At 28.4% G+C, this 423,919-nt stretch carries 367 protein-coding genes, 23 tRNA genes, 2 other RNA genes, 4 pseudogenes and 1 riboswitch (1 of these 397 running past the window's edge); of the genes and pseudogenes, 223 read left to right on the top strand and 173 right to left on the bottom strand.

Translation table 4 applies throughout. The annotated features are described in order from the left end of the window. Positions 1-304 precede the first annotated feature (304 nt). From rpmH to mnmA, 6 genes are all read left to right on the top strand, one after another. Positions 305-451, top strand: a complete 147-nt coding sequence (gene rpmH, locus R9C05_RS02905; protein ID WP_121940554.1) for a 50S ribosomal protein L34 — start codon at positions 305-307, stop codon at positions 449-451. Positions 452-461: 10 nt separating this feature from the next. Then, entirely contained in the window at positions 462-794 is a 333-nt protein-coding gene (gene rnpA / locus R9C05_RS02900) for a ribonuclease P protein component (protein ID WP_121940553.1), read from the top strand. Continuing rightward, on the top strand, positions 778-2,709 hold the full coding sequence (gene yidC, locus R9C05_RS02895) for a membrane protein insertase YidC (protein WP_121940552.1): 1,932 nt from the start codon (positions 778-780) through the stop codon (positions 2,707-2,709). Before rnpA ends, yidC begins: the two co-directional genes overlap by 17 nt. A 105-nt stretch (positions 2,710-2,814) precedes the next feature. Then, positions 2,815-3,810 carry a nicotinate phosphoribosyltransferase gene (locus R9C05_RS02890; protein ID WP_211320120.1) on the top strand — a complete coding sequence of 332 codons (996 nt, stop codon included), beginning with the start codon at positions 2,815-2,817 and terminating at the stop codon, positions 3,808-3,810. 10 nt (positions 3,811-3,820) lie between these two features. Then, a complete protein-coding gene (locus R9C05_RS02885; protein ID WP_121940550.1) occupies positions 3,821-4,489 on the top strand; it encodes a hypothetical protein in 669 nt (222 codons plus the stop codon). A gap of 12 nt (positions 4,490-4,501) precedes the next feature. Further along, positions 4,502-5,614 carry a tRNA 2-thiouridine(34) synthase MnmA gene (gene mnmA, locus R9C05_RS02880; RefSeq protein ID WP_121940549.1) on the top strand — a complete coding sequence of 371 codons (1,113 nt, stop codon included), beginning with the start codon at positions 4,502-4,504 and terminating at the stop codon, positions 5,612-5,614. Positions 5,615-5,685: 71 nt separating this feature from the next. Here mnmA and R9C05_RS02875 read toward each other — a convergent pair whose 3' ends face one another. Continuing rightward, positions 5,686-6,234, bottom strand: coding sequence for a DJ-1/PfpI family protein (locus R9C05_RS02875; RefSeq protein ID WP_121940548.1), 549 nt, complete (start codon positions 6,232-6,234; stop codon positions 5,686-5,688). A 225-nt stretch (positions 6,235-6,459) separates the two neighbouring features. On the opposite strand from R9C05_RS02875, the gene R9C05_RS02870 reads away from it, so the two are divergent. After that, entirely contained in the window at positions 6,460-7,089 is a 630-nt protein-coding gene (locus R9C05_RS02870) for a DUF402 domain-containing protein (protein WP_277870165.1), read from the top strand. Positions 7,090-7,144: 55 nt separating this feature from the next. On the opposite strand, the gene R9C05_RS02865 is transcribed toward R9C05_RS02870, so the two are convergent. Next, on the bottom strand, positions 7,145-7,729 hold the full coding sequence (locus R9C05_RS02865; RefSeq protein ID WP_121940547.1) for a diadenylate cyclase: 585 nt from the start codon (positions 7,727-7,729) through the stop codon (positions 7,145-7,147). Between the two features lie 11 nt (positions 7,730-7,740). Continuing rightward, entirely contained in the window at positions 7,741-8,139 is a 399-nt protein-coding gene (locus tag R9C05_RS02860) for a hypothetical protein (protein WP_318613917.1), read from the bottom strand. A gap of 111 nt (positions 8,140-8,250) precedes the next feature. Between R9C05_RS02860 and R9C05_RS02855 the strand changes: the two genes are divergently transcribed. Next, the gene (locus tag R9C05_RS02855; protein ID WP_121940545.1) at positions 8,251-9,444 is read left to right on the top strand and encodes a phosphoglycerate kinase; all 1,194 of its coding nucleotides are present in this window, start codon (positions 8,251-8,253) and stop codon (positions 9,442-9,444) included. Between the two features lie 48 nt (positions 9,445-9,492). Here R9C05_RS02855 and R9C05_RS02850 read toward each other — a convergent pair whose 3' ends face one another. Further along, on the bottom strand, positions 9,493-11,025 hold the full coding sequence (locus tag R9C05_RS02850) for a hypothetical protein (RefSeq protein WP_121940544.1): 1,533 nt from the start codon (positions 11,023-11,025) through the stop codon (positions 9,493-9,495). 297 nt (positions 11,026-11,322) lie between these two features. Between R9C05_RS02850 and R9C05_RS02845 the strand changes: the two genes are divergently transcribed. The 5 genes from R9C05_RS02845 to R9C05_RS02825 all read left to right on the top strand — a co-directional run bounded on the left by R9C05_RS02845 (position 11,323) and on the right by R9C05_RS02825 (position 17,579). Beyond that, on the top strand, positions 11,323-12,294 hold the full coding sequence (locus R9C05_RS02845) for a bifunctional oligoribonuclease/PAP phosphatase NrnA (protein WP_121940543.1): 972 nt from the start codon (positions 11,323-11,325) through the stop codon (positions 12,292-12,294). Then, positions 12,287-13,279, top strand: coding sequence for a bifunctional oligoribonuclease/PAP phosphatase NrnA (locus R9C05_RS02840; protein WP_121940676.1), 993 nt, complete (start codon positions 12,287-12,289; stop codon positions 13,277-13,279). The genes R9C05_RS02845 and R9C05_RS02840 overlap by 8 nt, the downstream gene beginning before the upstream one ends. Before the next feature lie 75 nt (positions 13,280-13,354). Further along, positions 13,355-14,962, top strand: a complete 1,608-nt coding sequence (locus R9C05_RS02835) for a CTP synthase (RefSeq protein WP_121940542.1) — start codon at positions 13,355-13,357, stop codon at positions 14,960-14,962. Between the two features lie 319 nt (positions 14,963-15,281). Next, positions 15,282-17,069 carry a molecular chaperone DnaK gene (gene dnaK, locus R9C05_RS02830; protein ID WP_121940541.1) on the top strand — a complete coding sequence of 596 codons (1,788 nt, stop codon included), beginning with the start codon at positions 15,282-15,284 and terminating at the stop codon, positions 17,067-17,069. Positions 17,070-17,159: 90 nt separating this feature from the next. Next, positions 17,160-17,579: a hypothetical protein gene (locus tag R9C05_RS02825; RefSeq protein WP_121940540.1), complete on the top strand. Its 420-nt coding sequence runs from the start codon at positions 17,160-17,162 to the stop codon at positions 17,577-17,579. 70 nt (positions 17,580-17,649) lie between these two features. Here R9C05_RS02825 and R9C05_RS02820 read toward each other — a convergent pair whose 3' ends face one another. Both R9C05_RS02820 and R9C05_RS02815 read right to left on the bottom strand, forming a co-directional pair. Continuing rightward, a complete protein-coding gene (locus R9C05_RS02820; RefSeq protein WP_121940539.1) occupies positions 17,650-18,213 on the bottom strand; it encodes an NAD(P)H-dependent oxidoreductase in 564 nt (187 codons plus the stop codon). Between the two features lie 140 nt (positions 18,214-18,353). Then, on the bottom strand, positions 18,354-19,730 hold the full coding sequence (locus R9C05_RS02815) for an HAD family acid phosphatase (RefSeq protein WP_121940538.1): 1,377 nt from the start codon (positions 19,728-19,730) through the stop codon (positions 18,354-18,356). A gap of 337 nt (positions 19,731-20,067) precedes the next feature. Here R9C05_RS02815 and rpsB point away from each other — a divergent pair, with 337 nt between their 5' ends. The 3 genes from rpsB to lysS all read left to right on the top strand — a co-directional run bounded on the left by rpsB (position 20,068) and on the right by lysS (position 23,489). Further along, complete coding sequence (gene rpsB / locus R9C05_RS02810) at positions 20,068-21,015, top strand: 30S ribosomal protein S2 (RefSeq protein WP_121940537.1); 948 nt, start codon at positions 20,068-20,070, stop codon at positions 21,013-21,015. An 18-nt stretch (positions 21,016-21,033) separates the two neighbouring features. After that, positions 21,034-21,912 carry a translation elongation factor Ts gene (gene tsf, locus R9C05_RS02805; protein ID WP_121940536.1) on the top strand — a complete coding sequence of 293 codons (879 nt, stop codon included), beginning with the start codon at positions 21,034-21,036 and terminating at the stop codon, positions 21,910-21,912. Between the two features lie 101 nt (positions 21,913-22,013). Further along, a complete protein-coding gene (gene lysS, locus R9C05_RS02800) occupies positions 22,014-23,489 on the top strand; it encodes a lysine--tRNA ligase (protein WP_121940535.1) in 1,476 nt (491 codons plus the stop codon). A gap of 90 nt (positions 23,490-23,579) precedes the next feature. On the opposite strand, the gene R9C05_RS02795 is transcribed toward lysS, so the two are convergent. From R9C05_RS02795 to R9C05_RS02765, 7 genes are all read right to left on the bottom strand, one after another. After that, complete coding sequence (locus R9C05_RS02795) at positions 23,580-24,227, bottom strand: ribulose-phosphate 3-epimerase (RefSeq protein ID WP_121940534.1); 648 nt, start codon at positions 24,225-24,227, stop codon at positions 23,580-23,582. A gap of 8 nt (positions 24,228-24,235) precedes the next feature. Further along, positions 24,236-25,078 carry a ribosome small subunit-dependent GTPase A gene (gene rsgA / locus R9C05_RS02790; RefSeq protein WP_121940533.1) on the bottom strand — a complete coding sequence of 281 codons (843 nt, stop codon included), beginning with the start codon at positions 25,076-25,078 and terminating at the stop codon, positions 24,236-24,238. Continuing rightward, positions 25,078-26,091 carry a serine/threonine-protein kinase gene (locus tag R9C05_RS02785; RefSeq protein ID WP_121940532.1) on the bottom strand — a complete coding sequence of 338 codons (1,014 nt, stop codon included), beginning with the start codon at positions 26,089-26,091 and terminating at the stop codon, positions 25,078-25,080. The genes rsgA and R9C05_RS02785 overlap by 1 nt, the downstream gene beginning before the upstream one ends. Before the next feature lies 1 nt (position 26,092). After that, positions 26,093-26,836 carry a PP2C family protein-serine/threonine phosphatase gene (locus tag R9C05_RS02780; protein ID WP_318613916.1) on the bottom strand — a complete coding sequence of 248 codons (744 nt, stop codon included), beginning with the start codon at positions 26,834-26,836 and terminating at the stop codon, positions 26,093-26,095. Between the two features lie 20 nt (positions 26,837-26,856). After that, positions 26,857-27,489 (bottom strand): guanylate kinase, encoded by a 633-nt coding sequence (gmk, locus tag R9C05_RS02775; protein WP_121940530.1) that lies wholly within the window; start codon positions 27,487-27,489, stop codon positions 26,857-26,859. Between the two features lie 175 nt (positions 27,490-27,664). After that, positions 27,665-28,207, bottom strand: a complete 543-nt coding sequence (gene rsmD, locus R9C05_RS02770) for a 16S rRNA (guanine(966)-N(2))-methyltransferase RsmD (protein ID WP_121940529.1) — start codon at positions 28,205-28,207, stop codon at positions 27,665-27,667. 1 nt (position 28,208) lies between these two features. Next, the gene (locus R9C05_RS02765) at positions 28,209-28,865 is read right to left on the bottom strand and encodes a hypothetical protein (protein ID WP_121940528.1); all 657 of its coding nucleotides are present in this window, start codon (positions 28,863-28,865) and stop codon (positions 28,209-28,211) included. A 226-nt stretch (positions 28,866-29,091) separates the two neighbouring features. On the opposite strand from R9C05_RS02765, the gene R9C05_RS02760 reads away from it, so the two are divergent. Beyond that, entirely contained in the window at positions 29,092-29,856 is a 765-nt protein-coding gene (locus tag R9C05_RS02760; protein WP_121940527.1) for a variable surface lipoprotein, read from the top strand. 68 nt (positions 29,857-29,924) lie between these two features. Here R9C05_RS02760 and R9C05_RS02755 read toward each other — a convergent pair whose 3' ends face one another. After that, positions 29,925-30,515 carry a hypothetical protein gene (locus R9C05_RS02755; RefSeq protein WP_121940526.1) on the bottom strand — a complete coding sequence of 197 codons (591 nt, stop codon included), beginning with the start codon at positions 30,513-30,515 and terminating at the stop codon, positions 29,925-29,927. Positions 30,516-30,638: 123 nt separating this feature from the next. Next, positions 30,639-31,091: a hypothetical protein gene (locus R9C05_RS02750; protein WP_121940525.1), complete on the bottom strand. Its 453-nt coding sequence runs from the start codon at positions 31,089-31,091 to the stop codon at positions 30,639-30,641. 222 nt (positions 31,092-31,313) lie between these two features. On the opposite strand from R9C05_RS02750, the gene R9C05_RS02745 reads away from it, so the two are divergent. Genes R9C05_RS02745 through R9C05_RS02735 form a run of 3 tightly spaced genes read left to right on the top strand, consistent with a single transcriptional unit; the run spans position 31,314 to position 35,483 of the window. Continuing rightward, positions 31,314-33,308 (top strand): MYPU_1760 family metalloprotease, encoded by a 1,995-nt coding sequence (locus R9C05_RS02745; protein ID WP_121940524.1) that lies wholly within the window; start codon positions 31,314-31,316, stop codon positions 33,306-33,308. Positions 33,309-33,325: 17 nt separating this feature from the next. After that, positions 33,326-34,300, top strand: a complete 975-nt coding sequence (locus tag R9C05_RS02740) for an ABC transporter permease subunit (protein ID WP_121940523.1) — start codon at positions 33,326-33,328, stop codon at positions 34,298-34,300. Then, positions 34,293-35,483 carry an ABC transporter permease gene (locus R9C05_RS02735; protein WP_121940522.1) on the top strand — a complete coding sequence of 397 codons (1,191 nt, stop codon included), beginning with the start codon at positions 34,293-34,295 and terminating at the stop codon, positions 35,481-35,483. Before R9C05_RS02740 ends, R9C05_RS02735 begins: the two co-directional genes overlap by 8 nt. A 30-nt stretch (positions 35,484-35,513) precedes the next feature. Here the strand turns inward: R9C05_RS02735 and R9C05_RS02730 are convergent, their stop codons facing one another. Then, positions 35,514-36,563 carry an HxHSH motif-containing lipoprotein gene (locus R9C05_RS02730; protein WP_121940521.1) on the bottom strand — a complete coding sequence of 350 codons (1,050 nt, stop codon included), beginning with the start codon at positions 36,561-36,563 and terminating at the stop codon, positions 35,514-35,516. Position 36,564: 1 nt separating this feature from the next. Continuing rightward, positions 36,565-38,427: an MAG3240 family lipoprotein gene (locus tag R9C05_RS02725; RefSeq protein ID WP_121940520.1), complete on the bottom strand. Its 1,863-nt coding sequence runs from the start codon at positions 38,425-38,427 to the stop codon at positions 36,565-36,567. A gap of 104 nt (positions 38,428-38,531) precedes the next feature. On the opposite strand from R9C05_RS02725, the gene R9C05_RS02720 reads away from it, so the two are divergent. Genes R9C05_RS02720 through R9C05_RS02710 form a run of 3 tightly spaced genes read left to right on the top strand, consistent with a single transcriptional unit; the run spans position 38,532 to position 42,548 of the window. Beyond that, complete coding sequence (locus R9C05_RS02720; RefSeq protein ID WP_277870164.1) at positions 38,532-39,575, top strand: ZIP family metal transporter; 1,044 nt, start codon at positions 38,532-38,534, stop codon at positions 39,573-39,575. Then, on the top strand, positions 39,548-42,088 hold the full coding sequence (locus tag R9C05_RS02715) for an OppA family ABC transporter substrate-binding lipoprotein (RefSeq protein WP_121940519.1): 2,541 nt from the start codon (positions 39,548-39,550) through the stop codon (positions 42,086-42,088). Before R9C05_RS02720 ends, R9C05_RS02715 begins: the two co-directional genes overlap by 28 nt. Before the next feature lies 1 nt (position 42,089). Continuing rightward, a complete protein-coding gene (locus R9C05_RS02710; RefSeq protein ID WP_121940518.1) occupies positions 42,090-42,548 on the top strand; it encodes a hypothetical protein in 459 nt (152 codons plus the stop codon). A 43-nt stretch (positions 42,549-42,591) separates the two neighbouring features. On the opposite strand, the gene R9C05_RS02705 is transcribed toward R9C05_RS02710, so the two are convergent. The 4 genes from R9C05_RS02705 to uvrB form a co-directional block, all read right to left on the bottom strand. Then, a complete protein-coding gene (locus tag R9C05_RS02705) occupies positions 42,592-44,982 on the bottom strand; it encodes a leucine-rich repeat protein (protein WP_121940517.1) in 2,391 nt (796 codons plus the stop codon). Between the two features lie 314 nt (positions 44,983-45,296). Beyond that, positions 45,297-47,966 carry a leucine-rich repeat protein gene (locus tag R9C05_RS02700; RefSeq protein ID WP_121941038.1) on the bottom strand — a complete coding sequence of 890 codons (2,670 nt, stop codon included), beginning with the start codon at positions 47,964-47,966 and terminating at the stop codon, positions 45,297-45,299. 254 nt (positions 47,967-48,220) lie between these two features. Continuing rightward, positions 48,221-49,537: an endonuclease/exonuclease/phosphatase family protein gene (locus R9C05_RS02695; protein ID WP_147437893.1), complete on the bottom strand. Its 1,317-nt coding sequence runs from the start codon at positions 49,535-49,537 to the stop codon at positions 48,221-48,223. A 37-nt stretch (positions 49,538-49,574) separates the two neighbouring features. Further along, positions 49,575-51,581 carry an excinuclease ABC subunit UvrB gene (gene uvrB / locus R9C05_RS02690; RefSeq protein ID WP_121941036.1) on the bottom strand — a complete coding sequence of 669 codons (2,007 nt, stop codon included), beginning with the start codon at positions 51,579-51,581 and terminating at the stop codon, positions 49,575-49,577. Between the two features lie 231 nt (positions 51,582-51,812). Here uvrB and R9C05_RS02685 point away from each other — a divergent pair, with 231 nt between their 5' ends. The 5 genes from R9C05_RS02685 (at position 51,813) to R9C05_RS02665 (ending at position 58,854) form a co-directional block, all read left to right on the top strand. Next, positions 51,813-52,472, top strand: coding sequence for a leucine-rich repeat protein (locus tag R9C05_RS02685; RefSeq protein WP_121941035.1), 660 nt, complete (start codon positions 51,813-51,815; stop codon positions 52,470-52,472). Between the two features lie 305 nt (positions 52,473-52,777). After that, positions 52,778-54,160 carry a BMP family ABC transporter substrate-binding protein gene (locus tag R9C05_RS02680; RefSeq protein WP_318613915.1) on the top strand — a complete coding sequence of 461 codons (1,383 nt, stop codon included), beginning with the start codon at positions 52,778-52,780 and terminating at the stop codon, positions 54,158-54,160. A gap of 117 nt (positions 54,161-54,277) precedes the next feature. Next, complete coding sequence (locus R9C05_RS02675) at positions 54,278-55,927, top strand: ABC transporter ATP-binding protein (protein ID WP_121941033.1); 1,650 nt, start codon at positions 54,278-54,280, stop codon at positions 55,925-55,927. Next, entirely contained in the window at positions 55,908-57,896 is a 1,989-nt protein-coding gene (locus tag R9C05_RS02670) for an ABC transporter permease subunit (protein ID WP_318613914.1), read from the top strand. Before R9C05_RS02675 ends, R9C05_RS02670 begins: the two co-directional genes overlap by 20 nt. Before the next feature lies 1 nt (position 57,897). Then, positions 57,898-58,854 carry an ABC transporter permease gene (locus tag R9C05_RS02665; protein ID WP_121940857.1) on the top strand — a complete coding sequence of 319 codons (957 nt, stop codon included), beginning with the start codon at positions 57,898-57,900 and terminating at the stop codon, positions 58,852-58,854. A gap of 45 nt (positions 58,855-58,899) precedes the next feature. Here the strand turns inward: R9C05_RS02665 and tsaD are convergent, their stop codons facing one another. From tsaD to tsaE, 3 genes are read right to left on the bottom strand one after another with little or no spacing between them, the layout of a single operon-like run. Beyond that, the gene (gene tsaD / locus R9C05_RS02660; protein ID WP_121940856.1) at positions 58,900-59,826 is read right to left on the bottom strand and encodes a tRNA (adenosine(37)-N6)-threonylcarbamoyltransferase complex transferase subunit TsaD; all 927 of its coding nucleotides are present in this window, start codon (positions 59,824-59,826) and stop codon (positions 58,900-58,902) included. Then, entirely contained in the window at positions 59,826-60,383 is a 558-nt protein-coding gene (gene tsaB / locus R9C05_RS02655; RefSeq protein WP_121940855.1) for a tRNA (adenosine(37)-N6)-threonylcarbamoyltransferase complex dimerization subunit type 1 TsaB, read from the bottom strand. Before tsaB ends, tsaD begins: the two co-directional genes overlap by 1 nt. Beyond that, positions 60,383-60,775 (bottom strand): tRNA (adenosine(37)-N6)-threonylcarbamoyltransferase complex ATPase subunit type 1 TsaE, encoded by a 393-nt coding sequence (gene tsaE / locus R9C05_RS02650; protein ID WP_121940854.1) that lies wholly within the window; start codon positions 60,773-60,775, stop codon positions 60,383-60,385. The genes tsaB and tsaE overlap by 1 nt, the downstream gene beginning before the upstream one ends. A gap of 74 nt (positions 60,776-60,849) precedes the next feature. Here tsaE and R9C05_RS02645 point away from each other — a divergent pair, with 74 nt between their 5' ends. The 3 genes from R9C05_RS02645 (at position 60,850) to R9C05_RS02635 (ending at position 65,436) form a co-directional block, all read left to right on the top strand. After that, positions 60,850-61,545, top strand: a complete 696-nt coding sequence (locus tag R9C05_RS02645) for a DNA alkylation repair protein (protein ID WP_121940853.1) — start codon at positions 60,850-60,852, stop codon at positions 61,543-61,545. Positions 61,546-61,701: 156 nt separating this feature from the next. Continuing rightward, the gene (locus R9C05_RS02640; protein WP_121940852.1) at positions 61,702-64,443 is read left to right on the top strand and encodes a hypothetical protein; all 2,742 of its coding nucleotides are present in this window, start codon (positions 61,702-61,704) and stop codon (positions 64,441-64,443) included. Between the two features lie 87 nt (positions 64,444-64,530). Next, the gene (locus R9C05_RS02635; RefSeq protein ID WP_121940851.1) at positions 64,531-65,436 is read left to right on the top strand and encodes a nucleotidyltransferase; all 906 of its coding nucleotides are present in this window, start codon (positions 64,531-64,533) and stop codon (positions 65,434-65,436) included. A 14-nt stretch (positions 65,437-65,450) separates the two neighbouring features. On the opposite strand, the gene R9C05_RS02630 is transcribed toward R9C05_RS02635, so the two are convergent. From R9C05_RS02630 to R9C05_RS02570, 13 genes are all read right to left on the bottom strand, one after another. Continuing rightward, positions 65,451-69,785 carry a PolC-type DNA polymerase III gene (locus R9C05_RS02630; protein WP_121940850.1) on the bottom strand — a complete coding sequence of 1,445 codons (4,335 nt, stop codon included), beginning with the start codon at positions 69,783-69,785 and terminating at the stop codon, positions 65,451-65,453. Between the two features lie 9 nt (positions 69,786-69,794). Next, entirely contained in the window at positions 69,795-70,706 is a 912-nt protein-coding gene (locus R9C05_RS02625) for a phosphatidate cytidylyltransferase (protein WP_318613913.1), read from the bottom strand. A 146-nt stretch (positions 70,707-70,852) separates the two neighbouring features. Further along, entirely contained in the window at positions 70,853-71,404 is a 552-nt protein-coding gene (locus tag R9C05_RS02620) for a ribosome-recycling factor (RefSeq protein ID WP_121940848.1), read from the bottom strand. 7 nt (positions 71,405-71,411) lie between these two features. Continuing rightward, the gene (pyrH, locus tag R9C05_RS02615) at positions 71,412-72,128 is read right to left on the bottom strand and encodes a UMP kinase (RefSeq protein ID WP_121940847.1); all 717 of its coding nucleotides are present in this window, start codon (positions 72,126-72,128) and stop codon (positions 71,412-71,414) included. A gap of 93 nt (positions 72,129-72,221) precedes the next feature. Continuing rightward, positions 72,222-72,452: a sigma factor-like helix-turn-helix DNA-binding protein gene (locus tag R9C05_RS02610; protein ID WP_121940846.1), complete on the bottom strand. Its 231-nt coding sequence runs from the start codon at positions 72,450-72,452 to the stop codon at positions 72,222-72,224. Continuing rightward, the gene (gene ftsY / locus R9C05_RS02605; RefSeq protein ID WP_121940845.1) at positions 72,452-73,507 is read right to left on the bottom strand and encodes a signal recognition particle-docking protein FtsY; all 1,056 of its coding nucleotides are present in this window, start codon (positions 73,505-73,507) and stop codon (positions 72,452-72,454) included. Before ftsY ends, R9C05_RS02610 begins: the two co-directional genes overlap by 1 nt. Before the next feature lie 9 nt (positions 73,508-73,516). After that, the gene (gene rlmD / locus R9C05_RS02600) at positions 73,517-74,881 is read right to left on the bottom strand and encodes a 23S rRNA (uracil(1939)-C(5))-methyltransferase RlmD (protein WP_121940844.1); all 1,365 of its coding nucleotides are present in this window, start codon (positions 74,879-74,881) and stop codon (positions 73,517-73,519) included. 2 nt (positions 74,882-74,883) lie between these two features. After that, complete coding sequence (gene mnmE, locus R9C05_RS02595; protein WP_121940843.1) at positions 74,884-76,221, bottom strand: tRNA uridine-5-carboxymethylaminomethyl(34) synthesis GTPase MnmE; 1,338 nt, start codon at positions 76,219-76,221, stop codon at positions 74,884-74,886. Between the two features lie 236 nt (positions 76,222-76,457). Further along, positions 76,458-77,591 carry a methionine adenosyltransferase gene (gene metK / locus R9C05_RS02590; RefSeq protein WP_121940842.1) on the bottom strand — a complete coding sequence of 378 codons (1,134 nt, stop codon included), beginning with the start codon at positions 77,589-77,591 and terminating at the stop codon, positions 76,458-76,460. 102 nt (positions 77,592-77,693) lie between these two features. Next, on the bottom strand, positions 77,694-79,934 hold the full coding sequence (ftsH, locus tag R9C05_RS02585) for an ATP-dependent zinc metalloprotease FtsH (RefSeq protein ID WP_121940841.1): 2,241 nt from the start codon (positions 79,932-79,934) through the stop codon (positions 77,694-77,696). A 54-nt stretch (positions 79,935-79,988) separates the two neighbouring features. Continuing rightward, on the bottom strand, positions 79,989-80,897 hold the full coding sequence (gene tilS / locus R9C05_RS02580; RefSeq protein WP_121940840.1) for a tRNA lysidine(34) synthetase TilS: 909 nt from the start codon (positions 80,895-80,897) through the stop codon (positions 79,989-79,991). Then, entirely contained in the window at positions 80,897-81,442 is a 546-nt protein-coding gene (gene pth / locus R9C05_RS02575; RefSeq protein WP_121940839.1) for an aminoacyl-tRNA hydrolase, read from the bottom strand. The genes tilS and pth overlap by 1 nt, the downstream gene beginning before the upstream one ends. A gap of 2 nt (positions 81,443-81,444) precedes the next feature. After that, positions 81,445-83,535, bottom strand: coding sequence for an ATP-dependent DNA helicase (locus R9C05_RS02570; RefSeq protein WP_121940838.1), 2,091 nt, complete (start codon positions 83,533-83,535; stop codon positions 81,445-81,447). A gap of 169 nt (positions 83,536-83,704) precedes the next feature. On the opposite strand from R9C05_RS02570, the gene serS reads away from it, so the two are divergent. Next, entirely contained in the window at positions 83,705-84,973 is a 1,269-nt protein-coding gene (serS, locus tag R9C05_RS02565) for a serine--tRNA ligase (RefSeq protein WP_121940837.1), read from the top strand. A 53-nt stretch (positions 84,974-85,026) separates the two neighbouring features. Further along, positions 85,027-85,845, top strand: coding sequence for an LlaMI family restriction endonuclease (locus R9C05_RS02560; protein ID WP_318613912.1), 819 nt, complete (start codon positions 85,027-85,029; stop codon positions 85,843-85,845). Here R9C05_RS02560 and dcm read toward each other — a convergent pair. Beyond that, positions 85,842-86,981 (bottom strand): DNA (cytosine-5-)-methyltransferase, encoded by a 1,140-nt coding sequence (gene dcm / locus R9C05_RS02555; RefSeq protein WP_277870185.1) that lies wholly within the window; start codon positions 86,979-86,981, stop codon positions 85,842-85,844. The genes R9C05_RS02560 and dcm overlap by 4 nt on opposite strands. Before the next feature lie 176 nt (positions 86,982-87,157). On the opposite strand from dcm, the gene asnS reads away from it, so the two are divergent. The 15 genes from asnS to R9C05_RS02480 all read left to right on the top strand — a co-directional run bounded on the left by asnS (position 87,158) and on the right by R9C05_RS02480 (position 105,849). Next, positions 87,158-88,507, top strand: a complete 1,350-nt coding sequence (gene asnS / locus R9C05_RS02550; RefSeq protein ID WP_121940835.1) for an asparagine--tRNA ligase — start codon at positions 87,158-87,160, stop codon at positions 88,505-88,507. A gap of 14 nt (positions 88,508-88,521) precedes the next feature. Continuing rightward, complete coding sequence (locus R9C05_RS02545; RefSeq protein ID WP_121940834.1) at positions 88,522-89,538, top strand: glycosyltransferase; 1,017 nt, start codon at positions 88,522-88,524, stop codon at positions 89,536-89,538. Then, positions 89,532-90,191, top strand: a complete 660-nt coding sequence (locus R9C05_RS02540; protein WP_121940833.1) for an RDD family protein — start codon at positions 89,532-89,534, stop codon at positions 90,189-90,191. The genes R9C05_RS02545 and R9C05_RS02540 overlap by 7 nt, the downstream gene beginning before the upstream one ends. A 276-nt stretch (positions 90,192-90,467) precedes the next feature. After that, a complete protein-coding gene (locus tag R9C05_RS02535; protein ID WP_121940832.1) occupies positions 90,468-92,654 on the top strand; it encodes an ATP-dependent helicase in 2,187 nt (728 codons plus the stop codon). Continuing rightward, complete coding sequence (locus tag R9C05_RS02530) at positions 92,647-94,218, top strand: MHO_4530 family protein (RefSeq protein ID WP_121940831.1); 1,572 nt, start codon at positions 92,647-92,649, stop codon at positions 94,216-94,218. The genes R9C05_RS02535 and R9C05_RS02530 overlap by 8 nt, the downstream gene beginning before the upstream one ends. Before the next feature lie 37 nt (positions 94,219-94,255). Beyond that, entirely contained in the window at positions 94,256-96,163 is a 1,908-nt protein-coding gene (locus R9C05_RS02525) for a M13 family metallopeptidase (protein ID WP_121940830.1), read from the top strand. A 286-nt stretch (positions 96,164-96,449) separates the two neighbouring features. After that, positions 96,450-96,962, top strand: coding sequence for a hypothetical protein (locus tag R9C05_RS02520; protein ID WP_121940829.1), 513 nt, complete (start codon positions 96,450-96,452; stop codon positions 96,960-96,962). Positions 96,963-96,974: 12 nt separating this feature from the next. Then, positions 96,975-98,228, top strand: coding sequence for a serine hydroxymethyltransferase (gene glyA, locus R9C05_RS02515; protein ID WP_121940828.1), 1,254 nt, complete (start codon positions 96,975-96,977; stop codon positions 98,226-98,228). A gap of 12 nt (positions 98,229-98,240) precedes the next feature. Further along, complete coding sequence (locus R9C05_RS02510) at positions 98,241-98,531, top strand: hypothetical protein (RefSeq protein WP_121940827.1); 291 nt, start codon at positions 98,241-98,243, stop codon at positions 98,529-98,531. Next, positions 98,531-100,192: a DAK2 domain-containing protein gene (locus R9C05_RS02505; protein WP_121940826.1), complete on the top strand. Its 1,662-nt coding sequence runs from the start codon at positions 98,531-98,533 to the stop codon at positions 100,190-100,192. Before R9C05_RS02510 ends, R9C05_RS02505 begins: the two co-directional genes overlap by 1 nt. An 8-nt stretch (positions 100,193-100,200) precedes the next feature. Beyond that, entirely contained in the window at positions 100,201-101,202 is a 1,002-nt protein-coding gene (gene plsX, locus R9C05_RS02500; protein WP_121940825.1) for a phosphate acyltransferase PlsX, read from the top strand. After that, positions 101,195-101,917: a ribonuclease III gene (gene rnc / locus R9C05_RS02495; protein ID WP_121940824.1), complete on the top strand. Its 723-nt coding sequence runs from the start codon at positions 101,195-101,197 to the stop codon at positions 101,915-101,917. Before plsX ends, rnc begins: the two co-directional genes overlap by 8 nt. Positions 101,918-102,062: 145 nt before the next feature. Continuing rightward, positions 102,063-104,987: an SMC hinge domain-related protein gene (locus R9C05_RS02490; RefSeq protein ID WP_121940823.1), complete on the top strand. Its 2,925-nt coding sequence runs from the start codon at positions 102,063-102,065 to the stop codon at positions 104,985-104,987. A 15-nt stretch (positions 104,988-105,002) separates the two neighbouring features. Then, positions 105,003-105,329 (top strand): hypothetical protein, encoded by a 327-nt coding sequence (locus R9C05_RS02485; RefSeq protein ID WP_121940822.1) that lies wholly within the window; start codon positions 105,003-105,005, stop codon positions 105,327-105,329. Between the two features lie 151 nt (positions 105,330-105,480). After that, on the top strand, positions 105,481-105,849 hold the full coding sequence (locus tag R9C05_RS02480; RefSeq protein ID WP_121940821.1) for a virulence protein: 369 nt from the start codon (positions 105,481-105,483) through the stop codon (positions 105,847-105,849). A gap of 26 nt (positions 105,850-105,875) precedes the next feature. Here the strand turns inward: R9C05_RS02480 and R9C05_RS02475 are convergent, their stop codons facing one another. Together R9C05_RS02475 and cypl are read right to left on the bottom strand one after the other, a co-directional pair. Then, entirely contained in the window at positions 105,876-107,597 is a 1,722-nt protein-coding gene (locus R9C05_RS02475; protein WP_121940820.1) for a PhnE/PtxC family ABC transporter permease, read from the bottom strand. Further along, complete coding sequence (cypl, locus tag R9C05_RS02470) at positions 107,597-108,727, bottom strand: ABC transporter thiamine pyrophosphate-binding lipoprotein p37/Cypl (RefSeq protein ID WP_318613911.1); 1,131 nt, start codon at positions 108,725-108,727, stop codon at positions 107,597-107,599. The genes R9C05_RS02475 and cypl overlap by 1 nt, the downstream gene beginning before the upstream one ends. 37 nt (positions 108,728-108,764) lie before the next feature. Continuing rightward, positions 108,765-108,854, bottom strand: a riboswitch (TPP riboswitch). A gap of 85 nt (positions 108,855-108,939) precedes the next feature. On the opposite strand from cypl, the gene R9C05_RS02465 reads away from it, so the two are divergent. From R9C05_RS02465 to R9C05_RS02435, 7 genes are all read left to right on the top strand, one after another. Continuing rightward, positions 108,940-110,892, top strand: coding sequence for a hypothetical protein (locus R9C05_RS02465; RefSeq protein WP_121940818.1), 1,953 nt, complete (start codon positions 108,940-108,942; stop codon positions 110,890-110,892). Next, the gene (locus R9C05_RS02460) at positions 110,892-111,227 is read left to right on the top strand and encodes a hypothetical protein (RefSeq protein ID WP_121940817.1); all 336 of its coding nucleotides are present in this window, start codon (positions 110,892-110,894) and stop codon (positions 111,225-111,227) included. The genes R9C05_RS02465 and R9C05_RS02460 overlap by 1 nt, the downstream gene beginning before the upstream one ends. Beyond that, positions 111,217-112,515: a glucose-6-phosphate isomerase gene (locus tag R9C05_RS02455; RefSeq protein WP_121940816.1), complete on the top strand. Its 1,299-nt coding sequence runs from the start codon at positions 111,217-111,219 to the stop codon at positions 112,513-112,515. The genes R9C05_RS02460 and R9C05_RS02455 overlap by 11 nt, the downstream gene beginning before the upstream one ends. A 123-nt stretch (positions 112,516-112,638) precedes the next feature. Further along, positions 112,639-113,610, top strand: coding sequence for a lactate/malate family dehydrogenase (locus tag R9C05_RS02450; protein WP_121940815.1), 972 nt, complete (start codon positions 112,639-112,641; stop codon positions 113,608-113,610). A gap of 72 nt (positions 113,611-113,682) precedes the next feature. Beyond that, positions 113,683-114,297 carry a tRNA (guanosine(46)-N7)-methyltransferase TrmB gene (gene trmB / locus R9C05_RS02445; RefSeq protein ID WP_121940814.1) on the top strand — a complete coding sequence of 205 codons (615 nt, stop codon included), beginning with the start codon at positions 113,683-113,685 and terminating at the stop codon, positions 114,295-114,297. A gap of 130 nt (positions 114,298-114,427) precedes the next feature. Then, on the top strand, positions 114,428-115,405 hold the full coding sequence (locus R9C05_RS02440; RefSeq protein ID WP_121940813.1) for a DNA cytosine methyltransferase: 978 nt from the start codon (positions 114,428-114,430) through the stop codon (positions 115,403-115,405). Next, entirely contained in the window at positions 115,398-115,697 is a 300-nt protein-coding gene (locus tag R9C05_RS02435) for a hypothetical protein (protein WP_211320125.1), read from the top strand. The genes R9C05_RS02440 and R9C05_RS02435 overlap by 8 nt, the downstream gene beginning before the upstream one ends. Here the strand turns inward: R9C05_RS02435 and R9C05_RS02430 are convergent. Continuing rightward, a complete protein-coding gene (locus R9C05_RS02430) occupies positions 115,684-116,481 on the bottom strand; it encodes a PDDEXK family nuclease (protein ID WP_121940812.1) in 798 nt (265 codons plus the stop codon). The genes R9C05_RS02435 and R9C05_RS02430 overlap by 14 nt on opposite strands. A gap of 179 nt (positions 116,482-116,660) precedes the next feature. On the opposite strand from R9C05_RS02430, the gene gyrA reads away from it, so the two are divergent. The 4 genes from gyrA to gpmI all read left to right on the top strand — a co-directional run bounded on the left by gyrA (position 116,661) and on the right by gpmI (position 123,878). Next, entirely contained in the window at positions 116,661-119,402 is a 2,742-nt protein-coding gene (gene gyrA, locus R9C05_RS02425) for a DNA gyrase subunit A (RefSeq protein ID WP_121940811.1), read from the top strand. A 372-nt stretch (positions 119,403-119,774) separates the two neighbouring features. After that, a complete protein-coding gene (locus R9C05_RS02420; RefSeq protein WP_121940810.1) occupies positions 119,775-120,395 on the top strand; it encodes a variable surface lipoprotein in 621 nt (206 codons plus the stop codon). A gap of 333 nt (positions 120,396-120,728) precedes the next feature. After that, positions 120,729-122,264: a hypothetical protein gene (locus R9C05_RS02415; RefSeq protein ID WP_121940809.1), complete on the top strand. Its 1,536-nt coding sequence runs from the start codon at positions 120,729-120,731 to the stop codon at positions 122,262-122,264. Between the two features lie 105 nt (positions 122,265-122,369). After that, positions 122,370-123,878 (top strand): 2,3-bisphosphoglycerate-independent phosphoglycerate mutase, encoded by a 1,509-nt coding sequence (gpmI, locus tag R9C05_RS02410; protein WP_121940808.1) that lies wholly within the window; start codon positions 122,370-122,372, stop codon positions 123,876-123,878. 82 nt (positions 123,879-123,960) lie between these two features. Here gpmI and rplT read toward each other — a convergent pair whose 3' ends face one another. The 16 genes from rplT to R9C05_RS02330 form a co-directional block, all read right to left on the bottom strand. Next, positions 123,961-124,323 (bottom strand): 50S ribosomal protein L20, encoded by a 363-nt coding sequence (gene rplT / locus R9C05_RS02405; protein ID WP_121940807.1) that lies wholly within the window; start codon positions 124,321-124,323, stop codon positions 123,961-123,963. A 17-nt stretch (positions 124,324-124,340) separates the two neighbouring features. Beyond that, entirely contained in the window at positions 124,341-124,529 is a 189-nt protein-coding gene (rpmI, locus tag R9C05_RS02400) for a 50S ribosomal protein L35 (RefSeq protein WP_121940806.1), read from the bottom strand. Between the two features lies 1 nt (position 124,530). Then, positions 124,531-125,145, bottom strand: coding sequence for a translation initiation factor IF-3 (gene infC, locus R9C05_RS02395; RefSeq protein WP_121940858.1), 615 nt, complete (start codon positions 125,143-125,145; stop codon positions 124,531-124,533). A 164-nt stretch (positions 125,146-125,309) separates the two neighbouring features. Next, complete coding sequence (locus R9C05_RS02390) at positions 125,310-126,392, bottom strand: nicotinate-nucleotide adenylyltransferase (RefSeq protein ID WP_121940805.1); 1,083 nt, start codon at positions 126,390-126,392, stop codon at positions 125,310-125,312. Continuing rightward, positions 126,383-127,636: a Y-family DNA polymerase gene (locus tag R9C05_RS02385; protein WP_318613910.1), complete on the bottom strand. Its 1,254-nt coding sequence runs from the start codon at positions 127,634-127,636 to the stop codon at positions 126,383-126,385. The genes R9C05_RS02390 and R9C05_RS02385 overlap by 10 nt, the downstream gene beginning before the upstream one ends. Beyond that, positions 127,636-128,070 (bottom strand): iron-sulfur cluster assembly scaffold protein, encoded by a 435-nt coding sequence (locus R9C05_RS02380; protein ID WP_277870186.1) that lies wholly within the window; start codon positions 128,068-128,070, stop codon positions 127,636-127,638. Before R9C05_RS02380 ends, R9C05_RS02385 begins: the two co-directional genes overlap by 1 nt. After that, entirely contained in the window at positions 128,045-129,214 is a 1,170-nt protein-coding gene (locus tag R9C05_RS02375; RefSeq protein ID WP_121940802.1) for an aminotransferase class V-fold PLP-dependent enzyme, read from the bottom strand. The genes R9C05_RS02380 and R9C05_RS02375 overlap by 26 nt, the downstream gene beginning before the upstream one ends. A 2-nt stretch (positions 129,215-129,216) precedes the next feature. After that, positions 129,217-129,954, bottom strand: a complete 738-nt coding sequence (locus R9C05_RS02370) for a TlyA family RNA methyltransferase (protein ID WP_121940801.1) — start codon at positions 129,952-129,954, stop codon at positions 129,217-129,219. After that, complete coding sequence (locus R9C05_RS02365; protein WP_121940800.1) at positions 129,938-130,432, bottom strand: transcription antitermination factor NusB; 495 nt, start codon at positions 130,430-130,432, stop codon at positions 129,938-129,940. Before R9C05_RS02365 ends, R9C05_RS02370 begins: the two co-directional genes overlap by 17 nt. Then, positions 130,432-131,241, bottom strand: coding sequence for a TIGR00282 family metallophosphoesterase (locus tag R9C05_RS02360; RefSeq protein WP_121940799.1), 810 nt, complete (start codon positions 131,239-131,241; stop codon positions 130,432-130,434). The genes R9C05_RS02365 and R9C05_RS02360 overlap by 1 nt, the downstream gene beginning before the upstream one ends. A gap of 97 nt (positions 131,242-131,338) precedes the next feature. Beyond that, entirely contained in the window at positions 131,339-132,349 is a 1,011-nt protein-coding gene (gene recA, locus R9C05_RS02355) for a recombinase RecA (protein ID WP_404810266.1), read from the bottom strand. A 151-nt stretch (positions 132,350-132,500) separates the two neighbouring features. After that, on the bottom strand, positions 132,501-132,905 hold the full coding sequence (locus R9C05_RS02350) for a CinA family protein (protein WP_121940797.1): 405 nt from the start codon (positions 132,903-132,905) through the stop codon (positions 132,501-132,503). After that, complete coding sequence (locus tag R9C05_RS02345; protein ID WP_121940796.1) at positions 132,898-135,060, bottom strand: phenylalanine--tRNA ligase subunit beta; 2,163 nt, start codon at positions 135,058-135,060, stop codon at positions 132,898-132,900. Before R9C05_RS02345 ends, R9C05_RS02350 begins: the two co-directional genes overlap by 8 nt. A 9-nt stretch (positions 135,061-135,069) precedes the next feature. Beyond that, a complete protein-coding gene (gene pheS / locus R9C05_RS02340; protein ID WP_121940795.1) occupies positions 135,070-136,014 on the bottom strand; it encodes a phenylalanine--tRNA ligase subunit alpha in 945 nt (314 codons plus the stop codon). Beyond that, the gene (locus R9C05_RS02335; protein ID WP_318613908.1) at positions 136,014-137,225 is read right to left on the bottom strand and encodes a replication-associated recombination protein A; all 1,212 of its coding nucleotides are present in this window, start codon (positions 137,223-137,225) and stop codon (positions 136,014-136,016) included. The genes pheS and R9C05_RS02335 overlap by 1 nt, the downstream gene beginning before the upstream one ends. Positions 137,226-137,330: 105 nt before the next feature. After that, the gene (locus tag R9C05_RS02330; RefSeq protein ID WP_147437887.1) at positions 137,331-138,380 is read right to left on the bottom strand and encodes a hypothetical protein; all 1,050 of its coding nucleotides are present in this window, start codon (positions 138,378-138,380) and stop codon (positions 137,331-137,333) included. 330 nt (positions 138,381-138,710) lie between these two features. On the opposite strand from R9C05_RS02330, the gene plsY reads away from it, so the two are divergent. Both plsY and R9C05_RS02320 read left to right on the top strand, forming a co-directional pair. After that, positions 138,711-139,412 carry a glycerol-3-phosphate 1-O-acyltransferase PlsY gene (gene plsY / locus R9C05_RS02325; RefSeq protein WP_121940792.1) on the top strand — a complete coding sequence of 234 codons (702 nt, stop codon included), beginning with the start codon at positions 138,711-138,713 and terminating at the stop codon, positions 139,410-139,412. A gap of 356 nt (positions 139,413-139,768) precedes the next feature. Continuing rightward, positions 139,769-141,454: an APC family permease gene (locus tag R9C05_RS02320; protein ID WP_121940791.1), complete on the top strand. Its 1,686-nt coding sequence runs from the start codon at positions 139,769-139,771 to the stop codon at positions 141,452-141,454. A 68-nt stretch (positions 141,455-141,522) separates the two neighbouring features. Here the strand turns inward: R9C05_RS02320 and R9C05_RS02315 are convergent, their stop codons facing one another. Further along, on the bottom strand, positions 141,523-142,539 hold the full coding sequence (locus R9C05_RS02315) for a hypothetical protein (protein WP_318613906.1): 1,017 nt from the start codon (positions 142,537-142,539) through the stop codon (positions 141,523-141,525). Further along, complete coding sequence (locus R9C05_RS02310) at positions 142,490-143,977, bottom strand: phosphotransferase family protein (RefSeq protein ID WP_277870184.1); 1,488 nt, start codon at positions 143,975-143,977, stop codon at positions 142,490-142,492. The genes R9C05_RS02315 and R9C05_RS02310 overlap by 50 nt, the downstream gene beginning before the upstream one ends. Before the next feature lie 326 nt (positions 143,978-144,303). On the opposite strand from R9C05_RS02310, the gene R9C05_RS02305 reads away from it, so the two are divergent. Continuing rightward, complete coding sequence (locus tag R9C05_RS02305) at positions 144,304-145,098, top strand: dimethylarginine dimethylaminohydrolase family protein (RefSeq protein WP_121940788.1); 795 nt, start codon at positions 144,304-144,306, stop codon at positions 145,096-145,098. Between the two features lie 141 nt (positions 145,099-145,239). Here R9C05_RS02305 and R9C05_RS02300 read toward each other — a convergent pair whose 3' ends face one another. The 4 genes from R9C05_RS02300 to R9C05_RS02285 all read right to left on the bottom strand — a co-directional run bounded on the left by R9C05_RS02300 (position 145,240) and on the right by R9C05_RS02285 (position 155,076). Then, a complete protein-coding gene (locus tag R9C05_RS02300) occupies positions 145,240-146,271 on the bottom strand; it encodes a leucine-rich repeat protein (protein ID WP_318613904.1) in 1,032 nt (343 codons plus the stop codon). 233 nt (positions 146,272-146,504) lie between these two features. After that, the gene (locus R9C05_RS02295; RefSeq protein ID WP_170141525.1) at positions 146,505-147,527 is read right to left on the bottom strand and encodes a leucine-rich repeat domain-containing protein; all 1,023 of its coding nucleotides are present in this window, start codon (positions 147,525-147,527) and stop codon (positions 146,505-146,507) included. Positions 147,528-147,823: 296 nt separating this feature from the next. After that, on the bottom strand, positions 147,824-153,808 hold the full coding sequence (locus R9C05_RS02290) for a hypothetical protein (RefSeq protein ID WP_318613903.1): 5,985 nt from the start codon (positions 153,806-153,808) through the stop codon (positions 147,824-147,826). 350 nt (positions 153,809-154,158) lie between these two features. Continuing rightward, complete coding sequence (locus R9C05_RS02285) at positions 154,159-155,076, bottom strand: hypothetical protein (protein ID WP_121941013.1); 918 nt, start codon at positions 155,074-155,076, stop codon at positions 154,159-154,161. Positions 155,077-155,448: 372 nt separating this feature from the next. Between R9C05_RS02285 and rmuC the strand changes: the two genes are divergently transcribed. Then, complete coding sequence (gene rmuC / locus R9C05_RS02280) at positions 155,449-156,924, top strand: DNA recombination protein RmuC (RefSeq protein WP_121941014.1); 1,476 nt, start codon at positions 155,449-155,451, stop codon at positions 156,922-156,924. Between the two features lie 97 nt (positions 156,925-157,021). Here rmuC and tuf read toward each other — a convergent pair whose 3' ends face one another. The 4 genes from tuf to trpS all read right to left on the bottom strand — a co-directional run bounded on the left by tuf (position 157,022) and on the right by trpS (position 163,464). Continuing rightward, complete coding sequence (gene tuf, locus R9C05_RS02275) at positions 157,022-158,215, bottom strand: elongation factor Tu (RefSeq protein WP_121941015.1); 1,194 nt, start codon at positions 158,213-158,215, stop codon at positions 157,022-157,024. 237 nt (positions 158,216-158,452) lie between these two features. After that, on the bottom strand, positions 158,453-160,552 hold the full coding sequence (locus tag R9C05_RS02270; RefSeq protein ID WP_121941016.1) for a hypothetical protein: 2,100 nt from the start codon (positions 160,550-160,552) through the stop codon (positions 158,453-158,455). Positions 160,553-160,736: 184 nt separating this feature from the next. Further along, a complete protein-coding gene (gene thrS, locus R9C05_RS02265; protein ID WP_121941017.1) occupies positions 160,737-162,476 on the bottom strand; it encodes a threonine--tRNA ligase in 1,740 nt (579 codons plus the stop codon). Then, complete coding sequence (gene trpS, locus R9C05_RS02260) at positions 162,460-163,464, bottom strand: tryptophan--tRNA ligase (protein ID WP_121941018.1); 1,005 nt, start codon at positions 163,462-163,464, stop codon at positions 162,460-162,462. The genes thrS and trpS overlap by 17 nt, the downstream gene beginning before the upstream one ends. A gap of 194 nt (positions 163,465-163,658) precedes the next feature. Here trpS and R9C05_RS02255 point away from each other — a divergent pair, with 194 nt between their 5' ends. The 3 genes from R9C05_RS02255 to R9C05_RS02245 are packed head-to-tail and all read left to right on the top strand — an operon-like array spanning position 163,659 to position 168,223. After that, complete coding sequence (locus tag R9C05_RS02255; RefSeq protein WP_121941019.1) at positions 163,659-164,033, top strand: PTS glucose transporter subunit IIB; 375 nt, start codon at positions 163,659-163,661, stop codon at positions 164,031-164,033. Beyond that, on the top strand, positions 164,020-167,250 hold the full coding sequence (locus R9C05_RS02250) for a DEAD/DEAH box helicase (RefSeq protein WP_277870195.1): 3,231 nt from the start codon (positions 164,020-164,022) through the stop codon (positions 167,248-167,250). Before R9C05_RS02255 ends, R9C05_RS02250 begins: the two co-directional genes overlap by 14 nt. Positions 167,251-167,263: 13 nt before the next feature. Next, positions 167,264-168,223: a hypothetical protein gene (locus R9C05_RS02245; RefSeq protein WP_121941021.1), complete on the top strand. Its 960-nt coding sequence runs from the start codon at positions 167,264-167,266 to the stop codon at positions 168,221-168,223. 28 nt (positions 168,224-168,251) lie between these two features. Here R9C05_RS02245 and def read toward each other — a convergent pair whose 3' ends face one another. From def to upp, 3 genes are read right to left on the bottom strand one after another with little or no spacing between them, the layout of a single operon-like run. After that, on the bottom strand, positions 168,252-168,806 hold the full coding sequence (gene def / locus R9C05_RS02240) for a peptide deformylase (protein WP_121941022.1): 555 nt from the start codon (positions 168,804-168,806) through the stop codon (positions 168,252-168,254). A 53-nt stretch (positions 168,807-168,859) separates the two neighbouring features. Then, the gene (gene hpt, locus R9C05_RS02235; RefSeq protein ID WP_121941023.1) at positions 168,860-169,402 is read right to left on the bottom strand and encodes a hypoxanthine phosphoribosyltransferase; all 543 of its coding nucleotides are present in this window, start codon (positions 169,400-169,402) and stop codon (positions 168,860-168,862) included. Between the two features lie 2 nt (positions 169,403-169,404). Continuing rightward, positions 169,405-170,031 (bottom strand): uracil phosphoribosyltransferase, encoded by a 627-nt coding sequence (gene upp / locus R9C05_RS02230; RefSeq protein WP_121941024.1) that lies wholly within the window; start codon positions 170,029-170,031, stop codon positions 169,405-169,407. 347 nt (positions 170,032-170,378) lie between these two features. On the opposite strand from upp, the gene R9C05_RS02225 reads away from it, so the two are divergent. The 10 genes from R9C05_RS02225 to R9C05_RS02180 all read left to right on the top strand — a co-directional run bounded on the left by R9C05_RS02225 (position 170,379) and on the right by R9C05_RS02180 (position 180,329). Continuing rightward, complete coding sequence (locus R9C05_RS02225) at positions 170,379-171,608, top strand: hemolysin family protein (protein WP_404810265.1); 1,230 nt, start codon at positions 170,379-170,381, stop codon at positions 171,606-171,608. 195 nt (positions 171,609-171,803) lie between these two features. Then, positions 171,804-172,496 carry a 30S ribosomal protein S6 gene (gene rpsF, locus R9C05_RS02220; protein WP_121941026.1) on the top strand — a complete coding sequence of 231 codons (693 nt, stop codon included), beginning with the start codon at positions 171,804-171,806 and terminating at the stop codon, positions 172,494-172,496. 27 nt (positions 172,497-172,523) lie between these two features. Further along, a complete protein-coding gene (locus R9C05_RS02215) occupies positions 172,524-172,973 on the top strand; it encodes a single-stranded DNA-binding protein (RefSeq protein WP_121941027.1) in 450 nt (149 codons plus the stop codon). Positions 172,974-172,987: 14 nt separating this feature from the next. Then, entirely contained in the window at positions 172,988-173,323 is a 336-nt protein-coding gene (gene rpsR / locus R9C05_RS02210) for a 30S ribosomal protein S18 (RefSeq protein ID WP_121941028.1), read from the top strand. Between the two features lie 73 nt (positions 173,324-173,396). Further along, positions 173,397-173,948 (top strand): ribosome biogenesis GTP-binding protein YihA/YsxC, encoded by a 552-nt coding sequence (yihA, locus tag R9C05_RS02205; RefSeq protein ID WP_121941029.1) that lies wholly within the window; start codon positions 173,397-173,399, stop codon positions 173,946-173,948. Positions 173,949-174,051: 103 nt separating this feature from the next. Next, positions 174,052-176,019: a GGDEF domain-containing protein gene (locus tag R9C05_RS02200; protein ID WP_121941030.1), complete on the top strand. Its 1,968-nt coding sequence runs from the start codon at positions 174,052-174,054 to the stop codon at positions 176,017-176,019. Next, on the top strand, positions 176,000-176,437 hold the full coding sequence (rplI, locus tag R9C05_RS02195) for a 50S ribosomal protein L9 (protein ID WP_121941031.1): 438 nt from the start codon (positions 176,000-176,002) through the stop codon (positions 176,435-176,437). The genes R9C05_RS02200 and rplI overlap by 20 nt, the downstream gene beginning before the upstream one ends. 35 nt (positions 176,438-176,472) lie before the next feature. Then, positions 176,473-177,921 carry a replicative DNA helicase gene (gene dnaB / locus R9C05_RS02190; RefSeq protein ID WP_121940912.1) on the top strand — a complete coding sequence of 483 codons (1,449 nt, stop codon included), beginning with the start codon at positions 176,473-176,475 and terminating at the stop codon, positions 177,919-177,921. A gap of 18 nt (positions 177,922-177,939) precedes the next feature. Beyond that, on the top strand, positions 177,940-179,106 hold the full coding sequence (locus R9C05_RS02185) for a YitT family protein (protein WP_121940911.1): 1,167 nt from the start codon (positions 177,940-177,942) through the stop codon (positions 179,104-179,106). Between the two features lie 92 nt (positions 179,107-179,198). Then, positions 179,199-180,329 (top strand): YitT family protein, encoded by a 1,131-nt coding sequence (locus R9C05_RS02180; protein ID WP_121940910.1) that lies wholly within the window; start codon positions 179,199-179,201, stop codon positions 180,327-180,329. A 75-nt stretch (positions 180,330-180,404) separates the two neighbouring features. Here the strand turns inward: R9C05_RS02180 and R9C05_RS02175 are convergent, their stop codons facing one another. Next, positions 180,405-180,863 (bottom strand): RpiB/LacA/LacB family sugar-phosphate isomerase, encoded by a 459-nt coding sequence (locus R9C05_RS02175; protein ID WP_121940909.1) that lies wholly within the window; start codon positions 180,861-180,863, stop codon positions 180,405-180,407. Between the two features lie 12 nt (positions 180,864-180,875). After that, the gene (locus tag R9C05_RS02170; RefSeq protein WP_121940908.1) at positions 180,876-181,343 is read right to left on the bottom strand and encodes a Sua5/YciO/YrdC/YwlC family protein; all 468 of its coding nucleotides are present in this window, start codon (positions 181,341-181,343) and stop codon (positions 180,876-180,878) included. A 79-nt stretch (positions 181,344-181,422) separates the two neighbouring features. Between R9C05_RS02170 and mutM the strand changes: the two genes are divergently transcribed. After that, positions 181,423-182,250: a DNA-formamidopyrimidine glycosylase gene (gene mutM, locus R9C05_RS02165; protein WP_121940907.1), complete on the top strand. Its 828-nt coding sequence runs from the start codon at positions 181,423-181,425 to the stop codon at positions 182,248-182,250. A 42-nt stretch (positions 182,251-182,292) separates the two neighbouring features. On the opposite strand, the gene R9C05_RS02160 is transcribed toward mutM, so the two are convergent. The 9 genes from R9C05_RS02160 to R9C05_RS02120 form a co-directional block, all read right to left on the bottom strand. Continuing rightward, positions 182,293-183,972 carry a hypothetical protein gene (locus tag R9C05_RS02160; RefSeq protein WP_121940906.1) on the bottom strand — a complete coding sequence of 560 codons (1,680 nt, stop codon included), beginning with the start codon at positions 183,970-183,972 and terminating at the stop codon, positions 182,293-182,295. Between the two features lie 18 nt (positions 183,973-183,990). Continuing rightward, positions 183,991-184,845 carry an ABC transporter permease gene (locus R9C05_RS02155; RefSeq protein WP_121940905.1) on the bottom strand — a complete coding sequence of 285 codons (855 nt, stop codon included), beginning with the start codon at positions 184,843-184,845 and terminating at the stop codon, positions 183,991-183,993. After that, positions 184,838-185,689 (bottom strand): ABC transporter permease, encoded by an 852-nt coding sequence (locus R9C05_RS02150; RefSeq protein ID WP_211320128.1) that lies wholly within the window; start codon positions 185,687-185,689, stop codon positions 184,838-184,840. The genes R9C05_RS02155 and R9C05_RS02150 overlap by 8 nt, the downstream gene beginning before the upstream one ends. A gap of 19 nt (positions 185,690-185,708) precedes the next feature. Further along, on the bottom strand, positions 185,709-187,097 hold the full coding sequence (locus R9C05_RS02145) for an ABC transporter ATP-binding protein (protein WP_121940903.1): 1,389 nt from the start codon (positions 187,095-187,097) through the stop codon (positions 185,709-185,711). 43 nt (positions 187,098-187,140) lie between these two features. Continuing rightward, positions 187,141-188,787, bottom strand: coding sequence for a type 2 periplasmic-binding domain-containing protein (locus R9C05_RS02140; protein WP_318613902.1), 1,647 nt, complete (start codon positions 188,785-188,787; stop codon positions 187,141-187,143). 3 nt (positions 188,788-188,790) lie between these two features. Beyond that, positions 188,791-189,675 carry a GTPase Era gene (gene era, locus R9C05_RS02135; protein ID WP_121940901.1) on the bottom strand — a complete coding sequence of 295 codons (885 nt, stop codon included), beginning with the start codon at positions 189,673-189,675 and terminating at the stop codon, positions 188,791-188,793. 3 nt (positions 189,676-189,678) lie between these two features. Then, positions 189,679-190,128, bottom strand: a complete 450-nt coding sequence (ybeY, locus tag R9C05_RS02130; protein WP_121940900.1) for an rRNA maturation RNase YbeY — start codon at positions 190,126-190,128, stop codon at positions 189,679-189,681. 32 nt (positions 190,129-190,160) lie between these two features. Continuing rightward, complete coding sequence (locus R9C05_RS02125; RefSeq protein WP_121940899.1) at positions 190,161-192,194, bottom strand: Mbov_0121 family peptidase domain-containing ABC transporter; 2,034 nt, start codon at positions 192,192-192,194, stop codon at positions 190,161-190,163. A gap of 142 nt (positions 192,195-192,336) precedes the next feature. Continuing rightward, on the bottom strand, positions 192,337-192,687 hold the full coding sequence (locus R9C05_RS02120; RefSeq protein ID WP_121940898.1) for a hypothetical protein: 351 nt from the start codon (positions 192,685-192,687) through the stop codon (positions 192,337-192,339). Between the two features lie 160 nt (positions 192,688-192,847). Between R9C05_RS02120 and R9C05_RS02115 the strand changes: the two genes are divergently transcribed. Genes R9C05_RS02115 through R9C05_RS02105 form a run of 3 tightly spaced genes read left to right on the top strand, consistent with a single transcriptional unit; the run spans position 192,848 to position 195,365 of the window. Further along, positions 192,848-193,594: a hypothetical protein gene (locus tag R9C05_RS02115; RefSeq protein ID WP_121940897.1), complete on the top strand. Its 747-nt coding sequence runs from the start codon at positions 192,848-192,850 to the stop codon at positions 193,592-193,594. A gap of 14 nt (positions 193,595-193,608) precedes the next feature. Beyond that, the gene (gene gltX / locus R9C05_RS02110; protein WP_121940896.1) at positions 193,609-195,000 is read left to right on the top strand and encodes a glutamate--tRNA ligase; all 1,392 of its coding nucleotides are present in this window, start codon (positions 193,609-193,611) and stop codon (positions 194,998-195,000) included. Beyond that, positions 194,991-195,365 (top strand): hypothetical protein, encoded by a 375-nt coding sequence (locus R9C05_RS02105; protein ID WP_121940895.1) that lies wholly within the window; start codon positions 194,991-194,993, stop codon positions 195,363-195,365. The genes gltX and R9C05_RS02105 overlap by 10 nt, the downstream gene beginning before the upstream one ends. A 41-nt stretch (positions 195,366-195,406) precedes the next feature. On the opposite strand, the gene R9C05_RS02100 is transcribed toward R9C05_RS02105, so the two are convergent. The 9 genes from R9C05_RS02100 to R9C05_RS02060 all read right to left on the bottom strand — a co-directional run bounded on the left by R9C05_RS02100 (position 195,407) and on the right by R9C05_RS02060 (position 205,462). Further along, complete coding sequence (locus R9C05_RS02100) at positions 195,407-196,603, bottom strand: site-specific DNA-methyltransferase (protein WP_121940894.1); 1,197 nt, start codon at positions 196,601-196,603, stop codon at positions 195,407-195,409. Continuing rightward, positions 196,593-196,799, bottom strand: a complete 207-nt coding sequence (locus tag R9C05_RS02095; RefSeq protein WP_121940893.1) for a helix-turn-helix transcriptional regulator — start codon at positions 196,797-196,799, stop codon at positions 196,593-196,595. Before R9C05_RS02095 ends, R9C05_RS02100 begins: the two co-directional genes overlap by 11 nt. Before the next feature lie 196 nt (positions 196,800-196,995). Next, complete coding sequence (locus R9C05_RS02090; RefSeq protein WP_121940892.1) at positions 196,996-197,427, bottom strand: 23S rRNA (pseudouridine(1915)-N(3))-methyltransferase RlmH; 432 nt, start codon at positions 197,425-197,427, stop codon at positions 196,996-196,998. Position 197,428: 1 nt separating this feature from the next. Then, a complete protein-coding gene (gene mnmG, locus R9C05_RS02085; protein WP_121940891.1) occupies positions 197,429-199,246 on the bottom strand; it encodes a tRNA uridine-5-carboxymethylaminomethyl(34) synthesis enzyme MnmG in 1,818 nt (605 codons plus the stop codon). A gap of 1 nt (position 199,247) precedes the next feature. Further along, positions 199,248-199,580, bottom strand: coding sequence for a 30S ribosome-binding factor RbfA (gene rbfA / locus R9C05_RS02080; protein ID WP_121940890.1), 333 nt, complete (start codon positions 199,578-199,580; stop codon positions 199,248-199,250). Beyond that, positions 199,570-201,381, bottom strand: a complete 1,812-nt coding sequence (gene infB, locus R9C05_RS02075; RefSeq protein WP_121940889.1) for a translation initiation factor IF-2 — start codon at positions 201,379-201,381, stop codon at positions 199,570-199,572. The genes rbfA and infB overlap by 11 nt, the downstream gene beginning before the upstream one ends. Next, positions 201,348-201,641: a YlxR family protein gene (locus R9C05_RS02070; protein ID WP_121940888.1), complete on the bottom strand. Its 294-nt coding sequence runs from the start codon at positions 201,639-201,641 to the stop codon at positions 201,348-201,350. The genes infB and R9C05_RS02070 overlap by 34 nt, the downstream gene beginning before the upstream one ends. After that, positions 201,628-203,202 (bottom strand): transcription termination factor NusA, encoded by a 1,575-nt coding sequence (gene nusA / locus R9C05_RS02065; RefSeq protein ID WP_121940887.1) that lies wholly within the window; start codon positions 203,200-203,202, stop codon positions 201,628-201,630. The genes R9C05_RS02070 and nusA overlap by 14 nt, the downstream gene beginning before the upstream one ends. A 106-nt stretch (positions 203,203-203,308) precedes the next feature. Then, complete coding sequence (locus tag R9C05_RS02060; protein ID WP_121940886.1) at positions 203,309-205,462, bottom strand: helix-hairpin-helix domain-containing protein; 2,154 nt, start codon at positions 205,460-205,462, stop codon at positions 203,309-203,311. 92 nt (positions 205,463-205,554) lie between these two features. Here R9C05_RS02060 and R9C05_RS02055 point away from each other — a divergent pair, with 92 nt between their 5' ends. Continuing rightward, a complete protein-coding gene (locus R9C05_RS02055; protein WP_121940885.1) occupies positions 205,555-205,779 on the top strand; it encodes a TM2 domain-containing protein in 225 nt (74 codons plus the stop codon). 97 nt (positions 205,780-205,876) lie between these two features. Here the strand turns inward: R9C05_RS02055 and pip are convergent, their stop codons facing one another. The 8 genes from pip to rpmG (R9C05_RS02015) form a co-directional block, all read right to left on the bottom strand. Then, a complete protein-coding gene (pip, locus tag R9C05_RS02050; protein WP_121940884.1) occupies positions 205,877-206,818 on the bottom strand; it encodes a prolyl aminopeptidase in 942 nt (313 codons plus the stop codon). A gap of 6 nt (positions 206,819-206,824) precedes the next feature. After that, positions 206,825-207,928 carry an ABC transporter ATP-binding protein gene (locus R9C05_RS02045; RefSeq protein WP_121940883.1) on the bottom strand — a complete coding sequence of 368 codons (1,104 nt, stop codon included), beginning with the start codon at positions 207,926-207,928 and terminating at the stop codon, positions 206,825-206,827. Positions 207,929-207,931: 3 nt separating this feature from the next. Then, positions 207,932-209,632: an ABC transporter permease gene (locus R9C05_RS02040; RefSeq protein WP_121940882.1), complete on the bottom strand. Its 1,701-nt coding sequence runs from the start codon at positions 209,630-209,632 to the stop codon at positions 207,932-207,934. Between the two features lie 127 nt (positions 209,633-209,759). Continuing rightward, positions 209,760-211,394, bottom strand: coding sequence for an MATE family efflux transporter (locus tag R9C05_RS02035; RefSeq protein WP_211320127.1), 1,635 nt, complete (start codon positions 211,392-211,394; stop codon positions 209,760-209,762). Between the two features lie 15 nt (positions 211,395-211,409). Next, positions 211,410-212,186 carry a DUF2779 domain-containing protein gene (locus tag R9C05_RS02030; RefSeq protein WP_121940881.1) on the bottom strand — a complete coding sequence of 259 codons (777 nt, stop codon included), beginning with the start codon at positions 212,184-212,186 and terminating at the stop codon, positions 211,410-211,412. A gap of 124 nt (positions 212,187-212,310) precedes the next feature. Further along, on the bottom strand, positions 212,311-212,892 hold the full coding sequence (gene nusG, locus R9C05_RS02025; RefSeq protein ID WP_121940880.1) for a transcription termination/antitermination protein NusG: 582 nt from the start codon (positions 212,890-212,892) through the stop codon (positions 212,311-212,313). A gap of 8 nt (positions 212,893-212,900) precedes the next feature. Continuing rightward, positions 212,901-213,134, bottom strand: a complete 234-nt coding sequence (gene secE, locus R9C05_RS02020; RefSeq protein ID WP_121940879.1) for a preprotein translocase subunit SecE — start codon at positions 213,132-213,134, stop codon at positions 212,901-212,903. After that, positions 213,134-213,280: a 50S ribosomal protein L33 gene (rpmG, locus tag R9C05_RS02015; RefSeq protein WP_121940878.1), complete on the bottom strand. Its 147-nt coding sequence runs from the start codon at positions 213,278-213,280 to the stop codon at positions 213,134-213,136. The genes secE and rpmG (R9C05_RS02015) overlap by 1 nt, the downstream gene beginning before the upstream one ends. Before the next feature lie 96 nt (positions 213,281-213,376). On the opposite strand from rpmG (R9C05_RS02015), the gene R9C05_RS02010 reads away from it, so the two are divergent. From R9C05_RS02010 to R9C05_RS01960, 11 genes are all read left to right on the top strand, one after another. Beyond that, entirely contained in the window at positions 213,377-215,065 is a 1,689-nt protein-coding gene (locus tag R9C05_RS02010) for a ligand-binding sensor domain-containing protein (protein ID WP_121940877.1), read from the top strand. A gap of 7 nt (positions 215,066-215,072) precedes the next feature. Continuing rightward, positions 215,073-216,224 (top strand): tRNA uracil 4-sulfurtransferase ThiI, encoded by a 1,152-nt coding sequence (gene thiI, locus R9C05_RS02005; RefSeq protein ID WP_121940876.1) that lies wholly within the window; start codon positions 215,073-215,075, stop codon positions 216,222-216,224. Positions 216,225-216,273: 49 nt separating this feature from the next. Beyond that, on the top strand, positions 216,274-217,491 hold the full coding sequence (locus R9C05_RS02000) for an MAG4530 family protein (RefSeq protein WP_121940875.1): 1,218 nt from the start codon (positions 216,274-216,276) through the stop codon (positions 217,489-217,491). 191 nt (positions 217,492-217,682) lie between these two features. Further along, positions 217,683-218,183, top strand: a complete 501-nt coding sequence (gene rplJ, locus R9C05_RS01995; protein WP_121940874.1) for a 50S ribosomal protein L10 — start codon at positions 217,683-217,685, stop codon at positions 218,181-218,183. Positions 218,184-218,201: 18 nt separating this feature from the next. Beyond that, positions 218,202-218,573, top strand: coding sequence for a 50S ribosomal protein L7/L12 (gene rplL / locus R9C05_RS01990; protein WP_121940873.1), 372 nt, complete (start codon positions 218,202-218,204; stop codon positions 218,571-218,573). Positions 218,574-218,712: 139 nt separating this feature from the next. Continuing rightward, the gene (gene rpoB, locus R9C05_RS01985) at positions 218,713-222,303 is read left to right on the top strand and encodes a DNA-directed RNA polymerase subunit beta (RefSeq protein WP_121940872.1); all 3,591 of its coding nucleotides are present in this window, start codon (positions 218,713-218,715) and stop codon (positions 222,301-222,303) included. Further along, positions 222,303-226,694 (top strand): DNA-directed RNA polymerase subunit beta', encoded by a 4,392-nt coding sequence (rpoC, locus tag R9C05_RS01980; protein ID WP_121940871.1) that lies wholly within the window; start codon positions 222,303-222,305, stop codon positions 226,692-226,694. The genes rpoB and rpoC overlap by 1 nt, the downstream gene beginning before the upstream one ends. Before the next feature lie 91 nt (positions 226,695-226,785). Next, positions 226,786-227,562, top strand: coding sequence for a tRNA1(Val) (adenine(37)-N6)-methyltransferase (locus tag R9C05_RS01975; protein ID WP_121940870.1), 777 nt, complete (start codon positions 226,786-226,788; stop codon positions 227,560-227,562). 2 nt (positions 227,563-227,564) lie between these two features. Then, complete coding sequence (metG, locus tag R9C05_RS01970; protein WP_211320126.1) at positions 227,565-229,112, top strand: methionine--tRNA ligase; 1,548 nt, start codon at positions 227,565-227,567, stop codon at positions 229,110-229,112. Positions 229,113-229,506: 394 nt separating this feature from the next. Next, complete coding sequence (locus R9C05_RS01965; RefSeq protein WP_170141529.1) at positions 229,507-230,841, top strand: lipoprotein 17-related variable surface protein; 1,335 nt, start codon at positions 229,507-229,509, stop codon at positions 230,839-230,841. Positions 230,842-230,883: 42 nt separating this feature from the next. Next, a complete protein-coding gene (locus R9C05_RS01960; RefSeq protein WP_170141528.1) occupies positions 230,884-232,194 on the top strand; it encodes a lipoprotein 17-related variable surface protein in 1,311 nt (436 codons plus the stop codon). Positions 232,195-232,604: 410 nt separating this feature from the next. Here the strand turns inward: R9C05_RS01960 and R9C05_RS01955 are convergent, their stop codons facing one another. Then, entirely contained in the window at positions 232,605-234,272 is a 1,668-nt protein-coding gene (locus R9C05_RS01955) for a S41 family peptidase (RefSeq protein ID WP_121940866.1), read from the bottom strand. Positions 234,273-234,515: 243 nt separating this feature from the next. Here R9C05_RS01955 and obgE point away from each other — a divergent pair, with 243 nt between their 5' ends. The 10 genes from obgE (at position 234,516) to R9C05_RS01905 (ending at position 237,558) form a co-directional block, all read left to right on the top strand. Continuing rightward, the gene (gene obgE / locus R9C05_RS01950; RefSeq protein WP_121940865.1) at positions 234,516-235,784 is read left to right on the top strand and encodes a GTPase ObgE; all 1,269 of its coding nucleotides are present in this window, start codon (positions 234,516-234,518) and stop codon (positions 235,782-235,784) included. A gap of 78 nt (positions 235,785-235,862) precedes the next feature. Beyond that, a tRNA-Pro gene (locus R9C05_RS01945) sits at positions 235,863-235,939 on the top strand. A gap of 5 nt (positions 235,940-235,944) precedes the next feature. After that, positions 235,945-236,021 (top strand) — tRNA-Ala (locus R9C05_RS01940). Position 236,022: 1 nt separating this feature from the next. Then, positions 236,023-236,099: transfer RNA gene (locus tag R9C05_RS01935), tRNA-Met, on the top strand. Between the two features lie 35 nt (positions 236,100-236,134). Continuing rightward, a tRNA-Ile gene (locus R9C05_RS01930) sits at positions 236,135-236,210 on the top strand. 1 nt (position 236,211) lies between these two features. Further along, a tRNA-Ser gene (locus tag R9C05_RS01925) sits at positions 236,212-236,302 on the top strand. 3 nt (positions 236,303-236,305) lie between these two features. Beyond that, positions 236,306-236,381, top strand: a tRNA-Met gene (locus R9C05_RS01920). Between the two features lie 2 nt (positions 236,382-236,383). Beyond that, positions 236,384-236,460, top strand: a tRNA-Asp gene (locus R9C05_RS01915). Between the two features lie 2 nt (positions 236,461-236,462). Continuing rightward, positions 236,463-236,538 (top strand) — tRNA-Phe (locus R9C05_RS01910). 192 nt (positions 236,539-236,730) lie between these two features. Further along, positions 236,731-237,558: a PQ-loop domain-containing transporter gene (locus tag R9C05_RS01905; RefSeq protein ID WP_121940864.1), complete on the top strand. Its 828-nt coding sequence runs from the start codon at positions 236,731-236,733 to the stop codon at positions 237,556-237,558. Positions 237,559-237,629: 71 nt separating this feature from the next. Here the strand turns inward: R9C05_RS01905 and R9C05_RS01900 are convergent, their stop codons facing one another. The 4 genes from R9C05_RS01900 to R9C05_RS01885 all read right to left on the bottom strand — a co-directional run bounded on the left by R9C05_RS01900 (position 237,630) and on the right by R9C05_RS01885 (position 240,084). Beyond that, positions 237,630-238,352, bottom strand: coding sequence for a hypothetical protein (locus tag R9C05_RS01900; RefSeq protein ID WP_121940863.1), 723 nt, complete (start codon positions 238,350-238,352; stop codon positions 237,630-237,632). 11 nt (positions 238,353-238,363) lie between these two features. Beyond that, complete coding sequence (locus R9C05_RS01895; RefSeq protein ID WP_121940862.1) at positions 238,364-239,077, bottom strand: hypothetical protein; 714 nt, start codon at positions 239,075-239,077, stop codon at positions 238,364-238,366. 268 nt (positions 239,078-239,345) lie between these two features. After that, the gene (locus R9C05_RS01890; RefSeq protein WP_170141527.1) at positions 239,346-239,504 is read right to left on the bottom strand and encodes a hypothetical protein; all 159 of its coding nucleotides are present in this window, start codon (positions 239,502-239,504) and stop codon (positions 239,346-239,348) included. A 217-nt stretch (positions 239,505-239,721) separates the two neighbouring features. Continuing rightward, positions 239,722-240,084, bottom strand: a complete 363-nt coding sequence (locus R9C05_RS01885) for a hypothetical protein (RefSeq protein WP_121940861.1) — start codon at positions 240,082-240,084, stop codon at positions 239,722-239,724. Positions 240,085-240,579: 495 nt separating this feature from the next. Here R9C05_RS01885 and R9C05_RS01880 point away from each other — a divergent pair, with 495 nt between their 5' ends. Continuing rightward, positions 240,580-241,113: a hypothetical protein gene (locus tag R9C05_RS01880; RefSeq protein ID WP_121940983.1), complete on the top strand. Its 534-nt coding sequence runs from the start codon at positions 240,580-240,582 to the stop codon at positions 241,111-241,113. A gap of 24 nt (positions 241,114-241,137) precedes the next feature. Here the strand turns inward: R9C05_RS01880 and R9C05_RS01875 are convergent, their stop codons facing one another. Then, positions 241,138-241,494, bottom strand: coding sequence for a YigZ family protein (locus R9C05_RS01875; protein ID WP_121940984.1), 357 nt, complete (start codon positions 241,492-241,494; stop codon positions 241,138-241,140). 39 nt (positions 241,495-241,533) lie between these two features. Between R9C05_RS01875 and R9C05_RS01870 the strand changes: the two genes are divergently transcribed. The 18 genes and pseudogenes from R9C05_RS01870 to recU all read left to right on the top strand — a co-directional run bounded on the left by R9C05_RS01870 (position 241,534) and on the right by recU (position 262,917). Next, positions 241,534-242,433 (top strand): RluA family pseudouridine synthase, encoded by a 900-nt coding sequence (locus R9C05_RS01870; protein WP_121940985.1) that lies wholly within the window; start codon positions 241,534-241,536, stop codon positions 242,431-242,433. A 49-nt stretch (positions 242,434-242,482) separates the two neighbouring features. Further along, positions 242,483-243,436: a hypothetical protein gene (locus R9C05_RS01865; protein ID WP_121940986.1), complete on the top strand. Its 954-nt coding sequence runs from the start codon at positions 242,483-242,485 to the stop codon at positions 243,434-243,436. Between the two features lie 8 nt (positions 243,437-243,444). Continuing rightward, positions 243,445-244,575 carry an ABC transporter permease gene (locus R9C05_RS01860; protein ID WP_121940987.1) on the top strand — a complete coding sequence of 377 codons (1,131 nt, stop codon included), beginning with the start codon at positions 243,445-243,447 and terminating at the stop codon, positions 244,573-244,575. A gap of 166 nt (positions 244,576-244,741) precedes the next feature. Then, positions 244,742-245,158, top strand: coding sequence for a 30S ribosomal protein S12 (rpsL, locus tag R9C05_RS01855; RefSeq protein WP_121940988.1), 417 nt, complete (start codon positions 244,742-244,744; stop codon positions 245,156-245,158). Between the two features lie 22 nt (positions 245,159-245,180). After that, positions 245,181-245,651, top strand: coding sequence for a 30S ribosomal protein S7 (gene rpsG / locus R9C05_RS01850; protein ID WP_121940989.1), 471 nt, complete (start codon positions 245,181-245,183; stop codon positions 245,649-245,651). A 30-nt stretch (positions 245,652-245,681) separates the two neighbouring features. Beyond that, positions 245,682-247,775, top strand: a complete 2,094-nt coding sequence (gene fusA / locus R9C05_RS01845) for an elongation factor G (RefSeq protein WP_121940990.1) — start codon at positions 245,682-245,684, stop codon at positions 247,773-247,775. 259 nt (positions 247,776-248,034) lie between these two features. Beyond that, complete coding sequence (locus R9C05_RS01840) at positions 248,035-249,456, top strand: putative cysteine peptidase (protein WP_121940991.1); 1,422 nt, start codon at positions 248,035-248,037, stop codon at positions 249,454-249,456. Position 249,457: 1 nt separating this feature from the next. After that, positions 249,458-250,153, top strand: coding sequence for a hypothetical protein (locus R9C05_RS01835; protein WP_121940992.1), 696 nt, complete (start codon positions 249,458-249,460; stop codon positions 250,151-250,153). A gap of 550 nt (positions 250,154-250,703) precedes the next feature. Next, positions 250,704-251,372, top strand: coding sequence for a hypothetical protein (locus R9C05_RS01830; RefSeq protein ID WP_147437891.1), 669 nt, complete (start codon positions 250,704-250,706; stop codon positions 251,370-251,372). Between the two features lie 227 nt (positions 251,373-251,599). Further along, a pseudogene (locus tag R9C05_RS02935) lies at positions 251,600-251,743 on the top strand (cysteine peptidase); the annotation flags it as partial. 253 nt (positions 251,744-251,996) lie between these two features. Next, on the top strand, positions 251,997-252,728 hold the full coding sequence (locus tag R9C05_RS01820; protein WP_121940995.1) for a hypothetical protein: 732 nt from the start codon (positions 251,997-251,999) through the stop codon (positions 252,726-252,728). A 253-nt stretch (positions 252,729-252,981) separates the two neighbouring features. Further along, entirely contained in the window at positions 252,982-254,430 is a 1,449-nt protein-coding gene (locus R9C05_RS01815) for a putative cysteine peptidase (protein ID WP_121940996.1), read from the top strand. After that, positions 254,424-255,140, top strand: coding sequence for a hypothetical protein (locus tag R9C05_RS01810; RefSeq protein WP_121940997.1), 717 nt, complete (start codon positions 254,424-254,426; stop codon positions 255,138-255,140). The genes R9C05_RS01815 and R9C05_RS01810 overlap by 7 nt, the downstream gene beginning before the upstream one ends. Positions 255,141-255,432: 292 nt before the next feature. Further along, the gene (locus R9C05_RS01805; RefSeq protein WP_121940998.1) at positions 255,433-258,165 is read left to right on the top strand and encodes a DUF885 family protein; all 2,733 of its coding nucleotides are present in this window, start codon (positions 255,433-255,435) and stop codon (positions 258,163-258,165) included. A gap of 297 nt (positions 258,166-258,462) precedes the next feature. Continuing rightward, positions 258,463-259,563: a helix-turn-helix domain-containing protein gene (locus R9C05_RS01800; protein ID WP_277870190.1), complete on the top strand. Its 1,101-nt coding sequence runs from the start codon at positions 258,463-258,465 to the stop codon at positions 259,561-259,563. Further along, positions 259,564-260,439, top strand: coding sequence for an MAGa7180 family putative nuclease (locus R9C05_RS01795; RefSeq protein WP_277870191.1), 876 nt, complete (start codon positions 259,564-259,566; stop codon positions 260,437-260,439). It abuts the gene before it with no gap. Continuing rightward, a complete protein-coding gene (locus R9C05_RS01790) occupies positions 260,439-262,316 on the top strand; it encodes a UU173 family protein (RefSeq protein ID WP_170141534.1) in 1,878 nt (625 codons plus the stop codon). The genes R9C05_RS01795 and R9C05_RS01790 overlap by 1 nt, the downstream gene beginning before the upstream one ends. A 94-nt stretch (positions 262,317-262,410) precedes the next feature. Then, positions 262,411-262,917: a Holliday junction resolvase RecU gene (recU, locus tag R9C05_RS01785; RefSeq protein ID WP_121941000.1), complete on the top strand. Its 507-nt coding sequence runs from the start codon at positions 262,411-262,413 to the stop codon at positions 262,915-262,917. Here recU and R9C05_RS01780 read toward each other — a convergent pair. The 9 genes from R9C05_RS01780 to prfA form a co-directional block, all read right to left on the bottom strand. Further along, the gene (locus tag R9C05_RS01780; RefSeq protein ID WP_121941001.1) at positions 262,914-263,192 is read right to left on the bottom strand and encodes an HU family DNA-binding protein; all 279 of its coding nucleotides are present in this window, start codon (positions 263,190-263,192) and stop codon (positions 262,914-262,916) included. The genes recU and R9C05_RS01780 overlap by 4 nt on opposite strands. Positions 263,193-263,248: 56 nt before the next feature. Further along, on the bottom strand, positions 263,249-264,238 hold the full coding sequence (locus R9C05_RS01775) for an NAD(P)H-dependent glycerol-3-phosphate dehydrogenase (RefSeq protein WP_121941011.1): 990 nt from the start codon (positions 264,236-264,238) through the stop codon (positions 263,249-263,251). A gap of 1 nt (position 264,239) precedes the next feature. Then, positions 264,240-265,556, bottom strand: a complete 1,317-nt coding sequence (gene der / locus R9C05_RS01770; RefSeq protein ID WP_170141535.1) for a ribosome biogenesis GTPase Der — start codon at positions 265,554-265,556, stop codon at positions 264,240-264,242. Then, on the bottom strand, positions 265,556-266,632 hold the full coding sequence (gene cmk / locus R9C05_RS01765) for a (d)CMP kinase (protein ID WP_277870192.1): 1,077 nt from the start codon (positions 266,630-266,632) through the stop codon (positions 265,556-265,558). The genes der and cmk overlap by 1 nt, the downstream gene beginning before the upstream one ends. A gap of 3 nt (positions 266,633-266,635) precedes the next feature. Further along, a complete protein-coding gene (locus R9C05_RS01760) occupies positions 266,636-267,646 on the bottom strand; it encodes a hypothetical protein (RefSeq protein ID WP_121941003.1) in 1,011 nt (336 codons plus the stop codon). Positions 267,647-267,709: 63 nt separating this feature from the next. Beyond that, positions 267,710-269,560, bottom strand: a complete 1,851-nt coding sequence (gene topA / locus R9C05_RS01755; RefSeq protein ID WP_318613898.1) for a type I DNA topoisomerase — start codon at positions 269,558-269,560, stop codon at positions 267,710-267,712. 176 nt (positions 269,561-269,736) lie between these two features. Next, positions 269,737-270,840: a DnaJ C-terminal domain-containing protein gene (locus R9C05_RS01750; RefSeq protein WP_121941005.1), complete on the bottom strand. Its 1,104-nt coding sequence runs from the start codon at positions 270,838-270,840 to the stop codon at positions 269,737-269,739. Between the two features lie 42 nt (positions 270,841-270,882). Then, positions 270,883-271,584: a peptide chain release factor N(5)-glutamine methyltransferase gene (locus R9C05_RS01745; RefSeq protein ID WP_121941006.1), complete on the bottom strand. Its 702-nt coding sequence runs from the start codon at positions 271,582-271,584 to the stop codon at positions 270,883-270,885. Continuing rightward, positions 271,585-272,664 carry a peptide chain release factor 1 gene (gene prfA / locus R9C05_RS01740; RefSeq protein ID WP_121941007.1) on the bottom strand — a complete coding sequence of 360 codons (1,080 nt, stop codon included), beginning with the start codon at positions 272,662-272,664 and terminating at the stop codon, positions 271,585-271,587. It abuts the gene before it with no gap. A 108-nt stretch (positions 272,665-272,772) separates the two neighbouring features. On the opposite strand from prfA, the gene R9C05_RS01735 reads away from it, so the two are divergent. After that, positions 272,773-272,847 (top strand) — tRNA-Thr (locus tag R9C05_RS01735). 78 nt (positions 272,848-272,925) lie between these two features. Here the strand turns inward: R9C05_RS01735 and fic are convergent. The 14 genes from fic to R9C05_RS01665 all read right to left on the bottom strand — a co-directional run bounded on the left by fic (position 272,926) and on the right by R9C05_RS01665 (position 280,449). Beyond that, entirely contained in the window at positions 272,926-273,753 is an 828-nt protein-coding gene (gene fic / locus R9C05_RS01730) for a protein adenylyltransferase Fic (protein ID WP_318613897.1), read from the bottom strand. 252 nt (positions 273,754-274,005) lie between these two features. Further along, positions 274,006-274,101 (bottom strand): Fic family protein, encoded by a 96-nt coding sequence (locus R9C05_RS02930; RefSeq protein ID WP_404810264.1) that lies wholly within the window; start codon positions 274,099-274,101, stop codon positions 274,006-274,008. Positions 274,102-274,871: 770 nt separating this feature from the next. Beyond that, positions 274,872-274,945, bottom strand: a tRNA-Trp gene (locus tag R9C05_RS01720). 120 nt (positions 274,946-275,065) lie between these two features. Beyond that, positions 275,066-275,140 (bottom strand) — tRNA-Trp (locus R9C05_RS01715). Further along, positions 275,139-275,489 (bottom strand): ASCH domain-containing protein, encoded by a 351-nt coding sequence (locus R9C05_RS01710; RefSeq protein WP_170141516.1) that lies wholly within the window; start codon positions 275,487-275,489, stop codon positions 275,139-275,141. The genes R9C05_RS01715 and R9C05_RS01710 overlap by 2 nt, the downstream gene beginning before the upstream one ends. Positions 275,490-275,503: 14 nt before the next feature. After that, positions 275,504-276,232 (bottom strand): UpaP162 family type II restriction enzyme, encoded by a 729-nt coding sequence (locus R9C05_RS01705; RefSeq protein ID WP_318613896.1) that lies wholly within the window; start codon positions 276,230-276,232, stop codon positions 275,504-275,506. Beyond that, positions 276,213-277,499, bottom strand: a complete 1,287-nt coding sequence (locus tag R9C05_RS01700; RefSeq protein WP_121940515.1) for a DNA cytosine methyltransferase — start codon at positions 277,497-277,499, stop codon at positions 276,213-276,215. The genes R9C05_RS01705 and R9C05_RS01700 overlap by 20 nt, the downstream gene beginning before the upstream one ends. Positions 277,500-277,512: 13 nt before the next feature. Then, on the bottom strand, positions 277,513-277,704 hold the full coding sequence (locus R9C05_RS01695) for a helix-turn-helix transcriptional regulator (protein ID WP_241857062.1): 192 nt from the start codon (positions 277,702-277,704) through the stop codon (positions 277,513-277,515). Between the two features lie 280 nt (positions 277,705-277,984). Then, a tRNA-Trp gene (locus tag R9C05_RS01690) sits at positions 277,985-278,058 on the bottom strand. 120 nt (positions 278,059-278,178) lie between these two features. Further along, positions 278,179-278,253, bottom strand: a tRNA-Trp gene (locus R9C05_RS01685). A gap of 45 nt (positions 278,254-278,298) precedes the next feature. Next, complete coding sequence (locus tag R9C05_RS01680; RefSeq protein ID WP_121940685.1) at positions 278,299-278,520, bottom strand: acyl carrier protein; 222 nt, start codon at positions 278,518-278,520, stop codon at positions 278,299-278,301. A gap of 7 nt (positions 278,521-278,527) precedes the next feature. Then, positions 278,528-279,043, bottom strand: coding sequence for an MHO_1590 family protein (locus R9C05_RS01675; RefSeq protein ID WP_121940686.1), 516 nt, complete (start codon positions 279,041-279,043; stop codon positions 278,528-278,530). Position 279,044: 1 nt separating this feature from the next. Continuing rightward, positions 279,045-280,154, bottom strand: a complete 1,110-nt coding sequence (locus R9C05_RS01670) for an MHO_1580 family protein (RefSeq protein ID WP_121940687.1) — start codon at positions 280,152-280,154, stop codon at positions 279,045-279,047. Next, entirely contained in the window at positions 280,141-280,449 is a 309-nt protein-coding gene (locus R9C05_RS01665; protein ID WP_121940688.1) for a hypothetical protein, read from the bottom strand. The genes R9C05_RS01670 and R9C05_RS01665 overlap by 14 nt, the downstream gene beginning before the upstream one ends. A gap of 145 nt (positions 280,450-280,594) precedes the next feature. Between R9C05_RS01665 and R9C05_RS01660 the strand changes: the two genes are divergently transcribed. Continuing rightward, entirely contained in the window at positions 280,595-281,323 is a 729-nt protein-coding gene (locus R9C05_RS01660; protein WP_121940689.1) for a pseudouridine synthase, read from the top strand. 24 nt (positions 281,324-281,347) lie between these two features. On the opposite strand, the gene R9C05_RS01655 is transcribed toward R9C05_RS01660, so the two are convergent. The 4 genes from R9C05_RS01655 to R9C05_RS01640 all read right to left on the bottom strand — a co-directional run bounded on the left by R9C05_RS01655 (position 281,348) and on the right by R9C05_RS01640 (position 287,363). Then, the gene (locus R9C05_RS01655; RefSeq protein ID WP_121940690.1) at positions 281,348-282,271 is read right to left on the bottom strand and encodes an NAD(P)/FAD-dependent oxidoreductase; all 924 of its coding nucleotides are present in this window, start codon (positions 282,269-282,271) and stop codon (positions 281,348-281,350) included. A gap of 11 nt (positions 282,272-282,282) precedes the next feature. Then, positions 282,283-283,227: a prolipoprotein diacylglyceryl transferase gene (gene lgt / locus R9C05_RS01650; RefSeq protein WP_121940691.1), complete on the bottom strand. Its 945-nt coding sequence runs from the start codon at positions 283,225-283,227 to the stop codon at positions 282,283-282,285. Between the two features lie 74 nt (positions 283,228-283,301). Next, complete coding sequence (gene uvrA / locus R9C05_RS01645) at positions 283,302-286,124, bottom strand: excinuclease ABC subunit UvrA (protein ID WP_121940692.1); 2,823 nt, start codon at positions 286,122-286,124, stop codon at positions 283,302-283,304. Between the two features lie 66 nt (positions 286,125-286,190). Further along, positions 286,191-287,363, bottom strand: a complete 1,173-nt coding sequence (locus tag R9C05_RS01640; RefSeq protein ID WP_121940693.1) for a HipA family kinase — start codon at positions 287,361-287,363, stop codon at positions 286,191-286,193. A 430-nt stretch (positions 287,364-287,793) separates the two neighbouring features. Between R9C05_RS01640 and R9C05_RS01635 the strand changes: the two genes are divergently transcribed. The 5 genes from R9C05_RS01635 to R9C05_RS01615 all read left to right on the top strand — a co-directional run bounded on the left by R9C05_RS01635 (position 287,794) and on the right by R9C05_RS01615 (position 291,932). Continuing rightward, positions 287,794-287,877: transfer RNA gene (locus tag R9C05_RS01635), tRNA-Tyr, on the top strand. A 6-nt stretch (positions 287,878-287,883) separates the two neighbouring features. After that, positions 287,884-287,958 (top strand) — tRNA-Gln (locus R9C05_RS01630). A gap of 283 nt (positions 287,959-288,241) precedes the next feature. Beyond that, a complete protein-coding gene (locus R9C05_RS01625; protein ID WP_121940694.1) occupies positions 288,242-289,021 on the top strand; it encodes a hypothetical protein in 780 nt (259 codons plus the stop codon). A 111-nt stretch (positions 289,022-289,132) separates the two neighbouring features. Further along, the gene (gene leuS, locus R9C05_RS01620; protein ID WP_121940695.1) at positions 289,133-291,547 is read left to right on the top strand and encodes a leucine--tRNA ligase; all 2,415 of its coding nucleotides are present in this window, start codon (positions 289,133-289,135) and stop codon (positions 291,545-291,547) included. 133 nt (positions 291,548-291,680) lie between these two features. After that, positions 291,681-291,932, top strand: coding sequence for a hypothetical protein (locus tag R9C05_RS01615; protein ID WP_121940696.1), 252 nt, complete (start codon positions 291,681-291,683; stop codon positions 291,930-291,932). A gap of 79 nt (positions 291,933-292,011) precedes the next feature. Here the strand turns inward: R9C05_RS01615 and rpmE are convergent, their stop codons facing one another. From rpmE to R9C05_RS01600, 3 genes are all read right to left on the bottom strand, one after another. Beyond that, complete coding sequence (gene rpmE, locus R9C05_RS01610; RefSeq protein WP_121940697.1) at positions 292,012-292,227, bottom strand: 50S ribosomal protein L31; 216 nt, start codon at positions 292,225-292,227, stop codon at positions 292,012-292,014. A gap of 141 nt (positions 292,228-292,368) precedes the next feature. Beyond that, on the bottom strand, positions 292,369-294,756 hold the full coding sequence (locus R9C05_RS01605) for a phosphoketolase family protein (RefSeq protein ID WP_318613894.1): 2,388 nt from the start codon (positions 294,754-294,756) through the stop codon (positions 292,369-292,371). Between the two features lie 256 nt (positions 294,757-295,012). Next, positions 295,013-295,312 carry a hypothetical protein gene (locus R9C05_RS01600; protein WP_121940699.1) on the bottom strand — a complete coding sequence of 100 codons (300 nt, stop codon included), beginning with the start codon at positions 295,310-295,312 and terminating at the stop codon, positions 295,013-295,015. 427 nt (positions 295,313-295,739) lie between these two features. Here R9C05_RS01600 and rpsJ point away from each other — a divergent pair, with 427 nt between their 5' ends. The 30 genes and pseudogenes from rpsJ to rpmF all read left to right on the top strand — a co-directional run bounded on the left by rpsJ (position 295,740) and on the right by rpmF (position 312,162). After that, on the top strand, positions 295,740-296,048 hold the full coding sequence (gene rpsJ, locus R9C05_RS01595; protein WP_121940700.1) for a 30S ribosomal protein S10: 309 nt from the start codon (positions 295,740-295,742) through the stop codon (positions 296,046-296,048). Positions 296,049-296,130: 82 nt separating this feature from the next. Beyond that, positions 296,131-296,979: a 50S ribosomal protein L3 gene (rplC, locus tag R9C05_RS01590; RefSeq protein WP_121940701.1), complete on the top strand. Its 849-nt coding sequence runs from the start codon at positions 296,131-296,133 to the stop codon at positions 296,977-296,979. Continuing rightward, positions 296,979-297,860, top strand: a complete 882-nt coding sequence (gene rplD / locus R9C05_RS01585) for a 50S ribosomal protein L4 (protein WP_121940702.1) — start codon at positions 296,979-296,981, stop codon at positions 297,858-297,860. The genes rplC and rplD overlap by 1 nt, the downstream gene beginning before the upstream one ends. Then, positions 297,860-298,408: a 50S ribosomal protein L23 gene (gene rplW, locus R9C05_RS01580; RefSeq protein WP_121940703.1), complete on the top strand. Its 549-nt coding sequence runs from the start codon at positions 297,860-297,862 to the stop codon at positions 298,406-298,408. Before rplD ends, rplW begins: the two co-directional genes overlap by 1 nt. A gap of 85 nt (positions 298,409-298,493) precedes the next feature. Continuing rightward, on the top strand, positions 298,494-299,339 hold the full coding sequence (rplB, locus tag R9C05_RS01575) for a 50S ribosomal protein L2 (RefSeq protein WP_318613893.1): 846 nt from the start codon (positions 298,494-298,496) through the stop codon (positions 299,337-299,339). Then, positions 299,339-299,614, top strand: a complete 276-nt coding sequence (gene rpsS / locus R9C05_RS01570; RefSeq protein ID WP_121940705.1) for a 30S ribosomal protein S19 — start codon at positions 299,339-299,341, stop codon at positions 299,612-299,614. The genes rplB and rpsS overlap by 1 nt, the downstream gene beginning before the upstream one ends. Before the next feature lie 6 nt (positions 299,615-299,620). Beyond that, positions 299,621-300,013: pseudogene (rplV, locus tag R9C05_RS01565) on the top strand (50S ribosomal protein L22); the annotation flags it as partial. A 317-nt stretch (positions 300,014-300,330) separates the two neighbouring features. Continuing rightward, a complete protein-coding gene (rpsC, locus tag R9C05_RS01560; RefSeq protein WP_121940706.1) occupies positions 300,331-301,131 on the top strand; it encodes a 30S ribosomal protein S3 in 801 nt (266 codons plus the stop codon). Then, on the top strand, positions 301,091-301,516 hold the full coding sequence (rplP, locus tag R9C05_RS01555) for a 50S ribosomal protein L16 (protein ID WP_121940707.1): 426 nt from the start codon (positions 301,091-301,093) through the stop codon (positions 301,514-301,516). The genes rpsC and rplP overlap by 41 nt, the downstream gene beginning before the upstream one ends. Beyond that, positions 301,516-301,704: pseudogene (rpmC, locus tag R9C05_RS02925) on the top strand (50S ribosomal protein L29); the annotation flags it as partial. The gene rplP and the pseudogene rpmC, both read left to right, overlap by 1 nt. 524 nt (positions 301,705-302,228) lie before the next feature. Beyond that, positions 302,229-302,477, top strand: a complete 249-nt coding sequence (rpsQ, locus tag R9C05_RS01545; protein ID WP_121940782.1) for a 30S ribosomal protein S17 — start codon at positions 302,229-302,231, stop codon at positions 302,475-302,477. Further along, positions 302,470-302,838: a 50S ribosomal protein L14 gene (gene rplN / locus R9C05_RS01540; RefSeq protein WP_121940708.1), complete on the top strand. Its 369-nt coding sequence runs from the start codon at positions 302,470-302,472 to the stop codon at positions 302,836-302,838. The genes rpsQ and rplN overlap by 8 nt, the downstream gene beginning before the upstream one ends. Beyond that, positions 302,838-303,179: a 50S ribosomal protein L24 gene (rplX, locus tag R9C05_RS01535; protein WP_121940709.1), complete on the top strand. Its 342-nt coding sequence runs from the start codon at positions 302,838-302,840 to the stop codon at positions 303,177-303,179. The genes rplN and rplX overlap by 1 nt, the downstream gene beginning before the upstream one ends. A gap of 8 nt (positions 303,180-303,187) precedes the next feature. Next, positions 303,188-303,742: a 50S ribosomal protein L5 gene (gene rplE / locus R9C05_RS01530; RefSeq protein WP_121940710.1), complete on the top strand. Its 555-nt coding sequence runs from the start codon at positions 303,188-303,190 to the stop codon at positions 303,740-303,742. A 12-nt stretch (positions 303,743-303,754) separates the two neighbouring features. Next, the gene (locus R9C05_RS01525; protein ID WP_121940711.1) at positions 303,755-303,940 is read left to right on the top strand and encodes a type Z 30S ribosomal protein S14; all 186 of its coding nucleotides are present in this window, start codon (positions 303,755-303,757) and stop codon (positions 303,938-303,940) included. Positions 303,941-303,942: 2 nt separating this feature from the next. Then, positions 303,943-304,359, top strand: coding sequence for a 30S ribosomal protein S8 (rpsH, locus tag R9C05_RS01520; RefSeq protein ID WP_121940712.1), 417 nt, complete (start codon positions 303,943-303,945; stop codon positions 304,357-304,359). Between the two features lie 6 nt (positions 304,360-304,365). Continuing rightward, a complete protein-coding gene (rplF, locus tag R9C05_RS01515; RefSeq protein WP_121940713.1) occupies positions 304,366-304,905 on the top strand; it encodes a 50S ribosomal protein L6 in 540 nt (179 codons plus the stop codon). Between the two features lie 20 nt (positions 304,906-304,925). After that, positions 304,926-305,276 carry a 50S ribosomal protein L18 gene (gene rplR / locus R9C05_RS01510; protein WP_241857320.1) on the top strand — a complete coding sequence of 117 codons (351 nt, stop codon included), beginning with the start codon at positions 304,926-304,928 and terminating at the stop codon, positions 305,274-305,276. Then, positions 305,276-305,968, top strand: a complete 693-nt coding sequence (gene rpsE / locus R9C05_RS01505; RefSeq protein WP_121940714.1) for a 30S ribosomal protein S5 — start codon at positions 305,276-305,278, stop codon at positions 305,966-305,968. Before rplR ends, rpsE begins: the two co-directional genes overlap by 1 nt. Before the next feature lie 58 nt (positions 305,969-306,026). Then, the gene (gene rplO / locus R9C05_RS01500; protein WP_121940715.1) at positions 306,027-306,461 is read left to right on the top strand and encodes a 50S ribosomal protein L15; all 435 of its coding nucleotides are present in this window, start codon (positions 306,027-306,029) and stop codon (positions 306,459-306,461) included. After that, complete coding sequence (secY, locus tag R9C05_RS01495; RefSeq protein ID WP_121940716.1) at positions 306,461-307,930, top strand: preprotein translocase subunit SecY; 1,470 nt, start codon at positions 306,461-306,463, stop codon at positions 307,928-307,930. Before rplO ends, secY begins: the two co-directional genes overlap by 1 nt. Continuing rightward, complete coding sequence (locus tag R9C05_RS01490; protein ID WP_121940717.1) at positions 307,924-308,574, top strand: adenylate kinase; 651 nt, start codon at positions 307,924-307,926, stop codon at positions 308,572-308,574. The genes secY and R9C05_RS01490 overlap by 7 nt, the downstream gene beginning before the upstream one ends. Before the next feature lie 49 nt (positions 308,575-308,623). After that, complete coding sequence (gene map / locus R9C05_RS01485; protein ID WP_121940718.1) at positions 308,624-309,376, top strand: type I methionyl aminopeptidase; 753 nt, start codon at positions 308,624-308,626, stop codon at positions 309,374-309,376. Beyond that, on the top strand, positions 309,376-309,591 hold the full coding sequence (gene infA, locus R9C05_RS01480) for a translation initiation factor IF-1 (RefSeq protein WP_121940719.1): 216 nt from the start codon (positions 309,376-309,378) through the stop codon (positions 309,589-309,591). Before map ends, infA begins: the two co-directional genes overlap by 1 nt. Positions 309,592-309,603: 12 nt before the next feature. Then, positions 309,604-309,717: a 50S ribosomal protein L36 gene (rpmJ, locus tag R9C05_RS01475; protein ID WP_080696082.1), complete on the top strand. Its 114-nt coding sequence runs from the start codon at positions 309,604-309,606 to the stop codon at positions 309,715-309,717. A gap of 3 nt (positions 309,718-309,720) precedes the next feature. Next, positions 309,721-310,089 carry a 30S ribosomal protein S13 gene (rpsM, locus tag R9C05_RS01470; RefSeq protein WP_121940720.1) on the top strand — a complete coding sequence of 123 codons (369 nt, stop codon included), beginning with the start codon at positions 309,721-309,723 and terminating at the stop codon, positions 310,087-310,089. Positions 310,090-310,091: 2 nt separating this feature from the next. Next, on the top strand, positions 310,092-310,466 hold the full coding sequence (gene rpsK / locus R9C05_RS01465) for a 30S ribosomal protein S11 (protein ID WP_121940721.1): 375 nt from the start codon (positions 310,092-310,094) through the stop codon (positions 310,464-310,466). A 15-nt stretch (positions 310,467-310,481) separates the two neighbouring features. Then, positions 310,482-311,528 (top strand): DNA-directed RNA polymerase subunit alpha, encoded by a 1,047-nt coding sequence (locus tag R9C05_RS01460; RefSeq protein ID WP_121940722.1) that lies wholly within the window; start codon positions 310,482-310,484, stop codon positions 311,526-311,528. After that, positions 311,528-311,893: a 50S ribosomal protein L17 gene (rplQ, locus tag R9C05_RS01455; RefSeq protein WP_121940723.1), complete on the top strand. Its 366-nt coding sequence runs from the start codon at positions 311,528-311,530 to the stop codon at positions 311,891-311,893. The genes R9C05_RS01460 and rplQ overlap by 1 nt, the downstream gene beginning before the upstream one ends. 71 nt (positions 311,894-311,964) lie before the next feature. Continuing rightward, a complete protein-coding gene (gene rpmF, locus R9C05_RS01450) occupies positions 311,965-312,162 on the top strand; it encodes a 50S ribosomal protein L32 (protein ID WP_121940724.1) in 198 nt (65 codons plus the stop codon). Positions 312,163-313,078: 916 nt separating this feature from the next. Here the strand turns inward: rpmF and R9C05_RS01445 are convergent. Continuing rightward, positions 313,079-314,431 carry an MAG4530 family protein gene (locus R9C05_RS01445; protein WP_121940726.1) on the bottom strand — a complete coding sequence of 451 codons (1,353 nt, stop codon included), beginning with the start codon at positions 314,429-314,431 and terminating at the stop codon, positions 313,079-313,081. A 262-nt stretch (positions 314,432-314,693) separates the two neighbouring features. Here R9C05_RS01445 and R9C05_RS01440 point away from each other — a divergent pair, with 262 nt between their 5' ends. From R9C05_RS01440 to R9C05_RS01410, 7 genes are all read left to right on the top strand, one after another. Beyond that, positions 314,694-314,861, top strand: a complete 168-nt coding sequence (locus R9C05_RS01440; RefSeq protein ID WP_170141522.1) for a hypothetical protein — start codon at positions 314,694-314,696, stop codon at positions 314,859-314,861. Positions 314,862-315,229: 368 nt separating this feature from the next. Beyond that, a complete protein-coding gene (locus R9C05_RS01435) occupies positions 315,230-317,971 on the top strand; it encodes an OppA family ABC transporter substrate-binding lipoprotein (protein WP_121940727.1) in 2,742 nt (913 codons plus the stop codon). Positions 317,972-318,050: 79 nt separating this feature from the next. After that, positions 318,051-319,226, top strand: a complete 1,176-nt coding sequence (locus R9C05_RS01430) for an ABC transporter permease (protein WP_121940728.1) — start codon at positions 318,051-318,053, stop codon at positions 319,224-319,226. A gap of 1 nt (position 319,227) precedes the next feature. After that, on the top strand, positions 319,228-320,493 hold the full coding sequence (locus R9C05_RS01425; protein WP_277870179.1) for an ABC transporter permease: 1,266 nt from the start codon (positions 319,228-319,230) through the stop codon (positions 320,491-320,493). Then, the gene (locus R9C05_RS01420) at positions 320,493-321,722 is read left to right on the top strand and encodes an ABC transporter ATP-binding protein (RefSeq protein WP_121940730.1); all 1,230 of its coding nucleotides are present in this window, start codon (positions 320,493-320,495) and stop codon (positions 321,720-321,722) included. The genes R9C05_RS01425 and R9C05_RS01420 overlap by 1 nt, the downstream gene beginning before the upstream one ends. Beyond that, positions 321,709-324,162: an ATP-binding cassette domain-containing protein gene (locus R9C05_RS01415; RefSeq protein ID WP_121940731.1), complete on the top strand. Its 2,454-nt coding sequence runs from the start codon at positions 321,709-321,711 to the stop codon at positions 324,160-324,162. The genes R9C05_RS01420 and R9C05_RS01415 overlap by 14 nt, the downstream gene beginning before the upstream one ends. A 117-nt stretch (positions 324,163-324,279) precedes the next feature. Then, entirely contained in the window at positions 324,280-324,795 is a 516-nt protein-coding gene (locus tag R9C05_RS01410; RefSeq protein ID WP_121940732.1) for a DUF3899 domain-containing protein, read from the top strand. A 53-nt stretch (positions 324,796-324,848) separates the two neighbouring features. Here R9C05_RS01410 and R9C05_RS01405 read toward each other — a convergent pair whose 3' ends face one another. Beyond that, positions 324,849-333,620 carry a GA module-containing protein gene (locus R9C05_RS01405; RefSeq protein ID WP_121940733.1) on the bottom strand — a complete coding sequence of 2,924 codons (8,772 nt, stop codon included), beginning with the start codon at positions 333,618-333,620 and terminating at the stop codon, positions 324,849-324,851. Between the two features lie 361 nt (positions 333,621-333,981). On the opposite strand from R9C05_RS01405, the gene R9C05_RS01400 reads away from it, so the two are divergent. The 3 genes from R9C05_RS01400 to R9C05_RS01390 all read left to right on the top strand — a co-directional run bounded on the left by R9C05_RS01400 (position 333,982) and on the right by R9C05_RS01390 (position 339,111). Beyond that, positions 333,982-334,710 (top strand): triose-phosphate isomerase, encoded by a 729-nt coding sequence (locus R9C05_RS01400; protein ID WP_121940734.1) that lies wholly within the window; start codon positions 333,982-333,984, stop codon positions 334,708-334,710. Between the two features lie 89 nt (positions 334,711-334,799). Further along, complete coding sequence (gene secA, locus R9C05_RS01395; RefSeq protein WP_121940735.1) at positions 334,800-337,421, top strand: preprotein translocase subunit SecA; 2,622 nt, start codon at positions 334,800-334,802, stop codon at positions 337,419-337,421. 211 nt (positions 337,422-337,632) lie between these two features. Then, a complete protein-coding gene (locus tag R9C05_RS01390; protein WP_121940736.1) occupies positions 337,633-339,111 on the top strand; it encodes a type I restriction-modification system subunit M in 1,479 nt (492 codons plus the stop codon). Here R9C05_RS01390 and R9C05_RS01385 read toward each other — a convergent pair. After that, positions 339,080-339,511 (bottom strand): restriction endonuclease subunit S, encoded by a 432-nt coding sequence (locus tag R9C05_RS01385; protein ID WP_121940737.1) that lies wholly within the window; start codon positions 339,509-339,511, stop codon positions 339,080-339,082. The two genes, R9C05_RS01390 and R9C05_RS01385, sit on opposite strands and share 32 nt — an antisense overlap. Before the next feature lie 5 nt (positions 339,512-339,516). On the opposite strand from R9C05_RS01385, the gene R9C05_RS01380 reads away from it, so the two are divergent. From R9C05_RS01380 to R9C05_RS01370, 3 genes are read left to right on the top strand one after another with little or no spacing between them, the layout of a single operon-like run. After that, the gene (locus tag R9C05_RS01380) at positions 339,517-340,623 is read left to right on the top strand and encodes a restriction endonuclease subunit S (protein ID WP_121940738.1); all 1,107 of its coding nucleotides are present in this window, start codon (positions 339,517-339,519) and stop codon (positions 340,621-340,623) included. Between the two features lie 30 nt (positions 340,624-340,653). Next, positions 340,654-341,220: a restriction endonuclease subunit S domain-containing protein gene (locus R9C05_RS01375; protein ID WP_121940739.1), complete on the top strand. Its 567-nt coding sequence runs from the start codon at positions 340,654-340,656 to the stop codon at positions 341,218-341,220. A gap of 12 nt (positions 341,221-341,232) precedes the next feature. After that, positions 341,233-341,805 (top strand): restriction endonuclease subunit S, encoded by a 573-nt coding sequence (locus R9C05_RS01370; protein ID WP_121940740.1) that lies wholly within the window; start codon positions 341,233-341,235, stop codon positions 341,803-341,805. On the opposite strand, the gene R9C05_RS01365 is transcribed toward R9C05_RS01370, so the two are convergent. Together R9C05_RS01365 and R9C05_RS01360 are read right to left on the bottom strand one after the other, a co-directional pair. Next, a complete protein-coding gene (locus tag R9C05_RS01365; protein WP_121940741.1) occupies positions 341,789-342,589 on the bottom strand; it encodes a tyrosine-type recombinase/integrase in 801 nt (266 codons plus the stop codon). The two genes, R9C05_RS01370 and R9C05_RS01365, sit on opposite strands and share 17 nt — an antisense overlap. A 31-nt stretch (positions 342,590-342,620) precedes the next feature. Then, positions 342,621-343,232, bottom strand: a complete 612-nt coding sequence (locus R9C05_RS01360) for a restriction endonuclease subunit S (protein WP_170141523.1) — start codon at positions 343,230-343,232, stop codon at positions 342,621-342,623. A gap of 108 nt (positions 343,233-343,340) precedes the next feature. Here R9C05_RS01360 and R9C05_RS01355 point away from each other — a divergent pair, with 108 nt between their 5' ends. Beyond that, positions 343,341-346,469, top strand: coding sequence for a type I restriction endonuclease subunit R (locus R9C05_RS01355; protein WP_121940743.1), 3,129 nt, complete (start codon positions 343,341-343,343; stop codon positions 346,467-346,469). 97 nt (positions 346,470-346,566) lie between these two features. Here R9C05_RS01355 and R9C05_RS01350 read toward each other — a convergent pair whose 3' ends face one another. Beyond that, complete coding sequence (locus R9C05_RS01350; protein ID WP_277870180.1) at positions 346,567-347,538, bottom strand: bis(5'-nucleosyl)-tetraphosphatase; 972 nt, start codon at positions 347,536-347,538, stop codon at positions 346,567-346,569. Positions 347,539-347,634: 96 nt separating this feature from the next. On the opposite strand from R9C05_RS01350, the gene dnaX reads away from it, so the two are divergent. The 7 genes from dnaX to R9C05_RS01315 all read left to right on the top strand — a co-directional run bounded on the left by dnaX (position 347,635) and on the right by R9C05_RS01315 (position 352,970). After that, the gene (gene dnaX / locus R9C05_RS01345; protein WP_121940744.1) at positions 347,635-349,680 is read left to right on the top strand and encodes a DNA polymerase III subunit gamma/tau; all 2,046 of its coding nucleotides are present in this window, start codon (positions 347,635-347,637) and stop codon (positions 349,678-349,680) included. 8 nt (positions 349,681-349,688) lie between these two features. Then, the gene (locus R9C05_RS01340) at positions 349,689-349,976 is read left to right on the top strand and encodes a YbaB/EbfC family nucleoid-associated protein (RefSeq protein WP_277870181.1); all 288 of its coding nucleotides are present in this window, start codon (positions 349,689-349,691) and stop codon (positions 349,974-349,976) included. After that, positions 349,976-350,566: a toprim domain-containing protein gene (locus R9C05_RS01335; RefSeq protein WP_121940746.1), complete on the top strand. Its 591-nt coding sequence runs from the start codon at positions 349,976-349,978 to the stop codon at positions 350,564-350,566. Before R9C05_RS01340 ends, R9C05_RS01335 begins: the two co-directional genes overlap by 1 nt. Positions 350,567-350,577: 11 nt before the next feature. Further along, a complete protein-coding gene (gene tmk / locus R9C05_RS01330; RefSeq protein WP_121940747.1) occupies positions 350,578-351,216 on the top strand; it encodes a dTMP kinase in 639 nt (212 codons plus the stop codon). After that, the gene (locus tag R9C05_RS01325; RefSeq protein ID WP_121940748.1) at positions 351,216-352,109 is read left to right on the top strand and encodes a DNA polymerase III delta subunit-related protein; all 894 of its coding nucleotides are present in this window, start codon (positions 351,216-351,218) and stop codon (positions 352,107-352,109) included. Before tmk ends, R9C05_RS01325 begins: the two co-directional genes overlap by 1 nt. Then, the gene (gene rsmI, locus R9C05_RS01320; protein ID WP_121940749.1) at positions 352,099-352,803 is read left to right on the top strand and encodes a 16S rRNA (cytidine(1402)-2'-O)-methyltransferase; all 705 of its coding nucleotides are present in this window, start codon (positions 352,099-352,101) and stop codon (positions 352,801-352,803) included. The genes R9C05_RS01325 and rsmI overlap by 11 nt, the downstream gene beginning before the upstream one ends. 91 nt (positions 352,804-352,894) lie before the next feature. Next, positions 352,895-352,970, top strand: a tRNA-His gene (locus R9C05_RS01315). 301 nt (positions 352,971-353,271) lie between these two features. Here the strand turns inward: R9C05_RS01315 and R9C05_RS01310 are convergent. The 6 genes from R9C05_RS01310 to R9C05_RS01285 form a co-directional block, all read right to left on the bottom strand. After that, positions 353,272-354,054: a dimethylarginine dimethylaminohydrolase family protein gene (locus R9C05_RS01310; protein WP_121940750.1), complete on the bottom strand. Its 783-nt coding sequence runs from the start codon at positions 354,052-354,054 to the stop codon at positions 353,272-353,274. 160 nt (positions 354,055-354,214) lie between these two features. Beyond that, positions 354,215-356,068, bottom strand: a complete 1,854-nt coding sequence (locus tag R9C05_RS01305; protein WP_121940751.1) for a thiamine pyrophosphate-binding protein — start codon at positions 356,066-356,068, stop codon at positions 354,215-354,217. Further along, positions 356,055-356,366, bottom strand: coding sequence for an MMB_0454 family protein (locus tag R9C05_RS01300; protein WP_121940752.1), 312 nt, complete (start codon positions 356,364-356,366; stop codon positions 356,055-356,057). Before R9C05_RS01300 ends, R9C05_RS01305 begins: the two co-directional genes overlap by 14 nt. Before the next feature lie 2 nt (positions 356,367-356,368). Next, positions 356,369-356,926 (bottom strand): elongation factor P, encoded by a 558-nt coding sequence (gene efp, locus R9C05_RS01295; RefSeq protein WP_121940753.1) that lies wholly within the window; start codon positions 356,924-356,926, stop codon positions 356,369-356,371. Positions 356,927-357,091: 165 nt separating this feature from the next. Continuing rightward, positions 357,092-358,270, bottom strand: coding sequence for a hypothetical protein (locus tag R9C05_RS01290; RefSeq protein WP_121940754.1), 1,179 nt, complete (start codon positions 358,268-358,270; stop codon positions 357,092-357,094). Beyond that, positions 358,251-359,378, bottom strand: a complete 1,128-nt coding sequence (locus R9C05_RS01285) for an MHO_1580 family protein (protein WP_121940755.1) — start codon at positions 359,376-359,378, stop codon at positions 358,251-358,253. The genes R9C05_RS01290 and R9C05_RS01285 overlap by 20 nt, the downstream gene beginning before the upstream one ends. A gap of 279 nt (positions 359,379-359,657) precedes the next feature. On the opposite strand from R9C05_RS01285, the gene nadE reads away from it, so the two are divergent. Genes nadE through R9C05_RS01265 form a run of 4 tightly spaced genes read left to right on the top strand, consistent with a single transcriptional unit; the run spans position 359,658 to position 363,964 of the window. Further along, positions 359,658-360,425, top strand: a complete 768-nt coding sequence (gene nadE / locus R9C05_RS01280) for an NAD(+) synthase (protein WP_121940756.1) — start codon at positions 359,658-359,660, stop codon at positions 360,423-360,425. A 10-nt stretch (positions 360,426-360,435) separates the two neighbouring features. Then, positions 360,436-360,957 (top strand): tRNA (cytidine(34)-2'-O)-methyltransferase, encoded by a 522-nt coding sequence (locus R9C05_RS01275; protein WP_121940757.1) that lies wholly within the window; start codon positions 360,436-360,438, stop codon positions 360,955-360,957. Between the two features lie 31 nt (positions 360,958-360,988). Continuing rightward, complete coding sequence (gene ylqF / locus R9C05_RS01270) at positions 360,989-361,810, top strand: ribosome biogenesis GTPase YlqF (protein WP_121940758.1); 822 nt, start codon at positions 360,989-360,991, stop codon at positions 361,808-361,810. 6 nt (positions 361,811-361,816) lie between these two features. Then, positions 361,817-363,964 carry a hypothetical protein gene (locus tag R9C05_RS01265; RefSeq protein ID WP_121940759.1) on the top strand — a complete coding sequence of 716 codons (2,148 nt, stop codon included), beginning with the start codon at positions 361,817-361,819 and terminating at the stop codon, positions 363,962-363,964. A 20-nt stretch (positions 363,965-363,984) separates the two neighbouring features. Here R9C05_RS01265 and ffh read toward each other — a convergent pair whose 3' ends face one another. Further along, on the bottom strand, positions 363,985-365,313 hold the full coding sequence (gene ffh, locus R9C05_RS01260; protein ID WP_121940760.1) for a signal recognition particle protein: 1,329 nt from the start codon (positions 365,311-365,313) through the stop codon (positions 363,985-363,987). 244 nt (positions 365,314-365,557) lie between these two features. On the opposite strand from ffh, the gene R9C05_RS01255 reads away from it, so the two are divergent. The 3 genes from R9C05_RS01255 to R9C05_RS01245 are packed head-to-tail and all read left to right on the top strand — an operon-like array spanning position 365,558 to position 370,428. Continuing rightward, positions 365,558-366,934: a glycine--tRNA ligase gene (locus tag R9C05_RS01255; protein ID WP_277870183.1), complete on the top strand. Its 1,377-nt coding sequence runs from the start codon at positions 365,558-365,560 to the stop codon at positions 366,932-366,934. 8 nt (positions 366,935-366,942) lie between these two features. Then, a complete protein-coding gene (dnaG, locus tag R9C05_RS01250; RefSeq protein ID WP_121940761.1) occupies positions 366,943-368,844 on the top strand; it encodes a DNA primase in 1,902 nt (633 codons plus the stop codon). Positions 368,845-368,850: 6 nt separating this feature from the next. Beyond that, complete coding sequence (locus R9C05_RS01245) at positions 368,851-370,428, top strand: RNA polymerase sigma factor (protein WP_121940762.1); 1,578 nt, start codon at positions 368,851-368,853, stop codon at positions 370,426-370,428. Between the two features lie 252 nt (positions 370,429-370,680). On the opposite strand, the gene R9C05_RS01240 is transcribed toward R9C05_RS01245, so the two are convergent. Both R9C05_RS01240 and R9C05_RS01235 read right to left on the bottom strand, forming a co-directional pair. Next, complete coding sequence (locus R9C05_RS01240; protein WP_121940763.1) at positions 370,681-371,031, bottom strand: hypothetical protein; 351 nt, start codon at positions 371,029-371,031, stop codon at positions 370,681-370,683. A gap of 187 nt (positions 371,032-371,218) precedes the next feature. Further along, positions 371,219-371,767: an inorganic diphosphatase gene (locus R9C05_RS01235; RefSeq protein WP_121940764.1), complete on the bottom strand. Its 549-nt coding sequence runs from the start codon at positions 371,765-371,767 to the stop codon at positions 371,219-371,221. 211 nt (positions 371,768-371,978) lie between these two features. Here R9C05_RS01235 and ruvA point away from each other — a divergent pair, with 211 nt between their 5' ends. From ruvA to R9C05_RS01175, 12 genes are all read left to right on the top strand, one after another. After that, on the top strand, positions 371,979-372,590 hold the full coding sequence (ruvA, locus tag R9C05_RS01230; protein WP_121940765.1) for a Holliday junction branch migration protein RuvA: 612 nt from the start codon (positions 371,979-371,981) through the stop codon (positions 372,588-372,590). Further along, positions 372,574-373,521, top strand: a complete 948-nt coding sequence (gene ruvB / locus R9C05_RS01225; RefSeq protein ID WP_121940766.1) for a Holliday junction branch migration DNA helicase RuvB — start codon at positions 372,574-372,576, stop codon at positions 373,519-373,521. The genes ruvA and ruvB overlap by 17 nt, the downstream gene beginning before the upstream one ends. Positions 373,522-373,548: 27 nt before the next feature. Then, positions 373,549-376,164 (top strand): protein translocase subunit SecDF, encoded by a 2,616-nt coding sequence (gene secDF, locus R9C05_RS01220; protein ID WP_121940767.1) that lies wholly within the window; start codon positions 373,549-373,551, stop codon positions 376,162-376,164. Positions 376,165-376,180: 16 nt separating this feature from the next. Continuing rightward, a complete protein-coding gene (hisS, locus tag R9C05_RS01215) occupies positions 376,181-377,440 on the top strand; it encodes a histidine--tRNA ligase (protein WP_121940768.1) in 1,260 nt (419 codons plus the stop codon). A gap of 9 nt (positions 377,441-377,449) precedes the next feature. Beyond that, positions 377,450-379,135: an aspartate--tRNA ligase gene (gene aspS / locus R9C05_RS01210; RefSeq protein WP_121940769.1), complete on the top strand. Its 1,686-nt coding sequence runs from the start codon at positions 377,450-377,452 to the stop codon at positions 379,133-379,135. 14 nt (positions 379,136-379,149) lie between these two features. Next, complete coding sequence (gene secG, locus R9C05_RS01205) at positions 379,150-379,404, top strand: preprotein translocase subunit SecG (RefSeq protein WP_121940770.1); 255 nt, start codon at positions 379,150-379,152, stop codon at positions 379,402-379,404. Between the two features lie 16 nt (positions 379,405-379,420). After that, positions 379,421-381,556, top strand: a complete 2,136-nt coding sequence (rnr, locus tag R9C05_RS01200) for a ribonuclease R (RefSeq protein WP_211320123.1) — start codon at positions 379,421-379,423, stop codon at positions 381,554-381,556. A 28-nt stretch (positions 381,557-381,584) separates the two neighbouring features. Further along, positions 381,585-382,016: an SsrA-binding protein SmpB gene (gene smpB / locus R9C05_RS01195; protein ID WP_121940772.1), complete on the top strand. Its 432-nt coding sequence runs from the start codon at positions 381,585-381,587 to the stop codon at positions 382,014-382,016. Between the two features lie 9 nt (positions 382,017-382,025). Beyond that, positions 382,026-382,411: a transfer-messenger RNA gene (gene ssrA, locus R9C05_RS01190) on the top strand. A gap of 83 nt (positions 382,412-382,494) precedes the next feature. Next, entirely contained in the window at positions 382,495-382,671 is a 177-nt protein-coding gene (locus R9C05_RS01185) for a DUF2188 domain-containing protein (RefSeq protein ID WP_121940773.1), read from the top strand. Positions 382,672-382,674: 3 nt separating this feature from the next. Then, a complete protein-coding gene (locus R9C05_RS01180; RefSeq protein WP_121940774.1) occupies positions 382,675-383,562 on the top strand; it encodes a bifunctional 5,10-methylenetetrahydrofolate dehydrogenase/5,10-methenyltetrahydrofolate cyclohydrolase in 888 nt (295 codons plus the stop codon). Between the two features lie 145 nt (positions 383,563-383,707). After that, positions 383,708-384,379, top strand: coding sequence for a deoxynucleoside kinase (locus R9C05_RS01175; protein WP_121940775.1), 672 nt, complete (start codon positions 383,708-383,710; stop codon positions 384,377-384,379). Between the two features lie 87 nt (positions 384,380-384,466). Here the strand turns inward: R9C05_RS01175 and rplS are convergent, their stop codons facing one another. The 3 genes from rplS to rpsP are packed head-to-tail and all read right to left on the bottom strand — an operon-like array spanning position 384,467 to position 385,756. After that, positions 384,467-384,817, bottom strand: a complete 351-nt coding sequence (gene rplS, locus R9C05_RS01170; protein ID WP_121940776.1) for a 50S ribosomal protein L19 — start codon at positions 384,815-384,817, stop codon at positions 384,467-384,469. Next, on the bottom strand, positions 384,807-385,487 hold the full coding sequence (trmD, locus tag R9C05_RS01165) for a tRNA (guanosine(37)-N1)-methyltransferase TrmD (RefSeq protein ID WP_121940777.1): 681 nt from the start codon (positions 385,485-385,487) through the stop codon (positions 384,807-384,809). The genes rplS and trmD overlap by 11 nt, the downstream gene beginning before the upstream one ends. A 5-nt stretch (positions 385,488-385,492) precedes the next feature. Then, entirely contained in the window at positions 385,493-385,756 is a 264-nt protein-coding gene (rpsP, locus tag R9C05_RS01160) for a 30S ribosomal protein S16 (RefSeq protein ID WP_121940778.1), read from the bottom strand. A 235-nt stretch (positions 385,757-385,991) separates the two neighbouring features. On the opposite strand from rpsP, the gene R9C05_RS01155 reads away from it, so the two are divergent. The 5 genes and pseudogenes from R9C05_RS01155 (at position 385,992) to R9C05_RS01135 (ending at position 392,431) form a co-directional block, all read left to right on the top strand. Next, positions 385,992-386,387 carry a cytidine deaminase gene (locus tag R9C05_RS01155; RefSeq protein WP_121940779.1) on the top strand — a complete coding sequence of 132 codons (396 nt, stop codon included), beginning with the start codon at positions 385,992-385,994 and terminating at the stop codon, positions 386,385-386,387. Positions 386,388-386,657: 270 nt separating this feature from the next. Next, the gene (locus R9C05_RS01150; RefSeq protein WP_121940780.1) at positions 386,658-387,527 is read left to right on the top strand and encodes a TMEM164 family acyltransferase; all 870 of its coding nucleotides are present in this window, start codon (positions 386,658-386,660) and stop codon (positions 387,525-387,527) included. Between the two features lie 160 nt (positions 387,528-387,687). Next, on the top strand, positions 387,688-387,987 hold the full coding sequence (gene rplU, locus R9C05_RS01145; RefSeq protein ID WP_121940781.1) for a 50S ribosomal protein L21: 300 nt from the start codon (positions 387,688-387,690) through the stop codon (positions 387,985-387,987). 6 nt (positions 387,988-387,993) lie between these two features. After that, positions 387,994-388,245 (top strand): annotated as a pseudogene (gene rpmA / locus R9C05_RS01140) (50S ribosomal protein L27); the annotation flags it as partial. 628 nt (positions 388,246-388,873) lie between these two features. Beyond that, on the top strand, positions 388,874-392,431 hold the full coding sequence (locus tag R9C05_RS01135; protein ID WP_121940954.1) for a GA module-containing protein: 3,558 nt from the start codon (positions 388,874-388,876) through the stop codon (positions 392,429-392,431). Positions 392,432-392,485: 54 nt separating this feature from the next. Here the strand turns inward: R9C05_RS01135 and R9C05_RS01130 are convergent, their stop codons facing one another. Next, on the bottom strand, positions 392,486-393,367 hold the full coding sequence (locus R9C05_RS01130) for a DegV family protein (RefSeq protein ID WP_121940953.1): 882 nt from the start codon (positions 393,365-393,367) through the stop codon (positions 392,486-392,488). A gap of 91 nt (positions 393,368-393,458) precedes the next feature. Between R9C05_RS01130 and tyrS the strand changes: the two genes are divergently transcribed. After that, on the top strand, positions 393,459-394,694 hold the full coding sequence (gene tyrS, locus R9C05_RS01125) for a tyrosine--tRNA ligase (RefSeq protein WP_121940952.1): 1,236 nt from the start codon (positions 393,459-393,461) through the stop codon (positions 394,692-394,694). A gap of 2 nt (positions 394,695-394,696) precedes the next feature. Next, the gene (locus tag R9C05_RS01120; protein ID WP_121940951.1) at positions 394,697-395,758 is read left to right on the top strand and encodes an alanine/ornithine racemase family PLP-dependent enzyme; all 1,062 of its coding nucleotides are present in this window, start codon (positions 394,697-394,699) and stop codon (positions 395,756-395,758) included. Between the two features lie 110 nt (positions 395,759-395,868). On the opposite strand, the gene R9C05_RS01115 is transcribed toward R9C05_RS01120, so the two are convergent. The 9 genes from R9C05_RS01115 to R9C05_RS01075 form a co-directional block, all read right to left on the bottom strand. Then, positions 395,869-395,945, bottom strand: a tRNA-Ile gene (locus R9C05_RS01115). A 49-nt stretch (positions 395,946-395,994) separates the two neighbouring features. Beyond that, the gene (gene rpsI / locus R9C05_RS01110) at positions 395,995-396,396 is read right to left on the bottom strand and encodes a 30S ribosomal protein S9 (RefSeq protein WP_121940950.1); all 402 of its coding nucleotides are present in this window, start codon (positions 396,394-396,396) and stop codon (positions 395,995-395,997) included. Next, the gene (rplM, locus tag R9C05_RS01105; RefSeq protein ID WP_121940949.1) at positions 396,396-396,830 is read right to left on the bottom strand and encodes a 50S ribosomal protein L13; all 435 of its coding nucleotides are present in this window, start codon (positions 396,828-396,830) and stop codon (positions 396,396-396,398) included. Before rplM ends, rpsI begins: the two co-directional genes overlap by 1 nt. A 70-nt stretch (positions 396,831-396,900) precedes the next feature. After that, the gene (locus R9C05_RS01100; RefSeq protein WP_121940948.1) at positions 396,901-397,563 is read right to left on the bottom strand and encodes a 16S rRNA (uracil(1498)-N(3))-methyltransferase; all 663 of its coding nucleotides are present in this window, start codon (positions 397,561-397,563) and stop codon (positions 396,901-396,903) included. Between the two features lie 104 nt (positions 397,564-397,667). Further along, a complete protein-coding gene (gene ftsZ / locus R9C05_RS01095) occupies positions 397,668-398,807 on the bottom strand; it encodes a cell division protein FtsZ (protein WP_121940947.1) in 1,140 nt (379 codons plus the stop codon). A gap of 48 nt (positions 398,808-398,855) precedes the next feature. Further along, on the bottom strand, positions 398,856-399,965 hold the full coding sequence (locus R9C05_RS01090; protein ID WP_121940946.1) for a hypothetical protein: 1,110 nt from the start codon (positions 399,963-399,965) through the stop codon (positions 398,856-398,858). Between the two features lies 1 nt (position 399,966). Next, the gene (gene rsmH / locus R9C05_RS01085; protein WP_121940945.1) at positions 399,967-400,869 is read right to left on the bottom strand and encodes a 16S rRNA (cytosine(1402)-N(4))-methyltransferase RsmH; all 903 of its coding nucleotides are present in this window, start codon (positions 400,867-400,869) and stop codon (positions 399,967-399,969) included. Beyond that, the gene (mraZ, locus tag R9C05_RS01080) at positions 400,866-401,306 is read right to left on the bottom strand and encodes a division/cell wall cluster transcriptional repressor MraZ (RefSeq protein WP_121940944.1); all 441 of its coding nucleotides are present in this window, start codon (positions 401,304-401,306) and stop codon (positions 400,866-400,868) included. The genes rsmH and mraZ overlap by 4 nt, the downstream gene beginning before the upstream one ends. Before the next feature lie 194 nt (positions 401,307-401,500). Further along, positions 401,501-401,576: transfer RNA gene (locus tag R9C05_RS01075), tRNA-Thr, on the bottom strand. A gap of 176 nt (positions 401,577-401,752) precedes the next feature. On the opposite strand from R9C05_RS01075, the gene R9C05_RS01070 reads away from it, so the two are divergent. Beyond that, on the top strand, positions 401,753-402,580 hold the full coding sequence (locus tag R9C05_RS01070; RefSeq protein ID WP_121940943.1) for a deoxyribonuclease IV: 828 nt from the start codon (positions 401,753-401,755) through the stop codon (positions 402,578-402,580). Between the two features lie 43 nt (positions 402,581-402,623). Here the strand turns inward: R9C05_RS01070 and R9C05_RS01065 are convergent, their stop codons facing one another. From R9C05_RS01065 to holA, 6 genes are all read right to left on the bottom strand, one after another. Next, on the bottom strand, positions 402,624-403,664 hold the full coding sequence (locus tag R9C05_RS01065; protein WP_121940942.1) for an aminopeptidase P family protein: 1,041 nt from the start codon (positions 403,662-403,664) through the stop codon (positions 402,624-402,626). 17 nt (positions 403,665-403,681) lie between these two features. After that, complete coding sequence (rpmG, locus tag R9C05_RS01060; RefSeq protein ID WP_121940941.1) at positions 403,682-403,834, bottom strand: 50S ribosomal protein L33; 153 nt, start codon at positions 403,832-403,834, stop codon at positions 403,682-403,684. A gap of 151 nt (positions 403,835-403,985) precedes the next feature. Next, complete coding sequence (gene pgsA / locus R9C05_RS01055; protein WP_121940940.1) at positions 403,986-404,822, bottom strand: CDP-diacylglycerol--glycerol-3-phosphate 3-phosphatidyltransferase; 837 nt, start codon at positions 404,820-404,822, stop codon at positions 403,986-403,988. Beyond that, complete coding sequence (locus tag R9C05_RS01050) at positions 404,812-405,339, bottom strand: MHJ_0274 family protein (RefSeq protein WP_121940939.1); 528 nt, start codon at positions 405,337-405,339, stop codon at positions 404,812-404,814. The genes pgsA and R9C05_RS01050 overlap by 11 nt, the downstream gene beginning before the upstream one ends. Before the next feature lie 98 nt (positions 405,340-405,437). After that, positions 405,438-406,997: an alpha-amylase family glycosyl hydrolase gene (locus R9C05_RS01045; RefSeq protein ID WP_121940938.1), complete on the bottom strand. Its 1,560-nt coding sequence runs from the start codon at positions 406,995-406,997 to the stop codon at positions 405,438-405,440. A 9-nt stretch (positions 406,998-407,006) separates the two neighbouring features. After that, positions 407,007-407,969, bottom strand: coding sequence for a DNA polymerase III subunit delta (gene holA / locus R9C05_RS01040; RefSeq protein WP_121940937.1), 963 nt, complete (start codon positions 407,967-407,969; stop codon positions 407,007-407,009). Between the two features lie 112 nt (positions 407,970-408,081). Here holA and R9C05_RS01035 point away from each other — a divergent pair, with 112 nt between their 5' ends. After that, a complete protein-coding gene (locus R9C05_RS01035) occupies positions 408,082-408,819 on the top strand; it encodes a YebC/PmpR family DNA-binding transcriptional regulator (protein ID WP_121940936.1) in 738 nt (245 codons plus the stop codon). Positions 408,820-408,906: 87 nt separating this feature from the next. On the opposite strand, the gene R9C05_RS01030 is transcribed toward R9C05_RS01035, so the two are convergent. Continuing rightward, positions 408,907-409,434, bottom strand: coding sequence for a DUF8612 domain-containing protein (locus R9C05_RS01030; protein ID WP_241857583.1), 528 nt, complete (start codon positions 409,432-409,434; stop codon positions 408,907-408,909). 205 nt (positions 409,435-409,639) lie between these two features. On the opposite strand from R9C05_RS01030, the gene R9C05_RS01025 reads away from it, so the two are divergent. Beyond that, positions 409,640-410,149: an MAG0490 family ComEA-like DNA-binding protein gene (locus R9C05_RS01025; protein ID WP_121940934.1), complete on the top strand. Its 510-nt coding sequence runs from the start codon at positions 409,640-409,642 to the stop codon at positions 410,147-410,149. Then, positions 410,062-411,453, top strand: coding sequence for an MAG0480 family ComEC-like protein (locus R9C05_RS01020; protein ID WP_121940933.1), 1,392 nt, complete (start codon positions 410,062-410,064; stop codon positions 411,451-411,453). Before R9C05_RS01025 ends, R9C05_RS01020 begins: the two co-directional genes overlap by 88 nt. Here the strand turns inward: R9C05_RS01020 and ligA are convergent. Genes ligA through R9C05_RS01000 form a run of 4 tightly spaced genes read right to left on the bottom strand, consistent with a single transcriptional unit; the run spans position 411,416 to position 416,360 of the window. Continuing rightward, positions 411,416-413,572, bottom strand: coding sequence for an NAD-dependent DNA ligase LigA (gene ligA, locus R9C05_RS01015; RefSeq protein WP_121940932.1), 2,157 nt, complete (start codon positions 413,570-413,572; stop codon positions 411,416-411,418). The two genes, R9C05_RS01020 and ligA, sit on opposite strands and share 38 nt — an antisense overlap. A gap of 23 nt (positions 413,573-413,595) precedes the next feature. Beyond that, positions 413,596-414,543, bottom strand: coding sequence for an energy-coupling factor transporter transmembrane component T family protein (locus R9C05_RS01010; protein ID WP_121940931.1), 948 nt, complete (start codon positions 414,541-414,543; stop codon positions 413,596-413,598). 3 nt (positions 414,544-414,546) lie between these two features. Continuing rightward, positions 414,547-415,572: an ATP-binding cassette domain-containing protein gene (locus R9C05_RS01005; protein WP_121940930.1), complete on the bottom strand. Its 1,026-nt coding sequence runs from the start codon at positions 415,570-415,572 to the stop codon at positions 414,547-414,549. Continuing rightward, on the bottom strand, positions 415,557-416,360 hold the full coding sequence (locus R9C05_RS01000) for an energy-coupling factor transporter ATPase (RefSeq protein ID WP_121940929.1): 804 nt from the start codon (positions 416,358-416,360) through the stop codon (positions 415,557-415,559). Before R9C05_RS01000 ends, R9C05_RS01005 begins: the two co-directional genes overlap by 16 nt. Positions 416,361-416,580: 220 nt before the next feature. Here R9C05_RS01000 and R9C05_RS00995 point away from each other — a divergent pair. From R9C05_RS00995 to R9C05_RS00930, 14 genes are all read left to right on the top strand, one after another. Beyond that, a tRNA-Asn gene (locus R9C05_RS00995) sits at positions 416,581-416,655 on the top strand. 3 nt (positions 416,656-416,658) lie between these two features. Then, a tRNA-Glu gene (locus R9C05_RS00990) sits at positions 416,659-416,734 on the top strand. 5 nt (positions 416,735-416,739) lie between these two features. Next, a tRNA-Val gene (locus R9C05_RS00985) sits at positions 416,740-416,815 on the top strand. A 130-nt stretch (positions 416,816-416,945) separates the two neighbouring features. Continuing rightward, positions 416,946-417,986 carry an alcohol dehydrogenase AdhP gene (gene adhP, locus R9C05_RS00980; protein ID WP_121940955.1) on the top strand — a complete coding sequence of 347 codons (1,041 nt, stop codon included), beginning with the start codon at positions 416,946-416,948 and terminating at the stop codon, positions 417,984-417,986. 99 nt (positions 417,987-418,085) lie between these two features. Next, positions 418,086-418,161, top strand: a tRNA-Thr gene (locus tag R9C05_RS00975). Positions 418,162-418,166: 5 nt separating this feature from the next. After that, a tRNA-Leu gene (locus R9C05_RS00970) sits at positions 418,167-418,251 on the top strand. 87 nt (positions 418,252-418,338) lie between these two features. Further along, on the top strand, positions 418,339-419,214 hold the full coding sequence (locus R9C05_RS00965; RefSeq protein ID WP_121940928.1) for a tRNA pseudouridine(55) synthase: 876 nt from the start codon (positions 418,339-418,341) through the stop codon (positions 419,212-419,214). Then, positions 419,207-420,007, top strand: a complete 801-nt coding sequence (locus R9C05_RS00960) for a YcsE-related riboflavin metabolism phosphatase (RefSeq protein ID WP_121940927.1) — start codon at positions 419,207-419,209, stop codon at positions 420,005-420,007. The genes R9C05_RS00965 and R9C05_RS00960 overlap by 8 nt, the downstream gene beginning before the upstream one ends. 19 nt (positions 420,008-420,026) lie before the next feature. Then, entirely contained in the window at positions 420,027-420,875 is an 849-nt protein-coding gene (locus R9C05_RS00955; RefSeq protein WP_121940926.1) for an FAD synthase, read from the top strand. A gap of 84 nt (positions 420,876-420,959) precedes the next feature. Further along, positions 420,960-421,226, top strand: a complete 267-nt coding sequence (gene rpsO, locus R9C05_RS00950) for a 30S ribosomal protein S15 (RefSeq protein ID WP_121940925.1) — start codon at positions 420,960-420,962, stop codon at positions 421,224-421,226. Positions 421,227-421,305: 79 nt separating this feature from the next. Next, an RNA gene (rnpB, locus tag R9C05_RS00945) (RNase P RNA component class B) lies at positions 421,306-421,603 on the top strand. Positions 421,604-421,766: 163 nt separating this feature from the next. Beyond that, positions 421,767-422,513 carry a DNA-processing protein DprA gene (locus R9C05_RS00940; protein ID WP_121940924.1) on the top strand — a complete coding sequence of 249 codons (747 nt, stop codon included), beginning with the start codon at positions 421,767-421,769 and terminating at the stop codon, positions 422,511-422,513. A gap of 157 nt (positions 422,514-422,670) precedes the next feature. Beyond that, positions 422,671-423,387: a purine-nucleoside phosphorylase gene (gene deoD / locus R9C05_RS00935; protein WP_121940923.1), complete on the top strand. Its 717-nt coding sequence runs from the start codon at positions 422,671-422,673 to the stop codon at positions 423,385-423,387. Between the two features lie 6 nt (positions 423,388-423,393). After that, positions 423,394-423,919, top strand: the 5' end (the start) of a protein-coding gene (locus tag R9C05_RS00930) for a thymidine phosphorylase (protein WP_211320130.1). It continues 767 nt past the right edge of the window; 526 of the gene's 1,293 nt are visible here — the first part of the coding sequence; the start codon lies at positions 423,394-423,396; the stop codon falls past the right edge of the window.

Raw genomic sequence — 423,919 nt, 5'->3', positions numbered from 1 at the left:
TACAATTTTACTTACTTTGCAATTTTAAAAATTCAACTTTATTTAAGCAAAATTTTCAAAATAAAAAATGTTATTAACAATTTTGCTTGTAAATTATTTTTCTGTTAATAACCACTATTTTTTACAATCAAAAACTTTGATTTTTTAAGGTTTTTGTTGCTTTTTTGTCTTATCTTTCACTTTTTTATCAAGTAAATTAAAAAACTTAAAGTTAAAAGAGGTTAAAATTTTTAAACTTGGATTTATTTAATATATGATAAAATAAATAGAGTTTTATTTAAAAAATATCTAATAAGGAGCGAACATGAAAAGAACTTATCAACCTAAAAAACGTAAACACATCAAAGTTCATGGTTTCATGGCTAGAATGCAAACTAAAGATGGAAGAAGAGTTTTAGCAGCTAGACGTGCAAAAGGCAGAAAAATACTAACTGTTTCAGATGAAAAATAATTAGAAAAGTATGACAGAAAAAAATATCTTAAAAAAGAATCATGACTTTCAAAGAATAATTAATAGTAATAGTCAGATCGTAACTAAAAACTTAATTATTTACTTTTTACCAAGCGATTTTTTTAAGGTTGGAATAAGCATACCGAAGCAATTTGCCAATGCAGTTTTGAGAAATCATTACAAAAATCAGATTAGAACAATTTTAAGACAGATGAATATAGACAATATAAATTTTGAATCAGTCATAATAGCAAGAAAAACATTTTTATCTCTTTCTTTTGAAAATAAAGAAAAAGAAATAAGAAAAATATATGAAAGGATAGTCAATGGGGAAAGCAAATAAACACTATGACATTTTTAGGGTTAATAAATCTGAAGAACCTAATAAAAATGCAAAAAGCAAGTGAGCAAAAGCTTGAAAATGAATAAAAATAATCATTGTTGTTCTCTTCATTGCTATTGGGCTTGTAGGCTGTGTTCAATCATTTACAATTAAAACAAATAATAAAGTAGGACAAGGAAGTGAATACTACGCTACTGCAAAAAGACTTTCACCTAATGTTCAAACTTTAAGATACAATGAAACTTCAAACTCATTTGAATTAAAAGATGTTAAAACTGATAATTTACAAGTTAACGCTTTACTTTCATTGAAATCACCAGAAGCAGTTGAAAAACTAACTGAGCAAGATAAAAAAACTGGCGGAACATATGATGCTTATGGGATTAGAACTTTAGCTATCGCTTTAGAAAAACCCGAAACTAAAGTAGTTAATGGTAAAAAGAAAACTGAATATAAAAATGTTGTTGAAGAGCAAGACGGAAAATACTATGTTTATGGCCAAAATGGTAACTTCGCTTACATCAATTTAGGCAATAAAAATGGTAAATTTGCAACGCAAAATTACACCCCAACAACTAAATTCACAAATATTTATGTCCCTTACATTGAATTTGAAAAAACAGTTGATGCTAATGGCGACGAAGTTGCTGATTACACAAAAATCAAAGAGGTTCGAGGCAAAGTTATTAAAGATACAATTTCAGCTGGTGCAGGAATTGAAGAAATCTTTTTAAGAGACGCTTTACAAATTCTTTACAACGAATCAATCAAACAATATATTGATAAAAACGTCTATGGATTCAAAGAGGCAATAAAAGAAGTTACAAGCAAAGATATAACTAAAGAAAATTATGAAACTGTTATGGGAGATTTCTTCCAACAGCTTCCATTAAAAGTAAATATTAGTTCAAAAGAAGTTGGAATTAAACTTCGTGATACAACTAGTTTACTTAACTCCGCAATTGATAGTTATATTAATATGTCAAGATATGGACCTTCTAATCGTGATGAAGGAAAATTCAAAGTTTATACAATAGACTTTGTGTCAGCAAGTGGTAACTACAAAAAATCTGAAGCTTTTCAAGCAATTGCCGCTGATGGAACACTTGTACCAAGAAATCAATTAATTAAACTTAAAGATTATTGATCTCACGGACCTTTCTTTGGACTATTTGTTTTCCCAGTTCAAAGATTTATGGATGCCATAATTTATGGAACAGGAGTTACTGGTTGAAGTGTTATTTTAGCTTTAATTGTTACTCTAATAATCGTTCGTTTAATTACTTTCGCTGTTTCATTTAAGTCTTTATTTAGTCAATCAAAAATGGAAGAATTCAATCAAAAGAAAGCAAAGATTGAAGCAAAATATGCTGAGTTTAAAAATAATAAACAAATGCAACAAAAGAAACAACTTGAAATAGCTGAACTTTACAAAAAAGAAAAAATTAGTCCTTTTGGACAAATTGCTTCTTCATTTGTAACACTACCTATTTTGATTGTTGTGTTTAGGATTATTTCTGCAGCACCTGAAATTAAGCAAGCAACATGATACGGAATTAGCTTATCTGCAACTTCAGTAAAAAGACTTCTGGCAGGTGAGTGGCTCTACCTTCCAATTCTAATATTCTCAATTGGAATTCAAGCACTTGCTCAATATACACCTAAACTTTTACAGCGGAAAAAGAAGCAGTTTCGTGCTGATGCTTACACGCAAGCCGCGATGAAAAAACAAGGTAAAAAAGGAAATATAGTTTCTTTAATTATTATCTTCATTGGTATTCTTTTCTCAGCCGGTCTTCAAATTTACTGAATAATTGGTGGTGTCTTTACAATCATCCAACATATCGCAGTTCATTACATTCAAAGAACTAAATGATTTAAAACAAAAATTGAGCCTAAATTATTTAAAAACTAAAAGTTACGAAAAAGTTGATCGTAACTTTTTATTTTAAAAACTCAAAAAGAAAAAATCGTTTAAAATAACTTAAAATTTAAATAACTAAAAAGGAAGTGTATTTACATGAATAATTTAAAAGATAAAATCTCAATCTATTTCTACAAAACTCAAGAAATTGCTAAACAAAAAGCAAACAAAAAAATAGTAACCCTACAATTTTTTCAACGTCATAATGATGTAAAACTTTGTGGTATTAATGAAGCATTAGAAATTTTAAAAAACAACACTGACATAAGCAAATATTCAATTCGCTATATACCCGAAGGAAGCATAATTCATAACCGCGAAGTTGTTCTTGAACTTGAAGGCCCATATGCTGAATTTGGAATTTGAGAAGGAATCATTGATGGCATTTTAGCAAGACAAAGTTCTATTGCAACAAATGCTTATAGAATAGTAAAAGCCGCAGGTAAAAAAACCGTTATTAGTATGGCTGATCGTGCAGACCACTACATCAATCAAGAAAGAGACGCTTATGCAATCAATGTTGGTGGTATTAAAAATCACTCAACATTACTTTCTTCAAACTATGATGAAAAAAGAACTTACGGATCAATGCCTCATGCTTTAATTCAAATGTTTGAAGGCGATGTTGTTGAGGCTTGCAAAGCATATCACGAAACTTTTCCTAATGATGAACTTTATGCTTTAGTAGATTTTCACAACGACGTAATTAAAGATTCTTTAGATTGTTTAAAAGAATTTGGCAAAACTTTAAAAGGTGTAAGAATTGACACCTCAAAAGCATTGATTGACAAAATGTTTGTTGAAGGTGAAGCTGAATTTGGAGTTACTCCAACCCAAGTAAAAAGACTTCGTGAAGCATTAGATAATAATGGCGGAAAGCATGTAAAAATTGTTGTTTCAAGTGGTTTTGATGCAAATAGAATTCAAACTTTTGAAGATGAAGAAACACCAGTTGATTCATACGGGGTTGGTGCAAGTTTATTAAAACTTCACGTCAATTTTTCAGCAGATGCAACCAAAGTTAATGGAAAACTTATTGCAAAAGCAGGACGTGGTTATTTAAAAAACCCAAAACTAGTAGAATTTAAATAAGGAGATGAATATGAACAACGAAGCAGAAAAAGAACAAAAGCAAAAAGGAAAAGCAATACTTTATGAAGTATTAGGTTTTGTAGTCCAATTTCTACTTTTAGCAATTGGAATTCTTCTATTTATTACTGGAGCAAGTATTTTCATGCCAGTAAGTAAAGCCGTTATGATCACTTGTTATTTCTTTGGAACATTATTTTTATTAGTATTTATTCTAGTAACAGTTGCATTTATTATGGTACTTTTAAGAGAAAGAAAATATCGCAAAAATGCCATTGATTGCGACTTACTATTTAAAGATAGAATAGTTCCTGATGAATGAAAAGAAGAAAGTGAAAAATACAAGCTAGAAGATGAACAAGATAAACTTTCAAGAAACATTTACTTTGCATTTTTACAAGATTTTGAAAGAAAATCATTCAAGTTACCAAACCTTAAACTTGATGATATAAGAATAAAAATTGCAATTGAAAAAATGATGCACAGAATTAGTGAAACTCATGAATGTTTTGATCCATTTTTAGGAATAGAACTAACTAGAGCTTCAATGAGAAGACTTGTTACAAAGCGTGAACTTTTACGTTATAAAGCTTACTTTATCAATATCAAAGAACTTATCACATTTGTAAATGATGTTGTAAGAGACAAAATTGGTTCAAGTAGTATTAATCAAACCGTTTAGTTAAGGAGAAAGATGAAAAAAAGAGTTGTTTTAGGTATGAGCGGAGGAGTCGATTCTTCCGTTTGTGCTTATCTATTACAAAAAGAAGGTTATGAAGTTATTGGTCTTTTTATGCGTAATTGAGACTCTTTTTTAAACAACGATTTTTTAGGAAATCTTAACATCTCTCAAGACATTTGCCCACAAGAACAAGATTTTGAAGATGCAAAAAAAGTTGCAAAGCAACTTAATATTGAAATTAAAAGAGTCGACTTTATAAAAGAATATTGAGAACATGTTTTCAGCTATTTAATAAATGAATACAAAAAAGGAAGAACTCCTAATCCTGATATTTTTTGTAATAAATTTATTAAATTCAAATCATTTGCTGATTATGCTTTCAACGAATTAAAAGCTGACTTTATCGCGATGGGACATTACGCTCAAACCAAAGATGGTTTTTTATACCGCGGAAAAGACAAAAGCAAGGACCAATCATATTTTCTAGCTCAACTTTCAAACGAACAACTTAAAAAAGTAATATTTCCTTTAGCTGAAATTTCAAAATCAGAAGTAAGAGAAATTGCTCAAAAATTGAATTTAGCTACTGCATTAAAAAAAGATAGTACTGGAATTTGTTTTATCGGAGAAAGACGTTTCGCTGATTTTTTACAAAACTATATTCCCGCAAAGCCTGGAAATATAATTGATATTGCAAGTGGTAAAATTGTAGGAAAACATAAAGGTGCTATGTATTATACAATCGGTCAAAGAAAAGGACTTAACCTAGGCGGTTTTGAAAAACCTTATTTTGTAGTTGGACATAATATAAATAAATGTGAAATCTATGTTGCAAACGAAGATAATAAGAGTTATCTTCTTTCTGACAAAATGATTGCAACTGATTTCAACCAAATTGCATCAAAAATTCCTGAAAACAACTTAACAGCAAAATTTAGATATCGTCAAGAAGATATTCCTTGCAAAATAAAGTTGATTGAAAATAATAAAATCGAAGTTAACTATCCTGATACTGAAGCAGTTACTCCAGGCCAAGAAGTTGTAATCTACCACGATAATGAAGTTATCGGTGCAGCAATTATTGATGAAATTTTTTACCAAGACGTTAAAAAAGAATTTGTGTAATTGTATTAAATAGAATTAAAAAAGCCGCTTGAAAGCGACTTTTATTTCACCATTCTTTTTGTTTACTAATCTTAAAGACCAAAAATTTGTTCTTTAGCAGCCTTAGCAAATTCTTTGCCTTTTAATGTTTCAATAATTGAAAGAGCAAATTCAACTGCTGCTCCTGCTGATCTACCAGTAACAATTCTTCCGTTATAAACTGTAGACAAGTTTTCGTTTCTGTTTTTGCTTGCAGTTTGACGAATATTTTGAATTGGGTAAGATGAATATTTAACATCATCTTTAAAAATTCCTTTTTCGTACAATGCATTAGGTGTGTCGCAAATTGCAAAAACATATCTCTCCATTTTTACAAAGTATTCAATAACATCTAAAGACTTTCTATCTTCTCTTAGTTCTTGTGCACTTTTTCCACCAGGAATGAAGATTGCATCATATTTATCAATATCCGTTTTGTTGTTAACGTAATATTCACAAAGTCCGTATTGTCCTCTCGCTGATGTGTATTTATGGTTGTAGAATTCAATTTCGCTGAAAATAGATGCTTTTTTAAGAGCTCCCAAAGTTACTATTAATTCAATATCATTGAATTTTGGGTGTAGTAGTACTAGTAGTTTCATTTTTATTTTGTATCCTCCTGATTTTATACAAATTAATTATACTTTGTAAGTTTTCATTTTTTATTTCTTAATATAACTTATTTTTTGTTATTAATTTAAGAATTACATTTTATTCATTTTTCTTGCTCATTTTATCTATAATTAGAGCAGCTGTTTTAAATTAATCAGCTTCAATTTAATTAAAAAATCATAATTATCAGAACTTTAGAATATATAGGAAAAAACATGAAAAAACAAGAAATAAATAAAGCGAATGATATACAATGCTTTGACGATTTAATGTCAGCACCTTGCTATGACTTTCAAGTAAAAAATCGGCCACGCCACCTTTTTAATATGGGGCAAATTACAACCATCAAAGCTTATAAATATGACGGAACTTTATACCGTCAATATGAAGGGGCTAAAATAATTGCGAACCTTAATGACTTTGTTGTGGTCTTACTTATGAAATCAAAAGTCCAAGAAAAAGATATTAACTGAGTTGTTTCAGATCCAATCTTATTTTTCTTTGCAAAGAATCATTTTTATAATGCATCAGTAACTTTAAATAAGAACAAACCGAACTACATTTATGTTAATTTGGCAAGTCCGTTTTTCATAGATAAACAAGTCATTAAATATATTGACCTTGACATTGATATTAAAAGTTATATTGATAAAGAGTTTAACGTTATTGATTGAATGGATTTCAAGACTTCAATCGAAGCTTATAACTATCCTTTAGAACTAATTTATCGTTTATATGATGAACTTGATTTTTTATATGATCAGTTCAAAAATAAAAATGGAGTTTTTTCAAAAAATCTAACAGCAGGTATTGAAAAAATGTTGCGTGAAAGTGGCGATATTTAGAAAATAAGAAATTTTAAAAAGCAACTTAATCCAAGTTGCTTTTTGATTTTTGATATTACACAGTTTCTTGAAAAATATCAGATAGAACTTCTTGTAATTGTTCAGGCAAAATTTGTCTCAATGTTCCTTGTTGTGCTAGCGAAATTCCACCAGTTTCCTCAGAAACAATTAAGGTTGTCGCATCACAAATTTCACTAATCCCCATTCCTGCTCTATGTCTTGCACCATACTTATTATCAATTGATTTTTTAGTAATTTTGTAATAGGTTGAAGCATAGTAAATTTTATTGCCACGAATAATTATTGCTCCATCATGTAAAGGACTTTTTTTGTTAAAAATTGCAATAATTAATGAACTTGAAATATTAGCATCAATGATAATTCCGTCTGTTCTTAAAAGATCTAAATTATCATGGTTTTCAATAGTAATAATTGCTCCAGTTCTGTTTCTTGAAAGATATTCTAAAGCTTCTCTAAGTTGGTGAATCAAACGAATTTTTGTTGATTGTCCTAATGCCTCTCTTTTTGTTTTTAGTTTCTTAACATGTGATACAAAAAGAAAAAGATAACGTGCAAATGAAACTAAAAATAAAAAGCAAACCATACCTAAAATTGTATATAAAAGAATTTTCTCAGTCATTCTATCTCCTTCTATAATAATCATTTGGTAAGTGTATAAATAATTAACACCATTGCGATAAAAATTAAGGTACAAATTCCAATTATTGCAAGTCTAACTCCTTTAGAAAGTGGACGAGTTGTTTGCGCTAAAGGCGACTCTGATCAATTTTCAAACTCAGTATAAGCATTATATTTAATCCTAATTTTGTTTTGACGTTTTTTAGTTTCATCAACATATTCTTCAAGTTTTTCATCAATGATTTTCATTCAACGAATTTCTTTGAAATTCTCAAAAATTTCCATCTCAGAATAATCTTTGATGAAAACTGCGTTCTTTTTATAAATTTGAAAGTCTTTAATAAGTTTTGAAGTGGTATCTTCATCAGGGTCATAAATTAAACTTCTTGTGTCTTTTTGCTTCTGTGCCATAAGTTTACCTTTAAAATTTTGTTATTTTTATTTAATAATTATAAACTTTTTTATAATTTATAATGCAATCACAGATTGACATAAGTATAGAAGACGGAGCTAACTTAAAAAATGAAAAAAACTATTAAAGATTTGAAATTGGGCGGAAAAAAAGTTATCCTAAGAGTTGACTTTAACGTTCCAGTTGAAAATGGAAAAGTTGTTGATAACAAAAGAATCGTTTCAACTTTACCAACTATAAAATACATTTTAGGTGAAGGTGCTTCATTAATTCTTTTAAGCCATTTAGGAAGAGTTAAATCAGAAGTTGAAAAAGAACAAAAAACACTTTTACCTGTTGTAAAAGAATTCTGCAATTTAATTAAAAGAGAAGTATTCTTTATTCAAGAAACTCGTGGACAAGAAGTAAGAGATGCTGCTAAAAATTTAAAACCTGGACAAATATTATTTTTAGAAAACACTCGTTTTGAAGATCTAAATGACAAAGCTGAATCTACAAATAATGAAGCACTTGCAAAAGAATGAGCAAGTTTAGGTGATGTATTTATTAATGACGCTTTTGCAACTGCACATCGTGCTCACGCATCAACTGTTGGAGTAGCACAATTTGCAAAAGAAAGTGCACTTGGCTTCTTAATGGAAGAAGAAGTTAAACACTTATCAAAACTATTAGATGGTTTTGAACGTCCTTTTGTAGCAGTAATTGGTGGTGCAAAAGTTTCAGATAAAATTAAAGTTTTAGAAAGGCTTTTCACCGTTGCTGACAAAGTTTTAATTGGTGGTGGAATGGCTTACACCTTCAAGAAAGCACAAGGACACAATATTGGAAATTCACTTTGTGAAGATGACAAAGTTGAACTTGCTAAGAAGTTTTTAGAAGAATACAATGACAAAATTGTTCTACCTGTTGACTTCGGTATTTCTAAAGAATTTGCTAATAATAAAGTAATTTACACTAATCCTAAAAACCCAAATATTCCTGATGGATTTGAAGGGCTTGATGTTGGTCCTAAAACAGTCAAGATTTTTGCTCAAGAAATTGCAAAAGCAAAAACTATTTTCTGAAATGGTCCTTTAGGTGTTACTGAATTTTCAAATTTTGAAATGGGAACACGTAAAATTGCTATTGAAATTAGTAAAAACAAATCTGCTTACTCAGTTGTAGGTGGTGGTGATTCAGCTGCTGCTATTAATAAATTAGGATATCAAGACAAATTCTCATTTATCTCAACTGGTGGTGGAGCTTCAATTGAATTTGTTCAAGGAAAAGAATTACCTGGAATTGAAGCAATTCAAGATAAATAATAGAAACTAAAAATAAAAAGGTGCCCTTTCAAAGCACCTTTTTTTGTTCTATTTAATTATTGTTCCAAACATTTGATTTACAACTTGTGAATAAATTTTTAAAGTTTCTTCATGAATTGGTTTGTAATTTGCTTGCTTAGTTGCTAAATCCATAAATTTATTAATGAATCATTTAGCACGTGAACTTTTTACAATAACTGCTAGATTAAGTTCATTTAGATCATCTGTTTTTAAATTTAAATCTTTATAGTATTGATCATCATTTTTTGCAATTCTTACAAATAATTTTGTTTCGCTTAGATTTACACCTAAAGTTGCAAGCTCAACTTTGATTTTGCCTATTTTAACATCAACAATTTGTAAAACTCTGTCAATAACTTCAATCATTGTTTGATCTAACATTAGATTAACAATTTGTCAGAAAATGTGAGTTGAAATGTCTGTTAAAGTAGCAATTCTTACAATTTCACTCAATAAATTAATTTGATCTGAGATTAATTTATTAATTTTTTGATCTTCTTCAGTTGCAGGATTTGGGTTTTGCTTGTTGGTTTTTTCTAAAAACCAAGGGAAAAATTTTGCAACAATTACTTGTTTAACTTCTTTTTCTGCAAGCAATGTAGTTTTGTTTGCAAGAACTTTATCTTTTATTTTCTCGTTTTTGTCTTCTTTTCCAAGCATTGCTATTATTTCATTAATTAAATCTTCTTTAATTGCCTTGTATTTTTCATCATACAATGCTAGTTTTGCAGTTTCTTTTTCAGTTAAACCTTCGCCCTTTTGAACTTTAGTCAAAATTTCTTTAAATTCAGCTATTTCTTGTTCTTGAATAAATAAGGCATCTGGTGGTATAACTTTACCATTTAAATAAAACTCTCAGTTATTTTCGTTCATAGCCTTATTTTTGAAACCTTGAACTGTTTCTTGTAAATTTTGTTTATTTCTATAAAATTCAGTACCTGCTCCAATTAAGTTACCAATGTTATTTAGTCCTCTTGTTTGACCAAAAGTTAAGATTTTTACACTTTTGTCAACTCAACCATAATAGTTTTGTTTGTAACCTCCACTTAATGCAGCAACGTTTGCAGAAAGAATACCTGCTGGAATTGCGGCTGCCGCTTGAAGAACGCCTCCAATTGCACGATATCCAATTGTTGATCTACCTTCAACTTTTCTTAATTCAAGTGGTTCTCTTAATCAACCTCTAATAAAGATTGCGATAAAACCACCAATTGCAAGAAATCCAATCAACACAATATAAACAATAAGTGAAGCAATGACTTTATCCATTTGCCCAAGGTCAATTGTATTTGTATTAGTGGTTTTTACTATTAATGGTTCAATGATATTTTTCATTGCTAATTTTGATGTTGGAATAGCAATACCAACTCCGGCACCAAGCCCAACTAATGTAAAACAAGTTACATAAATTGCTGATCTTGTGCCTTTAATAAAACCAATTAAAAAACCTAACCCAATTGTTACAATAAAGATAACAATCATAACAGCCAATGCTGCTGGTGAGTTTCCAAAATCAATCAATTTTTGAAACTTATTTAAATAATCCAATTTATTTCCCATGTTTTTTTCCTTTTAATAACATTTTAACTTATTTAAAATAAATAAAAAGTAACATAATTATTTTTTTATCAAAATGTCAAGAATTATATTGAAAAAGATTGAACAATTTTGAACATTCAAAAATTTAAAAAACATTCTTATTAAAGAAGAAATTTGAAATTTTTAGTCTAATATTTTTCAATATATTTTTTCTTTTTAATTTAACTCAAGTTTATAAGCCAAAAGTCCCGCTAATTGTTAAAAATAGTTATAATTATATAATTTAGTTAAATTAGCTAAATTAAGGAGAAAAATTTTATGGCAAAAAATAATTGAAAAACTGCACTTGATGCACTTGAAAAATATGACAACATTTTTATTTTTCACCACATCAGACCTGATGGTGATTGCCTTGGAAGTCAATTCGGACTTCGTGAATTTTTAAGAACAAATTATCCTCATAAAAATGTTTTTGTATTTGGTGATGCAGTTGGCAACTTCCCATTCTTAACTTGAGATTTTGACAAGTTTGAAGAAGTTGATAAAAAATACTTTGAAAACTCACTTGGTGTTGTTGTTGATGCTAACTCTTCAGGAAGAATTCAATTTTCTGAATATATCTTGAAAAAATCATTTACTAAAATGTTAAGAATTGACCATCACCCAGTTGATCCAGATATTAAATATGACTATACTTGAGAAGATGAAACATTTGCTGCTGCGGCTGAACAAATTGCTTATATTGCAATGATGGCAAAATGAAAAGTTTCACTTAATGCCGCTAAATATACTTATTTAGGAATTAACACAGACTCTGGTAGATTTAACTTTGAATACGTTCAAAAAAGAACTTTTGATGTCACTTCATATCTTCATAATGCTGAAGGATTTAAAGTTTGATCAATAAATTTACCGCTTTCTTATCGTGATGAAAGAAAAGTTCGTTTTAACGCTTATATGATGTTAAACTACAAAAAAGAAGGCAAAGTTATTTACTTCCACGTAACTAAAAAGCTTATGGATAAATTTAAATTAAATCATCTTGAAGCTGTTGATGTAAGTGTTTTAGGAAACATTGGCGATTCAAAAGTATGAGTACTTTTTATAGATGAACCTAATGGAAACATTAGAGCAAGAGTTAGATCAAACGGAATTTGAATTAATCATATTTGTGAAAAATATGCTCCTGGCGGAGGACATGAAGTTGCAGCAGGTGCAACTTGCAAGAACAAAAAAGATATGAAAAACTTAATTCAAGACTTAAAAGAAGAGGTTGAAAAACATGCTTAAAATTACTAAAGAAAAACTTGCACTTTTTAAGAAAATTGAAAATCAAATAAAATCTTATAAAAACATTATTATTTATCACCACATCAGACCAGATGGAGATTGCCTTGGAAGTCAAAGAGGACTTAAAAAACTTATTGAAGCAAACTTTCCTGATAAAAAAGTTTACGCAATCGGTGATTCTAAAAATTTATTCCCTTATTTAGATTTAAAAATGGATAAACTTCCTGAAGGAAAAATTAAATCTTCACTTGCAATAATTGTTGATGCTAACTTTAAAGAAAGACTTGAATGTCGTGAATATTTAGATAACTTTGTTTTTGATGATTGTTTAAGAATTGACCATCATCCAAACGAAGATGATCTTTATGCTTCAATTCGTTGAGTTGAACCAGAAGCTCCCGCTGCTGCTCAACAAGTAACAGAACTTGCTTATTTCTTAAATTGAAAAATGAGTCCTGAAGCAGCAACAGCACTTTATTTAGGAATCTATACTGATTCAGTCAGATTAACAACCGGAACAACTAATGCTAAAACTTTAAATTTAGTTGCTTACCTTTGAGAAAATGGCGCCAAAAAAGACTTAATTCACGAAGAAATGGCTAAAAAAACTTCACATGATTTAAAAATTCAATCTTTCATCAATCAAAATATGAAAATAAATAAACAAGTTGTTTCATTCTACTTTTCATTAAAAGATCAAAAGAAACTTGGAATTAATGATCCACTTCAAGCGAACAGACCTTTTGCTTTAGCAAACATTGACGATGCAAAGGCTTGAGTTTTCTTTACTCAAGAAAAAGAAGATGCAATTCGTTGCGAATTTAGATCAAACGGAGCTTGTGTTAGAAATGTTGCCATAAAATGAAACGGTGGCGGCCATCATAGAGCAAGTGGAGCCCAAATTAAAGATGAAAAGCTAATTCCTCAGGTTATTGAAGATTTAGAAAAAGAAGTTTTAAACTTAAAAGATTATGATAACTTGTAATCTAAAGGTGTCTTTATTATAATAGGCACTTTTTATTTTAAAATATTTATATTAATAATTAAGTAAAGGAAAAATATGACTAAATTTATTGTAGTAACAGGCGGTGTACTTTCTGGGCTTGGAAAAGGAGTCTCTGTAGCAAGTATTGGAAATTTGCTTAAAGCACAAGGTTTTAAAATCTTCGCTTTAAAATTAGATCCATATCTTAACATAGATCCAGGGGTAATGAGCCCAAATGAACATGGTGAAGTTTATGTAACAGCTGATGGCGGAGAAACAGATCTTGACCTTGGACATTATGAAAGATTTATGGATGTCAAATTAACCCGTGAAAGCAATTTAACGAGCGGAAGAATTTATACCAACATTTTTGAAAAAGAAAGAAATGGATTTTATAATGGAAAAACTGTTCAAGTTGTACCTCATGTCATTAATGAAATAATTGAAAGAATTGAGAAGATTGAAAAGAAACATAAACCTGATTTTGTGCTTATTGAAATTGGAGGTACTGTTGGTGACATTGAATCAATGCCTTTTATTTATGCATTAAGTAAGTTTGCTAACCTTAATCCAAAAAAGGTAATGTTTGCTCACCTTTCTTATGTTCCTTTTTTAACAAGTTCAAAGGAATATAAATCAAAACCTTCACAAGTTTCAATTTCAACCTTGCGTTCATATGGCATCAACCCACAGATCTTACTTTTAAGATCTCAAGGTGAAATTGATTTAAATATTATTAATAAAATTGCTGAAACTAGTTTCGTTCATCCAAGTCACGTTATAAACGTTCCAGATATTGCTAATATTTATCAAATTCCACTTTATTTTGAAAAACAAAAAATCCTAGAAATTATTTATGAACATTTCAAAATTAAACAGCCAATAGATAAAGAAGCAAATAAGCCTTGAGAAACTTTTGTTAAAAAAGTTTTATCTAAAAAAGACAAAAAAGTTAAAGTCTTACTTGTTGGGAAATATATGGGTCTTGAAGATGCTTATCTTTCAATAATTTCATCACTAAAGATTGCTGCTTCACATCAAAATTTTGAACTTGAATACAAATTAATTAATGCTGATGAAATTAATGAGGAAAACATTGAAGAAACAGTAAAAGATTATGACGGAGTTATGATTTTGCCAGGCTTTGGAGCTCGTGGTTTTGAATCAAAAGTAAATGTTGCAACTTATACAAGAGAAAACAAAATTCCAACCTTAGGTATTTGTTTAGGCTTCCAAGCAATGTCTGTAAGTCAAGCACGAAAACTAGGATTCAAAGATGCAACAAGTCAAGAATTTGCAGAAAAAAATAAGAAACAAACTTTTGTTTTAGTTCCATTTTATGACAATGGAGATAAAGATAAACTTGGTGGTTCTTTAAGACTTGGAAATGATGAAATTGAAGTTGAAAAGAACTCACTTGCTGAAAAAATTTATGGCAATCAAAACTTCTTTGCACGTCATAGACATCGTTTTGAAATCAGCAAACATTATATTGAAACACTGCAAGATGAAGAGTTTATTTTTAGTGGTTATAACCCTAAAAATTGAAACGCAGAAATCTGTGAAGTTAAAAGCCATCCATTCTATATTGGGGTTCAATATCACCCCGAATTCTCAACAAGTGTTTTAAAATCTAATCCACTTTTTGATGAATTTTTAAAGGCTTGTTTTAAGAACAAGTAATTTATAAAAAACATTTAAATTTAAGAAGAAATTTAGAAATAATATGAAAGTAATGTTGTAGATGCTTTACAAAAATTATAGATGACTGTTTAAATATTAATATTTTAAGTCTAAAAGTAAACAAATTATTGATACATTATGTAATATTAGTTATATTTTAAAAAGTGTTGCTTTAACAGGCAATATTTTTTTTACTTTTAAGACGTTAGCACTCTCTCAAAAAAAATCAATTATTTTTGGCACTCAATAAAAAAGAGTGCTAAAATATAAGAGTATGTTATCGTTAAACATAAATAAAAATAACTTTTAGGAGAATAAAATGGCTAAAGAAATTATTTTAGGTATTGACCTTGGAACTACAAACTCAGTAGTATCAATTATGGAAAATGGTAAGGCAAAAGTTTTAGAAAATCCTAACGGAAAAAGAACTACACCTTCTGTTGTTGCATTTAAAAATGGAGAAAGAGTTGTTGGAGAAGTTGCAAAAAGGCAACTAGAAACTAACCCTGATTCTATCGCATCAATCAAGAGACTTATGGGAACAAGTCAAACTGTTCATGCAAATGGTAAAGATTATAAACCTGAAGAAATTTCAGCAATGATACTTTCATATATGAAAGAATATGCTGAAAAGAAAATTGGACAAAGTGTTAAAAAAGCAGTTATTACTGTTCCGGCTTACTTTGACAACGCACAAAGAGAAGCAACTAAAAATGCAGGTTTAATTGCAGGGCTTGATGTTGTTAGAATTATTAACGAACCAACTGCTGCAGCACTTTCATTTGGAATGGACAAAGACAAAAACAAAAACCACAAAATTCTTGTTTTTGACCTTGGTGGTGGAACCTTTGACGTTTCAATTCTTGAAATGGAAAATGGAACTTTTGAAGTTCTTTCAACTTCAGGTGATAACCACTTAGGTGGGGATGACTGAGACCATAAAATTGTTGATTGAATGAAAGATCAAATCAAAGCTAAATATAGTTATGATGTATCAGGCGATAAAATGGCACTTGCTCGTTTGAAAGAAGAAGCTGAAAGAGCAAAAATTACTTTATCAGAAAGCTTAGTTACAAACATTTCTCTTCCATTCTTAGCTATGAGTGCAAATGGTCCAATTAACGTTGAACTAGAATTAAAAAGAAGTGAATTTGAAAAAATGACCGAAGATCTTTTAATGAGAACAAAGAAACCTTTACTTGATGCTTTAAAAGATGCAAATTTGAAATTTACCGACCTTCATGAAGTACTTTTAGTTGGTGGATCTACTCGTATGCCAGCTGTACAAAAACTTGTAGAAGAAGTAACTGGCAAAAAACCAAACAATTCAATCAACCCTGATGAAGTTGTTTCAGTTGGTGCTGCTATCCAAGGTGCAGTTTTAGCTGGAGATATTAAAGATGTTCTATTACTTGATGTTACACCTTTAACTTTAGGAATCGTTGTTGAAGGAGAAATTGTGGCTCCTCTAATCCCAAGAAATACAACTATTCCAGTCACAAAAAGTCAAATCTTCTCAACCGCTGCTGATAACCAATCAGCCGTTACAATAGTAATAACTCAAGGTGAAAGACAACTTGCAAGAGATAATAAAATTTTAGGTCAATTTAACCTTGAAGGTATTGACCCAGCGCCTCGTGGAGTTCCTCAAATTGAAGTAAGTTTCTCAATTGATGTTAACGGAATTACCAAAGTAACTGCTAAAGATAAAAAGACAAACAAAGAACAAACAATCACTATTTCAAATACATCAAAACTATCTGATGAAGAAGTTGAAAAGATGGTAAAAGAAGCTGAAGAAAATCGTGAAGAAGATAAGAAAAAACGTCACGAAATTGAAGTTACAGTTAGAGCCGAGCAAACACTTAATACTTTAGATAAAACTATTAATAGCGATGAAGCCAAAAAAGCTGGTGAAGATAAACTTGGTGAAATCAAGAAAATTCAAGAAAACATCAAGAAGCTTCTTGAAGAAAAGAAATATGAAGAACTTGAAAAAGCTCTTAATGAATTTGACCAACAAATTCAATCAGCAATGGATTTTATGAAAAAAAATAATATCAATCCAGAAGATTTAAACAAAAAAAATGATGAAAATAAGAATTAAAACTTATTTATTTATGAATAAATAACTTGCAAACTAATAATTTTGCAAGTTTTTTTCTAAAATTGTCTATAAGCATTAAGGGGGGAACTAATGCAAAATGAAGATAAATCTTTCAAAACGAAAGCATTAATATTTGGACTTATTCAAATAATTCTAACAATTGTTTTAGATATTTTTGTAGCAGTAATTGCAGCATATTATGTCAAAACTGGGGCAAGTGAAGGACACTTTTTATGAATCCCAACAGCAGTTGTTATTATTGCTCTTATTGTAATCACAAGCATTACACAAAAGATGCTTAAAAATGTCCAAGTTGCAGGCTGGCTTAAAAAGCTTGCAAACTTCCAAATACTAGGTATTTTCTTTGTCCCAATAATCACTGGAATTTACTTAATTATCAAAAGCAGAGTAAGCAAAGAAACAAGCCAAGGATTAAAAGATTATGAAGACATTCCAAGCGATATTATTGATGCAATAACTGACAAAAAAAGTCCATGAGAAAAGTTCTAATTTCATCATAAAATTCGAAACATTAAATTCCGAAAAAGACACATTAAAATAAGCGTTTTTGGAAAATCGCTTATTTTTTTATTGTACTAATTATTTTATTGATTTCCTTTTCTCTTTCTTCATCGTTCATTATATATAGTTCCCCTATTCTATATGTCTCAATAGTTTTAATTCCTGTAAATCAAAATACTGCTTTTTTAAGAAAAATAAAATCACAATCTTTATAGTCAGTTTTTACAAACTCGCTAGATGCATCGCAGGTAGAAAAAATCCTTGCTTTTTTACCTTCTAATAACTTGTCTCACAAAGGGTCATCTTCATGATGTTTATAAGCAAAACCATGAGTAAAAACATTGTCAATGTAACCTTTTAATAAAGCAGGAACATTGCCTCACCAAAGCGGATAAAAGAATATAAGTTCATCAGCTCACATAATGTTCGCTTGTTCTTTTTCAATAGTGCTTTGATGTTCTTGTTTGTCCTTTCTTAAAATAAGATCAAAATCTAAATCAATCAAGTTAACTCTTCTAACTTCAATCTTTAATTCTTTCAATCTTTTTTCATAAGCATCGACTAACTTTCCATTAAATGAATCTTTATTAGGATGACCTAAAATTAAATAAACTTTTCTCACAAAATCTCCTTTACTTTTATTGCTAATAATTAAATTATATCTTTTAAAAAGATAAGAAAATGGTTAGATTAAAAGAAGTTTTTTATTGAAACAAAAAAGAAAAACTTGCCCGTTTTTTAGGCAAGTTTTTGAAAAGCTAATTATCTTTCTGGTCCTTTTTCATATTTTGGATCAGCTAAAATTGCTTTTAGTTCTTCATATAAATTTTTAAAGGTTGTTTTGTAACCATAATAGTCTAATCAACCACCATATTCACTGTTTCCAGGAATTAATATATAAGCGTTTGGACGATCCGCAACTTCGCTTAATTCATATTTATTGCCTACTTTTTTAGCTTCCAAATAGTTAGCATCAAATTTAGTAAATAATGCTCTCAATTTTTCATTTTCAGTGTAAATTTTTGTACGTTCATCATTATTTTTTAAACTTTTATCTTTTGATAAACGGTCAAAGAAGTCATTAAAGTTGTCTCCAATTTTCATTAAAGTTAATAACTTAACTGCATCCCCTGATTTACCATCAACTTGATTAAAGTTTCAACCTTTTGTGTTTGCATCAGCACCTTGCATACGATCAGTTTTGTAAACTAATTTACCTAAACGATATGCAGCACTTGAGTTAGTTCAAGTTCTTCAAGGTTTTGGACTAAAGTCTGTTGTGAATTTAGTGTTCTTAGCAAGTTCTTTTAGTTGATCATCTGTCATATCTTTGGTTTTTTCATCAGTGATATCCATTTCATTTTCAGCTACGTAAGGCATTGAACCACGCATTCAGAATTGGAAGTCAGCGACGAATTTAACACCAACTTTTTTAAGGTTTTCTTTTACTGCTTGAACAACAGCGGTTGATTGGTTCATATCTGATTGATAAATTACTAATCCACCATTTGATTGAACGTGGTTAATGAATTCAACGGCACCAGGAACTGCAAATCTTTTTCCTTTTAAATCGTTCTTTTCTTTCATTTCACCACTGTATCCACCATTTAACATGCCAAATGCTTCAGTGTAGTCATTTTGTAGAACGGTTTCATCGATGTCCATAAAAATTACAGGAATTGTTTTTGTAGGATTATCAACTTTTTGTGCAGTGTTGAAATCTTGATTAAAATCAAACACTGCTTGAGCTTTTACATTTGCTTTTAAAGCATCAAATGCTTTTTTAGCGGTTGCAAATGCTTGTTCTTTTCCAATTAAAGATTCAGCTGATTTGATGTATCAAACGATTGAGCCGAATTGAGCTGCATCTTTATTTAATTCATCAATTAAGGTGTGTACTTCATCTTGGTTAAGTAATTCTTTTAAAGCTTTTGAGTTACTTAAAAATTTCTTTTTATCAGCTTCATCTAATTTATTGAATTTTTCTGTAACAAATGTTAGTTTTTCTGCTGCTGTTAAATCTTCAAAAGATTTCTCAGGTTTCTTTTGTTCACCATTTCCACAACTAATTGTTAAAGGAACCATTGGTAAAACTGCTGCGGATAACCCGCCTAATAATAAAAATTTTCCCTTTTTCATTTATTTTCCTTGTTTAGTTTTTATACTGCTTATTAAAAGAAGGCAGTCTAAATATTATACTCCCTAACTCACTTTTAATAGTGTGGATTGTAAGTTAGTTTTAAATAAAAACAGATTTTTTTTAACTATTTTTTAATTTAAAAATTTTGCTCAATTTTAAGCAAATTAATGTCTAAAACTTTTTGTATTTTATGTTAAAATTTACTCATAATATTATTTAACTAATGTTATAAAACAAAAAAATTAATTAATTAAACACTATTGCGAATCCAGTGGCGTGTGTTACAAAAGTAATGCTTACTGTTAGAAACAATAGGAAGTTAACAAAAGGAAAAACATGGAAAAAACTAAAAAAGAAGTTGAAGTTAAAAAAACTTCAAAGCACAAGGTTGAAGAAAAACCTGAAGTTAAAAAACAAGAAAAAATTCAAGCAGTACCTGAAATTATTTCACGTGAAAAATTACTTGAAGCTGGTACTTACTTTGGACACAAAGTTGCAATGTGAAATCCAAAAATGAAACAATACATTTGAGGAAAAAGAATGGGAATTCACATTCTAGACGTTGCCAAAACTCAAAAAGCATTAGAACTTGCTTACAAACTATTACAAAAAATGGCTTCAAAACCTATTTCATTTATTTGAGTTGGAACTAAAAAACAAGCAAAAAAAGCAATTGAACAAGCTGCAGCAAGAACAAGTTCAGCATATGTTTCAGAAAGATGATTGGGCGGAACATTAACTAACTCACAAACCATTTTTAGAAGTGTTAGAGAGCTTGAAAGACTTGAAAATTTACAAGCAACTAACTATGAAGGTTATACTAAAAAAGAAGGTCTTTTATTTGACAAAAAGATCGCTAAACTTCAAAAGAACTTAGGCGGAATTAGAAAATTAGCAGGTAAACAAACACCTCAAGTTATGATTTCCGCTTCACCTTTAGATGATAAAATTGCTATTCTTGAAGCTAAGAAAAAAGGTTTAAAAATTATTGCTATTCAAGATACAAACACTGACCCAGATTTAGTTGATGTTATCATTCCAGCAAACGATGATTCAGTAAAATCAGTAACATTAATTTTAACTGTTTTAGCTGATGCTATCTGTAGTGCAAAAGGTCAAGAACAACTGTTCGCTTATAGAAAAAATGAAGATATTATTCTTCCTGAAGAACCTAAAAAAGAATATGTTCCAAAGAAAAGATATAATAACAACAGATATGAAGAAAGAACAGTAGATACTCATACTAAAGAAGTTAAAAAAGAAGAAGTAAAAGAAGGAAAATAAAACACTTGGAGGTTAAATATGGCTGTTGATTTAAATAAAGTAAAAGAACTTAGAGAAAGAACAAATTCAGGATTTCTAGATTGTAAAAATGCTCTTGAAGCAACCAAAAACGATGTTGAAGCGGCAATCAAATGATTGCAAGAAAAAGGAATCATTAAAGCTGCTAAGAAAGCAGGAAGAATTGCTGCTGAAGGTGTAACAAAAGCTTATGTTGATGGTAAAGTTGCAGTTATCTTTGAACTTAATTCAGAAACTGACTTTGTTGCTAAAAACAAACTATTTCAAGAATTTGCAAACAAAGTGCAAGTTACTTTAGCAAAAGAAAAATGAAGCACAATTGAAGATGCTAAAAAACTAAAAATTGATGGTAAAACTATTGAAGAAGGTACCAACGAACTAACTGCTAAAATTGGTGAAAAAATTGCTTTAAGAAGAGCAGAAAAATATGTTGCAAAAGCAAATGAAATCTTAGCGGGATACACTCACTTTGGTGACAGAATCGCTGTTATTGTAAAAGCTGAAGGCAAAAACGAAGAACTTGCAAGACAAATTGCAATGCATGTTTCAGCACTAAATCCTTCATATTTATGTGAAGAATGTTTACCTAAAGATGTAGCACAAAAAGTTGACAAAACAGTTTCATCAAATAAAGCTTTAGTAGGAAAACCTGAAAAAATTCAAGCTTCAATGAAAGCTGGATTATTTAGAAAAGAATACAACGAACTTGGAGTTCTTCTATATCAACCATTTGTTATTGATGACAGCAAAATTGTTAAAGTTGTTTTAGAAAATGCTAACATGAAACTTTTAGACTACGTGCGTTTTGAAGTTGGTGAAGGTATTGAGAAAAAGTCTGTAGACTTTGCAACTGAAGTTGCTGAACAAATGAAAAAATAATTTAATCTAAGCACGCTAATGGCGTGTTTTTTAATTGAGAAATTAAAATCAAGTTTTTAGTAAAATTAAGTTAATTAATTAAAACTCAAAAGGAATTAATAATGGAAAGAAAATTTACTGAGCAAGAGCAAATCAGAAGAGATAAAATTAAATCTTTACAAAAAAATAAAATTTCTGCTTTCAGTGCAACAATCAAACCAACAATTTCTGCTAAAGAAATTCATGACAAATACGAAGATAAAACTCGTGAAGAAATTGAAGCATTAAATTTAAATGTTATTTTTAATGGTCGTGTTATGACAAGACGTGGCCCTTTCATTGTTCTTCAAGATCGTGACAGCAACATCCAACTTTATGTAGATAACAAAAAAGAATATGATTCAAAAACAAAAATCATTTTAGATTCACTAGATCTTGGCGATATTATTTCAGCAAAAGGTCAAATCTCTAAAACTCACACAAATGCTTTAATGATTAAAGTTGAAAAAATTAAATTATTAACTAAAGCCTTAAAGCCTTTACCTGAAAAATATCACGGCCTTGTTGATATCGAAGAACGTTATAGACATCGTTATGTTGATTTAATTATTAATGAAAGAGCAAAAGAAACTTTTATTTTAAGAACTAAAATCATCAAAACAATTCGTGAATTCTTTGACAATCTTGGTTATCTTGAAGTTGACACTCCTGTTCTTCACCCAATTTTAGGTGGCGCTGCTGCAAGACCTTTTAAAACTTTTTATAACGCTCTTGGTGCTGATTTTTATTTAAGAATTGCAACTGAACTTCCACTTAAAAAACTTTTAGTTGGTGGTTTTGAAAGAGTATATGAAATTGGTCGGATTTTTAGAAATGAAGGAGTTGACACAACCCACAACCCTGAGTTTACTTCAATAGAATTTTATGAAGCTTATTCAGACAATTTTGGAATGATGGAAAGGGTTGAAGAACTACTTAAATATATAGTAAAAAAACTAAACATCAAAGAAGTCGAATTCAACGGACACAAGATCCAATTCAAATTCCCTTTTGCAAGAATAAATCTAGTTGATGCAGTAAGCGAAAAAGTCGGAGTTGATGTTAGAAAATTAAACGACAAACAAGCAATTGAACTTGCTAAAAAACATGGAATTAAAACTGAAAAATACTTTAAATTAGGTCACGTAATTAATGAACTTTTTGAAAAATATGTTGAAGAAACTTTAATCCAACCAACCTTTGTTTACGGTCATCCAATTGAAATAAGTCCTTTAGCTTATAAAGATGAAAAAGATCCACGTTTCACTCAAAGAGCAGAACTATTTATTTGTAAAAAAGAATTTGCAAATATGTTCACCGAACTTAACGATCCAATAGATCAACTTGAAAGATTTGAATCACAACTTGCAGAGAGAGAAAGTGGAAATGAAGAAGCAAATGAAATTGATTGAGATTTCGTAAATGCTCTTGAATATGGTATGCCTCCTGCTGGTGGATGTGGAATTGGAATTGATAGATTAGTTATGCTTTTAACAAAAAATGATTCTATTCGTGAAGTATTGCTTTTCCCTCAATTAAAAGACATGGGAAACAAATAATAATAACTAAAATTTCAATGCAAAAATGCATTGATTTTTTATTTAAAAAAATGCCCTATTTAAAGGCACTTAAATTTTCAAATTTCTTCTTTATTTTAAAAGTTTTTTGATAATTTCTTCACTGAAATTTTCAACTAAAAAGCTACCAACAACAGCAAGGTCAACTCCAGCATCAAAACAATACTTAATATTGTCTAATTTTACCCCACCATCAATTTGAATTATGATTTCTTTTTTTTCTTCTTGAATCATTCTTTTTAGAGCAAAAACTTTATCATAACTTGCATCAATAAATTTTTGTCCACCAAAGCCTGGTTTAACTGACATTATTAAAACTAAAGATAAATATTTAAGGTAAGGTCTAATAACTTCAACATTAGTCTCGGGGCTAATTGCAAGTCCTAATTTAACATTGTCATGCCTTGCTTTTGCAATCAAATGTTGTAAATCTTCTTGACTCATTGCTTCAAAATGGAATGTTAAAATATCGCCAATATCTTTATACATTTTATAATATCCAAAAACATCTTTTACCATTAAATGTATATCCATTGTATGTTTTAAACATTCTTTTTTTATCATTTCAATTTCTTTATATTGAAGTGCAACATTTGGAACAAAAATGTTGTCCATTACGTCATAGTGAACATTAGTCACATTTCATTCAATTAGTTTGTTAATATAAGGAACTAACTTTTCTTTATCTACATTTAAAACAGAAGGGCTGATCTTTCTCATTTTTCTCCTTATTTTTCAATTAATCTAGCCATAAAACTACGGTAATTATTGTATCTTTCTTCCTTAATTTTTCCGCTTTGAACTGCTTGTTTAATTGCACAATCTTCAAGAGGTTCATTATAGTGATAACAACTTTTGTATTTGCATTCTTTTCCAAGTTCTCTAAAAATGTAAAATGCTGAAGGCATTTCCTTAACTGTCAAGTCAAATTCAATGCTTGAAAATCCTGGTGTATCAATTATTTCGCCACCATTAAATTCAATCAATGAAACTTCACGGGTTGTATGTTTTCCACGATTTAAAGCTTTAGAAATTTCTTGAGTTTCAAAGTTTGTTTTAGCTAAGTAGTTAATTAAAGTGGTTTTACCAACACCGGTTTGGCCAACAAAGAAACTAGTTTTATCTTTAAAGATATTTGAAAGATCGTCAAATCCTTCACCAGTTTCATAATTAATTTCATAAACTTTATAACCTTGATCTTTGTAATAATTAATTTTTGACAGACTAGTTAAGTCTTTTTTAGTTAAAACTATTACGGGTTTTACATCTTTTGATTCAACAATGATTAAAAATTTATCAACTAAAAGTGAACTAAATTCAGGTTCAACAAGGCTCATAACTACAATTGCTTGATCAACATTAGCAATTTTTGGTCGTATAAAAAAGTTTTTACGTCCTAAAATTCTATGAATTAATTCTCCTTTTTGAAATTCAACATGATCGCCGACAATTGGTTTCATGTCTAAAAGTCTTAATTTGCCAGACCCTCTAACACGATAAATTTCTCCATCTTTGAAACTTTTGACATCAAAAAATCCAGCAACAGACTTAACTATTTTTCCTTTTTCCACTATTTAATTACCCCCGTAGCAAGTAAGACTACTAAAACAATAACTATGAAAATTACAACACCAATAAGAGTAAAGAGAACAATATTTATTGTTTTTTTGTTCTTTTGTGATACTTTCTTTTTCTTTTTATCTAATAAAAGTTTAGGCTCATGTGCTCTTTTAGGCAGCATGCATGTATTTAAATCATCTAAAATTGCTTGACAATTTTCATATCTATCCGCAGGGTTTTTAGCAGTACATTTAATAATAATATTTTCTAAAGATTGAGGAATTGTAACGTTTACATTATCAAGTGGTGGAAATGGAGTATTAACATGCTTTAAGGCAACATCGGCTGCGTTTTCAGCATTAAAAGGAACGCGACCTTGAAGCATTTCATAAAGTAAAATGCCAAAAGAATAAATATCTGATTGAGGGCTTGGACTTCTTGAACCATCAACTTGTTCGGGTGCAATATATTGAACTGAACCAATTATTTTATTATCAGCAGTTAATCTTAATGAATCTTCGCCAAGTGAGATTCCAAAGTCAATTAATTTAACATTTAAATTGTGATCAATTAAAATGTTTGAAGGTTTTAAATCACGATGAACTATCTTTTTTTCATGAATTGCTTTTAAACCTTTTAAAATTTGACGACTATAAAAAAGTGCATCATCAACACTTAATTTTTTTCTTTTTGCTAGAACATCTTTAAGGTTTGTCCCTTGGACAAGTTCCATAGCAATGTAACTTTCGGTTTTAGAAATATAAGAGCCAAAAATTGCAACAACATTGCTGTCATTTACATCTTTTAAACATCTAACTTCGTTTTTAAATCTTTCAAAAGTAGTTTCTCTTTTAACAAGGTCTTCGCCGTATGTTCAAATTTTAATGGCATAAATTTGACCATTTTTTTTGAATCTTCCTTTATAAACCTCGCCAAATCCACCTCTTCCAATTAATTTAAAATCAGTAAAGTTTTTTGAAAGATTTGGATATTTAGTCAACTCTTTTAGAACTTTTTCTTCCATGTTATAGCTCCACCATTACTATCGAAATATTGTCATTCGATGCATTTTTCTTTGCATATAGAACTAAGTTTTCAGCTTTTTCTTCAAGGTTCAAATCATTTCTTGAAACCACTTGTTCAAAAATAGGTTTATCTATAAAATCATGAAGTCCGTCACTTGTTAAAATAACAACTTGAGCATTGCTTGTTTCATTAAAAACATTACCATTATAAGAGTTTATTTTATTTGGGCCTAAGCAACTTGTTAACTTTTTCTTATTAGGATCTGCATAAGCTTCATAAGAACTTCATCCTTCTCTAAGTCTTTTGTTAAAAATATTTTGATCTTCTGTCACTTGATATAAAAGTCCATTATAAATATATGTTCTAGAATCGCCAATGTTAAAAACATAAACATGTTTTTTAGCACCAAAAATTAGGGCACAAGTTAAAGTTGTTCCCATGTCACTATATTGTGGATTTTGTTTAGCAAAATTAATTAATTTTCTTTTTGCATCACCAATTGCATTTACAAATCAGGCAGTAATAACTTCTTTATTTTGATAAGAAGTATTAAAAGGAAAGAAATTTAAAAAGCTATCTTGAAAAGAGCTGAGTGATATTTCAGCACATTTAGCTCCACCATAATGTCCACCCATTCCATCACATAAAACAGCAAGCGTTCAGCCTTCTTTATGGCTAACTCCAACTCTGTCTTGGTTCTCAGGTCTAATTAATCCGACATCACTTCGATAGCTATAATTCATGTTTTCCCCTTTAAATAATTTTAAGATGTTCTTCCGATTTCTTGCGTTTTATGTTTATTTTGTTCAAAAAAATCTTTAAATTCTTTTTTAATTATTGCTTTAACTTCGTCAGCCGCAACCTTAATACTATTGTTAGTTACAACATAATCAAACATACTTGCATAGCCAATTTCTTCTTTTGCTTTTTCCATACGTTTACTAATAGTTTCAGGTGATTCAGTGTTTCTAGTAATGATACGTTTTTCAAGCTCTTTCAATGAAGGAGGCATTAGGAAAATAGAAACTATTTCATCAAGTTTATTATGCTTTTTGTAAAAGTCAACTATTTGCATTGCACCATTAGTTTCAATTTCTAAAAATGGTATTTTTCCTTGCTTTGAAATGTGCTCAATTTCTGAGTGAAGAGTACCATAATAATTATCAAAATGAAGTGAGTATTCGATGAATTTTCCATCTGCTAAACAAGCATCAAATGTATCTCTTGAAATGAAGTAATAATGCACTCCATCGACTTCACCTTCTCTTGGTTTTCTTGTTGTTGCTGAAACAGAAAGTTTTAGTTTAAGCCTGCTGTTAGCAAACAAGTATTTTTCGAGTGTTCCTTTTCCAACACCGCTTGGTCCAGTAAAAATGATTAATTTACGTTTTCCCATTTTATTTTCCTTTCGTTAAGTATTTAAGTGAAATAATCAGGTCATATAGTGTATTAAATTTTATCACATTTTAAAAATGTAATTATAGGTTTATAAAATTATATAAAAAATGAAAAAAGCAAAAAATAAAAGTGATTTATGATTTTCTAAAAAACCGCTTTATTTATGCAGAAAATTATTTTTTAGCAATGAAGTGAAAATATATTTTTCCATATCTTCTAATTTTAAAAACTTCATAATTATTTAGTCTACAATCTAACTTTTCTAGATTAGTTTCAACAATAATTTTGCCCTCATTAACCATTTCAAACTTTGTAATTCAGTTTAAACATTCACATAAAACGTCAACGATAGCATAAGGCGGGTCAAGGTAAATAAAATCAAACTTTTTGTCCAAATTATTCTTTAAAAAACTTAAGGCATCTGAGTGAAAAACTTGCAAATTATCTTCTTGAAGCATCTCTTTATTTAACTTAATTATTTCAAAAACTTCTCTATTTTTTTCAACTGAAATTGCACTTTTTGCACCCCTACTTAATGCCTCAAAACAGAACGCTCCAGAACCTGCAAAAAGATCTAAAAAGGTTTTATTTTCTATTTCAAATTGAAGAGAAGAAAAAAGAGCTTCTCTTGCCCTATCAGTTGTTGGCCTTGTAGTGTCTTTTGAAGGTTCAATCAGTTTTCTACTTCGATATTTTCCGGCAATAATTCTTAACATTTTATACTTCCTTAAATCCAGAAATTGTGTAGAAAAATATTGGTCCAATTCCAACACCAGTGTCATGTTTCATTGTTACATCAACTATTTGACTATCAATATGATTTTTATCTGAATAAAAAAATTGAGATGAAATTACAAGCAAGTTTTCTTTATCTTTTGGTTTATAAATTGAATAACGAAATTCAAATTTATTTTCCGGAAATTTGCTTTTATTAAAATTTGGAAAACTACAAATTAAAAGATTAGTAATAATTGGGTTCGTGCCAAAAACTTGCTCAAAAGTTTTCCTATCTCCCATTCCATAATATTTTCCTTGTGGTAAAACATACTCACTAACAGCATCTCTTAAATGTTCATACATTTCCAATGCTGTCATTTTTTTTCCTTCTGCCGTAAGTTCAAATTTAAAATCTTTAAACATCTCAAGAATTTCTTCCTTACTTGCTCCGTAATTATTATTAAATGAGCCTTTTGCCTTCTTGCCTCCAACCTCTAGTTCTTCGCCAGTTCCTTCTTCATCATAAGTTGCATTAGTGAAAATCTCATCAAACTTTAAATTTGTTCAATAAGTACGACTTGGATTTTGACAAGAAATCAATGCAATTGGTGTTGATAATATAAAAGATGATAATATCAAAAGACTATATTTTTTCATATATATAAATTATAAAATTAACTTTAATTACTTTATATATTTATAGTTATTTAAACCGTAAGTTTTTCAAATAAGATCAAAATTCCAATTAATAATTAATTTTTGGTTAATAAAAAATAATGAAATTCTCACTTTTTTTTACACTTTTTATAAACTTTATGTAAAATATAAAATGTTAATTAATGAAAAAGTTATTTTTAAAGACTTTTATAATAAGGAAAAAAATATGAAAAAAATTAATAAATTTATTTTAAGCTTAACCGCTATTTCTTCACTAGTTGCAGTTCCAACAATATCTGCATCTTGTAAAGATGGCAAAAAACCAGAACCTGAAAAACCAGAAGAACACGGAACAGAAAACTGAAAAGGTTTAAAAATTGGCCGTGTTGCTACAAAAGAAAACAAAGTTTTACCATCAGTACCAACTGCAGAATTTAAAGCAACTAAAAACTGAGATGAAGTTAAAAAAGTATTTGAAAAATACGGAATTACTTTTAATGACGACGAAAAACCAGGCAATGCTACTTTTGCAGTAAAGCCTTCAACTCACTCACATGATGATGAAGGAATTATTCACCTAGACATCGACATTATTGTTGATAGTGTAGTTGCTGGAACAAAACGTTTTGAAATTGGTGGATTTGAAAAAGAACATTTTCACCATGAAGTTGTTTTAGGAGATTATGAAATTCATACTCATGTAAAAGAAGAAATGAAGAAAACTCCGCTTACAACTATAAAAGCTGAAATTTTAGAAGCTCAAGCAAAAGGATTCAATGAACTTCTAGCCGCTTTAGGAAAATATGTAAAAATTACACCTAAAATTTCAAAACCAGTTAAGGGATTTAAGTTTGGAACTGAAACTGAAGATATTGAAATTTTAGATGACACTAACCACTTAATTTTTAAAACAACATATATTGTTGACATAGATAAATTTAGTGAACCAGGAACAGTAAAAGGAGAAAAACTAGTACTTCACGTACACTAATAAAGAGTTTTTCAAAGAAAAAAATGAGGCTCTTTAATCAGAGCTTCATTTTCATTAATTAACAAATTTTAGAAATCTTTTCAACCTTTAAATTTATCTTTATTGCGACGATTGCCATATTGATTGTCATTATTAGTTTCATCAAGTTCGTCATCAAAATTATATATAGATTTTTTTATGTTAGGAAGTTGATTCATCTCATGTTCTTCTCTAATTAGTTGTTCTTGTTTGCTGATTTTATTTATCTTAACTATCTCTCTAGCTGAGAAAGCAATGTATCAACCAATAAGAACTACATGAATTCCTAGTATAGTATAAAATCCTACCTTTAAAAATTTTTCTGGTGCTACTTTACTTCCAAGCTTTTTCTCTATAAAGAAAAAAGCAACATATGATAAAAACACCGCTCAGAAAAATATAAATCATTTACTAATTCGAGAAAGTTTTTCAATTTTCTTACCAGTAATTAGCAGTGCAATTTCTAAAATTAATGTCGCAACAAGAAGTACTGATCAAACAATTTCATGTGTTTCGTTTCCTTCTTTTTTAACATTAGTGAAAATCATTGAAGCTATTAATAAGACAGTAAAAACAATTGTCATTACTAAAACTCTAATACATTCACTCTTTTCACTTTCTAAAGTACGAGTTTGACTCATTTTATTCCTTTCTTTGTGTAATATTAATTTTACATTAATATGGGGGTCGTAAAATTAAATTTACTCTTAATAAAAGGAATTTATTAAAAAAATGAACCTCAAAATAGAGATTCATTCAATATATTAATTTGATTGATTAATTTCTTTAGATCTTGAATCAGTTTTAGCAAGTCTGATTGCTGTAATTGAGCCAAAGAAGTATCAAACCACTAGTACTAAGTGGCTAATTCCATAACTAATGTAAATTCATTTCAATGCTTCTTTGCTTCTTAATAAATGTTCATTTCCTTCTTCAAGTGTCTTTGAAAGAACTAATGTTACGGTAAATGAAATTAGAAATGCTGCACCTAATGCTGTAAAGATTTTAGTAATTAATCCAAGTCCTTTTGCATTTCATCCTAAAATTAACATTGCTATTTCAACAACTAAACTAGCTGCTGCAAAACCAATTGAAATATTTTGATACATTTCATTTTCTGGGTCAAGATTTTGGAACACTATTGCACCTGCTACCATTAAAATAAATAAGATAGTAGTTACTAATATTCCGACATATCTACCTTTGCTCTCTGTCATATTTTCTCCTTAATGTAAAAGATTGTATGACAATAAAAGAGAAAAAAATTAAAATTGTTGAAAAATAAAAGTAATTTACAATTTGAGCAAAAACTAAACTTTGCTACTATTTACGAAAAGAATGTTATCTATTTTTTCTAAGTATTAGTTTATATTTTATTGTTGCAAAGTTGTCTTTAAATTTATTCTATAATTTAACTTATTAAACAAAGTGAGATAAAAATGACTAAATCAAAGTTACCAACATGATCAAAAATTTTAATTGCATTTGCAACTTTGCCAATCTTTGCGGTTGCAGGTTTTGGCATTTGAGCAATTACTAAAAAAATTCAAAATAGCCAAGATAACTTCAACGTTATTGTTAGTGAAGATGAAAAAAATGTTGTGAAACTTAATCTTAAAGTTGATGAAGAAGGTAAACCAATTGAATTTAATCACGGCAAACTTTCTTTAAGAGAATATCCATATGGAAAAGATAAAGAAACAGGCGAACTTCTTTACTATTTGGGTGAAGATGGGCTTAAACTTTTGAGCAAAACTTTTAATGAAAGAGCGTTTTTTGGGCCTGAAATTGATGAGTTAAAAGTGGTCAATATCAATAAAAAATACAGCAGCGTTGATAGTGAAAATTTAAACGGATTTTATCGTCCTGAATCACGTGAAATTGCTCTTTTTGTTGAACATTTAATTTCAAATGGAGTTAATAAAGATAATGAAACTTTGATTTTTAGAGTTGAGCGTTTACTTTCTGTTTTAGTTCACGAATACATGCACCATTGAGCAAACATTTACAACCAATCTTACAAAGCTGATGATCCAAATGCTGACTCATCACTTGAATATAAATTAAGTGTTTCAAGTGATGGAATTGTTAAAGACACTTATGTTAATAACAAAAAATTCTTAAAAGAATTCCGCGAAAACTTAAATTTAAATACCAACTATTACAAACACACAGATGGTAAAACCTATGATTTGAATAAAGCACATGAATCATTTTTTAATAATCATGAAGCTACTCCAGTTTTCTCAAAATTTTCAGCAAGCGAACTTTTTGAAATGGCAAATGGAAACATTTCAGCCAATCTTGCTCAAAGATTAAATGACTTAAATCAAAATAACTACACCTTTAATAATAGAAAAGAAAGAGAAAGAATAATTTCATTTGCTGACAATAACATTGATGCAACAAAATTAAATTATCTTTACTCATTTGAAGAATTAATTCCTCGTGAATTTTTAAAAATGGGATTTCAAGTTAATACCAAGATTGTAGACAAATTGGATTATGACTATAGAAATTACTTTGCTTTTGTAAGTTACTATAAAGGAAAGCAATATACTCAAGCAACAGCAGTTGGAGATGATATTGTAAAAATGCTTCAAATTTATTTAGATAAAAGTATAATCTTGCCTGAAATCAAAACCAGAATTTTTGCAAACAATTGAGTTTTTGATGAAGAACTTATTACTTTTAAAAATGAATTTGGCGATTTTCCTTTCAAGGAAATGCTAGAAAAAAATCAAAATAAATTTCTAAAAGGACTTTACAAAGCTTATCTCGATGTTATGGGATATGGACAACCAATTTCTTACCTTTCATTTGCTAATCATAATGAAAATATTTATGTGCCAACAACTAGTAAAGAACCTTCAAAAGGATTTGTTTTAGGTGGATTTTTAAGTAAGGATTTCTTTGCTGAAAGTGAAACTAGTTTTAAAAATAGTTACTTAATATTTTCAACAAATGATCCAAAAAATGAATCATACAAACCTTACAAAATTAATGTTTTTAAACCAAGAGCTCTTGTTAAAAAGAAATGAAATTCAGGTCTAGGGGACTTTAGAGCACCTAACTTTGTTGGGCTAGAAAGCGATATGTTTGCATATACTTCTGAAAGTATTCCTTATGAATTTTTAAGCAACAATGATTTTTTAATAAATGATAATTTTAAAGTAAAACTTTGAGTAGATGCTAACGCCAACAACAAACTTGAAGCTGATGAGATTAAAGAAATTATTAATAAAGAATCTTATGGTAGACAAGACGAAGTAAAAAGAACAATTTCAAATGTTAGAGTTCCTATGATTTGAAATAAAACATCTTCAAAATATTTTGATTATGTGCAAAAAAATAGAGAAGTAAAAATTGTTGAAGTTATTAACAAGGATAAAACAAAGAGTTACTTTTTGAACTTTAAAAAATACTTAGATTAATTATATAAAGGAGAAAAATGAAACGCAATAAAGCATTAGATTTTTTCTATAGATTGCTAATTTATGTCGCAATATTTTTTGTTTCGCTTTGCGTTATTTTTCTTGCAATTAATTTACTTTTAACCAAACAAATTAAAACAAATATTGCTGTTTTTAATCAACTTGAAACTAATATTTTTGCAAGATTTGGAAGATATATGAGGGATCTATTTTCAGGCTCATTTGGCAAGGTTTATTCTAACCTTGGTGGAGGGGAAAATATATCAATCCCAACACTGTATTTTTCACAATTTAAATGAACTATTTTATTCACTTTAATAACCTTTATTTTTGCCTTAATAATTGGTAATATTTTAGGAGTTTGAATTGGATATAAATATGGCAAAACTTCCGATGTTTTAGTTAACTTTTTAATCTCTATTTTTGCAACAATTCCTCTTATTTTAATTGCTATTTTAGCACTATCATTCTCACACATTTTTGCTTATCCTTCTCAGTTTATTAGTGACTATCCTTTTGCCTTACAATCTTTACTTGTTCCTATACTAATTACATCTTTTGGAACTATCTCACTTTTTATGGCAAAAGCAAGAAAAACCACTAAAGAAGTTTTATCTTCTAACTATTATTTATTTGCTAAAACTATAGGGATGTCAAGAGTAGAATTATTTAAAAAAGTTTTACTTAAAAAATTAATAATTAATCAACTTCAAACATTAATTCCTTTTTATATTTTATTAATAACTTCATCAATAGTTATTGAAAGAATTTTCTCAATTCCAGGCCAATCAGTTTTCATCTCTTTTGCCTTTCAAAAAGCAGAAATAAATATGATAATGTACTTCTTTTTTGTTAGTCTGCTTTTACTTTTAATTTATAAATTTATTATTGATTTTATTGTTGAATATTTGAACCCCGAACAAAGAAAACAAAGTGGCATTTTATTCTTCAATAAACCAAAGGTAAATTCATTGAGGAGGAAGTATGCTTAATTTTCAAAATCCTTCTTTATTTAAGTTCAAAACTAAAAAACCTAAGTCAATAGATTTAGCCCTTCCAAAAACATCAACAAAAATGTTTTGAACCCGTTTTTTTATGAAGAAATCCAACATTTTTGCACTTGTATTTTTCATGGCAATTTTACTTACTTTATTAGTTGCACTTTGCTTTATAAAGTACTCACCAACTAAATCACTTCAAAATGGTTCAATCTTTGTAAATAATTTGCCAAGTTATTACTCTCAAATTGTTAAAAGAAACTTTGAAAGAGGCGCTGAACTTGACTTCATAAGGCAAGTAGCAGAACTTGAAAAAAATAGAGCATTTTCTAATGGTGAAACTCCTGTTTTCAAAATACTTTTTGACTCAGCTTTTGATTCAGGCGGAAGTCAAACTATATCAACTGATATCGTTACTTTATATTACAATCCTTATGATTTAATAAAAGCAATAAATTTAAATATTTCATCTATTCCAAACGCTGAAATTAATAGCCAAAATTTCAAGCCAATTCTTGGCACGAATAATGATGGAATCGATATTTATTCAAGACTTTTATCTTCAATTGCTGTCACTCTTGGAATCATTTTACTTGCCATCTTTTTCAATATTTTTGTAGGCTTTTCTTTGGGTGCTTTAGTAGCACTTAAAAAAGAAAAATGATACTCTAGAATTATTGAATCATTTGCTAATATGATTAATGCTATTCCAGAACTTTTATGAATCTTTTTATTATGTGCTTTTATGGGCACAAATTGATATGCAATTTTAATAGCATTTTCATTAATTTCATGGTCTTCTTTTTATGAAATAAGTAAAAACGAAACACTAGCTTTAAGAAGAAAAGAATTTGTTTATTCAGCGATGGCGGTTGGATTAAATCAAGGTCAAATTATTTACTTTCAATTATTTAGAAAAATCTTTCCTTCACTTCTAATCTTAGTAACTGAAAGACTTGCAATTAACATCTTAATTGTTTCATCTTTAGCATTCTTAGATTTCATTACGGAAAGTAATAATTTAAACATAGGAACAATTTTTAAAGAAGCTTTAAGTTCAATCAAAACAAACTTTCTTTACATATTAGTTTTAACAATCTTAGTTGTTTCTTTCTCGGTTTCATTAAAACTATTTTCGAATGCTTTAGCTCATGCTTATAATCCTGTTTTAAAATAAAATGCAACATTTTACCGTTGCATTTTTTTACTATTTAAGTTCTAACTTATCTTGAATGTTGTACTTTTTAGCAATATTTAAGATATGAACTTTTATTGTATCAAGAATTTTTTGTCCATTTTCTCTTAACTTTATATCACCTATTTTTGTTACAGACTCTAAACTCTTTATAGTGGTTAAATTTTTAACTATTCTATTAAAATCAACTTCATAATTTAAAGAATCAATATTGATTACAATATGCTTTTTAACGTTTTTTCAATCATCCAAAAAGTAATCAAATAAAGTTTTATTAGTGCTATCTTTTATTTTCTTCGTTTCAAACAACTTTTCATGTCAAAGGCCTAACTCGTATGTTAAGTTTACACCTGCATGAGAGTGAGTATGTGAATTTTTATCAGCACCAATTTCCATATGCTCAAGGTCTTCTTTTTTAGTAATTTTATTTGGATTATAAAGATGTTGATTTACAAACTTTCAAAGGTTTTGAAGTGATTTTTGTAAACTTGCTAAATTAATGTCTTTCCCTTCTAATCTATCATCAACTATTTTTAGATCTTCTAAAAATCCTTGTGCATCAAATGCTAAATTTACATCATTTAAAACGGCAGCAACATCATCATAAATTAAGGTGTATTTAAGTAAGAATAGTGCAAAATAATTAACATGTTCTTGCCCGTCATAAGTTAGTTTCATGCCTTTACTTTTAGTACTAATTCAAGTATCAAAAAAAGTTTGTAATGCTTTTTGATCATCAAGATTTGATTGTTGTATTATTAATCTATCTATTTTATTTCTAAATAAAACTACATTTCTTTTAAGTTCATTTCAATCTTTTTTATAATCTCTTCAATTATTTTTTACTCGAGTTAGTAAATCTTTCATGACACCAAAATAAATTGATTCAATCTTTTTTGCTTCTTCACTTGTAAAAGTGAAGGTTTTTTTAACCTTAATTTCATCTGAAGGTTTTAACTTATTCAAATCTTCTCAATCTTCAGGTTTTTTGCATGAAATAGTAAGTGCTGGAACGAAACTTAAAGATAACAAAGAGAAAAATAATGACATTTTCTTATTCATTTTAAATTCCTCCTATCTCTATTTTTTCAATTGTGAAAAGTTCATCACCATATTTATTTTTATTAAAGCCTTTAAAACCATTTCAATATAAAGTAACGCTTGCAAGTTCTTTTTCGCCTTTTGAAATAAAATCAAAATCATTTTCGCTTGCTCATCCTTTGAATAAAAGTTTCAATTTAACTCTTCCAATTTCTTGAGCTGCTTCTAAAACTTCTAAATCAATTCTTTTTACTCCGCTCCTTATTTTTCCAGCTTGAGTTGCAAGAGAATAAGATAATAAATAATTATTAATATAGGAGCCTAAAATATAAATTTGTTTTGAATCAGATTTTAAAAAATCTGTTTCAAATTCTGATCTTGAATCATTGTTTCAAAATCTAAAAATGTTTTCAAGTTGTTCACCCGCCATTTTTAAAAGTTTTTGAAACACTGTTGGATTAGCAATGTCAGTTTTTAAAAAATCACTAAGTTTAATTCCATCAGGTAAGGGTTTCATTCCGACATCATAAGAATAAATATCATCACTGGTTAATTTATCCATTTTATTTTCTAAAATCATACCTTTAAGTCTATGTCCGTGGTCGTCAAAATTTGATGAAATTCAAACATAATCTTTAAAAGTTTTATCCTTTTTATAAACTCTAACAGTAACTTTGAATAATTGGTTAGTATCTAAATAATCAACGAATTTTACATCAATTATCTTATAAAATAAATCTTCATGTGCACGGTATGAAGGAACTTCCAAAAACAAAATTTCATCCTTAAAATAATTGAAATAATACATCAATCCTTTGATGTTCCAAAAGTCAAAAGTAACACCACCTTTAGCAAATTCATTGATATTATCAATTACAGAAATGTACTTCGAATTAATAAGAAGCAATGGATTTTCAACATATTCATTGAATAGTGGAAGGCTTTCTTTTAAACCAGAAAATCCAACACCAAACTTTTGGCTAGTTGCATAATTTCTAAATCCATTGATATAAAAAGTTTTGTTTTTATTTGAATCATTCAATAAGCTTTTATTGTCTTTATCAAGAATATCTTTAACTTGAAATTGAACATAAGATGTAGATTCAGCAAGCGAATGTTTAACAGTTGCCTTTGATCAATCAATGTCAATTTTATGAGCATTAACATTGAATTTGTTTAAATATAGAAGCATAAAAGTCTCAAACTTTTTTCTTTGATTTTCATATTCTTTTGAAAGTCAGGTTTCTGCTTGTATATACTTGGTATGAAAAAATCCATCTAATAACTTTGTCTCTTTATTTTTATTAATAAACAATTTAGAGTTCATATAATTGTAATCAATATCATAATCGTAAATTATTCTGAAAATAATTGATTGAAGATCTGCAAAATATGGATCACCAGTTCTTATAAAATCTTGACCAGTTTTTTCAGTTAAAACCTCATACCATTGATCGCCATAACCATTAGCTGAATCAATGGAATCAAAATCATATGTTGTCATAAACTTATTTAAATCAGTTTTATCAAGAGTATCAATTACACTAGTTGTATTAAATGAAGAGCTAGTTTCTTTTCAATAAATTTCATGACTAAAATCAGGAGTATAAACATCCCGTTCACCATTCTCTCTAACTAAAATTAGCTTGTTATTTTCAACAAAACTTGTTTTATAGGTTTTTTGATTTTTGCCTTTATAATAGTAGAAAATCTTTGCTCCGTTCTCTAAATTTGATATTTGATTTAAGTTTAATTTGTTTAAATAAACTCTACTAATTTTAGCTAAATTTAAATATGGGCGATCTTTTGCACAAGATATTGCAGTAAGCGAAAAGGTTGGCAAACCCGCAATTAAAATATAAGATAATGTTTTAATTTTTTTCATAACTTTTTTTAATTTTTTACATTTTTTATTATAATAAAATTATACTTTTATTGTAAAATATTTCGTATAATTTATTGTTATAAATAATCAATGGAGGCATAATCTTGTTTTTTAAAGGTACTGACTTTGGTGGGAACCTATACCTTGTTATCTTTGTAAATTTATTGATTTACATTGCTATTTTACTATCAGTTCCTATGTTATTTCTAACAATCCTTTCTTTTATCAAAGTTAAGATAACTAATAAGAAAACAATTTATATCTATGCTTTCTCAACTGGTATGTTTTTGATGATAGGTTCAATGGGATTTATGAAAGAAGGAACAATTCAGATTGAAACTTGATTTCACACTCCAGGAGAACTTGGCGGTCTTAAATACACTAATGGTAATGTAGGACTAGAAAGAACTTACACAGCATTAATAATTGGGCTTTCAACTTTAATTGGTTTAACTATTGTAATTTTAGGTCGTTACTTATTTATCAAAGCATCCAAAACTGATCCTCATTCAAGCCACGAAGAACATCAACACTCAGATCACCTTATTTCATTTCGAGATGTTGACAACCCCAAAGCAGCTTGAACCGCAATATTAATGATTCTAAGTCATAGAATAATTGATGGTCTTGTTTTAGGTTATGGGGTTGCTCAATTCTCTGGAGTAGGAAGAAATCCTAATGTAGCTTTGATGGTTACATTCAACCTTCACTTATTATTAGAACTAGTTATTGTTTATTATCGTCAACTTCAATATGGCGAAACTAAAAAAAGGGCAATATTATTTAACTTTATAACTCTTTTAGTATTAATTCCAATTATGTTCTTTGGAGCATTTGTTGGTCCATTTATGAATAAGGTTGGATGATTAATACCTTCACTAGAAATTTTAGGTGGTGCTGTTATTGTATTTATGTCAATTGTTGAACTTGTTCCAGAATTTATTCATTATAGAAATGAATCGATAAGAATAATTTATGGAACATTAATTATGTTGGCAATTTCTATAATTTTTACAGCAATTATTTTAAGCTTCCACAGTCACACACAACCAACAGGTATAACAATTACTATTGAAAAAGCAAAAGAAGAAGTTAAATTTATTAATAGGAAACTAAACTTATGAAAAACATGCAATCTAAGAATTTAAAATTACTTTTTAGTCTTATACCAGCAACTGTATCAGTTGCTTGTTTTTCTTTAATTTCTTGTACAAATGACTATAACAAATTACATGACAATTACATAGTTTGAAGTAATTCTTCAAATCAATCTGGCGAGTTTTCTTACGCTTATCCAAATGGAATAGATAAAAACTTGCAAGATATAAATAATTTAACACAACCAAAACTTATAAGAATAGCAAGTCAAAATCAACCTGAAATAGATTTTCGTGATTCAATTGTATTAAAACCAACAGAACTTTGATATCAATTTGAACAAGCAAGTTCAATAAGTTTAAAAGATTCAGGACTTAATGAATCAATTTTTAGTGTTGATAATATTAAAAGAGTTGATTATTCAAACTCAGTACCTGATAGTGAAAAAAAACCATCAGTTTTATATCCAACTTTTGATAAAGGAAATGGATTTTCAAATCCTTATCTTTTTGTTGATTCATCAATTTTTAATTCAATTAATCACAAAAGTTTCTTTGAAAAGCTTAAAAATTCAAATAAATTTATTATTAAAAATGATGGAAAGCAAACTGCTAATTATTGAGTTAATTTTGAAGGCAAGGATAATATTGATGGCAAAAAATTTGAAGTAACTTTGCAGGATTTCAAATTCGGCTTAATCGTTAAAGCCCTTCAAAATAAAAAACTAAGAGATAAATTTTTAAAAGAAAACTTAATGAGTGAAAATCAGAAACTTGAAAAACTTAATTTCAAAGAAAACTCTCCTTATTTTGATGGTCAAAATATTGTGAATGTTTTTGATAGTTTTGGTCTTTCTTCATCTTTTTTAGAAGATAAAAATCAATGAAAAGGCTTCATCGAATCAGATTATCTAGAAATTAGAACAAAAGATGGAAAAGACACTGATCTAACTGAAGCCTTTAAATATTTACTTATTTATTCAAATCTTTTAGACGCAATTCCTTATGAATATATTATTAAAAAATACGGACCTTATCCTTTTTCAGATGAAAGTTTTAGTTGATTTTATGAATATGGCAAAACTTACAAAAATACACTTTATGGTTCTTATTATTTTGTTAATAAAAATACAATGAACGAAACTGTTTTATATAGAAACACTAAATATGCCCGTGATAATTCAAAATGACAAAATCAAAAGCATTTAAATGAAATCAAATTCAAATACAACACACTTCCGATTGGACAAAGTACTTTCAACACTCAAAGTTATAATGCCTTTAAACAAAACATAATTTCTAGCTTAAACATTGATGGATTAACACTTGATTTAAAAGAACAAATCTTAAGCGATTTCTCAAAATACAATTTATCATATGAAAGAAACACGCTTAAATATTTACCTTCAACAGATATTGCTTTAAACCTAACCCCAAAAGGCAAAAACTTATATTTTAATGATTCATTTGCTAATGCTTTTTATGGTTTAAGTTTGAAAGAAATTGAGGAACAAAATTATAGTTATAATTCAATTTTTTCAAAAGAAAGTTTAGCATTTCAAAGTATGTTTTTAAATATAATTAATGCATACACAATTGCTTCAACTTCAGCCCAAGATATGTTTCTATCACAAGCGCCTTATGATATAAATATTTCATCAATAAATACAAGTGGAACAAATTATTTAACATTACGTGATGCTCATGCAAATATCCACAAACAAATCATTTTAGATATTGACAAAGGAAGGCTTGAAAAAATAAATAAAACAGTTCAATTTGACAATAAATTAAATGCTACAAAACTTAAAAATTTAACTGATTTAAATAAACAAATTTCTTCCGTTGATAAAGAAATAATCAAGAAAAATATTACTAAGTATATTGATAAGGTTTTAGCAAAAACTGAAGAACAATACCTTGAATTCACTCTTCCAATTAAAGCTTTTAATTTGAGTAAAAAACAATTAAACTTATTGCCTTTAATTGAGAAAGAATTTTCAACAATTGATGAAAGAATTAAGGCAAAAATAGTTTTAGTTGATGATTTTGATAAGTTTAATCAATACTTCAAATTTGGTAGTTCTATTTATTCATATTCAACTTTTAGATTGAATCAATCAACAACAACTGATTTCCTAAAAACACTTGTTTTAAAGAATAAATTTGAAATTTTGGCTAAAGCATTCAACGTATATAAGCAAGTTAAAAATGATGAAATAACTTACTTTGCGATTTTCGACTTTTTTGAATATTTAAAATCAAATCACAAGAAAACATTTGATCAACTAGAAATGTTATGCAATATGAAAATAAATGAAATTAAGGAAGAAAATTTCACTTTTGAAATTACTCAAATTTTAAATAAATATTTCGCAACATTAGAACTTTCAAAAGTGGTAAACTTGATTAATGAAATAAATAACTTGCATGCTTACACAATTAATTTTGAAAACAAAATTTTGCTTGCAAATTTTTCAAAAGTTTTATATCAAAAATACATCATAAAACCATTCAGTTTTGATGGATTAAACTATCTACAAGATATTCTAATTAAGGAGTAATATGAAAACAAAAAAAATACTATTTTCTTTCTTTGGTTTAGCATCAATTAGTTTGCCTTTAGTGTCAGCCTCTTGTGTTAATGTACCACAAAAAAACAATCAATGATTATCTACCACTCAACTTCAAAAAATTCAAGCTTCTTTTGTATTAGAAAAGACTGATGAAGGCAAGAAAAAAACTGATAAAGAACTTTATGATTTTATCAAGGATTGCTTAAAACAAGCAAAGGCAAAATATGGTTCCAATGAAGTAATGTTAAGGCAATCTTTTAAGAATAATTTGAAACAATATATTATCTTAGATTATATTGATATCAATGCAATTAGTGAAGGGCATAGACTTAATCTGAAGTTTGAATTTGACGATTCAACCAAACAAGTTGTTTTAAAATGAACTGCTGACTCTCCTTACTACCACCCCGGGCAAATTGATGGTGAAGGAAAAGTAATTTTAGAATAGAAAAAACAAGGCATAGCCTTGCTTTTTTTTACAAAATAAATTGTTATTTTATTTTTATTTTAGTTGAAAGATCTGTTATCGCTTTATCAAATTCAGCTTTATTATTGGTGTATGTATCTTTGTTAACTAAGTAAATATTCCCAGTTATTTCAAAGCTCTCAAATGCATTAATTTCAATTGCCCCGCTAGTTGTTGAAATTTGATCTGGAAGATATAAGTTACCTTTTATTTTAGTAGTATGGAAACAACTTTCAGGTAGAGTCTTTCAGCCCTTAGGTAGTTTTAAATCACCATTTATAGTTGAAGATGCAAATAGTTCTTTATTATTAGAAAATAAAGTTGATGATTCAGGGATTTCAATTTTATTTAAAGTTGTGTATTTGAATACTCCAGGACCAAACTTAATCGGAATTCTTGGGAATTTAATAAGTTTAATTGATAAATCTTGATTATCTGTGTGCCCTTGGAATGCATAACCATAAACTTCGACAATATCAGCTAAAATTTTAACTTCTTGAATATAGTTAACATTTAAGAAAAGTTGGTAACCAATCTTTTTAATTTCTTTTCCATCAAGAGTTTTAGGAATTAGTAACTTCGCAATTCTTGGTCTTCCATTTAAGTCTTCTAGAGCACCAGTTTTTACTTCTAGGCTTCCTTTATTATCAACTTTTGTATATTGTTTTAAGAACTTAATACTTTCGCCAATAGTAGTACCATCTCCAGTAACTATCTTGCTTTTAAACATACTAATTTTAGTTTTTAACACATTTAGATTATCAGTTGTTGCATAGTCATTGCTGGTCAAATTATTATTTGTTTCTACTCAATCATTTTTGTATCTATCGTAGTTTAACTTATCAATACCTTTTTGTCCAGATTCAATTTCATCAGCTTCTATCTTTAAATGTGCATATACAATTAAATCAGTCATCTTTGTTGGATCATTTTCTTTTAATAGTTGTTTCATATCCAGATAATTTTGAGTTGCTTGCCCTACTACAACATTATCTGTAAATTTCTTTTTGAATTCTTCTTTAACTTCATTTTGTTTTGCTTTAGCAGCTTTATCTAGAATTTCATTGTTATCAAGTTTTGCTTTTTCAGCATTTCAGTATGCAGCATAGGCTTCATAGATTGTCTTTTTAATTTGTTTTTTGCCTTGTAAAAATTCCATTGGAGCTTGAGGTGTATCGCGAACTTCTACACCTACTATTACTTTTGCTGGTGCAATTGATTCTAAGTAAGCACGGTATGCTTCAAGATTTTTAGTTGAAGTTCCAACTTGGATTTTTGTGGTTTTAATATTTTCAAATTCTTGTTGTAGTTCTGCTAACTTAGCTTTAGCAACACTATCTTTGGTAATTGATTTTGCATCGTTTCATTTTTGGTTATAAGCATCATAAACAGATTTATAAATGAACTTTTCACCGCCAGGAACATCTGAAATCGGTGTAGAATCAGGCACTATAGTGATTTTGTTGTCAAGTACGTATGTTGTAAGTGATAATGATGGTAAAGCATCTTTAAGAGCTTGAACATTTTTGTCTGAAATCCCTTTAACAATAGCAGCTTTAATATCTTTAACTGCTTGTTCAAGAGTTTTCTTTGCTTGTTCAGCCTCATTTTCTTTTTCAACTGCTTCAGCATCAGCAAGTGCTTTTTTAAATGCAGCAGCGGCTGATTTTAATACAACCTTTTTATCATTTGAGATATTTTCAGGTTTATCTACTGTATCTACTTCCTCAACATTTTCTAGAATTTTTTCATCTTTTACTTGTTGAATATAAGTTTTTAGGTGTTCAAGAAACTTTGCTGATGTTCCTTCTATAAATGCATCAGTTAATTTTTTAACTGCTGCTTGAAGGTCTGTTTTAGCTTGTTCAGCTTTATCTTCATCAACTACTGCTTTTGCAGCGTCTAGTGCAAGTTTGTATTCATCAACTTTTGCTTGTGAAACTGCTTTTGTTCCTTTTGGAATATCTGCAGCTACTGGGTCGCCAGTTGTTACTTGAACATCTTTTAAGATTTTGTCAATTTCAACACTAGCAATGTAGTATTTTAGTTCATCAATCTTCTTGGTTGAAGTACCAGTTACGATTGCGTCAGTTAATTTTTTAACTGCTGCTTCAAGGTCTGTTTTAGCTTGTTGGGCCTTGCCTTCTTCAGTTACTAATTTGGCAGTTGTTAATGCTTGCTCATACTCAGTAACGGCAGTTTTAGAGATTGCTTTTTTTCCGTTTGGAATATTTTCGACTTTAACTTCACCTTCAATAATTTCAACGTCAACAAGTAGCTTTTCTAAAGTTACTGTTGGAAGGTACGCTTTAAGTGCATCAAGATTTGGTGTTTTCTTTTTACAGCTTATTGTTGTAGCAAGTGTTGCCGTAGGAATAAGAAGTGCCAAAACTGCGTATAGTTTTTTTAATTTCATTCTTTGATTTTTTTCCTTTCAGAGTAATATAGATTATTAAAAAAATAATTGAGAAACTGAAAATTTCTTCAATCAATTATTAATTAATATACTTTTTAAGGCAATAAGTCCAAAATAAAAAACTTGAACATAAAAATACAAATAAAATTAACCTTTTTGTTTTTTTTTTTTTTTTAGAGAGCATGTTTTTGTTTTTTAAATCAAGAAAATGCATTATTTTTTAATTTACAAAAATTTAAGCACAAACTTTAAAAATATAAAAAAGCAAACTTAATTGTTCGCTCTTTCTAAAATTTATTATTTAGTTCTTTTATTTACATTTGTTTTGGTTGGAAATCTAATTGAGTAGATGCTTTATCAAACTCTGCTTTATTATTAGTATAAACTGAGTTATCTGGCAAGAACACTGATCCGTTAACTGTTGCATCTAAGAATGAATCAGCTTCCAATACTATATCTAAGTTATTAGGGAAAATTATGTCACCTTTAACTAGAATATTTTGAAAACAATAAGTTGGTATTGTTTTTAGATATAAATCAGGTAATACTAAATCACGTTCAATGGTTGCACCATAAAACATAGCAGATGATAAAACTGCAAAATTTGGAAGAATAATATTTTCCAAACGAGCATCTGCAAACACACGATTATCAAAAGTAATATTGCAATTTGGAAAATCAACATATTTAATTGCTTTTTCAGGAGCCTTTGTATGACCTACAAAAGCTTCATATTCAACATCCGTAATTTCAGCTAAAATTTTGACTCTTCTTATAAAATCTGTATCTGAGAATAATTTACCACCAATTTTTTTAATAGTTATTCCATTAAGTTTTTTAGGAACAACAAATGTATCCATTCTTGGGGATCCATTTAATATTTGAGATAACATTTGACTAGTATCTTTCATTTGTAAGGTACCGTCACTTTTAACCTCTGTATATTGTTGTAATATATTTAAACTAGGTTGAAGAGTGGTTCCTGTTCCTTTAACAATGCGGGTTTTAAATTCATTAATTTGGTGTTGAATTTCATTTTTTAACTTATCGGTTGCATCTTCATTAGTTTTAAGTTGATTAAAAAATTGATTTCATTTATGTGTATAAAAATCTATTCATCTTTGAGTAACACCATGAGTTCCGGGAGCAACTTCACCAGCATCAATATTATTAGTTAAGTAGATTTCAAGGTTTGAATAACTTGCTTTTATTTTATCCGTAGTATTATCCATTAAAAGCTTTTTAATTTCAAGATATTTTGCACTTGCTTTACCGTGAACAATCCGGCTATGTACAAGTAATTTGGCTTTATTCAAATCTTTCAATCCTTGAATAGCTTCACTCTCTAAATCAATTTTCATAAGTCTTTGTCATTCGGCACGATACTCATCTGCATGTGCTTGCAAAATTTCTTTTTTTCCTTCTAGAATTTCCATTGGTTCGTGGGTAGAATGGACCATTTCGGTAACACCTTTTAATATCTTATCGGGACTATACTTAATAAGTTCTCCTTTTAACTTATCCACATTAGGTGCATACGTTCCAGTAAGAACATGACTATGTGTTTCAGCAACAACTGGTGAAAATTCATCTTTTGCTGCTTTTGCCAAACTATCTTTTGTCACTTCTGATGCTTTATTTCACGCAGCAACAAATTTATCTCAATATTTTTTACTAATTCCTTTTCTTCCTTGAGGTATGTCTTTTGCTAGCAATGGATCTTTATCAATAATTAATAAATTTAAATCCTTTTTAATTTGTTCAGGTTTGAAGGTTTCAAGAAATGCTTTAAGCTCATCAATATTTTTAGTACTCTTACCTTGAACAATTTCGCCCTTAGCTTTATCAAAAGCATTTTGTAATTTAGTTCTGGCAGCTTCTGCTTCAGTTTCAACAGTAACTTTTTCTGCATCTGCTAGTGCTTGTTCTAATGCTTCCGCTGTTTGTTTACTAATTGCTTTTAAATCTTCTGAAATTTCATCAGGTTTTATTTCACCATCTACTCTTAAAACATCCTTAAGAATATTCTCAGTTTTAACTTGAGAAATCAATGCTTGTAATAATTGAAGCTCTGCGGTCGAAATTCCTACAACTATTGAATTTTTAAATTTATCAAATGCTGCTTCAAGGTCTTTTTTAGCTTGTTCAGCTTTGGTTTCGTCAGTTACTTCTTTAGCAGTTTTAATTGCATTTTCCATTGCTTCTTTTTCAGATTTTGCAATTGCTTTAGTACCTTGTGCAATATCTTCTGCTTTAGGTGTTCCATCAATTATTTGTACGTCTGATAGAAGTGTTATTATGTCGTTTTCAATTTGATTAATAACAAATTTTAAAGCATCAAGATTTTTCTCTGATGTTCCAGTCACTATTTCACTAATTAAGTTTTCGACAGCCTTTTCAAGGTCTTTTTTAGCTTGTGCTGCTTTTGTTTCTTCAGTTACTGCTTTGGCAACATCAAGAGCTTTTTGATACTCTAAAACTTTATCTTTCCAAATCACCTTTTTACCTTTAGGCGTGTTTTCAGGTAAAGGCTTGACATTTGATTGTTCTACATCCTTCAATAATTTCTCAATTTCTACTTGAGCAATGTAGTATTTTAATTTTGCAAGTTCTGCAGTTGAGGTACCAATTACTACAGAATTTTTAAGTATTTCTACTGCTTTTTCTAGTTCTTTTTTAGCAGCATTAATGTCTTTTGATCTAGTTACTTTTTTGGCTTTATTTAAAGCTTCTTCATAATCCTTAATCTTGATTTTAGAAATACCTTTTTTGTCCTTTGGCAAATCATTAGGTTTAATATCACCATCAAATTGTTCAACATCAGTAGGAAGTAATTTATCTACACTTGAAACTGATTCAATATAGGCTCTATAATTACGAAGATCTTTTTTTTGTTTTGCTACAACTGCAATTGTCGCTACCGTGGCAACTCCAGCAGCAACTCCAAGTGCAATTAAAGCAATCTTGAATGGTTTTTTTAACATTTTTTTATTCCTCTTGTTATTAAGTTTTTTTAACTACAGAATATTATTTTTAAACTTTTATATTATTAAAAACTAAAAATCAAATGAAAATCATACATTTTTACAATATTTTTGGCCTTTTTTATTGCTTTTCACATTAAAAATGAGCAAAAACAAAGTTTTTCCACTCCTTGTTTAAGGCTAAATAACAAAAAAAAGCAAATTTTATAAATTTGCTATTTATAACTTTAGTTTTTTAATTATCAAAACTATTGCTAATAAATTATTTTAGAACTTACTGCACAGTGATCACTAACTGTTCTTGGTCAGGTTTCTTCAGTTGGGAAAGAAATTTTTCATTTTTTGAACAATGCTTTTCATGTATTAATTTGTTCATTGTTTATACTTCAAAGTTTATGAATCATTCCTGACTCGGTTTTTAAATTAGTCTTTGCAATTAATTTATCATAAGTGTTAGAATAAACTTCAGGTTTCATTCCAAGTGAAGTTTTATTTTCTTCTATTTCTTCGAATAAAAACTTAAATTCATTTGTCATATTGAAGGCAAAATCTTGCTTTTTGAATTTTATATTTGTATCTCCACCAAAGAATAAATCGGAATTTGTGCCATCAATTTCATCATACTTTTTAAATACGTTTTTAAGTTGTCTTGCTTCAGCAAGTTCTTGAAGTCCAGTTCCATTTTTTGATCCTTCTCCGCCCTTTCCGCCTGGACTATCAAAGTGATCAAATATAAATGTAAAATCTTCAACTTGATTTTTATTATGATCTAATGCTGCAAACTTAACACCAAAAGGTGGGCGAACATATTCCCCTTTTCCACCATTAGATTCATTTAGTGGCTCTTCAGGATCAAAAGTTTCAGTATATGAGAAGCCTGTTTTCCCATTTTCAAAAGGCAATGTTTTTAATTTATCAGAATTATAAATTATTGAAACATATTCTGCTTGGCCAGGACTTGCGTAAGATCCTTTTAAAAGCTCTGAGTGAATTATGTTGAAATTAGAACTATTTATTTCTTTTAAAAGATCTAAAACCCTTTCGGCACCTTCGGTACTTCTTATTTCAGTTAATCCTATTAAATCAAACTTTTCACCATTAATAATTTGGGCAATTGCACGATGTTTATATTCTTCACCTCCATCACTCAAATTTAAAACATTTCAATGGCCTCAAACAATTGAACTTTTTCCAGATGGTGGTGGCGTTGGAACAGGAGGTGGAGTAACAGTACCAGTTGATTTAAAACCAGCAATTTCAAAGATTCTTGTAACTTTAATTTGAGGTATATTGTGATAAATTAATTCAACTTTAACTTGTAAAGTTGTATTATCACTTTTCACGCTCAAATTTAAATTAACAATATGAATTCATGTATTAGTTTTAGTAATTTTAATTTGCTTTTTAGTTACGCTTTTAGCTTCAACTTGACTTTTATCACCATCAAATTCAACTTCCATTTCTTGGATGATTCTCTTTAGTCTTTTTTCCGCTTCATCTCTTCCATTTTTACATGAAATTAAAACTACGGGTAAAAAACTTACCGCACTAAATGTAACTAATTTTGCCAAACAATTAATTTTCTTCATATTAAAATTATAAAAAGTTCTAAGACTTTTTGTTATCACTATTATGTTTATCCGACTTAAATTCTTCTAAATCAATACCAATTTCAAACAAATGGTCGCGAATTTCAATTGCTTTTTCAAAGTTTCTTTCTTTGCTTGCTTGGTTCATTTCTCTAACAAGTCTCTTGATATATTTTCTGTTATAAACTTTGCCTTCAGCATCATCTAGTACGTCTTCAAACTTGATTCCACTAATTGGTTTTGGTATATCTTTGATAATTGTTTTAGGAACAATCCCGTGTTTTTCATTATATTCTTGTTGGATTTTTCTTTTGTTTTCATTATCTTGAATAGTTTCAACCATTGCTTCTGTGAAATTTTGAGCATAAAATATAACTTTTCCATGATCATTTCTGGCGGCACGACCAACGATTTGAATTAAACTTCTAGTGTTTCTCATAAAACCATGACTATCTGCATCTAAAATGCAAACTAAACTTACTTCGGGCAAATCTATTCCTTCACGAAGTAAGTTAATTCCAATTACAACATCAAACTTTCCTGATCTTAACCCTCTTAAAATTTCATTTCTTTCAAAGATTTTGAACTGGTCATGAATATAAGCTGATTTTATTTTTCTTTCTTTGAAATACGTTGAAAGCTCTTCTGCTCTTTTTTTAGTTGTGGTTAAAATTAAAGTACGTTCTTTTTTCTTAATTTGTTGTTGAATTTTTTCAAAAATATCAAACACAACATACTCGGTTTGATTTACTTCGATGATAGGATCTAACAAGCCTGTTGGGCGTATATATTGAGTAACAACTTCTCCTTCTGTCTTATTAAGTTCATACTCTCCTGGAGTTGCTGAAAGATAAATTTTTGGAAAATGAAACTCTTCAAATTCGTGAAATCTCAAGGGTCTATTATCAAGTGCAGAAGGCAATCTAAATCCATATTCTACTAAAGTTTCTTTTCTTGATCTATCGCCATTAAACATACCATTAAGTTGCGGTATCATCATATGACTTTCATCAATAAAAATCATGGCATCATGAGGTAAATAATCAAAGATAGTATAAGGCCTTTCTCCAGGTTTTCTTCCATCTAAATATCTGGCATAATTTTCCATTCCAGAAGTGTAACCAAACTCTTGAATTGAGTCTAAATCATTTAAAACTCTTTCTTTAATTCTTTGAGCTTCTATTAATTTATTTTCGCTCTTAAAGTAAGCAATTCTTTCTTCAAGTTCTTCCTTGATTTCACTAATCATTTCTCTTTTTCTATTCATGTTTACTGTATAAGTTGTTGCTGGAAAAACAGTAATATTATTGACCTTGCCTTTTTCTAAAATATCCCTTGTGGTAGGGTTTATTTTGGAAATTGCTTCAATCTCATCATCAAACATTTCAATACGTATTCAAAAATCAGTTGTATATCCTGGAGCAATGTAAATAGTATCTCCTTTTACGCTAAGTTCTCCTATATTTAATTCCACATCATTTCTTGAATAACCAATCATATTTAGTTTATTTAAAATAAATCTTCTATCAACTTTCATACCAACTTCTATATCAAAAAAATTAGCACGATATTCATAAGGATTAAACTCACCATAAATTGCAGCAACACTTGCTACAACAATAGTGTCTTTTCTAATTGTCAAAGCATTAATTGCACTCATTCTCATTGCTTCAAGTTCTTTATTATTTTTTGCTGTTTTTTCAATATATAAATCAGCAGTCGGAATATACGCTTCTGGTTTATAAAAATCAAAATAAGAAATAAAATATTCAACTCTGTTTTCAGGAAAAAATTCTTTAAGTTCTGAGTAAAGTTGAGAAGCTAAAGTTTTATTATGTGAAATTATCAAAGTTGGGCGATTTAATTTTTCAATAACATTAGCAATTGTGAAAGTTTTACCTGAACCAGTTACTCCTAAAAGTACTTGATGTTGCTTTCCATCATTAATGCCTTCAACTAAAGATTTAATAGCTTCTGGTTGATCTCCTGCTGGCTGAAACTTACTATGCAAAATAAATTTATTCATATCTAAATTTTAGTTAAAAATACTATTTTTTTCTTATGTTATCATTTTGTTTTAAGATGTGAATTTTGAATTTGAATTAATTAACGTTATAATAAATTTGTGCAAAACCAAGGTAAAATTTTTAATGATCTTGGGCTTGCACCTTTTTTTATTCAAAATCTAACCTAATAATTTAATAACTACTAGACTAATTGAAAAAGCAAATCTTACTATTGTGTTAAAATTAAACTTATGAAAATTAAGAAGAATAAATTTTTACTTTTAGCCATTGGATTAGGTATACCTGCTGCCATAACTGGGCTAACAATTTCATGTGGATGCAAAAAGGAAAAAGCTAACTCAACAGCTTACAATTTTATTAATCCTTCTAATCCACATGCTTTTGATGTAAACACAAAAACATTAAATTTAATTGGTCAAACTACAATGACTCATATCCCAAATGCATCATTTTCATTTCAAACTTTAAGCAAAATTGTTGCTGAATCAAAATGAGATGTTGCTCGCTCAAAAATTGAACACATCAAACTTCCTGACACAATCGAATATATCGGAAAAGGTGCATTTCAAAAACTTCCATTAAAATCTATAAATTTGGAAACTTTAAAGAATTTAAAACAAATTGATGAAGGTGCATTTTTAGAAACTGAACTTGAAAATGTAACTTTACCCGAAGGCCTTTTGGTTATTAAACCTAACGCATTTGATTCAACAAAAATCTTAGCTATTACTTTACCTCAATCAGTTTTTGATTGTTCAATATTTTTTATAAGTAATCTTGATAGAAGCAAAAAAGTTGAAGTTACTGTTAAAAATGCAGATTTAAAAAAGAAACTTATTGAAGAACTTTCAAAACTTCCAGAAGAAAAGAAATTTATTACTATTAAATAATAGATAGATGAAAAATTAGGCATTAAAATGCCTGATTTTTTTACTTATTTTTAATTTATAAAAATATCAAAATTAGATTTAAAAATATAGGAATTAAGATAAAAATATAGGATTTATTGTTTTACTAATTAGTATATTTTTATTAATTTAAGAAATTGCTAGTTTTTTTAACTTATAATAAAATTACTTTATTTTATCAGTTTTGGGCAAATAGACAACTCCCATTGTGGTTGAAAATACTACATAAATTTATTTATTTCTTATGCGATGGTGAAATAAAGAAATTACAAAATGAAAGGTTTAATATGAAAAGCAAATTTTTTAAAATTCTTCTAGCCGTTAGTGCTCCTCTTGCTGTGGCAACACCTTTAGTTGCTATGAGCTGTGGCAAAGACAAAAATGACTACAAAGTTATTGAAGTTGATGGAGTTAAAACACTAGAAACATTAGCAGAAATTCACTCAATCAAAGGATTGAAATTACCTGAAGGAATGACAAAAGAAAACGCTCCAAGAGCAATCTTCATTACTGATGAAGGAACAATTAATGACAAATCATTCAACCAATCAGGTTGAGAAGCTGTAAACAAAGTTTCTTTTGAATTAGGAATTAACACAGCTAAAAAAGATGAATTAATTAACAAATACATTGAAGTTGAAAAAGGAAAACTTGAAACTTCATACAAACAAGCTATAGATGAAGGATTTAGATACATCGTTCTTTGTGGATTTACACACGAAGCAAGTTTAACTAAATTACTAACAGACGCAGTTTACAAAAAGAAAATTGTTGATAATAAAATTATTTTCATTTGTGTTTACTTTCCTGGGACAGATCTTCAAAAAGCAATCCCTGGGCAAATTCTACCAGTTATTTTCAACACAAGAACTGCTGAATTTATGGCTGGGCAAGCAACAGCTAACTATCTAGCTGAAAAATACCCTGGCAAAGACAACAAAAACAAAAGAACTGTTGGTGCATTCGGTGGTATCGTTTGACCTGCTGTTTCTGACTTTATCGTTGGTTTTTATAGAGGGATTATTGAAGCAAATAAATCTTTAGGTACAGATGACAAAGTTTATTCTATTTCAGCAAAAACAGAACTTGAAACAGGATTCGTTCAAGGTTCAGCTGAAGCAACTGCTGCAGTTAACGGTATTGCAAAAGCACAAGTTCTATTCCCAGTTGCTGGATCAATCACAATTGATGCTGTTGAAAGATTAAGAAAAGATGGAAGAGAAGGACAAGTAGTTATTGGTGTTGATGCTGACCAATCTAAAGCTTTCGAAGACAAAGTATTCTTCTCATCAGTTCTTAAAAAAGTTGGACAAGCTATTTATACAACAATAGCAGAACTATACACCAAACAAGAAAAGAACTTAACATTCTACCCAGGCTTTGAAGCAGGTAAAACCAATGCTACTGCATTATCATTTGGTTACGACCCAAATGATAGTACCAAAGCTTTCGTTGGAATCGCAAATGCTGCTCTTGCAAATGAAGCAGATAATACAATTGCACAAAAACACATTGACGCTGCAGTTAAATACTACAAAGAAAATTCATCAGCAGTTGACAAAATCTTAAGTAATGAAGAAGACAAAAAACTTACTGGTGCCGCAGCTGGTCCTGACTTCTACAAAACTTTAGTCAACGAACTATCAAAACTACTAAACACTGGTTTATAGTATTAGTCTAAAAATATTAAATAAATTAAGAATTTTTATCACCTATCATTAAATAATTAATAACGCAAAAACAAACTTTTGCGTTTTTACATTTAACCAGGAAGAAAGACAAAAAATATGGATAAAAACGCAGTTGAATTTTTAAATGTAACAAAGGATTTTGGAACGCTTAGAGCTAATGATGATATTAGTTTTGCTGTCAAAAAAGGTTCTATTCATGCCTTAATTGGAGAAAATGGTGCCGGTAAATCTACCTTGACATCTATTTTGTTCGGTTTATATCAACCAACAAAAGGAACAATTAAGATTAATGAACAAGAAATCATTGTTAAAGATCCAAATCAAGCCAATACGTTAGGTATTGGTATGGTCCACCAACACTTTAAATTAGTTAATGTTTATACTAACTTAGAAAATATTGTTCTTGGCGCTGAATTTGAAAAAAACATGATGATTGACTTAAAAACTGCTAGATTAAAAGTTAAAGCTATCCAAGATCTATACAATTTGCACTTTGATTTAAATGAACTTTCTGGAAAAGCTTCTGTTGCTACTCAACAAAAAGTTGAGATCATGAAAATGTTATATCGTGATGCACAGATTCTAATTTTCGATGAACCTACTGCAGTTTTAACTGACCAAGAAATTCAAGGTCTTTTAAAAACTATGAAAATCTTTAAAGAAAATGGTAAAACTATTATTTTTATTTCTCACAAACTACACGAAGTTAAAGATGTTGCTGATGAGGCAACTGTTCTTAGAAAAGGTAAAGTAATTGGAACCTACGATGTTGCCAACACAAGCATTGAATTTCTTGCCGAAGCAATGGTTGGACAAAAAGTTGTTTTGCCTACTAACTTAGTAAGTGATGTTTCTAAAAATGATGTTGTTTTATCATTTGAAAATGTTTCAACAAGCACAAAACTAGCAAAACCTTTACACGATGTAAGCTTTAATTTGCACAAAGGCGAAGTTCTAGCTTTTGCTGGTGTTGAAGGTAACGGTCAAGAAACACTTGAATATGTACTTTGAGGGCTTCTTAAACCTGTTAAAGGTCATATCTGACTTCATAATAATGAAGACGGAAGTAAAACTGATATTACAGGTTGAAGTGTTGCTGATAAAAACAAAAAGGCAAAAATCAATGTCGTTCCAGGAGACCGTCACAAACATGGATTAATTCTTGACTTCAATATTCAAGATAACTCAATAATAAGACTTTTAAATTACAAACAATATGCTCCTTTTGGGATCATAAATAATAAAGAAAAACGTAGACTTTTCCTTGATATTAAAAATAATTTTGATGTTCGTGGAACAAAAGATGGATCATCATTTGCCCGCTCACTATCAGGTGGTAATCAACAAAAAGCCATCGTTGGTCGTGAAATGAGTACTGAACATGACATTCTAGTCATAGTTCAACCTACACGGGGACTTGATGTTGGTGCTATTCAATTAATCCACTCAAAAATTATTGAGGAAAAGAAAGCAGGAAAAGCAATCATTCTAATTTCATACGAACTTGATGAAGTTCTTGCTTTAGCAGATACTATTGCCGTTCTAAATGGTGGTAAAGTATTAAGCATTAAACAAGCAAGCAACTACAATAGACCTGAAATTGGACTTCTAATGGCTGCTTCTGTTGATAAGCAATCAGAAGAAAGCCATAAAAAGAAAAAACTTTTAGTAAGAATAAAAGAATGATTCGCAAACAGAAAGAAAAGAAGAAAGGAGGAAACATCAGATGTCTCAGACAGTAACTAAAAATAATCAAGAAGAAAACAAACCAGAAAAACTTAATTTTATTGGCAAAATTAAGAGAATGTTTTTCCTTGATGCAAACGTCTCTTCAAGAAGAAAAGTTTACAACTCACTTTGAGCAATCGTATTTAGTTTACTAATCGGTGCTCTCTTCCTTTCATTCTCAGGAGAAAATCCTTTTGGAATTATTGTTAATATTTTCAAAAAAGGGATCACTGGAGATAGACAAAGACTTCTATACTTAATAGTAATTTACGGAATTGCTTCAATCGGTGTCGGCTTTGGTTTCAAAACTGGACTCTTCAACATGGGTGTCGCCGGTCAGATGATGCTTAGTGGTATCTTTGGAATATTAATTCTAAACTTTACTCATAAAACATCACCACATGACCCTTCTATAGTAGACGTAACAAACTCTGGACTAGTTTTCGTTGCAATGATTGTCGGAATCTTAACAGGATTTTGTTTAGCATCTATTGCCGGAATTTTAAAAACATATTTAAAAATTCATGAAGTTGTTTCAACTATTTTACTAAACTGAATCGTTGTTTATATTGGTAAATTCTTCTTTAAAAAATATAAAGAATTGCCAACTCCCAACATTTACGATGGTTCAGCTCACCTTGTAATTGATGGGTTCTGAAATAGAACTACATTTATTTGAATGGGGCTTGCATGTCTAATTTTTATCTCTCTAGCCTTATTCTTAGTTTTAAAATTCACAACCTTAGGATACAAAATAAAAGTAAACGGACTTAACCCAGATTCAAGTAACTACGCCGGTGTTAACAAACATGCAACCACTATTCTTTCATTAGGATTTTCAGGTGCTCTTGCAGGTTTGGCTGGATTTATTTACTTTGTTATTTTTGAAGGTAGGTACGAGGTCCAAGAGGCACCACTCACAAAGGGCTTCGACACCGTTGCAATTGCCCTGCTCGGTGTAAACTCGCCTATCGGAATAATCTTCTCATCAACCTTCTATTCAATCTTAGATAACTCAAAAGCTGGACTAAAACTCCTTTACTTCTCAAACGATTTAATTAAAGATGGTGGAATCGACGTTATTATCGGAATCATAATTTATGTCGCAGCACTTTCAAATGCCTTATCAGTCTTTCAGCCCGCTGGATTCTTCTGGAAAATTATTAAACTCTACACGCAAAAAGCCTTTAAACTCAAGAGGAAAGAACTCAACGATCTACCTGAAAAGAGAAAAATTTATCTTGAAAAAATGGCTTTATTAAAGGAAGAATACAAAAAGAACGCTCCTGAATTCAAACTAATTAAAAAACAAATTCGTGATCTTCAAGATGAAGTTCTATTGAAAGTTCGAGCAAAAGGAGATAATGCATTATCATCAAAAGAAGTTGAAGATATTTTCATCAATCTTGCTAATGAAAAATATGCTCTTGAAAATAAACTTAATGAATTAGGTTACTTTGCAATTAAGGATCTTAAAAACTGGTATTTAGCTGAAAAATTCCAATACAAAAACAAAGTTAAAGAACTTGAAAAACAACACATTGAATACTTTAACTTCTGATTAAAAGATTCTTATGAAAATTGAAAGAAATTCAGAAAACAAAGATCAGAAATTATCAAGCAACGTAACCTTGAAATTAAAGCATTGAAAGAATCTCAAAGAAATGTTTTCAAAGAAGAAAAATCTAAATTAATAAATCAAGCAAATGATGAAAATTGAAAGAAATTCAGAAAACAAAGATCAGAAATTATCAAGCAACGTAACCTTGAAATTAAAGCATTGAAAGAATCTCAAAGAAATGTTTTCAAAGAAGAAAAATCTAAATTAATAAATCAAGCAAATGATGAAATTGAAAAAATTAAATCAACTTGAAAAGAAAAAAGAAAAGCTTTAAAAGAAAGTTTAATGAAAGATGAAAATCAAACCGCTTTCTTGGAATATATGAATGCTAAAATAGCCTTAATGCCAAAAAAGGAGGAACTATAATATGGATTTTGCGATAGGACAAATTCAATTCTATGCTATCATCTTATGTTTAGGTGCCCTTTGTGGTGTATTCTGTGAACGTGTCGGAATCATCAACATTGGTATTGAAGGTATGATCTCAATGGGTTCTCTAGGATATGCACTTGGTGGTGCATTAATTTACAAAATTGATAAAACACTTTCAGGTTCTGGCTTCCAATTAATCCTTTTATTATTTGGTATGATTTTTGCCCTTGGTTTCTCATGTCTTCACGGCATGGCAACTATCAAACTTAAATCAGACCACACTATATCAGGTGTTGCCCTTAACCTTCTTGCAGTCGGAATCTGTACTTTAATTCTTAAAAATAAAAGCATCGCTGAACCTCAAGGATTTCTAAGATTTAACGTCAACGAAATGGTTCTTGGTTCTAAATGATGACAAGAATTTATTAGTCTCAAATTCTTCTTATTTATCGCAATCATAATCGCAGCATGAATTGCTTTAAATAAAACCAAATGAGGTCTACGTTTCAGATCTATTGGTGAAAACCCACAAGCTGCTGACGTTGCAGGTATTAATGTTAATTCATATAAATGACAAGGAATTATCATTGCTGGACTTATAGCCGGAGTTGCTGGATCAATTTATTCTCAAGAATTCAGAAACTCATTTAAAGGTTCTATTCAAGGTCTAGGTTTCCTAGCACTTGCTGTTATGATTATGGGTCACTGAAGAGTTGAAATTATCTTTATTTGTTCAATCTTCTTCTCAATCTTCTTCTATCTTGGAGTTCTTGCTGATGGAGTTGGATTCTCAGAATTAACTCAAAAATGATTTAAGAAAGATTTAGGTGACTACGGAACACTAATTAGAACCTTCCCTTACTTAATTACACTGGTCTCACTGATGGCCTTTAGTAAAATGGCTCCCGGCCCTGCTGCTTCCGGTGTGAACTACGATAAATCCAAACGTTAGTTTTACACTCAAAACAAAACAAAAAAAAGTGCCCCACGGCACTTTTTATTTATTCTTTTCGCTCGCAAGTCTTGCAATCATCATCGCATTATCAGTTGTATATTCTAACTTAGGCAAATAAACATTTTCATGCAATCCTAAAAACATTTCTCTTATTGCTTTATTAGCACTAACCCCGCCGACTAAACAAATCGCTTTAGGTTTGTATTTCAAAATCGCGGCTTTCATTTGCTTTTCTAGATATTTCACAATCGTATTTTGAAGCTCACAAGCATACTTTATTTTATTAATCTTTTCTTTCCTATTCACTTGATTATTAATCAAGTTAATAATTTGAGTTTTAATTCCACTAAAAGAAAAATCAAACTCATTTTTTGTTTTGGGTATTGTTAAATGATCTTGATATTTATCTTTATTCTCGCTTCAAAGTTCATCAATTATAGGCCCGCCAGGAAATCCAAGTTCAAGTTTTCTTGCGATTTTATCATACACTTCGCCGACAGCATCATCAAGTGTTTCACCTAAAATTTCAATTTCATCTTTGCTTTTATAAAGCATTAACTGGCTGTGCCCACCTGAAACTAAAAGTCCAAGTGTCGGGAAAACTGTCTCTTTTTCAATAAAAGCTGAGAAAAAATGACCTTCAAGATGACTTAATCCCATAACTGGTTTATTTAAAATTAACCCTAATGTATTTGCAACAATATAACCAACTTGTAATGAACCAATTAAGCCAGGAAACTGTGAATAAGCAATAATATCTATTTTAGAAAGATCAACTTGTTTCTTTAACTCTTCAAGTAATATCCCAATATTTTTAACATGATAACGAGAAGCGATTTCAGGAATTGTTCCACCATATTTTTTATGTATCTCAATTTGACTCATGGTCTTCATTCAAATTGGCTTGTTATTCTCTAAAAGTGCAAATGAAGTATCATCATGAGAAGACTCTATAGCAAAAATTAACATTACTTTACCTTTCCAATCTGTGTATCATGCAAATATAAAAGGTCAATATTTAAAAGGTCTTTTTCTTCTTTAAAGGTTGTTAAAAATTCCTTAAGATTTAACTCAAAATTTTTATAATCAAATTGATTATAATTACCTTCATTTTCAATTAATTTTGAGGTGATTTTCTCACCCTTTCATTCGATTAAATAAACATTATGACTATTAGCTTTTATCAAAACTTTATTATCAAACCTATCTTGCAATTCAAGATCTTTTTTAAATAGCTCATAAGTTGAGTTAGTAAATAACTTAACATTTTTAACTTGAGCAATAGTTCTTGCAAATAATAAGGCAACTCTTGCTCCAGTAAAAGACCCAGGCCCAGTTGTTATATAAAATTCTTTTACATCATTTATTGAGTATTCTAAATTTTCAAACAATGCATTAATAACATCAAAAAGAGCATCTGTTTTTTTAATAAGTTTTTCTTTTCTGATTGATTTAATTAATTTAAAATCACCACTAATTAAGGCAATGTATAAGTCTTCTAAACTAGTTTCTAAAAACATTTTCATTACATAACCTCTTTCTTAATTTCAAAAACATGATTTTGATGTTTATCAAAATAAACTTCAATTTCTATATATCTTTTGAAATTATGTTTAATATTTTTTGCTCATTCGATAACGACAAGCTTGTCTTCAAAATAATCTTCAAAAGCAAAAAGATCACCTTTTAATTTATAAGCATCAATATGAACTAATTTATCATAAACTAAAATAGTATTAAAAGTAGGTGAAATGACTTGCTTTTTTTCACCAAGTTTTTTTGCTATTTCACTAGTTAAAGCTGTCTTGCCTGCACCAAGTTCACCATTAAGTAAAATGGCTTCTAAATTAGGTTTAGAAAGTAAATAATCAACTAATGAATCAAGTTTTTCATTTTCTTTAAACACGTATTTTTTCATATTTTTCTGTTACTTTTGAAGCCAACAAAGGCTTATTAAATTATTATAATTCAATCTATTTTATAATTAAATATATGATTGATTCTTTTATCTTGAGCAAGTTAAAAAATCTAGCAAATGATAAAAATAAGGCTTTTTCATCTTCACTTTGTCCAACAGTAAAAAGCCAATTTTTTCTTGGTGTTCCTATTCCAAAACTAAGAGCTTTGGCAAAGTTATTATGAAAAGAAAACAAGCAAGAAGTTAATAATTTTCTTACTTCATTGCCTCATTATTTTGTAGAAGAAAATCTACTTCATGGATTTTTACTTGAACAAGAAAAGGATATAAATTTACTTAAAGAAAGAGTTAAAAAATATGTTCAAACTCTTTCAAATTGAATGGTATCAGATGGGTTCAAACCTAAACTTTTAATGCAAGATGAACCTTGCTTTTTAAAGTTAATCAAATCATGAATTCAAAGTAAAAACACTTATGTTGTTCGCTTTGCAATTATTATGTTGATGACTTTTTTCTTAAACGAAAATACCTTTAGATTAGAACACTTAATTTGAATTAAGAAAATCGAAAAAGATAACTATTACATTAATATGGCAATTGCTTGATATTGTTGTGAAGGATTAATAAAATTACCTTCAGAATTTTCCTTTATTTTACCTTATAAGTTTTTCAAAAAACCCGTTCATAATATGATAATTTTAAAAATTAGCCAAAGTAAAAAGTACTCAAAAATGCAAAAAAATCACTATGCAAAATACAAAATAAAGTAATTTATTAAAATCCAAAACTTTTTATTTTTAAAAAATACTTTCCTAAAAGCAGTTTTATAAAATTGACAAATTGTAATTTTTTGCCCCACAATTGATTTATTTTCTTAAATATTTATTATAATAAATGAACTTTATAATATTTACGAAAGGAAATCAATGGACACTCAAAAAGTCACACTTGCTGATGATAATCTTGCATTGGACCAAAAGAAAAAGGTTTCTTGAACAGATAAAATCAACAGACGTGTTGCGGGCTATTTAAGAGCTTTTCTTGTACCAATAATTTACATATTAATTGTTGGAATTTTTCAAGGCGTTCTTAATCATTTAAGCAGAATCCCACAAGTTGCAACTTCAGGATACTATCTAACATCATTAAAAGTTATTTCAGCTCTTAGCCTACTTTCACCTGCTGTTGTTGCTTTATCAATTGCAATTACCTACAGCAAAAACAGGCTCATTGCAGCCGCATCAGTTTTATTAGGCTTTCCGATAATCTTCTTATCAAGCTCTATAATGTTTAACTGAGCAGATCAACACACATTACTTTTCATTTTTAACGACAAATGACAAATTCCAACAAAGTTCATGCCATTAACAAGAGAGTTATCTGAATTCTCAGTTATTAAACCATCAATCTTTATGGGATTTATTTTAGGAGTATTAATTGCAAAGATTTCAAATATTTTTGCCTTAAAACAAATTAACAAGGCTAATGAAATTCTTTACACCTTTTTAATAATCGCCATCCTTAGCGTAGGACTTGGAATTGCTAATTCACTTCTAACCCAACTATTAGGTTTTGGGCTATCAAAAATTCCTACCGGCAAGGGTGAAGCTTCAATTTTTGGAGTTTTATTCCAACCATTTGCTTGATTATTTGCTTACAGCGATGTAGCACAAAGCATGTATCAATCTTATGGAATTACTACTGTAAATAGCGAACCATACGCACTTATGCTAAATGTATTCGTTCTACCTGCAGTATTAATCGTATTTATGTTCTCAACACCTAGAAAATCATTTGGATTTATTCTTCCAGTTTACTTCTTTGCTTTCTTAAGCTCTCTAGGTCTTGGACAAAGTCAAGCAGCACTTCTAATTGTTTTCATCTTCTCTCCTGCCCTTTTCTTAGCAATGGGATTTGTAACACCAGTTCTTACAATTCTAATTATTACTTTACAAAATATTGGACTAGCTGATGTTAAATCTAACTTAGTAGATGTTTCTTACCAACTTAAAGATTTAATCCCAACTAAATGAGCAGCGGCTCCAGTTAAAAACGGATGAAGCATTTACGTTGCCGGAGCAGTAGTATTCTTCTTCACATTCCTAGCTTACATTCTAACTGTTAAACTTGGAAAAAGAACACACTGAGGAAAAGGCTTTGCTACTCACAAAGTTTGAAGAATTGAAAATACTGACAAACAAATCAACTACTTCTTAAGCGGTAAGTATAGAGAAGAAAAACTTGTTCACATCAGAAACAAACACTTAAATATTTATCCTGATGAAGATAACAGAGTTGAATACATTGACGAAGTTACAAAAACAATTGAAATTCAAAAATCAAGATATGAAGATAGCGGATTAGATAATACAAGAATATTATCTCAAGGAAGACATTTCCACACTATCGAAACAGCAGGCCCACAACAACTTGCTCCAACTCATACTTTTGAACAACAAATGCCAATGCAAACTACAGGATTTGTTCCTGTTCCTCCAAAATACCAAACTTACCATATGGTAACCGGAGAAGCACCACGTTTAATTCAACCTTCTCAACCTACAATTCAAGAAGTTAGAGCACCTATTGAAAGAGTAACTCTTGCCCCAATGCAAGCGGGTGAACAACCAGTTCAAGGTTCAAAAACAATTTATGTTACAGCACCTACACCTGAACAAACTGTAATTCAGGCTACTCCAACTCAAATTTATTACACCGTTCCTAAGCCAGGAGAAGCAACTACAACTACTCAAGTTCAATTTTCACAACCTCAAGCACAATATGCTGATGATTCTTCAAGAACTTATACATTTGATCCAAGCAAACAACAAATGAATGAGTTTCTAACTGAATCAAAAAACTTACAAGAAGAAACTCAAACAATTAGGCCAAGTTTCTCAACCCCAACCGTTGCTCCTTCGCCTGAAGGCAGAGGAAGCTTTGTAATAAATCAAAACAAACAAGACTTTGATGATTTCATGACTGAAATCAAAAATACAAAAGAACAAGAATTATTTGAAATTGAAAACGAACCTGAAGAATTTGATTTTCAAGAAAAAACTGTTACTTTAAATAGAAAACCTCTTCAATATGAAACAACAACTGAAATTGAAGTTGAACAACCTACACCACTTCAATTTAAAGATGTTACTTTAACTCCAGCGGCAAAACCTAAATCTTATTCATTTAGTAAGAAAATTAAAGACTTCGTAATTCTAAGTCCACTTCTAGGTGAAATTAGAGCAATCAGAGAAAACTCAATCGATATTTACTCAAGCTCTGGAAAACTAATTATGCCTAACGATGCTGTAGTTGAATTTATTACTAAAGAAAAAGACGTATTCATTCTTGATATGTACGGCGTAAAAGTTGAATTCAAGATGAACGCAAACTTCAATCTTCCACATAAACAATCACTTCACAATAGAACTTTCGTAACAGCAGGAAAAACACTTTACAAAGGTGATTTCTTCATTGACGGAAACAAGAAATTCTATAGTGAAATTGGCGAAGAAATGATTATTACAATCACAGTATTGCCTGGAAAACACAGACTTACTCCAGTAAGACAAAGATCACGTAAGATTGATAAATGAACCGGTCTATTTGAAGTTAACTTAAAATCAGCAGTTGACGCAAGACAAAGAACCGCTGAAGAAATTAATTAATAATAAAAAGCCATTTGACTTTATTTAACTCAAAGTTGAGTGGTTTTTTATTTCTCTTTTTCCGCAAATTTAAAGTAAAATAAAAACATGAAAATAGGTTTAATCGCTGAATTCAATCCATTTCATAATGGACATAAATATTTAATTCAAAAAATTAAAGAAAAGTTTCCTAAATCAAAAATTATTTGTGCTCTTTCATCTGACTATGTTCAACGCGGTGAAATAGCAATTTTACCCTTTGAAAAAAGGAAAGAAATTGCCTTAAAATTTGGTATTGATGAAGTTTATGAACTTGACTTTTTTACTTCGACTCAAGCAGCACATATTTTTGCCAAAGGAGCAATTGATTTACTTCTTAAAAAAGGAATTGATATTTTATGTTTTGGAGTAAGCGATACTGAAACTGTTGAACCTTATTACAACGCAGCAAATGCAATAAAAAACAATCTTTCAACATATAATGAAAATCTAAAAAAGACCTTGAAAGAAGGCAAATCTTTCGTTTTAGCCTCTTATCTTTCCCTTGCTAAATTAATCGGTGAAGAAAACGTTCCAAAAGATATTCTAGGCCTTGAATATGTTAAATATATTGTTCAAAACAATCTGTCAATCAAAGCCTTTTCTTTCAAAAGAACCGTTGAACATAATAGCGAAAAAGCAAATGAAATTTATGCTTCAGCAACATTAATTCGCTCTCTTTTAAAAGAAGGAAAAGATGTATCAAATTTCTGTCCAATTTCTTACAAAGGGCCTTTTAAAGATATAAGAGATTTATATCCTAAATTTCAAGAAATTATTTGTACAAAATCAAGCGAAGAAATTGCAAAAATTCACTTAGTTACTGAAGGGATGGAAAATCTTTTTAAGAAGAATATAGATGCTAAATCTTATGATGAATTTGTAGATTTATGCACTTCAAAAAGATATACAAAAAGTAGAATTAAAAGAGTAATTTTATACATTCTTTTAGATATTAAAAAAGTAAGCAACTAAGGCTTACTTTTAATTTAAAATAATGGGATTTGATTTGTTTCATCTAAGTCTTCAAGAATTTCTAATTTTTGAAGTTCAGCTATAATTCCTTTATTTAATTTAGTTCTATCAATTAAATCTTCAATTGATAAAATTTCATGTTCTTCTCTTGCTTTAACAATTGTTTGGGCAACAGTTTCACCAAGTCCTTCAACTGCAACAAAAGGTGGAATTAATGATTTATTTTCATAATCAATTAATCATTTTTTAGCATCAGATTTTTTAAGATTTACATTTTGAATTGAAAATCCTCTAGCATAAAGTTCTTCTGTAATTTCAAGAATTGGAATTAAGTTTTCTTGTTTAGTTGTTAGTTGAGAGCCGTTGTTAGAACTATAAATTTTCTTAAGAGCTCTTAGTTCTTCACCCACAATTTTTCTTCCAGAACTCATTATTTTGATATTAATTGAATCAGATTTAGTTGAAGAATAGAATGCTGAATAGAATTCTAAAGGATAATAAAGTTTAAATCAAGCAATTCTTCAAGCTGAAATTACATAGGCGGTTGCATGAGCTTTAGGAAACATATATTTAATTTTCTTTAGTGAATCAATATATCATTGAGGCACTTTTTTATTTTTAAGCATTATTTCTCACTCGGAAGTTAACCCTTTACCTTTACGTACCTTTTCCATAATATTAAATGCTTCAAGTTTATCAACTTTATAGTTAATCAGCTCACGCATGATATCATCACGGCAACAAACACAATCATTTAGTTTCTTACCTTTTTTAATAAGTTCTTCAGCGTTTCCTGCTCAAACATCAGTTCCATGAGAAAGACCAGAAAGTAAAATTAAATCGTTAAATGTTTTAGGTTTGGCTGTTTTTAACATTCCACGAACAAATCTTGTACCAAATTCAGGAATTCCATAAGCTCCTGTTATTTCACCATTAATATCATCTGGCTTAATTCCTAATGCTGAAACACTTGTAAATAAACTCATTAACTTGCTGTCAAATTTAGGTATATCTTTAATTCTAATGTTAGTCAAATCTTCAAGCATTCTTAAAACCGTAGGATCATCATGACCTAGTAAGTCAAGTTTAAGAACATTGTCATGAATTGCATTGAAATCAAAGTGAGTAGTTTTTCAACTACTTCCAACATCATTTGCTGGGTAGTTAACTGGAGTAAAATCTTCAACATCAAACTCTTTTGGAATGATTATTATTCCTCCTGGGTGTTGCCCAGTAGTTCTTTTAACACCTTCAGTTTTACTTGCTAAAAAATCAAGAAATTGAGATGATCAAACTATATTATTTAATTCAGCATATTTTCTACAAAAACCATATGCGGTTTTATTAGCAACAGTAGAAATTGTCCCCGCTCTTAAAGTGTGAGTATCACCAAAAAGTTTTTTAACATGATTGTGAATTACGGGTTGATATTCACCACTAAAATTTAAGTCAATATCTGGGAATTTATCAGCATTAAAACCAAGGAAAGTTTCAAATGGAATATTATGTCCATCGTTGCTCATTTTTTCATTACATTTTGGACATTTTTTATCAGGTAAATCTCACCCATCAAAATATTCTTTTGAAGCTCATTCAAAGTACTTACATTTCTTACATAAATAGTGAGGTTCAAGCGGGTTAACTTCTGTTATTCCGGCAAGGTTTGCAACAATACTACTTCCTACTGAACCACGGCTTCCAACAACATAACCATCTTCATTAGATTTTTTAACTAATTTATGACTAATTCAATATGTTACTGAGTAACCATATTTAATAATTGGTTCAAGTTCTCTATCTATTCTTTCTTTGATTCTTTGATCAATATTTTCACCATATCTTTCACTAGCTTTTTCATAAACTAATTTTCTTAAATTTTCATCTGAATTATCAAAAATTGGGCAGTGCAATCCTTGTTTTAAAACTTTAATATTATTGTCAATTTGTTGAGCAATATTAATGCTGTTATCAATAACAATTTCTTGAATTAATTTATCATTTTTAAGAAAGGCAAATTCTTGAATCATCTCTTCTGTAGTGAGGAATTTTAGATTTATCTTCGCGTGTTTATGATATTCATTTGCTCAATGTCTTTCACCAGCTAGACCGGGCATTTCAATATAGATATCGTATATTAATTGTTGGAACTCATGAATATATCTACAATCAGAAACAGCAACGCATGGAATCTTAAATTTTTTAGCTTTTTTAATTAAATCTTTATATGCAAATTCAAGTTGTTCTTGATCTAAAAATTCACCTTTTACTAGATAGTTAAAACTTGAAATCGGAGGAAGCTCAATGTAATCAAAAAGTTGAATTGCTTTTTCAATATTTTCATCACTCCCATTAATAACTTCTTCCCACAAATATGACTTGTGAGCAGCAGATGCAAAGAATAAGTCTGGGTCTTTTTCTCACTTGTCTCTATATAATTGAGGATTCCTTTTATATTGAGTAGTTAATGAGGTTGAGATGAGTTGAAATAATTTCTTTAATCCTGCTTGATTTTTAGCTAAAATTCTTACTTCACTTGGTATTTTTTTAGCTTGCATATGTTTGGTATTTACATTGAATAAATCGCTTGCTTTTTTAATGCCATGTTCTTTATCTAGTTTAACAATCATTTTCTTTCAAATATTAGTTAAAACGCGAGCATCATAATCAGCACGGTGAGCACTGGTTACATCATATTCGACACCAACTTTTTTAGCAACAGCACCAAGATTTATTCTACCTTTTTCAGGGAATAAAAAGTTTGCCATTGCTAATGTATCAACACCATAAATTCTGCTTTCATCTAACCCATACTGAACACACTTTTGCTTTACAACATTAATGTCATAATTGGCGTTGTGAGCTACAGCGATTCTATCTTTTAGAATTTCATAAATCTTCTTAATTCCTTCTTCTTGACTTATTGCATCTTTTAACATTTCATCTTTAATGTTGCTTTGTTTAACAACATGAGAAGGGAGAAGTTTAGTCGGTTTAATAAAGAATTGAATTTCTTCAACTTCCACACCATCTTTTAAAACTTTTGCACCAAATTCAATAATTTCACTGAACCTTGCAGAAAGGCCTGTTGCTTCCAAGTCAAAGACAACATACTCAGTACTTTTGATATCAAATTCTTTAAAGTTATAGAAGAAATTTGGTCTGCTATCAACAGATGAGAAAGTTGCACCATAAATTGGCTTAATTCCTTTCATTTGTTTTACAGTATTATAAAAAGTTGGAAAACTTTGCACAGAATCACGGTCACAAATTGCAATTGCTTCGTGCCCATATTGTTTAACAACATTTAAATAATCAGTAACGCTGCTAATTCCATCTTGAGCAGACATATTGGTTCTTGCAGCAAGTTCTACTCTTTTTCTAGATGCTTTATCTGAAGATAACTTGCTAATAGATTCAGCTTTTGAAATTCCCGTTTTATATAATGAAATTGAATTTGCGTTATAAAAATTGTCATGTGTTAGTTTACCTTGAAAGGTGTAGGTTTTACCTACTTCAACCATTTTGAAATCTTCACCATTAGAATCTAGAAATAACTTGCATTGAATTGCTTCTTGATAATCACTAATACTAATAAAAAATATTGATCTATTTCCGTTAATTCTTCTAGATTCAATTTTATAAACTTCACCAGTTACTTGAACTCTTTCGCCATCAGCACTTGTTTGATAATTAACTGCTTCTGAAATTGTAAGTCTCACCGAACTAGTTTTTCTTTTATATTTAGAAAAGTTTTGTTGTTCTTCTTCGATTATTTTTCTTTCTTCTTCATATTGTTTAGCTAATGAATCAAACTGCTTCATCTTTTCTTGTATCTTTTGTTGTTTTTCTCTCTTGATTATGTCTATTCCGAGATTTGAACCAGCAATTAAAACATTAGGAAAACTAAAACCAGCTTCTTTTAAAGCAGTCTTGATTTGTCTAGTTTTTTCACTAAATTGTCTATAGATTTCTTCACTTGAAACATAAATTGTTATTTGTTCTTCATCAATTTTGATAGTTTGAGGGCTTATAAAAGGTAAAAGTGCAGATAAATTAGCATATTTGTGGGCAATTATAAAACTTAAGTAGTCACTGATCACTTTAATATCATTAATTACATAATTAATTTGAAATTTAAGGTCAACTTTTTTAAGGATATTAACACAAGTTAAATAGAATTTTTTAAAGTCATTGATTGGAGGATGTTTTTCAAATCTTAATGAAATTAAAAGTCTATCATTGGATTTTTGGATTCCAAATTCTAAAACCTCGGCATCATATAAAAATTCACTCGGTTCTAGTTTTATATGTTCGCATATCTTTCTTATTCGTTCATCTAGTTTTTTCATTGCTGCTCCTTAAATTATCAAAATAATGTATGTTGAACTCATTACAAATGACATCGCATCAAACCTGTCCATGAGTCCACCATGACCTGGAATTAAATTAGAAAAGTCTTTGACTCGCATAAATCTTTTAAACATAGAAAATGTTAAATCACCAATTATAGAAATGATTGGTAAAATAATTGGCGTTATTATCTTTTTTCACAAATTTGAATAAAAACTGAAATAATTTGGTGCATTTACAATGCTTGGAATAACTATTAAAGCAACAGTAGCAATTGTTCCCAAAACATAAGAAATAATTGCTCCTTCTCAAGTTTTGTTAGGACTTATTTTTGAAAATCTTCTTTTAATTAATTTTCTTCCAAAAGCCTTCCCACCAAAATAACCAGAAACATCAACAACAACTGGAATAAAGAAAGTTACGGCAAAAGCATAGATGTTAAAAGTGTTAAAAAATCAAAGAAGCTTGCTAAAAAGAGGCATAAAAGTAGTCACAAAAAAAGTCACAAATAAGTTAGCAAAAAATTCTTTTTTACTTTTAAAATAATAAATATTAGTCAAGAAAAATAGTGACGAAACAACAGGGCCGATTAAAAAACTAATTCATCAAAGATTTAAATTAATCATTCAGTTTCTATTTAAATTTAAGGCATCGCTTATATTTAAGGTTGGTCTAATTCCTTCAAAAATTGTGCTTGAAGTTTTAGAATCTCAAACCGGCAAAGTTAAAAATAATGGTAAAAGAGCGGTTGCTGATAAGATACAATTAGCATAAAAATGAAGCTTATTATGTTGCAAAATTTCATATGTTGCATATACACAAAATAAACTATAAAAAAGAAGACTAAAGAGTCTAATTTCATTATATTTAACAAAATAATTAAGCAAGACAATTGGAATTACTAAGGTAAAAAAAATCATTGCCGCTTTGGCTCTTTTAACTGTATTATTTAACATACTATTAGTATTATAGACTCTGCTTTTTATTTTGTTTTATTTATTAAAAATTTATTTTTTGAAGACTAAAAAATAAAAATATGCCTTAGTAGGCACATTTTGATCTTTTTTTAGATGGTCATTAAATCTTTTTCTTTAACTTCTTGAATTTTAAGAATTTTTTCTATTGTTTCATCAATATGTTTTTGAATAATGTCTAAATATTGTTTTTGTAAATCTTCTGATAAATTTTCATCACTCTTAATCTTTTTATTAACGTCTTGTCTTGCTTGTCTAATTCCAACTTTAGCTTGTTCAGTGATAACGCTTAATTGTTTAACCATTTCTTTTCTTTTTTCAGTAGTCATCATTGGATAGGTTAATCTTAATTGATGTCCTTCATTGGCAATTGTTACGTTCAATTTGTAATTCATGATCGCTTTTTCGATGTCCTTAATAACTGCAACATCATAAGGTTTAACAATTAGTTGCAACGCTGATGCAATTTGAATGGATGCAATTTCTTCTAAGTTAACAAATGAGTCATAATATTCAATTTTAATTTTATTAACTAAGTTTGGATTTGCTCTTCCAACCACAACTTTAGTTAATTGATTTTCATAGTTTTCTAGGGTTTTGTTAGTAGCTTCATTAAGCTCTAAAATATATAAATCTAAATCCATAAATCTCCTATTTCTTAATTATTGTACATGGAATGTCACCATTTATTGCACGAAATAGAGCATTTTCTTCATTGATATCAAAAACAATAACATCAAGTCCATTGTCGCGAGCCATTGAAACTGCGGTTTGATCCATGATTTTTAAATTCTTTTTTAGAATTTCATCATAAGTAATTGTGTCATATTTTTTAGCATTTCTATTAGTTTTAGGGTCATCATCATAAACACCATTAGTATTGTTTTTACCCATTAAAATTGCTTGACAATCAACTTCACTTGCAAATAAAGTTGCAGCAGTATCAGTTGTAAAATAAGCTCTTCCTGTCCCTCCGGCAAAAATAACAATTTCACCATCTGACATATATTTGCTTGCTTTTTCATTAACATAAACTTCACAAACTTTTGGATCCATTGTTAATGATGAAAGCACACGACATTTTAATTTTTTAGCTTCAAAACCAGATTGTAGAGCTAAGGCATTCATTGTGGTTGCTAGCATTCCGATATAGTCAGCTCTAACTCTTGGAATACCATTTTTAGCGGCAGATGTTCCTCTTCAAAAGTTTCCGCCCCCAACAACGATTGCAACTTCAATCCCAGCCTTAACTATCTTTTGCAGTTGAAGAGCAAATTTTTCAACAAGTTCATAATCTATTGCTAGACTTTTTACTTTGTTGGCTAACCCTTCACCCGAAAGTTTGATTAGTACTCTTTTATATTTCATTTTTCTCCTTTTTCCTAATCTATAGTGCTTTTATTTTATAACTTTTTAGGTTTAAAAGCCTGCTTTTTTAAGAAAAAGTTAGATAAACAAAGTTTATTTTTCATTTTTGTTTATTTTATTTTCAATATCTAAAAGCTTCTTTTTCCCTTTTTTTAAAGCATCAAAAACGCCAGATCTAGTCATTGCTAGTTCTTCACTTATTTCACTGATTGAAAGATCTTCAAAGAGTTGTAAATACAATGCTTGCTTTTGTGATTGTGCAAGCAAGTCTTTATACTTTTCATAAAGCTCAATGTATTTTTTTCTTTCTTCAAAACTTTCCATTATTCGTTAAGCCCTTTCATTAGACCATATATGTATGAATCTAAGTCAAATTCAGCAAGATCATTTAGCTTTTCACCAAGTCCAATAAACTTAACGCTAATTCCAATTTCATCCTTTATAGTAAGGACAATTCCGCCTTTGCTTGTTCCATCCATCTTGGTTAAAACGATTCCAGTAAGTGGTGTAACTTCTTTAAAAGTTTTTGCTTGAATAACTCCATTTTGACCAGTTGTTGCATCTAAAACAAGCAAACTTTCGTGTGGTGCACCTTCAACTTTTGAAGCTAAAATTTTATTAATTTTATTTAACTCATTCATTAAATTTACTTTGTTTTGCAACCTTCCGGCAGTATCAATAATTAGCACATCGTAGTTCTCTTCTTTTGCAATATCTATTGCTTTATAAACAACACTTGCTGGATCAGTTTCTTTCTCATGAGGTTTAACAATATTTGCACCAGCTCTTGCTGCTCAAATTTCAAGTTGTTCAACCGCTGCTGCTCTAAAAGTATCAGCTGCCGCAATAATAACTTTCTTACCTTCATCAATCAATTTTTTAGCAATTTTTGAAATAGAAGTTGTCTTCCCACCACCATTAACTCCAACAACCAAAATAACATTTAATCTTCCATCTTCAATATTAAGAGTGGTATCTACAATTGAGTTTGATGCATAAATTGTGAAAAGTTTATCAGCAATAATTTCTGATATTAACTTAGGATCTTCAATGTTTTCATTCTTGACTTCTTTTTTACATTCATCAACAATTATTTGAACAAGCTTAATGCTAATATCTGACATGATTAAAATTTCTTCAAGTTCTTCGAAGAATTCTTCATCAATTTTGTTGTGTCTATTTCAAAGTGATTTAATTGATTCAGTAAATGAATTATTTGACTTTGAAAGACCAGCTATATAACTGTCAAGTTTATTTTTCTTCTCAAGCTCTGCTTGTCTTTTTTTAGCTTCTTTTTTCTCAAGCTTAGCTTGTTTTCTGGCAAGTCTTTGCTCTGGAGTTCCAAATAATTTTTCTTTTAATTTAGCTCAAAAACCCATAATTCTCCTTTAATTTTCTTTGTCATAAAATTGACGTTCTAAAATGACTAAAGTTTCAATGTGATAAGTTTGAGGAAACATGTCAAATGGTTGAACGAGTTTGATTTGATAATCGCGGTCAGCAAATAGTTTTAAATCACGGACAAGAGTTCTTGGATTACAACTTAAGTAAACGATTTTTGAAATCTTTTTATTTGCCATACTGAAAATAATATTTGGATGAAGACCGCCTCTTGGTGGATCAATAACAGCAACATCAATACTATCTTTAAAACCTACTCTATCAATAAATTTCAAAACATCACTTTTATAAAAGCTTGTGTTTGTTAAATTGTTTAATCTTGAATTTATATCTCCATCAATAGTTGCTTGACGATTTAATTCAACACAAACGACTTTTTTAACTTTGTTTGATAAATACATACCAATAGTTCCAACGCCAGCATAAAGATCAGCAAGACATTCAGTTCCGTTGAGTTCTAGATTGTTACTAATATATTCATAAATTTGTGCAATTTGTTGTTCGTTAATTTGATAAAAAGCATTTGCTGAAACTCTAAATCTTAAATCTTTAATTCTAAATTCAACTTTTTGATTCTTAGTTAATTTATAAGTTTTATAAATTCTTAATTTATCTTTTGATGTAACATTTTGAGTTAAAACAATGTTTGGCATTTCTTTTAAAATTGCATTAACAAATTCATCAGGAATTCTTTTATTTTCCAAACATTTGAAAATTATTTGTCCTTCTTTACTACTTTGTGAATATTTAATCGTCACTTCATGAAGTTTAATATTTTTAACAAAATTGTTTTCTTCTTGAGATGAAAAATCACGAATTACATTGATTAATTTTTTTGCTATTTTATCAATTTCTTCATAACCTAAATCAAAACTAGTTTGAGGAACTAGTTCGTGTGAGTTTTTAACAAATATTCCAAGTTTTGCTGGAACATTTTCATAATTAACATGCAAAGAAATTTTATTTCGATAATGTCACATTAATGGACTTTTAACAATTTTATTAATCTTAACTACAGAAGGCAAATTTCTTTTAAATAAACTTTCAATAATCTTTTGTTTGAATTCAAGTTGTTTATTGTAATTTACTATCATAAGCGGTGCTGCACCTGATTTCAAAAGGTTAATATTATCAACTAGAATTCTATGTTTACTTACTTTGTGAAATTTAATTACTTGGGCAAAAGCAAATTGGGATGTGGATTTAACGATTTTAATATCAGCAATTTCTGTTGCGAGCATATTTTCAACAAAAATCGGATATTTTTCAACCCTTATTACTCCATAACCTTCATAACTATAATCTTGAGCGTGTTGCTCAAGTAGTATTTGTCCTTCTTTAATGCGTCCCATAACTACTTTCCTAAACAGAACTTACTAAATATTTTATCAAGCAATGCTTCATTGTCGTGTTCTTTATTTAAGATTTCTCTTAAATTTTCTCACGCTTTTGTTAAATCTACAATAACAACTTCGGGACCAAAATCTTTTTTAAGTCCTTTACTTGCCTCTTCTAAATTAAGTCTACATTTTTTTAAAAGTGACAATTGACGTTCGTTATAAATAATTTTCTTATCATCAAGATCAACCTTGCTATAAGCATCAACCAATGCTGAACGAAGTTCTCATAAATAACCTTTTTTGGCACTAATTATTATGTCTTTGAATTTAGTTCTATCTTTAACTAAATCAATTTTGCTTATAACGCTTAAATAAACCTTGTTTTTAGCGAGTTTTTTAATTAATCTATATTCTTCATCTTCTTTTTCTTTTGCTGTGCGTAAATGAATAATAATTTTAGCTTCCTTTATTGCTTGTTTAGTTCTTTTTATTCCAATGTTTTCAATTCTTTCTTTTGTTTTTCTAATTCCAGCTGTGTCAACTAATTGAAATAAAAGACCATTTAATGTAAATTCAGCTTCAATTACATCTCTAGTTGTTCCAGCAATATTTGTAACTATTGCTTTTGGTTTATCTAACAATGCATTTAGAAGTGAAGACTTTCCAACATTTGGTTTTCCAACAATAGCAACTTTGATACCTTGATAAATATCCTGTGCGAGTTCACTTTTTTTAATAATTTCATCTAATTTTTCAATGAAAATTTCAACTTCTTTTTGAAGTTTTTTATTATCAATTTGGGGTATGTCATAATACTCTGAATAATCAATGTTAGTTTCAATTGTTGCCATAATTGCAAGCATTTGATTTTCTAAATCTTGAATAACTTCTTGATCATGCGAATCAAATTGTGAAATAGCAATTTCGGCTTGAATATTTGTTTTAGCGTGAATAAGACCATTAATAGCTTCGGCTTTTTCAAGTGTTAATCTTCCGTTTAAAAAAGCTCTTTTAGTAAACTCACCACGTTCAGCAAGTCTTGCTCCGTTTGCAAGAATTAAATCTAGAATTTTGTTAGTTACGACTATGCCACCATGAGCATTAATTTCAATAGTATCTTCTCCAACATAATTCTTTGTGCCTATGAAGAAATTGACTAAAACTTCATCAATTGCTTTTCCTGAAATATTATCAATAATTTGACCATAAGTGATAGTTTTATCTTCACCAATTTTTCCGTTATAAATTTTTTTAATTATTTCAACAGCATCAGGTCCTGATATTCTAATAATAGAAATAGCTTGATTTATGTTACCTGAAGATATAGCAGCAATAGTATCGTTAATTATCATAGAATAATTATAGAATAATTAAAATATTTTAAATATCTTTATTATTAAATAGTTACGAGTTTGGTTGAGTTGCTCATATGTTAGTTTAATTAAATATAATAATAAGGTTTGTAAATTATGTCTATTTTTGAATTTCAATCTTGAATAAAGAAGAAAATTAGATTTTTATGTTGTCAATAAAACAACAAAAAAGAGGTAGATAATAACATAAAAAAAGAGCCTTGAGCCCCTTTAAATTATTTTAGTAATGTTTTAATTTCTTGGACTTTGTCAAGCTTTTCTCAAGGAAGATCCAAGTCATCTCTTCCGAAGTGTCCGAAAGTTGCGAGTGGCAGATATTTTATTTCTTTTAAATTTAAAGTTTTTATAATGCCTTCAACACTTAAATCAAATACTTTTTTAATAATAGAAATGATCTTTTCTTCAGAGTAAGTTTTGTCACCAAATGTATCAATATAAATACTTTGAGGTCTAGGTAAACCAATTGCATAAGCGAGTTGAATTTCAAACTTTTTGCTTACTCCTGCAGCGACTAAATTTTTAGCAATATAACGTGCCATATAAGCGGCTGAGCGATCGATTTTTGTTGCGTCTTTTCCTGAAAAAGCACCACCGCCATGTCTGGCAAAACCGCCATAAGTATCGACAATAATTTTTCTTCCAGTTAATCCTGTATCACCCTCAGGGCCTCCGACTACAAAACGACCAGTTGGGTTAATTAGTATTTCATAAGTTTTAGAAAATCCGTGAGATAAAATAACATGATCAATGATTTCTTTTTCAATAAACTTTTTAAATTGAGTTTCATCAAAGTTGTCATCATGTTGAATTGACATTAAAACTTTTTTAACTTCAACGTGGCCATTTTCGCTGTCAAATTCTACAGTTACTTGACTTTTCATATCGCTTTTAGCTCATTTGAATTTTTTAGATCTTCTAAGTTCTTCAGCTCTTTTAACAAGTTCATGTGAAAGTACTAATGGTCAAGGTAAAAAATACTTGTTTTCATTAGTTGCGAAACCAAAAACTGTGCCTTGATCACCAGCTCCAAGTTCTTTGTTTTGAGTTTCATTTACACCAAGTGCAATATCAGCACTTTGTCCAATTATCCCTGATTGAACTTCAAAATCATTTTCACTGTAACCTAAAGGTTTTAAAATTTTTCAAGCACATTTTACTGTATCACAATATGATTTTGTTGTGATTTGACCGCCGATATAAATGAATTTATTATTAACTAAAACATCACAAGCAACTCTTGCGTTTTTGTCGTGTTTTAGGATTTCATCAAGTACTGCGTCGCTGATTTGGTCACAGATTTTATCAGGGTGACCTGCACCGACTGATTCGCTAGTAAAAAGTTTTATCATAGTTCCTCCTTGCTAATATTAAGATTATAACTAAATTGAAAAATAGCTGTGTTTTTGAGCAAAAAAATGTAAGATAAAACTTACATTTCTTTTTGTTTGGAGTTATTTGTCTTCTTTTTTATTTGATTTTCTTTTTGAAATTTTCTTTTCAGTTTTATTATCTTTTTTAGTTTGTGATTTTGATTCAGATTCTGATTTTTGAGTAAATCTTTTATCTTTTTCAATTTCAGCTTTTGTTTCTTCAATTGCTTTTAATTCATCAATTCAAGTATTAACCGCTGAATCTTCTTTGCTTTTATCAGAAGTTACTTCGCTGAATAGTTTGTCAAAATCCATTGTTGAGTATTCGCCCTTTAATTCTTCTTTAGTTTTGGCAATATCTTCAGGAAGTTTTAAATTTTTTTCAATATATTCAATATCTTCAGCAACAATAGTTTCTTTAATAATTAAAGCTTGTTTAATTAATTCTAAAAGTTGAAGATTTTCTTTAATTATTTTAGTTGCTGTAATTTGTGATGAAATAATAATTTTTCTGATTTCAAGATCTATTTCTTGACCGATTTTGTTACTGAATGAAGAGTTTTTCATGTAATCTCTTCCCAAGAAAGGAGTTGATGCGTCTTCTTCATATTTGATTGGACCAAGTGCCGACATACCCCATTCTGTTACCATTCTTCTTGCAATTCTTGTTGCTTTAGCAATATCATCACTTGCACCGGTTGAGATATTATTCTCGCCATAGATAATAGCTTCAGCACAACGGCCACCCATAAATGAAGTAATCATTGCGATAAGTTCAGATTTAGTGTGATTGTATTTTTCTTCTTCAGGCATCATTAAGTTGTAACCGCCTGCTTGACCTCTAGGGATAATAGTAATTTTTTGAACTTTATTTCCGCCTTTTAATTTAAGACCAACAACGGCGTGTCCTGCTTCGTGATAAGCAACAGCAATGTTTTCTTTTTCGGAAATAGTTCTTGATTTTTTAGCAGGACCGGCAATTACTCTATCAATTGCTTCATCAATTTGATCAAGAGTAATTACATTTGTTCTTTCACGAACAGAAAGTAAAGATGCTTCATTAATTACGTTTTCAAGTTGAGCACCTGAAAAACCAGGAGTTCTTCTGGCAACTAACGCAAAGTTTACATTTGGACTTATTCTTTTACCTTTTGCATGTAGTTTTAGAATTGATTCCCTTTCTTTAACATCAGGAAGACCAACAGTAATAATTCTGTCGAAACGGCCTGGTCTTGTTAAGGCTGGATCTAAAACGTCAGTTCTGTTTGTTGCTGCAATTATTAAAATTCCTGAGTTTTCTTTAATTCCATCCATTTCAACTAGGATTTGGTTTAGTGTTTGTTCACGCTCGTCGTTTCCACCACCAATACCTGCACCTCTTGAACGACCAACAGCATCTAGCTCATCAATAAATATAATAGCGGGTGCATTTTTTCGTGCATCAGCAAACATATCTCTAACTCTTTTTGCACCAAGTCCAACAAACATTTCAACAAAGTTTGAGGCTGATATAAAGAAGAAAGGTACATTTGCTTCTCCGGCAGTTGCTTTTGCTAATAAAGTTTTACCTGTTCCTGGGGGACCGCCAAGTAAAATTCCTTTTGGAATTCTTGCTCCTGCGGCTTGATATTTTTTAGGATTTTTTAGATAATCAACAAGTTCTTTAATTTCTTCTTTGACTTCTTCATTACCTGCAACATCATCAAAAGTAGTATTTGTTTTAATTTTTTGAGCAAGTGATTTGTTGTCAAGTCCAAGACCTGCTGCTCCAAATGGTGAGTGTCTGAAAAATAATAGATATATAAATAGTAAACCAATAATAATTGGTGCCATAAACGAGATAACTCTAATTATTTTTTCGCCAAGTCCTTCTCTAGGAATTGAAACACTACTAATTATTCCTTGTTCCATTCCTGCAGGTGCCTTCAATGAATCTCAAAAATTAGGGATTCCATTAACTAATAAAGTGTATTCAGCTTCTCCTGCAAATGAAGTTAAAGTTAAATTTATATACCCATGTTGTCCAAGAATGAGCATTGGGTTAATTGCATTCCATTCAACATCATTTAATCTTGCCGTAACTTTTAATAAATTATTATAAGGATCTCGGACAATTGATAAAACATAAGAACCATCAGCAGTGCTTTGCTTAGCTTTTTCTATAACTTGTTTAATTTCTCACATGTTTGAATTCGCGGTGATTGTTGTTAAGAAATGATTAACAATTGTATAGATTAAAATAGCAGCAAAGATAACAGCAATGATAATTCAAATGTATTTAAATTTGAATCCTTTCCTTTCTTTAGGTTCGTTATTTTCCATACTTTTCCTTTCTGTTTGTTATGTTTATAAATTATAAATTATTACAATAATTAATTAAAAGATTAGTTTACCTCTCTTTTTTACTAGGGAATAATTATCGTTTAGTTTATATTGTTTTGTTGAATTTTTTGATCATAAAAAATCACATAAACTTTTAATTTTTCCGCTCGTAAGTTTGACTTGCGGAAAGTTTGCATTAATTAATTTAAAAACAAAAAGTTCTTTATTTTCGATATGTTCTATAGTTTTTAAATCAAAATTTGAAGACTTAAAAATTTCATATTGTTGTGAAAGAAGAGTTTCAATTTTTTCATTTTCTAAGTTTTTATTTTTAAAGAAATCTAACTTGTTTTGTTTATTTTTTACTGTTCAATTTTTAAGTTCTAATCTAATTTTGTTGCGAGTGTAGATTGGCAAGTCGTTAGTAAAATCAACAGCAAATTTTACATCATTTTTTTTACAATAATCTTCAGTTTCAACTTTTCAAAATAGATTTATTAGCGGTCTAAAAATTGTAAGATTATTAATTTTATTTATTTGTTTTATTCCAAAAAATAATGGGTTTCTTTTTGAATTTTCTTGCATAATTGCTTGCTCAAGAAAGTCATCTTTTTGATGTGCTAAAAGAATAATATTTGAGTTAAATTTTTGAGCAATTTCAAGGTAATAATCATAGCGAATTTCTCTAGCAACAGTTTGAAAATTTCCTTTGTAATTTTTTCAGTCATTTATTGTTTTTACAAAGCAAGGAATAGAGTATTTTTTACAGTAATTTTCAACAATTTCTTGATCAATATAAGAGTCTTTCCTCTTCATATAATTGACATGTGCGACTACAATATTTTGATCTTTCATCAAATTGAGTAAACACATTGAATCTGGACCACCCGAAATTCCTAAAATAAACCTTTGTTCAAGGTTAATTTCAAATTTTATAAACTCTTTTTTTAACTGTTCAATCATTAAAAACTTCCATTGAATTTATTCATCACATAACGAATGTCATTATAGATAAAAGAGATGATTGCATCACTAACTTTTTCAATTACCTGATCAATAATTTGTTTATCATTAAACGTAAATTTTCCTAACACATAATTTATAGCATTTGTTGCTCTTCCGATACCAAGTTTTACTCTCTTAATATCTTGAGTTTTCATTTGGTCAATAATGTTCTTCATTCCATTATGTCCACCAGCAGATCCCGATTGTTTTATTGTTGCTTTTCCAACTGGTAAATCCATGTCATCATAAATTATAATAATATCGTCAATACCAATCTTATAAAAGTCAGAAATTTCACGTACGAAATTTCCGCTTAGATTCATATAAGTTAATGGTTTTGCAAGAATAAAATCTTTTTCTTTATAGTAAATTCCGTTAAATTTTTTTTCATTTAAAACTGTTTCTAGTTTTTTACTAATTGCATCAATTACCATAAAACCAACATTATGTCTTGTATCTTCATACTCGCTTCCAGGATTTCCTAAACCTACTATTAGTTTCATCTCTACTCCTTATTAAATTCTTCTCAAAGTTCTTTTATACAAGTCTCTCTTTTCGAATCATCATCATTTTCTATTCCCATTTTTAATGCTGCTTTTTCGCCTATTACAATTGAAAGATCTTTTGCCCGCGTCATTGCGGTATAAATTAATTTCTTTGATAATAAAAATTTTGCTTCTTGATATAAAACTGTAATTACTACTTTGCATTCGCTCCCCTGATATTTATGTACACTTGTACAATATGCAGGATAGGTTTTTTCGAAAAAGTCTCAAATTTTATAACTAACCGAACTGGATTCATTTTCAAAATCAACTGTTATATGAGAGAGTTCTTTTGTTTCTTTATCAAATGTGAATTTTGAAATATAACCAATCTCACCGTTAAATATTTTTTTAGCAGGATCATTCACTAAATTAATAACTTTATCATCAATTGCTAGTTTAAATTCTTTACCAAATTTACTTTTTCAAGTTATTGGTTTTTCATTGTCATACTTTCTTCAAAAATCGGCTAAATCTTTGTTTATTTTATCAATTCCGGCTGGTAAGTCATACATTGGAGAAAGAATTGCGATGTCTTTTTTTGTGTAACCTAATTTTAATAATTTTTGAAGTTCGTCAATTATTCGACTTGAAAGTTTAGATTGTTCAACTTCAATAAATCTAGATTTTTTACCAAGGAAATTTGGGATGTTTCCATTATTTACTTCAATTGCGTCTTCAATAATTTCTTTATTTCCTTCTTGACGATAAATTTTAGTTAATTCAATAGTTTTGAAAATATTTTTTTCAATAAAGTCATGAATTAAGTAACCCGGCCCTATTGCAGGGAGTTGATTTTTATCTCCAACTAAAATTATTTTATCGATGAAGTTAGTTTTTAAACCTTGAAGTAAATGGTAAAAAAGATGTGTGTCAACCATTGAAAATTCATCAATAATAATACATTCACGAGCAACAGAATTTTTTTCATTGACATAAAATTCATTTGTGTCTGGATTTCATTCTAAAAAACTATGAATTGTTGAAGCTTTAATTTCGCTCATTTTATTAATATTAATTGTTGCTCTACCAGTTGGAGTTACAACTAAAATTGAGTATGGTGAGTATTTTGTTAAAAGCTCATTAATAATAATGTTTGTTATTTTAGTTTTACCTGTTCCTGGTGACCCAGTTATCATTACTAAATTATCTTGAAGTGCTGTATTTATTGCTTCAATTTGTTTCATGTCCAATCTTGAATCTTTGAAATAGTCAAATTGCTTTGAATATTTTTTGTCTTTTATTCTTTTTAATTTTTCACAAATTGTTGTTTCTTCTTCTCTTAATTGAACAGTGGTGATTGTTTTTTTATTATTGAAAAATAAAATTTTTTCTTGCTTATACAAAGTCATCAAAATTTGTTTAAATTTTTCAGCAGTAACCGTTCTATCCTTTTTAAGATAGTATTTATAAAATTCTTGAACTTCAACTCTAGTATGGCCAGTAGTTTCAAAGAAATTTTCAAGAGTTTTATAAAGTGTACTAATTGGAACATAAGAAATTGCTTTGGTTGAATTAATCAAAAGATTTAGTTGTTCTTGAATATAATCTCAATTTTGAAGCAAAAATTTTCTTATTTTATTAAATGCATCTGGTGAAAGATCAAAATCTTTAGGATTATAAATGGTTGAATGAGCTAAGGCTGTCAAAATTTTGTTACCAAATTTTTCAGTTAATTCTTGTGCTTTGAAATTATTAATTTCGGGAAAATCATCACTTTCTAAAATATTGATAATAGCGGTGATTTCATTGAATTGAACATAATTAAGTTCAATTAAAGAGTAATTATTTTTATATTTTGGAGTATCAGGCAAACATTCACACAAAACGTTGCAATTTTTGCCTAGTTCAACTTCTTCACTTCCAATATTAACTACAACACTTTTTCATTTTGAATTTACAACAACATTTTCAGGGTTTTCAAGTACACTTGAAATTCTAAATGTTGCTAAACGAAAATTATTACGTTCAAAAATAATTCTTTCGAATTTACCGGTTGCACGAAAGGTTTTTTGAAATTGAGTTGGCATAAAATCATCTGAAGCGTTCATTATTTTAAATTTTATCACTTTTTATGTTTTTTAATGTGCTGAAGAAGGCTTATAAAAACTCAATTTTTATTCAACCTACTTGCCAGCAAATTTCTAAAATTAACATAGGTCAATCTTTAAAAAACAATTTTGTATTATAATATTTAAGCATTTATAAGGGGTGACTTTTATGTTAGATTTAAAATTCATTGTTAATAATAAAGAAGAAGTCAAAGAAAGGCTTGCAAGTCGTAATTTTGATTTGCAAATCATTGAAAAAATAATCAAATTTGCTGATGAAAGAAGTCAATTTATTCAGACTTTAGAAAGTTTGCAAGCTCAAAGAAATGAACTTTCTGAAGACATTGGTATTAAAAAAAGAAATGGACGCCCAATTAAATCTTTACTTTACAAAGTTAATAAAATTAAAGAAAGAATTGAAGAAGTTGACAAAGAAGCTGATGAAATTATTACAAAAGTTAATAACTTACTTTTACAAGTTCCCAACTTACCTAATAAAGAAGTTCCGGTTGGAAAAAATGAAAATGATAATGTTGTAATTTATGAAAATAAAAATTTAGGTAGAGGACTTGTTAAAGGTGTTGAAGCACATTATGACATTGCAACTAAATTAGATATTATTGATTTTGTAAGGGCGGTAAAACTTGCTAAAACAAGATTTGTACTTTATAAAAACGATGGTGCAAAATTAGTTAGAGCATTAGCCAACTTTATGATTGACATACATACTAAAAACGGATATAAAGAAATATTGCCTGCACATTTAGTTAATTCTAGAATGTTAATCGGAACTGGCCAACTTCCAAAATTTAAAGAAGATCTTTTCAAAATTGAAGATGAAGATTTATGATTGATTCCAACTGCTGAAGTTCCTGTAACTAACTATCACTATGATGAAATTTTAGATTTGAAAGAGCCTAAAAAATTCGTTGCTTATACAAAATGTTTTAGATCTGAAGCAGGCAGCGGCGGAAAAGACATGCGTGGCGTAATTAGGCAACATGAATTCCATAAAGTTGAACTTGTTAAAATAGTTAATCAAAATGATGGTGAAAAAGAGTGACAAAAAACAGTCACTGATGCTCAAAACATTTTAGAACTTTTAGAAATTCCTTACAGAAAGCTTATGCTTTCAACTGGTGATTTAGGTTTTGGGTCTGCAAAAACAGTTGATTTAGAACTTTGAATTCCATCTGAACAAAAATATAGAGAAACAAGCTCAATTTCTATTTACAATGATTTTCAAGCTAGAAGAGCAAAAATTAGATATCGTGATGAAAACGGAAAAACCAGACTTGCTTATACAATCAATGGTTCAGGATTAGCAATTGATAGAGTTGTTGCAGCCATCTTAGAAAATTATCAAAATCCTGATGGTTCAATCACAATTCCAAATGTATTAATTCCATATATGGGCGGACAAAAAATAATTAAGTAATATGAAGTTTCTCAGGTTTGAGAACTTTTTTACTTTATTCAAATAAAAGAGGAATGATGACGGATAAAGAAAAGATAATTAATTTATTTTATTCAAACGTTAAAGGGAAAAAACCAAACATAAAAACAAGTAATATAAATCATGATGGCAAATACGGGCACTGATTAGAATTACAATTTGGTTTAAAAGCAAATGATGTTAATGAACCTGATTTACTTGGATATGAATTAAAAAGTGATACGAAAGCCGTTACAAGTTTTGGTGATTGAAGTGCCAATATGTACATATTTAATAATGAAAAATATAAAAAAATTTTTCAAGGTCAAACTAACTTAAAACGAAGAGATAAATTTCTTACAATATTTGGAATGAAAAATATTTCTAAATTAAGTAGGTTTTCTTGATCTGGACTTTCTTGCCCTAAGATAAATCATTTTAACAGTTTTGGCCAAAAATTATTAATTTGTGAAAATAAAGATATTATTGTTGTTTATTCTTTTTCCAAAGATATGAGAGTTGAAAAAGAACAAATTGTACCTCGCGAATTGCAACAAGAAGATCTTATTTTAGCAATTTGATATGGTGAAAAATTTCCTGCAAACTATAAATTTAAATATAACGAAAAAACTTTAAAAAATAAAGTAGAAGATAAATTTAATAAACAAGGATGATTTACTTGCAAGAAAAATAGTGAAGGAGAATATACTAAAATATGTTTTGGCCCTCCCATTGACTACAATCTTTGATTAGAAAAAGTAAAATTAGGAATTGTTTATTTTGATAGCGGTATGCATACCGGAAATAGTAGACCATATCAACAATGAAGAGCAAAAAATGAATTTTGAGATAGTATGATTAATGAAGAATACTAACTATTTTGATCTAAAAATTTAACAATCTTATTTGCGATTTTTGAAATAACTGGAACAGCAACTGAATTTCCAAATTGTTTGTAAGCTTGCATATCACTTACAGGAATAATAAAGTTTTCAGGAAACCCCTGCAATCTTGCGGCTTCTCTTGGAGTCAATTTTCTTGGATTTTTATTTTTTTGTTCAATTAATATTTCACTACCGTCCTTATAATATCTTGCAGAAATGGTGTTCGTGTATAAACTGTTTTCATTGAATAGGGAATAGCCGAATCCATTTCCCTTTTGTTTATGCTCTAATTTTCTCCTTTGATGTCCTTCTCACAAGTTATTTGAAATTGTATATTTTTCATTAACAACTTCTTCAAGAATATTTCCAACTTTTGACTTTGTATAAGGTACTTTTGGGAATTCAAATGTCTCAACGTTTTTTACTTTTGTTTTATTTAATCCAACGATATAAATGCGCTCTCTATTTTGTGGCACACCAAAATCTCTAGCTCTAAAAATAACGGAGAAAACTGAATAATTTAATTCTTTTAAAGTGTTTTCTATTGTCTTGAATGTTTTGCCACCATCGTGCATTTTTAAATTCTTAACATTTTCAAGTAAAAACGCTTTTGGTTGTTTATCTTTTAATATTCTTGCGATTTCAAAAAACAATGTTCCTCTAGTGTCATTAAACCCCATTTTTTTCCCTGCTAAACTGAATGCTTGGCAAGGAAAACCGCCAATTAAAATATCATGATTAGGAATATCTTTTGAATCAATTTTGGTTATATCTCCTTGTACATTTTCACCAAAATTTGCATAGTATGTTTTAGAAGCGAATTTATCTATTTCGCTACTAAAAACAAAGTTCACAGATTTAGTTTCATAAAAACCTAGCCTTGTTCCGCCGATACCAGCAAAAAGATCTATTGCTTTATATTTTCCACATTCGTTATTTGGGAACGGAAAAACTTCTGGAAAATTTAAAATTGCATCTAATTCAATTTGATTAGGATTGCTTTCATTATTTTCTCATCTCCTTATTGTTCTTTCTCCGAATTTTGAAAGTTTTATTGCGTCCGCTAGTTCTTTTTGCGTCATATTTAGTCTGACTCTTTTTTCTTTAATTAATTGACCGATTTTCATATTTCCCTCTGTGATTTTATCAGGACGAAATGTCCTATTTTTATTCCATTTTATTATATTAGATTTTATTAATTAATTTTTTATATTTAAAAGATATTTAATTGTCAAAATTTAAAAAAAATAACTAATTTAATAAATAACTTATAATTAAATAATTAATTAGAAAAGGTGGTTTTATGACAGTAAAACAGTTATTTGACAAACAAGATAACTTAAAGAATGACCAAAAATTTGCTTTCGAAGGTTGAGTAATCTCTAACCGTGGCAATAATAAACTACGCTTTTTAGTAGTGAACGATGGTTCAACTGTTAATAACTTACAAGTTGTTGTTAAAGGTGAAGAAGCAAATGAAAAATTCAAAATTGATGATATTAATTTAGGAACTTCAATCAAAATTGAAGGTATTTTAAAATTAACTCCAGAAGCGAAACAACCATTTGAACTTGTTGCCGATCAAGTTCAAATTATTAACTTAGCTGATAATGATTTTCCAATTCAAAAGAAAGAAATTACATTAGATTTTCTAAGAGAAATTCCACATCTTAGAGCAAAAACTGCAATTTTCAAAGCAGTTATGTTAGTTAGAAGTAGGCTAATGCTAGAAATTCATAATTACTTTCAAGAAAGAGGTTTTTTAAATATTTCAGCTCCAATTATTACTTCTAACGATGGCGAAGGGGCTGGTGAAACTTTAATTGTAAATGATGGGAGTAAAGACCTTTTCTTCAAACAAAAAGCATTTTTAGGAGTAACTGGTCAACTGCACGCAGAAGCATACGCTCAAGTATTTAAAAAAGTTTATACTTTTGCGCCAACTTTTAGAGCAGAAAATTCTCATACCTCAAGACATCTTGCAGAATTCTGAATGATGGAACCTGAAGTTGCATTTTGTAATTTAAAAGAAATAATTCATTTAGCAGACGATATGCTGAAAGCAGTTATCAAAAACACAATTAAAAAACAGGCAGCAGAAATTAAATATCTTGATGAACTTCAAGGTGGGAATCTTTTAGATACTCTTGATAAATTTTTATCAAAGGATTTAACTATACTTGAATATAAAAAAGCGATTGAAATTCTTAAAGAAAACAAAAAAGAATTTGAAGAACAAAATATTTACTTCGGTCTTGATTTAGCAAGCGAACATGAAAAATTTCTTGCTGAAAAAATAGTAAAAGGTCCAGTTGCGATTACAAACTTCCCAAAAGAAATTAAAGCTTTTTACATGTATCAAAATAAAGATAAAAAAACTGTTGCTGCCTTTGATTTATTAGCCCCAGGAATTGGTGAAATAATAGGTGGTTCTCAACGTGAAGAAAGTTATGACAAACTTGCAAAAAGACTTGCTGAATTAAAAATTAATCAAGAACCATTGCAATGATATTTAGATTTAAGAAGATTTGGCTATGTCGGTTCAAGCGGGTTCGGCCTTGGATTTGAAAGATTAGTTATGTATGTAACTGGAATTTCAAATATTCGAGATGTAATTCCGTTCCCAAGAGTTGCCGGAAGCATTAAAATGTAAAATAGGAGAGATTTATGGATCCAATTTATACTAACCCAATTTTGACTTTCATAGTTCCAGTTTATAAACCAACAAAAAATCTTGATTTAATTCTTTATAACTTGTTAAAACAAAAACATCAAAATTTTCACGTCATTATTGTTATTGATAAACCAAGTGACGAAGATTATGAAGCAATTGATAAATTTAAAAAGATTTTTGCTAATCGCTTAAAAATTATTATTAATACTGTTCATCAAAATATTGTGACTGCAATTAAACAAGCAACACCTTATATAAAAACAGAATACACACAAGTTTTTTACTCATATCTTCATATAAAAAGTGAATATACAATGCACCTTGAAAATTTCATCAATAATACCTCAACACATCCTGATTTTATTGAAGTTTCAGGATATTGCAGAGGAGTTGTTAAACATAACTTTTTTAGAGATAAGTTTAAAGAAGAAGTTGTTGTTGATTTATCAAAAGAGGTAAAAACTTATTCAATAGTTACTCCTTATCCATTTAATAAAATAATTAAATCTTCAATCTTTATTGATGTTTTTGATGAAATCAAAACAAGATTTAATAACTTACAATATTCAGTTATTTTTAATTATTTACCATTACTTAAATCTAAAACTTTCGCTTGAATCAAAAGAACTTGAATTGAAGATTGAAATGAAAGAATCATTTTATTTAATCCATTAATCATAAGCAAAGAGTGAGAATTTTTAGACCCAATAATTATGCAAGAAAACGTAGAAGTTCAAGAAGCGATGTTATTTGCAAAAACATTACATTTAACTTATTTTGCCGCAGGATATTTAGGTCAAACTAAAACCAAGAAAAATACTAATGAAGATAAATCAGTTAAATTAATGAAAAAGCAACTATTAACTATAGTTAATACATTCAAAGAAGAAAATAAAGAAGAGCTTAACAAGAATAGATATTTTAAACTAAATGAAGTTCAACTTTTAAGCGACAAAGATTTTCAAAACCCTTCAAATTGAGATTGGATTCTTAAAAACTTTACATGATAGTTAAACAAAATAAATTAGCTAATCCTTGAATTAGATTACTTGCTACAATAATTGACAATTTAATATTTTTGTCAATATTTTTAGCTGTAAGTTTTTTAGTATTTGACTATCAGAAAAGTACATATAGATTTTCTAAATATTTCTATTATTTATGACTTTCATCTGGAATCATTTTAATAATAATTAATCAAATAGTTTTACCTGTTTTTTTAAAAGGAAAATCCATCGGAATGCTAATTTGTAAAATACATGTTTTAAATCTTGAACATAGGCGAAGGTTTTCAAAAGCAGTATTTGATAGATCAAGGTTATTTGGCTTTCTATGACTTTGCATAATTTGTTTTTATGTTGTTTTAATTAGTCCAGAAACGTTTATTAAAATTTCACAAGTTGGATTTAAAAAAGAAGATCTAAACTTAGTACAAAAAATTTTCTTTGCTATTCCATTAACCCTAACTTCATTTGGTTTAATTGTTCAAGTGGTATTTGTTATTTCAAATTTTTCAACAAATCGTATTGGCTGAAATGATAAGTTTTCAAATACAAGAACAGTTTGAGACAATAAATTTGATGAGATTGAAGAAGATGATAATGTGCTAGAAAAAATTATCCCAATCAAAAGAGTGTTACCTAAAATCGAGTTTGAAAATTAAATGTTGCTTTAAAAATAAAGTAGCATTTTTTTTATTCAGTAATTCAACAAATTCTACCCAAATTGAGTATATGCTAAAACATTAATAAATTTTAAATTTTGAGACTTTCAATGTTGATAAAATTTCCAAAAAATTCCTTTAATATTGAGCAAAATTGAAAATTTTTGAGTTTTTCAAATTCTCAAAATTTCCTCATTTTCTTCTTTAATATTATAAATATACTATAATTTAAAATAGTGCTAGTAAAGCAATTTTTAATTATGTAAGGGGGAGACAATGGATATTAATTTAGATACATTAAATTTAAAACAAAAAGATGCTGTTGTCGAAACCGAAGGACCCATTAGAATTATTGCTGGTGCTGGTAGTGGTAAGACCAGAGTTTTAACCTATAAAGTTGCATACTTAATTAAAAATAATCACGTGAATCCTTCTGAAATTTTAGCTTTGACTTTTTCTAATAAAGCGGCAAATGAAATGAAACAGAGGGTGCAAAGATTGCTTGATTTTGTTGGAAAAAACACACCAATAATTTCAACCTTTCATTCAATGTGTTCAAAAATTTTAAGACAAGAAATTCATAATTTTAATTATCCAAATGACTTTCAAATTGTTGATGAACTTGACCAAAAAGAAGTGCTTAGAGTTGTTTATAATGAGCTTGGAATTAATCAAACTCAATATACTTTTGCATCAATAATTTCATATATCCAAAATCAAAAAAATGATTTAAAAACTCCACAAGATTTATTAAAAGATGAAGAAACTAAAGATGATATTAGAGCAAAAATTTATCAATATTATCAAGCACATTTAGATAAAGCACATACACTTGATTTTGACGATTTATTATTGTTTGTTTATAAATTATTTTATGAACCTAAATTTGCAAATGTTGCCAAAAAATGAGAAAGTAAATTTAAATATATTTTAGTTGATGAATTTCAAGATACAAGTTGACTTCAATACAAAATAGTTAAAAAACTTGCAAAAAAATGAAACAACATTACTATTGTTGGTGACCCTGACCAAACAATTTATTCTTGAAGAAATGCTGATATTAACATTATCATGAATTTTGATAAAGATTTTGTTGGAACAAAAACTATTAAACTTGAACAAAATTACCGTTCAACCAAAAAAATATTAACAGCAGCAAACAATTTAATTAGCAAAAACAAAATTAGGTTAGATAAAAAACTTTTCACCGAAAATGAAGAAGGCGAAGATATTGAATTTTTCTGTGGTTTCAGTGATGAAGCAGAGGCTAGATGAATTGCTCAAAAAATAAGTGAATTAAAACGCAATAGAGTTCAATTAAAAAATATAGCAATCTTATTTAGAATTAATAGTTATTCTCGTGCTATTGAAGAAGCTCTAATTAAAGAAAACACTATTTATAAACTATTTGGTTCAATTAAATTCTATCAACGGGAAGAAATTAAAGATGCGTTAGCGTATCTTAGAGTAATTCATGATGGCTCAGAAATTTCTCTTTTAAGAATTATTAATAAACCAAGCAGAAAAATTGGTGATAGCACAATTGAAAAGCTATTAAAATATGCTGCAAGTTTAAAAATGGATTTATTTACATGTTTGCAAACTAAATTTAAAGAAATACAAATAAATTTGAAATTGTCAAATACAATTTTGAAAAATTTAGCTGAGTTAATAAATAATATTCGCTGAGCAAAAAGAGCGTTGCAAATTAATCCGATTCACTCAACTTTAAAAGAGTTGATTATTAACCGTATAGGTTATTTTGAAGAAATAAAATCATCAGAAGAAGAATATGAAGTTAGAATGGAAAACTTCTTATCTTTAATATCTGCTATTGAAGAATGAGAAAAGAAAAATCTTCACGGCACTATTGATGAATATTTACAAGAAATCACTTTAATTACTGACCGTGATGTTGAAGATGATGCGGCAAGTTACGTTTCTTTAATGACAGTGCATAATGCGAAAGGGCTTGAATTTGATTATGTTTTTGTAGCAGGACTTGCTGAAAATATTTTTCCATTAAGAAGAGCAATTATTTTAAACCCTATGAAAGATTTTAGTTATATTTCAAAAAATATAAGGGAACCAGAAAATATTGAAGCATTAGAAGAAGAGAGAAGACTTGCTTATGTTGCATTAACAAGAACCAAACAAAAACTTTTTCTTTCTTTTTCAGTAGGGCAAAATCAAAAAATGAAAAATTCTCGTTTCTTAAAAGAAGCTAAAATTAAAGAAACAAGTGTTGTTTCAATTGCAAAAAACTTTACTTTAGGTAAAGAAATAAATAAAAATGATAATTTAATTGTTGGAGATTATATAGCACACCAAACTTTTGGCAAAGGTGTCATTTTAAATCTTAGTGGAAGAATTTTAGAGATAAAATTTCTTGAAGATAAAAAAGTGAGAAAAATTGATAGACTACATCCTGCAATAAAAAAATGAGAGGAAAGTGATGTCTAATAATATAAAATACGCTTTCATTGTTCTTGGATTAATATTAATACTGTTAATCTTTTTTATCATTAACTTTATTACTGAAAGTGTAAATAAAGTGCTTTATCGTGAAAGTAAAATTGGTGCATTAAGTTTTGAACTTGATTATAGTAAAAAAAGAATTCGTTTACTTGGAAATAGAAACTTAAATATTCAATATATTCCTTCCTTTTTAAGAGAAAAGAAAGTCACAAGTGGTAAGTGAGAACCTATTGAATTATTTATAACTTTATTTACTAAAACTACTCAACATAGAATGCAACATTATTTGAATAATGAAAATGAAAAGAAAATTTATGAACTAAATGTTAAGGTAGTTGATGATTTTCAAGCAAATCCAAATATGAAGTTTAGATTGAACATTAACCCCAAGAATGAAGAAAATAAATACATTATTAACTTTTCATGAAGTTACCATTTTTCAGTTCTTTCAAAAATTTTTAAGAAGATTTATTTAAATTGAGAATTTAATATTTTGAAGCAAAATTTAACTGGTCTTTTCATTGCAACAGATGATCGTTATTTAGTTTCCACAGCAAACTTAATAAGTGAAATTGCGGCATTAATTCCTGATAGATTAAAAGGTCATGTTTTCTTAATGAAGAAAGGTACAAATATATTAATTTTTGTATCAAATACTGGAACATGCAATGAAAATAAAAATAAAAAAATATTTAAGTCAATTATTAAAAATTCATTGAATAACGCAAAGTATATAAAAAACGTTTTTGTTCTTGATAAAAGCTGTTTTTTGGAATTAGATGAAAAGCAAATGGATGTATTAACAAACTATTTAAACTTGAATCAAAAACCTTCTGAAAATGAAGTTGAAATTATTGAACCTTCAATTTTTAAAGAAAAGAATTTTGAAATTTTTCTGAGAAGTTATCAACATGATTTCGATCTAATTCACAACGATAATTTCAGCATAGAAATTAATGACATTAAAGAAATTTCTGGCTCAAATAGTGATGAAAAAATAATAAAACTTAAACCCTTAATTGAGTTTAGTTCAAGTGAAGAAATTAAAAGAAACTTCTTTTACCCACAACTAATTAAAAAGTTTTATACAAGCGTTGAAAGATTTAGAACTTCAAATTCTATATTAATAATTCCTGATTATATTTTTAGTTGAATCAGCAACGATTTAATTTTCAAATCAACTCAAATAAGTCCAACACTAACTCCAGGGATTGAAATAACTAATAGTAGAAATTTAGAATATATCAGACATAAAATTTCTCATCTAAACTCTTTAAATATTGATGTAACTATCAAAATAAATTACATTGATAGTAGCATAATAAAATATTTAACTGAGCTTAAAATAAATTACTTAATCATTGATGAAAAGTTTGCTGAAAATTTAAACAATAGCCACAACATAATTTTCTTGAATTTATTAATCGGTGCTCTTAAAAATACTAATATTACTTTGATTTTTGAAAAACTTGATTTGAAAAGATTCAAGCCAATCTTAACAAGCAAATATGACAAGATTTTATATACAATAGATAAACACAATCTCTAAAATGTTAAAATTTTTAAAAGTATATTAAAGGAAAAATATGAATAAAAAATTAATTAAAAAAGACTTCTTTGAAGCAGTCAACGGTGTATGACTAAAAAATGCAAAAATTCCTGAACATCAAATTGGTTGAGGTTCATTTTATCAATTAGGTGAAAGAATAACAAGACTTAAAAAATCTTTATTAAATAAATGATGCGAAGACCAAAGTGATATTAAAAATGAACCAATCTTAAAAGAAATGATCAAGTTTTATAAAATTGTCAAAAATTGACAACAAAGAAGAATTGATGGTGTCAAACCAATTTATAAATTCTTAGATTTAGTTTCAAACATAAATTCATGAAAAGATTTTGAAAACAATTTTGATACCTTAACTACTTATGGCTTTGATAGCATTTTAAACTTTGGCATCAACCAAGACTTCAAAGACAATTCTCTTCAAGTTTTATGACTTGACGATGGGCCAACAATTCTTCCTGAAAAAGGCGACTACCAAAATGAAGAAAAGAAAAAACCATTACTAGCAGTTTGATCTTCAATGGTTAAAAAACTTTTAGTCAAAATTATTAAAGATGAAAATAAAGCAGATGATTTAATTAAAAAAGCACTTGAATATGATGAATTAATTGCAAAATTTGTAAAATCTGCTGTTGAAAAAGCAAATTATATTGAATCATATAATGTTTACGAAGTTGAAAAAATAAATAACCAAAAATTTGTTAACATTAGCAAAATTATTAATGACTTAATTGGCACAAATGTTGAAAAAGTAGTTGTAGTTAATCCTAAGTTTGTAGAAGCTTTACCTACATTAATTAATGAAAATACTTTTGAAATGTTTAAAGCACATTTATTTATAAGATCAATGCTTACAATGACTGGATTCTTAGATAATTCAACAAGGAAAATTGCTGCTGAATATAGAATGGCAATAGCAGGACTTAAAAAACCATATGCGAAAGAAAGAGTAGCAATTGAAACAACACTTTCAACATTTTCAATGCCATTTGGAATTTATTATGGTAAAACATACTTCGGAAAAGAAGCAAAAGCTGATGTTGAAAGAATGGTGCAAAAATTTATAAAAATTTATAAAACAAGATTGCAAAACAATAATTGACTTTCAGAAGCAACAAAAGAAAAGGCAATTTTAAAATTAAGTAAACTTGGTGTTCATGTTGGATATCCAACTGAAATGAGAGATTATTACAATGATCTTAAAGTGAAAGAGTATGAAGACTCAGGCCTTGATTTATTGTCAAATGCAATGGAATTTAGAAAAATTGTAAATAAATATTACATGAAACAATATATGCAACCAGTAAATAAAAATTTATGATCAATGAGTCCTGCTACAGTTAATGCATACTTTGCTGCAGAACACAATCACATAGTCTTTCCAGCAGCAATTTTAAATCCTCCATTTTATAGTACAAAATATTCTTCATCAAAAAATTACGGTGGAATTGGAACAGTTATTGCTCACGAAATTAGTCATGCTTTTGATAATAATGGTGCTAAATTTGATGAAACAGGAAAAATGGCAAATTGATGAACTGATGAAGACAAACAAAATTTTGAATCTAAAACACAAGCAATGATTGACTTATTTGAAGGCAAAGAAACCGAATTTGGAAAATGTAATGGAAAATTAACTGTTTCAGAAAACATTGCTGATGCTGGTGGAGTTTCATGTGCACTCGAAGCAGCCAAATCAGAACCTGACTTTTCAGCAAAAGACTTTTATATTAATTTTGCGACAATTTGAAGAGCAAAATATAGAAAACAATTTGCAGAATATTTATTAAGAGTTGATGTTCATGCTCCTGCAAAATTAAGAGCTAATATCCAAATAATGAACTCAGATGATTTCTACACTACTTTCGATATTACTAAAAAAGATGGCATGTATTTACCTTTAGAAAAACGTGTAAAAATTTGATAATTTAACGTAAACTTTTAAGCACTTTAATAGTGCTTTTTTGTTTGTTTTAAATATAGTTACAAATTTCTAAAAAATACCTTAAATAAAGTAAAAAATTCAAAATCAAATATCAATAAAACTCAATATTCTTTCAATATCTTAAAAAACTAATTTTTAACATCAAATTATCATCCTAAAATTTGGAATTTCTTACATAAAAATTTAATAACCAAGACAAATTAAGCCATTTTTATTATTTATTGTTAAAATTTAATAATATATTTATTTAATAAATAGAGGTTTTAATATGTCAAATAGAAAATGAAAAAACCGCACATATAATGTCGAAACTTTAAAAGACGAGCAACCAAAAAAACGCCGTGAGTTAAGCAAAACTTGGAAAATTTGTTTAATCGCTTTATTCTTAATTGCTATTCCTTCATTTTTAGTTTTTGTACTTTTTGGAAAAGATGGGTGAGTAATCCCTGCTACAAAAAATCTTTCTCTTGGTGCATTATTCGGCATGGCTATTGGACTTTTGGCAGTTCAAATTGCTGTAATTGCTGCTTTAATTTGAGGCTTTAAAGTCATTCCATGAGATTCAACTTTAATGTTAATTCCGATTGCATTTTCAATGGTCTCATTCATTGTTTCATCTGGTGCTTCTGCATGATATATTAGAGTTTTACCAGCAGTTGCGTTAGCATTTTTAGCAGTAATACTATTTGCAATCAAATCAGCAGTTGAGAAAAAAGTAACAAAAAAACAACAAGAAAAACAACAAGCTTATGATCGGATCAATAAATCACTTTTAGATTAAGAGGGTAACAATATGTATAAAAAAATAAATCTTAAAGATCAAGAACTTGCTCAATATATAAACGAAGAAAATAAAAGACAAGAAGAGCACATTGAACTTATCGCATCAGAAAATTATGTTTCTGAAGAAGTCATTAACGCACTTGGAACATGTTTAACTAATAAATATGGTGAAGGATATCCAGGAAATAGATATTATGGCGGATGTTTATGAGTTGATGAAATTGAAAAACTTGCTCAAAAAAGAGCGTGTGAACTTTTTGGGGCAAAATTTGCTAACGTTCAACCATATTCAGGATCAGTTGCAAACGCTGAAGTTTTTATGTCATTATTAAAACCTGGTGAAAAAGTTTTGGGTCTATCTTTAGATAGCGGTGGTCACTTATCACATGGATATAAAATTTCATTTAGTGGAATTTTTTATGAATCACATACTTATACCGTTAATAAAGATGGAATTTTAGACTATGATGAAATTAGAAAAATCGCTCTTCAAGTTAAACCTAAAATGATAATCTGTGGATTTTCAGCTTATTCTCAACTAATTGATTTTAAAAAATTTAGAGAAATCGCTGATGAAGTTGGAGCTTATTTATTTGCAGACATTTCACATATTTCAGGTTTAGTTATTGCTAATTTACATCCACATCCATTTCCACATGCTCATGTTGTAATGACTACAACACATAAAACTTTAAGAGGAACTCGTGGTGCGATTATTTTAACTAATGATGAAGAAATTTATAAAAAAATAAATCGTTCAGTCTTTCCCGGCTATCAAGGTGGCCCTTTGTTTCATCAAATCGCTGGAAAAGCAGCCGCTTTTTATGAAGCTTTACAACCTGAGTTCAAAGAATACCAAAAGAGAGTACTTGAAAATTCAAAAGCTTTTTGTAATGAATTTATGGAAAAAGGTGTTAAAGTTATTTCAGGTTTAACTCAAAATCACTTATTTATTATTAACACTAAAGAAAGTTATGGGTTAACTGGCAAAGAATGTGAACTTTTATTAGCAAAATTAAATATAACAATTAATAAAAATGCTTTACCTTTTGATACAGAAAGTCCAACTGTTACAAGCGGTATTAGACTTGGATCAGCAGCGATGACAAGCCGTGGATTTACAACAGTAGAGTTTAAACTTTTAGCTAACTTAATTCACCAAGCTTTAAAAAATCCTAATTCAGAAGATTTATATAAAATTATTAAAAAAGAAGTTGCAAAACTTACACACGACTTTCCAATTAAAAGACAATATATAAAATAAATACGAGGCAAAATGAAATTAGCAGAAATTAAACAAATAATCGAACAAATTTTGATGACAATTCCAGGAATTGTTGCTTTAAAAACTAGAAATGAGACCGGCGAAGATCTTGATGGTCAAGCTTGCGTAACTTTCTTTGAAAACAATAATAATATTGTTGATATTAAACTAGGTTTAATTTTACTTTCAAATGCCTCTGCTAAATCAATTGTTGAAACAGCACATAAAACTATTACGTTTCAATTAAAAAAATTAAACATTTCATTAGGTAATTTATCTGTAACTATTAGAGGAACAAAATAATGCAAAAACTTAACGGAAGAGAATGAAAAAACCTGATTATTTCTGCCGCAAATAATTTGGAAAACCATAAAAATGCCATTAATGCATTAAATGTTTTCCCAGTACCCGATGGTGATACAGGCTCAAATATGGCGGCAACAATTTCTGCTGCAAAAGAAGCTATTAAAAATCAAGATGTATCTCATATTGGTGAACTTTCAAAAATAATCAGTCAAAATATGCTTTTAAGTGCAAGAGGCAACTCTGGCGTTATTTTGTCTCAAATTTTCAAAGGATTTACATTATCTTTTGCAAGCAAGCAAGAAATTACTTCATTTGATTTAGTTCAAGCTTTTGAAGAAGCAGCTAAATCTGCTTATAAAGCAGTTATGAAACCAATTGAAGGAACAATTCTAACTGTTATTCGTGAAGTAAGTGAAAACCTTAAAGATGCAGTTGTTGTTGATAATACTTTTGCCGAAGTATTAGAACTTGCAGTGAATTTTGCACGCCAAAGTTGTGACAAAACACCACAACTTCTTAAAGTTTTAAGAGAAGTTGGGGTTACAGATTCAGGTGGAGAAGGATTATTTTATATTCTTGAAGGTATGCGAATGTATCTTGAAGGAAGCCCTGCAAAACTTACTGAAAGTGAATCAACAATTTCAACTTTTATTTCTGATAGCGAAGTATTTACTGGCGAATTTGGATATTGCACTGAATTTATCTTAGAAATTGAAAAACCGAAAAAGTTTGACAAAGACTCACTTGTTAAAAAACTTGAAAAAATGGGTTCAAGCATGGTTGTTGTTCATGATGGGTCTTTATTTAAAGTTCATATTCACACTACTAAACCTGGTGATGTTTTAAATGCAGCAAATGGACTTGGTCAATTTATTAGAATTAAAATTGATAACATGACCGTTCAAGCAAATAATAGTAAAGAAAATAATCAAAAACTTCACAGTAAAAACGGAAACGGCAACGGAAACGGCAACGGAAACGGCTCACCTAAATTAGTCAATGGTTCTTCTTTAATTTCATGCAACACTGGAAGCGGGATTATTCAACTTATGAAAGATAATAATGTTGATTATGTTATTGAAGGTGGTCAAACTAATAATCCTTCAACTCAAGATATTGTTCAAGCAATTGAATCTGTTGGAACAAAAACAGTGTTTATTCTGCCTAACAATTCAAACATAACATTATCTGCTCAACAAGCCGCTACTTTATTTAAAGGTAAAAAAGAAATTGTTATTTTGCCCACAAAATCTCAAGCTCAAGCACTTGGTGTTGCATTAATGTTTAATAAAGAAAATTCAGTTCAAGAAAACAAAACTTTGATGAATGATGCTATCAAAAACATGCGTTATGGAGAGATCGCTCCATCAATAAAAGACACCAAAATTAATGGTATAAAAATAAAAGAAGGCGACTTTATGGTTATAGCAGATGGTAAGATTGTTGACACTGCCAAAACCAACATTCAAGCAGCAAAATTATTAATTGACGAAATTATGAATGACGACACTCAAATTATTAATATTTTTTATGGTCAAGAAGTCTTTAAAACAGAGGCTGAAGAACTTCAAGAATATATTCAAAGTACTTTTGATGTTGAGGTTGAAATTTATGACAGTGGTCAAGCGATTTATCCTTATTTAATCAGTGCAGAATAGAGGTTGTAGTGAAGAAAATTGTTGTTGATTTATTAAATAATGATGGCGGTGAAGAAGCTTTAATTGAAGCAAGTTTAAAGTTTGCTTTTGAAAACAAAGACTATTTTTTATACCTTGTTGGACATGAAGAATTAATTAAAAAGATAAACACAAAAAAAGTTGGAAATATTCAAATTTTTAACTCAACAAATTTAATTCACATTGAGTCAAGCCCACGAGAAGTTTTAAGGCAAGAGAGCTCAATGCTAGAAGCATTCAATGTTTTGAAAAATGAAGATGCTGATGCAATAATTTCGAGTGGCGATAGTGGTGCTTTTACTAGTCTTTCATTTTTCAAAATTGAACGTTTACACCCTGAAATTAAACCTGCATTTATGCCGGTCATGGCAACAGTAAACGAAGGTCAAAAGATGCTTCTTTTAGATGCTGGTGCAAACTTAGATGTTACTAGTGAAACATTAATTAATTGAGCAAAAATTGCAACTTTGTATTACAAACTTTTAATTGAAAATAAAGAAAAAATCACAGTTGGGCTTTTAAATATTGGAAGCGAAGATTACAAAGGAAGTTTGTTAAATCAAGAAACAAATAAAAATTTTAAAATTTCAAAAAATAACTTTATTTATGAAGGATTTCTAGAACCGGATGATGCAATAAAAGGCAAAGTTGATATTGTTGTAACAAATGGGATTAGTGGAAATATTTTTCTCAAAACAATGGAATCATCTTTCTTGAATGTTCTTAAATTACTAAAAGGAATTTTTTATAAAAATCTTAAAAATAAATTCGCAGCATTGCTTCTAAAAAAAGATTTGAAAAAATTCAAAGAACGTTATGATTATCGCAATACTGGTGGAGCTTATATAGCCGGCCTAAATAAGGTTGTTGTTAAAGCCCATGGATCAAGTGATTCACTTGCATTTTATTCAGCTCTTCAACAAGTAAAAAATGCAATTGAAAAGAACTTAACCGAAGTTCTGAAAAAAGAAATAGAGGCGTGAAATGACTAGCAAAAATAGTGAATGGCTTTCTAATGTTAGAGATTGAATAAAAAAATATATTAATCTCAATTTTACTGAAGAACAATTTTTATTAATTCAGCAAGCTTTGACTCATAGTTCATATTGCCACGGCAAAAAAAATTGCAAAGATTATCAAATGCTTGAATTTTTAGGCGATGCAATTTTAGACTTTTATGTTTCTGATTTTATTTACTCACAATTTAACTTAAATGAAGGTGAAGCAACTGAAGTTAGAAAGTCTTTAGTAAGTAATAAACACCTTTCACAATGTGGCGAAGAACTTCAAATCTTAGACATAATTGCTACTGGAAAAAATGCATTTATTAACGGATTAAACAGTCACGTTTTATCATCTCATATTGAGGCAATAATTGGTGCAATTTATTTAGCTTTTGATGATAGGCAAATTGGATTTCATACCAAAAGATTTATTAAAAAATTCATCATTCAAGATATTAAAAAAATTAGACCTGATAGCTTAACAAATTACAAGTCAATTTTTCAAGAACACATGCAATCAAATTTCAAAAATTCAACCATCAAATATATTGCTGAAGAACTTGTTGACAAGCCTAGCGAAGAACGGTTTTTTGTCAAAGTTATGGTCAATACTGAAGTGTATGGTGAAGGCTTTGGAAGAACAAAAAAAGAAGCAGAACAAAATGCTGCAAAATCTGCACTTAGCAAAATAGCGAGCGATTAAACAAGGTTAAAATCTTGTTTTTATTTTGCTTCTTTTTTAATATTAAAAAAGATTAAAAACTATAAATAAAATTAAAAAAATCTTTTACTTTTAGAATATCAAACACCTTATAATTTATTAATGACTTTTAATTGAAAGGAAGAAAATGAAATTAATTCAAGTTGAAGCTCATGGATTTAAATCATTTGCCGATAAAGTAACTTTAAAATTTGATGGTGGAGTTGCTGCAATCATTGGACCAAATGGTTCTGGAAAATCCAATATAAACGATGCTATCAAATGAGTTTTAGGTGAAACTTCATCTAAAGCTTTACGTGGTGATAGTATGGAAGATATCATCTTTGCTGGTTCAAAAACTGAACAGCCAATGGATAGAGCGGAAGTAATTTTAACTTTTGATAACAAAGATAGAGAAGTTTCAATTCCTCATGATTATTTCACCATTTCGCGTGTTTTAACTCGTGGAAAAGGTGCAAACGAGTATTACATTAATGGTGAAGAAGCAAGAGCAAAAGATATTAAAGAAATTGCAATGATGTCAGGTATTTCTAAATCATCACTTGCTATTATTAGTCAAGGAACTATCTCAGGAATTGCTGAAGCTACTCCAGAACAAAGACGTGATATTTTTGAAGAAGCTAGTGGTACAAGCATGTATCGCTCAAGAAAAATAGAAGTACAAAGAAAACTTGAAAGAACTGAAGAATCATTGGGTCGTGCGACCGTATTATTAAATGAACTCGAAAGACAACTTGGACCTTTAAGAAGACAAGCAGAAAAAGCAAAAACTTATCTTGAATACAAAGAACAACTTAAAGACATTGAAGTTTCACTTTTAGTTCATGATCAAATTAATTACGCTGAAAGATTAAAAGATTTAACTAGCGAAGTTAATGAATATGAAATCACAAACCAAGATATAACTTCAAGAATTAAAGCACTTACAACATCAGCTGAAATTAAGACTGAAGCAATGAATGAATCAAACAAAATGGTTCAAGAGCTTAATGCTAAAATTGATAAAATTAAAACTGAAATTCAATCTATCGAAATTAGATCAGCTGCTGTTGAAAAACAACGTTCACTTGTTCTTTCAGGCCAAATAAAAGCAACAACCGAAGCAAAGATTGAAAGTTTAAAAGAAATACTTAGCGAACTTAATGAAAAAATTGTTTCATTTAAAAAATACATCAGTGATAAAACTGCACTTATTAATGAATTAAATGAAAAAAGTATTACATTTAGTACCCAAACATCAAAACTTAACAGTATGCTTGGTGAAAAACATGACAAACTTTCAAAAGTTCGTTCAAAAATTGAAGTTATTTTAGAAGCACAAGAAAGTAAAACTAATATTTCAAAAGGAACCAAAAATATTGTTGAAAATGCTCACCTTTTCAAAGGATATAAAGCACTTGTTAGCCAAATAATTAATGTTGAACCACAATATGCAATCGCAATTGAAACCGTTTTAGCTAACGCGGTTCAACATATCGTTGTTGATAATTCAGATACTGCTGTTAAAGCAATTGAATTCTTAAAACAAAACAATGGTGGTAGAGCAACTTTCATTCCTCTAAGTTCAATTAATCCTAAATTTATTAATGAGCAACACATTGTCGTAGCACAAACTCAAAAAGGATTTTTAGGCGTAGCTAGCGAACTTGTTCAAGTTGATAAAGAATTTACTGTTTTAAAAAGATTCTTACTTGGAAATATTTTAGTAAGTGATAATATTGAAAACGCAAATAAGCTTTCACAATTACTTGAAAAGAAATACATGGTTGTAACTCTTGAAGGTGACATAATTAGACCTGGCGGAGTTATGGTTGGTGGACAAGCTCAACATACAACTTCAACATTTGGACTTGAAGAGCAAGTTAAAAAACTTCAAGAAATTGTTCCTCTTTTAGAAGAAGAAATTGAAAAAATCAGAGTTGCTAAAGCAAAAATTGAACATGATCAAAAAGAAGTTATTAATTTAACCTCAAACTATACTTTAGAAAAAAGTAACTTTGAATCTTTATTAAAAGAAGCACAAACAAAATTTGATGATTACATGATTCAATATACTCAACTTTCTGATGAAAAAATTGAACTTGAATCAAACATTGATTTTGCTTCATCAATTAATAAATTAATTACTGATAAATCAAACCTTGAAGCAAATTTAAGAACTCAACAAAACATTTATCAAGAAACTTCAAATTCATACTATGAAATAATTAGACAAAAATCAGACTTGGAAGCACAAGCACGTGAAATCTTAAGTAATTCAAAATTAAAATATGCTGAAAAGGCAACTTGTGAAGCTAAAGTTGAAGAAGCAAAAAGAAGACTTGCTGAAGAATATAACATGATTTTAGAAACAGCAATGCAATATTACAATCCAGATGCTGATGTTTCAGGAGCTAGAGTTCTTGTAAATCAAATTAGACAAGAAATAAGACAACTTGGGCATGTTAATGTTGATGCTATTCAAGAACTTGAAGAAGTTCAAAACAAATATAATGATCATAAAAAACAAACTGATGACATTATTAAGGCTAAGGAAATTTTTGAACAAGCAATTGCTGAAATGGATAAAATTATTGTTCAAAGAATTACTGAAACTGTTAACCTTGTTAATAATGAATTTAGATTTGTATTTCAAAAAATGTTCGGTGGAGGTATGGCAGAAATTAGATATACCGACCCAGAAAATATTCTTGAAACAGGAATTGATGTTATTGCTCAACCTCCTGGCAAATCAGTTAAAAATCTTAAACTATTTTCAGGTGGTGAAAAGGCTCTTATTGCAATTAGTTTACTATTCTCAATTTTAAAAGCAAAACCTCTTCCTCTATGTATTTTGGATGAGGTTGAAGCAGCACTTGACGAAGCCAATGTTATTCGTTTTGCACAGTTTTTACAAAGCCTAAAAAAAGACACTCAATTCATCGTTATTACCCACCGTCAAGGAACAATGGAAAGAGTTGACAAACTATATGGTGCAACCATGCAAAAACGTGGTGTTACAACTTTCTTCTCAGTTAATTTAGCAGATGCTAAGAAACTTATTGAAAACTAAAAAGGAACTTGTATAATGAACAAAATTAAAAAAATTACTCTTGCTTTATTTGCAATTTCAAGTTTAACAATTATACCCGCTCTTGCTATTTCATGTAAGCCAAAAGAAGAAAGAAAACTTGACAAAGCACTGAAAGAAAATAGAAAACAAAGAGAAGAATTTCATAAAAGAAACCCAGACCAACCTGTTGGTTATGTAGAGTTTGAAAAATTAGTTAGAGATAGCATTCAAGCTGAATTGAAAGTTAATCCAAATAATAAACTTGAAATTTATGCAAAGTGAACAAAAAATGTTGAAATTTCAACTAATTCAATCAAACAAACATTACAAGAATATCAATAAAATTAATCAAAATTTAATAATCAAAATAAGTCATAAATGGCTTATTTTTATTTTGTTTAAAAAATACATTTTGAAATTATTCTTTTCTCTGGCTTATAATTAAATTAACACCTAGCAAATTTTTCACAAATTAATAATCGAAAGGAAGTTTATGTACGGACTTGTTTTTTATTTAAACAAAGCTGAGCTTAAAAAAGCATATGGTGAAGAAAAAAACTATCACGACGCTTATGAAGAAATTCGTGATGTTTTGAGACACTATGGATTCCATTGACTTTCAAATAGTTTCTATTTTTCAAGATCAATTAATTCCATGACTCAGATTTTTCTAGCGACAAGGCATCTTAAAAAAATTGATTTTTTCACTTCTTCTTTAGTATCTTTACATGTTTTCAGAATGTCAGATTTATCCAATTTTACTGAATACATTATTGAAGATCACAATCCTAAAAAAATGGATGAAGAAGAATTTGATGTCGATATAGAAAAAGGAAAAACCAAAAAAAGAGGAAAAAAATAAACAGGAGTAATCCTGTTTTTTAATTTCTATACACTTCTTTGTTTGGCTAATTTAGAGAAATTAAATTCATTTTGCTTAAAAACTTTTGCTTTTCTTTTTTCAATTAAGTAAAATCTAGTTAAATATCCTGAAAGAATAATTAATCCAATAAAAATAAATGAAAGCCAAATGTAAGGTGCAATTTCAGCAATATCGTTTACTCTATTAAGTGTTGATTTTTGACCTAAAATTGATGATGCAAAAACTCCGAAAGATAAGAAATTTCTTGTTATTTTTTCAAGTTCGAAACTTAATATAGTAATCATGTCATATTTAATTGAAGGCAAAATATACATATTAAAAATTTTAATTTTACTAAACCCTCTAAGTTTATAAGTTGTTATTATATTTTGATCTAATTTTCTAATTGAATGTTCTAAATTCCTCGTCATTGCGTTAGATGAATGAATTGCAAACGCAATTATGAATGATGCTTCATATCCGTTATAAACAAAACTTATTAGTGAGAAAATAACCGGAATCGGTACACATCTTATAAAAGTATTTAATGATCTAAAAGTCCAACTTACTCCATTTTTTTGAATTTTATTATTTACTAAAAATAGTTTGAAAATTGTTAAGAAATAAGTTAATAAAATAGTGAGTCCCACCAAACTAATAAGTTGTCAAATATCAAAGAAAATATTGCTTCCTTTTTTAATTGCCATAACAGATCAATTTGGATTGAAAAGTTGATGAAGTTCGTTTTTGATTCTTACGAAATATACTTTTTGTCCACTAAGATCTATGATTGCAACAATTGATAACGAAAGAAGAATCAGAACAATTAATGCAATAAATATTTTTTTCCAAAGTAAAGATTTTTTATAACCTTTTATCCCTGTTTTAAATGTTCTTTCTTTCATAATTATTTTTGTATAAAAAATGTGGAACGATTCAATCAAAAGTAAGAAAAATATCAGTACCAACAGCGGAATTAAAAGTTCGTCAAATTTTTGCTGACCTGGTGTAATTACAGCATTAATTACTTGGCCAATTCCGCCAAAGCCTAATTTAGATAGAATTGCACTTCAACGCATGTTTGATTCAAAAGAATAGAAAATATAATTCGTAACTTGTAATCTAATTTGAGGTCAAATTATTTGCCTGAAAGCAGCAAATTTAGACTTAGAAATTTTTAAAAAATGATAGTAAAGATTGTAATCGGCATTTTCAATAATTTGTGAAATATATTCATGCAATCACAATCAAGAAAATCAACCCAAAATTAAGGTTAATGCTAAAACTTTATCAAATGATGATGACATCAAATAAATAAAAATTAATTCAGGGAATAGTCTTAAAAAATTAGTAACTATTTTGAAAGAAATTGCAACCTCTTTTTTGTTCAGTTTTAAGTTACTAAAATAGGAAGTTATTAGAGCTAAAATTACACCAATCATTGAACCAAAAATTGTATATTTAATAGTGTAAAAAAGCTCTTTTAAAGACAACAAAAAAAGACTTTGATTTGGTCATGTTGTTGAAGAATTTAAAGGTGTAAATAATCCTTTAATATTCTTTCAAAGTGGTTTGTATCCAAACCTTGCATACGAGAAGTCAATTGTTATAATAAAACCTGAAATTAAAGCAATAACAAAAATCCAAAAAAGCACTTTAACATAAATGTTTTTCTTTCCACGGATTGTTACTTTTTTATTATTATGATATTGATAAATTATTCCTTTTTTTGTTTCAATATTGTTCACTATTTTCCTTTAAAAATATTTTCAAATGGATCAATAACCTCAGCCTTGTAATCATTGATTATTTTATAACCATTATAGCCCACTCTTGGACCGTAATTATCATCACCATTTTTTCATGCATTTACAAATGCTTGAGCTAGTGCTTTTCTTTCTCTTTCTGACATTTGTTTTGACACTGCAATAATGTTATATTTTATTGGTTCTGTAGCGGTCAAAAATTCAATCTTATCCTCTTTTTTGCAAGTTGAATAATAATCAAGTTTTTGTCCCATTTTAATATTATGTGTATATGCAAATGCACCAAGTTCATCAAACACAATGTGATAATTTTCTAGAGCACCTTTAGATATATTTCTTGCTTTGTTTTGAATATATTTATCTGAATGATTTTGTTTATCTAAAGCAAAGCTTGTAAACTTATTATTTTCTTTATTAAAATGTTTCGCGAACAATGCTTCTTCAAGTAAATATTTTGATGAACTTGTAATCTCGTTTGTTACAATTCCAAAGTTTCTAAATGAATTTCAATCTTTATCATCTCACGCTTTTTTAATAGCATTTCTTGTTGAATCATTTCCTCAAATCATTACAACTCCGCGATAATAATCGGTTAATGGATTCGGACCAGAATCATAAAATTTTTCATAAATTGAACCGTTCCAACCATAACTTTTATCATCCCATTCGGCGAATGGTTTTTCTTCAAAAAGAGTTTGTGCTTCTTTTGCAAGTTTTCTGAGTGGATCATTCAAACTTCCATCTTTATAAGTTGTAAAAGTATTATCAAAATTAAATCTACGAGTTAATGTTTGTAAAATTGGAATAACTTCATTTTTGTTACTTTCGTGATTAAATTGTGATGCAGTTAAAAATGCAACATCACTTGTGCCTTTCAAAATTTTGCTCACAATATCATTTTTTTCACCTTCAAAATAAACTTTTGTTTTGATATTATCTTTCTTTAAAATCAAGTTATATTCTTGAACAACTTTTTCAAAAAAACTTGTATCAAAATTTTGATCTCAAGGGCTAGTTACTGCAAAACTCATTTCATTTTTTTGACATGAAATCGCTGTTAAAGGTAGTGCAAACGTAACTGGCACAAAAAGTAAAAATTTCTTAAATTTCATAAAATAAAAACCTCTCTTAAAACAAGGGAGGAGCATATCAAAAAATACAGAAACTCACTACGCTAGTACTAACTAGATCAGTTAATGAGGGTATTTCTCAGCCTTAAAAGCACCCCTGTTCTATTTGTATTTTATCAAATTTAAAAACATACTATTTTAAATATTAACTTAATATGTAATAAAATTAAGATATAAAAAAAGTAGGAGAATTTATGAAAAAAAGTAAATTTTTATTATTAACTTTATCACCTCTCTTCTCTTTTCCTGCAGTTGTTTTATCTGCATCTTGTGAAAGAGAAGAAGAACCTAAAGTTGAAGAAGAACAAACTAACTTAAATTATGAATTAACTATCGATTTGATGAATGATTTTCAAAAAAGATATATTCAAGAATTTCAACAAAAAGAGAAAAAATTTGGACTAAAAGATGATCAACTTGATGCTCTTTTTCGTGGAAGTTCTTATACTTTTACAACTGTTGAAAATACAAAAATTAATCATAATGAAGAATCGATTTTTGTTAATTTAACGAAAATCAGCAATGGATTATTCATTCGACTTGTAAATCAAAGCAAGTCAATTTTAGACTCAATGTATAAACTAATAAAAGATTTAGAACTAGAAGCTGAAGTAAAAACTAATATTTTTCGTAAATTTTACTTAATTTTAACTGGCACAATTGATTCTTTTGTTAAAAAGATAATTGAACTAGCAGCAAAAAAACATCAAGCTGAAACAACACACAAACCATTTAATTTACAAAAAGAATTTATGGAATCTGTTTCAAAAATGATGTGAGATTTTTCAAATAATTCAACATTAATGCTTGGAACATTTGATGATATGGCTGTTGTAATGAAAAAGTTAACAATGCAACTTAAAAATGATGAAGAATTAAAAAACATTCCAAATATAGAACAAAAACTTGAAGAAATTTCAAAAGTTTTTTCACTTGTAAGTGAAGAGGAACTTTCATCAGCATTAAAAACAAGAGTTACTGAAGAGATTGCTAAAATTAGGAAAAAATTTGGAAGTATTAGCAATACTTCAATTGTCTTTTTAGTTAATAATTTTAATCATTTGTTCCAACAAATGAAAAATGAAGAATTTGAAGTGGTAAGAACACAGTTTTCAGATAAAGCAACACAAGATAAAGTGATTGAAAAGCTTCAAAAAAATAAATTTGATAAACTAGAATCTTTCTTAGCCGATGCTATTAACACAATGAAAATGATTTCTTTTGAATATAAAAATGGATTCAATATTCTTTTTGGAGACGTTCCATATTCTGAACCACAAGCCAAAGCTTCACTTCAAAAAGTAAAAGCAAACCTTTTAGAGAATTTGGAAAAAATATTAGAACATTTGGAAATTAAAGACCCTCTAAAAACTAAAGTAAAAGATGTTATTTTAACAGAAGCGAAAATTGAATCTGCCATCCAAAAAATTTATAAATTTATGGAAGCAACGACCAAAATGCTTGATGATTTAAAAATTTCTAATTTCTTAAAAAATACTATCCAACAATTAAATGCCAAAGTTTTACCATTTGTTTTGGATTATTTACTTTACGGAATTATTGATGCTGCCAAATTTAAAAATGACAATCCAGCGGCTAAAAAAGAAGACTTCTTTAACTTAAAAAAAGCTGAGCTAAAAGGTTTGATGAAGTTTGTAGATTTATTTATAATGCATGTAAATCCAGATATTCAAAAACTACTTAAAGAAATGGTTTTCAAAACTTTATCAGGTTCACTTGAACTTAACAAAGATGAGTATATTGTCAAAATGGATGTTTTATTAAAATCAGAAGCTTATGAAAAAATTCTTCAAACGCTTTTCGGCCTTTTAATTCCCCAACAGCCTAAAATTGAAGCTCTTCCAACCAAAAATAAACTTGAACAATTGAATGATATTTTACAAATATATGATGAGACTAAAATGCTTTGAGGATTAGTAAGAAATGGAACTATTGACAAATTGGAATTACCTGCTTTAGCAAAGGCAAAATTTAAAAGTGAGTATGCTAAAAAAACAACAATTACCGAAAAAGCTTTTGATTTAAAAATTGATATTGTTGGAAAAGAATTTGAAAACAATATTTTAGGATCGCTCTTTAATTTTGTTAATATTTTAAATAGTTTGCAAGAGGAATTATTTTCATAATGAGACAAAACTATAGAATAGGTGACATAATCAAAGTCCAAGTTAAAAAGATCACCAAAAACAATGTTGTTTTACAGTCAAAAGATGGCAAAAAATTTTATTTAACAATCACAGAAGCGAGTGATTATTTTGTTAGTTTATCTAATATGTTTAAAATTGGTGACATCAAAGAAGTAATTGTGACTAAAAAATATAATGATGATGAATTTGAAGTTTCATTTAAATTAATTCACCCCAAAGAACTTCGCAATCCATTTGATTTTAAATTAGAAGATGATGAAGGTTTTGACAAACTTTTAGAATTCACTAAAAAAGGAATAAGTTATGGCAAGTAAAAAAGTAGTTGTTGATACAACTTATGGGGTAAAAGATTCAGCCCTTGATAGATGAAGTCAAACGGTTAGTGAAATTCACAACAAAATGTGAAATGGCAAGACTGTCGGATCTGAATATTTAGGTTTTTTAAATCCTTTAGGTTGTATTAGCCAAGAAGATTATGAAAAGATTTTTAGATGTGTTAAGTGACTAAATGATGAAAGAAACAAAGTTGACTTTTTAGTTGTTTTAGCTACAAAAGCAGTATGTATTCAAATTAAAGCATTGGTTGATTCTTACTTTTTTGATGAAGATGATAAGCGAATTATCTTTCTTGATGAATCAATTAACGGAAGAGATTTAGCAAGTTTTTTTGTTTTTATTAAAAGTAAAAGATTTGCAGTAAATGTAATTAGCAAAAATGGTAGTAATTTAGAAACATTTGTTTTATTTAGAGAACTTAGAAAATTACTTGAAGAAAGAGTCGGAAAAACCAACGCTAAAAAGTATATTTTTATAACAACAAATAATAATGTTGGAAGACTTTATAATATTGTTCAAAACACTGAGTATGAACATTTTATTTTATTTGATAATATGACAGAAAAACATCTTCTTTTTTCAGCCGCAGTTCTATTTCCCTTAGCATTTTTAGGATATAAAATTGATAAATATTTAAGCGGTGCTAAAATTGCGAAAAAGTATTTAACTGAAATGCAAATTCAAGAAAATGATGCCTATAAATTAGCAGTAGCAAGAAAGATTTTAGAAAATGCAAATAGAAAGTTAGAACACTTAAATATTTTCAGCAACACTCATGAATCTTTAGGCCAACTTTACAAGATGTATTTTGGTGAATCAAGCAACAAAATGGGGAAAGGAATTTTAACCTTAATTAATGTACAAAATTCTGACATAAAAGCTTTTGGACAATCAATTTGTTCAAACCCCTTTCCAAGCTTTGCTGTTAATTTAAATATAGTTAACTCAGCAACTGATTTTAGACTTTCTTATGATGATTCAAATGATAGTTATTATGCAAAGATTAATTATGAAGATTTAACCTTTGGAAAAATTGCAAATGAAATAAATCAAACAATTTTTGAAAATATGATCACTAATTATAAAATTGCAACTCTTAAACTTCAAGTTGAAAACCTAAATGAAGAAACCTTTGGATATTTAATGTTTTTCTTAATGTTATCTTCAACAATGTTTGCCTATCTTTCTGAAGTTAATCCGTTTTCTTATGATGTTGAAAAAGAACATATGATCAGCTTGCTTAAAAAGATTGAAATACTTGAATAATAGACTTTCTTTAACCTTGAAGGTCTATTTTTTATTTATATGATAAAATAAGAATACAAAAATACTTTTGTAAAAAAATAAATATTATTTATTGGAATTTTTATTAAAAACCCTCGGAGGAAAATGAAAAAAATCGGACTTATTGGTGTCGGGGCAGTAGGTAGTTCTTTTCTATTTGCTTTATTAAATAGAAATGTTGAAGCTAACTACGTCATTATTGATACTTTTAAAGATTTTGCAATTGCTCAAGCAAAAGATTTAAATGATGCTGCTTGTGCTATGCAAAACAATGATTCAACTTTTATAGTTGGAACTTATGAAGATCTTAAGGATGCAGAAATTGTTGTTATCACAGCTTCTGTTAAGCCTAAAGAAGGAAAACTTCAAGATAGAATGGAACTTTTGCAAGATAATGCAAAACTTCTAAACGAAATCGGACTTAGTCTTAAAAAAGTAGGATTTAAAGGAATAACCATTATTGCTTCAAATCCAGTTGATATTATGGCCTGTGTTTATCAACAAACAACTGGCTTTGATGCTAAAAAAGTAATTTCATCAGGTACAATTCTTGAAACCGCTAGACTTAAAAAGTTTGTTTCTCAAGAATTGGATGTAAAGCCTTCTTCAATTGAAGGATTTGTAATTGGGGAACACGGAAGGTGTTGTGTTGTGCCTTTTTCAACAATAAAAATTGGTAAAAATACAATTGAAGAATTAAGAAAAACTAAAAAACTTTCAGAAAAATTCCTAAGTGAACTTGGAGAAAAAATTAGAAATGAAGCTTTTGAAATTATCAAAGGCAAAGGAATTACTAACTTTGGAATAGGCTCATCTTTAACTGAAATTGCTGAAGCCATTCTAAATAACAAAAAAGTTATTTGTTCACTTGGTGTGCAACTTTCAAAAGAATTCAAAGCAAATGGAATTTATTTTGGACTTCCAGTTGCGGTTTGCAAAGATGGATATGAATATCTTAAAGATTTAAATTTCACCAGCCAAGAAAGAAAAGAATTTGATGAATATTCAATGGATATTAAGAAAATAGTTATTGAAATTCTTGACAAAATTGGCCAAAAACACAATCTTAAAATTTAATGGATTAAAGAACTGGCTTAGCCAGTTTTTTAATTTAAATCTAAAGAAAAACTTTACTATACAATTGATATTATGAGACTTAGATTTAATAAAAATGCAGAAGAGATAATAAAAAATTCACCATTTTCAATAAAAGACCTCCCTTTTAGGCTCGATGAAAATTGTGTTCTTGAAATTGGAATGGGCAAAGGTAAGATGATTTGTGAACTTGCGAAAAATCATCCTGAGCAAATATTCATTGGGCTTGAAAAGTATTCAACTCCTGCCCTATCTGCAATTAAAAAAATCAATGAAAATAACTTAGAAAATCTTTTTATTTTAATAGGTGATGCTAATAAAATTAATGAATATTTTTCAGGAAAATGTTCAACAATTTGGTTAACATTTTCTGATCCTTGGCCAAAGAAAAGGCACTTTAAAAGAAGACTTGTTTATCGTGAATTTTTAAAACTTTATGAGTTAATTTTAGATAATAAAAACGGAATTATTTATTTTAAAAGTGACAATGATGGATTGTATGAATTTGCTCTTGAAGAAATTAAAGAATATGGAGCAAATTTAATTTATCATACTAGTGATTTGCATAATTCAAAATTTGAAATAGAAAATCATTTTACTGATTATGAAAAGAAATTTTTTGAACAAAAAAAGAACATTAATTTTATTGCTTTCAATTTTAAAAAATAACTTTATTTATGAAGAAATTTAAAAAATAGAATTGCAATAGTTCAATATATTTTAGAAACAAGATTCATATATTGAAAAAATAGTGCGCTTTGCGCTATAATTTAATAATAAATAAGGTGGCTTCAGACAAATGATTGATATAAAAAATAAACCTTTGATCAATATGACTTGTATTGATTTATTTGCTGGCTTAGGGGGATTTAGGCTTGCGCTTGAATCTTTAGGTGCTAAATGCATTTATTCAAATGAATGAGATAAATTTGCACAAAAAGTTTATGAAGAAAATTTTGGTGAAACACCAACTGGTGACATAACAAAAATTGATGAAAACTCTATACCGGATCATGATATTTTATGTGCTGGGTTTCCCTGCCAAGCATTTTCAATAAGCGGTAAAAAAGAGGGATTTAAAGACACAAGAGGAACATTGTTTTTTGATGTTGCTAGAATAGTAAAAGCTAAAAAGCCAAAAATTATCTTTATGGAAAATGTTAAAAATTTTGCTACGCATGATAGCGGAAAGACTTTAAAGTTAGTTAAAAAAACTATTGAAGATTTAGGATATACATTTCATCAAAAAGTTTTGAATTCAGTAGATTATGGTGTTCCTCAAAAAAGAGAAAGAATATACATGGTATGTTTTAGAAACGATTTAAATGTTAGAAATTTTAAATTTCCAAAACCAATTAAACTAGAAAAGTATGTTGAAGATCTTTTGATAACGGATGAAAATGAAGTTAAAGATTTATATATTTTTAGAAATGATACCGTTCTGAATAAAATTGAACAAGAATCTTATTTTAAAAAACCTCTAAGAATTGGAATTGTTAATAAAGGCGGACAAGGCGAAAGAATTTATAGCACCAAAGGAATTGCTATTACATTGTCAGCAAATGGTGGGGGCGTTTTCGCAAAAACAGGCGGATATTTAATTAATGGAAAAACTAGAAGGTTGCACCCTAGAGAATGTGCTAGAATAATGGGATTTCCTGATTCTTACAAATTAGCTAAAAATAGAAATCAGGCATATAAACAGTTTGGAAATTCAGTTGTTGTCGATGTTCTTCAATATATTGGCTTAGAAGTTGGAAGTGCTTTAAATGATTAATGAAGTTGAATTTAAGATTTATAGTGAAAAACATAAAGTCAATAAAAAAGTTATTAGCGACATAATTTCAAGATTGAAAAAGATAGAAAAAAGCCTTGAAAACTGTGATTTGAATGATGAATTTCAAAAAAATTGTTGTAAATCATTATTAAATCTTTTTGCAAAAAATGGCAACAATAATGAAATTAAAAAAGTATTAATTGGTTCACTGCCAATTGGAAAATATTCCATGAGCACTTATAGACATGCTATAAAAAAATATGTTAGTTTTATGAAAATTAATAAGAGTTAATTTGTGCTAAAAATTCTTCCTTTGTTATGCCTTTATAAGATGGCTTTTTAACAATAGAAAATATAACATTGGCATTACAAGTTTTTGCCAATTTTCTTATTTCATAGTTCTCTTCTCGTTTTGCGACTATATAATTATTATCTTGGAAAACAAAACGTTTCTTATCTATATTTTTGTCCGTTGTAACAAAAAGCTTATTTTTTGAAATTTTAAATGATTGTAGCTCCTTAAAATTGGTAGTTAAAAAATCTATTAAATTTTTCATATTTTTTAAGCTTACATTTGAAGAACCGCTTCTTTTAACTCTATATTTAGCAGTAATAAAAAAAGCTTTTTCAAACTCTTGAATTGGCACAATAATGAAATCATTGATTATAAAATATTTAACATTCTTTACTGAATATGCTTGTTTGATTCAATTAGCAAAAATGGATTCATGGCCATCAAATAATATAAGTTTTCCTCGTGTAGATGCTGAATAAAATTCGCTAAAAAAACAATTCATATATTCAATAATCATTTTTGAAAAAACATTTATATGATGTATGTTTTTTGAACTATACTCAAATTTTTTTGTTTTCAAATTTGGGTATAAAACAAATTGACCACATTGTGCTGGAGACATCTTAATTTCAATAAAAAATTTTGTTCCTTTTGTGGTTGTAATTTGTATGTCGGATTCTTTAGAATTAGATCCTCCGATTAATTCGATTTTGATATTGCTTGTGATTATTTTACTTAAATAAGATTCACATTCTTTTTCGAATATTTGTCATTTTTTCATTGAATTTCCTTTAGAGAAGTTAAGTTACTAAAATTATAATTCAAACGATTTTTACCGCTAATTTTTATTTATTTTCCCATCATAATTTTCCTCTCAAACCTTGACAAAAAAATAAGCAATTTTGATATAATATTTTATTAATAATGGATTACTCATATTGTTAGATTAAAGGGGAAGAAATGGCTAGTCTAGATGATGAAAAAGACAAGAAAGATTTAGATCTTGATGATGACGATTTTAAGTACTATAATGAAGATGACGATAAGATAAAAATAGTATTTGAAGAGCCAAAAAAACTTGTAGAAGAAGAGGAAGAATTTGATGATGAAAGCCCTCAAGAAAAAGAAGGCTATACAGTAGAAAGTCAAATTCTTGAAACAGAAAAAGATGGTTTAAAACCTGCCAACCTTGCTGTTGTTATGAAAGATTCATTCATTGAATATGCAATGAGTGTTATTGTTTCTCGTGCTTTGCCTGATGCAAGAGATGGGTTAAAACCAGTTCATCGTAGAATTCTTTATGGAATGAGTGAACTTGGAATGTTTCACAATGCACCACATAAAAAATCAGCCAGAATTGTTGGGGATGTATTAGGTAAATATCACCCACATGGTGATTCATCAGTTTATGAAGCAATGGTTCGTATGGCTCAAGACTTCTCACTACGTTACCCTTTAATTGATGGACATGGTAACTTTGGTTCAATTGATGGCGATGAAGCCGCTGCTATGCGTTATACAGAAGCTAGAATGTCAAAAATTGCTCAAGCAATGGTTGACGGACTTAAAAAAAACACCGTTGATTTTATTGATAACTATGATGGAACTGAAAAAGAACCGGTTGTTTTACCAGCTAAGTTTCCAAACTTATTAGTTTCAGGAACAAGTGGTATTGCTGTTGGCATGGCAACAAATATTCCACCACATAATTTAGGTGAAGTTATTGATGCAGTTTGTGCACTTGCAAAAAATCCAGAAATTACTATTGAAGAATTAATGGAACATATCAAAGGTCCTGACTTTCCAACCGGTGCAACAATATTTAATAAAGCTGGACTAATTGAAGCTTATACAACTGGTAGAGGTTCAATTACCATGCGTTCAAAAGCTGATATTGTTGAAATGGCGAACGGAAAATCAAGAATAATTGTGCGTGAAATTCCTTACGAAGTAAGAAAACCAGATGTGCTTTCCAAAATTCATGAACTTATTAAAACTAAAAGAATTGATGGAATTCATGACGCTCGTGATGAATCAAACCGTGACGGAATTAGAATTGTAATTGATGTTAAGAAAAACTTTGTACCCGAAGTTATCCTAAATCAATTATTTAAACAAACTCACTTACAAACTAATTTCTCATTCAATATTATTGCTTTAGTTAATAATGAGCCAAAACTTTTAAACCTTAAACAATGTTTAGAAGTTTACTTAGAACACCAAATTCAAGTTACAACTAGAAGATTAAAATTTGATCTTGAAAAAGATATGGCAAGAGCTCATATCTTAGAAGGACTTAAAATCTGTGTTGATAACATTGACAGAGTTGTTGAAATAATCAAAACTTCAAAGACTGATATTGAGGCACAAGAAAGATTAAAATCTGAATTCAAATTAAGTGACTTGCAAGTTAAAGCTATTGTTGAAATGAGACTTGGAAGATTGACAGGACTTGCAGTTGAAAAAATGAACGAAGAACTTGCTCAAGTTAATGCAAGAATTGAAGAATATAAAGCAATCCTTGCAAGTTATGACAAACTAATTGATTTAATTATTTCAGAACTTCAAGATATCAAAAACACTTATGGCGATGCAAGAAGAAGTGAAGTTAACTGAAATGAACTTGCAAACATTGATGGAGAAGATTTAATTCCTCAAAAAGATGTTGTTATAACAATATCTTCAAATTCTTATGTAAAAAGAATTGACTTAGATGAGTATAGAAGTCAAAAACGTGGTGGCGTTGGATCAAACGTTGCCAAAACTTATCAAGATGATGAAATTAAAGACGTATTAATTGCCAATACTCATACAGACTTATTAATTTTCACAGATCTTGCCAAGGTTTATCGTGTTAGAGGACATGAGATTCCTATTGGAACCAAGCAAGGAAAAGGAATTCCTATTATTAATATAGTTCCTGCAATAGAAAAAACTGAAAAGATTGTTAAAATCATATCAGCCAATGAATATCCTGAAGATAAATATTTAATCACTGTAACTAAAAAAGGTTTAATTAAGAGAACCAAAATGACCGAATTCGAAAGAATTAATAGAAACGGAAAATATGCTCTTAAATTAAATGAAGGCGATGAACTAATCGCCGCATTACAAGCTGACAGAGATGATGAAATATTTATTGCTGCTTCAAATAACAAAGTAAATCGTTTCAATATTTCTGAAGTAAGAGCGATGTCAAGGGTTGCTCGTGGTGTTGGAGGAATGAAGCTTGATAAAGATGATTATGTAGTTTCAGTTTCAACTTCAAATGATGGTGCTTATATTTTCAGTTTAGGTGAAAAAGGATTTGGCAAAATGACCCTTGCTGAAACATTTAGAAAAACTAAACGTAATTCAAAAGGTGTTATTGCTTTAAATGGAAATAAAGCTGGCAAACTTGCTTATGCTGCTACTGTCCACGGAACTGAAGATTTAATAATTATCACCAACGGTGGAGTTGCAATCAGATTTTCATTAAAAGATGTTACTGTTTCAGGCAGAAATGCTCGTGGTGTTAAATTAATTAATTTAAAATCACGCCAAACAAAAATTGTTGGTGTTGCTAAGATTTATGATGAAAGTGAAGAAGCAGTTGATCGTGAGCTAACAGCCGAGGAAATAATTGCAACTAGAGAATTTGATATGCCAGAACCTCTTCCTGAAGAAATAGAAGAGATTGAAGAAGATGAAAACGACATTTAATTAATGTAAATTAAATACATTAAAATGCGTTATTATAATACTTTTGAAAGCACAGAATTTGTGCTTTTTATTATATTTAATTTACATCAATAAATTGACTTTAAATAGTAAAAATATAGGTAAAAATACGAGTGATTTTTTATAACATAGTATCAAGGTTTAATATGACAAAATAATTTTAAGTAAAAGTTAATTGAATAGTATTTTTAATGAAAAAATTACTTTTTTTACTCTATTTTTATTTCATGTTATTAAACTTGTATAAGTTAAAACCAGATAAAAGGCAAAATCCAATTAAATATCGCATAAATTTGAATTTTGTTACTTGATTTTAACATTTAAAACAATAAAAAAATAGAAGGAAAACTGAAAATGAAAGCAAAGAAATTTTTCTTAGCATTAGGTGTAATTGCACCTCTTGCATCTTTACCTGTTATTGCGGCTTCTTGCGGTGATAACAAACCTAACACACCTGCTGATAAACCAGGAGGAAAAACAGGCGGAGAAACCGGCGGAGAAACAGGCGGAAGTAAACCTGGAGGTTCATTTACTGACCCAGATGAATTTAACCAATATGATTTAGAAGGATTTGGAAAATATGTACAAACTCACTTGAAGATTGTGGATGAATTTAAAGAAGACCTTAAAAATCTAGCAAACCCTGGTTGATCAATTTGATATGACTATGCAAGTGACTGAATTGTTTTACTTGATGAAAAAGGAACAGGACGTACCTCACCGGATTGATTAAGCAGACCTCCAGCAGCAATTGAAATAGTTGGATATATGTCAGACTTACAAATGACATCAGCTACTCAAAAAATTTATGGAACTAAACATAGACCAAATGGTAAATTAACCCACAAAGTTAAAGATGGAAAATTACTAATTAGCTTCTACACATGCCGTTACAACGGTGACGGTGGAGATGGTTCACAACACGACTTTAGTAAAGAACCATTTGTTGCAGAAATTGATTTAGGAATTATATAATCTAATACCTTTAAATCTTGTTTTATTTTATATAAAGTAACAAAATTTAAATTATACAATTTAAAATTCTGGCCCTAAAAAGCTAGAATTTTTATTTTGTTTTCTTGATTTTTAAGCAAGAAAAAATACAAAATGAATATCAAAAAAACAATTTTTTTGCTTTATTAAGTAGCAAAAAACTGCTTAGAAATCTACATAGCTTAGTTTTCACTATGTGCTAGACTAGTGTCGCAAATGGTTTAGACTTATAATTTATATGATTGTTAAATTTAAAATTTAGCAATTAGTTTACTTCAATTTAATTTATAAAAACCGAAAGGATAAAAATAAATAATGAAACTAAGGAAATTATTAATTGCTAGTCTTGCAATAATTCCAGCAACTACTCTAATTTCAGTAAGCTGTGTTAAACCAAAACCTGAACCAGGAGAAACTCCTAAACTAGATGCTCTTAAAAAATTAATCCAAGATAACCCATTATCAAAAATCTTGGAAGGAGTTGATCAAGTTGAAACACCTGCTAAACCAGAAGAACTTTCAAAAGGTAAAAAGCAAGTTTCAAACAAAGCAGTTGCTGACTTTAATGCGGTATTAGATGCTGCACAAAAAGTTGAAAAAGAATCAGAAGCACAAGCTCAATATGATGCTTTATCTAAAGCAATCGCTGATCTTAAAGCGGCAATTGTTGAAGGTACAAAAGAAAAAACAAAATTAGAATTGCTAGCAGATTTAATTGCTGAAAATTCTGCAGAAAAAGTTTTAGAAGGCGTTGAAGTTTTAGATGCTTCTATTACAATTAAACCTGCACCATCAGAAGTTGAAAAAGGCAAAAAAGTGATTTTACTAACTGATAAAACCACTTATGAAACAGCACTATCAGAAGCTAAAGCAGTAAAAGATGAAGACAAAGCAGAAGCAGCAAAAACTACTTTAGAAGCAGCAATCGTAGCTGTTAAAAATGCAATTGTTGAAGGAACAAAAGAAGCTACACCTAAACTAGATGAACTTAAGAAATTAATTTCAGACAATGCAGTAGATGTAATTTTAAAAGATGTAGAAGAATTGCCAGTAACTATTACTGTTAAACCAGATCCAAGTACAATTGAACTAGGCAAGAAGAAAATTTTACACAAGGATAAAGAAGCTTACATAAATGCTCTTGCTGATGCAGCCAAAGTAACAGAAGAAAGTAAAGCAGATGCTGCTATTACAAACTTAAACGCTGCTATTGTTGCCGTTAAAGAAGCAATTATTGTTGGAACAAAAGTTCCTACACCAAACGTTGACGCTTTAGACATTTATGTTAAATCAGTTTCAAAATTGAAATTAGAAGAAATTGGTGGTATTCTAGATGCACTAACTGTTAAAGTTCAACCAACGGCACTAGACCCTGCAAACACTTACAAAAAAGGCACATGACAAGTTCTTCAAAAAGACGTTGATGCTTACTATGTTGAATGAAATAAAGCCAAAAAAATTGTTGATGATAAGGATGAAGCAAAAGCTGCACAAGCCAAGATTGATCTAGAAGTAGCATACAACAAACTAAAAAATGCAAGACAAGAAGGAACAGACAAAACTGATCTAGAAAAATTAACAGAATACATTGCAACAGTTACTTTAGATGAACTTAAGAAACCAGGACAAATCTTAGATTCAACAAAAGTTACAATTAAAGACACATTAGATGATCCTTCTACCTACAACAAAGGTACATGACAAGTAAAACAATCAGATGTTGACACTTATTTAGCAGCATTAGCAAAAGCACAAGCTGTTAACAATGAATACCTAGCTGTACAAGCTAAAGCAGACCTTGAAAAAGCATTAAATGCTTTAAAAGATGCAAGAGTTGAAGGAACAAAATAATTAATTAAAAAAACTAAAATTAGTTTTAAGTACAACAATTAAACTTGTTGTGCTTTTTTTATATAAAATTAGATAATATACAATTTGAAATTGTGGAGAACTTTTATGAAAAATAAAAAAATTATATTAACTATTATTGATGGCCTTGGACTTCGCGAGGAAAAACAAGGAAATGCTTACAAGCAAGCAAACCATCCAACTTTTGATAAATTATTCAACTCTTTTCCTAATTCTGTTTTACAAGCTTCAGGAAAATTTGTTGGCTTACCTGAAGGGCAAATTGGAAATTCAGAAGTAGGACATTTAAATATTGGGGCAGGAAGAATTGTTTACACTGGACTTTCATTAATAAACAAAGCAATTGAAGATAAAACTTTTCAACAAAATAAAGTTTTAAACAAAGTTATAGATGAAGTATTAAATTCAAATACAACATTACATTTAATGGGACTTTTAAGCCCAGGCGGTGTTCATTCTTATGATAAACATTTATTTGAAATTTTAGATATGGCATATAAAAAAGGACTTAAAAAAGTGAGTGTTCATATTTTTGGTGATGGAAGAGATGTAAAACCTCAATCAATCTATGATTCTTTAAATACATTGAAAGAAAAAACTAAAAATTACAATTATAAAATTTCATCAATTGCTGGTCGTTTTTATGCAATGGATAGGGATAAAATTTTTTCACGCAATAAACTAGCTTATGATGTGATTATTGGAAAAAGCAAAAATGAAATAACTAATTTAGATTCATATATTGAAAAACAATACAAAGAAGGAATATTTGATGAATTTTTTGTTCCTGCTAAATTAAAAGACGGGCTTTTTGTTAATAATAATGATTCAATTATTTTCTTTAACTTTAGGCCTGACAGAGCAAGACAACTAACCCATATGTTTTTAAATTCTTCATTATATGATTATGAGGAAAAAGATAAAGTCAAAGTAAAAAACTTTGTTTCATTAATGAAATATGAAGGACTTGAAACTCATGTTGCTTTTGAAGAAATGAAAATTGAAAATCCATTAGGGTTAGTTGTTGCTAACCAAAACCTTAAACAACTTAGAATTGCTGAAACTCAAAAGTATGCTCATGTAACCTTTTTTATGGATGGCGGAAAAGATATTGAATATAAAAATGAAAAAAGAATTTTAGTTCCTTCAATTAAGGCAGATTCATTTGCTGATTTTCCTCAAATGTCTGCAAAAGAAATTACCGATGAACTTTTAAAAGAAATTGAACATACTGATTTTGTGATAATGAATTATGCAAATCCTGATATGGTTGGTCATACTGGAAATTTAAAAGCAACAATTAAAGCAATCGAATTTTTAGATAGTCAATTTGCAAGAATTTATGATTATGTTATTGAAAATAAAGAAAAGGTAACTTGATTTATAACAGCAGATCATGGGAATGCTGAAATTTGTGAAGATGAAAACGGAAAACCTGCAACAAAACATACAACAAGTCCTGTAATGTTAATTACAACAGATAAAAATATTCAATTAAGTAACGGTTCTTTATGCGATGTTGCCCCAACTATTTTAAATTACTTAGAAATTGCAAAACCAAAACAAATGACTGGTAAAAGTTTAATTAAAAGATAAGTAAAAAATAGGTGTGCTGAAGAAGTTTAAAGCTTAAAGCATAAAAAATCCATACCCTAGGTATGGAATTTTAATTATATAGTTAGTTTTTCTTTGTAAGTGCTTTCTTAGCTTGTTCAACAATTTTTTCAAATGATGTAACATGATCGATTGCTAATTCTGAAAGCATTTTTCTGTTAATTTGAATATTTGCTGCTTTAAGACCTTCAATTAGTCTTGAGTAAGTAAGACCTAAAGGTCTAACTGCAGCGTTAATACGTGCGATTCATAATTTTCTAAAGTCACGTTTAACTTGTTTTCTGTCACGGAATGCATATGTTCATGATTTTACAACGGCTTGTTTAGCAACTTTATATCCTACTGATTTGTGTCCTCAGTAACCTTTTGCTAATTTTAGTCATTTATTACGTCTTCTTCTTGTAACAATTCCACCTCTTGTGCGCATAGTGTTTCCTTTCTAGATTAAATTAATTCTTTGTATCTTTTGAAATCTGAATGTGATAAAGCTGTTGATTTACGAGATTGACGTTTTTGTTTAGTTGTTTTGTTTTGTGCTAAGTGTGAACGGTATGCATTTCCACGTTTTACTTTGCCTGTAGCGGTAACTTTAATACGTTTTTTAAGACCGCTTTTAGTTTTCATTTTTGGCATTTTATTCTCCTTTTGATTCTGATTCAGAAGGTTCGTTATTTTTTATACTTTCAACTTTACGTTTATCTTTTTCAACGTACATATCTAAAAATCTGTCGTTTTGTAAAGTTGCTTCTTTTGAAATTTTGGCAACGTCGCTTATAAGTTCAAAAAACTTGTTAAGAATTTCTTGTCCAAGTTCTTGACGTGAACGTTCTCTACCTCTAAATTTAACTGAAACTTTAACTCTACTACCATCTAAAATAAATTCACGAGCTTTTCTTGCTTTAGTTGCAAGGTCATGATCACCAATTAGTGGTGTAAGTCTAATTTCTCTATTAATAGTAACGGCTTGTTTTTCCTTTTGAGCTTTTTGTTTTTTCTTTTTGTCATATTTGAACTTACCATAATCTAAAATTCTGGCAATAGGTTTATTGTTTTCAATTGAAATTAAAACTAAATCCATTTTAAGTTCACTTGCCTTATCAAGTGCTTCTTCTTTAGTTAAAACTCCGATTTTTTCTCCTTCGGGTCCAATAACAAAAATCTTTTTGTAAGGAATAGCCTTATTTACGACATGTTCTGCCTTAGGACGACGTGAATTTTGTCCTTCTTGATTTCTTGGTTGGTTTTGAATAACTGTCTCCTTAATAAAATAAAAAAGTGGGTATAATCCACTTCTCAACTACAAAAAATAAAAAATAAATATTTCTTATGTAGCGAAACCCAGCGATATTTTCGACTTAGGTGAGAAATGAATCTTCTTTGTGCTATATAAAGCATATTTATTTTAACATAGTTTTAATAACTTAATCATTTATCATAAATTTTTTGTTGTTCTTCAGAAATTTTTGCACCTTTTTCATTATTAAATTTAATGCAACATTCTAAAATTACATGTTTTAATCCTTCATCTAGATTTTCTAAAGCAATTTCTCTTATTTTTTGAATGCCATTTCACTTTCTTCCTTGACAAAGTTTGTCTGCGACAAAAACAATTTTATCAAGTTCAGAAAGTTCAAAAGCTAATGTGGTGTGAATTTTGATTGCATTCAACACATCTTCTTCGGGATACATGTACTCATTTTTTAAATAATAATAAGCACAAAGTTGATGAAGTTTATAACTCTCAAGATTTTCTTTATCAAATCCATATTTTTCTAAGTAAGAATATTGTTTCTTTTGACTTCATTCTTTTGCAACATCATGCATAAATCCAGCTTGATAAGCTTTTCTAACACTTTGCTTGTTAACTTCAGCAAGTTTAGCAGCTAATTCTGCAGTAAAAACTAAATGTTTGAAACGTTCGGTTGACAGTTGAGATTTAGCAATTTGAGGAAAATAAAGTCAGTTAGCCCCGATATATCTTTGAACTTCTTTTTCAACTTGAGAAAAATCTCCATTTCTATAAGTGGTTGAAGAAAAGTTAAAAATTTTATTTTTAAGTTTGATACAACCGTATTTTTTAAGGTTCACTTTTGAATATTCATTTCCTCTTTCTAAAATAACAAGTTGGACTTTTTCACTTATTGACTGAATATCTTTTCATTTATTAAGTTTATTAACATTATCTGAACCAACTAAGAAAAATAATTCATCATGAGGATATTTGGTTTTGAAATGATTAACAGTATCAATTGTATAAGAAACGTGTTTTCTTTTTACTTCAAAATCACTAACTTCCATTTTGTCTTCAAGCACAATTTTAATCATTTCAAGTTTGTGTTTGCCATCAATATAGTTTTCATCTTTTTTAAATGGATTTTGGTTAGCAGGAATAAAAATCAACTTATCTAAATTAAGTTTTTCAATCGCTTCTTTTGCCAAAAGTATATGACCTTTGTGAATTGGATTAAAACTTCCACCAAACAAACCTATTTTCATTTTTCCTCCATGATTGCGACTTTGTCTTCAACAAAGTCTTCTCTTACAAATCTTATATTATCTTGTTTCTTTTGATTTTCTTTTACAAAATCTTTACCAGTTTTTACAACCTTTTTTCCAATTGCTTGATTAACTTGACTTATTATTCCCTTTACGCTGTTTGTATCAATATCGCTTAAAAGGTCAAATCCTTCACTTCTTTCAAATATTGAACTAACTGATGAAACTCTAATTCCAATACCGCGAATTGGTCTTTCGTCTCAAAGTTCATTAAACAATTTTTTGCAAATTTCAAAAATCATTTCAGCATCATTAATGGGTTCAACTATCTTTTTTTGTTTAGAATTTCAATCTCCAAATTGATTTCTAATTTGAAGGCCTATCACTTTGCCTTCTAAATTTTGGTTTTGCAATCTCAAAGCAACGTTCTGAGCTACTCTAAACATTTCGTTTAAAAGTTGCCTTGCATCCGTTAGATCATCTTCCATAAAAGTGATTGAGTTTCCAATTCCTTTTGCTTGTGAATAAGGTTCAATTTTATCAATTACATTTTTGCCAGTAAGTTGATTAACAAATAACTGATAGTTTTTTGTCAATATTTTTCTTAATACCAAAGTGTTTTTACTTTCAACTAAATCTTTATATGTGATGATCCCAGACTGATTAAGTTTATTGCTTGATTTTTTACCTATTCCTCAAATTTTTCCAATAGGAAGATTGAAAAAATGTTTTTCAATATCCTTTTCTTGTGTCATTAAAATTCCATGAGGTTTGATTAAATTTGTTGACATTTTGGCTAAAAATTTTGTAAATGAAATTCCAATGGAACAAGGAATTTTTGCTTCTTCTCAAATTAAGGTTTGCAATTTTTTTGCAACCGCAACTGGATCTTCATTATTTTTTAAAATATTAGTTACATCTAAAAAGCATTCGTCAATTGAATAAATTTCTAAATTTTGACAAAACTTTTCTTGAATTAGATTAAAAATAAATTTTGAAGTTGAGTTGTAAAGATCATAGTGTGGTTTTACAAAAATTGTGGATGGACAGAGTTCTTTAATTTTAAAGACTGGGTCGCCTGATTTTAGTCCAATTCTTTTAAGTTCATATGAAATAGAGGAGGCAATACTTCTTTTAAAATTATTTGCAATTGCCACTGGTTTATCAATTAAGTCTGGATTCATTTTTCGTTCACAACTTACAAAAAATGTATCCATGTCTAAGTGAAAAAATACTTTTTTCATTAAAGCCCTTTACGTATTGCTCTTATTATTATTGAGGCACATTCCAAACGATTCAAATGTGTCTTAACTTTTTCAAAAACTATTAATTTTTCAAGTCTTTCTCTAGATTTATTATTAATTTCTTTGCCATTTATCATCTCTTCATATATATCAATAATTTCATTAATTTCTTGTTTGTTTTTGCCAACAATTAATTCAATTACAAGTTCAACTGAGGCTGAAAATACTGCACATCCTTCAAGCGAGTATTCTGCATTTTTTAATACTTCTTTTTCTCAAATTAAATTAAGTTTTAAATTATCAACACAAATGTTTGATTTTTCAAAAATAAAGTTTTTAGTGTTCAAAGTTTGGAGCTTATGTTTAGGATTTGCATAAGCTTCAAAAATAATTTTTTGTTTTTCTTGATTAGAGTAAGAAGTCAAGAAAATCACCACCTTTTTTTATAGCATCAACAAGTTTGTCAATATCACTTTTACTATTATAAAAACTTACGGTAGCACGTATATAGCTTGGCTTTCTACCCTTAACTTTTGTAAACATATGAGCACAAAAAACACCTGAACGAACATAAATATTTTTATGCCCTAAATAACTTACAACATCTTGAGAAAAAACATTGTTAACATTAAATAAAACTATTGTGTCGCCTCTCTTTGAATCGATAGTAATATTTTTTAATTTTGAAAGTTCATCATGTAAATAAATTGAAAGTTCTTTTTCTTTTTTTTGAATGTAATCTAAACCAACATTTTGTCAAAATTCTATTGCTGCTTTCAGTTGAAAAATTCCTGCAAAATTTAATGTTCCAGGTTCAAATCTCGCTATTGAATCTTTGCTTAGTCATTCACAACCATTTATTTCATTAACTTGACCTCCACCAAATTTAGCTGGTGATAGTTTTTGCATAAGTTCTTTTTTTATTGCTAAAACACCAACTCCAGTAGGACCATAAATTTTATTTGCAGAGAAAGCGATTGCATCTCAGTATTTTAAATTAACTTCTTCATGAGCAATGGCTTGTGCAGCATCATTTATTAAAATTGCACCAACTTCTTTTGCTTTTTTATACAAACTTTTAAGATCATGATGAAGAATAAAATTATTGTTAAGTTGTGAGATTGAAATGATTCTTGTTTTTTCATTTATCTTCGAAATCAGATCCTCTTCATCGTCTGAATAAACGATTTTAAATTCTTTATCTTTGAATGCTTCAATAAAAGGTATTATATTTGAATTATGGTTATAGTATGAAATTAGAATTTCGCCTTTATTTAAGGGTAATTTTGAAATCATATTGATTATTAAATTAAGGCTTTCTGTTGTTCCGCTTGTGAATAAAATCTCATCTTTGCTTGCATGTAAAAGCTCTCCGCAAACTTCCCTAACTTTTTCAATTTCCTGTATGTTTCTAATTCCTAAAATTGTGTCGCTTGTTCTAGTTGAAACTGAGTATTTTGAATAAAAATCATTCCCCGCTTTTATCACTTCATAAGGTTTAAAAGTAAGTGCGGAGTTGTCTAAATAAACCATATCTGGATTATTTTTAAACATAGGAAATTTTGTTTTTCAATTCATTGTTACTCCTTTTCAAAAAGAGATATGTATTCTTTGTTTTTACTTGTTAATCCTAAAATGGGACTTGGCTCTAAACTAATTAATTTGAATCCATTCTCTTTTGCGTAGTTTATTACTTTATTAATTATATATTCATGGTGCTCTTCTTTAACAAATCCGCCTTCTTCAACATATTTAGAAATAGCTTCAAATTGTGGTTTAATAAGTGCCATTATTTGTTTACCACTTTTTAATAATTCTTTTGCTACTTTGAAAACATGTTTCAACGAAATAAAACTAACATCACATGTTATAAAATCTAGCTCTTCTTTAAAGTGTGAAAGATCTAAATTTTTAAGATTAGTTTTTTCATAAACTATTACATTTTCATTTGTTCTTAATTTAAAGTCTAGTTGATTTGTTCCAACATCATTTGCATAAACTTTTTTTGCCTTATGTTCAAGTAAAACTTGTACAAAACCTCCAGTGGAACTTCCAATATCAAGGCAAATTTTATTTTCAACGTTTATATTAAATTTTTTAATTGCTTCAAGTAATTTGTAGGCACCACGAGATACATATTTTTCTTTTTGTAATAATTCAATTTTTGAATCAAGTCTTACTTGTAAACTTGGTAAAATAAGTTTTTCAGAATTGACAATAACCTTCCCTTCACGAATGAAAGAAGTTGCTGTTTTTTCATCAATCTCAAACCTAGAAACTACTAAATTTAAAAGAGTATCTTTAGTTTTTATTTTCATAAGTTTTTGATTCTAAGATTCTACTAATTAAGTCTAGAATTTTATTTAAAAATTTATAGTAAATTCCGGGTACAAAAATTTTAGTAATATTTATCATTTCATTAATAACTACATTTTTTTTGTTGAATGAGAATTCAAAAATTCCATAAATCATAATTGCTCTTAAAAGCGGTTGGACTCTCTCATAAGTTCAACCTGGGTTTAAAACACTACTAATAAGTTTTTTATAAATTGGATAGTTTTTTTCTATTTTTTTAACAGCAAAATATTCTCTTTGATCTAAGAAGACTTCATCAAATAATTTACTCGCATTCAAGCTTTCTTCTAAAAGTTCACTTTGATAAATTCAAAAGATAAATTTTGTTCTTTTTTCGTATCTTCTAATAATAAAAGCAAGTTTGTTTTCTTCTTCTTCGGTAAGTTTGAAATCTTCATTATCTTCATTAAAAAAATCGTCTTTAATTTGCTTTTTTTCCATTACTCTTCCTCAATAAAATTAATCGGGGTTATTCTTTTTTCATTAAAATCTTTCGTTAACGTAAATACAACACCATTCACTTGACATTTATTAGTTGATACTTTAAAACGTGAATTCAAATGATATCTCATTTGCTGATAAACAGAATTGTAATCTGCACCAATTGCACAATTAGTTGGACCACACATGCCAGCATCTGTTATGAAGTAAGTGCCGTTTGGCAAGACTCTTGCATCGTTAGTCTGAACGTGAGTATGTGTTCCAAAAAGTGCATCCACTTTTCCATCAATATAAAGTCCAAAAACTGCCTTTTCACTTGTTGTTTCACCATGAAAGTCAATAATTCAATAATCAGCATAATTTGAACCATAAAGCTTATCAAATTCATCAAAAAAGTTATTTGCTGAACTTTCATGTCATGGTGCTAGCAAAGGATTGAAATTAATCCCAAGCATAGAAACGATTGCAATTTTTTTGTTTTTAATCTTAAAAAAGCGAATACCACTCCCTGGATAGTTTTCGTTAATATTAGCAGGTCTTATTAAATCTTCATTAGCAATAATTGAACTAATTTCACCCTTAGCTCAAACATGGTTTCCTAAAGTAAAAGCATCGATGCCAATTTCTTTTAATTTTTTGTAATCACTTGGGACAAAACCCTTTCTCCCTGAAACATTTTCAGCTTGAGCAATTACAAAATCAATTTTGTGGTCTTTTTTTAGTTTAGGTAAGTATTTTTTAACCACTTGAATTCCAGGGTCACCAAAAATATCACCTAAAAATAGAACGTTAATGTTGTTGCTTTCCATATTTTGCAATTATAACACATTTAATTCTTTAGAAAGAATTAACGCAAAAGCGATTTTGACGATTTTTTAAAATAAGCCTTGATTTAAGGCATATTTTTTATTCTTTTTCAGTTAGCTTTTCTTTTACTTTTTGTTCAATTTCTTTAAATAAATCAACTTCGTTTTGTAAAAGAATTTGTAAATTGCCTACACCTTGAGCAATATTTTCACCTTTGTAATTAAATCAAGAACCTTTCTTTTCAATGATTTTAAATTCATCTGCAAAGTTAATAATTTCTTTTACATAAGAAATTCCTCTTGAGAAAACTATTTCAACAATAGCTGTTTTATAAGGTGCAGCAAGTTTGTTTTTAACAACCTTACATTTGATAACATTTCCTAGAATATCACCATTATTTGTTAAATTTTGTTGTTTACGAACCTCTAGTCTAATTGTTGAATAGAATTTTAATGCTTTTCCACCAGGAGTTGTTTCTGGATTTCCAAAAATTACACCAATTTTTTCTCTTATTTGATTAATAAATATAATAGTAGTTTTGTTTTTTGAAAGAGAGCCAGTAATTTTTCTTAAAGCTTTTGACATAAGTCTTGCTTGAGCGCCAATTACTTGATCTTTCATTTCACCATTTAGTTCTGCTTCAGGCACTAGTGCTGCCACAGAATCGACTACTATTAAGTCTAATGCACCGGTTTTTGCTAAACAGTCTACAATTTCAAGGGCTTGTTCGCCGCTATCAGGCTGAGATAATATTAAATTATCAATATCCACACCCAAATTTTTAGCATAGTTTGGATCTATTGAGTGTTCCGCGTCAATAAAAGCAGCAACTCCACCCAGTTTTTGAACTTCACTAATTGCATGAAGGGCAATAGTGGTTTTACCACTACTTTCGGGTCCGAAAATTTCAATAACTCTTCCCTTGGGCCATCCATTAATTCCTAAAGCTTTATTGATAGCTAAACTTCCACTAGAAAAAGTTTCCGGAATGATATCCGGTTTTTCTCCCAAAATCATAATTGCTTCTTTTCCAAAGCGTTTTTCTATTTCTTTTAAAGTTTCAGATAATAATTTTTCTGATTCATTTTGTTGTTTCTTATTCAAATTTATTTCCTCCACTTTTTAATTTAACATATGGTTTTTAAGATAACTAAAATTTGAGAAAACTTTGTGAAAGCTTTAGGAAAACTTTGAGAAAAAGATAGGAAAACTAAAAGTTTGAAAGTTGTAAAATTGTTTCCAACTTTCAAAAAAAAGTGCTTTAAAAAATAAAGCCCTTTTCTTTCAATTTATCCATCGCAAAGTCAACTGCTTGTTTACGAATTTCGTTTCTTTCACCAGTGAAATTTATTTCATAAACTTCGTTATTTATTGCGATAAAACAAAGTCCAACTGGTTGATCTTCCATAACATCAGGCCCTGCATTTCCTGTAAAAGAAACGCAAACCTCAACATCAAAAAATTCTCTTCCTTTTTTTGACATTTCGTAAGCACACATACTTGAAATTGTGCCTTTTTCTACATTAATTCCAAGTTTTTCTTTAACTTCAGTAGCATAAGTTACGATTGAACCTTTAAAATATTCGCTAGCACCAGGATGTGAAACAATTCTGTCAGCAAATTTGCCACCTGTGAAAGATTCAATACTTGCAAGTGTTTTATTCATTGAAATCCTTATCAAATTTTTTAGTTGCTCATTCTTCCATTAAGAATGAAAAAGTAACATTTTGTGTTCCATCTTCTTTTTTGTAGATGCCAAGAATTTTAACATCAAAGATTCCTTTGTAAGATTTAAGCTTTTGCATAAATTCTTCTACAGATTCGTTTGTTTTTAAATTGATTGTCAAATCTCTACTTTTTAAAGGGAGGTGAGCATAAGTTTTGTAGTTTAGTTTCTTGCTTTCAATTTTATCTAAGAAAATTTCGGCAAAAATTGAGTTAGTTTTAAGTATTGCTGGATGAATTTTTCCAATATATCCAACAAGAGTATCTTTTAAATAAATGAAAGCACTAACATTTGGATGTAAAAATTCATTTTCTTCTTTTTTGAAGTTTATTTCTTGATTAGTCAAACTAATTATATCTTTTTTAATTTCATTAAAAGTTTTTTCGTTTGATATAAGGCCTAAAACATTAGAAATATTTTGAATCATTCCGATTTCAAAATAACTTCCTTTTGAAATACCTTGTTTTTGATTATTTATCATAACTTCAAAGAGTGAAATTGCCATTGATTTTCTGATAATTGAATGTTGTAAATTCTTTGAAGTTGGAATAAGTAGATCTTCATTGAAATTAAAGACATTTATTTTGTTTTCTTGGGGGTTAATTAAAGTAAATGTACGAACGTTTTGATAACCTTTTGCAACCATTTTTTCTTGCATTTTTTCTCTTACTGAATCAGTAATTATTAACCTTGTTTGATCAGGGGTTTTAGCTTTGAAATTGTTATATCCATAAAATCTAAAAACTTCTTCAACAAAGTCTTGCAATGTCTCTAAATCATAACGATAAGTTGGGAAAGTAACTTCAGTAAATTCTTTATTAAATTTAAATTCAAGGGTGCTTAATTTCTTTAAAACATCAGCGTATTTTGCGGTTTTTGTTATTAATGAACCTGCATATTTATTAATATATGTTGGGTCAATTTTTATCTTTTTAAGTCTAATTTTTTCATCATTTATTGGTAAGGTGAAGTTGTTTAATTTTGAAGTCAAATATTCATGTGCTAACTTAATTTCACCAAAGCAAATTTCTTTTGAAGCTCTATTTGATGAAGGTGTTTCTAACTTAATTTGTTTAGCTGATTTTCTTACTTCTTTTAAATCAAAAGAAGCGAGTTCAAACACAACATTTTCTTCACCTCTTGTTTGGATATTTTCAAGTCCAATTGTTCCAGCAATTGATACAATTTTGTTGTCATTTTTAACAACTAAATTGTTTTCAAGTTTTACTTCTTTATTGCCTAAAATATTGACTGTTTCACTTTCAAGCGAAGTTCAAAAAACATTGTTAATCAAGGCGTTTTTCGGATATACGTGACATGGAACACCTGAATAAAGCAAGGTTAGATTTGATAAGTTTACTGCATGTGAAAATGTCTTAAATCCATGCTTTCATAAAAACAGTTTATCTTCTAAGCTTGTTTCTTCATTTTTAACATTTGCTTCAAGTAAAGTAAAGTGTTTTGTAGCCTCTAATTTACCTACTGAAAGATCTGAATAAAATGTAGGTTTTTTATCTTCTAATTTTTCCGGCTTTGAATCAAAATATGCAGCAAGTTCTTTAGCCATAATCAAGTAAGAATTTGCATCTGCTCTATTAGATAAAATAGTAACATCAATTAGTCAATCACGAAGATCCAAATGTTCAAGTGGATCTAATGTTAAGTCAACTTTTCCAAATGTAAAAATTTGATCATAAAATTCTTCTGGAGTAACTTGTTCATCAAATCCAAGTTCACTTAAACTAATAAGCATTCCGTGTGATTCAATTCCTTGCATAACTCTTGAAGTAAATGTAGTTTTTCCACTTTTTGAGCCAGGAACAAAGCACATTAAATAATCACCCTTTTTAACGTTTGTTGCAGTAGTTTGAATGATAGTTCTTCTGTCTGAAAGTTGAATTTCACAAACAGTTAAACGATCCGCATTTTCGTTTTTATAAGCTTCAACTACATGACCAAATTTAATGCCTTCAATTTCGTTAAATTTTTTAACTTCTTCAACTTCAAAACCGATTGAATTTATTGCCTCTACAACTTTTTCAACTGGTTCGTTTATATTCGCTAATTTAATTAATTTTTTATATGAAAAAATCATGTTTACTCCTTAATTTTTGAATTGTCTTAAAAATCTTTGATCATTTAAATAAAATTCGCGAATATCTTCAATACCATATTTAATCATTACAATTCTTTCAACTCCAACTCCGGCTGCAATTCCATTCATTTTGTTTGTATAGCCTGCTTCTTTTAAAACATTTTCATGAAGCATTCCTGCACCCAAAACCTCAACTCATTTGTTTTTGAAAAATACATCAACTTCAACAGAAGGTTCAGTGAAAGGAAAGTATGAAGGGCGAAGTCTAATTTTAACTTTTTCTTCAAGAACATAAGAAAGCATTGATTGTAAAGTATAAATTAATGTTCCAAATGAATGTTTTCCTACACTTACTAAATCAAGTTGAGTAAATTGATGTGAGTGAGTTGCATCTTCTTCATCGTTTCTATAAACTTTACCAATGCAAAATTGACTAAAAGCTTTATTTTTATATTGTTCAAGTGCTCTTGCACTAACACCAGTATTGTGTGTTCTTAAAAGTAAGTTATTTTCTAAATAAAGTGAATCTTGCATGTCGCGTGCTGGGTGATTTTTTGGAATATTTAATTTTTCAAAGTTATATAAATCTTCTTCAATTTCACCAAGTTCAAGTTCAAAGTAACCATTTTGAGTAAGTCATTTTCTAAAACGTGAGCAAACAATTTCAACTGGGTGAAGTGAACCTTCAAAAGACATTGGCATTGCAACGTCAACAAATTCTTTTGATAAAGAAGAGTTGATTGCTTCTTTTTCAAGTTTTTCCTTAGCTTGGTTGAAAAAGTCTTCAGCTTCTTTTTGTAAAGCTTGAATTTTTCTCCCAATTTCGGCTTTTTCTTCAAAATTAACTTCTTTTAGTTTTGCTTTAAGTTCTAAAAGCTCTTCAGATTGTGAAAATTTATTTTTAGCAATTTTTAAATCTTCCAAACTTTTTATTTCATCTAAATTAAATTTCATTAGTTCTCCTTCTTAATTTTCTTTCAATATTCAATAATTTTAGCTTCATATCCTTGCATTTTTGGTTCAAAATAAGTTTTATCTTCAAGTTGTTTTGGCAAATAAGTTTGTTTAACTCAACTGTTTTCAAAGTTATGCGGATATTTATATCCAATACCTCTTCCTAAAAGGCTAGCAGAAGAATAATGAGAATCTTTGAGTTTGCTTGGAACATCAAAGATTCTTCCAAGTTCCAGATCTTCTTTAACCTTCTGACTTGCTAAATAAACTGAGTTTGATTTTGGACTTAATGCAATGTTTGCAATAGCAAATGCAACCGGTAAATATCCTTCAGCAACACCAAGCCTTTCAAAAGCTAATATGGCAGAAAGTGTTTGTTCACCACATTGAGGATTAGCAAGTCCTACATCTTCATAAGAGGCACATAGCATTCTTCTAAAAAGGCCATCAAAGTCACCTGATTTAAAGATTAAGAAACCATAATATAAGCTCGCATCAACATCACCTCCTCTTAAAGATTTATGAAATGCTGATAAGTAATCATAGTGAACATCTTGGTTTTTGTCGGCTGAGAATTGAATTTGAGGAATGATTTTCTTAATTTCTTCTAAAGTTAAGTTTTTGTTTTTTGAAAGATTTGAAACTAAATCTAAGTTATTTAGTGCAACGCGGAAATCTCCACCTGATTGTAAAGCAAGAAATTGATAAATTTCTTCGGCAAGTTTTAAACCTAATTTTGCTTTTTTATTTGCCTTTTCAAGCAAAGTTTTAATTTCACTTACATTTGGTTTTTCAATTTCAATAATGCTACATCTTGAACGAAGTGCTGGGTTTAGTTTGAAGTAAGGATTTTCAGTAGTTGTAGCATAAATTGTGATCATATCATTTTCTAAATAAGGAAGTAAAATATCTTGTTTATCTTTATTAAGTCTGTGAATTTCATCAACAATTAAGATATTGTTAAGTTTAATTTTTCTAACAAAATCTTCTTTTGATTCAACAGCAGCGTTGAAGTAATCAAAAGGAACTTTTAAAGCAGTTGCTAGAATGTATGAAATAGTAGTTTTTCCAGTTCCAGGCTTTCCATAAAATATAAAAGAACGAAAATCATCATTTTCAATAATTTTTTTAAAAAGAATTTTTTGATTTTCGTTACAAATAAAATCATCTATTTCATTTGGACGAAGCAAGTTTGCTAAATTTTTGTTCATTTTTCCTTACCTTAATACTTTTAATTATATTTTATTTAATTATTTAAATACTCAAATATGAGGGATAAAAAAAAGAGCCTAAGCTCTTTTCTGAAAAATTGAAAATTATAGTTTTCCAGCAACTGTTAATGAAAGAAGAACAATGTTAATAACAAGAATAACTGCAAAGATTGCAATTAGTAGTCAGAATCATCATAGAGGATCTACTGCTTTTTTGGTTACTGTGCCTTCTTCTTTCTTTTCTTCAACTGTTACTTCACTCTTAGTTGCTTCTTGAGATTTGATTTCTTCTTCAGGAAGGGTTGTTGTAACTAGAATTGGTTGAGTAACTTCAATAATTTCTGGTTTTAGAACAACAACTGCATCTTTTTTGAATCCTTTTAGAGTTCTAATTGTTGTAGCTGATCTTGCGTCACCTTTTTGAATGTAGTAGTAAATTTCAAGTTCATCTTTGTTAGGAACAACTTTTTCAACAATAACTTCATAACCACTTAGAGAAGTAATAACTTCAGATGCTTTAATATCTTTGGTGTATTTTGCATCTGCTTGTTCAACTGAAAGTTGTGCTTTTAAAGCTTCTTTGTTTAGGTCAACTTCTTGAGTAACAACAGGTGTTACTTCAACTTTTGGTTCTTCAATAACCTTTTTAACTACTTTTGGTTCTGTTTTATCAACTAGGTTTTCAGTTTCTATATATTCAATTACTTTAGCTTTTTCAATTTTTGTTGTAGTTAGTCTTTCAACAATAATTTTAGCTTTGGTAATGTCAACTGAACCACGGTATGCGCCATCTCTGTGGAATCAAACTCTTGATTTTCCTGTTGATGATTCAGCAACTCTAATAAATTCGTTAACTGCTTCTAAGAAGTCATCGAATTTACGGCTCACTTTAACGTTTGCTTTCTTGAATGAGAAAGTAACTTCGTTTGCTTTTCTGTCAACTTTTTCTGAAATGTAGTATTTTGAAAGTTTTTCAGCAGGTGCTTTTTTGGCTGTTGAACTTTTCTTAACTTTATCTGCCTTTTTGTTTAAGTCTTTTACTGTAATTGTTTTTTTGGTTGCAGCTGGTTTAGCAACTGGTTTAGCAGCTTTAGTAGTTGCTTTCTTTTCGCTAGCTGGTTTTTTTGCTTTCGCTAATTTTTTTTCTTCCATCATTAACTCCGTTAGAAATATTTATTCTAATTTATATTTTAAATAATATGCAAAAATTTTATCAAAAAAAGTGAGTATAAATTTCAATAAATAGAAAACTTTTGCCTTATTTGAGAAGAAAAAACTAAATAATTACTCTTTTGACTAATTTATTGCTAAATGTACTTTTTATTGAATACTCAAAAATTCAAATTTGTTCAATAAATCAAATATATTTTTGACTTCAATTTTTTGAACAAAATACTTGCAACGTTAAACTTTATTTAGTTTGAATATTCAACAAAAAATAAATAAAAAAGAAAAATTAAAATTAATAAACTTATAATTTTTTACATGACAACAACATACATTTGAGTTAACTTTGTTATTTTTATTTGTGGATATTTAATTGGTTCAATTAATATGGAAATAATTGTGTCTAAACGTTTAGGTAAAGACATACGAACAGTTGGGTCAAAAAATGCGGGAGCAACTAACTTTTTAAGAGCATTTGGACTTAAAGTTACAGTTCCAGTTTTTCTTTTTGATGTTTTAAAATGTTTAATTCCAGTATTGATTGTATTTTTCACCAAAATTTATTTACCTGATAAAGATGAAACGAAAGTTATTATTCCTTTAGTTGCAGCATTTGGTGTAATGCTTGGACATGTTTTTCCAGTCTTTTTTAAATTTAAAGGTGGTAAAGGAGTAGCCACATTTTTTGGAGCAGCATTAGCTTTCCACGTTGAAATTTTTACCCTTTTTCTAATGATCTTTATCTTCTTTATTTTAGTAAGTAGATATGTTTCAGTTGCAAGCACATTATCAGTATTTGGTGCATCTTCATTAGCAGCACTTCCAATTTGACATGAGCCTGGTCACATTTTAAATTATATGAATCAAGCAGTGCCTATGATGGCAAATACTATTTGCTTAGCTTTAGGTGCGATGTTGATTATTTTAAAACATATTCCAAATTTCATTAGACTTGCAAGTAAAACAGAACCTAGAATTTGTTTCTACAAAGAAAGAGTATGCACGCCTACAAATGCATAAAAAATAGAAAATAATTGAGTTTAATTTTTAGCCTAGAGCTCTTAAAGTTCTTAGGCTATTTTCTTGCATTTTTTTGAAAAACAATTTAATTTAAACATGATTTTACAAATTTTAAAAAATAGAGTAATTTTTCCAAAATCTTAATTTAAACAAAAAAGTTTAACAATAATTCAAAATAAAACTACAAAAACTTGAATTTTATGCGTTTCAAAGAGATTTTTCGGAAAAATTAAATGTTAAAATTTTATAATTTTACTCGGATACACTTAAGAGGGAAATGTTATATATAGCTATATATAGTCGTGTATCTAATTTCTTAGCTATTAATTTAAATTAATTCTTATGAAAGGAAACATATGAATGATGAACAATTAGTTGTTACATCAGACAATAAGAAGAAAATTGGATTTTTCTCAGCTATCCTTATTGTTATTGGTGGATCAATTGGTGCAGGTATCTTCCTACGTTCAAAATCAGTTCTAGAAAATTCAGCTGGTAACATTATATGAGCACTATTAATGTGACTAATTGCTGGTTTTGCCGTAGTCTGCATGGCACTTGCACTAGTTGAAGTTGCATCAGGACGCAACGACAACTTAGGTATGATCGGTTGATCTAAAGCATTTAATGGTGTTCGGATTTACAAAGCCAATAAATTCTTTATGACTTACCTATATCTACCATTTACTTACTTCTTTATGCCATACTATGCAATAGTACAATTCCAAGATGCATTGACCGGTTTTGGAGTAAAAGACAAAATCGTTAAATTTAGTGATTCAGAAGCTACTCCATGAATCTACTTCGCACTTGGACTAGTGCTATCAGTATGATTTATTTTCTCAGCTGGACTAAGCGGAAAAGCTGCAAACATTCAAAACTGAATTATTACATCAGTTAAGTTTATTCCATTACTAGCAGTAGTAATTATCGGTATGTACTACTTAAGCAAAAATGGTGTTAACCAAGATTTAATCAAGCTAGACAGCAACAAATTATTAACTTCTGGTTCAAGTTTATTTAAACTTACTCCATTCTTTGCAGTGTTCGGATCACTAGGTGGAATCTTCTTCGCATTTGATGGATTCTATGTAGCTGCTGGTATGCAAACTGAAATGAAAAACCCAGAAAAAACTCCAGCTGCACTAGCAATTGGACTAATGACAATTACTGGTATCTACATGTTAATTGCTCTATCAATGACTTTAGGTGTTGGTGGTACTGCAACTCCTGGTGACTTCTATGGTTTAGGTGGCTTCCTAGAAAGCGACAATGTTTACTGAATTTTTGGTGTTATTAACCTATTCATTTCAATTGGTATTCTAGGTATTTTAAACGGATTCTCAGGATGAGCAACAAGATTCGTTGAAGACTTAATTAAAGAAGGTGAAATTGTTATCCCTGTTAAGGCATACAAATACATGAAAAATGCTAAATTGCCTTTAGTAGGTGCACTATTTACACTAATTCTTTCATTACCATACATGATTATTTTCACAGTTATTGGTGCTTACGCATACTTCGGTGGAAACTATGGACCATACTATGGAAAAAGAATTGATGAATTACTAACATTCTCAGACTTGATGGCAGACTGAATGGCAGTATTCGCATTCGTATTCATTGCACTTGCAATTTATGGTGCAATTAAGAACAGAAAACAACACTTCATTGCAGTAAAAGAAAACAAAAACACTCTATGAGCTGGATGAACTTCAGTTATTATAGTTCTACTTGTAGCAGTTATGTTGATTCTAGATAAATTAGTTGCTGTTGGACTAAGTCTAAACGCATTCTCATTAGTAAAAGATGAGGATACAAAACACGCAGTAATGGGCTCATGTATTGCTGTTGCTCTATTCATCGTTTACATGGCAATTTGTTTTGGTTCTCCTGCTCTTGAAAGAAAAGTTGCTGAAGCAAAAGAAATCAAACTTCAAGAAGCAATTAGAAACGCTCAAGGTGAAGAACTAGAAAACTTATTACTTGCAAAAGAAATGAATGACCTTGTTCTAAAATCATATAGAGAAGCACGTGCTTAATTAGTTTCTCAAATTTAAAAAGTTAGGCTAACGCCTAGCTTTTTCTTTTATTCTCTTTTTGTAAATCACTACTCTTTAAAATCAGGATTTGTAACTTCAATCACAACTTTTGCATCAAAGTTTAAATCACTAATGTTTGTAATTTCTTCATTACTTTTAATAAGATAACTAAACTTTGCTTCTTTTATTAAAACATAAGGATCAATCTTTGATTTTTCACTTTCATAACTTATCCATTTATTTTTAAAAAATCTTGATCTTTTAATTTGATTAATCACATCTTGAATAAAATTAATTATTGTAATTCCGGACAAGTTTGGCATCATGTCATTGTAAATAAACTTTTCGTCCTTTTTGCCAACAAAAGTAAAACTAGTTGAAATCGAACTTAATTGTTTAAAAGTTGTATAAGTTAAAAACTTATTCAAACTTTCTTGAAGTTGTACACCTACTAAATTTTTATTAATACTTTTATGATATTTAGTGAAAAAATCAACTAAATCAAAAGTTGCAACATTTTTTAACTTGTTAGTTTCTATCTCTTCATGATTAACTGACAAGCTTGCTTTTTCTTTTCCATAATATGTATCATAAAAAGTATTTAAATCTTGACCTTTAAATCTAGGTGTGATTTTTCTTTTAATAAAAGGAGGAGTAAAAGTAAGATTAACTCCAGTAGTTAGTTCTTTACTTTCTAAAGCAAATATTTTGTTTGCGATATTTGTTTTTTTATCCATAGTAATAATCAAAATACTTTTCTTTGGATTTTCTTCAGTTCCTTCACTAATAGTTTCAATAATTTCAGTGTTTCTTAAATTTAAAGAACTAGTATTATCTTCTTGAGCAATTCTAATTAAACGTTTATCTTTTTTATTCAAAGATAAAGGAATAGCGATGACTGAAATAAATGTAGCAATAATACCACCAATTAAAAAAGTAGTTAAAACTCTCTTTTTCGTTTTAAGCTTCTTAATTTCTTTTTCACTTGGTCTTTCAATGTTTGCTACATCTACAAGTTCAGTTTGTTTTTTATCCTTATTTGCTTCTTGCATCTTCTTTGCCTTCAAAAGTTTCGAAAAGTTCATCTATTCTTTTTAGATTAATTCTAGCTTGAGTAAAATCACCATTTAATATTTTATTGTATAAGTAAGCCGTAAAATGCACAATTACCCGATATTTCCAAAAATCTTTCGGTTCTTTATCTTCATAAGATTTTCAAAATGCATTTTCCATTGCTTTGCTAATTGAAACATGCTCAAAAAGGTAAGCAATATCTAAATACTTATTAGAATAATAAGCCACTGCTCAGTCAATAATATAAATACTCATTGTATCTGCAAAGTAAATATTTTCTAAACTTAAATTATTATGACAATTAGCATTTGGTTTAACTGCATCAGTTCACTCAACAATCTTTTTAACTCTCTCTTCACTAATTTCTTTATACATTACATCTTTTTTAACTTTATCTAAATATCAATGTGTTTTTTCTTTCAAAATATAACTTGGAAATTTCACTTTTGATTCATGAAGAAGTTTTATCGCTCTTGCTAAAACTTTAATTTGTCTCAAAGATAAACTTTGAGCAGGAGCACAGTTAAGCCATCTTCAAATAATTCTATCTTTATCTTCATAAACACACATTGGTACAAAATAGAAATCTTTAATTTTATCTAAAGTTAAACGATTATCTCATTCATTGTGATATTTTTGAACAATAAAACGACTTTGAATTGTGTAATCTTTGTTATGAAACTTAGAAAGTGAATCATTAATTTTATAATCAGGAGTTTTAACATGTGAATAAACTTGTTTATAAACTTCTTCATTAAAAGTTTGGATCAAATAAACATAATCTTCAAACTTATCTTCATCAAGCTTGAAATACTTAATTATTCTTTCCTTACTTATTCCTAAAAATAAGTATAAAGAAACTAAATCAACATAAGGTGAATTAAAAGTTGAATACTCAAAATCAATTAATTTAATAAAACCATATTTGTTAATTAAAATATTATGTCTTTTCAAATTATTATGTGAAAGAACCAAAGGATCATTTTTATATTTTTCGACAATTTCATTGTATCTTTTATCCTTAATATCATATTGTTTTCAATCAAAAGGTTCAAGCTTAATGTTTAATAGTCTAAAATTAGTCAAACATTGAAAAATTGATGTTTCAATATCTTCAGTAATATTAACCTTAAATAAATCTTGTCCGGGAAATCACTTTTTAATTAAAAATCCATTTTTTGCGTAAAGATAATCTTTAAAAATTGAAACTACTTTTGTTTCATTACTATAATCTATTTTTACAACGCCTTTTGGCTTTCTAATTTGAACTCACAAATCTTCATATTTGCCAATAAAAGTAAGGTTTTGAAACCCTTCGTGGAAAAAACGAATATTTTTTAATTTTTGTGCAACCTCAAGTCCAAATAAGCGTCTAATATCATCAATAAGTTCTAATATCATGACATTTCCACGGTTAGACGTGAAATTTTGATTACTGTCATTTTTCATTGTATCTATCTCTTTAAAGTAATAATGTAATAAATAAAAGTTTGGTTCAATAATAATATAAAATAGTGTCACTTAATAGGCACTTAATTTATTTTAACATGAATTAAAATCTACATTCCTAATTTAGGAAATTAATAATAAATATTACAAATTAAATTCAAAATTAAAATCAGGTTTTACATAAAAAATGAAGTTTATTTTCTGTTTTAAAGATCAAAACAAAAGAAAATCATTTATAATGAATCACTCACTTATTTCGTATATAAATTGTTCTATAATTTATATATGTTTTAATGTAAATAAAACATATTTAAGGAGCAAATATTATGGCTAAAAAACCAGTTTATAAACAATTTATTGTTAAATGACCAAGTAAATCATTGATCGATGGTATTACAGGACACCCTGAATTAGGCATTCCTGACTATGACAATGCTATGAAACAATTTCAACACATGATTGACACTTTCAAAAGTCTAGACATTAAAGTTATTGAACTTAAAGCAGCTGAAGAATATCCTGACTCATGCTTCGTAGAAGACCCAGTAGTTATTATTCCGGGAGAACTTGCAATTCTAACTAATCCAGGTGCATCATCACGTAATGGGGAAAAGAATTTAATGTTACCTACAATTAAAAAATACTTCTCAGAAGATAAAATCAAATATATTAAAGCCCCAGGTTTTATGGACGGTGGCGATGTACTTCCAATTGGAGACACATACTATATTGGAAATAGTGCAAGAACCAATATGGAAGCTATTAAACAATTTGAAGCAATCGTAAAACCTTTAGGCAAGAAAGTAGTTCCAATTCCAGTTACTGAATTCTTACACTTAAAAACAGGAACAACTTATATTGAAAATAATAATCTTCTTGTAACAGGTGAATTTGCACACACTAAAGAATTTGATAAATTTAATAAAATCGTTATTCCTAAAGAAGAAGACTACGCAGTTAATGTTTTATACATAAATGGCACAATTGTTATGCCAGCAAACTATCCAAAAACTAAGGCAATGTTGGAAAAATTAAGCGGATACAAGAAAATTGTTGAAGTTGATACATCAGAATACAAAAAAATTGATGGTGGTCTAACTTGCTTATCAGTAAGATTCTAATCTATTAATAAATTAAAAGGGCGAGAATACTCGCCTTTTTTAAATTTACTTTTTACTTATTCCCACCAATTTTAAACACTATAATTTTTTAACTAGACGAAAGAAAAAAACCACGCAAGAATTTTTGCGTGATCTTTCTCCTTATTTAATATATTGAATTTCTTTAATTTGAGTTGCTTTATCAAATTCAACCTTGTTGGTGTCATATAAAGTTTGTTTAATAATTAATTTATTAATTGTTACTTTCTTAAATGCATCTAAATTAATTTTGGTTACTGTTTCAGGAATTTTTAGTTCTTGAATTTCAGCTGCATGAAATGCTTCTTGAGCAATTTCTGTTAAATCAGCAGGGAGTACCAATTTAGTAATTTTTGAATTTATAAAGTGATAGTGTCCACTAAATTTAACACCAGTAGGAATTACTAATTCTCCGCCTACATAATTACTAAATGCAGAATTTTCAATTTTTTCTAATGAGTTAGGTAATATAAACTTTTTAATATTTACTTTTCCCATATTTGATTTTGAAAACGCGAAAGCACGTTGTCCAATTATTTTAATTTTCGCTCTAATTTCTATTTCATCAAGTTCAAATCCAAGTTGGCTGAAAATTTGTTCTCCAAGTTCGGTAATTGCAGTTTCTCCTATTTTTTCAGGAATGATTAATTTTTTAGCTTTATTTGGTAATTCATCAACATTAATTAAAATTGATATGTCTTTTGCATTTAGTACACCACCTTCAACCTTCAAATTATCATTTATAAATTTAATACTATTAGGAAGATTGCCATTGCCGACTTTATGAGTTGCCTCTAAAGTTTTAAATGCTTTTTTAAGATTAGCTTTAGCTTCTTCAGCTTTGCCTTCTTCTACTATTGCTTTTGCTTTTTCCAGTTCAGCTTTGAAAGTTTCATAGTCTTTTTTTGTTACTACTTTTTGGCCAGATTCAAAGTCATCTTGATTAACGGCATCGCCTTCAAAAATTTCAAGTTTGTGTTTGCTCTTAATGTTTTCTTCACTAAAATCATTAATTAAAGTTTTAAGTTCATCAAGTTTTGGTGTTGGGTCTGGAACTGGAATTGGTTTTGGTTTTTCATTTTTACAACTTGCTGAAATAAGTGCTACTGTTGGAACAAAAAGTGCCATTGCAGCGAATAATTTTTTAAATTTCATTTTAATTTCCTTTCTGATTTTATTTAAACACTTATATAAAACAATCTAAATTCTTTTAATTAATTTATATAAAAATTTACAAAAACAAACATTTTCATAAGACTTTTTTGTAAATTTTAAAATTTTTTCTGATTTTTTCAATCTTCAAAAAAACTCTTTGAAACAATGTTTTTTGCTAAAAAATTAAAAGAAAAAAACCATACAATCTCTTGCATAGTTTAATTTTGAATTGTTTATTCAACTTTTACGATTTCTGTTATTTTGTTAGCTTTCTCAAATTCAGATTTATTTGCATCGTATAATGATTTTTTCACAATCAATTTTTCAATTGTTGCGTCTTTAAACGCATCTGGCTCAATTGATGTAACTGTTTCAGGGATTTTTAGTTCTCCAATTTCAGCATTATGAAATGCCTTAAAAGGAATGGCTGTTAAATCATCTGGAAGAACTAAGTGTTTAATTTTAGAACTAAAAAAGTGGAATGAAGAGTCAAATTTAGCTCCTTTTGGAAGAATTAGTTCATCACATCTAAAATTTCCAAAAGCAGAGTAACCAATAATTTTTAATGATGATGGTGCTACAAATTTATTAATTTTGCCTGTTGTATTTGTTAATGTTGTGTAATAAAATGCACTCGCTCCAATTTTAGTAATTTTTGCTCTAAATTCAATTTCTTCAAGTTGAATTTCTAAATTGATAAATGCACCATCTCCGATTTCTGAAATTACTGAGCCGTTAAGATTTTCAGGGATGATTAATTTTTTTTGAGAAAAAGTTGCACCCATTAATGAATTTGCTGCCTTTTCAACTAATTTTTGTGTGTCAACCTTCATATATTTTTCTAAGAATTTAATACTGTCTTCTAAACAACCAGTACCAATTTTAATTGCTGCTTCAAAAGCAACAATTGCTTTTTCAAGATCTTTTTTAGCTTGTTCGGCTTCTTCTTCCTTTATTACTGCATTTGCTTTATTTCAAGCAGTTAGATAAACATGATAATCATCATTACCCATTACTTTTTTGTCTTTGCTAATGTCGTCAACATTTACTGTAGGCACTGCCAAAAAAGTTAAGTTGTGTTTTGCTTTCAATTTTTCGTCTGTGTTTTCTGCTGCAAATGCTTTAAGTGCATCTAGTTTAGGAGTTTGCTCCGGATTTGGTTTTGGCTTAGGTTTTTCGTCCTTGCATCCTGCCGAAATAAGTGCTGCTGCTGGAACAAATAATGCCATTACTGCGAATAATTTTTTAAATTTCATAACAATTTCCTTTCTGAATATAGATAAATGAAAATAATTGTAAAAATTAATTTTCACAATCAAAAACATTAAATCAAAAATACTATCCTTAAATAGTATTTATTTTTTAGTTGCTTAAGAAATTGCAAAAAAAATTTCATATTTTAGATTTAAAGCACATATTTTTTTGTTTTTTTGATTTGCGAAAAAAAGGAACTGAAGGTTATTTCTAAAGAAACAAAGCAAAAGAAAAAAAAGGGGGGAACAAAAAGCGAAAGAGATTTCCTTCGCTTTTTATAATTGTTTTTTATAGTTAATTATCTAAATTTTTTGAACACTGTTAGTAGCATTGAAACAATAGCAGCAAGTCCTAGGAATAGAAGAATATTAAGAGCAAGTCCAGCTTTTGCACTATTTCTTAGTGAGGCTGAGATTTTATCTTGTTTAGAAGGAACAGGCATTGCATCGCTTGCTTTTTTATTAAGGTCTTTTACTCTTGGAATTAAGTCTTTTATGTCGTTAAGGTCATCATCTTGTTGCAAGTCTTTTTCTCCATCAAGAGCAAGCAATTGTTTTGATTTTTGTTTAACTTCACTGTAACCTGGCAAGGTTTTTGCATATTCTTCTTTAGTTAATAAGCTTTCAAATTCACTTTTTAGAATCTTCATTAAGTTGTCAAGTTCATGAGCATTGTTTAATACTGTATTAACGTCAATTGAATGTTTTGCAACTAAATATTGTTTTTTAGTTCAATCTTTTTGAACTTGAGTTAAGTATTGTTTTTCATCAATTCTTTTATTAAATTCACCAGTTCCTAATTCATTTAATTTTGTAATTTCACTTTTCATTGAATTTACAAGATCAATATTAATTTTGTTTGGATCTTTTCCATCTAAAATTAATTGATTTAATTTTTCAACAGATGCTTTAATATCTAAATTGTTGTGCAATGGTTGAGTTTTTTCAATTAATGTTTCAGCTTCAGCTGTTGCTCTTGCAATTTGTTTTTGTAAATCTTCTAAGCTTTCTTGTTCATTGTTTAATTTACCGTTAAGTGCTTCTTTAGCTTCACGAGCTTCTTTGATAATAGCAATAACTTCTTCTCTGTTTTTGTTTTCTGAGAATTTCAAGTTTAAGTAAGCTATATCAAATCTATCTTTTTTAGCTTGAATATCATCTAGATAAATACTTAAAGTTGTAACGTCTTTATAATCATTAATCAAATCATTTACTATTTTCATTTCTTTATCTAAAGCTTCAGATTCAATAAAGATTTGATTCATTGTTTTTACTTCGCCAAAAGTTTTAAGTTGGTCTTTGAAGTGTTGAGTTTGTGAACTATTTAGATTTGTTAAACCTTGAACAAAGGTTTTTAGAATGCTTAATAGTTCGCCAGTAACTTCATCTTTAATAACATTAAAGTTTTGTGAAGTTGCAGCTTCTACTTTTTTAATTAATTCTTGTTTTTTACTATTTTCTGGTCATTTAGTTTGATTAATTAAAGTAATTAGTTTAGCTTTACTTGCATCTAAATCTTCAAGATCAGAAATTTCTTTTCTAATTGCATCAAGGTCAGCAAAACTTGAAGCAGCGTCAACTTTACCTTTAAAGTAACTCTTTTGACTTGGATTTAATTTAGGATTGTTTTCAATTTCAGTCTTTAAATCTTTTTTGGCTTGATCAAGAGTTGAAACACCTTTTAAAGCATTTTTGGCTGCTTTAACGTTTTCAATTAAAGTTTCAACTTCTTGTTTGGTTTTGGCATCAGTGAATGTTAAGGCATCATATGCTCTGTCAAATGCTTCTTTTCTTTCTTGTTCATCTTCAGTGTAAAGTGCTGATGTTTTAACATCTTTGTAAGCGTATTTTATATCAGCAAGATCTTTCATTGCTTTTTCAAGTTCTTTAATTTTAGTTACTAAATCGTTTAAAGTTGAAGCGGCATTTTCAGGTAAAGCTTCACTTTTTAGTAAATCTTTTTGAGCTTGATTTAGGTTTAATTGAGAATCTATTAATAAATCAAAGGCATTTTTGATTTTTCCATTTATATCAAGTTCAACAAAATCAATAGTTGTAATTGTTGCATCGTCAATTGCTGTAATAATTGCAGGTTTTGCACTAGCTTCAATTATTTCTAAGGCATTAACTTTAGCTTTTAGAGCTTCTTTTTTAGCATTAAGTTTTTGTTTATTTTCTAAACTTAATTTGTCTTTTAAGTTTTTAACAGTTCAAACTTCAGCCATAGTATTTGCTTTATTAACTTCATCACCTAGCATTAGTTTTTGATCTGAAGTTAAGTAAAGATCATTGGTAATTTCAGTTCTTAATTTATCTTTTTCAGCTTGAACTCTTGCAAGACCGTCTAAATTATTTTTAGCATCGTTTGCGTTTTGAATTAAAGTAAGAACTTCATCATTAGTTTTACCATCAATAAAGGTTAATGCTTGGTAAGCTTGCATAAATGATTGTTTTTTGGCTTCTTCTGCTTCTTTATAGTTAGGTTCATTGAAGACATCTCTTAGACTTTCGATTAAGTCTTTTAAAGTCTTCATGGTGCCATCGAGTTGGATGGCTTTATCATATTGAGTAAATAGTTCAATAATTTTTGTTAATGAACCTGCTTCAGTTTTAAGTACATCTTTTTGAGCTTGGTTTAAGTTAGCAAGGGTTTGTAGATGAGTTTGAAGCATAACTTTTAAATCATTTGTAACTTCTTCTACTGTTTGTAAAATAGTTGTAGAAGTCATTGCGTCAGCTTTAGAAATTAAAGAAGTTTTTTCACTAGGTGTTGTTCATTTTGAGTCGTTAATTTGTTGTTTTAATGCTTGTTTAATTATATCTAGGTTAGATTTAATGTAATCTTCCATTTCTTGTCTAATAGGATCTAAATCAGCAAGTTTTGTAGCAGCAGCAACTTTTGGAAGTAAGATTGCTTTTTGTGAAGGTTCAAGATATGGATGATCTTGAATTTCTTTAGTTAAAGCATCTTTTGCTGCCTTTAAAATATTTGCATCACCATTTAATGCATTTTTAGTTGATATTAAAGCATTTTTTAAAGCATCAACAGCAACCTTATCTTTAGCGTCAGTAAAGGTTGAATTTGCATAAGCTTGATCATAAGCTTCTTTTTTAGCTTGGTCAGCTTTTATGTAATTATCAGTTGCTATTACAGTTGGATAATTTGCTTTTTCTTCGCTTAAAGCAAGCATTGACGCATCAAGTGCTTTTGCATTAGTATATTCTGTTGCAAAGTTCTTTGAACTTGAATCTAATGTTTGAGGAATTTTTGCAATATAAACTTGTCTTTGAGCATCGTTTAAGTTAACAAGATTTACTAAAGAAGTTTGCATTGAAGCTTTAATGGTGTCTCATAAACTTGTTTTAACTGACTCTAAGTTTCTAATATTAATAATTGTTGTAACTACATTTTTTCATTCATCAGTTACAGTAGTTTCTTCTCAGTTTACTGCATTAATGAAATCATTAAATAATGCTTTTGTATCAATAACAATTTGTTTATTTGCAGTAACTTTGTTTTCAAATTTTTCTCTTACTGCCATTAATTGAGGAATATCAGTAGCGTTGTCAACATCTTGCAATAGTTCTGTTTTTTCATTGTCAAGTAAGTCTTGACTAGCATTAATTTCTGCTCTTAATTTATCTTTTTCAGTACCTAATTCAAGATCATCTCCATTTAAGTTGGCTTTAGCGGTTTTTAAGTCATTAAGTAGTTTAATAACAGCTGCTCTGTCTTTGTAATCAGTGAAACTTGCGGCATTATATGCATCATCATATGCCTTTTTTAAACTAGGATAAGCGTATTTATAATCTGTTGTTGTGATTACTGTTGGGTAAAGATTGCGTTCATTTTTTAAATCAAGCATCGCACTATCAAGTTTTCCTGCTTCATCATATAAATCATTTAAATATGCAATATTATTTAAATTTGCCTCAACGTTATTTGTCACGGATGCTGGAATGGATGCTATTAATTTATCTTTTTGAGCTTCAATTAAATTAACAAAATTACTTTTTTTCTTAATATTTTCTTTAAATGAATTAGTTATGTGAATGTATAATTTATCAATTCTTGAATGGACAGCATAATCTTCTCAATATGTCATCATGCTTGTTCAATCGTTTGGTTCATCATAACCCAAATCGCCAATTATGTCTCTAATAATTGTTTCTTTTCAAGTTTGGTCTTCTCATTTTATTTTATTAGTAGATTCAATAAGCATTTCACGAACTTTATATATTCCTTGTAAAGCATCCTTTTTTTCTTTAATTTTTGGATATAAAGAATCTTGGATATTTTTAAGTTCAGTATAATTAATCGTGCTAATTTCTAATACTTTTTGTCATTCAACATCAAAATTTGATTTATCAATTACATTGGCATATAAATAATTTAGTTTTTTGTTTCTAAATTCATTAATATCATAATACACCTCTTGATACAAAAAATGCATAACTGCAGCAATGTATGAACGGTCTTGGTATTCATATACATGATATTGTAGCCGTGAATCTCAGGTGCTTAGAAACGGATCGATTGGTTGGGTTATAAGAGAATTGGCCTTTTCTTGTATTTTAATTTTTTGAGAATCATTAAGAAACTCATAGTTTTCAAAACGAATAATGTAATCATCAATTGGAGCCATTCCTAAACTTTTTGCAAAGTCTTGTTGAATATCAGCACACACATTAATTCAATTATCTTTATACAAAATAGAAGTACCATCTCATATTAGATTTTTGTATTCAGTTTTTTTATTAGAGTTTATTCATGGTATAGTATCAATTTTTGCAACTAAAGCTCTAGCAACATCAATTTCACCTAATGTGGCAATTTTTGTTCTAATTGCCTTCAATGATTCTGCTGCCTGTAAAATGACTTCAGAATCTAAATTACTGTTGTGATAAATTTTTTGCGAGTTATTAAAAGCAAGATCATATTCTTGTTTTAAGCTTGTATTTGCAATGCCATAATATGAAGTTTCATTAAACTTATAATCGCTGTAATAGTTTAAATTTAACGTTAATTCATCATTGAGTATTTTCATCGAAGAGTTTAAAGTGTGTCATTTTGTTATTGCGTCAATCATATAAGTAACAATTCCGTCTGGAACATAAGAAGGACGAATTGCTTCCATTGAATAATTTGTTTGCTTGCTGCCTCAACCATCCTGTTCATAAGTTAATGGCGATATATTAGAATTAAGGTTTGACATTAAATCATCTAATTTCTTAGACGTTATGTATACAGGTTCAATAGTATTTACTGCTCCAGTATAGATATTTTTTAAGTACTTATAAAAGAATTGAAAGTATTTCTTTTTATAATCTTGTATAGTAGATAATTCAGGTGTATATGACATCAATTCGTTAAATCATGTTTCAAGTTCTGGATCCTCAGACAGCTCAAAAATTTTGTTATCTGTATTTAAAGTAGTTAAATCATTTTTGATTATGTCAACGTCATGCTCCATTGAATGAGGGTATAACTTATTTATTTCGATATCTGTTGCTGTTATAAAAGGAACAACAGCATCTCAATGATCAGATTGTGCTTTTTCTAAATAGTCTTTTGCCGCGTCGTGACGCCAATCTATAGAATGTTGTTTTGTTTTTGTTGACCCAATATATTTATAACTTCATTTTAAGTTAGAATAATCATATTTCCAAAAGTGAAAAATTCTTGATACGGCATCTGACACATATTTGATTATTTTGCAATTATTAACTAACTCCTCAAAATCTTTGAAATATCTATCTATATCACTAGAAGTTTCTAGAGTATTAGATAATATTCAACTATATGTTGGCTTCGCCATAGTGTTTGCATCAAAAATTTCTTGTGCTTTCATCTCATAAACTTTTCTTGATGAAGAAGTTGTACCCAAGAAACCTCTAAAATTTATAAAAGTATATTGGTTATCTGGTGTTGGTATTCCTAAACTTTCTACAAACCTTTTAAAATAAAAGGTAAATGTTTTTTCAGGAGCTGAAGTGTAAGTTGAGTTTCCATCGATTTTAGCTATTTCTTTTATTCAATAGTCGCTGTCCTGCCATTGTCAAAATATTCCAAACTGATCTTTCAGCATGTCACCTAATTTTTTCTTTGCGTCTGTAATCCATTGTGGCTCTGCCCTAGTTGCTCGTGTGCTTGTCACTAGTTCACTTTGAATTTCATTCTTATTTTGCTTATCAGTTCTTAAAGAAATACTTGTAAGAGGTAAAACCGTTACGGGTAAAAGTGATAATAATACAAGTAATTTCTTAAATTTCGGTTTTGACATAAGTTTTTCCTTTAAAAAATTTTATTGAATAAAAAAATGACCTACGAACTTATCAAAAAACAAATTTTAGCATAGTAGCAAAAACTTGTAAGTCATAAGATAAGTTAATAAGTTCATCAATACTATTAATATTTTTTTATTCAATCTTAAATATAGTAATTAAAAAATGCTCCCCTTAAATACCTATGGTATTAAGGGGCTACTTATGGTTTAAAAATAACTTAACTTCTATTTATTTTGCATTTTTTTTTTTTTTTTTAGATTTGCTGATTTTGTGGTATAAGCAAAATTCGTGCTTTTTTAAATAAAAATACAGCAACAAAGTCACTGTATTTATTATCTATTTTTTTTTATTCTTTAATTCCTACAACAATTGAACTTTCAAGAGTTGCAAGAGCATCTTGTAAGTCTTGTTTAGCCTTATCAACTTCTTCTTCTTTTGAAACAAGTTTTGCTTTTTCTACTTCTTGTCCATATTTAGTAACATATTGCTCTTCTATTACTTTTTTGCCTTTTTGAAGATCTTTTGGTTCAACTGGTGCATTTACTATTTCAACATCTTTTAAAATTCCATTTGCTTTTAAAGCATTAACTTCAACAGAAGCAATATATTCTTTGAAAAGATCAAGCTTTGTCTTTGTTTTTATTCCTACAACAATTGAACTTAAAAGCTTTTCAACCGCCTTTTCAAGTTCTTTTTTCATTTCATCTGCTTTGCCTTCATCTTTGAATGCACTAGCTTTTTCTAATACTTTACGATATTCTTCAACTGCTTTGTTTGCAATTTGTTTTACACCTTGCAAAATTTCTTCTTTTGGTTTTACTTTTTCTACTTTAGTTACATCCTTAAGTAAGATTTCAATAGTAACTGTGGCAACATAAGTTTTTAATGAATCAAGTTTTGGGGTTGTTGAGTCTGCACCTTTTGTTCCTACAACAATTGCAGCCTCAAGATTTTGAATAGCATTTTCAAGTTCTTTTATAGCTTGGGCCGCTGCTTTTTCAGTTTTGACACTTTTGGCCTTTTCTAAAACTTCTTCATATTTTTTAACATCTTCTCTTGCAATTTGTTTTTTACCATTTTCAAGTTCTTCTGCGGGTAAGGGATGAATAACAATGTCAACGCCTTCTAAAAGTGTTTGAGTAGAACTTTTTTTAATTAAACGTTTAAGATTATTAAGTTGAGGTAACGCAGAACAACTTGCAACAAGCAATGCGGTAGTTGGAAGGCATATTAGTGATGCCAATAATGTCTTTTTTAATTTCATTTCATTTCCTTTCGTGGAATTAATTTCAAATCATTAAATACAATAAAAAGTATATTTATTTATATTTAATAACCACTATAAATTATAAAAAAAACACACAAAAATCAAACATAAAGAAATTTAATATACTAAAAAAATACACTTTTATTACTATTTTTATGACTAAAACAAATTAAACACAATTACAAATTAGTAAGTCTTATTTCATAAAAATGTTGTTTTTTTATGTCAAAAATTTCTGCAAAAAATTTTATCACACTTATTTTAAATGCCTCAAAATTCGAGAAAACTTCAGGAAAACTTTAGGAAAAATTTGAGAAAACTTTGTGAAAGAAATTGTGTATACTTTAAATAGAAATAAGGAGGGAAGATATGCAAATTGCGTTAATTGTGGTCTCAATCTTATGCCTGATAGCACTAAGCCTGCTTCTAATTTTAACCATTAAATCATTAAAAAATAAAGGTCAAATTGATATAAGTAAAAACACTGATATCAAAGAAATTAAAGAAAAAATAATAGGAATTGAAAAGGTTGAAAATACCTTATTTGATCAAAATTCAAAATTTGTTGAAAATTCAAATAATAATTTTGGCTCATTTAAAAGTGAAATGACAAAAATTTTAAGTAAAGAAATTGAAAAAATTAATGAAAAATTTCAAGACAAGCTTAAAGAAATCAATAGTTTATTATTAAGTAACATTAAGCAACAAAATGATTTTAAAGAATCAATTAACAAAGATATTATTAATTTAAAAGAAATTAATAGCGAAACAATAAAAAAATCATCTGATGAATTCAATAAAAGAATTGTTGAGGGCCTTGCAACAATTAATAAAGAAATTGATGATAAACTTAGAACAAAAATTGAACAAAAAATATCAGACTCATTTACAAATTTAAAAGAAGACATTTCAACTGTAAGTAAAAATTTAAATGAGTTCGGTGTTATGTCTCAAGAATTAACTAAAGTCAGAAAATTATTTGAAGGAGTTAAAACAAGGGGGACAGGCGGTGAGTTTTTACTTGAAGATTTACTTGCTGACGAAATTCCAAATGATTTACTTTTAAGACAAGTTAATATTTTGAAAACCAAAAGTGCTGAAAATGTTAATTTTGATCCTGATGAACTTGTTGAAAATGGTGAAGTTAAAAATCAATTGGTTGATTTTGCAATCAAACATAAAGATCCAAAAAGCGGACAAGTATTACTAATTCCTATTGATTCAAAGTTTCCTATTGAATCTTTTCAAAAATATAATGATGCAAATAGCAAAGAGGAACAAGAAAAAGCATTTAAACAATTTAAAAATGATGTGCTTAAAATGGCTAAATCAATTAGAGAAAAATATATTAAGCCTGGAATTACTACACCTTATGCTATTTTGTATGTACCAAGTAATACAATTTTCCTAAAAGCATCTGAATTTTATGCAAGCTTGCCAAAAGATATTGTTTTAGTAGGTCCTACTCTACTTAAACCTATGCTTGTTAGTTTGAGAATGTTTAATAATGTAAGCTTTATGCAGGAAAATTTGAGAAAAATTTATTCATCTTTAGAATCATTAGAAACTACTGTTGGTTATATTGATAGTAATTTAAGTGATGTTTTGAAAAGTTCAAATACAATTACTAGCAAAGCAACAAAAGCAAGAGTTCATATTGGATCTGCACTTAAAAAAGTGCAATCAATTACTAAGCAAGCTGACAAATTTAATAAAGAACAAGGTGAGGATGTTTCTGAATTAAAAAAAGTTGCTCAAAAAGAAAAGAAACTTCTTCTTCAAAAGATGAATGAAGACGATGAAACAAATGATTTTACCGATAATGAGTCAGAAGAAGAAAATTAAAAAACTAGCAATTAAGTTTGCTAGATTTTTTTATTAAAAATGGCACTTAGGTTGGATTTTTAAATAAAAAAGCGAACGCAAAGTTCACCTTTTTAAACTATTTAATAATTTTGGTTACTGATCCAGCACCAACAGTTCTTCCACCTTCACGGATTGAGAATTTTGTACCTTCTTCAACTGCGATAGGTGCAATTAGAGTAACTTTTAGTTCAACGTTGTCGCCAGGCATAACCATTTCACGTCCAGCTTTGAATTCAATTCCACCGGTAACGTCAGTTGTTCTAAAGTAGAATTGAGGTTTGTAGTTTTTGAAGAAAGGAGTGTGACGTCCACCTTCTTCTTTTTTAAGAACATAAACTGTAGCATCGAAAACGGTGTGAGGAACGATTGTTTTAGGTTTTGCTAAAACTTGTCCACGTTCAATGTCTTGACGGTCAATACCACGTAGTAAAAGACCAGCATTGTCTCCAGCTTGAGCTTGTTTTAAGTTCTTTCTGAACATTTCAATTCCAGTAACAACAGTTTTTTTGGTTTCTTTTAGACCAACAATTTCAACTTCTTCGTTAAGTTGTAGAACACCACGTTCAACTCTACCAGTTGCAACAGTTCCACGACCTGTAATTGTGAAAACGTCTTCAACAGCCATTAAGAATGGTTTGTCAACTTCACGCTTAGGTTCATCTATATATTTGTCAACTGCTTCCATTAATTTCATGATGCTTTCTTCATATTTAGCATCACCTTGTAATGCTTTTAGAGCTGATCCAGCAATAATAGGAGCATTTTCGCCATCAAATCCATATTCTGAAAGTAATGAACGAACATCCATTTCAACAAGTTCGATGATTTCATCTCTTTCATCGTCTTTGAACATATCGATTTTGTTTAGGAAAACAATAATTTTTGGAACACCAACTTGTTTTGCAAGAAGAATGTGTTCACGAGTTTGAGGCATAGGTCCATCGGTTGCAGCAACAACTAAGATAGCACCATCCATTTGAGCGGCACCAGTGATCATGTTTTTAACATAGTCAGCGTGTCCTGGACAGTCAACGTGTGCATAGTGACGTTTTTCTGTTTGATATTCAATGTGTGATGTATTAATAGTAATACCACGAGCTTTTTCTTCAGGTGCATTGTCGATTGAAGCATAGTCACGAGCTTCTGCAAGACCTTTTTTAGCTAGAACTGTAGCAATAGCAGCAGTTAAAGTAGTTTTACCATGGTCAACGTGACCGATTGTACCAATGTTAACGTGTGGTTTTGAACGGTCAAAATCTAATTTAGCCATTTTTATCCTTTCATTTTTTTATAAAGTTATTCAAATAATTATGTAAAACGCGTTTTACCAACCTAAGCATAGCCCTTCCACTATGTCCTGTCCATCGCGTAATTTGGCTCTTATAATTTTAACAAAAAAAGCAATTTGTTATCAAATTATTTTACCTAACTAAGAAAGGGTTAGAACAAAATAAAAAAGTCTAGTAAAACTAGACTTAAATTATTCACTAAATTTGTAAATTAAGATTTAGTAACTAAAACCAGGAAGTTTAAGTTTTAAAGTTTCAACTTTTCCATCTTTTTTATTTTTAATTGTAAATGAAATATGAACATAGGTTGAAAAGTGGGCTTTTTTCCTTTCAGATTTAAGTTCATCAACATTAATTTTGATTTCAAAGTTTTTGGTTTCTTCTTCATTAAATACGATAGCGTTTTTTGCATACTTATTAAATAAGTCAGCGAACTTGTGAATTTCATCTAAAGTTTGATTTTCAATAGCGTTTTCTAAACCATAAAAACTTACATAGAATGAACCATCAAATTCATCGTTTAAAACTTTGATTTTATCTTTTGCAGATTTAAATTTGGTTAAATCTTTTGAAGTTGGGTAATTTTTAATTGCTGCATCAAGAAGTGTTTTGATTTCTTTAAGTTTTGGTAAGAAAGTTGGATATTGTTTGTAAACTTTTTCTTTATATAAACTGTTGGTTTTGTAAGTTTCATCAAAGTCTTTTAAGGCAGTTAAAATTTCCTCGGCTTTATCTTTTTTAGCATTGTCTTTTTTTAATTCTTCACATTTTGTTTTAAGTTCATTTACAAATTCTTCAACCTTTTCTTTGAATAATCCATCTGTTTTGAAAGCATCAAATTTTGCTTTTGAATCTTCAACATTTTCAAAACCAGTTAAGGTTTTTTCTAACTCATTCATCTTAGTTTCAACTTCTTCAAATTTAGAAAGCAGAGGTAGAAGTTTTGATGCCTCATCGACAATATTGTCTAATATTTTTTTCTTAAGTTCACTAATGAATTTGTCAGGTTTTATTGAGTATGCTGCAGTGTGAAAATCTAAGAAAGTTTGAGTTGTTAAAGTTGCGGCACCAATTTTAAATACAGTATTGAAATTATGAAGTTCAATAGGTTTTGGATCTAAAGGATTTGTTGAAGGTTTGTTTGAAATTGTTTCACCAGTTAAAATATCAGTAACATCAAAAACAAGTTGCAATTTGTATTCACTAACTCCTAAATTAACTGGAATTTGTTCAACAACTCCAGGCGAAATTTCTTCTCCTTCAATCATTTTGATTGTGTCAAGTGGGCCTGATTCTTCTTTATTTAATTTAATATCAAATGATTTTACAATGTTATCATCAAACTTAGCATTTAAGTACTTTGTAAGAGCAACTCTCAATTCGATAAAGTCCTTTGCAGAAGATAGTTTTTCGAAAATTTGTTGTGAACTCATTTCTCTTGCAATGCTTGGAATTTTAGTTGGAATTTCAATTCCTGCAAAGTTAGAAACCATGTTAAATCCATAGACAAAAAACATAGTGTCAATTCATGTAGATTCTGTTTTTAATTTGTGAGAAACTTTCAAGTGGACATTAGTATCTCCATGGTCGTGAAGTCATTTTCAATCAATTTTGAAATCATAATTTTCATCAAGATTTCCAGTTATATAAATTCATTCTTTTAAGAATTCAATTTGTTTTTTAACATCATTTTTGTATTCAGCTTTTTCCATTTCAGCTTTTGCTAATTTTCAAAAATCTGAGCTTTTTACCTTGCTTGCTTTTGGTGTAACTGAACCATGAATTTTTAATCCAGCACCTTCAAATTCGACATTTCCTGAAGTTGCGTCAAACTTAAATCCATTGATGCTAAATTCTTTACTTTGATTAAAGTTTTTGTCTTTTGTGCTTGTAATTTTAATTTTAAAAACAAGTTCTCCACCAGCAACTGCTTTAATGCTTTCTTTGTCAAATTTAACTTCATAATTTTCTTTTTTGAAAACTTTGAAGTGAACATATGGTTCTAAAATTTTCTCAATTTCTTCGTTTGAAGTTGTATTTTTAAGTTTTTCTGCAACCTCTTCAGCAGTAATTTCGCCAGCTTTTGATTTAAGTTTTGCTAAAAACATAATTCCTAAATTATTATCAATTTCTTGAATTAGTTCATTAAAACTTTTTTCACTTACATTTTCTGGTTTTTTAAGCCCGTATTGATTGTCTTCTTTTTGATCTTTATCTGGGTTAGGTTTTGGTTTATTATTTTCACATGCTGCTGATAATGCAACAGTTGGAATTAAAGCCAAAGTTGGAACTATATATAAGCATTTAAATTTTTTCATTTTTTCTCCTTGGACAAAAAATATTATAAAATATGTTTAGAAAAATTGTTAAAAAAAACCAAATTTCTTCATTTTTTCTTTACTTTTAATTTAATAAAAATTGGGCAAAGAGAATTTTATGTAGCTATTTTTCAAAGAAAATAAGTAAAAAAAATGCCTTCCGGCAAATTCTTTTTTTTGCATATTACTTCTTTGATTTAATAAGCTTTCTCATGATTTGAACAAGTTCTGCTTTAGTCATTATTTTAGTTTCATCACTGCCATATTCTCTTACTGCAAGTGTGTTGTTTTCAATTTCATTATTACCTAAAATAACAAGAAACTTAGTTTTTGTAATTTGAGCATCACGGATTTTTTTGTTAATTCTTTCATTTCTTAAATCAACATTGACATTGAAATCTTTATCTAAAAGATCTTCATAAAGTTTTTGACATTCTTTATTTTGATCTTCGCTAATTGGCAATATTGTTACTTGACGTGGACTTAATCAAAAAGGTAAAACTCCTTTAGTTTGTTCTAACAAAGTAGCAATAAATCTTTCATAAGTTCCAATTAATCCGCGGTGAATTAATACTGGTGTTTGTTGAGTTTCTTTGTCATCAACGTATTTCATATCAAAACGGGCTGGAAGTAGAAAATCAAGTTGTAAAGTTGACATTGTTATGACTTTTCCGAGTGCAGTTTTAACTTGCATGTCAATTTTTGGACCGTAAAATGCTGCTTCACCAACAAATTCTTTGTACTTAATTTTAAGATCTTTCATAACTTTTCTAAGGTCGCTTTCTGCCTTATCTCACATCTCATCATCATTAAAGAATTTTTCTTTATCATTAGGATCTCTTAAAGAAAGTGAAATGTGATCAATTTCGATTTTAAAATCTTTAAGTGCTTGTTGGATCATTTTGTAAAGGTGTTTAAATTCACTTTCAATTTGATCTTTTCTTACAAAAACATGGCCTTCGGTTAAATCCATTGCTCTAACTCTTTCAAGTCCAGTAAGTGCTCCAGATTTTTCATAACGATAAAGGCGAGATTGTTCTGAATATCTAATTGGAAGATCACGATATGATCTTCTAGTTTGATTGAATAAAATAATGTGGTGAGGGCAAGTCATAGGGCGACCAATTAAAAGTTCGTTGTCCATTTCAATTGGGTTAAACATTGTATCTTGATAGTGAGCTCAGTGACCACTTATTTCATAAAGTTGTTTTTCACCAAAATGAGGTGTTAAAACTTCTTTGAAACCAAATTTTCTGTCAAGTTTTAAAACATAATCACGAATTGCATTGTGAATTTTCATTCCATCTTCAAGCCAAATCGGAAAACCTTGACCTGCTAGTTGGCTAAATGTAAAGATATTTAATTCTTTGCCAATTTTTCTATGATCTCTTTCTTTTCTTTCTTGAAGAATTTGTAAATATTCATTAAGTTCTTCTTCACTTTTTCAACTGGTGCCATAAATTCTTGTTAATTGTTTATTTTTTGAATCACCTTTTCAATAAGCACCTGCTAAATTTAAAAGTTTAAAATGTTTAATTTCTTTAGTTGATTCAATATGATTTCCAGCACAAAGATCGGTGAAAAGTACTTCATTTGTCTTTGGATGGATATATGAATAGAAAGTAATTTTTTTACCTTCTTTTGAAAATTCATCAAAAAGTTCCTTTTTGTAAGGTTGATTTTCAAAAGAATATTTTGAAATATCAACTTGCTTCATTTCATATCCATCGCTAGCAAGCTTTCTCATAAGCTTTTCAATTTTGGGCAAATCTGAGTCTAAAAGAGGTTCTTCAAATTCAAAATCATAATAAAAACCTTCTTCAATTGCAGGGCCTATTGCTAACTTTGTGTTTGGATAAAGTTTTAAAACTGCCGCAGCCAAAAGATGGCTAGTTGAGTGATTTAATTTACTGTCTGCTTTCATTGTTAAGTCCCATTTCTTTCATTAATTTTTTAAGGTTTTCACTTGCTATTTTTTTAGCTTTTTCCGCTCCTGCTTTAGCATGTTTATTAACTTCTTTCAAAGCAGTTTTGTATTTTGCTTGAATTTTTTCTAAAAATTCTTTTACTTCAGTTGCTACTGCAATTTTAAGTTCACTATAATTTTTGTCTTTAAAAAGTTTTTCACTTTCTTGAAGAGTTATGTTTTTCAAACTTGAATAAATGGTTAATAAATTTTTGATTCCAGGTTTTTCATCTGAAAGATAAATCTTTCCTTCGCTATCAGTTTTAGCTTTCAAAATCTTTTTGTAAGCATTTTCTGGATTTTCCAGCAAGTAGATTGATGCTTTTTCATTTTCATCAGATTTTGACATCTTCTTTGTTGGATCAACTAATGACATTATTTTTGCTCCAACTTCAGGTATAAAAGGTTCAGGAATTTTGAAGTCAAGATTAAAACGATTATTAATTCTTTGAATTATGTTTCTAGTTAGTTCAACATGTTGTTTTTGGTCAATTCCAACAGGCACAACATCAGCGTCATAAAGTAAAATATCACCAACCATTAATGTTGGATACATTAAAAGACCTGTTGGAATTGTTTCCATTCCATTTGCACTTTTAACTTTGCTTGCTTTATCTTTAAATTGTGTCATTCTTGAAAGTTCACCAATTGTTGTTAAGGTTAAAATTAGTCAATTCATAAGGCCATGTTCCATAACATCAGATTGATAAAAAATGGTGCTTTTTTCAGGCTTAACGCCACAAGCTAAATAAAGAGCGAAAATGTTTTTACGATTTTCTTCTAATTCTTTGGCATCAATTGGAAGCGTTAAAGCGTGAAGGTCGGCTATGAAAATGAAGTTTTCAAATTCATCTTGTAATTTAACTATATTACTAATAGCACCAATGTAGTTTGCAAGCGTTAGTTTACCGGTGGCAGTTATTCCACTAACTATTCTTTTTTTCATTTAAACCCCCATAAGTTTATTCTAATTTTATTACTTTTTTAGTTTTAAAAGTTAAGGTTGAACATAAAAAAGAACTTATATTTAAAAAATATAAGAATTAAAAACTTGTTTTTGAACGTCAAAAATTCCTAAACAAAGCAATAAGATTTTACTTAAAGACTATAAAATATAATTAGTAAAAGAAGGGGCAGAATATGACTTGCAAACAAAAAGCACTTTATGTATTTTTGATTATTATAACTTTTGGATTAATCTTAATTTGATGAAATAAAAAATATAAAAAAACTAAGGTTAGTACTGAACTTTCAACTAATACAAAATTACCTTTTAAGTTTGAAAAATTAGTTGAACTTTTAGGAAACAAAGATAATCTTGAAAGTGCAACTAGTACTAATAAAGTTGTAAAAATCAACTTTAAAGATAGAAAACTTATTAAAGCTGAAGATATTGCAAAACTTGATGGAGTAAGTGGAATTACTTTTCAATCAAAAGCGATTTCTTTAGTTGTTGGAAATTGTGCAAATCAAGTTGAAAAATTAATCAATAGTGAGGTTAATGATGGAAAATAAAGATAAAAAATATCAAACCTTAATGGCAAATCTTTTGAACATTGATACTTTTGATAGTTCTCTTTATTTTTCAATTGATAACGAAAGATTTTTTGATATATATCAAAGTTTTGGTGAAAAAGTTTTTGATACCATTTACAAAAAATATGATATTAGTTTAGTTTTAACTGAAGCTGGAAATAAAAAGATGATCGAAGAGATCAAAGCAGCTGAAACCAAAAATGATGTTATTACAATTTACAAAGAATTTAGTAAACGTATGCCTGATAGCACTTTCCACATGCTAGGCGATAATTTAGAAGAAGCAAAATCAAAACTTGTAAATGACCTTGAACTTGAATATCAAAAATCAATAATTAAATGAAAAAAAATTGTAAACAAAGCTCAAGGAATTAACATTGAAACAAACATTTGACCATTGCACATCGGCTTTATGTTTATTTCAGTAAAAACTGATAAAAAAACAATTTTTGCCCCTTTGTTTTTTAAGGAAGTTACCTTCGATATTAAAAATTCTTTAGTTAATTTAAATTCAAAATCCGACATTAGAATTAATTCGAAATTAATTACTTTCTTATCTCAAGAAGGATTTTTATTAAACGTTGATAACTTTGATTTTTCAAATATTTCAATTGAATCAGTAACTGAATTTTTTCAAAAAAATTGAAATCAAATGTTTGACATTCCTGAAACAATTAAAGGTCGCATCCCTTCATATACTCAAGACACAATCGAAAATACAACTATTAAATTTCATCCGGGAATGGTTTTAGGATTTTACAATGTTAGTTCAGGCTATCTTTGAAATCAAATGAAGAAAATCATTGATAATGATGAATTTGAAGATATTTTAAATCCTAGTTTTAATAAAAATGCTTATCGTGAAAAAATTGATCATGTAATTTTTGATAAAAAATTTCGTTTGTTCAAAATTCAAAACACAAACTTTTCACAAGACGTTGCAACTATTAGTTCCTTGTATCAAGATACTATAATTTGAGGACCTCCCGGAACAGGAAAAAGCCAAACAATTTCTAATTTGATTACTAACATTATTGCTCGTGGATTTACTGCGCTTGTGGTCAGCCAAAAGAAGGCGGCCCTTGATGTTTTAAAGAAACGTTTAAAGAAAGTTTCAATCTTTTGTTTGTTTGCTTTAAATGATAAAAACTTACGTCAAGAAACTTTTTATAAGCCATTAAAAGAATTTATTTATTTAGTTGAAAACTTTAAATTAACTGAAAAAGAAAATAATTTTCAAGTCTTTTCTGAAGAAGATAAATTCTATGTTGATAACTTATCTGATATATTGAAGATTGAAAATATTGATTATATTTTAGAATTTTATGGTGCTGTTGCAAAAGGAAAAATTGATGAAGAAACCTTTGAAACTCTTAAACAATTAAATCCTAAAATTCGTTACGAATTAAACAAACCTTTTTCAGATGTTAAAAATCTAAAAAAACACTTGTATCAAGTTAATTTTGGGAAAAAGCCACACATCTTTACAATCTATCCAAAAGCAATAAAACAAATGGCTGAAGTTATAATAAATTGTCCTAATTTATTCACTTTAGATGTTGATCAAGCAATTAAATTTGTAAATAAAGTTTCTCTTCAAAATGTAATGCAAGTTGATGCTTACTATAGAAAAACTCTTGAAGAAAAAACTATTGATTTAAATAATGACAAAATTTTAACAAAAATGATTTTACAAAGTACTGTTGAAAAGATGAATGATTTTACTGAAGAACAATCTCGTCTTTACACTTCTTTTGCAATGGCAATTAGAACAGGCCATTTAAAACCTTACAAGTTTTTCCACAAACATAAAGAAATGATCAAGCTTTTATTTCCTGTAATTGTCACTACTCCAGATCTTGATCTTTCAATGTGATCAAAAGAAGAATTTGACTATGCTATTTTAGATGAATCAAGTCAAATCTTTCTTGAAAGAGGAATACCAATTTTATATCTTGCAAAGAGAAAAATTCTTGCAGGCGATAGCCAACAAATGCAACCAACTCGTTGATTCTCAGTTAGTTATAATTTTGATGATGAAAATGATTTTGGAAGCATTGAATCATTACTTGATTATGCAAGTGCACGTGGTGTTTATTCAATTTTACTTGACAAAAATTACCGTTCAAAACAAGCAAGTTTAATGACATTTAGTTCAAGACATTTTTATGAATCAAAACTTGATGTTATTGATGATTTTGAAACCGGAGTAACAAACAAAAAAGCAATTGAAGTAATTCAAGTTGATGGAAAATGAGAAAATTCAACCAATATTGAAGAAGGCGACAAAGTTTTAGAAATTTTAAGGGAGAACTTACCTAAATACAAAAAGATTATTGCCTTAGTATTTAACGCAAAGCAACAAGATTATTTAATTAATAAAATCTTTAATGAATTTCCTGATCTTGAGGAAGCACTGCAAATCGAACAAATAAGTCTAAAAAATATTGAAAATATTCAAGGAGATGAAGCTGATTTGGTTATCATGTCAGTTGTTTATGATAAAAATACTTCACTTCACGGAACTTATGTTGCGCGTTCAGGCGGGAAAAATGCACTTAATGTTGCAATATCAAGAGCAAAAGAAAAAATTATTGTTGTAAAATCAATTTACGCTGAGGATGTTGAAGTAAGTGAAAATTCAACAAGTGATATGATTTTATTTAAAGATTGACTAAAATTTTTAGATCTTCCTTTAGAAAAACAAAAAAATTACTTACATACTCCACAAAAAATTAGCGATACTCAATATATTGATATGCCAATTAATACAGACTTTAAAGATATGGTAATTTCAGAAATTCAAAGTTATGTTGATGATACTAATAAATTTGAGTTCGAAATTGATTATTCAATTGGAACTAAATCAATTGATCTAGTTTTAGTTAACAAAGAAACAAAACAAATAATTAAAGGCTATGTAATTGATAATTTTGATTACAACGGAAATTACAAAGAATATGTAAAATTTAAAGATAGTATTAAATTCTTACAAGCCAAACAATATCCTATTGAAATAATTAACAAGATTAATTATTGAATCAACAAAAAAGCAATAATTCAAGAAATTCAAGAACTTACTAAAAAAGTGGAAATTCCTGCTGAAGAAAAAGAGGCAGAAATTCAAGAACCTGTGGTTTCAGAAAACCAAATTCCAGAAAAATCAATTCAAGAAACTACTATTCAAGAAATTTAAATAAAGGAACTTTATGTGAAAAAAGAGAAAGCAAAATCCAAATGAATATCCTGAAGAAGATCTCGACAATTTAAGTAAAGATGTTAGTGTTGATGATCAAATAAAATATAGCGAAATTGGAAGAAAAATTGAACGAAAAAAGAAGATAAAAAGGTGAGTATTTTTTGGACTTTCAATTGTTGGAATTACTACTGTTGTAGTAGTTGCTTTTTCTATTAAGCCTCCTAAAAATGAACTGAGACAATGAAAAGCAGATGCAAACATAATCAAATATGACAAAATAAAAGACTATGTTACTATTGCAAATAGAGCAGCAAGAACTGATATTAGTGTTGATGATATGCTTAAATCTCTTTCATTAAATCCTAGCTTGGAAAATAAGGATTTAGAGCCTTACGGAATCAAAATACTTGATAGTAATTATGCAGTTTCACTTTATAACATTTCAGTTAATACTTATAAAAAAGACATCATCTCTTTTGACATCTATTTGAGCGAAAAATTTAATCCAAGCAATTTTGCTGTTATTACTAATTTTGAACTCACAAATCTTTTACCAACTAAAGCAAAACCTTATGGTGACAAAGATGCAATAAAATCTTATTTGGACAACTTATCATTTTCTTTAACTTTAACCAGTAGTGAAAAAGTAGAGCAACTAAATGAGACAAATAAAATACTTGCCAAAATAAACTCCGAAACCGATATTCTTCTTAAAAATAGGATTTTTTTAGAAAATTTCAAAGTCAATAATTTGCTTTTTGGTTGAAGACTTTTTGAGTTTGAAGGAAACTTAGAAACCGAAATAAAAGACAATGCAATCTTCTTGAAATTTAAATCAAGGCCTTATAGAATAAGCAGAGCCGAAGCAAAATATGGAACTAAAAAATATGTATATGCAATTTATGAAACAATTGAAGATTCTAGCTTAGTTTATTCAAAAGCACTTGAAATAAAGCAAAAAAAGATTTAAAAAATTCGCTCAAAAAAGAGCGATTTTTTTAAATAACTTCACAATTTTTTGGGAGTTTCCAAGGATCCTTTTTATTAATATGATCAATAAAAAGCTTTCCTTGTAAATGATCATATTCATGTTGAAACACAATCGCAGCATAACCTACCAAGTCATATCTCTTTACCTTTTTTTCGAAATATGAATAAGCTTCTGCTACAACTCTTGCATATCTACAAACATAGCCTTCCTGGTTAGGTTCTTCTTCTTTAACTGAAAGACAACCCTCTCCTTCATTTAAAGCTAATTTACTTTCTGAATGTGCTAATAAAACTGGATTTACAAGAGCATCTTTGAAAATGATTTCTTCTTTGTCTTTTATCATTATATAAAATATATTTTTTTCAATTCCATATTGAATTGCGGCAACGCCGACTGCGGGACGAAATTGGCTTCCTTCTTCTTGTGATGAATCAACATGAAAAATCATTTTTTGAATAAGTTTTTCATCTTCTTTTTCTAAAGGAAGAGGCACATCTTTTGATTTATTTCTCAGTATTTTTGCTGGTAGTTGAACTAGTTTTACATCTTCAAATTTGAACATAATACTATTATTATAAAAGAAAAAGGAAAATGCTTTTTTAAGTTTGCATTTTCCTATTTTTTCAAGAATTTTTTATTAAAAATTCCAATATATGGCAAGTTTCTTAATTTTTCATCATAATCAAGGCCAAAACCAACTAAAAATTCATTAGGTGCTTCAAAACCAAATTTATCAGCATGTAGATTAACTTTTCTATTATGTGGTTTATCTAATAAAGTTAGGATTTTTAAACTCCTTGGTTGTCTTGTTAAAAGTAAACTTTTTGTTTTATCAAGCGTTATTCCGCTTTCGATTACATCTTCAACAATTAACACGTCTTTATTTTTAATATCAAGAGCTAGGTCCATTACTATTTTAACTGAACCTGATGAAACATGATTTCCAGAATAGGTTGAAATAATCATAAAATCAAGTACGTGATCAACATGAATTCTTTTTGAAAGTGCTGCTAGAAAAGGAACGGCTCCCTTCAAAAGACAAATTAAAACTAAATCTTTAGAATCTTTATAAGTTTCATCAACTCATTTTGCTAGTTCAATAATTTTTTTGTTTATTTCTTCTTCAGAATAAACTATTTTTTTAACTCAAGGATGCATATTTATTTTGTTCCAAAAATTCTATCGCCTGCGTCCCCTAATCCAGGCTCAATATATTTTTGGTCGTTTAATCTTTCATCTAAACTAGCTAAATAAATTTTGAAATCTTTTCCGAAACTTTTTTCAACGTTTTGAACTCCCTCATTGCAACCAACAAGGCATACAAGGCTGATATTGTTGAAACCATCTTTTTGTATTTTTTTGATAGCATCAACTGCACTGTTTCCTGTTGCCAGCATTGGATCAATTATAAAGATGTAACTATCCTTTGCTACCTCTGGCATTTTGTAAAAATATGAATGAGGCTTGTGTGTTTTTTCATCTCTATAAAGTCCAATGTGTCCAACTTTGGCTTCACGAATAAGATTTAAAAGTCCATCAACCATTCCAAGTCCTGCTCTTAAAATTGGAACAAAAACAATTTCTTTGTCATAGTCAAATCCATTGTATTCTTGGTTAAGTGGTGTAATCACTTTTTTACTTTTGCTTTTGTAATCTCTTAAAATTTCATAAAGCATAAGTGATGCAATTTCATTAAGGCGGGTTCTAAAAATTGAGTGGCTTGATTCTTTATCACGCATTTTTGTTAATTTGATTTTAATAATCGGATGTTCAATTACTTTTAACATTTTTTCTCCTTTTTAACTTTATTATTAAATAATATCACAAATAGAAAAACTCAAATTCTAAAGGTTAATTTTTAAGATGTAAATTTTCAAATTTCTTCTTAAATTAAGTTATTTTTTGGAAAATAAAAAAATCAAAATTTATTTTAAATTCAATACATTTTTTAAACCTAAAAATAAATTCTTCATTTTTAAATAATTATCAAACCAATTTACCTTATAATAAGTGTAGTTTAAATTTAACTTATAAATGGAGAAATAAAGAAATGAGCGGGTCGCCGTGCCTAACTAATTTAATTAACGAATCTGGAAAAGCTAAAGTTGCTACTGCAACTACTACGCCTATTTACATGTTTATAATTTTTGCTGCCGTTATGCTTGGACTACTATTATTTAGTGGAATTTTTTCTGCTTCAGAAACAGCATATACTTCTGTCGGTTCAGCAAGAATTGAAGGAATGGTTGCAAACAAAGAACGCGGAGCAAAAATTATACAAAAACAGCATGTAAGATTTAACAGAACTTTAGGAACAATTTTAATCTGCAACAATATTGTCAACATTGCCTCTTCAACACTATTCAGTTATATTTTGACATTAGCAAATGTTGATCCTGGGCTTGCAACAATAATTTCAATTTTTGTTATGACACCAGTTATTGTTCTTTTTACAGAAATTTTACCTAAACTAGTTGCAAAAGCAAAACCAATTAGAACTATCAAAACATTTTGATGATTAATAGAAGCATGTTATTTTATATTCTTCCCAATTGCTTGACCAATTTCAAAAATTGGAAAGAAAATTTATATTACTAACACTGAAGAAGAAGTAAAAAGCTTACTAAATATTGCAAACAATGAAGGCGTTTTAGAAACAAATGAATCTTCAATGGCAAAAAATGTACTTGACCTTGACTCAACTAAAGTTTCACAACACTATGTAAAGTTAAAAAACATCGATTACTTAAATTACAGAGCAACATTAACTGAAACCTTAGACATGTTTAAAGAAACAAACTTTTCACGTCTTCCGATTGAAAAAGATGGAAACTTAATTGGAATAATTTTATTAAAAGATGTTTTCTACCTTAAAAAAGGTACCATTATGAATTATTTAAAACCAGTTCCAATGATTTCTCAAAACTCAAATCTATCAGCAGCTCTTGAAAAAATGCGTCAAGCTAGAGTTCAAATGGCTTTTGTTACTGAAAATAATAACACTGATAAAGTTATTGGACTTATTACAATTGAGGACATTTTAGAAGAAGTCGTTGGTGAAATTTATGACGAATTTGACACCGATGAATCAATTTATGAAATTAGCCTTGAAAAAGCTGAAGCACGAGGAACTGTCAAACTAAAACAATTGTGAAAACAACTTGAACTTGATGAATATACTATGATTTTACTTTCCGAAGAAGATGAAAACAAAAAACTTTCTGAATGATTAAGTGAAAAAGTTGGACATAGTTTAAGAAAAAATACCAAATATGTTTTAGATGATAAAATCAGTTTCAAAGTTATTGAGAAAAAAGGAAGCGATGCTCCTCATGATTTGATCGAAATTGATTGAGGAAAATAAAAATATTGATTTTTAAAACTTAAGATTCAAACGAATTTTAAGTTTTTTTATTAAAAAACTCACCTTTTATCGCATTGCCATTTTTAATTACAATTAAATATTTAATATATAATAAATACGTTATGTTTTAAAAAAAATACTAACAAGGGTGAGACTCCTTGACCTTTTTAGGTCCAAATGTCCACAAGGAGAATTATGTCAAATTATGAAATTATGATTCTAACTGACCCTCATTCAACAGAAGATGAACTTCACAAATTAGTTCATCAAGTTTTGGGAAAAACTGCCAAAATTCAAAAACTTGAAAGAGCGGAATTAGCTTATCCTATCAAAAAGCAAACTCGTGCAAATTATTTCTTAGTTAATGTAAAAATCGAAGCAGCTCATGTTGCTGAATTTACTCGTGTTTTTAACATTAACAAATTCGTTTTGAGATATTTAGTTATTAATCTTGACAACGAAAAAGGATTAAAACCACACAAATTTGCTAAATTTCAAAAACGTCAAAATAATCCAAACTTTAAAAAACCAGTTAATAAACCTGAAGAAGGTGCTAAAACTGAACATGTTAAAAAACTAGATGAAGATAAAAAAGCAACATCAAAAGCTTCAAAAACAACAAAAACTTTAAAAACTGAAAAACCAGCTAAAGAAGAAAAAGTTGTTGCAAGCGAAGAAAAACCAAAAAAAGTTACTAAAAAAACTTCTGAAGTAAAACCAAAAGCTGAAAAACTAGCTAAAGAAGAAAAAACAGAAAAAGCAAAAAAGACTACAAAAGCAAAAGATGAAACTAAAACTACAAAAACTAAAGTAGCTAAAAAAGCAAAAGAAGAAAAAGCTACTTCAGTTGAAGAAAAACCTAAAAAAACAAGAGCTAAAAAAGCTTAATCACACTTAATTTAACTTGGAGGGAAAATGAATAAAGTTATTTTAATCGGTCGTTTAACTAACACTCCTTACAAAGGAATGACCACAAAAGAAATAGAATTTTCACGTTTTACAATCGCAGTAAGAAGAGGTTATGCTGATGCAAACAGAGAACCAATTATTGACTTTTTACCATGCGTAGCATGAAGAAAGAATGCAGAATTTATTAATAAATTTTTAGATAAAGGTTCATTAATTTTAGTTGAAGGCACTGCACAAGCATCAAGAACAAAAGATGCTAATGGTCAAAATGTTAACAACTTTTGAATTAGTGCTGAAAGAGTTGAACCTCTTGAAACTAAAACAGTTGCAGATGGCAGAAGAAAAGCAAACACTGGCGAATTAACTTTACCTTCAAATGTTGAAAATGGAAACAGCCAAAATGATGATGAATCACCAAATGAAAATGACGGTGAATTTGGCGGTTTAAACTGATAAATTAGGAGTAATTTATGGCAAGAATAGTTCGTAAAAAACCTTTTGTTCGTAGACGTCCATGTCAATTCTGTTCACCTAAAAATACTTTAGAAAAAATTGATTACAAAGATGAAGCAACTTTATCAAAACTAGTTAATTTACAAGGTAAAATTCTTTCATCAAGAATTACCGGAACATGTGCAAAACACCAAAGAGCCGTTTCTTTAGCAATTAAAAGAGCAAGATTTGTAGCAATATTGCCTTACATTGGTTCAATAAGAAAAGATAAAGACGTTAAAGTTGAAAAAACTACACATGAACATGTGCAAAAAGCTAATAAAGAAGTTAAAGAATCAGTAAAAGCTGAATAAAATTTCTTATTTAAATTTAAGCAAGGCAAAACAATTAAGCCTTGCTTTTTATTTATTCAATATAATTAAGATTATGTGAAAATATCTAAAAAGTGCTCAAGATCAAAATAGTTGATTTCAACATGAAGGCGAAGAAATTGTTTTTTGAGGTCGGTCAAATGTTGGAAAATCTAGCTTAATCAATAGTTTAGCTGAAAGCAAAGTTGCTAAAACTAGTTCTACTCCAGGGCGTACTAGATTAATTAATTATTTTGAAACTACTAACAAAAAAATTGTAGTTGACTTGCCAGGTTATGGCTTTGCTAAAATGTCAAAAAAAGATCAAGATAAAATTTCTTCAATAATTGATCTTTATTTTTCGTCTTCAAGCAATCAAAAAACTGTTTGTTTATTAATTGATGCTAAAATTGGATTTTTGCCTATTGATCTTGAAATGATTGAATATTTAAATCAAAAGAATATTCACTTTGACATAATAATTACTAAAATTGACAAAGCAAATCAAGCGCAAATGCATAAGGTTAAAAAACAAGCCTTAACTTTTTCAATAAACATAAATGTTTTTCTTGTTTCTTCAACAAAGAAAAAAGGAATTTCTGACATTTTAGAGTTTTTTAAGTTATAAATCTTAAAAAGCATTCAAAAAATGAACAAAATTTATCTTTTTTACTCAACAAGCACACAACCTTTTATATATTTAAATTAATAATTAAACTATAATTAATATTATGAAAAAATCAAAATCACTTATCCTTTTAATTGTTATTTCTCTATTTTTACTGCTAATCCCAACAGTTTTATTTGTTTTGGGACTTTTTTATCTTAAACCCAATATGCAAATACTAATTGGTGTGAGTTATGTTATTTGATTAATTATTTTGATAAGTTTAGTTGTGGCAATTTTAAAAGTGTTGCCTAAAAGGCTTAATTTACTCAAAAATTCGCTTAATTACTATACTGAACAAGAAATTGCGAAACATAATTTAGGTTTAATAATTTTTACTAACTCAGGTGAAATTATTTGAACAAGCGATTTTATTAGAAAAAGATTTGGTGATGAAATAATTGGAAAAAATATCAAAAGACTTTTAAATATCAATGAATGAACAAATGATAATCAACACTTAAAAATGATTCATGAAAATTCTCATTATGAAGTATTTGTTAATCTTGAAAAAAATATTGCAACATTACAAGATGAAACAATCATGAACCAAATTTTGAAGGACTATGAAAGTCAAAGAATTGTTTATGGTGAAATAAGCATTGATAATTTAAGTTTATTTCAATCAACTTTATCTGAAGAAGAACTTTTCAAAATTTATACCGCTGTAGTTAACATTCTTAAAAAGATTTCAAAAAAATACGACTTAGTTTATCGTCAATATGAAAATGGTCACTATCTTGTAATTATTACAAAAGAAACTTTAGATCAATTTGAAGCAAATGAATTTAGTTTTTTAAACAAAATTTCTGACTCAGCAGATTTACCTAAAGATATTAAATTAACTCTTTCAGCAGGGTTCGCTTATGGGATTTATCGTTTTGATGTTCTAAGTGCATTAGCAAAAAGTGCCTTACTTCAAAGTGAAACCAGAGGCGGGAATCAAGTAACTGTGTTAACTAAAAATGAAAAACCAAGAAATTATGGTTCATTTTCAGAAATTCAAATTAACGAATCGAGAACAAACGTTGCTTTTATTGCCCAAACTTTAATTGAAAAAATTCAATCTAAATCAATTAATAAAGTAATTATTTATGGTCATAAAAATGCTGACTTAGATGCTCTTGGTTCATCATATGCTCTTTGAAAATTATCAAAAGCTTTTGGAAAAGAAGCATATATTCAAAACAAAACTTTTGATGATACTACTCAAAGAATTATTAATTCAACACTAATTGAAAATAGAGATGAAATTTTTGTTGCTCCAAAAGAAGCAACTAAATTAAATGATGATAATACTTTGGTTATTTTAACTGACAACTCTGAACTACAAAGAATTGAGAATAAATTAGCTTTAAAAAATATTAGAAAAGAAAACATTTTTGTTTTAGATCACCACAGAATTGCAAAGAACCCTGATTATGTTATTCCAAAGAATACACATATTGACTCTTCTGCATCTTCTGCAAGTGAAATTGTTACCGAAATAATTTCTTTAACTAGCAATAGTGACAAAATTGACGCAGTTACTGCTCAACTTTTACTTGACGGAATTTATCTTGACACTAATATTTTTAAAAAGCAAACAAGTTTTAAAACTTTCCAAGCTGCTTCTATTCTTTCAAGTTGAGGAGCAAGCACGAAAGAAGCAGTTTTAGCATTAAAAGTAAATGAAGAAATTTATCAAAAAATCAATCATTTATTAAAAAACTTACAAGAAGTAAAACCTGGATTTTATTTAGCTTATGCAGGTGATATCGTTATTTCAAACGATATTATTGCAGCAGCATCTGATGAAATCTTAAGAGTAGAAGGAAGAAAAGCAGCCTTTGTTGTTGGAAAACTACCCACTGGAAATTACAAAATGTCAGCTCGTGGAATCAATACCAACGTTCAAGTAATTGCTGAAGCAGTTAATGGCGGTGGTCACTTTGGAACCGCAGCAGCAGAAAGCGATGAAACATTAGAAGTTTTCATTGACAATATTAAACAAGCAATAGTGAGTGTGAAAAATGAAAGTAATATTGATTAAACCATATCAAAAATACAAAGTAAATGAAATTATTGAAGTTACCGATGGATTTGCTAAAAATTTCTTAATAAAAAATGGGTATGCTCAGCCAGTTAATAAACAAACTTTAGCTAATTTAGACAGAATCAAAACTAACATAAAAACCAATTTAGCTCAAGAAATTGAAGATGCACACAAAATAAAAGAAGAACTTGAAAAAATCACCATCACTTTTGAACTTAAAACACACAATAATGTAGTTCACGGTTCAATAACGCATAAAGCCATTCACAAAGAAGTTGAAAAATTTGGAATCAAACTTCCAAAAAATTCAATCACAGGCGATTCTTTAAACACAATCGGAATGCACAAAGTTTTAATTGAACTTCATCCTCAAGTTAAAGCATTTCTAAATGTTTTAATTAATGAAGCAAAATAAACAAAAAAAAAAAAAAAAAAAACAAGGAGTGAAACATGAATCAGGAAAATAAAAAAATAGAAAAAGATTTAGTAATTGCTGAAATTGAAGCAGGATTTTTAGGTATCATCATTCGTGATAATAGTGCTTATTCAAGAATTAGTCAATCAATCAAACCTGAAATGTTTCACTTCAAGCAAAATCAAATTTTATTTCAAGCAATCCAAGATTTAGTTGATCAAGGGATTGCATTTGATGTTACAGAACTTAGCTTACACTTGGAAAAACAAAAATTAATGGACCAAATTGCTTTCAAAGGAATGACTGGTTTTGAATATCTTAATTATGTTTACCGAAACTCTGATTTTGTGAAAAATTTAGAGCACAATTCAAAAGTAATAATTGATCAATATAAAATTGATAAACTAATTGCATTAGTTGATAAAACTAAACAAACTATGGAAAATGAACCTTTTGAAATTAGTAAACTAATTGATGAACTTCAACTTGCATTAATTAATATCAATATTTCTGAACTTAATACTGAATATAGAAGTGTTTATGAAGTTGCAAAAGAAATCATTGATTCAATCAAAACAAATCAAGAAGATGAATCAACTGGACTTAAATTTGGTTATGAAGAACTTGACAAACTTGTTTTAGGTTCAAACCCCGGTGATTTAGTAATTTTAGCCGCTCGTCCTTCAATGGGAAAAACTGCATTTGCCACAAATATTGCTATCAAAGTTGCTAAAGCAAAAAAGAATGTTTTATTTTTCAGCCTTGAAATGACAAATGCACAAATTGTTGAAAGAATGCTAGCAATTGAATCATCAGTTCCAATTAGCTTACTTAAAAAAGGTGATAAAAGTCTAACAACTCATGACTGATCATTTTTACATGCTGCAATGAACACAATGAAAGGTTGAAACTTACATTTAAATGACAAACCAACCTTGAATATTTCAGAACTTAAAACTTTAGCAAACAAATTTGGCGGTGAAAAGAAAATTGTTGACTTAGTTATAGTGGACTATTTACAATTAATTGGCGATTTAAAAAGTTCAGGTGACAATAGACAACTTGAAGTTGCTAAAATTTCACGTTCTTTAAAACAATTAGCTCGTGAACTTGAATGTCCAATCATTGCTCTTTCACAACTTTCACGTAACGTTGAAAGACGTGAAGACAAAATGCCTATCATGTCAGACTTACGTGAAAGTGGTGGAATCGAACAAGATGCTGACTTAATAATGTTCTTATATCGTGCTGACTATTATCAAAAACATAAAACTTCTTACATTGATAAAAGTAAATCTGAATCTGATGAATACTTATCTAATGAAGAAGATAATAAAAAAGATGATGATAGTGCAGAAACATCTGTTGTTGAAGTTATCGTTGCAAAAAACCGTCACGGTGCAACTGGTAGAGTTAGTCTTTTCTTTGACAAACCAACTAATAGATTTTATTATAGAGAAACTAAAGATAAATCTAACAAATAAGGAGGATAATAAACAAGAATGATAGAAAATAAAGAACTTGCTCAAAAACAACAAGAGAAACTTGAACGTAGAAAACGTAATCTTGAAATTCAAAGAAATAATAATCCCTTAAATGTCAATATACTTAATATCTGAAAGAAGAATCCGAAAAAAATCATGTGGATGTTTATTTCGGCTCTTCTTTATAACTTAGCTTTAACTGTTTTTCTTAAAAAAGCAGCAACTATTGCAACTGGAACTTCTTCATTTGCACAATTGATTACATTTTTAGGTCCATCTAGTTTTGAAACTTTTTATGGATTCTTTTATGTTTTAGTTAATTTGCCGTTAATGTTCATTTTTTGAAAAGCCAATCCAAGACTCTTTATGGTTTTAACATTTTGGTGAATGTTCTTTCAATGTTCTATTCAATGTATTTTCATTGATTACACTGGAAATGGTAATCCAATAACTGACTTTTTAAACACATATATTTCAGTTTATAGACCAGAAACTCCAAGCGGAAATTATACTTTCAACGGTGAAGTTATTAAAATAAAATATTGATCTGTTTATACAAATAGTAAGGGCGGATATTATGACGGACAAAACTGACCAATATTAATTTACGCTTTTTTAGGTGGAATTTTTGAAGCTTCTTCATCAGTTCTTGCTTGAAGAGCAAGAGGTTCAATTGGTGGAACATCAATAATCTCAAACTATTTCGCCCTTAAGAAAAAGAAAGCAGTTGGAAATGTACTATTTTTTGTTGCATTAGTTTTCTCAGCTTTCTCAATTATTGTTTTAGGTTCATTAGAAGCTGCGGGAAAAGTAAAAGGAAGAAGTTGAGATGCAACAAGCTTTTTAACAAGATTATGTGGAACTTTTATTTTCCTAATCATTAGCACTTTTATTGTCAACAAATTCTTTCCTAAATACAAAAAAGTGAAGATTGAAATTTATACTCAAAAAGCCGAATGAATTGCTGAACATTTCAAAAAAATTGGATATGCTCATGCATTCAACATTTATAAAGGTTATGCTGGTTTTTCACATGCCGAATTTGCTAAAGTTGAAACAATTGCTCTTTACCTTGAAAAAGATATAATCCTTGAAAGAGTGAAAGAAATTGATAAAAATGCTTGAATTGCAACCTCGAATATTCAAGAAATAAATGGTCATTTTGATACCTCTTTTATTGACTAGCCCAAATAAAAATAACAACTTTTTTCAAATAAAATTAAATTCTTAAAAATGTGCTATTATTTTTGAAAATACAAGCAAGAAAGGAGACACTAATGGAAAACGGAGAGAAAAAAATAACTCTTAGACCAACACAATATGATGAAATAAATCCATACAAATTAAACTTTTTTAATATTTGAAAAAAATTTCCAAAAAACTTAATTTTCATTATAATTTCAGCTTTTCTTTACAACATTGGTGTTGCTCTTTTCTTGGGCAAGGCAGCCACTGTTGCTTCAGGAATTTCTGCAATTGTTCAAGGTTTGACTTACTCACTTCCAATTACTCAAAAATACTTTGCTTTCATTTATCTTGGATTAAATATTCCTTTCATAATTGCCTTTTGGAAAAAGAATAATCGTAAATTTATGCTCTGCACACTTTATTGACTTCTTTTCCAAGTAGTTGCTCAAAGTATCTTCTTGATTCCGCAAGTTCAATCTGCCGTTAATAGTTTAACTATTTTCAATATGAAAATTGAAAAAGCGGGTGGTGAGATTGTAAAAGTTCCTTGAGAAGTTTATACAAAAACTTATGAACTAAAATTAGGATTAACTGCTGCAGAAACTCTAAAAATTCAAAACCCAACTTGACCTATTATTGTTTATTCACTTGTTGGTGGTGTGCTCTCAGGAGCGGCCGCAGGAATTGCTTGAAAAAATCATGGTTCAACTGCAGGAAGCGATGTCTTTATTTATTACATTTCAAAAATGAAGAAAAAATCAGTAGGTAGCGTTTCATTTATTATTGCTATAATCTTTGCTCTCTTTTCTATTATTATCATTGGATTTTTAGAAGGATTTGGTGTTAATCCAAACATCAATTGAGCAGAAGACGGATTTATTGTAAGAATAATTTCAACCGCAATTTATATCTTTATCTTTAACTTATTCATCAATCTAATTTATCCTAAATATAAGAAAGTTAAAATTGAAATTTATACCAAGAAACCTAATGAAGTTATTTCTCATTTAAGAAGCATTGGATACTGACACGGCTACAATTATTCACCAGTTACATCAGGGTTTAATGATTCAACTAGCACAAAAGTTGAAACAGTTGCCTTGCTTCTAGAACTTTCATTTATTAAAGCTGAAATTCTAAAAATTGATCCAAGTGCCTTTATTGATGTAACTTATATTTATCATGTCTTTGGTGATTTCAATACCTCAAAAGTTGATTAAGCACTGCGGTGCTTTTTATTTTTATTTATCAAATAAAAATAAAAAAAGTGAGTTCTTAAAACTCACTTTGATTCATTATCTTTCTTCCCCAACTTCATCTAATTTTATGATTCTTGGTATATGGCGGTTACCTTCAAATTTAGCATGTTCTCATTCTTTGAACATTTCAAATGCTTGATCTACCGTAACTAAACGTCCACCGAAACATAGCACATTTGCATCGTTGTGTTGTTTTGCAAGTTTTGCTTCTTCAACATTTGTTACTCTTGCACAACGAATTTGTTTGAAACGATTTAATGCAATGCTAATTCCGATTCCTGATCCACAAATTGCTATATATTTAGTATTTTCTCTATCTTTGTCATTAATAATTTCGCGAGCAAAATCGATTCCAACGTCTGAATATGAACATGATTGATCATCATCAGAAGTTGCACCACGTAAGATTACTTCATAACCTTCTTTTGCAATTTTTTTTGCGAGTTCTTCTTTTATTTTATTGCCAGCGTGATCGCTAACTATTTTTACTTTCATTATTAATCCTTCTTAATTTCTTAAAATTTCACCAGTTTCAACACGAATAACTTGACTTGCTTTTCCGCTCATTTCACCAAAGTTATAAACATTTGTTACTTCAGGAAATACTTCTTTTGCAGCTTCAATAGTTTCACATACAGGTGCACCAGAAATATTGCAACTTGTAAAGTAAACTGGACCATTTTTTTTAAGGTATTCTAAAAATTTCTCTTGTTTAGGCATTCTAAAACCTTGATCATTAACTACAAGTGTATATGCTCCAGGCCATCATTTCTTTGCAAATTCTTCAGCTTGAGTATTTCATTCTTTAAATTTTCTTGCTTGCTCAATTGAACCAACTAAAATGATTAATTTTTTTAATCTATCTCTTCCTTTAATTTCGTAGATTAAGTCTTTAACCTCTTTGCTAACCTTGCCACCAATTCCAAGAATTGTATCTGTTGTAGAAATAAAAAGTTTGTTATATTTATTTGCCATAAATCAATTATAAAAGAATAACTTTAAAATGAAAATAATTTTTTTTGTTTTGATTTTTAAGTAAAAGTATAATTAATTTATGCCAGAATTAGCTGAAGTTAGAGTAGTTTGCGACGCCTTAAATAAAACAATTAAAAACAAGAAAATTGTTGAAATTAAAATTTTTAAATCTAAACTTTTTAAAGAAAAATCAGTTCAAGAATTCAAGGAAATTTTGACCGACAAAACCATTTTAAAAGTTGAAAATAAAGGCAAGCATATTATCATTTATTTAAACGAAAATTTAGTTTTACTTTCTCATTTAAGAATGGAAGGAAAGTATCGTTTTTATAATAAAGGTGAAGAAAATTTTGACACTCACCTTATATGCACTTTCCATTTTAAAGATGGATCATATTTAAATTATTTAGATTCTAGAATGTTCGGAACATTCCATTTAAGAAACTTACAAAACTATGACAAAATTTTACCTTTATCAAAAGTTGCAAATGAACCTAAAAATGTTGACATTAATAATCTCTACGAAAAGATTAAAAAATCAACATCCTCAATTAAAACAAAACTTTTAGATCAAACATTAGTTTCTGGAATTGGAAATATTTATATTGATGAAGCACTATTTTTAGCAAAGGTTCATCCTGAAACAAAAGCAAATAGAATAAGTAGAGATGAATTAAAAGAAATTATTGATTTTTCAGCAGAAGTTATGCAGAAAAGTTATGAGTATGGCGGAACTACATTATTTAGTTATGAATCAATGAATAGTCTTGAAGGAAAATATCAAGAACTATTGAAAGTGCACAATGATAAAATAAAAAATTGTTCTATATGCAAGAGCAAAATTGAAAAAATAAAGGTCAATGGAAGAATGAGCTATTTTTGTCCAAATTGTCAAAAAAGAAAATAAAAAAACCAAGATTCTAAAAGAATTTTTTTGGTTTTTTAATGTTTAAGATCTAGTCGCTTCAAAGTATGCTTGAATAATTTTTGTTCTAAGTTTTGTTTCAATAATTGGATAATTTTTTACATTATAACTTGCAGTTTGTTCGGGTTGTTCATACATTGAAATTGCTATTTCATCATCTGCAAAATATCATTTTTTAATAAATTCATAGAGTCCAATTTCGGTTGGAGTGTAGACTACAAAGTCAAAATTCATCACTTCGCCAATGCTACTTTCAGTAAAAAGTTCACTTAAAAAATCATCAAAGTAATATAACTCATTGTTTCTTATTTTTACTGCATCATCAAATTTTTTAGACTTAATTAAATTAACAAATTCATCAACTTTTTTAATTGCTTCATCAATTTCATCGGTTTGTGTTTTTGATAATTTTATTGTATTTTTATTAACTTTTATTGTTGCTGTTTCATTATATTCATCTACAAAATTTTGAAGAAGTTCATCTTTAATTCTTCCTTTTTCTTGAATAATCATTTTATCATCAAGTTTTTCCAAAAACTCGTTGAAGAATTTGTCTTCAAGTTTGTAAATTCTTTTATCAATGTTATCAATATTTTCATCAATTTCAGTATTGGCGTAAAGTGTTTCTTTTAATACTAACATAATATTTTTCATTTGCTCATCTGTTAGAGTTTTTGAAACAATTCAAACATCCATTAATAGAAAATTATTTTTAGGTCTAATAAATCGAACTAGCCCTTCTTCAACCGCTTGAAAATTATCGCTTGAGTAGTATGCATCAAGTGCATCGCCATTATATAAAATAGCAACATCTGATTTTTTTGGCTTAGGTTCAATTAAATGGTTTAGAAGTGCAAGGCCATCACTGTTAAAGTAATTAAAGTTAGTATTTTTAATACTATTTTTGGTTGTTTCTTGAACAAAATCACTGAAACCTTTAATTGCATCTTTAAAATTAGTTTCATCAAAACGATTGTAATTTTCTCAATCTAAATAATTTGCACCAATCATTAAATTATCAAGGTGAGCATTAGTTCAACCGAAATGTCTATAGTTAAATTCATAAAGCTTGGTTAAAATTTCTTTTCAAGACATTTGCATGTCTTTTAATTCTTTTTCCACATTTTCGTTAATGTGAGGACGTGAGGTTTTATTAATTGAATATGCAATTCCTTTGTCTTGAGTGAAATAAGGAATTACATATTCTCAAATATGATCTTCAATTTTATCGCCATTAACATCATAAGTTTTTTTAGTTTCATCTAATATAGCATGTGGTTTTTTAACTTTCAAGATTTCAAAAATTTCTTGATCATATTTTTCTAAATGTTCAGCAACCAATGGTTTAAATAATTTTTTCCGAGTTTTTCAGTTATTTGCGTCTTTGCCGAAAATAATTTCAAAATCAAGTTTTTTGATTTTATTATCAATAATAAGTTCGGCAGCTTGAAAATCACTTCCTATTCCAGCAATCGCTTTTTCGTTAGAAAGTGCTTGAGTAAATTCACTAATTTCTTTAAATTCACGATAGTCAAAATTGTTTTTAATTTTTTTAACTATTTCGGGTGAAAGGTATGACTCATAATTGTATATAGATGGGCGATAAGCATTATTAATCTTTGTAAAAATAAGCCCAGAAAGAAGACCAAAGATTAATAGAATAGGGAACAAAATCAGTAAAATAGTTCAAAATTTTCTTTTCAATTTATACTGTTTTGCTCGCTAAACACGAAGCCCTTTATTTAAAATTATTTTTTTTGTATTTAGAGCTTTTTTAGCTTTTGAAAATTGTACTGATTTGTATGAAACATAGATTATGTTGGCAAAGAGAACCACTATTAATGCAATGCCACCAATTGCAAGAGATCAAGCTTGGAATTGGCCTTGATAAAGTTGTGTTCCAAGTGTTTGAGTATTTGAAACGATTCTGGTAATTATGAAGTCATCCAAAGATAGAGCCATAGAAATAACGAAGGTAAATCCGATTGAACTTAACATATATACAAAGTAAGTTTTAAATCAAGTTTTAAATTTAGAATAGCCTAAATCTTGACTTGCTTCAAAAATGTTTTTTGAAAACTTATCACTTTTTGGAAGCATTATTAAAATTCCATAAGGTAAAATCATAACTGCATGAGCGATGATGGCCCTGAAAAATCCTTCGCTTGTTGCTTTCAATGTTCCAAAAAATATTAAATTTAAAACAATTGCAAGAGTTAAAGCGGTAATAACGTCAGGATTAATCAATGGAACATTTGATGTTGTTTGGACATAAGCTCGCATTGATTTATTTTTATTTCTTCAAAGAGCAAAAACTGTGATTAAAGAAAGAAAAATTACAATAATGCTTGTTGAAAATCCAATTAAAAGTGAATTAACAAAAGCAAGTCATCTGTTTTTTGAAAAAAGATCAATGTATGCAGATCAACTAGTTTTGTTTCAAGTTGTAATTGAGAATGTTCCTTTTGATGAAGGCTCATTAAATGAGTAAACTAGCCCGAATAGAATTGGAATATAAAGAAGTAAGATAATAATAAAAACATATGAATTTTTCATAAAACTTTTAAATTTACTCATAATTACCTCCTTGTTTATATTTATTTATTAAATAAGGGATTCCATAAATGATTGCATAAAGTGCTAATAGAATTAGCAAAGTTATGATAACTAATGTACTTGCTGTTGCCAAATCATAAGGATTTGCTGGGTTAGCAAATTGATTAATCAAATTTCCAATTAATTGAAGCTGTGAACCATCAGGCAATAGCTTATCACTAATAATAATAGAAGTAGATGAAAGCATGAAAACCATACCGAAGGCTGAAAGAATAGCTTTTAATGAATAAGGTAAAACAACTTTCATCATTGTTTTAAACTTAGAATAACCTAAATCTTGACTAGCTTCTAAGATATTGTTCGGCATATCTTTTAAAACTGAATAAATTGGAAGTATTGAAAATGGCAAAAATAAGTAAACCATTCCAACAACCATAAATCATTTACTATTTAAAGCGTTTTTATCAAACATTGCTTCAAAAAGACCACGTACTGCCAAAGCTTTTGAAATTGTAAAGATTAACATCGGACTTAAGATTAAACTTAATGCTAAAGTTTTGAAAATCTTTGATTTGCTTCTTGAAACTATAAATGCATATGGGAAACCTATTAAAACGGAAACAAATGCTGCAATTAAACCTATGTAAATTGATCTAGCAATAATATTTCAAGTTAAAGGTTTTTTAATAATTTCTCAATTTTCAAGATTTGTTTGACCTTCAAGTGGTTTAAAAGCATAAATGAAGATCAAAGTCATGGGTAATAGAATAAAAACTAAAGAAAAAATTATATAAGGTATAGAAAGTGATGCTTGAAGTTTTGACATTGTTGGCAATTTTTTCTTTTTAGTGAATTTATTCTTCATAAATTCCATTTTACGTTGTCTAATTTCCATTACTTTGCACCGTTTCAGCTTCAAACTTCAAGTCTTTTTTCATTAAATGAATCGCATCAATATCTCAGTTTAGATAAACTTCTCTTCCGACTTCATATTTGCTTGAAGTCTCAATGGTGATTATTTTATCCTTCACTTGAATGGTGTAATTGTAGTAGCTTCCACCATAAATTGATGTAAGAATTTCACCAGTAAGTTTTGCATTAGTTTTAGCTCTAGTAATATAAATATCCTCAGGCCTAATTAGTGCATCAAGGCTTTCGCCAGGTTCAAATTCTTCATGAATTGTTTCAAAAGTTTTTCCTAAGAATTTAACTTTATTTTTTGAAACAAATGTTGCATCAAAGAAATTTGAATCACCAATGAAATTTGCTACTCATTTATTTACAGGATAGTCATAAAGTTCACGAGGTGCACCATATTGTTCAACTTTTCCATCACGGATAATTGCAATCTTGTCACTTAGTTGTAAAGCTTCGTTTCTATCATGTGTTACAAAAATAAATGTGAGTTGTAATTTTTGTTGAATTTGTCTAAGTAAAATTTGCATTTTTTCACGAATTTTTGCATCAAGTGCTGACAAAGGTTCATCAAGAAGTAAAACTGAAGGTTCTATAACTAAAGATCTAGCTAAAGCAACACGTTGCTTCATTCCGCCTGAAAGAGAATTAATGTTCTTTCTTTCATTGCCTTCAAGGCCAACTAACTTAATAATATTTGAAACTTCCTTGTTCATTTCTTCTTCAGTTATTGGTCTAGTTAGGTATCTTTTTTCATATTGTTCTGTTTTTAAATCTACATAGTTTTCTCAATATGAATAATGGAAGTCCATATCATCAATTAAAAGTTGAAACTTATGTTTTTTACGTTCATCACCATTTGGCATTTCAATATATTTTTCATATTGTTCCATTTTTTTATCAAGTTTTGCCATTTGATCTTGAGCTTCTTTTGCTCATTTTGCTTGTTTTTTAGTTAAGGCAAACTTGAATTTTTTAGGAATTTCTGCCTTAGGCATTCTTTTTAATCTAAGCCCATATTTAATATTATTTTCAACATTCAAATGCGGAAAAAGTGCATAATCTTGGAAGATTGTTGAAACATCTCGTTTATGAGGTTCTAAGTCTTTAATGTCTTTATCAAAGAATTTAACTTCACCACGGGTAACTCATTCAAACCCACCAATGATTCTTAGGATGGTAGTTTTTCCAGAACCTGAAGGGCCTAGAAGAGTAACGAACTGACCTTTTTCAATTTTTAAATTAACATTATCAAGTACGTTTTTGCCATCAAATTCTTTAACAATATCAACGAGTTCAATTATTGGCTGTTCGCTAATTGAAATAGCTTTTTTTGTAGTTTGTGTTTTGTTAAACATTATTCTTCCTCCTGCTATAAAAAATAATGAATATTATACAAAATTATGATTTAGTTAGTTCATAGTAATAGTCACTAATTGCTGTTCTTAATTTTAAATCTAAAGGTTGATAAATTTGATGATTTATTCAAGTTGATTTTTCAACATCGAAAATATTCATTGCTTCTTCATCATCATTCTTATTTTCATCTTTAAAATAGTAGTTTTTTAGAAATTTATTAATATCAATGTATGCTGGCGTATAGTTGATTGCATTGAAGTTTGCAATAGCCGGTATGAAGTCAAAAGAATCCATAAAAGAATTATAATTTTCTTTTCAAAAACTAACATCTATTTCATGAACTTTTTTTGGTGTTTTTAATGAAGAATTTTTAAAAAGATTTTTTAATATTTCTTGTTTTGGTATGCCTGAATTTTTTTCAATTTCATTTGCAACATTTTGCAAATATTTTTGTTCAAGTTCTTCTTCGCTGAACTGTTGGCCAAGCATTGATTCTTTATTTAAAAATTCTAGAAGTTCGTCGCTTTCTTCATCATCAGTTCCTTGACTAATTATTCATGCGTCAAGTAAGAAATAATTGTTTTTAGGCCTTACATATTTTATTTGTACATCAGTAAAACTTTCAAAATTATCACTAGCATAATAAGCATCAAGAGCGTCACCATTATACATTACGCTCACATCATTTTTTGTAGGTATAGGTTCAATGATCTCATTTACTAATGTTAGTCCATCACTGATTAATCTATTTCTTGATGTGTCTTTTATTGAATAACCGCTAGCTTCTTTTACAAACTTAATGAAATAGTCATAGATTTCTTGGTAATTATTTAATGTTAGACTTTCAAGTTTTTCATGTTCTGGTGTTCCGACCAAATAATTTTTAATCTTTTCTTCACTTGCATAAAATTGACCAATCATTGCATTATCTAAGTAAGAGTTTGTTCAAGCAATGTTTTTGTATCCATGTTTGCTAGTTAAAGTTTTAATTATCTCAAGTCAGGTTGCATCTTTTTTAAATGAAATTTTATCAACGTCTTTAATATTTGGGTGTGATTTTTTGTTGATATTATAAACAACTAATTTATCTTGTAAAAAATAAGGAATTAAGAATTCATAAAAATGATCAATTCCTTCTTTTGAGTCAACTTCAAAACCCAAAACTTCTTGTTTAGGATCATCATTTTTAAAGTAAAGATAAGGTTTTATAATTTTCCCTTTTCTATTTTTTTCAATCTTATTTTCTGGATTAAGTTCTTTTACTTTATTTATAATGAAACTTTCAAATTTATCAAGATGTTTTCTCACTGCAATTGAATAATGAGAATAAATTGAATTTTTATCTGTTTTGTCATAAATTTTAGAAAAATTTATTTTTTTAATTTTACCTTCCAAAAGAAGCTCGGTTAATTGATAATCGCTTCCAATTCCAGCTACCGCTTTTTGACTATTAATAGCTTTTGTAAATTCGGTAACGCTTGAAAAAGTGTTATAAGTATATTTTTGTTTAAGTTTGTTTATAACTTTTGGCGATAAATACGATTCATAGTTATAGATACTTACTCTAAAAGGATTTTTAATTTTAACTGCGAGAATTGTTCCAAAAAAACCAAGAGTTATTATTACTAAAATTAAAATTAAAATAAATCTTAGTTTAAACGGAGCAATTGAATGTTTTTTATCAGACATTGATTAATACCCCAACTTTTTCATTTCTTCTTCTTTTTCCGTTCAGTTTTCGCTAACTTTAACGCGAATTATTAAATAAACTTTGTGACCAAAAACTTTTTCCATTTTCTTTCTACTATACATAGAAATGTTTTTAATCATTGATGCACCTTTACCAATTAGGATTCCTTTTTGGCTTTCTCTTTTTACATAAATTGTTGCAAAAATGTTGTAAGGTTTGTTTTCTTCTTCTATAAAATCATCAATTTTTACAGCGATTGAGTGAGGCAAGTCTTTTGTTAATCATTGAAGTGCTGCTTCACGAATAAATTCTTGAGCCATAAATCTTAAGTCAACATCGCCATATTGTTCTTCATCTTCATAAAATGGTTCGCCTTCATATGCGAAAGTTTTTAAATGGTTAATTATATCGGCGTAGGTATTAGGCAAGTTAAGACCGGCCCCGAAAATATCTTTGAAGCCAAGATCTTTTAAATCTTCAGCTTTTTGATCTAGTCTATTTTTATCGTCTACTAGATCAATTTTTGTAATTATTGCAAGTTTGTTTTCAATTTCTGAAGAATTTATTTTTTTAATAATAAATCTATCTCCTAAACCAGTTACTTCATTAGCGGGAGTTAAAAATAAAATTGCATCAACTTCATTCAGCATATTGAAGCTTTGTTGATTTAATCTTTGATTGAAAAGAGCGTTGGCTTTGTGAACTCCAGGAGTATCAACAAAAACAATTTGATATTCTTTGTCATTGTAAATTCCTCTGATGTTATTTCTAGTCGTTTGAATAATAGGTGAGACTATTGCAAGTTCTTGACCCAAAATATTATTCATTAAAGTACTTTTACCAACATTAGGTCGACCAATAATGCCGACAACACAAACTTTCTTCATAACTTACCTGCCTATGTTCAATCTTTTCATTATGTTTTCAACATGATTGTTCATAATTTCTGCTTCTTCTTCAGTTTGATGATCAAAACCAAATAAGTGTGCAATTCCATGAGCAAAAATGTAACAAAACTCTCTTTTTAAACTATGACCGAATTCTTTTGCTTGTTTTTTTATTTTTCATGGTGAAATAATAATTTGACCAAGCATAACTGAATCTAAAAAATCTAATTCTTTTGTAGCATCAAGCGGGAACGACAAAATGTCTGTTGTGTAATTTTTTCCCCGATATTCATTGTTTAACTTTTTCATTTCTAAAGCTGTAACAAATAGAATATCAACATTTAAATTTTTAGGCTCTTTGAATTCTTTTTGTGCTTCAATTAAAATGTTTTCAAAGTCACTAAGATAGTCAAATTTGTGATAACTTTTGTTCTTAAAACTAATGAAATTCATAATAAGAAAATTATAGCATTTTAGGGTTTAAATTAACAATTGATCAAATTTATATTAATTTGATGTTTCTTGAAAATATGCTGTTCTGAGTGACTAATTTCAATAAAGAATTTCTCTTTATGAATTTTGCTTATTGCTTTCATTAAATCCTTTCTTGATGACTCTTCAATATTTTCAAATGCTTCATCAAGAATAATGAGCGAATAATCAAAAGCAAATAGTCTTAAAAGATTAATAATTTGCCTTTGACCGCTTGAAAGAAACATTCCTCCGGCTTCAATCCTTTTGTTCAAATTTAGGTTAAATTTTTCAAGCATTTCAATGAGCTTGAATTTCTTAGCATTTTCAATAAAGTTATGCAGGGCTTGTTTGTCTTCGTTTGTTATAACTTCAATTAAAAAGCCTGTTTTGAAATATTCATTGTTGTTATTAATGAAAACTTTGTTTCTTCAATCTTTAATATTAATTTCCTTCAAGTTAATGTCATTTATAAATATATCTCCAGAATAATCTAAATAGTACGAGGCAAAAAGTTTTGCCAATGTAGTTTTTCCGCTTCCGTTATTTCCTTTCAAAACGATTGAATTTTTTGCTGATAAATTAATTGAATTTAGTATTAAATTTGAACCGTAGGAAAATGAAAGATTTTTTGTAGAAATTTTAGTAATTTTATCTACTATTTTTCCTGCAGTATTTAGGTCTTCTTTTTCACAATTCAAAATGTATTCAACACGTGTTAAGTCATTCAAAGAAATTGATAAATTTAGTAACAAATTTGTGATACTTTCACTAGGAGTAATCATTAGTGAAAATAATGTGTTGAATAAAACCAAATTTCCAAGTTCCAGCTCATCTTTTCAAAGATAGAAAGTTGCAATATAAACCAAAATAGTTTGTCCGATTAAAATAATCAATTTTACAAATCCATCTTTTAAATTCAAAGTATTGAAAAAAGTTTTTGAAATTTGTTCATTGGATTTCATTAGAAATTCAAATGATTTTACATTGCTTTCTTTTATTGAACTATTGAGTCTTTCTTGACTATTTAAAAAAGATTCAATTTGCTTAGTCATAATCTCAAGATTATTGTTTAGTATTGGATTGTATTTTTTTCAAATTTTGTCTTTAAATAAAGCAATTATTAAAATTAGCATACTCAAGAAACCAATACTTATTAAATAAAGTTTTCAACTAATTATAGAAAGCAATATTGAAATACTAATCAACATTAAAATATCGTTAAAAATTGTAGAAAAAATAGTTGCTAAAAACGTTCCAACTGAAGGCAAAAGTCCAACTCTTTGCAAATATTCACTTCTTGTTAATTTTTCAAGTTGTTTTAAATTCCCTTCAATTGTTGCTTTATAAAAGGAATTGAATAGCTGCTTCTGGACTTTTAAAATCATTATTTGTTTAAGAAGCGAATTAGCATAAAAAATAATTATTCTAACAACAATTAATCAACTGAAAATGATAGTAATTTTTAGTATTTCATCATGATGGACTTTTTGTAAATATTTATCAATAATATATTTAAAAAATAGACTAGTTCCATAAATTAAAACTTGGCTTAAAATTGTTGAAATAATAGTCAAAATAACAAGCCAAATTTTATTATTAATTATTGTTCTTTTTTCAACTAATTTTATAGGAAGAATCTTCTCCTTTTTCTTAACATAAATAATTACTTCTTGATACAAGTTTTTAAAGTCGTCTAAAGCAAGCTTTCTTTTGCCCTTAAAGGGGTCAAGCAAAATAATTTCCTTGTCATTTTTTTCTAAAATAATCACATAGTGAAATGTGTTATTTTCAAAAATTAAAGTAAAAATTTCTTCCTTTAGTTTAAGTTTTTTAAATGAAACAAAATCACCTTGCATTGCATTTAATTCAAGATTAAAATTTGACGCTATTTTTGCAAGTTCTTCTAAATTAATGCCCTGTTTGGAATAGTTAGCCCTTCACTTAAATTCATTAATATTAATTCATTTATCATAAAATTTGTTGTAAAAAGCTTGAAGCACAACTAATCCGCAATCTTTGATATCATTCTGAATTTTTATTCTCATATTTTCATTGTAGTGAGTGATTTTTAGAATTTATTAAATTTGTGAAAACTTTAGGAAAACTTTAGGAAAAGTCGCTTAATACATTATGTAATAATGTTGTGCATTAGAAAAAGCAATAAAAAAACTGCCAAAGGCAGTTTCACTATTTTACTATAATATTAATTACGATCGGGAATATTGAACCCAAGATACCGAGAACTATTGCCGAAACTACTGCTCTTATAACCTTAGATCTTTTTTGTCTTTTTCTAGCGCCCTCATCAAAGGCTGCGTTCGGTTCTTTTGCAGGCATTATACCCATAATAAGTGAAGCAATTAGAAGAATACCTGCAATTGCTAAAAAGATAAGGGATATAATCGTTAAAGCAGTAGCGAGGTAAAGTGCAATTTTTCCTGCAGTTTCCGCTGGGGCAACTGCCTCTAATTTTTTTGTTAAAAAATCTGTCGTTAGTGGTTTAAAAAGATCAGCAATATTAATTAATTTATCTTCCATCGTTTCCTCCGCTAAGAATATGACATATTTTACTTGATTTCTTAAATTACGTTTTTATTTGTTTAATAAATTTTTAAATTTAACATAATTTTTATAACTTATAATTATATAAAAGTATTTAATATAAGGAAATTCACAATTTAAAAGAGAGGTAATAATCTTGAAAAAAGCTAAATTTTTAATGCTATTAGGGACTTTTTCGTTAACTTCACTTCCGCTTTTATCAATTAATTGTTCAGGGAAAGGCCTTCCTCCAATTAAAACTAATGAAAAAAATAAACCTGAAATGTTTATAAAAAGAAGTGATGGAATTTTTTATTTTAAAGGTTCTCTTTCTGAATTTTATGCTTATAATCGTGATATTCAAAATCCTGTTTCCAGAAAAGACCCGTTTTATTATATAAACGAATATGAAAAAGAATCCGATGGAAGTTTTAAACTAGACAAAAATGGTAAAAAAATTCCTGTTTTGGATGCAAATAATAATCCAAAATCTAATTCAATCAAAAAACCGAAAATTTATAAAACACAATTTGCTGATTTATTTGATTTTACCAATCCATATTTATCAAAAGAAGGCTTTGATTATAGAATTTTTACTTGAAAACCACAAGAAATGGTTCAACTTTGGCCAAGTATTAGAAATTCAAAGTTTAAAAATTATCTAAATAGAAATGATGTATTATTTGTAATGTATTTTTACTTAGATAAAGCTTCTCAACAATGACACAATCATTCTGATGATTGAAAATCAGTTTTAGACAAAAGTGCAAGTATTATTAAAAGTGCAAATGGGTCTGAAAATCCCGAAGAAGCACCTTGACCATATCAGCCAGGAATACTTGATAAAGAAAAATTTTTAAGAACAAGAAGTGAGCCTACAATAATATTTTTTGAAAAACCTTAGAAAAGAGATAAATTATGAAAAAAATTAGAACAAGATATGCACCAAGTCCCACCGGATTTTTACACATTGGAGGAGCAAGAACTGCCCTTTTTTGTTATCTTTTTGCTAAACACTACAACGGTGATTTTGTATTTAGATTAGAAGATACTGATGTTGAAAGAAATGTTGAAGGCGGAGAAGAAAGCCAATTAAATAATTTAGCTTGACTTGGAATTATTCCTGATGAAAGTCCTTTAAAACCTAATAAAAAATATGCACCTTATCGTCAAAGCGAAAAACTTGAAATTTATCAAAATTTAATAAGTGATTTAATAAAAAAAGGCAATGCTTATAAAGCATATGATCTTCCAGAAGAAATTGAAAAGCAAAGAGAAGAACAAGAAAAAAAGGGAATTGCTTCTTTTAGATATGATCCAAATTGATTAAAAATTAATGAAAGCGAAAAACTAAAAAGAGAAAAAGAAAAACAATATTCAATACGTTTAAAACTTCCTAAAAATAAAATTTTTGCTTGAGAAGATTTAGTTCGTGGACATATCGAAGTTAATAGTGATGACATTGGTGACTTTGTTATTTTAAAAAGCGATGGTTACCCTACATATAATTTTGCAGTTGTTGTTGATGATCATCAAATGGAAATTACTCATGTTTTACGTGGTGAAGAACATATAACAAATACACCAAAACAGCTTGCAATTTATGAAGCATTTGGATGAAAAAATCCTGAATTTGGACATCTTACTATTATTACAAATATGGAAGGGAAAAAGCTTTCAAAACGTGATAAAACATTAAAACAATTTATTGAAGATTACAAAAATGAAGGTTATAATTCTGAAGCTATTTTTAACTTTTTGGCACTGCTTGGATGAACCAGTGCTGATAAATCTGAAATAATGTCGCGTGAAGAATTAATTAAAAAATTTGATCCTGCAAGGCTTTCAAAATCACCTTCTAAATTTGACATTATTAAGATGGAATGATTTTCAAAACAATATATGAAAAAGGTTGAAAATTCAAAATTAATTAGCTTAATAAATTCACCTAAAAATAAAGAGTGAAATGAACTTTTTGTCGAAACATATAAACAACATGCAGTAACAATTAATGAATTAAAAGAAAATCTTAAAATTTACCTTAATCCAAAGCAAAATTTAGAAAATTGTATTGCAACAAATTCAGTAGTTAAAACGTTTTTTAATGAACTTAAAAAAGTAAGTTTTACTATTGAAAATATTCAAGCATGTATTGATAAAACCAAAGACATTTTAAATGTAAAAGGTAAAGATCTTTTCATGCCAATTAGAATTGCTGCAACCTATGAAGAACATGGACCGGAACTTGCCAAAGCAATTTATTTATTTGGTAAAGATATTGTATTTGAAAGGCTAAACAAATGCAATTAAAATATACTTCAAAAACTTTCATAGATGATGAATGAAAAGTTTCTTTCGAAACACCATTTATTCCATTTTTTCAAAAAACAAAAGACGAATTTTTAATTTTTGATTTTAGTGATCAAAATTCAAATTTACATCATCTTGAAATAAGTGAAGAAGAAGTAAAAATTAAGTATTTACAAAATGAGCTTTATATGATACTTGATGAGATAACTCATTGAACCTTAAAACACGAAAATCAAGAGTACACATTAGACTTATTTTTATATGAAGTTTCTCTTGGCTTAAGTGAAGTAAATTTTAAATATGAAATGCAAAATCAAGGTCAAGTTTTACAAAGAGTTTGAATAAATTTAACCTTGCAAAAATAAAATAATATCAACAAAAACTCGCATTTGTAATGGCGAGTTTTTTATTCGTAAATTTTGTTTTCAATTTCAAAATTATCATTTAAATTATTTATTTTTAAGAAAGTTTTGATTCTATGAATCATAGCATCACTTACTTTTGGCTTTTCATAGCCTAAGGTTGTCATTACATTATATGCTTCGCTTTTTTCGTTAATAGGTTCATCAAGTTGAATAAGTATAAATTTATGGTTCATTTTATCTTCTTTATTTATTTCGTACACAGCTTGAGCAGTAGTGCCGCTTCCGGCGTAAAAATCTAGAATTAGTGAATCTTCATGTTGTGAAGAACGAATAAGAAATTTAATTAATTCCACTGGTTTTGGTGTATCAAATAAACCATAAAGTCCCATATTTTTCAAACTTTTAGTCCCTTGCCTTGAATAGAAATTTAAAATTGAATTTACATTGTCAGTTGCCTCATTCAAATATTCAATAGCATAAGGTCTACCATCTTTAAAGCAAAGTCTTTTTGCTTTATGAAGTTTGAGGATTTTCTCCTTGCTTGATCAGGCACGAGTTTTTAATGGCTCTAATGTAAGATTTATTTCATTAATAACTAATTTATTTGGTTTTCCAGGAGTTGATAAATCTTTGGCAAAAAATATGTTTCCTTTTTCATCTATGTTTGAATAATTGTTAATTCAAGTTAATCCTGTTTGTTTATTGTAATCATTAATGCATTTTTTAAGCTCCAAACTAGCTTTTTCTTTTGAAATTTTAAAACTTCTTTTAACTTTATTAATAATTGCTTTTATTAATAATGCTTCACTAGGATTTTCCATTCTTTTTATATAGAATTTAGGGAGCATTTTTTTATTTTTAGCAAATGCTAAAACATATTCATGGATAGTGTTAATATGTTTTGCATTGCTTCTTTGTGCTTGCTTGGTAATGAAAAGCCCAACATAGTTTTCTTTTCCAAAAACTTTATAACAAATTTGCAACAACGTTGCAAGTTCATTATCGTCAATACTTATAAAAATAACTCCGTTTACGGTTAAAAATTTATATGAAACCTCAAGTCTTTTTTGTATATCTTCTGCTCAATTGTAATTTTTATCCTTATAAGCAAAAGTTGTATTTAACGTATTATATGGTGGGTCGATATAAATGAATTTAACTTTATTTAAAAAAGGTTCGAATGATTTTGAATTCATTGTTTTAAGATTATCGCCAATAAAAATTTTGTTATTTTCCATAGTTAGTGTCGCTTTCTACTATTCCATATATCTTAAAAAGACGCATAAGTTTTCTTTTAATTTTCATGGTTGGTTCAAATCATCCGTTTTCATAACGGTTAACAGTAGCAAATGTAACTCCAATTTCTTCTGCAAGTTCGCTTTGAGTAATAAGCATTTTATTTCTTAATTGTTTTATTAATTCTAACCAATTCATTTTTCCTCTTTTATTATATTTTAACGTGACCGAAATCCTCTCTATAACGTTCTAACTCTAAATCTTTTAAAAAATTTCTAAATGTTTCCTCATTATAATGCATATTTTTTCCTCCTGCTTATATAACATAATTATATAAAATTAATAACTTTTTTCATGTAAAAATTAATTAAAAAAAGTCAGCCTTCAACTAACTTTACTTATGATATTTAATGTTATTTTTAATAGTAAATCCACGATATATTTGTTCAACCAACATTACTCTAAAAAGTTGATGAGGAAATGTTAGATTTGAAAATGAAATTTTATTATCAAAGTTTTCTTCGCAAACACCGTTTGAACCTCCGATAACAAAAGTTAGGTTATCTTCTTCCAAAAGATTTGAAAATTCTACACTATCAAAAGTTTTACCTTTGATTGATAACAAAAAGATCTTTGAACTCTTTGGAATTTTTTCAACAATAAGTTTTGTTTCTTTTTCTTTTTTAAGTTCAATATTTTGTTCATTAATTTCTTTTATTTCAATTAAGTTGATCTTGCTAAAGAAACTTATTTTTTTAACATAAGAATCATATAAATCTTTGAATTCTTTAGTCAAATTTCCAACTGCTATTATATTTATTTTCATATTATCTCTTATTGTTTAAATAATACATTAACATTTGAATATCAGCAGGATTAATTCCGCTTATTCTTGAAGCTTGCCCGATCGTTGTTGGTTTAATTTTTGTAAGTTTTTGTCTTGCTTCGGTTGCGAGATTATCAACTAAATAATAATCAATATCAACAGGTATTTTTAATTTTTCAAGACGAAGCATTTTTTCAGCAGTACTTTCTTGTTTTTTAAGATAACCAAAAAGTCTAACTTGAATTGTAAGTTCATTTATGTAAGGATAATCATTTCCTAAAATATCAATTGGATCAGTTGCTGGATTAGCTAAAAGTTTTAATTTTGAGATCCCATTGAAATTATTATATTTCTTTGCGAGATCTGAATTTGCCGAAACATAATCTTCCTTCAAATTTTCAATTTTCTTCTGTATTGAAGCGTATTTTTGATTTATGCGGTTATATTCTTTTTCATCAATCATCTTGTTTTCAAAAGCATATTTTGCAAGTCTTATATCAACATTATCGTTTCTTAAAAGCAAGCGATATTCAGCTCTACTAGTAAGCATTCTATAAGGTTCATTTGTTCCTTTTGTAACAATATCATCAATTAAAACGCCAATGTAAGCATCATTTCTTTTTATTTCCATATGAGGCATATTGTCAAGTTTATTTGCTGCGTTTATTCCAGCAACAAGCCCTTGAGCAGCCGCTTCTTCATAACCACTAGTTCCGTTAGGCTGACCAGCGGAAAAGAAATTTTTAACTAATTTAGATTCTAAAGATTTATGTAAATTTAAAGGATTAATTGCATCATATTCAATAGCATAACCATACTTTTGAACCTTAGCATTTTCAAGCCCAGGAATTGATTTTATCATTAAATCTTGAACATCAACTGGCATTGAAGTTGAAAGACCATTTATATACATTATGTCGCCTTTTGATGTTTCTGGTTCAAAGAAAATATGATGTGTATCTTTTTCTTGAAAGCGGACAATTTTATCTTCAATTGAAGGACAATATCTTGGGCCAATTCCAATTATTATTCCTGAATAAAGAGAGCTTTTATCCAAGTTTTTTAAAACAATTTCTTTAGTTTTTAAAGTTGTATGAGTTATATAACAACAAGTTTGCTCATCTAATTTTATATTTGAATGCATTGAAAAATTTAGCTCGTTTTTATCAAGTTTTTCTTTTTCAACTTTAGAAAAATCAATGCTGTCGGTATAAATTCTGCAAGGTGTTCCCGTTTTAAGTCTAATAATTTCAAAGCCATATTTTTTTAAATTATTTGAAAGATCATTGCTTGTTTTTTCGCCATCTGGTCCATCGTATTTTATGTCTTTGCCACGCAAGATTCTTGAGTTCATATAAACACCAGTGGTCATGATTGTTACTTTTGAAAAAATATTGCCGTGAGTTAAAGTTTTAACTCCGATGCAAGAATTATTTTCTACAATTAAATCTAAAGCTTCATCTTCAATTAAAGTAATATTTTTTTGTTTTTTAATTTCTTCTAAAATGATTTGACAATATTTTTCTTTATCAATTTGTGCCCTTAAAGATCAAACACTTGGACCTTTTGAAGAGTTTAACATCTTAATTTGAATCATTGATTTATCAGCAAAAATTCCTTGAACACCGCCTAGAGCGTCAATTTCACGTGTTATTATTCCTTTTGCTGAACCACCAATTGATGGATTACATGGTAGCATTGCTAAACGGTTTGTATTTAAAGTAATTAAGGCAACTTTAAAATTTCGCTTTGCTAACGCAAAGCATGCTTCAATTCCGGCGTGACCGCCTCCAATAACTATTGCATCAAATGTTTGCATTTTATTCTTGAATTTTCTTTAGAATTTTTTCAATTCTATTCGCTGATGGCTCAACATTGTCAATTAGAAATTCCATTTCTGGAAGTTTTTTATATTTTCAATTGTGAGCTACTTGAGAGCGAATAAATGGTGCCATTTTTGTAATCTTTTCAAAGTATCTTGCTTTTTCTTTGAAGAAGGTTACATACACTTTAGCGTGTGAACCGTCTTTACTTAAAATTACGTCATTTATTGCAATGTTTGTAACATCGAAATCTTGTAATTTATAGAAACTTTGCCCTATAAGTTGTAAAAGCAGGCTAGTTTTTCTTTCGTGATTTATGTTATTCGTCATCTTGAATCACATCCTCGTAAAATTTTAATTCATCATCTATTTCTATTTTATCAAAGTCTTTTATGTGGGTTCCGAAGTCAAAGCCTTTTTCTACTACTTTAACATCATTTTTTTCTCTTTTTAGAGATTCAATTACACCTTTATGAATAAGTTTGTTTTTTCTTCAAACTTCAACTTTGCAATTTTCTTTAACTTGACCTTCATTTTGCATGCAACCTGCAATTGTTCCAACTTTTGAATAGTAGAAAAGTTGGATAACATTGGCTTCGCCAATAAGTTTTTCAACATACACAGGCTCTTTTAGACTTTTAATTAATGAGCGAAGTTCGTCAACAATTTTGTAAATAATATTGTGTTGAATTATTTTAATATTTTCTTGTTCGGCAAGTTTTTTAACTTCAGAGTTTATTGAAGGAATATTGAAGGTGTAAATTCTTGCATTTGAGGCAGTTGCTAGCATAACATCAGCTTTGCTAACTTCACCAGCAGTTGCACGGATAACTTGAACTGAAAGTTCATCATTTTTAATTTTACTTACAGTATTTTTAACTGCTTCAGCAGTTCCTTGCACATCGCCTTTGATAATTACGTTAATAGTTTTTGTTTGTTCGCTAATTATATTTACATTTTTAGCATTTAGTTCTTTTTGCTTATCTTGGAAAGCTCTATCTTCGGCAAGTTTTTTAGCAAATTTTTCATCATTCAAAACAATAAATCTTTCACCAGAACGTGGTGCTTTATTAAGCCCAGTTACGATTGCTGGCATTCCTGGTAAAGCTTTTTGAAGTGGAAGTCCATCAGTTGAATTTAAGGTTTTAATTTTTCCATATTGTGCACCTGCAACAATGAAATCTCTCTCGTACATAGTACCATTTTCAACAATAACAGTGGCAACAACTCCTCTTCCTTTATCAACTTTTGATTCAATAATTGTTCCTATTGGATCACGGTTTAAATTTGCTCTTAAGTTTAAAAGATCTGCTTGTAAAGAAATAGTTTCTAAAAGCTTATCAATATTTTGATTTTTTATTGCTGATCCATAAACAAAAGGAACCTCACCGCCTCATTCTTCACAAACTACATCATGTTCTGAAAGTTGAGCTTTAACTCTTTCAATGTCAATGTCAGGTTTGTCCATTTTGTTAACAAAAACAATCAGTGGAACCTTGGCTGCTTTTGCATGATCAATTGCTTCAATAGTTTGAGGTTTTACACCATCATCAGCAGCAACTACTAGAATAACAATATCAGTTACTTTAGCTCCACGAGCACGCATTTCTGTAAAAGCTTCATGCCCTGGCGTGTCAAGCAAAGTTATTCTTTCATCACCATATTTAATTTGATAAGCCCCAGTGTGTTGGGTAATTCCACCAAATTCACTTTGTAAAACATTAGTTTTTCTAATTTGATCTATTAAGGTTGTTTTACCATGGTCAACGTGACCCATGATAGTAATAATTGGTGCTCTTTTTACTAAATCTTCATCTTTTTCTTCGATTTTAAGGTTTTCAAAAACATTGCTTGAATCAACATTTTCTTGTTTGACAAAGTCATAACCTAACTCTAAACAAAGTTCAGCGATTTCATTTTCATTCAAGGAAGTATTAATTGTTTTAACAATTCCTTTTTTGAAAAAGTAAGTTAAAACTATTGCTGGAGTTTTTTTAACTTTACTTGCAAATTCTGAAACGGTCAAAGGCCCGTGAAAGTTAAAAACTCCATCAACAAGTTTGGTTTCACTGCTTGAAAGATGTTTTTTAATTTGTTCTAAATTTGATTGTCTTTCCTTTTTTTCTGCCATATTGCCACCTCGTTTCTTAAATTATCATAAACTTCTTGACTAATATTTTGTTTAAAAGCCTTATTTAAAAGTTTTTTTCTGAACAAAATTTCAATATTTTCTTCATCATTGAGGCAATATGCACCTCTACCACCTAGTTTTTGATCTATATCAAAAAGGATTTTGCCATCTTTTTGTTTTACAAATCTAATTAATTTATCTAAGGTGTATTTTGTGTTATTAGATATTGATTTTCGTTCAATTCTTTTATCACTCTTCATCGCCAATATCACTTAAATCAAAGTCAAGGTCAGCACTTAAATCATCATCTTTTTTGAAATCTTTAAGTTTAGTTTTAGCTATTTTTTCGTAATCTTCTTTAACTTTTTCGTTTGAATAAGGATCTTTGTCTTCTATTTCATCGTTTTTAGTTTCTTCAATTTCATCTTTAACTTTAGCTAAAGTTTCTTCAAGGTGAAGGTCAATGTCACTTTCGGCATAAAATTCTTTCGCAAAATCTTTATCATCAAAGTTAAGTGATTCACGAATTGCTTGTAAATCTTCATCAAAATTACTTAAATCAATATTCGTATTGTAATTTTGAGGAGGTTGTTGTTTGCCTTTTTTAAAGTTTGCACGTAATCTTCTTCCACTTTCAAGAGCTTTAATTTCTTCTTCAGTAATGTTTCCATTGAATGCAAAGACAAAACCTTTTTCCCGTGCCTCTTTATCACTTAAAATATCAAGTCTTGCTTTAGCAACACTTGATGCTAAAGAAACGTTTTGACCTTTTCCACCGATAGCTAAAGTATGTTGAACTTGAGGAACTATAACTATAAAATTAGGATACTTATTAGTTTTTGAAGGTTTTTCAATAATATCAATAACTTTTGCTGGACTTAGTGCGTTCATGATAAGTTCTTTAATATCAGATGAATATTCAATAACATCAATTTTTTCACCATCAAGTTGACGACTTATTGCATCAATTCTTGAACCGTTTTCACCAATAACTGAACCAGCTGCTTCAATACCTGCACCTGCTTTTTCAGTTTTTTTAACTACAATTTTTGCTCTTTCACCAGGAAAGCGTGCTGTTGAAACAACTTCAATTAAACCTTGACTAATTTCTGGCACTTCTTTGTGTAAAAGTTTTTCTAAAATTTTACCTTCAACTGATGAAACAATAACTTGGGCAACTTTATTTTCAGAGTTTACGTTTTCAATATAAACATCAATAGTTTGACCTAGATATAGTTTGTCTAAAAGTTTTTTGTTAATTGCATTTGGAGGCATGAAAGCATCAACTGTGTCAGCAATTTTTAAAAGTAGACCTTGTTTTAATTTTGAAGCAACAGTTGCTTTAACTACTTCGCCAATTTTTTTGCTATATTCATCAAAGATTTTTTGTTTATCAATTGCTTTGAATTCGTTTTCAAATTTTTGCAAAATTCTTGTATAAACTGATTTTGGAAAGTTTCCAAAATTAATTTCTTGAGCAAAAGTATCGCCTATTTTAATATTAGGATTTTCTTTTATTGCTTCAGAATAAACAACATCAATAATTGGTTCAACTGAATCTTTTTCAGTAGCACTTTTAGGATCAGCAACAACTGTTTTGTTTAAGTTAGTTATTGTGAAAGATGCATTTTCTTCATCGAAATTAAATTCGATTTCAGCATCAGCGTCATAATCTTCATAAATTGTTTTTAAAATTTCTTCTTTAAAAAGATTTACGATAAAACTTTTATCAACATTTCTTAATTTTGAAAGGTTGTCAATTTGAGTAAAAATTAGTTTAGCTGATTCTGAAACTACTTTTGCTTGTTTTTTCTCGCTCATTTTTTCTCCTTACACTTTTATTTAAAAAGGGGAGGCGTAACGCCTACCCTTCTTTTTATAATATAAAAACAAGTATCTACATTATATACTAAAATAAATTGAAATTTTAATTTCAAATTAGTTCGCCTTGAATTCTCCCTCTTTCAGGATCAACTTCGATAATTTTAACTTTAATATTTTCGCCTACTTTTAGAAGTTGTGATGGGTGGGTTATTGGCTCAAAACCTTCACGTTGCATTTTAGAAATATGAACTAAACAGTTTTGTTTTACACCGATGAAAACAAAGGCACCAAAATCAGTAATATTTAAGACTTGCCCATTTAAAATTTTGCCTATAGTCAAATCATTTATTGATAAAATCTCATCGCTAACAATAAAGCCTTCTTTATCATCACGAATATCTTTTCCTGGATTTGAAAGTGAGTCTAAAATTAAAGCAACATCATATTCACTTATTGCAAGTTCTTTGGCTAAATCTTTACTATCTATTTTGCCCAAAATTTCTTTGTTATCGTTAACTAAATTTAATTTTAAATGTTTAACAATTTTATCAGCGATTTTATAACTTTCAGGGTGAATATTTGTTTTATCGTAGAAATTATCAGAGTCATGAATTCTTAAAAAACCAATGGCTTGTTCGTATGCTTTTTCACCAAGTCCTTTAACTTCTTTAAGTTCCTCACGGTTCTTGAAATTACCATTTTTCTTACGATAATCAATAATGTTTTGAGCAATTTTTTCGCTCAAACCTGAGATATAAGAAAGGATGGTTTTTGTTGCACTGTTTAAGTCAACACCTACTAAGTTAACGGCTTTATTAACTTTAAAATCAAGTTGTTTTTCAAGTTCTTTTTGGTTAACATCGTGTTGATATTGACCTACACCAATTGATTTTGGATCAATTTTAATAAGCTCATTTAAAGGATCTTGGAAACGTCTACCGATGTTGATTGCACTTCTTTCTTCAACATTTAAATTAGGAAATTCTTCTTGTGCAACTTTTGAAACTGAGTAAACAGAAGCACCAATTTCACTAACTATTGCATAGACTAGTTTTTCGTTTTTATTCTTCAATTTTCTTTCTTTAATAATATCTGAAACAAGTGCTTCTGTTTCTCTGCTTGCAGTTCCGTTGCCGATTGCAATTAAGTCAATATTATATTTATCAACCAAAGAATTAATTGTATCTTTTGCTTCATTTACTTTATTTCTAGGTGGGTGCGGGAAGATAATTGATTTACTTAAAAAGTTACCATTTTCATCTAAAATAGCAATTTTGCATCCATTAATATAAGCGGGGTCTATTGCTAAAATACGTTTATTTTTTGTTGCTGGAGCAAGAAGCATTTGTTCAACGTTGTCAGCAAAAATTTTAATTGCATCTTTTTCAGCACGAGCAAAAAGTTCACTTTTAATTTCACGAATAATTGATGGAATTATTAATCTTTCAAGAGCATCTTTTACACATTCTAAAATGATTTTTCCAGTTCTAATGTTTTTAAAATACATTTGGTTAACGTCATAAATTATTTTTTTATCATTAAATGTAAAATCATAACTAATGATTTTTAAATCTTCACCACGAGCAATAGCTAAAACTCTGTGGTTTGGAATTTTTGAAGCTTTTTCTTTGTGATCATAATATCTTTCAAAAACTTCTTTTTCATCTTCAGCATTTTTCTTCTTTTTAGTTTCAATATATCCTCAGTTTAGAATTTGATCTTTGACATAATCTCTAACTTTAATATCTTGACTAATAATTTGGGCAATAATAAAACTTGCTTGTTCAATTACTTGATCAGCGTCGGTTAATTTATCTGAAAGATATTTTCTAGCTTCTGCATAAGGATTGAATTTTTGATCCTCGTTTCTCATAATTTCTAAAGCTAAAGGTTCAAGACCCATGGCGATTGCTTCGCTTGCTTTGGTCTTTTTTCCTATCTTGAAAGGTTCATAAATATTTTCAACTTCAGCTTTAGTTTGAGCGTTAATTATTTTGTTTTTAAGTTCATCAGTTAGAAGCTTTTTTTCTTCAAGAATTTGTAAAACATACTCTTTACGTTTGTTTAGTTCAACATCATATTCGTAAAGTTCGTTAATTTTTAAAATTTGCTCTTCATTAAGTCCCTCAGTCTGGGCTTTTCTATAACGAGCAATGAAAGGTATTGTTGCCTTTTCTTCTAAAAGTTTAAGTACAACTTCAACTTGATTGACCTTAACTTTTAATATCTTAGCAACGTTTAATATTGAGTCATTCATGGAAATCTCCTAGTAAAGCAAATTATAATTTAATTGACTTTTTAATGTAGTAAAATTAATTTATTAGGTTGATAAAGAAAAAGGGGTTCAAAATGGCAACAAAACCAAAGAAGAGTACATACTGACTTTTAGTGTTATTGCTTTCAATTTTCTTAGGAATTTTTGGAATTGATCGTTTCTATACACAACGTTGAGTCTTAGGAATTTTAAAATTTATAACTTTAGGTGGATTTTTAATTTGGTGAATAGTTGATATTGTTTTAATTGCAACTAGTCATTCAAGTTACACCGATGCAACGGGGAAAAAGATTCAATAAAAAGAGTAAAAAAATGGTTGACTGCAAGGGCAATCATTTTTTTAATTCAATGTTCTACTTATACTTTATTGAAAGTGTAATTTTTTGAATTCTATCTTTATTTTAAATGTTTTTTTAAATCTTCTAGTGCATCAACAAGGCCTTCTGAAATCTCAATTTCATATGATGAGTGACCACTTGTTGGGGCAAAGTGTAAATTACAATTATTTAATTTTTTTGAGATCTTGTAAGCTGAAATTGGTGGGCAAACCATGTCATATCTTCCTTGAATAATGTAAGTTTTGATATCTTTAATTTTGTTGATATTTTTTAGAATAAAGTTATCTTCTAAAAAAATGTCATTGTGGAAATAGTGATTTTCAAGCCTTGCAATTTCAAGATTAAATTTTGAGTTTGAAAGGACTTCTTCAAGGTTAGGTATTTGTTTTAATGCAACTAAACTTAGTTCTCACTTTGCTCAATGGTATGCTGCGTTTTGGGCAATTTTTTTGTTTTTATTGTTTAAAAGTGGATAATAAGCTTTGATTAAATCAGTGTCTTTTTGATCTAAAATTGATACTAAATCTTCATATTTATCAGGGAAAAAAGTTTTTGCTTGATTGTAAAGTCATTCATTTTCCTCTTTGGTTCCAAGATAGACTCCACGAAGTACTAATGCTTTAACTCTTTCAGGGTGAGAAATTGCGTAAATTAGAGATAATGTTGAACCTCAACTTCCACCAAAAACAACCCATTTTTCAATGCCTAAGTATTTTCTAAGTTTCTCAATATCTTCTACCAGATCTAAGGTTGTATTTTCTTTAATTTCAGCACTTGGCGTGCTTTTTCCGCAGCCTCTTTGATCAAATAAAACTGCATGATAAAATTTAGGGTCAAAGTATTGTCTATCTTCTGGTTTGATAGAACCACCTGGACCGCCGTGAATATAAAGTACGGCTTCGCCGTCTTTGTTTCCAACTTCTTCATAGTAAATAGTGTGAATCTTACTTACATTTAGGAATCCTTTTTTAAAGGGCTCCGTGAGTGGATATTTTTCCATTATAGATTACTCCGATTCTGTGGTGTTGAAATAAATTTGGTTAAGTGACATTTTATTTTCAGCAAATGCTGTAATTTCAATGCTGTTTAAAAATGCTATTGTGAAAAGATAACTTTTTTGTTCAGCATTGTTAATTTTTAAAAGTAAAGAATCTTTAACAACTAAACCTGAAAATTTGTGTTGTTTTAAAAGTTCAAAAAGTTTTTTATTATCACTTGATATAACTTTGTAGTTGTAAATTTTGTTCTTCAGTTTGTCAGCAACTTTTCCGCTATCTTTTACTTTTCCACCTTCTAGTACAGTTACTGAGTCAATGTATTTTTCAAGCTCAGCCAAAATGTGAGATGAAATTAAGATAGTTTTACCTTGATGGTGAAGTTCTTTGATTGATTCGTAAAATTCAATTCTAGCTGATGGGTCAAGGTTAGCAGCAGGTTCGTCCATAATTAAAATTTCTGGATCGTTAATTAAAGCTTGCATTAGTAGAACTTTTTTCTTTTGGCCTGATGAAAGTTTTTGAGCTGATTTTTTGAAAATTGATGAAGTGAAGCCGTATTTATCCATCAATAAGTTTACTTTTTCTTTAGCTTGCTTATCGTTTAAATTTGACATTCTAGCAAAACTGTATAGAAATTCATAAATTGTTAAATTTTGAGGGAAAACTGATACCTCGGGGATATATCCAATTTTATCCTTAGCGTGGATATTTTTTGAATCAAGTCCATTTACATAAATCTTGCCAATTCTTTTTTGATAGTAGTTAAGGATTAATCTAATTGTTGTTGTTTTACCGGCACCATTATTTCCAATGAAACCATGAAATTCACCTTTTTTAACTTCAAAAGAAACATCATCTAAAACTAAGTTTGGTTTTCCAAGCTTTCCGCGAAAGATTTTTGAAATATGTTGGATTGAAATAGCAACATCATCTTTTGGCTCGGTTATATCTTTAACACATTCAAGTGCATGTTTGTTAAGCTTGTTATATTCTTTTTGATGTTCTCTTAAAAGGTTACGATTTCAATAAAATTTTCTAGTTAGTTTAGTATTTTCGCTAGTATTTTTTATTTGATCTTCATGTTCATTATTATTTAAATTTTTGTTTTTCATAGTCTAGTAATCCTTTCTACTAAATACAACTGCTCCAGCAGCAATTAAAATTGCTGAGATAATTAGTGGAACGAATAAACCAACGGTTCAGTGCATGTATTTTTTAGATCCAAATTCAACGATAGAACCACTATTTAATCTAACAATTTTAAGACCACTTAAAAGGTTAGCACGGTTCATATATTTACTAAAGTCAGCGTAGTTAAAGTCAACTAATGTTGAGTTGTTTTTGTCATGGATTAATTTAGATAGAAGATAAACTATTGCAGTTTGTTTAACTAGATTAAATTTAAAGGTAAAGGTAATAAAAGCAGGGTCATCAGCTTTTTTCAAAATGTCAGCTTGACTTAATTTTAAAATTTCTTTTTTAGTTAAAGTTGGTTCATTTTTGAATGAAACATAGTCAACAGTAAGCTTTTTAATTATTTCAAAAAGTGCTTCATCTTCTTGAATACTTTTGATTACACCCATTAATGTTGCAGGGGTTAGAACGATTGGTGTTTTATTTAAAACGAAGTTATCATCTAAATAAAGTTCATCAATTTTATTAATTAAATCTCGTTTAATTGTTTTATAACCATTTTCAGTTTTAGCTTCAATTTCTTTAGTGTTAAAGTTTTTAATAATACTTCCCATGTTGATGAAAAGTGGATCTTCAGAAGTTTTAACTGTTGCAATTTCGGCCATCATTGGTGGGTTGTATGAAAGAGCAAAATAGTTTACAATTTCTTTACCTTCGGCGTTGTGGTCAATAGTTTTAAACACAAATTCGTTGTTTTTTAATGAATTTTGAAATTCATTTTCACCATATTTAACTTTATCGGCATATAAACAAGTAGTTGTGAAAGCATCTTGTTTATCAACTTCAAAGTAAAGGGTTGTAAAGTAAGTGCTTGGATTCATTCAGAAAATTTTGTTGTACAAACTATTGTTATTATCTTTAATAAGATCGCTTATTTTTTCATTGTCTAAACGATTTTCAATTCAATATTTAAACTTTGACGCTGGATTTGCCAGATATTTTCCTAACTTTGCATCATCATCACGTGAAACAATTTTGGTAACTTTTGTTGCTGCAACGTTATCAATAACTTGCTTTTTAGTTTCGGATGGTGAAGCGATGAAGTTTAAAATAACAATAATAATTGTTGGAAGACCACCGGTTACGAATTGATAAGGTTTTGATTGAATAAAGTTATGAATTAATGCACCTAAAGCTAGGGTAAAAATTCCAATTAAACAAAAACCTGCGTAGAAAATCATTCAAGATAAAATTTTGCTTTTTCAACTAAAAATTGGATAAATTATTGCCCCAGCAAAATAACCTAAAGAAATAATAAATGATTGTCATGCTATAACAACTAAACCAGCTAAAATTGTTGCTCAATAAATTTGATTTCTAGTAATTGGCTTAGATTGCATAATATAGAACATTCCTTCTTCTTTATACTTATAAAAAAGTGATTGAACGGCTATACTTGTCGCCATAAAGCTTGAGATTACACCAAAAGGTGCAATAAATGATCTGAAAAGTTCAACTGAATGTCTTGAATAAATTAAGTCATCATTATTACCTGCAACCTTAAAACTAATAAAAATTGCAACACTAACACCAATATGCAAAAGAGCCATAATTATTGATGTAAAGTAAGTTGAAGGTTGACGGAAAAACATCTTAAGTTGAACCTTGAAAAATGTGTTCACTTTTTTCTCCTCTCATCATCAAAGTTTAATATTAAATAATAATAATTATAGTTTAAAGTTACTTTATATTTGGCAAATAAGAAATATTTAATGAACAAAAAAAGTTAAAAAAATAACCAATTTTTGGTTAATTTTGGCTATTTTCTAATTTAATTTCTTCTTGGATTTTGTTGTCTAAATTATTTCCGTTTTCATCAAAAGGCCCATCAACTTCAATAGTTAAATTTTTCTTTCAATTATATTTTCATTGAACAAGTTCAAAAATTAAAAGTCTAATCAAATCAAAAAGGTAAAATGCCATATAAGCTAAAGGCAATGTCATTGAATTTGGGAAGCGAGGAACTATTACAAAACTTATAATTGCAAGTCATGCAAAATGAAGGCCTTGAGTTAATAAAGTTATACCTGAAGCAACATTGTTTTTTCCACCCGATCTAATAATTGCAAGTGTAGTATAGAATCAACATCAAAGAGGATTCACAATTACAACCATTGCCATTGTTTTTAAAAAGTTATCAGTATAAACTTTTTTAGCTTCGATCATTCTTTGATGAATAAAGTTTGAATCAATAACTTTTCCAGGAAATTCATTTTGAATTTTTAATAGATTTGCTGGATTTTCAAAATACTCACGCGTGGTTTCTTCAACTCCTTTTGCAGTTGCTGGAAGTGATGCTATTAAAAACATTAAAGCAAGCATTATAAAACTCATGAAGAAACCGAAAAGTGCATGGAAACCTTTGAGTTGTTTTGCATTTCTTTCTGCTTCATCAAAGTTGCTATGCCCAAGTTCTCTTGCAACAAAAAAGCTAACATTTGAACTAATTGCACCGGTTACTGCACTTGCAATTGAAGCCATTGATTCAACTAAACCTAAAACAGTTACACCACTAATTGCCATTCATTTTTTGCCAATGCTTGCTTCGGGAAAAGCACGTGCTCATAAAAACATTCTGCAAGGTAGCATTATCATTGCAATAATAGTTACAAGCATTGCAGGAGTTCTTTTTAAAACTTGAATTGCAATAGGCTTTGAAATCTTGAAAACCTTAAAAATGCTCATATAAATTTGACGTACTTTGAATCAAGTTCAAAGTTGATCGCTTATTAAACAACAAACGCTACTAATTATTGAGCCAACAGCAGCATAATATGCAGGAAGTTTAAATCCGTAAAGACAAACGGCATTTATTATTACGTTTGTTAGTAAAGTAACAACTGCACCTGAAAAAGCATATTTTGAATGTCCGGTTTCATTAAGTTGCATATTGGTATTAAAGTTATAGCAAGTTATTATTCAAGAAAAAGTAATTAAAATTAAGTATTTTTTTCCGTTTAGAAGTGCTTGAGCGTTAATATCTTTTCCACCAATTATTGTTATAAAGTCTTGCGGAATTATGTAAATTGGAATAACGAAACAAAATACAACAATAACATTAAGTCAAAAACGCATATTCATTACTTGATTAACTTTGCTATATTCTTTTTTGCCCCAATATTGCCCAACAAACATAGCAGCAATTCCTTGAATTGCAAAAAAGATTGTATAAATAATTGAAGTTCAAGTGTTTGCATAAGTTAGCGAATCAATTCCAAAAGGCAAGTGAGAAACCATAAAGTTGTCTAGAAAACCATTAAGAGCGAAGATAATTTCGCCAATAACGATTGGGAAAGTTTTTAAAAAATAAAGTTTCCACTCAGCTTTATTTTGCGGCAAGTATGGTATTTTTTTTCTTTGTTTCTTTTCTACTATATTTGTCATGCTTTCTCATTTCTTTTACATTTCTCAAATTTTTTCAATAAGTTCGCTAACTTTTAGATCTTTGTTTATATCTAATATTTTAATTAAATTAATTAGTCTATCCTTAAGTTGGATCTTTTTCATTTCATGTTCAAGATTTTCTATATTTATAACATAGCACATTTTTAAAACATCATCACGTGAGTAATTTCTTATTTCATTTATTAAAATTCTTGTACTAATAGGAATAAAAAGTTTGTATCTTTTATCAGTCTGTTTATTCCCTTTAGCAGAATTTAAAAAGAGCAAGTAACCTGCATAATTTGCAGCCATTCCATCTTTTGCAATTACTTGATTTTTAATAAATGTTAGCCCTTCATTTTTTGAAATTTCTTCCTTCAAGGTTACAAAAAACTTTTTGTTGCTAAACTTTTTGTAAGCCAATTTTGAAAGAGAAATATCTTGTCCTCTAATTTTAGGAAGAAGTGCAATTACTTCATTGTCGGGGAAAATTTTTAAAAGAATTTTTCTTTCCAAAACAGGGTTGTGACCGACAAAAACTACATCTTCCATTGTTACATTTGGATTAATTCTTTTGATATCTTTTTCGATTGATTTTTTAATAATTTCCAAGATAGAATTTTTATTAGAATGTCTTCCAAAATCAACAATAAAAGTGCTACTTTGAAATAAATTTTGTTTATTTAAAAGCCCAATGCTATAAGCAAATGGGGTGTCATTTGGAACTTTTATAATTGAAGCAAAAGGATTTGTAATTGCTTCAAAATCTATGTAAACTTCTACCTTGTTCATAAAAATAATTATACTCTCAAAGTTGCTAAATTTTTAAGGGATATGGAGAGTAAAAAAAATAAGCCAGCATTGTGGCTTAAATCTTAATTTTAATATTATTTGAATTTCCGAAAAACTGCTTTATTTAACCAACAATTTCCAAATCTTCATAGTCAAATTCAGTAGGAGTTTTTGTTCCATAAAGTTCAATATTAACGAATGCTTTTTTAGTGTTGTCATTGTTCTTAATTATTTCACCAATTTCTTCTTTAAAAGGTCCAGCAATAATTTTTACAACAGTTCCTTCTTTGAATGCTGTTTCAATATCACCAGCTTCAAATTTAGCAATAAGTTCAGCTTCTTTATCAACCATTTTTTGAAAAGTTTTCATTGAGATTGGAGTTGGTTTTGCTCCCTTACCACTTGATCCGACAAGACCTGTTACATATTGAGTGTTACGGACTAAATATCAAGCCTCGTCTGTCATTACCATATTTAAAAAAATGTAGCCCTTATAAATATTTACATACTTTACAGTATATTCTTCACCTTTAGTTTTTTTCTCAAGTTCTCTGTTTGATAAGTGAGGCATTTTGAACACTCTAATTTCTCTAAAAAATTCATCCATAAATTTAGCACTAATTTTATTTTTAAGAGATTCAATAACATTGTCTTCTTTACCAGAAACAGTAGAAATCATATATCATTTAAAATCTTTATCTTCCATATTTACTCCTATGATTTAATTCCAATTGCATTTCAAACACTAGAAAATAACAATGTCATTAAAAAACAAAATATTGCCATTACAACCAAAAAAGCGATGGTGATACCAAATCATTTTCAAGCCTTTGCACTTTTTGGTCATTTAATTCTTTTGACTTCTTTTGCAAAGTTTTTTAAAGTTGATTCTTTAATTGGTTTGCTTTCTTTTTTATCTTCTATTTTTTCTTCTTTAATTTCATCCATTACTTTTCCTCTTTGTGTTCTGTTTGTTTATTACAAAATGAGCAAAATTTCTTTATTTCTAATCTTGCACTGTTACTTTTTTTAGTGTAATAATTTTTTCTAAAACATACTTGACAAGCAAGTGAAACCTTTTTGGTGCTTTTCATATTTTACAATTATATATAAAAATTATAAATTTATTAATAAAGAATAGTTTGCCCTTTTTTGTTTAGTTTAAAATTAATTATATGATTAGCAAAAACATGTTAGTTTTAATAATAATTCTTTCAGTCTTAATTTTAGGTCTTTGCCTCGCGATGATCTTTGTTTATTTAATTAAGATTAAACCTAAAAAAATGATTGAAAAAGTTAAAGAAATTCGCAAGGATTTGGCTCAAAAATATTTAATTATTGATGAAAACAATAATCAATTTAATCTAATTAGCCAAAACGATGAAATTTATAAAGAATATGAAATTGAACTTGCTAAAAAAACTAATGTTTTTCGCGATCTACAAAGTGAGATAAATTATCACATTGAAAGAATTTTAAATAAGATTAGCAATCACAAAAAAAATCACAATAAGTTTGAATTCAGTTGCTTGCATAAAGTTCAAAAGCTATTTAACGATGAAGTTAAAAAACCATTTTTGAAAACAAAAAAAGTTTTTGATGGTTTTATAGTTTATGCGAAAGCCAAGATTCAATTTTCAAAAGAAATATGATCTTTGCTAGATCCACTAAAAACAATATATGGAAAGATTAAAACTTATTTAAAAAGTGAAGAAGGGAAAAAAACGCACGAAATTTTTCACACAAGAATTAACGATTTAGAAGAAAGATTTAAAGAATTTATTAAATTTATTCAAAAAGATGAATTCTTAAAATTATCTGCAGAAAAAATTAAAGAAAATTTTTATGAAGCAAACTTAATAATCCAAGAGTTTTTAATAATAATTTCAAGAGGGAAAACTTACTATTTTTTAGCTGAAAATTTATTGCCAAAATATATTGAAAAAATTATAAAATTTGAGTCAAAATTTAAATCAAATTTATCATCAAAATATCAAAGTTTATATAATACAAATTCACTAAATTTGTTTTATGAAAAACTTGTAAGTTTGCGTCAAAATATAGTTGCAAGTAGTTTAATTTCTAATGAAAAAAATGTTAAAAATGATTTAATAAATATAATAAGAATTTTGCAAAAATGATTCAATAATTTAGAACAAGAAGTTGCTGCAAATTTAATCTTAATTGATTCAGAAGAAGAGATTAAGACATTGCAAAATGATGTTAGAAAAATGGATCTTTATTTAAGATCTATGATTATGGAAAATGAAAATTTAAGTGATAAAAAAACTCAAGAATATAAGGAAAAAATCAACTCAATAGAAGGCTTAAAAATAGGAAAGAAAAGTCATGAAGAATTAACTCATTTCGAAAGACTTGATTCTGTCAAAAAAACTATTGAATTTTATGAATCAATTTTCAAAAAACAGACTGAATTAATTAATAATATCAGACAAGAAAAAAATGTTCAAAAACAAGGTAAAATAATAATTGAAACTTTAGAAAAAATCTATTTATCAAAGCTTGCAATGATTCAAGAACTTGAATTGACATTGAGTGAAAAACAAGAACAATCAATTTCTAAAATTCAACATTATAGAAGCGAAATTTTCAAAAACATAAAAGAGAAAAACATTGATACAAGCAATGAAAATTTTAGAATATGTGAATTGCTATATAAAAAAATAATTTTAGAATTTACTATGTTGATTGAAGGAAGAAAAATAGTAGAAGAAACTATTGAAAAAATAAGTCCACTAATTAGCAGCCATAAGCAATTAGAAAATCTTTATGAAGTATTAATTTCATGTCTTGAAAATAACAATATTTTAGGTGCAATAAAACAAATACAAAATTATATAAGTAGTGAATTAAACTAGGAGAAAAATGTATACAAAAATTCTAATAAGATATGGTGAGTTAACTTTAAAAGGTGAAAATAAAAAAGATTTTATTAAAACCCTAAAAGATAACTTACTTTTATATATTAAAAAAGACGAACTCAAAGTTGAATTTGATAGAGCATTTGCAACTTATTCAAACCAAAATTTGGAAAGTCTAAAATTCATTTTTGGAATAAGTTCTTACTCACCAGCTATAGAGGTTGAAACGGATCTTGAAATAATCAAACAAGAATTAGTGAAATTTGCAAAAACGAAGAGTTTTAATTCTTTTGCAATAGCAAGCAGAAGACATGATAAAAAATTTGATTTAACTAGCAATGAACTTAACAAAGTTTTAGGCGAACAAATACTTAAAAATTTTAAAAATAAATCAGTCAATTTAACTAGTCCCGACATCAAATTTTATATTGAAGTAAGAGATGCTAGAACCTTTATTTTTAGTGATTATATTCAAGGCCTTGGTGGCATGCCGGTTAATACCGCAGGCAAAGTTTTACATTTAATTAGCGGCGGGATTGATTCACCTGTAGCAGCAAATTTATTACAAAAAAGAGGGTTGAAAGTATATTTTATTAACTTTATTACCCCACCACAAACTGATAAAAAAACAGTAGAAAAAGTTGATCAAATTATTGAAAATTTAACTCATTATCAAGGTAATTCATTACTATTTCAAATTAATTATTCAAAAGTTATGAACTATCTTTCTCTTGTTTCAAATCAAAAATATAAGATAACTTTAATGAGAAGAAGTTTTTACAGAATTGCTCAAAATATTGCCAAAAAATATGAAATCAAAGCACTTTCAAATGGCGAAAATTTAGCTCAAGTTGCCAGTCAAACTTTAGAATCAATTCACACTATTTCTCAAGTAGTAGATTTACCAATTTTTCGTCCACTTTTAACATATGATAAGCTTGAAATAATTGAAAAAGCAAAAGCGATAAATACTTTTAATATTTCATTAATAAAAGCATGTGAAACCTGTGAACTTTTCGCCCCTAAATCGCCAGTTACTAGACCAAACATTGAAGAAGCATTAAGGCTTGAAAAAGAACTTGATAAATTAAGTGAACTTGAAGATGAAGCAATAAATCTTGTTGAAATCAAAAAGTTTTCACTAAAAAATGATTAATCTTTGATTAACCTTTACTTTGATAAAATTTAATTAATAGGAGAATGGATTGGAAGAAGAAAGAATTTTTTTAAAAAAGATGTATGAAAAACATAAAAAAGAATCAACAAAATCAAAAAGTTTGTTTTTTCTTTATTCAATGTTTTTACTTTTGATATTGACTTCATTTGTTTTATTAATTTGATATAAAAAGATAAATTTTAAAATCTTAATAACAATTGAAGTTTTAATTTTTATAGCTTCTTTTGTTCTTTTTTGACTTTTAATGCGAAAACTTTCGTTAATAAGATTTGTTGAAAGTTATCCAAAAAATGAATTTTTATCCCATAGATTCTTAAATGACTTTTATATTCTGAGCTTTAAAAGAATTCCAAAGGAATTAAAATCTCATAATTCAATTTATAAAGATAATTTAAAAATATTGCAAAAAATGAACTTAAACGCTCATGATTATGTTATTCAAGGAAGTCTTGCACTTTCAATTAATTGAAAGAGATTTTGAAGAAAGACGAATGACATTGATTTTATAACTTTGAAGGCAAATCCTAGCGAACTTATAAAAGAAAAAGAAAACTTTAATCTTATTTTTAAAGATTTAGCAATTGAAAAATATGAATATAAAGAAACTGGCCAAATTTTAGATATTGCAAAAAATCAAGTTATTCCTGAAGATTATATTTATAGTTTAAAAGGCTATAACATTGCTAATATTTACTGAATTTTAGTGTCTAAAATTTGTGAGCTATATCGCCTTGCCGAACAAAGAGTTGATGTTGATAAAAAGATTAAAAATTTATTTCTAGATATTGCATTTATTGAAGCTAATTTTGTTGCAACCTTAAGAAAAATTAATAAGAAAAAAATGATAAATGCAACCAAAGATTATTTAATTTCAAACATGCTTTTACAGTATTTAAGAGAACACAATAAATTTATAAAATTTAATGAGAAAAACTTATTGTTTTTAACTGAATGATTTGAAAGAAATTTCAGCGAACTTTATACAATAAATGCAGTTATTTCTGATGTTTTAAATGTTCTTTCTTTTTGAATTTTAAATGATAAAAGCTTAATCACATTAAATGAAATTTGCAACGAAATTTTAGAAGAAAAAACTCATCCTAATGAAATTCCAGTAAGCAAAATCATTAGTGTAAAAAATGAACAAATTGATAAATTTATTGCAATTTTTCGTGACACAAATAAACTAAAAGACAAGAGGCTTTTTGCTCTTGAAGAATTAAATAAACGGTTCAACCAAAGCTAATAATTAAGTGTGTTTTCACTAAAAAACACGCTTTATTTTTTAATTAAAAAATAATTTAAATTTAAGAAAAAAAAATAATTCTATGTTAAAATAGAAAAGCAATATATGAAGACAGTAACTGCATTAGCTTAATTTGTTACCGAGTATGTTTACTTTTTTTACATATTGCAAAAATAATTTAGGAGGAGAAAATGAGCGCACTAAGAGACGCTAAAGGTTTAGTTGTTAAAGAAATTTCTGATCACTTAAATCAATCAAAAGCACTTTATGTACTTAACTATAAAACTCTTGATGTTAAAGCTTTGCAACAAATTAGAAATGTTGTAGCTGGCGAAGGCGTTTTATTAAAAGTGTATAAAAACAGATTAGTTAAACTTGCTGCTGATTCATTAAAATTTGGCGACATTAACGCAAGCTTAATTGGTCAAAACATTTATGCTTTTGCTAAACAAGATGATCTAAATGCTTTAAAAGCTATAGTCAAAAACAAAAAACAATTTCCTGCTCTTGAACTTGTTGCTGGAATTTACGAAAACAAAGTAGTAAATGCAAAAGAACTAGAAGAAATTGCAAAACTTCCTTCATACGAAGAAGCACTTATGATTCTTGGCAATTCACTTATCAGCCCAATTAGAAATATTGCAATTGGACTTAACATGCTAATTGAACAAGGAAAAGTTAAAGCTGAATAAAATTTAAGGAGAAATATAATGGCAAAATTAACAAAAGAAGCATTCATTTCAGCATTAAAAGAAATGAACATTAAAGAAGTTATGGAACTAGTAAATGGATTAAAAGAAGAATTTGGAATTGATCCTACCGCTGTAGTTGCAGCTGCTGCTGCTCCTGCTGCTGAAGCTGCTGAAGAAAAAACCAGTTTTAAAGTTACTTTAAAATCAGACGGAGGAAACAAACTAGGTGTTATTAAAGTTGTTAAAGACGTTCTAGGTATTGGTCTTCTAGATGCTAAAAAATTGGTTGAATCAGCACCTGCAGTTCTAAAAGCTGATATTAAGAAAGCAGAAGCTGAAGAACTTAAAGCTAAACTAGTTGAAGCTAAAGCTGAAGTAGTTATTGAATAATCTTAAAAATTAAAAACCGGCTTTGCACAAGCCCGTTTTTATCTTTTTATACCTTAATTTTTAGGGTTAAAAACACCAAAAAAACTGAATATATTTTACTCAAAAAAATAAAAAAATATTAAAAAAAATGAGGTACAGAATGGCAAACAAATCACATTATGAAATAAGAAAGTTTGGACCAATAACCTTAAGACGAGACTACTCAATTAGTCAAAAGAAATTTGAAACTCCTGATTTTCTAGAGATGCAAAGAAATTCAGTTGAAAAGTTTTTAAAACAAGATATTGAAACTGAGCTTAAAAACATTTATCCAATTGAAATTCCTGGAAAAGTAAGAATTGAATATGTTGCTAAATCAGCATATTTTGAACATCCTAAAAAATCAGAATTTGAATGTATTCGTGAAGCTAAACAAAAAGGTTCATCTTATGTTGGAAAACTTAAAGCAAAACTAAGACAAATTAATGTTGAAACTGGTGAAATTGATGAAGCAGAAGTTGTTTTTGCTGAAATTCCTATCATGACTTATGGTGGGTCTTTTATCATTAATGGTTCTGAAAAAGTTATTGTTTCTCAACTTATTCGTTCAACCGGAGCTTACTTTGGAGTTGGCGTAAGAAACAAACAAGCAAACGACTTATTTAACAAAGTTGAAATCATTCCTCAAGTTGGTTCATGAGTTGAAATTTATCACAAAATTACTACTCATAATCCAGATGCAGTAAGAATTCACATTGATAAAAACAAATCATTTTATTTAACAACTTTTCTAAAAGCACTTGGTTTTAGCAAGGAAGGAATTTATGAAATTTTTGGAAAAATTCCTGAACTTGTTGAAACTTTCAAAAGAGATAAAGTTAGCGGAAGCGACAAAGAAGAAATTACTCGCGACGCTCAAGAAGTTATCTACCGCTTAATTAGAAAAGGGGATAGAATGACTGCTGAAGGAGCAAAAAATTTAATTCCTTCAACACTATTTAACGAAAAACGTTATTCATTAACAGAAACTGGAAGATTTACTTTAAACCGTAAATTAAATGTTATTGAAAGAATTGCTAACTCATATCTTGCTCAAGATATTATTTCAAAAGATGGCAAAGTGTTATATAAAGCAAAAACTTATGTAACTCAAGATTTAGCAAAACAAATTCACGAAGATTTTAAATCAGGTCTTATTCCTCTTTATCCTTTACCAGATATTGATGAAGATGTTTATGGAAATCAACTTGAAGTAGAAGGAAATGAAAAACTAGCAAAACGTCTTTCAGTTGCTAGAATCTTTATTTATTCAACAGAAAATGAAATGAACTTGGACAGAAAAGTGCAAGTTTTAGGTAACGATCCTACTGCTGATGAAAACTTCCTTTTAGTTCCAGATTTAGTTGCAACAATTTCATACTATTTCAACTTAATTCAAAAAGTTGGAATGGATGATGATCCAGATTCACTTATTAATAAAAGAATCGTTACAATTGGTGAACTTTTACAAAATCAATTTAGAGTAGGTTTAATTAAACTTGAAAAAAATACAAGAGAAAGAATTGCTACAAAAGATATTGATAAAATTACACCTAAAAATGCAACAAATAACAAACCTATTTTCAATCAATTCAAATCATTTTTCAATACCTCAAAACTTTCACAATTTATGGATCAATGTAATCCATTAGCTGAAATGTCAAACAAAAGAAGAATCACTTCACTTGGACCACGTGGTCTTAATAGAGACACTGCTCAATTTGAAGTTCGTGACGTTCACCCTACTCACTTTGGACGTATTTGTCCAATTGAAACTCCAGAAGGACCAAACATCGGGCTTATCTTAAACTTAGCTTCATTTGCAAAAATTGACCGCTTCGGATTTTTACAAAGCCCATACTTTAGAGTTAAAAATCGTCACGTTGATTTTTCAGAACCTATTTATTTAACTGCTATTGAAGAAATTGGTTATACCTTTACTCAATCAACTATTCATATTGATAAAAAAGGTTATATTACTGATGACTTTGTTATGGCAAGAAAAAATAATGAATATATGGAAGTTAAAGCTGAAGATGTTGATTATGTTGCTGCAAGTAACAGACAAATGACATCAATTGCTGCTTCTGCTATCCCTTTTCTAGAAAATGACGATGCTAACCGTGCCCTAATGGGTTCAAACATGCAAAGACAAGCAGTACCAGTTTTAAGTCCAGAAGCACCACTTGTTGCAACTGGAGTTGAAGCTGATGTTGCTAAATATTCTTCAACCAACATAAGAGCACTTCATGATGGAATTGTTACTTATATTGATTCACAAAAAATTAAAGTTCAAATTAGTGGAAGTAGTAAAACTGAAACTTATTTCTTAAGAACTTTCGAACGTTCAAATCAAGGAACTTTAATTCATCAAACTCCAATTGTAAAAATTGGACAAGAAATAAAAGCTGGCGATCTTTTAGTTGATGGACCTTCAATGAAAGATGGAGAAATGGCACTTGGTAAAAACGTTTTAGTAGGTTTTACTACTTGAAATGGTTATAACTATGAAGATGCTGTTATTCTTTCAGAAAGACTTGTAAAAGATGATGTTTATACCTCAATTCATATTGAAGAACAAACAATTCAATTTAGACATTCAAAAGCAGGTGAAGATTGATTAACCGATGATATTCCAAATGCAAGTAACTATTCAAAACGTTTCTTAGATGAAAATGGAATTGTAAGAATTGGATCAGAAGTTAGTGCAGGAGATATTTTAGTTGGAAGAACTAGTCCTAAAGGTGAAGAAAACCCAACTCCTGAAGAAAAACTAATGGCAGCAATTTTCGGTCAAAAAACTTCATCAAGAAAAGACACTTCTTTAAAAGTAAGACACGGTCATAATGGAACAGTTGTTGATGTTGAAATTTTAAGCCGTGATACTGGTGATCAACTTGAAGATGGAATTGAAAAAATCGTTAAAGTATCAATTGCTCAAAAACGTAAAATCAGAGTCGGCGACAAAATGGCTGGTCGTCATGGAAACAAAGGTGTTGTTTCAATCGTACTTCCAGTTGAAGAAATGCCTTATTTAGAAGATGGAACACCACTGGATATTTTACTTAATCCTCAAGGTGTACCTTCTCGGATGAACATTGGTCAAGTTCTTGAACTTGCACTTGGAAGTGCAGCCAAAGTTTTAGGCACAAAATTCGCAACCCCTATTTTTGATGGAATTACTCACAAACAAGTTCAAGAAATTCTTGAAGAAGCAAAACTTGATCCATCAGGAAAAGCTTATGTTTATAGTGGACAAACTGGCGAAAAATTTGATAATCCTATCTCAGTTGGAATCATGTATTATCTAAAACTTTACCACATGGTTGATGACAAAATGCACGCTCGTAGTGTTGGACCTTACTCACTTATTACTCAACAACCACTTGGTGGAAAAAGCCAAAATGGTGGACAAAGATTTGGTGAAATGGAAACTTGAGCAATCGAATCTTATGGTGCAGCCAATGTTTTACAAGAACTTTTAACTTACAAATCAGATAACATCAATGGACGTAATCAACTTTACAACGCACTTTCAAGAGGAACAACATTACCAAAACTTGGTATGCCTGAATCATTCAACGTTCTAGCTTATGAACTTAGAGGACTTGGAATTAAACTTGAGGCTCATGAAAATCTTGATGGTGAAGATGATGAAAATGAATACATTGAAACTAAATACAATCAACAATTTGATGGAGGGAGCGAATAATGAAAAAATCTAGACAATATGCATTATTAGATGAAGAAAAAATCTCAAAAATTTCTTTAGCATTAGCTACTCCTGAAGATGTTGAAACATGATCTCATGGCGAAGTTACAAAGCCTGAAACTATTAACTATAAAAACTACAAACCAGAACGCGGTGGACTTTTTGATGAAATCATTTTTGGTCCAATGATAGATTACCGTTGCCCTATTTGTGGTCACAAATACAAAAAAATAAACGAAGGAAGTTTCTGTACTAAAACAGAACTTTGCAAGCAAGAAAAAGTTGAAATACTACCAAAAATTTCAAGAAGAAATCACATGGGTCATATTAAATTAAATAGCCCAGTTGTTCACTTCTGATATTTCAAAGTAGACCATTCAATTATTTACAAACTTTTAGGTTTAAGAGTTGGAAGAAGTCACGAAACTGTTAAGAGAATTGACCTTGAAAACTTGATTTATTACAAAAGTCACATTGTTCTTGAATCAGGTAATCTAAAATCACTTCCAAAAAACACAATAATTGACATTAACCAAGCTGCAAATATTTACAAAGATGCTTTAGAAGAAATTCGTGCAAATTATGAAGAAGGCAGTGAAGAATATGAAGATATTAATGAAACTTTAAATGATTTAATTGAAAAAGCACAATCAAAAATTGGTCAAGATTATGGTGTTGACTTTTATGAACTTAACGAAGTTATTGAACATTATAATACTGGTACCAAAATCGGAACTGGTGCTTTAGCAATTGAATATTTACTTAAAAATTTAGATCTTCAAAAAGAAAAAGAATACGTTTTAGCTCAAATTAAGAAAATAAACGATGAAGAAGCAAAACTTGGAAATAAAACTGCTTCAACTCAAAAACAAGTTCGAGAAAAACTTTACAAAAGATTACAAGTTATTAACGCTTTCATTGAATCAAAGCAAAAACCAACTAGCATGTTAATTTACAACTTGCCAGTTATCCCAGCTGATCTTCGTCCATTAATTCAACTTGATGGTGGAAGACATTCAACCAGTGATATCAATGAACTATATAGAAGAATAATCATTAGAAATAATCGTTTAAAACAATGACAAGAAAAAGATGCTCCTACTTTAGTTGTTCAAAACGAACTTAGAATGATTCAAGAAGCTGTTGATGCTTTAATTGACAACCAAAGAAGAAGTCCAAACCCAGTTTTATCAAAAGATAACCGTCCTTTAAAATCAATTGCTGATGCTCTTACTGGTAAAAAAGGACGTTTTCGTCAAAACTTACTTGGAAAACGTGTTGACTATTCAGGACGTTCAGTTATCGTTGTTGGTCCTAACTTAAAAATGCATCAATGCGGTATTCCTCGTGAAATGGCAGCTAAACTTTTTGAACCTTGAATTATTAATAGACTAATTGAAAAAGAAGTTGCAAGCACTATTAAATCTGCTAAAAAAATGATTGAAGATCAAAATCCAATCATTTGACCTCACGTTGCTGAAACTATTAAAGGAAGACTTGTACTTTTAAACCGTGCACCTACACTTCACCGTTTATCAATTCAAGCTTTTGAACCTGTTTTAGTTCGTGGCAAAGCTATTAAACTTCACCCACTTGTATGTACCCCATTCAACGCTGACTTTGACGGTGACCAAATGGCAGTTCACGTTCCAATTAGCGAACAAGCATTACTTGAAGCTCGTGAACTTATGCTTGCTAACAAAAACATTTTAGGTCCAAAAGATGGTGAACCAATTATTAACCCTACTCAAGATATGATTTTAGGTCTTTACTACCTAACCATTGAAAGAGCAGGAGCAAAAGGTGAAGGAAGAATTTTCGATAGCTTTGAACATATGATGAGAGCTTATGAAGATAAGAAAATTTCACTTCATGCAAGGGTTGCACTTCCTGTTAATGAAGTTAAGGCTAAAAAATTATTTAACCCACATCCAGATGGAAGACAACAATACTTAATTTCATCTGTAGGTAAGTTCATTTTCAATAATATCTTCCCTAAAACTTTCACATTCATTTATGATGATAAAGTAACAAAAGCAAACTCACTTGAAGACTACTGTAGAGGAATTTACAAGTTCATAGTTGGTGCAGGAACTGATATCAAAAACTACATTAAACTAGAACTTCCAATTACTGAAGCATTTAGTAAGAAAAACATTGCAAAAATTATTCGTTTTGCTTTTGATAAATACGTTGCAAATACAACTTTCCAAGATGTTGCAAGCGTAATTAATGACATTGATCCAGTTGATAATTCAAATCTTTTAATAAAATATGTAACCTTAAAATCAATTGTTCCAAACGAAAGACTTGATCGTGAACACGCTGTTATTTTAGATTACTTTACTAAAGAAGAAATTAACAGAATTAAAACTCAAAGTCATGAACGTATTACTAATCCAAACGCACCATTTTCACCTGAAGAAAAAGCTCAAATTCTTGACCGTGTTTGATTTAGATATACAAACATTGTTGCCTCAATCCTTGATGATATTAAAGATTTAGGTTTCAAATTCTCAACTATTTCAGGTATCTCAATTTCAATCTCAGATATTTTAGAAACTGATAAAAAAGGTGAATACATCAAAGAAGGTGATGCTTACATTGACAAATTACGTGAATATTTCCAAAAAGGTTATATCACTGATGATGAACGTTACTCACTAACAATTGAAAAATGAGCTCAAATTAAAGACAAGATTCAAAAAGAACTTGAAAAAATTATCAAAGACAATCCTGAAAACCCGGTTATTACTATGATTAATTCAGGTGCTCGGGGAAATATTTCAAACTATGTTCAACTTGCTGGTATGCGTGGACTTATGGCCAACAACACCAAAACCACTAAAGCCGATGCTAAAAACGATAGAGTTGTTCGTTCAACCGTTGAAGTTCCAGTTAAATCTTCATTCATTGAAGGGCTTACTGCTTATGAATTCTATTCATCAACTCACGGGGCTAGAAAAGGACTAACCGATACTGCTCTTAACACTGCAAAATCAGGTTACTTAACTCGTAGACTAGTTGACGTTGCTCAAAATATTGTTGTTCGTGAAAATAACTGTGGTTCAGATTATGGTTATGTTGCTCGTGATATTGTTGATACTAAAACCAAACAAATCATTGTTTCATTAAAAGAAAGAATTATTGGTCGTTTCACAAACAAACCCGTTGTAAACGACAATGGTCAAGTTTTTGCCGAAAGAAACGTTTTAATTGATGAAAAAATTGCTCAAAAAATTGTTGATGCAGGAATTCAAGAAGTTGAAATTCGTTCAATCTTAGGATGTCATACCAAAAACGGTGTATGTAAAATGTGTTTTGGCAAAGACTTAGCAATTAACAGAGTTGTAAATATTGGTGAAGCAGTCGGAATAATCGCCGCTCAATCAATTGGTGAACCTGGTACTCAACTTACCATGCGTACTTTCCATACTGGTGGGGTTGCTGGTGTTGAAGATATTACTGGTGGTTTCACTAGACTTATTGAATTAATTGACGCCCACGAACAACCTTGAGGTCGCCCTGCAACAATTTCACCTTATAAAGGTAAGGTTACTTTAATTGAAAGAGACGAAAAAGATGAAAATGCTTATCTAGTTCACGTTGAATTTAGAAATCATCGTCAATCATTAATTAAGAGAAAAATTTTCGTTCATACTAATAAGAAATTAAGAGTAGAAGTTGGATCTCAAATTTACTACGGTCAAAAACTTTCAGAAGGCCCAATTATTATCAAAGACTTACTTGAAAAAACTGATAGTATTACAGTTCAAAACTACTTACTTAAAGAAATTCAAAGAATTTATAGAATTCAAGGTATTGCAATTAGCGATAAATATATTGAAATTATCATTAGACAAATGTTAAGCAAATTAATAATTCACGATCCTGGTGATTCTAAATTCTTTGCCGGAGCAATCGTTGATATCTTTGACTATCAAAATGAAAATGCTCAACTTTTAACTCAAGGTAAAAAACCTGCTTATGGAAAAATTGTAATCAAAGGTGCAAAACAAGTTCCTTTATTAAGTGACTCATTCTTAGCTGCTGCTTCATATCAAGAAACTTCAAAAATCTTAGTTCATGCAGCAATCTCTTCAAGAAATGATGCTCTTGAAGGACTTAAAGAAAACATTATTGTTGGTAAAAAAATTCCAGCCGGAACTGCACTTTATCCATTTGAAGCACAATCAAAATACGACATCAAACCTGCTATAAAATACTTCAAAAGCGACAACGAAACTGAATATAATGGAACCAATTTTGTTGATTACAATATTGATGAAATTATGCAAGAAGCTAATGAAGAAATCATGGAAGAAAGCCAAGATGATTCGATTATTGATGATGAAGAAAATCAAGACTTTAGTTCAGAAATTGATGATTAATTAACTTTGGAAAATCAAGACAAATGCTCTTGATTTTTTCTTTTTTAATCTAAACTTAGAAATTATTAATTTTTATATAATTAATAAAGTTATGTCTAATTTAAAGAAAAACAATTTAGGATTTAGTGGCGATCTCTTTGTATACCAAGATAAAGAGATGTTTAACTATTCAGTTGATACAATAATGCTTGGAAATTTCGTCTCTTTAAATCGTAATGTTTCAAGTATTTTAGAAGTTGGGACAAACAATGGAGCACTTTCCATTTTTATTGCTGCTAGAAGCAAGAATTTGAAAATTGATGCTGTTGAAATCCAAGAAAAAGCATGCGAAATTGCAAAGCAAAATGTAGCTTTAAATAAAATGGACAATCAGATCAAAATAATATGTGAAGATTTTAAAACTTATGCCAAAGATTACGCTTATAAATGTGGCAATAAAAAAGCAAAAAAATATTCAATGATTGTATCCAACCCTCCTTATTACAATGAAAACTATAATATGCCAAGAGTAAAAACTTCTATTTCTAAAAAAATAGCAACTCATGAAATCTATTTAAACTTAGAAGAACTTATTAAATATTCAAGTCAAATTATTGAACAAAAAGGATACCTTGCAATTGTCATGCCGATGGCAAGATATATCGATTTAATTTGTTTATTAAGAAAGTATAATTTTGAACCAAAAAGAATACAATTAATTTATACAAGAGTTAATGAACAACCTAAATTTTGTATGGTTGAAAGCCGCTTTAATTCAGGCTGAGGAACTCATTATTGTCCTAATCTATATCTTCATCCAGAAAACAAAAATGATCACTCTTACAGAGATGAGATCAAAGCTTTATATTCACCTAAAAAAGGAAGTTAATTATGGCAAAAAAGAAAACTTTTTATATCACAACTCCTCTTTATTATCCAAGTGGAAATTTACACATTGGGCACATTTTAACCACAACTTTAGCTTGAGTTTATCGTAATTTTAAAAAACAACAAGGATATAAAACTTTATTCCTAACTGGAATTGATGAACATGGAATGAAGATTGAAAAGAAAGCAAAAGAAGCCGGAATTGATCCCAAAAAATTTGTTAATCTACAATCAAAAGAATTTATAAAACTTTGACAAGCTTTAGACATTGATTATGATATTTATGCAAGAACAACTAGCAAAAAACATGAAAACGCTGTTCAAAAAATCTTTTATTCATTAAGAGAAAAAGGAATTATTTATTTAGGTGATTACAGCGGACTTTATTCAATAAATGATGAAGAATTTTTTACAAAAACTCAAGCTATCAAAAAAGATGGGAAATATTATCATCCAACAAGTGGACATGAACTTGTTGAAGTTAAAGAAAAATCATACTTCTTTTCAACCTCAAAATTTGGACATTGAATTAAAAAATATTTTCAAGATAATCCCGAGTTTTCAACTTCAAAAGCAATCATTAATGAACTTTTAAACAATTTTATAAATCCTGGTCTTGAAGATTTATCAGTTACTAGACAATCCTTTGATTGAGGAATCAAAATTAAAGATTTTGATGAAGAAGAACATATTATTTATGTGTGACTTGATGCACTTTTCTCATATTTAACCGGTTTAGACTTTTTAGGAAAAAATAATAAAATCTATGAAGAATTTTGAGAAAAAGGAACTGAAAGAGTTCATGTTTTAGGGAAAGAAATTAGTCGTTTTCATTTAATTTATTGACCAATTTTTCTAAAGGCTTTAGATTTAAACTTACCAACCAAAGAAGTTATTCAAGGATGAATTATTACACCTGAAGGTAAAATGTCAAAATCAAAAGGTAATGTTATTAGTCCTTATCCATTAATTGAAAAATATGGTGCAGAAAAAGTTAAATATTTCTTTGCAAGTCAAGTTTCAATAGATTCTGATTTCACTTTTTCTGAAGAATTAATGATTAATGTTTTAAATGCCGATCTTGCTAATAATTTTGGTAACTTAGTTAATAGAACTTGCAAAATGATAAACAATTCTTTTTCTTCAGGAACAGCTTTTAAACAAAGTAATTTACAACCTATAGATATTGAAATTTATCAAAATATTGATAAAGTATATGCTGAATATAAAGCAGAGCTTAATGAATTTCACGCAGATAAAGCTATCAAAAAAGCAATTGCATTTTCATCAAAATTAAATGAATATATTGATAAAAATGAACCTTGAAAATTAACTGAAGATTTGACTAGACTTAATGTTATTTTAAATACTTTGCTTAATGGAATCTATGCTGTAAACTTTATGCTTTCAATCACTATGCCAAAAGATTGTGCGAAAGTAAACGAATTTTTAAGCCAAAAAAAACTTGATGAAAAAACAATGTTTGATTTTTATAAATTTGATGGCAAAATTGTTAAAGTAGAAAAGATATTATTTCCAAGAATAAAATAAAAATGAACCCTTTTTTTATTATGCTCAACCCTAAAAGTTTGACCGAAGTAAAACGGAAAGACTAGTGGTTTTTTTATTTACGATAGTAAAGTTAAAATTTAAATTTACTTTAGACATCAATAATTAATCGCATAAACATCAAAAATAACGAAAAGAATTAGTTTTGACAAATAATTATGTAGCTGATTTGTAGCAATATAATTTACACTCTTCAATTTTAAAACTTTATTTTTATAATTTTGTATTGGATTTTAATCCAAAAAAATTAGTGATAAACTTTAATTATTTTTGCGTTTCTGCATTTATAAAGCTTAAACAAATTTCATTATATTTTAAATAATTTAAAATATTTAATAGGGAAATAATAAGATTTAACGCTATAATGAGAGGAAATATGAGAAAATCAAAATTAATCTTTTTAAGTTTAGGGACAATTGCAACAGCACTAATGTCAACTAGCGTAATGAGTAGTAGTTGTGTTAATCCAAATCTTGAACCTCAAAGATGAGAATATGAGTACAAGGATAATGAACTTGAAAAATTCAAAGAATATTATTTAGATAAAGAAAAAGAATTTTTAGCAACATATGTTTTAATTTCACAAGACACAAAAGCTGAGTACATTTCAACTGGATGAAAAGGTATTCTAAAAGAAAAAATGGATGCTTTTAAAAAAGTGTTGAATGAAGCCAAAACAATTACTGACGAAAACAAAATTGCTGAAGCAAAAATAAAATTAGATAATGCTTTTAAAGAATTAGATAACGGAGCTATTGCAGGTTTAGGATATAATAGCGTTGATGAGTATATTAACGAACAAAGAAATAGCATTGCAGAAGCAGGCGGAATTAGAAATTATATACAAAAAGAATTGGATAATTATACTGATGGTTGTTTTATAGCCGATTATGATGGATTAGAACCAGACAAAATTAATTTATATCAAAAAGCATTTCCAAAAAAACCTTTTGACGAATTAGTTAAAGCGGCAGAAATTTTTGTAAAAGCTAAAACTCCAATTGAAAAATATAATGCTTTCAGATGATTAGCTGGCTTAATCAACATATTACCTGTTCATTTAGTACAAGGCACGCAAAAATATATGACACCTTTTAAATATGGCGAAGAAATTGATGAAAAAGATGATGATATGAAGGATATCATTGCAGCTTTAGCATGATTTCCTGGGTATGTATATCCAAAAGATTATAAAATGCATATGCACAAAGTTAGCGAAGAGCCAAAATGGGATGTATCCGATTTATTTTTAGGTCAAATGGGGCTTAATGTGAATAAATATTCAGTAAACCTAACAATTGTTAGTCAAACTGATGATGAAGAAAAAGGAACTAGAACTGTCAAAATTAAAGCTGAAAAAAATGGTAAATTTAAAGAGAAAGATGTTGTTGTTGGCGGGTTCTTGACAAAAGAACAAGAACAAAAAAATAATGCATTAAAAGAACAACATAAATTAATGAAACTAGAATTTCCAACCAAATTTACTAATCAAAAAGCAAGCGATGTGTACAACGAATATCAATACTTAAGTAGATTTTTTATAGAATTACCCGAAGTTCATCAATATCTAGATGCTAATAATTTAGGATGTATGATTGATAACGTCGAATATGATGATAATAAAAAAGAATGCTATGCTCATATTATTGTTTATGATCTTTTACAAGAAACATGTTTTAAAACAACAATAAAAATAACAGGATTTAAATAAAAATAAATTACAAAATAAATTATTTAATTTATGAGAGGAAATATGAGAAAATCAAAATTAATCTTTTTAAGTTTAGGGTCAATTACCACTGCTCTTGTAGCAACTAGCTCATTTAGTTGCAGTTGTTTAAATCCTAATCCGGAACCTAAAAAAACCATAATTAAAGAAAGTCAACTTAGAAAATTTAAAGCATATATTGCAAGCAAAGAAGAAGAAATTTCGAAAATATATGTTGTAATCTTAAAAGGCACAACAGCAGAATGAATTTATTCAGGCCAAAAAGGTGTTACAAAAGAAAAACTGGATTCTTTCACAAAAGCATTGAATGAGGCTAAAAAAGTTACTGACGAAAACAAAATTGCTGATGCAAAAATAAAATTAGATAATGCTTTTAAAGAGTTAAATAATGGTGCTATTGAGGGGAAAAAATTTCTTACCGAAAAATTAGAATTTCATAGAATTAAATGGCAGATTTTAACTGCCGCAAGTATAGAAAATTATCTTTTAGAAAAGATATTGAACTTGCAATTTATTGTAGTAGATAACGATGTAAGGGATCCGCATAAAATCAATTCCAAACAAATAGCTTTTTCAAAAAGAGAGTTTGATCGTTATGTTAAAGCAATAGAAAAACTTCTACAAGCAAAAACAACAATTGAAATGATTGAAGCATATGCCATGTTAAAAGGGGCTTTGGAAGAGGTTAAGTTAGATGGAGTTCGCGGAGAAAATTCATATATAATACCTTTTGAGTATGGCAAAGAAATTGATGAAAAAGATGATGATATGAAGGATATCGTCACAAGTTTAGCTTTAATTCCAAATGTTGTATATAGCCCAAAATATCCTAGGGTAAAAATAAGCGAAGAACCGCAATGAAATGTCTATGATCTACTTGCAAAATGTTATGTAAATTTAAACGGATATGCAGTAAATCTAACAATTGTTAGTCAAACTGATGATGAAGAAAAAGGAACTAGAACTGTCAAAATTAAAGCTGAAAAAAATGGTAAATTTAAAGAAAAAGATGTTGTATTTCACGGATTTGAATCAAAAGAATCAAAACAAAGAAGCGACGCTCTTAAAGAGAAACATAAATCAATGAAACTAGAATTTACAACCCAATATACAGATAAAAAAGCAAGTGAGGCTTATGAGATATATGACCATGAAGATGTAGTTGCAAAAGAATTACCAGAATTAATTCAATATTTAAATGATAATAATTTACATTTTGGTCATGCAGAACCAACATTTGATGATGCTAAAAAAGAAGTCTATCTTAACATTCATATTGCAGAAGCTTTCGGTGCATATTTTGAGACAACAATAACAATAAAAGGGTTTAAATAAAAGATGCCCCGTGAAAAATTTGTGGGCGAATTAAATTAAATTGAATAAAGCAAGTCATTGCGGCTTGCTTTTTTCTTGCATAAGTTTAAAGCATTGTGCAAGCAACACAATTTTAAAAAATGCTTATTGTATTATCTTTGATTACTTAAATGTATCAATAGGCAAGTGAAACCGTGTTTTGGTCCAAAATTTTCTTCGATGTTATGAAAAACGAGATACTTTATGTCCACGAATATGAATTTAAAGCTCTTGAAAATTTAGAACAAGCTACAAATTATTATCATAAGGCTAGAATAAAAGAACTGTTTACTTATCCGTTATAGACACTAGCCCAACGATTTAATATGTAAATAGATTTTATTTGGACTGACTTTAAGCACTAAGCACATTTATTGAGCTTCATTTTTTTACTAAAAATTAATTGCTTGTCAAAGTTTTTCATCGTCATAAAAATCTTCTAGTGGAATTTCTTTATGAACATCAATTCCATTTTCAATTATTTCTCAATTTTTATTAACTCCTTGATTATTTGAACTAAATGATATAGTAGTTCCATCGGGCAAAATTACTGGGACAATTGAGCAAGCACCGCCTCCGGATTTTTTTCCGACAATTAATCCAAGTTCCATATCATTGAAGACACTTACAAATTCATTTGCTGCTGAAAAGGTTAAATTACTTGTTAAAATAGTTCAGTTATAATCACTAGGGTCATAAGTTAAACTTTTTGAGCGATTTAGTTTGTATTTTGTTCATGCACTAACATTTCCCAACTTTTCAAATTCTCTAATTGCTATATTATCATTTGTTAAAAATCCGAGTGCTTTTATCATCGCAGAAACATATCCACCACCATTTTGACTAAGATCTATAACAATATTTTTAACACTACTTCCTTTTTCTTGAATTTCTTCCATAGCTTTTTTAAGAAGTTCATACGTGTCAATTAATCAGGGAGTAGTACTTGTTTCTAGTTCATGATTTGTTGCATTTTCAAAACCATCAAACGTTATTCTTGCCATGTCTTTGTAAAATGTTAGATATTCAGTACTTGTTCTACCAGCACTTAAAATATCACGTGAAGTTTTTGCTTCTTTTCTTACTGGTGAGTTTTGAATAATTGAATTAAATTCAGAAATTTTAGCATCTTTTCCATCAAAGAAAGAACGCATTTGAATTCATGAGTGACGGTCATTTAATTTATTATAAATAAAGTCAAAATATCCTTTGCTATATTTTGCGGGCTCTTGTGATAGAAGATTATCTTCAAGTTCATCGTTTTCTGATAGTTTTAATCATTCATTAAAGCTATTTGAATTAAGCTTTTCATCTCTTAGACCATAATAAAAGTCATAACTAAACGCTAAATGGTTAATACTATCTTGACGCATTTGAGCACTTTGAAGTTGAGTGGCAAAAAAGTTATTTCTAAAATCATTAATGTCAGCATCTTGATCGCTTAAACCAAAATAAACACCTGAATAATTATCTCCATTGAAATATAAACTATAGTAATTTGGAGAACAAAATAAACTATTAAAAATTGGATAAGGAATTAAAATATTGTTTTTGTAATTTAAAATGTCAAATCCATATTTATTAAGATCAAAAACAATTTTTCTACTTTTATCAAGGTTGCTTCAACTGTCAATAGTTCTTAAATGTTTCATATAATTTATTGTTTGTGAAGGAAAAGCAAAGTAAAAGAAGTTACTACTGTCAACATATATTTTGTTGTCTTTTCAATCAACAGTCATTCTATTCATAACGCTTGAAGGATCAATTGCATGTCATTGATTTGCAAATGGGTTCATAAATTTCATATGTTTTTCAGCTTGCAAAAAGCCATTCAATGTATGAATGGTGTCTCTTAAACTGATGTATGGAACAGCATTTTCCTTAATATAGTAGTTTCTAATTTTTCCTGGTTTAACATTGTATTGATTATTAAAGTTATTGAAAGGAATATCTTCTATTTTTACAATCTTATTATTGTCATTTAAATGCCAAGCACAAGATTGAACTACTAGAGGTAAGGGCACTGCCATTAATGTTAAAAATAATCCAATTTTTTTCATACTTTAATTTTAAAACTTTTTCTTCAAATTTATATTCAACCTAAATTTCAAATTGAAAATTAGCAATTTTTGTGTAAACAAAAATCAAAAGAATTAACAATACTTTAGCTGAATTCAAATTCAATTTTTAATTAATAAAAAATGTAAAAAACATTTAAAATAAAGAAGAAATTTGAAATTTTAGCAAGGAATCAAAATTATTACTTTTTCAATAAAATTATAAATTTGTTAAAATAGTGTATTATGGCAAAATTTATTGATGAAGTAGATCTTTTAGTACAAGCTGGAAAAGGCGGCAATGGTATCATCAGCTTTAGAAGAGAAGCTAATGTTGATCGTGGCGGACCTGACGGTGGAGATGGTGGAGATGGTGGCTCTATCTATTTTTTAGGCGACACTGGACAAAACACTTTACTTAATTTATATCTTGAAAAGCATTTGAAAGCAGAAGACGGAGAGAATGGAAAACCAAAAAATGCCTACGGCGCAAAAGGACAAGATTTAGTTGTTAAAGTTCCACTTGGAACAATGGTTTATTCTAATGGAAATTTAATTGCCGATGTAGTTAATGAAGAAAAATATTTAATTGCAAAAGGCGGAATTGGTGGCAAAGGAAATTTACATTTTAAATCAAGTAGAAATACTGCGCCAAGAATTTGCGAAAATGGAACTTTAGGCGAAAAGTTTGATTTACATTTAACTCTAAAAGTTCTTGCTGATGTTGGTTTTGTAGGAAAACCAAGTGCTGGTAAATCTACAATTTTAAGTTTAATTTCTAATGCTAAGCCAAAAATTGCTGATTATGAATTTACAACTTTAGTTCCTCAACTTGGGCTTGTAAAATATTATGAAAATAGTTTTGTTGCAGCCGATTTGCCTGGGATTATTAAGAATGCAAGTGAGGGTAAAGGACTTGGAATTCAATTTTTAAAACACATTGAGCGTTGTAAAGTTATTGCTCACATAATTGATTTTGGAAGTTTAGATAAAAATCCGATTGAAGATTATAAAATAATCAATAATGAATTAAAATCTTATAATCTAAGGCTTGAAAAATTGCCACAAGTTGTTATTGCCAACAAAAGTGACCTTGAAGGATTTGAAAAAAATTTAAAAACTTTTAAAGCAAAATTTCCTAAAGTAAAAATTGTTGAAAATTCAGCATTTATAAATCCAAATATCATTGAAATTAAAGGTGAAATTTGAAAAATTTTACAAAAAGTAAAAGATATAAATACCGAAAAAGCAAAAGACGAAGTTGTAGTAATTAAATTTAGTCAAGACCCGATTAAAATCAATAAACTTAATGCAAATACTTGAGAAATTTCTGGTGAAAATGTTTATAAAATCTATGACAAAATACCTTTAGTTTCACGTGATAATCTTTGAAGATTGAACGCGAAGCTAAGAGATTTGGGTGTATTTGAACTTATTAAACAAACCGGCGTTAAAAACGGAGACACTATAAAAATTAGAGATTTTGAATTTACTTGAGATGAAGAAAACTTTTAACTTAAAAAAATTCTTTTTTGATTTAGTTTTTTTAGTTTTCAATTATAATAATAAGGCAATAATTGCAATGTTAGCAGTGGAGAAGTAGCTCAGCTTGGTAGAGCGCTTGGTTTGGGACCAAGTGGTCGCAGGTTCGAATCCTGTCTTCTTCACCATTTATGGGGGGGTAGCTCACCTGGCCAGAGCGCCTGCCTTGCACGCAGGAGGTAGAGGGTTCGAGTCCCTTCCTCTCCACCATGGCACTGTAGCTCAGTTGGTTAGAGCGTCCGGTTCATACCCGGAAGGTCAAGAGTTCGACCCTCTTCGGTGCTACCAAATGTGATTCAGCTCAACAGGGCTACCTATTAAGTGGACCCATAGCTCAATGGTTAGAGCAACCGGCTCATAACCGGTCGGTTACAGGTTCGAGTCCTGTTGGGTCCACCATGGGCAATTACCCAAGCGGCTGAAGGGAGCAGTCTTGAAAACTGCCAGGGGCTTCACGGCCCGCGGGGGTTCAAATCCCTCATTGCCCGCCAGATAGCGGAGTAGAGCAGTTGGCAGCTCGTCGGGCTCATAACCCGAAGGTCATTGGTTCAAATCCAATCTCCGCAACCATTGGTCCAGTGGTAAAGTGGTTTAATACGCTTCCCTGTCACGGAAGAGATCGCGGGTTCAATTCCCGTCTGGACCGCCATTGGCTCTGTAGCTCAGTTGGTAGAGCAACGGACTGAAGCTCCGTGTGTCGCTGGTTCGATTCCTGCCGGAGCCACCATATGCACCTTAAATGGTGTGTTTTTATTTCCCTTCTTTTTAAAATCAAATTTATAAAAGATTAAAAGCAACTCATAATAAAAGTTGCTTTTCTTTTTTACAAAAAAGATATATTAATTTGTTAAACAATTGAAAAATTAACTTTTTAAAAACTTATTTTATTTAAAAATAATTAGTCTATAATTTAAATGCTATGGAAACTGCAATTCAAATTTTTGGAGTACTTGGTGCTCTAACGACAGTTGGATTGGGAATTCCACAATTGGTTCATCAAATTAAAACCAAACATACACCTAAAGTGAATTTCTTATCATTTTGAATATTTTATATTGGTATTTTAATTTGAGTTGTTTTTGGGGCATTTGACCCTAATGGACTATGACAAGTCTTTGGTTCAAACTTATTGTGTATTCTAATCTATACTGCTACTATTTATTACTTATATAAATACTACCCTGACAAAAAGAAAAATACAATGGCTTTGGTGTGAACAGGAATAGCTATAATCATGTCCCTATGTGCAATAGTTTCAGGAATCTATATTTACAAACTTGCAACAGGCGACAAAAGATTTGATATTTCAAAAGAAGCAAGCACAGTGATTGGAGCAATAGCACCAGCACTTTCAACATTAGCATTTTTACCTCAAACTATTATTGCATTAAAGAGAAAAAGTTTTGAGGGAGTAAGCCCATACATGCCATTAGTCTTCTTAATAAATAACGCTTGATGAACAACTCAATTTTCATTAATTATTGCAAGCGGAAGACCTGACGCGATAAGTGTTATTCCGCCAATTATTTGACAAGTTATTTCTTCAATTGTTTATGGTTTTCAATTTATTGCTATTCAAATTTGAAGAACAAAACAAAAGAAATTGAAAGCTCTTGAAGAAGCAAAAACTACTATTTTACCTGTTGAGATAAAAGAAGAAGTTTTACCTGCTTCACCTTCAATGATAAAAGCAACATTTATTGAAGATAGCAAGATTGAAAATAGCGTGATACAAAATAAAGAATAAAGGAAACAGACCTTTATTCTTTTTTATATTTAATTTTTAAATTTCTTCATTATTTAAGAATAAATTTCAAATTACTTATCATCAATAATTTCAGATAATTTTAAGCAAAATAAGAATTTTGATTCTTCATATTTTCCGCCATTTGGGTAGTTTATAATACTAAATTTAAATGGAGTTTTAATCTCAAAGTTTTTGTCCAAAATAATATCAAGAATTTTTAAATCAAAAACATATTTATTATTGTTGTATTCAATTGAAAATTCTTGGCTTTTAATTGTTAAGAATTTATTTTTATTATTAAATCTAAATCTTTCAATTTTATTTCAAACAGCACCTCTTTGGATTTTCCTAGTTCTAAGTTCTTCACTTCAGTTTATATTGATATCATGAATCAGTTCTATTTTTTTAGCAACTTCTTTATCTAAAATCATTGAAATCATATTGTAATTTAAGTGAGGTTCACCAAGAGAAGGCATATTAAATATATTGTCTATTCCAAGCTTGAATGAGAAAAGATTTAAAACAACTTTATCTTTATAGTAGTCTAAAATATTTGAACCTTTGCCAATTACTATTTTAAATTCAAAGTCTTCAAACATTTTTTGGTGATTGTTTCTAAAACCCAAAACGTTATCTTCATAAATTGCTTCATATTCTCAAATTTTGTTGTCCAATATTTTGTCAATTTTTCTTGTCAAAGTCTTTTCTAAAAAAGTAATACATGCAGAGGAAAGAAGGCTAGTTGGAAGTAAAGTTAGAGGCAAAACCAAAGGCAATAATTTTATTTTTTTCATATTTTCCTTCCTTATAAATTAATAATTTTATTAAACATTAAATTAATTTTAATATCTGCTAACTCATATCCATCATCAATTTCATCTTTAACTTGATTAAAATTGAATGATAAGCTAGTTTGATTATTTTTATTTTTATCTAAAATAATTTTTATACCTGAACTAATTTTTACAATTTCTTTAGAATTTCTAAGTTTGTAATCTGAAGCACTAATAGAAAGTGTTTTAGTTTCTTTATCAAATGAATATCGTGCTCAAGGAACATGGACATTATCTCGCATGAATCTAAAATCTTTTAATGCATCTTTTCAATTTGGGCCAATATCTTGAATAAGCCCAATTTCCTTGGCAATTTCTTTTGTAATTATTAATGCAATAACAGGTTCTAACTCATTTTTATAAATAGTTCTATATTCATATTGATGCATTTGTTTTTCAACTGGAATAAAATCTAACATTAAATAATCTTTGTAATATTCTTTTAATTTTCAATTAATTCCAACAGCAACTTTGCATGCAAAGTTTTTGAAATTTTTACCCTCTTTATGTGCAAACTGATCTTCAACGCTTGCAACTTTTGCATCATATTCTCAAATGTGTTCGCCAACAGTTTCCTTAGCAAGTTCACTCTCTTGATTATCATCAAAACATGCAGTTGAGATTAGTGTAGTTGGTATTAGTGCTAAAGAGCTCAAACATATTAAGTTCAAAATCTTTAATTTCATGATTTATCTCCAAATTTGATTTTATTTATATAGAATATATTTTCCATTTTATTCTTTAATAAAGCATTAAAAATAAAACTAATAAAATTATAAAATGGTTAGTTTTAATATAAAAATGCTCAAATTTGTTTCGTAACTTACGCATGAAATAAATAACTTATAGGTTATTTTATTTGCATTTATTCAAAAATTGAAATATGTTTAAGTTGGAAAAAAAGTGTCTTGGTATATATAAAAAAACAAAGCATTTTTTTGCCTTGTTTTATAATTATTGAATTACTTTATTTAATTTTAATGTTGATGTTAAATTAATAGTTCCTTCGTATTCATCACTAAACTTTATAAATATCATACCCTTGAATTGAGTTGAGACATTTGACGATTCATTTAGTGTAAATTCTCCATATGATAAACTAAATCTAACCATTCTCTTATCATTTTTAACTAAAATTCCTGATGATTTGACTGTTACTATTTTTTCTTCTTCATTAATAGAGAGATGATTATCAAATTGGTTAATTTTATTTAATTTTCTAGATTTTTTTAAACTTTCTAGTTGCTTTTCTCAGCCAGCATCAGTTTTTTCATATAAACCTGCGATCTTCCCAAAATCTTTTTTAAGAATTAAAGCGAAAACATTTATTTTATCATTGTTTAAAAAAAGGCGTTTCTTTTAAAAATTCTTCATCTATTTTATCATTCCTATGTTGTTGCCTTACTAAGGCAATATCTATAACCAAATAATCCTTGTAATTTTCTTGTAATTTTTCAAGCTTGCCGATATCAAATTTATAAAAGTAATCCTTGAATTTATATTTGATTTTATCAATCTCTAAAAAATCATCATACTTAACCTCAGCATTATACTCTCAGATTTTTTCTCCAATTGCTTTAATATAAGACTCTTTGTCTTCTTCTTTCTCTTTTTTACAAGAAGTTGAAATTGAAACTGTCGTCATAAACGGAAAAAGTGACAAACATACTAATGCTAGTTTATTTCTTTTCATGTTATATTCCATTCAAATTCATATCTTTTGTTTTAAATCAAAATTCAAAACTGATCATATTATAGAGAGTTGAATTTGTAACACATTATGAGTCAATAAATTAAATTAGTATTAGCAAAATAAATAACTTATAGGTTATTAAATTAGATATTATTTGCATATAAGCAATTTTTAAAAACTTAAAGAGATTAACAATTATTTAATTACTAATTTGTTTTTAATTTTCTTCTTTATTTAAAATGAAATTTTTAATCTTTAAGTTTGCAAATTATAGAAATCATTAAGTGGCTGAATTTAAATTATTTTATTGTTTTGAAGCAAGAAAATTTATCATTTTTTGTTTTCTGCAAAAAAAAAAAAAAAAAGGATTTTTTTGTCAAAAATGTATCTATTTTGCATCAAACAAAAATCAAAATATTTATCTAATTGATAATTTTTTTTATGCATTTTTATGCATATAAATTTTAACTATACTAGTAAAAAAAAAGGAAAAACATGCAAATATGAAAAATAAATAAAAAGTCAAGAACTATAGGCACAATTATTGAATCGATATTAATTGGTATATTAGCAATTTTGTTTGTGATTCTTGCAGTTAAAACATCTGATGTGTTGACTGTTCTGACCTCTGAAAACAAAGCGTTAATAAATTTTCTTAAGCTATTTAAAACTTCAAATGATGTTGAAGGCCTTGAAGAGGCGAGAAATTTAGCTCATATTTTAGCAATAATTGCTTCTTCTGCACTTTTTGGATCACTAATTTATGACATTACAATGTACGTTATATTTTTAAGCACCAAAGATATTGAATTAAATCCTAATTCAAATTCATTTCAAATTGTTAACAATGTTTCAACTAAAACTATTGAATATTCTCAAATTAAGGATGTAAAAGTAAAATTTGGATCTGTAGTGATTTCTTTATATAATAAATTTAGAAAAATCAAATTACCAATGGAGAAAAAAGAAAAATTTGTTGAAGAATTATTAAAACTTAAAAATATAAATAGTATCCAACAAATAAGCTAAGCAAAAAAATAGCTTCTAACGAGGCTATTTTTTTTCGTCAAATAGTAGTTTTGCACTGTTTAAATATGCTCTTAATAAACCTGATTTTCCAAGTTTTATTCCGCCGAAATAACGGACAATAAAAATTCCTTTATTTATTAAGTTTTTCTTTTCTAAATATAAATAAATTGGAAGACCTGCCACTCCCTTAGGCTCTCTATCATCACTAAAACCATTTATTTTATTTCCGTCATTATCTTGGCAAATATAAGCATAAACAATATGCCTTGCTTTTTTATGCTCTGCTCAAAGAGAGTCAAGGATATTTTTTGCTTCTTCTTTATTATTAATATCTAATAGATAACTTATAAATTTTGATTTTTTAATTTCATAAATTTTCATACAAAAATTATAGTTTTTAATTATGGTAAAATTTAAAACATGCTAAAAATAGAAGTGAAATATGCAGAAAGAATTGACAAATATATTGCCAATAATTCTGAAGTTACAAGAAATGATATTCAAGATTTAATTAGTGAAGGTTGTGTTTTTGTTAACGGAGTAAAAATTAACAAAAACAAATTTATTGTTAAAGAAAATGACGTAATTGAAATAACTCGCCTGATTGATAAAACTGTAAATATAAAAGAGCAAAATATCGAGCTTGATATTGTCTTTGAAAATGACGATTTATTGATTATTAATAAACCAAGTGGTATGGTAGTTCACCCTGCACCAGGCCATCATGAAAGTACTTTAGTTAATGGTTTAATTTATCATTTTAAAAATAATTTATCTGATGTAAATAATTTAACTAGAATGGGAATAGTTCATAGAATTGATAAAGATACAAGTGGGCTTTTAATTGTTGCTAAAAATAATAAAATTCATAATTATTTAGCAAGTTTGCTTAAAAAACATGAAATAAAAAGAACTTATATTGCTATTTGTGACGGCAAAATTATAAATAAAATTTTAAATATTGACGCTCCTATTGGAAGAGATATTAAAAATAGACAAAAGTTTGCGGTAACTGATCAAAATAGTAAACAAGCTTATACAATTGTTGAGGTTCTAGGCTATTTAAAAATTGACGGGAAAGATAAAACTTTAGTCAAATGCAATTTAAAAACCGGAAGAACTCATCAAATAAGAGTTCATCTTGCTTATATTAAACATCCAGTTTATGGTGATCCAATTTATAATAAAAAAATTGATGATTTTAATCAAAGACTTCACGCTCAAGAACTTGAGTTTATAAATATTGACGGGCATAAAATTCAAGTTTCCTGTCCTCTTCCAAAAATAATGGATGATGAATGTAAAAATTTAAACAATTAGAATAAAATATATAAATAACTTATAATTTTTTTATAAAGTAAGGAGAGAAATGAACCCAGAATTAATTCAACCTGAGTATTATTCAGTTCAAGAAATGTATGATAAAACCAAGTCAAAAACTTTGGCTCCGTTTATTTCATTTCTAAGCATTTTAGTTATAATAATTTCAATTTATTGTGCAGCTTTAATTTGACTTTCAGTAAATTATGATTATGTTACAAATGAATATAGAAATTATTTTTCATCTCAAGGAGTAACTGGAGATCTTCATACACATATAAAACTACTTTTAATGAGAAAAACTATTGTTGGAAGTGCTTCACTTTGTTTTAATGTTGCTATTTTTATTTGATTTGTGGTTGAACTTTCAAAAACTATTAGAGCTAAGGATTTTGCTAAGTTTTCACGCATTTTATTATCAATAACTTGAGGCTATATTTTATTAATAACTTTTGCTAACCTTTTCCAAGGATTTTCTTTTATCAAAGTTAAATTTGATATTACTTCAATTTTATTAATGACAAATACAATAATCATCATGATAGGTCTTACAATGTCACATATTTTTGTAAGAAGAACTGTAAATAAATATATGGTTCTTGATGCTCAAATTAAAATTGCTCAAACCCAAAATGATCCAAATAGTATTTTTAATCAATTTTTTGGACAATTTCCAAATCAAAATGCTGATCAAAATAATAATGAAAATAATAAGATTGGTGGAATTTTTGCAGCCGCCGCTGCTTCAACTCAGGCGTTGCATTCAGCTGGATCAAGTTATAGAATGAAATTGGAAATGTTAAGCGAAGAACAGCTTAAAACTATGGCTAAAAAATTAAATATTTTTGGAGCCGAATCATTCTCAAAAGATCAACTTGTTGAAAAAATTAGTCAAATTTTTGAAGAATCACAACCAATTAAACCTGAAGAAAATAAAACCGAACTTAGCAATGAAAATTTAGATGATAAAAATCAAGACAACGATTCAAATAATCTAAATTAAGGAGAGATATGGAAATTTTAAATTTATCTGGAGCAAGTGCCGTAGCACAGCCTGGAAAAAGTAAATATTCTGGGTCAATAGGACTTGTAGTTTTAACGCTACTTTTAGTTCTAAGTTTATATTGAGCCGTAAAATTTTTAATTAATTTTAAAAGAAGCATTAATAAAACGAAAGATGTTTTAGGCAACTATCGCCTTATTCCTTACGTGCAAGGTTTTAACCCTAAATCTAGTTCATTTTTTACATATTTAATTAATAATTTCTTACTTATTTCAATTGCTATTGTTACAACAGTACTTGTTAGAAGAACAATTATTAATGCCCAAAAAGCCGGCGAAAAAGTATTTGAAAATATGTACGTTATTGGCTTTATTGCAATTGCCGCACTTACTTTATTAGTTTGTCTATCATTCAATTTTGCCTTAGTTGCTCTTTTCAGAAAAGGCTTTAAAGATTCAAAAGTTAAAGCAGGCAAAAGAGTTAAAGAAAATAAACTAAAATCATTGCTTGAAGAAAATCTTTATCCAAGTCTTGAAATTCAAGAATATCCTAACTCAATTAAACTTGATATTGAAAAAATGCAAGCGGAAAATCCACTTGCCACAAGAGTAATTTCTAAATTTCTATTTCATTACAACAATTTAAATTCAAAAAAAATTAATGTAAAATATCGCACCTTTTTAGATCAAATGTTTAAGATGAAATTCTTTGAAGAATCTAATAAATTTATTGAAGAAAAACAACAAGAAGAAGCAAGAATTCTTAACGCATCTTCACCAAAAAATGAGCTTTCAAAAGTTGAAGAAGAAATCATTTGAATGGACAAAGCTGATGCGAAAGCTAAGATTATCAAAGAGTTTAACGAAAGTGATGCATCTAAACTTTCTAAAAAAGAATTTGATAAACAATATGAAGAATATTTATATACAGTAAGAAGTCAAGACCCACTTTATGCTAACGTTAGAAGAAACAACTGACTAACTTATTTAGATGCTGATATTGAAGATTTATTTTACAATCCAACTTCTTCAGTAATTTATCAACTTAAAGAAGACGGCGAAATTTTTGAAAAATCAATTCCTGAATTTTTCATTGAATATCAGGGTTATTTGAAAAACAAATTTTTAAGAAATCTATAATATTTCACTAACAAAAATCATGGACTGAGTGCCATGTTTTTTAATCAAAAATTCTTAAAATAAAAAAAATAAAAAAATTACTCAACACCGGCTAAGTTGTTGTATAATTAACTAGTATTTATTAAGTCACAAGCTAATTAAATAATTAAAAAATGAAAGGAAAAACATGCCTACAATTAGCCAATTAATTAATAGCGGGCGGAAAAGCAAAACAACAAAATCTAAAGCACCTGCTTTAGGTATGATGTTTAACTCTTTACAAAAAAGAGAAAAGAAAATTCCTAGCCCTTTTAAAAGAGGAGTATGTACTCGGGTAGCAACAATGACTCCTAAAAAACCTAACTCAGCAATTCGTAAATATGCCCGTGTTAAACTTTCAAACGGACAAGAAGTTACAGCATATATTCCTGGCGAAGGTCACAATTTACAAGAACACTCAGTAGTATTAATTCGTGGTGGTAAAGTTAAAGATTTACCTGGAGTTAGATACACCATCGTTAGAGGAACACAAGATGCATCAGGTGTTGAAAAAAGAAAACAAGGACGTTCAGTTTATGGAACTAAACGCCCAAAAGCTAACTAGAAAGTTAAAGTAAGGAGATATTATGTCAAGAAAACACAAAGCACCTGTTAGAGATGTTTTAGCAGATCCAATCTTTAACTCAAAAATTATTACTAAATTAATCAACACAATTATGCTAGATGGTAAAAAATCAGTTGCTGAAGCCATCTTATACGATGCATTTGAAATTATTAAAACTAAAACAAACAAAGAACCAATGGAAGTATTTTTACAAGCACTTGAAAATATTTCACCTCAACTAGAAGTTAGAACCAGAAGAGTTGGTGGATCAAACTACCAAGTACCTTGCGAAGTTAGTGCAAAAAGAAAACAAACTTTAGCATTAAGATGATTAATCCAATACGCTCGTTTAAGAAACGAAAAGACTATGAAAGAAAAGTTAGCACATGAAATTATTGATGCTTCTAATAAAATTGGAGGCTCAATTAAGAAAAGAGAAGACACCCATAAAATGGCTGAATCTAATAAAGCATTTGCTCACTTTAGATGATAGAATTGTATTATATATAAATTAGGAATAGTTATGGCAAGAGATTACGATTTAAAAATTTACCGAAACATTGGTATCATGGCTCACATTGACGCCGGAAAAACAACAACAACCGAAAGGGTTCTATACCACACTGGAAAAATTCACAAAATTGGTGAAACACATGATGGTGCTAGCCAAATGGACTGAATGGTTCAAGAACAAGAAAGAGGTATTACTATTACCTCAGCTGCTACAACAGCATATTGAAAAGGACACAAAGTTCAAATTATTGACACCCCAGGACACGTTGACTTTACAATTGAAGTTGAAAGATCACTTCGTGTACTTGATGGAGCAATTACTGTTTTAGATGCTCAATCAGGTGTTGAACCTCAAACTGAAACAGTTTGAAGACAAGCAACAAACTATCACGTACCTAGAATCGTTTATGTTAACAAAATGGATAAAGCAGGTGCTAACTTTAAAGCTTCAGTTGAATCTTTAAGAAAACTTTTAGCTGCTAATGCACATGCAATTCAATTAAACATTGGTGAAGAAGCTCAATTTGAAGGAATTATTGATTTAGTTGAAATGAAAGCTTACAAATATGATGGTAAGCAAGATGAAAACGCAGTTGAAATTCCAATTCCTGATCATTTAAAAGAAGAAGCAATTTTAATGAGAAGCTCACTAGCTGAATCAGTTGCTGACTTTGATGAACATATTATGGAACTTTTACTTGAAGAAAAAGAAGTTCCTGCTGATTTACTTAAAAAAGCAATTAGAAAAGCTACTTTGACTTCACAATATTTCCCAGTAGTTTGTGGAACATCATTTAAAAACAAAGGTGTTAAACTTATGCTTGATGCAGTAGTTGATTACCTTCCAAGTCCTATAGACATTCCACCTATGAAAGCATACAAAGGAGAAACTGAAATTGCAATTCCAGCTTCAGATGATGAATTCTTTTCAGCTTTAGCTTTCAAAGTAATGAACGACCCTTATGTTGGTAACTTAACTTACTTTAGAGTTTATTCAGGTGTTTTAAACAAAGGATCATATATTATTAACTCAACTAAAGGTGAAAAAGAAAGAATTGGAAGAATCTTATTAATGCATGCAAATAGCCGTGCTGATGTTGATGAAGTTAGAACTGGTGATATTGCTGCCGCTGTTGGACTTAAATTCACAACAACTGGTGACACATTAATTGATGAAAAACATAAAGACATTGTGCTTGAAAATATGAACTTCCCTGAACCTGTTATTTCGCAAGCACTTGAACCTGCATCAAAAGATGCAAACGAAAAACTGTCACTTTCTTTACAAAGACTAGCTGCAGAAGATCCAACCTTCAAATATTGAACCGACGAAGAAACTGGTCAAACAATTATTGCTGGTATGGGAGAACTACACCTTGACATTATTTGTGACCGTCTAAAAAGAGAATTCAAAGTTTCAGTAAATGTTGGTGCTCCTCAAGTTTCATACCGTGAAACTATCACTAAATCTGCTGAAGTTGAAGGAATGCACAAGAAACAATCAGGTGGTCGTGGACAATATGGTCACGTATGAATTAAATACGAACCAAATCCTGACAAAGGTTTTGAATTTGTTGACAAAATTGTTGGTGGTAAAATCCCTAAAGAATACATCAAATCAATTGAAAAAGGATTACGTGAAAAAATGGCAATTGGTATCCTTGCCGGTTATCCTTTAATTGACCTAAAAGCAACATTATTTGATGGATCATACCACGAAGTTGACTCTTCAGAACTTGCTTATAAAATAGCAGCATCTAAATCACTTACCAAAGGTCGTGAATTACTTGGAACCGTATTGCTTGAACCTATTATGGATGTTGCCGTAGTTGTTCCTGAAGATTTTTTCGGTGATGTTATGGGAGATATTTCTAGACGTCGTGGTCAAGTTCGTGACAACGAAACTAGAAATGATGGTGCTCATGTAATTAAAGCTTTTATTCCTCTTTCAGAAATGTTTGGTTATGCTACTGAACTTAGATCTATGACAACTGGTCGTGGAACTTACCAAATGTGATTTGATCATTATGAAAAACTTCCTCGCAACTTAGCTGACGAAATCATCAAAAAACGTGGTGGAAAAGTTAAAGTTGACGAAGATTAACAACCTTAATAATAATTAAAGATAAACCTTCCCTCAAGGTTTATTTTTTATTATATTTTTCCTAAAAAATCAATTAAATCAACATACAAACTATCTTTAAATATTTCCAAATAAGATAACATAAAAGTTATTTATTTTAGTAATAAAAAACATTGAACAAGTCTTATTATTTTTATAGATTTTTAATCAATTAAAATTAAAATGGTTTTAAATTAAAATTAAAACCAAAAAAAATAAAAACTCAAAAAAAGGATGTAATATGCTTCCACAGGATGCAGTTATACAAAAAAATGAAACTGAAAGAGTTGATTATTTTATAAAACAAAATAGTCACAAAATCAGTCAAATTACACCTTATTTAAAACATAATATAAAAGATTATATAAAGTATTTGGAATTGAAAATTTTTAGTTACAACGAAAAAACAAACTATGAAATTGAGGATATAAAATTTGTTTGTGATAACTTTAAAAACCCATATGTTCTAGCCGTATTTAAACCAATTGGATATATGCTTGTATCTTTAATAAACAATGAATGTGTTGTTGTTGATATGTTTGCTGAAAATAAAAAATTTAATGATTTTTATTTTACTAGAAATTCAAATAGAATGGTAAATTTTGATTTGGATACTTTTAGAATAACCAACAATGAAGTCAGAAGCTTAGAAAATAATCAAAAAGATAATTATATTCTTAAAAATCTTAAAACTTATTTTGTGAATATTAATGAAACTTTAAATAATAAAAAACTAAATAATAATAAAAAAATGGCTGCAAAAGTTTCATGAATGACAAAAAGTGTTATCAATTCTGATGGCTATAATTATGACCCGCTTTATCGTTTTTTTATCGCAGAAAAAGAAGTACCTCATGCTTGGTGATTTAAACTTGCCGAAATTGCGGAAAGTTTTGGATATCAAGAACAAAAAACGTTAAAAGAACATTATTCAAAACTTGCAGAAAATGAGCATAACCCTGAATTAAAAGCCATGTATGAATGAAGGATTACAAAATGCGAAGAGTTCATTGATACTGGCTTATGCCATTATATAGGGCTAGGCATGCTTTTACTATATGCAGAATTTTTTAAAAATTATGGTGTATTTTCAGATTTACAAGTAAAAAAATATTTGAAGAATAAAGAAAATCAACCAATTTATGATTTTTTTAACAAACCAAAGCCTCCAATTGTAACAGAGGATTTTGTTGGCGATTTATGGTTAAAATACGGAAAAGGTGCGATTTTCACTACATCTCTTTATATGAAGCAAGTTGTTCAAGCTTTTGAGGGTGATAGAAAAAACCCAAATGAAGAGTGACCAATAAGTGTTCATAGAAGATCAGCGGGATGAATAAAACCATGAAAATGAATAAGAGATGGACACCCTTGTTTAGTTTTTGGAACTGGAATACCAAAATTTTCAATATCTAATGCTAATTCAAGGAGCATATCTGACCTTAAAAGCGGGCATGGTGTGGTAGTTTATGGTACGCACGAAAATGGAAGAAAAATGTTGTGCCATTATGGTTGAGCAAGACATTCGCAAGTTTTACTCTCTAAAAATTTAGCTGGTCAATTATGACTAGTTGGTTTAAAAGAATGAGGAAAGGTGAGAGAACCTAGAAAACATTTCACTTGAAAAGACGGACGCAAAACTTCAGGTTGGGAGACAAATTAATATGAAAAAACACTGAAATTTATTATTTTTAAATTCATTAATTTTATTGCCTGCACCTTTAATTGCGGCTTCTTGCAATAAAAAAGATAATTCAGAACAAAAACTTGAAATCGCTAAAAATGTTATAGCCGATAAAATTTTTGAATATAAACTTACAAAAACTAAAATAATAACAAATAACAAAAATGTTGAAAATTTTACTTTTCAATTTGCTGTTGGAAAATTTGAGAAATTAAAGGCAAGATATTCTGATTATTTAATTTTTGATGTTTTTCCTTTCCACAAAATTAAAGCTGGAGAAATCAAACAAAACTATCATGAAATTAAGAAAGATTTTGTTGCTGCTATTATTCTCAGCAAAGAAGCTGCTAAACAAATTGGAATAATTAATGACATCGGCCCTGATTGAAAGGAACAACTAAAAAGTCTAAAAATTGGCAAGCTACATACAGCTAAATATAGACATTGAGATTTTTCTGAAGAAAAACAAAAATTAACTTTTTACAATAATTCATATATAGTTTACAAAAAAGATGAAAAAATAGAATTTCGTTTTTCAGATATTAGTTTTCTTTTAAACAAAAATATAAGTGAAAAATTAAACTTTAGGGTTGATTTAGTTTTCTCAGATGATAATAATAATGTTAGTTATTCACATCTTTGTTATGACATTAACCTTGAAAATATCATTGAATAATAAAAATCATTGTATAAAAAGGTTAAGAGTAATTTATTCTTAAACAAGGCTTTGTGGCCTTGTTTTTTAGTTTAAATTTATTACATTATTTTATCCTCAACAATGTTTTTCAAAAGAATTAATTCAATATAAACCTGCTATTAAAATTGGCAAATAAGATAACTAAAAAGTTATTTATTTTAGTAATAAAAAAACATTAAACAAGGCTTATTCTCTTTATGAGTTTTTAATCAATTAAAATTAGAATGGCTTTTAATTTAAGTTAAAACCAAGAAAATAAAAATTCAAAAAAGGATATAAATACTTCCACAGAATGTAATTATTCAAAAGGCCCAAACCGAATTTTAAGAATTTAATTTGGAAATTATGATTAATTTAACTTAAAGAATTAAAAAAAAGTGCTTGAACCTAGAAAACAGTTCACTTGAAAAAAAGATGTAATTCTTTAAGGTGAGAGACAAATTAATGTAATATGAAAAAAAGAAATTTAAATTTAATATTATTAAGTTCTCTTAGCTTGTTGCCAACAACCTTTGTGTTGAGTTCTTGTATGCTAAAAGAGAAAAAAATAAAACAAGAAATTGAAGAAATTATTGGCGACAAAATTTGAGAATATGATGCAGTTTTTAAGAATAATACTCCTGTCAAAATTGATAAAACTGATTTTGTTTTTAAAGATTATTTTCATAAATTCGCCATTGGAAAGTTAGAAAAATTAGAAGAATACTATAAAGATTATTTAGTATTAGATATTCACCCAACTTGAAATGTTTCTTATTTTAATCGTGATGATAAAACGGAATCAAAAAAAGATAATACAATTGCCATTATTTTAAAAAAAGAATTTGGTCAAGTTGTTGGATTATATGACAAAATTGACGGCAATTGAAAAGAACAATTTAAGAGTTTAGATATATTGAAAATTGGCTGATTAATGTTTAAAAAAGAGTACAAATTTTCTTTCAACGAAGAAGACAAAACATTGGCTTTCGCTTTATATCGTTATTTAATTTTTTACGGTAAAGAAAAAGAAGATGAAGAACTTAAAACAATGTATTTTCATATACATAACTCTAAATTTAGTTTAGATGAAAGGTCAAATATTAAAAGAACTCAATTTAAAGCAGATTTAGTTGTTGGATACATTATTAAAAAAACTGATGGAGTTTTAATTCCATTAGATGCTGAATTAAAATTGCTAAGAACAATTGATATGTAAAACAAAAGAAAGAAAAACAAGCATTAGAAAAATGCTTGTTTTGTTTTTTTAAACATATAAGTGAAAATTGTTTCAAATTTAATCACTAAAAGGTTATTTATTTATATCCTGAAAACTAAAGAAATATAATTAATTTTTTTGTAAATTTGTTTGTATTAAAATTTGTTTGGTTTTAACTTTATTAAAACTAAAAAACATTTAAAGAACAAAAAAAGAAGGAATGAAAAATGCTACCACAAGATGCAATAATTCAAAAAAATGAAACTGAAAGAGTTGATTATTTTATAAAACAAAATAGTCACAAAATCAGTCAAATTACACCTTATTTAAAACATGATATAAAAGATTATATAAAGTATTTGGAATTAAGAAGTAGAAATGAATTATACAGTTGCAATGGCGGGCACGCTGTTATTGCTGACGGCACTGATGATAATGAAACTAAACTATTGTGCCATTATGGATGAAGTGGATATTCTCAAATTCTATTATCTAGAACTTTATCAAGACAATTATGATTGGTTGGGTTAAAACCATGAGGGGTTAAAAAAACAACTCGTGAACACTTTTTTACTAATATTGATACCAAAATATCAGGTATGGACATAGGAGAGATATATAAGTATGAAAAAATGAAAATCAAATTTAATACTATTAAGTTCTCTTAGTTTATTACCTGCCACTTTGATTTCAAGCTCTTGTATGCTAAAAGAGAAAAAAACAAAACGAGAAATTGAAAAAATTATTGGTGACAAAATTTGAGAATATGATGCAGTTTTTAAGAACAATACTCCTGTTAAAATCAATAAAACAAATTTTATTTTTAAAGATTATTTTCATAAATTTGCTATTGGAAAGCTAGAAAAATTAGAGGAATATTATAAAGACTATTTAGTATTAGACATTCACCCAACTTGGAATGTTTCCTATTTTAAAAGCACTGATGAAACTGAATCAAAAAAAGATAACACGATTGCTATTATTTTAAAAAAAGAATTTGGCCAAGTTGTTGGTTTGTATAAAAAAATCGATGATAATTGAAAAGAGCAAATTAAGAACTGAACTATAATGAAGCTCGGTTGAATGCTGTTTAAAAGAGAGTACAATTTTTCTTTCAATAAAGAAGATAAAACATTGGCTTTCAATTTATATCATTATTCAATTATTTATGGTGATAATGCTGAAACAATGACCTTACAAATACAAAACTCTAAATTTAGTTTAGATGAAAGATCAAACATTAAAAGTACTCAATTTAAAGCTGATTTAATTGTTGGAGAAAATTTACAAGCAACTGAAGGAATTTCAATTCCGCTAGATGCTGAATTAAAATTGTTAAGAACAATTGATATGTAAAAAAACGATTTAATTATTAAATTAAAAACATGAAAACAAAACAAGAATTAGATAAATGCTTGTTTTGTTTTTTTAACTTGCAAATGCAAACTATTTCAAATTTAATAACCAAAAGGTTATTTATTTATATATACCCTAAAAAATAAAGAAATACAATTAAATTTTTATGAGTTTCTTTGTATTAAAATGTGTTTGGTTTTAACTTGAAATTAAAACTAAAAAACATTTAAACAACAAGAAAAAGGAATGAAAAATGCTACCACAAGATGCGATTATTAAAAAAGCAGAAACTGAAAGAGTGGATTATTTTATAAAACAAAATAGTCACAAAATCAGTCAAATTACACCTTATTTAAAACATGATATAAAAGATTACATCAAATATTTAGAATTAAGAATTTTTAGATATAACAAACAAGCTGATTATGAGATTAAAGATATAAAACTTGTTTTTGATAATTTCAAAAACCCATATATATTAGCAACATTTGAACCAATTGGTTTTATATTGGTTTCGTTAATAAATAATGAAGATGTATTAGTTGATATGTTTGCGGATACCGCGAATAACAAAATATTTAGTAAAATTTTTGCTAATGATAATTCAAAAGCTAGTTTTGATTTAGAATCATTAAGTCTAACTGAAAAAGAAATTATTAGTTTAGAAAATAAACAAAAAGATAATCAAATTCTTAAAAATCTCAAAACACTACAAATTGATATAAATGAAACTTTGAATGATGAAAAACTCAAACAAGAAAAAAATATGATGAAAAAAATTTCATTACTTAAAACTCGTGCAAATCATCAAGAAGATGATTGAATAAATTATGATCCAAATTTACAGCTTTTTACTGCTGAAAAAGAATTGCCATATGCATGATGATTTAAGCTTTCAAAGGGCAAAAGATTTTTTGGATATCAAGAACAGGCTACCTTAAAAACACATTATTTAAATTTGCGCCTGGAAAACCAAAATAACCCAGAATTGGTGAAAATGTATGATTGAAGAATTGCAAAGTGTAATGAATTTATTAATGCGGGACTTTGCCATTATATAGGATTAGGTATGCTTCTATTATATAGCGAATATTTTGTTAAGTATGGAGTTTTTTCTGACCAACAGGTTCAAAAATATTTATATGAAAATGATGATGATATAGGGAAATATTTATTTAGAAAAAATCATTTCGGGCATCCTCCTTTGGTAACGGCTGATTTTGTGGGGGACTTATGATTAAAGCATGGCAAAGGTGCGATATTTACTACTTCACTTTATATGAAACAAGTAGCAGAATCTTTTATAAAAGAAAATCGTCCACAAGGCGAAGAATTACCAATCACCATTCATAGAAGATCTACTGGATGAATTAAACCTTGAAAATGAATAAGAGACGGGTATCCATGTATGGTTTTTGGGTTAACTTTACCTTTTGACGTTAAGTCTATTGACTATAAGAATACGAAAGGCGAGGATGACATGCAAGGACATGCAATAGTTGTTTATGGGACACATGACAATGACACAAAGATGTTATGTCATTATGGTTGAAATGGAAGTTCACAAGTGTTATTATCAAGAAACTTAGCAGGACAATTGTGATTGATTGGAGTTAAACGTCAAGGAAAATATAAGACTCCAAGAAAACATTTTACAATTGGCAAATTTAAATGTACAGGTTGGGAGGCAGATTTATGTTAAAAAAAATATTGAAATCTTTACTAATAATTTCACTTTCTTTACCCACAACTGCTTTAATTTCAAGCTCTTGCTATCATTCAAATTTACTTAAAATGGAAAAATTGGCAAATGAAGAGGTTGGAGAAAAAATCTGAGAATATGATGCAAAAGTAAATAAATTATATGCACCACCAGTAAATGAATCTGATGTAAAATTCAAGAATTTTTCATGCAAGTTTGTGGTTGGAAAACTTTCAAAGATTTTAAATCATTATAATGAATATTTAGTTTTTGATATTCTTACGGTTAAAAATCCCATTTATGAAGAAAAATTTAAAACAATATATACAAATAGCGATAACAATGTAATAGCGTTGTTAATGACAAAAGAAATTGCTAAAGAAATTGGATTGATTTCAGAAATCACAGAAGATTGAAAAACTCAAATAAGTAATTTTGAGGTGCGAAAAGAGCATACAGCGATTAATGCAAAAAAATTTGACTTTGACAAAAAAACAAAAGAACTTTGCATAGGTTTTGCTGCTTATTATATTAAAACAAAAGAACAAACAATGTGTGTTACAACTTCTTTTATGAAGATTACTTTAGATAAAAGTCCACAGTCAAAAAATTTTATAGATATTTCTTGAGAAACTAATACTGAAAATCTTTCTAAAAATTCTGGTGCAGATGTTCTGCTTGATTTAACTTTGACTAAAGTCATTGAGTAAACAATATAATAATCAATAATATTTTTTTAATTACAAAAAAATTACAAAAAAAACAAAAATCTACATTAAAAAATCTATCTTTTTTTGAAATTTTACTTTAATAAAGGGTAAATTAGAACTTACTAAGTAAAGTTCATTATTTTAATAATATAATTATATTACTCTATACATTTAAATATTTCCAATGTAGAGAGTGAATGCTAGTCAAAAAAAATTTTGATAAGTTATTTTTTTACTAGCAAAATTTAGTCTTTTTTAAGACGGAAATTGAAGGAGAATTTTAATTTAAAAAATGAAAAAATCTAAAATTTGATTAAGTTTACTTCCAACATCTTTATTATTATCAACACCATTAATGGCAATTAGTTGCAACTGTGAAGGTAAAAAACCTCCAACACCAAGTCCAGAAGACAAGAAAAATTTTGACAATTTGGTAACAGGTACCTTAAAAGATCGTGCTGATCTTGTAACAAGCCTTGCAACAATTAAAGATTTAGAAGCAAAAATTGCTGCTCACCAAGATGAAGAAGCAAACAAAGCAAAACTTGAAGAAGAAAAGAAGAAAAAAGAAGAACTTGAAAAGAAAATTGCTGACGCTGAAACTCAATTTAGTGATGCTAAATACACAAACTTAATTGCAGATTATATTTTAGCAACCCGTGATGGACTTGCAAAGAAAGTTGAAGAAAAGAAATTTACTGACTTATATTGACCATCAAAAGAAACATCAACTGCTTATGCAGAAATTCTAGATGGAGTTATTAAAGAACTTTCAGTATTTGGAAAAGCAAAAATTAATTCAGACTTACTAGCATGAATTAATGGTTTATCATACAACTGAGAAATTGAAAAAGGAAATCACTTAAATGGTCTTGCTTACCTATTTGCATCATTTGAATGAGGACCATCAAATACTTATGCAGGTAACTCATTCTACGGAAACATTGTTTTAACTAAAGCCGCATCTGACAACGCAGGAATAACAATGATTGACCCAGAAGATGCTAAAGTACAAGAAGCTAAAGCTAAAGGTTGATTAGCTAGAATGAAAGAGGCTATTGATCAAAACTTAGTAGTTTCAAAAATTCATATTAAGAACAACATGAAGGTTGTTTTACAAGAACTTTATGGAAAAAAACTACTTGAATTTGCTGAAGATAGTGGCAAAACCGAAATTAGTGTTAAAGACTTAATTGGCTTAACCACAAAACCAGAAACTGAATGAACTGCAGTTGACTGAATCAACAAATTCTACACTGAATATGCAACAACATATTACAACGCATCAACCTTTGGTAAAGGTGAAGACTTAGCTGAACTAAAACTATTTAAAACTAATAGTATTAGTGAAAAAGAAAATACAATCGTTGTAACCAAAAAAGACAAAACCCAAGTTTCAATTTATGGTTTAGGTTTAACTCAAAAAGACTTAGAACAAAAGAATGCTGGTATTGCTTACATTCCAGGAAAATCTGGTGGAATTACTGGTAAACAAATTTACAACCAACTTCTAAAAATGGTTACAACCAGTGATTTAACACCAAAAGAAGTGTTTGACAAAGGTCACAATTCAACAACAAAAGCAAAAGACAACATGATTAAAGTTGCTGAAGAAGCAGCAAAACTAATTGTTGGTGAGACAGGTGAATGAAAAGAAACCATTAAATACGACGATGACGGAGTTGGAGCTAACCCTAAAAATGATATTGAAGTTATAATTCGTAAAGCCGATGGCAAAATCGATTATGACGCTTTCGTAAAATGACTAAATGCTGAAGACTTTTTCTTTGGACGTGAAGAAGCATCTTACTACAGTAGTGAAATCAAAGATGAACTTAAGACAAGCGAAAAATTAAAATTTGGACGTACTGAATTAACTAAATACGGATACGACATTTTATTAGAAGCTTCAATGAAAGATAAAGCTTATGGTTCAATCACAAATGAACAATTCTGATTTGGTGCAATGGAAGCTTTCAAAGCTTACAAACAATTCAAAGACTCTACCCAAAGTTTCGGTAAAAAATTCTTTGGAAAAGAAATTGTTGACTTTGAAATTGACACCTACAAATACACAGAACGTGACTTCCAAGGGGTTGGAGCATACAACTTCTCAAGCAAGAAATTCCAATTCAACGTTGACCCTTACTACTCACTACCAAAATGATCAGTAACTTCATTTGCAAACCACGAATCAATGATGGGACACCACAACCAATTAGCTTACGCTTCACAACACTTAGCACAAGTTAATGGTAAGAGTTTAGGTGCAAGCACATTTGACTATACAGCATATACTGAAGGATGAGCTCTATTTATGGAATGATTTGGTATCGAAGCTGGATACTATGGAACTCCTAACTACGAAAGCACTGACGTTTATGCAGCACCAAAAGACTTCTCATTATCAAAAGGTGGTATTACAAACTTCTTTACAACAACTGATGAAAGCAAGATTACAGCAGAAATGATTGATCAAATCAAGAAACTTCATGGTGGAGTTTACTGAACAAAAGTAAATAGTAAATCAAAATACACTGAAGAAAAGAAACAAGCTCTAGCAGCTGTTAAATTAACTAACTTACTTCAATACTTTGGTGCATTAAACGAAGCACAACTACGTAACATGCGTTTAGCAGTTGATACTGCAATTCATGGAGAAGGTGCAGGTAACACTGAACTTTCAGTTGGTGCATCAATTAAGGATGTACGTCAATACATGACAAAAAATTCTGCTTTAGGTATTGGTGACATTACCTCTGAATCTAAGAGATACTTTAACTGTGCTGGACAAGCTACTTCATACAACTCAGGTAAAGAAGTTATGCTTGATCTATACCAACAAGTTTATACAAAACTTGGATTAACTAGAGAACAATTCATTAATGCTAAAACAACTGGTACTTCAGGCAGTGAAGTTGAACATGCAAGAATTCATGAATTCTTTGACTACTTGCTAAGAAACTCAGCATTACCAATGCAAACATTAGTAACAGTTATTAAAGCAGCTTATGACATTAAATAAATAAGTTAATTAAAACTTACAAAAATTTGAAAAAATTCTGGAGGTAAAACTCCAGTTTTTTTTCTTCCACTTTATCCTAAAAACTTAACAAAAAAAATAGAATTAAAAGTAATTGAAACTTTTTTCTAAATAAAGCGAACCAACAAAAAAAATACTAATATTCTCCTTAAAAATGCAAATATTGCCCTTATTGTCAAAAATTAAAAAAAATTCAAATCAATTTTATTAACTTATGGTTATAAAAACTTGTTATAATATTCATAAACGCTTTATGAATTTGAGTTTTTAGGGGGAAAAATGGCAAACATAATAGACGAAAAATTACCTGATGTTGAAAAGGTTGAAAATAGAAATGATACTTTTGCAGATAAGTTAAAATTCTATTTAGAAAAATACGAAATGACACAAAAAGAACTAGCATTAAGACTAGGACTTTCTGTAAAACATATTAATTCAATTTTGAATGATGAAGTAATTGATGTTTCGGTTTCAGTTTTAGAAGGACTTGAATATGCTTTTAGATTAGAAACTGGAATTTTAACCAAGCTTTACTATACATATAGTAATTTAAGAAGCGTAAGAAACAATCCAAATATTGAAGAACAAATGAAAAGTTTTGGACTTAATTTTATAATTGATCATCCAGAACTTGCTGTTGGTTTTGGAGCAAAAATAACTCCAGATATGGAAAACCACATCAAGCTTATGAAACTTAAAAAGTTTTATGGAGTAACAGAACTTCCTGATTATCGTCAATATTTAGAAGAACATATTTTAGCCGAAACTAAAAAATATCACAACAAAGCTAATTCATATATTTGAATTAGATTCTGTGAACTTTCAGTTCATTATGACAAAGAAAATCTTGGAGTTTTCAGAACTGGACTTTTTGAAGCGGTGCTTAAAAAAGTTTTAAACATGATGACATCAACTTTCGACTTTCACAAGAAAATACAAAATATTAAAAAATATTTAATGCACAAAGGAATAATTTTAGTTACTAAACCTTTTATTGAAGGTAGTTCTATTAGAGCGATTACCTTAAAAAAAGGTGGAAAAAGATATGTATTTTTATCTGACATGTACCATTCAGAAAGTTATATCTTTTTCTCACTTTTACATGAATTAATTCACTGTTTTCATAATAACTTAACTGAAGAAGAAATTGATCAAAAAGTTATTGATGTATATCGTGATTGAGAAAAAGAAAATCCTACAAACTATCGTGCAATTTATGATGCAATTAATGCTTATGAAACACATCGAAAAGTTGTTGAAAAAGATCCAAATATTGACACAAGTTATATTTGAAGCGTATTGCAAGAACGTTATGAATACGTTCGTTTTGAAGACAAAGAACTTGAAAGTATCCTAAAGGATACAGAGGTTTTGAAATAAATGAGCACTACGGAAGCAAGAAAAAACGAACTACTTAAAAAACGTAGATTCTACAATGTGCAAGATTATTTATTAAATAATGAAACCAAAACCCTAATTTTAACCCCCAAATTTCATAAATACCTTTTGGAAAACAAAGGTAGTTTTGGTTTTGGAAAAATTACTGGAACTTATTTAGGCGAAATACTTGAAACTGATAGTTTTAAAAGTCCTTTTGCTGCTTTTGCTAAACTTTGCAAAATCGGCATGCCCATGCTTGACGAAAAATATGTTAATGCTGGGAAAGTTTTAGAAGGCAAAATTTTAGAAAAAATTTCAAAAGCAAAAAGGTGAGAAATTCAAAGATTTGATGCGACAGAATATCAATATGATTATTTTAAAGATACATCTTCTCTTTTTGGCGGTCTTCCTGATGGATATGTTGAAGATGAAGATTTAATTATCGAAATTAAAACTGCTGGAATTAAAAAAATAAATGAATGAGAAGACAATTTAGTCCCAGTTTCTTATGGAAAGCAAGCAAGTCTTTATACTTATCTAAATTTTTTAAAAAAACATAAAAAAGAACCCAAGGATAATGAACTTAGATTTTTAATTTCATGTCTTTTCTTAGAAGAAGAAGATTATATTCAGCCTGAAAATGTTAGACTTGAAGATAGAAGATTAAAAACTAAAAAGATTTATGTTAATTTACCTCAACTAAAAGACGATATGCAAAAATGTCAAGATTGATATAATCACTTTACTGAAAAAGGCGAAAGTCCAATTTGAAAAGAAGCACGTGACAAAGACTTGCTTGATTTTTTAAAATGCAAAAACCAAAATGAATATGAAGCTTTACTTAATAAATGAGTAAGTGAAGGAAAATTCAAATAATGGAAAAACCAAAATACTTTAATTTTAATCATTTTGCAATTGCATGTCAAATCGACCCATATTTTATTTTTAATTTAGATCATTTTAATCTTGATGAAACAGACAAAGTTGCTCTTGAAAATAGTGAAATTGGTGAAACGTTATTTGATGAAGATGATGAAGGCGAAAGACCTACAATTAGTTATGTTAAGGCAAATCTTGATGCTATTAGCCAAGAAATTCAAAATTTTATTTTAAATGAATTTAAAAATTACAATGTTGAAATTATAAGTTTAAAAGAAACCAAAGAAAATAAAATCTTACAAACAAAAGAAGCAATAAAAAATCCTAAAATCGATGTAATAATTAATCCAACATTTGAGTATAAAAATGTAGTAGTTGCCCCTCTTTATTATTCAAAAATTGATCATTCATTTGCCAATAATACAATTTCTAAAATGCAAAATAATAAACAAATTATCCAAGCATATTTCCAAGGTCAAGTCATTTTAAAATCTGGAGTAAAAATTTCGAATTATTACCTTTACATGTTTAAACAATTTGAAGTCAAAAAGGCAAGAAAAAACCTAGTTAGTTTTGAAAAAGTTAATCGTGGTGTTAATAAAAAAACCAAAGGAAATATTAACATTGATGGCGAAAATTTAGAAAACGAATTTCCCATTTTTAATGATGTTATTTTTGGTAATAAAAGTTTGCAAGAAATTTTCGGAAAAAAAGAAAAATTTATTTGAAGTTTTGATCATTTTTTAAGATCTATTAATGATGAAAAAAACTGAGAAAAAAATAATGAAATTGACCAAGAATTTTTAAAAATTTACTTCAAAGAAAAACCATTTGAAAGCAAACTTTGCAACAGACTTTTAGAAGCTTGAAGAAATAAACTATATTCTCAAAAAAAATCTTGAGGCAAGAAGATTTTTAAAATTATTTATGATGAAAAAACAACCAAAAATCAACAACTAATAAACAATATTTTAGCTTTCTATAACCCAAGCAATAATTTAAAAAATATTTACTTTAATAATAACCTTTGAAATAAGTTTTTAATTAGTCAAAAATTAGAAAAAAAATCTGAAGATTTAATTGATTTTTTTAAAGCTTTGGATGTATTAAATTATGAAGAAAAAAACATTGCTTGATTCGACTTTGAAGGTTTTCAATTAACATGACCAATTATTGATTATTTGCCAGCTTGAAGGCAAGTAATTTCTCAACTTTCAATAATTACAACTTATAGAAAAAATGTTGTAAAAAATGTGAGTGAAGATTTTGTATACGACCCGTTAAATTATTCTTATAAAACTATTGTAAAAATCATTAATGATATCTATAAAAAAGATGTTGATTATTATGTAGTTTATAATCAAGGATATGAAAAAACAAGAATAAAAGAAATGCTTGAAACTTTAAAATGTTATGCTGAAGATAAAACTAATGATTTTACAACAGAAGAATATCTTGAAATTGAAACAAAAGGTAAAGAAATTATTAAAAAAATGGCGGATTTGCATAAACTATATGTTAACTCTTCGCCACAACTTATTAAAAAACCGGTAATCAATCTTGGATTTTTAGGTGGAAAAAGTTCAATTAAATTACTTGAAAAATTTGTTCATGCTTCTAAACTAAAACTTAAACATGAAATTACACCATACAATGAACTTGAAGTTCAAAATGGCTCAATGGCAATGGAAATTGCACAAGCAAGAGCACAAAATAAAATAGGTAATTTAGAGTGAGAAGATATTTGCAAAAACCTCAGAAAATATTGTCACAATGATGTAGTAGCAATGATTATGGTTGCGGATTTGTCAAATTGAATTATTCAAAATAGTGAAAAGAATAATGAACTAGTTGATAAACTTCTTATAGATTAAAGTGGAAACACTCCACTTTTTATTTTCTTTAAAATGGAAAAATTCGAGAAAACTTTAGGAAAACTTTGTGAAAGTTTTTTAATAAAATGAATATATGGAAATAAATTACAATACTAAAAATAGAGGAATGTTGCTTGAAAAAATAATTAATGATACTAATGCATTTTATCTTATTAATAAAGTCGCCCTTATTCATAAGAAAAATCTTGATATTAAATTTAAAGCGGTTAATGTTGAAAAAAAGCAACTTAAGACAAGAGATGCTTTTATAATTGGAAAAAGCAATGTTGATTATTATGGAGTTTATAGAGGCAAGTTTATAGCTTTTGAATGCAAAAGCACTGAGGAAAATAAGCTACCTAAACATAGTATTCGTGAACATCAGTTTGAATATTTAGATTTAGTTATGAAGTTTGATGGCGTAGCTTTTTGAATTCTTTTCTATAAATTAACTAATGAATTTATTTTGATTAATCACGCAGATTTTAAAAAGCATTTTTTAAAAAGAAAAAGCCTCTCAAATGAGGAGGCTAGGTTAATTGGTAAAATAGTTCCTTTAAATTTTCCAGGTGTAATTGATTATCTTTCAATGCTTAATTAGTATCTATTAATTTGAGCTTTGAATACATCTGAAAATTTGAATTTTGGTTCAGTTTTAGCAGGTACAATAATTCTTTCTTTAGTAAAGTAGTTGATTCTTTGTTTTTCATCTTTTTGATTTATTGTAAATGTGCCGAATCCAGAAATAGCAACTTTTTCTCCTGAAGCAAGAGTTTCAATTATTTCTTTTTCACATTGATCTCAAATAGCTTCAACCATTACTTGTGGAACATCAAGTTTTTCACTTGTTCTCACGATCATTTCTCTTTTATTCATGTATATAAACTACCTTTCTAGTTTTTATTTTAACTAATTAAATTAATTTTTTTTAATTATTCTTTAATTAAAGGTCTTTTCATCAAAATTTTTATTATATTTTCGGGTTCTTTTTTTAAAAAAACTGCTTTATATAAGGCATCTATTATGGGTAAGTTGAGTTTATTGGTGACCACATAATTCTCATAAATTGTCTTAATTGAGTTGATTCCTTCCACTGTAATATTGTTCTTATTTTCGCTATCTTTGAAGAAATTTAAGCCAAATTTATAGTTTCTAGATTTATCGCTGAGTGCGGTTAAAATTAAGTCGCCAAGCCCTGTCAAACCGCTTAAGGTTTCAATCTTTCCGCCAACAAATTTACAGTATCTTTTCATCTCTTTAAACCCACGAGTTAGTAGTGCTGCTTGAGTGTTTATGTTATAACCAAGGGCGACAATTAATCCTGAAGCAATGGCTAACATATTCTTATAAATGGCTCCTACTTCAGCACCGATTATGTCATCTTGAGTATAAACTCTTAAGTATTCATTTGAGAAAAGTTTTTGTACCTCCTGAGCAAATTTTAATGAATGACTAACAGCGTCAATAAATGTGATTTTTCTATTTACAATTTCTGACGCAAAAGAAGGGCCCATTAATGAAACTACTCCTTCAAAAAGTTCAAATTTTTTGCTAATTTCATCAAGTTTTGTATGCACTGTTTTGGTTTCATTTGGTCAAAAACCTTTAGCCACATTAATTAACAAAACTTTGTTTTGAACGTATTTTTTTATTTCACTAACTACATCAGGAATAAATTTTGAAGGAACGGCTAAGAGAATATATCTTACGTCTTTTAAAGCTTCTTTTAAATTTAAGGTTGTATCAAATTTATTAAGTTTAGTTTTTTCATCAAAATAAGTTAGATTTTTTCCTTCTCTTAATTCATTAATTTCTTTTTCGCAAACACCATAAATTAAAACTTCTTGTTTATTATCTACTAAAATGTTTGCACATGCGGTTCCCATTGCACCCGAACCAATCACTAAAATTTTTTTATTCATGTTAATCATCCCCCTCTTTTTTGTTTTTATTTTTAACCACTATCTCAATTGGAACACCTGAAAAATCTCAATTTTGTCTAATTTGATTTTCAATATATCTTAAATAAGTAAAGTGAGCTAAATTTTTATCATTTACAAACATTATAAATGTTGGAATCCTGCTTTCAACTTGTTTTGCAAACGCAATTGTCAGTCTTCTGCCTTTTATAGATGATGCTGGCCTCATCATTTGAGCGTTCATAATTAAATTATTTAAAGCATTAGTTGGTATTTTACGACTAATATTTTCTTTAACTTTAAAAATAGCGTCAGTTAGTTTATTAATTCTTAAATTTTCCTTTGCTGATATAAAACAAATTGGTGATCAATCAATAAATTTAAGTTTCTTTTTCAAATTCTTTTTATACTCATCCATTGTTTTTTCATCTTTTTGGATTAAGTCTCATTTATTAACTACAACAATAATTGGTTTTTTAAGTTCAAAAGCAATTCCTACTATATTTTGATGAAATAAACTAATTTCTTCATTTGCGTCTAAAATCAGAAGTACCAAATTTGCTTCTTCAATAGAATCATTAGCACGCATCAAAGCAAAATGTTCAATTGAATCTGAAAGTTTTGATTTTCTTTTAATTCCAGCAGTATCAACAATTTCAAATTCTTCGCCGTTAATTTTAATTTTTGAACTAACCGAATCACGAGTTGTCCCTGCAATGTCACTTACAATTGAACGATTTTCATGAGTCAAGGTATTTAAGAGAGTTGACTTTCCAACATTTGTTTTTCCCAAGAGTGTTAATTTAAATAAAGAAGATTCAACATTTTCTGTGAAATTAAGTTTTTCTAACACTTTATCAAGTAAGTTTCCGACACCATTTCCATGGATTGCAGAAATTGGATAGATTTCAGCGAAACCTAAACTATAAATTGAAGAATCAAAATTGTAGTTTGAATTTTCAACTTTATTTACTGCTAAAATTACAGGTTTATTTGATTCTCTTAAAAGTTGAGCAACAAAATAATCTTCACTTGTAATTTCTTCTCTTCCATCGATTATGAAAATAATTACATTAGCTTCTTCAATAGCAATTTTTGCTTGTAATTTTATTTGTTCTTTAAAACTTGCTTCTTCAAGCGTTATTCCACCTGTATCAATGATCTTGAAATTTTTACCGGCTCACGAAGCATTGTCATATATTCTATCTCTAGTAACCCCTGGCGTGTCATAAACAATTGATTTTCTTTTATTAATAATCTTATTAAAAAGAGTTGATTTTCCGACATTTGGTTTGCCAATTATAGCAACAATATTTTTCATTATTTACCTTCAATTACATCAACGATAGCTTGAAGATTTTCATCAACAGAAAGGTTAGATGTGTCAATATAAACACTTCCTTCACTTACTTTTAAAGGATCGACTTTTCTATTCATATCTTCATAATCGCGGTTTTTAATATCTTCTAAAATTTTATTGAATTCAATTGGTTTTCTACCTGCTAAAATGTCTTGATTAATTCTTCTGTTCGCTCTTATTTCTGCTCTTGCATCAAGGTAAAATTTAAAATCTGCTTCAGGTAAAATTCTATAAGTTGCATCACGTCCATCAACAATAATTCCACCAACGTTTTTTGCAATCTCTTGAATGTATTTATTTACCTTTTCTCTTAAGGGTTTATATTTAGAAACTTTACTTGAAGCAATTGAAATTTCATTTTCGCGAATATTTGATGAAACATCTTTTCCTTTTAGAAAAATTTTTCCATCGCTTTTATAAACTATGTCTTCAAACTTTCAAGCATTATTAATTTTTTCTAAATTTTCTTCAGTGATTTTAATACCTTTTTTGATTGCATTATATGCGATTAGGCGATAAATGTTTCCACTACTAATAAAGGTTAAATCATATTTTTTTGCAAGCATTGTTGACATTACGGTTTTGCCAACACCAGAAGGACCATCAATTGCAATATTGATTTTTTTCTTCATTTGTTCCTCCTTAATGTTGTATTTATTTAGTTCATTTTTAATTAATTTTAAAGCATTTTCAAATTCTAAATCAAATTTGAAAATTTTATCTAAATCTAATGTTGCAGTTGATTCAATTTGTTTTTGAGTGTTAATTCTTTTTTTAAGATTTTGAAGTCATTTTTTTTCAGTTTGCAAGTTTTTAATTTCTTCACTAAAATCATTTTTTTCAGTTTTTAAAAGCTTCATTAAAGAAAGCAGCTCATCTTTATCAACTTTTTCTTTAATATTAAAAAATTCACGGATTGATTCCATTCTTTTCGCAAATTCTTTCGCATATTTTTTTTGTTCTTTTAAAAGTTTTTCTTCATCTTGAAGTTCAAGTGAAGATGTTGCTTTATTATTTTCCAAATCATTTCTTTTCATAAATTAAATATCTAAGATTGTAAAAATCTTTCTTTTCCCATCACTTCTAGCGGTTGCGTTAGTTTTGTGTTGGTAATAATAATCAATTGTTAATTCGTTCAAACCTTTTGTTGGATTTCATTGAACATAAGTTTTGGTGTTGCTTTGCTCAGTGTAAGGTTTGATATCGTAAATTTCTTTTTTGAAAAGTTGAGGTTGGGTTTCTGCTTCTTCAACTAGTTTTTTAAATCATTCAAAAACTTGTTGTTGAAATTTTTCGCTTTTGAATCATTTTTCGCCATCTTTATCATTTACTGGGTCTTCTCTATATCTGATAATATCTTTAATTTCTTTCATGTGTTTATCAAAAACTTCAAGGAATTTTGCAGATGTTTCTCAATTTTCAGTACTTGAAACTATTTCAACGATTTTGCTTGTTTTAAAATAGAACTTTGACTTTTTAGTTGCATAAACTTTTTTGTTTTCATTTATCTCTGCTGTTTCTAAGTTAGGAAAAACTTCATATGTAATTTTGATAGCATTTTCATCAACTTTTCCATCATTTTTAATTACTTTTTCAATATTTAAAAATTTGAATATTAAGTATTTATCTTGTTTAAATGTTCCTTTTTTGCTTACAACTGAAGCAATAAAAACATTTAAATCAACTAAATTTTCTTCAAAATCTTCTAAATCTTTCTTTGAGGGTTTGGGGTTGTGTTTTTTAAATTCATTAGTTTTGTTTTCATTTTCTAATTTAGCTTTTTCAAAATCTTTAATAATGTCAGCTGCTGATTTTGAATTATTAAGTTTCTTTTCAAACTCAATATTTGATCATTGGTCAAAAAGCTCTTTAGTCAAATTTATTTTTTTAAGAGGTCTACTATTTTTGATAACAAAATAAATTGCACCGCCTACTGAGGCTGCAATTGTTAAAGGAATTAAAGTTCAAAATAATGCTTTACTAACGATTCTTTTCTTTTTTGCTTTTTCTTTAAAATCATTTTCAAGTGTATCAGTGAATTTGTTTTTCATGTTTATTATTTTATAATAAATTCTCATACTTTGAAGTTATTTTAAAGTAAAAAAAGAAACACATTATTTTGTGCTTCTTTTAAATCTTCAAAATTTTCTCTTCTTTCCAGCAACATCTCTTGTGTATCTACATGCTGGAAAATTAGTGCAACCGATGAATTTTTCACGCGTTGCTTTTGTATAACGGTACATCAGTTTGTTTCCGCAATCAGGGCAACTTTCGTCAATTGTTTCTTCAGGCATTATTGCAATTTCAATTGTTTTGGTTGCTTCATCTAAAGTAACATTAAAGCGACTATAGAATTCTGACATTAAAGATTTATAATCTTCTTTTCCTTCAGCAATTAAGTCAAGATCATTTTCTACTGATGCTGTATATTCCTCATTCATTATTGTTGGGAAACCATCAATTAATTTGCTCATAACGGTTTTACCAAATTCAGTAGGGTGAAGTGCTCCATTTTTATTTTCAACAAAAAGTCTACTTTTAATTACTTTAACTGTTGATGCAAAAGTCGAAGGACGTCCAACTTTAATATCGTCTAACATTTTAATTAAAGAACCTTCATTGTAAAGTGCAGGTGGCTGAGTTTCTTTATCTAGTTTTTCAAACTCTTGAACATCTAAAATGTCACCATTTTTATAATTTGGTAATACTTTAGAAGCTTCATAATTTTTGGTTAATTTATAATATCCATCAAAAATAATTCTTGAATAACTCATTCTAAAATTGTGACCTGATGAACTTATTAAATCATAGTGATAAATTTCACGAATAGGAACTTGCATTATTGCTGAAAGTGTCTTGTTATAAATTAACTCATAAATGTAATTTTCTTCTTCATTTAAGCGGAATTTTGATTTTGCTAAACTTGGATTTAAGTAAATATCTGTTGGTCTAATTGCCTCATGAGCATCTTGTGCTCCTGAGAAACTTTTGATGTCATTTGCAATATAGTTTTGACCATAATTTTCTTCAATAAATTTTCTAACTTTAGCAATAAAAGAATCATTAAGTCTTGTTGAATCTGTTCTTGGATATGAGATAAGCCCACGTTCAAAAAGTTTTTGTGCAGTCACTTGAACAACAGTTGAAGAATACTTCGCTTCTTTATATAAAACTGATTGTTTAAAAGGTGTTATTTGTTTATCTTTTCTTTGAGTTATTTCAAAGTTTGAAACTTTTAATCTTTTATCTTTATTTAGTTCATCAAGAATTTGTTTTGATTTTTCAGGTTTAATTCAAGTTGCATCATCTGCAAAATCTTTGTGATTTAAATAGTAGAAAGTTGCATTAACATCTTCAGCAATTTTTGCTTCAATTTTTGAATACAAAATTGGAATAAATGCTTCAATTTCTTTTTCCTTATCGCACACTAATTTTAAAGCAATTGATTGCACTCTTCCGGCTGATGGATTTGTTGGTGCATTTTTTACTTTTTTCTTCATAAGTTGAGAAAGTTCAAATCCAATAATACGATCAAGCATTCTTCTTGCTTTTTGTGCTTTAACTAAATCAATGTCAATCATTATTGGATTTTCAAGAGCATTTTTAATTGCCTCTTCAGTAATTTCATTATATTTAATTCTTTTGTATTTATCATTAACTTTTAATGTGTCAACTAAATTTTGGGCAATAGCTTCACCTTCACGATCGGGGTCAGTTGCGATTAAAACTTCACTTGCTTTTCTAGTTGCTTCTCTCAATTCTTTTATAGTTTTTGATTTACTTTTATCAACAATCATACGAGGTTCTCAGTTTTGTAAATCAATACCTAAACCTTTTTCTCCACTTGTTGAAAGTTTCAAAATATGTCCAACACTTGAAAGAACTTGAACATCCTTTCCAACATATTTTTGAATTGTTGCAACTTTATTCGGTGATTCTACAATCATGACCTTAGTGTAAGCCATTTTTACCTCCTAAAACTTCTTGTTGTGATTTTATAATCATAATAAAAAAAATGAATTAAATAAAAAACTTATTATTTTTTTTGATTTTTTGTGTATTTTAAGTATTCAAAATCATTCTAATCTTTCTATAAAATGACTACAAAAGAAAATAAAAAGTTGATTTTATAAATCAACTCTTAATTAAATTTTTTTAATCATTTTAAGTATTCTTCATCTTTGATATTTGCGAATATATTATTTAGTTTTTCTTGTGTTTCTTTATCTACTTTCGGCATGTAAGGATTAAATGAAACTATCAAAGCACCTTTTTTAGATGAATGCAAAATTGAAAAACCATAATTATCTAGTCTAATTGATCCGTTCAAGGGCATATTTTTCTTAAGTTTTACCTTTTTATTTCCTCAAGGAGTTGGTATTTCAATTTCTTTTTCAAGCAAAATATCAACAATAGAAATAGGAACTGAAAGACCAATATCGTTGCCTAATCTTTGATAAAAAGGATGAGATTTTATTTGAATTAAAATGTAAAGATCTCCCTCGCTATTTTTTGAAGGTATTCCTCAGCCAGCTAGTCTTAAACTTTGACCTTCAATAATTCCAGCGGGAATATCAATTGTTTTTTCAACATCTTCTACTAAATGTCCCTTACCTCTACATAAATGACAAGTCTTTAAAATTTCTTTACCGGTCCCGTTACATGTTGAACACATCATAACTGTAGAAAAAAAGCCAAGAGATTTTTGAATTTTTCCGCTTCCGCGACAAGTTGAACATTTTTTAATATCGCTTGGACTATCAGCAAGTGTTCCTTTACAATGTGAGCAAAGTTCATACTTTTTGATTTTTATAGTTTTACTTGCGCCTTTGCATGCTTCTAAAAAATCAATTGTAAGTGTCATTTGTAAATCTTTGCCACTATTTTCATATTGACTATTTGAAGAATTGAAACCGAAAAAGTCGCCAAATCCACCAAATCCTCCGCCATCAAAAGCATCTTGAAATTGTTTGAAGAAGTCTGAGAAAATATCTTCAGAATAATGAAAACTATTTGGGTCAAAAGCTTGGTGACCGAACTTATCATATTTTTCTCTTTTGCTTGCATCAGATAAAACTTCATAAGCTTCGCTAACTTCTTTAAATTTTTCTTCAGCGTCTGGTTCTTTATTTCTATCAGGGTGATATTGCATTGCCAATTTACGATATGCTGATTTTATTTCTTTTTCAGTTGCATCTTTACTAATGCCTAAAACTTCGTAGTAATCTCTTTTTTTCTTTTCCATAATAAAATAATTTTAGCACAATAAATTTAAGAGTGCTAAATTTTATAAATCTTCTTTCTGTAAAATTGCAATTCTTTCTTTGCCGTTTATGTCATTCAAAATCGTTGCGTTTGGATAGTTGTCTTTAATATACTTTGCTGAGTTAAAATCGATTTCAAAAATTAGAATTCCTTCATCATATAAGTAGTTTTTCGCATTTTTCAAAATCTTTTCATATTCACTTATTGCACTTTGTTTTCCAAACAGTGCACGTTTTGGTTCATACTTTAAACTTACAGGGTATTCTTTATTTTTATCAAGATATGGAGGGTTAGAAATAATTACATTAAATTTTCCTTCAACATTTGAAAATCAATTTGATTTATAAATTTTTACATCTAACTCGTTATACTTTGCATTTAAAATTGACTGTTTAATTGCAGCATTTGCAGAGTCAACCATTTCTACAATTGCTCGCTTATTTTTTCTAATTGCAAGTCCAATAAAACCTGAACCGCAACCTAAATCAAGAACTCTTGAACCTTCATCTATAAAATGATAAGCAACCAAAATTACTTCCTCTGTTTCATAACGGGGAATTAAAACATTGTATCTTAAATCAAGATAAACATTTTGCATTACTTGGAATCCAATAATTTTTTGAACAGGAACATCTCTTTTTAGTTGCCTTAATTCTTTACGAGTAATATAAGGCTCAAGATCGTATCTTCTTTTTTCTCTTAATAAAACTTCTTTTTCTATCACTTAGTACCCTGCTTCTTTAATTTTTTCTGCTTTTTCAAAAGCAATTAAAGCATCAATTATTTTATCAAGTGAACCTTCCATAACTATTTTTAACGAGGTTGAAAAACCAATGCGGTGATCAGTTACTCTATCTTGCGGATAGTTATAAGTTCTAATTTTTTCACTTCTATCGCCAGTTCCAGCAAGTTTTCTCATTCCACTTTCTTCTTCATCTCTTTTCTTGACTTCGAGTTCGTAAAGTTTTGATTTAAGAATTTTTAAAGCGGTTTCTTTATTAGTTATTTGACTTCTTTCATCTTGAGACGTTACTACAATTCCTGTTTTCTTGTGAATTATTCTAACTGCAGAGTCAGTAGTGTTAACTGATTGACCGCCTGCTCCTGATGAACGAAAAACGTTAACTTCAATATCTTCAGGTTTAATTTCAATATTAATAGTATCATCAATTTCAGGGAGAACTGTTACTGTGGCTGTTGAAGTATGAACTCTTCCTTGAGTTTCAGTTTGAGGAACTCTTTGAACACGATGAACTCCTCTTTCAAATTTAAGTTTAGATCAAACTTTTTCACCTTTAATAGTAAATACTATTTGTGAAAATCCACCAGCTGTACCATATGTTGAATCAACAATTTTGATTTTGAAGCCTTCGTTTTCACAATATTTTTGATACATTTTAAAAAGATCACCTGAAAAAATGTTTGCTTCGTCTCCACCAGCGGCACCGCGAATTTCCATAATAACGTTTTTATCATCATTTTCATCTTGAGGAAGTAGAAGTTCTTTTAATTTTTCTTCAAGTTTCATCATTTTTTCTTCTTGAATTTCAATATCTTCTTTTGCTAGTGTAATTAACTCTTGATCTTTTTCATTATTTAAAATATCTTTTGAAAGTTTAAAAAGCTCTTCAGAGGCTAAAAATTCCTTGAAGGTAGTAGCAATTTCTTCAATTTTGCTTGCTTCTTTATTAAGTTCTTGATACTTTTTAATATCATTAAACACTTCTGGTTCAGTCAATTTTTTTAAAATTTCATCATGTCTTGACTTGATTGCAAGCAATGATTCATACATTGTTTTTTCCATAGTTTTTTATTATATCAAAAATAGTCACTTTTTGACTTGACAGATGCGTTTTTATTATAAAAAAGTGAGTAAAAATTTAAAAATAATTTATAATAAATAAAGCAATTTGCCGTCTTAGCTCAGGGGCAGAGCACTTCCATGGTAAGGAAGGGGTCGCTGGTTCAATTCCAGTAGACGGCACCATTTCAAGAAATTGTCCAAAGCTAGAAATCAATTTATTTTAATTGCAAAAAAAGACTTGAAGTTTGTTTTCAAGTCTTTTTATTCAATTTCTTCATAGTAATAAGAAATGTCAATTCCTTTTATAAAAAGTTCTCTATTATTAATCTCAAAAGTTAACGCATTTTTAAGTAAATTTTTAATCTTGCTTATATCATTAGGGCTTTCTATCATAGCTTCTAGATAATCTGATTTTTCAATTTTTGATCAATCAATGCACATATTGATTCTATTTATTAATAATAAGTCAAGTCAAATTCTTGTTGCTCGTCCGTTTCCTTCCATGAATGGATGAGCAATATTCATTTCCACATATTTATCTACAATTTCATCAAAATTTGAATCAGGCATTTTATCCAAATCACTTAAAATTTGCGGTAAAAAATCACCATTTGCGAACGTAAAATTTCCTTTTGAAATAGTTTTGGTTCTAATTTTTCCAGCGAAATTATAAAGTCCTTCAAATAAATATCCATGTATTTTTACTAATGAAATAGTTTTTCCAATTTCATCATCATTGACTAAAGTTGTTTTGTATAACTCATATGCTTTTCTTCTGCTTTGTTCATCTATAGAATCATTACTGCCTTCTAATCATTTTTTAAATTTTGCATATGAATTTGATTTGAGTATAAATCCAAGTTCTTTGATTCCATTTTCACAAATAACATCAGAATTATATTTTTTGCCATCAGTTGCAAATAATTTAAATTGCTTGCAAAATTTTAGTAATTGGCCATTTCTTCTTTTTAAAGTGTTTCAAAGAATTCTTGGATTTTTAGAAGCTGAAATTATTTGAATAATATCTACTGCTGAATATCATCATTTACTATTTTTATAGTCTCAAATTGCTCTAACAGGTTTATTCAAAAAAAATCTAATCGAATGTTTTATCATAAAAAAATTATAGCAAAGAAATTTCAGTTGTAAACAAATTGCAAACAACTGAAATTTCAAATTTCACCTTTATTCATAAGTAATATTGAAATAGTCTAAATATTTTTTTACAATGTCTTGTCCGTGTAAATAAGTGTCAAGTAGTAATTTTTTTCTTGATCTCAGTTACTTAATCCGTGATAATAAAACATTGTTTCTTTATCAAGAATAATAAACGGCACAATATTATTTTAAACATTCTTTAATTGCAATGAGCCTCCCCAATCTTTCGTTCCAATCTTGAAAGGGATGAATTTTCACAAAACAAACATGAAATTCAATAATTTCTTCAAATGTATGTTTATTCTTTTTAATGTATTTTCTAATAGTTTTTTCATATCTTCATTAACTAATTTAGGATGAACCGTTTCAATGTTTCCAACAGTATTTGGCTCTCTTTTATAGTTACCAATTGAAAATATTGGAATCTTTGACTGTGCAATTCCGCTTTTTAAAATTTTATGAAGTTCTTTAATAAAAGATTCACTCAATTCACAATTACAAAAGCCAATCACACGATCAATCGCATTGAAATGATTTATTATTTCTAAAATATCATCAACTTTATTAATCTTATTTTCAAAGCCAACCAATCTTGTTTCAAAGATAAATATGGTTTCTTCATGACTAAGCTCATTTACTTCCATGTGATTTGAATTAAAAATCATATCAATTTGAAATTTATGATCGATACCATTTTTAATTAAATGTTTTTTCTCAAATCTTAATTTTTCTAGTAAGTAATTTTTTTTATTCCTTTTTACCGTTTTTTTAGAATCATATAGAATTATTCAAGATCCATTTACTAAAGTTGCATTCTTTATCTTTACTAAAGAACAGTAATTTCTTATGCTTCTTTCAGATAAATTTCATTTAATTGAAGCCCATTTTAAAGTCATAATTCTTCCTTAAATAATTAGAAATTATTCGGCAACAAACGCAAAACTTTAGCAAGTTTTATAGTTCTTGCCGAAGATTTTGTTGCATTTTTTTGTTAAGCTCTCAAAACTAAATTAAAGAAAAAGAACGCTTTTTTGCGTTCTTTTTTCATATGGCAGGGGATGTAGGAATCGAACCCACGTCAGAAGGTTTGGAGTCTTCAGTTCTACCATTAAACTAATCCCCTAAAGATTAATAAAATATCTCTTCTTAATAAATTCTAATATTCTTTAAAGTTATTTATTGTTTAAATAATGTTTTTTGTTTAAAAAAAATGAACCAAAAGGTTCAAATTGTCATTGACATATGGCAGGGGTAGCAAGACTCGAACTCACAACACACAGGGTTGAAGCCTGTTGTTCTACCATTGAACTATACCCCTACTTTTTTTCAAAGTTGCCATTTAATCCCTCCAAATTGATCCACGGATTTCTAGATAATCTTTGGACTTTTATTTTTTTGTTTTCTTTTATTGGTTTTTCTAAAATCCAAGCATAATATTTTTTACTTGGTTGATTATTAACAATTTCAAAATCCTTATAGGCATCATTGTGCCAAACAACATATTCTTTAAACGATATTTCTTTTACATCAGTTAAAGTCACATAGCCTTTAATAAGATGAGTTTTAGAATCGATTATTGCTATTTTTCCTCGAATATTTGTACTATATGACCTAGCATCATATGATTTAAAGCCATCAAGTATTAAACTACCGTATGGCTCTATCATAAATAGTCCATACATTAAATTTCAGGATTCCTTCCGTTGTACATATCATCAATAAATGATTTTGTTTTAGAATAAGATACATCTTTTTCATCAAGCTTATTCTCTTTAAGCCAAGTTGCAGGAACCTGTAATCTGCCTGAATTAGCATTAAAGTTAGCGGACCAATTTCGATGGTCTTGTTTATGTCCACGAGAAAAATCAATCTCTTCTAAGCAATATCCGCCAACACCACTAACCATAATTTTTCTTTCGCCATCTTTTTTAGACATACCAAAATCATAGAAAGACTTTAGGAGCATATAGCATTTTTCTTGAGCAGGGTTAGTTGAAACATAATCGTTATGTAAAATATTAATGGCTGCAACGGCATTGTTGGCTGAGCCATCCTTTTGAACTTTAATATTAATCATTACAAAGATTCCATCATAATTAGCAAAGCAATCATAACTCGAATTGACTGTAGATTGTCCTGATAATTTATGAATTACAATGTCATCTACTCCATTATGATCTTTTGTATAGATTTCTAATTTAGATGTTATGAATTCTTCCATAATAAATCCAGTTGCTGTGGAAGTTTCTATACAGTTATTGGTGCTTGTCAATAGATTGTACTCTTCAAGTCTTAATAACAACTCATTACCATAAACTTTGAATATTTCTTTTAAATAAGAGCTTACTTTCTCTTTAACAAACATTATTTTTTCATAGTAAGTTTTCATATTATTTACTCCATTCATCATATGATTTTAATATTGCTAATCCTATTGCTTTACCAAGCAAACAAGGAACTGCATTACCGATTTGAACTAATTGCCATTTTTTAGAACCACTAAATATAAAATTTTCTGGGAATGATTGTAATGTTGCTAACTCTCTTGGAGTCATAACTCTATTAAGAATAGGATGAACATTTACCCCACCGTGATTTTCTTTTACTGTACAAGATGGTTTATTCCAATCAACCTTTTTCCAAGCATCGCTATAATTTCCATATAAACTTTTACCGATAGGGATTGCTTCAAGTCTCTTTTTCATATCATCACTTGTCTTTGAAAAAATATGGTTGATTGAAATGTTTTCTGGCATATCGACATATTTTTGTAAAACATCGCCTACAGTAATATAGTTAGATTCATTATAAATTGGTTGTGGATGATAATTTGTAGCACCTACCCTATTTCCAATAAAAATAACTCTATGTCTATATTGTGCAACACCATAATCAGCACTATTTAAAACAGTAACATTAATATCATATCCAATTTCTTTATAGTCGCTGATGATTTTCTCTTCTATCTTTCCGTCCATCATTGAACGCAAACCTTCTACATTTTCCATTAAAACAAATTCAGGTTTAATTCTTTTAACAATTTCAAGCATATCCAAATATAAAGAGTTCCTAGGATCAGCAACAATTCTATTACCCGCCATACTAAATCCCTGGCAAGGGAAACCACCAGCAATTAAGTGAACGTGTTTATCTTTTACCGAATCAACTAGGTCTTGCTTAATTTTTTCCTCTCTTATATCTCTATCTGAAACATTTTCTTTAAATCCTTTTATCTTAGAAAAGTTTGATTTATAAGTATCAACAGCTTGTGGCATTATTTCTACTGATCCAACAGGCATCATACCAGCCATAGTTAATCCACAAGACAATCCACCTGCTCCAGTAAACAAATCAATAAAATTAAAATCTCTAATTTGTTTATTATTAGCCCAACCATCTATGTTTTTCATCTCATCAGATATATCTATCCAATTGATAATATCATTTTTCTTTTTTTCTTTATTAATTTTTGATGATTTAGAAAAATCAGCTGATTCCAAGAATGAATTGTATTTTTCATCCATCGTTGTTTTCCATTCGTTATAATCTTCTTCAGTAATAAGTGTTTTATTCCCTTTTTTATAACTTTTTAAAGAGCCACTTGCTACTTCTCTTCTAACAAACTTAACAGTTTTACCAGTAAGTTCTGCAATTTCATTAATTGAGTATTCTTTCATAATAAATTCCTTTCTATTCATCAACTTCAATCTTATATTCTTTAAACATAGGTGCTAATTTTCTTTTAATTTTCATTGTTGGTTCATATATACCAGATTCCCAACGATTAACAGTTCCAAAGGTTACTCCTAAAGTTTCTCCGAATTCAGTCTGAGTTAAATGTAAATAGGTTCTTAATTTTTTAATAGCATCTGAATATTTCATCAAAAACCTCCTATTTGTATATAGCGTAATTATATCACTTTTTACTCGCATTGTCTATTCATTTAGCAAATATAAAAGTATACTTTTTTTATAAAAATAAGGCTTTCGGTAAATTGTAGACCTTTCGGTAAATTGTAATATCTGAAGATAAAATAAAAACTAGAACAGCTGCTGCAAAACAATCAATTCTAGTTATAAATAATTGGCAGATAGGAAGAATTGTCCTATATGCAAAAGAAAAAAGGATGACATCTATTGTATCATCCTGACTTTTCTTATATGGCAGGGGATGTAGGAATCGAACCCACGTCAGAAGGTTTGGAGTCTTCAGTTCTACCATTAAACTAATCCCCTAAAGATTAATAAAATATCTCTTCTTAATAAATTCTAATATTCTTTAAAGTTATTTATTGTTTAAATAATGTTTTTTGTTTAAAAAAAATGAACCAAAAGGTTCAAATTGTCATTGACATATGGCAGGGGTAGCAAGACTCGAACTCACAACACACAGGGTTGAAGCCTGTTGTTCTACCATTGAACTATACCCCTACTTTTTTTCAAAGTTGCCATTTAATTTTAACAAAAAAACAAGCCTTAGCTTATTTTTTGCCCAATTAATTTAATCACATCACCAACTGTTTTAAGATTCATAAGTTCATCATCAGTGATGCTTATTTGGAATTGTTCTTCGCATTTTGATACTAAAATAACTAGATCTAAACTATCTATTTTTAAGTCACGAATAATGCTTTTTTCATCAAAAGGAACTTTGGTAAGTTCTTTGATTTGATTAAATACCATTTCCTTAATATTCATGCATTAATTATAGAACATTAGTGCTAATTTTATAAGTTCTAAATGCTTTTTGTGAATTATTTGCTCAAATAAAATTTAATAAAACATTTTGGTCATTTATTACTTCAATGTTATATTTGATAACTCCGTTTTCAACTAAAATTTTAGCCAAAATATCATCAACAATAAATTTAATCATTTCTTCATCGATTCATGCTTGATTATTTCTAAAGTTTAAATGATCATAATAGTCAGCTTGATTTAAAGTTGGGAAAACCAAATTTGAGTTAATTTCTTCTTTTTTATCTGAGGTGAAAATACTTTCAGCTTCTGTTTCTTTTATTTCTTTTTCTTCTTCAGTTTCTTTGCTTTTGTTTTCTTGATTTTCTTTTTCTGTTTCTTTTATTTCATTTTGTTTGTTTTCTATGTTTTGTCTATCTTGCTTCTTTTTTCTTAAAACCATGACTGTTGTAAGACCAGCAATAGTTCCGAGAGCAATTAAGCCGATTGAAGTTGCAAGAAAAACTTTTTGTTTTGTTTTCATTTTACCTTTCAGCTTCTATTTTGTTTGTTAGCGAACTAACAGTTAAGTTTTCCCATTTTTTGTATGGTTTTAATTGCAATTTTTCCGATTCTATTTTTAGTTTTATTAGTCCTGATTCAACATTGAAAAACGGTTTTGCGATTGCTTGATTATATGTTACTTTAAAACCCTGCAAACCTTTGCCGAACTCAACCTTCATTTGATTAGTTAAAGTTCCGACAAAAGTTAGAGGAATAATAAGACCTAAACTAGTTCTTGCATCGCTTGGAGAAATGATTGTTTTCTTAGCTTTTACATCATAGAAACTACTACTTGAATATTGAATAGATTTTCTTGAATCTAAAGAGTTTAGAAAAATCTCATTTTTCCCTTCAATTAAGTCATTTTTTGTTCCGTCATCACTTACAGTTATTGCAGATGTATCTGATTGATTTAAGTTTGTTTGAACACTACTTGAGTTGGTTCATTTTTTGTACATATGAACATTAGCTAAAGCAACATTGTTTTTAGCTAGTTCAAATTTCTTTGGTTCAATTAGAAAGTGTAATTGACACATGCTAGAATTTGTTGCGACTGAAGCATCTAAATTGCTTGCTTGTGTAAAAAATCTAAGTGATAAATCAGTCATAATTTTGAAGCGTAAAGTTTCATTGCTTATTATGTAATTTTTGTTCAAAAATCCTGTATCAAAAAAGTAAGTAAAACGCATTAATTTTCTTGCTTCATTTAATTTGCGTCCAAAGTGAGACCCTATTTCAAAATTCATGTTTTTTAAATCGTTGAAGGTGAAATTTTTAAAGCCTTCTTTTTGATTTACAATTGCTTGAAAAACATGACCTCTTGTACTTTGAAATGAGTAGTCTAACGATATTATCTTGTTATTAATAGTTGAAATTAAAAAAGGATTTTTGATTTGATTTGAGAAGTTTTGTCATACAAATTCTAGTAAAATTTCATCACTATTTACTAGCCTTCTAATATTCAGAATTATGTTTTCACTTCCAGTTGAAACTGATCAATCATAAACTTGTTTTTCTACACGATAGTTTACTTTTTCTTCAGCATCAATTACTCTATTTTCCTCATATGCTACTTGATTAATAATATTCATTGATAAACCTCATAAATAAATTTGTTACATCGTTTAATTTTTTGTAGTAAGTTCCTTTTGACCAATGACTTAAATATCATTCACCGCTACGGTTTTTAAAAATATAGTTTTCTAAGAAAATTGTTTTTGCATCGTTGTCTAAATTTTCTACAAAATGATTTAAAAATCCGCTGCGTTTTTCGCCATTATTTTTATAGCGAAAACTGTCTTCTATTTTTGCATAGTTGCAAAAGCTTTCAATAAATCTTCTTTTCTTAAAAAGTGATTCACTTATTTGCTCGTTTATTTGTTCCATATTTTTCCTCCAGTCTCATTTTCAATTAAAAAAAGCTGAATTTTTTAATTTTGAGACTTTTAAATTGCATTATTAATTAATAAATTAATAAAAATTTTTCAAACTCTCAGTTTTTAAAATTGTTTATAATCTTTGAAGGTAAAATATGGAAAAAGATGAAGAATTAGTTAGAATTCAAAAGTTAATTTCAGAGCTTGGATATTCTTCAAGAAGAGAAGCTGAAAAACTTATTTTGGCAAAGAAAGTTAAAGTTGATGGAATTTTAGCTCAAATTGGGCAAAAGGTTTTGCGCACTTGCAAAATTGAAATTAATGGTAAAGAACTAAAAAACTTTGTAAAACCAATTTATATAGTTTTAAACAAACCGGCTAAAACTATTTGTAGTTTGAAAGATCCTGAAAAAAGAAAAACAATTTATGATCATATAAGAATTAAAGATTATTGTTACTCAATTGGAAGGCTTGATTGAGATACAACAGGAATCATTTTGATAACAAATGATGGTAAATTAGCAAGTTTTCTTTCACATCCAAGTAGTGAGATTGAAAGAAAATACTTAGTTAAAACAGATGAGAGTTTAACCTTGGATGAAATTATGTTTCTAAATAGCAATAAAGTTATTTTAGAGGGCAAAAAGTCAACCCAAAAGATAGTATGTGTCGGGCAAAATAATTATGAGGTTATCCTTAAAGAAGGCAGAAATCACCATGTTAAAAAGCTTTTTGAACTTGTAAATAAGCCAGTTAAAACCTTGCATAGAAAATCATTTTCATTTATAAGTGATAAAGGGTTAAAAGTTGGTGAATTCAGAAATTTAACAAATGATGAAATAAGAAGACTTAAAAATTTAAAGATTATAAAAAAATCAGCCTAATGTAAGAGAGGGCCGATTTTTGTTTTAGTATTTTGAAATTATTTTATTTGTTATTGTTTTAGCTGCAATTGTTCCATCATTTGCTGCTGTAACAATTTGTCTAATTTGTTTTTGAATAACATCACCTGCAGCGTATACATTTTCAATAGTTGTTTCCATATTTTCATTAACTTTAATGAAACCTCTTGGGTCCAAAATTTCTTTTTGACTTATGAAATCAGTTGAAGGTTTAAAGCCAATGTAAGGGAAAAGTGCTGCCATTTTCATGTGCTTTAGTTTGCAATTTTCTTCAAACTCAATTTCTTCAAGTTTGTCCTTGCCAATTAGTTTTTTAATTTGGCTTGGTTTGTGGATAGTAACATTTTTATGTTCTAAAAGTTGATTTTGGATTGTTTTTTCAGCAATTATTTTGTCGCGAACAAATATGTGTACTTCTTTAGCAACATTTGCTAAAAATGCACCTTCTTCAAATGCACTGTTTCCGCCACCAATAATTCCGCAAACTTCATTTTTATATAAACTTCCATCACATACTGCACAATAAGAAACGCCACGATGATTGAAGGTGTGAATATTAATTATTTCTTCAGGAACTAGGCTTTTCATCCCAGTTGCAATAATTAAAGCTTGTGAAAAATATTTGTCGCCATTTTCTAAATTAACTTCAATTAGATTATCTTTTGTTTTTGAAAAGTTTACAACTTTTCCAAAAATCATTTTTGCACCATAACTTTTTGCATGATTTAAAAAGTTAGTTGCAAGTTCAAAACCAGAAATCTTTTCGATTCCTGGATAGTTTTCAACTTTTTCAGTTTGTCCAATTTTGCCTCCAGGCAAAGTTGATTCAATAAAAGCATTAGATATATTTTGTCTTGAAAGGTAAATTGATGCACTTAGTCCTGCAGGCCCAGAACCAATAATTAAAACATCATAGTGACTTTTAGTCATATTTTCCTTTCCTAAGCTTTGATTCTTACAGCATTTTTAGTTTTTTCATCTAGAATAGGTTTTACTTTTTGTTTAGGTTCATAAACTATGAAGTAAAAATATTTTCAGGTTTTTTCATTTTTGAACATTGGAATTTTGTAAACGTTGTAATTCAATTTCATTACAAATTCAAACATAATAATCATTACAAGACCGGTCACAATATAAAGGGCAGAAATTACTTTATAGATTGTAAAGCTTTCTTCCCGCAAAGGTTCCATAGCAAAACGAATAATTCCATAGTAAAGAACGTAGATTCCACCAGTAGTTCCTGGACGAAGTCAGTTGTATAAGTTTAAAATTCAAACAATAATTATATAAGCAGTTAAGTTAAACATTGATTCGTATAAAAATAGTGGGAAATGGTAAGCTCCATTTATATACATATGTTCTCTAATTAGTTCGGGTAGAAGGCGGAAAGCTAAACTTGTTTCACTAAGTTCACGTCCATAAACTTCATGGTTAGCAAAGTTTCCTCATCTTCCAATCGCTTGTCCTATTAAAACGGCAGGCAAAATAATAGACATTGCTTTTCTTAAATTGATTTTTTTGCCGCTTTTTCCAAAGCTAACATACATGGTACAACAAATTGAGGAAACAATAACCCCACCATGAATGGAAAGACCACCCTCTCATATGGCATAAAATCTTTTGACAGTTTCTCAATTTCCAGCAAAGGCTTGTTGCAAAATAAAGAAAAGTCTTGCTCCAACAATAGCAGTAGGAAGTCCAATTAAAACTAGAATTGTTAATTGTTCTAATTTATATTTTTCTCTTCTTCAGAAAAAATAAACAGTTAAAATTGCAGTCAGCATTCCAAGCATCATTGTAAGAGAATATACATAAAAAGGACCAATCTTTAAATGCACGCCAGCAAAATCAACTTTTTCGCCTACTTTTTCAATAGTTTCTAGCATTTTTTCTCCTAATTAATTTAATAAGTTAATTATATTATAAAAATTTTATTACTAAATAATAAGTAACAAGATTTTTAAACCTTTTTAAGCATTTCTTTTAGATATTTTGCGGTGTAAGAATAAGGGTGATTTGCCACTTGTTCAGGTGTTCCTGATACAACAATTTCACCCCCACCTTTTCCGCCATCAGGCCCAAGATCAATGATATAGTCAGCACATTTTATAACATCCAAATTATGCTCAATTACAACAACAGTGTCTCCTCCATCAACAATTTTGTTTAAAACGTTTAAAAGATTTTTAATGTCATGTGAATGAAGACCAGTCGTTGGCTCGTCAAGAACATAAATGGTTTTTCCAGTTGGTTTTTTCTGTAAATAAGTTGCAAGTTTTATTCTTTGAGCTTCACCACCAGAAAGTGTTGTTGCTGATTGACCTAAAGCAATATAACCAAGTCCAACGTGTAAAAGCATTTCAAGTTTTTCACGGATTTTTGCTCTTTGAATAAAGAAAGCATGTGCTTCTTCAACAGTCATATTTAATATATCACTAATGCTTTTTCCATGATATTTAACTTCTAAAGTTTCTCTATTATATCTTTTACCATCACAATGGTCACAAGTTACATAAACATCAGGTAAAAAATGCATCTCAATTCTAATAACTCCATCGCCTTCGCATTTGTCGCATCTTCCGCCAGGAACATTGAATGAAAAACGACTTTTTGTATAGCCTCTAATTTTAGATTCTTCAACGCTTGCAAACACGTCTCTTATGTCATCAAAAATTGAAGTATAAGTTGCTGTGTTTGAACGTGGTGTTCTTCCAATTGGACTTTGTGTAATTTGAACAAGTTTGTCAACATTAAATTGACCAACAAGTTTTTCATCGCTTCTAATATCATAACTTGCCGAGTTTAAAAACTTGTTGATATTTGATACAAGTTCTTCATTGATTAAACTTGATTTTCCTGAACCTGAAACACCAGTTACACAAATGAATTTTCCAAGCGGAAACGTTGCTTCAATATTTTTTAAATTATTCCTTGTACAATGCTTAATTTTAAGAATTTTACCATTGCCGCTTCTTCTATATTTTGGAACCTCAATTTTGAGTTTTCCGGACAAGTAATTCCCAGTAATACTTTCTTCGCATTTAGCAATATCATCAGCAGTTCCAGTTGCAATAATTTCTCCGCCATGTACACCAGCAAATTTTCCAATATCAACAATAAAATCTGCTTCTCTAATAGTCTCTTCATCGTGTTCAACAACAATTAAAGTATTGCCTAAAGAAACCATATGTTTTAGTGATTGTAAAAGTTTGCGATTATCTGCTTGATGAAGTCCTATTGAGGGTTCGTCCAAAACATATAAAACACCAGTTAAATTTGCTCCAATTTGTGTGGCCAATTTTATTCTTTGAGCTTCGCCACCACTAAGAGTTTCTGCTCTTCTATTTAAGGTTAAATATTGAAGTCCAACGTTGATCAAAAAAGTCAAACGATGTTTAAGCTCATTAATGATTAATTCAGCGATTTCTTTTTCAATTTCAGTTAGCTCCAATTTATTAATTTTTTCATTTATTTCTTCTATTGAAAGATTTGACATTTCAAAAATATTTAAATTAGCAACTTTAACTGCCATTGCGTATTTATTGAGTCTTTGACCCTTGCATTCTGGGCAAGTGTGCTCCGTGAAATATTTCTTTAATCAATCACGAATATCTTCACTTTTAGTTTCATTAAACTTACGATAAATTTTTTCACAAACACCTTCAACGTGTTTAACTTGGTCATAAACAATTCCACCAGTTGATTTTCTAATTATGTGTAAATCTTCAAGTGAACCATTTTGAATTATAAAAAGTTGTTCTTCATCTAATTCGCGAATTGGAACATTACGTGGAATATTGTAATGTTTTAATAAAAATGAAAACTCTTGTCATTCAAGATTATCTGTGTCCATGAAATTTGCATAATATTTTAATGCTCCATCATTAATAGTTAAATTTTTATCAGGACAAACTAAGTCAAAGTCAACTTGTTGTAAAAAGCCAAGACCACGACAAGTTAAACACATACCACTTGGCGAGTTGAAACTAAAAAGTCTCGGTTCAATTTTTGGCATTTCAAAATCGCCATGTTCACAACTATGGTAAATTGAAAAAGTTTGCCTTTCTTTGCCAAAAACTTCTACAGTAACAAGACCGTTGGCCATCTCTAGTGCAACTTCAATCGCTTCAGCAACTCTTGATCTTGTTTCTTCCGACAATGAAAATCTATCAACAATTACAGAAATATTTCACTTTTTGTTTTTATCAAGTTCAATATTATCTTCAAGATTATAAATATCATTGTTTATTTTTACCCTTATATAACCATCCCTTTTAAGTTTTGCCAAAAGTACTTGATGACTTCCCTTTTGATTGATTATCATTGGAGCTAATATAAAAAGCTTGCTACCTTCTTCATTTTTATAAATTGAATTGATAATATCTTTGGTTTTCTGAGCTGTTATTTCAATTTTATGATTTGGACAGAACGGATGACCAATTCTTGCATATAGTAATCTAAAATAGTCATAAATCTCTGTAACAGTTCCAACGATTGATCTTGGGTTGTTGTGAGTTGTTTTTTGTTCAATTGATATTGCTGGACTTAGTCCTTCAATAACTTCAACATTTGGTTTCTTTGTTCCGCCCAAAAATTGTCTTGCATAGTTTGACAAACTATCAACATATCTTCTTCTGCCTTCTTCATAAATAGTATTAAAAGCTAGTGAAGATTTTCCAGAACCACTTACTCCAGTAAAAACAACAAACTTATCTCTAGGAATTGTTACATCAATATTTTTTAAATTATTTTCTTTTGCACCTTTAACGATAATTTCTTTCATACTTTAAAGTATAAAGACTTTTTATTTCTTAAGTTTAATTAAGATAATAAAAAAATAGCAATGCTGCTATTCGGTTATTTTTTCAAATTTTACTGAGTAATAATTTTTAAGTTTTTCTACTTGATCTTTTAACATTTTTTTGCATGCTTTGAAATATTTTGAAGGGGCTGGAAAATCTTCATGATTTTTTAGTTCAAAATCTTCTAATTTATCAATTCAAATTTTGTGTCTTATGTCCAAATTTTCAAACATTTGTTGATCGAAACTTGGCCAAAGATTTACAATTCTCCCGCCATAATTTTCAAGTGAAAATTTTAAGCTTTTTTTATCATATAAATTGAAATCAAAAAGAAAACTTTTTCCATTATCATAAATTGGAGCGGGTGAAATAAAACTATTGGTTAAACTATCGACTATAATTCCAAAATTTCCTAAGTGTCTATCAACATTCAAAATTATTGAATCAAAAAGCATTAAATTTTGAAAATTCTCTTTGCCAAAGACAATATTTAGATTTTTAATAAGGCTTTCTTTGCTATCATTTCCTTTAATGAAAAGTGTTGAAAAAGGAATAAAATTTTCACCCTTTTTAATAAATCATTCACAAGTATTTACTAGATTTTCTTCAATATTTTCAATATCATAATAAACTGCGTTGAGCTCTAATTGTTTAGCAATTTGACTAGCAAAAAATTCAGCATAAATTTGCATATATTCAATCTTGCTTCCAAACTTACTATTTGCCTTTTTTAAGTAAAATTTATCTTCTTCTTTTTTAATTGACTTTCTAAGCTCTCCCGGAAGCATAAAATCGGGTGAAAAAATATGTTTATTTTCTACTTTTATTTTTTCTTTTTGAATATTAGAAAGTAAGAAAATATTATCTATTTCATTTTTAAAATTATCAAATAAATTTATGTCTTTTCATTTTAAATTTAAACTTTTTTCGTCGCAAATTCAAAAATTATCTAGCATGGAAAGTCCAAGCCCAATTTCATAAAAAGAAAATGGATTAAATTTTTTGTCAAATAAATTCTCATATCCTTGTCTATTCAAAGGAGTTGGTCTTTCATACTCTAAATACTCTTGAATAATTGATGGTTCAAAATTAGATAAAAAAATAGGACATTTAGAAAAGTCAGCTTCCTTATTAAGGCTGCTTATTTCTTGTTTATTCAAGTCGTAATTAAAACTAAAACAAATAAAATCTTGATTTCTAAAGAAGTATTTTTTAATCATATTTTAATTTTAGTTAAAAAAAGTTATAAATTTGTTTAATTTCGTTTAGTTTTTAAATAAATTTAAATAATTCATTACAATAAATGTTTTTTTAACTAAATTTACGAACGTTATTTCAAAAACGGCCTCAAAAATGGTAAAATATAGAAAAATAATTAATAAAGGACTCACTATGCTAAGTAAACCATATAAAATTGCTTTAATTGTAAGCGGAGCTGTTACCGCTATTGCTACTATTGCTACAATTGCTATTGTTGCTAAGTATAAAAAAGACATTTCAAAGTAAATAAATACTTAAACAAAGAAATATAGATAATATAAAAAATAGCTTGTCTATTTTTTTATTTTTGTTCTTTTTTTATGTATAAAAAAGATTTAAAAAACATAAAAATTTTAAAAAAATATATATAATAAATATTGCACTTAATAAGGAGGGGTAGCGAAGCGGCCAAACGCGGGTGGCTGTAACCCACTTCCTCACGGTTCGGGGGTTCGAATCCCTCCCCCTCCACCATTATTTTGCCCCTTAGCCAAGTGGTAAGGCAGCGGTTTTTGGTACCGCCATCCGTTAGTTCGAATCTAACAGGGGCAGCCATATCATCTTTTAAGTAAGATGAAAAAATACGCGAAAAAATAAAACTAGACAACTGCTGAAAAGCGGTTGTTTTATTTTAATTCAATGACTTTTAAATAAGAGCAAATAATATAACCGACATTTCAATTATTTTGGTTTTTTAAATGCAAATTCAATAAAGTTTGTTATTAAATAAACCAAGAAAATAACATTTAGTTAGTTTTAATTTAAGTTAAAACTATTGCATTTAAAACATTTAAAACAATAGAAAAAAATACACATTTTAAGAAGGAAATCAATAATAATGAAGAAAAATATTTGATTATTAAACATAAGTTCACTAGCTCTTATTTCGCCAGTTTTAATATCAAGTGCTTGCACAGACAGAAAAGAAAGATCTAGAATTAAAAGACTAATTAAAGAAACAATTGAAAATAAAATTTTTGAATATAAAATTGAACCAGAACCTGACTCACAAATATTAATAAATGATAAAAAATATGAAATTAAAGATTATTTTTATGGTTTTGCAATTGGAAGTTATGAAAACATACAAAAACAGTATTCAAATGATTATTTTGTAATAGATGTAATGCCTATTAGAAGTTTTCATGACAATACAGAAAGATTTCCAGAAGATGATGGTTCCAAACCTTTATTAACTGAAAAGCAAGGAAATATTGTTTCATTAATATTAAACAAAGAGTTTGGAACAATAATTGGTTTATATGACGATCCAAATGTATACTCAGAAAATGATAAGTATTATGATTTAGAAACCTATTGAGGCTATCGTGGCAAAGGGTTTGGTGAAATTTTTGAAGATTTTTGCTATGATGAAGAAAACAAACAGTTAATTTTTAAATTACATTATTGTCATGTTGACAATTCAATAACTAAACGTCCTAAAACTGAAATAGCAATTTCAGAAGCTAAAATTAATTTAGATTTTTCCTCAAAAGAAAGCGGTTTAATAAAATGTAGTTGGTTTATTAAAAATCTTGCGCCTGATATGGAGCGCAAAAATAACATAGTTTTAAATAGTAAGTTAATCTTATCTAAAATTATTTATCCAGAAAAATAGATTTATATAAAAAAAATAAAGTGGAGTAGAAAAATACTTCACTTTTTAATTTGCTTATTACGCTTTTAGGCAAGACGAATATTATTTTAAAATTTGCTATAATTTTTTAATATGTATAAACACTCAGAGATTGAAAAAAAATGACAAAAATATTGGGAAGAAAATAAAACATTCAAAACTAAAGAAAAAGCTAATAAAAAAGCTTACATTTTAGACATGTTTCCTTATCCTTCAGGTGCTGGATTGCATGTCGGACATTTAGAAGGCTATACTGCAACTGACATTATAAGTAGATATAAAAGACTAAAAGGTTTTGATGTATTGCATCCAATTGGATGAGATGCATTTGGTCTTCCTGCTGAACAATATGCACTTAAAACAGGAAATCATCCTGCATCTTTTACTAATGAGAATATCAATAATTTTAGAAAACAATTAAAATCACTTGGTTTTTCATATGATTTTGACAAAGAAGTAAATACAACTGATCCAAAATTTTATGTTTGAACTCAATGAATTTTTAAGGAACTTTATAAAGAAGGGCTTGCATCAATTGAAGAAGTTGATGTTAATTGATGTGAAGGCCTTGGAACAGTGCTTTCAAATGAAGAAGTTATTGAAGTAAATGGTGTAAAAGTAAGTGAAAGGGGTAATTTTCCAGTTGTTAAAAAACCAATGAAACAATGAGTTTTAAAAATAACTCAATATGCTGAAAAATTACTTGAAGGACTTGAAGAACTTGACTGGCCAGAAAGTTTAAAACTTTTACAAAAAAATTGAATTGGAAAAAGCGAGGGTCATATTGTTAAATGAGAGGTTTCAAATACTAAAAAATACATTGAAACTTTCACTACTAGACTTGACACAATTTACGGTGTTTCAGCAGTTGTAATTAGTCCTGAACATCCACTTGTAAAAGAACTTACCAAAGGTGAATTTAAAAGTAAAGTTGAAGCTTATTTAAAAAAGACTAAGCTTAAAACTGAACTTGAAAGAACACAACTTGAAAAGGATAAAACTGGAGTTAATACTGGTTCATTTGTAGTTCACCCATTAACAAAAAAACTTATCCCTATTTGAGTTGCAGATTATGTTTTAATGAGCTATGGAACTGGGGCAGTAATGTCAGTTCCTGCACATGATGAAAGAGATTTTTTATTTAGTAAAAAGTACAATTTACCAGTAAATAAAATCATTGATGTTGATGATAAAAACCTTCCTTATTTAGGAGATGGAAAACATATAAATAGTGAATTGATAAATTCTAAAAATGTTCTTGAATCAAAGCAGATTTTAGAAAACTACTTGATTGAAAATAACATTGGAAAAAAGAAAGTTTCTTATAAATTAAGAGATTGAATTTTCAGTAGACAACGTTATTGAGGAGAACCTTTTCCAGTTCTTTTTGATGAAGATGGAAATATCTATTTAGTAAAAGAACTTGTGATGCTTCCTGAAACAAATAATATAAAACCTTCAAAATCAACTAAAGGGCCTTTAGCGAATATTAAAAGCTGAACAAACGTTACTATTAATGGTAAAAAATTTAGTCACGACACAAACGTTATGCCACAATGAGCTGGATCAAGTTGATATTACTTAGCATATATTTTAAAAAATCCAGATGGAAGTTATGTTCCTTTAGATAGCGATGAGGCAAAAAGAAGATTTGAATCATGACTTCCAGTTGACCTTTATATTGGTGGTCAAGAACATGCTGTTCTACACCTACTTTATGCTCGCTTTTGACATCGCTTTTTATTCGATATAGGAGTTGTCCCAACAAAAGAACCTTTTCATAAATTAGTTAATCAAGGACTTATTTTAGGACCAGATGGACAAAAGATGTCTAAGTCAATTGGAAATGTAATAAATCCTGATGAAATCGTTGCAAGTCATGGTGCTGATGCTATTCGAGTTTTTGAGATGTTTTTAGGGCCCTTAACTGATTCAAAATCATGAAGCACTGATGGGCTTAATGGCATTAGAAGGTGAATTGAAAAAATATATAATCAAGTTAATTATTTTGTAAGTGGAAACTTAAAACCAAATGATAAAAACGATGAACTTGAATCAAAAATTAATGAACTTATTTTGGATGTTGAAGATAATATTAACAAGTTGAAATTTAATATCGCTATTTCAAAAATGATGGTATTTATTAATTATTTAAGTTCATTAAAATCAATTCCTTCATATGATGTTCTGAAAAAATTTGCAATTATTTTTTCACCTTTTGCGCCACACCTAGCTGAAGAAATATTAGAACTAATTAATGCTCAAAGTTTGGAAAAACAAACTTGACCTTTTGTTGAAAAAGAAAAAATTATTCAAAAGAATGTTTCAATTGGAATTCAAGTAAACGGAAAAGTAAGAGGACAAATTGAAATTTTAGATTCTTGAGATGAAAAAGAAATAATTAAGCAAGCCAAACTTCAACCTAGTGTTAAAAAATGACTTGACGGTAAAAAGATAGTTAAAGAAATTTATGTCAAGGATAAAATATTAAATATCATAGTGAAATAAAATGCCGCAACATGCGGCTTTTTTCTTTCATAACATTATTACATAATGTATTAAGCGACTTTTCACAAAGTTTTCTCAAATTTGAAGAAAATTGTTTTTTGTTGCGTAAAGTAAAAGTTGGAGGGATAAAAAAATGCATGAATTTAAACCATTAGAAAAAACCAAGTGAAAAAACCTTGAAGGAGGCCTAGCAATTTCAGCCTTATTAACAACAATTTTTACTTTAATTCCATTAGGAGTTAGTGCAGTTACATCAATAGTAGGAGCTGTTAAACTTATGTCATCACCAAAAGGAGAATTTAAAACAAAAGATGGTGCAACAATGAAATGAGATAATAGTGAAAGCTCAACAGCATACAATTTTGGCATTCATTATGTAGTTTAAGAAGCTAGCCTAATTAGGCATGCTTTTTCATTTAAAAGATAAAAAAAATTAGCGAAACCGCTAATTTATAAATATTGAATTATTTTTTTGATTTAGATTTTTCCAAGATTTTTTGGAATCTTTCAACACGTCCACGTGCTTTAACAGTTGACCGGTCGCCAGTGTAAAATGCGTGACAGTTAGAGCAAACATCTAAAGTAACTTTTTCAGCAGTTGAACCGAAAACGTGTTCTTTACCGCATGAAGTACATGTTGCAGTAATTTGTTGAAATTTAGGGTGAATGTCTTTCTTCATATTTACTCCTTTTTAAAATTAAAATTGTTTAACTCTCAATTAACTGATTGTTATTTTAGCATAAAATTGAAAACTTGGAGTTTTAATTTTACTAAATTAAGTAATTTTTTGAATTAAATGTTTGGTTTTTTAATTTAGAATTTATTTTTTACTTTTAACTTTGCTTACATTTTCTCATTTTCAATTTAGAACTTCAGGCATGTCGTAACCATATTCTTTAATATATGCGTTATGTTCAGCAACCTTTTCATCCATTAATTTAGCAAATTTGTCACCATCTTTACCTAAAGTTGCAAGAGCAGCATCTTTTGCGATGTGGAAACGATCCATTTCTGAAAGTTGACGAATGTCAAATGAAGTTGTAATATCACCATTTTCACGGTATCCGTGAGGAATTAATTTTCTATTTTTACGTGGGTAGAAAATATCTCTTAGTTGTGCTTCAAATCCATGGAATGCAAAGACAACTGGTTTATTTGTAGTGAAGATTTTATCAAATTCTTTATCGCTAATTCCTCTTGGATCAATTGAAGGGTGACGAAGTTTTAATAAATCAAGAACATAAACGTATCTAATTTTTAAGTTTTTAAAGTGATTATTTAAATAAGTGATAGCACTAAGTGCTTCAATGTTTGGTTCAACTCCACTTGCAGCAATAACTAAATCTGGTTCTTCATCATCTTTACAAGTTGAAGCTCAATCAATAACTTTTAAACCTTTTTCAACAAGATATTCGGCTTCATCTTTAGTATAGAATTGGTCTCTTGGTTGTTTTGATGCAACAATTAAGTTAATTACGTTTCTTTCGGTTAGTGATTTATCCATTGTAGCTAATAAAGTGTTGGTATCAGCTGGAAGGTATTCACGAATAAGTTCTGGTCTTTTATCTGCAAGGTGGCCTAAAAGTCCGGGATCTTGGTGAGTGTAACCATTGTGATCTTGCTGAAAAGCAGTTGAAGTAGCAATAACGTTTAATGAAGGAAAATCTTTTCTTCAAGGAAGTTCTAAAGATTTTTTCATTCATTTCATATGTTGAGTCAACATTGTATCAACTACTCTTAAAAATGATTCATATGAAGCAAAAAATCCATGTCTTCCAGTTAGAACATAACCTTCTAAGAAGCCTTCGGCTTGGTGCTCTGAAAGTTGTGAATCAATAACTCTACCTTCAGGTCCAATTCATTCATCTAATAATGGATTAACTTCTTCAAGCCATTGTCTTTTAGTTACTTTAAAAATGTCATAAAGACGGTTTGATTTAGTTTCATCAGGACCGAAAATTCTAAAATTATCTGGGTTGTTTGTAATAACTTCACTTAAATATTTACCAAGTTCAACCATGTCTTGACTCTTGGTTTCACCTTTTTTAACATCAAGAGAGTATTTTTTTCAATCAGGTAAATTTAAAACTTTTGGATTAATTCCACCATTAGTTGCTGGGTTCATTGCCATTCTTTTTAAACCAGATGGAACTGTATCTTTAATATCTTGTACTACACTTCCATCATCTAAGAATAGTTCTTCTGGTTTATATGATTTTAGTCAATATGTTAAAGCGTCAACAGCCTCCATATTTTTAGCACTTACTGGAACTGGCACTTGGTGTGCTCTAAAACTCCCAACAAGTCTTTGGCCATTTCATTCGCTTGGACCAGTTCAACCTTTTGGAGTTTTAACAACCAACATTGGTCATTTAGGTCTAATTGCTTCGCTTGCTTTTTTCCCCTTGAAAAATGCTTTAATTTCAAGGATTTTTTCAATTGTTTTATCCATTGCTTTAGCCATTAAAACGTGCATTTTCTTAACATCATCGCCTTCAACAATTATTGCATCTCATCCCATTCCTGAGAAATAATCAATTAAGTCTTTGTTGCTTTTTCTTGCTAAAATTGTTGGGTTTGAAATTTTTCCACCATTAACATGAACAATTGGTAAAACCACTCCGTCATTTACTGGGTTAATAAAAACATTAGAGAATCAGCTTGCACAAAGTGGGCCAGTTTCAGCCTCTCCATCACCAACAACAGTTGCTGCGATTAAATCAGGTGAATCTAAAATTGCACCAGTTGCATGACTTAAACTATAACCAAGTTCACCGCCTTCATGAATTGAACCAGGAGTTTCAGGTGCAGCATGACTTGCAGTTCCGCCAGGGAATGAAAAACGTTTGAACATTTTTTGCATTCCTTTTGCATCTTGGCTAATTTCAGGATAAATTTCTGAATAAGATCCATCTAAATATGAGTTAGAAATCATAACTTGTCCGCCATGTCCCGGGCCTTCAATATAGAACATATTTAAATCATATTTTTTGATTACCCTATTTAAGTGAGCGTAAATAAAATTTTGACCAGGAATTGTTCCTCAATGTCCTATTGGATAGATTTTTACATCATCACTTGTTAATTCACTTTTTAAAAGTGGATTATTTCTTAAATACATTTGACCTACTGATAAATAGTTAGCAGCTCTAAAATATTTATTCATCTTTTCAAGATATTCTTTTGAATCGTAAATTGTTTTTTTCATTACTTCCTTACCTTATTTTTATAAAAATTCCTTATTTATTATTATGTAATAGTATTTAAATTGTATATGAAAAGATTTTAAATTTTAAACTAAAAGTCAATTTTAATTTAGTTACATTATTTCTATAAATTTAATTTTTTTGTTTTATTCAAAAGACAAAAAATAAATTTTTTATTTGATAAAAATTAGTATGTTTTATAAAAAAACATAATAAAAAAGTGACTTATTTAAAGTCACCTTTTTCTTGAAACTACAACTATCTTTCTTTGAAAGCTTCAACAAGTTTTTCTAATGCAGTAATCATTGTGTCTAATGCTTTGTTAATAGCTTGTTTTTCTTCTTTTGATGCTTTTTTGAAGTTTTCTCTGTCTTTTGCTAAAAGATCTTCTAGATTTTTTTTGCTTGCTTTGTCAAGTTTGTTTGATCCTAGTAATTTTTTAGCTCTTTTTTGTAGCTTTTTGTATTCCATGTCTTCTTTTGTACAGCTAATTGTTGCTAAAGGTAAAAGAGCAACTGCTGCAGCACCTAGACCTAAAAATATTTTTTTGCTTTTCATTTTATCTCCTTGAATTACATTTTTTTTAACTCTCAACTATTATATAAATTTTAAATTTTTAGGCTTAATTTTTGCTAATTTTTCAAGTTTTAACACATAAAAAAGCAAAAAAATTCCACTTTTATTGCAAATTTAATTTTTATATTTTTCTAACTACTTTTTCTTTCATTTTGTGGTAAATTATAGGTCAAATTTTTAGCCAAAAAACTGCTTAAAATTAAGGAAATTTTTTAACTTAAAACATTAAGTTAATTAACCTTTCTAAAGAAAAAAATATTTTTTTATAGTATTTTTTATTTTCTTGTTATAATTGAAAAGCAACTACAACTTTGACACATAAGGTTACGGTACGCCGAGCTTAGTTGTTTTACTCGGGTATTGACAATTTATGTTGAGTTAGTTCAAAATAAGAACAAAGGAGAACAACATGAGTAAATTAGAAATTAAACTAAAGTCATTTGACGTTAATCAAATTGATGATGCTGCTAAAAAAATCGTAATGCTTGCGAAAAGTGAAAAGGCTACAATTAGTGGTCCTATTCCTTTACCTACTCGTAAAGAAATCATTACAATTTTAAGATCTGTTCATGTTAATAAAACTAGCCGTGAACAATTTGAAAGCAGAACTCACAAGAGGTTAATTGTTTTAAGCAATGTTTCAGATGCTTTAGTTGACAAAGCAAAAAGACTTGAACTTCCAGCCGGAGTTCAAATTAGTGTAAAAACTGTTAAGTAGTTAGCTAACAGTATTTTATTTTTTTTAAGGTATTTTTTTTGTGCAAAAAATGCTTACAAAAACACAGAATGAAAGGAAAATGATGAAAGGAATCTTAGGACGTAAAGTTGGAATGACTCAACTATTTACTTCAGATGGACGTTTAGTTCCTGTTACATTAGTTGAAGTTAAACCAAATGTTGTGACTAGCATTCTTACTTTAGAAAAAAACGGTTATGTTGCTACTCAACTTGCCGTTGAAGATAAGAAGAAGACACATTTCAAAAAACCTGAAATTAACCATTTCAAAAAAGCAAACACAACACCTAAGCGCTTCGTAAAAGAAATCCGCAACATGTCAGGATATGCATTAGGTGATACAATTGATGCCTCATTATTTAGTGCTGGTGAAATTGTTGACGTGACTGCGATTTCAAAAGGTAAAGGATTTGCCGGAACCATTAAGAGATGAAACCAACACATTGGACCTAAATCTCATGGTGGTGGGGGTGGTTCTAAACCTATCAGACAAGTTGGATCACTAGGAGATATTAACGGAAATAGCGTTTGACCTGGTATGCACGGTGCTGGACATCTAGGAGTTGAACAAGTAACAAATCAAAACCTAGAAATTGTTAAAGAAGACAGCGAAAATAACTTATTAATCATCAAAGGTTCAATTCCTGGACCAAAAGGTGCTTTTGTAGTTATTAAAGAAGCAAAAACTTCACTAGTTAAAAAAGCTGAAAAACCAATTGAACTTGTTAATCTAAAAGAAGCACTTGCTAAAAACGAATTACTTGAACAAGCTAAAAAATATAATTTAGACTTAAACTCACAAATGACAGTTAAACAAATGAAAACACTTCTAGATGAAGCTATTGCTAAGGAAGAAGCTGAAAAGGCAAAAGCTGAAGAAAATAAAGAAGAAAAAGCAGAAGGAGATAAATAATGGCTGAAAGTAAAAAACTAGACAGCAAAAAATCTACTGCTAAAAAAGAAATAGTTAAAAAAACTGCTGTTAAGAAGCCTACTGAAAAAGTAGTTAAACCTAAAAAAGAAACTGTTAAAAAAGAAGTTAAAACCGAAAAAGTAGTTAAGACTAAAAAAGAAGTGGTTAAAAATTCATCAACTACTAAAGAAGTTAAAAAACCTTCTTTAAAAGTTGAAACTAAACCTAAAAAAGCAACTAAAAAAGAAGCTGTTAAAGTTCAAGTAAAAAGTGCAAAAGTTCAAAACAAAGTTAAATTAGAAGCAACTTTACCAAAATCAGTATTTGGGATTAGTAAAGTTTATTCACAAGCAATCTTTGATGCAATTTTATCTGAAAGAGCATCAAAACGTTTTTCAACTCACAAAGTAAAATCACGTGCTGAAGTAAGCGGAACTGGTAAAAAACCATTCGCTCAAAAAGGTACAGGTAATGCTCGTGCTGGATCATTAAGAAGTCCAATTATGGTCGGTGGTGGTAGAGCATTTGGACCTACAACTGAAAGAAATTACAATCTAAAAGTAAACAAAAAAGTAAGAAAAAATGCTCTATTATCAGCACTTACTCTTCTTGCTAAAGATCACGCTGTTTTAGTTCATGAATTCAAAATCAAACAACCATCAACTAAAACTTTATTAATCGAACTTAACAAACACGGACTTTTAAATACAAGAAAAGTTGTGATTGTATCAGGCGACGAAAATGTATTTTTATCAGCAAGAAACTTACCATTTGTTGAAGTTACAAAAGTTACATCTCTATCAGTTGAACAACTTGTTGCTGCCGATGCACTTATCTTAACCAAAGATGATGTTAAATACTTAGAAGGGATGGTGAAATAATGAATATTAATGAAGTTATTAAATATCCAATTTCTACTGAAAAATCAGAAATGGCTCGTTCAGGAAGAAATATTTATACCTTTGCAGTTGACCCGAGAGCTAATAAAATACAAGTTAAAAAAGCTGTTGAATTCATCTTTGATGTTAAGGTTTTAAAAGTTAATATAACTAACTATGATAAAAAGCCAAAAAGACTTGGAAGATCACAAGGATTTGGTAACGCTTTGAAAAAAGCATTCGTTTATCTAGATGAAAAATCTAAGATCATTCTATATGCTGAAGAAGCTGAAGAACTTAGAAAACAAGCTGAAAAAGAAGCCAAAAAAGCTAAAAAAGATGCTAAAAAAGGCGAACTTACTGAAGCTGAGAAAAAAGCAGCTGAAAAAATTGCTGCTGCAAAAGCTAAAAAAGAAGAAAGCGAAAAATCTTCTTCAAAAAATGCAAACGAAGTTAAAAAACCAGTTGCTAAGAAAATTGCTGCAACCAAAACTTCTACTGCTACTACAAAGAGTGCAACTACAAGAAAAATTGCACCTAAAAGCAAATAATTAGTTTTGAAAAAAATATAAAACTAATCAAAAAAATAAATTAATTAATCTAAAAGAAACAAATATTTTTAGATAAGGAGAAATTATGGCAATTAAAAAATTTAAAGCCTATACAAACGGTCGCCGTAATATGTCTTCACTTGATTACAAAGCAAACTTAACAGGTCACTTACCTGAAAAATCATTGCTAGTTCCACTTCCTACAAAAGCTGGAAGAAATAGTCAAGGAAAAATTACAACCCGTCATAAAGGTGGAAGACTTAAAAGATTTTATCGTCTAATTGACTTTAAAAGAAATAAGGATTTAATCCCTGCAACTGTACGTACTATTGAATATGATCCAAATAGATCAGCAAACATTTCATTAGTAGTATACAAAGATGGTGAAAAAAGATATATTATCAGTCCAAAAGGTATTAAAGTTGGTCAAGAAATTATTTCAGGAGATAATGTTGACATCAAAATTGGTAACTCATTGCCTTTAAAAAACATTCCTGAAGGTACCTTCGTTCACAACATTGAACTTAAACCAAAACAAGGAGCAATTATTGCTCGTTCAGCAGGATCAAGTGCTCAAATTCTAGGTAAAGATGAAAGCGGAAGATACATCATCTTACGTCTTAAATCAGGCGAAGTTAGAAAAGTTTTAGGACTTTGTCGTGCTACTGTTGGTGAAGTTGGAAATGAAGAACATTCACTTGTAAATATTGGAAAAGCTGGAAGAAACAGATTAAAAGGTATTAGACCTACTGTTAGAGGTTCAGCAATGAACCCAAATGATCACCCACATGGTGGTGGTGAAGGTAAACAACCTATTGGTAGAAAATCACCAATGACACCTTGAGGTAAAAAAGCACTTGGTGTTAAAACTAGAAGAACCAAGAAAGCATCAAATCAATTTATTATTAGAAGAAGAAAGGAATCTAAATAATGGCACGTTCATTAAAAAAACCTCCATTTGTTGATGAGCATTTAATGAAAAAAGTTATGGCTATCGTTGAAGGTAAAAACCCAAAACGTCCAATCAAAACCTGATCAAGACGTTCAACAATTTATCCTGATTTCGTTGGCTTAACTTTTCAAGTACATAATGGAAAAGCATTTGTTGATGTTTTTGTAACTAATGATATGGTTGGACACAAACTTGGAGAATTTTCACCTACAAGAACATTCTCTGGACATGGTGCAGATAAGGGGAAGAAATAGTAAATCATGACAAAAGACATCCTTAAATCAACTGTACATGCTAGTGTTAAAATGCAACACATTAGTCCAAGAAAAGCAAGACTTGTAGCCGATTTAATTCGTTACAAAACTGCTACCAAAGCTTTAGTTATTTTACAAACTACTCACAAAAAAGCTGCTCGTATTATCCTAAAACTTTTAAATTCAGCAATTGCTAATGCAACAAACAATGCTGGACTTGATGCTACACAATTAGTAATTTCAAAACTTCTAGTAAATGATGGACCAACCTTAAAAAGATATCAACCTCACTCACGTGGTAGAGCTTATCCAATCTTAAAAAGAACAAGCCACTTCTACATCGAACTTGCTGAATTAAATAGTTCATTTGATTCATTCGTTGAAGAAATGGAAAAAGAAAACAAAACTTCAAAAGAAAGCAAAAAAGAAGTTAAAAAAGAAGTTAAAAAATCAGTTGAAAAACAACCTAAAAAAGTTGAATCTGCAAAGAAAACTTCAACCAAAAAAGAAGTAAAACCAAAAACTGAAAAAACTACTTCAAATAAAAAAGAAATTAAAAAACCTGAAGTTAAAAAAGACAGTACAAAAGTAACTTCAAAAACATCTAAAAAAGAACCAGTTAAAAAAGCAGAAACTGCTAAAACTAAAGAAGTTAAAAAACCAGCTAAAAAAGTTGAACCTAAAGTTAAAAAAGAAACTAAAAAAGGAGATAAATAATGGGTCAAAAAGTTAATCCAAATGGCTTTCGTTATGGAATCAGCAAAGAACATAACACTGTTTGATATGCTGATAAAGACAAATTTGCAACCTTCCTTTTAGAAGACCAAAAGATCTATGATTTCTTTGATAGAAAGGTTCGTGAATACTTAATTGGTTCAGTAAAAATTAAAAGAGATCAAAAAGGACATACCATTGTTTATTTAGAAACTGTTAAACCAGCAGCAATTCTAGGCCAAAATGGTGACAATCTAAAATCATTACTTTTATCTCTTAAAAAATTCTTAAAAAACAAAAATGCTAACATCACAATCGAAGTTTTAGAACTAAAAAGACCTGATGTTAATGCAAGACTTTTAGCTGAACAAATTGCTATTAAACTTGAAAACCGTGCAAGCTTTAGACTTGCTCAAAAAGCAGCAATTAAAGCAGCAATGAAAGCTGGAGCTAAAGGAATTAAAACCTCAGTTGCTGGTCGTTTGAATGGTGTTGATATGGCTAGAACTGAAGGTTATACTGAAGGTGAAATGAAACTTCACACTTTAAGACAAAATGTTGACTATGCTGTAACAACTGCTAAAACAACTTATGGTATTCTTGGTGTTAAAGTTTGAGTTTCTTTAGGTGAAATTTTATCTTCACAAGATGAAAGTAAACACGGAAAACTTGTAGAAGAACTTAGAGAAAAACCAAACAGACAAGACAAAGATAGAGACAATAGAAGATTTAATAATAATAGAAGAAAAGGTGGTGAAAGAAATGCTTCAACCAAAAAGAACGAAACACAGAAAAATGTTTAGAATTCGCCACGACAAAGTTAAAGCTCACAGAAACAATACTGTTTCATTTGGCGAATTTGGTTTAGCATCAACTTCATCTGCATGAATTAGTGCTAGACAAATTGAAGCTGCCCGTATTGCTATTACTCGTCATATGGGTCGTGAAGGTCAAGTTATTATCAAAATCTTCCCACACATGTCAAAAACTTCTAAACCAATTGGTGTTCGGATGGGTTCTGGAAAAGGTAGCCCTGAAGCATGATTTGCTGTTGTTAAAGAAGGAACTGTTATGTTTGAAGTTAAAGGAAATCAAGTTGACGTTATGAAAGAAGCTTTACGTTTAGGTGGCCACAAACTGCCTGTTACTTGAAAAATTCTTGCAAGAGAAAGTGAAGGAGTTAAATAATGCTTTATTCAGAATTAAAAAATAAATCACTAAAAGAACTTAATGATTTAGTAGCTGATTTAAGAGCAGAACTATTCTCTCTACGTTTCAAAAATGCAACCCGTCAATTAGATCAAACTCACAAAATTGTTACAGTTAAAAAAGACATAGCAAGAGCACTTACTGCAATAAAAGCCAAAAAATTAGAAGAAGCTAAAGAAAAACTTCAAGCAACTAAGGCTTCTCAACTAAAACCTAAAACTCAAGAAATTAAAGTTAAAAAAGAAGTTAAAAAGGAACCTAAAAAAGAAGTTAAAACTACTAAAACTAAAGAAAGCAAGACTAAAGAAGTAGCAAAAGTTAAAGAAACTAAAAAAGCTACTACAACAAAAACTGCACCTAAAAAAGCAGAAACTGCAAAAGCAAAAGTTACCCAAAAAGAAGTAACTAAAGAAGTCAAAGTTAAAAAAGAAACTAAAGCAAAAAAAGGAGATAAAAAATAATGGCAGAAACTAAAAAAGCAACAGCTAAAAAAGTGGAAACTAAAAAAGCTACTACAACAAAAACTGCACCTAAAAAAGCAGAAACTGCTAAAGCAGCCAAAGTTGCCAAGCCAGCTAAAGTTACTAAACCAGCTAAAACTGTTAAACCAACTAAGCAAGTTAAAGCTAAAAAAGTTACTGCTAAAGTTGAAACTGGTGAAAAAGTTGTACGTGAAAATCGTCGTAAAACTTTAGTTGGAACTGTTTTAAGTACAAAAAACAACAAAACTATTACTGTTATTGTTGAAACATACGAAAAACACCCTCTTTATGCTAAACGTTTCAAGAAATCAAAGAAATTTGCAGTTCATGATGAAATCAACCAAGCAAAAATTGGCGACATTGTAAAAATTCAAGAAACACGTCCTTATTCAAAAACAAAACACTTCAGACTTGTAGAAATTAGAGAAAGAGCTGTGGAAGGAAAAAACAATGCTTAGAGAATTTTCAAGATGTAATGTTGCTGATAATTCAGGAGCAAAAGAAGTAATGATTATTAAAAACCTAGGTGGATCAATTGTTCGTTCTACTAACATTGGTGACATTGTAGTTGTTACTGTTAAAAAAGCAATTCCAAATGGTGTTGTAAAAGAAGGACAACTTTCAAAAGCAGTTATTGTAAGAACTAAAAGAGGTCTTGCTAGAGATAATGGTTCATACATTCGTTTTGATGATAATGCTGTTGTATTAATTAAAGAAGATGGCACATTAAAAGGAACTCGTGTATTCGGGCCAGTAGCTCGTGAACTTCGTGATAAAGGTTATTTAAAAATAATTTCACTTGCAGCGGAGGTTTTATAATGGCTAAATCAAAGATCAAGAAAAACGATATAGTTTTAATTATCTCAGGTAAATCAAAAGGTAAATTTGCAGCAGTACTTGCAACTGATTCAAAGAATCAAACAGTTACTTTAAAAGACATTAACAAGAAAACCAAACACCACAAACCAAGTCAAGAAAACCAAGAAGGTAAAATTGAGAAAAAAGAATATCCAGTTCATGTTTCAAACGTTCAATTTCTACTTAAAAAAGGTGCCCAAAATCAAAAATCAGTTGGCACAAAAATTGGCTGAAAAATTGACAACAAAACCGGCAAAAAAATTAGAGTTATGCGTAAGGTAAACAAACCAGTAGCAGAATAGGAGAAAAAATGAAAAAATTAGCTTTAGAAAAAAAATATTTAACTGAAATTAGACCAAAGTTAATCAAAGATTTTAATTTTACCTCACCTATGCAAGCTCCTCGTTTAGAAAAAATTATTGTAAACATGACCGCCGGAAATGAAGTTACTAACTCAAAAGCAATTGAAGAAGTATTAAATGAACTAAGTCAAATTACTGGACAAAAACCATTCAAAACTACAGCAAAAAAATCACTTGCCTCATGAAAACTACGTGAAGGCATGCCGATGGGTGGAAAAGTTACTTTAAGACGTGATCGTATGTGATCATTTCTAACTAAACTTATTGAAGTAGCACTTCCTCGTGTTCGTGACTTTTCAGGAGTTAGTCCTAAAAGTTTTGATGGAAGAGGAAACTTTGCCCTTGGAATTAAAGAAGAAATTATTTTCCCTGAAATTAGTTTCGATAAAATCCGTAAATTAAAAGGGATGGATGTCATTATTGTTACTTCAACAAACAATGACAAAGAAGCATTAGCATTATTAAAATACTTAGGAATGCCTTTTAGCAAGGCAAATAATTAGGAAGGCTTAAATATGGCAAAAAAATCATTAATGGTAAAAGCTGAAAGAAAACCAAAATTCAAAGCTAGAAAATATACACGTTGCCAAATTTGTGGCAGAGTGCATGCTGTTTTAAGAAAATACAAAATTTGTAGAATTTGTTTTAGAGAACTTGCACATGAAGGAAAAATTCCTGGTGTAAAGAAAGCGAGCTGATAATTATGGCAATCATCATTGACCCTATTTCAGATATGTTTGTAAGAATTAAAAACGCCATTGCAAGAAAATACAATGAAGTTATAATTCCACATTCAAACAAAAAAGTAAAAATTCTTGAAATTTTCAAAAAAGAAGGATACATTTCAGCCTTTGAAGTTCAACAAGTTAAAGACAAACCTAATTTCAAAGAAATTAAGGTTAGCTTAAAATACAAAGGAATGAATCAAAACATCTCTGCGATTTCAGGAATTAAAAGAATCTCTAAACCAGGCTTAAAAGTTTATGCTCAAGCAAGTCAAGTTCCTTACGTACTTTCAGGTTTTGGTACAGCAATCATTTCAACTTCAAAAGGACTTTTAACCGATAAAGAAGCAAGAAAGGCACACGTAGGTGGCGAAGTAGTTGCCTACATATGGTAAAAAATTATGTCTAGAATTGGAAACAGAATCTTAAAAGTACCAGAAAACGTTCAAGTCGAACTAAACCAAAACACTATTAAAGTAAAAGGAAACTTAGGCGAACTTACATATACCTTCAATCCTCTTATTAAAGTTGTAGTTGAAAATTCAGAAATCAAAACTATAAGAGCGAATGAAGAAAAAACCACAAAACAGCTTCACGGAACTACTAATGCTAATATTAACAATATGCTAATCGGAGTATCTAAAGGATACAAAAAAGAAATCGAAATTAAAGGGGTAGGTTATAAAGCAACCTTAAAAGGAAGTGAAATTGAAATAATTGCAGGTTATTCACATCCGACCTTACTAAGAATTCCTCAAGAATTAAAGGTAGAAGTACCTAAACCAACTAACATTACAATTTCAGGTATTAATAAACAAATTGTTGGTGAATTTGCAGCTAATTTAAGAAAAATTAGAAAACCAAGTCCTTATTCAGGAAAAGGAATTATGTACAAAGATGAAGTTATCCGTCGTAAAGAAGGAAAAACTGCTGCTAAATAGCATGTTTAAAAGGAGAATATATGATTTTATCTAGAAATGACAAAAGAAAAGCTAAACATTTAAAAATTACAAACAAGCTTGCAAAAGGCTCAAAATCTTGCCCAAGAGTTGTAGTTTATAAATCTTTACATCATTTTTACACTCAAGCAATTGATGATTTAAATCATTTAACCATAACTTCATCATCAACTCAAAAATTAGCTCTTAAAACCAAAAATAATGACTCAGTTAAACTAGTCGCACAAGACTTTGCAAAAAGTCTTAAAAAATCAAAAATTAACAAAATCGTTTTTGATCGTTCAGGTTATATTTATCACGGTAAAATTAAAACATTTTGCGACACACTACGCGAAGAAGGGATTAAATTCTAATGCAAGACAAAACACTTAAAGAAATCTTAGATAAAGAAGTTAAACAACCTACTGAAGAAGAAATCAAAGCAGCTGAAAAAGCCAAAGCTACTAAAGTAGTAAGTCGTAAAATCGAAGATAAAAACAAAGATTTAAAAGATAAAAAACCACAACAAAACAAAACCTTCAAAAAAGATCAAAAACCATTCAGAAAATCAAACTTTCAAACTGAACAACAATATGAAGAAAAAGTTATTGATGTTGCCAGAGTTACAACTGTTGTAAAAGGTGGACGTCGTTTCTCATTCTCAGCTTATGTTGTTGTGGGCGATAAAAAAGGTAAAGTTGGCTTTGGACACGGAAAAGCAAACGAAGTTCAAGATGCCATCAAAAAAGCCGTAAAAGACGCTCAAAAGAATATTATTTTCGTTCCTGTTATTAAAGGAACAATCCCTCATGAAATTAAAGAAAAATTCTTAGCTTCAAAAGTGCAACTTCGTCCAGCTCCAAAGGGTGCCGGAATCATTGCCTCAAACACTGTTCGTGCCGTAGTTGAACTTGCAGGTTACAGCGACATTTCTACCAAAACTTATGGTTCAAGAACAAAACAAAACATTGTTCAAGCCACAATTAATGCTCTTAAAAAATTAAGAACAGTAGAAAAAATCGCTGAACTTCGTGACATTGATGTAAAACATCTATTATCTAAATAATTAATTTCATTTAATTATTTGAATACTTTCACAAAATTAGTAAAATAAGGAGAATATGATGAAACTACATACATTAAAACCTACTGAAGGTGCTAGAAAAGAAAAACACCGTGTTGGTAGAGGACACGCTGCTGGTAAAGGTAAACAAGCAGGTCGCGGACAATCAGGGCAAACAAAAAGAAGCACAGTAAGACTTGGATTTGAAGGGGGACAAAACCCACTATTTAGAAGAATACCAAAACGTGGGTTCAACAATGTAAATCACATTGAATACCAAGTTGTTAATCTTTCTCAATTGGAAAAAGCTTTTAAAGCTGGAGAAAAAGTTAATGAAGAAACACTTTCATCTCATAACCTAATTAAAGGAAAATTACCAGTTAAAATTTTAGGTAATGGAACTTTAACAAAAAAATTAAACGTACAAATTCCTTCACTTTCTCTTTCAGCTAGAAAAGCGATAGAAAAAGCCGGAGGCAAAATCGAGGTTAAATAATGGCGAAAAAGTTGCGTAAAGAAAAAGATGATATAACCGAAAAGCTAGATCGTAAGCTTGCGATTGATAAATTCTTCAACGAAAAGAGAAATGCTTGAATCGAATGATGAAAAAACCATTCTCTTTTTAAGAAGATATTATTTACGCTTGCAATTTTAATCCTTTTTCTAGCAGCACAAACAATCACCATACCTGGAGTTAGCCTTGTTAATAAAGACAAAATTCAACAAGGCGACTTTGTCGGAATTTTAAACCTTGTAGGTGGTGGAGGACTTAGAAACTTCTCAGTTTTAGCACTCGGAATAAGTCCTTTCATTTCGGCAAGTTTAGTTATGATGATTTTACAAACAAAAGCCTTCCCAGCCATCCACAGACTCAGTCAATCTGGACCTCAGGGAAGAATAAAAATTAATTTTATCACTTACTTTTTAACAATAATTTTCGCTATCATTCAAGCACTTTTATTAACTCGTGCTTTAGCAAAAACAACCACTGGATTTGGAATTAAATATGACGATAGTGTTATTAAAGTTTTAGGTTCAAAAGGAAGAGAACTATTTAGTTACTTAATTGTTCCTATGATTTTAATCTCAGGTTCATTCTTTGCCTTGTTTCTATCAGAACAAATTACAAACCGTGGTGTAGGAAATGGAACAAGCTTACTAATTTTTGTAGGTATTGCTTCAAACTTAATTCCTACATTCAAATCTGCATTTGAATTCTTTGTTCCAAGTGCAAAACAATCTTCAGTTGTTTTAAGAGATGTTATAAACTTTTCCGTTTACATGTTAGGTTATTTACTTGTAATATTTATTGTAATAATCTTCACTATTGCTGAAAGACATATTCCAATTCAACAAGTTGGTGCTGGTCTTTCTAAAAACGAAAAAGAACTAAGTTACATGCCAATTAAAGCAAACCCAGCTGGAATTATGTCAATCATTTTCTCACTAATGATTCTTTCAGTTCCAACAATGATTGCAAACTTAATGGATCCAAACACTAGTGCTTATTACAACTGAGTTTATAAAAACTTACAATTAACTCAACCTTTAGGTTTTATTCTCTTTATATTAGTTAGTTTCGGACTAACAATTTTAATGGGAATTCAACAATCAAAAATTGACAAAATCAGTGAAGATTTTGCTAAAAGTTCAACCTTCATTCCTGGAATTAGACCGGGAGAACAAACTGAAAATTATCTTCTTGATGTCGTAATTCGTCTTTCATTTTTCTCATCAATTTATCTAATCTTACTTGGTGCACTTCAATATATTCAACAAATGTTAGGCATGCCTGCATCAATTGCATTTGGTGGAACAACTATTATGATTTTAGTATCAACAGCATATGAAACTGTTCAACAAATTAAAGCAAGATATAAATCACAAGAACTTGCAAGAAAGAGAAGACAAATTCGTGAACTTAAAGAGGTTTATGGCGAAGAAGAAGAGGATTTAATATGATAAATAAACCAAACTTAATTTTCTTAGGTCCTCCAGGTGCAGGAAAAGGAACACTTGCTAAAATGCTTGCCAAAGAATTTAGTTATTTTCACCTTTCTACTGGAGATATTTTCAGACAAGAAATTAAAAATGAAACAGACCTTGGCAAACAAGTTAAAAATCTTTTAGATTCAGGAATATATGTTCCTGATAACATCACAAACTTAATTGTTAAAAATAAATTAATAGAACTTAAAAAAGAAAATAAATCATTTATTTTAGATGGCTATCCAAGAACAATAGACCAAGCAAATTTTTTAATCAAACTTAAAGAAGATTCAATTGAAATTGATAAAGTAATTTTATTAAATATTACTGAAAAACAAATTGTTGAACGTCTTACCAAACGTCGCATGTGCCCAAATTGCAAGAAGATTTATCACCTTGTAACAAAGCCTTCAAAGGACAACATTCACTGTGACAATTGTAACGCAGTTCTTGTTAAAAGAAGCGATGATAATGAAGACGTTGTAACAAAAAGAATTCAAGTATACTCAACTCAAACTGAACCTTTAATAAACTACTATAAAGAGAAAAACATGCTTTATGAAATTGATGCTTTTAGAAGCGCTAAAGATGTCTTTGAAAGCATTAAAAAACTGCTTTAAAATATATTCAAAAATACATACCTTAAATTTTCGAAAAGAGGCTTTAAATATGATACTTTTTAAAACAGACGAAGAAATTTCAAAGATTAAAAAAGCATGTTCAATCTTGGCAGAAGTAAAAACCATTTTATATGACTTCATAAGACCAGGAGTTTCTTTAAAAGAAATTGATAGCGTAGCTTTTAAAGAAATTAATAAAAGAGGTGCAAAACCAGCATTTTTAGGACAATATGGTTTTCCTGCAACTTGCTGTATATCAGTTAATGAAGAACTAATTCACGGAATTCCAAGTGACTATATTGTAAAAGATGGAGACATTGTCAAAATAGATTGCGGAGCAATTTATGAAGGATATTATTCAGACTCTGCTTTTACAAAAGGCGTTGGAAATATAAGTGAAGAAGATAAAGCATTAATTGCTTGTGCCAAAGACGCATTTTACGCTGGATTTAATGCCATCAAAGTTGGCAAAAGAATAGGCGACATTAGCTTTGCCATTGGCAAACTAATTAAAGAAAGAGGCTTTTTTACACCAGACGAATTTACCGGCCATGGTATTGGCAAAAGTTTACATGAAGATCCTTATGTATATAACGACGGTGAAAAAAATACAGGCCCTCTTATTAGAAATAATATGGTTATTTGCATTGAACCAATGATCTTGCAAAAAACTAAACAAATCAAAATTAAAGATGACGGATGAACTGTTATTAGTGCCTCAGGCAAAAACACAGCTCATTATGAACAAACTGTTTTAATCAAAGACAATAAAGCATACATACTCTCAGGAGATAATATTTAATGGCAAAAGACGCAATAAAAATGTCAGGTAAAATAGTTAAAAAATTTTCAACCAAAGATTATGAAGTATTACTTGAAAATGGTTTAACTATCAGAGCTTTCACATCAGGCAAAATGACTTTACACAATATTGGCATGCTTCCTGGTGATGAAGTTGACGTCGAACTTAGTCCTTATGACATGACTAAGGGTCGCATTATCTATAGACATAAATAACAAGGAGAAAGCATGAAAGTTAGAGCTTCAATCAAGCGTATTTGCAAAGATTGCAAATTAATTAAAAGAAATGGTATTAATAGAATAATCTGTATTAATCCAAAACACAAACAAAGACAAGGATAAAATATGGCCAGAGTTTTAAACGTTGAAATTCCTAATAACAAACGTGTAGTCGTATCTCTAACCTACATTTTTGGTATTGGTCCATCACTTGCAAAATTAATCTTAAAAAATGCAAAAGTTGATGAAGATAAAAGAGTTAAAGATTTAAGCGAAGAAGAACTTACTCGTATTCGTGATGAAGCTAAAAACTATATCACCGAAGGTGATTTAAAAAGAGAAGTAAACCTTAACATCAAAAGACTTATGGAAATTAAATCATATCGTGGCATAAGACACAGAAAAGGTTTACCAGTTAGAGGACAAAGCACTAAGAAAAACGCAAGAACTAGAAAAGGTCCTAGAAAAACAATTGCTGGAAAGAAAGGTAAATAGAAATGGCTAAAAAGAATAAAAAAACTATTACATCTGGAATTGCCCATATTCACTCAACCTATCAAAACACAATCGTTGCCTTTTCAGATTTAAAAGGAAATGTTTTTGCATGATCATCTTCAGGTGCTATTGGTTATAAGGGAACTAAGAAAAAAACTCCTTATGCTGCTGGACTTGCAGCCGCTGCAGCATTAGAAAAAGCAAAAGAATTTGGCTTAAAAGAAGTTTCAATTTTAGTTAAAGGTGTTGGCCCTGGAAAATCAACAGCAAGAAAACAAATTGAAACAAGTGGTTTACAAATTAAAGAAGTTAAGGATGTTACCCCAACTCCACATAACGGAACCCGTCCACCTAAAAAAATCTTAAAAAGAGCTTAATATAACGAGGTAAAAATGGAAAAAATACAGCAAATTAATTACAAAGAACTTAAAAGCGAAAGAGTAAGCGACTTTGACACTGTTTATATTATTGAACCTCTTATGAGAGGTTTCGCAAATACAATCGGAACAGTAATTAGAAGAACCTTACTTTCATCTATAACCTCAGCTGCTCCATTTGCAATAAAAATTAATAACGTTAAACATGAATACGAAACTATTGAAGGAATTAAAGAAGATGTTATTACTTTAATCTCAAACATTCGTAAAATTCGTTTCACTTATACACCAGAAGCATTTGGAAAAGATAACCTTGCCAAAATTTCATTCAAAACTAACAAAGAAGGTGAAATTTTTGCATCAGACATTGAAGGATTTTTAACTACAGGTGGAATAGAAATTATTAATAAAGATCAATACATTTGTACAATCACCAAAAAACAAGTTTTTGAGTTTGATCTATTTTTAAGAACAGGTCGTGGATACATTGACTTTGAAGAAAATAAAAACACTATTTTAGAATATGGACCAAAACTTGAATCAAAAATTAAAAACGGACAATTCATTGCAATCGATTCAGACTTTAGTCCTGTAAAAAGATGTGCAATCAAAACCGAAGAACTTAACACGAGTTCAAAAACAATCGAAGAAAGACTTAGAATTGAACTTGTTACAGATAAAACCGTTGATTGTGACGAAGCAATGGAACAAGCTGCAAAAATAATCATTGCTCACTTCCAAATTATTGGAAACATTGACGCTAAAAAGACAATCGAATTATTTGATGAAAACAAAGTTAAGAAAGAAAAAACTAAACAAGTTTCTCAAACAATTGAAAAATTAAATTTAACTATTCGTTCATTAAACGCTTTAAGAAGAGCAGGATATGAAACAATTGAAGAACTTATCAAATTAACCGATGATGATTTAGCTAATATCAAAAATTTAGGTAAAAAATCAGTTGAAGATATTATTCAAAAAATTCACGACTGAAAAGAAAAACATCTTGATGAAGATGAAATAAAAGAAAACATTGAAGCTAGCGAAAAAGGAGAAGAATAATGGCAAATCCAAAACAAGTTTTTAGAAGAAACCATGAATGATGAAATCATGTCGAAAGAAATTTAGTAACTGATTTAATCGTTCACGGTGAAATTAAAACCACTTTAGAAAGAGCTAAAAGAATTCGCTCAAAAGTTGAAAAAATGATTACTTTAGGTAAACTTAATACTTTAGCTAGCAGAAGACAAGCAATTAAATACTTAAGAAACGTTCCTTCTAAAGTTGCAAACAAAGATGTTGTTCAATATCTATTTGACATTTTAGCACCAAAATACAAAACAAGAAATGGTGGATATACTAGAATTACAAAAATTGCAAACGCACAAGGCAACAATGCTAAAATGGCTATTATTTCATTTGTTTAATTAACCTGAACAAAGTTAATCAAACTACTTAAATAATTTAATTAAAAATAATTTAAAAAAGGAGAAATATCATGGCTGTTGTACCAAAGAGAAAAACTAGTAAACAAAGAAAAGCATTACGTAGATCACATCACGCATTAGATGAAAATATGACTACTCCATGTGCAAATTGCAAACAATTAATCTTACCTCACCGTGCTTGTGAATTTTGTGGTTTTTACAAAGGCAAAAAAATCATTAAAGTTGCTAAAAATGACAAATCAAAATAATCAAATTTGCTTTTAAATAAAGAATAAATTTAAAAATTTCATCACTTAAATTGTGATGATTTTTTATTTCAATAATTTACCCTAAAAACAAAAAGAAAATAGACGCCTCAGCCCCTATTTTCAATTATTCAGTGAAATAAGTAAAGTAAATTACTCGGATAAGACATTTACTATGTAAATCCAACTACGAATAGTTGAACTAACTAAAGTATAACATAATTAAAATGAAAAAACTTTTTTCTTTTTTAAATTTATAACTTCAAATCCTAAATAAACGAGCCCTTCCATTAAATGCAAAAATAAAAGACAATTTAACAATAAAATTCAATGCTTTAAAATCAACAATCAAGTGGTAAAAAAATGTAATAAAAGCAAGTCGATTAGACTTGCCTTAGTTAATTTGCTTTATTTTAACCCATCGATTTTGCACACTAAAGATTTTTATAAATTTAATTCGCTTATTTTGAAAAAAGTGAATAATGTTTTTTTCTTTAATTGATAAATGAAACAAGAAATAAATGAAACAAAAATAATTGAGATTACTATTCTAAGTACTGAATAAAGTAAATTTAAATATGCATAAGTTATTAAAAGAGATTTTATAAATAATGATATGAATACTATAAATAGTAATAATGATAGACTTGACAAAGTCAAATACCAAATCCTATATTTTTTAAAGTTTGGTATAGTTTCCAATTCTATTATTATGAATATTGATAAAAAAACAATAAAGACCAAGAAAACAAAATTTAAAGCACCCATAGTTGTTTCTAGATAATATGTAAATGGTTGTCCAGGCGAATAAGGCTTGAGGATAACAATATCTTCTGCTAATTTTCAAAAAGTTGTTAGTAATACAAGAAAAAGTAAACTCAATAAAATAGAAGTATGTATAATAATGATTTTTATTTTCTTATTCATTAGTTAACTCCATTCTTTTATTAAGTTCAAGTAATAGTAGTTTTCTTATATCGAGTTTATTGTTTGCAATATCTTGCATATTGTTGTAGAACAGCATAATAGCTTTTGATTTAAATTTACAGTTACTGTAATTGCTATAAATAAATTCATTTTTCTGTGTTTCATTTTCGAAAACTCGTTGGAGTGATGATATTTCCTTATTTTCGGCTGTTGAATGTTTTAAAAACTTAAGTTCTAATTCTTCTTTATTTTGTATTATTTCGTAAATTGATTTTGATAATGCAATTATTTCTTTATCTTTTTTAATTTGGGCAAAAAGCATATCAAATAGGAAAAATAGTTCTTGTGAATTTTCAATATTTTTAATATTTAAAGTTAAGTAGTTAAACAGTTTTTCAAGAGTTTTTTCGCTAAAATCATAAAATGTAGTGTTGATTAAATAATAAGATAAAAAGAAATTTGAAATATATGAGTATTTAATAAATTTAAGAAGTTTTTTAATATTTAAGTTACCTTTTTTACTTAATAGAAATAGAAGATCTAATAAACTATTATTTACTTTTTCTTTTGGAATTTCTTTGCTGTTTTCTTCTAAAAGAAAATATTTTAAAATTTGGTGGATATTAGAAGCGATCATTCAGTATATATTTGGAAGTTTAATATTCTTTTTAGTTTCAATAAAACTTTGTGGAATAGTTTTTGAAAGTAAAATTTCAATTTGAGTTTTATTTAAAATCATTTTTGCAAGTATATTATCTTTAAATTCAATTTTTAAGTTTTTATAGTTAGTTAAATTATCAAGATTAGAGAAAATTGAATAAGAAATAAAATCTAAGTCATTTGGAGTTCTTCAAAAATCTCTATATTTATAACTAATAGCTTTACTGCCATGCAATATTAAATAATTTTTATCTAAATCATTTACAAACGTCTTTTCTTCAACATTTTCCAAATTAATTGGTTTTGTAAATTCTTTATATAACTTGATTTTAAAAGTAACGATTAGTTTTATTTTGAGTCAATGGATAGCTCTAAATATATTAAAGTTGAAATATCTATTAATCAAGATGGTTGCTAAAGAACTTAAAAATCAAAATGGTAAAAACAATAGCACAATAATGCTTATAATATTTAAGAAAATGAATCAAAAAAGTTTTTGCCCAGTTGTTTTGGGGTGAAAAAATTGAAGCACATACTTTGGATCGCCATCATTTAAAGCGAGCAAAAATGCCAAGCTTGAAAAGAAAAGAAAAGTAGAAAAAAACAAGAAAAAGAAATCAGTTGCTAATTTCTTTTTCAAAAAATTATTTTCCTTAATAAAACTTATTTTTTCTTTTAGTATCAAGGAGTACCTCCATTACTAATTCCTCATATAATGATTATATCTTTTTAATGATTGTGTTCTAAGAAACCAATTTTTTTTAATTGTTTCCTTTATTAAAATAAAGCTTTCAAATGTGTAAATAAGATTAAAACTAAATATAACATTAAAAAAGTTTGATTTATCCTTTATTTTTTACAAACAAGCAAAAAAAGCAAAAAAAATACTTTTTTTCATATGAAGAGTGATTTTAGGGTAAAATTCTAAGCATAGAAATGGAAAAATCATGGATAAACAGAACTTAGTAAATAAAACTATGTATATGTTATCAACAGCCACAATCAAGGCTGCTATTTTTGCATTTACTATTATTAACTTTGAAATTAATGGCAAGACAAATATTATGAAACCGGGAAAAGCTATTATTTCATGAGTTAATAATTGTCGCTGATAATTTTATAAAAATAAATCATTAATTAAGCGTTTATTTTATTCAAGAGTAATAGTTTAGGGAGTGGAAAACCTAATTTTTATTAAATTTCGTTAAATTCAAAGTTAATATAAAAAGAAATTAAACAACTTTAAAAAATCTATTAGAAATTTTAAAAAACTTATCAAACAATTTTTTGCTCATTTTGAGTAAAAAATGCTCTATTTTAATTAAATTAATTAAAAAAACCGCACAAATTGGTCTCTATATTAATATATAAACTTATAATTATATTTGTATATTAATTATTATTATCTACATTGGAAATACATTTTTAATATTAGTATGCAATTACTATTAGATTCAATTTTGTGCTATTAATAAGGAGAAAAATGAAAAAATCAAAACTATGACTTGTTGGTCTGAGTGCACTTCCGCTCGCAGTAGCAAGTCTTTCAGCTTCATGCTCTTGTGTTAAGAAAAACCAAGCAGAAGATCGAAAAGTTGTTATTGAGTATAACTCAAAACTATCTCATACACCATTCATTAAAGATGGATCTCGTTCATTCGGAGGATACGTTTCAGGTATCTTACACTATTTAACAGGAACTGCTTTAGTTCGTAGACAAGGACTAAATCAAGCACAAGTTAAAACTGAAGGCCGTGAACAAAAGATTGTTGATCCTTCTTGATGAAAATATAGACTTGATGGTGCCAAAGCTATTGTTTTAACATTTGATGATAACACTGTTAAAGTTTATGACAATGACGAAGCAAGTGACAAAGCAAAACCAGGAGCTGATGGATATTACAGCTCAATGTCAGTGCAACTACTTTCAAAAGATGCTAAGTCAATAAACAACCCAACATTCTTTACAGATTTAGAAAATTCTAAAAAAGTACAATTTGTAGTTCGTGAAGGACAAAAATATGTAACAAGCGATGGTAAAGATTCAGGTTATACTGTTAAACCTCGTGACTACTGATATTCATGAATTAGAACTGCTACTTTAACAACTTCAACCAGACATTCTCTTGGTGGAAGTGATGCAACAGATAAATTAATTCGTGACAAACTATTTGAAAAAGTAGGTAACGTTTACCTAACTTCACAAGAAGAATATGCTAACGAATATCTATATGGTGTTTTCGGAGTAGATTCAGAAAAATTCTATAAAGAAGAAACATTTCTTCAAGATGTTGCTGCTTCATCAGGCTTTACAGGAAAAGCAGTAACCTTTGAATCAAATGACAAAACAAGTAGAAAACTTGGACAATTCTTTGACAAAGTTATGTGTTTATCACAAGACTTTTATCCAGCTCCATCAGAATACATTGACAAACTAAATGCAGAAGGTAAACAAGAAATTTACAACTATTTAGGAAAATCAAGTTCTGATGCAGAAGCAATTAAAGCTGAAATTAATAAACTTAACAAAGACTCAGCTGTTTTCAAAGCCGGAGTTTACTGATACGGTATTTCAGGTGACCACACTCTATATACTGGTCCTTACTACGCCGAAAGAGAAAAGAGTAACCTAAAAGAAGTTTATAAACAAAACCCTCACTACTGAGATCAAGCTTGAGTTAAAGATAAAGAAAGTGTTAAAGTAATTGAAAATATTTATCAATCTCAACCAGTTGATACAGCAATTTATCAAACAAGAGTATTTGATAAATATAAATTAGGTCAACTTTCACAAATTAGTTTTAACCAACTAAACGAAAGCCAAAAACAAGAAATCTTAAAAAATCCAGACAAATTTGGACTTCAATATGTTAAAGGTGAAAACAAAACTCACCCACACTACTGATTATTAAAAACACCTTTCGTTCAACCTACAGATAGTGCTGATCCAAAATCATTCTATGGATTTAACGATGCTTATGCAACTCTAGTTTGAGGTTCAAACTTAGAAGATATTAAAGCAGGAAAACAAAAACCAAACACATTTATTAATGGAACTGGACTTTCATTCAGAACTATGTTAACTGCTGCTATTGACTGAGATGCTGTACAAGGACTTGCAACTAACGGTGTTGGAAAAGCTTGAATGGCAAAACTTGCGAAAGATGGTTCATTAGGTGGAATTGGTACACCAGGTGATACAGTTTATAAATATGCAGATGAAGTCAACTCATTATTTGCTATTGATAAAGATGGTAAGAAAATTGATTTTGGTACTGAACTTGGACAAGAAATTAGCCCAAGCGAAAATGAAAAATCACACGCTGCCCACTCAACTGTTTCTCAAAAATTAATGTCAGCTGGTCTAAGTGCAATTAAACCAAAAATGAAAGAACTACTAGATGAGTTATTTGCAAAACCAGAATTTAGCGGGCTTCCAAAAGACCAACAAGTAGTTAAAGGAACATTCTGATTCCCATTCACTAACGCGCCACAAACTCTAATTAGTGCTGCTGAAGCTCTTTCAAAAGCAATTAGTGAACTTTTAGATGAAAGAATTCAAATTAAATTTGATTGAGAATCTAATAAAGATGAAATTAGATTCAAAAACTTCAGATACTTTGGAGCAAACGGTGAATCTATTGCTCCATGAGGTTATGACTTTGACTCAATTGCTTCAGGCTATGATGGGCTTTCATGAACAGCTTGTTTACTTCCTCAATTAATTTATATTGCTAAAGAAAAACCAGCAAATTTTGCAACTACTTTCCCACAAATTGCTAAACTTGCTGATGCATTGATTGATTGAGAATCAAAACACCCAGTAAAAGGTCCAGTTCCTTTCGCTGAACTTTACAAAATCTCACACTCACTAATTAAAGACTATGCAACTTCCCATGTCAATAGCCAATTTGAAAAATCAGGAGAAAGTTGAACATTAAAACTATCAGGCGGAAAACCAATTGAATTTAAAGATTCAACTGACTTATTTGGATTCTCAGCAAACTTCTGATTTAACTACGTTAAAGATTCACAAAACACTGACTTAATTAAGTTAATTCAAGAATTAACTACTTATGTAACTGTTAACTGAACTTATAGTACTGCAGTTGGTAGAAGTGACTTCTCACCAATACTGTTAGGTAAAGAATACAAATTTACAACTGTAAGTGACTTTGGTGCAGGAGTGGATCTATTCCAAGACTGAAAAATTAGTAAAAAATAACTAAAATTAGGAAGAGGTATTAATAAATTAAACAAATTTACAATTTATATATAAAAATCTATTAAAATTAAAAACTGAAATGACACGATACATATTACAAAGATTAGGCTTTGCAGCACTAACCCTACTTATTATCAGTATGCTTTCTTACGTTTTGACCGCAAGTTTTGGACCAAACGCATATGAAATTCTTGCTGATGAACAATGGGCTAAACCTGGAATTAAACCCGCAGGTTCTTATGAAGATTTTGTTAAAATTCTTGAAATAAAACATGGACTTCGTTATGGTGAAATCTCTCTAGATGAAACCAAAGTCATAGTTGATAACGGACCTATTCCTGCTATTGTTAGATATTTTAGATACATTGGTAATTTTCTAAAAGGCGATTATGGATTTGTTATTAATCCAAAAAATAACCCTGACCCAGTTAATTACGATACAATGCCAAAACTTTTCTTTGTACCACTTAAATATTCATTAATGGTAACTTTCCCAGCCTTTGTGCTTTCATCAATTACCGGTGTTACACTTGGAATTTTTGCCGGATATAAAAGAGGTAAACTATTTGACTCAGCGATCAATGTCTTCGTTATGATATTCATCGCTTTACCTTCATTTATAATCGCTCCGATTGCAATTTCAATTTCAACCAAGCTTGGGATCTTGCCAGTTGTTCCAGAAATGGACGGCTCACAACCTTTTGGGGTTGTGTTTGCTGCATTATTACCCCCTATTTTAGTTATCACAATCAGCTCACTCGCATCTTATACAATTTACGCTAGAAATCAAGTTATTACTGTTTTAACATCAAACTATATTTTGATTGCCAAAACAAAAGGTTTAAGTCATATACAAATCTTTTTCAAATATGTTTTTAGAAACATTTCAATTCCTATCTTTGCTATAGTCTTCCCTTCTTTCATCGGACTTTTATCAGGTGGAATTATCATTGAACGTTTCTGAAATATTAAAGGTACATCACAAGTTATTGCTTTCTCATTCCCAAATGGTGAAATTAACATTGTAATGTTTTCAATTCAATTCTTTACTTTTGTTTCACTATTAGTAGAATTATTTGTTGATGTTATGTACGTTGTACTTGATCCACGTATTAAATATGGTAAAACTAACAAAAGAAATTACATTTGATTTATCAAGGCTTTCTTTATTAGAAGAAAACTTGCTAAAGAACGTTTTGCAAAAATGGCAAATGAAAATCAGAAGAATGAACAAATTTTAAATGGAGTTAAATAAAATGGCACAGAGTGTTAAAGAATTCAATGAGCAATATAAAATAAGTAAAGATCTTGCCACAAAATTTAGTTTCATTAAAGAAGGCAGCAAGCAAAACGTTTCTTCTATTGCTGGTAAACCAAAAAAATTAGTTCAAGAAATTTTTAAACGTTTCTTTACTAACCCAGTTGTTGTTATAGCAACAGTAGTCTTTATAACAATCTTATTAATGTCAATAATTATTCCATTACCTGGCATTAGAAATTACACCCCTAATCGAAGAGTTAGTGATGTAATTTTCGTTGAATATCTTCCACCATTATCAAGGCCTTTAAAAACAGTCGCCGTCTCCGTGGATGATGAAATTTACAAACATATTGAAAATTTAAGAAAAAGTCCATTTCATGATTACTATGCCTTTTTCTTAAATACTGTTTCTGAAAGTGGAGCAGGAGTATTCTTTAACTTAACTTATGATGGCTACAAGCTATACTCAGCAACCATTTTAAACTCAAAACTTGTCGCTTTACAAGCTTCAGGTCAAACAATTACTCAAGATGTTGTAAATGACATTTTAAATAACCAAATTGTTCCTTTAAAAACAATTTTAGGAACAAACCAAATTGGTGCAGATATTTGAACAACTACTTGGTATGCAACTTGAAGAGCCGTTAAAATTGCTCTAATTGTTGTTGCAGCCCAAACATTTATCGGTGTTGCAATTGGTGCTTATTTAGGTTTCCATGCCGGAAAATTGCTTGACACAATTTGCATGAGAATAATCGAAATTTTCCAAGCACCTCCATACTTAATTTGACTTTTAATGTTCGTTTCATTCTTTGGAACAAATGACGGTGCTTTAATAGCCTCACTTATTATCATTGGATGACCTTGACCAGTTTATACAACTAGACTTTTTGTAATCACTGTTAAAAACGAAGAATACATTACTGTTGCTAAATCAATTGGTGCATCTACTTCACGTCAAGTATTTGTACATGCTTTACCCGCAATTTTAGGTAAAATTTCAACTGCATTTGTTAGAAGTGTTCCTGGTGTTATAGTTTCTGTTGCATCACTTGCTTTCCTTGGATTTTTCAAAGAAACAAAGGATACAAACCTTGGCCAATTACTATTTGAAGCTATTGAACAATCTGGAACAAACGTTTGAATCTTATTATTGCCTGCATTAATCCTATTATTTATCTCTCTTTCATTGCAATTTATTGCACTAGGAGTACATGATGCATTAGATCCAAAAGTACTTTCTAAAGGAAAGAGGAAATAATGGAAAATAAAAATAATAAAAATAACAATGTAGCCTCAAACGAAACTTCAAACATTTCATTAAATAGTCAAAGCACAGTGATTAGTACTAAAGAACTTAAAAACGTTTCTTTAGCTCAAAAAAACCGTGAAAAAATTAATTCTATCTTAAAAAGATGAGAAGTTAGTCCTTTAGAAGGCGACAAAATTTTAGAAGTTAGAAATTTACACGTATCTTTTCCAGTTGGACGTAAAAAAACAATTCACATCGTACGTGGATTAGATTTAGACATCCATCGTGGACAAATTGTTGGTCTTGTTGGCGAATCAGGTTCAGGAAAATCTGTAACTTCAAAAACACTTATCAATGTTAATGAAAATGGTATTATTACCGCTGATAAAATCCAACTTGGAAATTTAGAACTTACAAAAATCAAAAGAGAAGGTCACTGGCAACATATTCGCGGTTCAAAAATTGGTTATATTCCTCAAGATCCTCTTACTAGTTTAAATCCTACAAGAACAGTCGGAAAACAACTACTTGATGCCTTAAATAACAATCCTGACTGAAAAGATAGATCTTTCACTGATAAAAAAGATTATTTAATCAATTTACTTAAAACTTTTGGTTTAAGAGATGCTGAAAAAATTTTTCTTTCATATCCTCACACTCTTTCAGGAGGTATGAAACAAAGAATTGTTATTACGATGGTAGTTGCTCTAAAACCTGACTTAATTATTGCTGATGAACCAACAACTGCCCTTGACCCAACTGTTCAAGCATCAGTTCTTGCTTTATTTGAAAAAATTAGACAAGAAATGAAAGTTTCAATCATCTTAATTAGTCACAACATTTCTGTTATCGTTAAATTCTGTGATTACATTTACGTAATGTATGCTGGAAAAATTGTTGAAAGAGGAACTAAAAAAGAAATTTTCACAGAACCAGCCCATCCATATACTTGAGCTTTAATTTCAGCAATACCAGAAAATAAAGATGAAAAACTTTACAACATTAAAGGTACACCACCTGATATGTCAAACCTTTCATTAGGTGATCCATTTGCTCCTAGAAATGACTATGCTTTGGAAATTGACTTTCTAAAAGAACCTCCTCTAATTCCAATTACCGAAACTCATGCTGCAGCAACTTGACTTTTGCATCCAGAAGCCCCAAAAGTAACTTTATCTAAAGAATTAATTAAACGTTTAAACGCATTTAAGAAGGTATTTAAAGATGACACAAAATAAAGATTTCAAAAACCGAAAAGTTATTTTATCTTTAGATAACCTTAAAAAATACTTTGTTAACCACGGACTTATTAACAAAGCAGTTGACGGTGTTACTTTTGATGTGCATGAAGGTGAAATAGTTGGTCTTATTGGAGAATCAGGATCAGGAAAAACTACCGTTGGACGTACTCTTTTAAGACTTTATGAAGACTTTAATGGCTTTGTAAGACTTAATGACAAAATAATCTCCGGAAGAAGAATTTCTCATAGAACTAAGAAATTCATGCGTCGTAACATTCAAATGATTTTCCAAGATCCTCACGCTTCTTTAAACGGTCAACAACCAATTTATTCAATTCTAAAAGAACCTCTTTTAGTTAATGGGATAATGAAAGAAAAAGTTAATGACATTTTTAAAGATTGACAAAAAGTAAAAGATGCTTTTAAATTTACTCACAACTTAAAAGCACTTGAACTTGAAAGAAACAACTTAAAAGAAATTAATACTTTAGCTAAACCATTTTTCTACGAGTGAGTTGAAAAATTAAAAAACTTAGAGTTCTCAAAAGACATCCCTTTGGAAGATAACTTTAACTCCTTTTTTGGTTATCTAGAACAAAAACAAAATATTGAATCCATCATAATTAACAACCTTTACTCTAACACTGATGAACTCTTAAAAATTTATTACATCAATCAAGAAAAGTTTAGAAATAATAATTTAACTAAACCTGAAGTTGATTATTTAAAAGCAAAAGAACAACTTGCTAAAGTTAAGAAATTAAGCAAAATCACACAAGATGGTTTTAGAATTAAAACCAAAATTAAAGAACTTAAAAAAGAACTTAAAGAATTCAAAGCAAATGTTAATGAACAAGTTAACTCAGCCAAAAATGCTTTTTACAACTATCGTAAAGAATTTAAGAGTGAACAAGGACTTGTTAACATTGCTCGTTTAACTTCAATTGATTTAGATTACTATCTATATTGTTTAAAAAACGAATATTTATACAAAAAATCAGCACAAATTATGATTGGTAAATCACGTAGTTGCAAATATTTAGAATTTGATCAAATCAAAGAGTTAATTAGTAAAATCTCAGACTATCAAAAAGATTTTTACAAAACTCAATTAGAACAAATCATTTTTCAACCTAATGTGAAAAATATCGTTAAAGAAACAATTAAGAAAAACTTTACTTTTGATTTTTCAAAATATGAAGAACTTTCAAACAAAAATAAACAAAAAATCTTAAATCAAATTGATTCATTAAAAGATAGAATTCATGAAAATGAACTATTGCTAGCTCGTGAAAAACAAAAAGATCCTCGCTTTACTCAAGAACAACTTGCAAAAGCCAAAGAAGAATTCAAACTTGCTGAAGCAGAATATGCAACTGCAAGAATTGACATTCTAGTTGATTTTAAACAAAAAATCAAAAAGCTTTATGAAGAAATTAATGAACAGCAATCTCTTTATGAAGAACTTGTTAGTTTACAAACAGAATGTAACAAAAAATATGAAGAATTAAAAGATAAATTCTTTGTTTTCATGGAAGAGCTTGGAAAAGACAAATCCCAAGCAGATATGGTTAAGACTTATGTAACAACCTATAAATCTGATCTTGCTATTAAAGAAGAAACACTTCGTTCATTCGACATTGAAAGAAAATACTTAAATCGTGATATTAAAAACTTATACATTCTTTTAGGAGTGGATAAAAACTGAGTTAAAAAGAACTTAGAAATAAGTGACAATATCAAGGAAGATGTTGATGCAACAAGAACACAATGAAAGAAAACTTTCAATATCTTTAATTGAACTTTATTCAAGCCTTTAGCAAAATATTTAGTAACTCAATTACTTTACAAAATTACTATCTATCGTGCTTTAGAAGATGTTGGGCTTTTAAAACAATTTGCATATCGTTATCCTCATGAATTCTCAGGAGGACAACTTCAAAGAATTGTAATCGCTCGTGCTTTAATTACTCAACCAAAAGTAGTAGTAGCTGACGAGCCAATTGCTTCACTTGATATTTCTATTCAAGCTCAAGTGGTTAACTTGTTAAAAGAATTATGTATTCAAAAAAACATAGGACTTATCTTTATTGCACATGACCTTTCAATGATTGAATATGTAGCTGATAATATTCAAATTATGCACTTAGGTAAGATCGTAGAATTTGGTAAAACTGAAGCAATTTATGCTAAACCAGTTCATCCATACACAATCAACTTATTTAAAGCAATTCCTAAAATTTCAAATGCAAATGAAAAATTCCAAGATGTTTCTTTTGAACTTGATTATTTAAATGAACAACAATTTCCAAATATTCCTGAAGTTAGCGAAGTTTCAAAAGATCACTTCATTTATGGTACAAAAGAACAAGCGAAAAAATGAATTAAAGAAGCTAAAACAAATGAATCTTTTGCTGATGATAGCTTATTAACCTAACAAACTAAAATAGCGAAAAATAATGAAAAAAGATGAAGCCGAATAACTTCATCTTTTTTTAATTTCCTTTCCTTACATAACTTAAAAACTCGAACTTTATAGTAAAATTTACATAATATGAATCAAGAAAAACAAACCTTCAAAGAATATTGAAAAACCAGTTGAAAAAAAGGATACATTATCTATTTTTTCGCTGCTCTTTTAGTATTCTTAATTATGATTTTAGCAGTTAAATTTACTGTTAAAAGATTTGATTATTATGATGAAATCAATAAAATAAAACATTACAAATTAATAAGTTGAAAAGAAACTTTATCAATTGTTGGAATAGTAATGATATGCTTCAATCTTTTAGCAATTTTCTTTAAGTATGGTCTTGGCAATGGATTTGTTAGAATGTTTAAAAGATCAGCACGTGAAAGAAAAATTAGAAGAAATGCAAAAACAAAATATACACTAGGAATGAGCATCGCTGAAAAGGATAAAATTTTAGCTGATGAAAGAGAAAGATACGAATATGAAGAATCTAAATCTTTTGAAAGCGACAATCAAAATCCTAAAAAAAGAAATGGTGATTTTGCATTCTTTTTCTTAATAATAATTGGACTACTTTTACTCTTAAGTTTAATTTAAAACAAAGCAATAAAAAAAGCAGAAGAGCCTTAAACTTTCTGCTTTTTCTTTAATTATTTTTTAGCTTTTCTTTTAGGCTTAGTCATTGCTAATATTAACATTGCAAGTAGTAATACTCCATTACCTGCAATTGCCAAAATTGTTGCTTCTCTAAGAGTAAATTTGAATTTCTTAGGTTCAACTTTTTCTTCTTTTTCATGAGTTTTTAATGCATCTAAAATTGGTTGAGTTTTTTCAATTAAATCTTTAATTTGTCTTTCATCATTTTCTTGATTTAAATCTTGCTTTCCATCAAGTGCAAGAATTTCTTTTGCTTCATTTTCGATGTCATCAAAGTTAGGTTCATATTTAATTGAATCTCTTTTAACTTGTAAAAGATTATATAGGTCTTTAAGTTTCTTCATTTGCTCATTGACACTATTTGAATCATTTAAAGCACGAGTAATATCTTTGTCATCTTTTGCTTTTGCAAGCAATGATTTGAAGTAATCTTTTTGCACTTTTGTTAAGTTTTCATTACTATCAATTTTAGTGTTATATTCTTGCTTAATTGCGTTAACTAAATTGCTAGTTTCATCTTCAATATCACGAACAAGCTGATCGTTAATATTATTTAAATTGTCTGCTTTTTGAAGTAAAGTATTTAATTTTTCTAAGCTTGTTTTTACCTCTTTTTCATCTTGCAATGCATTTGCTTTTATTAAAATTGAAGTTAAATCTTCTAAAGCAATTCTTAAATTTTGCATTACTTTATCTAAAGCGATTGCTTCATCATAAATTTGGTTCAGTTCTATTGGATTTTTACCAAAAACTTTTGCCTTTAATTTATCTTTTTGTTCTTGATTTAATGAAGGAAGATTTTGAATTGTTTCTTTTAAATCATTTTCAATTAATTTAGTAATTTCATCTTTAACTTGATCTTGATTGTCTAAAGTAATTTCTTGAAGTTTTGTAGTAATTTGTAATTTAATTTCATTGTCCATTCATTTAAAATCATCAAGTTCATTTATTAAGTTTTTAATTTCTTCTTTTAATAAGTTGTTAAGTCCATCAAGTTTTTTTCTTGCATCTTGCAAGTCACCGATTAGGCTAAATACTTGAAGTTTATTTTTAGCATCATCAAATGTTGCATTAGCAAGTGCTTTGTCATAAGCTTCTTTTTTATCCAAACTTGCTTTTAAATAGTTTGAACTTGTTTTTACAAGATCTGCTTTGGCTTTTTCTTGTGCTAGAGAAAGCATTGCACCAGATAGGGAGTTTGCATCATTAATAATAGTATGAACTGAGGTGAAATCTAAACTAATATCAGCTGGAACTTTAGATTTGAAGTATTCTTTTTGTTTATCATTGATATTTTCAATTGTATCAAGTTTAGCAATTAATTTCGTTCTTAGTTCAGCATAAACTTCATCTTTGATTGGGTGAGCATTTTTGTTGGTGATTGAATCAACTTTTTGATTTTGAGTTACTTTTTCATTTTCACTTAATCATTTTGCTTCTTGAATATTTGCTTTAATTTCATCTTTAATTTCATTAACTTTTGTTTCAATAAATGATTTAAGCTCTTGTTCAATTAAAGAAAGATTTGCAATTGAATTTGTTAAATCAGTTTTGTTATTAAATTCATTCTTTTTATCAACACTTAGAACAAAATCAGTTTCGCTTGAAATTAAAGATTTAATTTCAGCTTTTTTAGCATTAACTCTTGTTTCACCATCTAAGGCTGCAAGGGTAAGTTTGTAATCTTGAATTAATTTTTCAACGGCGTTAATGTCTTTGTTATCTACAAATTCAAGTGCTTTTTGAGAAACGTCAAAGTTATTTAATTTAGTGTTATCTGCTTCTAAATAATTAATTGTAGTTTTAACATTTTTGCTTTCTTCTTTTAGATCATTTAATTCTTTCATCTTACTATCTAATGCTTTTGCATCATTAATAAGTTGATTTAATTCATTAGAGGTTTTTAAGCTTAAATCTAATGTAGTGTAATATTCTTTTTGTTTAGCGTTTAGATTTACAAGTTTGTTAAATTCATCTATAACAATCTTTGCAATCCCTAAGTTAACTTCACTTTCAATTGCACTAATTGTATCAGCGGTTGCATTTTCCACTTTTTCATTTAAACTTAATTTTTCAATTTGGCCAATAGCATTGGTATTTGAAATTTTATCTTTTAATGCTTGCTTTTTGTCATCAAGTACCTTTTTATTTGATTGATTTAAAGCATCTTTTTCATTAATAATCTTTTTGAGATCGTCAAGATTTTTAGCTGATGCAATTTTTTGTTTTAAATCATCTTTTTGTGAAGAAGTTAGAAGTGAATCATCATTAATTAAAGTAGTTAATTTTGCTTTTTCTTCATTAAGTTTTGCTTCACCATTTAGTTTGGCTTTAGCTTCTTCATAGTTTTTGACTAAATTGTCAACTGAAGGTTTATCTTTATTGTCATTAAATTCTAAGGCTGATTTTGCATTTTCAAACTCTGTTTGTAAATCTAAATCAGAGTCTTTAAAGTTTTGACTATTTATAATAGTTAAACTTTCAATTTTAGCTTCATTTAATTTTTGCATTGAAAGATTTAAAGCATCTGCTTCTTCAAGAACTAATACTAAATCATCAATATTTAATTTAAGGTTTGCTTTTTCTTTTAAAGCAAGTTTTTGATTGTCATTTAAATTAGCAAGTGAGTCAATTTTTTCATTTAATTTAGTTTTAGCTTCACTAATTACTTCAAGAGTAATGTTTTTAAAGTTTTTATTAGTAATAGTGTCAACTTTTTGATTTAAAGTAGTTTTGTCATCTATTCAAGAAATTTTTGTAATTTCGGTTTTTAAATTATTTTTAATTTCACTAACTTTTTGATTAATAAATTCATCAACTTCTTGATTAATTGTAGTTAAAGTTGCAAGTGAAGTTGCTGTGTCAACTTTTTGTTTGAATTCTTGTTTTTTAGCAAAATCAATAATTTCTTTATCTTCGGCGAAAATTTTGGCTTCAAGTTTTTCTTTTTCACTGGCAATATTTTTATCACCATCAAGATTTTGTATTGCTACAACAAGATCATCTTTTATTTGGTTAACTTCAGTTAAAGTAATTGTTTCAATAGTTTTTGCTAAGTTTAATTTATCATCAAAATCTTGCTTGATATTTAAGGTTGAATCTAAATAATTTTGTTTAGCTTTTTCAGCTTCTGCTTGACTAACTACATCATTTAATTCCTTCATTACTTGACTTAATGTAGGAATAGTAATTGTGTAAGTTTCGTTAAGAATTGAAACTAAAACAGTAGTATCAATTTGAGTTTTGAAAGTTTCAATTTGTTTAGCATTTAAGTTTTTATCTGCAGCAATTTTTGTTTCAAGAATTACTACTAAATCGTTTTTTACTTCATTTTTGATTTGATCAATGTTTGTTGAAGTTGCAGTTTCAAGTTTATCAATTGCAGCTTGCTTTTCAACAGTAGAAGTTCATTTAGTTTCATTAATTTTGCTAATTAATTCATCTTTTTTATCTCTAAGTTCTTCTAAAGATTTAATTTCAGCTTTAATTGGGTCTAAGTCTTGAAGTTTTGTTGCATCGTTAACTTTTAATTTAAGTGCATCTTTTTGTTCATTGCTTAATTTACTATTATTAGTAATTTCATTAGTTAAATCAATTTTTGCTTGTTCAAGTGTAGAAAGTCCACTTAATGCTTCTTTTGCTTCACGAACGTTTTTGATTAATAAATCAACACTTGCTTTATCTTTATTATCAACAAAATCAAGTGCTGCATAAGCTAGGTCAAATGCTTCTTTTTTAGCAGGTGTGTCATTTGTATAAACATGAGTTGTTTTAACATCTTTGTAAGCATCTTTGATTTGCTTTAAATCTTGCATAGATAATTCAAGTAATTGAGTATCATCTAAAATTTTGTTTAATGAAGTCGCTGGCAAGCCTTTAATAACTTGTGCTTTTAAGCCTGCTTTTTGAGCAGGGTTTAAATAAGTTAAAGCCCCGATTTTCGCTTCGTAAGCAAGTTTGATTTGTTCCTTAATTTCATCTTCAACAGTATCAATTGTATTTAATTTGGCGTTTTGAACTTTTAAGTTTAAAGGCTCTTTATCAACTTCTTCAATTGCTTTTACTTGCCTTAAATTATTTAAGATTTCTTCTTTTTTATTATCTAAAGCAATTTGGTTAGCTGAATTTAATCTTGCTTGTTCGTGTCTAATTTCTTCAAGTTGTTGTAATGAAGTTGCAGTTGTTACTTGAGATTTTAAAGTATTCTTTTGATCATCTTTTAAAAGTTCATCATTATTAATTTCTTGGGTTAATTTTGCTTTTTCATCATTAAGTTTTTGAGTTCCGTTTAAAGCATTTCTAGCATCATTTAATTTTTGAACTAATGCATCAACAGCAACCTTGTCTTTATTATCAATGAATGTTAAAGCATTGTAAGCCTCTTCAAAACATTTTTGTTTTTCTAAATCAGCGTCTTTGAAGTTTTGTGTATCTTTAACATTTAAGTTATTGGTTTTTGTTTCATTTAAAGTTTTCATTGATACTTCAAGATTATTAGCCTCTTCATAGCAAATAACAAATTCTGCAATAGTTTTCTTGAGACTAATTTTATCTTTTAAAGCTTGCTTTTGTGCTTCATTTAAGTTGGGTAATGTATCAACTTTTGCTTGAAGTGTTTGTTTAGCAGTTGTTACAATTTCATCAGTAGTTGCTTTGAAGTTTTTATTGGTTAATGAATCAACTTTTGCATCAAGTTGATTTTTAATTTGAGCCTCTGCTCAAGCCATTTTTTGAATTTTTTGCTTTAAATCTTGTCTAACTTTGTCAATACCAGTTTGAATTGCATTTTCAATTTCATTTTCAACTAAAGCAAGATCAGCAAGTGAAGTTTTTTGTTCAACTTTTTGAGTCAATTCTTGCTTTTTGGCAGCGTCAATAATTAATTCATCTTCAGCTTGAACTTTTGCCTTAAGTTCTTCTTTTTTGGCACTAATTCTAGCATCACCATTTAGTGCGTTTTTAGCTTTATTGAAATTGTCGATGATGGTTTGAACTTTTACTTTATTTTTAGCATCTGCAAAAGTCAAGTTATTGTATGCTGCATCATATTCTGCTTTGATGTTATTTTCACTATCTAAATAATTGGTTGTAGTGTTGGTGTTTGTATTTGAATCTTTTAATTCCTTAACTTGTTTCATTAAATTATCTAAGTATTTAGCTTTTTGTAAAGTTAAGTTAAGTTCGTTGGCTTCAGTTTGAGGCAATGTAATGCCTTTGAAATAATCTTTTTGTGCATCGTTTAGATAAGTAAGTTTAGTAATTTCTTCCTTTGTTTTTGATGCAATTGTTTCATTAATTTCAACTATCACATTATCAATTGTTTCAATTGTTGCATTTTCAACTTTTGAAAGAAGAGTTGGTTTAGTTGCAACGTCGATTGATTCTACTTGATTAATTTTTGAAGTAATTTCTTGTTTTTTATTATTTAAATATTCTTTGTTTTTGTCACTTAATTTAATCTTTTCATTTTTGATTTCATTAATTTCTGCAAGTGATTTTGCCAAAGTTAATCTATTTTTTAGATCATTTTTTTCACTAGTTTTTAAAAATTCGTCATTTGTAATTTCAGTTGTTAATGAATTTTTTGCTTCTAGTATTTTAGCGTCACCATTTAGAGCGTCTTTTGCATTATTTAAAGTATTGATTAAAGTTTCAACTGCAACTTTATCTTTATTATCTTCAAAATTTAAAGCATTGTGTGCATTGATAAAGTCATTTTGTTTTTGCAATTCGGCGTCTTTAAAGTTTGAAGTTTTATAAACATCTTGACAAGTTGCTTTTAAATCATTTAAAGTTTTCATTGTGCCATTTAAAGCATTTGATTTGTCAAAGAATTTTACAAGTTCAACAACTTTTATTTCAGCAGCGACTTCTGCTTTTATTGCATCTTTTTGTGCTTGATTTAGGTTTGTTAGAGCTTGAATTTGTTTGTTTAAATCCTCTTTTGAAGCTTCAATAATTTGATTTCTTATTGCTTTGAAATTTTTATTGGTAATTTTTGTTGCTTGTTGAGTGGCTTGATTTTTGTTTTCTGTGTTTAATCAAGTTGCTTTTTGAATATTTTGATTTAAAGTTTCTTTAATTTTATTTACATTTTCTTGAATTAATTTATCAATTGATTTTTCAAAAGTTGTAAGTTGTGCAAGTGTTGTTTGAGAATCAATATCTTGTGTGAATTTTGTTTTATTTGCATTGTCAATTATTTCAAAATCTTCAGAAGCAACTTTTGCTTTAAGTTCTTCTTTTTTACTTAAAATTCTTTTATCACCATCTAAAAGATTTTTTGCACTAGTTAGTCTGAAAATTATATTTTCAATATCAGCCAAATTTTCACTTTTAGTATTTTGTGCTTCAATTAAAACATTATCAAAGTTTTCTTTAAGTAAATCATTTGCATCTATGTAATTTTGTTTGATTTTTTCAGCATCAGAATCACTAATTAAAGTTTGTAAATCTTGCATTGCTTTATTTAGTTTTAAAGCTTCGTCATAAAGATTATTTAAAGGATTTATATCTTCACTTTGAATTACTTTGCTATTTAATGCAGCAACTTGTTCAACTTTTAAATTAGATAATTTTTGAACTTCAGATTTTAAAGTTGTAGTAAAGGCTAAGATAATTTCATTTTTTATGTCATTAAAGTTTTCTTCGGTTGCACTATTTACTCTTGCAATTAAAGTGTCTTTAGTTTCAGGGGTTGTTCATTTTGTTGCTTTTATTTTTTCAATTAAAGCATTTTTGTCAATTGCAAGTTGATCATAAATTCCATCAAGTGCTGTTCTTGCTTTTAATAAGTTATCATAAATTGCTTTTACTTCTGCTTCATTTTTATTATCATCAAAAAATGATGCATTATAGGCTTGAATATATGCTTTTTGTTTTTTAGCAGTATCTTCTATAAAGTCTTTACTTTTAATTACTTGACCATAAAGTGCTCTTTCGTTTAATAGTTTCTCCATCATTTGATCAAGCTCTCTTGATGTTTTATAAGCAACACCTAGAGTGTCAATTAATTTTGAAAGACTTCCTTCACTGTATAAAGGAAGAGTATCTTTGAATGACTTAAGTTGATTAGCGTTAAGGTTAGGTAAATCTTTATCATTAAGAAATTTAAATAAATGTCATCTTGATTCATCAAAAACTTCTTCGTAAAGTTTATTAATTCCAAAATCGTCAGTATTGTTTACTTTTTGAATAAGTTCATCTCTTTTGCCTGCTTCAATTCAAACAGAAACATTTATGTTTCTTATAAGTTCATCTTTTAAAGGGGCGATAATGTTTGCAATTTCATTTTTGTAATCAACAAGGATTTTTTCAATATCTCCTCTTGTAACTTGATTGTCAATTTTATCTTTGTATGCTTGTTTTTTAACATCATCTAAAAGTGGTGAAACAATTTGATTTTTAGCATCGTTTTTAGCGTTAGTTAAGTTAGCATCACCGTTTAATCCGATGTAGCAAGTTCCATATCAGTTGATATATCAATTGACTTGGTGTCAATTCATGTATCTATTTTCAATCATATTTTGATATACAGCATCATAGTTTTGTTTGCGGAAATCACTTGCTTCGGTATATCTTGGAGTTTTTATAATTTCTCTATATTCAATTGCTTTGTCGTTTGCAATTTTCATAATATTGTTTAAGCTTGCAAGTTCGCTTCATTTTTTGTTGTAACCATTTTTATCATAGTCTCAGGTTATATCTTTTGTTATATAAGTTACTTGGGCTTCGTTTAAATAAATAAGATTCTTTTTAATTTGAGCTTTAAAATGTTCTAAAAACCTTGTTTCCATTTTCATTATTTCATCTTCAGGCCAAGGTTTTGTATGCACATTTGCAACTTCTTGCAGCATATTTGCTTTAAAAGTAGGTTCTATAAAATGACAATTATTAAGTTTATCAAGTAGTCTATCTTTTCAAACAGATACACTTCTTGCACCGATTTTAGCTCTTGGAAGCCCTTCTTTTAAATCAACAAAAAGAGTTTTAACTTTCTTGTTAAACTCATTAACTTCTAATTCATTGGTTGGATTTGGGGCATAAAATCAAGCAAGTTCATTGCTTCTTCCTGCTTTTTTTCTTGTGAAAACATTTTCAAGTTCTTCAAGTTTTTCAATATCATCTTTTTTGCAAAGACCAAAATTTTTATCAGCTTTGAAAGTTTGAAATTCTTTTACAAGAGTGTCAATATTTTCATAAGTTTGATTAACTTGTTTTAACGCGATTGAAGAAAAAGCGATTTTTTCATTCACTTTTATTAAAACATTAGCGGGTGTGTCAGTGCTCTTTTTGTAAAGATGAGTGTCAATTGCGTTATTTACTAAATTTTTAAAGTAAACATTAAATCAGGGTTTGTTTAAAGATTTAAATTCCTTTTTTCCTCAAGCAACAATAGCATCAGTTAAAGAATTTTCTTGGTTTGCAAGTTTTTGATTAAGTGCTTTCTTTCAAGTTTTTATAATTCAAGTCAATGAAATATTGGCGTTTTTATCCAAGAATGTAGCATCAATATTTTCATTAAAATCAACAAAATAATATTTGATTGATTCAATAATTTCATTTCTTGTTTTTGCGTTAATTCATGAGAAATTATTTTTGATTTTTTGTATTGCAATTATTGCGTCATTTGTAACTAATTCTTTTTTGTAGAATATTTCATTTTTTTCATTAGTATTTGCTGACAATATTGTTAAAGGCACAGAGGTTAAAGCGAGCGCTGAAAGTGTGGTTAGTATTTTTTTGTTCAGTAATTTTTTATTCATATTTTTTCCTTAAATTTTTTAAATAAAAATAATGTGAATAGAAACTAATTTCAATTATGTTAAAAACATAATTTAAAGCATTTTAACATATTTCTTAAAATTTCTAAATTAATTCTAAGGTTTTAATTATACCACTTTTTCAATTTTCTTCTAAAGATATATTAAAGTATATTAATATAATAATGAAAATATAAAATTAATCTTTTGATTAAAAATAAACTAACAAAGCATATAATTTTATAAGGTATGCAAGCCACAAATTTAATTTTCATATAGAAAAACACAAGCAATTTTTGAATATTGAAAATTCTAAATTTACTCTTAAATTTAAATGTTTTTTAGAAAAATGCAAAGGAAAGAAATGAAATATTTAATTGGAAATTTAAAAATGAATTTTTCACCAGATGAAGCTAAAAATTATTCACAAGAACTTTCAAACGAAGTTCAAAATGCAAATTTAAAAAATGTTACAGTTGGTGCTGCTTTTGGACATGATTCAATGTATTTAAAAAGTTTGCAAAATTATAGTTTTATTTTTGGAACACAAAATTTTTACCCAAAAAGCAAAGGTGCTTTTACAGGCGAAATTTCAATTAGAAGTTTGGAAAATTTTAACTTAGATTTTTGCCTTGTTGGACATAGTGAGAGAAGAATACTATTCAATGAAACTGAGGCATTAATTAATAAGCAAATTTTATGTCTTGAAAAATCAAAGATTATGCCAATTCTTTGCATTGGTGAAAACAAAGAGGAATTTGAAAATAATAAAACAAAAAGTAAGCTAAAAAGACAAATAAAAAATGCCCTTGCAGACTTTGAATGAAGCAAAGATTTAATCATTTCTTATGAACCAATTTATGCAATTGGAAACGGACTTGTTCCTGAAAACTCACATATTGAAAGTTGCATTAAATACATTAAAAAAATAACTGAAAATAAATGTCCTGTTCTTTATGGCGGGTCTGTTTCGTTAAATAATATTGAAAAACTTTTAGAAATCAAGAGTTTAGATGGTTTTTTGGTTGGTGGGGCTGCATTAAATGCAAAAGATTTTGTTAAAATGGCAAAAATAATGGAAAAAAACTCATAAAAAAGTTTTTCTAAACCCTAGAAATTTCATTTTTACAACCTCTTTTATAATCTTTAAAGAAAATTAATAAATACTATAAAATTATTATTATGTCAAAGTTTAAATTATTTAATTTTAAATCAACCGAAATGCGAATTGCAGAAGCAACATTAAAGAAAATCAATGCTTTAGAAGAAAAAGTAAGTGCTTTAACTGATGAAGAACTTAAAGCTAAAACTGCCGAATTTAAACAAAGGTTAAATTTAGGCGAAACTGCTGATGATATAAGAGCTGAAGTTTTTGCAGTAAGTCGTGAAGCAACTAAAAGAATTTTAAAAAAGCGTCCTTTTGATGTGCAAATGATTGGTGGAGTGATTTTAGATCTTGGATCAGTTGCTGAAATGAAAACTGGTGAAGGTAAAACTATTACATCAATTGCTCCTGTTTATTTAAACGCAATTACCGGTCAAAGTGTAATTGTTTCAACGGTTAATGAATATCTTGCTCAACGTGATGCCGAGGAAATGGGTCAAGTTTTTAGCTTTCTTGGTTTAACAGTCGGAATCAATAAAACACAAATGTCATCTAATGAAAAAAGAGCAGCTTATGCTTGCGATGTTTGTTATTCAGTTCACTCTGAACTTGGATTTGACTATTTACGTGACAATATGGTTTTAACTCGTGAAGAAAAAGTTCAAAGAGGACTTGATTTTATCTTACTTGATGAAGTTGACTCTATTTTAATTGATGAGGCTAAAACTCCTTTAATTATTTCAGGCGGTGATGAAGGTGTTACTGAAATGTATAACATTGCCGACATTTTTGTTAGAACCTTAACTAAAAAAGATTATGAAATTGATGAAGAAACAAAATCTGTTTATTTAAGTGAAAGCGGAATTGAAAAAGCCAATAAATACTTTGGTTTCAATAACTTATATGATATTCAAAACTCAGAACTTGTACATAGAATTCAAAATGCTTTAAGAGCACACAAAGTTATGAAACTTGATGTTGAATACATTGTACGTGATGATAAAATCGAACTTGTTGACTCATTTACTGGAAGAATTATGGAAGGTCGTGCTTATTCAGAAGGACTTCAACAGGCAATTCAAGCTAAAGAAAGAGTTGAGGTTGAAGCTGAAACAAAAACACTAGCAACCATTACTTATCAAAACTTTTTCAGACTTTTCAAAAAAGTCTGCGGAATGACAGGAACTGCTAAAACTGAAGAAAACGAATTTATTGAAATTTATAACATGCGTGTTAATGTAGTTCCAACAAATAGACCTTTAATTAGAGTTGATGATGAAGATGAAATTTATGTAACAGCTCATGCAAAATGAAAAGCTGTTGTTAAAGAAATTAAAAGAGTATATGAAAAAGGTCAGCCTGTTTTAATAGGGACAGCACAAGTTGAAGATTCAGAAATCTTACATGAATATTTAATAGAAGAAAGAATACCTCATACAGTATTAAACGCTAAACAAGATGCTTCTGAAGCACAAATTATCGCTGAAGCTGGAAAAGTAAAAGCTGTAACTATTGCAACCAATATGGCTGGTCGTGGAACTGACATTAAACCTACTAAAGAAGCCCTTGAACTTGGCGGTCTTTATGTTCTTGGAACAGAAAAGGCTGAAGCGAGAAGAATTGACAACCAACTTAAAGGTAGATCTGGACGTCAAGGTGATATTGGTTATACTAAATTCTTCTTGTCTTTAGATGATCAACTAATTTTGCGTTTTTCAGTTCAAGATCATTGAAAAGAATATTTCAAAGAATTTGGTGATAATCCTATTGCTGGTAAAGCAATCAAATCAGCTTTTTTAAGAGCACAAAAGAAAATTGAAGGGTTTAACTTTGATAGCCGTAAATCAGTTCTAAACTTTGATGATGTTATTAGACAACAAAGAGATTTAATTTATGAACAAAGAGATTTAATTTTAAATCGTGATGATCTAGGTTCTATTATTAAAAAAATGATTCAAGTTTGTGCCGAACAAACCGTTAATAATCCTTACTTTATTAATAAAAACGGCACCCTTGACTACGAAGGGTTTGTTGAACATTTAAATAAAAACTGAATGAATTTAACTGATCATAAATTTAGCTATGAAGAAATTAAGAAATTTGATAAAGAAGATTTAATTGATTATATTATTCAAATATGAAACCGTGAATATGATAAATTAAGACAAAACATTGTTGAAAAATATGGAGTGGGAGCATTAAGCCAATCTGAAAGATATATTATCTTGAATGTATTTGACGCTGCTTGACAAGATCATATTAACGTTATGGATAAACTAAGACGTTCATCTCATTTAGTACAATATTCACAAAAAAACCCTTACCAAATTTATACTAATTTAGGGTCTAAGAAATTTAAAGAATTAACTAATCGAATTGCTTTAGAAGCTACTGTTAACCTAATGAATAACTATGATGCTGTTAAATCTGTTAATGCTGAAGATATGGACTCTCAATTTATTTCTCCAAAATCAAAAACTAGCGAAGAAGCAAATGCTTTAATTGTCTCATTTATTAAGAGCATGGTTGATGAAGAAAGAGCAAGACTAATTGCTAAAGGTGTAAGCGAACTTGAAGCAAATGATATTGTTGAAGCTAAAAAACGTGAAGTTTTAGATGAACTAAGAATTAAATTTGAAGAATTCCAAAAGGTTCAAGCAAATCAAGAAAATAAAGAAGATGAAAAAGTAAAAAACTAACATATACAAGAAGAAATTTAAAAATTTATATTATCAATAAACACAAAAAAATACTCAATGTTTTTACTGAGAAAACTTGAGTTTTTTTATGCATTTGTTTTAAGAAATTAAAAGTTTAATTTTGAATAAAAAATTCTTTCAAATTACTAACTATGAAGGTAATGTATAATTAATTAAACTAATAAATTAGAGAGGAAAATAAAAAGTAATTATGGATGCGCCAATAAATGAAGATATTTTATGAGAAGCAGCTGAAAAACTTAGAAATAAATGTTCACCTGCCGATTATCCCAATATTGTTTTAGGACTAGTTTTTTTGAAATATGTAAGTGATAAATATCAAAAAAAATATGAAGAATTAAAGGCAAATAATGATGGTAGTGAAAAAGATAAGAATTGTTATATTGCAGATCATGTTTTTACCGTTCCTGAAAAAGCACAATGAGACTATGTTGCTTCATTTTCAAAACAAGCAAATTTGGGGCAAAAAATTGAAGAAGCTTTTATTTTAATTGAAAAAGAAAACGAAAAATTAAAAGGACTTTTACCAAAAATTTATTCTAAAAGTGATTTAGATTTGACTACATTAGGTGAACTTGTTGATTTTTTCACAACACAATTGAACCTGAAAGATGTTAAGGGTGATTTCTTTGGGCAAGTATATGAATTTTATATTGGAAAGTTTGCATTAGAAGTTCCAACAAAAGGTGGCGAGTATTTTACACCCAAATCTCTTGTTGAGCTTATGGTCGAACTTTTAGAACCAAAAAAAGGTCGGGTATATGACCCTTGTTGTGGTTCAGGCGGGATGTTTGTACAATGTTCTAAATTTATTCAAGAATTTAAAGGAAATATTGACTCTATTTCAATTTATGGCCAAGAAATAAATCCTGAAACATGAAGGATGGCAAAAATGAATTTAGCAATTCATGGAATTGAAGGCGATCTTGGACAAACATATGCTGATTCTTTTACAAATGATCAACATAAAAATTTAAAAGCAGATTTTATAATTGCTAATCCACCTTACAATGTTAAAAAATACTGAAAGTCTACTCTTGAAGGGGATGAAAGGTGAGTTTTTGGAAAACCTAGCGACAATAACGCTAATTATGCTTGACTTTCTTTAATGTATTCAAAACTTAATAATAGTGGTAAAGCAGCTATTTTGATGCCAAATGGGGCTACTACTAGCAACCAAAAGAGCGATTACGAAATTAGAAAGAAAATGATTGAATCAGGCAAAGTTTCGGCAATTTTAGCATTGCCTGATAAACTTTTTGCCAATGTTTCTATTTCAGTACAATGTTGAGTGTTAGACAAAGGAAAAAATAATAGCAACATATTATTTATTAATGCCAATCAACTTGGTACTCTAATTTCTAGAAAAATTAGAGTTTTAAAACAAGATGATCTTGATAAAATAATTATGGTTTATAAAGATTTTAAAGCTGGCAATGAAATAAAACAACCTGGATTTGCTAAAACTGCTGCTTTAGAAGAAATTAAATCAAATGACTACTCTTTAAATCCAGGAAGATATGTCGGAGCTGATGAGTCCGATAAAATGTCTCAAGAAGAAATTCAAGAGGAATTAAGAAAGACTACAGCTGAATTATTAGAATTAATGAAGGAGGGGAAGGAACTAGAAGATAAAGTTAAAGAGATTTTAGAAAAAGAATTAAGATAGTGTTAACTATGTGTTGTTGATCATTATATTTATGAATAAGCAAATCAATTTCATTAAGAGCCTTGATTGATAAAGATGGAACAGCAGTGCCTTCAGTATAATGCTCCAACTTAATGGTTAATAATAAATAATAAAGGTATTTTGGAACCACAAGATTTTTATTAATCTTTGTATAAAATAATGTATCTATAGTTCAAAAAGGCCCATTTATATAAAAAGGCCTACTTATTGTCCCTTTTCTACCGATCAAAATAGACTGATGATTATAAAGCGGTTTACTAGCGTATCCTATTATTCCTCCAGTCCCTAAAATAGGAATAGTAGAAAATTCTACTTCTACTTGCTCTTGGTCTTTCCCATAACAAATCTCAACTAAATCTTTTAATTTAACGTTCTGCATCTTTTATGAAACTTATAGATTATTGTATAAACATTACAGATGGCACTCATAATACGGTTATTGACACTCCAAATACCAATTTTTATTTGCTAAGCTGTAAAAATGTTAAAGATGGAAAAATTGAAATCACAGATCAAGATAGAACAATAAGTGAATCAACTTTACTTTCTTTAAGAAAAAGAACTAATTTAGAGATTAATGATGTTGTCATAACTTCTGTTGGCACTATTGGTGAGGTTGCCACCATTAAATGCCATCCATATTTTGAATTTCAACGAAGTGTCGCCTTAATAAAGCCTAATTCTAATAAAATAATGTCTAAATATTTAGAATATTATTTAATATCCGGAAAAGGACAACGAGAAATTAAATCAAGGATTAAAGGTGTTGCTCAACCTTGCTTATTTCTTAATGACATTAAAAATATAGAAATTAGTGTTCATAAATATAATGATCAACGACACATAGTTAATACTATAGGAACAGTTGATGATTTGATTGAAAATTATCAAAAACAAGTTGAGAAAATAATTAAGTTCGGAGATGATAAATTAAGGTTTGTTTCAAAGAAAAAACAAATTTTAGATTATGCTTTTGTTTCATTGGGAGGAACTCCATCTAAAAAGCATCCAGAATATTGAAATGGAAATTTTAAGTGAATTAATTCAGGAGCAATTACTGGAACCCCCGCAATATTATATGAGTCAGAAACAATAACTGAATTAGGAATAAAACATAGTGCTAAAAAGCCGGCACAAAAAGGAGATACGGTTTTGTCTATCATTGAACCTTCAAAAAATAAAGTCGCAATTATAATGGACAATAATGTATATTTTAATCAATCAATTATTTGTATATCTCCAAAGGATAAAAACAATGGTGGTTTCTTATTTTTTGCTGCTAGATTTTTAGTTGATGAAATTAAAGGGTATGCCACTGGTTCTGCTCAACAATCTCTAAATAAGAATATTGTTGAAAAATCATGCATTTTGTCACCAAATCCTTCTATTATCAATCAATTAAAAATCCTTCAATTAAATATTATTGAATTGGAAAATAAAATAAGAAATTTAAATAAAATTAAGCAAAAACTACTAGAAAAATATTTCTAGATAGTTAACACTATAGGAACAGTTGATGATTTGATTGAAAATTATCAAAAAATTCTTGATAAACTAGTTCATATTTCAACCAAAATATATCAAGCACATAAATTAGAAAAATCTCAGCAAAGTTTAACTTTGGGTGAATGTTGCGTAATTAAAACTGGGAAGTTAAATGCAAACCAAGAAGATAAAAATGGAAAGTATTTATTCTTTACTTGTTCTCAAGAAAACCTAAGAATAAATAATTACGCTTTTGACGGCAAGGCAATTATTATATCTGGAAATGGAGAATTTACTTGCAAGTATTATGAGGGTAAATTCAACGCATATCAAAGAACATATGTGTTGAATCCAACAAAGTATTTTTATTTATTTTTAAAAGAAGTTGAATTAAATATTAATCAGTTAAAAAACGGCTCACAAGGTTCAGTTATTAAATTTATCACCAAAGGTATGCTTGAAGTTATTTCAATTCAAATATCTAAAGATTCAAATTCAATAAATAATAAGATAAAATACATTTACAATTTAATATCAAATGTCGAAAAAGAAATTGAAAATTTAAAGAAAATAAAACAAAAATTACTGGAAAAATATTTCTAGATAGTTAACACTATGGGAACAGTTGATGATTTGATTGAAAATTATCAAAAAATAAACGTATTGTTAATTGAGTTTGGAAGAGCCTATTATAAAGTGAATGTTTTCAATAATTCAAGCATAATAAAAGTTAAAGATTTAAACCTTAAATATGGAAAGTCGCTTCCAAAATCAAAAAGAAATAAGGGGAGCGTCCCCTTAATTGCTTCAAATGGAATTATTGATTTCTCAAATAGTTTTAATGCAAAAAATGCTGTTGTTTTTGGTTGCAGGGGAACACTAGGAAAAGTATTCTTCCAACAAGGGGAATGCTTTGTCTTAAACACAGCTTTTTTTATAAATAATTCATCAAATTATGGAAATTTATTTTTTGCAATTGATTTTCAAAATGGTTTTGTTTCTTATAAATCAGGGGCTGCACAACCTCAAATAACTTTAGAAGCAATAAATAAGTCAGAACTATTATTGCTTTTTGATGATAAATTAAACTATATAATCTCTTTGCACGCCCAAAATCAATCAATTATTAAGAAACTAAATAAAGTTAAATCAATTTTGCTTAATAAATACTTTACCAATCAACAATAGAATCAACAATTTGCTGTTGTTCTTCACTTGTTTTTCTTAAATATATTCTTGTAGTTTCAATAGATTCATGTCCCATCAAATCTGCAAGAAGGGCAATGTCTTTCCTTTTTTCCAAAAAATTCTTAGCAAATCTATGTCTAAAAGAATGGGGGTAAATCACATTTAAATTCATTTTATATTTTTTGCCTAAAGCCTTAAGTTGATGTGCAATGCCCCTAGTTGTTATTTGTTTTTTGTCTTTATTTAAGAACAAATATCCTTCATTTCTTTCAATTGATTCATAGTAATCGATTGCTTTATTTCTTAATTTTTTAGGAATAAATATTCTTCTTATTTTTCCTGATTTGGTGTAGAGGTCAATGAAACCACGAGTCAAATGTTCAAACTTAAATTGAATAAGTTCACTAATTCTTGCACCAGTTGCTGCTAAAAAACGGATAACAAAATATCATTCATAATTTTTATCTTTAAGTAATTTATTCTTGAAAAATTCATAATCAGCATCACTGATTACATTCTCCAAATAAGTTTTTTGTTGCACCTTTATATATTTAAGTTTTAACTTATCTTTATTAATAAATTCAAGATATTTATTAATACCTTGTATTCTTAAATTTACAGTTTTTCCTTTATATTTATCAACTAAAACTGCTTTAAAAGCAAGCAAATTTTGCTTTGTAATTTCTTCAAAATTTTCAAAATATTGTAAAACAGAAGTCTTATATGATTCAATTGTATTTTTTGATAAATTTTGATGTAATAAAAAAATTTTAAAGTCTTTCATAAAAAAATACCTCCAATTTGAAGGTATCTCACTAATAAAAATATTTTTCTAATAAAATCATTTTTATTTTTTTTAATTTTTTTATTTTCTTTCTTTGATTAAGCATTAATTCAAATAATTTCTCATATTTTTTGAATGTTGTAATTTCGTCTAAAGAATTGTAAACCAACAAAGTATTTAAATCTTTTATTGATAAATTCTTTTGAGCAGTACCCTTGCCTAAGGAAATAATTTTTGGTTTGTATTTTATTAGATAACAGTAAATATACAATTTTGAAATTGAATTAATTTTTAAAACTCGTTGATTTAAATAACAATTTTCCTCATCCACAATTCCATGCCTTCCTATATTTCCAGTCATCGTTAAGAGAATATCTCCAGGGTTTAACAAATATTTTATATCTTTGTTTTTATTGCAAATATACGATGTTGATTCTGTATCAAAACCCAAATCGCTTATATTTTTAATAGTAATAAGTTTATTCGGTGATTTTTTCACAAAATGATCACTTTTAAAAGCTTTACCACTCAAAAAAGAAAAACAATTTTGAAATTGTTGAGTTAATTCTGATTCATATTTATTAAAAAAGTGTAATGCTAATGATTCAATTTTTTTAAAATTTTGCTCTATTTTTTCAATCAAATCATCAACTGTTCCTATAGTGTTAACTATGTGAATTTTAAGTTAAAATATTATATGAAGAGTAAAAAGGGTTTTTATAAAATTAAATCTTAAAGAAAGGAAAATTTCATGATTTTTAATGAAAGCAAAGTTGAAGATTATATTCTTGAATTATTACAAGAAGAAAAATATGAGTTAATTGATGAAAATTATTCTTGATTTCAAGAAAGGCAACTTGATGAATTTATTAATAAAGAACTGCTTTTAAATTGTTTGAAAAAAATAAATATTAAATATTCAAACGATGAAAATGTTTTAGAACAAGCAATAAAAAAAATTATGAGACTTGAAAGTCTTTCTTTATTTGAAAGAAATAAAGAATTTCATAATTTGCTAATCAACGGCATCAAAATTGATTCTAAAAAATATACACCAAGGCCATTGATTAAAATAATAGATTTTGAAAATATAAACAATAATGTCTTTCAAGTTGCACATCAAATAAAATTTAAAGAATTTGATAGAAAACGAATTCCTGATGTAGTAGTTTTTATTAATGGAATTCCTTTAATAGTGATGGAACTTAAATCCTTTGCAGAAGATGCACAAAAAAACACCCTTTATGAAGCTTATACTCAACTTGGTTCTGATAGTCTAGGTGATGGTTATAGATATGATATTCCAACTTTATTTAACTATAATGCCTTTTTAGTTATCTCTGATGGCGTACTCTCAAAAGTTGGAACCTTAACCTCAAAATTTGAACGCTTCAATGAATGAAAAAGCATAAAAGGTGAAACCGGTTTAAATTCAAATGAAACCAAAAAAACTGACACCTTAATTAAAGGATTGTTTCAAAAAGAAAGACTTATTGATATTATTCATAATAATTTATTTTTTATTCAAAATAAAAATAATGAACCCAAAAAGATTTTGGCTCAATATCATCAATATTTTGGAGTTAAAAAAGCATATGAGTCTATCTTAAAAACAAAAAAACCTGAAGGAAGCGGTAAAGCAGGAATTATTTGACATACACAAGGAAGTGGAAAATCTTTTTCAATGCTTATGTTAGCCCACAAAATTTTAACTAGCAAAAATTTTGATGGGGTTCCTACAATAGTTGTATTAACCGACAGAATTAATCTTGATAATCAACTTTATAATACTTTTTTATCTGCAAAAGAGTATTTAAGATGCGAGCCTATTCAAATTGAAGGAAGAGAAGAGCTTTTAAAAACACTCGGAACTGTAAAACAAGGTGGAATAATTTTTGCAACAGTTCAAAAATTTGATAAACATAAAATAGCTAAAAACACTAGAAACAATATAATTGTTTTGGCTGATGAAGCACACAGAAGTCACTATGGACTGGAAGAAGCAATTCACTATAAAAAGATTAATGGCGATATAGAAGCTTTATTTAAATATGGATATGAAAAATATATTAGAGAATCACTACCAAATGCAACTTTTATTGGATTTACTGGAACGCCAGTAAATACGGCCGAAAGACAAACAACCGAAATTTTTGGTGATATTATTGATTCTTACGATATGACTCAATCTATTCAAGATGGAGCAACTGTAAAACTTTATTATGAAGCAAGATTTGTTACTGCTAAAGTTGATTCAAATATTCTTAATAAAATTGACAATTTTTATAAACAAATTGAAATCAGCAATAAGGCAAGTCAAGAAGATATTGATAGATCAAAATCACAAATGTCAAAAATCACTAAATTATTAGAAGATGATGACATGATAAAAGCTTTTGCTGATGATATTATTAGACATTTTGATGCAAGATCAAAAGTAAATAATGGAAAGGCAATGATAGTTTGTCAAACAAGAAAAGCAGCACTAAAAATATATAAGTATCTTACTTCATTAAAAGATAGAAATGATTTGAAAGAAAAAATTATTCTTGTTGCTACTGATTCTAATAAAGACAGCGAAGCTGAAAGAAAATTATATGGCACTTCTTATTCTAGAAGTTCTCTTGCTGAAGAATTCAAGAAAATTGATTCTAAGAAAAGAATTGCTATTGTTTGCGACATGTGATTAACTGGATATGATGTTGCAGATCTTGACACAATGTATTTAATTAAAATGATTCGTCAATCTCACAATTTAATGCAAGCAATTGCTCGTGTTAACCGTGTTTTTTCTGGAAAAAATGGCGGACTAATTGTAGATTACTTAAATCTAAAATCTTTCCTAGATAAAGCATTGAGCCAATATACTGAAAGAGACCAAAAAAACAACTGCAAAGATATCAAAGAAGAAATTTATGATATTTTAATTGAAAAACTTAATATTTTAAATGCAATGTTTAAAACTATTAATTGTTCTTCATTTCAATCTAATGATGCGAAACAAAAATTTGAAGCAATTCAAAATGGTGCAGATTTTGTGCTGCAAGATGAAAGAAGGAAGAAAGAATTCCTTGGATTGACTTTAGATTTAAAACAAGCACATAGTGTTTGTTTAAGTATCATAGAAAAAGAAATAAAATGGAACATACAATATTACTTAGCAATTAGAAGTTATATTCTTAAATTGAATAGTCATGCACAAATAGTTTCAACTGAACATATGAATCAATATGTAGAAAAATTACTAGTTGACGCTATTCAAAGCGATGAAATTAAAATATTAACTGAAGAACAATCATTTAATGATATTAGTGACGCAATAGAATTATTAAGTGAAGAAAAAATTAAAGAATTAAGGGCACAAAACCCAACTTCAATTCTTATTGAAAACATTAAAAGATTACTTGAAAAAGCCATAAGCGAAACAAGAAAAAATAATTATTATAAATCACAAGAGTATTCTCAAAAGTTAAGACACATCTTAGATAAATACAACAATCGTGGAATTAATTTTGAACCTGAAAAAGGAATAATTGCTTTAGTGGGATTTGCCAAAGAAATTTTTGATGATGAGAAAAAGGCAAACAAATTAGGACTCACAGGAAGAGAACGTGCTTTTTATGATGCACTTGTTCAAGGTAAAACTGCAAGAGATCTTATGAAAGATGAAACTTTAAAGTTAATTGCTTCTGAGTTAAAAGAGTTTTTCGATAAATACGATAGTGAAACAACTGATTGGGGCAAAAAAGAAGCAACACAAGCAAGAATAAAAATTGAAATTAAAAAGCGTTTACAAAAATATAATTATCCGCCTGAATTCCGTGATCAAACAATTGAAGTTGTTATTAAACAAGCCTATAATTTATATGAAAATGACTAGTTTAAAAATTTAAAATTATTCTTTATTTAAGTTATTTTTTGAAAATTTGCAATCAAAAAAAGAGAAGGCTTTTTGCTTCCTCTTTTTTCGTTTTTCTTTACTTGAACAAATCAACTTTTTGAATATAAAATTCAACGGCTTTATTTAATATTTCTATATCTGAATCGTGCGTGATTCTGTTTTTTGCACTTTTAATGCTTACTCATTCAACAACTTTAATTTCTTCATCTTGTTTAATGAGTATGTCACTTGTTGGTTTTGCTACAAAAAAGATCACATCTTTCATTGTGAATAGTTTTGGTGAATAGGTTGATATTTCTCTAAAGTTAGGAATAATATTAATATCAATATTTGTTTCTTCTTTTACTTCGCGAATGGCAGTTTCTTCTTCGCTTTCTCCTTCTTCAACATGGCCTTTAGGAAAAGATCAATTTCCAACATTTTGTTCAACTAATAAAACATGTAAAAGATCATTTACTTTTTTAAATACAATTGCACCACAAGATTTTTCTTTAAATACTTTTTGATTTTTCACTTTTTCACCCCATGAGTTTAAAATAAGCTTTGCTAGTACTACTAAAATTATAAAAATAGATGTATAAACTATTGCTAAAATTAGTAAAACAATTTTTACCTTTTCAAATGCATTTTCCAAATTTTGCTTTTGCGTAGCTGTTGCAGTTCAAGCTTTTAGCTTGATATTAATGGCAGTAAAACATATTGCACTTGAAACAAAGAAGATGCCTAAAAGAATGTTTATTAAGTTTAAAAAATAAATTGCTTTTCACTTTTTATGTTCACTTTTTGCTTCTTCTATTTCATTGAATTTAACATACGATTTACTTTGACTTAAATAGACTACAAAAGAAGCGAAAAATCCTATAAACATTGGTGCTGATAGATTAGAACTAATTGATTTATTTTTAATAAAAAATGCTAAAAAACCAAAGAGTAAAACTACCAAGCCAACACAAAAGGCAATTAGAACATTTTTAAAAAAATTTTTTAATGCCTTTTCAACCTTTTCATAATCACTTTCATTTTGATTTTTTTCAAAGTTAATTTTCATATTTACAATTATAAAGCACCACATTTAAAGATTTAAAAACTTATAACCAATAATTTAAATAAGTTGTTAAAATTTAATATAGTATAAGGGGTTAAAATGAGTGAAGTAGATGAAAATTATTTAGCATTATATCGTCAATATCGTCCTAAAAGATTCAGTGAAGTTAAAGGACAAGAACATATAGTAAGAGCATTAAAAAATGTAATAATTTCTAACAAAATAAATCATGCTTATTTATTTTGCGGACCACATGGTACTGGAAAAACTTCAGTGGCCAAAATTTTTGCTAACACAATTAATTGCTCTCATTCAGAAGATTTATTAAATCCTTGTCAAAATTGCATTGACAACATTGATCGTAATTTAGATATTATTGAAATTGACGCCGCATCAAATACTGGAATTGATGATATTCGTGATTTAAGAGACAAAATTAAACATCTTCCAACTAATTCAAAATACAAAATTTATATCATTGATGAAGTTCATATGCTTTCAAAAGGTGCTTTTAATGCTTTTTTAAAAACATTAGAAGAACCGCCTAAACATGCAATTTTAATTTTAGCAACAACAGATCCGCAAAAAATACCTTTAACTATTCTTTCTCGTGTACAAAGATTTAATTTCAAAAGAATTGATAAACAAATAATTTTAGAACATTTGCAATTTGTATATGGAAATGAAAAAATCAACTCAGATTTAGCAGCATTAGACTTAATTAGTCAACTTGCAAATGGTTCGCTTAGAGATGCTCTTTCTATTGCTGATCAAGTTTCAATTTACAGTAATGATAAAAAAATAATACTAACTGATGTACAAAAGTTATTTGGAATAACTGATAAAGAAAATGTTATTAAACTTTTAAATCTTTCGGCTAACCATAACATTAAAGATTTAATTGAACTATATAACAAGCTTGTTTTAGAAGGTATTAATCTTGAACGATTAATAACTTCAATGATTAACCTTTTAAAAGAATATATTGTTTATAACAAAACTCAAAGCATAAGTTTACTTGAAAACTATACTCTTTTAGATTTAAAAATGCTTGATCTTTCTTTAGATAAATGTTATGAATTTATTAATTTGCTTGTTGAAATTTTCAAAGATGTAAAATTTGCCGATTTTCCACAACAAGTTTGTGAATTAGGACTTATGAAACTTGCTTCATTAAAAACTCATGATGAAAATTTCAAAAATGAAATTAAAGAAGAAACTTTTAATATTGAAAAAGTTACAAATAATAATGACTTTGTCGTTTTAGAAGAAAAACAAGACAAAAAAGAAGTTTCAAAAGTTGAAAAAATTGAATCAAGCAGTTTAGATAAATTAAACAATTTCCTAGATCTATCTTCAATTGCAAACAAACAAAAAACTCAAGTTACTAAATTAGATGTTGATAAGATTTTAGAAGAAACTAATGAGCTTTTAATAAATGAAAAAACTCAAGAAATTGAAAGACAAACCCAAGAAACTACCATTCTTTCTCCAAATGATGACAGTGACTTTGAAGTAAATACTAAAAATCCAAGTTTTGCAAACTCAAATTTTCAAGACTATGATGATTTTGAAATAACCCAACAAGTTTCAACAAAAGAAACAAAAACAACTGGACGTTCTAAAGAACTAAGTGAAACTGAATTTGTTGATATTATTGCAAGATGTGCTTTATATCAAAAACGTTGTGTGGAACAAAATAAAATTGATATCACAACAAGTGATAAATTAAAATTCTCAACTTTTGAAAAAGTGTTAAATGAAGATTATAAACAAGCAAAAGAAGCTTTCCAAACTATGAAAATTTTACGTTCAACTAATGAATGTATTTTAATGAAATCATCAGTTAAATCTCGTGTTTGATATTTAAACGAAAATGCTTACTCAGAAGACATAGTTTTAGGTAGTGAAAAACTATTTGGAAGGTTTGTTCACATTTTCGCAATAACTGAAGAACAATTTTTGAAACTAAATGAACTTTGAAAAAAACATAAAAAAACTTATGAAACTGGTAAAGTATTTGAACCGCTAAAAGATTTATCTAAAATGTATAAAAGAAAAGACACCGCTTTTGAAAAAACAATGAAAAGTCTTTTTGGCGATGACTTTAAATACATCGATGAAGATAAAGAAAATAAGGAGTAATTATGAACATGAATGAAATGCTCAAAAGAGCAAAAAAATTACAAGTTGAAATGGAAAAAGACGAAAAAGCATTACAAAACCAAGAATTTGAAGTTACAAAACAAGGAATAAAGGTAGTAATGCTTGGAACGAGAAGAATTAAATCTATTACAATAGATGAAGCTTTGATTGATCCAGATGATCCTGAACTTGTTCAAGATTTAGTTATGTTAGCTATTAATGAAGTTTTAGAAATCATAGATGATGCATATGATGATGTAAATTCTAAATATTCTAATTCAGGAATGCCAATCTAATGAACTTTGTTGAAATTGAAATTTTAGAAAAGAAGCTAAAGGAAATAACTAAACTTTCACTAAAACAAGTAAAAAAGATTGCATTTAATCTTTTAAATTTATCTGAAAATGAAATTTTCAATCTAAATCAAGCAATTTCTAAAGCAAGAGAAAATATTAAAAAATGTAAGTATTGCAATAGTTACACCGATAAAGAAACTTGTGAAATTTGTAGTGATAAAAAAAGAAGCAAAAAATATCTTGTAGTTGAAAAATATGATGAAGTTTCTAAATTTGAAGAAATTGGAATATGAAATGGTAGATATTTTGTTCTAGAAGGACTATTAGATACAAAAACTAGCCAAGAAATTGTTAATCAAAATATTATAAATTTTGTCGCTTTGGCTGAAAATGTTGATGAAGTAGTGTTAGCATTATCATCAACTTTGCAAGGACAACTAACAATGCAACAAATTAAGAAATTATTGCTTGATAAAAATAAATTTAAAAACGTTTTTACTCTTTCAACTGGAATTCCTTTAGCAGCTGAAATTGAATATATAGATCCTGTGACACTAAAAGAATCTTTAATTAATAAAGTAAAAATTTAATGGAGTTAAAAATGAAAAAAGGTAAGTTTATTGTAATTGAAGGAATGGATGGTTCTGGAAAAAGTACAATAGTTGAAATGCTTAAAAAGCAAGTTGCAAAAGATAAAAAAGATGATCAAATTATTTTTACTCGCGAACCTGGTTCTGCCTTTTCAAAAGAAGCTGAAAAAATTCGCAATTTAATTTTAGATAATAATAATGAGTTTTCTACTATGGCTGATGCAATGCTATTTGCAACCGGAAGAAGAATTAATTTAGAAAAAGGAATTTGACCAGCACTTGAGGCAGGAAAAACTGTAATTTCTGACCGTTATTGACACTCTTCTTTTGTCTATCAAGGCATCCTTGGGAAGGTTGGGCTTGACAAAGTCAAAACTCTAAATAAAATCGCAACTGACAATTCAAATCCAGATTTGGTTATCTTTTTTGATCTTAAGCCAGAAATTTCTCTTTCAAGATTAACAAAACTCAGAGACAAAATGGATAGGCTAGAACATAATAATTTATCTTATTATGAGAAATTAAGAGATGCTTATCATGAAGTGATTAAGGACGATCCTGAAATTTTTAGAGTCATAGATTCAAACTGCACAATTGAAGAACTTTATCAAAAAGTAGTAAATATTCTTAAAAAAGAAGGTATTTTTTAATGACAAAAAGCAAAGAATTTAATCAAATTTTGCAAAATTCAATAGAAAGAAATAAACTTTCACAGGTTTATCTTTTATCCGCAAAACAAAATGTTGATTTAGATTCTTATGTAATTGAAATGATTAATAAAATCAACGATGAAACCTTTGTTTTTTTAGAAAGTTTAACTAAACATCCAATCTATTTTTTAATTGATGGAAAAGAAAAAACTATTAGTAAAGACACAATGCTTGAAGCAATGAAACAACTTACTGAATCAAAACTTAGTGAAAAGAAAAGCAAGAAAATTTTGATTGTAAAACAAATTGACAATGCTTCAGCACAAACCTTAAATGCTTTATTAAAATTCTTAGAATCACCACCTCAAGATGCAATTGTTATCTTAACCACAAATGCCATAAACAGAGTTTTAAAAACAATAAAATCAAGAGCGTTTTTACTTACGATTTATGAAAAAAATGATGAAGAAATTGTTGATCCTTTTTCACTCTTTTTTAAAGAAATTGCATCACCTCAAATACCATTAAATGAAATAAAAAGCGATGCGAATATTCAACTTATTAATGAACTTAAAGAAGCACTTACTAATTCATACAAAAATCAATATGCTTATATTTTATTTATTACTGAAAAGTTAAATAAAAACAATGCTTATGTCTTACTTTCAGCATTGCAATATTTTTATAGAGATATATTTTTATACAATAGTTCTTCAAAATTTGAGTTTATGTTTTTAACCAAAAAAGAGATTAGTAAGATTGCAACATTTGGTGAATATGAAGAGGTTTATAAAATTGTTTTGAATTTTAAAAAATCTCTTACTACAAATGAAAATTTCATAATTCAAAAGGCTAATTTCATTGCAAAATTAGGAGAACTTTATGGACTTTAAATTATTTGTAGTTGGTACTCCAATTGGAAATCTTGACGATATTACTTTAAGAGCAATCAACACCCTAAAAGAAGTTGACATAATTCTTTGTGAAGATATTAGAAATAGTCAAAAACTTTTAAAACATTTTGAAATAAATAATAAAAGTTTAATCAGTTATCATAACTTTAATGAAAGACAAGTTGCTCCAAAAATTATTAAACTAATTAAAGAAGAAAATAAAAAAGTTGCTCTAATTTCTGATGCTGGAATGCCTTGTATTTCTGATCCAGGATTTTGCATAATTTCTCTTGCTAAAAAAGAAAATATTTTTGTTGATGTAATTGGCGGACCCACCGCTTTAATTCATGCAATTATTAAAGCAAATCAAAGTTCAACTTTTACCTTTCTTGGGTTCTTAAAAGACAAAACATTACAAAGACAAAATGAACTTAAAAATTTAACTTTTAATACTTATGTTGCTTATGTTTCACCACACAAACTTGAACAAACTTTAAAAGATTTTGCATTAGTTTTTAATAATGAAATTGACTTATTTTTAATCAAAGAAATGACTAAAGTTTTTGAAACCACTTATGAAGGAAAACCACTTGAAATTTTAGAAAAACTTAATGGAAATTTCAAGGGTGAATTTACAATTGTTTTTACCATTAAAAAGCCTGCAAGTGTTAAGGTTAATAAGTATAAAAATTAAGAACAAAGAGTAGATTTTATTTTATAAAACTAAATTTTGGATTTTTAAAAAGTTGGTTAAAATATGCTAAAATAATTAATGCACTTATACGGCGTACGTGGCGAAGTGGTTAACGCTCCGGGTTGTGGCTCCGGCATTCGAGGGTTCGATCCCCTTCGTACGCCCCATTTTTATATTTTTTCTATTAAAATTAAAATTGGTTTCTATATACAATTGCGATATAAGGGTATATTAAATTCAATTCATTTCTATTATTGTTTTAAATGTTTAAATAAGGTTTATATTCGTTCGTTAAAGTCGTTTTCATTAATGTTTTATTATTATATTAATTCATAATGTATTTTATTGTTCCTTTCTTTTCATATCTTTACAAAGAAACAAAAAAATCAAGACTTACACACATATAATTATTTAAAAAAAATCTTGCTCCTCAAGGGGCAAGATTTTCTATTTAAAGTAGCAAATTAATTAGAATCTTAGTGATAAACAGCTTAGTCCACCATCTAGTTTTTTATATTCAGATGTGTCACATTCTACAACATTGTAAATACCTAAATCTTTGATAGCCTTTAATACTGTTGGGTATCCTTTAGGAACGATAACGGTTTCATTCATTCAAATACAGTTTGCAGCGTATCCTTCACTTGCTGGAACTACAATCTTGTTAAAGTCATTGAAAATTGGGTAGGTTAGGAATTCTCCTGAAATTAATAAGTTGTTGTGTTCTAGATAGTTAACTCCAGTTTTTAAGTGTAACATTTCTGTCATTGGAACTGGATAAACTTTTTTGCCGTGTTTTGCCATAATGTTAAAGAATTGGCGAATTCCTTCACGGTTAGTTCTTTCTGACATACCAATAAAGTATGTGTCGCCAACCATCATAACATCTCCGCCGTCTACTGTTCCTGGGGCTTCAATTTTGTATAGATGTTTACTATCAAAGAATTTTTGTAATATAGGAAGCATTTCATGTTTTTCACCATTACGTGATGCTGCACCAGGGTTTGTTAAAATTGCAAATTCTCCTGGGTGAATAACAGCAGTGTCTTCTACGAAACATGAGTCTGGGAATTTTTCATTTTTTTCAGCTATTGTAACTTTAACGCCAGTTGCTTCAAGTTTTTTAATATAGTCTTTGTGTTGTTCTAGAGCTAGTTTGTAAATTGGTTTTCCTAGTTCTGGAGCAGATGTAATACCATCAACCATGCTTGATGCTGGTGTTTTTACAATACAGTTGTTAAATTTTTTCATATTTTGACCTCTTCTTTTTTATGTGTTGTTTGAATTTTTTACACAATTTCATTATAAATGAAAAAACCTTATTTTTTTGCTTATCATGAAGTAATTTTGAAATAAGAAAAATTACTCTTCTTATGAAGAGAAATACGATTATTTAATTTTACTACAATTTTTACATTATTTTTTTAATTTTTTCAATTAATTTTTGCTTAGTAAATTCAAAGTATTCTTTTAATTCGTTAAGCTTACCACTTTTCCCTGTTTTTTCAAGGCCCAAATTGTATTTAGCATAGTTTTTTCAACCTAAAGTGCTGCCACTTTCTAAAGAAATTGACTTATCTCACTTGTAATTTAACTTATCAAGATTATCTATATTTGAAGCAGAAATTAAATTTAAATCTAAATCATCTGCAATTTCACTTGCTATTTGTAAATCATAACCAGTCGAAATAAGTGTGAAATCCGATTTGCCTTTTCTTAAAAAATATGAACCATTAATAAATTTGAATTTATCACTTTTTTCGAGATTTTTTACTGCTTGGTTATGAAGCAACAGTATGCAAGGTTCATTTAGTTTGTTATAAAGAAGTTCAAAAGCCCCTTTTAATTCTTTTTCATCTACCGGACGCAATATCTTTAGATCTTTAATTGTTCTTAAAGATGCAATTTCATATAAAGGTTGCTTTGAATATCCTTCAAGGTTATCAAAAACTGAATCATGGGTGAAAACAAACATAATTTTTAATTTCATATCTTTTGCAAGTTTTATTGAAGGTTTGATTAAATCCGCATAGATTAATTTAGTTGCTAAAACAACATTTAAATTTGCATATGAAGCAATTCCTAAAGAAATTGCTCCCATTGCTTGTTCTCTTTTTCCAAAAAATAAATCTCTACCATATTTATTGTTTGGAGCAAGCAAGCCAGTTGCTCCTCTTATGTTTGTTTCACGTGAAATATCTGCCGTTGAGATTAGAAGTTGGTCAAATTTACTACTTATATTGTTAATGATTTTTCCAGCAAGAAAACTTAAAGATTTTTCATTTTGACTTATTACATCATTTAAGTTAATTTTGATTTCACTCTCTAGAAATTCTTTAAGTTTTTTTGTTGCAAATCAGCTGTTATTTTCAATTTTTTTCTCTAAATTTGCTTTATAAAAATTAATAACATCATCTTTGATTTCAAAGTTATTATGTCTTTTGTAAGTTATTCTATCTTTTATTTCTTGAATATCTTCCTTTGAAGGAATATAATCATTGGCAAAAACAGAGTTTTCTACTTTTGTTCCTTCGCCAATTATGGTTTTGATTTCAATAATAGTTGGACGATTTCCTTTTTTAGCATTTCTTATTGCCTTATTAATTTTCGAAGTAATATTTTCACAGAAAATATAGTTTCAACCCATTGCATTGTATTTCTTTGATTTATCACTTTTTGACATATAAGGAATATATGCATCGTTTTGAACGCCGTTAGCATCATAAAGAATAATTAATTTACTTAGTCTTTGAGTTCCTGCAAATGAAATTGCCTCTTGACTAATTCCTTCTTGCAAGTCGCTATCGGAACAAAGAACATAAGTATTGTGTGAAATTTCAGGAAATTTTGAAGACATTATTTCTTCAGCAAGTGCAAGACCAACTGCATGTGAAATTCCATGGCCTGGAAGTCCAGCATGAATTTCTTGCATTCTTTGAACATCTTTTTCAATAAAAGCTGGTGTTTTTGAGTTTAGTTCATGAAAAGATTCTAAATCTTTTTTACTTAAAAGTCCTAAGATATATTGCATTGCATAGTAAATTGAAGAACCATGAGATGAAGATAAAATAAACCTGTCACGGTTGATTCAGGTCGGGTCAGTTAAATCGAATTTTAAATGATAACAAAATAAAGAGTGCATGATGGTTGCTGCACTTAAAGCAGCACCAGAGAAACCAAAATTTGCTTTTTCAATCATTGCAAGAGCATTGATTTTTAAATTATCAATACAAATTTGGTCAATATTAGCACTATATTTCATCATATACTCCTGCGTAAATTAAGTTTATATTATTTGGTTTAGTGTTGATTAATGAAAACAGTTTTTGTTCTATTAATGAAATTAATTTTTTAGTTTCAAAACTAAAGTTAGCAGTTTTAGAAAGACGATAAGAAAGTTTTATAGTAACATTAGTTTTTGATGAATTGATATTAATTTCAATTTCACTAACAAGTTTAATGTTTTTTATATCATCAAAGATTGATTTTAAAGAATTATAAATAGCTTCTTTTTCAACTTGAAAGATCATATTCATTCTTGTATTTACATTAATATATTCCATAATTATGCTCTTCCAATATATTTACCAGTTTCAGTTGAAACTAAAATTTCTTCGCCTTCTTTAATAAATAAAGGAGTTTCAACTTCAAAATCTGTTTCTACAATAACCTTCTTTTGTGCTGCTTGAACTGTATTTCCTCTTACAGCATCTGGTGCTGATGTTACTTTTAAAGCAACATTAACAGGAAGTTCGATATCTAAAACTTCTTCATTAAATTTTCTAACTTGAACTTTAAGTCCTTCTTTTAAAAAGTTGAGTTCTCATTTAACATGTTCATTTGGAATTTCGATTTGCTCAAAAGTTTCTTGATCCATTAAAACAATTCCATCGCCAGAGTTGTATAAAAAGTCCATATTTACTTTTTCAATCATTGCTTTTTCAACTTTTTCTCCGCCAGTGAATGACTTAATAGTAATTGAGCCAGTTCTTAAGTCTTTAACTTTAACTTTTACGTTAGCTTGACCTCTACCTTGTTTTGAATGTTGTGCTTCTAAAACAACATAAATATTTCCTTCAAGTTGGAAAGTTACGCCTTGTTTTAAATCATTAACATTAATCATAAAATTCTCCTAGTCTTAATAATATTATTAAAACATTATACACTATATTGTGTTAGTTCTTTTGCTACTTTGTTACAAAAAAAATCTATAAATTTTATTAATTTTATGTTTTTGCAACAAGCAAGTAAAAAGAAAATGTGCAAAGTATTTGCACACTTTAAATAATTATATTTTTTTCAATTCACTCACATTAAAACTATGCAGACTATCAAAGTTTGTGAAAAGTTTATCTTTTGTTTCGTTAGTAAATTTTAAATTTTTCATTTCTAATTTAATTTGACCGGTGTATTTATCAAAAATAGGTTTTTTTATTAATTGTGAATAATTTAATTCAACTCAATCTCTATTTGTTTTATCAGAAAGTAAAAAACTATTTGAAATATTACCGCTATAACGTAATGGTAAGTGATAAGGTAAAGTTCCATTTTCATCAATTACAAATTCTCTAGCTTTTTCATCATAACGCATTTTGATTGCAGGATTGTAAGTTTGAACAAGCATATTGTCTTTGACTTTTTCAGAAATTTTATCAAACTCAACACTTTCTTTTGACCTTCCATTGATTATATAAATATTGTGAGGTTCAAATATTGTAAATTCTGCAGGAAATATACTTGCATCTTTTCTACTTGCATCTTGTAAATAAGTAAATTGTGTTAAAGCAGGGGTTCAAAATTCATTGCTTTTAATTGTTGAAAAAATGAATTTTGTATAGATATTTTCTTGTCAAAAATATTCTGGGTTTGCTTTATTATTAACTAAAGGTGTTTCCATTAAGTTTTCATCAAATTTGACTAATAATATAGAATAATCTTGAAATTTATAAACTGATTTTCCTGTTTGAAAATTCTTGGTTGAAACTTCAGAGTTTTTTATCATATTTGATTCCACTTGGCATGTGAAAGCTCATGCTAAATTGTATTTTGATTGCCTTCTACTATAAACATATCTAAAATCAATATTGTTTTCTTTTCTCTTTGTAAAGCGTTTTATATTTGTATAAATTCTTACATAATCTTTTCCATATTTATAATTATTTAATTCAATTTCATAATTTTGATTGCTTCCATTTATTTTGAATTGAAAACATTTTTTAAAAATATTCACTTCGCCATAAATATAGTCTTTATGCATATAAATACTTATTTCATGATCATCAAATTCTCTCTTTTTAACTTCAAAAAATACAGTTTGCCTCTTTTTAACTTGTCTATAAAATTTAGCCGGATTATGGTTTTCAATAGGATGTTTAACTTTTAAGATCTTAAGAAGATATTCATTTTGTTGAATTCATTCTTCTTGAAATGTTTCCGTTTCACTAGCACTAATTTGAACTGGTAGCATTTAGTTTAATTTCCTTTCATTTACCTTGCTTTTCATCCAACTTCTTACTAATATTTTGCAATTTTAATTTGATAAGACCACTATTTTTATCTAAAAGGGCAATTGGTATATTAATAGGCATCTTAATTGTTTTATCTATTCCATCATTTAAACTTTGTATTTCAATTTCAAAGTCATATTTACCTGAAAAATTAGCAGGAAATCTTAATCCTTTTTCATAAGATGCTACACTTTGACTTTCGACAAAATCTCTAGCTTGCTTGTCAAAATAGTAAGATTTATTGAAATGAAATTTTACTCTTAATTTTTTGTTTTTTAAGTCTTGATCAATGTTTGGAGTGAGGGCAAATTTTCTGCCAGTTTTTTTATCAACTAAATATATTCTTTTGGTTAAAAGTTTTTGTTTTAAAAGTTTGTATTTTTGAGTTAAATCAATTGATTCTTCATCATAAACTTCTGCTTCTAAAATATTAAAATAAGGTTCATTTTGTTTATAAGGAAGCATTTTAAAATCTAAAGTTAACATCTTAAAATTAAAGTTATTTTTTGCACTAGTTTCATTTAGTAAATCTTCATCTAATCTAAGTGTAAATTTATCCACATATTTTATTGCAATTTTATTTCGACTATAAAGAGTCATTTCATCAAAAGTTTTATTTAATTTAAAGTCAACTTTTAGTTTTAAAAATCCTTCACGTTCGTGACCACTTTCAATTGTGAAAGTATTGTCAAAAAACACTGATTCAATTTCGAAAATATATTTATCATAAAGAGAAAATTTGAAAATATAGTAATCTTCATCTTTATAACAACTATCAAATTTTTTACCATCGATTGTGAAGGCTAAATTTCATGGTTCTTCATTCGAGTTTTTCTTTCGTGTTACAAACTTTTTGTGTACTATTGCTTGAGCGAAGGTGATGCCTTCCTTTCGCTCAAAATTAATTAAAATAGGATTTTGGTTTAACTCAGTTAAATCAGAATAGTAGTATCTATCAGGCCTTTTCTTAGCTTTTCTAATTAATGCTACTTTTTGTGCTTTAACTCAGAAATTGTGCGGGTTAATTGTTCAATAATCTGATCGCTGTGTTTGACTAAGAGTAATCAACGTTTGTCTTGATTAAACTTTTGCAGTTTTCCAATGGTGATGTCGAATTGCATTTTAAATTAACTAAATATCTTAAATAGTAATCGGAAGTAATTCATTTCGCCATGTTACTCTTTTCTGCCTACACAGGTAGGCATTTTTATTTTGAAGCAAAATTTCTTATTTTTTTAAATTTTGAGACTTTCAAAAATTTTTATTAATTATTAAATTAATTAATAAGTCATTTTAAAAGTCTCATTTTCAGGCCACATCTCTATATAATTTGCTAAAATATCTAATATGAAAAAAGAGAATTTTAAATACAAATCACTTACAAAAAAAGAGCAAAAAATTTATCAAAATTTAATTTCCAAACTCTCAACTTGACTTAAACAAAAAGTTGCATCATCTTTTTCTTCAGGCATAACTTTGGGAATTAGTGGAGGTGTAGATTCTGCCACACTTGCTTGTCTTTGCTCGCGTATATTTGCTGAAAATGCTTATTTTTATTACTTCAAAACCGGCGAAGATTTAGTTACTGAAAATCATGTTAAAAAACTTGAAAAAACATTGAATCATAAAATTAAAATAATTGAATTGACTGAAAGTTTTGATAAATTAACTAAAGATTTAAAGGTGAAAAATAAAAAAGTTATTGCTAATTTAAAATCAAGATTTTTTATGGCATCTCTTTATGCTAAAAGCCAAGAAAAAAATACTTTGGTTTTAGGAACTGATAATTTTGATGAGTATTTTTTAGGTTATTTTACAAAGTATGGAGATGGCGGATGTGATCTTTTACCATTTGCTAATTTGAAAAAATCTGAAGTGTATGTTTTAGCTAATCTTTTAAGTGTGCCAAAAGAAATCATTGAAAAACATCCATCAGCTAATTTATATAAAAAGCAATATGATGAAATTGAACTTGGCTTTACTTATGAAGAGTTTGAAAAATGAAAACTTGATAAAAATTTAGTAAGTAATAAAACCAGCGAAAGAATTGAATATTTGCATAAAATTTCAAATCATAAACGTGAATTAATTCCTAAAGGTCCCAAATTAAAATAAGGAGTAAATGATGATTAACATTATTTTATATCAGCCAGAAATAAATGGCAATACTGCAAATATTATTAGAACCACCTTTGCCACAAATTCAAAATTGCACATAATTAAACCAACTGGTTTTGATTTACATCCACATTGACTTAAAAGAAATGGTGCTGGTCATCTTTTGAGCGAAGTTCCTCATGAAATTCATACAAATTATGATGCTTTCTTTAAAAAATATAAAGATAAGAATATCTTTTATATAACTCGCTATGGTCTTAAAAATTATACGAAAGTAAATTTTCAAAAAGAAAATAAAAAATCTGGCGAAATTTGAGTAATGTTTGGTGCTGAAAGTACAGGAATTCCTAAAACTATAATGCAAAAGAAGATTAAAAATTGCTTGCGAATTCCAATGAACGGATCTTGCCGTAGTTTAAACCTTGCAAACTCAGTTTCAATAGTTATCTTTGAAATTTTAAGGCAACTCAAATTTGAAGGATTAAGTGAATTTGAAGTTCAAAAAGGAAAAGATTTCATCTTGAAATAATTTATTTATTTAATTAAAGAAAGGAGAAGAAATGATAAATTGATTTCCGGGCCATATGGCCAAACAATTTAGACTATTAAAAGAAAAGCAAAAACTTTTTGATCTTTTTATAATTTTGTTAGATTCTCGTCTTCCCCTTTCTTCTTTTAATCCTGAAATTTTTGAAATTGCAAAAAATAAAAAGATTTTATTCATTTTCAACAAGATTGATTTAACTAATTTAACAAGACTTAAACAAATAACAAATCAATATAAAGAAAAAGGCGAAGTAATTCTTACTAATTTAAAATCTAAGGATGCATTTGCCAAAATAAATTCAATAATTAATAAATACTATTTAGAATCAAAAAAGAGAAATGATTTAAAAAACAAACTTACTCCACCTTTAAAATGCGTTGTTGTAGGAATGCCAAATGTTGGAAAATCAACTTTAATAAATTTACTTAAAAAATCTAAAGTTGCAAAAGTTGGAGCAATGGCAGGAGTTACTAGAAGTGAACAATGAATAAACTGCAAAAATTACATGCTTTTAGATACGCCGGGACTTCTTATGCCAAAAATAGAAGGTGATATTGGGCCAAAACTTGCCTTAGTTGGTTCAATTAGCAAAGATGCAATTTCACTAAATGAATTTATTGTAGAAATTTATAAAGTTGTTTCAAAATATTTCCCAGAAAAAATTGAAGAAATAAAATTAAAACCTTCATTTTCTGAAGAAGAAATATATGAGCAAATTTACGAACACGCTAAAAATTCAAACTTTTTATTAAAAGGGAATGAGTTAGATTTTAATAAATCTGCAAATAATCTCATCAATTATTTTAGCAATTTAACTAACGTCATTTATGATTAGGTAGATATGGAAAAATTAGAAACAAATTCAAAACCAAAAAAAATCAAATATGTTGCTATTGGCGACGATTTTTCTGCAGGGTATAATACTAAATTTGGGTTTTTTGCAAACGGTAAAAAAACTGTTGAAGGAAGAGTTGTTGGACTTGGTTATCCCTCATTTTTAGCATCACTTATTCAAAACCAAACTGACCTTGAACTTGAAAGCTTTGACAACTTTTCAATGTGTACAAGCAACGTAAAATTTTGAGATTCTTTAATTGAAAATAATCATAAAATGTTATTAAATCAATCAGAAAAACTTGATTTTATTCAAGCACTGGACTGAAATAGTTTGAACCCATTCAAAAACTTTTTTACTTCATATTTTAAAAACTGAAATGTTGAAAATGATGATTTCAAAGTTGTTAGTGAAAAAATAAAAGAGGCTAATTTTATTACTGTAAGTTTAGGATTTAATGATTTAATTTTTAATCTTCCATATGATAGATTTAGACAATACATTGAAAGTGGGAATAAAGAAAAAGAAGGTTGAGTTGAGATTGTTAAAAATCTTGACACACTTTTTTCTAAATTAACTCTTGACTTAAGTAATTTTTTAAAAAAATTGCGTTCAATAACTTCAGCAAAAATTGTATTGGTTTCTTACGTAAAACCTTTGATATATTTTGATGATATTTTCAATAGTTTTTTTCCAATTTATGAAGAAGAAAACAAAACCATTATTGACTACTTTTTATCAAAGTTAAACATGTCATTAAACAAAGCATCAAAACAAATTAATGAAGTAAATTTTGTTAATGTTTGCGACGAAATTTTTTGAAAAAATCATATTACTTTTTTAGCAGAAAACATTTTCTCAATTTGGCCGACTGAAAACGGTTATAAAAAAGTTGCCTTCGATTTGTTTACAAAATTAACTTTAAATTCGGATGAATTAAATGAACTTTTTAAAGACAAAACTTTTATAAAAAATCATATTGAAAATATTAATTACTGGCTTAGTCAATCAACAAATAAAAAGATATTTAATTTAAATAAAGCACCACAACAAATTTTTAAAGAAATTTTTGGTGTAAACAAAAACAATAATCTTTTAACAATAAGCAATATTGAGCATGCTTTGGTTGACTTAAAATCTCCATATTTATCTATACTTCCCTTTTTAGAATCTTTTATTTGATATTCTAAAGAGAATGTTCAAGTAATAATTGAAGGATTTAAGTCCTCAAAATTTTTAAGGAAAAGAACTAAATATCCATCATTAAATGAGGTTTATAAATTCTTGAATGATGAAAAAAATGCAAAAGAATTTTTTATAAGCTTTTTTAAAAATGGAAAGCTGGAAAAATTTACTTTTTTATGGCAAAGAACCATAATTGATGAAATCCATAGAGGTAAAAAACTTGATTTGCAACTTTTTAGATCTACTTTTATAGATCTTGTTAAATCAAGGCAAAGTTTAACTTATGATGTTTTTAAACAACTTTTTAATGCAAAAGTTATTCAAGATAATAAAGACATTATTAAGAATATTATTGATAAATTTATAAAAGATGCAACTACTACTGACATTCTTGAATTTATGTTTGACTTAAAAATCAATCAAAAATATTTAAAAATCAAAACATTTGTTGCCAACATGGAAACATTTAAGGAACTTGCAAATTTTATAGTTGATTCAATTACAACTTATTCATATGGATATGCAAAACTAAAGTCATTTGACGAGCTCTGAAAACACTGAATTGCCAAAAATAAATACAATATCATTTATCTTTTTGACAAACTATTTTTGGAATTAATTAATTCAGAAAACATGAATCAAACTATTGATTTTATTATTGAAAATATAACTAGTTTAGTTAGACTTAAAAATTTGGATGAAAAAGTCAGCAAATCTTTAAGAAATACTATTGAATCAATATTTTACTCATTGAAAGAAAACCCCGCTTATTTAAATAGAACATTTAATAAACTTCTTAAAAAAGTACAAAAAATAAATCTTTATGATGTTCTTCTAAATAAAAAACCAATCAAAAAAATCTTTTCATGAAAAAGCTTTGTTGACTTCAGAGACATATTTTTTGTAACATTTAAAATCTATCGTAAAATTTTAAAAATTAAATGAATAATTCGTGAAAATAAAATATAAAAAAGCCGCAAGGCCTTTTTTTAACTAAACATTTTTGGATCAATTTTTAGCTTGCCGTCTGAAACTTCTTTCATTTGTTTTGACATTCTTTCAAAGTCAGCAACTAGTAAATTATATTCGTGAGCACTTCTTCCGCTTCCTTTTAGAATTCTTTCTTTTCTAGAGGCGTTTTTTAGAAGTTTAGGGCTCTTTTTTTCTTGTTGTGTCATTGAATTAATTAACACAGTATAAATTTTGAATTTCTTTTCACTTTCTTCAATTTTTTCATCGTCAATTTTGTTGGCCAAACCTGGAATCATTTTTAAAATTCCACGCATTTTTCCAAGCTTTTTTATTTGTTCTAAACTATTCATTAAATCATCTAAATCAAATTTTCCAGTAAGCATTTTGTAGCCAATTTTTTTCATAAGTTTTTCATCAACTTCATCTTTGGCTTTTTCAATAAGTGACATCATGTCACCCATTCCCAAAATTCTATCTGCCATTCTATCAGGATGGAAAACTTCAAGACCGCTAATTTTTTCACCAACCCCAATAAAGCAAATTGGAACTTGAAGAATATGAGCAATTGAAAGTGCAGCACCACCACGAGCATCTGAATCAAGTTTGGTAATAATTGTTCCATCAAGTTCAACTTCTTCATGGAAAGTTTTAGCAACATTAATTACATCTTGACCTGAAAGTGCATCTACAACTAATAAAATGTAATCTGGGTGAATTGTTTTTTTAATGTTTTTAATTTCTTGCATTAATGCTTCATCAATTGAAAGACGACCCGCAGTGTCAATAATAATTAAATCATTTTTATTTTGATAAGCTTTTTCAACTGCATTTTTTGCAATTTTTATAGGATCGTTGTGAGTTTCTGAATAAAACTGAGTTTGAGTTTGCTTTGCAAGTTGTTCTAATTGTTCACGTGCGGCAGGCCTATAAACGTCAACTCCAACCAAAAGTGGATTTTGACATAGTTTTTTCTTTTTAAAATATGTAGTCAACTTTGCCGCGGTTGTAGTTTTACCTGACCCTTGAAGTCCAACCATCATGATTTTTGTTGGAATATTTTTAAGTTTAATATCAAGAGTTTTCTTACCAAGAATATTAGTAAGTTCATCTTTGAAAATTTTAAGAAATGTTTGTGATTGATTAAGTTTTCCAATAATTTGTGAACTTAAGGCTTTTTCTTTTACTTGTTTTGTAAAAGTTCTAACAACTTCTAAATTAACGTCAGCTTCTAATAAAGCTAACTTTACTTCTCTTAAAACTTCTAAAATATCTTCTTCAGTAATGGAGATTTTTTTATTAATTTTCTCCATTGATCTTTGCATTCTTTTTTGTATAAAATCTAACATATTTTAATTATACATAATTACTTAGAAAAATGAAAAGGCAATTTTAAGCAAAATTTTATATGATTTTTTTGTTCAAAAAAGTCAAAAATTTGCTTTTATAAAGTTATTTTTTGTAAAAAAACTAATTAAAATTATTGATTTTTAGACATTCTTAAATTTATTTATAAAAATTTAAATCTTTTAATAAATTTGTGATAAAATAATCATTTATTAACAAGATAGTGATTTTTTGAGGAGTTTGCCTGTGTCTAAAAATCAGAAAAAAAATATTCAAACAATAATCAATCATTTAAAAACTCAAGGCTTTGTTTATCAAAACTCAGAGATTTATGGTGGTGTAATCAACACTTGAGATTATGGACCTTTGGCTTGCAACATCATGAGCCAAATTAAAAAATACTGGATTAGAGATTTCATAACTCGCGAAAAGAATTTTCAAATTGATTCAAAAATTATTATGAATCCTAATGTTTGAAAAGCGAGTGGTCATGTTGACAACTTTTCAGATTTTTTAATTGAAAATAAAGTTAATCAAAAACGTTATCGTGCGGATCATATCGTTAAAGATTTGTTTCCAGAAGTTAATGTTGAAAAATCCACTCTTTCTGAACTTGAAAAAATTATTAAAGAAAAAGTTAAAGAATATGACGGCAGCAAAACTAATTGAGGCGAAATTAGACCATTCAATTTAATGTTTAAAACTCAAATGGGAGCCATTGATACACAAGCAAGTCATACGTTTTTACGTCCTGAAACTGCACAAGGAATTTTTGTAAACTTTAAAAATGTAGCAAGAACTACAAGGGCAAAACTTCCTTTTGGAATTGGGCAAATTGGTAAAAGTTTTCGTAATGAAATTACTCCACGTGATTTTATTTTTAGAACAAGAGAATTTGAACAAATGGAACTTGAATTTTTCTGTTTAGAAAAAGAAAGCGACAAATTTTATAAATACTGAATCAAAAAATGTGCTGATTTTGTTAAATTTTTAGGTCTTAAAAAAGAAAATATTAGAATTAGACCTCATGAAAAAGAAGAACTAAGCCATTACTCAAAGGGAACAAGCGATATTGAATATTTATTTCCTTTTGGTTGAGGCGAACTTTTAGGAATTGCAAATCGTGGTAATTACGATTTAACTCAACATTCAAAATTTTCAAACACTGAACTTGATTATCTTTTAGAAGATGGAAGTAAAGTTATTCCTTATTGCATTGAACCTTCAATTGGTTTAGATCGTCTGCTTTTAGCACTTTTAATTGATGCTTACAATGAAGAAGAAATTGCAAAAGATGATATCAGAATTGTTTTAAAACTAGATTTTAATATTTCACCATATCAAGTTGCAGTTTTTCCATTAATGAAAAAACTTAACAAAGAAGCTTTGGAAATCTACGATTCTCTTTTACAAACAACAGATTTGAGATTAATTTATGATGAAACCGGTTCAATTGGCAAAAGATATAGAAGGCAAGATGCAATTGGAACTAAATTTGCAATCACAGTAGATTTTGAAACTTTAGAAAATAAAACTGTCACCGTGCGTGAAAGAGACAGCATGGAACAAAAACGTATCCCAATTAACGATTTAAAAACATATTTTGAAAATTTTAGAAAGTAAGTAAATAGATGGAACAGAAAAACGTTTGAACTTTAGTTTTGGAAAAAACTGACATAGTGTCAGTTATTTCTGAATTTGTACAAATGCAAAAAAGAGGGAAAAACTATTTAGGTTTATGCCCTTTTCATGGCGAAAAAACTCCATCATTCACAGTAAGCCCAGAAAAAAATATATTCTCATGTTTTGGTTGCAAAAAGAGTGGAAGCGTAATTAAATTTATTGAACTTTATAAAAAAATTACACCTATTGAAGCTTTAAAATATCTTGCTGAAAAAGTTGGAGTTGATGCCTCAAATTATTTACAAAGATATGATAAAGGGAGCAAATTAACTGAAGATCAACTTCAAATTATTGATATTGAAAATGATGCTCACACGTTTTTCCAATATCATATGATAAGTGCAAAAATTAATAACGATGAACTTAAAAAGTTTTTAGAAAAAAGAAAACTCACTCATGAACTTATCAAAGAATTTGAACTTGGTTTTGCACCAAAAGATGAGTCAATTTATAATTTTTTAAAACAAAAAAGTTACACAGATTTAGATATTTTAAAATCAAGTTTAACTTCATCAAAAGATATCACCGGCAACTTTTTTGTTGATAGATTGATGTTTCCTATAAAGGACAAAGACGGACATGTTGTTGCATTTTCTGGAAGAGATATTTCCGGAAAAAGTACCTCAAAATATTTAAATAGTTCTGAAACATCAGTGTTCAAAAAAGGATCAGTTTTATTCAATTATTTTAAGGCAAAACCTTTCATTAATGATAGCAAAGAAGTATATCTTGTAGAAGGCCAATTTGATTGCATTGCTTTACATAAAGTTGGTATTAAAAATGTAGTTGCGATTATGGGAACTGCATTCACAGAAGAGCATCTTGAATTATTCAAAAATTGTCAAATAAATTTATTTTTTGATAGTGATGAAGCAGGTAAAATTGCAACCAAAAAGAATTTAAAAATGATATTATTTTTTGCTGGCAAATTTAATTTAAAAGTTAACTTAATTGTTAATAATTTAACTAAAGACGCTGATGAAATTTTTAATATTGATGAAGGTAAAACTTTAACCAAAATTCTTGGTGCAAAAATAGATGCAAGCGAATATCTTTTTAAAGAATATATAATTGGATCTGAAAATCTTTTGGCAAAACAAAGAACAAAAAATTATCAAGAAATGTTTGAGTATTTATACTATTTAACAAATCAAGAAAGAGCACTTTTTAAAGATAGAGTTTTAAAACAAAATTATCTTTCTGAAGAAACTTATAGAAGCTTTGAAAGTGAATTTTTAGTACCTAACTTTCCAAGTGATCCTTCATTCAAACAAATTATTAATAGATTCAATAAAAAAGAAGGTGCTGATTTCCCAAAAACTCCTTCATTTATGAACAATTTCGATTTTGATGACTCTATTTTTTCACCACCTCCAATTGAAAAAGGCTTTACTGGTTTTGTTTCAATTGAAGATCTAGATTTTAAGAAAAAAGATTCAAAATTTAGTAACAAGAATATAAGACAATTTGGAAGAAACAAAATCATTTCTCAACTTATTCTAACCTTTCTAAGAGAACCGCTTTTAGCTGAAAAATATAAAGATATGTTGTCACAAGTGAAGTTACGTGATTTTGAAGAAAGGCGTAGAGAACTATTGATGTTTGTAATCGATAATAATTTCAAATTAAACAATAAAGATGAACTGAAACATAAGATTGAAGAAGCTAAAATAACAAAAGCAACTAAAGAAAATTATCTCAAAGCACTTGAAGAAATTTCTTTTAATATTGAAACGATAAATGAAGCGAAAATTCAAGATCATCTTAGATCGCTAAACGCAGAAAATGAAGTTGTTGAAAATCAAAAAGAACACTTAACTGCTGAAAAAATTTTAGGAACAAAAAAGTAGGTTAATATGAGCACAGAAAATGAAATAAAAAAATCAATTGATTTAGTAGTAAAGTCAATTCAAAAAGAGCTTGAAAAAGCTAAAAAGAAAAATCCTAAAAAGGTAGCATTCAATCAAGAAGAAGTTTTTGCCATTTTAGAAAAACAAAAATTATTTATGGAAGATGAAAAAGTTATTGATTTACTTTTTGAAGAATTATTAAATAAAAATATTTTAATTAATGAAGTTGATTTTGGCGATGAAGACGATATTGAAGAAACTGACTTTATTGATTCAGTAAAAAAAGCGAAATCAACAAAAAAACCTGTCAAGAAAGATAAAGCGCCTTCATTTGATGAATTTGAAGATGATGAAGATTTTAAACTTTCCGAACCAGATGACGATGAACTATTTGATGAAAGTAGTTTAGAAGATGTTGAAGACGACGATGAAGAATTAAACATTGATGAAGAGTATGATGATTCTTCAATTAGAAAAAAAGACGATGATGATTTAGAAAAAACAGATGATTCACTTTATATTTCTACAAAAGATGATGATGAAGATGAAGAAGATGTTGATATGTCAGATGATGAATATGAATTCAATGCTGACTCGCTTTTGAAAAATTATGATACTTTTGAAATTAAATTAGATGATCCAAATCGTGGTTCTAAAGATGAAGGGCGTTTAGGCAATAAACTTACCGAAACTAATGACATTGTTAAATGATATATGAGATGAATCGGTAAATACGGAAAACTTTTAACCCCTAAAGAAGAAAAAGAACTCGCTGTTAAGATGGAAGAAGCCCAAAATAGTAATAATTACTATAAATTTAAAAGAGCGCGCGATATGCTTGTTAAAAGAAATTTAAGGTTAGTTATTAATAATGCTAAACGTTACAAAAACAGAGGTTTAAGCTTTATTGACTTAATTAGTGAAGGAAACTCTGGAATTATGAAGGCTGTTTCTAAGTATGATTACAAAAAAGGCTTTAAATTCTCAACATATGCTACTTGATGAATTCGCCAAGCAATTACTCGTGCAGTGGCAGATCAAGCAAGAACTATAAGAGTACCAGTTCACATGGTTGAAACAATCAATAAAATCTTGAAAATTGAAAGAGAACTTCAACAAGAAAACGGCTACGCACCAACTTATGAAGAAATTGCTAAAAAATACGGTCAAGATTTTACTGCCGAAAAAGTTAGATATATAAGAAAAATTAATATTGATCCAATTTCACTTGATAAAAGTATTGGCAAAGAAGAAAACTCATCATTTTCAGACTTCGTAAAAGATGAATCAGTAATAAATCCTACTGATTTTGCTTCAAAAGAAGAACTAAGCACTATTTTACATGAGATGTTGGAAAAACTTGATCCAGATGATAAAACTTTAATTCAAAAACGATTTGGTGTAGGAACTGATGAAAACGGTAATCCATATCATGAACACAAATTGGAAGAGCTTGCTGAAGAACTTGGCATTTCCAAAGAAAAAGTAAGACAAATGGAAACTAAAATTTTACGTAAATTGAAGCATCCAAAACGTAGAGAAAAGTTGAAAGCATATCATGAAAACAATTTTTCATCAGAATAGGGCAATTTCCAAATTTATTCTTAAAATCAATAAAAAATTAGAAAAATATGGATAAAAATTTTGTATTTTTAATAAATTTTAAGAAAATATTAAAAAAAATTTTTTCGTTTGTTATAATTAAATTGCAATCTCAGTTGTTTATCAACCTCGAGGTTGTATTCTAAGCGAGAGTTTAGAAGCTTGTCAGTTATAAGAAATAGAAGAAGTTAGCCAACTAGATGACTAACTTCCTCTTTTTTTTATTTTTCTTCATTAAGTTGAGATAACATAGTAGAAAATCTTGCTTAAAAGTCCAGGCAATTTGCGGTAATAACTAGCTCTTGTGAAGTACTTCTCATATCATTTTGTATTATTTATATTTACAAATTTTTCGAAAATGTTTACATATATAATAAGTTCATCTTCACTCAACTTAGATTTCAATTTTTTGATTATTTCTTCAAAAGTTTTTACTCTAAGTTCTCTTAGTATATCTATTTCATAAAAAGGATCGTTTTTATTTGGAATCTTTTTAATTTTTTCCGCAATCTCTTTTAACTCATCAATTAATTTTCTAATTTGGTATCATTTGATGACAAAATTCAACTTTGTCCGAAGATTCATATTATCCTCCTTGGTTATTTTTTTTAAAGGTAATTCAATTTTACTTTTTTTAAAAATCTACTTGTTCAAAGTAGTTTTTTAAAAATCCGACTTATATTTTTGCGTTCAAAAATATAATAGAAAAATAGTGAAACAAAAAAAATTCCTCATTGAAGGAATTTTTTGTTCTTTTTTAATTTTTAGTAAATTAAACGTATTTTTCAGGGTGTTCTTTTTGCATCTTTTTGACAAAATCTTTCTTATCCATTTTGCCATATTTATTCATTAAATTAACACATTCAAGGTATTCTTTTTCAGCTCATTTAATATCTTCAAAGCCAGTTACTTTAGTTACATTTTCACCTTTATATGCTTTATAAGTTGAAAAGAAAACTTCAATACTTTTTAATCACATTTTATCAACATCAGCTAAGCTTTTAATATTTTCAAGTCTTGCATCATCTGCATGAACTGCAATTAATTTGGTATCAGTTTCGCCCGAATCAATCATTTTCATAGCTCCTATTACTCTAGCGTTTAAACTAACTCCTGGAATAAAGGTTTCTGGTGAATAAACTAAAACATCAAGTTCATCTCCATCTCAATCTAAAGCTTCTTGAATATATCCATAATTTGCTGGATATTTGTATTCTCCTCTCAAAATTCTATCTACTTTAATTTTTCCTGTTGCACGGTCATATTCATATTTAATGTTTGACCCTTTGCTAATTTCTATGTTAACTTCTATATTTTTCATATTTTAATTTTAGCAAAAGGAGGGTAAAAAAACTCAATAAAAAGTATGCTATGGCTTAAATTTGAGTTTGAAAGTTGTGGAAAAATGATACAACTTTCAAAATTTTACTTTTCCTGTATTTTTCTCAAAGTTTTCCTAAAGTTTTCACGAAGTTTTCTCAAATTTAACAAAAAGTTGAAAAACATATTCACAATGAAATTAAGGAGGAAAAATGATTATTTACAAATACGGAAAAATTATGCATGTAAATACAAATTATTTAATTTTAGATCATAACGGGGAAGGAGAATTGATATATGTACCAAAAATTGATAGATTTAAAAGAGAAGAAAGCAGAAAAATTTTCATTTCAAACATTGATAATGAGTACTCAAAAGTGACTTATGGATTTGAGAACTTTAAGGAATTGGTTGTCTTTGAAGATTTAATTAGTTTACAAGGAGTTGGACCTAAAACAGCAATTTCTATTTTAAATGAAGGGTGAGAATATATTATTAGTTTAATTGCAAATGGTGACTTTGAAAGCCTTGGCAAAATTCCATATGTTTCTTCACGTGTTGCTAATGCAATAGTTTTTGCTTACAAAGATAAGTATGCAAAATTCTTAGCTAAACTGAACGATGAAGATGCATTAAAAATTAAAGCTTCAAGCAAAGTTAATGAAGCAATTAATAAATTTGAAGAAACAATGAAAATGCTTGGATTTAAACATAAACAAATTAAATATGCAATGGATCATATTGTAATCAATGATAATGTTGAAAAATGTGTTGAAGATGCAATTAATTTAATTAGTCAACATCAAAATGAAATCAGAGTTTAGAGTTACATCTTTCAAAGACTTTGTTGGACAAGAAAAAATTTGCAAAACCTTAAAAGTAATGATTAAAAGTGCAGATAAAAACTTACGCCCAATTGATCATTTACTTTTTTACGGTCCGCCAGGCCTTGGAAAGACTTCTCTTGCAAAAATTATTGCAAGTGAAACAAAAAGAAACATAATTTATGCACAAGGTCCTTTGCTTGAGAAAAAAAGCGATCTTTTGACCTTGCTTTCTTCAATAAAAGAAAATGACATCATTTTTATTGATGAAATTCATGGAATTAATAAAAATTTAGAGGAACTTCTTTATTCAGCAATGGAAGATAATGTCATAGACATTCCAATTGGAGTTGATGGCGATAAACGCATTATGCGAATGCAACTTAAAAATTTTTCATTAATAGGAGCAACTACTAAGTTTAATTTGCTTTCAAAACCATTAAAAGATAGATTTGGTTTTATTGCAAAACTTAATCCTTATTCAGATGAAGAAATTGAAAAAGTTGTCAAAAATTCAGCTAAAAGAAACCGAATAAATATTGAAGAAGATGCGATTAAATTAATTAGTCAGCATGCAAGGCAAACGCCAAGAGTTGCTAATATTTTACTAAGTCGTGTTTATGATTTTGCAGTCTATGATGATAAAGAAATAGTTACTAAAAAATTAGTGCATAAAGCCTTTAATTTTATTGGCGTTTATAAATTTGGGTTAATCTCAGCACAAATTGAATATTTAAAAGTTCTAAAAGATGTTTTTACAAATAAATTTGCATCTCTTGATGCACTAGCTTCAATTGCCAAAGATGATCGCTACACGATTGTCAATGAAATTGAGCCAACTTTACTTGTTTATAAATTAATTGAAAAATCACCACGAGGAAGAAGGATAACCCAAGAGGGCATTAAATATATAAATAACCTTAATATTTAAAATAAATTTATTATATAATTAAACATTATGAAAAAAACCAAGCTTATAAGTAACAAATTTAGATGATTTATTAATATTTTTGCGATTATAGCTATGCTATTAGTAATTATTTTCGGTTCAATATTTTATTTAAAACCAAAACTACAATCTTCAACTTCAAATATTGAAAGTTTAAGAACTTCTCTAAAAATTGTTGAAACCGAAAATAAAAACTTAAAAAATCAAAAATTGCCAAATGCAAATACTGTTCTATCAAAAACAAAAAATTATCTAGAAAATGCTCACCAGTTAGCATCGTATGACATTAAATTAAGCGGTGAAAAAACTATTGACATCATTAATTTAGTGGACAAAACCGATCAAGAAAAAAATGAGTTTATTAATTCAATAGTTAATAAACCACATATAACTTTCACTGATGATAAAGGTGATCCAATTTTTTTCAAAGGAAAATATAACATTCCTTCAATGTTTAATCCAGATCATAAAACATTAGATGATTTTATGAAAGGCGAAAGTTCAGATTTTTTACCTGATCTTGTTGAAAATCCTGCTTCAAGCTTTAATAAGCAAGGAATTTCAGGAAGAGTAACTTTAACCTTCACTGATGATGGCTGAAGTGAATTCATTGATTATTCAACTGTTTTAAACCCTCAATATAGCAAATTTTTTAATTGAGAACCACGTGCTTTAAACACTTACATTTGAATTAATTTAAAAGATTTTGTTAAAAAAGCTGAAACATTATTTCCTGAAGAATGGGAAAAAGCAGGCAGAAACCCTGTTAATTTTGCCTTTGTAGGAAACAATGCTGACGGAACTAAGCCTAAAGATCCTGCAAATCCTGCTGCCGGAACTGAAAAAGTTGACCTTGTTTTAAAAACTAATCAAATTAATGCTGAGAAATATTTAATTAGTTATGCAAATCCTAATGCAATTAGAACTCAAAATGTTAACGACTCTTCTATCTATATAATTAATAGCAACAAAAATGGATACACAGATAAAGAACTTGCAAATGCCATAAATTATTCAATGGCACCTTTTGAATTAAAAGAACAATACACTTACTATCAAACAACATCTTCAAAAGCAACTAATAAATATCTAATTGTGCTCGGCACTTTATATGCAATGTTTGCAGTATTTTTGGTTTTAAGATATAGAATTTTTGGAATTGTGGCAGCGGTGACATTGGCGTTCTTACTATTTATATTATTAGTATTCACCACAGCCTTTACAATTCATGTTAGTCCAATCATTGCCTTAGTATTAATGTTAGTTTTTGTAATGTCATTTGATTTAGTTCACAATCAACTTGACACATTTAAAAAAGAGAAAAACGAAGGGGCTAATGCAACCAAAGCCGTAAATAAAACTTTGAAAACTACAGTTATTTCATCCCTGGATGCTATCGCTGCCTTAATTCTTTCTTCAATTAGTGCAATTTATATTGGTGTTTCATATTCAAAAATAACTGGAATGCTTTTCTTTAGTGCATTATTAATTATGTTTTTATTAGGAATAATTATTCAGTCGCTACTGATGCGAAGTTTTGTAAAAACAGAAGCTTTTGACTCAAAAGGTTATTTATTAATTTGGTGAAGGCCAAACTTTAATAAAAAACTCTCTAAGTTAGATTTAATAACCAAATCAAGATTTTTCTACATTGCTTTAGCAATTTTAGGTTTAGCAGCATTAATTGTTTTCTTTAGTTTTGCCGGAATTAATAAATCATTTGCAAATAGCATTTCACTAAGTGATGAATTAAGCAAAAATTTTGTTTACATAATTGCTCCAAAAGAAGGAACTTATTTTAGCATTGATGATGCCAACAACATTATTACTTCTTTAGGAATATTAGATAATGTAAAGATAACTCCAATTTTAACAAGTATAACCAAAGAAAGTTACAGCATTATCTTGAGTTCAAAAGTTGAAATTGCAAGTGAAATTGATAAACTAAAACTTGTAACACCTTTACTTGGCGAAGCCAACATAATAGCGAATGTCACAAGTCCTGTTTCATTAAAAATAAATATCGGCTTAACAGCTGCAATAATTTCTTCAGCACTTGCTTTGAGTTCAATTTACTTATGAATTAGATACTCACTTTCTTCAGTTCTAATTCTTTGAATTAAAGAAATTCTTGCAATTATTATTATGTTCTTAATGCTAATAATTATTAGATCAAGCATTAGTCCAACTTTAATTGACACGATTATGTTTGGAACAATGTTTGTAATTATTGACAGTGCTATTCAAGCTTCCAGAGTAAAAGAAGAATTTAGAAAAGACTTAAATACTATAAATTACATTTATCCAAAAGAGAAAATCAAAGAAATTTTCTTAACTTATAGTAGAGAAACAATTAGCCGTGAATTTACAAACTTATTTATTTACTTATCTCTAATTCCACTTTCTCTATTCTTAATAACTTCATTAAGTATTACTGTAATCGCAGCAACTGCATTTATTTTGGGTGCAATTCCAATCTTAAACTTATTCTTTATGCCATTAATTTGAAAGAAATTAATTGAATTAAAATACAAAATTAAACAAAAAAGAATTGATACCAACTTTTGAGCAAATCCAAAAGTTGAAGAGCAATCATTTATTGGAATCAATGACTTTTCAATTTAATTTTTAAGGGGGCTAAATGTTTAATAAGTTAAAAGGAACAAAAGATTACTATGGACTTGATGCAAAAATTCTAAACTATATTAAAGAAAAGTTTTTTGCGATTGCAAAAAGCTTTGATTTTGAATTTATCGACACTCCAATTATTGAAGAAAAATCTCTTTTTGTCCGTTCAGTTGGTGAAACTAGTGACATTGTTACTAAAGAAATGTATACCTTTAAAGATAATGGCGGAAGAGATGTAGCACTTCGTCCTGAAGCAACTGCTTCTGTTATTAGAGCATTTGTTGAAAATAAAATTAATAACTTAGAAGATAGCAAATTTTATTATTTTGGTCCTATGTTTAGATATGAGCGTCCACAAAAAGGTCGTTCAAGACAATTTGTTCAAGGCGGAGCGGAACTTATTTGCAAAAAATCTCCACTTTCAAATTTTGAAATAATTCAAATGGCATATGAATTTATAAAATCACTTCAAATTAATGATTTTGTTCTGGAAATTAATAGTTTAGGCTCATTTGAAAGCAGAAATAAATACATAAATGTACTTAAAAAATATTTTGAAAAATATAGCGATAAATTATCAGAAATTTCAAAGCAAAGACTTGAAAAAAACGTTTTAAGAATCCTAGATGATAAAGAAGAAATTCAAAAAGACTTTGTAAAAGATGCTCCAAAACTTTTTGAATTTCTAACTGAACAAGAAAAAAACGAGTTCAATGAATTAACAAATTTACTAAATAAATTTAATATCAAATACTCAATTAATAAAAATTTAGTTAGAGGATTAGATTATTATAATGATATTGTTTTTGAATTTGTATCTACATCACCTGCACTTGGCTCACAATCAACTATTTTAGCTGGCGGCCGTTATGATGGAATGATTAAAAGTTTTGAAGGCCCAAACTTAGATTCAATTGGTTTTGCTTTTGGCGACGCAAGATTAATTGAAATAATCAAATGACAAATTGACAAATATGATGAATTAAATGATTCTCTTGACATTCTAATTGCTTATTTGAATGAAGAAGAAAAAGATGAAATTTTAAAAATTACCAATCTTTTACGTAAAAAATATCGTGTTAAATTACTTTTTGAAAAAGTAAGCACAAAAGAACTTTTCAAAAAGTTTTATAAATTCAATCCAAAATACTTAGTTTTTAAAGAATTAAATTCTAAAGAAAATGAAATAAAAATAAAAACAAAAGAAAATGAAGTCACTTTAGTTTTAAAAGACTTAAAAGATTTTGAAAAAGCGATTAAAAAATTGGAGTAAGGAAAAAATATGAAAAAAACATATAATACTAGTCTTTCAGTAAAAGACATTAATAAAACTGTTGAACTTTATGGGTGAATTAGCAATAAAAGAAAATTTAAAGATCAATATTTTATTGATTTACGTGATTCATCAGGAATTATTCAGCTTGTAATGCACGGAATTTCTGATCCATCTTTAACTAAAGAAAGTTGCCTTAAAGTTAAGGGTATAGTAAAAAGAAGAATTGAAGAAAACGAACAACTAAAAACTGGAAAAATTGAAGTTCATGTTTTACAATATGAAATTTTAAACATATCAAATCAAATTCCATTTGAAATCAGCCGAGAAAATACAGCAAATGAAGATTTAAGACTTGAATATCGTTTTCTAGACTTGCGTCAAGAAAAGATGTTAGATAATCTTAAGCTTCGTCACAAACTTTTCCTTTTAATAAGAAATTATTTTAATAAAGCAGGATTTATTGAAGTTGAAACTCCAATTCTTTCAAAATCAACTCCCGAAGGTGCACGTGATTATTTAGTTCCGACAAGAAGAAAAGGAAAATTCTTTGCTCTTCCACAATCACCTCAACTTTACAAACAGCTTTTAATGGCGGCCGGTGTTGAAAGATATTTCCAAATCGCCCGCGTTTTTAGGGATGAAGATTTAAGAAAAGATAGACAACCTGAATTTACTCAACTTGATATTGAGATGTCATTTGGAGGTCAAAAAGAATTATTTAAGCTTTGTGAAAAACTTTGAAAAACAGTTTTAGAACCACTTGGATGAAAAATAAAAACTCCTTTTCCAGAAATGGATTTTGAAACTGCAATGTTACGTTACGGAAATGACAAACCTGATACTCGTTTTGGCTTCTTAATTAATGATTTTTCTAAAGAATTATGCCAAATGTTAGTTAAAGATTATGTAAAAGTTATGTTTTTTGATAGAGATGTTGCAGAACATATGCAAATAATTAATGAAACATTTAGAAAAAACAACGGTGAAACTTTATTAATCAAAACTAAAGAAGAACTAAAAGAATTTGGACCTGAAATTGAAGAAAAACTTTTACAAAAAGCATATGAAGAAGATAATCTTGAAGATCCAATTTGCGTCTTTTCTTTAGCAAACAAAGAAGAAAATGCTTTAAAATCATTAGGAGCAATTAGAACACTTTTAAATGAAATTTTTGAAATTGCTGATCCAAATCAATTAAACTTTTTATGGATTGTAAATTGACCAATGTTTGAATTTGATGAAAATGAAAATAAATATGTTTCAGCTCACCATCCATTTACTCAATTTGAAAGAAACACGCTTAAATATTTAAAAACAGGTGAATTTGAAAAAGTTCGTGCCAAATCTTATGATTTAGTATTAAACGGCTTTGAACTTGGTTCAGGCTCAATTAGAATACATGATGCTGAAACTCAAAAACTTATGTTTGATGTGCTTGGGATTAGTGAAAAAGAACAACATGATAAATTTTCATTCTTTTTAAAAGCATTTGATTATGGTCTTCCACCACATAACGGAATTGCATTTGGGCTTGAAAGACTGCTTATGATTTTAACGAATTCTTCATCAATTCGTGATGTAATTGCATTTCCAAAAAATGCTAAAGGAATTGACTTGCTTTCAGCATCACCTTCAAATGTAAGCGAAGAACAATTAAAAGAATACTCAATCAAACTAATTGAAGAAAGATAAATTAAGGAGGAAATATGACAGGCGGAGCAATTGCTATAATCGTTATTTTAATGATTCTTGGTCTAGGAATCATGTTTCTTGCCTTTTTAATGGCTCCTGACAACAACAGTTTTAGCGGAGCTTTAGTTGGTAGCGGCGATTTGGATCTTTTCAAAGTTTCAAAAGAAAGAGGCATTAAAAAAGTCCTTAAATATTCAATGCTAACTATGGGACTTTTACTATTTATCTTATCTATTGTTTTAAGAGTCGTAATGCAACATATTAAATAGGGATAAAATAGTACAGATGAACAATTTTCGAGATAATAAGGTTAAAAAAAATTTAAAGCTTCAAAAAGATGAGGTTTTAAATTTTATTTCATCAAATTCCAAAGTAAACTTTATCAAACTTGCTAAATCATTAAAAATTCCACATTATTTAAACAAAGAATTAACTTTAATAATAAAAGAGTTAATTAAAGACAAAAAAATCGAAATTGATAGAAACGATTTTTATCAAGCAATTAACTTCCTCAAACAAGTTGAAGCTGAAATTGCTATTACTAGCAAAAGACTTGGCTTTATTGACTTTAAAAATGAAAATGGTGAAGAACTTTCAGCTTTTATTCCGCCATCATTAATTAAAAACGCTTTAAATAAAGATTTACTAAAAGTAGATATTTTTTCTTATAAAGGTGAAGAAGGACAAACTTTATACAAAGCAATACCTTTGGAACTTAAAAAACATAATCAAAAATATATAATCGGAAAAATTCAACGTTTTGAACACAAAGTTTTCTTTGACCCTCTTAACGAAAAAGATAAAGGTAATTATTTTTTTGTTAACAAAGCGTTCTTAAAAAACTTAAAAAACGATGACATCATTCGCGTTGAAGTATTAGAACCAAACGATGCTGCAATTTTAATTAAATTTGATATGCTAGTTTCAAACTTACAAGATCCACTTTATCCAACTAAATCAGTAATTGCATCAAACGGAGTTGAAACTGAGTTTAGTGAAGAAGTAATTGAAGCTTCTAAAAAACTTCCAAAAGAAGTAAGTGGCGAAGAAATTAAACAAAGAAAGAATTTAATCAATCTTTTAACAGTAACAATTGATGGACTTGATACAAAAGATTTTGATGATGCTATTTCATGCTATAAACTAGAAAATGGAAACTTTAAACTCTTTATTCATATTGCTGATGTTTCATATTATGTTAAGGAAAACGATTTAATTGACGAAGAAGCTCTAAGAAGAGGAACAAGTATTTACTTACTTTCAAAAGTTGTCCCAATGCTTCCTTTTGAACTTTCAAATGGAATTTGTTCTTTAAATCCCGATGTAGTTAGAAATTGTTTAACATTAGAACTCGAAATTGATAAACTGGGAAATAATAAAGATGTAAAAATTTATCCCTCATCAATTAAATCTGATTACCGTTTAACTTATAATGAAGTTAACGATTATTATGATAAAAAAATAGATGTTCCACAAGAAATTTCAACCTTGCTAGATACTTCATTAGAACTTTCAAAAATAATTCGTAAAAGAAAGCTTGAAGAAGGATATATTGACTTTGAAATAACTGAAACTAAAGTGATTATGGAAGGTGACAAAGTTGTTGACATTATCGCAAGAAGCGAAGGAATTAGCGAAAAACTTATTGAAGATTTCATGGTAAGAGCAAATGAAACAGTAGCCAAAATGATGGAAGAAAACAAATTTCCTTCAATTTATCGTGTTCACGATGCACCAGCAGATGAAAAACTTGGCATTTTACAAGGCATTCTAGATTTTTTAAAAATGCAGGATTTAAAAGTACCATATGATAAAAATCCAAAGAGTTTTTCAAAAGTTGTTGAAAATGTAAAATCAAGAAGATTTGATGAGTATGTTAAAATGATGCTTTTAAGAACTCAACAAAAAGCAAAATATACATCTGATAACATTGGACACTTTGGACTCGCCTCAAAATCTTATTCACATTTTACAAGTCCAATTAGAAGATACCCTGATTTACTTTTACATAGATTAATTCGTGAATTTATCTTTAACAAAAAATTTGATAAAGAGAAATATGACTTATATAAAGAGAAAATTGAGAAAATTGCTATTCAAAATTCTGAATCAGAAAACGTTGCTGTTTCAGTGGAAAGAGATATTGTTGATATCAAAAAATCAGAATTTTTTACTCAATTTGTTGGAAAAACTTTTAATGCTCAAGTAACCTCAATTGAAAAATTTGGAATCTTTTTTAACATTGAACCTTATCAAGTTTCAACCTTAGCAAGGTTTGAAAATTTAGGCGATAATATTGTAAAAATCAATGACTTTCTTGCAAAAGGCAATAAAACTGAAATTAAAGTTGGATCTTTTTATAACATAAAAATAGATTCAGTTGATCTTGAAAAAGGCAAAATAAACGCATTGTTAGCCTAACAGGGCTAATTTTTATTAAAATTTAATTATGCAAAAATTAATTTTAAAAAACAAATTTTCAAAATCAGATTATGAAATACATTCAAAATTTGAATGCGGTATTTCATTACTTGGTTGAGAAGTAAAATCTTTGCGAGCACAAAATGCTAAGATTGAAAATAGTTTTTGCTATATCTCAAAAAAAATGGAACTTTGACTTAATAATTTATATATTGCACAATATATGAATGTAAAAGGCGATAGTGAAAGAAGCAGAAAACTTCTTGTTCATAAAAGTGAAATTTTAAAAATTAAAAACTCACTTGAAAGACTTAATTTAATTCTAATTCCAACTTCAATGTATTGAGATAATAATAAAATAAAAGTTGAAATTGCTCTTGCTAAAAAACTCAAAAAGTTTGATAAACGTCAAAAAGAAAAAGAATTAGAAGCCAAGAAAAAACTAAAACAATTCATTTAAAATTATCTTGGGGATGTCATGGTTTCGACATGCATCCAATGTAATTAGCGGCAGTGGTTTTGCAAACCATAATGCTCTAGGCTTTTTAAACGCAAAGGATAAAAAACCTGAAGGTGTAAGCCTTCCAGTTGTTGCAACATACAACTACCAATCAAACCTAGCATTCGCCTAACTGAATACTAGTCCACAGATTTTTGGCCCGAAAATCTAGTTGGCTATAGGGCTATTTGCAATAATTTTGTTAATTTTTTATTGTATGAAAACTGCAAATTAACTATTCTAGTTAAGTTATGATACTATGTGTTAACTAGCGAAAAATAAGCATTGTATCTAAACTGTAGATGTTAATTGCAGAAGGTGTGTGGACCGGGGTTCAACTCCCCGCATCTCCACCATTTTTTATTGCAAAAAATTAAAAACTAAATTTTTCTTGCTTTATAATAAGAAAATAAAACTTATAAATTTTAAAGAGGTCCCTATGGCAATTCGTTATGTTGTAAATCACGAAAAAGGCTGAGCAGTTACAAATGCAAACGCTAAAAAAGTTATCAAAACTTTTAAAACCCAACTAGAAGCAATCAAATACGCAAATAGTTTAGCTGATACTTCATCAGTAATGGTTCAAAGCACAAAAGGATCATTTAGAAAGGCGTAATTAATGTTTGAACTTTTAGACGGAAAGAATTATTCTGAAGTCTTGAAAGAAGAAATTAAAAATAATACCTTAAAGCTTGGGCAAGATAACTTGCCTATTTTAGGTATTTTGCAAGTTGGCGATGAAGCCGCTTCAAATTATTACGTTTCACATAAAATAAAAGTTGCAAAAGAGCTTGGAATAAACGCACTTAGCGTTAAATTAAAAAGCTCTTCAAAATTCAATGAAATAAAAGAAGCATTAGTTAATTTAACTAAAAAATGCAGTGGATTAATAGTTCAACTTCCAATAGCAACTGATATTAAACTTGAAAAAGAAAAAGTTCAAGAACTTTTAGATTTAATTCCATTTGAAAAAGATATAGATGGACTAAGTATGTTTAATCAAAATTCTTCATATGATGGAAAAAACAATTTCATGCCTGCAACTGCTAAAGGCATTATTTTGTTGCTGAATAAATATGATATAAATTTTAAAAATACTACTATTGCTGTAGTTGGGAAATCTTTTATTGTTGGTAAACCTTTAGCGTCCTATTTTTCAACTTTCAAAGAAAATAAAGTTTTTACTTATGAAAAAGGAACTTCAAAAGATACAATCAAAAATGCAAAAATTGTCATAGTTGCAACTGGCGAGAGAAATTCAGTTACTTATGATATGTTGCAAAACAATGTTGTTTTGGTTGATGTTGGAATTCATAGAATTAATGGAAAAATTTACGGCGATTTAGATTTTGACAAATGCAAAGAGAAGGCAAGCTTTATAACTCCAGTGCCAGGCGGTGTAGGGCCTATGACTGTAATTTCATTGATTTTAAATCTTATAAAATCTTACATTTTGCAAAATCCAAAAAAGGGAGAATATTATAAAGAAATAATTAAATATTTGTAATTTATTAATCAAAATTTCTTAGTTTTTACTATTTTTTTATCCATTTTGAAGACTAAAAAAGTTTTGATTTTTTTTATATTTTTCTCTTCAAAAAGTAAGTAAAATAATATCGTTATCAAACAAAGAAAAAGGAAGTAAGGAGAATATGATAATAAGTATTAGCGGTATGATAGGTGCAGGCAAAAGTTGTTTTGCCGAAAGACTGCATAAACACTACACAACGTCAGAAATATTGCACGAATTTGATGAAGAAGATGAAGTTTTCAACACTTACTTAAACTGATTTTATGAAAAGAAGGAAAATGTTGAAATTAGTTTTCAATCATATATGGTAGAAAACTATGCAACTAAATTTAGTCAAAAGCTTGAAGAATTTCATAAATTAAAAAAAGATCTTAAAAAAGATCACATATTTCTTGATCGTTTACCACTTGAACTTTACATTTTTGCAAGATTAAGCCTTAAAAATAAAAATAAAAAATATTTAGAAGGTTATAAAGCCTTGTTTGAAGAAGTGTTGTCAAAAATCGCCCTTCCTGACTTTGCTATTTTCTTAAATATTTCTTTTGATACTTTCAAAAAGAGAATTTTTGAAAGAGGAAGAGAAAGTGAAGTTAATAACTTTGAAGCGAATGAAGATTATTTCAAAGAACTTCACAAAATTTATTTAGAAACTTTTAAAGAATTTGCTACTAAAGTAAATTTAAAATATCTAGTAATTGATGTAGATGATAAGAACCCGAAAGAGATTCTTAAAGAAGCAATTGACGTCATTGAAAGTTTAAATTCTTCAACCGTTCAAGAATTTGCCCGTTAAAACTTACTACTTATGGTAAGTTTTTTTATTTTATAAAATAAAAAGCTACCAGTGGTAGCTAAAAAATTAATTATTAGAAAGAACAATCTATTTTTTAATTTCTTTAAGTCTTGCTGATTTACCTTTAAGGTCTCTCATGTAGTAAAGTTTAGCTCTTCTAACTTTATTTTTTCTAGTAACTTCAATGTTTGAAATTAAAGGTGAATTAATTTTAAAAATTCTTTCAACTCCAACTCCATAAGAATCTTTTCTAACTGTAATTGATTTGTTAATTCCTGTGCCGTAAGCTGCGATAACCAAACCTTCAAAAATTTGAATTCTTTCTTTGTTTCCTTCTTTAATACGAACGTGAACTTTAACGTTGTATCCTTCTTTAATTTCAGGAAGGTCACTTCTAATTTGGTCTTTTTCTACAAGTTCTAATAATTTAGTTCTCATTATGTTTTATCCTTTCAATAATATCAGGTCTATTTTTCCTAGTTTTTTCTTCACTTGCTTTTTTTCTTCATTCTTCAATTTTTTTATGGTCTCCGCTTAAAAGTACTTCAGGTACCTTAAGTCCTTTATAATCAACAGGTTTAGTATATTGGGGATAGTCCAAAAGTCCATCTCCTTCAAAACTTTCGTTTTGATGTGAACCTTTTCTAATAACACCAGGCACTAATCTTGCTATTGCTTCTGAAATAGCCATTGCAGCAATTTCTCCACCAGTTAAAATAAAATCTCCAATAGAAATTTCTGCGTCAACAAAGTTTAATACTCTTTCATCAAAACCTTCATAATGTCCACAAACTAGAGTAATTTCTTTTTTATTTGCTAGTTCATGAGCCATTTTTTGATCAAAAACTTTTCCTTGTGGACTTAGTAAAACTTTATAACTATTTTTAACTGATTCAAGGGCAAGATCAATTGGCTCAACTTGTAAAAGCATACCATCTCCGCCACCATAAACTGTATCATCAACTTTGTGATGTTTTTCTTTTGAAAACTTACGAAAATCAATAATTTCTATTTCAAGATGTCCAAGTTTAATTGCTTTTGCAATCATACTTTGACTTTTGAAAGCTTCAAAATACTTTGGGAATAAACTAAGAATGTTAATTTTCATAATTTTTATTTACTATTTTTACTGCTTACGTATTTAGCGTAGAAATTGTCTTTTTTAAGTAAAGTTCTTACAGTTTCTGTAGGTTTTGCACCTTCATCTAGATATTTTGTTACTAGTTCATAATTTAGATTAAGTTTTTTAGTATTTGGATCATAGTAACCAAGTTCATCGATGAATCTTCCATCTCTTGGGCTTCTTGCATCAGCTGCTACAACTTTATAAGTAGCATAGAACTTTTTACCAGTTCTTTTTAATCTTAATTTAACCATTTTTGTCCTCTCTTTTGTCTTGTTTTAATAATTAATAAATTAATTTTAACACATAATTTTGCTGTCAAGCAAAAATACTTGACACTTTTTAATTTATTATTTTATTTTTAATGTGAAAACAAAAGAATAAATTTCTATTAAAAATTCAAATTTGTTCTAATTTAAAGTAGTTTTTTCAAAATTTTAATGCGAAAATTTTTCTAAAAAATTAACTTATAGTTTATAATTTTTGTATATGAATAAACAAGAATTAAAAGAAAAATTAAAATATTCATTTTGTCCTTACTCAAAAGTACAAGTTGCTGCTTGTGCAATTTATGAAAATGGTAAAGAATTTTATGGTGTAAACTGTGAAAATCCTGCTTTTCCTTCAGGACTTTGTGCTGAAAGAAGTGCATTATTTGGCTCAGTTGTAACCGGCATAGAAATTGGTAAATTTAAAGAAATTCATATAATAAGTAATTCAAATAGAATCTTATATCCATGTGCAGCTTGTTTACAAGTAATCACACAATTTTTAAAAAGAGATGGCAAAATTTTTATTTATTCTAATGATCTAAAATTAGAAGAATCACATACTATAAAAGAATTTGTACCTTTTCAAGTAAGAGAAGATGACATTAAATTTTAAATAAAATTTTTAAAGAAAGAATTAAGCAGGCAAATAATGCTTGCTTTTTTATTATTAATTTACTAAAATTATTTTAAAAATTACTATAATTAATGCGTTATGATTTTTTAGCAATTATATACATTAAATAAAACAAAAACAATATCAAAATTGAATTAATATAATCTGAAAAATTTTAAACTACTTTGCATAAAAACCTTTAATACTTAAAGTTTTTTTACAAAATCATAGGTTAATTTTGAAATTACATTAATTAACAAAGGAATTATTATGCTTTTTGATAAAGTTCACTGAACATATATTATTCTGACTTTTGTTTGTACTATCCTTTTACTAGCGGCTGGATATTACATTAAAAAGAAAGAACATAAAAACATTTTTTTAGGTTTCTTTGCATGAGGAACTTTTCTTATCCACATAAGCACACTTTGAGTTGACTTCTTTATAAACAATCCAGTTGTTATTCAAAGACACTCTTCAATTTTAATTACAGTTTATTTTTGTAACCTTTGTATGTTTGCCTTGCTATTTTGTTCAATGTTTAAAAACAAAGAAGGCAGATTATTCAAACATTTTGCAACATTCGTTGCTTGAGGTGGAACAATTGGTTCATTAATAACTACATTTTATCCAGACTTTTACATGGATTATCCAACAATTGACTGAGGAACAATGAAATCAATGATGTCACATACATTTATGTTAATTGGATGTTTATATTTATTTGTTGGAAAATACATCAAATTAAGAGTTTCAAATTTAATTTCATTTTTCTATGGTTTAGTAGCGGTTCTAATAATTGGACTTGCTCTTGATGGAATTTTAAAATACACAGGCAAAAAATATGGACTTCATGTAACGGATGAATCACCAATGTATATTTATAAAGGGCCAATTCCAGATGTTAAATGGTTAACTGGCCCTGTGATTGCTCTGTTTATGATGGTATTAATCTTCATTATTGCTTCTATCTATGAAGCGTTCTTGCCAAAAGAAGAAAGATGGTATAACAAAATCAAAGCATTTGTTAAAACATGCAAGGAAAAAAGAGAAGCTAAAAAGCTAAAAGTTTTAGCTCAAAATAATGAAACTTTATATGAAAATAAAGTTGAAGAAGAAGTTAATCAAAACCAAGAATAATTAACTTCAAAATGAAAATAAATGTATTGCAAAATACATTTTATTTTTTACTTTTTTTATGTTATAATTAGCACGTTACTTATAGAGTAACCATACCAAAAAGGTTTGCAAACTATTTTATATAGTACCTTAAAGATGTGACAAAATATAAGGGGGCAAAATGTTTGCTATTATCGAAACTGGTGGAAAACAAATAATTGTTAAGCCGGGCGACACAATCTTTATTGAAAAGGTTGAAGGCAAAGAAGGAGATAAATTTACCTTTGATAAAGTATTAGCTATTGATGGTAAAATCGGAACTCCTTACTTAAAAAATGCTTCTGTTTCATCAATTATCGAAAAACAAGGAAAAGCTAAAAAAATCGTTGTTTATAGACATAATGCTAAATCAACTCATAAAAGAAAATTAGGTCACCGTCAACCTTACACAAGAGTTAAAATTTTGGAAATCAAGGGGTAAGAGACTATGGCACATACGAAAGCCGGGGGAACAACCCGTAATAGTAGAGACTCTGCAGGTAGAAGACTTGGAGTTAAAGCTACTGATGGTGAATTCATTTTAGCAGGATCAATAATTTTTAGACAACGTGGAACCAAAATTTTTCCAGGCAACAATGTTGGAATGGGAAAAGATTACACACTTTATGCTTTAATTGACGGAATTGTAAAATTTGAAAACAGAATCAATCGTAAATTTGCTTCAGTTTATTCAAAAGAATCATTAGTAAAACCTACACCTAGCAAAAAGGCTAGTGTTAAAACAAGCACAAAAACTAAGGAAACTAAAGAAGTAAAACCAACTTCAAAAACTTCAAAAGTTCCTAAGACTACTAAAACTAAAGAAGTAAAAGAAGTTAAAGAAGTTAAACCTAAAAAAGAAACTATCAAAAAAGTTGCTGCTGCTAAAAAACCAGCAGTTAAAAAAGTTACTAAAAAAACTGAAAAACTGAACTAAATTCAATATCTATAAAGATAAATTAATGCAGACCAAAATCTGCATTTTTAATTTACTTTTTTTCATTAAAACATTAAAAATAACCTTGAGTTCTTATTTTACGGAAACCAAAAAAAAAAAAAAAAAGCAAAAAAAGTAGAAGAAAAGTTAATTTTACTCAATAAAACAAGGATTAAATACCTCCGGTATTAGGCAAATTGGTCCATATTTTCCTTATATTTTTTAATGAATAAAAAAATATTAACTATATTAATTATTATTAATTAATAAACTTATTAACTCATCTTATAACTTACTATATTTCATTTGTTATTTTAAAATAACTATTTCTTATGCTATGAGTTAGTAGGTATTTTTTTATTCACTAAAAATTTTTTATAAGGAAAAATTTATGTCAAAACCAAAATTTAAGAAATTACTTGTATTATTATCACTTTTACCTGTATCGGCCTTGCCACTTACAAGTATTTCTTTAAAAACTGACAAGCAAAATAATAATAAAATAACAGAGACAAGAGCAACGAGAGCTGAACCTTGACATGCAGGTGCATTAGCGGTTCTTCAAAAGGACTTTCAAGAAGGGCTAAAGTTTTTTAGTAAAGAAACTCAAGAGGAATGAAGAGAAAAAACTCCAACTGCAATAGGATGAGAACATGTGTTTGAATTTTATTGATTAATTAAAAGTGCCGTGATATCAGAATGGCCAGACGACAGTTCAATTGATGATATACCAGGGGCAGCAAACTTCGTTTTAAAAGACAAAGATGCTTATGCTTTTAATTTATTAGATAATCTAAGCAAAGAAACTGGATTTGATGGATATAAAACATCTTATTTTAAGAAATTGGTAAAGCTTGAGATTCAAGATCACCCTTTTTATTTAGAAGATAGATTTTTCAAAGAAAATTATGGCAGACATGAGGAAGATATTTATGAAAAACTACACTGAATGTTTTCCGCAGTTACTCCCTATTTATATACAATTGAAAGAGTATCTAAGCAATTCAAACTATACCATAGGCTTAGAACCGACAGAAATTCCTCTTATGAATTCATGGGTGCAACATATGAACGGCAACAGAATATTTCTCTAATTGTAAATAACACCACAGATGATCGATTTTTATATCCTTCGCCTGATGATGGAATTAAGTTTAGTGCTACTGTGGACAAGTTGGATGAGTATTACAATAAATTATCACCCCATTTATATTTGCCTACCGCAAAAGAAGATCTATTTTCAATTCAAGAATTCGTTGAAGAGGTAAATAGAACTCATATTATTGACCTAAATCCAGAACTACAGAATTCATATGATAATATTAGGATGTTCAATAGTGAGAATGATTTTCCAAAAATGGTGCAACTTAGAAAAGATGCTTGTGATTTTGGAATTAAGTATGCCACAAATATTTTAAATGAAACTATAGTGCCTTTAGAAGGTTATTATTTAGGTTCAGCAATAAAAAATTTTTTTCTACTAGAACTTCAAGAAGAAATTATTTCTATGGTTGATCAAGATCCAAATCGTAGTTGAGACAGACTTTATACTAAAGATTCTGTTATATTACCCTTAAATCAGTTAATTGATTTACTAAAGGAATTTAAAACATTCAATAAGAAATTTAAAGATTTAAAAACAGAATTGAATTTAAAAGCAAACTATTATAATGGAACTGCATTTACTGATAGTCAAGTATATAAAAATGCACCAATAAATTTACAAAATGCATATAATACTGCTTGATTAAATGCCACAAAAGATTATGATAATTTCATGGAAGAAGAACAAATTAATAATGCACTTACTGCACTTAAAAAAGCAAGAGAAGATATTGAAGCTAACAGTGTACCGCTTGATAAAGAATATCTTAAAAACTTTGTAATTTCAATAGAAAAACCTGAAGCAAAATGACTTCTTTCTTCTGGACCATTAGCACAGCAACTTAAAACTGAGATTGATAATGCAACAGATTTGGAAAAACTAAATTTAGTTTTTGCTAAAATTCAAAAATCATTTGCTGATTTATTTACTACCGGTGCTTTTGATTCTAATAGTTTGTGACGTCATGAACATTACAATTTAATAACAAACGATAGAAAAAATAAAATAAACACTACAGCACAATCATTTTTAAATCTTATTAAACTTGATATTCATTCAAGTGATTGAAAAACAACACTTGAAACTTTTAGACCAAAAGTTTTAGAACTACAAGAAATTATTGATTTGTGTGCAAAAATAGGTGAAATGAATCAAACATATCACACAACCGCACAACATACATTAAACATTAAATACTCAAATATAAATCATGCTCAAAATTATAGACAAAAAATTGAAGAAGCCTATGCAAGCACTTCAATTGATAAAGCAGAACTTTCTGAACAAATTAAACAAATTACTATAGCATCAAATTTAGTTGATGGTTACAAAAACATTTGAAAAAAATTCTATGATTTAATAAATGGGCTAAACGTACAATGATTAGATAGTAATAAAAAAACTGAAATTATTAATACTACAATCACAAATTCTGCAACTAATTGAGATAGTATAAGATGAAACGACATTTCAATATATGAAAAAATTCAAAACTTATATACCTCAGTAAGTAATTCTTTAACAACATTTATTTCTACTTCTAGTTTATGCTCAGATTTAAACCATAACCAAAGAGCAAAACTACTTTCACTCGTTCCTGCTTTTATACCAAATAAAGTTGATGAAAATGCTACTCATATTACTACTTTAAATAATTTATCACTTGAAGCAATTCAAACAAGTGAACAAATGAAATTATTAAAAGAAGAACAAGCAAAACGTGCAAACATTATTACTACTGATAACTATAAACACGCTGATAAAGATAAAAAAGATGCTTACGATCAAGCATTTGCAAACTCAAACTTTACTGATGCTAAAACAAAAGCTGAAGTTGAAAGCTTAAAAACTTCTTTAGAACAAGCAAGAGAAGCTTTAAATGGCGATGCAAATCTTTTAGAAGCTGCTAAAGCTGCTCTAATAAAAGAAATTCAAGATGATGAATATTTAGAAACTAACCAAAAGCAAACTTTAATTGCAGAAGTTAACCTTGCAACTCAACTTTCTGATTTAGATCCTATTAGAGAGGAAATAGATAATTATCATAAAGCAAAATTAGAACAACTAAAAAATGATCTAAAAGCTAAAATAAATGCAACAGATTGACCAACATCTAGTGACAAAACTTTTCTACTTTCTAAAGCTGACAATATGACCTTAAAAACTTCTGTTCAAACATATGCTGAAGTTACATACGAGCTAAAAAACTTACTAAAAAATGAAGTTAAAAGTTTAGAAAATCTAAACAAAGCTCAAAAAGATAAACAAGCTCTTGCAATTGATGCAATAAAATCAATTGATAAATTAATTCTTGAACACAAACAAATTAATGAACTTGAAAAAGTAATGAAAGAATTAATTGATATCCAAAATGAATATAAAGATGTCAAAACTTTAGTAATTTATCTTGAAGAAAAACAAGACAAAAAGGATGCATTTGACAATGCATACAATGCTTTAACATTTAGCGATGCTAAAGATAAAACTCAAGTTGAAGCATTAATTAAAAATGTCAAAGATGCTAAAGAAGCATTAAAAGGTGATTCAATATTAGATCAAGCTAAGAAAGACTTAAAAACTGAAATTGACAATAATGCTAAACTTAACAAAGAACAAAAAGATAACTTTAAAAATAAAGTTGATCAGGCAAAAAGTTCTGCTGATCTTGCAAAAATTAGACAAGAAATTTTAGACCTAGAAACTCTTCTAGCACGCCCTAAAATTTCAGCCTCACTAAGAAATAGTGCAAAAGCTGGACTTGCTCTTAATATTTTGTTACTTCTAGGCTTGGCAGCAGTTGCTACTATCCTACTAACTGTATTTAAGAAAATAAGACGTTATTAGCAAAAAAACAAAACAATAAAAGCGAAAGGTAAAAATCTTTCGCTTTTTTAATTCTTAAACAATTTTTGAAAATTTGTCCATTCTATCTCTAATAGATTCTTCAACTTTTATATAAGATAAAGAGATTGCTCCTATTCCGGTATGAATAGTTATATCTGAACCCATTTTGATATATCTAATTTTATCAATTGGTAATATTTCTTTAATTTGTTTAATATAAGTTTCAACATTGTTGTTTAATGCATCTACTAAAACAAATTCATAATTAGGATCATTTTTGTGTTTTGAATTTTCAAAAAGTTCTTTCGCTTTTTTGACAATTGTTTTTGGAAAAACTCTTGAAAGAGACTCTTTATCTAAAAATCCATTTTCTAACTTTATTACAGGTACAATTTTGAAAAGTTTTGCAACAGCAGCGGCTGCTTTTGTAAGTCTTCCGCCAGCAACAAGTGCATCGTTAAATTCAGGTATTAAAAGTACTTTATCAGTAGGTTCATCAAATACTTTGCAAGCCTCTTCGAATTTAACTCTTTCGTTCATTAAGTTTTCAAATCTAAATAAATCTAATGTCATTAAATATGAAACTTTACGACTTTCTACAACAAATACTTTGTCATTATCAGCATACATCATTTTGATCATATGACATTGGCTTGAAAGTTCACGACTTAATGGATAAATTACAATTTTGTCAAAATCATTTATATATTTGTTTACTTCTTCTTGAACTCTTCCTGGCAAACTTGCAGAAGTTTTTAATTTTTCACGTCTATTGTTATCTCAAACTTTTTTATGAAATTCAAGATTAAAATCAACTCCTACTTCATAAGTTTTTTCATTAACTTGAACAAGTATTGGGATAAATCCTCAACCTAAACTATTGGCTTGTTCTTGAGTAAGCGAAGTTGAAGAATCAACAATAATTTTTACTTTCATAAGTTTAATTTCTCCTTTATATAGAGCAGTAAGTATTATATAATATATATAAAATTTTAAGTATAATTAATTAACAAAATAAGGAATAAATATGTCTCTTTCAATTTTAGATGAGTTAAAAAAACGTTCACTTTTAAAAAATATTTCAAGCGAGGAAAAGTTTGATGCTTTACCAAAAAATTGTGCTGTTTATACTGGCTTTGACCCAACTGCTAAAAGCTTACACTTAGGTAATTTTTTACTTATTAGTGCTCTTTTAAGATTTAAAAAATTTGGTTATAAAGCTTATGCTGTTCTTGGCGGAATTACTGGAATGATTGGCGATCCAAGTTTTAGAGAAACTGAAAGAAGTTTTTTAGATATTAAAACAATTGAAGAAAATAAAAAACATATCAAAAAACAACTTGAATCATTTGGACTTGAAGTAATTGATAACTTAGAGTTTTATAAAAATTGAACTCTTGTTGATTTTTTAACCAAACCTGGCAAAATGGTTAATATTAACTATCTTTTAGCCAAAGATTCAATTGCAACTAGACTTGAAAACGGACTTACTTTTACTGAATTTTCATATCAACTTATTCAAGGATGAGATTTTAAAACCTTATATGAAGATTACAACGTAAAAATCCAAGTTGGTGGTTCTGATCAATGAGGAAATGTTACTACTGGACTTGAAATGATAAGAAAAATACATGGCGAAAATGCTGATGCTGTCGGTCTTACACTGAATTTAGTTACTGATGAAAATAATAATAAAATCGGAAAATCTTCAGGTGGTGGAAACTTATGACTTAGCAAAGAAATGACAAGCCCTTTTTCAATCTACCAACAACTTCTAAATACAAGCGATGTAAAAATTGAAGCACAATTGAAATGACTTACTTTTCTAGAACTTGGCGAAATTGACAAAATAATCAAAACTCACAATTTAGATAAAAGTAAAAGAGTTGCTCAAAGAGCATTTGCTTTTGAAATAGTTAAAACAATTCATAGCGAAAAAATTGCCAAAAAATGTGAAGAAATTAGTCAAACTTTATTTAATAAAGGAAAATTTAATTTAAAGGCTGAAGATATTGATCTTCTAAAAGGTTATCTCCCTGTTATAAAGTTTCAAAAAAACCAAACGTTTATTGAAATAATTAAAGAGAAGGGGATTTTATCTTCAAATAGAGAAATAAGAGAATTCTTATCCAAAAAATCATTCATGTTAGATGGAGAAGTTGTTGAAGATGAAAACCTCAAAGTTTTTGCCAAACATTTTGGCAAAAAATATCTTCTATTAAAGAAAGGCAAAAAGGACTTTTACATTTTGGAGGAACAGTAGAAATGGAATGACCAAGAATTGTTATTAATGAGGAAAAGTTTAAAACTAATGTTAGAAGAGCGATTGAAATTTGCGAAGAAAGAAATGTTCAAATAGTTGCAGTAACAAAAGGCTTCGTAGGAAATCGTAGAATGGCCGAACTTTATTTAGAAGCAGGTATTAAATACTTTGGCGATTCTAGACTTGAAAATATTGAAGTTTACAAAGATTTTAAAGTTCATAAGCAATTATTAAGAATTGCTCAAATGCATGAAGTTAAAAAACTAGTTGAACTTTGCGACTCATCCTTGCAAACTGATATTAGTGTAATTAAAAAAGTTAGCGAAGAAAGTATAAAACAAGGTAAAATTCACGAAGTTATTTTAATGGTTGATTTAGGAGATAGACGTGAAGGAGTTTTACCTGAAGAAGCCGTTGACATGGCTGGCAAAATTATTAAATTAAAAGGTGTTAAACTTGTAGGACTTGGATGCAATTTCGGATGCTATGGAGCAAGAAAACCTTCAGTTGAAGCCATGAATTTATTTGTTAAACTGCAACATGAAATTGAAGATAAATATAAGATAAAAATGACTCATATGTCAGGCGGAAATACTTATAGTTTTCACATGATTTGAGAAAAAACAATGCCTCGTGAAATTAATTTTATTAGAATGGGATTTGGCATGATTTTTGGAACCGAAGATATGTATCGCGAAACTATTAAAGGAATGTATCGTGATGCTTTTAGATGCGAAGCAAGAGTTGTTGAAGTTGATTATAAATCTTCTTTACCAGTAGGAGAATGTGGCATTGACGCCTTTGGCAAAAAGCCTTATTTTGAAGACAAAGGAATGATAAAAAGAGTAATACTTGCACTTGGAAAACTTGACACAATGTTTGATGCAATGTTTCCTTATGATAAAGATATTATTATCCTTGGCGGTTCTTCAGATCATATGATTTTAGATGTTACAAATTCTAAGAAAGAATATAAAATAAATGATATTGTAACATTTGCTTTAGATTGAGGGAGCTTGCTTTATTTATTTAATTCAAAATTTGTTGAAAAAGTATTTGAATAAAGAATAAATTTAAAAATTGAGGTGAAGATAATTTCTTCACTTTTTTCTTTTTAAAGTAGATAAAAAAAAGACCATTTTTAATCTGGTCTTTTAAGGTCAATTTCTTGAAATGGTGCGAACAAATGGACTTGAACCATCGACCTCACGATTATCAGTCGTGTGCTCTAACCAACTGAGCTATGCTCGCAGATAAAGGCAAATAAATTTGCCATATATAAATGATATTATAAAACGAATTAACGTTTTGAGAATTGTCTTGCTCTTCTAGCTTTTCTTAATCCGTATTTCTTACGTTCTTTAACACGTGCATCACGGGTTAAAAAGCCAGCATCTTTTAATTTGTTGTGATATTCACCATTTGAAGCTTCAATTAATGCTCTAGCAATACCTAATCTAATAGCTCCTGCTTGCCCTGTTAATCCACCACCGTTAACATTAGCACTAACATCAAATTTTTTCAAGTTTTCTGTAACTTCAAGTGGACTTAAAGCATCTTGAATTAAGATATCTGAATTTAAGTAACTTTTTGCTTCTTTGGTGTTGATTAAGAACTTGCCACTTCCTGGAAGAATTGTAACTCTGGCTACTGATGATTTTCTTCTACCTAAACCATAATATTTAACAATTTTATTAGCCATTATTTAACCTCGATTAAAGTTGGTTTTTGTGCTTCTTGTTTGTGTTTTTCATCAGCATAAACAAATAAGTTTTTGAATTGCTTTCTGCCAAGTTTGGTATGTGGTAGCATTCCTCTAATTGCTTTTTCAACTAATGCTGTTGGAAACTTAGCTCTTAAGTCTTTTGCATTAATTTTTTTAAGTCCGCCAGGAAATCCAGTGTGGTGGTAGTAAATTTTGTTTTCTTCTTTTTTAGCTGTTAATAACACATCTTTTGCATTAATAATAACTACATTATCACCCATGTCAACGTTTGGTGTAAATGTAGGTTTTTTCTTTCCTCTTAAAATGCTAGCTGCAAGTGTTGCCAGTCTACCTAAAGGGATATTTTTTGCATCAATGATGTATCATTTTTTATCAACTAATTCTTTTCTAATAATTGTTGTTTGACGCATTTTTCCTTCTTTTGATTTTATTAAATAAGCCTATTGATTATAGCAATAAAGTTAAAAATTTTTCACAAAATTATAACAATCTGCTGAGCATGAAAATTATCGCGGTTTCTGCTCTTAATATGCTTCTGGTCAATGAAACTATTTTAACACATTTTTTCTTTGCTTTTTCAATTTCATGTATATGAAATCCACCTTCAGGTCCAACTATTAATAAAACGTCGTTTTTTACCGGAGAAAGTGGCATATTTTTTGCCTTTTCATAGGCTAAAATCTTATCTTTTATATCTAAATTTAAAAGTTCATCAAAGGTTAAAGTTTGCTCTAAAGTTGGAACTATATTACGAAAACTTTGCTGACTCGCTTCAAAAATTATTTTTTCATATCTTTGCCTTTTAGGTTCAATATTTACATTCGTAATATCAGTAAAAGCTGATTTAAAAGGAATTATTTTAGTAGCACCTAATTCAGTAACTTTTTGCAGTGCAATTTCAAAATTTGAAGCTTTAATTAAAGGTAAAGCCACAACCACTTCAAATCCAATTTCATTGTTTATATCAGTCTTTTTTATAATTTTCGCTTTATTTTGATCAATGAAATTGCATAGGTAAAATTCCTTTTCAAAATTAACTAAAATTTCTTCATTTTTAAGACGCAAAACTTTCATATGTTTACTAGTTTCTTCACTAAAAGTGAAAAATTCGCCTTCTTTTTTATTTGCAAAAAATTTGTACATGTTTAAATTTTACCAAAAAAGTAAAAAGCGACCAGAGGTCGCCTTACTTTATAATGGCCCAAGTTATTTAACATTTAAATAATTAAATTTCTAACTTCATTTAACTATTTTCTAACAATGTCGGCTAACTCATCGTCATTAAAATTATTTTGACTTTGATTTGAAAAATTTGATGGAGTGAAAGGGCTGTTTATTAGGATTTCACGGGTTCTTTCGTCTTCAAGATGTAAGTTGTGACCATTTTTGATTATGTCAGAAACTTCTCTTTGAATCTTCTCAGTACCTTTGGCAGCGTTTTTCTTAAGTCCAGTAGCAATAACTGAAACTGCAATTTCTCCCATTTTTTCTCTTTCTTCAGAATGAGTTTTAGTTATTCCGAAGATGATGTTGGTTTTTTCTCCAATATATTCTTGCATTTGATTTACGGCTTTATTTATCTCATTTAAATTAGCACTTGAAGGAACTTCAAAATAAACGATTGCATCACTTGCCCCTCTGACACTTGTTTCAAGAATTGGAGAGCTTATTGCAGCAGTAATTGCTTTAATTGCTCTATCAGTTCCTGAACTAGTTCCAATTCCGATTACAGCCTCACCACTATTTTTAATAATAGTTTCAAGATCTGCAAAATCTAAATTGATTATGCCGGGAACGGCGATTATATCAGTAATAGTTCTAATTGCTTGTTTTAAGACATTATCAACACATGTAAATGCTGAATTAAAGTCAATGTCACCGTATTGTTCCATTAATTTGTTGTTTGAAATTACAACATAAGAATCAACGTTTTGAATAAGTTCTTTAAGTCCTTCTTCAGCGATTTTCTTACGTTTAATTCCTTCAAATGAAAATGGTGTAGTTACTATTGCCATTACTAAAGCATTACATTCTTTAGCGATTTTGGCAATTACTGGACTTGCTCCAGTACCAGTTCCTCCACCCATTCCAGCGGTAAGAATGACTAAGTCAGCACCTTTTAATTTAGCCTTGATTTCATCAGCACTTGTTAAGGCAGCTTGTCTTCCAACTTCAGGATTAGCACCAGCTCCAATACCTCTTTGATCTCCGAGTTGTAAAATTACATCCTCTTCAAATTGTTGTAATACTTGTTTATCAGTATTTGCAACGACGTATTCTATACCGTCTAACCTTTTGTTTAAAAGTTCTTTAACACTGTTATTACCGCCCCCTCCAACACCAATAACAACAATTTTAGCAACTGGATTGTATCCTATTTTACTCATCTTTTCTCCTAACTTACTTAACTAAATTATATTAACTTAGTTAGAAAATTATAGAAACAGTGCAAGTTTTTTGTGTTTAATTCGCTTGGTTTGCAAAATAAGTTTGCTTGCAATTTGGAAAGATTCAAGTGTAAGTGTTTGTTCATCTTTTTTTACAACGTTTTGACTAAGTTCTTCAACTAAAGCATTAATTTCATCAGAAACTAAATAACTTTTTGAATTACTTAAAACGTTAAATTCATTAAAACTAGAAACTAGTTTTTTGAATGAAAAAGTAAGATTTTTTTCACCTACTAAGTAAGGTTTGATTGCTAAGTTTGTCAATTGATTTTTGTAAATTAAAGCTAAATATTTTTGCTCAACATTTTCAAAAAACTTCTTAACTAAAGTTTCAAATTGAAATTTATTAACAAGTACATTGCTTGCAAAACTTTCGTTTTGTGTAAAGTATAGATTTAGTAAATTTCAAGACATTTTAAAACTTAAATCAAAGGTTTCACTAATTTGTTCAATTAGGTTATTTAAACCTAAATCAATTGTTTCAACTTTAATTAAATTTTTATTTGCAAAAAGAGAAAAGGTCAATTTAAAGTTATCAAGTTTGATAAATGAAATAGCTGATTTTTCATTTACTTTTGATATTTTAAAATCATCTAATAATCTAATTTGGGCAATATTTACTTTAACTTCTTTCAAAGTCTTTACTAAGTCATCAAAAAAAGTTTTTTCTAAAGTAACTAAACTTAAATTTTGAATTAGGTTGTTATCTTCAATACGAGTTGAAATAATTTGTTTTTTAATTAACTTTTGTTCAAGTTTTTCCAAACTTTCGTTGAGTAAGTTGTTTAAATCATTTTGAGCTTCATAAGCTTCATAAGCTTCATTTTTTAGAGGCATTTTGTAAGAAAGTGTTTCAACTTTTAAAGTGTTTGTTGAAGATGAAACTAAAATAAAAATATCTTTTATTTTTGCTTCTACTTTCTTTTCAAGTTCTTTTATTGAATCAAGAATAAATCTTTTTGTCCTAAGATCTACAAAACTGGTGAATGAGTCACTTTTTTCGAAAATTTTAAAAACTCTGAAGTCATGTTTTTCACAAGCTTCAATTGTTATTTTTCTATCTTCTACTTTTAATACAGTGACTACAGTTTTTAACATCTTATTCCATTCTAGTAATAACTCTTAATTTGGCACTTTTAGATCTGCTATTTTTTGAAATTTCTAATGCAGATGGATAAATAATTTTTTGCTTTCAATTTTTAGTGCTTTTAATTGGAAGCTTGTTAAGTCTAGGATCTTGATAAACTAAAGTTTGGTAAAAGTTTTTGACAATTTTATCTTCTTTAGAATGGAAGGTTATGAAACAAAGTTTCGTACCCTCTTTTGTAAAACCTACTATATCTTTTAGTAAATCTATCAAAGCATGAAGTTCATCGTTTACTTCGATTCTTAATGCTTGAAAGATTTGCTTTGATGGATTTTTTTCTCTCACAACTTTCGCTGGCAAAGATTTTTTTACAATCTCATTTAAAGAAAAAGAACTTTCAATCGGGCGATTTTTTACTATTGCTTTCGCAACCTGTTTAGCAAGTTTAACATCAGCGTTTTCAATCAAGATTTTGGTTATTTTTTCCTCATCTCAAGTATTGACTATTTCAAAAGCAGTTAAGTTTTGATCTAAATCCATACGCATGTCAAGCTTTGAGTCTTTTGAATAACTGAATCCTCTTTTAATATCATCAAGCTGTGGGCTCGATACACCAAGATCAGCTATTAGTCCATCAATTTTTTCGATTTTAAGTTTTTCAAGTTCTTCTTTTAAGAATCTAAAATCTCTTTTAATCAACAGAAATCTATCATTAATTTGACTTAATTTTTTTTGAGAAAAATCAATCGCTTCCTTGTCTTTATCAAAACAGATTAATTTTCCCTCATCAAGTTTTTCAAGTATCTTTGAACTATGTCCAGCTCTACCTAGAGTTAAGTCTAGGTATATACCGTCATGCTTAATTTCCAATTCTTTAATTACATCATCAAGCATGACAGGAATATGTTGTTCTATAACTTAACTCCTTGTTTGTATAGTTTCTCGACAAGTTCATCTACTTTATCACTGTCTTCATATACACTTTCTTCTTTTTCATAAACTTCTTTAGCAAAAAGTTCGCACACAGAACCAGTTCCAATGAAAACAATCTCTTTTTTAATAGTGGCTTTTTCAAGCAAATGTTTAGGTAAGGTTACTCTTCCAAGACGATCTGCTTGCATGTCGATTGTGTTTGCAAATATAAAACGAGTCAAGTTTCTTATATCTTTGTTCAAGCTGTTATTTTCTTCAAGTTTTTGTTTTAACTTTTCAAATTCAGCTTCTGATCTAAAAATAAGTGACTTATCAAATCCAAGCGTAATAAAGAAAGTTTCTCCCAGCTCTTTTAGAAATTTAGTTGGAATTACTACTCTATTTTTCGGATCTATTTGTCTGTCATATTTTCCAAACATTTCCACTTCCTTCCACTACAACCTTAATTCTAAACTATTTTTTCCATCTTTTTTATTTTTATTTAAAAATTTTTTTAAATTATGCTTTTTGACAAAAATCATCACCTCAACTTCAATTCCATTATTTGTAAAATGGTGAAAAAAGCATAAAAAAACATGGCATTAAAACCATGTAAATTAGTCAAAAAAAGATATGGTGCTGGTTAAAGGAATTGAACCTCCGACCCACTGATTACGAATCAGTTGCTCTGCCGACTGAGCTAAACCAGCATAACTATTTAATTATATAAAATTTTTGATCATCTTTATGAGGCTAGAAGTAATTTAAAGTTTAAGTTGACTAAAAAATTATTTGATAGTAGTAGCAAAACTTAATTTAATTTTTGGGTTAATTTGCCTTAAAAAACTTAAAATTAAAGTAATTAGATTTAATTTTAGGAGTTAAAATGGTTAAAATCGGAAGTCATGTTTCATTCAAAAAGCCTGATTATTTAGTAGGGTCTTGTGCAGAAAGTTTGAATAACAAAGCAACTTGCATGATGATTTTTTTAGGTCCACCCCAATCTACTTTTAGGGCAAATAAAGAAGAATATAAGCTTCAAGAATATCTAGAAAAATATAGTGAAAAATATAGAGCAAACGATATTATTATTCACGCGCCTTATATTATTAATTTAGCAAGTCCTTTAAAACATGAATTTGGTGAAAACTTTTTAATTAGTGAAATAAAAAGAATGAATTATATTAAGGCCAAATATATAGTTTTGCACCCTGGCTCTTCAACAAATTTTTCAAAAGAAGAATCAATCAAACAACTTATTAATTCTTTAAAAAGAGTAATTAGCGAAACTGAAGATGCAATCATTTGTCTCGAAACAATGGCTGGTAAAGGCAATGAACTTTGTAGAAGCTTTGAAGAGATTATGTTAATCATAAATGAAGTTAAGAGTGATAGATTAAAAATTTGTTTAGATACATGTCACGTCTGAGATGCTGGATATAATATTCAAGACTATGATAATTTTAAAAAATATCTTAAAGAAAACAATTTTTTAGATTATATTAAAGTAATTCATTTAAATGATTCTTTAAATGAAAGAGGATCTAAAAAAGATAAGCACGCCAATATTGATAAAGGTTATATTGGACTTGAAACACTTAAAAAATTTGTGTTTGATGAAGATTTTAAAGATATTTGCAAAGTGCTAGAAACTCCATTAACTTTAAATAAAAATGCTCACAAAGAAGAGATTGCCTTATTATTAAAAGGATAAAAAAAATCGCACATGCATGCGATTTTATTTTTACTTATATTTATTATTTATAATCTTCAGGACGTGAAAGTACTTTTGACCCATCTTTAGTTACTAGAATTGTATCTTCAATTCTAGCACCACCTGAGCCTTCGATATAAATTCCAGGTTCAACGGTAATAATCATTCCTTCTTCTAAGACAACATCAGAAACTGCATTAACGTTTGGAAGTTCGTGTACATCAATTCCAACTCCATGCCCAGTTGAGTGAGTAAAGAATTTACCATATCCTGCTTTTTCAATATAGTCTCTACAAATTTTATCAATTTCTTTAGTAGAGATTCCTGGTTTAACAGCTTCTCTTCCTGCTTTTTGAGCAGCGGTTACGATATCTAAAACCTTAACAAGTTCAGGTGATTTTGGTTTGCCAAAGAAAAATGTTCTAGTGATGTCACTTGCAAATCCGGCAAATTGTGCACCAAAGTCAATTTTCACGATGTCGCCATCTGCTAATTTACGATTTGTTGGGTGATGATGTGGTTCAGCTGCATTTGTTCCAAATGCAACGATTGATTCAAAACTTTCTTTTTCAGCACCAAAAAGTCTCATTAAATATCCAAGTTTATTTGCAACTTCTTCTTCAGTAATTCCAACTCTTAAAAGTTTTTTAACTTCTTCTAAAGCTTGTAGTGAAATGTTGCATGCTTCTTGAATTTTTGTTACTTCTTCTTCATCTTTTTTGATTCTAAATTGTTTTGCTTTTAATTCAATATATTTAGCATCAGGTAGGATTTTTTTAATTGTTCCGAAAACTCCTAGAGTTAAATAATCTTGTTCAACACCTACAACTTTGTAGTTTTTCTTGCTTAAAAATTGTGCTAGTGAATCTTTTTCAAGTAGTCTAACATCAACATTTTTAGCATTTTTTGTAACATATTCAATATATCTTCCATCAACAAAAATATATGCTTTTTCTTTTTCAATAATTAAATATCCATCAGTAGTTTGCACACCAGCATATCAAAGTCTTGTTTGTGGAGCTTCTGAGATAACTGCATCTAAATTATTGCTTTCAAAAATTTTTTCTAATTCTGCTCTTAACATTTTAAACCTTCTTTATATTATTTCTTTTCTTTGTGAGTTGTGTGGGCATTGCATTTTGCACAATATTTTGTAACTTCCATTTTTTCTGGGTGAAGTTTCTTGTTTTTCTTTGTTATGTAATTTTCCATTTTACAATTTTCACATCTTAAAGTTAAACCTTCTCTTGGCATCTTTTCTCCTTATTTAAGTTAAAATAAATTTATTAAAATTAATAATTTTATATTATATAGTGTTTTTGAAATTTACTAATTTTATAGATAACTTTTTTAAACTGTGGATTTTAAGTTATAAAAAAACTAGACATTAAAGTCTAGTTCGTTTTTAAAAGATATTTGTTTTTGAAAAATCAATTGTTTTATCTTTATCATCTTTTATTTTGCTAGTATCTGAAGCTTCAGTAAAATCTTCATTTTTTTCTTCATCATCTAAATCTGAATCTTCTCCGCCATCTTTAGATTTTGAATCTGGTCTGTCCATTTTTGGCATTTCGCTTAAAATACCTGAAATGTATTTCTTAACATAAACTATACCGCTTCATCACGCAAGTACTAGTCCTGCCATTAGTGGAGCATTTAGTAAAATTAGTCAATAAAAATTAAGGGTAATTAAATAAGGTCCTAAAATTGCAATAACAATTAAAGAAATTGAAACAAGCAATGTTTTCACTTTTCCGAGAGTATTTGCTTCAACTTGAACGTTTTTTCTTGCTGCATAAATTCTGCAGCCATCAACAATAATGTCTCTTACTATAAATAGAATAATAAGTGAAAAGTAAACTACATTTACCATCCCAAGTAAGATCATCATACTTGCAGTTGCTACTTTATCGGCGATTGGGTCAAATATTTTTCCAAATGTGGAAACTGTTTTAGTTTTTCTAGCAATATAACCATCTAAAAGATCAGTTACCATTGCTACTATAAAAATTGCAACACAAAATGCATAGAAAACTGTTGAAACAATAGAAACTGTATTTCCAGCACCAATAAATCCACCGTGAAATCTAAGTGCTGAAATTACAATTGTAAATAGAATAAATGGAACCATTAAGATTAATCTTGTAACTGTTAATCAATTTGCTTTGCCAAAAGATTTACTTTTGCTTTGCATATTTTGCACTGATCTTTCGATCGTGTTTTTCTTTGCTTTATTTTTCATAAAATTGCCTTTCTATAGATTCTTTTACCATTTTAATGTAATCGTTTTTTCTGTCGCTTTCAGGCACAGCATCGGCTTGAGTTTTGAAATATTCAATTACTTCTGGGATTTTGCTATCTCAAAGATTGCTATTTGTTAATCCTAAAAGTTCACAATTTGAAACAAAAGTTTTATATTGCTCATTACCAGCAAAGTTTGGCCCAAAATCACTTCGATTTAAAAGTTTTTGAATAAGTGCTCTTGAGCCTTCGCGGATTTGATTCATTTTAATATCTCCAATTGAAACCACAAACTTTTTAAGTTGATTTCTATTGTAGATTATGATTTCGTTGAAACTTAAAACGTAATCATAAAACAGATGTCTTGTTTCTTTGTCTTTTTGAATTTCTTGAGCTTTTGCTTTCTTTTTCATAAGCGGAGTTTTAATTGCTTTTCAAATAATTCAACCTAAGAAAAATGCTAGTAAAAGACCTAAGATAACAAAAACTATAGTCTGGCTTGCTGAACCTTTTGGCATGTTTTTCCTTTCTTTTTTTAATAGAAACTTAACGTCATATCAAGTTATCTATAAATTATAAAATTTTTATAAATTAAATTATTAAATTTAATCATTATTTAAGATAAATTTACAATGTTTTCTTTCTTAATTACTTTGTCATCAGAAACTAAAATAATTGATTCAAATGGATCTAATTTATTAGGCATATCTGCATACATTTTATGTGCATAAGAACTTGCTAAAATTTTTAGTTTTGGATAAGTAGGACATCTTACTGGTTTATTGGTTAAATTAATAAGAAAATAAATCTTTGTTTTTTCAAATTGTCTTTTGATTTTTATAAGGCCATTTGAGAAAAAGCAGTTTGTCCTAATTTTTCCTTTATTTAAGGCTTTTTTCAAATTTTCATCTTCAAATAATTCAAATAAAAATGAAGTGAAATTTAAAGGACTTGATAAATCATTTGTTAATAAGTTTACATTATTTTTTTGTCAATTTAAACTATTTAAATTTTTGCTAATATTTGCGACTGAAAAACCAGAATTTGTTTTTGCAGATCAAGCCATGTTTGTATATTGACTTATTGGGTCTAATATTGATCTTGCCAAAAAATAAGTTTCTTTACTAATTCCCTTAGATTCGTAAAATCTTTTTTCTTCATTATAATTTAGGTCTTTAAAATCGCTCGGCCCCTTAATATTTGCTCTAATTTGTCCAAGTTCATCACCATAATAAATTGCAAATGAACTTTTTAAGCTGAAGAGTAAACACATGAATGATTTTGTTGCTTCAAAGTTAAAGGCTTTTTCATCACCCCATCTACTTGAAAGTCTTCCAACTTCATCACTTGAAAGTGAAATTATAAATTTTGGATTATTAATATAGTGTCTTAAATTTTGAAAAAATAAGTTAGGTTTTAGTGCACCTTTTTTTGAAAACGGAAGTTCTTTTGCGAGTGAAAGTTTTGGTAAATGGGTTAGATATAAATAATCTAAACAAGGGATTTTTAACTTCAACATTTGCTTAAACATTTTGTAATTATTTTTATTAGTTTTCAAAATCACATAAGCATCTGGTTCAAGCCTTTTTATCATTCTATAAAAGTCTTGAAGATAATGAAAATCGTAAGTAAAATTATGTGTTGCAATTAAATCTTCAAAGTTTAAAATCGTAAAAGTTTTAACGCCGCATTGCAAATAAAAATTAATAATTTTGTCAAAATATAAAACAGAATTTGCAAGCTCTACTATATTTAAGGTTTGATTTCTTTCATTCAAAATGTAAGTGTCGAGTGCTGTTAAATCAGCAACATTAAGTGCGGGATTTTCTTCTTTTTTTCTTTTATATAAGTTCATTAAATTACTTCAGTTAATAAAGGCTTGTTTTAACTTTTTAATATCAATTGTGGGACTTAATTCAATTCCTTTTTTATTAAATTCAAGCACACAAGTTACAAAATCATTTAAAGAACCATATTTTTGATTAACATCTTCTAAAGAAAAGGCATTTTCATAAGGCTTTAATACATCATCAATACAAATTGTATTAAATTTCAAGAATTCAAAATAATGAATTTTTGAATAAAGCCCGGCAAAATCACCTATTCCTGAACCAGAAATATCACGAAATGATTGTAACTTTAACTCATAAATAAAAAGTTTTTTAGTTTCTTGCATTTTTCTTCCTTATTTAAATAAATTAACAATAAAAGTTTCAAGCCCAATATTTTCATCAACTATTCCAAGTTTAATTTCTTGATCAAGTTTTGAAAGTTCTTGTATTCAAATTTTAATCTTTTCATATGTTACCCTGATTAAAAAGTTATTTAAAAGTTTCAAGCGGTATTGATGAATTTGCATTCTTTGACAAATATCTTCAATTTTAGTTTTGTCTTTTTTGTAAAAATAAATGGTTTGAGCATCAGATAAAGTTTTAGCAATCTGACTAATAATTATCGCTGAACTTTGACCAAAATTTACTTGTTCATTGAATTTTTTTAAAATTTCAGAAAATGATTCAAATTTAATCAATGCATCAAGAAAAGCAAAATCAATTTTTGAAGAAAGTGAAAATGAACTATTTTCAACCATGGTTAAAGTTATATATTTATTTTCACTTAAAAGTTTATTCGCTTCACTAATAATAATAGAAAGATCATTAGGTAAATTCGAAATTAAAGTTGCAAGTGCCATTTCATCAATTTCACCACATTGCTTTTTCACGTAATTCAAAACAAAATTAAAAAGCATTTTTTCATTCATTTTGTTGCATTCTATTACTTCTGCATTTTTTAAAACAAAGTCAAAAATTTCAGATGGAACAAAATTTTTGTCAAATTTTTCAACATACTGCGTAAAAATTATGTGTGTGTCGTCTGAAACATAGCTTAAAAGCTTAATGATATCTTCGCTAACTTTTTGATTAACTTTACTTTTTTCATTCATGAAATCACAATTTCTTAAAATCACAATTCTAGGAGATGAAAAAATGTCACTGTTTTCAATTGCACCTATAAGTTCTTCAATATTAACTTTAAAAGAAAAATGGTAAATTTCCACTTCTTCATTTAAATTTTCTTTAATTTCTTGGACAATTTTTTTTAAATTTTCATCCAAGAAATAATTTTCATCGCCTTTAAGTAAATACATAATTTAATTATAAAAGTTAAGTTAATTTTAAATTTAAATTTCTTAAATAACCTTATAAAGGTAAAAGTCTTTAATGTTATAATTAATTTAAAATTTTTAGTAAAGGAGCTATATGTCAGGACATTCAAAATGAGCAACAACTAAGCATCATAAAGCTGCTCAAGATGCCAAAAGAAGTCAAATTTTTCAAAAAATTTCTAAAGAAATTATTGTAGCAGCAACTTTAGGCGGACCTGACCCCGACAGTAATCCTAGTTTAAAACTTGCTATTGCAAAAGCTAAATCAAAATCAATGCCAAAAGCAAATATTGAAAAAGCTATTGCTAAAGTTGCTGGCGGTTCTAAAGAAGCAGCTAATTTCCAATCATATCTTTATTCAGGAACTGGATTTGGTGGCGTTACTTTTGTAGTTGAGTGCTTATGTGACAATTTCAATCGCCTTTCATCAAATATCAAGCATTATTTTAATAAAGCGAATGCAACTCTTGGAAAACAAGGAGTTTTACCTTATGTTTTTGAACAAAAAGGGATTATTGAAGTTGATAACTCTACGATTAATGAAGAAGATATCATGTTTTTCAGTTTAGATAACGGTGCCAGCGATTTTAAAAATGAAGATGAAGTTTATACCATCATTACTGAACCAAGTTCATTTCAACAATTAAAAAATGCACTTGATAAAGAATTCAAAATCGAAAATTATAATACTGCTGAAGTTACATATTTACCTACAAGCGAAATTGAAGTTAATAAAGAAAAAATGGAACAAATTGAAAAATTCGTTGATCTTTTGGAAGATGATGAAGATATTCAAGAAGTATTTCACAATGCATATTGTGAAGAAGAATAGAAAAATTCTTTTTAATTAAAAGTTATTAATATTAAAAAAAAGGTGAAGCTAGTTTAAAGTGGCTTCACCTTTTTATTACATAAAGATTTATAGGTCTAATGAATTAGGATTTAATAAAAATTCTTTTAAACTCATTGTTATTATTCCATTTTGATCTCTTTTAAAAGCTATATTATCCCTAACAATTACAATTTTCTTAAATGAATCAGAAATATTTAATAATGGTCTTAACTCTTGATTTTCCTTTTCATTTGTTGGCAAATGGTATGCTGATTGAATGTAATATCTATTACTTCCGCTATTTACTACAAAGTCAACCTCAACCTGCTTTTTTACATAAGTTTGACTTGAATTTTTTTCATTAATAGAAACAGAACCAATATCTACTAAATATCCACGACTTCTTAGTTCGTTATAAATAATATTTTCCATTAAGTGATTTTCTTCAATTTGCCGAAAGTTTAGTCTGACATTTCTAAGCCCTAAATCAGTAAAATAATATTTGTTAGGACTATTAATATATTTTTTCCCTTTTATGTCATATCTTGAAGCTTTTTCTATTAAAAATGATTCTTCAAAAATATTTAAATATGAAGCGATTGTATTTTTAGTCAATAGAATAATTTGCTTATGAAAATAAATTCTGATAACTTATTAAGTTTTTTCAGCAAATAAATTTTGAAAGTTGTGAAGAATTTTACAACTTTCAAACTTTTAGTTTTCCTAAAGTTTTCTCAAAGTTTTCCTAATATTTTCACAAAGTTTTCTCGAATTATAGCCATCTTAAAAACTGTGTGTTAAATTAAAAAGTGGAGAAGAAATGAAAAGAAAAAAATTATTTATTGGATTGTCATTTGCTTTTAGTTCACTCATAATTTTAGGTTCATATTTGATTAGTATGAAGGTTAAAAAAGTAGGTGAAAAAGGCAATGAAGAAAAGCAAAAAGAATTTAAAGAATTTACTGTGAAAATTGAAGGGGCAGTCAAAAAGCCTGGCGAGTATTTGGTTAAGAAAGGTGAAAGTGTCATTGAAAAAATCAACCAAAGTATGCCACGCAAAGATGCTGATTTGTCAAAGTTTCATGACTTTGAAAAATTTGAAAAAAGCAAATATATTTATGTTCCTTATAAAGAAAATGTCAAAATTCAAATTAGAAATATTTCGTCTTTTAATGATTTGGTCCAAATTGGAATTAGGAAAAATATTGCTCAAAAGATTTTTGAGAAAATTAAAAGTAAAAAATGAAAAATAACATTAAAGGAAATCTCAGAAATTGATGGAGTAGGATCAAAGACAATTTCAAAGCTTGAACAAAAGATTATTTTTTAGTTAATTTGCTTTTTGCTTTATTAAGTGCTATCTCCTTATTTTTAGCATTTGTAACAACTTTAAAAGTTTTATTTTCTTTAATTTTTTCTCTGTTTCTATTTATTAATTTTTGAAACTGAAAATGATGAATTTCTTTTTCAATTTTATGTCTAATTTTTGTATTAAGTTATTGAATTAATCAAGTATATTTGAATAAAATGGTTGGGCCAATAGACGGAGTTTTCCCAATATTCAAAAATTCAAAAAAAGACTTGATTATAATGATAAATGGATATAAAGTACTGATTAAAGTTATGCTTGAAGAGGAAAAATATTACTTAAAAATTGCTGGTAATATATCCATCATTAATTTTCCTAATTATTACCAAACTTCTCAACAAATTTTTCTTGAAATTTTAGATGCTAAAATTGAACATTTTGCACCATATGAAACACCAATTGAAAACTTTATATATCGTTATGATAATAATGCTGGGCATTATATTTCTTTGCTTGTTTTCAATAAACAAAACTTTAACAACAAATTGATTTATAAAAAACTAATAAATTTAAATATTGTTCACCTTTTTGCAATAAGTGGTTTTCATTTTGGATTATTGTTTTTCGCAGGCAATAAAATTATTAAAAAAGTTAAGTTTGCAAGGAATGTTAGCGAACCAATCATCTTGTTAATTTTATTTCTCTATTTGATTGTTTTAAATTTTCCGATTTCTGCTTCTCGTGCATTTTTATTATTAGTACTCTGGTGAATTAATGAAAAATTCTTCAATAAGAAATTTACTAAAATTACTTTGTTAGTGTTTATAGTTATTTTCTTTATAATGATTAATCCTTGAACAATATTTTCATTTTCTTTTATTTATTCAGTTACCTTGACTTTTATAATCTTGATAGTTTATGATTTAACGAGGAAATTTAAAAGTGAATTTTTAAGAATATTATTGGTTTTATTATCTGCTTACATTTCTTCATTTTTTATAAGTTTAGCTATTAATAAAACATTTAGTGTGCTTGGATTTTTTTATCAATTAATTTTTACGCCAATAATTTCTTTTAGTTATATTTTTTCAATTCTATTTATTTGATCAAAATATTTAACTTATGTATACTTTTTAATTCTTGATAAATTTATAACTATTTGTAGCAACGCTAATATTAAAGTGGCCGTTCCCGAAAAACTTTATCTTTTGCCAATTATAATCAACACGCTATTTTTCATAAGCATTAATATTAAAAAAATAGGCGAAGTTAACAAAACAACTTTGCCTAATTATTCAAAAGCTTTTCAAACTCTTCCTCAGTAATAATAGGAATATTCAAAGCTTTTGCTTTCATAAGTTTTGAGCCAGCATCTTCGCCAACTATTAAATAATGAGTAGATTTAGAAACTGATTCAGAAACTTTGCCACCATTTTGGACAATTATTTTTTCAAAATAAGATCTTGGCTTTGATAAAGTTCCAGTGATAACAAATGTTTTACGGTCAAATTTATCTGAAAGTTTATTTGATTTATATTCAAAATTTAAACCTAAATTAATAAATTCATTAACTATCGTTTGATTTTCTTTTTCGCTTACTCATTTTTTAAGTGAATCAACAATTTTAGGTCCAATTTCATCAAAATGAATTAATGAATCAAAATCAAAAGTTAAGAAATTCTCTAGTTTTTCTACTTTTGAGGCAATGAAGGTTGCGACTTTTGAACCAATGAGTTTGATTGAAAAGGCAAAAATTAAACGATCCAAACTTTTAGTTTTACTTTCTTCAAGACTTTTTAAATAAATTTTTATAAGCCCATCACGAAAAGTTTTTCCTCTTTTAATTTCACTTTGAAGTTTTGAAATTTTTTCTCTTAATTTTGCAAGTTCCATTGAGTTTTTTTCAATTTTTTCAAGTTTATTTTTCTTTTGCCTTAATTTTGAAAGTTCATTTTTGATTAGTTCATTTTCTTCAAAATCTTCACTATTGATATTTCTTATTTCATTAATTTTATTTGGCAGATTATAAAAATCAGTTATTTTATTTAGAAGATTATTTTTGTGGAATAGATCAATAACTTTTTCTCCGAAACCATTAAGGTCCATCGCATCTTTTGAGGCAAAATGAATTAATTTTCTTCTTTGAATTTCAGGGCAAAGTTCGTTCAAGCAATACTGTTCAAGTCCTGTTTCATTATCAAATAAATTCTTGCCGCAATAAGGACAAATAGTAATTTTCTTAATGAAATTTTCTTTGTTTTCCTTTTCATTTACAAGCCCAATAACGCAAGGAATTATTTCTCCAGCCTTTTTAATATAAACTAAATCGCCAATAGATAAGTTTAATTCTTGAATGTACTGATAATTATTTAAAGTTGCTGAAGAAACAGTTGAACCAGAAATCTCAACAGGATCTAATTTTGCGTTATAAGTTGCAACGCCTGTCCTTCCAATTGTGATGAAAATATCTTCAATAATTGTAACCGCGGTATTTGGTTCATATTTAAAAGCGATTGCTGAGTGAGGAAATGTTGCAGTAAAACCTAATTTTTCATAAAATTCTAGTTCATTTAATTTAATAACAATTCCATCAGTTTCATAATCTAAGTGAGTTTTACGATGTTTGAAATTTTCAATATAGCTAATTATTTCATCGAGATTTTTGCAAAGTTTTGTTTCATCTGAAACATGAAAATTAAGATTTTTAAGAAACTCAAATGAATCTTGCATCATTTTAATTTCATGCTCTTCTGGTGAAACTACATAGTAAATAAAACTAGATAAATTTCTTTTTTTGACAATGTCACTATTTAGTTGTCTTAACGTTCCGGCAGCAGCATTTCTTGGATTAGCAAATTTCGATTTTCCTTCTTTTATAAAGGTTAAATTCAAATTTTCAAAGTCTGGTATTGAAAGATAAACTTCGCCTCTTACTTCAAGTGATTTTGAATAATTTATTCGTTTTGGAATATCTTTAATTTGAAAAACATTATTCGTTACATCTTCACCTACTTTTCCATCGCCACGTGTAACTGCTCTTATTAATTTTCCATTTTCATAGGTTAATGAAATTGAAAGACCATCAATTTTAGGTTCTACGAAAAATGAATAAAAAGTAGTAACTTTTTTCACGTTGTTAATAAACTTATTTATTTCATCAAATGTATAAGCTTTGTTTAATGAAAGCATAGGAGTTTTATGAGTAACTTTGGTAAAAAGATCGCTTGCTTTTGCATTAATTTTTTGTGTAGGTGAACTAGCAAGCTCATCTAATGAAAAATAACTAGCATATTGTTTTTCTAGTTCTTTTAATTCATTGTATGCCTTGTCATAAATTGCATCTTCGACAAGAGGTTTATCTTCATTATAATATGCGTTATCTCATAAAACAATTTTGTCTCTTAGTTCAAAATAACGTTTACGAATTAAATCTTTTTCATTCATATTCACCCCTTCTTAATGCTAATTTATACTCTTTGAAATGTTTTTAATCATCATCAAGGTAAATTTACACTGTCAATTTTTGTAACTATTACTAAAGCAGTTAGTCCCATAATTAAAAGAAGTGCAAGAAGATCGTATCATTTTGGTACAAGTTGACGATAATGGCTTCTTTTTGCATAAGGTTGATAACCACGACTTATCATAGCATCAGAAAGATCGTTTGCTTTGTTAAAAGACGATACGAAAAGTGGAACAATTAAAACAATAAATGATTTAAATTTATCTTTGATTTTTCCATGTTTAAAATCAACTCCACGGCTAGATTGTGCTTTCATAATTCTGTTAGCTTCATCTAAAAGAGTTGGAATAAATCTTAATGATATTGAAATAATCATAGTAATTATCTCAGTAGGAATTCTTATTAATTTGAATGGCAAAAGTAAATCATTTATTGCTTTAGTTAAAAGAACAGGCTTTGTAGTTACAGTTAAAGTTGTAGTTGTTAAAATAACGGCATATATTCTAACAAATATTGATGCTGTTCTTAAAAGAGTGAATTTAGTTAGCTGAAATGGTTTATCAATTCCAAATGGAGCTCAGTAAATATCATTTACAATAGTTTGCCCACGATAAAAAACATAGCCATCAATATTTGTTTCACCAGCCAAAGGAATATATGCAGTTCCTTCAGGCCCAGCCGCTCCTTTGATAGTGAGCATATTAACAAATAATATAAAGAGGGCAATATAAAGTGGAGTTAATATTTTTTTAAAAACTGAACGAATAGATTTAGTAGCAATTACATAAGTTATCATAATAAATGAAATTAAAATTATCAAAGTTATGAAGTGTTCTGCAATAAAGAAAAGAACAATAAATAAAATATTAGCCAAGAATTTTAATCTTGGATCTAATTTATGAATAACTGTATCAAGTGGTAAATATTTACCAATAATTGCTTTAGTATTCATTTATTATCCTTTCTTATTTAATATTTTATTAAGTTTATCAGCAAGTTCATCAATACTGGTGACTTTTCCAACATCAATTCCTTTCGCTTTTAGTTTATTTACAAATGATAAAAGTTTTGTTGGGATTAAATTGTTTTCTTCTAAAAATTCATCATCATTTAACACTAAATAAGTGTTATCATCCTTAATAATCTTGCCTTCTTTAACAAAAATGCAACGTTTTGTTCAACGTAAAGCATTATCTAAATCGTGAGTAACTATAATTATAGTTTTTCCGTTTAAATAAAGGTTGTAAAAAAGTTGAAGCATTTCCTCAACGCCTTGAGGATCAAGTCCAGCAGTTGGTTCATCCAAAACTAAAAATTTAGGTTCCATTGCTAAAATTCCGGCAAGTGCAACTCTTCTTTTTTGACCGCCTGAAAGATCAAAAGGACTTCTTTTTAAATATTCATCAGGAAGCCCAACTAAATTTAAATATTTTTGAGCAAGTTCTTTGGCTTTTTGCTTATTTACTCCCATAGAAATTGGTCCAAAAATGATATCTTTTTCAATATTTGATTCAAATAGTTGATATTCCGCGAATTGAAAAACTACTCCAACTTGTTTTCTTAAAGCTTTGATATTTTTTATTTTTCTAATAGTTTTTGCAATATTAATATCAGTTTTTATTATCTCAACACGTTCTTTTCTTTTCAAACTTTTTCAAGTTTTTAATTTCTCGGGATATTCATTTAATTCTTTTTCATATTGAGCTTTTTCTTCACTAGTTGCATTCTTATTTAATTTAGGTTTTTTTGGTTTTTTTTGTTTAACTTGCAAAGGAACATCAATAAAATTAATAATTCCACTATTTGGAATTAAAAGTGCATTTAAATGTTCAATCAAAGTTGTCTTTCCACTGCCAGTTGGTCCAATTATTGAAATTGCTTCACCTTCACTAATTTCTAAGTTAACTTGATCTAAAACTTTGATGTAACTTGGAAGGTGTTTATCGTATTCTTTAGTTATATTATTTACTTTAATTTGCATAATTGATCGATTAACTCCTTCTCATCATAAGTTGGTTTAACGTTATCTATTAATTCAGAAAGTTTATAAATAAATGGTGAATCTATTTTTGCAATTTCAATAACTTCCTTATTTTTTAAAATATCAATAGGTTTACCTTCAGCAATAACTTTTCCCGCTGAAAAAACAATTAATTTATCAGCAAGTAAGGCCTCATCCATATCATGTGTAATTGAAATTAAAGTTTTATTTGTTTTTTTATGAAGATCATGAATTATTTTATAAATATCATTTCTTCCTTTTGGATCAAGCATACTTGTTATTTCATCAAAAATAATAATTTGTGGATCTAAAGCCAAAATTGAAGCAATGGCAACTCTTTGTTTTTGTCCACCTGATAAATTTGAAGGTTCACGATCTAAATATTCAAGCATCCCAACTTCATTTGCATATTTTTTTACAATATTATGCATAGTGTGAAAATCTAAAACTTTGTTTTCAAGCCCAAAAGCAATGTCATCCTCAACAGTGGCACCAATAAATTGATTATCAGGATTTTGGAAAACAATTCCAATTTTGCTTCTAATTTCACTTATACTATCTGCATTGACTTCAATTTCATCAATTAAAATACGTCCGCTTGTTGCTTTGTAAATTGCGGAAAGTAACTTTGAGAAAGTCGATTTTCCGGATCCGTTGTGACCTAAAATAGCAACATATTGACCGCTTTCAATAGTTAAATTAATATTGTCAAGTGCTAACTTTTTAGCATTAGGATATTTAAAACATAGATTTTTTACTTCAATCATAACTAAATAATTATAATTGATTAAACAAATTAAAGGGCATTAATAATAAAGAATAATATTAAGACTAAAATTAAAAAAAATTACATTAAATTTAATAGAGTTAAATTTGTTTATGAAGCACTAAAATCTAAAAATTACAAATTAAATGCTTAAAAAAAGGAAAAAATTTTTCTAAATAGTAAAAAAATAGTTATAATAATAAAGCAATTTATCAAGGCTTGCCGACTTAGCTCAGCGGTAGAGCAGCTGGCTGTTAACCAGTTGGTCGTTGGTTCAATCCCAATAGTCGGCGCCATTTGGCCCTATGGTGAAGCGGTTAACACATATGGTTTTCATCCATACACGCGTGGGTTCGAATCCCGCTAGGGTCACCAAATTAGGAGAATTAGCTCAGCTGGGAGAGCATCGCCCTTACAAGGCGAGGGTCGTGGGTTCGAGCCCCTCATTCTCCACCATTTGTTGATACAACACCGAGTGAGTCAATAATGACTCTTTTTTTATTTCTTTTTTTCCTTTTATTAAAAGTAACTAAATTATAATAATTTAGAATCAAAGAAAAAAAGAGGAGAACTAAAAATGGCTAAAATGAAAGCTTTCGTTGTAAGAAGCCCAAAGAATTGAAAGGTTGAAGAAGTTGAAATTCCAAAACCTAAATATAAAGAAGTTTTAATTAAAATGGAAACTTCAGGAATTTGTCACACTGACCTTCACGCTGCAAATTTTGATTGATTAATTCAACCAAAATATCCACTAATTCCAGGACATGAAGGAATTGGAATCATTACTAAACTAGGAGAAGGCTGCACTAGATTTAAAGTTGGTGATAGAGTTGCACTTGCTTGACTTCATGATAGTTGCGGTCACTGTGAATTTTGTTTAACTGGTCGTGAAACTTTATGCGAAAAGCAAAATATGACTGCTTATACTAAAGACGGAACCTTTGCAGAATATGCAATTGGACATGAAGACTTTGTTGCAAAAGTTCCAGAATCACTTGATATTGTTTCAGGAGCACCAATAGTATGTGCTGGAGTAACTACTTATAAAGCATTAAAAAGAGCGAACTTGCATCCAGGAGATTATGTTGCAATTATTGGAGTCGGCGGACTTGGGCAACTTGCCATTCAATATGCAAAAGCAATGGGTTATGTTCCAATTGGAATTGATATTTTCGAAGAAAAACTTCAACTTGCTTTAAAAAGTGGAGCAATTGCTGCTTTTAATTCAAAAGAAGATCCTAAATTTTATGAAAAAATTAAAAAACTTACCGAAGGCGGAGTACATGCAGTTATAAACACTTCAGTTTATCCATCAGCTGCTGAACTTGCAATGAATGCTTTACGTCGTGGCGGAAGACAAGTTTTAGTTGGTCTTCCTGCTAAAGATAAACTTGGAAAAGATGATATTAAAATTTCAATTTTTTGAACCGTTTTATGCCAATACGAAATCGTTGGATCAATTGTTGGAACAAGACAAGATTTAAAAGAAGCAATTGATTATGCTGCTAAAGGCAAAGTAAAAAGCGAAATAACTAAAGTTGTAAAACTTGAAGAAGTTGCTAATATCTTTGAAAAACTTGAAAAAGGTAAATTTTTAGGTAGAGCAGTAATTGATTTTAGAAAATAGATTATAAAACTTGCTTTGGCGAGTTTTTTTATTGCTTTATTTTTAAATTTTTTTATTAAATTTAACCTATTTTATATATAATTATCTTTGCTACAACGAGCCGTTTTAGCTCAGTTGGCAGAGCAACTGACTTGTAATCAGTAGGTCGTAGGTTCAAGTCCTATAAACGGCACCATAATTGCGCGAGTGGTGAAATTGGCAGACACGCTAGTTTTAGGCACTAGTGCTTCACGGCGTGAGGGTTCAAGTCCCTCCTCGCGCACCATATCACAAAGAAATTGTGCCCAAGAAGCTTATGCTTCTTTTTTTATATTTTTAGCAAACTATTTGTTATTATTTTTCATGGAAAAATATGTTTTACAAATTAAATAAAGAAAGAGGCATTAGTTCTTTTAAATGCATTAAAACTTTTGCCAAAGAAAATAAGATTGAAAAAATCGGCCATTCTGGAACTTTAGATCCACTTGCCGATGGTCTTTTAATAGTAGCAACTGAAGAAGATACAAAATTACTTTCTTTAATTTCAGCTAGTGATAAAACATATGAAGTTAGTGCAACTTTTCATAAATCTTCACCAAGTTTTGATGAAGGTGAAGAAATAACATTGCTTCAAAATAAAAAAAACATTACAAAAGATAATTTATTAAAAGCACTTGCTTATATAAAAGATATAAAAGAACAAATACCTCCCAAATTTTCAGCAAAACTAATTAATGGTGTAAGAAGTTATAGACTTGCAAGAGATAATAAAGAAGTCAATTTAAAACCTCAAAAAATTGAAATCAAAAGTATAGAATTACTTGATTTTAATGAAAAAAATCAAATTTTTTCAATAAGAACTTGTGTAAGTAAGGGAACTTATGTTAGAACTTTGATGCATGATATTGCTGCATTTTTAGGAACAGATTGTGTTGTTAATAAACTTACAAGAATAAAAATTGGAAATATTGAACTTAGTCCAAATAAAAAAAATGAAGCAATCACTAATTTAAGTCAACTTTTTGAGTTAAAATTATATTCGCTGAAAGTTGAGGAAATTTCTTGACTTTTCAAAAATCAAAGTAAGACTATTTTTATAGAAAATTTAAAAACTGAAAATGGAGAAAAAATCTTCATTTTTGAAAATGTAATAATTGGGTTTGGAAATATTTTTAATGGTAACTTAAGTTTTACCAAGATTTTTTTCCCCCGAATGGAAAAAATTTTAAAGGAGAAGCAAAATGACTAAATATAAAATAATTGTGTTTGATATAGATGGAACCCTTTTGCCTTTTGGCGTTAGTGAGCTTAGCATGAGAATGCAAGAAATGTTTGAAAGACTAAAGGCAAATGGATACATTACTGTGCTTGCTTCAGGAAGAGATATTTTAACAGTTGGTAAACAAATTGATAATCCTTATGTTGATTATTTTGTTGGTGCTAACGGAACATTTATTATTGATTTAAATACTGACGAATATATTTTTGAAAAAACAATTGACTTTGAAGATTATGAAAAATTCTATAAATTTGCAAAGAAAAACAAACTTGCTTTTTCATTTGTTGGAAATAAGTGAGGATATTACAACGAACTTTTCAATATCAATCATTGATTTTACAAACCTTATAAAGATAAATTCATTTCTCATGATGAATATGAAGAGCATAAAGATAAAAACTATTTAATTACAGTAAGTACAAATAACCCTAAAGCTTGAGCTACTAAATTAAATAAATATTTCAAAGAAAATAATATGAATGTTTGAGTTTTGGCAACTTGAGATGGAGGACTTTTTATTTCCGCAAAAGGAATTACAAAGGCATATTCTTTAGGAATTCTTGCAAAACTTTTAGGTCATTCATTAAATGAAATGGTTGCATTTGGTGACAGTGAAAATGATGTTGAAATGTTGGAAGCTGTTGGACTTGGAATTGCCATGGGAAATGGTGAAGATGTAACTAAAAATGCGGCTCGTGAAATTTGCCTTCCAGTTACCGAAGATGGTCCTTACTTTAAATTAAAAGAAATGGGATTTTTCTAAAAAAATATATAATTAAAATATGAAACTTTATCGCTTTAATTTAAAAGAAAAAATTAATCAAAATGATGAAAATTTAATCATGATTTTAGGCTCTTTTGAATCACTTCATTTGGGCCATTTTTCTCTTATTAAAAAGGCAAAAGAAATTCAAAACATTGAAGAGGATAAAAACTGAAAAATCGCTTTATTAATGTTTAAAAACCCAATTCGTAATGGAAAAATGAGTGATAAAAAACTACTTCAATTAAAAGTTAGAGCAATAACTTTAGCAAACCTTGAAATTGATTATTTATATGCAATTGAAGATGTTGAAGAAATAATGAAAATTGATGCTGAAAAATTTGTTGAAATTTTAGAAAAAAACAATGTTAAAAAAGTTGTTTGTGGTGAAGATTTTCGCTTTGGATTTTCAAGAAAAGGTGATATAAATTTATTAAAAAATTACTTTGAAACTCATATCGTAGAACTCAAAAAAATTAGCGAAAATAAAATCTCAAGCACCTTAATAAATGAATTAATTTTAGATGGAAAAATTAAAGAGGCGAATGAACTTTTAATTGAAAATTATGCAATCATCACAAACTTTGATAGACTAAAATTTACATTTTCCGAAAGTTTAAATTTACCAAAAAAAGGAATTTATTTAGTCAACTGCGTAATTAAAGATTATGAATTTCATGGGCTGAGTTTGATTGGGTTAAATGAAAATATTTGTTACTTATTTGACCTTGAATTTGTAATCTCAAAACATGAAGAAGTTTATATGGAGTTTTTAGATTCCTTACGTTTTATTGAAACTAAAAAAGATGATGGAATATTTGAAGAAGATATAGAAAACGCTAAAAAATATTTTCTTCAAAAAAAGTAAGTTTTTGTTAAAATAATTAAGTATTAATTAGAAAATCTATCTTGGTTATGATTTATATCTAGCTCGGATATGAAAGGAAAAACTATGGTTAGCAAAGAAAAGAAAGCAGCTTTGACAAAGAAATTTGGAAGAAATGCTAAAGATACAGGTTACGCACCAGTGCAAATTGCTATATTAACAGAAGAAATTGAAAATCTAAAATCACATTTCAAAGAAAACGAAAATGATTTGCACTCAATGCGTGGCTTCATGGCTAAAGTTAATCTACGTAAGAAAATTCTTTCTCACTTAAGGGAAGAAAACTTCGAACTTTACCAAGACACTATTAAAAAACTAAATATTAGAAAATAAGTTCCATATTTTATTAAAATCTGCCACTTTTGGCAGATATTTTTTTTAAAAATAGCCCTTATATATAGTAAAATAATTTAAGCATAGCCAATCGCTATTAATAATTTTATTAATAGAGGAAAATCCGCTCTAGCACTTTCTGAAATGAAAGTAGTGTTCATGCTGGATCAAATAAATCCAGGCAGCAGTAATGTTGACGACTAGTGCAACAGAGACGAGCTTATTTAGTTAAGATGAAACGATGTAAACTCCGTGAGCTAGAAACCCAAATTTTGGTAGGGGAACTAAGACAAGGGAATAAAACTAAGTCTTGGAAGTTTTTATAAACTTAGATAAATGATTGGCACTCGAAAGAGGACAAAAAGCGGTTTATAGTGCAGAATTTGAGACCCAAGTGGTCTCATTTTTTTCATCTTTTTTTAGTTAATAAAGTTTAATTTCTCAAAGTTTTCACAAAGTTTTCCTAAAGTTTTCTCGAAGTTTTCTCGAATTTCTTTAAACAACAAAAAACAAATTAATAATAAAGAAAGGAGTGAAAAAATGAATGAATATTTAATCTATTTTAGTTATAAATACAATGGAGATTGAGAAAAAATTTACAACGCTTTTAGAACATTTGAGAAAATTGATAAATTAAATTTTGAAAAAGTTCAAAGTGAGACAAAATCATTGCTCGAAAGTGATAAATATATTTCAGTTGTTGATGAAATTTATCCATTGAGTTTACAAAACTTAACAAAACCGCCTTTTATTATATATATATTAGGAAATAAGAAACTATTAGAAGAAACAGAATGTTATTGTATTACTGGAAACCATGAACAAAACTATGTTTTGGATTATGTAAAAGAACTTGAAAAAGTTAATAAAAACTTCACTTTAATTACAACAGGAATGTCTTCAATTGATAAAAAAGTATGCGAAACATTACTTAAAAAAGGATGAAATGTAATTTATGTTCTTGCCTCAGGAATAACACGTGAATGAAAAGAAATGTGTGAAAAATGAAAAGATCAAGTTTTAGTAATAAGTGAATATCCAAATGAATATCATGCAACTAAAAAAGCTTTCATTGCAAGAAACAGAATAATTGCAGCAATGGCTAAGAAGATGATTTTACTTTCTTCAAAAGAAAATAAACTTAATTATTTGATTGAAAACTTTTTAGATCTTGGCAAAGATGTTTATTGTTTAGGACAGCCTAGTGAAGATAAAATTAATCAAAACATCGATCTAATTAATCAAGGTGCATTTATAACCAATGACTTTAATAAAGTGCTTAATTAGTTTAAAAACTAAAATTTTAAAAATGAGGTTAAAAAAATAAATTTAAGGTAAAAATTTTTAATCACATTTTTAATCTAAAAGGTCTCTCTTTGCTTTAAAATTAAAGTATGTTTTTTTAAAAAATATAAAATCAAAATTAAATTAAGGAGAATTTTTAATGACACCACATATTAATGCAAAAGACGGTGCTTTTGCTAAATTAGTTTTAATGCCAGGAGACCCTCTAAGAGCAAAATATATTGCCGAAACATACTTAGAAAAGGTTGAACTTGTTTCAAATGTAAGAAATGTTTTAATGTATACAGGATACTACCAAGGAAACAAAGTTTCAGTCTGTGCATCAGGAATGGGATCAGCTTCAATTGGAATCTACTCTCATGAACTATTCAACGACTACGGCGTTGAAGCAATTATCAGAATTGGCTCATCAGGAAGTTTTAAGGCTAACCTTAAAAACTATGAAGTAGTTCTAGCTAAAGATGTTTATGGAGAAAACATTGCTTTTAGAGAAGCAATGCTTCCAGGAAGAACAGAACATGTTGTTTATCCTTCAAATGAACTTAACGATTTAATCAAAAAATATGCTAAAGATTTAAAAATTAAGCTTCACTTTGACAGAGTTTTAACTGAAGAAGCTTTTTATTCATATAAATCAGCAGAAGAAAGATCAAAAATGGCAGGCGGAGCCGTTTGTGTTGAAATGGAATCATACGCTTTATTTTCAGTTGCTGAAAAATTAGGTAAAAAAGCAGCTTGCTTGCTAACTATCTCAGATAACCTAATTACACATGAATATACAACTAGTGAAGAAAGACAAACTGCATTTAATGAAATGATGAAAATCGCATTAAATGTTGCTAAGGATTTTCAATAATTCAATATGAGAATTAACGATATTATTGTTAAAAAAGCTGAAAAGCAAGTTTTAACAAATGATGAAATCGAATTTTTCATTAAGGGATATACCTCTGGAGAAATTCCTGATTATCAAGCATCTGCATTACTTATGGCTATTAAATTAAATGGCATGAATGATGAAGAAACCGCTTATTTAACTAAAGCGATGATGTATTCAGGAAAAGTTTTAGATTGATCATGAATTAATAGAACTATTGTCGACAAACACTCAACCGGTGGGGTTGGTGACAAAGTTTCTATTGCCCTTTGTCCTATTTTAGCAGCACTTGGTTTAACCGTTGCTAAAATGTCAGGAAGAGGACTTGGTCATACTGGCGGAACACTAGACAAACTTGAATCACTAGAAGGTTTTAACATTTCTTTATCAGAAGAAAAATTCTATGAAACTGTTAAGAAACACGATATTGCCATTGTAGGACAAAATGAAAGTTTAGTTCCTGCTGATAAAAAAATCTACGCATTGCGTGATGTTACAGGAACTGTAAATT

The sequence above is a fragment of the Metamycoplasma subdolum genome (assembly GCF_033546815.1).
Classification (GTDB): Bacteria; Bacillota_I; Bacilli_A; order Mycoplasmatales; family Metamycoplasmataceae; genus Metamycoplasma; species Metamycoplasma subdolum.
The sequence above is the reverse complement of the archived record's forward strand: the minus strand, read 5'-3'. Positions and strand labels throughout refer to the sequence as shown.